Origin of the sequence: Leucobacter viscericola (assembly GCF_011299575.1) — a bacterium.
Taxonomy (GTDB): domain Bacteria; phylum Actinomycetota; class Actinomycetes; order Actinomycetales; family Microbacteriaceae; genus Leucobacter; species Leucobacter viscericola.
Genome location: NZ_CP049863.1, coordinates 2,472,835 through 2,934,207, shown reverse-complemented (window position 1 = coordinate 2,934,207; position 461,373 = coordinate 2,472,835). Strand labels below are relative to the sequence as shown.

The window sequence follows — 461,373 nt, the reverse complement described above, 5'->3', positions numbered from 1 at the left end:
TCGGCCGGTACCGGCGTACACGATTGCTTCGGTGTCGTTGTCGAGGCCAAAGGCGGTGTGCAACACACGCACGGCTTTGTCCATGAGGTCAGCCCTCGTGACAACTGAGATACGGATCTCGGAGGTCGAGATCATCTCGATGTTAATGTCGGCCTCAAACAGCGTGCGGAACAGCATCGCTGATACACCCGTGCTTGTGCGCATGCCGGCACCGACGACCGCAACCTTGGCGATCTGGTCGTCGTACTGCAGGCTCTCAAAACCAAGCGCCTCGCGCTCGGCCTCGAGCGCGTCGATGACACGCTTGCCGTCGCCGGTCGGGACCGTGAAGGAAATGTCGGTGCGGTTCGTGTCGGCGGCCGACACGTTCTGCACGATCATGTCGATGTTGGCGTGGGTAGTCGCGACGATCTCGAAGATCTGCGCGGCCTTGCCCGGAACGTCTGGGACGCCACCGACCGTAATCTTTGCTTCGTCTTTCTCCGCGGCGATGCCCGTGATGACCGGCTCTTCCACCTGTACTCCCTTCGGATGCCCCTTGGCGGGGTCGTAGACTATTGTGCCCGGCTCATCTGAAAATGAGGAGCGGACGTGCAGCACAACTCCGTGCCTGCGGGCGTATTCAACAGCGCGCAGGTGCAGCACCTTTGCGCCGGAGGCCGCAAGTTCAAGCATTTCTTCCGCGGTAATCGAGTCGATCTTGCGCGCGAGCGGCACAACACGCGGATCGGTTGTGTAGACCCCGTCGACGTCGGTGTAGATCTCGCACACGTCGGCACCGAGCGCAGCGGCGAGGGCGACGGCAGTGGTGTCGGATCCGCCACGACCCAGCGTGGTGATGTCGCGAGAGTCGCGACTGAATCCCTGGAATCCCGCAACGATTGCGACAGCACCCTGATCGAGCGCCTCGCGCACGCGACCCGGGGTCACGTCAACGATCTTCGCGGATCCGTGCTCGGACGTGGTGATCATGCCGGCCTGGCTGCCCGTGAACGACAGCGCCTCGATCCCCATACCCTTGATGGTCATGGCGAGCAGCGCCATCGAGATGCGCTCGCCCGCGGTGAGCAGCATGTCGAGCTCTCGAGGCGCAGGAATCGGTGTACACGCAGCTGCGAGATCGAGCAGTTCGTCAGTGGTGTCGCCCATCGCGCTCACCGCAACAACAACCTCGTTGCCCGCACGGCGCGCTTCGACGATTCGCTTCGCTACACGCTTGATGCTTTCTGCATCGGCCACCGAGGATCCGCCGAACTTCTGCACGATCAATGCCACGCGGGGTTCCTCCTTGGATTCTTGGCCAGGGGCCAGTCTACCGGACGAAGTATGCGTGTTGCGGCGGATCCCGGTGAGCAAGCTAAACGACGCCTATAGTCGAGGGTCGATGGGGTCCGATTCCAGGGCAAGGATCGCGAAAACTGCCTCGTGGATCCGCCATACCGGCTCACTGCGCGCAACACGATGTAGCGCTTCGATGCCGAGTGCGTACTCACGGCCAGCGAGCGAGCGCTTCTGCCCCGTGTTCCGCTCACGAAGCCGCTTCAGGTCGCGCTCTTCGGTGTAACTCGGCCCATAGATGATGCGCAGGTACTCGCGTCCACGCACCTTAATGCCGGGCTGCACGAGTCCTTTCGCCGTGCGAGTGAGGTTCGCAAAAGGCTTGACCACCATGCCCTCGCCGCCATGTTCGGCGCTCGTGAGGCTCAGCCACCACTGCACGGCACTCTCAGTCTGCGCGGGATCTTCGAGATCCACCCGCAACCGCCCAGTCGCCTGGAACAGCTCTGGAGCCTCGGCGACTAAACGGTCCGCAATCGCGAGGTGCCAACCGTGGTCACGCCGCTCAAACGTATTGTCACCCGCTGCAAGTATCTGGAACGGCGCAAATCGAACCTCGTCGGCTTGCCCAACGTAGCGACGGTACGAGTCACGGAAGCGCTCTAGATCGTCGTGCCGATCCTTGATTCGTTCGGAAAGCGCCGCAACATCGAGCCCGGAATCCGCCGCGGCGGCGAGCGCTCGGTTGGCGGCACCGGTTGCGGCAAGACCGGAGGCAGAGACTGACGCGTATAAATCTCGGATAAGGTCACCGGCTTTCAACGACCACGGCAACATTTCTCCGTCGAGCAATATCCAGTCAGCATCGAGCTCTTCCCACACCCCCGAGGCTTCGAGCGCACGATCCATCTTCTTCAGGTACTCAAGCTCTGCGGCAGCATCAAAGAATGGCCGCCCTGTTCGGGTGTAAATTGCACCTCTCCAATGAGCTGGTGCGCCGAAGCGAGCGGGATCCCGAGCCACAAGCACCGTGGCTCGTGAACCCATGTGTTTCTCTTCGCAGATAACCTCGGTAATGCCTTCTTTCAAGAAGTACTCGAATGCCTCTTGCGGGTGCTCGAGAAAACCGGGCACCGTGGAGGTCTTCGGAGGTGACATAGTGGGCGGCAAGTAGAGCAACCAGCGAGGATCAATCGCCCAGCGACTCATGGTTTCGAGCCCGCCAGCCGACTGTTTCTCGTCAATGCCGATACGGCCATGAGTGCTGGTCTCTACACGGATGCGCCCCTGCACGTCATCGAGTCGCAGAATTCCAGGCTCTCGCTCAGGAATGAGCGGTTGGATCGGACGCACGGGCTCAGCCCACTGCTGCTCCGCAGGCACCTGCACGACTTCACGCTCTGGGTAACGCAAGGCCGAGAGCGATCCGCCAAAGGCACAAGCGGTGTCAAGGCAAGCGGTGTTATTCGTCCACACGACCTCGGGTACGGGAGTGTGTCCGTAGAGCACCGCGGCCTTACCCCGATAGTCCTTCGCCCAGGGAAGGCGAACCGGCAGGCCATACTCGTCGGTTTCGCCCGTGGTTTCGCCGTAGAGCGCATACTCACGCACCCGACCTGATGCCCTGCCGTGGTACTGCTCCTTCAGACCTGCGTGGGCAACTACAAGATCACCACCATCGAGAACCAGGTGGGCTACGAGACCATCGCAGAACTCGACCACCTGATCGCGAAACTCGGCGGTCTCACCCGACAGCTGCGCAAGTGTCTCGGCGAGACCGTGGGACGTCGTCACCTTTGCGCCGCGCAACGCACGAACCAATTTCGCCTCGTGGTTACCGGGCACCGCCAGGGCGTGCTCGGCCCCCACCATCCCCATGACGAGACGCAGCACACCGGCCGAATCGGGTCCGCGGTCGACGAGGTCTCCCAGAAAAAGCGCGCGTCTACCCTCGGGGTGGAGCGCATCTGTTGGACGTCCCTGCTCGTCGCGAGTGATCTCGTAGCCCAGCTTCGTGAGCAGCGATTCAAGCTCGCTGCGGCAACCGTGCACGTCTCCGATCACGTCAAACGGGCCGCGATCCCAACTGCGGTCGTTGAGCAGCGGCTCGCGCTGAATCGTCGCAGCGTTGACCTGATCCTCGTCACGCAAGATGTGGACCCTACGGAAACCCTCACGCCCCAGGTTGCGAAGGCTCCGACGAAGCTGGTCGCTCTGCCGCTTCACTGCGCCCGCGGGTACGGTTCGCGAGCTACCCGCTTCAGTTCGCTCGGCATTGCGCGCGACGCACAGCGATTCCGGTAGGTCAAACACAATGGCCACTGGCAACACGTCGTGCTCGCGAGCAAGCGCAACGAGCTCTTTCCGGGCACTCGGCTGAACGCTGGTGGCATCGATAACAGTGAGGAGACCGGCATCGAGGCGCTTACCCGCCACAAACTGCAGGGCTTCAAAGGCGGCTGTGGTCGCCGCCTGATCATTTTCGTCGTTCGAAACCATGCCGCGGAACGTGTCGCTCGACAGCACTTCAAACTCGCCGAAATGTTTGCGAGCAAAGGTTGACTTGCCTGATCCCGAAGCACCAATGAGCACAACAAGCGACATATTCGGGATCGCGAGCGCACTGCCACGTTCGTTGTTCATTTCACGATTCATGCGCGTGCCTCCCTGCGAAAGAGTGCTAATTGAGTTGGAGATCCGTAGGAAGAGTCATCAGGCCCCACCGCCCGCAGCTCAACCACGTAGTTCTGGCGTTCTGCGACGGTCTCGGCCCAATCGCGGAATTCTGCTCGGGTCCATTCGAATCGGTGATCATCGTGACGGGCAGAACCGTGTGCGAGATCTGGGTACAGGTTGTTGTATTCGACATTTGGAGTGGTCACGATGACAGATGTCGGTCGTGCACACGCAAAGACAGCGTCTTCGAGCGCGTCGAGTCGTGAGGGATCAACGTGCTCGATCACCTCCATGAGCACCATCGCATCAAAACCGCGCAGTCGTTCGTCTCGGTACACAACGGAGCCGTGCACCAGCTCAATCCGCTCACGGTCGGCATCCGAGGCACGGTCTAGGTTCAGCGCTTTGGCTGCCTGCTCGAGGGAGCGCGCTGAAACGTCGCTTCCCAGGATCTTCGTGAAGGATCGGTCGGCAGCAAGCCTCGTCAGCAAAGCACCGGGACCGCACCCCATGTCAATCACGGTGTGCGCACGTGCCTCGCGCAAGGTTTCTAGGACCGCTTCGGCCCGCTGAATTCGAAGCGGTGGACCCTGTTTCGCAGCCTGCGAATCAGCGGCTGTGATGATGCTCGACTCGTTCGCCACTTCGGACTGTGCAACAAGGTCACGCTGATTGAGCAGGTAGCGGCGGGTGATGAGTTCACGATTCGGGTGTTCGGCAAGCCATCCTTCTCCGGCCCTCGTCAGTTTGTCGACTTCGGCGTCGCCCACCCAGTAGTGCTTTGAGTCGTCGAGCACGGGCAACAACACGTACAGCTGCCGCAGAGCGATAGAAAGCGGGATGAGGCCGCGTAGAGTAATCGAGCGGTAACGCGACGGACCCCACTCGGGGTAATTCGGATCGAGCGGCAGCACTTCTTCCGTGTACTCCCAGCCGCAGCCCTCAAAGAGTGTCCGAGCAAGGTCTGTTTGTGTGCCCACAGCAGAAACCGCGGGAATCTCGACCTGCAACGGAATCGCGGCAACCGCGAGCTCTGGAAACTCCTCGTTTTGTCCGTTCATGGCCGAGCGAAAGACTGTTCCAATCGCGACAGCGAGCATGCTTGAAGCTGCGTACGGCCTGTCGTTTACATAGTGGCCGAGAGACATGGCATCACCGCGAAAGCGCTTGTTGCGGGCGAGACCGACAGGATCCGCCTCGAGCAGCATCGCGACGGTGCACCGCTCAGGAGTGACCTCGGGGTAAAAGACGTGAATATCGCCAACGGGTGCGTTGAACTTTTGAACGCGCTCGGGATGCTTACGAAGGAGGTAGCTCAGTGCAGTCGCGTCGGTATTACTCGGGATCGAGACTGCTTGTTCGGCATTTACGCTTTTTGCGCCTGTGGCAGCAAGCTCCAGCTGCGGTTCGTAGGTCACGGTAACTAGCATCGGGGTCCTCCTTCGTGCCTACCGGAAAGATAGCAGTTGTTTGCTTGGCTAAACCTCTGCGTCCCCGCGCCCTCTGCTGTGAGAGCTACTCGACCTTCCGACGCCCCTCAAACGCCCGCCCGAGCGTGACCTCGTCAGCAAACTCGAGGTCGCCACCGACGGGGAGGCCTGAGGCAAGGCGAGAGACGGGCACCTCGATTGCGGTGAGCAGGCGCGAGAGGTAGGCGGCGGTCGCCTCACCCTCTAGGTTCGGATCGGTGGCGAGGATCACCTCTTTCACCTCGCCCGAGCCGAGGCGCTGCATGAGCTTCGGGATACTGAGATCGTCAGGGCCGATGCCGTCGATCGGACTGATGGCTCCGCCGAGCACGTGGTAGAGCCCGCGGAACTGGCGGGTGCGCTCGATCGCAACCACGTCCTTCGGCTCTTCGACCACGCAGATGATGGTTTCGTCGCGCCGTGGATCGCGGCAGATCGCGCACTGCTCCTGCTCCGTGATATTGCCGCACACCTCGCAGAATCGCACCTTTTCGCGCACATCGGTGAGCAGCTCGGCGAGCCTGGTCACGTCGAAGTTCTGCGTCTGCAGAATGTGGAACGCGATGCGCTGGGCCGACTTCGGTCCGATTCCGGGGAGCCTGCCGAACTCGTCGATCAGGTCTTGAATAATTCCGTCGTACACGGGCTATGCCTCCTGGCGAGGTGGGAGCGGTCGCTCCTCAATAAAACGGGCCCCCAGCACTTCACGCACGACGGCCTCACCGTAGCGAGTGAAAGTCGGTGCCGCGCGCACTGTCTCTTGCGGCGGGGCGGCAGCACTTGATTTGGGCTCAGCCGCCGGCGACGGATCTGCCGCTGCTTCGACCGCTTCGGTCGGCTCGGGATCGGCGGGTTCCGGGTTCGAGGTCGCGGCTTCGGGCGCTGCAGCCGCCTGCACCTGCACCTGCACCTGCACCTGCGACTGCGACTGCTCAGCAGCGTCTTGAGCGACTCCAGCAGAACTTTCTGCATAGGGGTCCCCCTCGGCGTAGGGGTCACCGTCTCCGTAGAGGTCATCACTGGGTTCAACGTATGCATCCGGCGCCTCAGCAGAGGGCTGCGCTGGCACAGCCTGCTCAGCGGCGGGTTCCTCCGAAGAGACGGCTGGAGCCTGTGCGGTCTCGTCTACCGCGGCGGATTCTGGCTCGGGCGTCGACGAGGTTTCAAGCACCTCGGCGATCGAGGGAACCGCGTCGGGCTGCGGATCCGCCCACGCCGGCGCGGCGAGCGCGGGCCCGAGCGCACTGAGTCGCGCGGCAGCGCGCTGTTCAGGGTCGTCGGAGTTCGTTTGTGCGCTCTGAGCAGTTTGGCTGACCGGGCTGGATTGCCCCGCTCGATGGGGCTCCTCTGCGTCAGCCGCTGAACCGGTCTGAGTCTCCCGCGGAGCATTCTGCGCTCCGGCAGCATGGCCCTCGGGCAGGCGCTTCGGAACATACTTCACGCTCACGCCGACCGCGGACAGGATTGCCTCGCGAAGCGGTCCAGCTCCCACGGACTTAAATGCCGCAAGGTCTGACTGCGAAGCGAGTCCAACCGCCAGCACGTCGCCCTCAAGCGAGAGCGGTACAACCGATCGGACAGCGTTCCAGGCCTCACGGTCGCGCTCAAGAATCTCTTCAAGCAGGTCGGGCCACACCTCAAGCAGGTCTTCAAGCTCCGACCCTTCGCCCCCATCAACAGGCTGCGGGGCGGGGCCGTCAGCATTTGCACCGGCGGGAGCCTCGGCTGCCGGGCCGGGCACTGCGGCTTGAGAGCCTTCCGCCTGGTCGGTTCCTGCGCCGCTCGCGGGCGCGGGGGCTGGGGCCGGTGTTGCTGGTGCCGCAACTGGTTCAGAACCAATGCTTTCGATCTGGCTCGTGCTGAGGATGTCAGAGATCGGTCGTCCAAAGGATGCCGCCGCCTCGTTCGGGTGAGGGGCAGAAGCCGGTTCGGCGGGCCGCGGGGCCTGAGCCGTCGGCTGCGGGGCTTCCTGCGGCGCGGGCTGCTGGGCAGCCGGCGGTGTTGCCACTGAGTCATCTTCACGCAAGAAGTCGCGAATCGAGGCCGCAGTCTGCGCCGCATTGGGTGCGCCATTGTTTGGCACAGCGTTGTTTTGTGCGCTGACAGGAGCGGCGGGTGTTGCTACGGCCGGTTCGGGCGTCGGTGGGGCCGCGGGGGCTGTCGCTGCGCCACGAGCGGCCGCGAGAGCTGCGACCGGATCGTGAGCCGGGCGGCTCGGGGCGGCGGGTTGAGCCGGGGCACCACTCCCCTGGTTTGGAGCGGCAGGAGTCACGCCGCGCGCTGGCTGAGCCGTGACCGGCTGAGCCTGCGGGGCACCACCGCGCTGCGCACTCTCGCCGTGCACCACGAGCGCACGAGCGATCATCAGTTCGAGCTGCAGGCGTGGAGCAGTCGCTCCCGCCATCTTGTCGAGTGTCGCGCTCACAGTGTCAGCGATGCGTGACAGTTCACCGGGCCCAAATGCCTGAGCCTGCTCGAACATACGCGTGAGCTGATCCTGCGGAACACCGCGGAACACCGCAGCAGCGCCCTCAACGGTTGTGGCCGTCACAACGATCAGGTCGCGCAACCGCTCGAGCAGATCTTCAACAAAGCGTCGCGGATCCTGCCCGGTCTGCACCACACGATCGGTAGCCTGGAATGCCGCCGCGGCATCGTGCGCCCCAAAGGCCACCACTACGTCGTCGAGCAGTTCGGTGTGCGTGAATCCGAGCAGACCTGCCGCGCGAATTGCGGTCACGAGGTTGTCTTCGGATCCCGCAATCAGCTGATCAAGAATCGAAAGTGTGTCACGCGCTGACCCGCCACCGGCGCGCACAACGAGGGGCAGCACACCGGGCTCAACCTGCACACCCTCGCTATCGCACAGACTCTGCACGTAGTCGATCAGAGTTGCGGGGGCGATCAGACGGAATGGATAGTGGTGCGTGCGCGAGCGGATCGTGCCGATGACCTTGTCGGGCTCGGTCGTCGCAAAGATGAACTTCACGTGCGGCGGCGGCTCTTCAACAATCTTCAGCAGAGCGTTGAAGCCACCCGGGGTCACCATGTGCGCCTCGTCAATAATGAAGATCTTGAAGCGGTCGCGAGCGGGCGCGAACACGGCACGTTCACGAAGGTCGCGTGCGTCGTCAACACCACCGTGGCTCGCGGCGTCAATCTCAACAACGTCGAGCGACCCACCACCGTCACGGCTCAGTTCAACACAGCTTGGGCACGTGCCACAGGGAACGTCGGTTGGGCCCTCAGCGCAGTTGAGGCAGCGCGCCAAGATTCTGGCCGAGGTCGTTTTGCCACAGCCTCGCGGCCCGCTAAACAGGTAGGCGTGACCGACTCTGCCTGTGCGCAGCGCGGTCATCAACGGCTCAGTCACTTGGGACTGACCGATCATCTCGGCGAAGGAGTCTGGCCGATAACGGCGATAGAGAGCTGCAACCACAAAAGCAATGCTACCGGGGACCTCTGACATTCACGGGGTCCGCGGCAGAGCGAACGCTACGCCGACACCAATTGCCAGGTTTGGCGCGCGATTTCGGCCTCTTCGTCGGTCGGTACGACAAGCACCTCGATGCGCGAATGATCCGCGCTGATGCGGCGAGGCCCCCCACCGACCGCGGTGTTTCGAGCGGGATCGATCCTCACCCCGAACCACTCCAACTCTGCGCAAACGGCAGCGCGCAACGCTGGCGAGTTCTCCCCCACACCAGCAGTGAACACAATCGTGTCAGCACCGCCAAGCTCAACGAGGTAAGCCCCGAGGTAGCGGCGAATCGCGTGCACGTAGACACCAAAGGCGAGCTGGGAAGCAGCGTCGCCCTCCTCAGCCGCGCGCTGCAGGTCTCGGAAGTCGTTGGACCCGGCGAGCCCCATCAGCCCGGAGCGTTTATTGAGCAGCTGATCCAGCTGGTCTGTGCTGTACCCGACACGCAGCAGGTGCAACATGAGCCCGGGATCAAGGTCGCCGCTGCGGGTGCCCATTACGAGACCTTCAAGCGGCGTCAGCCCCATTGACGTGTCGACGGAGATGCCACCGTCAATCGCGCACGCAGAGGCACCGTTTCCGAGGTGCAGCACGATCTGCTTCAGCGAGGAAACGGGTTTGCCGAGAAAGGCCGCGGCGCGGCGGGACACGACCAGGTGCGAGATCCCGTGAAATCCGTAGCGCCGAATGCCGTGCTCAGCAGCAACGGTCGTATCGATGGCGTAGGTGTATGCCTCAGCGGGTATTGACTGGTGAAAAGCCGTGTCGAACACCGCAACGTGCGGCACCTCGGGGAACGCCGCGCGCGCCGCAACAATTGCTTGGTAGTGCGCAGGATTGTGTAGGGGGGCCAGCTCGCCAAGCGCGAGGATCCGCTCGGCCACCTCATCGGTGATCAGTGTTGGCTCGACGAACTCGCTGCCACCCTGAACGACTCGGTGCCCCACGGCCGCAACCCCGAGCTCAGAAATGGGGGTACCCGCTTGTGCGAACGCATCAAGCATCGCTGCAAATCCGGCTGCGTGATCCGGCACCGCAAGCTCCCGCTCGCTCCGCGCCTCGCCGGCCTGGTGTTGAATGCGCCCCAGCGGTTCGCCGATCCGCTCGACCAGACCCGAGGCGAACCGGGCGCCACTCGCCGCGTCCACCAGCTGATACTTCACGGAAGATGATCCGCTGTTCACCACCAAAATTGTCGTCACGATACAGCCTCCGCCGCCTTCTGGGCTCCCGTCTGAACCGCGGTGATCGCCACGGTGTTCAAAATGTCTTCGACCGTCGCCCCGCGCGAGAGGTCGTTGACCGGCTTGTTGAGTCCCTGGAGCACCGGCCCAACTGCCACAGCGCCGGAGGACCTCTGCACAGCCTTGTACGTGTTGTTACCGGTGTTCAGATCAGGGAAGATGAACACCGTCGCGCGCCCAGCGACCTCGGACCCCGGCAGCTTTGAGGCGCCCGTTAAGGGGTCACTCGCCGCGTCATACTGCAGCGGTCCCTCGATGAGCAGATCGGGGCGGGCAGCCTGCGCGAGAGCGGTCGCCTCGCGCACCTTGTCAACGTCCGCGCCCGTTCCCGATTCCCCCGTCGAGTACGACAGCATTGCGATGCGGGGATCCACCCCGAACTGCGCGGCGGTCTCCGCTGAAGTGATCGCGATGTCTGCGAGCTGCGGCGCGGTCGGATCTGGGTTCACGGCGCAGTCGCCGTAGACCAGCACACGATCCGCAAGCGCCATAAAGAACACACTCGACACGACAGAGACACCGGGCTTCGTTTTGATGAACTCCAGGCTCGGCCGGATTGTGTGCGCGGTAGTGTTGGCGGCTCCCGAGACCATTCCGTCGGCGATGCCGAGCTGCACCATCATCGTGCCAAAGTAACTGCCGTCGAGCATCACCTCAAGGGCACGCTCAAGAGTCACACCCTTGTGAGCGCGCAACCGCGCGTACTCGGCAGCAAATCGGTCACGCAGCGGTGAGACAGCGGGATCCAGCACCTCAGCTGCATCAATCGAAAGCCCCAGTTCACCCGCGCGCTTGCGCACGGCGGATTCATCGCCAAGGATCGTGAGTCGCACGACTCCGCGCGCAAGCAGTGTGCTCGCGGCGCGCAAGATCCGATCGTCTCCGCCCTCGGGCAGCACGATGTGCGCGTTGGCTGCGGTGGCCCGCTCGAACAGTTCATAGGCGAACATGACGGGTGTGCGGATCCCGCCCCGATGCAGCCGAAGCCGCTCTCGCAGCAGCGCCGCATCGACGTGCTTCTCAAACAGCGCGAGCGCCGTGTCGAACTTCGCGGGTGACTCCTCGGTGAGCAAGCCGCGCGACTGCATGATGCGACGCCCCGTCTCAAAGGTGCCGAAGCTCGTGCGAATAATCGGCAGCGTCGAATCAATGCCGTCGAGCAGGCGCTCAACATCGGGCGGCAACGCAAAATCGCCGTTCAACACAACCGCCGCGATTGTCGGAAACGTCGGGGCCTCGTGCGCCATCGACACGGCGAGCAGCGTCTCAGCACGATCGGCCGCGATCACCACAACGGACCCCTCAAGCAGCCTCGGCAGCACGTGCTCCATCGCCATGCCCGCAACAACGATCTCGCGTACCTCGCGGGCAAGCAGCTCCGCGCTTCCCCGCACCAGCTTGCCCTCGACCGCAGCTACAACAGCAGACACCTGGGGCGCCACCAGCAGTACCTCTTCTGGCACCGCCCACACGGGAACGTCCTTGGGCATGCAGGCAGAAACCGCACCGGTAATGTCAGCGAGCTGCTCGGGATCAGCGCGGTTCACCAGGGCCGCGAGCACCGTCGCGTGCCCCTTGTTCAGTTCGTGCAGGCCAATCTCGGCGATCTGCGCAATCTCTTCGGGGGTGCGAGCCGGGATCTGCCCCAGCTGTTCGAGACTGTCGCTTGCGCGGCCACTGAGCACCAGCATCACGGGAACATCGAGGTTCGCGGCGACTCGCGCGTTGAATGAAAGCTCGGTGGGCACCGCCACGTCCGTGAAGTCTGAGCCAACCACCACCACTGCATCGCAGTGAGCCTTGAGCGCTTGGTATGCGGCGACGATCCTCACCATTGCGCCGTCAGGATCAGCATTCGCTTCCTCATAGGTAACGCCGATGCAGGCCTCGTACGGAACGTCTGCGGTCGCACGTCCACGCAGCAGTTCGAGCACACGATCACGCTGGGCGCCGGCACGGATCAGCGGCCTGAACACACCAACTCTCGGCGCATCTGGAAGCAGTGCGTCGAGCACTCCCAGTGCAACCGCACTCTTACCAGTTCTGCCCTCGGCCGATGTCAAGTAAATGCTTGCTGCCACGCGTTCAAGCTTAGTGAGCTTGCCTTAGCCCCAGCTCCCGATTCGAAGTTCCTGCGGTGAGCGGGTGCCCTGGATTACATCGACAGGTCGGGCGCGGGCAGTCCGTACTCGTGTTTGAGGGCTGAGAGTGCGGCGTACCAACCTGAAAGCCCGTGTACGCCGGGCCCTGGTGAGGTCGAGGACGAGCACAGGTACACGCCCTTCGCTGGGGTGCGCCATGGATCCTGAGCCACCACCGGGCGCTTGACCAATTGCAAGAGCGAAACGGCACCCGCACTAAAGTCGCCACCGATGTAGTTGCGGTTGTAGCCCGCAAAGTCTGCCGCCGTCGTGACATTGACAGCTTGGATGCGGTCGCGGAATCCCGGGGCAAAGCGCTCGATCTGTGCGATGACGGCGGGAGCCATATCGACCGTCGATCCCGCTGGAACGTGCGTGTAGCTCCAGACGGCGTTGACGCCCGCGGGGTTACGCTCGGGGTCAAATTCGGTCGGCTGGGCAAGCAATACATATGGGCGACCGGGGTGCCCGCCGCGCGCCACGACTCGCTCGGCAGCTGCCCCCTCGGTTCGGGATCCGCCCAGGTGCACCGTGGGCGCCGCGTTGACACGAGGGTCGCTCCAGGGAATTGGCCCGTCGAGCACAAAGTCCACCTTCGTGGCGGCGTTGCCATAGCGGAACTTGGAAAGCGCGCGCCGGTAGTTTTTCGGAAGTCGAGACCCTGCGATGCGTTCGAGGCCGCGCGCGGAGGTATCAAACAGCACAACCGCGTCACCAAATTCGTCAATGCTGTCGATAGCACGACCGGTCTCGATGCGTCCGCCGTGCACAAGCAGGTCTGCCGCAAGCGCTTCAGTGATCGCGCGAGAACCGCCAACGGGCACGGGCCACCCGCTCGCGTGCCCAAGCGCACCGAGCACGGTGCCGACGGCCGCGGTAGCGAGGTTGGGCATGCGACCGATGCTGTGGGCTGCAACACCCGAGATAAGGGCTGGTGCGAACTCTTCGCGAAACCGCAGATTCCACAGCGGGGTGCCCTGTTCGGCGGTGCGGAGTGCCGTCGCGATAGCGGCGGGCATGTTCGTGGGCCAGCGCAACATGCTGCCGCCAAGCGAGAAGTCAATGACACCCTCCAGGTGCCTAAGCAGCGGCCGGTAGAAGCGGGCGTAGGCCGCACCATCGTTTCCAAGCTCCTTGGCGGTCCGATCAAGATCGCGGTAGGCCATCGCCGCACGAGTTCCTTCAAGCGGGTTCGCGTAAGACGCATCAGGCACGATGAACTCGACCCTGCGAGACAACTCAAACTTCCGAAAAAACTCGGTGGCTAGCGCCATCGGGTGGATCGCCGAGCACACGTCGTGGAGCACCCCCGGCTGCACGAGCTCGACAGTGCGGGTGCCCCCGCCAATGGTTTCTGCAGCCTCGTAGACCGTTACGGGAACTCCCGCCCGAGCCAGCGTCACCGCCGCCGCAAGCCCGTTTGGACCGGCCCCAATAACAACGGCACCGCGCGAAGAACTCATACTTTGAGCTTACCGCGCGGAGTGGGTCACACTTCTGGGTACGCAAGACCCCCCATGCACCCGATAGAGCCCGACTACCCTTGCTCCGTTTCCGTCCTGGGGGAGTTCGCCGAGGTACCGCCACATGGGGGGCTTGACTAGTGTACCGGATCTACGAGACCGCTTGGTCACACCATGCTTGTAGACGCTGTTGCCCCTCCACACGGCCCAGCTCCCGACGCGCTTCGGGATGCGCGTGATACCAGCGCAACGCCGTGTACAGAGCGTCTGTCGGAACTTGATAGCCATCGGTGGCGAGCATTTGTGCGCGTTCAGTGATCATTCCCCCTGGCATCAATGCCAGTCGAATCATTGAGAAGTCCTCAGCGTTGCGGGTTGGCACGATTACCGGCTCCACACGCTTGATCTGCACCCAGGGAATTTCGATGTTCTTCCCTGGCACCCGCACCGCAACGGAAGTTTCTCCCAGTGCGACACCGCTGGGTCGGGTGCCGAAGCTTCCGTTCCGCAGGCGGCGTCCCACTAACAGGCTTGAGATCCAAACCCCCAGGCAACCCACCGCAGCGACAATAACGGATATGACGATCAAGAATGAGGAATTTGTTGAGGAGTTCGGCTTTGACACCACTCCGATGCCCTGCAGGAAGGCGTAGACGGCCATCGCAAGCAGCGAGAGCGACCCCAGAAAGAACCCGAGGATGAGCGTAATCCTCATAGCTCTTGTTGAAGCGAGATGCACCCACGAGTCAGCTGTTGGCTGTTCAGCGCGAGTCATGACGGTTGCGTTGATCAGGCGAAAGGATCCCTGAGGTGCACGCTGAGGAATCATCCCAAAAGCAAGCAGCGCAAGGACACTGCACGACACCAAGATAACAATGCCAACCAGATTCTCATCAGTTCCGAGCCGAGGCACGCCATTAGAAAGACCAACCAGCGTGATGACGGAACCCATTGCGATCGCAACGGGTTTCGTGAACGGCGATTTTGAAGAGCCCCGAGTCAAACCACCTGTTCCGTCGTTCAGCATCGATTCGCCAGCGGCCATGGCCGACCTCACGAGACTCGCCGTTGGCGAGTCTCGTGAGGCATCATCCTGTCGCGGAAACCGTTCTAGGTCGCTCGAGGATGTTCTGGTCACGAGTGGGGACTACTCAGCCGCGTTTGTTGGAATCGACCCGGTGGTCGCCGGAACCGATCCGGTAAGGATCTCTTCCGCCTGTTCCTCGTCGATTTCACCGGCGAACTGGGCCTGGTGGAGCTTGTAGTAAGCGCCACGGCGCTCCAGCAGCTCGACGTGAGTGCCTTGCTCCACGATGCGACCGTGCTCCATCATCAGGATCGAGTCGGCATCGCGAATCGTCGACAGGCGGTGCGCGATCACGAACGAGGTGCGGTCGGCGCGCAGCGCCTGCATCGCCGTCTGCACCAGCACCTCGGTGCGAGTATCAACGGAGGAGGTCGCCTCGTCGAGGATCAGCAGCGACGGGTTCGCGATGAACGCACGCGCAATCGTCAGCAGCTGGCGCTCACCCGCAGACAACGAAGAAGCGTTCTCTTCGATGACCGTGTCGTAGCCGTCGGGCAACTGGCGCACAAAGCGGTCCACCATGGTTGCCTGTGCTGCCTCAACAACCTCTTCATCAGTTGCATCGAGTCGACCGTAACGGATGTTCTCGCGGATCGTACCGTTGAACAGCCACGCATCCTGCAGCACCATACCAACCTGGCTGCGCAGATCAGCTCGGGAGAGCTGAGTGATGTCGACACCGTCGAGAAGGATCTTGCCGCCGTCGAGCTCGTAGAACCTCATCACCAGATTCACGAGCGTCGTCTTGCCAGCACCCGTCGGGCCAACAATCGCGACCGTGTGGCCGGGGCTTGCTTCAAGCGACAGGTTCGAGATGAGCGGCTGCTCGGAATCGTAGCTGAAGCTCACATTGTCGAACTCCACGTGGCCATCACTGCGCTCGGGCAGCTTCTCATTCGCCGTGTCAGGATCCTGCTCATCAGCATCCAGCAGCTCGAAGGTGCGCTCCGCAGAGGCAACACCCGACTGCAGCATGTTCGCCATACCCGCGATCTCGCCGATTGGCTGCGAGAATTCACGTGAGTACTGAATGAACGCCGTGACGTCGCCAAGGGTCATCTGACCGGAGGTGACCCGAAGCGCTCCCACAACTGCGATCAGCACGTAGCTGAGGTACTGCACGAACTGCATCGCAGGCATGATGGTGCCAGAGAGCGCCTGCGCCTTGAATGAAGACTCGAAGAGCCCCTCGTTACGCTTGTCGAACTCCTCGATCATCTCGGCGTCGCGGTTGAAGATGCGCACGAGCTCGTGTCCGGTGAAGGACTCTTCAATGTGACCGTTGAGCTCGCCCGTGTGCTTCCACTGAGCGACAAAGAGCTTCTGCGCACGCACACCCACCACCCCGGCAATAGCACCCGAGAGGGGCAGCGCGATCAGCGCGATCAGCGCGAGCTGCCAGGAGACAACAAACATCATCGCCGTGATACCGATGACCATCAACACAGACTGCACGAGCTGCGAGAAGGCTTGTTGCAGTGCCTGCTGGATGTTGTCAACGTCGTTCGTCACACGTGAGAGCACGTCACCGCGCTGGCGGCTATCAAAGTAGCTCAGCGGCAAACGGTTGATCTTCAACTCGATGTCTTGGCGCAGCTTGTACACGATGCGCATGACGAGCCCGTTGAGCAGATAGCCCTGCAGCCACATGAGGAAGGAGCTAATCAGGTAGAGCCCGAGCACGGTAAGGATCAGCTGAGCCAGCAGCCCAAAGTCGATTCCCTCGCCAGGAACGGGCTGTGAACCAGCGAGCATGTCTGCAAACTCGCCATTGCCGGTTGACCGAGCCTGCTCAATGATCGTTTCAAGCGGCACACCCGCGGGGAGGTTCTGCCCCAGGACACCCTTAAACAGAACGTCCATTGCCTGACCAAGAATCTTGGGGGCAATAACTGAGAGCACCACAGAGCCGATCACCAGCAGGGTAATCAGCGAGAACAGCCATTTCTCGGGGGCCAGCAAGCCGATAAGACGCTTGGCCGAGGGCCAGAAGTGCTTAGCCTTCTTTGCAGCACCGCCACCCATCCAGTCACTGTTATCAGGCTGGTAATCGTCGGGAAGCTCGAACTCGTCGGTCGCGGTCGAGACCTTTTCTTTCTTCTTAGCCATCAGACTGTCTCCGCTTCTTCGAGCTGCGATTTCACAATTTCTTGGTAGACCTCGCTCGTTTCGAGGAGCTCGTTGTGTGTGCCTCGGCTCACAATTTCGCCACCCTCAACTACGAGAATCTGGTCGGCCTCGGTAATAGTCGAGACTCGCTGCGCAACGATGATTGTCGTGGCCCCCTGGGTTGCCTCTGGCAGCGCCGCCCGCAACCGAGCATCGGTTGCAACATCTAGCGCTGAGAACGAGTCGTCAAAGAGATACACGAGCGGCTTTGCCACGAGCGCACGTGCGATCGAAAGGCGCTGACGCTGGCCGCCGGAAACACTTGTGCCTCCCTGCGAGACAGGCTCCTCAAGCTGTGCGTCACGTTCGCGCACGAATTCCTCGCCCTGAGCAACACGCAGAGCTTCCCAAAGCTCTTCTTCGGTGGCCTCGGCGCGACCAAAACGAAGGTTTGATGCAATGGTGCCGGAGAAGAGATACGGTCGCTGCGGTACGAGACTCATCGACTTCGCAAGCTGACCTCGCGTGAGCTTGGAAACCGGGGTGCCGTCAACGGTAATGCTGCCCGACTGCGGGTCGTAGAGCCGCAGCATCAGGTTGAGCAGAACCGTCTTGCCGGCACCGGTAGAACCAATAATCGCCGTAGTCTTGCCCGGCTCCGCTACAAAGCTCGCCTTTTTGATAACGGCGTCTTCGGCTCCGGGGAACCCAAACGTCACATCGGAGAATTCGATCCGACCAGAAGTTGGTGTCGCTACCGTCTCCGAATCGGGGAAGGTAAGCGTTGACTTCGTGTCGAACAGCTCACGAAGACGCTCCGCACACACCACGGCGCGCGGAATCATCATGGTCATGAAGACACCCATCATCACAGCGGTGAGGATCTGCATGAGGTATTGCAAGAAAGCGGTTAGCGATCCAATCTCAACCTGACCGTCGGCGACCCTGTGTCCACCGAACCAGAGCACGGCGCTCGTCGCAAAGTGCAGCACCATCATGATGACGGGGAACATCAGCACAAAGATGTTGCCAACCTTCACCGAAACATTGGTGATGTTCCTGTTAGCAACGCCGTAGCGATCCGCCTCAAAGTTTTCGCGAACGAAGGCACGAACAACACGAATACCCATGATCTGTTCACGCAGCACACCGTTGATCGAGTCCACGCGCTCTTGCATGACGCGGAAAAGTGGGAGGAGCAGCCAAACGAGGAAGCCAACGATGACAGCAAGGAGTGCAACCGAAGCCCAGACCAGCCAAGCCATGCCGGCGTCTTCGCGAAGCGCCATGATGATGCCACCGATCGCCATGATCGGAGCGGACACCATAAAGTTCAGCGTCATCAGCACCAGCATCTGGATCTGCTGCACGTCGTTCGTGCCGCGAGTGATGAGTGTGCCCGCACCGAAGCTCGTCGCTTCAAGCGTGGAGAGCGAGTCAACCTTGCGGTAGACCTCGCGGCGCAGGTCGCGCCCAATGCCCATCGAACTGCGCGCACCAAAATAGACGGCAAGCACGGCAGAGGCCACCTGGCCGAGTGAAATAATAAGCATCTGGCGACCGGTGTTCCAGATGAAATCGGTATCGCCCTGGGCAATACCCTTGTCGATAATCTGCGCGTTCAAGCTCGGCAGAGCAAGCGCAGCGATGGTCGACAGTAGTTGAAGCACAATGACAAGACTTATGAAGAGCCAATACTTCTTCGCGTGTCGCAGTGTGAGAGATATGAGGGCCACGAGGGTCCTTTCTTTGATCCTGTGCTGTCTATTCAGGTGCAAACAAAGCACCCAAACGGAACAGCAGCCGGATCACCGTAGCAGATGATCCAAATTTACGCCAGTTGTTCGGCTAACGAAACTGTACGAGGGACCCCTGACATTGACGGCCCCCTCCCCCGAGAACCGTCAACTCTGCCGCACAAAAAGGGCGGCCCTCCCGAAGGAGAGCCGCCCAGATTCGCTTAAGCGAAGAGAATTACGCGAGCTTAACGCCAGCGCCTGCCTCTTCGAGCTTAGCCTTTGCTTCTTCAGCAGCTTCCTTCTTCGCGCCCTCGAGCACGTTCTTGGGAGCTTCCTCAACGAGAGCCTTTGCCTCGCCCAGGCCCAGGCCGGTCAGCTCGCGCACAACCTTGATGACCTGGATCTTCTTGTCGCCAGCCGACTCGAGAACGACGTCAAACTCGTCCTTCTCTTCGACTGCCTCTGCAGCAGCAGCGGGACCAGCAGCAGCAACTGCAACCGGAGCAGCAGCGGAAACGTCGAAGGTCTCCTCGAATGCCTTCACGAACTCGGAGAGCTCGATGAGGGTGAGGCCCTTGAACTGCTCAAGCAGCTCTTCTGTTGAAAGCTTAGCCATTGTGTATCTCCTTGATGTTTGCTCTTACGCAGGTGCGCAAAGAGCGGATCTTATTGGTTCCGAACCGGCAAGAGCCGAATCTATGCGTCCTGCTTCTCCTGCAGCGCGCCGAAGCCGCGAGCGGCCTTTGCGGGCAGAGCGTTGAACAGCTGTGCAGCACCGATCAGCGAAGCCTTCATGGCGCCAGCGGCCTTAGCCAACAGCACCTCGCGGCTCTCGAGATCGGCAAGCTTGCCTACCTCAGCGGCGGTCAGAGGCTTGCCATCGAAGTAGCCCGCCTTCACCACCAAAAGAGGGTTTGCCTTGGCGAAGTCACGCAGTGCCTTTGCGACAGCAACGGTGTCACCGTGAACGAAAGCGAGAGCCGAAGGGCCGGCAAGCTCGTCATCGAAAACAGTGATTCCGGCTTTGTTTGCCGCAATCTTGGTCAGCGTGTTCTTCGCCACAGCGTACGTCGCGTGCTCGCGGATGGAGTTACGGAGATCCCGCAACTGTGCAACCGTGAGACCGCGGTACTCAGTCAGCAGAACGGCGGACGACTCTTCAAACTTCTTCTGAAGATCGGCAACCGTAGCATCCTTCGTAGCCATGGCGCTCCCTAGCTTGTTGTACCCGGGTAGCGGATGCTACTCGAGGGCCGTGCCACTCGGAGCTTCAGAAATAACAAAAGCTCCGGCGCGCACGCACGGAGCTTCAAAAAGTTCGGGATCTGATCCGTTACTCAAGGAAAATCGTACCTGCGCTGGTCTTCGTTTTCACGAACGTTCCGGGATCCTTGCGAATCCTACCGGCGGTCTTGGGCCAAGGAATACTTTAGCACAGCTCTACTTGCGCGTGAACCGCAGGTGCCACGCACGCAGAACCTCAACCAGCACCACTCCCACCGCGACGATTCCGAGCACCAACACGCCAAGCGAGTCTGACAACCACGTGACCTGGAAGAAGTCCTGGCTGAGCGGGATCAACCAGATCAGGCCCAGACCCGCGTACATGGCGAGCACAATGAGAATTCGGAATGGGCTGACCGGTCGAGCCATTACGGCAAGCACCCAGAGCGCAATCCCCGCGAGCGTGAGTGTCGAAGCGGACTGCATTTCTTCAACGCTGAAGGGACCGATCTGATCCCCCAACACCTTGAGTGCGATCAACCCCGCTGTCACGATGAGTCCCGCTGGGATCGAAAAAGCGAGCGACCGTTTCAAGAACCCGGAACGGTATCGCGTTGCATTGGGCATAAGCGCGAGGAAGAAGGCAGGGACTCCGATCGTCAGACCGTCGGTGATCGAAAGCTGGCGGGGCAAAAACGGAAAGCTCCAGGCGAGCACACCAAAGACAACAGCAACGGCAAAGGCGTAGGTCGTCTTAGTGAGAAAAAGCATCGAGACGCGCTCAATATTGGCAATGACCCGCCGCCCCTCGGCCACCACCCCAGGCATGCGATCAAACCGGCCGTCAAGCAACACGATACGCGCGACGGCTTTGGTTGCCTGAGCCGCCGTGTCCATCGCGATGCCGAGATCCGATTTCTTGATTGCGAGTGCGTCATTGACGCCGTCACCCGTCATCGCAACAACGTGGCCTCGACTCTGCAGCGCGTGCACCATCGCAAGCTTTTGAGCCGGGGTCACACGACCAAAAACGTGCTCTCGTTCGAGTACATCGGCAAGCTCACCCTGGTCTTCGGGAAGCCGTCGCGCATCAAACCCGGCCGAACTATCGAGCCCAACCTCGCGCGCGACAGCAGAAACGGTTCGGGGATCATCGCCGGAAATAACACGAACCTCAACACCCTGCTCGGCGAAGTAGCTCAGAGTTTGTGCGGCATCAGGGCGCACCTGCTCGCGGAAGGTGAGCATCGCAACCGGGATCAGCCCCTCCGGCAGCACGGGATCATCGTCTGAACCGAGGGAGATCCTGTGTGCACTGTGCGCGAGCACCAGAGTTCGCAACCCGGCTTCAGCGAGCTCACCCGCCATGGCCAATGGTTCGTCAACGGAGTCTGTTCCGCTTTCAGCCCGAAGAACGAAGTCGGGAGCCCCGAGTACCCAGGTGCCTGAGGCGGTTCCACCCGAGTCACCCGCAAGAAGTGCACTCCACTTTCGCACGGAATCAAATGGCACCGCACCGACCGGAGCGAAGTCGCTGTGCTCATCCCCGAAGGGCTCGGCGAGACAGCGTGCCGTGCCGTTCGCATCCGGGGACTCTCCCATATACCCCAGCACTCGCTGCCAGCCCGGCACCTCTTGAAGCATATGGGAGCGATCAAACACCATCTCGCCGGTTGTGAGCGTTCCTGTCTTATCAAGGCAAAGCACGTCGACACGGGCGAGCCCCTCAACTGCCGGCAGCTCTTGAATCAGCACCTGACGATTCGCGAGGGCCACACCACTCACTGCAAAAGCGATGCTGGTCACAAGCACAAGACCGAGTGGGACCATCGCGATCACCGCGGCCACGGCCCCCACAACTGCTTCACGCCACTGACCATTCTCGATGGCGACTTCCCAGCCGCCCTGGGCCTGCATCTGTCCATTGACGACGATCAGGATCATGGGCCCGAGGGCCCACGTGATCCAGCGCAGCAGACGGTCAATGCTGCTGCGAAGCTCTGAACGCACAAGAGAAAACTTGCGGGCTTCCGAGGTCAGCTTGGCCGCGTATGAGTCGGCTCCAACTCGGATGACTTCAGCGAGGCCGGATCCTGCCACCACACTCGAACCGGAGAGCACTTCGGCGTCGACCCGCTTACGAACGGCCACCGATTCACCCGTGAGCAACGACTCGTCGACCTCTAGCCCGCCCGGACCAAACTCGTCCGTCTGCACCACCCGCGAGTCAGCAGTAATCTGATCGCCGGTGCGCAAGACAAGCAGGTCACCCATGACAACACGGTCAAGTGCGATCTCAGACACGCGCCCCTCACGCATCACCCTCGCGGTGGGGGCGTTGAGAACTGCGAGTCGGTCGAGTGTGCGCTTTGCGCCGAACTCCTGCACTACCCCGATGATGGTGTTGAAAAGCGCCGGAAGCCCAAAGAGCGCGTCCTGCCATCGTCCGAGAGCGAGCAGGATCCCGAACCCCGTGAAGACGATTGCGTTGAACAGCGTAAACACGTTCGCAAGGAGAATCTCCCAGAGGGATCGGCTCGACCCGTTCGGCAGAACATTTCCCAACCCGGCGAGATGCCGGCGCTCTGCTTCGGCCTCAGGGAGCCCGGAAAGCGCTGAAGAGACACGCGCCTCACTTTGGTCGCGTGTCTCTTCAGTCCCCGATTGCATGAAACTGAGCCTACGGGGTTATTACAGTCAGTTTTGAGAAGCCTGGGTTAATTTGCAGGCTTCAGCATGTAGCCGGCGCCGCGCACTGTGTGCAGCATCGTAGGACGCCCCGTGTCGATCTTCTTGCGAAGGTAGGACACGTAGAGCTCGACCACCGTTGACTTACCTGAGAAGTCATAGGCCCAAACACGGTCAAGGATCTGCGCCTTCGAAAGAACACGGTTCGGGTTACGCATGAGGTAACGAAGCAGCTCAAACTCGGTGTTGGTAACGGTGAGGGGTTCACCGGCACGCTCAACCTCGTAGCTGTCCTCGTTCAGAGTGAGGTCACCCACACGCAGCACGGGGTCGGGCTGCAGCGCGGCTGTCATCTGCGAGCGGCGTACGAGACCGCGCAGACGGGCAATAAGTTCTTCCAAACTAAACGGTTTGGTGACGTAATCGTCGCCACCAACAGTCAAACCGTTGACACGATCCTCAACCGAGTCGAGTGCGGTAAGGAACAGAACGGGGAGCATCTCACCCGAGCTGCGCAGCTGAGAGAGAAGCTGCATACCGTCGAAATCGGGGAGCATGATGTCAAACACCGCAACGTCAGGCGACGTCGTGCGAATCTTCTCGAGCGCTTCTTGACCCGTCGAAGCTGTATCTACGTGCCAGCCCTCGTAGCGCAGCGCCATCGCGATAAGCTGCGTAATCGACTCTTCGTCGTCTACGACAAGCGCACGAATTTTGTCCCCGCCACCGTTTTTCGGTGTTTGTGTTGCCATTTTTTAACCTGATTCCCTATTACGAATTGCGTCTGTAAACCAGGGCTCCCCCGTACAGATTGACCCTAATCACAGATGGCACTTGAACTCTCCACGCTGTCCCCATCGTGGAACCCCTCTTTGAGAGTGTAGTCATTCGAACTGACAACTTCCGCAAAAAACCGCGGAGTTTCTTCAGTATTTTGAATACTTTCCCGTCGAATCTACTTATGTAGACAATAATGCAACAACTTCTTTGTCGTGTCCCACAGCACAGACCTCAACACCGTTCTTGATCCCTTTGAAACAGCTCGGGACCCGGCGAGTTGGTGTCCGCGTACGGATCACCATGACAAACTTACATGATGCACGACCTTTCACCCGCGTATCTCAAGAGAGTCGTCACTGACGGCACTGATCGAATGGCGTGGATGCGTGCGCGAGCTCGGGGCATCACCGCAACGGACGTTGCGAAGCTATCAACACCACACTCAATCAATGCGGCGGCGCACGAGAAGCTGCACGGCAGCCGTTTCGTGGGTAATGCCTATACGGAACACGGCAAAGCCCGTGAGCCCGAGATAGCGGCGTGGGTGCTTCAGGAGTACGGGATCCTCCCGAGCCAGGCATTATTTCACGCGGAAGCGGATCTCCGTCACCTTGCGACTCCCGACGGACTCGCGTTTCGCGAGCAAGGAACGATAGAGCTCGCCGAGATCAAAACAACCAATAAGACGTGGCGCACGATCCCGAGAAACTATCTCCGGCAGGTGTGGTGGCAGCAGTACGTGCTCGGCGCAGAGCGCACCCTCATGGTGTGGGAACGGCACGAGAACTTTGTGCCAGTTGGGGATCCCGAGTGTCGCTGGATCGATCGCGACGAGACTGAAATTGAGTGCCTGGTTAAGCTTGCAAGTCAGCTGATCGACGAGCTCATCGCTCGCACAAGCTGAGCAATCTCTCCCCTCAGCTCAGAGTCGGGTTCACCACGTTTGTGGAGTGCTCATAGTTGCGCTCGCTGAGTTCTTGGAGCGCGTCGATAACGCCTTCTGCTCCGGGGACGTCACTGAGCACCGTGCGCTCGATCCCGTGCAACAGCACCACATCACCAGACCCGCGCATGCGCTGAGCAAGGCTTCGGCTCGACTTCACCTCGCGCACCCTGGCAAGCATGACCTCTGAGCGGTGTCGAACAAAGAAACCACTCCGCACAATAACCCGCCTTGTTGTGACGGTCGTTCGTCGCGTCAGCCAGGTCAGAATTGGGACGATCCCGAACAGCAATCCAAGTAGTGCCGCGCCCGCACCCGCCGCGATGTTCATCCAGGCGCTCGGCAACGCGCCAACCCAGTACCCCGCGACTGCCGCAACAACAAGCAGCACAAGAACCGGCAGCACCAGTCGGCTACCGTGTCGACGAAACCGCACCACCACAACTTCGGGTCGCGAAAAGCTTGCGGGTACGGGGCCGAGCGCAGCGTCAAAATCTGCGCTCGGCACACGACTATCTCGAGAAGTCATCCCCCTATTGTGCCCGCTTCAGCGACCTCGAAAGCTGCAACTAGGCCCCTTGGCTGTCTGCAGGGTCCGTGGTCGGGGTTACGGGAGCTGCCTCAGACGCTGTTGTGGTGTTGCCAGTGGCCGTGGCACGCTGAGTTGCCGATTGTGACTTTGACGCAATGTCTGTTGCCGATCCTGCGATCTCCTCGGCGGAGTTTGCGAGCCCCTCTGCGGAGTTCGCAAGGCCCTCTGCCGAGTGAGCGAGCGACTCAGCGGTGTGGCCGAGTGCCTGCGCGCTCTCCGAGGTGTGCAGTGAGTTCTCACGGCCGTGAGAGGCCTGTGTAGTGGCAGCTGCGGGCCTGGTGTAACCGGTTCGCGGAGCGTTTGAAGCACGTCCGGCGGCGGCGCCAGTCGCACCCCCAACAACCACACCGTTCAGCATTCCGACCAGGTCGATACCGACGGTCTCCTTCGTCATCTCGAGCATGCCCTTGATGTTGCCCATCGCGTCGGCGGCAACCTTTGAAGAACCATCGGCCGAAACGACGGTCATGCTGTCAATCGCGCTAATGGCCTGCGCGTACTCGCCAGCAATTTGTGGCAGCAGCTGGATGAGCTCTTGCGCGAGCACCGCTTGCGACTGCGTTTCAAGCGCACGAGCGCGGGCGTCAATGGCGATAGCCTCAGCCGTTCCCTTGGCTTCGAGAGCGGCTGCCTCTGCCTTACCCTCGGCCTCAACAGCCTCGGAGGCGGCGATACGAGCCGCGCGGTTCGCGAGACCCTCGCGCTCAATGGCCTTCGCGCGACCCTCGGCCGCAGAAACGGAGGCCGTGGCCTCAGCCTTTGCAAGCGCCTCAACCCGGTAAGCCTCGGCCTCAGCCACGGCGCGCACGTCGGCGTTGAGCTGCTCGGTGCGGAGCGCAACCTCTTTCTGCGCAGTGATCTGCTGCTGCTGCACGATGGCCTGCTGCTGGATCGCCTGCTCAAGTGGCTCCGCAGCGGATGCCTGCGCGGTTGCCTTGTCGGTTTCGACCTGAATCTCGGCCTGACGCAGCTTCAGCTCACGGTTTCGGTCGAGCAGCACTCGCTCTGCGGCAATCTTCGCTTCCTGCGAAGCCTGGTACGCGTTGGTCTCTGCGATGTCGGCTTCCTGGCGCACCTTGGCGGCCTCTGGGCGGCCGATGTTTGAGATGTAGTCGGCGCCGTCGCGAATCTCCTGGATCTGCAGCGTATCGACGACCAGGCCCTGCTTTGTCAGCGCCTCCTCAGCAGCCTCAAGCACGCTCTGCGCGACAACCGCACGGTCCCGAATAATCTGCAGCACGGTGAGTCCACCGATGATCGAACGCAGCGAACCCGAGAGCACCTCTTGGGTGGACTCGTCGATCTCGTCGGAGTTTGAGAGGAATCGCTGTGCGGCGGCGCGAATCATTTCTTGCGAACCGCCCACCTTTACAACCGCGACCGCCTGCGCTTGGATCGTGATGCCGTCGGTGGTCTGTGCACCAGTCACGATGGAAAGCCTGCGTGACCGCAGCGAAATAGTAAACGATTTCTGCACGAACGGGAGCACAAAGACGCCACCGCCCGTTACAACCTTTTGGCCCGAGAGATCCCGCGATTTGTTACCGACGGGATCAACAATCTCTTTCCCCCTGCCACCGGTCACGATGATGGCCTCATCGGGCTTCGCAATGCGGTAGCGCTTGATAATGACAAGCGCAATAAGCACCAGCGCAACGACTGCGCCAAAGACACCAATTATGGCGGGGCTAGAAAATATCACAGGGTCTCCGATCGGGGGTTCGGTTGGTCGGTTGGGGGATCTGTCTCTGCCGGCCCGGAGTGTACGGGCTCGACACGAACTGATGTGGACGTGAGCGTTTGTATGACACGCACCGCGGTGCCGCGGGCGATGGGGGCGTCAGCCGAGGCGGAGAGCGAGACCCGCTCCCCGTGCATCGTAAGGGCGACCTCTCCGAGGCCGGACTTGGGGATCGCGAGCACCACGGCTCCCTCAACCCCGATGAGGTCACCGCCGCTCACGGCGGTGGTTGATTCGGCGCTGCGTATGAGTCGGCTGAGCCACCAGGCAGCCGCGCCACCCAGAAGCCCGACAATCGCGCCCACAACGGCGGCGGCCGGGGTGTCCATTCCCGCGCCGACACTCGCAAACGATGTGAAACCGAATATTGAGGTGAAGGCCGCAATCGTGGTGAGACTCAGTGGGCCGTCGCCAAAATCGAATGCGTCGAAGATTCCGTCAAGAACAAGCGAGAGAATAAGCAGCACACCACCGACGACACCGATGATGAGGAAAATGCCACCCGCAACAAGGGAACCGTCAAGGAGACTGTCGAGCCAGCTCATAATGCCGTCCAACGCGCACCTCCGTTGTGTTTAGGGATTCCCCTAGTCTACCGACACCCACCGACACCGACCGCTGACGGCATTCCCTGAGCGTTACGATGCTGGCAGCCTCGGCACTGCCTCGAGAAGCGCTCGGCTGTACTCGGTGCGCGGAGCAGAGAAGAAATCTTCACCACCGGTCTCCACAATTTCACCGTTGCGCATCACGACAACCTCGTCGCACAGCTCTCGGACAACTGCGAGATCGTGTGAGATGCACACCAGGGTGAGATTCAGTTCGCGACGAAGCTCGACTAATAAGGCAATGATCGCAGCCTGCACGGAGACATCTAGTGCACTCGTCATCTCATCTGCGATGAGAACACTTGGTCTGGCAGCGAGTGCTCGGGCAAGGGCCACGCGCTGGCGTTGACCGCCCGATAGCTCGTGCGGATACGCCCGCGCCACACTCGGCTCAAGATGCACAAGTGCCAAGAGGTCTTCAACCGTTGTGGGGTTGTTGTGGTGCCGCAGAAACTCGCCGAGAGTTTGCGCAACGCTCATCCGCGGGTTGAGCGAGGATCCGGGATCCTGCTGCACCAGCTGGATTCGAGGGTCTCGCCTACCATGCAGCGACTTACCGTCAAGCAGCACATCTCCGCCGGAGAGCGGCAACTGGCCCGCGATCGCACGCGCAATGCTGGTTTTGCCGGATCCGGACTCACCCACGATGCCCAGGGCTCCGCCGCGGGCGACGTCAAATGAGACCCCCTTCACGGCAAGACTGCCGCCGTAACGGATCTCGGCGGCTCTGACCTCCAGGGTGGGAGTTGAAGGGGAAATGCTGCGGTTCACGACACCCGCGCGGGCCGGTGCGGGTGGGATGGGTAACAACTGCGGAAGCTCGGGCACCGCGTTCAGAAGCGCTTGTGTGTAGGCCTGTTTCGGGGCCGCAACGATCTGCCGTGTTGATCCGGTCTCCACAACACTTCCCTGACGCATCACCACAATGCGCTCGCAGAGTGCGGCAACCACTGCGAGGTCATGGCTCACAAACAGCAGCGTGAGGCCGCGCTGACGCCGTAGATCGTCAAGCAGCGACAACACCTGGCTTTGCACGGTCACATCAAGCGCCGTGGTTGGCTCATCGCAGAGCAAAACGGCGGGATTTCCCGCGAGTGCCATCGCGATCACAACGCGCTGCCTTTGCCCACCTGACAGTTGGTGAGGATAAGACCGAGCGACACGTTCGGGATCCGGCAGCCTGACCATCTCGAGCAGCTCAAACACCCGCGCTCGCCGCAGGTTCCCGGTCGTCTTCGCGGCTTCACCGAGCTGGGAGCCGATTTTGGAGAGCGGATCGAGAGCGGTGAGTGGATCTTGGAACACCATGCCGACGGGCCCGCCAACCGCAACGCTGGAGTGAGCGACATCACCGCCCGCCACCCTGGTTCCCCTCGGCATCAGCCCGAGAATCGCCCGCAGCGTGAGACTCTTGCCGGAGCCGGACTCACCCACGATTCCGACAGCCTCACCCGGTCGAACATCGAGGTCTATCCCGTGAACAAGCTCCTCCGGCGCAGCGGAACCGACGGCCTCAATGCGGAGATCGTTCAGCCGCACCGTTCCAGGCGCCTCACCAGTGGAGTGACGGCGCAAACTGGCCCTTCGAGCGCGCAGTTTTCGCTTGCCCGAGGTGCCAGAGACCCGAAGCACATCACCAAGACCGTCACCCAGCAGTGAGAGCGCGACACCGGTCAGCACAACGGCTAGGCCCGGAAACGTGCTCAGCCACCAGTTGGTCGTGATGAACTGCTGCGAATCAGCGATCATGGTGCCCCAGTCGGGGGTTGGCGGCTGGATTCCGAGCCCCAGGTACCCAAGCGTCACAACCGCGACCATGATGAGCACAATTTCGCTCGCGAGCAGCACAAGGGCCTGGGGAAGCACGTTTGGCAGAATGTGCCGCAGGAGCACCCGCGTGTGCGAGAGCCCTCCCCCACGAGCGGCCTGCACCCAGCCAGAGTCTCGCAGGGCAGCCGTCATCGCGCGCAGGACCCGCGCGTAGCCGGTCCACCCGACCAGGGCAAACGCCACAACGATGCCAGCCTCACCCGCGCCGACCGCAAACACAATTGCAATCACGATGACGTAGAAGGGGAACGCGATGACCGTATCGGTCACCCGAGAGGCAACCCAGTCGGTTGCACCCCCAAAATAGCCGGAGATCAGACCGACGGCCACGCCGATCACAAACGGCGCCGCCGCCGCAACCAGCGCGATGCGGAGGTCTGTCTGCGCAGCAAAGAGCATCCGGGAGAGCACGTCTCGGCCGAGTTGATCCGTGCCAAACCAGTGCTCGGGAGACGGCGGAAGTAGCCCGCCGGAAAGGTTCTGTGCGCTCGGAGAATACGGAGCGAGCACCGGGGCGAGCACGGCAAGCAGCACAATCACGGCGAAGAGCAGCGACCCCGCGAGCAGTGTGGGCGAGTTCAGCGCTCGCCGCCAGGCCCTCACGATCGCCCACCCTTGGTCGTGCGTAGCCGCGGATCTAGCAGCGCCGCGAGCGCACCCGCGACCGTCGTAACGATCACCACGAGGATGGCGCAGTACAGGGCAACACCCTGCACCACGGGAAAATCGCGGCTGCCGATGGACTGAAACAGCAGGGTGCCAAGTCCATTAATGCCAAAAACCTTCTCCACAACGAGTGTGCCACCGATCAGGTAGGCGGTGCTCACACTCAGCAGTGTGAGCGTGGGGAGCACGGCGTTTCGCAGCACGTGCCTGCCCAGAATGCGACGCTCAGGCACGCGGGCGGCGCGAAAGGTGGTCACGAAATCGGCTTCAAACACCTCGATGAGCTGTGCACGCAACGACCGAATGAGCGGCGGCGCGAGACCCAAGGCAACGGCGAGCGCTGGCAAAAATAGGCTGCGCAGTGGTTCACCCGGCCCTGATCCAACTCCCCCAACGGGAAACCAGTGCAGTTGCACGGCGAACACGATAATGAGCAGAAGACCGATCCAGAACAGCGGCATGCCCATGCCAACAGTTGGCAGAATTCTCACCACGTGGTCGGCCCAGCCGTCCCTGTTACGAGCCGCCGCGACCGCGAGCGGAACCGCGATGAGGATCGCGAGCACCACCGCAAACACAACAATGCCGAGGCTCACGGGCGCGCGCTCTGCGATAAGTAGACGCGAGGATGTGCCGGTGACGAGCGAGTCGCCAGTGTCGAACTGGGTAACCAGCTGCGTGAGGAAGTCCCAGAATTGCTGCCACAGTGGCAGGTTGAGGCCCAGCTGCTCTTGCAGAGCGGCGATGGACTCGGGAGTGGCTCGCTCCCCCAAAATCATGCGGGCCGGGTCTCCGGGAACCAGCCGCAGTAGAAAGAAGACCGCAACAACCACACCCAGCATCACGGGCAGCACGCGCGCGAGCAGCCGCCCGGTTACCCGGGCGACCGTTGCTACTGCCTGCTTGACCACGAAATCACACTATCTTGCACCCACGACATTTGGTCCCGAACCGCACCACGGCTCGGGACCCTCCACGACCGGTTACTTCTTGGCGTCAAGCCACGCGTCTTGGAACCGCACGCTCCCGTTCGGCAGCACCACAAAGTCGTGCACCTTGTCGGTTGTCGCTTTGAGGTTTGATGGGAAGAACAGCGGAATGTAAGGCACCTGATCCGCGAGAATCTGCTGAATCTTGAGGTAGATCGCCTCTCGTTCGGGCCCGTCGGGAGTCGTGCGCCCCTCAAGCATCAGCTTGGTGACCTCGTCATTTGAGTAGTGCGTCCAGTAAGACTTGCTGAAGCCATCTGGGTCGGCCTGGAACGTAATAAACCCGTTGGGGTCCGGCGCGTCCGACTGACCACTGTTGAGCATGAAGTCGAAGTCGTAAGCGAAAAAACGCTCGCGGAACACCGCAATGTCGAGCTGCTCGATCTTGACGGTGATCCCGATCTTGGCGAGTGATTCTTGAACGATCTGAGCAATCTGGGCGCGCTGCGAATTGCCACTCGCGAGCAGCAGGGTGATCGTGAATCCGTTCGGGAACGCGGAGGCCGCCAGTTCCTTCTTCGCGGCCGAAATATCGTACGAGAGGGCGATCCCTTTCTCGTCGTTTGCCGAGTACAGGATGCTCGGGGGCAGCAGAACGTTGGCTACCTCGGCCGTGTCGAAGCTCGTTGCCGCGGTGATCCCCTTGCGGTCGAGTGCGTGCGCAATCGCACGGCGCACGTGCTCATCCGCAAACTCTTTACGCTGCGTGTTGAAGAACACCTGCTCCGTCGACCACGATTCGGTCTTCGAGAGCACCGTATTTGCGGCTGAATCTACGGCCGCAGCGTTTGCTGCCGGAACGGTGTCGATCGCGTCGATCTGCCCTGCCGCGAGCTGCTGCTGCAGCTGGGTGTCATCAGCGATGAACTTGTAGACCAGACCGTCGAGATACGGTTTGCCCTTCTGCCAGTAGTGGGTGTTCCTCACGAAGCTGATGTCGCCGTTCGGATCCCACTTGTCCACGACAAACGGACCAGTACCGATGGGGTTCTTGAAGAACTCCTTCTCGGATTTGCCACCAAAATCGGCCGGGAAGATGCCGTTCGAGAACCCGGCGAGCTCCGACAAAAACGGGGTGTACTTCTCGCTGAGGGTGATCGTGACCTCGTGTTCGCCGGTCTCCGCGATCGATTCGATGGGCGCGCTCAGCGGCAGCGGTCCCTCAACCTCAAGGTGGCGACTGAGCGAAAAGTCGACGTCCTTGGGGGTCACGGCCTTCCCGTTCGAAAATTTGAGGCCGTCTCGAAGCTTGAACACGTAGCTGAGGCCGTCATCAGAAACGGTGTAGTCGGCCAGCCAGGGAATGATCTTGCCGTTTTCGTCAAAGCTAACCAGGGGCTCAAAGATCTTGTCGATCGCGAAGGCGTTGTTAGCCGTGATCTGCTGATTCAGATCAAGGTTGTTGACGGCTGCCACGCGGCCGAAGGTGAGCGTGCCGCCGCTCACGGGCTTGGCAGCATCGCCACTCGGTGCGGGATCGGTCCCCGAAGCACACCCGCTGAGCAGTAGCGCGGCGGCAAGAACCGAAGCGGCGAGGGCAAAACGCCGACGGCGGGGAGCTGGCAGATGGGTCACGGATGATCCTCTCGGGTTGTGGTCAAGACTGGGGTGAAGAAGTGGCCGCCGCGCACCACGGCGAAAACCGCCTCGGGGGCGCTGAGCACACCGGGAATATTGGGGTCGTTGCGCAGGATCACGGCATCCGCGATGGAGCCCTCGGCGATCCTGCCGTCTGACACCACCGTCAGGTCGACGGCAACACGCGAAAGCAAGGCGGCGCCGGCGCGGGTCGCCGCGACCAGCGCCTCCCCCGGAGTGAGTCCGGCTTCAACAAGCGCGTCAAACTCCCGGCGGTTGCTGCCGTGCTGCTCCGCGGTTCCGTAATCTGTGCCGAGTGCCACTGGCAGCCCGGCATCACGGGCACGCAGCACGGCTCGCGGGTGGGTGACGACGGCCTCGTCAACGCGCGCGCGAAACGCGCTTGGCAGAGCACCCGAAGAGATCATGCGCTGCACAAGCCGATAAATACGCAGTGTTGGCACGAGTGTCATGCCGCGATTCGCCGCTCTTTTCGCCTGCGCGTCCGTCAGATAGATGCCGTGCTCGATGCTCATCGCGCCCGCCTCGATCGCGTCGTCGATCGCCTGGCCACCCCACGCGTGCACCATGACACCGGCGCCAGCCTGCTCGGCGAGGCGTACCGCGTCACTCTGCTCGGCGGCGGAGTACACCGGATCGAGCCCGGCCCCCGCGGGAGCCGCCACCCCCGCCGTTGCGACGAGTTTGATCCACCGCGCTCCCGCTTCAAGTGCCTGGCTCGTTGCCGCCGCAACTCCGCCCGCGGCGCTCGCCGCTTCTCTATCGATGAGCGTCACCGCGAGTTGCGCACGTGGCCTTGAGCGTTCCGGGATCCCCCGCAGCATCTCTTCAGTGAGCCCACCCGCATCACGCACGGTGGTGACTCCCGCTTCGAGTGTGCGGCGGAGTCCCTCGGCGATTGCCTGCTGGGTAGCTTCCGGATCGGCGTTCGCCCGATCGGCGGCATCGAACTGCTGCCACGCGGCGTGCAGGTGGGTGTCTACGAAACCGGGAATCATCCAGAGCCGGGAGCCATCGAGATCAGTCGCCTCGGGATCTCCGCCGAGCTCAAATCGGCCGTTCGCCCAGCTCACGCGCGTCGGCGCGGAGAAGCTGCCGTCATCACCCATGACTCGGATCGAGCGCGCTGCCAACATGGTTGTCGCACCCGCCTTTGCATGTCATGAGGCCCGCGGCCCGCTTCTGGTCTACTTGTTCAGGCTAGCAACCCCACCCTCAGTGGACCACTTGGGTGCGCACCCACTAAACCACCAGCCCCCTCCTGCCGAGAGGCCATGATCTCGTCGAGAGGCCACTCTGCGGGATGGCTTCTCGACCAGATCATGGCCTGTCAGCTTGATGGCAGCGGTTCAAGAGGAGCCTCCCCGGGCCGGTAGACTATACGGGTGACCAGCACTTCCAATTCCGCCCCCGCTCGTTCAGGTTCGACCCTGGTACTGCTGCGCAGCCTCTTCCACCTCATCGCCATTGCCGCGGTGACCGTGTGGGGCTTTGTCGAGTGGCCGCTTCCCTTCCCCGGGGTTTTGACCGGCATCGGGTTCTTGGTGCTGTCGGTGCTCGTTTGGGCGCTTTTCCTTTCGCCGCGCCCTGTGCTGCGCACCGATCGCTTCGGGCAAGCGCTCGTTGAGCTGTTGCTTCTGGCCGCAGCCGTCGCCGCGATGCTCAGCTTTGGCATCTTCTGGGTCTGGGCTGCGCTGTTCGGGATCATCGCCGCGGTCATCGGCTACCTCGCTTCGACTCGCACCCGCTAGCCCGCCACGAGCGCCAAGGAATACAGGGGACAGCTCTGCCGTTACAGTCGGCATGAGCAACTCCCCCATTCAAGCGGTCGCCGGCGCGAGCGCGTCCGAGCTGATCCTCGGCCTCGATACCTTCGGTGACATCACCCACGCTGCGAGCGGAGAGCCCGAGAGCCACGCGCAGGTACTCCGCAACGTTGTCGAGCAGGCGGTTCTTGCCGACCAGCTCGGCGTCGACGCGATCACTCTTGGCGAGCACCACCGCGACGACTTCGCCATCAGTTCGCCCGAGATCACTCTCGCGGCCATCGCGGGAAAGACCGAGCGGATCCTGCTCGGAACCGGCGTGACCATCCTGTCGAGTGACGACCCCGTTCGGGTCTACCAGCGCTTCGCAACACTCGACGCTGTCAGCAACGGACGCGCCGAGGTGATTCTCGGCCGTGGATCGTTCACCGAGTCATTTCCGCTGTTCGGTTACGATCTGGGCGACTACGAGACACTCTTCGCCGAGAAGCTCGACCTCTTCAACCTGCTTCGCTCCGAGGGGCCCGTGACCTGGTCAGGCAAACACCGCAGCCCGCTCGTCAACCAGGAGATCTATCCGAAGACGGAGCAGCCAAACGGCGTGCGATCCTGGATCGGCGTCGGCGGCAGCCCCCACTCGGTGCTGCGCAGCGTGCAGGCGGGAATTCCGATGATGCTCGCGATTATCGGTGGCGACCCGGCGCGCTTCCTTCCATTCGCGAACCTCTATCGGCAGACGCAAGACGAGCTCGGTCGTGACCAGATGCCCCTCGGCGTGCACTCGCCGGGGCACATCGCCGAGACCGACGCGGAGGCTCGGGATCAGCTCTGGCTGCACTTTGAAAAGAACCGCAATCGTATTGGATCGGAACGCGGCTGGCCAAACACCACCCGCGCAGAGTTCGAGCACGAAGCCGACGCGGGATCGCTGTACGTCGGCTCACCCGAGACCGTCGCGCAGCGCATCGCATCGACCGTGCGCACGCTTGGCGTGGACCGCTTCGATCTCAAGTATTCAAGCGGCACGATGCCTCACGAGCAGCTCATGTCTAGCGTCGGACTCTACGGCACGGCCGTGATCCCGCGCGTGCGCGAGCTCCTCTCCGAGAGCTAACCGGAATAGCGGGAGGCAACTCTACGTTGTCTCCCGCATGAGTTCACTCACACTCTTTGACACGACGGTCTCGTCGGCTCACGACGGCTCCGCAGCAGTACCGCAAACCCGCCACTCTGATTCGGCAATCGATCGCGTGCTTTCTGGTATTGACGCCAACCTGATTCGGCAGCACCGCGTTGTAGTTCACCCCGAAGAAGTGATCACGATCCCAAAGGGCAGCGTCACGCTCGTGTACGTGATCAGCGGCGCTCTGGGCGTCGATCGATTTGCGCAAGAGACGAGCTACACCAGCGGCGATGCGCTGCTCTTTACTGGGCGGCAATCTCACTCGCTGCGGTTTAGCAATCCCGCATTCATCTTTGTGTCTTCACTCGATTTCACCGAGTCCGCGGCGCACCTGCTCAATCTGCTTCCAGACACGATCACCGTGCGCAACCTGCTGGAAAGCGAACCGGCTATCGCGGCGCTCGCCTCCCAGCTCGGCCCAAATCTGAGCGACAACAAAGATCTCTGCGCGAACCAGCTCGGAGGGTCTGTGGTCTGCAAGATGATGGCGAACACGGTGCTTGTGACGGTCATTCGCGCGTGGGTGCTGCGAGGCTGTGCGCCAGACGGCTGGCCTTCTTCCACCAATGATCCATATTTGGATCGAGTGGTTGAAGCCGTCAACGCTGATCCCAGTAAGGAGTGGACGCTCGACACACTCGCGCGCGCCGGGGCGATGTCCCGCTCCTCGTTCGCCGAGCGTTTTAGGGCCGCAACCGGGGTCTCGCCCGCAAACTACGTTGCCGAGGTGCGCATCCGCTCGGCGCAGAAGCTCCTCGCCGAGGGCATCGGTGTCTCGGAGGCAGCCCGCCTCAGCGGCTACGGTTCAGACGATGGCTTCAGCCGCGCCTTCCGCCGCCACGTCGGCAAGACCCCGTCTGCCTGGCGCACTGCACTAGCGCACTGACGCGCTGCACTAGCGCAGGCTGTGCCGCTCCGAGATTCTGTCGGAGAGCCCAAACTGCAGTGCACCGAGCAGCAGCAGGATCGCCGCCGCAACAAACACGGGGCCGATTCCAAGCACGTCAACCAGTGCACCACCCGCGGCCGCTGCAATCATGATGCCCGACTGGAACCCAACAACGATCAGGCTCCCACCCGCCTCCAACTGATCTGGGATGCGGTGCCCAACCCAGGTGTTGGCGATGAGCAGCCACGATGCGAAGAAGAATCCCCAGGCAAACACGGCGGCGCCGGTCGCCCACAGAGAACCGGAGGCCACCGCAACGAGCAAGATGAACCCCGAGATAATCAGCGGTGTCAGAACGGCGAGCACGCGGTAGCGGCGATCCACAATCATTCCGATCACGGCGTTACCGATGAGACCGCCGAGCCCAAAGAGTGCCAAGAGGATCACAATCGTGTCGGCGCCGATCCGAGTTCCGCCCTCGCTCACGCGCTCGAGCGCAACACGAACGTAGGTGTACGCGAGAAAATGGCCAGCTACAACAAACACGTTGGCGACCACACCGAAGGCAATACCGGGGCGCCGCAGCGCAGCGATCAGCGTCGACAGGCGCGCGCTACCGGCCGCCGGAACTGACGGCAGCATCACCCGCAGCAGCACCGCGAGCAAGGCACTCAGCGCGGCCGCAATCCAAAACACACCGCGCCAGTCGATCAGTTCACTCAGCATGACTCCAAGCGGCACACCCGCCACGGTGGCAAGCGAAACACCAGCCGAGTTGAACATGACCGCGCGCCCGAGACGTTCCGGCCCCGCGATGCGAGCGGCTACCGTAATCGACATCGCCCAGAACCCAGAGATGGCAACACCCAGCAGAAAGCGCGCAAGAATCACGAGGATCAAGCTCGGTGCCACTGCAACTAGCGCGTTCGAGACCGTGGCCGCGATCGCCATCCAGATCAGCAGTGAGCGCCGGTCAAGCCGCGGCAGCAGGATGCCGACAGTCGGCGCGGCCAGCAGACCAGCGAGTGCCGTGATCGACACCATCTGGCCCGCCTGGCCAGTTGTGACGCCCAGGCCATCGGCAATTCGGGTGAGCATGCCACTCGGCAAGAACTCGGCCGTGACCAAAAAGAAGCTCATGAGCATCATCGTGATCAGCGCCCCGTACGGCAGGCGTTGTTGGCCCCCGGCGGAGTGCTCGGGCGGGGTGGTTTGTACTGGGATGGGGGCGGTCATCGTCATGGTTCCATACTCCCCAGGTTTCGAAGGTTCCACCCGACTCGATGTCCCGAGCATCCGACCGATCATCCAGCGCTCAAAAACTTACGCGCGCAACTCCCGCCACTCCGCGCCCGCGGCCTCGGTCGGCATTCCGTCGAGAATGCGGATCATTCGCGCATCGGGGTCGGTCTCGATGGTGGCGAGTGTCGCCCAGCGCTCCCCGTACTGCTTCGACATGTCGGCGACGCAGCTGAGGGGCGGATCACCGGCACCGCTCACCAGCAGCTCCACCATTGCGGGGAGGTCGCTCGGTGCACCCGAGCTCAGGCGTTCCCGAATCAGTTCCAGGCGCTCTGTCGAGTCGGGCTCGTAGACCTCGGTCTTTTGGTGCGCCAGCGGGGTGCTGTTCTGGAAGTGATTCGTGCGCTGCACCGCACCATCGACCTCGGCGATCTCGAAGACCCCGGCCGGGCTCATCTCGACAGACACGGCCTCGGTTCCGTCGAGCATTGTGAACGCTGACGACGAGGCAATCGGGGCGGATCGGATCAGCTCGACAGCTTCGCGCACGGTCGCACACTCCGACAGCACAACGGAGGAGAGTACGTGCATCGGCACTCCCCCTGGGCCGTCAGCCTGGTGCCCCAGAATGTTGAAGTGCAGGGCGAGACCGGCCTCATTGACGCCGATCTTGCTGACGATGCCCTGCTCGGTCAGGCCCGCGTAGCGGTATCCCGGGCCGGTGACCTCGTGTGTGTGCCAGAACGGATCGAGTTCAATGTGCCAGTCCCAGGTCTGCACCCCGTAGCGGTGGCCATCGATCTGCGCGGTGATGGTTGAGCACTCGCTTGAGCCACGCGGGCCCATGGCAATGATCTCCGTGCGCGCGTTGAGCGCCGCAATCTGGGCGAGTTCAAGACCCGAGCCCTCGGCGATCCCCGCAAGCTCTTCTGCCGCGGCCGGTCGCCAGCCCTGCAGCACCTCGATCACGCGATCAGCACCCTCGCGCTCCTGCGCCTCGCTCACCCCGAGCACCCGAAAGAGCTCGGCGTACTTCGTGTAGGCCGCGGCAAGACTGCCTCGCAGCTGTGTTCCTCTGCTGAGGCCAAGCTCGCGACTCGTCGCGCCGGCAACTCGCAGGTGCAGCCGTTCGGTGGTTTTCAGCATCCCCAGTTTTCCCGTCAATTCATTGTGATCGAACAATTGTTACTCAAGCCCATCCTGCCGCGAGGCTCAGACTACGCCCCCATGAGCGCAGCTCGCAGCCCCCGCTCCGGCTTCCAGCCGGGCCTCGGTGCCGAAGCGATGAGAAGTTTTGTGTATGCCTGCTGCGGATCATCGAGCACCGCGTCAACTGTGCCGCGCTCGATAATCTGCCCCGTGCGCATCACCACAACGTCGTCCGCGATATCGCGCACAACCGAGAGGTCGTGGGTAATAAAGAGGTACGACAGACCGTGTTCGGCGCGCAGCCGCTTCAGCAGGTCGAGCACCTGCGCCTGGACAGAAACGTCGAGCGCCGAAACCGCCTCGTCGAGCACCAGGATCTGCGGCTCTGCGGCGAGCGCCCGCGCGATCGCGACGCGCTGTTTCTGACCCCCGGAAAGCGCCGCGGGCTTTGCGTCCGCGTGGCGCTCGGTGAGACCCACCTCGGCGAACAGCTCGAGCACACGCGCGCGGCGCGCGGCCCGGTCGAGATCGGGGCGGTGTGCCTGCAGCATCTCGTCAATGGTGGCGGAGACCGGCAGGGAACGGTTGAGTGATCCCTGCGGATCTTGAAACACCATCTGCACGAGTTTCGCGCGTTCCCGCAGCTGGCGCCGCGCGGTGGTCGGTTTCACCTCGGTGCCCGCGATCCTCACCGTGCCGGAGTCGGCGGTTTCCAGGCCGACGATCACGCGGGCGAGAGTCGACTTGCCCGATCCTGATTCCCCCACCACCGCCAAGCACGTCCCCTGCCGCAGCTCACAGGAGACATCGTTGAGCGCGTGAACCGAGGCCTTCCGTGACAGGTGGAAGGTGCGGTTCAGCTGTTCGACCTCGATGATCGCGCTCATGCCTGGGCCTCCTTGTTCTCGGAAAGAAATGCCGCCGGGTGCCCCTTGGGGTACAGCATCGGCCGCGCAGCCATCAGATTGCGGGTGTATTCGGTCTCGGGGTGATCCCGAATCTCTTCCGGTGTGCCGATCTCGACGATCTCGCCGTCCTTCATCACGGCGAGGCGGTCGCACACGGCGGCTGCGAGGTCGAGGTCGTGGGTGACAAAGACCATTGAGAGCCCGTGCTCGCGCCGCTTTTCGTCAAGGATCGCAACCACCTCGGCCTGGGTTGTCACGTCGAGGGCGGTGGTCGGTTCGTCGGCGAGTAGTAGTTTGGGGTCACCCGAGATGGCGCCCGCGATCACCACGCGCTGCAGCAGTCCGCCCGATAGCTGGTGCGGGTACGAGCGCAGCACACGCTCAGTGTCATCGATGCCGACCTGGCGCAGCAGGTCTGCCGCGAGCACCCTGGCAGTCTTTTTGTCCTTCGAGCGAGCATCAGACATGCCCTCGATCAAGAATCGCTCGACCGGCAGCACCGGGTTGAGTGCCCCGTGCGGGTTCTGCGCGATGAGCGCGAGGTCGTTCGCACGAATCTTGCGCAGCGCCTCGCCACTCGCGGTCAGCATGTCGGTGCCGTCAAGCTCGATGGCACCCGTTACCCGCGCACCCGGCGGCTCGATCCCGAGCACACACTTCAGTGTCATCGACTTACCCGAGCCTGATTCACCGACAAGGCCTAGGGCCTCGCCCTGCGCCAACTCGAAGGAGTTGCCGTGCAAGATCTCAGTTTGCTGCCCCGTATCGGGATCGGTCACGGTGAGAACAAGATTGTTGATCCTCAACATCAGCGCACCCTCCCCGCGGCGCGACGGCCGCCTAGTTGCTCGCCGACGTACCCGAAGGCCGCGACGGTGATCACGATTGCAAGGCCCGCGAACACACTCTGCTCCCAGAAACCCTGTTGCAGGGAGGCCTGCCCGTTCGAGACCATGAGACCCCAGTCGGGCGTTGGCGGTTGCACCCCGAGCCCCAGGAACGAGAGCGCGGCAAGCTCGATCATGGCGTAGCCGAAGTTGATCGTCATGCCGGTAAGGATCTGCGTGCGCACGTTCGGCAAGATGTGTCGAACCGTGATGATGAAGCCCGAGATTCCCTGCAGTCGCGCGGAGGCCACGTAGGGCAGATTGCGCTCTCGGAGTGCGACCGAGCGGATCACGCGCGCCGAATACGGCGTGAACCCAATCGCCAGCGCGATCGACGCGGTCAGCAGTGAGGGTCCGAAGATGGCGACCGCGAGAATCGCGAGCAGCATGTTCGGGAAGGCGAAGAGAATGTCGAGCACTCGGCTGATGAGCGCGTCGACCTTGCCACCGAACCACACCGCGGTCAGCGCGAGGGTTGTCGCGAGCACCACTGTGATCACCACAACAATCGTGGGTCCGAGCAGGCTGGTGCGCGCACCCCAGATGATCCTCGAGAAGATGTCGCGACCCGACTGATCCGTGCCCATGAGGTGTTCGAGGCTCGAGGCCTGATGCCGCATGGTGAGGCTTCCCTCGAAGGGATCGTAGGGGGAAAGCAGCGGCGCAAAGATGGCGACCAGAATGACGAGAAGAATAATCGCGGCACTCACGATCCCAACCGGGCCGAGACGACGCATGAGCAGCCGCCATCCCCCGGTCGGCACATCGTTGCGGTGCTTGCGCAGCAGCTGCACCGCAACCGTGTCTTGCGAGGTTGTGTTGGTCGTCGGAGCCGGCTTGAAGTGTTGCTTGTTGTTCATCGCGCTGCCACCTTTGTGCTCAGTCGAACTCGCGGATCAATCACCGCGTACAGCAGGTCAACGATCAGGTTGATGAGGCCAAATGCCAGCACCATAATGAGCGCGATCGCCTGCACCACCGCGAAGTCCTTTTTCTGTACCGAGTTGACGAGCAGCGAGCCGATACCGTCGAGGGTGAACGCGTACTCGATCACAAACGCACTCGCCAGCAGTCCCGCGATGTTGGTGCCGAGCACCGTCGTCACCGGCAGCATGGAGTTGCGGATCGTGTGCCGCCACAGCACAAACTGCTTCGGCACACCTCGGGCAATCGCCATCACGACGTGGTCGGAGTCCTGCTCTTCACGCACCGCCGTTCGCGTGATGCGCGCGACCACGGCTATGCCGGGGAAGGCAAGTGCGATCGCGGGCAGGGTCAGGTGCCAGACCCGGTCGGTAAAGCCGGTCCCCGATCCCGACACCGGAAACCACCCGAGGTTCGAGCCGAAGAGAAACATCAGGATCAGCGCCGCGAAAAACGTCGGCACTGCAAAGCCGAGGTTCGAGCCGAACACCACGAGCTTCTCGAAAACACCCGAGCGGGTGGCGGCGAGAATGCCCAGCCCCACACCAAAGATGATGATGAGGAGCGCGGCAAACGCTGCCAAAAACAGGGTCGTTGGCAGGCGCGAGGCGATGAGCGACGACACATCTTGCTGGGTCAACAGCGAGCGACCGAGGTCGCCCTGCAGCACGTCGATCAGCCAGTGCCAGTAGCGCAGCAGAAAGGGATCGTCCAGACCGTACTGTGCACGAATCGCTTCGAGCACCTCCGGGCTCACGGTGCGCCCCTGAACAAGAAACTGCTCGGGGCTTCCCGGGGCAAGATACATGCCCGAGAACACGATGAAGCTGGACACGATGAGCACGGCGATGAGCGCGCCGATTCTTCTCAATACGTAGGCCATGAACGACCCCTTTCTGCAGAGCTCACTTGCTGCTAGCTACTTTGTGGAGCCGAGGTCAGCGGCCCACGGGTAGTAGAGGTACACAAACGAGGCGGGCGCCCCGGTGACGGCCTCGTTCATGTACATGCGCACCGCGAGGTCGTTGATCGGCACCCAGGGCTGCTGCTCCATGATCAGCGCTTCAGCGTCAACCGTCAGCTCTGAACGCTTCGTCTCGTCGGTCTCGGCGAGGGCTGCGTCGAGCGCGGCGTCGACCTTCGGGTCAGAGAAGCCCGAGTAGTTCTGGTCACTACCGGTCTTCGCGACGCTGATGAGGTGCAGCAGCGGCTCGGGAGCGCTCAGGTAGTTCGTCGTCACAAAACCGTCGTAGCCCTTGCGCGCCTCGGGATCCGAGAAGAACGCACCGAACTGCGCACTCGGCACACCGGTGGGCTCGAGCGTCAGACCGAGTTCCTTGGCGCCGTTCGCCATCTCGTTGAGGATGTCAGCGTAGAAGCTGCGCTCGCTGGGGTAGGCGATCTTGATGGGCTTTGAGGTGTCAACCTTCGCGGCCTTCAGCTCTTCCTTTGCGGCAGCGATATCGAAGCCGAGGTCGGGCAGCTTCTCGTCGCGCGACTTCGCGGCGTCGGGGTAGCGATCCCACGCCGATTGCGGCACGACCGAGCGCGACGGTGTGCCCGTGCCCTCGTAGACCGTGTCGGCAACGGCCTGGCGATCCGTGGCCCTGGTTAGTGCGCGGCGCACGGCAGGATCGCCGAATGCTCCGTTGCCGGTCGAGATGATGGCCATGATCTGCATGCCCTGACCACTGACGAGTGATCCCGAGGTGCTGGAGGAAAGCTCACCGAGCGCGGGCAGTGGCACGTCGTACGAGCCTTGAATTTCGCCGGTCTTGAGTCCGTTTGCGATGGCGGTCGGATCCACCACAAAACCGATCTCGACCTGCTTCGACTTCGCGGCCTTCTTGGAGTTCCAGTAGCCGTCGTAGCGCTCAAGCGTGATCGACTGGCCCTGCTTCCAGTTGCCCGGCGTGTACTTCATCGGGCCGGTGCACATCACACCCGTGTCGGGGTTGCCGTAGTTGTCGCCAGCGGCCTTGCGCTGCTTCTCCTGCACAACCGTGCCGATGATGGTGGAGAGTGACGAGGGAAGCAGGTTGTCCGGCTGCTTCAGCGAGATGGTGATCTCGTTGTCGCCGGTCTTTGTGATGTCCTTGATGTTGGCGACAACTCCGCCGCCCCAGTAGCTGCCCTCGGCAGGGTCGATGTTGCGGTTAAGCGAGTAGATCACGTCTTCGACGGTCATGGGGGTGCCGTCCCAGAAGGTGACATCGTCGCGGATGCCGATCTTCCAGACGGTGCCGTCTTCGGTCGTTGCCCCCGTTGCCAGGTTCTCCTTGATCGAGAAATCGGGCTGCATCTGGAACAGCGCCTCGCAGAGGTTCGCGACGACGGTGTTCTCGGGGTAGTTGAACGCCTTAATCGGGTCGAGGTTTGCGAGCTCACCGTAAGTTGAGTTCCAGATGACCTTGCCAGCGTCACCCTTGGCAGCGGGGGTGGTCTGCAGGAGCTCAGCGTTCGCGGTTTTGGTCTCTTCGCCGCCGCGGTTCGCGGAGCTGCACCCCACGAGCGCGAGGCTCGCCACAGCAAGAAGCGCAATCGAAGCTCTCGTCTTTGCGAGTTTCAAGATAATTCTCCATTCGAAATTCGTCATTGAATCCAACCGATCCGGCACAGCGCTGGACTGAAGATCCACGAGGAGACTAACACCCAAAACGGTTTGTGCAAAACGGTTTGGGTGTTACGGTTTCATAACGGGCGAAGAATCATCGTTTTGAGACAGCTCATTCAGCAACGCGGTACCGAAACCGGTACTCTAGCCAAATGCAGGAGAGCCGCAGAGCTACAATTCGCGATGTCGCAAAGGCCGCGGGGGTTTCCCCCACGACCGTGTCCCATGCGCTCAATGGCAAGGGCATTGTGCGGCAAGAGACGATTGATCGCATCGAACAAATTGCGGCAGAGGTTGGCTACCGACCCAGCCCGATCGCGCGCGGCCTGCAAAACTCGAAGCTCGGCCTACTTGCCCTGGTGATCAGGCCTTTCCACAGCCTCGACACCTTCCTACCCGAGGGCGTCGACTACTTCCTCCGAACCGCCGGCGCCGCCTCGCTCGCCGCGATGGAGCACGGCTACAGCATGATGCTCATAGACGACCCAACGAAGCCCGGGGTGCCCTTCAGCGCCCTCGCGGCCGACGCCTACATCGTCACTGAACCCTTCGAAAATGACCCCGTACTCACGATGCTCTCCGAGCAACGCATTCCATTCGTGTGCGTGGGTGAGGATCCTGCCCGGCGCGGCCAGTTCCTCGCGATTGAAGAGCACGCCGACGCCCAAACCGAGATGATGCTCGGCCACCTGACTGATGCCGGAGCCAAACGCATCGCGCTCGTCACGGGCACCGACCGTAACGACTGGAACCTCGCCTCGCAGAGCGCCGTCGTGCGGTGGAGCGAATCCCGAGGACTCCGCCCACTCGTCATGTCGGTGCCCGAGGCCATGGGTGAGCGCGTCGGTGAGGCCGTCATGGCCGAATTCTTCTCGGGAGATCCGTCGGAACGCCCGGATGCCATCTACTGCCTTACCGGTCGCCACGCGGCCGGCGTTACGGCAGCCGCCTTGAAACGGGGCCTGCGCATTCCCGAGGACCTCCTGGTCGCGGCAGGATCCGGATCCCTTCAGAACCAGACCTCGACCCCAACGGTCACCACTCTCGATCTCAAGCCGGAGGCGATCGCCCAGTTCGCGGTCGAGATCGCGGTGAAGCTCGCCGAGGGTCAGCGTGTTGAGGGCCCCTTGGTCACCCCGCGCGCAACCCTCAACCTGCGGCAGTCGACGGCTCGCTGAGGCCCCGGCCCCGGCTGACCCCACCCAACCCCACCTCAATTTGCGGGTCAGTTTCTGGTACTAAATCGCGTTTTAGTACCGGAAACTGACCCGCAAATCGAGCCGAGGATGCCAGGGATGCCACGGTCAGCGCTTCTTCCCACCGACACCCGGCACCGAGGCAACCTGCCTCATCCACTCGGCAAGCGGAGACGCGTCGAGATCCTCCACCGATGCGAGTTCCACGCCCCGGGTCGCCTTCCCCATGCCTACTGGAGTCACCGGCGGCACCGGGTTCAGTGCGACCCCGTTGATGAACATGAGTTTGACGTGGCCAACGAAACCACCGGAGCTGAAACACCACCCATCACCGACGCCGTAATAGGCCATCCCCCACTTCACAGAGCGTTGGAGAGACGGCAGTGTCGCAGCCGCCAGCGCATCGACCGCCTCGGCGATTCCGCGCTGCGGTTGGGGCAAGCTGGCAATATAGGCGAAAACCGGTTTGTCACCGACCGCAGCCTTTGCGGGGCTTGCCCTACCGGTCATGGCCTCAGGCAGAGTGATTCCACCATCGTCCTGCCCCGAGGTGCCCGCCGCCTTCGAAACACTACTGTTGCCAATATCCCCGCCGTTCATGGCGGCAGCATATTCCTGAGCTCACACCAAGACAAGGCCCATAACCCAAAAAACGGGGTCAGTTTCTGGTAACAAAACGCATGTTGCTACCAGAAACTGACCCCGATTTCGAGGGGGGCCGAAAACAAGGCCCCCGCAAAACCTAAGCCAAACGAGCCTGCAGGTTCTCGTCAATCGCGGCGAGGAACTCCTCGGTCGTCAGGTACGACTGCTCAGGGCCCACAAGAAGCGCGAGATCCTTGGTCATCTTGCCCGACTCAACGGTCTTGATAACAACATCCTCGAGAGCGAGCGCGAACTCGATGAGTGCCTGGTTGTCGTCGAGCTTGCCGCGGTGCTGCAGGCCACGGGTCCACGCGAAGATCGAGGCGATCGGGTTCGTGGAGGTGGGCTTACCCTGCTGGTGCTGGCGGTAGTGGCGGGTCACGGTGCCGTGAGCGGCTTCCGCTTCCACAACCTTGCCGTCCGGCGTCGCTAGCACAGAGGTCATCAGACCGAGGGAGCCGAAGCCCTGCGCAACGGTGTCAGACTGCACATCGCCGTCGTAGTTCTTGCAGGCCCAGACGTAGCCGCCCTCCCACTTCATGGCCGAAGCGACCATGTCGTCGATCAGGCGGTGCTCGTAGGTCAGACCGGCTGCCTCGAACCGCTCCTTGAACTCTGCGTCGTAGATCTCCTGGAAGATGTCCTTGAAGCGACCGTCGTAGGCCTTCAGGATGGTGTTCTTGGTGGAGAGGTAGACGGGGTAGTTGCGGCCGAGACCGTAGTTCAGCGACGCACGCGCGAAGTCACGGATCGAGTCGTCGAGGTTGTACTGTACCTGCGCAACACCGTCGCCGGGCGAGTGGTAGACCTCAAACTTCTGGGGTTCTGAACCGTCATCAGGGGTGAACTCGACGGTCAGCTTACCCTCGCCCGCGAAGCGGAAATCGGTGGCGCGGTACTGGTCACCGAAGGCGTGGCGGCCGATGATGATCGGCTTGTTCCAGCCGGGCACGAGGCGCGGGATGTTCGAGATAATGATCGGCTCGCGGAAGATCACACCACCGAGGATGTTGCGGATCGTGCCGTTCGGGCTGCGCCACATCTTCTTCAGGCCGAACTCTTCGACGCGTGCCTCATCGGGCGTAATGGTCGCGCACTTCACGCCGACGCCGTGCTTCTGGATCGCGTGTGCCGCGTCGATGGTGACCTGGTCGTTGGTCTCATCGCGGTACTGGATACCGAGGTCGTAGTACTCGAGGGTGAGGTCGAGATAGGGGTGGATCAGGCGATCCTTGATGAACTGCCAGATGATGCGTGTCATCTCGTCGCCGTCGAGCTCGACAACTGTTCCTTCAACCTTGATCTTCGCCAACGTTTCTCCCAATATCTTGATTCATCGCTACCTGGGCAGGCCTTTGTGAGGCCGGAGTCCATCCTACCCGAGATTTCAAGAGTATCTCGACGTCAAGATATTTTTGCCCCTGAAGCCCTTCTACAGAAATTGCTTCTGATTTTCATATGGCCACCCCTGAAATCTCAGGTTACAATTGTCACCAATCCCTTGGAACCGTTAGAAAGCTTGTGACCCCCAGCATGCGCAAGACCCTTCCTCACGCAAAAAACGCGCGCCTGCTCGGTGCGATCCTCTCAGCAGCATTCGCCTTGTCATTGGCCGCTCCCACGAGCGCAGCCTTTGCTGCTCCTCTGCGCTCAGAAGACACAGTCGTCTCACCCGAGCAGAACACGAGTGAAGTAGCGCAGGATCCGGCCCCGCAGAGCAGCGAAGTCACCGAGGCCCCTCAGACAGCCGAGGCTCCCGAACCCAGCATCTCCTCCACGAACGCCCCCGTCGTCTTTGGGCAGAAAGCCACCATTTCGCTGCAGGCAGCGAACACCCCGGTCGGCACCGTTCCCGCAGCGGTGGTGTCAATTGACGGCATGGTCATTTCAACGGTCGCGCTCAACGGCACGGGTGCCGCAAAGGTCACAGTAGCCGCCGCCACACTCAACGCGGGCGAGCACCGCGTCTCGGTTTCCCTCGTCGATACCGCCGCTGCCTCAGCCGTACTGGCAACCACGGAAAGCTCACTCACGGTGAAGCCCGCCACCACAAAGGTCGACGCATCGTGGGTGAGCGACAACGGCGAGAGAGTCTGGGGTCGGGTCACCGCACAGTTCGGCACCGTCCCCACTGGCACTGTCGACTTCAATTTCGGCGGCAAAACCGTGGGCTCTGCGCAGCTCGCTAAAGACGGCAGTTTCGATGGCTCCTTTGCGCTCCCCGCAGGCCTCACCTCTTCAACGGGCCTCATTGCGAGCTACGTTGGTGACAGTAATCACGGGGTTTCCACCGCGACCGCCGGAGTGGTGGTCGTCTGCTACGGCCCCTGCCACTGGCCGCAGTCTTTCCAGGCTTTCGCTGACGTGTCACTCCAGCACAAGTTCCACACGGAAATTGCCTGGATGTACTGCAACGGATACTCGCGAGGCTGGTCACAGGGCTCTGGCTTGCCGCTCTATAAGCCAAGTGAGAACCTGACGCGCTCAGCCATGGCAGCCTTCGTTTACCGCTTGGAGGCTCCAAAGAACTACCAGGCCCCGAGCGAGTCACCCTTCTCAGACGTGAACCCCGGTGACCCGTTCTACAAAGAAATCACCTGGATGTGGCAGCAGGGGCTGTCGAAGGGATACGCCGAACCATCGGGTAAGCCAAGCTTCCGACCAAACAACAGCCTCAGCCGCGAGGCAATGGCGGCGTTTATGTACCGTCTTGAGGCACCCAAAAACTTCAAGGCACCAAAGAAGTCGCCCTTCGCAGATCTCACGCCAAAGTCAAACTTCTACACGGAGATCACCTGGCTCTACGAGGCAAAACTGACCACCGGCAGCAAAACACCCGACGGTCGCAAGTTTCTCGCTAAGGATTCCCTGTCGCGCGAGGCGATGGCCGCGTTTGTCTACCGGCTGGTCGAAAACTACCGCGCCTAGTTCGACTCGGGTTCACGAACCCATTCGCCGCGCCGCATAACGCCAGATACAACACGCGAACGGTCAAACACAACCATGCTCGCGTGTTTGTCGACCGCGATGTCGCCCTCGTTACCCCAGGAGAGTGCTCGAGCCGGGTTCGTTGCGGTCTCTCGTACCGCCGCCAGCAACGCGTCGCTGCTCCACCCGCCGCTCTCCGCGCGCGCCCGAAACAGCAGGTCCATCGTCGCGGTGCTGCCAGCAATCGTGTCGTCTCCGCAAAGCCTCGCGACACCGTCACGAACCTCAACATCAAGTTCACCCAGCTTGTACTCGCCGTCACCGCACCCAGCAGCATCCATCGCATCAGACACGAGCAGCACTCGATCCACTCCGGCGGCGGCCTCGACCCAACCCAGCACCGAGGGATGCAGGTGCGTACCGTCCGCAATGAGCTCAAGGGCCACACGCGGATCCTCCATCAGCGCAAGAACCGGCCCCGGCTCGCGGTGATCCAACGGCCGCATCGCATTAAACAGGTGCGTTGCGACCCTCGCCCCTGCGGCAATCGCGTTCACAACGGTCTCGTAGTCCGCGTCGCTATGGCCAATGGCCACAACAACTCCAGCCGCGGTGAGCTGCTCTATCGCGTCGATCGCCCCCGGCAGCTCGGGGGCGATCGTCACCATCGCGATCGCACCGTCTCCCGCTGCGAGCAGCGCCGCGATTTCAGCGGGATCGGGATCCCGCAACTGTGAAACAGCGTGCGCACCGGCGCGCGCACGGCTCAGCCACGGCCCCTCAAGGTGGATGCCCCCAAGCACCCCCTCGCGCACGAGCTCGGTCAGACCGCGCACTCCGTGCAGCAGCGCTTCGGCGTCCATGGTGACGAGGCTGGCCATCGTCGCGGTCGTTCCGTGTTGCAGGTGAGCATCGCGTGCGATCAGCGCTGCTTGACGCAGTGAAACCTCGTTTCCAACACCCGTGTATCCCGCACCACCTCCCCCGTGCACGTGAGTATCAACGAACCCGGGCACGACCGTCACGTCACCGAGATCATGTACTTCCCCGTCGCGCACACTCGGCAGCCCAGCTCCCACCCCGGTGATCCGCTCACGATCAATCGAGATCCAGCCGGGCGAGTGCACCTCGGTCGCGGTCACCACACGAGCCGCGAGCAACGTCTCGGTCATTTGCCAACCAGCCCCTCGGGCAAATGGTGCTGCACCCACTCGTAGTAGTCCGTCAGCTGCAGTTCCGCGGCAGCCTCGCGATCAACAATGACGGTTGCTTCGGGGTGCAACTGCAGTACTGAAGCCGGACACATACTCGTGAGCGGGCCCTCAATCATTCTCGCGACCGCGTCGGCCTTCGCCGTTCCGTGCGCAACCAGCAGCAAGCGATCGGCTTCCAGGATGGTCCCCAGACCCTGTGTCACGCAGTGCACCGGCACCTGCTCGGGCGACTCGAAAAACCTGGCGTTGTCTGCCCTGGTCTGCGGCGCCAGCGTCTTCAGCCTGGTCCTCGAGGCGAACGAAGAGACGGGTTCGTTGAACCCCACGTGCCCATTGCTGCCGATCCCGAGCAGCTGCAGGTCGATCCCGCCAGCTCCTCGAATTGCCCGCTCGTAGGCTCGGCACTCTGCTTCAAGATCAGCTGCGGTGCCGTTGGGCACGTGCACCCGTGCGGGATCGAGGCGCAGCGGTTCAGTGACCGTGCGCCGAATCACCGAGTGGTAGCTTTCGGGGTGCCCCGCATCAAGACCGACATACTCATCGAGCGCAAACGCCGAGACCCCCGCGGTGTCAAGCCTGTCGCCACGCACCTGGGCCGCGAGCTCGTGGTAAATGCCGAGGGGTGAGGATCCGGTGGCAACACCGAGCACCGCCGCCCGGCCCGCCCCGCGACCTCTTCGGATCACATCAGCAACTTGCTCAGCCGCCGCGCGGGCAACCTCTGCTTCATTCTCAACTATCAGTACTCGCATGGAATGCCCTCTCGTGGAACCGGTTACCGGGCCAGCCGGTCACCGCTCTCCCCGTCGAACAGGTGAACGTGCTCGGGTTGGGCACGACCGCCACGGTCTCTCCAGCCGCCGGGTGATTACGCCCGTCCACGCGCACCACAATATCTACGCGCTCTCCAACCGTGTGCCCGTAGAGGTACCCGTCCGCGCCGAGCTCTTCCACGAGGTCAACGACGATGTCGAGACCGGGCTCCCCCGAACCAGCAACGACCAGGTCTTCTGGTCTCACCCCGATCGTCACCGACTCCCCTGAGGATCGCGCAAGAACACCCGGCTCGACCGGCACCGTGAGTGATCCAAAAGCCACTCCGCCGTCCGAGACCTTCGACGCAAAAAGATTCATGGCTGGCGAGCCAATAAACCCGGCCACAAACACATTTTTGGGGGTTTCATACAACTCACGCGGCGTGCCAACCTGCTGCAGCTTTCCCTCTTTCAGCACGGCGATACGGTCCCCCATCGTCAGTGCCTCGGTTTGATCGTGGGTAACGTACACCGTCGTCACACCGAGCCGGCGCTGCAACGAGGCAATCTGGGTGCGGGTTTGTACGCGCAGTTTCGCGTCCAGGTTCGAGAGGGGTTCGTCCATCAGAAACACCCGCGGTTGACGCACGATAGCTCGCCCCATTGCGACTCGCTGCCGCTGCCCACCCGAGAGGGCCTTCGGCTTGCGATCAAGAAAAGACTCAAGGTCGAGCATCTTGGCGACCTCACCGACGCGCGCCGCGCGTTCATCTTTGTCGACGCCCGCAATCTTCAGCGCGAAGCCCATGTTTTCGGCGACCGTCATGTGCGGGTACAGCGCGTAGTTCTGAAACACCATCGCGATGTCGCGATCCTTCGGGGGTGTGCTTGTGACGTCCCCATCACCGATCAGGATCCGGCCCGAATCAACGTCTTCGAGCCCCGCGAGCATACGCAGTGTGGTGGATTTGCCACACCCCGACGGGCCAACGAGAACCAAAAACTCGCCGTCACCGATCTCTAAGTTCAGGTCCTCGACTGACGGAGATTTTGCACCGGGATAGGTGCGCGAGATCCCCTCAAAAGTTACTGACGCCATGGTATTCCTCTCACCGACAGGTACGTGTCGGACGATCCATTGTGAAGAGTTGATGCCCTGCGGATCGCCGTGATCCACCGGTCGGGGTCAGCGTAACACGGCCTCGGCGCGAAACAACGGACTTGCAATTATTTAGTTCGTTAGCTTTACTAACTCTTATGAAGGTTGCATCGCAGCACCAGAACTCCGACAGGCGCACGCGCTCGGCCGGGGCAGCGTTTCGCGCTGGCTCGCCGCGCACGGCGCTCAAGGCAACTCCCGGTGACGCCAAACAGCACAATCGTGTACTCGTGCTGCAGACCCTCTATCTTTCGGATCCGCTCAGTCGAGCCGACCTCGCCCGCGCAACCGGCCTCACTAAGGTCACCATCTCGGGTCTGGTCGCCGAGCTTATCGACGAGGGCCTCCTGCGCGAGCTCGGTCATCAAGAATCACAGCGTCCCGGAAAACCAGCTACGCTCGTCGATCTTGCGCGCGACAGTCACGCGGTTCTCGCTCTCGATCTCAGCGATCACCGCCGGCTCCGCGGAGCCGTCATGACCATCGCGGGCGAGGTGCTCGCCCGGGCCGAGGCGACCAACGACGGCGCGGTCGGAGACGAGGCGTGCTCGCTCACCGTAAACCTTGCCCTGCAGTTGCAGCAGCAGGTTGATCCCGCAATCTCTCTGCTCGGCCTCGGAGTTGGCACTCCGGGTGTGGTCGACGATGAGGGTGTTGTGCGCACCGCACAAAACCTCGCGTGGGATGATCTGCCGCTCCAAGCCATTCTCGAGGAGCGGACCGGCCTGCCCACCGTGGTTGCGAATGACGCAAACGTGGCGGCCCTCGCCGAATACAGCTACGGCGACTCCAGCGACAACTTCATCCTTATCGCGATTGGTGACGGTGTCGGTTCAGGGCTCATCATCGGTGGGCGCCCCGTTACCGGCACCCACTTCGCCTCAGGTGAGATCGGCCAGGTGATGGTCGGCACGGATCTCGGTCTCGAAGCGCCCTACTCGCGCGAGCAGGTGCTGGAGCACTGGCTGTCGGTTCCCGCGCTCACACGAGCGCTCGAGGGAAACACTGGATCCGACGGCGCCAATGCACCCGAGCATCGCGAACGAGTTCTCCGCGAGGCGGGCCAGCGGCTCGGCATTGCACTCGCCCCCGTTGTCGGTGTACTCAACCTCGCGGAGGTTGTGCTCGCAGGCCCACCCGAGCTCGTCGAGGGCACACTCGCCGAGGCGACGCTCGAGATCCTGCAGCGGCGCACCATGTCTGATTCCCACAGCAACCTCGTGTTGCGCACAAGCTCCCAGGGCAAAGACCTGGTGCTGCGCGGAGCCACCGCGATCGTACTCACAGAACAGCTTGGGGTGAGCTGACGGCCGCCCGGCCAACAGTCAACCCCGCACACCGCGGCCCGGCACCCGTCGGAACGCAAAGAGAAAGGTACACACCATGAAACGAAAGCTCACGGGCATCACCGCCGCGGTCGTTGCCTCCGCAATGCTGCTGACGGGCTGCAGTCAGGGCGCGTCCGATGACAAGGTGAGCGGCGAGGGCAAGTCGATCACTCTCTGGCTCGCGGGGAGTGACACCCCCGACGAACTGCGCACGTATCTCAAAGATGAGTTCAAGGCGAAGACTGGGGCGACCCTCAAGATCGAAGAGCAGAACTGGAACGACCTGGTCACCAAACTGACCACGGCTCTGCCCGACGAAAACAACACTCCAGACGTCACGGAGATCGGCAACACGCAGTCGCCAACGTTCACAAACGTCGGTGCGTTCCTCGACGTCAGCGACATGTACGACGAGCTCGGCGGCAGCGATCTGCTGCAGTCCTTCGTCGAGGCGGGCAAGTTCGAAGACAAGAACTACACGCTTCCCTACTACTTCGGATCGCGCTACATGTTCTACCGCAAGGACGTGTGGAAGGCGGCTGGCGTAGACGTACCGACAACTCTCGACCAGTTCAATACCAACGTGGCGACCATCACCGAAAAGAACCCGAAGAAGATCGACAACTTCTCGGGCTTCTACCTCGGTGGTCAGGACTGGCGTGACGGCATCTCGTGGATCTTCGCAAACGGCGGCGACATCGCACAGCTGAAGGACGGCAAGTGGGTCGCAACGCTCGATTCACCCGAGTCGATCAAGGGCATGGAGCAGCTGCAGCAGCTCTACAAGACGGCCTCTAAGGCTCCGAACGATGCCAAGGACGCGAACCAGTACCAGTTCTTGAACGACTCGGATCAGGTGAAGGACGAGAACGGCAACGTGACCTCCGATGTCTCGCTGTCAGCCGCAACCATCATGGCCCCGGGCTGGGCGCACTGGTCAATCGGTGATCTGGCGAAGGACAAGGACGGCAACCCCGTTCGCGAGTGGAACGACGACACCTTTGGCACCTTCGTACTGCCGGGCAACGACGGCAAGCCCGCCCCGGTCTTCGCTGGCGGTTCGAACATCGGCATCTCGGCCAAGACCAAGGAGCCGGAGCTCTCCAAAGAGCTGCTGAAGATCATCTACTCCAAGGATTACCAGACCATGCTCGGCAAGAACGGTCTCGGCCCCGCGAACCAGAAGTACACCTCGTCACTCGGTGACGATCAGTTCGCGAAGGCCCTCATCGAGTCGGCATCGAACTCGAAGCTCACACCGGCTGCACCGGGCTGGGCAGCCATCGAGTCGAAGGGCATCATGGAGGAGTTCTTCGCCCAGATTCGCGATTCAAGTGATCTCAACAAGCTTGCGAAAGACACCAACGCGAAGCTTGACGAGTTGCTGAACGTCAAGTAGTCCATGTGTTGGGGCGGCGAGCGCCGCCCCAACACGTTTCCCACCGCAAGCATAAGGACCCCGATGAGTACAGGCGCCCCACCTCGCCCTCGGCGGCCGCTCCGTCGGCTGCTCACTCCGTACACCCTGCTGCTGCCGGCCGTACTGATCGTGCTTCTTGCCCTCGGTTATCCGATCGTCTGGCAGTTCATCACTTCGATGCAGCACTTTGGTCTTGCCCAGCAGTTCGGGCAGCCACCGGAGTGGGTCTGGTTCGACAACTACATCACGCTCTTCTCGAACCCCGAGACCTGGCTCGTCGTCGGCCGATCCGTCGCGTTCTGCCTGGTCACGGCAGCCGTCACGATGGCGTTTGGCATTGGGCTCGCGCTCCTCATGCAGGCGGTCTCCACTCCGATCCGCATCACCCTGCAGATCGCACTGCTGCTGGCCTGGGCAACCCCGGTGGTCGCAGCGATGACCATCTGGAACTGGATCTTCGACTGGCGTCGCGGCTTCGTGAACTGGCTGCTCACCAACCTCGGGATCCCCTCCCAGGGCCACAACTGGCTGCAGGATCCGCTCTCGTTTTTTGCCGTCGCCCTCATCATCGTGGTGTGGATGTCGGTGCCGTTCGCGGCCTTTGCGATCTACGCTGGCCTGACCCAGGTCTCTGACGAGGTGCTTGAGGCAGCTCAGCTCGATGGCGCATCTCCGTGGCAGCGGGTGCGCTTCATCATCATCCCGATTATCAAGCCGGTGATCGGTATCGTGATGCTGCTGCAGATCATCTGGGATCTCCGAGTGTTCGCCCAGATCAAGCTGCTGCAGGATCGCGGCTCAATCGCCAGCCAGACCGACGTGCTCGGCACCTTCATCTACAAGCTCGGCGTCGGCTCGAGCGACTTCGCCATGGCGAGTGCCATGTCAATTTTTGTGCTGCTTCTCACCATCGCGCTGAGCTGGGCCTACGTGCGCAATCTACTCAAGGAGGATGAGTCGTAATGAAACGCACTCTTCTGGGCATACTCGCGATTGTGATCGCGATCGTCTGGGTCTTCCCGGTCTACTGGATGCTCAACTCCTCGCTGCTCCCGAGTGTGGTGCTGGAGCAGACGACCCCCACGCTGCTTCCGATTGGCGGATCACTCAAGAACTTTGCTTCCGTCACCGAAGACGGCAGCTTCTTCCAGGCTCTCGGGATCAGCCTCGCGGTCGCCGGGCTCGCGGTTGCTTGCTGCCTCATCTTTGCGTTTTTGGCGGCCCTCGCCATCAGCCGTTTCCGTTTCAAGGGGCGCCGCAGCTTTGTGCTGGCCGTGCTCTTTATTCAGATGCTGCCCGCTGAGGGCATGTTTATCGCGCAATACAAGCTGATGGGATCGCTCGGCCTGCTCAACTCGGTTATCGGTGTGAGCATCATCTATATCGCGGCCGTCGTGCCGTTCACCATCTGGATGCTGCGCGGTTTTGTCGCGGGTGTGCCGGCCGATCTAGAAGAAGCAGCGATGGTCGACGGCCTCAGCCGCACGCAGGCCTTCCTGCGGATCACGTTCCCGCTTCTCGCACCGGGTCTCGTCGCAAGTGGCGTCTATGCGTTCTTGCAGGCCTGGAACGAGTTCACCGTCGCCCTCGTCATCCTGCAAGACACCGAAACCCAGACGCTTCCGCTGTGGCTGCGCGGGTTCATTCAGCAGTCGTCCTCGCGCGCGATCGACTGGGGTGAGGTTATGGCGGCCTCGACGCTTGTCGCAGTTCCAGTCATCATCTTCTTCCTGTTCGTGCAGGGTCGCATGACGAGCGGCCTTGTGAGCGGGGCGGTGAAGGGGTGACCGACGTGCACACGGAAGCACTGCGGCGCACGATCCGCGGAACGCTCATGCCTGGATTCGCCGGGTTCACTCCGCCAGCGTGGCTGACCGAGGCACTGAACGATGGCCTGCAATCAACCTGCGTGTACGGCGAAAATGTGGCCGACGCTGCACAACTGCGCGCCCTCGGCAATGCTCTTCGCGACGCAGCACCGGGGGCAATCCTCGCCATCGACGAGGAGGGCGGTGAGGTCACCCGACTGCACTACCTCACGGGCTCGCCCTACCCGGGCGCCGCCGTACTCGGCAGAATGAACGATCTTGACTACACAGCCGAGATTGGCGCCCGTGTTGGCCGCGACATATTGGGGGCCGGCTTCAACCTCGCGCTCGCCCCCGATGCCGACGTCAACAGCAACCCGGAAAACCCGGTCATTGGCACCCGGAGTTTTGGCGCGGATCCCGAACTCGCCTCACAGCACACCGCCGCGTGGGTGCGGGGGCTCCAGCAAACGGGGGCGCAGGCCTGCCCCAAGCATTTTCCCGGCCACGGTGACACGACACAGGACTCGCACCTTGCCCTTCCAGTGGTTGACGTTCCCCTCTCTGTGCTCGAAGAGCGTGACCTGCCGCCGTTCCGGGCGGCAGTCGCCGCCGGGGCCCCTGCGATCATGACCTCCCACATCTTGCTCCCCCAATTGGACTCGGTAAACCCGGCGACACTGAGCCGAAAGATTCTGCAGGGATTGCTGCGCGAACAGCTCGGGTTCACCGGGGTGATCGTTTCCGATGCCCTCGACATGCGCGGCGCGAGCGGCGAGATTGGGATTCCCGAGGCGGCGGTGCGAGCGCTGCGGGCGGGCTGCGATCTGCTGTGCCTCGGGGCGCACACGACACCGGATCAGCTGCGCGAAATTGAGGACCACGTTATTGAAGCGATCTCAAGCGGCCGGCTCGCCGCAAGTCGGGTGCAAGAAGCGCAGGAGCGCGTGCGAGAACTTGCAGCGGCGAGCGCGGTAACACCCTCTGCGGCGGCACTTGCCGAGGCTGCTCAGCAAGAAATTTCGGAGCTGGAACTGACGAGGGTCGCGGAGAGTTTTTCGGGGGTTGCCGTCGCACGTGCCTGGATCGCCGCGCATCCAGAAGCAGCAGTGATCCGAGTTGAGACCGAAGCAAACATGGCCGTTGGCCGCGTGCCCTGGGGCCCATTCGCGGCGGTTGAAGATCCGCTGGCCCCGACGGCGACCGCGGTGGAGCGCTTTTTGCGGCGCGACCAGTTCACGGTTGACGATCACAGCCCGCTGCCGTGGCCTGTGTCGGCAGCCGACAGTAAAGGTGTCATCGTCATCGGCCGCGATCTGCATCGCCACGCGTTCGCTCGCGAGGGCATCGACGCGCTGCGCGCCTCAAAAATTTCCGTACTGGCCGTAGAAACCGGGTGGCCTGCCAGCGCGCCGGGGTACGCTGATCTTGCCTGTTACGGAGCTACACGACTCGTCGGCTCTGCACTACTCAGCCTGATCGAGGACTCACCCGCATGACCGAATCACACCAAGCCCACATCGGCATGGACATTGGCGGTACATCTACCGTGGCCCTGGCGCTCGACCCTGCGGGGCAGGTTGAGGCCGAGATCCAGTTGCCAACACTCAAGGGCACTCAGGGCCTACTCGACACCGTCGAGCGCGCGGTTGCGGGCCTGACGGAGCGGAGCGGGCGTGATCGCGCCGAGTTCACGTCCCTTGGCATCGGGATCCCAGGCCAGATCGACCACGAGCTCGGTATGGTGCAGCACGCCTACAACATCGGTATCGACAGCCTTGCGCTTGGACCGCTCTTGCAAGAGCGACTCGGCATTCCCGTCTCGATTGACAACGATGTGACCGCCGCAGCGATTGGCGCTGCCCACCTCATGCACTTGGAGGGAACCACCGCCTACCTCAACCTCGGTACGGGTCTTGCCGCGGGGTGCGTCATCGACGGGCTGCCCGTCCGTGGAGCCCACGGCATCACCGGTGAGATCGGGCACCTCGCGATCGATCCGCTGCTGCGGCAGTGCCCGTGCGGGCAGAAGGGTTGCCTCGAAACGGTGGCGAGTGGTTCGGCACTGACATCGTTCTGGCGCCCGGACGCGAGCGGCCACCTACTCATGACCGCTGTTGCAGCTGGCGACCCGGAAGCGACGCACGCCCTTGAGCAGCTCATTGCGGGAGCCGCGACCGCTGTTCGGTTGCTGGTACTCACGCTCGATCCGCACTCGCTTGTAATCGGAGGTGGGCTTCGCCTGCTCGGCGAACCTCTGATCAGCGGGATCCGTGAAAACCTTGACCGGAGTGCCGCCGTTTCCCCGTTCCTAGCGAGCCTAGAAATCAACTCGCGGATCCGGATCCTGCCCGAAGATTCTTCGGCAGCTGCAGTGGGTGCTGCGCTCTCGTATCAGTCCTAGTCAGCAAATTTAAGCCTCTTCGCAGAAACCCGTGCTTGCGGTTCCGCCCGCACACGCTAGCCTGGAACCATGAGCCAACTTAGACTCGAAGAACTCTCGGCCGCGACGATCATTCACGTCAATACGCTGGGCCTGAAGCCGGGACAGGAACAGTTCATCACCCCTGTCTCCTACGCGGCAGCAGCGGCTGTTACCCCCGCCCACACCGCATGGCAGCGCGTGGTGCTCGACAACGACCACGTCGTCGGGTTCATTCACGGCAACTTCGATCCTGATGCGGCACAAGAGGAGTTCCGTGCGGCGCTGTGGCGCATTAACGTCGACGCAGAAGCGCAGGGGATGGGTGTCGGTACCTTCGCGGTGAACGCACTGATCGAAGAGGCTCGCAGCCGGGGCGTCGACCGCCTCACCGTGCTGTGGGAGCGTGGCGAAGATGGCCCCGAGGAGTTCTTTCTGTTCATGGGCTTCAAGCCGGTGGGTGAAACTCCCTATGGCGAGGTTATCGGCGCAATTGACCTGTAAGGCGTGACGCTCTCCCCCAGTCGAGGTTCTCGCGGAACGCTCGCTTCCGTCGGTTCTTCCGTCGCCTTCGCGGGCGTGTATTTTGTCACGCCGATGCTTGCGCCTGCCCCGGCGGAGGCGATCTGGGGTGTACGTAACCTGGTGACCATTCCGGTCATCGTGCTCGCCCTCGTTGCCGTGAGGCAGTGGCACCTCGTCACCGAGATCGCGCACCGCATTCGTCGCAAGCCGCTTCTGTTGCTCGGCAGTATCGTCTGCGGTCTCCTGATCGCGGTCCAGCTCTGGGTCTTCACCTGGGCGCCCATGCACGGTCGGGGGCTGCACGTCGCTCTCGGCTACTTCTTGCTGCCGCTGGTGCTTGTTGTAATCGGGCGGTTCCTCTACAAGGACAAACTCAGCTGGTGGCAGTGGTTGGCCGCGGCAGTTGCCGCCGCCGGAGTGGTGTTTGAGCTCATCCGGGTCGGCGGGATCTCGTGGGAGACCCTGCTGGTGTGTCTCGGGTACCCCGTCTACTTTGTGCTGCGGCGAGCACTGGGAACCAATCACCTCGGTGGCATGTTCTGGGAGTTCTTGGTTCTCGCGCCGGCGGCGCTTGTGCTGGTCGCCATTGAAATCACCCAGGGCACCGCGATGGAGGCTAACCCGTCGCTGTGGTGGTCCGCTCCCCTGTTTGGTGTGTGGACCGGGATCGCGCTCGTGCTGTACGTGGTGGCGTCCCGGCTGCTGACGCTGAGCCTGTTCGGCCTGCTCAGTTACCTCGAACCGGCGTTGCTCGTTGTAGCTTCGATCCTCATCGGTGAACGCATCACCGGTGGCGAGTGGTACATCTACATCATGATCTGGGCCGCGGTACTCATCCTCGTCATCGGAGGCGTCGCGACAGTGCTGCGATCCCGACGGCGGCCAAGCCCGAACTAGCGAACGACTACGCGTTTCACCGCCACCGCGTGTAGGGTTCTGGGCATGGCAGACACGATCGAAAACGAACACACCGGGCACGGCTATATCGAGCACAAAGACCAGGTGCTCAAGCGTTTGCGCCGCGCTGAGGGACAGGTTCGCGGAGTGCAGCGCATGGTCGAAGAAGACAAGTACTGCATCGACATTCTCACCCAGGTTTCTGCTGCGACGAAAGCCCTGGAACAGGTCGCTCTTGCTCTCCTCGACGACCACCTGAGCCACTGTGTCACCGCGGCCGCCGCCGAGGGCGGACAGGTGGCCACCGAAAAGCTTGAAGAGGTTTCGGCGGCCATCGCGCGACTCGTGCGCTAGTCCCCACTGAATGGTGAGTTGGAGAATTCTGCCAGACGATTCTGTGAGAACGCGCCACATTCCTTAGACTGAGAGGTGGCGTGTGCGTGATCGCGCCGGTCCTCACAACGAAGGAACACCCATGGAACACGAACCAACCACTGCTCAGAAGGCTGACAACTTCGACATGGCGACGCCCGGACAGGTCGACGTCACTCCTGAAATCGACGAGATTAGTGAGCTGCTCGGCGAAGACGCCAAAGAAGATAACGGCAAGGATGCGCCCTGGCGACAGGGCTACCCCTACGACACCAAAATCTCTCGTAAGGATTACGAGAAGCAGAAGCGCAAGCTGCAGATCGAGCTGCTGAAACTGCAGGCCTGGGTCAAGGAGTCGGGCGAGCGGATCGTGATTCTGTTTGAGGGCCGCGACGCAGCGGGCAAGGGTGGCGCGATCAAGCGCTTCACCGAGCACATGAACCCCCGTGGTGCACGCGTTGTTGCACTCGAGATTCCGACCGAGCGCGAGCAGACCCAGTGGTTCTTCCAGCGTTACTCGGCACACCTCCCCGCCGCTGGCGAGATCGTCATGTTTGACCGCTCCTGGTACAACCGCGCCGGTGTTGAGCGCGTCATGGGCTACTGCACGCCGCAGCAGTACCTCGAGTTCACCCGTTCAGCTCCCGAGTTTGAGCGCATGCTCACCAACTCTGGCATTCACCTCATGAAGTTCTGGTTCTCCGTGGGCAAGGCGGAGCAGCACGAGCGCTTCGTTTCGCGCTCACAGGATCGCGTGAAGCAGTGGAAGCTCTCTCCCACCGACCTCGCGAGCGTCAACATGTGGGACGATTACACGGCCGCCAAAGAGGCCATGTTCTTCTACACCGACACTCCGCACGCACCGTGGACCGTGGTCAAGTCGAACGACAAGAAGCGTGCGCGCCTCGAGGCAATGCGCTGGGTGCTCTCACGCTTCGATTACCCGGACAAGGATCACTCGGTCGTCGGCACACCCGACCCGAAGCTGATCGGCCCGCCCTCTGAAATCTACGATGACGGCGAGACCGCGACCGGCACATTCCCGGTCGTCAAGGGCTAGTTCTCCGCGTTCTCCGCACTAAACGACAAGAGCGCAGTTTCGTATCTTCCCCCTTAGGGATTGATGCGAAACTGCGCTCTTGTCGTATCTGCTCCGGGCTACAGACCCGAGTACGCGTGCAGTCCCTTAAAGAAGACGTTCACAATCGTGAAGTTAAAGATAACCGCGGTGTAGGCGATGATCGACAACCAGGCCGAGCGGGTACCGCGCCAGCCACGTGTTGCACGGGCATGAATGAATCCGGCGTAGAGCACCCAGATAACGAAGGTCCAGACCTCCTTGGTGTCCCAACCCCAGTAGCGGCTCCACGCTGACTCGGCCCAGATCGATCCCGCGATCAGCGTGAACGTCCAGAACACAAAGCCGATAATGGCCACGCGGTAAGACAGGTCTTCGAGGCGCACCGCCGTGGGCAGGCTCGTCAAGAAGCGGAGCCCCTTGACGGGCTCCTTGGCCGCGATTTGAGCCTCGCGACGGGTTTGCATGAGCTGCAGCACCGAGAGACCAAACGAGAGCGTCAAGAACCCGACCGCCAACACGGCAACAAGAATGTGAATGACCAGCCAGTAGGAGTCGAGGGCCGGCGGCAGCGGCACGATCTCGACGTAGAAATTCACCTTGCTGACACCCAGGAACAGCACGGTCATGCCGGTGACAAGCGCACCGAGGAACCTCAGGTCAACGAAGAACTGCACCAGCAAAAAGATGAAGACGATCGCGCAGGTGGCGGTGAGCGCAAACTCGTACATGTTGGCCCACGGCACGCGCTCGGCACCGATACCACGCAGAATCGTCGCACCCAGCTGCAGAATGAACCCGAGCACCGTGAGTGAGAAGCCGATCCTCAGACTGCGGGATCGCGGCTGTTTCGCGGGCGTGGCCGTCTGCACAATGTCTGCGTCACCACTGCGATTCGCGAGGTCAACGGCGTAAAACACAAAGGCGATCGCGTACACGACCATCGCCGAGTAAAGAAGGATCGTCGAGTATTGTTCCAGCTCAGTCAGCACAAGGCTCCACATTACATCGTTGGGATCGGAAAAAGCTCGGTGGGCGCAGAACTCGTTCCGTCTCCGAGAGACGGACTACCCGATCGCGACGCCGAACAACAGGCCAATGAGATACGTCGCCACCATCGTCGCAGATCCCATCAGCACGTTCCGCAGGATCGCGGGAAGCAGCGGCGCCCTTCCGAGACTGGCGCTGATCCACCCCGTCAAGAACAGACCGAGCACCACCGCCCCAGCCGCGACCAGGATTGTGTGGTCGCCAGACACCATCGCCAGAATCAGAGGTATGAGGGCACCAATGGTGAAGGCGACAAAGGAGGAGAGTGCTGCAAGCCACGGGCTCGTCAGCTCTTCAGGGTCAATGCCCAGTTCAACCTCGGCGTGGGCGGCGAGTGCATCGTGCGCGGTGAGTTCCTCCGCGACCTGACGCGCGAGCTTCGCGGAGAGCCCCCGCTTGCGGTACAGCCCTGTCAGCTCAGCCAACTCGGCAGCGGGCTGCTCGCTGAGCTCCTGGACTTCTTTCGCGATGAGCGCTTTCTCGGTATCGCGCTGTGTGCTCACCGAAACGTACTCACCGCCAGCCATCGAGAAGGCGCCCGCAACCAGAGCAGCAACACCCGCCGTCATGATCGCGACAACGTTACCCGGTGTCGCCGCGGCAACACCAACAACGACACCCGCAACCGACACGATGCCGTCGTTTGCACCAAGCACACCGGCACGAAGCCAGTTCAGGCGCTGCCCTACCTTTTCGTCGGTGTGGGCCTCGTGCAGGTGATGAATCGCGGCTTCAATGTCGCTACGTTCGCTAGTCATGCCTTCATCATCCTCGCCAGATCACGCCCTCGCAAGCAAGGTTAGGCTCGCATTAGCCGACCCCTTCCGGCGAAGACTTTCGACTGGATTTCATCCAGCTACAAACGAAGAATGATCGTATATGCCGGGGCCATTTGGTTCTTCCGAACCACACCCCGGCATATACGATCATTCGTTTCTGTCTCAGCTACTGGCTGCTTGTTAAGCCCGGTAGCTCGTCACGAGGCGGTGGATGAACGCCGCCATCGCTTGACGCGACAACTCATCTTTCGGAAGGTATTCCTTGCCTCGTTCGGTCGTGTTACCCGTCGTCAACTTCACGGAATACATCCACGAAATCTCCTTGTAGAACTTCATCCCTGGTTTCATGTCAGCCATTGGCGACACGGCCGGGGCCTTGTAGTTCTGAGGGGCTTCAAGACGGTAGATGAACGCCGCCATCGCTTCACGGGTCAGACCCGCATTCGGGCGATAGCTTGGCTTGCCTGCCGCTTCTTTGTATCCCGTCGAGAGCTTAGACTCATACATCCAAGCAATCTCTTTGTAGAAGGGATCACCGGGGTTTACGTCGACAAACGGCGATACCTTCGGAGCAACATAACCCTTCGGATCCTCCATACGGAAGATAAACGCAGCCATTGCAGCACGCTGCAGACCATCGCTCGGCTTGTACAGCGGCTTGCCCGCTGCCTGCTTCCAACCGGTCGAGTACTTCATGCACTCCCATCCAGTCGATCTCTTTGTAGAACTTATGCGCTACGGGGGCATCCGCGAAAACAGGCACCGTTCGTGTCACGGCACACTCCGGGAACACCTTGGCTTTCTTTACCTCGAGCGTAAACTTCGCGGTAGCCGTTCCAGCCTCGTTCTTCGCCGATACCTCGAATGTGTACGTACCCGCCTTTGTTGGCTTGCCCGAGAGCTTGCCCGTCTTGGCGTCGAACTTCAGCCCTTCGGGGAGCTTGCCACCAGAGATAGTCAAAACGGGGGCGGGCTTTCCTGTTGCCGTCACCTGCGCACTGTATGCGGAGTTGACCTCACCATTTGCCAACTTAGCGCCAGTCATTTTAGGGGCGGCCGGCGACTTCACTACGACGGTTGTCGCTGAAGAGTTGCCTGCAGGATCAGTAACCGTGATTGTAATCTCGTCGCCGTGCTCTGGTTTGGGCTTTGGCACGCAGCTGAAGGTTCCGTCTGTCACTACGTGAGAGCAGAGTTCCTTGCCGTCCTTGTCCGTCACGGTCACGGTGGTGCCGTTTTCAGCCTTACCGGAGACGGTATCACCGTTCGAGGGATCCGCCACTGGGGGCGCCGGAGGTCCGGGCTTGTTTACGGTGATGCCGTCGATCACGGTCTTGCCGGCAGTAACCTCATCAGTCACCTCACCAGTCGACTCCGCAGCATCAACCTTCACCTTGGCCGCATCACGCGCCGCATCAATCTTGCCCTTGGCAAGATCCTTCTCTTCCTGCGACACATTCAACAACTCTTCAACAGCCTGCTTCGCCGAATCAGCAGCCGCATCCAACGCGTCCTTACCCACGCTCTTCGCGCCAGCAAGCTCAGCATCAGCCACAACCTTGGTCACCGCGTCTTCAACCGAACCGCCCACATTTGCGGCATCTCCAGTCGAACCAGCACCATCAATCGAGGTCTTACCCTCCTCGACCAACGCATCAATCGCGTCCTTCGCGGCCTGCTTCTCGTCATCAGTCAGACCAGGCAACCCGTCAACCTTGTCCTTCGCCGCATTCCCAGCAGCAACAAGATCACCCTTCGCCTTATCCTTCGCCTGCTCAAGGTTCGTGTTTCCCGAACCGACCAGACCATCAAAGAGACCATCGATGATGCCCTTCCCGGCAGTAACCTCATCAGTCACCTCACCAGTCGACTCCGCAGCATCAACCTTCACCTTGGCCGCATCACGCGCCGCATCAATCTTGCCCTTGGCAAGATCCTTCTCTTCCTGCGACACGTTCAACAACTCTTCAACAGCCTGCTTCGCCGAATCAGCAGCCGCATCCAACGCGTCCTTACCCACGCTCTTCGCGCCAGCAAGCTCAGCATCAGCCACAACCTTGGTCACCGCGTCTTCAACCGAACCGCCCACATTTGCGGCATCTCCAGTCGAACCAGCACCATCAATCGAGGTCTTACCCTCTTCGACCAACGCATCAATCGCGTCCTTCGCGGCCTGCTTCTCGTCAGCAGTCAGACCAGGCAACCCGTCAACCTTGTCCTTCGCCGCATTCCCAGCAGCAACAAGATCACCCTTCGCCTTATCCTTCGCCTGCTCAAGGTTCGTGTTTCCCGAACCGACCAGACCATCAAAGAGACCATCGATGATGCCCTTCCCGGCAGTAACCTCATCAGTCACCTCACCAGTCGACTCCGCAGCATCAACCTTCACCTTGGCCGCATCACGCGCCGCATCAATCTTGCCCTTGGCAAGATCCTTCTCTTCCTGCGACACGTTCAACAACTCTTCAACAGCCTGCTTCGCCGAATCAGCAGCCGCATCCAACGCGTCCTTACCCACGCTCTTCGCGCCAGCAAGCTCAGCATCAGCCACAACCTTGGTCACCGCGTCTTCAACCGAACCGCCCACATTTGCGGCATCTCCAGTCGAACCAGCACCATCAATCGAGGTCTTACCCTCTTCGACCAACGCATCAATCGCGTCCTTCGCGGCCTGCTTCTCGTCATCAGTCAGACCAGGCAACCCGTCAACCTTGTCCTTCGCCGCATTCCCAGCAGCAACAAGATCACCCTTCGCTTGCTCGCGGGCATCCAAGACATCCTGGCCCGCGACAAACTCTGCAGTGTTGCTTCCGCCCGCTAGTTTCTGAACAGCAACCGACTTGATCTTCACCGAGATCGTCTTCACACCGACGACGGTCGAAGAAACAGTGGCGGTGTATTCGCCGGGCTTACCCGCGGTTTTGCGGAACGCCGAAAAAGTCACGCCAGCAGATGGGGTCGACGTCGGCTCAATGAGCTCGGGATCAATGTCGGCGCCATTTTCGAACTGGTCGGCAACCTTCACCTGCACCGTGTAAGAACCGCCCCCTGTTGCAACAGGTTCAGCGGATCCCAACACCGTAAAGCTACTGGCGCTCGAGTTGTTCTCGTCAAACACGTCCGCGATGAAAAGTGCGTCTGCGTTTCCGCCATCCTGCAGCTTGAGAGATTTACCGTCGAGAGTCACACCCACTGGCTTTGATCCAGCGAGCTTCGAGGTAATTGTCGCGGTGTATACGCCGTCGCCCTTGCTTGCAAAGCCAGTCGCTACGCCGCCACCCAGGTCGGCAACATCCAGAGCCAGGCCGGCTGCAGCGTTGAGAACTGCGTTCCCGTGCGCGTCCTTTAGGTTCACAGTTACCGTATGCGCGTCCTTACCCACAACCGCGGGGCCCGGAGACACTGTGTAGTTTGCGCTCGAGCTGTCTTCGAGTGATGGTGCGCCTGGAGCAAAGTCAGCAATTTGGGTGCCGCCGTCACTCACAAGCACTGCGACATCATCGATTTTCACAGTGATGGTCTTCGAACCCGCAACAGTCGACGAAACGGTGACGGTGTACTCGCCCGGCTTGTTTTCCTTTGCTTGGAACCCGGTGAATTCAACACCCTCGCTCGGGCTCGCGAATAGTTTGACCCGCGACAGGTCAATATCGGTGCCATTCTCGAACTGGTCGAAGGTCTTGAGCGTTATCGTGTGGGCATCGCCAACAACCACTGGATCCTCACTTGCGTCAACAGTGAAGTTACTTGCGTTTGCATCACCGATTTCAAACTGTCCCGGGGTAAAACGCACGTTCGTCGTGGACGGCGATTCGATCCCGTCTACTGTGAAGCCAATAGAGGGGGATCCGGCTTTCGTTGACGACCAGGTGGCGGTGTAGGTGCCGTCACCCTTGTCTTCGACATTGCTGACGTTTCCAAACTCGGGGCTCAGCACGATCGTTCCGCCGCCAGTCCGCATCGGGGTTTCGTTGCCCTCGCGAGTGATGACTTTCACGGTAGAGGTCGATGCGCCATCAGCGGTAACCACGCTGGGCGTTGCTTCGACGGTTGATTTGCTGGCCGCCCGAGTCTGTCCAACGGGAATCTCAAGTTCAGACCTGTTGTTTGAGAGGTCCGAATCGCTGACTGCGCCGTTCTCTTGCACCGTGCTCTGGGCGAGGTCAAGAGTGTTGTTCTCAAAGTCAGTTGGGATCACTCCCACTACCGGGTGGTTGCCCGAGTAGGTACCCTTCTTGACCTTGGCATCGACGTCAATTGTTACACTGCTATTTTTTGGCCCCGACCACGCAGCGATAACCTCTTGTTCGTCGCCGACTCGTTTTTCGCAGGTAGCACCGTCGTGCGCCTCACAGTTCCATGTGGGGTCGCTCAATACTGAATCGCCCAGGTTCTGGTAGAAACGGGCTACGCCGTCCGCAGCACCACCGATTGCCGTCGGACCGTGGTTCTTTAGGGTGTACCGCAACTTGACGGTATCGCCGGGCATGAACACCCCATCGGGGCCCGTACCTTCGCCCGCATTCAGCAATGCACCGTCAACGTCGAGGTCTGTCAATGCGGTTACTTGGATGTTCCGGATGTCTTGGAAAAGGGCTGGAACGTCTGAGTTCGATGAGGTGGCTGCGGAGAACCCGAGTTTGAGCGTGGCCGGAGCTTTTACCGGAACATGCGTGTTCATAACCTCCGTGAAGGCGCCAACAGGCGCACCCTTTTCCGCTGCGTCAGCGACTCGGATCACAACGTCTGTGCCGACATCAGCAGGCGTCACCGTCATGCGAACACGTTTGTATCCACCGTTAACCTCGGCGGGGTCCGTCTTCGTGTTGTCAGTTTTGAGTTCCGAACTGGGAACCGACGCGATGAGAGGGTAATCCGCAATACTGCAGCCGGCATTCCCGGGTCCACGCAAAATAAATCCGGGCACAACAACGTCGTTGCTTCCATCCCGCCCACAAATCTTGTTGGTACCAGTAACCGCCTTGATGGCCTTGTTAAACCAGCCCGAAGCGTCGAGGCCAACACCGAAGTATCCGCCCTCCACGCCGCTTTTCGCGTTTACCGAATCATTGGTCGCATACCCGAGTCCTGAGCCAGCTCCACCATTCGAAATGGAAGAGTTACCGTCGATGAGATGGAAGGTCATGCCGTCAGCGGCAGCAACCTTTGGCGCAATGGCGTCCACCCCGGTCATTCTGTAGTCGAACTCGGCCACGAACCCAGTTGTTGAGGGAAATGCACGTTCATTGAGAAGGTTCACCGATTGCCCGGTGCCACCTGCGGTGAGACGTGTCCAGCCGTCCTTTGTGTACTTCCCGCCACCAGCGAAAGAGCCTTTTGTGAGCCAATGAGGATTCTGCTCACCTTCGGAACCTTGATTGCCAGGATCGACAATGGGGAACACTTCGGAGACCTCGAACGCGTGGGCGCCCGGTGCATTTACACTCCCCACCGCGAGGTTTCCCCCGAGAAGGCTGGCAATAGCAAGCACCGAGAGCAACGCACGACGCGTCCGTCTCTTTTCAGGCGCAGCTGCAGGCTTAGGTTCGCCGGGGACAGCGGATCTACTGATACTGGGAAATGCCGCAGTAAAACTGAGCAATTATCTCTCCATTTCGATTTTGCACTAGTGCGCATATTGGTTATTGCGAGTTACCACTGGTGCCGGGACAACAGAACTGTGATGGATCAGACCCAAGAAAAGGGACGACCCCGAGAACGCGATTGGGACAGTGATTCACTGGTGACTTCAACCGCGTTTAGGTACTCAATGGTCTCATCGAGGTGCGCTAATTTTGCGTCTACTTAGGTAGTGCGAGGGTTGATTTGGGTAGTGATCCGGGCGAAGTTAAGTACCTAAAGCAGGGGCTTTCTTAACGAGTGAGGCACATGATTTCAGTAGTCAAGGTTGTCTCAACCGATCAACACGGTGCCCCGACAAATCGCTGCGGAGCACGAGAACGGCATAACGAAGAGATAGGGAGCTACCGCCAGCAATCGGTATGGGGCGCGACACCACGTCACATTCCTGGGCTCAGCATTCTGCTGCTTCAGCGACTGTTCAAGGATGATCACTTTCGGGTGTGGGGTCGTTGACTGCGGCAAGGCCCCGCAACAGGCCGGGGGAGACGGGCTGCGGGTTGACCCGCCGCAGTCAACGACGTGGCCTCAGCGTATTTCAGACCGGTGAGGCCCTGACGGCAATGCATTACCGCCAGGTCATTCGTGGCGCTACAAGAAGCGTCCACGCAGGTGATCAGTGCAAACTCATTCTCAACCATCAGCGCCGGCCGGATTCCCACTGAGTATCGAAATCTGAGTAGTTCAAAGGCGAGATTCACAACATTAAGTCGGAAGTCAGGGAAATAGTGAGTAGGTCTGGATGTGCAGACCTTCAAGCCCGGGCGTATCCCGGTTCGCAGAAGCCTTAGCCACCGATAATGCCTCGAGCAGTTCGTCCCCTGTTGCTCTCTTGCAACGCTGTGGCAGCTGCGGCGAGGCTCCGGCGGTCAGGCACGTTGAGCTTTTCTCTCGCATGCTGCAGATGGTTCTCGACAGTTCTTGGACTGAGCGAAAATCGGTTTGCAATCTCCTGGTTGCTGAGATTCGCGTGGGCAGCGAGTTCGAGTTCTCGAGGGGTAAGGCGGGGGCTGGGCCGAAGATCCAGGGTAGCGGCAACGAGCTTGAGTGGCTCGTGTGCTGCCGCGATACTCAGCGAATCTCTGAGTTCCGCAACTGTCTTCGCTTCCTTCAATTCGCCGGATCGCGCCAGAGAATCAATCGCAAGGCCGTATGCGATCGAGGCAAAGTAATCCTCACCCTCCGCAGCCAGAGCGGCGCCTGCGGATACAAGCTGCTCGGGGTCGCCCTTCAACAAGGCCTGAGTAAACTGCAGAAACAACGAGAGCTTGGGCGATACCCGACTTCCAAGGTCAAACGCTTCGAGCTGTGAGACTACTCTTTTGCCGCAGAGCTGGATACTCACCACAGTGAGAAAGAAAGCGGCAAGAACGGAGCCCTGCGCAACGGTTCGAGCTATGCCTGCCAGCAGGGTGGCAGTTGCCTTTCCGGGTTTTTGGTCGATGAGTTGCTGCAGAGCTGTCGCGATTTCAGGAGCAAGGCACGGCAACGCAGCGTCAGAGACGCCCATCGCGTGGTAATGCTCGAGAAAGCGCCTCACCACCGTCTCGCGCCCCTGACGGTACGCGATCAAGGCGCTCAGCAACAAAAGCCCCGCATAAAAATAACGTGAAAACAAGGCCGGATCCCCGTTCGCAAAAACCGCGTCAGCGAGTGAGGCGGCCTCTTCCAGCCTCCCCATGAGGTAAAGCCCCAGAGCAGCGTTGTAAGAATGCTGAATAACGAACCGATAGTCGGGCTCCTCCATCGCTGCCTCAATCAAATCCAACGACCAACCGGTCAGCTCGACTATCCGCCCATCGGCAAACATCCCCGCTGCAATCGAGAGATAGGTCGCCGTATCCCTCTGACGAGGAAACTGAGGGTCACGGGAGGCAGCCATTGTCTCTGGAAGAATCTCGTCGAGATGCTCAGACACAGACCCCTTGAGCGCTCTCACATAGATCAGCGACCTGAGATAGAAAAAGTTTGAAGTATCACGAGTGAGATCGTTCTCTTCATACGGCAGCGCGAGCATACCCCTCAAGAACAGTTCACTTCCAAAGAACACGTCGCTAAATCGGGGGAATCGCTTGTCGAGTCCTTCTTGCACCACTACCGCGTCGCCGTGCTCGGATTCCACGAGGTAGCGATAACTCAGCCTAAGTACCTCGATCTCGGCAGCCGCGTCTGACTCACCCTCGGTACTGCCCAGGTCACGGAACACTTCCGCTACAGCTCCCGGGTTTCCCTCCCAGACAAACAAAGCACGGAGATAAAGTAGAGCGGTCTCAGCTGAGGGGCGTTCTAGCCAATCTGCGCGGGTGCGCTCGTACGAGGTTCTCCATTTGGCGCGCAGCATTCCAGCAAGTGCTACGTCTGCGGCACGAGTACGCTCCAATGCGGGGTGGGATGTCGGCCAAGAAGCAACTTTGGGCGCGTCTTGAATGTTTGTCTCTCTGAAATTCAAGTATTCAGCTTTGGGGTGGTCGCAGCCTTGGAAGATTTCTTTTCGCCGCGCGAGGGTCATGGTCTCTTCGAAGTAGCGGTCCAATATCGGTGGGATCGTTTGGGTCGGCGTCTTCTTGTCGGGATCCGTGGAGGTAACGATGCCCTCCTCGACCAGCTGGCGGAGGAGCGTTTCAGAAAAAGTGCCCCCAATATCCTCTAGCTTTGCTCCCCCACACACGGCCAACACTTCAAGCATTTCAAGCATCTCTTTCGGCAGTCGATCGAGAAAGAACCACAAATATTGCTCGGTGAGCGAACTCCACATTTCTCCGTCGAGTACCCACTCCCCACCTCGCAAAACGATAAATCCCTCACTCAAGCCAGTCTGCACAACGGCCTTCACGAGATCGAAATGACCCCGGGTTTCCATGTATACCCTTCGGATCAGCTCTGGCTCGACGCCCTCCCCAACCTCCCTGGCGACATATGCGCTCACTTCGACAAAAGACAGCCCACCAATCGGTATCTCTTTCCAGGGCCAGGCAAAATCCGCCAATCCGTTCTTTTCCTGGATACGTGAGCTTGTCATGCGGTCACCGCATGTAACGAGTTGAACTCTTGTCCGCATTTCAATCGCTTCAATCACGGCCCAGGTGAGCGGATCGACATGTTCGACATTCTCAATAGCGATGATTGGCAAACGGTTCTTGAAAATGGCTGCGGCGAAGGTCGACACGATTCTCGAAACAGACGTCGTTTCGTCTAGACGGGATTCGCCCCAAAAGTCGGAGAGCCGCAGTGCAGCCAATGGTTCGCCCGAAAGCCCCTTACTGCAACGAATGCGATATACCCGACGACCTTCTCCCTCGAGTAGTGACACGACTCGAGCAAAGACAACTTGGCGTCCCTCACCCAGAGTAGATATGTGCACGGACAGCCGCTGGTTTATGGCAACCATTGCCTTTTCAATTTCACTTACGAAGAAAGTCTCTTGTCGCATGGTCGCCCCCTCAAGCTCATTACGTTTGTCGAACATAAGCACTCCATATCCAGCGAGCGTCAGTCCACGTTTGCTCAACAGACAGACCAAGTCGCGCATTCTTTAACGGGCTGGACCAGGAGGAAAAGTTCCCCCTCATCATTTCCCAGGGGATGAATCTGAACCACAATGTGGAACGAATTTAGGTATTGATCGAGGTAGTTACCCGCAAAATCCAGGTATATTTCTGGTCAATAAGTGCGTAGTTCATCTCGAAAATTGCGTAGTTTATTTGAGTGTGATCGCGGAGGCTAACTACTGCGAGTTTCTGAAAGCGTCAGCGGATCAACTCCACGAGTCAAACGTGGAGTCGATCCGCTGACGCTTACACGGGCTCGTCGCTACTTTGAGCGCTGCTTGCGACCACGGTTGTGGAATACAAGAAGTGCTCCGCCAACGAGCAGCAACAGAATCGAGATCCCGGCCACTGGCAACACTGAGGATCCGCCCGTTGCAGCAAGCTCCGGTGCTGGAGCAGGCGGAGCCTTCTCCTGCGGCAGGGCTGCGAAGTGCGCCGCGTCGTTGCCGTCAGCGACACCTTCCACGTCTTCGACACCATCGACCGTGATCGTGAGCGCCTTCGTACCCGCGATTGTCGAGGTAATCGTTGCCGTGTATGTGCCCGGAACATCAGTTTCCACGATGTCGGAGATCGATCCCTTGCCCAGATCGTCCTTCGCCGTGATCTTCAATTTTCCAGACTGACCGGGAACCGGGTTGCCGTATTTGTCAGCGAGCATAATCGTGACGGTGTGCTTGCCAGAACCCACCATCTCTTCGCCGGTCGTAATGACATACTTAATGCTGCTAACCGCACCTGCTCCGAACAGAGCGACGGCATTACCCTGCACAGTCACCGGGTTTCCGGTGAGCGAGACGGTCATTTGTTTGCCGCCCGAACGCGTGGACGCGACCGTGGCAGTGTAGGTACCCGGGGTACCCGTCTCAACAAATGCCGAGACGGCGCCCTCTCCGAGTTCGTCGGTCGTTGCGGCTTTCAACTCTGCAGCCATTCCGGAAACCACGTTTCCGTATTTGTCGGCAAGCTTCACCGTCACCGTGTGCGCGTCTTCACCAACGACGCGGGAACCGAGCGACACCGTGTATGCCGGGGAATCAATAGCGCCAGGAATGAACTTCGCGACCTTGTTTCCGGTCTCGGTGAGTCGGTCGCCACCGTGCAGGATCGCCACGTCCTTCGCCCCCGCGATAGTAGACGCGAGGGTTGCTGTGTAGGTGCCGAGGGTTGAAGTTTCTTCAAACTCACTCAGCCCGCCCGTTCCGAGAGCCTCCGGAATTGTCGCCGACAATCCTGCTGCCTGACCGGGCACGGGGTTGCCATACTTATCCACCAGGGTCACGGTGACGGTGTGGGTGCCGTCGCCGACTACACGGTCGCCCTCGGTCACCGAGTATCGGGTGCCTTCGTGAGGGATAGACACACCACCGGGGATAAAGCTCGCCGTGTCGCGGGCGCCAACCGTTGCTTGGGCGCCAGCAACCGAGACCTCAATCTTCTTGGAGCCGGAACTGGTCGAGGTGATTTTCGCCTCATAAGTACCTGGGATAGTGGACTCCGTGAACGCCGAGATCTCGCCGTCACCCAAATCATCCTGACTTTCCGCGAGAAGAGAACCGGTGAACCCAGGGATCGGGTTACCGTACTGATCAGCAAGCGCCAATGTTACTGAGTGCGATCCGCCCTCTACTGACACATCACCACCGGTAACGGAGTAGATCTTGCTGGCCAGCGGACCGGGCGAGAACCTTGCGCTCGCATTTCCGTCAGCCGTCGCCGGACTCCCATCAATGTTCACTGTGATGGCTTGTGGTTTCGCAACGGTGGAGGTGACTGTGGCCGTGTACTCCCCGGCGTTCCCGTCGCGTTGAACGCCGAAATCTCTCCATCACCGAGGCCGGGTGCGGCAGAAGCGGTGAGCTTTCCGGCCTTACCCAAGACGGGGTTGTTGTGGGCGTCGGCCAGCGTGATCGTGATTGTGTGCTGTCCGGTGCCAACCACCTGCACGTCATCGGTCACACTGTATTTTGCGGTGGCTACTGCCCCGGCATTAAATTGCACCAGCGCGGTTCTGGGGACCGTCTCGTCGTTCAACTCAACGCTGACGGTTGCGGGTCCAGACTTTGTCGATGTCAGAGTCGCGGTGTAAGTGCCGTCACCGTTGTCCTTCACGTTCGACAGTGTGCCAAGGTCGGTCGCTAGAACGACCTTCGCGCCGCCAAACCCGACCGGGTCACCGGCAGCGTCATACGCGGTCACGGTGATGGTGGACTGCGACGTACCGTCAGCGGTCAACTGCGCAGGCGCTGCCGTGATGGTGCTGTTCGCAGCCACTCCTGTAGCAAGGACTGTCACAGTGAGCGGTGATCCACAGCTATCGTCAGCTTGGCAGGGAGCAGTATCAATCCCGTCAGATGCGGTCGCAGTAGTTTTCGTGGTCCATTCACCGGGCTGCAGAGCTTTCGCGACGATCTCGATAGTGGCCTCGCCGTTGATCCCGATCGTACCAATCTCCCAAGTGCCTGCTGCAGCGTTATAGCTTCCCGTTCCACTCGCGCTCACGTACGAGAATCCGGCAGGAAGTGCAAATGCTACCTTGGTGCCCTCAGATGCTGAGGGGCCAGCGTTCTTGACCGACAGCTTGTACGTGACATTCTGGTTCGGACGAACTGAAGTCGAAGATACCGCAGACTCCGGCGTCAGATTCACAAACGCCAATTTGTCGGTATAGCTCAGGTAGCCAGTCTTCGTGACGGTCGATCCTGGTGCGATCTGATCCTTCCAGACCATCCCAAACCCGTTATCGAGATACGTATTGCAATTCATTTCCAGCGAGCTGGAGTTGAAGCACTTGTCAGCAGACGCCGTGCCGACAAAGTCACCGAGAACCTTTTTGCGGACACCAATATAGTGCCCGCCTGCAAATGCCGCTCCAGGGGTAACAGCGATCAGCGACATCGCTTTGGAGCCCTGCACGCACTGCACCATCTGGCCAGAGACTACGCGGCTGGTTCCGTTGTCGTCCCCGTTGAAGAAACAGTCAGCGTACTGACCAAACTGAATGTTCTGCGTTTCGGAGCTGTTGTTCGTGATAGTCATGTCATTGCGCATGTACTCGGTGCCAATCACGTAGCTTAGGCGCTGCGTAAATGTCGACCCCGCATATGCCGGGTCGCTAAAAACACCGGAGGTTTCCAACCAGAAGGGGTCGCCGACAGTGCCGGTGCCGCCCGAAGCTTGAGTTTCGCTCGGAAGCGGGATCGATTTGTTTCGCCCCGCATCAAAAAAGACAGGATACCCGCCGCTCCCGTAGAATGCTTTTCCGCCCAGCGTGCGGGAGTAATACTGCTGTCGGTACCCATTCGCCAGAGTGATTTCACTGACCGGGTTGGGCTGATCAATCTGAATGCGACCGTTCGTCACGTTCGTGACAGCGAGAGCCTGGTCTGCACCTGAGATTGTAAGGCCCGAAAACCCCAAAAGAGCGACCGCACCAAGTGCGAGTGGTCGCAGAATACGAATATGATTTCGGGATCGCGGCTCCACCTTTGGAGCTACTTGCGATCGGTACTTCAATTTATGAAACATGTGGAACAAAAACCTTCCAGAGCCCTCCGAGGACAGGTGAGGCTGGTCGGTGCAAAGACTTGCACACTCCGCACCGACCAGACAGATGTCCCCGCTCATATGAGCGGGGACTGCCGTTGTATCTGGGCACGCATGGCCACGCACTCAGATACAACAGCGAGTGATTGACTAATTGCGGTAGTCGGTGACCAGACGGTAAATAAACGCAGCCATCGCCTGACGCGTCAGCTTGTCCTTGGGCAGGTATTCCTTGCCCGCAGCCGTCTTATTACCAGTCGTGAGCTTCACGTCGTACATCCACGAGATCTCCTTGTAGAACGACATCCCCGGCTTCATGTCGGCCAGAGCCGACTTCTTCGGAGCCGTGTAGTTCTTCGGAGCCTCAAGACGGTAAATAAACGCGGCCATTGCTTCACGCGACAGGCTGTCCTTCGGCATAAACATCGGCTTACCGGTGGCCTGCTTCGTACCCGTGGACAGCTTCTTGTCGAACATCCACGCGATCTCCGTGTAGAACTTATCGCCAGGCTTCACATCAGCGAACGGAGACACCTTCGGAGCCACATAACCCTTCGGTGCTTCGAGACGGTAAATGAATGCCGCCATCGCCTCTCGAGTCAGTTCCTGCTGCGGCGCATAGTTCAGACCGTTGGGAGCCTTGATACCGGTGGTGTACTTCATGCAGTACATCCAGTCGATCTCTTTATAGAACTTGTGCGACACCGGAGTATCCAAGAACACAGGGCTCTTCGAAGGAACTACGCAGGCCGGGTCGACCTTGCCTTTCTTCACGGTCAGTTCGACGGTGAGTGCGTCAGAGCTCGCACCCTTTACTGTGATGGCGTGTTTGCCCTCGGTGGTCTTTACGGGAATCGTGACAGTTATCGACAGTTTGCCGTTCGCATCAGCCTTTGCAGTTGCGAGGTTGGATCCACCGAGCGTGACGGTGACTGATTCGTTCGGTGCGAAGTCCTTGCCCGTGATGGTGATCTTGCCGCCAGCATCGACAGACTTGGTCGAACCCGAGACGGAAGGCTTCGGAGCCGGCGGAACAACAACCGCGGTCACAACAACCTTCACCGATGCTTCAAGCGCATCAGCACCATCAATGGCAACCGAACCCTTCACGGTAAAGTCACCAGCAACCGCATAATCATCAGCATCAACCGCGTCCCACACAACAGGAAGCTCCACGGTCTTACCGTCACTCATGTTGACCGTCACCTTGGCAGGCAACTCAGGCTTCACACCAGCAGGCGTCGACACATCAGCAACCGGCGCAACCTCAACCGCAACCGCATCAGACACAACAACCTTTACGGATGCTTCAAGCGCATCAGCACCATCAATGGCAACCGAACCCTTCACGGTAAAGTCACCAGCAACCGCATAATCATCAGCATCAACCGCGTCCCACACAACAGGAAGCTCCACGGTCTTACCGTCACTCATGTTGACCGTCACCTTGGCAGGCAACTCAGGCTTCACACCAGCAGGCGTCGACACATCAGCAACAGGCGCAACATCAACCGCAACCGCATCAGACACAACAACCTTTACGGATGCTTCAAGCGCATCAGCACCATCAATGGCAACCGAACCCTTCACGGTAAAGTCACCAGCAACCGCATAATCATCAGCATCAACCGCGTCCCACACAACAGGAAGCTCCACGGTCTTACCGTCACTCATGTTGACCGTCACCTTGGCAGGCAACTCAGGCTTCACACCAGTAAGCGTCGACACATCAGTAACAGGCGCAACATCAACCGCAACCGCATCAGTCACAACTACCTTTACGGATGCTTCAAGCGCATCAGCACCATCAATGGCAACCGAACCCTTCACGGTAAAGCCACCAGCAACCGCATAATCATCAGCATCAACCGCGTCCCACACAACAGGAAGCTCCACGGTCTTACCGTCACTCATGTTGACCGTCACCTTGGCAGGCAACTCAGGCTTCACACCAGTAAGCGTCGACACATCAGTAACAGGCGCAACATCAACCGCAACCGCATCAGACACGATCACGTTTGCTTTCACATCAAGCGCATCAGCGCCCGCTATCGCAACTTTGCCGCCGACCTCAAAGGTTCCAGGCTCAGAAACATCAACCGCGTCCCACACCGCAGGAAGCTCAGTCGAAGGACCGTAGTTCCAGTTCACCCTCACAAACTTAGGCATGACCGGAGCGACGCCAGCGGCAGTCAAGGTGTCTGCAACCGGCTCGTATCCAGTCGCGGCGAGCTCGACAACAGTGACCTTCTTGGTCACATTAACTTCGTCACCGCCCGCAAGTTTGGCGACGCCATTCACAGTGAACTCGCCTGCTTCAGTGGGCTTGAACTCTTCCCATGAAACGTCTGCCTCTTCATTCCTGCCGTCAGTCCAGGTAACCGTGACGGCATCGGGCAGGTCAATGCCCACACCAACGGCTGTCTCTTCGTCGGGCAGAATAACATCTTCTGGAACCGCAGCTTCTACCGTGAGCTCAGTCCTGACTGGAATCGGCTCGGCTTCGGGGTTCTTGGTGTTCCTAACTATTCCATCTACATAGAGAAAGGCGCCTTCCACCAGGTCCGCAGGATCGATTGCATCCCAATCGACCTCGTCCTCGGAGTATGACCCATCGCTCCAGGTAATTTTCGCCTTCGGCATGGTGGGCATCCTGCCAGCGGGGGTAGAAAGCGACATCATGTTCAGATCATCGACGTAGACATCGGTGAACACGTACTTCGTGCCCCCAAACGTCACAGATGAGAGTACACCCTCGCCAGTTGACCCAGAACCGAGCGAGAATCCTGCACGATACACGTCTGTCGCCCAACCGCCGTCAAAGAAGGCCTTGAGCGGAACATTATCGATCCCAATTTCCGTTTTCCATGGCTTTGTGGAGTTCTTGGTGTACCACCAGTTCTCTGGCCCCGCCATAACAAACGAGGTGTAAGCATTGGCGTTCACATCGTTGTTGACGGTTTCAAGGTGCGGCACATAGTTCAGGGCTGGCTGAGCGCCCGTACCGCTGTATTTCATGTCTGGGATACACAGATCTGCCGGCTCGATATTCTGCGGCAAATTGAATGTCACAGCCGCACGTGGCCCTGTTTCTTCCGCCGATACATGCAGACCGTCTGACTCGATCGTCGCTTGCCCTTCGGGCCACCACGCTCCGAGGTTCGCGTTTTCAGCACCGGTGTTCCACTCCGGGCTATCAGGCATGACCAGAACAGTGTTGTCGGCCAAGCATTTTTTGTACTCGGTGGTCTCAGGATCAGCCGCATTGGCTACGAGCGATGATCCCAACAGTGAAAACGTTGTCAAACCCACCACCGCCACCGGTGCTAAGCGCCTCAACATTGGCTGTTTCATTTTTCTCCTTATTCACGTGGACACCCAAAATGAATGCCCGGATTACAGAACCTTTAGGACTGAAGATTGCGAACGCGGCGGATCGCCAGCATCACTCCGCTCAGAGGAGCTCGCGAATTGCTGCCTTTGCTCCTTCCCGGGTTTGCCGCTACTTACTGCTGAAGTCGATGGCGCCTGGTGCGAGGAAGTAGATACCGGCCATCAACTTGCTCTTACGCGACTGCGAAATCTGCAACACTGTGACCGCGTCCGAGCTGTCAGACTGCAGACGCACATAGATCACATTCATGTCGTCGATCGTGGTTTCTTTCACCTTCGTTGGCACCCAGTTACGGCTCGCCTGGCGCTCGTCAAGGATCTTCGCAAGCTCTGCTTCCTTGATGCCCTTCAACAGTTCGGGATCCATACGCGTCTTCAACTCGGCCCCATCAGTCGGGCTCGTGCCATTCATTTGCGTGATGACCCAGTCCGCGAGCTTCCCCGTGCTGGTATCTGGCAGAGCGATCGGGACCGGGGCCTGGGTTTGCTGCGCTTTTGACGCGGTGGGTGCGGGTGAACAGCCCGCGATGCCGGTGAGGATCAACGCGGAAGCGAGGATCGCAGCACCCGTACGAGCAGTGAAACGTTGTGTGGGGGTCATGCGGGTTGTCCTTGCATGAGAGAGGTGGTGGTCGCGGGAGTGGTCTTCCCGCGATAGGTACTAGTGATCCAGAGGCTCAACCGCTGCCACGAAACGTCGCGGATGAACACGGAATCGATGCCGATCATGCACAACGAGAACCACGGCAACCCCATCAGCAGCGCGATACCCAGGTGGAAGACGACGATCACGAGGAGCGCGAGACGGCGCGTCCACTTGTTCATCAGCATGGCCGGGAAGAACGCCTGAATCAGGAGCGTCATATAGGTCAGCCCGGCCACAACTGGGCCCCACGAGGTGAAGAACGCGGAGAGTTCTGGCCAGGTACCAAACTGTTGCGTCGTGATTGGGGCGTAGAGCGCGATGCCATCATCCCAGGGCTCTCCCGACGCTTTGTAGAACGCGCCAGAGACGTACACCATGGAGACCTGGCAGACGAGGATCATGATCGCAACGTTGTGGAACAAGTTCCGAAACCACGACGGTACAAGCGGGCCACCCCGGAGTGCACGACCCACAAAACTGTTGGTCGGGTTCAGGGCGTACTTTTTGCGCCGCTTCGCATCGAGTGACCAGCGGCTACTGGTGTCGGCAAACATGAGGACGAGCATCACGATGCGGAAGATGTTGTCGCCCTGATCCCCCAGCATGTCGTTCAGTTCGATGAAGCTGACCCAGCCGACGAAGAAGATGGGCATCACGATCTTCGTGCGATACCCAATCATCAGGATGAACGCGAGGACCCCGAGCAGGATGTACGCGATCGTGAACAGGGTGTCGTTCTCGATAATGCGGTAGAAGAAGGAGAACAACCAGATATTCGGGAAATCGCTGATGGGTTTATCGAGCTCACTCGACCACGCAGACCCCGTCCCGAACGCGTAAAAGCGGGTGTTGAAGTTCGTGAGCAGGATCCCGATCGCCGCGAACGAGAACAACATGCGGGTGACCGCGATCCCGTACCTGGCCTTCGGCGCGTCCATGAGCCAGTGCTCGAAAAAGTCGCGTAGCAGGGTGAGTTGCGCGACGAGGTTTTTCCAGCCGTCTCGGAAGACACCTACGAGAAGGCGTTTCAGGCCGGCTCCGACACCGGGTGTGGGGTCTGTTGTGGGCTGTTGAGCGCTCATTTGCTGGTCTCCTCGTAGGAGTTGTACATCGGGGTAAACACTTCAGCGAAACGGACATCGGACTGGCCGTGGAGCACGACCGGGACCCGCCACCCGGTCTGCACAATCTGTACCGGAGGACGTACCGCATCGGGATCGTGCCGCTGTTCGAACGGAATCACGTTCTGGCGTGAAGCCTGGAACTGGATCTCTTTCACGCCGTCGCCCCACACGGCACGAGCGACCTGGGTCGCGTACGCGGCGGTGCGGTGTTCAATCGTGTAATAGGTCGAGCCCACAAAGTTCGGGTCATCCTCGGTCAACAAGTAGCTGAGCCGCTCGCCCGCCGTGTCGTCTTGCACGAAGTCTTCAGCAACCAGGGCTTGCTGGTCTCCCGCGAGATCGTCCCACGCGTTCTTCAACGCGGACGCCTGCTGCAGGCCCGCGGTACTCGCACGCGGCGGGAACAGGTTATGGGTGTGCATGGCATGCACCTCGATCTGAGCGGCATCCACCCAGTCGGTCTCCACCAGCTCACCGTTCTGTTCGACCTGGGCGCGCACCTTCAACGAGAAATCACCATTAATAGGAGCGGGCGCGAACACGCTCCAGCTCTGCCCAAACATCGGAATCATGTACGACGACAACATGTTCCCCGGCACGAGCTCACGCAACGGCGTTACCGGCGCGATCCACAAGAACGACGCGAACAAATGCCAGGCCGTGAAGACCAGCACCAGAACAGCAACAACCCGCATCAGCGGAGAACGCTTCCGACTCGCAGGATCCGCAAAACTCGCCTGCGGGACAGACGGCTCTTTTGCGGCCTTAGGGCTCGCCTCCGGTGAGGGGTCTGGACGATCCACGTCGTCCACGCCCTCATCTGTCGGCGGGCGCGTGTGCGTGAGTGTCATGCTTTACTCCAAAATTGCTTCGTGACGCGATGTCTGCCCAAACTTTCAACAGATCACAACGTCGTGAGCAGATAGGACGCAGCCAGGGAATCTCGCCAGGTCCAACGCGTGAGATTTAGTTCTTACTCGGGGGGGGTCACTGACCGCGGCCAAATCACCGCAGTCAGCAGAGTTAGGGGGGATGCCAACTGTGATTCTTGGAGTGGCCGCGGTCAGTGACCAGGGGACTCTCTCGGAGAGCAATTCGAGAGAAACCCTGACGGCTAGGGGAATTCTGCCGCCAGGTCTAATGCTCTGTCGTTCTACGCAAGCCCACGACAGGCTGCCATTTCTTCACCTCCATTGCGAGCTTGGCCGTTCGAGCGCTACCCGCATCACCCGTTAAGGGCTCAGCTGCACTCGCTGAAGAATTGCCGCCTGCAAGTCCCGCCCCTGAAAGCTCCAGAGCAAGGGCCAGACCGCTAGGGATCGGCCTTCCCAGTCGTTTCAATTTCATTGGCCTTGCTGTCCTTAATGTTCTTTGGCTTTGCTGTTCAATACGCTGTTTGCTCAACACGAACCGAAACCTCGGTCAGAAACCTGGGTTCTCGCAGGTGGTGACGTTCGCGAAACGACTAACGAGATCCCACTCGTAGAGGCTTCGCAAAGCTTCGCCACACCAAGAACAGCATGGGAAGACGGCTCAACTACACGAGAGACCTTGAAACTGAGTAACGCTTGGCGACAACCGGAGGAAGTTGAGTACGACTTCAGGTCGCCTGAGTAGGTGTCCCGCCGCAAATAGGGACACATGCACCATCCCCAACCCGGAAGTAGCTGCCAATGACACATACTGCTCGCCCCGACCTTCCTACTCAGGCGGAAGGGCATCCAACTCAACCGATGAGCTTGATACTCAGAAGGCGGGGTTGTTGTCTGTTGCATGTTTTCCGTCCTCAGTTCGCTCACGCATCACCGATCAGGGCACGTAGCCGCCTCTTGACGACTACGTGTCCTTTCGGGCCCGATCCCCGCTCACGCAGCATTCGGGTGCCGGTATGTGGGCTTGGGGTTTTTCTGGGGGGGTGTCACTGATCGCGGCCGATTCGCCCAGCAAACGCACATCAGGGGGGATGCTCGCCAGGGGAACGGGAAAAGGAGGTGGCCGCGATCAGTGACAACAGAGGGATCTCTCAGAGTGCAGCTCGAGAGAAACCCTGACGGCACAGAAAAGGGGGGACTCTGCCGCCAGGCCTACACCCCCTGCCGTCCCGCACAACCCCCCACGAGTCGTGGAGTCTGCGCGGAATGGCAGGGGTAGTTATCTATTTGCGGTAGTCGAGTACGAGCCGGTAAATGAACGCTGCCATCGCTTGACGGCTGAGGTCGTCCTTGGGCCAGTATTCTTTCCCGGCAACTGTCTTGTTACCGGTAGAGAGCTTCACGTCGTACATCCACGAGATCTCCTTATAGAACGACATCCCCGGCCGCATGTCCGCCATCGGTGACACCTTCGGTGCCGTGTAGTTCTTCGGCGCTTCGAGGCGGTAGATGAACGCTGCCATCGCTTCACGGGTGAGTGATGTGTGTGGCCGGAACGTCGGCTTCCCACCAGGCTCTTTGTACCCGGTAGAGAGTTTCGCTTCGTACATCCACGCCATCTCCTTGTAGAACGAGTCTCCTGGCTTCACGTCCGCGAACGGTGACACCTTCGGCGCCTGGTAGTTCTTTGGACCTTCCATCCGGTAGATGAACGCCGCCATGGCTTGACGTTCCAGGTTGTCCTGGGGTTTGTAGAGCGGCTTGCCGGCGGGTTGGCGCCAACCGGTGGAGTACTTCATGCACTCCATCCAGTCGATCTCTGTATAGAACTTGTGCGACAAGGGGGTGTCAGCAAACACGGGTATTTTGCGTGGCGCGACACAGACCCCTGACTTAGTGGAGGGTTTCACCATGATTGAGAACACTTTCGGGTTCGTACCCGCCGAGCTCTTCGCGGTCACCGTGAACGTGAACGTTCCCCGCTCAGACGGTGTCCCTGAAATCACGCCCGACTTCGCGTTCAGGGTGAGTCCCTTAGGAAGTTTGCCTGATGACACCGAATACGAGGGTACCGGGTTGCCCGAGGACTTCACGGTCGCGGTGTACTTGACACCAATTGTTGCGTCAGGCAGGGTTCCGGTGCTGATCTTTGGTGGGACATCGTTCCCACGAGAAGCAGCGTTCGCGTTCGCCCCGTTCGCGTTCCCTGCCGCGTTCGACGACGCATTCGCAGACGACGCCGACGACGACGCAGCAGACGCGTCATGGTTCGCAGCAGCCGTTCCCTTCGTGTTCGCGGAACTATTCGCCGTCGAGGTGTGCGTCCCGACCGCAGCACCCTGCGCCGCACCTACCGCGGTCGTAGAACCGGTCGCGTTCGCGGACGCTTGCGTGTTCCCGGCGGATGCGGCAGCAGCGGTCGCGTCATGGTTCGCCGCAGCAGACTTCCCACTATCCGGGTTACCCGTCGAGTCTGCAGCACCCTGCGCAGCCCCCACCGCAGCAGCATTCTTATTGCTGTCCGCCTGGGCAGACGCGCTTGCTGATGCTGACGCGTTCATGCCACCGTTCGCAGCACCGTTAACCTGAGCGCCCGCGTTCGCACCACCCGCCGCGGTCCCTGACGCGTCAGCCGAAGCCGACGACGCACCCTTCGACGCCGCCGACGCATCCGCGTTCGCAGCAGCAGTTCCCTTCGTGTTCGCGGAACTATTCGCCGTCGAGTTCTGCGTACCCACCGCAGCACCCTGCGCCGCACCTACCGCGGACGTGTTACCGGTCGTGTTCGTTGACGCTTGCGTGTTCCCAGCGGACGCGGCAGCGGCGGTCGCGTCATGGTTTGCCGCAGCAGACTTTCCACTATCCGGGTTGCCTGTCGAGTCTGCAGCACCCTGCGCAGCCCCCACCGCAGCAGCATTCTTGTTACTGTCCGCTTGAGCTGACGCGGAAGCTGATGCGGATGCGTTCATGCCACCGTTCGCGGCGCCGTTGACCTGGGATCCTGCGTTCGCTCCTCCTGCCGCGGTTCCTGACGCGTCAGCCGAAGCCGACGACGCACCCTTCGACGCCGCCGACGCATCCGCGTTCGCAGCCGTTGTGCCCTTCGTGTTCGCGGAACTATTCGCCGTCGAGGAGTGCGTACCGACCGCGGCACCCTGCGCGGCCCCTACCGCGGACGTGTTACCGGTCGTGTTCGCGGACGCTTGCGTGTTCCCCGCAGACGCGGCAGCAGCGGTCGCATCATGGTTCGCCGCAGCAGACTTTCCACTATCCGGGTTGCCTGTCGAGTCAGCAGCACCCTGCGCAGCCCCCACCGCAGCAGCATTCTTGTTACTGTCTGCCTGAGCTGACGCGCTCGCGGATGCTGACGCGTTCATGCCTGCGTCAGGGCCACCATTCACGCCCGTAAGGTACTTCACACTCGCATCAGTGGCGCACCGAGTCTCCGCAAACGCCGGCGTACACGCGATACCCATTGGGTAGTCTTTCACCACTGCCGTGTTCTTAAACACATCCCCCTGAGCAGGTGCGGCAACGACCTTGGCCGTCACGATCACTCCCACCCGGAACGACGTGTTTCCCTGCGAGTTCTCAAACGGAATCCGATCCGCTGCAACCGTCACCGTGTTCCCGCTGATACTGAACCGGTTCGGTCCCTGACTGAACACCGGGTTCTGACTCCAACTCTGAAACTCGACCTTCGATAATTCCAGACCAGACGGAAGCTGGTCAGAGACCTTCACGTTCGTGAGCGTGTCCGTGTCACCACGACCCTGCCCGAACGTAATCTCGTACTTCACCGTGTCTCCCACCCGCACCTCACGCGGGCTGCCACTACTCACACTCTTCACGATGTACCCCACCTCGTCAGGCCGGTCCACCACCGTCCCACCACCATTCGTGGTCCCGCCAGGGTTCGCATCAAAATGCACCGTCACATCCTTCAACGTCACCGTCCCCCCAGGCGTCTTCTGCGTCACCGTGTACACCGTGTCCTGACCCGGCTTCCCCGCAATCTGGGGCGACACATACGAACCCGACGGACTACACTTCCCATTCGGGAACAACTGATCAGTCGTGTTGTTCTTCAGATTCACCCACAGGTCAGAATTTGGTTCACACGCACCCTTCACCACGAACGTCGTGTTCGACGTGTTCTTCTCCACCGTGACCGTGAGTTCCTTCTCAACCGGTGCCGCATCAAAATGCACCGTCACATCCTTCAACGTCACCGTCCCCCGCGGCGTCTTCTGCGTCACCGTATACACCGTGTCCTGACCCGGCTTCCCCACAATCTGGGGCGACACATACGAACCCGACGGACTACACTTCCCATTCGGGAACAACGCCACACCAGGACTCGATTTCTCGACCACCAACACGTCAGAATTCGGTTCACACGCACCACTCACCGTGAACGTATTATTCGCAGTATTCCTATCAACCGAAACCGAAAGCTCCTTCTCAACTGGAGCCTCCGATGAAGTGTAACCATCATAAAAGTAGCCCAGGTCAGCGCCGCCATTGAGTGTTTGGCGAAGATACCAACTTGGGGTATCGGTTGTAGCCGCTAAGTACAAGCCCGTCTGCACATCATAAAGTGCAAAAAAGTTATAGGTTTTCTTAGAATTTACGGCAGGCTCCGGTTGGCAAGTGTCAGTAATTGCGCACCGATGCTGGGGAACATTCTTGACCTGGACGACGGCAGGATCACTACAATCCTTCAAATCGATTCCGTAGGTGGCGGTACCCTCAATAAGAGCAATACGAGCCCCCCTAGCAAGACACTTGCCCGCCATCAAGCCGGTGCCTAGGGAATTGACCAGCTTCACGACCCCTGTATTGCCAGAAGTCGGGACCTCGATTTTCAGAGAAGGTTGCGTCGCGGCAACTTTCTCGAATAGCGCAGCGAACTCAGAATCAGGAGAGCGGGGCGGGTATGGCGACGTCACAAGAGCCTGGTTGCTTCCGGGCCTCAGAGTGTTGCCGTAATCGGTATACGGGGTTACGTAGCCTTTAAAGGTATGTCCCGCGACAATATAGTTCCCGACCTGCCTCCCGGGCCCAGCAGGCTGCCAGTTTTTCACCTCGGTTGTGGGCTCGGCCATCCGAACACTACCGACATCGGCCTGTACCGGCTCAACCGCACTCGCAGGGGAAACAGGGCCTAATAAGCCCCCCCCCCCCCCCCCGAAAGCAGCAGGGTCAGAGCTAAGGCCCCGGAGAGCCGTCTTCCCAATCGTTTCAAATTCATTGATCTTGCTGTCCTTAATACTCACTAGCGTTAATGGTTCGACACGGGGTTTCCTCTGACGCGAAACGAAACCTCGGTCAGAAAACCCGGGGTCCTCGCAAAGGATGGCGTCTGCGAAACGACAACGAGAGCCCACCCATAGAGGACTCCGCAAAGCTTCGCCACACCAAGAACAACACGAAGAAACACCTCGACTACACCAGTGACCTTGAAACTGAGTACCCCTCAACCGACCCAGAGGAAAGTTGAGTACGGCCTAAGGCCATCTGAGTAAACGCAACTTCTCCGAGCCACAAAGCAAAATCTGAACGCACAAAGAAAATCGGATACCGGCAACGTCCATCAAACGAATCGAACATTCTCACTCAGCCGAAAGAGCATTCCACTCAACTCATGAGTTTGGTACTCAGATTTGCAAAACCCTGCGCACGCCTTCAGCATCCCGGCCAAGCATCAATCTCACTTGATCCAGAAATCGTGTCCCAACAGGCTCACACCGCGGCAGCAGCGATCTGCACGTGCCACCCTGATGCGAAATTCTCCTGCCAGGTAAGAACTCGAAGGCTACTCAGCAGGCATATGATGCCGCCCGCTGCGTGAGTAAATGCTAGGCAGTGGCTCTTCGCCCGCGCGAAGGCCCTCCTCGCCACAAGACCGGCCTAGAAACCAAAAGGAACATATCTTGATGTTTGCCGCAGAACACGAACGGACGGACAGAAACTTCAACCGGGAGAGAGCGAAGGTGGGTTCTCAACGAAGCGTCAGAGCTGCCTCAGGCTTTGGCAAACGCGCTCTCGCATCGGCAGTTTTCATTGCGATTGCAAGCACCCTGTTCTCGACTCCTGCGATGGCTTCAGAAACCTTCCCGATCGTGGATCCCGGCGCTGGCCCAGAGGGCACCGTGAATAGTCTTTGGAGCCTTTCAGGATCAGACCCTGAAAGCGGAAAGTTCACGAGCGACGGATGGACGCGCCTCACTTCAAACGCCACCCAGATTTCAACAAACCTGCTCAAAGACTCAGCCTTCCCTTCGACCACTGGATTTGCTGCAGAGTTCGACTATCGCATGACGGGTGCGGCCGATGCGGGCGACGGCCTCACGTTCTACCTCGTAGACGGCAACCAAGAAGTCACATCCGGGGGCACCGGGATGGGCCTGGGGTACGCTTCGAACGACGCGTCGAAAAACTCAGGAGTTAAGGGTGGATACCTGGGCGTTGGCCTGGACGCCGCTGGATGGTTCAATCGTTCGGTCACGGGCAGCCAGACCCTCTGCCCGCTTTCCGGAAACGGTGAAGCAATTGTGCCAGGCGTCTTTATGCGCGGCCCGGGTAACCGTGAGTGCAACCTCTCTCAGTATCCCCTGCTCGCCTCATACCCGACAGAAGACCTCAGAACCTCTGACGACGAAGGTGATCCGGCACAATCTGACGGCCCCTACAAGCGAGTTCGCATGACGGTCACTCCCGTTCAAAACGGAGCGAGCGTGTCAGTGTCACTAGCCAGTTCACCAAGCAAGAACCAGTCCGTTGGCGAGTTCACCGAAGTGCTGAACACAAACGTAGCCGCGGTTACTCCCGCAACACTAAAACTCGGCTTTTCCGCCAGCACTTCGGCGGCCGCGCATCGTCCAGGTCTCTACCAAGACATTAGAAACATTCAGATCTCTGCTCTCACCGACCTGGCTCTCACCGGCGGTTTAGTCGGAAATACGGGCCAGGGCGAGCCCCCTGCGCTCAACCCGGGTGACGCAGTGCAGCTCAGCTACACGGCCACAAACCTCGGTCCCACCACGATCGGCAGTCCCCCTGATGGCGTCGCCCGGGTGTACCTCGATTTGCGTAACTCAATCTTGGAGCAGGTGTCTTGGTCGTGCACGGCAGATGGCGGCGCGACATGCGGCACGCCCGGAGAGTCGAGTCCCGTCGTACTAACTGACTGGTACGGCCCCAAGGGAAGTAGCGTAACCGTCACGGTTTCCGGGAAGGTCAAGACCGGTGTCTACTCCGGTGAGTATCCGGTGATCGCGGTCATCCCAACCAACTTCGCTGACAACACCCTCGACCCCGCTTCGGCCGCGGTTCAGAAGAATGGTGCGGTCATCGACTCGGACATCTCGAACAACCTAGTCACAACAACGCTCACGGTCGGTCAAATTCCGGTCGCAAGCACTTCAACAATTTCAGCGTCACCCGTGTCGGTAACCGCTGATGGTGTGTCGACTTCGACGATCACGGTCAAGACCCGTGAAGGCAACAACAACGCAATGCTGACTGGCGGCGCAAACGTAGTGCTCACTCCCGATTTTGGCAGTCTAAGCAACGTTGTTGACCGAGGCGATGGCACCTACTCCGCAATGTGGTCCTCAACTACATCAGGATCAGCAACAGTAAAGTTTTCGGTCAACGGTGTTACTTCCCCTTCCAAGGCTCAGATCATGTTCCTTCCAGGCGCAGTAGATCTCCAGAAGTCGGCCTCTACCCTCACCCTCGATCGAGAGATTGTTCACGCGAACGGCGCCGCCACAGCGACCGCTACCATGACGCTGAAGGACACATTCGGAAACACCGTGACCGATTCAGCTGCAGCTAGCCAGCTCCACATTCGTACCGACCTCGGTACGATGACCCCCGTCATTTCTCTCGGCAACGGCCGCTACGCCGCGAAGGTCTCGTCGACCATCGGAGGCACCGCAAATGTGTCCGTGGATCTCGGAGGATCAGCCTCGACCTCCACAAAGTCGGTCGAATTTATACAGGTACTCGCCCCAACGGTGAAATCTGCCAACAACACGATGGTGAGCGGCAAGAGCTCAAAGGGGTACACCGTGATTATTAGAAACTCAGCCGGCAAAGAAATTGCGCGTGGTTCAGTAGGCAACGATGGCACGTATTCGATAAAGCTGCCCGCTCGCCCCGCAGTCTCGAAAGGGGAACGCTTGAGCGTTTCAGCCGTGGATCAAAACGGTTTTGAATCGCCCCGTGTTTCTGTCGTGGCCGAAGGGAGCGATCTGCCCCAGAAATGTATGGAACCGCGCCGCGTTCCGGTCTTTGCTGACACACCCCTGTCGCACAAGTTCTATACAGAGATCGACTGGATGGAGTGCATGAATTATTCAACTGGCTGGCGACAGGCAATCGGAAAGTCGCTCTATCGTCCGAGTGACAACCTCCAGCGCGCTGCGATGGCGGCCTTCATCTATCGCCTCGAGGCTCCCAAAGACTACAAAGCGCCGAAAGAATCACCATTCGCTGATGTGCACCCCGGCGATTCCTTCTACAAAGAAATCACTTGGATGTACAAGGAGGGCCTATCAACTGGGTACCGTGAAGCACACGGGAAACCGACCTTCCGCCCGGGTGGAACACTCACTCGAGAGGCGATGGCCGCCTTCATTTACCGCCTTGAAAGCCCCGCCGGGTACCAAGCCCCCAAGGTGTCTCCGCTAACGGACATGAAACCAGGGATGAATTTCTATAAAGAGATCTCCTGGATGTACAGCGAGAAGCTCACAACCGGAAACAAGACCCCGTCAGGTCGCGAGTATCGCCCGAAAGAAGATCTGTCTCGAGAAGCGATGTCTGCGTTCTTGTATCGCCTGGTGACAAACTACCGGGCTTAAACACCCTTGTGGCCGAAGAAAGCCGCCTTGATCCTGACTTCCTCAGTTATCTCGAGACGGCTTTCCTCGGCCACACTTAGAGAACTAGGGTGTTCCGCTCTTGTGCGCCCGCAATGCAATCATTCTGTTTCTCAGCTCTCTACGGTCCGTGATGTTCAGTTTCTTCATGGCCCTGTGCAGATGGTTTTCAACCGTTCGAGGGCTCAATGAAAACTTGCGCGCTATCTCTTGAGTGCCGAGCGTTGCATGTAGTGCGAGTTCCTCCTCACGAGGGGTCAACACAAACTCAACACCCAGCGGCTGGTCGACCCAATCGACCGGACTGGATATTGGCCCCAGCGCCAAACGATTACGACGCGCTTCCGTGAGAGCCGCGTTCTCGAAGTCACTTCGCAGCAACCAGCGCTGAGTTGCGCTCTCTAGACACACGGCCGCAAAATACGGATCGTCCCACCCCAAAAACAGCTCAGCGAGTTTTTCGGTGGCGCGAGGCTCAGAGTCGTGAAAACTCAAACACATGTCTAGCAGCGCCATAAGGCGAGGAGTTAACTGCGCACGCAAACCTAACGAGTCGACGCGCTCGCGCAGCGGAGCTCCGATACCAAGCTGCGTCGCCACTACCGAAAGATAGAAGGCCGCGAGCACCCATCCGTTCGCAAGGCACCTGCCCAGTCCAACCCCCAACGCCTCTATCGCTGTTTCGGTATCGCGTCTTTGAAGCGCCTGGATCGCGACCCCAATCTCAGCTGTCGCGCCAGGAATGGCAGAATCACGAATCTGCAGCGATGTGAAATGATCGATAAAACGCAGGGCCACCAAACCCGATCCGCTTCGATAGGAAATGAGCGCGTTGAGCAGCAACAGCGCCGCGTAGTAGTACCGCTGAACAGAGATCGGCGGCTCGCTGGCAAAAACAGCATCGCTCACGAGGGCAGCATTTTCGAACTGCCCCATCAGATAAAGCCCGAGCGCGGCGAAGTAGGAGTGCTGCACAATGAGTCGATAATCTTCGGCCGCGAGTGCTTCTTCGAGCTGATCCAAAACTGAACCTGTCATTTCGACGATGCGACCCTGCGCCAGCATCCCCAGGTTCACCGTCAAATATCGAGTACGCAGCGACTGCCTGAGAAACGGAGCCAGCCGTTTTGTGGCTTTGATGGGCAACAAACTCTCGAGAGCGTCTGGATCTTCCATACCGGCGATTGCCTCACGGAATGCCTCGACAACCCCGCTTCCTCCGTCGGAAGCCGGCATCAGAGAATCACTAATCTGCGCAACTTCTTCAGCCGAGGAAAACATGGAGGCAAGGAAGATACTCTGCCCCTCAAACGCATACGCATACTGGGGGAATCGATCCGCCAGTTCTAGCGCCAACTCGTCCAATCGTTCAGGCCCATTTCGGGTTGATTGAATTTCAAGTTGCAAGCTCGCAGCTTCCGCCGCGGCAGCAGACGTACCCGTAACCCTCGAGAGTCGAGCAAGAAGTTCCTCAGTTTCACCCGGCGCATTTTCCCAAACGACAAGCTTACGCAGAAGAGGCAGACCGGTCTCAAGGGAGGGGTTTGCTGTCCATTCACGCTTTTCGCTCTCATAGTCAGAGCGCCACTTCATCCGCATCTTTTCCGCCAGCGCTACATCGAGTAACCGCGAACGTCTGAGCACCGCGTGTGATCTCGGCCACGCCGATCCTTCGAGTTCTATGCTCGATTCATCAATAGCGTGGTCGAGTGATTCACCGTCGGCGTCTTCCAAGGTATCCGCAAACCAAGAGAGTATTTCCCTTGCCCGCTCCGACGAAATGGTAGACCGTAAGTGATTTGCGACGACGGGTGGCGAGGCCTCAAGAAACTGAGAACCGTCGGACTCCTCGGAGATCACCAGTTTTTCTTGTTCAAGCTGCTGAACGATATCCGCTGAGTACCTTGTGCCAAACTCCGACAGTTTCACATGTTGAAATAGCGATAACACCTCAAGCGGCTCGCGCAGATGCGACGGTTTTGCGGAAAGGTACGTCTCAATGTATCCCGCCAGTTGAGGATTGAAAAGATCACCGTTGAGGCGCCATTCTTCACCGCGCTTCACAAACGCACCGGCTCGGCTACCCGCATCAAGCACCGCGCGCACCAGGTCAAAATGGCCCTGAGTCTCCGCGTACGCCTGCCGCACAACCTCGTGCGACGGCGGGCCCCGGAGTATCTCGGCGGCGAGGGTATCTACCCCCTGGAACGAGAGGGAGTCTAGCGCAACCTCTGCCCAGGGCCACGCAACGTCAGAGATGGCTCTCTTGCCACGCACTTGGGATCGGGTGATGCTAACGCCGGAAGTCAGGAGAGGCGTCCTGGTACGCGAATAGACCTCATCAACGACCGCCCAACTCGCGGCATCGATGTTGTCAAGATTTTCCACAACAAGCACGGCTCGCGGTTGGCTCAGAACAGCCTCGCATAGTCGCTGCACGACCTGAGACATAGAGGGCGAATCGGGCAGACGGAGATTCTGCCAGAGCTCAGAAAGCCGGAATGCGGCGAGCGGCGCGTTACTAATAGAGGCTGAACACCTAATCCCGAACACCGCGTAACCCAGTGGAGAAAGCTGAGCTACGATCTCTTGCTGAGCCTTTGCGCTTCCACCGGTCACTCCAGAAATATGGACTGAGACCGCATCTTGAATGAGCGCAACCGCGTTCCTCGACTCCTCTCGAAAAAGTAAACTATTACCTCTCTTGCGCGAAGTTAAAGACATGCTACCCCCCCAAGGTAAAGCAAGATGTCTGCGCCAACTTCCAGGCGTTAAGCGAAGACAAAAAGCCAGTTCACCGCCCTCAGGCGCCCCTACTGGCAAAGATTTTCCAAACAAAAATGAGCCCCTCGCAGCCATAGCGCACTCACTCGTTGCGAGGGACTGTGTCTCCTGCGGGCTGGGCGATCCCGAGCGAATTAAAACCAATGGTTTTGACTCGCTCGGGATCGTACAACCCACGGGAGGGGTGTCAGCTACTTGCGGTAGTCGAGCACCAGTCGGTAGATGAACGCTGCCATCGCCTGACGCGACAGGTCATCCTTCGGCCAGTACTCCTTCCCTGCAGCTGTCTTGTTGCCGGTGGAGAGCTTCACGTCGTACATCCACGAGATCTCCTTATAGAACGACATCCCCGGCTTCATATCTGCCATCGGCGACACCTTCGGTGCCGTGTAGTTCTTCGGAGCCTCGAGGCGGTAGATGAACGCTGCCATCGCCTCACGCGTCAGTGATGCGTGTGGTCGGAACGTCGGCTTTCCGCCGGCTTCCTTGTACCCGGTAGAGAGTTTCGCTTCGTACATCCACGCCATCTCTTTGTAGAAGGAGTCGCCTGGGTTGACATCCGCGAACGGTGACACCTTCGGTGCCTGGTAGTTCTTCGGAGCTTCCATTCGGAAGATGAACGCTGCCATCGCCTGACGCTCCAGGTTGTCGGCCGGCTTGTACAGCGGCTTGCCCGCAGCCTGCTTCCAACCGGTGGAGTACTTCATGCACTCCATCCAGTCGATCTCCTTATAGAACTTGTGGCTCAACGGAGTATCTGCAAACACGGGCGTCTTGCGAGGCACGTCACAAACAGTATGCGTAGAAGGCTTCACCGTCATGGACACAGACTGTGACACAATCCCTGCTGAGTTCTTCGCGGTCACCGTGAACTTAAACGTTCCCGACTCGGAGGCAGTCCCCGAGATCACACCAGTCTTCGCGTCCAGGGACAGGCCCTTGGGAAGCTTGCCTGACGAGACAGTGAACGACGGCGCAGGCGTGCCCGAAGACTTCACCTGGGCGCTGTACTTCACGCCCACCGTGGCCACCGGCAGTGACGCAGTGCTGATCTTCGGGGCAACCGGATCTCCACCCGTCTCACCAGCATTAGCATTTCCATTATTTGTACCGGACGCATTGCCCGCCGCATTCGACGACGCGTCCGTGTCGGCAGCCGACTTAGATGCGCCTGACGCATCCTTGTTGCCAGCTGTTGAACCGCCGGCGCCAGCAATGCTGTTGCCGTTCGAGTCCTGCGAACCTACCGCAGAACCCTTTGCAGCAGAACCAGCCGTGGCCGATGCGTCTTTCGACGCATCATTGTTGCCAGCAGAAGCGGCAGCAGCGCTTGCATCGTGGTTCGCGGCAGCTGAGGCTGCGCCCCTGCTATCAGAATCCGCAGCACCGATCGCAGCACCAACCGCACCAGCCTGCTGGTTACCATCAGCCTTCGCCGAAGCAGAAGCCGACGCCGACGCGTTCTTGCCACCCTGGGTCGTGCCATTCTTACCGCTGGCGTTTCCGGAGGCGTTCGAGGAAGCGGCCGACATTGATGCGCCTGTCGCGTCCTTGTTGCCGGTGGTTGAGCCGCCAGCACCAGCGATGCTGTTGCCATTCGAGTTCTGCGAACCTTCCGCAGCACCCTGCGCGGCAGAACCAGCGGTGGCCGAAGCATCCTTCGACGCATCCGTGTTACCAGCAGAAGCGGCAGCAGCAGAAGCATCGTGATTTGCCGCAGCAGACGCTGTGGTCGTGCCATCAGAATTGGCAGCACCAATCGCAGCACCAACCGCACCAGCCTGCTGGTTTCCGTCAGCCTTCGCTGAAGCGGAAGCAGACGCTGACGCGTTCTTGCCACCCTGGGTCGTGCCGTTCTTACCGGTTGCGTTGTTCGTACCAGACGCGTTCGTCGATGCGTTCGTGTCGGCAGCCGACTTCGACGCACCCGACGCATCACCTGTTGCCGTCGTTGAACCGGCAGCACCAGCGACACTGTCGCCTTCCGAGTCCTGCGAACCTACCGCAGAACCCTGAGCGGCAGAACCAGCCGTGGCCGACGCATCCTTCGACGCATCATTGTTGCCAGCAGAAGCGGCAGCAGCAGACGCGTCGTGGTTCGCGGCAGCGGAAGCTGCGCCCTTGTCGTCGGAATCGGCAGCACCAACCGCTGCTCCCTGAGCCGCGGCCTGGCTGTTGTTGTCAGCCTGTGCCGAAGCGGAAGCAGACGCTGACGCGTTCTTGCCACCCTGGGTCGTACCGTTCTTACCGCTGGCGTTACCAGACGCGTTCGAGGAAGCGGCTGACATGGACGCGCCAGTCGCATCCTTGTTACCCGTTGTCGAGCCCGCGGCGCCAGCAACACTGTCGCCTTCCGAGTCCTGCGAACCTACCGCAGAACCCTGAGCCGCAGAACCAGCCGTAGCCGACGCATCCTTCGACGCATCCGCGTTACCAGCAGAAGCGGCAGCAGCAGAAGCATCGTGGTTCGCCGCAGCGGACGCTGTGCTGTTGCCTTCAGAATCGGCAGCTCCGACCGCAGCACCGACCGCACCGGCCTGTTGATTTCCATCAGCCGTCGCGGAGGCAGAAGCGGAAGCGGAAGCGTTCTTGCCGCCCTGGGTCGTGCCATTCTTACCGGTTTCGTTGTTCGTACCAGACCCGTTCCCCGATGTATTCGACGACGCATTTGTACCAGATGCGCTCCCCGATGCGTTCGACGATGCATCGGTGTCAGCAGCCGACTTAGAAGCGCCTGACGCATCCTTGCTACCGGTCGTTGAACCCGCAGCACCAGCAATGCTGTCGCCGTTCGAATCCTGCGAACCTACCGCAGAACCCTGAGCCGCAGAACCGGCCGTGGCCGATGCGTCCTTCGAGGCATCCGCATTGCCAGCAGAAGCGGCAGCAGCAGAGGCATCGTGATTTGCCGCAGCGGACGCTGTGCTCTTGCCTTCAGAATCGGCAGCACCGACCGCAGCACCAACGGCACCAGCCTGCTGGTTACCATCAGCCTTCGCTGAAGCAGAAGCCGACGCCGACGCGTTCTTGCCACCCTGGGTCGTACCGTTCTTGCCGCTGGCGTTACCAGACGCATCCGTATCAGCAGCCGAAACAGACGCACCTGACGCATCCTTGCTACCCGTCGTTGAACCTGCAGCACCAGCAATGCTGTCGCCGTTCGAATCCTGCGAACCTACCGCAGAACCCTGAGCCGCAGAACCAGCCGTAGCTGATGCGTCCTTCGAGGCATCCGCGTTGCCAGCAGAAGCGGCAGCAGCAGAAGCATCGTGATTTGCCGCAGCGGACGCTGTGCTCTTGCCTTCAGAATCGGCAGCACCGACCGCAGCACCAACGGCACCAGCCTGCTGGTTACCATCAGCCTTCGCCGAAGCAGAAGCCGACGCCGAGGCGTTCTTGCCACCCTGGGTCGTACCGTTCTTGTTACCCTGCACACCCGTGTTCGCGCCAGACGCGTTCCCCGCCGCATTCGACGACGCATCCGTGTCAGCAGCCGACTTCGACGCACCAGACGCATCCGAATTCGCCGTCGTTGAACCCGCAGCACCAGCAATGCTGTCGCCGTTCGAATCCTGCGAACCTACCGCAGAACCCTGAGCCGCAGAACCAGCCGTAGCCGACGCATCCTTCGAGGCATCCGCATTGCCAGCAGAAGCGGCAGCAGCAGAAGCATCGTGATTTGCCGCAGCGGACGCTGTGCTCTTGCCTTCAGAATCGGCAGCACCGACCGCAGCACCAACCGCACCAGCCTGCTGGTTACCATCAGCCTTCGCCGAAGCAGAAGCCGACGCCGACGCGTTCTTGCCACCCTGGGTCGTACCGTTCTTGCCACTGGCGTTTCCGGACGCATCCGTATCAGCAGCCGAAACAGATGCACCGGAAGCATCTTGGTTGCCGGTCGTTGAGCCCGCGGCGCCAGCAACACTGTCGCCTTCCGAGTCCTGCGAACCTACCGCAGAACCCTGAGCCGCAGAACCAGCCGTAGCCGACGCATCCTTCGACGCATCCGCGTTACCAGCAGAAGCGGCAGCAGCAGAAGCATCGTGATTTGCCGCAGCGGACGCTGTGCTCTTGCCTTCAGATTCGGCAGCACCGACCGCAGCACCAACCGCACCAGCCTGCTGGTTACCATCAGCCGTCGCTGAAGCGGAAGCTGAAGCGGAAGCATTCTTGCCCGCCTGCACGCCACCATTCTTTGGCGGCACGGTCCCGTCAACCGCACACTTATTTGGAGCTTGCGTGTCGTCGAATATCGCCTTGTTTGGATTTCGGGCAAACAGCTCACACAGCTGTGGGGTACGGGGGTCGTTTTGTTCGACATACGCAATGTTGAGCGGAACGTCGGTGCCGGTCAGCGCAACAACTTTCACCGGAACCTTCACTTCGACCCAGTTGTGGTCTCCGCCTTTGTTATCCATCACAGGGAACCCAGGGATGTTAATCGTAACCAGGTAGTTGTTCAGCGAAGAGACCGTGGCCGTTTCAGGAATCCAGCCCTGGCTCCACCACATTTCCGGAGCAAAGTACGGCGGTGGCATGACTTTAAGACCGCTCGGGACGCTGTCGACGATAGTCATCGGACCAGCCGGGGTCATGTAGTTCACACCGATTCTGATGTAGTAGTTGAACGTATCACCCACTGCCAATGGCAGGTTTGGGTTGTGATCGTTTCTCATCGTGAACACGTCGGGAAGCCAACCCTTTTCGCCCATAACTCGGCTGCTCGCGCCGGAAGGCCCTGGAACAGGGGCTTGCGCTTCGTCAGCACCCGCTGGAGCACTCGTCGCGGAATCATTCGCTTCTTGGGTCGGGCTCTCGGTCGCATTTGCTGGAACTGCTGCCTGGGCTACTCCGCCTCCTGAGAGCACAACAGTGAGTGCCAGGGCGAACGTCAGCTTTCTTCGTAATGATTTAAATTCCAATATGGTTCCTCAAATTATGCAAAATCTAATAATTAGATTTCCGGTGGAATTGTGAAATCGGAATCATTGATGAGTGGGGTTCCCATCAATGCAGGGACGATCACACAGGTGTACCTTGCTATATGTCAGCACACCCGGGATGCCTACCAGCACACAACTGTCCAGAATTTGAGTAGTAACCGGGTTAAAGCGGATCAAAATGAGTGACCCGACAAGCACTCTGAGTACGGCGCGTGTTTCCGCTTCTCAGCAAGTCATACCTGAGGGGTCAAGAATTACGACAGGAAGAACGTTCGTCGTCAACGAGAAAATACTCACGTGCGGGGAGCGTTTCGACCTCACGCCGCACGAGGAGCCCGCTAGCGGGGCACAGATATTGCGTTACTCGACGCCAGCCCGGCGCTTCGCCCGCCACGACATAAACGCACGAATCGCCTCGATCAGAATCGGGATACCCGGGATCAGCACGAGCACAATGATGAATACCTCACTGTACTCACGCACAAACGGGATCTGGCCGAGGAAGAAGCCGATCAGGGTCACACCAACACCCCAGAGCAGCGCTCCGATTGCGTTGTACGTTACGAAGTGGCGATAGCGCATCTGACCGACACCCGCGGCGGCAGGCACAAAAGCGCGGAACACGGGGAGGAAGCGCGCGATGATAATCGCCTTCGGGCCGTGCTTTTCGAAGAACGCGTGCGTACGCGCAACATTCTCGGGGTTAAAGAGACGACTCTTCTCTTTCTTGAAGATCGCGGGGCCAAGTTTTCGGCCGATCATGAAGCCCATTTGGTCGCCAGCAAACGCGAAGGCAAATAGCAGGATGCAGGTGATCCAGATCGGCACATCGATGACGCCGGTGGCTGTGAACAGTCCGACGGTAAACAGCAGCGAATCACCGGGCAGGAACGCGAGCACCAGCACGCCGGTTTCCAAGAACACAAAGGCGCACGCGAGGATCAGTGCGATCCACCCACCGGTCTTGAGAAGCGTTTCAGGATCAAGCCAGTCGATCCCGAGAAGTGCTGGAACGGTCGCGAGCACGCTCGCTGCGGAAATCGGCAGTGTCACAGAGCGGCTCGACTTTCGTGTCGGTGGTTTTGAGCGCGAAGCAATGGCCCCCACTCATTATGCACGCCCCCGCTGGGACGAAACCGGAGGCGCTCCTGCCACCTGGCAAGGAGCAGCCCCCGGGGTAAGGTGACGGCAACCTACGCCGAAGCGCGCTCCGCCATCTCTACAACGTTCTTCAGCAGCAGGGCCCGGGTCATGGGACCAACCCCACCCGGGTTTGGCGAGATCCAACCCGCAACATTTGCGACCTCGGGCGAGACGTCGCCCACAACGCGGCTCTTGCCGGTCTCGGGATCAACCTTGCGCGACACACCCACGTCAAGCACGATCGCACCCGGCTTCACGTCTTCGGCCCGCACAATCCCTTCGACACCGGCCGCTGCCACGATCACATCGGCCCGGCGCAGCTCGGCGCCCAGATCCTTTGTGCCCGTGTGCGTCAGCGTCACGGTTGCGTTGTACTCGCGCCTGGTGAGCAGCGGGCCGATGGGGCGCCCGACCGTCACACCGCGGCCGACAACAACCACGTGTTTGCCTGCCCAGGAGAGGCCGTTGCGCTCAACCAGCTCGATGACACCGCGCGGTGTGCACGGCAGCGGCGAGTTGATCTCGGTGTTCGCGTTCAACACGAGCCGACCGAGGTTGGTCGGGTGCAGGCCGTCGGCGTCTTTCGCGGGGTCGATGCACTCGAGAATGCGATCGGTGTCGATGTGCTTCGGCAGCGGCAGCTGCACGATGTAGCCGGTGCAGCTCTCGTCGGCGTTCAACTCCGCGAGTACCGCTTCAAGCTCTTCCTGCGTCACCGACTCGGGCAGCTCACGCTTGATCGAGGTGATGCCCACCTCGGCGCAGTCGCGGTGCTTGCCCGCGACGTACCACTGCGAGCCAGGATCCTCACCGACGAGCACCGTTGCAAGGCCCGGGGTGACCCCGCGGGCCTTGAGCGCGGTGACTCGTTCAGTGAGTTCCTGCTTGATCGCGGCCGCCGCAGCGGTTCCGTTGAGGATCTGCGCTGACTGACGAGCGTTTTCGCTTGTCACGCGGCTTACCACTCCTCGAGACCGGGGTAGAGCGGGAACGCGTCGGCGAGCGCCTTTACGCGCGCCGACAGGGCGTCAACGTCGCCCGACTGCTGCAGCGTCTGCGCGACGATGTCGGCGACCTCGGTGAACTCGGCATCGCCAAAGCCACGGGTTGCGAGAGCGGGGGTACCGATCCGCAGGCCGCTGGTGACCATCGGCGGGCGGGGATCGAACGGTACAGCGTTGCGGTTCACGGTGATGCCCACAGCGTGCAGCGCGTCTTCCGCCTGCTGCCCGTCGAGGGGTGAGTTGCGCAGGTCGGCGAGCACGAGGTGCACGTCGGTGCCACCGGTGAGCACGTCAACACCCGCTGCGCGCGAGGCCTCGGTGGTTAGTGCGTCAGCGAGAAGCTTTGCGCCCGACACGGTGCGCAGCTGACGCTCCTTGAACTCGTCGGTCGCCGCAAGCTTGAACGCAGTCGCCTTCGCGGCGATCACGTGCATCAGCGGCCCACCCTGCTGACCGGGGAACACGTTCGAGTTGAGCTTCTTGTAAATCTCGAGATCGTTGGTGAGGATGAAGCCCGAGCGGGGGCCACCAATGGTCTTGTGTACGGTCGACGAGGTGACGTGTGCGTGCGGCACGGGGCTCGGGTGGATGCCCGCTGCAACGAGGCCTGCGAAGTGGGCCATATCAACCCAGAGGGTCGCACCAACCTCGTCAGCGATCGCGCGGAACGCAGCGAAGTCGAGCGTGCGGGGGTACGCCGACCAGCCCGCGATGATGACCTTGGGCTTCGTCTCGAGGGCCTTCTGGCGCACAACATCCATGTCGACAAGGAATGTTTCGGGGTCAACGCCGTACGAGACAACGTTGTAGAGCTTGCCCGAGAAGTTCAGCTTCATGCCGTGGGTGAGGTGGCCACCGTGCGAGAGTTCAAGACCGAGGATGGTATCGCCTGGTTCGGCGATCGCCGAAAGCACCGCGGCGTTAGCCGAGGCACCCGAGTGAGGCTGCACGTTGGCGTACTTCGCGCCGAAGAGGCTCTTGGCCCGATCCCGAGCGAGGTCTTCTGCAACGTCAACGAACTCGCAGCCGCCGTAGTAGCGACGCCCCGGGTAGCCCTCGGCGTACTTGTTGGTGAGCACGGAGCCTTGCGACTCGAGCACGGCGCGAGGCACGAAGTTCTCACTCGCGATCATCTCGAGCGTCGAACGCTGGCGATTGAGCTCGTCGCGCAGAACGGCAGCAATCTCAGGATCGACGACCTCAAGTGGCTCGTTAAAAAAAGCGGACTGGGTTGACATAGACATTCCTCCATGAACTTTGCGACCCAGGCGAGCGGCCTAAAACTGAGAGTGTCGTTCCCCGATGGTGTCCCATCTGCACGCCAGTCACGACGAGAATCATCTTAGCAAGGAGTTGCTGGGCGGCAAGATTCTGCGACTCGCAAGCTCGCGCAGAATGACCATGGGTGCGGGCGCTACCCTTGTATCTCGTGAACACCAGCGCTCAAACCAGCTCCGCCACTCAGTGGGTACTGACCCTCTCTTGCATCGACGGTCCCGGCATCGTGCACGCCATCAGCGGCGCGATCGTCGCGGCGGGCGGCAATATCGCCGAGAGCCAGCAGTTTGCCAGCGCCGATACCGGTCGATTCTTCATGCGCCTGCAGGTTGAGGCGGTTTCGCAGCCCGAGACATTTGAGTCTCGCTTCAACAGCACGCTTGCTCCGGTGACGGAGCGGTACAACATGGCCTGGCGCCTCGACAGGGTTGGGCGCCCAGTGCGCACGCTGATCCTCGCCTCCACCGCCACACACTGCGTCAACGATTTGCTTTACCGCCGCCGCGGCGGTCAGCTGCCCATCGAGGTGCCGCTTGTGCTCTCAAACCACGACACGGTGCGCGACATCGCCGAGTTCTACGGGGTGCCGTTCGAGCAGCGCGCGATCGCCGGCGCCGCCGACAAGGCAGCCTTCGAGGCGCGCGTCATTGAGGCGGTTGAAGAGCTCGACATCGAGCTCGTTGTGCTCGCCCGCTACATGCAGATCCTCTCCCCCGAGCTGTGTGAGGCACTCGAGGGCAAGGCGATCAACATTCACCATTCGTTCTTGCCGGGCTTTAAGGGCGCAAACCCCTACAAGCAGGCGCACCAGCGCGGCGTGAAGCTCATCGGCGCGACGGCCCACTTCGTCACAACGGACCTCGACGAGGGCCCAATCATCGAACAGGACGTCACCCGCGTTGATCACTCCTACTCCCCACGCGAACTCGTGCAGTTGGGGCAAGACGAAGAGGCCCGCGTGCTGCGTCGTGCCGTGAACTGGTTTGCGGAGAACAGGATTCTCGCCGACGGGGATCGCACGATCATCTTCCGCTAACCTCAGCGTCTCGCGTTTACTCTCAACCGCACGCCCTCCTTTTCAAGGACGGTCGTGCGGTTGAGTGCTTTTACAGCACCCGCGAAATATCGACCATGCCGTTTCACATGCAGTTCAGGCAACCTTAAAAACCCTCAGCAAATGCACACTGAAATAAGCGCGCGCTCCCATCAACAATGAACGTACTATTCACATTAACCCGCTGCTCGGGAGCCACACCAGGGGAATGCAAGCGTCACAGCTCCCGAGCACGGTGTAACGCTTCACCGACACACAGGAGCAATCATGAAGAACATGACGAAGACCACCCTCGCGGACACGCAGATCGACGGTTCGATCTAGTCCGCCCCACAGATCCCCCCAAGGGAAAAACAGGAGGTGATCAGGATGCAGCCCAACCCAACGCGCATCGCGCGGGACCATTACCGCTCGGGGAATCCCAATTTCTACCCCTCTCTACGCGCGGGCATCCTGGTCATCTCCGCTATCTCAGCAGCGATCGCAACTATTTGAGCGCACTCCCCCGAAGCGATTCGAGCTCGGCACGAAGGCCGTGCACGATCGCTCGAATGCCGAGCTGGAAGGCATCGTCGGCCGGTGACGTTCCCGCCGCTGCGAGGTGGGCGTTCCGCGCCGCGTACGCCGCCGCAAAGTCGGGGACATCGTCGCGCGCGCCGGGATCCAGCATCGTCGGATCTGCAGCGGCGTCGAGCGCGGAGCCGAGCACAAACGACTCAATGGCAACAATCACCGAGAGTGCTCGTTCTCGCGGCCACCCAGCGTCAACGAGCGCCCGGGAGACCAGGTCGTACATGAGGCTTGTTCGAGCGTCAGCGCTCAGGGGCTGCGTGGCGAGCAAGGCAATCGTGGGAGGATGCGCGGCAAACGCGGCCCGATAGGAATCGGCCCAGCTGATCATCGCGGCGTCCCACTCAAGACGATCGAACACTCCGACATCCATGCGGTCGCTGATCTGTTCGCGAATACCCGCGATCAGTTCTTCGCGCCCCGAAACGTGGTTGTACAGGGCGGAAGGTCGCACACCGAGTTCACGGGCAACCTCGCGCATGCTGGCACCAGACTCACCGCGTTCGTCTAGCAAGCGCAGAGCGGTCTCCAAGATGAGCTGCCGGTTCAACAGCGGCGTTTTTGGGCGCCCTGCCCGCCGCTGCTGCTTCTCCTCTGCCACAAGCAATGACCCTATCGCGTCGAGTTTCTCCATCGAGTAACACTTTTCTTCCTTTTCGTATTATCCTCGAACCCGAGCAGAAAAAGAACCCTGTTCATTTAAGTGGGAAACTGACCCGCGCGTCACACCAAGCAAGGAGGCTTTCGCATGAAGACCACGGTTTTCACGGGTGGCACGATCCTCATCGATCCAGCACAAGCAGGCAGCAGCGTGACAAGCAGCGCGCTCGCAATGCGTGACGGGGTTGTTGTGGCGATCGGGTCTGAGGCTGAGCCCCTGGCAGCGGAGGCCAACGCGGAGGTCATAGACCTCGAGGGCGGCACACTCACCCCCGCGGTCGGCGACGGTCACGCCCACCCCATGCTCGGTGGTCTGGAATCGCTCGGACCAGCCATCAGGCAGGCGTCCGACATCCCGGGAATCCTCGAGGCTGTTGCAACCTGGCGCGCAGAGCACCCCGAGGCAACGTGGATCGTGGGCGGCAGCTACGACGCAACGTTTGCGCCCGGCGGCTACTTCGACGCGCACTGGCTCGACGAGGTCACCGGAGACACCCCCACCATTCTTCGCTCCTGGGACTACCACACAGTCTGGGTGAACTCCGCAGCGCTCGCAGCCGCGGGGATCACCGCCGATACGCCGGATCCCGCGCTCGGACGCATCGTGCGGCGCGCGGACGGCTCCCCACTCGGCACGCTACAGGAAGCCGCGGCCAATGACTTTCTCGCCAACATCGTGCCCTCGTTCACGCTCGAGGAGCGGATCGATGCGCTCGAACGCGCCACTCGCACGTACGCTGCCCAGGGAACCACGTGGATTCAAGACGCCTGGGTCGAGGCGAGCGACCTTGAGGTCTACCTGGCCGCAGTGGCGCAGGATCGCCTGCACACTCGAGTGAACCTCGCGTTCAGGGCCGATCCCGCGCGGTGGCGGGCACAGCTCACCGAGTTCGTTACCGCGCGAGCGCAGGTTCGGGATCTAGCCGCCGATCGCCTGAGCGGCGAAACCGTCAAGTTCTTCCTCGACGGCGTGATCGAGAGCCACACCGCCGCGCTGATCGAACCCTACGCCGATCTGCCCGACGAGCGCGGCCTGCCGAACTGGACCAGGGACGAACTTTTCGCCGCAACCCAGGCGTTTGACGCCGAGGGATTCCAGCTACACCTGCACGCGATCGGCGATGCCGCGAATCGCAACGCACTCGACGCGCTTGAGGCGGCGACGCTCACGGATCCGGATCGCGAACGCCACCACGTGATCGCCCACGTCGCTTTGCTCGATCCCGCCGACGTGTCACGTTTTGCGGAGCTCAACGTGATCGCGAACTTCGAGCCCTACTGGGCGCAGTGCGACGCGGTGATGCGCGACCTCACGATCCCGCATCTCGGCGAGCCGCGCGACACCTGGCAGTACCTCATCGGTTCGGTCGAGCGGAGCGGAGCAACGATCTCCTTTGGCAGCGACTGGCCGGTCACCACCCTCGACTGGCGACCCGCGCTCTCCACGGCGATCACCCGGCACAGCCACGAGGACGCCTGCGCCGACGCCTGGCTACCCGAGGAGCGCGTTGACGCGGCCACCGCGCTCGCCGCCTACACCAAGGGCATCGCGCGGCAGGCGCTGGCTCAGGATCGCGGCACGCTTGCGGTTGGCATGGTTGCCGACGCCGTGTGGCTGTCTGCGGACCCCCTCAGCGTGACACCCGAGTCCATCGCAGACCTCACAGTGCACGGCACCTGGCTCGCGGGCGAACGCACCCACTAATACAGACTTCACCACTTCGCACCACTTCAAAGGAGATATTTTGAGCGATTCGAACCAACCACAGTTGAAGAGAGCACTTGGCCTCACCGGCCTCACTCTCTTCGGCGTCACCTACATGACGGTCATCACGGTGTTCACCACCTACGGAATCGTCAACCAGGTCACCGACGGGCACCTGCCCGCGGCCTACATCATCGCCGTTGTTGCGATGCTGTTCACCGCTGGCAGCTACGGTGCGATGGTGCGCCGGTACCCCGTGGCAGGATCGGCCTACACCTACACGCAACAGTCCTTTGGTGGCGCGGCGGGCTTCCTCACCGGTTGGGTCATGCTGCTCGACTACATGTTCATCCCGATGATTAACTTCATGCTCATTGGCATCTACCTGAACACGCAGTTCCCCGCGATCCCGGTCTGGGTGTTTACGCTCGCGGCTCTGCTGCTTGTGCTGCTGTTCAACATCCTGGGTATCACGCTGGTCAACAAGGTCAACATTGCGATCATTGCGCTGTCGGTGATCCTCGTTGTGGTCTTTGTGGTGCTCTCGTTCAAGGAAGCCTTCGGCGGCAACACCTCAGTGAACCTGATCGAGCCCTTCACCTTCGGAGAGGGCGGCATCGGCGCCATCGCTTCGGGCGCGGCCGTCTTGGCGCTTTCGTTCCTCGGCTTCGACGCGGTCTCCACGCTCTCGGAAGAGGCAAAGAACCCGCGCCGCGACATTCCTCGCGCAATTATTCTGGCGACCATGATCGGTGGACTCTGCTTCATCCTCGTCTCTTGGGCGGGCGGGCTCGCCTACCAACCCGACTGGGGTTCACTCTCCGATGGCCAGATCGAAGCCGCGGGTACAACCGTTATCGACAGCTTTAACATGCCCTGGATGACGTCGTTCTTTGTCGCCGTGTACGTGGTTGGCGGACTCGGCTCGGGCATGACCGGCCAGGTCTCGGTCTCGCGCATTCTTTACGCAATGGGCCGCGACGGCATGCTCCCCAAGCCGCTCTCACGCCTGCACAAGCGCTTCGGCACCCCGATCGTCGCCGCCATCACAGTGTCGGTGTTTGCGCTCTCGGCACTGTTCCTGTCACTCGACATCGTCGCGTTCATGATCAGCTTCGGCGCGCTCGCCGCGTTTGCGATGGTGAACCTCTCGGTGATCCGCACCTACATGTTCCCGAAGAATGGACAACGCGAGAAGGTCACGTTCTGGCGAGTGATTCGTTTCGTTGTGTTCCCACTCATCGGCTTCGCGCTGACCATCTGGTTGTGGACCTCGCTGCACGCGGCCACCTGGATCGTGGGTGGCATTTGGCTCCTCATCGGCGTTGGCATCATCGCGATCGTGACGGGCGGCTTCAAGCGCCCCGTTCCGAAGCTCGATTTCTCCGAGCAGGATCCCACCACGCAGCAGATCGATCAGCTCGGTGAGGACTACCCGCTCGAGGGCATGCGGAGCTAGCTGCTTGTTCGGTTGGGGATGCGGAGCTATCGAAGATGCTCCACATCCCCCGCCGACACGGTGAGTTCGCCGCCGGTCGGCAGATCCACCACTAGCGAGCCGTCGTCTGCCAGCGCGCGGGCGCGGCCATCAACTATTTCGTCACCGGGCAGGTGGACACGCACCTCGGTGCCCAGAGTGAGTGAGTGCCTGGCCACGCGATTCCGGGCCGCCTGCGGGTCGACATTTGCAAGTTCAACGAGGCGCAACAGGCCAGCACACACATCGTGCAGAACACGGTCGAGCAGATCCTGACCCGCGGCGTCCGTGAGAAGCTCGGCCCCGCGAACATCGGCTCCCGCTGCGAGCAGCGATGTCGCCCGGTCAGTGGGCAGCTCCCACTCTGGAATGAGCAGGTTGATCCCCATTCCCACGACCACTGAGCCGTCGGGCAGCATTTCGCACAGGATCCCGCACAACTTTTGACCGACTCGCCCCTCTTCGGCGTCGGCCTCCGTGCGCACATGAACATCGTTGGGCCACTTCACGCCGACGCGCATGCCCTCACCGAATAACGGCTGCAGCGCGCCAACAACAGCGGAGCCCGCGAGCAGGGGCAGCCAGCTTGCGGGCAAACCGCTTTTACCAAACCCTCGAATCAGCAACGACGCGGCAACCGCGGTGTCGGCAGGCATGACCCATTCGCGACCAAGACGCCCTTTTCCCGCGGTCTGATCTGCCGTAGCTACGAGCGTGCCATGGGGCGCTCGATCCTCACCCTGCAGCGCCAGTTCTCGCAGCGCAGCATTAGTAGAAGGTACAGCACGATGCCAGATAACCTGCGGTAAAATTGCACGAGTGCGAGTCAGCTCCATGAGGAGAGACTACCGCCAGCTCGAAAGAGCATCTTCCGACCGGTTACTTCTGCGTGAGTTTGGGGTTGCAGAATTTTAATCGGAAAAACTTTTGGTAGTCGCGTAACAAAACGGGGTCAGTTGCATCCAGGGGAGTGAAGAGGGCAATTTTGTTGTCCCCCAATTTGAGTTGCCCTCTTTTTAACTTCGATTCCCTTCGATGTACCGATACAGCTAAGGAAGAAATGTTCCAACGGAAACACCCGCGAACCGGTCGCGCCCGCACCTCGGGCACGCAGCGTGGACTGGCGGCAGCCCTTTCACTCTTTCTACTCTTTTCGCTTCTTCCTACAGGCACCGCCTGGGCAGAAGACGGCGCAAGTGCGGATGCAGGCCCCACGCCCATTGACATGAAGATCGTCACGCAGAGCGATGGCACTCCCGGCTGGGACGGGAACGATGATGCGGGCAATGACTCGGGCCCCAACAACGGCATTGTTCGTGTCAACGACGTCGTCACGTACGAGGTACAGTACGGCGTCAACGATTCCGAGGTAGACAATCTCACCTGGTCGATCAAGTTTCCAAAGGGCATGGAAATCACCGAGGTGCCGGGGTACTGCGTTGGTGGGGGCACAATCGAACCAGCCACAGCGGGAACACCTTCACTGCCCTACTCGTCGTCTTCTATTGATGAGCTCGCCGAGCAGACCTTGACCTGCAACATGGGCTCAATTGCGGTTGAGCGCCAAAAGGTATCAGTCAAGCTACGAGTATTGGGCTTTGTGCCAAACGCACAAGATCTGCCCATCGTCGAGGCAAGTATCAAAGCTGACGGTATCGATGAACCAATTCCTTCGCAGACGCTCCCCTCGGTAAAGGCCTCTTCGCGCCTGCAGTGGGATCTTTCTAAAAACGGCGTTGCCCTAACGGAGAATAGTGGCTACGTTACTGGCCCCGCTTCTGTGGCTTGTCCGTGGGATTCAACGCTAGTCTGCCTCTCAACGGAGTACTCGATCCTGCTCTCTGCACCAAACCAGGGTAAGGGCGCAATGCCCCTCGTCGGCGACTTCACGTTCACCGATGACCTCAGCCCCGAAGCTCTCTTTCCCGGACTGACGGCCCAGCAGTACGCTGCCCTAAACGCCGACCCGGACGCCTACGGCGCTCGCTTCGCCTGCACGGGCTCCTGGGGTCGCATGATTCCCGCGCGTAAAATCGGCGTAACTCAGGCGGGCGTGCTTGCCACGAAAGAAAACTCGGTACGAGACAGCGGATCTTGTACGGCGACCACCGCTGGACCTGGAAAGCCAGTCCAGTTGAAGGTCTCAGGCGCTGATACGAGTCTGCTCACGATCCCCACTAACACTGCGTACCCTGACCAGGCACTTCCTTCCAACCAGGCTTACGCAGTGGCTTTGCCCGTGACGGTTTACGTACCTATTGCCACAATTCGTGACTTCGGGGTCCCGGTGAATGACACCTGGACCTTACAAACCCGCAATACATTCAGCAACCTCTCAATTAACGGGTTCACCGCAGCCGACCACCAGTCAAGCGCGGAACAGCCGACTTGGAACGACTACCGTGCGTTGCCGATGTCTATCTCAATCCCTGGTGGATTCAACAAGTACTTCATGGGTGTTCCTGGCGCCCCTGGAAACACTCCCCCTACGCAGTTTGCATCTGACCCGTCCCTCGGTGAAGGCGTTCCTGGAGGCTCGACCCTGCGTTCCGGAAGCGCGACAGTCGCCGCGACGCAGAAGCTTACGTCTCAGCTTTACTTCACGGGATCCACAACGTCATTGCCGGTTGATCAGAGTGTTATCGGCTGCGACGTTTGGGACAACACAAAGCTGTACCTCTCCGAAGTGGATGGCAAGAGCACGGCGTCGCAGTTGCAGCGGGTACCTTCAAACGGCAAAGCCGTCTGGGTTTCCGGCTACAACAACGTGCTCAAGGCAGACGGCACCGGGGCTCGAGAGGCTCTGACCGCCGCAGATACCCCCGCACTCAAGGTGCAGTACTCCGCTCTCGCCGGCGGATCCGGCGCCGCATCTGAGTGTGGCGATTCAGCAGGGCCCTGGTACGACAATCCCAAAGACGTGCCCGGCAATGACCCCGCAAAACTCAGTGAGGGCGTGTACACCGGGGTTGCCCGCGTGCGAGTGCACCTCATCCTGTCGAAGCCGGTCTCAAACGTGGGTATCTCAAACGTACGTGCGGCCGTCTCGATCGGCATGCAGGTGGCGGACACCGGAATGCCAACCGGCACGATTCTGCCCAACTGGGCCTCCACTAAGCGAGTGAAGAGCGCCTCGCTGTCAATGGCGCAGGTGCTCGCAGCTCCCGGGGCCTGGAGCACATCGACCTATGATCCCGGCACAACGCAGACCACCGGCCACACCGGCAATCTCGGCGACCGCCTGATCCTTGCCGCGGCACAAGTTCGGGTCGACAAGCAGGTGCGCAAAGGCACCTCGGGAGATTTCACTTCAACACCTCCGCAGGTGACCGGCAATGACACGGTTCAGTACCAGATCAGTCCCACGCTCACCAGTGGCGCATCAACTCCGGGCATCTTTAACGAGGTTTGGGTTGAGGATTGCATCGCGTCGACCCAAACATACGCGGATGCGTCGGTCACCCCGACCGTCGTTTCGATCGGTTCGACACCCGCGGATGCCAAACGCCCAGCCTGTGCAGCGGGCGAAACCTACGTGCGTTGGGTGTTCAATGCCGAAGTGAACCAGCCGATCACTCCGATCATTCTTACAACTGAGGTCTCACCTACCGCACCCGATGGAGCTTCATCCAGTGATGTTGTTGCGTGGGCCTCAGAAGATGCGTCGATGCTTACGCAGCGGCGCGACGCCGCGCAAATTCAGATCTCGAACGTCGCGGGTATCAAACTCGAGAAGAAGGCACTTACCCCTGTCGTTCAGGTCAATACTCCAGGTGCAACCAATTTGGAGCGCAACCTCTGGTCAATCACGCTGACCAATACGCTTCCCGTCGTTACTGGATCCGGAGTCTCCGGCCCCGACATCATCGATGTGCTGCCCGCTCAGGGCAAGCTCGGTACTTCATTCCACGGCACATTCACCTTCGATGGTGCGACCGTGACCGAGGGCGGCAGTGACGTCGTGACGCTGTACACAAACTCGACAAGCATCAACGCAAACCCGACCCACTCCTCGAACGGAGCAGCTGGGTCAACTGCCTGGTGTGACGCTCCCAGCGGTGGCAACCTCGTGAGTGGCACGGGATCCTGCCCGACCGGAAATGCGGACGTAACTGGCTTGCGGTTCCAGCGCCCCGGCGCGTACAACCCCGGCGACAAGATCTCAGTTGAGGTCGCGATGGTTGGCAAGGGAAATGCCGCGGGTGACCGCTACGTGAACCGGGCAGCTGCTGCCGCGACCGGTCTTGACCAGTTTGTTGGCCCGCTCGACCGCGCCGAGACCGTAGTCTCGTCTTCCGTAGGCAGCCATGTGTGGTGGGACTTCAATCGCAGCGGGGTTCTCGGTGGCGACGGCGATCTGCCCGAGCCCGGCGCACCCAACGTGAGTGTGCACCTCGTCGGAACTGACGATCTTGGCAACGCCGTTGATCGCACAACCACCACCGACGAAAACGGTGATTACCACTTCGACGGTCTGCGTTCTTCCGACGCCAACGGCTACGTTGTCACCTTCAGCAAGCCCACTGGAGCCTCGGCATTCACTGAGCAGAACGCTGCAGGATCCGCGCCTGGAACCGCCTCGGTGCCTGATGTGACGTCGGGCGCCAGCGCACCGGTAGTCGTCGGTACCAACGAGTCCAACACCACCATTAATGCGGGTCTCATCGCTGATGGCAGCCTCAACATCCAGAAGACACTCAAGGGTGCCGGCGTGAAACCGTTCAGCGCGAAGGATCCGCTTGAGTTCGGTGTGGAGTGCACGCTGAACGACGAGAGTGTCTATTCAAACACCATCACGCTTCAGCCCGACGGCTCGGAGTCGGTCAGTTCGGCAGTGCTCGGGCCGATTCCGGCTTTCGCCAAGTGTGTTGTGACTGAAACGGCTTCGCCGCGCTCAGACAAGGATCTTGATCCTGAGCCCGTCACAGTGACCATTCCATGGGACAGCTCGGCCCAAGCCGCTGGCAATGTAACGGCCTCGCTGACAAACTACTACTCAGCGGGCAAGGTCCAGCTGACGAAGCAGCTCAAGGGCGACCCGAAGCGCCTCAAGCAAGTGGAAAAAACGAAATTCACCTTCCTCGTGACCTGCCAGATCGAGGAGAAAAACGCGAGTGGTGACTCGGTGCGATCAACCCTGTTCTCGGGCACTTGGAAGGTGCGTGGTGGTGAGACGGTGATTCTCGGCAACAGCAACAGTCAGGTCATCGCGTTACCTCTCGGCGCTCGCTGCTTTGGCGAAGAGACCAACAGCGGCGGGGCGACCGAAAGCTCGATTGATCATTCTTCGTATGACAACGGTGCAGCTGTAACGATTGGAACACCCGAAAAGGTGCAGACCCTTTCCTTAACCGCAGTCAATACGTTCACTTGCGCCGGAGGTGCTTGTGACGAGAAAACCACTACGTGCACAGGGCCAAAGTGCCCCACTCAGGGACCCGGAAACGGTGGTGGTACGAACCCGGGCGGAACGCCGGGCAATGGCACGCCCGCCACGGATGGAGCTCCGATGCTCGCGCTGACGGGTGGGTCACTGGCTCTGCTCGGGTACAGCGCACTTGGATTAATCGCTGTTGGCCTAGTGCTGTGGCGACGACGTCCTCGCGCACGGTCTGAAGCCAACTAGCGGATCGCTAAAGCTCAAAGCCCCGTGTCACCTTTCCAAGAAGGGTGACACGGGGCTTTGTCGTTCTCACTATTCAAACGAGTCGGGTGTCGGGCTCGATGAGCCTAGGTCGTCGGGGGGACTCACCACCGTTGGATAGTTTGGCGGCGTCCATGTGTCGTCGTCGTCGGTCTCAGTAGCAGGCGGGTTTGGATCTTTTGGCGGAGGATCACCACCATCATTTGAAGTAACCGGTGGCGTTGACGTGTCGACCTGCACATCGGTGGGTGCCGCCGCAGCGACCGGCTCTGGCATCGATTCGGGCTCTTTCGCGGGAGCAGCCTTCTCGGAAGTCTTTGTAACGGGGGTCTCGAGAAGGGCAGGTGTTGCGGTTTCAGCGCTCTCCGACTTTGCGATCGGCTTCGAGGTGTGCTCCGTTGCATTCATCAGCATCGCTACGGGAACAGCGGTGATTCCAGCTAGGATCGCGGCTCCCACGAGAACCTTGCCGAGAACACTCGAACTCGATCCCGCCGCCGCTCCGATGGCCCCTGAGGGAGCCGCCGCATTCGAAGACACGACCACTCCTAGACCCCCACCGAGCAGCAGGACCGCGCTGAGGCCACGACCCATGTGCGATGAGACGTACTTGAGCTCTTCAAGCGAACTCTGACAGGATCGGCACCAGGCAAGGTGCCGCGCGACTTCGTCAGCTTTCCCTGCACTCAGCTCATTCTGCCCAAACTTCTCAAGCCGTTTGACTACTGCCTGGCAATCAGACGGCATGCCTGCGGTGTCAATATGTTCAAACACCCACGCTTCGCGGAGTCCTCTTTTGGCACGAAACACCAGCTGAGAAATCACGCGGGGATTCTCTCCGAGGATCTTCGCAACCTCTCGGGGCGGCAGGCCCTCAACCTCCGTGTGCCAGAGCACACGCTGCCACCGTTCAGGAAGCTTCGCGAAGGCACGAGCGAGCACTACGTGCTCAAAATTCTGGGTCTCTCGATCAAGAGGAGTCTCGGTATCGGCAATCTCTTCCATGTCACCAAGCATTGGCGAGCGCTTGCGCAGTGCTTCAGCCACGACGGAACGAATGACACTGTAGAGATACGGCCGGAACGATTCGGTTGGTCCCTTGCCGCGATGAATCGCCTGGATAATCCGGGTAAAGGACTCGGCGACCAGATCATCAACTCCGAGATCCGGTGCGATGCGGAAAGCGGCCGCTCTCGCGGCATCAACGTGCCGTCGATACAGTTCACCATAGGCATGGGGGTCGTGCTCACGCACGGCACGCAATAGCTCAAGGTCTGAAGCCTTGTCGGTAAACCTGGAATTTTCTTGAACAGATGAGTTGGGTTCGTCAAACTCATCAGTCTCTACGACGGCACCTGTCAGAACGCTTCGGTTGTCAATCGTCAACCCGAATTCCCCTCTTTAATTCCCCCACTAAATTCTAACCGCGCTACCTGAGTTTCTCGCCATTTCTGGTGAAATCCAGGGGCCAGCGGGGCAAAAAAGCCTTCGTCGTGTTTCTCCTACAAAAACTCGAAGTCATTGGAGGGTCTCTCCTGCTGGAGCGGTGAGTGCCACGCTAGGCTAGAGCGCGTGACTGCAGACAACACCATCACTCCCGAGACCGCGGATCTTCAAACCACGGCGGGCCGCATCGCAGACCATCGCCGCAAGTACCAGGAGGCCGTGGGCGACCGCGACGCCGCTGCCGCCGCGAAGCAGCACCCGCGCGGCAAGATGACTGCGCGCGAGCGGATCACCGCACTGCTTGATCCGGGGTCGTTCGTTGAGTTCGACAAGTACGTCAAGCACCGCACCCAGGGCTTCGGTATGGAGAACAGCCGCCCCTTCGGCGACGCGGTTGTCACGGGCGCTGGCACCATCGACGGACGCCAGGTCGTCGTCTACTCACAAGACTTCACCACCTTCGGTGGTTCACTCGGTGAGGTTGCCGGTGAGAAGATCGTAAAGGCCATGGAGTTTGCGCTCAAGACCGGCGCTCCGATCCTCGGCATTCTCGACTCGGGTGGCGCTCGCATCCAGGAGGGTGTGGTTGCGCTCTCGAACTACGCCAAGATCTTCCGCCTCAACACCATGTCTTCTGGTGTCATCCCCCAGATCTCGATCGTGATGGGCCCGTCAGCTGGCGGCGCGGTCTACTCCCCCGCCCTCACCGACTTCGTGATTATGGTCGACAAAACGAGCCACATGTTTGTGACCGGCCCCGACGTCATCAAGACCGTCACCGGCGAAGAGGTTGGCTTCGAAGAGCTCGGCGGTGCGCTCACGCACAACAAAACGAGCGGTGTATCGCACTACCTCGCGAGCGACGAGCACGACGCACTCGACTACGCGCGGTCGCTCATCAGCTTCCTGCCCGACAACAACATGTCGGAGCTGCCGGTCTACGACAGCGACACCGCGCTCGAGATCACAGCGGCGGACCGCCGCTTGAACACGCTTATTCCTGACAGCGCGAACCAGCCGTACGACATGAAGGTCGCGATCGAGGCGATCCTCGACGCTGGCGACTTCCTCGAGGTTCAGCCGCTGTTCGCCCCGAACATGCTCATCGGTTTTGGCCGAGTTGAGGGCCGCACCGTCGGTATCGTGGCGAACCAGCCGAACCAGATGGCGGGCACACTCAACATCGACGCGAGCGAAAAGGCTGCCCGCTTTGTGCGGTTCTGCGACGCGTTCTCGATTCCGATTCTGACCCTCGTCGACGTTCCCGGCTACCTGCCCGGCACCGACCAGGAGTTCCAGGGAGTCATTCGCCGCGGCGCGAAGCTGCTCTACGCCTACGCCGAGGCCACCGTGCCACTCGTCACGATCATCACGCGCAAGGCTTATGGCGGCGCGTACATCGTGATGGGCTCAAAGGAGATGGGCGCCGACATTAACATCGCGTGGCCCACCGCCGAGATCGCCGTTATGGGCGGCGCCGGCGCCGTGAATATTCTCTACCGCAAGGAGCTCGCTGCGGCGGCAGCGGCCGGGGAAGATGTTGATGCCCTGCGCGCCGAGCTCACGGCGAAGTACACGGCAGACGTCACCTCGCCGTTCCTCGCGGCCGAGCGCGGTGAACTCGACAACGTGCTTGAGCCCGCTGGTACTCGCCTCGCGGTCATCAAGGCGCTGCGCGGTCTGCGCGGCAAGCGCACCGAGCTGCCCGCCAAGAAGCACGGAAATATCCCGCTGTAAGCGCGGGATCCTCCCCTCAGTTCAAGAGACAGATCGGCAACACAGTGAAACACGGCTTCCTACCGCCCGATGCAGCCGCGCGCGACGCAGCAAAGCGCGAAGAAGTGGGTGAGGTCGACACGGCCCTCACCGGTGACGACATTCACTTTGTCACCCGCGGTGTGAGTGCCGAGGAGCGAGCCGCGGCTATCGCCGTGCTGACTCAGGTGCGCACTGAAGAGACGCAGCGTGTGAAGCGAGTTGCAAGGCGCGACCGCGAACCCTGGGCCAGATCGCAGCGTGTGCCCGAGGGGATCGGCGAGCTGCTCGCAGACGGCTAGCTCTTCCCGCCAGCGGCGAACACCTCGCTCAATACCGCGCGTTGAGCGTTAGGCTAGCCGGTATGTCGTCGACGGTGGAGCAGGTGCAGCGGGATCTCCGCGAGCTCATGCAGCGGGACGTCGATTTCGACTACCGGCCGCAGGGGCACCTCACCGATCGCCCGACCCGGCGATCCTCGGTTCTGATTCTCTTTGGTGCGCTTGACCGCACACCCGCGACGGAGTCGGTCAGCTCTGTGCCACCCGAGCTCGACGTGCTACTGATTCGCCGCTCGAACGCACTCCGCCACCACCCCGGCGAGATCGCATTCCCCGGTGGCGGAGTTGAGCCACAGGATCGCGATCTCACGATGACCGCGCTTCGCGAGGCTGAGGAAGAGACCCACCTCGACCCCAGCGGGGTTGAGGTGCTCGGGATGCTGCCAGAAGTACACATTCCCGTCAGCAATAACCTCGTCACGCCAGTTGTTGGCTGGTGGACCCGACCCAGCCAGATAGCCGCCGATGCCAGCGAGTCGGTAGAAGTGTTCCGTGCGCCGGTTGCTGAACTACTGGATCCGGCTGCCCGCGGCACCTCGGTGCTTCGCAGCGGCTCCACGACCTTCAGGGGGCCAGCGTTTCAGCTCGGTCCCCGCTTCGGCGGGCATCTCGTGTGGGGCTTTACCGGGATCCTGCTCTCCTCGCTTTTCAGAGAGCTGCAGTGGGAGCTTCCCTGGGATAAGAAGCGCGAGTTTCAGTTGCGTCGCTAGGACGAAACCGCCCCGAGCTGGCTGTGTGCAGCGCGGGGCGGTTCATCCTTTTAGGCGGGGCTACGCGCGACGACGCTTTCGCGCACGAAGGTACACACTGCCACCAGCGATGAGGAGCACCATCGCCGCGAGCGCGAGACCGAGCTGGCCTTTCGCTCCGGTGTTCTCCAGGCCATCGAGGGACTCGGGATCAACGCCTCCGGGAGTCAGACCCGGTACCTTCGTGAGAACTACTTTGGCGGTGTCCTCCGCCGAGACCTCAACGCCCTTACGAGTTGCTCCCCGAGCACTCGCCGTGTTCGACACTCCACCGGCATCAACATGCGCCTGGGTGATGGTGAGCTTGGCGGTTGCGGTGACGCTTTCTCCGGGAGCCAGTCGCCCCGAAGCCTTCGCATCAGGCCACTCCCCGAACTTTACGGCTGACAACCCGGCGAGCTTGTCCGCCAGGGCCACCCCCTTGAGCTCGGCACTTCCAGTATTCGTCAGCACAAAGTCATATCTAATGCTGTCACCGACGCCCGATGCGCCAGAACTGAGGTGAGCCGATTTCTGCAGCTGAATCGCGGGGCTGGGCGTGAAATCCATCACGGCAGTCGCGGTGTCGGTTGCCTGCTGGGGTTCGGTTTCGGTGGGCAGCAGCGGTAGCTCACCACTCGCTGACGCAGTGTTACTCACGCTGCCCGCTTCAATGTGATCCTGGCTCAGCTTGAGGGTTGCCGTCGCAGTTACGGTCTCGCCCGGCTTCAGCACTCCGGGGGTAGCGGGGTTCGGCCAGGCACCAAACTCAACAGTTGAAAGCCCTTCAAGCTGGTCCTTGAGCTCCACGTTCGAGAGCGTCACGTTACCGTTGTTCGTCACTTTGAACGCGTAGTTCAGTGTGTCGCCAGCCTTGGCCGAAGATGGCTCAGCTCCACTTGCCAACGAAACCGTCTTTACGAGATCGAGTGTTGCCGCGCGCGGCAACACAACCGTCGCGGCCGCGGTATCGGCGACGTCAACCGCGTCAGACGAAACTGCTGCGACCCTCGCCTCATTCTCAACCATGGCACCGTCAAGCTGCGCCTGGGTGAGCGGAGAGGTAGCGGTCGCAGTGACACTCTGGCCTGGCTCAAGCAAGTCCTTCGTGGCGGTCGGCCAGGATCCAAACGCGATACTGCTCATGCCAGGAAACTGGTCGGCCACTTCGATGTTCGAAAGATCCATGTTGCCGGTGTTGGTGACGGTGAAGGTCCATGTGATGGGCTCACCCGCACGAAGTTCTGCTGGCACCACCCCCTGCTTCTCAAGCTTCACGGCGGGAACGTTGTTGCGGAACCCGAAGTTTTGGTCTGCCAGATCCTCGCCTTCGCCCACGGTTATCAATCCCGATTCGCTGTTCGATCCGCCAGCCGGGCTAGCAGTGTTGACCCAGTTTCCGGTTGTGGCGGGAAGCGTGGCTGTGTCAACCACAACGCGGTACTCTCCGGGGTCGAGATCTGCGAATCGATAGATGCCATTCGCATCGGTCGTTGCGGAGGCCACGGTGGTGCCACCGCGGGTCAGCTGCACAGTCGTGCCCTCAATGGCGGGCTCACCGGCCTCGCGCGTGCCATTTCCGTTGACGTCTTCCCAGAGCTCACCCGAGATGCTCGAGGCCACGATGTCGACAGCCACTGGTTTGGCCTCGTCGAGTTTGACCTGGTCGGGTTGCCCCACGGAAAGCAGACCGTTGGTGGTGTTCATGAGCACGTCACCACCGTGAGCATCGGGGGTCGTCAACGTCATATTAAGCGACCCCACGCTCGTCGCACCCGCGACGAAGTTTTGCAGATGAACGCGCAGGGCCTTGGCCTGAGCGATCTCTGCTGGAGTTGCGGCTGCGTAGTCAACCCAAGCGACACTCGAGGCTGGCGCTTCGGCGGCTCCGGGGAGCCGGATCGCACTGTCTGTGGTGAGCTGCAGTGTTGCGCCGACAGCCGCATCCGCGACGACCGAGGCCCCGACCAGGGAAGCCTCACCGTTCAACACGGTGCCGCGTGTATCTCCGTTGAAGGGAAGCACATCAACAAAGTAACTATTTGCCCGGTCAGAGGAGAGAAAGTTGAACCAGTTAATGCGGTAGTTCGTTTCTCCACCGCGCAAAACACGTGGTGTGTCAGTGAACTTCTCGTACGCGGTGACGCTCGGCTGCGACGCGTACATCCTCGCCGTGCCCGTTGCAGCCGCCCCTCCGGTTGTTCCGAAGATGCCGTCTGCTTGTAGCTCAGCCAGGTTGTCAAACACGTTGCCGTTCGGAGCGATCTTCGAGGTTCTTGCGTCGAAACTGATCGGCGCAAGATCGTCAGCGTAACGTGCCTCTGGCAGGTACTCGAACACAATCTGCGTTCTTGCCCCCGAGCCGCAGGCGTTAGGGGTGACGGTAATTCCCCATACCTTGTGATCTACCCTCGAAAAATCAAGACCGGAGGTCAGCACATTCGCTGGTAGGCAGTCCGTTACGCGAACGTTTGGAATCACCAGCGATGACGAATCTGAGGGGTTCACCTTGAGCCCTTTGAGCTGCGGGGTGATCGTGTATCGCACACCCTGCCCAGCGCTGATGAACTCGGTTGCTGGCAGTTGCACCTCGCCCGCCGCATTGAGCGCGACTCCGGTTTTTGTAACAGACGCGTCTCCGGCCCGAACAAAAAGCTCACCCAGTATGCCCTGGTTGTAATTCGTTGGGGGTGTGGTCTGCAAGTTTGCTAGGACCTGCCCGCGGTGCAGCACCCGACCGAGGTCAGCCGGGTCGTTCGGGTTCGGTAACCCTCTGACCACCTCGAACTGCGGGGAGATCTTGAGGTTGTGGGTGTCGCGCGCGGCGCTTGGAGCAGGCTCGTACACTCCTCCGTTGCCGATGTATTCCACGCGCAAACTCGCAACGTCAGCGAGATCACCCGTGTAATCCGACTTCAGGGTCCAGGGCATTGTCAGCGGATTCGTCGGACCACCAAACCCCGGGCCGGCAGAGGTGGAGTAGTACACCCGATAATCGACATTTTCAACGAGAAGATTGTTGCCCGAATACACGCTTCCTGAGTTCTTGAGTTCCGAAACGGCCGGATCCCAAAACTCGAACATGTTGACATTGGTTGAGGGGACCGCCGTCCAGATCGTGCCGTCTGAGGCGCGCGTGCCAGCGGGGCGAAACTGTCCGTCGGTGGTGTAGTTTGTGCCGGTGTACACGCCTGAACTGCTCAGCACAACACGACCGGGAACAGACCGCAGTTCTTGGCTGTAGAACGGGCTACCCGACACCGAGTTTTGAATGCCATAGTTACGGATCTGTGTGTTGTCGCCTGCATTCGCGTCGACAATCTCTGCCCCATCGGTCGTGCGCCACTGGGCACCCGCGGGTTTGGAGACAGTGTTCTCCATGACGATGGGGAGTTCTCCCGCCGAAAGATTGGGAACCTGGGCGCTCGGGATCCACACGGAAACGTTCGCGTACATTGGGTCATCGCCCGCGGGGATGTTGTCGAAGACAACCTCGAAGGTACCGTTTGCCGCGTTGACGTTTTCGAGAGTCGCAGTCAGGCCGCTCCCGGAAGTGCCGTCGATCGCAACCGCCTGATTGCTCGACATCGCAGGCGCACCGTTTTTGGTGAGGGTGAAGGTGTCGGCAACACGAATCGGCCCCTGCCACTCGAACATACGATCGCCGGGGAGCACACTCTTTTCGAGCACAACACCAAAGGTGTGGCGCACGGCGGGCACCTCACCGGCTCCAAAATCATGTGTCTCCGCGACACCGGGGTTGATGGTTCTGCCAACTTTTGACAGGTTGCCACGCACCTGGCCGACAATCTCAACCTGAGCTGGCGTTCCCGAGGCAGCAATCACGTTGGTTCCAAGCCCATCGGTCACGCTGAGCGTGGGGGCATACACGTCCCCGACAGACGCGGTCGCGCGATCAACTAGCGCAGTGATCCCGGTAAACTCAACGTATTGCGAACCGGGGGCACCAGGAGCTGTCGCAATCTTTACGGTGAGTGTGCGCCCCTCATCGCTGAGCACATAGGAGGAGACAAAACCGTTCTGCCCGGACTGGTTGTTGACCCCGGCGAGCGTAAGCGAAGCCTCGTCCCAGGTCAGTCCGACCGGAAGGGTTTGGGTGAGCACACCGTCTTCAACAGCGAGGAGTGTCACCTCCCACTGAAAGACGACTCGGTTTCCAAGTGCGAGCAAGCCGTCGTGATCTGAAGTGTCACCGGTCACCTCACTTGTACCGTCATTCACGATTCGAATCTGCGGGTTCTGAATGCTTCCGGAAACCGCGGACGCGCGAGTCACCGTAACGTTGCTTGCAAACCCGAAGACCAGCAGCACCATAAGCACCGCCATTACTCGTCGCAATGCAGAACCCTTGTGAGCGATACGCTCCCCCATGCCAAAACTCCCTATTTCACGTTTCAGTGGGCTTCAAACTCAGCCCACATAGAGCTAGGAGCGCGCACGAGCCAGAAATTCAACGCGGTTTCGAAAGTATTTTTGGGTACACAAAATTTGCCGGCGCACCGGCACAGCGCATTGGGCGCTTACGCGTGGTGAATCTCGGCGAAGGCCTCCGGCGGGAACGTCGTGCCAGTGTCGCCCAGTTGCAGCGCGAGCGCGGTCGCCTTGGCCGCGTCCTCAAGGTTGAGCGCCCGCCGGTAGGTCATCTCGACGGAGTCGCCCACCACCGAGCACCCGTGGTGCTGCATCACGACGCAGTTGTGGGACCGCAGTTGCTCGGCCGCGGTGTCTGCGAGTTCGTCTGATCCGTTGTGGTAGAACGGGGTCAGCCCGATCGATCCGACGTAGAACGCGTGGTCGAGTGTGAGCAGGCGGATCTCGCGCCCGATGCTCGCGAGCACAACCGCGTGCCGCGGGTGCAGGTGGATCACGCACTGGGCGTCTGGGCGCGCGAGGTAGGCGCGGTGGTGCAGTTTCCACTCGCTGGAGGGTTTGGATCCGATCGATCCTGCGCCCGCCTCGTCTGAGTCAAGCGTCAGCTCGACGAAGTCGTCACGCGTCAGCCGATCCAGCCACGTACCACTCGCCGTCACAACAAAGCTGTTCTCTGCCACCCGAGCCGACAGATTGCCACCACTCGCGAGCACAAGCCCTCGCTCGACAGCGTCGCGTCCAACCGCAATCAATTCGTCAATCAGGCGATCCCGATCCCGGTTCTCAGTCATCGCTGATCCCTCCGCTCAGTGCACGATACGTGGCCACGGCCTGCTGGTCACTGAACGATGATACATAGTCGAGGATCGCGCGGGCCCTCCCCTGCCGCACGAGTCCGGCATCGCTCGTGTCGCCGCTGAGGAGTTCGGGTCGGGATCGCCTCAGTTCGAACCCTGCTTCGGTTGCTTCGTCTACCCACTCAACGAGGCGACGCGGGGCTCTCGCCGCGTCAACCGGGTCGCTAAGCCAGTCTTCGAACCCGAGCGTGAGCCCCTCAACAATACGCGCCCGCCCCCGCTGATCCTGACCCAACTCAGGACGATCCAACACAAAGTGCGTGTGCACAAACTTCAGCACCTTCACCTCGTGCCACGCCTGCTGGTTGAGACGGACATGGCCGCTGCGAACGTGCGGCTGATCCTCGACGACAATCGCAGTGCGCAGGTGCTCGATCCACTTGCGGGTGAAGCCCGAGACCGCACGCTCACTCTCGATGCCGCCGTCATACGGAGCGGCAAGCAGCGACTCGGCGAGATCCCGGTTCACGCGCTCGACCGCGGCAGAGAAAGCGTCACGGTCGGCGATCCAATCGTCCTTCAGCAGCAGACGGCGCCACAGAGCCTCGAGTGAGTGCCCGGGCGCCCGCCACCGGGTGCCCAGCTCGCTGAGGTTGGCGGCCTCCATTTCGTCGGTGGCCGCTAACCAGGCGCGCAGCTCTCCGGCCACCGCAGCCTGCTGCAGCACACCGGCGCGGGTGAAGTCATCGAGGTCGTGCACCGCGTACGCGATGTCATCGGCAAGGTCCATGACGGCGCACTCAAGCGTCTGTTCACCCCGCCCAATGTTCGGGTACGCGGATCGCGCCTGCTCCATCTCGGCCACGTCGAGCGCGTACGCCGAGAACTTCTCGGCGCCGCCAGCCACATCGTAGCCAACCCCGCGAGGGCGCTCGGCCACGGGCAGGTCGCTCAGGCTGATGCCGATCCACTCGGTTCGTGTCCACGGGTACTTAAGGGTTGCCGCCCGCACCGCGGCCGTGAGATTCAGTCCAGGGAAGTCACGGCCCAGGGTGTCGAGTTGGGTCAGGATCCGGAAGCTCTGGGCGTTCCCCTCGAATCCCTCGGGGAGTCCGAGTCGACCGCGAGCAACCTGATCCAGCACGCGCTCGCCCAGGTGCCCGAAGGGCGGATGCCCGAGGTCGTGCGCGTGACCGGCCGCCTGCACCACAATCGTGTCGCAGCCGCCGAGTCTCGCGATGGTGGCGCCCGCAGCGTCGTCTTCGGTGCGCTCGCCCTTTACGAATGCGCGGTGCCGAGCCTCAAGTTCGGCGAGATTCGAGGCGATGACGCGGGCAACCGCGCTCACCTTCAGAGAGTGCGTGAGGCGGTTGTGCATGACCGGGCCGACCCCCGATCTCGGGATCACCTGCGTCACATCAGAAAGCCTGGCGAAGTAGGAGGAGAAACGGATGCGCTCGAGGTCGATGCGGAACTCCTGCGCATCACTCGAGTGGTGGCGGCCGCCGCCCGCTGCGCTGCCGGGTTGCTCGTTGCCGTTGTCTCCGCCGTTCTCGCCAACGCTGGCGGCCCGGTGCTGCGACAGCGCCTGGTCGGCGTAGCGCCTTGAGGCCCGACCCACACTCGCGGCTTCGCGATCCTGTTCACTCATGGGTCCATTCAAGCATGTCGGCTAATTAGTTAGACTGACGCAGAAGCAACGAGTTACCGAAGACGAGGATCCGATGAGCAAAGCCGCCGATTCCGCAGCAAACCAGACACGTGCGGAGAGCATCCCCGGCATCGAGCGCGCGACCGGACGCGACTGGGCCGATTGGGTCAAGATCTTCGAGGCCAAGGACGCCAAGTCGAAGCCGCACAACGAGATCGCGATTATTGCGAGGGCTGAGGTTCCTGAGACGCTGTACAACCCGGACTGGTGGGCGCAGGCCGTTGCAATCGCGTACGAGCAGCACGCAGGGCTTCGGGTGCCTGGCCAGTCGTCGAGCGGCACGTTTCGGGTGAGCGCCAGCCGCACGCTGCCCCTCGATCGTGACGCAGCGATTGAGGCGTGGGCCGCGGCCGCCGAAGGGATCACCGAGCACCTCGGGCATGCAGCGGGCGAGCCGCGGCGATCCCGCACTGAGAAGCGCACGTTCTGGCGGATAGACCTCGAGGGTGCCGGTCGGGTTGAGGCTTCAGCGACCCCCAAAGATGACACCCGCGTGATCCTCGCGATTAGCCAGGACGGCCTGCCCGACGGCGAGCGCATCGAGGAGTGGCGCGCGCACTGGAAGTCGCTGCTCGCGGGGCTCTAATCGCTATCGCGCCCCGCTTCGCCACCAATTGCCAGCTTCTTCCCTACCCATTCGGAGGCGTTTCATCGGGCTGACTGCCAAGGTTGAAACATCACTCAGCGTCAGGAGCAATTGTGAAGAAGTCTCGGAAGGTTCTTATCGGGGTGGCCATCGGTGTGCTCGTTCTGGGCGGAGCCGCCGCGGTTGCGGGACCGATCATTTACCGAGACTTTATCGCGGCACCCGCTGCGGAAGCACCGACGCTGAGCGGTGACGCGAACATGCTCGATAGCAGCACTGCTTCTGGCTCTCCGCTTGATCCGACCCAGCTGGCCGGCGAGTGGAGCGTCGCAACCGGCTCAGAAGCGGGGTATCGCGTCAACGAGGTGCTGAACGGCACCGACGTAACCGTGACGGGCCGCACGAACAAGGTCGAGGGAACCTTCAAGATCGACGACAGCGGTCTCACCCTGCAGGCAACGGACCTCACCGTCGATGTCGCGTCCATCGCCACCGACAGTGGCAGTCGAGACGCCTACTTCCGCGACCAGGCCCTGCGCACCTCAGAGAACCCGACGGCAACCTTTAAACTCACCGCTCCCGTCACGCTGAAATCTGCACCGAACTCGGGCGACGTTGTTAAGGCAGATGCTACGGGAGATCTCACCATCGCGGGGGTCACAAAACCGGTCACCGCTTCCGTCGAGGTGCGCAGTGACGGGACCACTGCAGAAATCGCGGGATCGATCCCGATCACCTTCCAAGACTTCGGTGTCACGGCGCCGAGCCTTGGCTTCGTTTCGGTGGAGCCAACCGGGTTTGTCGAGTTTCAGTTGAACGCGACTCACTAGGTACCGATTTTCCGATCCATGCGCGAATAGTCGTGGTTTCGGCCGCACCGCAAAATGAGAAAGATGACGGTGCATTACCGCGGGGATCGCGCGCCGCCGGATCCCGCGAGAGCATAGGGCTATGGCGAACAACACCGTGGCTAACTTCCCCGACGCAGACTGTACCGACGCTGTCGACACAGATCCCAGCGGCATCCCCTTTGCCGAGCTGGATCCTGCGCTTCTGCGCGCACAGCGCACCAGCCTGAAGTGGACCCGCTTTCCGGCCGACGTGCTGCCGCTGTTTGTCGCCGAGATGGACTTTACGGTTGCTCCCGAGGTCCAGCAGGCACTCATCGAGCGGGTGCAGGCGTCGGATCTGGGATACCTCGACGGCCCCGGTCCGCTTGCACCGGCGTTCGCCGATTTTGCTCGGGATCGGTGGGGGTGGCACGTTCCCCTAGATCAGATCTACCTCGCCACCGACGTCGCCACCGGAATCGTCGAGTCGATCCGGGTCGCGCGCCCCAACGGTGGCCGCATCGCACTCGCCACACCGGCCTACCCCAGCTTCTTCGAGATGTTTGAGGAGCTGCCCGTTGAGGCGGTTGAGATTCCGCTTCTCAGTGCCGCTCCCGGCGCTTCGCCCCGCCTCGATCTCGCGGCGATCGAGCAGGAGTTCGAGCGTGGCATCGACATCTTTTTGCTGTGCAACCCACACAACCCGCACGGCCTGCTGCACTCGGCAGAGGACCTCACCGAGCTCGCCCGCCTCGCGGCGCTCCACGACGTGTTTGTGGTGTCGGACGAGATTCACGCCCCACTCACCCACCGCGGGCAACAGTTCACGCCGTTCGCGCCCATCGCGGCCGCCGCGGGAGCGCTCTCGGTCACGACGACCTCGGCGAGTAAGGGCTGGAATCTTGCGGGGGTGAAGTGCTCGGTGATTGTCGCCGCCGACGATCGCGCGAACGACATCCTGCAGGCGTTGCCGCCCGAGGTCGCCTGCCGAGCCAGCATTCTCGGGTTGCACGCCAGCGTCGCCGCGTTCTCTGACGGTCGAGACTGGCTCGACCGCACGGTCGCCCAGATCGAGGCGAATGATGCCCTGCTCGCAGGGTTGGTTCAGGATCAGCTGCCCGGCGTTGTTTACACCCGCCCCCGGGCGGGGTACCTGGCGTGGCTCGACTTCGGCGAGACGCGGATCGCTGCTGATCCGTTCACCGCGATCCTCACCGAGGCTCGTGTTGCCTTGAACGATGGTGTCCACTTCGGCGAGGGCGGAGCGGGGCACGTGCGACTCAACCTCGCCTGTGCCCCCGCCACAATCCGCGAGGCTGTGCGACGCATCGCCGCGATCCTGCCCAGCAGTGTTTCCTTGCCCAGCCGTGATTCCCTGCCCAAACCTGGCTCCCTGCCCCTCGCCGAAACGAGCGCATCATGACTCTTGCAGAACCGACTGCCGTCGCCACCACTCCGCAGGCGCCCGCCGAGCCCGTCACCGACTGGGACGGTTTCGACTTTGAGACCCGCCAGGTTCACGCTGGCGAGTACCCCGATCTGAACACCGGACTGCGGGTGCCGCCAATCGCACTCTCTGCCGGCTACGTGTTCGACAGCTTCGATGACCAGGTAGGCCGCTTTGCTGGCCAGGCACAGACCGACGAAGGTCCCGAGCCGGGACCGATCTATTCGCGCCAGGGCAACCCCACAAACGGGGTTGCCGAGGCCAGGCTCGCCTCGCTCGAGGGAGGCACTGTCGCGGTTGCGGTGTCGAGCGGGCAGGCAGCGATCTCGTCGGCGCTCTTCACGCTCGCGCAGCACGGCGATCACATCGTGTCGACGGCCTCAATCTATGGCGGTACGCGGATCCTCTTCGGCCGCAGTTTCAAGCGGTTCGGCATCGAAACTGACTACGTCTGGGACGTGGAAGACGATGCCGAGTGGGATCGGGTGATTCGCCCGAACACCAAGGCGATCTACACGGAGACGATCCCGAACCCCCGCAACGACGTCACCGATCTGCGCAGGATCGCGGCCGTGGCCGCCCGCCACAATCTGCCGCTGGTGGTCGACAATACGGTCGGCACACCTGCGCTCATCCGCCCCATTGAGCACGGCGCAAATATCGTTGTGCACTCAACCACCAAGTTTTTGACCGGGCACGGTGCCGCCGTTGGCGGTGCCATTATTGACGGGGGCACCTTCGATTGGGAGGCCGCCGAGCAGGCCGGGCGATCCTTTCCCCTCGTGACGGCTTCGCCGCGGCCCGGACTTGGCTCGATGCTCGATCGCTTCGGGCGCGGCGCCTACGCACGCGCGGTGCGTGAGGCCGTTGTGAACGACATTGGGCCCTCGCTGTCGCCGTTCAACGGGTTTCTGTTGCACCAGGGCATGGAGACACTCTCGCTGCGCATGGATCGTCACGTTGATTCGTCGCTCGAAATTGCCGCGTGGCTTGAGGAGCAGCCCGAGGTTGAGTCCGTCGACTATGCGGGCCTGCCGTCGAACCCGCTGTTCGAGCTTGCGCAGCGGGACTACGGGGTCGATGCCTCGGGCCGCGGTCGCACGGGGTCCGTCTTCGGGGTGACCGTGCACGGTGGCATCGACGGCGCACGCGCTTTTGTGGATGGTCTGCGGGTGTTCTCACGCATGACCGGCATTGGAGACACTCGCTCGATGATCATCCACCCGCTGAGCTCGACGCACGCAACGTTCGGATCCGAGATCAATGACCGGCTCGGGATCACGCCCGGCCTGCTGCGCCTCTCGATCGGTCTCGAGTCTTCCGGCGATCTAATCCAGGATCTGCGCGCGGCGCTCGATCGGGTGTGAGGCGCAAACTCTGATCCAGTCGACGAGCGTCCAGCTTAGTGACGAGTGCCCAGGTTACTGCCGCGTAGGTATGCGGGCCGCTCGTCGCTAAGCTGGACGCTCGATCCTGCGACGGAGTTCAGGGACGCCCTCGCCGGAGAGAGCTTCGCAGTACACTCCGCGGCCGGCCATCGCCATCACCAGGTCGAGGAGTGCGCCGCGCACGACCGGGCCCTCGCCCGCCTCGAACGACGCATCGCTTGCTTTTAGCCGTAATCCCTTCACCAGGGTCTTGCTGTTTACGGCGAAGTCCTTGCTCGCGAAGAAACCCGCGACCTCCTGCAGGCCAGCGGGATCCGGCACGAGTTCAAGGCCGAGCGGTCGCGCGATGTCTTGCCCGTGCACAACCACCTCGCCGAGGAATGCGGCGTAGTCAGCCGTTGGAGCAACAGTGTTGGCAATGGCACCCCGAAACCGACCAAGCGTATCCTGGGGAGTGCGCCCCTTGAACTTCGCCAGCAAACGGGCGTTGTGTTTGTCGGTGTTGAACCCCGATCGAAGCATGTTGCTGATCCACGCCCACCTGCCAGTGCTCGCGGCGGCGGTGAGGTGTGCAACGACATCTTCAACCGTCCACGCAGAGCAGAGCGAGGTGGTGCGCCACTGGTCGTCGCTGAGACTCTCAAGCAAGCTCAGCAGTTTTGTGCGCTCGGAGTGGATCTGCTCCCAGAATTCAGACGCGATCACGGGACGCCTTACTCGTGACGCTCGAGCGCCGCGCGAGCCGCGTCGACCGCCTCGGGCGTCGCCGCGTACTGGTGCTCGGGTCCAGGGAAGGATCCCGCGCGCACCTCGGCAGCGTAATCCGAGATCGCGGCGACCGTCGCCTCGCCGATACTGCCGAACGACTTCACGAACTTCGCGATGCCGCCCTCGGTCACACCAAGCAGATCGTGCAGCACCAACACCTGGCCATCAGCGGGTCCGGCACCGATTCCAATAATCGGGATCGACAGGCGCTCACGAACAACCGCGACGATCTCCGAGGGAACCGCCTCGATCACCAGGCAGAAGGCGCCAGCCTCCTGCACCGCAAACGCCTCGTCCACGATTCGCGAGGCCGTCGCAGCCGTGCGCCCCTGGGCGCGCAGTCCGCCGAGAGCGGTTGCGGTCTGCGGGGTGAGGCCGAGGTGCGCGACCACGGGGATCCCGGCAGCAACAATGGCCCGGATCCTGCTCAGGCGAGCTTCGCTGCCACCCTCAAGCTTGATCGCGTCGGCCTGCGCTTCCTTCACAAAGCGCACAGCCGTCGCCACGGCCTGCTCGTCCGATTCTTCCGTCGTGCCAAACGCCACGTCGCACACCAGAAACGCCGTCTCGGTGCCGCGGCGCACGGCCTTCGACATCATCAGCATCTCGTCGGTGGTGACCGAAACGGTGGAGCTATGGCCGAGCACAACCTGCGCACCCGAGTCTCCCACCAGCACCATGTCGACGCCGGCCCGCTCGGCGGCGCGCGCTGCGGGGTAGTCGTACGCGGTCACCATGACAATCGGTTCACCGTTCGCTCGCTTTTCTGCGAGGCGCGGGATCGAAACCTTCGGCATCTCAGTTCTCCTTCGAGATTGGCAAACTCGGTGGGTTCAGCAGTTCGTTATCGATCAGTCGCACCTCGCCGACGCGAGCAGCGATTGCACACAGCACGGTACCACTCACGGTTGTGGCGGGGGCGAAGCTCTCGGGGTTCACAAAGGCAAGATATTCAGGATCGACGCTTCCCTCAGCAAGGATGCCCTCTGCGAGCGTGCGCAGCGCAACGACCTCGGTCTCGCCCGAAGCGGCCGCGGCCGACACCGCGGCGAGCGCGCGCGGGATCACCAGGGCGCGCTGCCGGTCCGTCTCGCTCAGGCGAACGTTGCGGCTTGAGCGGGCGAGCCCATCGGCGTCGCGCGATGTGGCACAGCTCACGATCTCGGTGGGGATGCCCAGGTCGGCCACCATGCGCTGCACAACTCGCAGCTGCTGGGCGTCCTTCTGCCCGAAGTAGGCGCGGTGCGGCAGGGCCGCGAGCAACAGCTTGGCGACGACCGTGGCGACCCCGTCGAAGTGGGAGCTGCCGCGGCCGGCGCCCTCAAGGGTTTCGGTGATCGCGCCGGAGACGCTCACGGTTGTGGCAAAACCCGCGGGGTACATCTCGGCTGCACTTGGCGCGAAGATCACGTCGACACCGGCGCTCTCGGCGAGTGCTGCATCTTGCGCTTCCTGCCGGGGATACGCGTCGAGATCGCTCGCCTCGCTGAACTGCGTGGGGTTTACGAAAATGGAGAGGATCACCAGGTCGTTCTCGGCGCGAGCCCGCTGCAAAAGGGAGAGGTGGCCCTCGTGCAGGGCGCCCATCGTGGGGACCATGCCGATCCTTGAAGCTGTGTCAGGGTTCTGACCGAGGTGATCCTGCGACTCGCAAGCTCGCGCAGGATGACCGGGGCGAAGTGCCTCGCGCAGCTCGGCGATGGTTCTTACGACCTTCATTGCTGGCCCCCTGCCAGTGTGCGCGTTGCATCGGTGAGCGCGTCGAATAGCGCGACGTGTTCGGGTAGCCGTTCGGCGACGGCGTCTCGCTGCGCACGCACGGTCGCCTCGTCACCGCGCACCACCGGACCAGTCAACGCCGACGCTGCACCGCGTTCTGCCCAGTTACGCAGCGAAGCCTCAGCAAGCGGCAGGAGCGCGGCGCGCGGCACCCCCGCGGTCTCGGCGAGCTGCTCGGCAAGGCCCTCGAGAGTGACGAGGTAGTTTGAGGCAATCGAGGCCGCTGCGTGATAGGCGGCACGGTCGGCGTCGGCCACCCGGAACGGCACCATGCCGAGGCGTTCGGCCAGATCCTGAGCCGCTTGCAGCGCCCGCTCGGAGGTGCCCGCGATCGCCGCGTGGGCTCCCGCGAAGGATGTGCCGGGGCCGGTTACCGTCATCAGCGGGTGCAGCGAAAACGCCTCGTGCGGCTGCAGCGCTGCAAGCGTTGTAATGCCCGAAAGGTGGCCGACGATCCGCCCGGGCGCAATGGCTGCGGCAGCGCTAGCGATCTCGGCGTCTGGCACGGCGAGCAGCACAATGTCTGCGGAGGCCCCGTCTGCGCCGCGGCCCGCCGGCGGCAGCAGCTCGAGGTTAGAGGTGCGCAGGGCCGCGTCGAGCGCGGCTCCCATGCGTCCACGCCCAACGATCTGGAGCACCGGGCGATCCGCCAGCCGCACCGACACCTACAGCTCCAGGCCGTAGAGATTGGGTTCGGGGGCGAGGATCACACCAAACTCTTGCTGCACCCGCTGCACGACAAAGCGCGCGAGCTCCGCGACGTCGGCGGCAGAGGCGAAACCGCGGTTGGTGATGGCGAGCGTGTGCTTCGACGAAATTGCCGCACCCGATCCGGGCAGGTGGAAGCCACGCTTGAAGCCGGCGTGCTCGATTAGCCAGGCGGCCGAGAGCTTCACTTTGCCCTCGGTGGCGGCGCGCGGAACCCGCATGGGAACACCCGCTGCGATGTCTTCAAGACTCGTCACCGTCGGAGAGGGCGCCGTGCCGCCCACCGGGAACCGCGGCGCATCGGCCGGCAGCTCGCGGGCAAACTGCTGCGAGACGATGGGGTTGGTGAAGAAGGATCCTGCGCTCCACGAGTCATTGTCACTCTCGTCGAGCAGCATGCCCTTAGACGCGCGCAAGCGGAGCACCTCGTTGCGCACGCTGAGGATCGGCACCCGATCACCGACCTCAACGCTCAGAGCAGACGCGAGCTGGGCGTATGAGACCACGGAGGTGGGATCACTCAGTTCAGTGAGCACCAGGTCGATCGAGAGCACAACACCCTCGCGCCCGCGTTTGATCGCGGAGTCGCGGTAGGCGAGCTCAAGCTCGGCGGCGGGGATGCGCAGCACCTCACCCTCAGCCCGGTCGTAGAACTCGATCGAGTGAAGCACCTGCGACAGTTCTTGGCCGTAGGCACCAATGTTCTGGATCGGCGCAGCTCCCACAAGACCGGGGATGCCCGAGAGCGCTTCGAGGCCCGCCCAGCCGCGATCAACGCAGGCTGCAACAAGCAGATCCCAGTTGTGGCCCGCCTGCACCCGCAGTCGCACCTGGTCAGAGGGGGCCTGCGGATCCTCGACCCGCGTAATGCCACCACTGCGCACGAGCAGCACCGTGCCGGGGAAGCCCTCGTCGGCGACGATCGTGTTCGAGCCGCCACCGAGCAGCATCCAGGGCTCGTCGGTGCTCCACAGTTCGGTCGCGTTGCGAATGAGATCCTCAGTGCTGCGCGCGACAATCACACGCTCGGCGGGGCCACCAACACGCATCGTGGTGAGGTCGGCAAGTCGCGCTCCGTCGCCGATGGGCTCGGGCACAATGTCGGGAAGAGTCACGCGAACGCCGCCACCAGCTGGGCTTTGCCGAGTACGGTCGATCCGTCGAAGACAACCTTGAGGTCGATGCGGGCGGTGCGGGCTTCAGGATCGAGCGCGCCAACCGTCGCGGTTACTGTGACGGGAGCGCCTTCCTTGGCATCGACCGGCACAGGCCTGGTGAAGCGCGACTGAAAGTCTTTGACCCAGCCTGCGTCGCCGAGCCAGTCGGTTGCGACGGAGCCCGCGGCCCCCATGGTGAGCATGCCGTGGGCGAGCACACCAGGCAGGCCGACCTCGATGGCGAAGTCATCGCGGTAGTGGATCGGGTTGAAGTCGCCCGAAGCACCCGCGTAGCGCACGAGGGTGTCGCGGGTGAGGGTGAGCTCGCGCTCGGCGACAACGTCGCCCGTTTCGAGTTGCGAGAAGTCTGGTGTTACTGAACTCATGCGTTTTCGTCCCCTCGCACCACAAGCGTGGAAATAGCGGTGACCACGTGGTCGCCCTTCGCGTCAACGATGTCGCTGGAGGCGGTCACCATCGAGTGTCCACCAAGCTGCTTGACCGCTGCGATGGTGAGCGTCGCGGTGAGCTCGTCACCAGCCACAATCGGGCGGGTGTAAGTGAAGCGCTGATCCCCGTGGACCACCCGCGTGAAATCAACGCCCGCCTCCTCGTCAGCAAGCAGCTGCGCGAGCGTTGCCTCCTGCACCGTGACAGCGAAGGTGGGCGGAGCGATCACGTCTGCGTACCCGGCGGCTTTTGCCGCCTCGGGGTCGAGGTGAAGCGGTGAAGTGCTCAGCACAGCGCGAGCGAACTCACGCACCTTTTCACGGCCGACAAGATACGGGGCGGTCGGCGGGTAGACCCGGCCTTGAATCTCTGGATTAACCACGAGAACAGTCTACAGAGGGTCGGTGCTTGGCGGAGGGGCTAGTCGTTGTCGCCCGGTTTAGGCCAGAGGATGAAGTCGTCGCAGATGACCCGCTTCGGGGTCGATCCGGCTTTTGTGAGTGCGTCACGAATCTGGTGCAGGTGCGCCACCGTCATTTCAAGGGGTGGTTCGTCGGGTTGGTAGGTCGTGCGAACGGGGTAGTCGACACCGGGCTCGCGCGTCATTTCGATGTGACAACCGAGTACGTGTGTAACCGGGTACTCTTCGGCGAATCGAATGAGTCGGTCGATCGTGTCGGTAAAGGCTGCCCAGTCTTCGATGTAGAGGCGGCCTCGGTAGACGGTGTCGCCGGTGAGGAGGATGCCGGTCTGGGAGTCGTAGTAGGTTACCGCCGCCGCATCGTGTCCCGGAGACGCGATGGCCAGCACCGTGCGATCCCCCAGGTCTATATTCTGAGGCTTTAGCGCGTTGCCGTTGAATCCCAGAAACGACCAGGCGGATGTGCGGTCAGCCCCCACAACAGTGGTGTTCGCCCGGCCCTGGAACTGCTGATCCCCCGCGATATGATCGCCGTGTTCGTGCGAGTGCAACACGAGAAGTTCGTAGCCTTCACTCGGGTGCTTTTCACACCAGGATTCGAGGAGCTGGTCGACGGTCTCGCGCAGCGGCAGGAAGGCGGGGTCTGCGGTCGCACCCGTGTCCACGAGCATGGCCTTTTCGCTGCCAAACAGCAGGTACAAGAATGGGGCTTCGTAATTGGTCGCCTTGTTCTGGCGCAGGATCACGGTACTTTCGTCGTACCAGTAGGTCTGTAGGTCGGGATCCGTGTTGTGCTTCGCGGACTCGGAGCCGTGGATCCAGTGGAGGTCTAGTGGCCGAGCCGTTGGTAGCTTGTGGCTTGGTTCTGCTGCTTTAGACATACCGCTCCCCGCACATACTGTCTCGACGCTGACGCAGCTGCATCAACTCTTACAGGTTAAGGGAAGGGGAAGGAGCGCGGTGTGGTCGAGGCACATGTCATTCCACTTGCGGGGCGACTCGCGATAGCTGCGAATCATCGATACAAGAACTCAGAAACATGTCAAGTACTTTCAGAGTTTTTCTAGAACCGCGTAAAATTAACCAGCTCGGCATCTCATAAGCTATGCGGCTTGTCGTGCCGCGAGCCTTGACATTTCGTTTTTGGCCACTCAAGAGAAAGTCCAGCAATGAATAATTCGCCTTCTGTATCTTCAACCGCACAACGATCACCAAGCACGAGCGCCAAGCTCGCCGCCGAAGTGGCTGGCACCTTTCTCCTCGTCTTTGGACTGATCGCGACCGCTACGTTCGCGGCCACCCTCGACGGTGGAGCAGCCGGGGTTGGCACGCTCGGAGCCTGCCTGTCTCTCGGCTTCGCCGTCATCATCGGCGCCTACGCCTTCGGGCCAATCTCCGGCGGCCATTTCAACCCAGCCGTCACTCTCGGCCTCGCAGCTGCAGGACGCTTCGCTTGGAAAGACACCGTCCCGTACATCATTGCTCAGCTCGTTGGAGGCATTGTCGCCACAAGCCTCATTTATCTCCTTGCACTTGGGGGGCCCGATGGATTTGCAAAAGCTGCCATAGACTCTGGTTTTGTTTCCAACGGCTTTGGCGACCAATCACCAGGCGGCTTTGGTCTCGGTTCTGCCGTCATCATCGAAATCGTCTTCACCGCCGTCTTCGTGTATGTGATCCTCGGAGTCACGCACTCAAGAGCTGCTGCCGGCTTTGCGCCGATTGCCATTGGCCTTACGCTTACCCTGATGCTCATGATTCTGATCCCAATCGACAACGGATCTGTGAACCCCGCGCGATCCATCGCCACCGCGATCTATGGCGGACCAGACTGGCTTGCACAGGTCTGGGTCTTCATTGTCTTTCCGATAATTGGTGGTCTCATCGCTGGCTTTAGCTCACGACTTATCTTTGACCGTGAGACGAGTCGTTAAGCTGCATTAGCCATTCCCCGCAGATACTGTCTCGACGCTGACGCAGCCACGTCAGCTCAGACAAGTTAAGGGATTTAGGTGATCCTGCGGCTCACTCGGCAGTGCACTTGTGAGCCGCAGGATAACGGGTGGCGACTACTTGGTGGCGCGGTAGTCCGTCACCAGTCGGTAGATGAACGCGGCCATCGCCTGACGGCTGAGGTCATCCTTCGGCCAGTACTCCTTGGTGTTGCCCACCTTGTTACCGGTCGACAGACCCTCGCTGTACATCCATGATATCTCCTTGTAGAACTTCATTCCCGGCTTCATGTCGGCCATCGGCGACTTCGCGGGAGCCTTGTAGTTCTTCGCGGCAGGATTCGTGGAGGCCTCAAGACGGTAGATGAACGCAGCCATCGCTTCACGAGACAGCGGCTCGTGCGGACGATACGTCGGCTTACCCGACGGCTCAGCCCATCCGGTGGCGTACCCCTTTTCGTACATCCACGCCATCTCGGTGTAGAACGAATCGCCAGGCTTTACATCCGCGAACGGAGACACCTTCGGCGCCTTGTACCCCTTCGGGGCTTCCATACGGAAGATGAACGCTGCCATGGCCTGACGCTCCAGGTTGTCCTGCGGCTTGTAGAGCGGCTTGCCTACGGGCTGGCGCCAGCCGGTGGAGTACTTCATGCACTCCATCCAGTCGATCTCTTTATAGAACTTGTGCGACAGCGGGGTATCCGCAAACACCGGAACCTTACGCGGAGCCACACACGCCGTCACGTCATCTTGCTTAACCGTGATGGAGAACACCTTTGATGCACTTCCAGCAGAGTCTTCCACGGTAACGGTGAACTTGAACGTACCCGCTTTGGTTGGGACGCCGGAAAGTTTGCCGCTCGCCCTGTCGAGCTTTAGGCCGTCGGGCAGGTTGCCGTTGGTCACGCTCCACGCGAACGGGGCCGTACCCGTCGCGGCCAATACCGCAGAATACGAGGCAGACACACGACCCGCAGGCAACGAACCCGTGGTAATCGACACCTTGACCGGGGCTACGTAGGTGTACGCGGACGGGTACACCAGGGGCGGAAGCACAACCCCGTACCGAGTCATTTCAATGCTCACATCTACCGCACCAGGAGCATGCGCCGGAGTTACCACGGTCAGAGTCCCGTCAGCATTGTGAACGAAGTCGGCACCGGCAACACCATCAAACAGCACACCAGTCACAACGTCGTTTGTCGGTACGACACCCGGCACCTTTCGGCTCGCTGTCGCAATGCCGTCACCCAGTCGCCCATAGGTATATTGCCCCCAGGCGTAGACGTTACCGTCGGCGCCCACCGCCGTTGTGAAGTCGGTCGCCGCTGTGATCCGCTTGAATGTCACTCCGGAAGGAAGCTGCGCGAGTGTCGGCACTTCCCGCTGTGTGCTTGTGCCGTCACCCAGCCTCCCGTAGAAGTTGTTTCCCCAACCGTAGGCGTTGCCGTCATCACCCAGCGCCGCAGATGAATAGCTTCCCGCTGAGATCTGTGTGAACGTCACACCGGACGGGCTCTGCACGGGTGTTGGCACGATCCGCTGCGCGGTTGTTCCATCACCCAGCTGCCCGTAGCCGTTGCTTCCCCAGGCGTAGGTGTTGCCGTCATCGCCCACCGCCAAAGCGGAGATGCCTCCCGCAGCGATCTGCGTGAACGCCACTCCTGAAGGTGTCTGTACCAGACCTGGCACGTTCCGGTCAGTCGTTGTGCCGTCGCCCAGTTGCCCGGAGGAGTTCTGCCCCCAGGCATAGGTATTGCCGTCGGTGCCCACCGCAAGAGTCTGGTTGTAGCCCGCCTCGACCTGTGTGAACTTCACTTGCGAGGAAGCCTGCACCAGTTCCGGTACGTTCCGATCCGTGTTGCTACCATCGCCCAGCTGACCGGATGCGTTCAGCCCCCAGGCATAGGTGTTGCCATCGTCGCCCTGCGCCACCGTGTGGTTGTAGCCCGTCGTGATCCGAGTGAATTTCACACCCGAAGGGGCCTGCACTAGTACCGGCAGATTCCGGTGTGTGGTTGTGCCGTCACCCAGCTGGCCGTACTGGTTGCTCCCCCAGGCGTAGGTGTTGCCGTCATCACCCAACCCCACGGTAAAGAACCCTCTTGCTGCGATCTGGGTGAACGTCACACCCGCAGGGACCTTTACGCGCGCTGGCACGTTTCGCACCTGGACAGTGCCGTCGCCCAACTGGCCGTAAGCGTTGTACCCCCAGGCATAGGTGTTGCCGTCATCACCCAAGGCCACGGTATGAGCTTCCCCCGATACGGCCTGCGTAAACGTCAACGCGGAAGGGGCTGGAAGCGTGACCGCCGTCCCGCCTTCCTGGGGCCCCTGACCCGGTGAAATGACAGCCGGTCCAGCCCCACTGTCTCGCTCGACCGCAGTAGCTGCGCCCGTACCGGCAAGCAGAACTCCGCTGCCCAAAAGCACAACAGCAAGCCCTCCACTCAAGAGTCTTCTGAACCTACCCAATTTCAACCCCTTCATTCGGTTAATAGACATTTCTGCTTCACAGACAGCACAAGAAGCCGTTTCAGATCACCCGGTTCCGTCACCGCGCGCCAACAATTCGCGTCTCCCAGAAATCGAAGCCTGAGTTTCTGGAGAACTAACAGGCGCGGACGTTTACCCCGGATAGAGAACACAGGGCAGAGGATCTACCCCTGGAAAACAAACACGTGTCGTGAAAGATGTAGTGAGGTTAACGATACCTACGGCACACCTTCTGAGTGCCGCAAGTGGTTCAAGTTACGTATCGCACGCACACAATATGCACGACCAGTGCGCGAAGATACGTATCGCACTAGCGGCGTTGTGTCCCCGCGCAGGTCGGTGTGATGATCGCAGCAACCCAAACTCGCAACCTGTTCTGTTCATATCTGAGTAGATTTGCTATATAAAAGGACAGGCGAGCCCTCGGGCGCACAACGTGGGGAGAGGAGCGTGGCGGGTGAGTGAAGATGTTGACGGCGTCAGCGATGTAGATCTCGTCGACGCATTGCGGGCTGGCGACACTGACGCAGGCGGAGTGCTCTACAACCGTCATTTTCAGATGGCTGTTCGACTGGCTCGTCGCACGGCGCCTCACCCCGATGAAGCCGAAGAGATCGCGAGCGAAGCATTCTCACGAGTCTTCACCGTGATTCGCAATGGTGGCGGGCCGACGGAAGCGTTTTCCCTCTACCTGCGCTCGGCAGTGCGGAATACGTCCATCAGCCAGCTGCGTTATCGCGCCCGAATCAAGACACTCGATGACATCGAGAAGGTAGTCGTCGACCATATCCCCGACCATGCTGACGACGGTCACGACATCGATTCGGATCTTTCAGCCGCGTTCGACAGTCTCCCGGAACGTTATCGGCGCGTGCTGCACGCGCGCGTGCTGGAGGGCAAAAGCAACCGCGAGTCTGCTCACGATCTCGACATTCTGCCCACAACCGAGGCCATGGTGTACATGCGGGCTCGTCGCGCGTTGAAGAAGAGCTACCTCGAGACGGACGGCGGTCGAATACGCGCTGCCCTCGCTGCGTTGAGAAAGCGTCGACCCACGCACTAAGCGCCCTCGCTGCGTTGCGATCTCGAGGCGAATATCCCGTTTCTGCAAGTTTCTTTACCCGGGTGTTATGAAAGTGCCCGATCCTCGTCTCTGTAGTGAATCACCAGGAAACTTGGACAGATCCACAAACAGAAATGAGGAGGAGACGCCGATGAAGGCCAAACAGGCTGAGCCGACAGGCATCCGAGCGCGAACCAAAGCCCTACTGCTGTCATCTTTAGCGGTGGTTGGTGCACTCGTGCTTGGACTCGGTGCAGCAGGTGGCACATTGGCGATGCTGTCGAGCAGCCAGACGGTGCCCGGTGCAACGATCACAGCGGGAAGCCTCGGGTTGACGGTCAACGACCAGGCAAGCGTGGCGCTTGCTCCGTACTCAGTGCTGCCTGGCTCACCGCAGGCCCAAGCATTTAAGGTGACAAATACCGGGACAGTGCCGGCGGAGCTCAACACCAAAATTGCAGTGACGTCATCGGCATTGATCAAAGACTCTATGCGCGCACGAGTGACCGCGGTTCCTGACGCGGCGAGCTGTGCGCCTGGCCTTGCGGGCACCCAAGACAAACTGCACGGACACACGGCCTCAGCAGTTGCGCTGGTTGACGGCGGCGGGTCAGCGGTGCTCTGCCTAGAGCTCGCTCTCGATGACACGGCTTCTCAGTCGTCACAGGTACAAACTGCACTGTTTACCCTCACCGTTAACGGAACTCAGAAGGACCTCTAATCATGGCAGACAACATGTTGATGCAACATGCGCGGCAGCTGAGCCGCCGCACGAAGGTCACTGCCGCAGTGGTCGGTATCGTGTCGTTCCTGCTTGCTTTGGGTGCACCCCCTGCGGTTGCGGCGTGGTCTGCGACTGCGACGTCCACCGGATCAGCTTCGGCCCCGACGATCGCCATTACGCAGAGCGGCTTCGACAGCTTGTCTACGACGTTTCAACGCCACACGACAGATCAGCGTGGCGGCTTCACACTGACCAACACGGGCGGCGGCACCGGAAACGCGTATTTCATTGCCAAGTCGACAAGCACGGGCGCATCGAAGGTGGGCGTGCGGGTGTGGCCGACCGCATCGATGGACGAGTGTCTCAACGGAGTGATGCCAGAAACCGCACAGTTTGGCACCTGGGCAGCGTTCCCGACGATCGCCGGCACTTCACTGGCCCCCGGGGCCTCAGTTATCTATTGTGTGAGGTCGTTGGCGACGGATGCCGATGGTTTAGCCACGGCGTCCGGCACACAGAGTCTGGTGGCGACGGCATATTCACAAATCAGGGCGGGAACATGGTTAGCGGGGACTGGCAACTCTCAGGCCACGATGACCACAAAAGCGTTCTACCCCCTGGGAATGCCCGCCCGGGCAGCGAACCAGAACAACTGGATGATGGTGAAGCCAGTCTCGGATCCTAACCAGTGTCTCGATATCTACTATTCGCGCTCGCAAGCAGGCACAGCACTCCAGACGTTTGGGTGTGGCGCCCAGTCGAATCAGCGTTTCGAGATTGTCACGACGCCCGGCGGACAGTCCACCCTCCGACCGAGGACCTCTCCAGAAATGTCCATCGGACAGACAGGCAACCGTGGCGTACTTGCAGCAGCCGGAGACTCCAGCGCTAACTGGCGCATTGAGACCGTCACCTCAACTACGTTCCAGCTAGTCCACGGCGACACGGGTCTGTGCCTCACGGCGAACACCAGCGCACAGACGACGTTGACCCCTTGTTCTGGGGCGAACACGCAAAAGTTCACGATGACGCGCGATCCGGTCTCGTGCTCGGTTTCGGCATCGAACATCTACCTCGCGTTCAAAGCTCCTCCCGGCGTGCGCACCTACACCGTGCAGATACAGGTCGGTGGGCAGTGGACTGACGTGTACACGAACCCGGACATGGCGCAGTCGACGTTCACGATGACCCGATCGATGTTCCCGGCAGGCGACGCGACAATCGGCATACGGGTCGTCGATTCGGTCGGCAACGTGCTGTACAGCGGTTTGAGCATCGGAACGTTCGGGGCGAACATGGCTTGCGGAACCAACTTCAACGGCTGATCGTTCTCCAACCTATCCGCAAAAGGGATTGGTAGGGCGTGCGGGACTTGAACCCGCGACCGACGGATTATGAGGCGGTCGGGAGTGTTGAGCCTGTACCAGCTGCAGTTATCCCCAGTCGATTTGTACGACCTACTTTAATTCCGACTCAGGATTACCGGAAGGCGCGTGGGTACGGTTCACTTCAACGACCGCCATCACACGGCCTTCCGTCTGCCCAAGCGTGCATCACCGGCACCGGTCCCACACAAAATGCGGGGAAAGGATCAACCACCCATCACTCAACTCCACACGCGAAGTTCCTCAGGCAAAGGCCCGCCGTCTCGCTTCGCCTGCGCACGAGCCTTCACCCACCACGGCAAACGCCGCACATCCCTCCACAACGACCACGCACACATCAAAAGAATAAGCATCCCGAAAATAAAATTCACAGCAATTGGCAGTGCATTCCAGTGGGGTTTCAGAAGAGGGATCGAAAGCATGAAAAACCCTGGGATGAGAAAAAATAACCCGACCAGGATACGGACCCACGGACTCCGATTCGAAATCACAAACGGCACCACCCACCCCGGCACATCCGGCACCCGCGCCGGATCCTCCATCCCAATCTTCCGATTAATCTCCATCAAATGCACCATCTCGTCCACCCGCGGAAGATCAAACCCACTCGCCCCAACCACCTTCAAGCGACCAGAACCCCGTGCAGGGTCATCATAGAAATACACACCAGAACGAGACGTTCGTGACGGCCGCAGCGGCAACATGAATTCGCGTAACGCTTCCGGCTCCGGTTGCGAGTTCTTCGGCACAATCGTCTGCACAAACTCCGCAGGAGCCGGCTCCCCCGCCGCATCATGAGTTTGAAAGATCCTTAACGAGGCACTCATCACTTCAACTCTCCCAAAATCACGGGCGTCAAGATCCCACCTGTCCCCGGATTCAGAATGTTCAGGAGCATCCACGGATCTTCCTGATAGCACTCAACCAACGCGTTCGGATTCTGCGAGAGCTTATACACGCTACATCCCACACAATCCCAGCCCCCGCAGCCAAAAAGGTTCGCCATTATCCAAATCTCAAGGATCCATCAATCGCGATCGGCACAGGCCCACAACCGCGACGCAATATGGGTTCAGGAATAGCCATCAGCCGCACGTCACTCAAACGCTCGCAAATACGACGGCATCTTGTCACCGCGCCGCTTCACCACCGCACGCGCACGGTGCCACCACCGGAAACGCCTTACCCCTAGCTGCCACAAGGCCACCCCTGCCCCGATGAGCAATAGCCCAAGGACAAAAAACCCGATCTTATTGAAGGCATCAGAGTAGGTGCCCCCAAGAACCTCTGCAATAGCCCGCCAACCCACATAAGCCGGGATTATGCCAAGACCAAATTGTATATAGGGATTCCTTGCGTTCAAGCGCGTTGAGTACATCCACACAGGCATATCAGCTATAGCGCCCGGCTCTTTTCTGCCCAGCACACGCTCAATCTCAAGCATCTGAACCTTCTCATCCATCTGCTCACGATAGATAACACCAGCAACTGAACCATCTATCGATACCCGAATCCACCCGCTTCCATGCTCAGGCGATTCAAACGAATACACACAGCTATTGACGGTACGAGACGGACGCATCGAACGAATCCGACGGACCACCGCGTCAGGCTCCGTACTCCACCACTTATCTTGTGCAACCTCAAAAACCGTCGTTTCCGACACAGGATCACCAGAAGGCACGTGAGTACGAATCACTTCAACGACCGCCACCCCACGGCCCTCCCTCTGCCCAAGCGTGCATCACCGGTACCGGTCCCACACAAAATGCGGAGTAAGGATCAACCACCCGTCACTCAACTCCACACGCGTAGTTCCTCAGGCAAAGGTCCGCCGTCTCGCTTCGCCTGCGCACGAGCCTTCACCCACCACGGCAAACGCCGCACATTCGTCCAAAACGACCACACGAGCCCCACCAACAGAGCAAAACCCAGTATCAGACTGCCAATTTTTGTGAATAGAGAAAATTCCGGAACAAGCAAAGGGACGCTCAGCATCAAGGACACTGGAAAGAGGAAGAATAGTCCGATTAGGATACGAATCCACGGACTCCGATTCGAAATCACAAACGGCACCACCCACCCCGGCACATCCGGCACCCGCGCCGGATCCTCCATCCCAATCTTCCGATTAATCTCCATCAAATGCACCATCTCGTCCACCCGCGGAAGATCAAACCCACTCGCCCCAACCACCTTCAAGCGACCAGAACCCCGTGCAGGGTCATCATAGAAATACACACCAGAACGAGACGTTCGTGACGGCCGCAGCGGCAACATGAATTCGCGTAACGCTTCCGGCTCCGGTTGCGAGTTCTTCGGCACAATCGTCTGCACAAACTCCGCAGGAGCCGGCTCCCCCGCCGCATCATGAGTTTGAAAGATCCTTAACGAGGCACTCATCACTTCAACTCTCCCAAAATCACGGGCGTCAAGATCCCACCTGTCCCCGGATTCAGAATGTTCAGGAGCATCCACGGATCTTCCTGATAGTACTCAACCAACGCGTTCGGATTCTGCGAGAGCTTATACACGCTATCGCCAATATTCCACGCTACATCCCACACAATCCCAGCCCCCGCAGCCACAACCCCCGGGATTAAACCAGCCTGCAACAGGAAGAACGTCGCGATATCAATCACTAATGCACCACCATGCCGCACATATCCCACTTCATCTTTGTTGGCGATTGCAACGGTCAGATCGGCTGCCGACAAAACGCCGCCAAGAACAGGGACGATCTTGCCGGTATTTGAAAGCCTCCGCCCAACAGACCCCCACGATCCGCGCCACTTTTCATAGGCCTTGATGCCGCCAGGAAAGCTCTTCACAACAAAGGCCCACACAAATTCAAGCACCGATTCGGCCTTCACAACACCGTCTAGGAAGCCAGGTACGCGTGCTTTGAACTCCGAATCTGGCTCCGGCGTCAGTCCTGCCGGGTCCAACATCCCCACCGGATCATTCCCCGCATACGCATAAGGATTCCCTGCCCACCCAGCACCAATTACCGCAGGTAACGGATCCGTCGTGAGGAAAGCGTGGGTGCCCGGCTGATACAACCGCGCCCCAAGATGTTCGAGGCCATTGAATGTTAGGGAACCGTGTGGGGTGATGCTGATCCCGGTGCTTTGGAGACGCTCCAACAGCGGATCTCCGCCGGCTACCGCGTTTCCGTCAACGGCGCCAATATTAGCCAGACCTGCTCCAGCAGTTCCCAATACTGCTACGTCCCACGGATCCGCCACCCCACTGCCGCGACCCATCCGCCACCCGCTACCAAACACGGTCTCACCGGCGCCGGTCACACTCCCCGGAAACCGAAAGACTGGCGCATCACCAACCTTCAGAGGGGTCGGGTCGCCGCTCGCGGCATCCCACACCACTTCTTCGCCGTCGAGTTCAGCAAGCTCACCCATCACATCCATCCACACCTTACGGCACGTGGTCTCGCCGTCAGGGGTTGTGGTTGTGACCTCTGAAAGTGAGCCAAACGCACTCCACTCATAACGAGTCTCCCCAGCAGGTCCATGCTCGGCGATGCGGCGCCCGGCCACATCGTATTCATACGTCGTCACCAAGGGCGCGGGAGCAGAGCTCGCAGCTTCTGTAGCGTCGCCACGACTCGTCACGACAGCCCTCACCAACTGCCCTGCCGCATCATACGCAAACCCCACCTCATCCGAGAGCGACACCCTTCGGGTTAAGCGGCCTGCCACGTCGTATTCCCACACCAAACTCGACACCGTCACGCCAGCATCATCCACGGTCACCGCGTGGGTGAGTTGCCCCGCCCCGTCATAGGTGTAGTCCGTCGATTCGGTGGAGGTTTTCACCTGGGCGATGCGACCATCTTCGTCGTACCCGATCCGCGTTGTGGAGGCACCTTCAGCATCTGTGCGGGTGTAGGTGGCTGGCTTTCCGTGCTCGTATTCCCACGACTGCAGTAGGTTACCCGCGAGGGACCTTGTGAGGTGCCCGTCAGCGTCGTACTCGTAGGTGATCGCTCCAAACACCGGATGCTCGACTCGTGTTACTTGGCCCGCTCCATCACGTACGTAGGCCACCTCACGGCCATCCGGAGTGCGGAGTCGGGTGCGAAGGCCGTCACCGTCATACCCCCAAGTCGTGCTCTGTTCGTCACGGGTGCGCTCCAGCATGAGACCTCTTGGGTCTCGTGCCACCCGATGCATCACACCCGCAGCACCAGTGGCAGTTAGCTTGGTGTGGTCCGTAATACACCCCGACCAAACCGACTCTGACGCTACCTCAGCCACTAGGCGCTCATCTTCTGACACCTGCGCCAACCGGCCGACACTGTCATACGACAACCCAACACTGGTACCCGCCGCATCACGCCACCCAGTAAGTTTGCCGGCCGCATCATATTCGGCCATCATTTTGCGCCCGAGTGGATCAGTCACCTCAGCCACCCGCCCCAACAGTGTGTAGGTCCGAGTCGTCACGCCACCAGCAGGATCGATGACCTTCACGAGCCTGCCGAGCAGATCGTACTCGTAGTGCGTGATACCGCCAACACCGTTGACCGCACGAATCAGCTGCCCTGACAGGTCATACACGAATTCCCGACGACCAAACTTCGGCCCCTGCGTCCACACCAACCGGCCCACCGCGTCATACCGGAACCGAGTCACCCCAACCCCAGGAATATCTTCACGGAGCACCCGACCAACTTGGTCGTATTCGAACACCGCGGTATCTCCTGAAGGCAACACCTGCTGCACCACTCGCGAATCCTCGTCATATCTGAGCTTCGTTACCCCACCTATCGGGTCAGTCACCTCAGACGGTCTCCCCGCGAGGTCAAACGTCACTCGTGTCCTGCGGCCTTCTGGCGTGTATACCTCAACAGGTTTCCCAGCGAGATCATAGGTCACACGCGTCACGCCACCCTCGGCATCGATTTGTTCGACCATCCGCCCCATCAGGTCATACCTTGCCTCACTGACCTGTTCTCCATCCACGGTGGTCGTCACGGGTCGGCCATATCGATCAAACGCCACACTCGACACCACCCCAGCAGCACGGGTCACAGCCTCGCCCTTCTGACGATTCCGGCTGATCTCTTGAGTCACGCCGACCGGGTCACGCCTCCCGGTCAATTCACCCGTCACCCCATACTCACGTGCCCATACGCTCCCGACCGGGTCAATTACTTCCCGAAGCCTTGACAAACCGTCATGCCTAAGCTGCCACACACTGCCATCAGCGTTGACGACCTGTTCCGGGTTTCCAAACGCATCAAAACCGCACTCTGTCGCCCTCCCCAACGCGTCAATTACACGCTCAAGTCGCCCATGCACGCCATACTGATACGAGGTTTTTGCGCCCATCGGATCAATAACCACTGTGAGCTGCCCTGCCGCACCGTACTCGTAAACCCACTTCGCCCCGTCAGCGGCCTCACGACCCGTCAACAACGCGCCTTCCCAGGTGAACCGCTCACGCGCTCCCGAAGGCGCCACCATCTCAAGCACATGCCCTGCCCGATCGCGCACATACCGAGTCTCATTCCCCACCCCGTCCGTCACACCGACAAGGTCCCCCTGCTCGTCATAACTGAGAAATGTGACGGTCCCTACCGGGTCCGTCACCCGCGTCAACAAACCCCGCTCCCACGCCAATTGCGTGATACCACCAGCAGCGTCAATCACACGCGACGGCCACCTGTCCCACTCGCCCGCATACTCCAAGCTCGTCACGGCCTCACCACGCACCCCCGAACGGCCTTCGCCAGCCCTCACCCGGGGATCATCACCCTCACAAATCTCAACCACCCGATCACGGTTGTCGTACGAGAACTTCAGGTCTACGCCTTCAGGCGACACGCGCCTGGTGAGGCGACCTCGCCTGTCATATACGCACACTGTCTCCGCCCCGTCACGCTCGGTCACGGTCAAGAGGTTGCTGTGCTGGTCATAGGTCATCGACTGCGCCTGATGATCCGTATCAACGACCCGAATCAAACGTCCATACCGATCAGCTATCCACGAATTCGAGTTACTCCCATCTGTGTCGGCGACCCCCGTCGCACGACCCACATACGAAAACTCAATCTCACGGCCAAACTCCGTCACCTGCGACACCACCCGACGCTGTTCGTCATAGGTATTCACACATTCCACCACCCCAGAAGCGGCAGTGACTTTGTCGATCAGACCATCCGCATTCCACCGATACGAACGCACCCCTAACACAGACTCCACCTCAATGAGCCTGCCCACCTCGTCATAGCGGTACTCCACCTGCTCACCACCGGTGGCTGTCACCCGCGAGACGAGATCACGCGCATACGCCACCCGGATCTCACGCCCAAACTCATGCACCAACCGAGTTACCCGCAGAACCTGATCCCGCACCACCGCCACTGACGTGCCTGCACCCTTGCCATACCCCAACCACACGCCTGCGGTATCAAACAACCACCATTCCCCTGGTTGCCGCGCAACACCAGTGCCTCATCCGCAGCACCCTCGCCAGCTACACACCACACATGCCCGAACTCCCCGGCCGCATCAACTCGCTCACGCGTCAACCAGAAGTTCGCTCGCAGCGCTCTACCCCAACCCGCATCCTCACGAGGAAACACCAATCGACGCCCATCAAACATCACGCCCTCAGCATCCTCGTCAGACAGCTCCAGCCGCGCATCTAGGCTCGATGACCACCCAGTGCCAAACACGCCAGCACCCTCATCCTGAGAGTTATACATCCGAGAGAACACGAGCGTGTCAGCTGAACCCTCAAACGACACATCTGTCTCAGGCTCGATAAAGTTGCCCGTGGCTGTATTCACCGGATCAACCGCGTACCCCGTCGCCGGCACATCGCCAAACGTTTCCGGCAGCTTAAGTGACAGCGCAGCACGTTCACCCGGCGCAAGGGAATCGTTCTGCATCAGAAGATCAAGAGCACGATCTGCCATCGACTTAATGGATCCTTGGCCGCCCGCCTGTTTTAGGTTCTTCGCAAACGCCTGCACCCAAGCACCTTCATCGCGATTCGCTTGACGCCAGCTCTGCACTGAGGCGATCACACCGCCCTCATCAACGGAGCCCCAGCCGCCAAGACCCGCCACGAAATCATTCCACGCACCTCGGAGCCCAGTACCCGAGCTGGGAACGTACGTACCAAACGATCCGCCGCTCTGCCCACCCGAGCCCATCACACCGTTCGCGAAGCTCAACAGTTTGTCGGGCCGTCCCGAAGTCGTACCCCCGCCACGCTTCCCTCCACCGGAAGCCGGTTCACGCGGCTGCAACTTCACCCCCGTAGGCGACACCGTCGGGGGTGTATTTGACGAATACGGCACCAATGTTCGCACTTGCGCCACCGTCGGAGGCTTCGAAATCACCGACCCAGGCAACGCCTGCGCAGTCTCATGGTCTCGCATCAACTCGTCATACTTCAGCTTCCGTGCCTCACGCGCCGCACTCCGTCGTGCGTTCTCTGTCTCAGCCGAAGAAATCAAAGTCGAAACCTGCGAACTCAATGACTGCAAGCAGGTAACAATGTTCATCCCATCCGTGTGAGCCCACCGCACGTGATCCCGAAACACGTCAGCATACGAGCCTTTGAAGTCCTGCTGCGCATCAGTGGCTAACTTCTGAAAGGACGCATTCTCTTCGCCCACCTCAGTCGCGGTCGAATTCAGTTTCGACACCAACGTATTTGCCGCACCAAAATCAAACGTCAAATCAGCAGGGCCAAAATCGAAAATCCAGGAAACCACGGTATGACAGTCCTTTGTTCACAAATCACTCTCAAGAGTGAATAGCCAAACATCAACGACACCACTCACGCCGCAAAAATTTAATTCTGCACAACTACTCAATCCTGTCACATTCGAAGTTGAAGGATACACAGCATGAAGTAGCCCACCAAAGGGGCAATAGAGGAAATCCCTCGACTCTCGCGCACAACAGCAGCGAGGTTTCGTATACAGGGATTGGTAGGGCGTGCGGGACTTGAACCCGCGACCGACGGATTATGAGTCTGTTGCTTACGCCCCGGAGGACAAGGAAAATGGCGGAAATATGCCATTTCTTCAAGCGCGATGCCCGGAGAAAACCGGTATTGACGGCTTCATAAGCTGCACCATAAGCTGCACTGACACCAACCTATAGGCAGCGAAAATCATGAATGTCGGTGGGGGCGTTTAGGTTTTCTTCATGAGCAGTAACCAGCAATCAGTCGAGTTCTTTGCAGCACTTTCGGGCAAGCACACGAGCATCAACCGACCTCCTGCAATTGGCAGAGAATCACTCACTGCCAAAAGGGTCAATATTCGGCTCGCGCTGGGTCGCGACTCGGCCAGCGCGCAGTATGGATCTGCACTCCTGGTCGGTGATGAACTTCATTTCTCGGCAAGCGCGTGGACCAAGGACACCCACAAGAGAATTGCGGTTCCTGATGGCGAGATCGAGGCCCAGATCGAAGAACTCCTTGGTGCTCAGGCTATCCGCCACCTACTCACGCATGGGGACATTGTGGCTGAAGGGTCCGGCAAAGTCTGGACCGCCCACCGTCAGTTGATCGCGGATCCGGCAGGGAACTTTTACACGCCCTCACCTTTGCAGATGTCGGCAATCCGCCGCGCATTCGGGAAAAGCGACACTGAGCCTCTCGGCCCAATGGGAATAGCTTCGGGGCTCATTTACTAGACCGCAAACCAACTGCGCGTGTTAACATGGCTACAAATTGAATAGCTCTCCCAGGACTCCCGGGGTGAGGCACGGAGACACTGCACATGCACACGTCAACCACCACCATCCACACCTCCCCTGACACGGATCGAGCTGTCGAACGACTCACCGAGGCGCACGCGGTCACGGTCAACGGCAACATCGCGATGTCAGGCCCACTACTCGAAGAGCTACGGCAGGCCCGCTATCCAAACCTAGGGCGCACCAAGAGCGGCGGCGGAGGCGGCGGTGACCTACTCGACATGAAAGCCTTCAACCTCTACGAGACCACGGACGCCGACGTTAGGGCATGGCTCAACCACTACCGGCAGCCGCAACCCGACGATCTACTCGAAGCCACCAGACTGCTTCACAACACGCTCAGGGCCGAGGCCGCAGGCAATCGCCTCGATGACCCTGACCGCATGTTCGGCATGTTCCACACCTGGGTGCAACGCATCGAGGATCTGTTCAACCCGCCCCGCGAGTACGAGCTCACCGAGGCTTGCCCCGTGTGCGAGACCGAGCATGTAGCCGACAAGGACGGGTGCCAGCTTTGGGCCGTCCGTGTCCCCGTGAAGGAAGGTCGCGCACTGGTCGCTGAATGCCATCACTGCGGCACGCTGTGGGCAGGACACGACCAACTCACCAACCTTGCGGAGTCCATGCAAATCAACGTCGACTGGGTAGCGTTGCGAGAGTTCTTGGGCCTCCCCCAAAACCAGCCACAAACGTGTTAACCTATTAGTGCGCGCTACAAGTGCGCCTACATGAAGCCCCACACCTCACGGTTGGGGCTTTTCGTGTTTCTACAGCCTCATACGTGCTCGTGGTCACCCGAGACTCATACGGTGACGGTATGAAACGTAGCTTTGCGACGCCTTAGCTTGTTGCGTGCGCTAGAGTCGGTGAAATGGAGAGCTTGGTCGCTACCAAGCAGCAGACCTTGATCCAGGTGGACCCCGCTACTGGACTGCTGCTTTACAAGGCATCACCCTATGAGTTGACCCTAGACGAGATGCACCAGGCGTTCGTCGTGAATGCCCCTTTTCCTGAAGACCGAAGCCTGCTGTTCGAGGCGTTTGTTGTCTACTTGAAGCAAACCCGGTCGATTGTTCCAGATCGCAGAGTATGGGTGGACGGCAGTTTTGTTTCACTGCGGCAAGACCGACCACCTAACGACCTAGACCTTGTTCTCATCATTAACCAGCCGACAAGACTTCAGCGACAGGAGCTAGCGGGGCGCGGACTGCTAACAATGTCTGAGGCTAGCTTCAAGATTGATGGCGTGGACATCCCAGTACGTCAGAAGCTTGCTCCGTATGGTGGCATGCTTGACGCTTACCAAGCTGATGCCTCCAAACAAAACGACGTTGCCCGTTGGGAAGTGCAGTGGTCCACCCCTAAAGACGATGACGGACACCTTGATTTTAGTCGCGAGAAGGGATTTGTGGAGGTGGATGAGCGTGGCTAACTCACGTGAGGTGCTTTTTGTAGAAAGCTTTAGGCGCACGCTTCGCGATACTCTTTCAAGCGGAGACAAGTTTGCGTTAGGCTCACTGCTTGCCTCTGCCGAAGGAATTAGGGTTCTCGCACCTGTGGTTCGAGATGAATTGGCTCCAGTATCAGGAGAACTCGAACTTCACTTAACGGGTAAGAGCGTGATTGGACATGCTGCAAACGCGGAAGCGTTTAGCGAGTTGGTCCGTCGAATCGCCGCTTCGACTAAACATTTTGTGAAAGATAGGGCGAATTCCGTTCGCCAGACGTCAGAGCTGCTTGTTGACACTGGCCCTGGCTCAGTGCGAGTGACCTTTAAAGCCCCAAGCAGAACAATCGATGGTGCTGTCCCACTTGACATGGAACTTGAAAACGAGATTCTCCACGTAGATGACACGTTCTCGGAAGCGCTACGCCGGATCGCAGTGGTTCTAGCGAATAGCGACCCCGAGTCTCCGGGCAATGAAGCCCTTGGCGCAGCAATCGAACAGTTACCTCCCAGTGCGCGGAATGAGCTTGCGCACGCCCTTGACCCCATCCGCAAGCAGGGATGGGACGTAACTGGGACTTTCGCGCAACGTGGATTGGGAACAAGCGAGCTCAGCTTTGGAAAGAGGCACGCTGAGTATCTCAAGAAGCAGCTAAAGGCCGTCTATACAGAGACGGAAACCTGGACGTCAACGGGTCGTCTTGACGGGCACCGATGGTCTAATGGATTGGCGTACTTCTCGCCTAGCGGACAACCGCGCACCATTCCTGCTTCATATGCAAGTGCAGAGCTTCAGAGCCGAGCGGCCGAAATCGCTGCGGACGAAAACAATAAGGTTGAGGCAAAGTTTAACGTCCACATAAAACGCTCAATGTCGAATTCGACGGCCAAACGAAGTTATGAATTGATTTCAGTTCGAACGATCTAGTTAAGACTAAAACCCCCGGCGCATCGTCGGGGGTTTTGTCGTTAACACCCTCATTCTTGCCCGCTTCGTGACGGGTTCTCCTGCATAGGGGTAAGCGGTACGACCGTGCTCACGACCTTGTGTGGCAGGCACACGATCACTATTCATGCGTACAGAGCAAACAGACGCGTGTCGACCTGCCACACACAGACCTACAACACCAGTATCGAAACAGCTATTGTGAAGAGCATGACCGAAACCCCCAGCGCAGTTCCCGGACCCGTCATCGAAGACCCCGTAGAACCACCCGTGGAACCTAAGAAGCGCCCCAACAAGAAGGCACTTGTCATCACGATTGCCGCAGTCGTTGTGGTCGCGATCATCGCAGCCATCATTACTTTCATTGCTCTCAGCGCAAACGCCCGCGCTAACCAAATCTCAGACGCCAGCAAGATGTGTGAAGCAGCTCCTTTCGGCTACGACATCATTGACGACGGCGACGCAGTGGAATTCATGGGCGCAGCAAAATCAGGCGGTGCAGATTCAGATGTTGTGTTCTGCATCTTGCACGAACTCGGAGCTCCGCAATCCATCGAAACCAAGGTCGGCCAAACCCGCTCACTCGACGGCACTAGAGAAGCCGAATGGGACGGATGGAAAGCCCAATGGACTTACCACCCCGACAGCGGACTCAACCTCCTGGTTGAGCGCGACAACTAAAACCAAACCACAAACCAAAGGCCTGCATCCCATCTCGGATGTGGGCCTTTCTCATACCCACAACAGTCAAGGAGGAACACACCTTGACCAACAACACTGTGAAACGTTCCGATCCTAAACGCGCTCGAATGCACGAACTCCACGCCGAGGAGCTTTCCCTCTCGGCTATCGCTCGTGAGCTCGGTGTCGCGAAGTCGACGATCTCTCGTTGGGCGAAAGAAGACAACCTCGCGTTTGATCGTTCGCAGACTGCTGACGCTGTTGCGGCGAAGAGCATTGATCTTGCTGCTGGCCGTCAGAGGCTCGCGGAGAAGATGCTTGCCGCGTCCGAAGACATGCTTGACCGTATCGATGAGCCCTATCTTGTGTACAACTTTGGTGGCAAGGACAACGACTACGAGGAGCACGAGCTTGAGTCGGCCCCCGTTGAGGTGCGCCGCAACGTCATCACGACGGCGGCGATCACGTTCGACAAGCTCTCACGCATCGTCGAACGCGACCCTGACGTGTCGGGTGCGGAGTCTGCTGTGCGTGCGCTGCAGCACGGTCTCGCGGCTGTTGCTGACGCACTCAGGCCGGAGGAGACCCCACAGGAGGAGTAGACGTGTCTGATGCGTTCGCGCCTGTACTGTCGTGCATGTCACGAGCACAGATCCTTTCTATCGCTGACTGTAGCTCCAAGAAGATTGCCATTTGGTCCGGTGCCGTGTCAGCAGGTAAGACCTACGTGAGCTTGTATGCGTTCTTGTTCGCGGTGTTGGATGCGTCGACGAGTGGACGAATCATCATCGTGGGTAAGACCCTCGAAACGATCCAGACGAACATCTTCACGCTACTCACCGATCCGGCAATCTTTGGTGAGCTCACGAAGTTCGTGACCTACACTCCGGGCGCGAAGACAGCACGCATCCTCGGACGCACGGTGCACCTGTACGGTGCGAACAACGCCGAGTCTGAGACCAAGATCCGTGGCATGACAGTCAGCCTCGCCTACGTCGACGAAGCGACCATCCTCCCTGAGGGGTTCTGGGACATGCTCATGACCCGCCTCCGCGTGAAGGGTGCACGTTGCCTTGCCACCACCAACCCGGACAGCAAGAACCACTGGCTGCGGAAGAAGTGGATCTTGCAGGCCACGAAGAAGAACGTGATCCACTTCTCGTTCACGATGGACGACAACCCGTCACTCGAACCCGACTACGTGCGCGACACGAAAGCCCAGTTCGAGGGCTTGTTCTATCAGCGCATGATCGAAGGCAAGTGGACCAACGCTGAGGGTGCGATCTACCAGATGTGGTCAGAGGACCGGCATCTGATTAAGCATGTTGATCTTCCCCCGATTGCGCGCACCCTCGCGGTGGGGATGGATTACGGCACCACGAACACGACCGCAGCCGTTCTGCTGGGCATCACTGCCGAACCGAAACCGCGACTCGTGCTGATCGACGAGTGGGGATACACGGCAGCGGAGCATCACGGTGAAACACTCCCCGACGTGGAGCTCGCACGCCGCTTCCGTGAGTGGCTACACACTGACCATGGCAACAGCCAAGTCTCTGTGCCCACTCATGAGTTCATCTTCCTCGACCCGTCAGCAGCGTCCATGCGTGCACAACTCTTCTCGGACGGCACGACCACCTGGGCTGCTGACAACACCGTGCTCGACGGCATCAAGAACGTTGCCTCACTCCTCGCACAGGACAAGCTCATCGTCACAGACAAATGCACGGGCTTCCTCGGCGAGGTTACCGAGTACGAGTGGGACAGCAAAGCGTCAGAAGACGGTGAAGACAAGCCTGTGAAGAAGGACGACCACTACTGCGACGCGGTACGGTACGCGATCCAATCGTGCGTCGGGTCATGGCAATACGAGATCTACGGCCTCGCGGCCTGACCGAAAGGAGTATCAGGCCATGCCGATGCCTCAACCGAATGCCCCTTGGCCCCCGAAAGAATGGGGGCCCGCCTACGACCAGTATGCCGAAAACGACGCCTGGCTGACCGGTGACGTGAAGACGCTACAAACGCTCTACTCGGGGCAGCAGGGCGCGACGCACACCCACAACGGTGCACCATACCGTGGCGGGATTGCTGGGGTCGCGTCGCGCCTGTTCTGGGGGCGACCTGTACCGCAGGGTGAACAGCGCACCAGGCTTCACGTGCCTGCGGCGGCTGACCTTGCCACGCTCGCGTCAGACCTGCAGTACTCCGACCCTCCGGTGACAGACTTCGCCGAGGTGACAGACGGCGCGAAGGTCAATGACAAGGCACGCACTCGTCTCGACCTCATCATGAACAGCGACGACGCACACGCGACCCTCAACTCGATGGGTGAAGTGAAAAGCGCACTCGGCGCGTCAATCATTCTCCCTCGGTGGGATGCCGACATCGAAGACCATGTGTGGCTTGATTACGCTGCCGCAGACGCAGCAATCCCCACGTTTAAACATCGCCGACTCGTCGAGGTCACTCTGTGGTCTGAGTTTGTCGACGGCAACGTGTACTGGCGGCACCTCGAACACCACGCGCCCGGATATATCGAGCACGCACTGTTCCAAGGCAACCAGACCAGCCTCGGAAAACGGGTGCCGTTGGAAGAACGACCTGAGACCGCAGGCTACGCGGCCATTGTTGATGGTGAGTCACGCTACGCGACCGAGATTGACCGGCTCACCGCGGGGTACCTCCCGAACGCTCCCGCGTTGTCGTGGCGTAAGTCGGGCCAGTTGGCAGACGCTGGCCGCAGCGACTTCAACCAGTGCATCCCCCTCTTTGACGCGCTCGACGAGGCATTCTCGTCATGGATGCGTGACCTAAAGCTCGGGTCAGCAAAGCTCATCGTCCCTGAACAGTACCTCCATGCCAATGGTCCCGGTGCTGGTGCGAGCTTTGATGCTTTCCGTGAGATGTTCCTCGGACTCAACATCCCTGGCGACCCGAACAAGCACCTGACAATCGACGCTCATCAGTTCGCGATCCGTGTTCAGGAGCACGAGCAGACTATGCGCGGCATCATGCGCGAAATCCTCCGCAAAGCAGGTTACTCACCCTCATCTTGGGGCGACCCGGACGAGAAGAGTTCACAGGTCACCGCGACGGAGATCCAGCAGCGCAGCGCTCAGACGGAGCGCACGCGGTCGAAGAAGAACCTTTACGACAGGCGCGTGCTGTCGCGTATGGGGTCTGTGGCGCTCGAACTTGACGGGCTCATTTTCAAGGGCAAGGGCGGCGGTAGGTACGACCTCAACGTTGTATTCCCTGAGCTTTCACGCACGGACCCGAAGACTGAAGCCGAGACTATCGGGCTCCTCAACGTGGCCGGTGCGATCAGTGCAGAGACCGCGGTGCGCCGCGCGAATCCCGACTGGGACGACACAGCGGTGACCGAAGAGGTGGCAAAGATTCAGGCACGCAAGACCGAGAACATGCCACCTGACCCGTTCAGCGCAGGCCGTGTCGACGAAGAACCAAACCACGAAGAGGAGTAACCCATGGCAGCCACACTTGCTGACGCGAAAGCTGTCCTCGGGGAAGCGCTTCGCGAGGAAACCGAAGAGATGTTACTTCAACTGCAGTCCCTCAAGCGCGGCGTTTTCGCGCAGTCGGCATCGGAGTACCTCGATGCGCGTGAACCACGCCGCAACCCATTCATCAAACACGAGTAACGGCAGGGGGTCGTCATGGAGCAGTGGCCTGGCGATTCCCCGCAAGCTTGGATCGACGACTTCGGGCATGCGATAGCCGAACGTTACCGGCGCATCGAGGAAGCGCTCGAAGGGACGCTGCGGCGGCTCGCTGAGCAGCATCTCGACGCACCCGATGACACGATTGCCCGCTACAACGCGATCCGTGAACTGCGTGAGCAGGCCGAACGTCTCGTGAAGCAGGTCAATCCTGACGAGCTCGCAAGGTGGGCGACAGAGGAAGCCGCGAGCGGGGCGAGTTCGGAGATCGCCCGCGTCCTGGTCGACTTCCCGGCATATGCTGCACGCGGTGTGAGCCAAGTAACGGCTCTCACCGCGGGTGGTGCGTATGCGGTAGCGGCGGTCGAACTCGATCTACGCGACAGCCTGCGAGCACTCAACGCCCGCATTCTTCGTGCCCCGGTCGACGCCTACCAGGCGATGACCTCAAAGCACGTCGGCTCACTCCTAACGGGCATGACGACCTCGCAGGCACTCCACCGTCGCATCCTCGACGAATACCTCGCAGACGGCATCACCGGTTTCGTCGACAAGGCTGACCGGCGTTGGACTATCGGGGCGTACTCGGAGATGGCTACCAGGACCGCGGCAGCACGTGCCTGGCGAGACCAATCAGTCGCGTCCATGACGGCGGCAGGGATCACGACTTTCACGCCTGTCATCGGTGTTTCTGCATGCTCGGCGTGTGGGGCGTGGGCGGGGAAGATCGTCACCGATGGCGGACCAACAGGCACAATCACGGTGCCGCACGCGATCACTGGGGAACCTACCGAGATCACGGTCGACGGCACACTCGACGAGATGCGCGCATCAGGATGGGGACACCCCAACTGCCGCTGCGTGCTCGTGCCCGGCCTACCGGGTGGGCCTGACCCGACGCAGTACACGACGCACGACCCGCAAGCACAGCAAGACCGTGAACATCTCCGCGAGCTCGAACGTGACGTGCGCTCAGCGAAACGCGACGGTGGCCCTGACGAGATAGGTGCAGCACAAGCCGCACTCAGGGCACACGTCCGAGATACGGGCCTGATTCGGCGCGAGTTCCGTGAACAGTTGCCATTCGCTGACGGTGGCACCAAGAACCCTCGCGGCAACACGAAGCCGACACCGCCGAAGTCTCGCGAGCGTATGACATGGGGTGAGCGGCAGCGGGCGCTCGGGTTCCCGACCGGTGCCGGATGGGATCTGGACCCGCACGAGATCGAGTTCTACGAACGCTTCACCGACAGCGGGCATTCGGTCAAGTTGATCGCGAAGAGCCTCGACGGCAAGCCCACGAACGATTTCATTTGGAGATCGAACGGTGCCATTCAGGTGGAAGTGAAGAAGACGAAGAACAAGAACTCGAGCATTGTCGACCGCATCTCGAAGGCGGTCACATCGGCGTGGGAGAACCACGGCTTTGTCAAGGATCGCTTCATCATCGACCTGCAAGATTTCCCCGCGTCGCCGGGGCTTCTCAACCAGCTTGGCAAGTACAACGACCACCGGACACCGGAGCGTCGCATCCGCGAACTGTGGGTGTTCAGTCGCGGGATCTTGCATCGAGTGGTCCTGAAGACAGAAAAGTAGGGGCTGGCCCGCCTTTTCACTTGCCCTGTTATTTCAAGGGTGGGGCGGGAACCCCTACAAGTCCAGGATACGTCACCTAGACGATTCCCACCACCCTCTCCGCATATCGGTGAGGGTTTCGGGGCGTACCGAGTGGATCGGAAGCCGACTGTAAATCGGCTGCGTCAGCACTGCAGGTTCGATTCCTGCACGCCCCACGGTCACATCAACGCCCGCTCTCGGGCACCAACCACGCCTGAGGAGGCACGACCCATGAACACACCAACGTTTCGTCAGGGCGAACCGGCCACGGTCGGCTGGTCTATCGGACGGGCACCACTTGCACTCCGCGGCATTCGCTTTGCTGATGGCGAGAACGGTGCGGCACCCGCAGCACCAGCGGGCGGCGAAGCGGCTAGCTCTGCAGCGTCCCCGGCTGATGTTGCCGCGATGCTCGCCACACTCGGCAAGGCCACGCCTCCCGCGGCAGCACCGGCACCGCAGGCACCCGCGGCCCCTCAGCAGATCCAGGGTTTCACTCCTGAGCAGGTGCAGAAGCTCATGACCGAGAACCAGACCGCGCTCAAGGCGGCTGAGGATGCGCAGGCGGCACGCGCAGCGGCAGAGAAAGCGCTTGGTGAGGCTACCGCTCAGGTTGCTTCGTTCCAGCGTGACAGCGCCGTACGCACCGCCGCAGGCGATATCGCGAACGCTGCCCTTCTGCTCGACTCGGCCAGCTTTCAGGCCGCGATCAAGGATGTCGACCTTGCCGATAGCGCCGCACTCAACGCAGCGGTCACAACGTTCGTCGACGCGAACCCCGCTTATGCGGCAGGCCCAACACTTCCCGGGACATCCGGGGAACCCCATCAGGGGGAACCAACAACACGCCTAAAACGCTCGACGGTGTCGTAGCCGCCGCAATGAGCGCCTAACCGAAAGGAGTAGCCCATGCCGATCACACTGGCAGAAGCCAACCGCAACACCCAGACCGACCTCGATGTCACCGTCATTGACGAATTCCGCAAAGAATCCGTGGTGCTCGACACGATGCTCTTCGACGATGTCGTGAACCCTGCAGGCGGTGGGGCGACGATGACCTACGGGTACCGTCGACTCAAGACTCAGCCCACCGCCGACTTCCGTGAACTCAACACCGAGTACACGCCCGTGAACGTCGAGACCGAACACCACGTGACCGGCCTCGCCGTGCTCGGTGGCACGTTCCAGATCGACCGCGTGATCGCGAAGCTCGGTCCCGCCGCATCTGGTGGTGTCGCTCTGAACATGCGTCAGAAGGTCAAGGCCACCTCGACGAAGTTCCAGGATGCCGTTATCAACGGTGACACCGCCGTCGAGGCTCATGGTTTCGACGGGCTGGACAAGGCGCTTGCTGGCTCCTCGACTGAGATGGTCACGGCAGCAAACTGGCAGGATCTCGACACGGACCCGTCTGCGCCGCACAAGGCACTGGACCTGTTTGATGAGTTCCTGTCGCTGCTTGATGGCACCCCGACCGTGATCCTCGGCAACGCCAAGGCGCTCGCGAAGGTGCGTGCTATCGTGCGCCGTTCGTCCATGTACAACCGCGAACCAGTTGAGGGCCTGATGGGTGCGAACGGTCGACCGATCACGCGCGAAAACTACGGCGGGATCTTCTTCGCCGATCCCGGCACCAAAGCGGGCACCAACAGCCCGATCATCCCGATTACTGGGGGCAAGACGAGCCTGTACGCGTACCGTGTCGCGCTCGACGGCTTCCATGCCATCTCGACCGCGGGAGGCCAGCTCATCGAGTCCTGGCTGCCTGACTTCTCGAACGTGAAGGCAGTGCAGGAGGGCGGCGTCGAGCTCGGCCCTGTGGGTGTCGCGCTCAAGTCAACCAAGTCGGCGGCGGTACTGCGCGACCTCACCGTCTAGCAGTCCGCAGTGTGGACCGCACCCTTCGCGTGCGGTCCACACTCACCCGATCTACCCATGAACGAGGAGTAACAACATGGCGAAGATTTACACCCCTGTGAAGGGATTTACCGGCAACGTTGCGGGCGTTGATTTCGTGAACGGTGAGGCCGAGACAGATGACCCGCGGGCGCTCGCCTACTTCGAACGTCACGGCTACAAGGTCGAGTCCGGGAAGAGGCCGCGCGCAAAGACTGAGGCGGTCGAGTAATGACCATCTACAAAGACTCGAACGCACCCCAGGGTCGCGTCGTGTTCGGCGGGACACCGTTTGTTGATGGGCTGACCGCCGACATCAACGTCGGTCCCGAGACGCAGCGGCTGTTTGCATCCGCGGGGATCGTCAAGGTGCCGACCGAGAAGCCGTCACCCGACCCAACCGAGCAGGCCGCTGAGCCTGCACCGAAACAGCGAAAGAAGTGAGACAGATGAGCCGCACCTACGCCGATGACAAAGACTTCGCCACATGGCTTCAGGTCGACAAAGCGCCTGAGGGTGCGGCTCGTCTTCTCCGCGACGCCTCGCTTGAGGTCGACGAGATGCTCCTCACCGCGATCTACCGAGTCGACCATGATGGCGCACCAACCGAACCTCGCGTGATCGAAGCACTGCGTGACGCTACCTGCGCGCAGGCTGAGTTCCGCGATGAGCACGGTGATGAGGTTGAAGCAATGGGGTCAGGCGAGTCAGTGCGTCTTGGCCCGCTCGGGTTCGGTGGAGCGTTCTCGTCAGGTCCGAAGCCTACACAGCCGATCCCGCAGTATTCACCGAAGGCGTACCGTATTTTGCGGCTCGCGGGTCTGATTCCGGGCACGGTGCAAGATGGTTAGGCGCATCCCCGGAAAGCTGCTGCCTCACCGCAACCTTGTGCAAGTGATCCCCTATCTCGGTGGCGGTGCCAACGGGCGCAGTTATGGGGAGCCGGTCGCTGTGAAGCGGGCGCAGATCAACGACGAGATGAAGATCAAGCCGGATCAATACGACGCTGAAACCACAGCACCCTCGACGGTGTTCTTTGAACGGTCAGAAGTGCCTACAATCCCGGCTCCTGAATCCCGCGTGATCTTGTGGGCGGGCACGGTCGACGAGCGCGAAACTCACGTCGAGTCCGTGAAACGGCATGAGCATCCGCGCATCGGCGATCTGTTGGAGGTGAAGCTTTCATGAGTAGTGTCACGACTGAATGGAACGGCGACGCCGCGATTGCGGCGCTGGAAGCCGAAGCACCCGAAGCGGTGAATCATGCCGCCGAGCTGCTGCGTGGCGACTCCGTACCTCTGGCCCCTATCGACCGCGGCCAACTGCGCGCCTCGGCACAGGTCACACCTGCAACCGCGGGAAGCTTAACTGCGTATGTGTCCTATGACACTTCCTATGCGGCTCGACAGCACGAGGAACTGGACTGGCAGCACGACGAGGGCCAATCCAAGTACCTCGAAGGCCCGCTCACGGAGAACGAAGCGAAGTACCAGCAGGCCATCGCGGATCGGCTCGGGAAGGCGCTCGGAACATGACCTGCTACGCACCCAAGCACTACACGGCGAAACTCATGGCGGGGATCGCTGAACGCATCCACGAGGCGGGCCTTGCCGTCTACGATCCGACAGGCGAGCCCTACCCCGAGGGTGTGCGAGGTATCTACCTGGACCATTCACCGACCGGGGCCGGAGCGACCCGGCAAGCAACGTGTGTGATCACGCCGTACATGCCGCAGGCAGGCATCCTGAACATCGAGCGTACCCGCGTCCAGATCCGCGCACGACACCCGGGCCTCGGCGCGCTGCAGGTGCGTGACTGGCTCGACGACATACGCGCATGCTTCCCCGACCTGACACCGATCACGCTCGGCGGTCTCGACTTCGACCGAGTACGCCAGATCGGGTCAACCACTTGGGGTGAACCCTCCGCGACCGAGTCGCTTGAGACAACCCAGAATTTTGAGTTTCGCGGCAACCGATACGCCGACGACTAACCACCGAATCCACCTGAACCCCTGGCAACTGCTGGGGGTTTTTCTGTACCCAGAAGGAGTTACATCATGGTTTATACACCTCCCGCCCCGACAAAGGGCGTCAACGGGCAGTCCTACGAGTTCAAGCTCGATGTCGCCGCAATCCCAGAGGGGAGCGCCGAATATGTTTGGCTCCCTGGCCCTGACATTACGGGGTTGCAGCCGAACGCTTCCCCCAAGACCGCGGACGGCACCACGTACGCGAATCGCGGACAGGACGACACCCCGACCGTGGGTGAGACGTTCACAATCGCTTTTGACGCGAAGGCCGTCAAGAACACGGAGGGGAAGCTCGCCCCGTACATGTCACTGCTGATCGCGGCAGCACAGGCGAACCTCAAGGGCGGTGACCCCACCAAGAAGGTCATCGCGGCTCGCGTCTACCACGAATGGGTGGAAGAACTTTCGTGGCAACTTACTGCAGAGGTCAGCTTCCAGCGGAAGAACACGGGCAACGCCGACATCGAGTTCTTCAGCTTCACGCTCACCTCGAAGGGTGACCGCGAGGTCGTTCCGAACCCGGCACTCACAACTACTCCGTAACCCGGATCTCAAGACCCCTCGGGGCGTGCATTGGTCGTGCCGCGCCCCGAGGCACCCCTTAGCGCGACCCACACACTTTAGGAGCACGACCATGACTACCACTGCACGCGAACTCAATGGCAACCTCATTATCGATTTCGGTGACGGAACCGACTACATGGTTTATCCGGTACCCGGCAAGATCGGCATCGAGATCCAGGCCATCCTCGTGGGAATCACGATGGGCACCACCGGCCACGAGCACGGTGCTGACCGGCTCGCCTCCGATACGGAGAAGATCGCGAAGCTTGCACTCGGTGTCCCGGTGAAGGGGCGCACCAACAAGCGTTGGGCGGAGTTCGACAAGCTGCGGTCTGCGCGCGCCACGGTGGTGTCTCAGGCAGCGATCTTGTGGAACACGGGCGGTGGCGGCATCGATGCCGTCATGGACCTGCTTGAAGAGGGTGGTGGCTACCCAAAAGCCCTCGGACGCGTGATGCAATCCTCCGGGCTGGGCGATCAGTGGAAAATTCTGAGGACATGGCTCGATGGGGTGGGGCTCACCTCGGCGACGGCTTCTACGCCGAACCTGACTGGTGGCCTGAATACCTCCGTCTAGAGCGTGAGGAAGCCGACGGCGATACCGCGGGCATTGACTCGCGAGAGCTGTGGCGGCACGTGATCGAGCATTGGCGCGGCTACGTGCTCCCTGATTTGGCCCGTTTCTATCCGGGCCTCCCCGTCGACGAGCAAGAACTCTTGGCGACCCCGTGGCGTTCTTTGCGCGAGTACGTGCTCGCACTCTTCGGTATCCGCGACAGCGTGACCGGCTCGACCTTTGCACGCCTTCATCAGAAAGACGGTGACACATGAGTTTCGAAGTCGGACGGCTAAGTGCTGCCCTCACGCTCGACGGGATGCCCGAGTTCCATCGTGGGCTCGATGATGCTGGGCGTAAGCTCAACGAGGCCGGGCAGAAGGGCAAGAGCTTCGGCGAAGCCGGTGCGGCAGCGGTACGTAAGGCTGCTGGCGCGACGACCGGGCTCGTTTCCGCTGCGGGCGCGTATCTCGCGATCCTCACCAAGACCGGCATCAGTTACAACAGCCTGCAACAAAACAGCCGTGCGGCGCTCAAGGTGCTGCTCGGTGGTACTGAGCAGGCCAACGAGCAGATGTCGAAGCTCGACGACTTTGCGAGGAACTCTCCCTTCTCGAAGTCCGTGTTTATCTCGGCGCAGCAGCAGCTCCTTGGCTTCGGTATGGAGGCCGCGAAGGTTATCCCGACACTGGATGCTGTGCAGCAGTCGGTGGCTGCGATGGGTGGCTCGAACGAGCAAATCAGCGAAGTCGTCAACATTCTCGCGAACGTCCAGTCGACGGGCAAACTGACTGCCGAAACCCTGAACCAACTCGGCTATCGCGGTATCGACGCCGCGCAGCTTATCGGCAAGGCGTGGGGCGTCACCGGCAACGACATTCGTGACTCGATCACCGACTCCACCCTCGACGGGCGCGCGGCGCTCGAAGCGCTTGTCGGCCAGATGGGGGCCACCTACGGTGGTGCCGCGGATGGCATCAAGGAACAGTGGTCTGGTGCGGTCGACCGTATCAAGGCCGCAAACCGTGACCTCGGCGCACATATCGCGGAGCCGTTCGTGTCTGCTCAGGGTGGCGGCATGGCCGTCACGTGGGGCAACCAAGTCGCCGACGTACTCAGGGCTATCGAGAAGCAGGCCATCCCGGTCATGTCGATCCTCACCCAGAGGGGGATGCCGTTCTTTGCGTCCCTCATTGAGGGGCTCGACAAAGCACGCATGTCGATTCAGCGTTGGGACGCATCGACGCTTGATCAGTCACTTGACAAGCTCGGCCATCACGCACCCGGAATAGCAGCCCTCGCGGGCGCAACGCTCGCGCTCGGTGCACAGGTTGGACCGCTCGGGAAGGTACTCACCACTCTCGGGATCTCGGCCAACCCTGTCGTGGCCGCGTTCGTGGGTATGGCAGCAGCATCCCCCGAGGTACGTGAATCGCTGAAGGGTGTGCTCGAAGCGGGCAAGCCTCTCGTACCTGTAGTGGCTGAGCTCGCAACAACCCTCTCGGGGACACTCAATGCGGCACTCCCTGTGGTGGCGTCCGGTGTCGACGTTTTTGCGTCTGCGCTCAAGGTCGTTGTCGGGATCGTCGAGAAGATCCCCGCACCAGTCCTGGTTGGAGCAGCGGCGTTTCTTGCGATGCACCGCGCGGCAGGACCACTTGGCGGTGTGCTTCAGAACGTCGGCGATGGCATCCAAAGCCTTGCGGCTCGTGGTGCAGGGCAAGCGGTCGGCGAGATTGCTGGCGGGGTAGGCGCACTTGGGTCCGTGGCGAACGTCGCAAAGGGCGGCGTGCTCACGCTCGGCACTGCGCTCAAAACTGCGTTCTTAAGCAACCCCATCGGCATTGCGATCACTGCGGTCTCAATGGCGCTCGGTGCGTGGGCGATGGCCAACGCAGCCGCCCAGCAGAAAGTTGAAGAGCACAACAGTAGGGTACTCGCGCTAAAAGACACTCTGAATGAGACCACAGGCGCAATGACGAAAGCGACTGAAGCCACTGTTCTATCGCAGCTCGGAGAGACACGCGCCAAGACACTCGCGGATGAAATGGGCATCTCCTATCGAGATATGCAGCATGCAATTCTAGGAAATGAAGACGCGCTTAAGCGAGTGAACGCTGCAATGGACAAGCACATCGCTACCACTACGACCGGCGATGAAAACCTCAATACTTGGTCCGCTGATGCCACCAACGCAAAGAACCGTGTCAAGGAATTCTCGGAGATTCTTGATGACCACAAGTCAGCTCTTGAAGATGCACAGCAAGCAACGCGCGAGAAGATTCAATCTGATCGAGAGGCGGCGGCAGCTCTCACGGACGCTGGGCGAAGCAATCAACGGTTCAATGAGGCGCTTGAGGCCGCACGAGACATTACCCAAGACGCCGAGACACGAGTTCGGGCTCTTACTCAAGCTCTAGATGAGCTGAATGGCGGCACCAAATCTGCTCGGCAATCACAGACCGACCTAAATGAGTCCAGTCTTCAAATTGCTGACGCCATGAAGCAGGTTGACGAGAACGGCAACCAGCTTTGGAAGTCATTTGTGGAGGGCTCAGGTCAAATCAACACCTCGACGCAGGCGGGCATTTCGTTCGAAAGGATGCTCGATGCGGCGAACGAAAAGATGAAGTCTGCGACCCAAGCAGCAGTCGAAGACAGGATGGCGCACGATGACCGCGCAGGTGCCATAGAGGCAGCGATCAGGGTGGGCAACGAAAACATCAAGCAGATGGAAGCGTCTCTTGTCGCGGGTGGGATGCAAGAAGAACAGGCGCGGAAGGTGGCGGCTGCATACTTTGATATCCCCTCACTTATCGCGACTGTGCTCACCGACAATGACACGATCAGCGAGACAGACCAAAAGGTCTTGCAATTTCTTTCGAAACTGTCTGAAGTGCCAAGCGGCAAGACGCTCACGATTGAGACGGAGGGCAACGAACAAGCCATTGCCAGCATGAAGGCACTCGGATTTGCTGTGAAAGAGACCGCTGACAAAAAGCATGTCGAAATTACCTCTTCTGGGGAAGAGGGTGTGGTCGACGCTCTGGGCGTTATCAATGGCACATATGTTCCCAAAAAAGTCCTTGAGATCGACGCGAATGCCGCGAACGCCTTCAGTGAAATCGATGGCGTAAACGTCAAAGTAGTGGATGGAAAAACCGCCTATGTGTACGGCAATACCGAGTCGGCCATGTCCGAAATTCAGAAAGTGATTGACCAAGGTATCCCGGGCAAGACTTCAGTTGTCGATGCTAACGATGCGGCTTTCTGGGTCAAGTGGAACACGATCCAGGCACAAGACGCGATCCAGAAGACCGTGCAGATCATCACTGAAACCTTCAGTGTTGACAAGGGGAAGCACTTCGCTGGCGCTGTGCTGACGAGTGGGTTTTCATCTGGGGGAACTGTTGAGCAATTCGCAAAAGGCGGTTTCCCCTCAGGCATGTATGCCGGACGTGTCGGTGGAATATGGAAGCCCGGCGTGGATGGCAAGCTGCACAATTTCGCGGAGAAAGAGTTGGGTGTCCCGTGGGAGGCCTACATCTCGGGCAACCCTGCCTTCCGTGAACGAAACATTGGCCTAGCGCTTGAGTCGCTTAAGCGTCTGGCGTTCCCGGTTGTTCCAGCTAGTCAGGTGTATGGGACGCGGGCGTTTGCGCGGGGTGACATGCTCGCAAACCGCACGAACTCGGCATCATCTGCAGCGGCTCCGGTGACGGTGTCGCGTGTTGAGCGTGGCCGTGACGCACCCCTTATTGGGTCGGTCTCTATCGGTGAGGGTGTGACCCGTGACCAGTTTGAAGAGTTCAAGACGAGGCTCGATTTTTACGAGAGAGGTGGCCGCTAGATGTATGGCGATTGGCAACTGATCTACGAGGGAACCGACCTACGTTTCGGAACGCGAGAACACGACGTCGAGTTCGTGAAGCTCACCGTCTCCGGCGACGTGTACCGTACTGACGATAGCCAGTTGCCCCGGCAGGACGGGACGGCTTTCGGGCAGGATTTCATCGAGTCGGGGCAACTCGCCATCGCAGTCAAGATCGACTTCACGACCTATCCGGCTGGCCCGGATGAGTGCGCGCGCCTTGCATGGGCGGCACGACAGGCGTTTGAGCGGGGGTGGCGTGCTGACCCGGTGCGCCGCACTCCTGGCGCGGTGTGTGAGTTGGTGATGGGTGGCGAGCAAGCCATCGAGGGCAGACCGCGGGGTGTGTCTTGGAATGACGATCATCAAGGGGTCGGGCTCATTACGGGCTCGGCCCTTTTTGTACCCGCGGGCACTGGCGTGTTTGACATGTCGGATGGTGGTGGCTGGCATACCCAGACGGTCGGGCTCGTACCCCCGCAAACGGGCGGACTGAAAGCACCCCTCAAAGCACCTCTGTCGACGAGTATCGAGTCCTCGCGCGCGCGACCATTCACGGTTGCGGGCGATGTTCCGGCGTGGCCCATCGTCACGGTGAAAGGCCCGCTCGGGGCCGGGGCGCAGGTGGAACTCACATCGCGTTGGCGCATGCCACTCAACCGGTCGCTCGGCGCATTCGATGTTGTCGAGATCGACACCAGGCCGGGTCATCGAGGCATGACACTCAACGGGCGCGCCGCAAACGTCCTCACTTCTGGGGCGGTGCAGCTCGCTGACGCTGCGATGGCCCCTGGCCCGCAAGAACTCGCCCTACGTGGCACATCACTCGAAGGTACTGCTACCGCGTCTGTGCGGTGGCGCACAACGAAAGAGAGCATCTAAATGGCCAGCATTCAAGAAGCTGGCATCGACCGCTGGTTCATCGGCGGCGGTGCCGAGCACACCCCCGAATCCGCGCGGCGGCTCGTACACACCGCGACCCGCGGAAACGAGGGTGTTGGTGGTGTCTCTGATCTGAAGGTGATGCCGCTCGCGATCCCAGGACAGGGGGTGCGCGTCATCACGGGCTCAGCCTTGATTCGCAGCCGCTTCATTGGCGGGGAGACTCAGACCTATCAGGCGAACATCTTCCGTGAGGTCGAAGTGCCGATCGCGCAAAACACTACGAATCAGGACCGTTACGACCTCGTAATTCTCCGGGTTGAGGACCCACACGCCGCAGGCTCGGCCTACCCGAAACCAGCACTTGAACTGCTTGCGGATGAGCAGTACATCTATGTGCGGGTCATCTCCGGAGTGAGTGCGACTACAACCCGTATTCAGCAGGTCGTCGGGCATGAGAACGATACCGCGATCACGCTCGGACGCATCAAGATACCGGCTATGAAGGGCACTATCGACAACATCACCGGCACGATCACGGACCTGCGAAAGGTCGCGCAGCCGATGAGCGAGCGCGTCGTTCGGGCGATCAACCTCACCGAGGCAGGCACCGGATATAAGCAGATCACGAACACTGGCGCATATCCGACAGGCGGACAGACGTGGCCTGCGGAGGCCGAATCCGCGGGAATCCTCGACATCGATATTCCTGAGTGGGCCACCTACATGGCCTACACCATCACCTGGTCACAACTTTTCGTAGGCCCGAAAGACGGTGCAGGGAACGTGTTTGGTGGAATGTGGTTGCAGGTCGGCGCGACGATTGATCCTGATGTGTGGCGAGGACAACTCAGCAATTGGGACATCGCCGAAAAAGCAGGTGGACACACAATGACCATGCGTGTGGCAGATACTGCCTACATCAAGCCAGAGCTGCGTGGCAAAACCAAACGCTTTTTCCCACGAGTCAATCTTCAAGGTGGGTCCGCGGTGAACGCGCCGTCAGTGAACTGGGCGTCGTCGTTCGATCTTGATGTCACGTTCAAGCAGACCGCAGCATAAGGAGGACAGCATGACCGACCTCGTATATGTCGCGCAACGTTTCGGCACCTGGCAAACGCTGCACCGCTCACTCCCTCTCACCATCACCTCGGGATGCGAGTGGGGGCTGAACATGTACGGGGTTCTCGAAGCTACACTGCCTCATGGCCTCGCCTCTGGTATCGCGGAGGACGGACACCCTCTGATTGAAGAGGGCGGCACGATCATCAACGCAGAGACCGGGAATGGGGTCGACCGGCGCAGATGGCAAGGCATCGTCCACGAAGTAACTCCGGACGGGCCGAACCTCAAGTTCACGGTGCGCGAACTTGCAGGCTACCCAGACGGACTGACTTTCACCGGCAACATTCACGGCGTGAAAGTCGACCCCGCCGCAGTCGTACGTGACCTTTGGGCGTACACACAAGCCGCCCCATCGGGCGACTTTGGGGTGTCGGTTGTGGGATCGACTCCGCTCCGCGAAGGAACTGACTCAGACATCAAATCGACTGCCGCGAAGATCGCAGTCGATAAAGCGAAGGCAGCGCTTGAGCTTCGATCGAAGCCTCGCAAAGCGAAAGAGGCGCAGATTCGGAAAATACGTGAACAATATGCACCGCTGTTGCGTCCCCTCACCCGTGCTCGTGACGACGCAACTCAAGCGTATGACGCGCTTGTGCAGGCGAAAGCCCCGAAAGCTCAGCTCGACACGGCGAAAGCTCAGGTTACAACAAAGCAGGAAGCGCTCAAGAAGAAACGTGACGAGCGCGACAAGAAGATCGAGCCGTTGCAGACTCAGCTTGAAGACCTGCGCGATGAAGAGACACCGTGGCAGGAACCTTACGACGATGCAGAGGAAGCGTATCGGGCAGCACAAGAACTAGCTCGTAAGGATGGTGGTGGGCTCAAGATTGAGGCCGCTGATTTCCCGGACACGTGGGACGAAATCACGAAGCTTGCGAAACAGTATGGTTTCGACTTCACAACTCGTGCTGTGTGGAGTGAAGGCAAACCGGACTACCGCATCCAGATTGCCTACCCTTCTGCAGGTCGCACACGTGATGACCTGACTTTTCAGCAGGGCATCAACATCATTTCGGAGCTCAAGCCGCGCTCGATTCCGTACGCCTCGGAGATCCTGGGTCGCGGTGCTGGTGAAGGCGATGGCGCAATCCGGGCAAATAGTGCTCGGGTGGATCGTCGAGCACGCCGCAACATCGTTCTCTCACGACCCGAAATATCCACGGTCTCAGCCATGCGCGCCGAAGTCGCTACCGAGCTGAAGTACGCGGGAGGCTTCTTGGAGATCCCCTCGATTACCGTGCGCGACAACCCTGCGGCACCGTTGTGGTCTTGGAATCCGGGCGACACGATCCTTGTACAGGGCATCGTCCCTAACGTTGGCAGGATCGCCTGGTGGCACCGGATTCTGTCATGGAAACTACGCAGCCCAATTGAGGCTGAACTTCGACTTGAAAGGGTGAATGCCATATGAGTGATGCACTCGATAAGATCGCCCGCCAACAGGCCGCGCTCTCAAAGGATGTAAAAGGATTGATGCGCACACGTCAGGTAGTGAGGTCAACGATCTCCACGCCGGATGGCGAGGTGCAACTCTCTGACGCGCTCGCTGACGCTACGGACGCGGCTGCGGCTTTGCCGGGTCAGCGTGAAGACCTTGCCGCTCTTGATGCGGCACAGTCCAGCGATTTCGACCTGATTGGCGAGGCAATCACTGAGCAGGAAGCCCTTGCAGATGGTTTGCATGAAACCCAAATGAGTGTCATCGGCACGAATCTTGTGGTGCAGGAAGCCCAAGAGCAGGCCGAGGAAGCAATCCGGGCTGCATCTGAGGTTTCCGAGTTTGCGGAGGGCGTGAAAGCGGTCGCGGATGCTGCCGCGAATGATGCTGAGGCGGCGAAGAACACTGCGAATTCTGCTCAGCGTGAGGCGCAGGACGCGGCGCAAGCGGCGATTGATCGTGCCGCTGACGCTGAACTGGCGGCCAAGGAGTTTGCTAAGGCTCAAGCTGAGCAGGCTCAGATTGATGCGAACGACGAAACTGCGCGGGCGGTCGCTGCAGCAAAGGTTGCGGCGGCAAAGGATGCTCAGGACAAGGCCGACGAAGCTGAACGGGCGGCGAAAGAAAAAGCTGCAGAGGCGAAGCTCGCTGCCGATAACGCCGCTCAAGCCGCCGCTACCGCTGACTCGAAAGCAGTGCAGGCGCGTGAGGATGCGTTGAGGGCGGCACGCTACCGGGTCGGGCCTGATGGCGTGTATTCCCCGGCGATGCCTGAAGGTGGGTTTCGGATCGGCGCTCAGTTGGTGCGTGTGAACGCTGACGGTCATCCATACCGGATTGACCGGTGGGCGGGCGCTGAGTGGGTGCGTGATCAGGTGCTCATGGATCAGTTGTTGATCCCGAGCGAGGATGGCACTATCGCGATTGGGAATGCCCAGATCTATGCGCCGACGATCATTGGTGGCGAGTTTTTCGGCAACCGGTTTGAAGGGTCTACCTTTACACTTCCGTCTGTCGAAGCGTCCGAAACGGTGCTTACGGATCAGTGTGAGTCGGTTGGTCAATGGGTGGGGCCATGGGACCCAATTCCGAAGCCGACGCTCTCAACTGCGCAGAAGCGCAGTGGCAACTATTCCCTACTGCTTTCCAAGAATCCCTCGACCACTGAACGAGGCGCAAAGCGGCCCATCCCAACGACGTCGTTTCCTCGGGGAGGCTATTTTTCCGTATGGGTTTGGAGGTCGGTGGCCGGTTCAATGCTGGTCACCGACGAGGCGCAAGTCTATGGCGGGTATGACATGCCTGCGAAAACATGGGTAGAGATTCGGTGTGCGATTCCCTCTGGCGTGTCAGTAAGCCAGATCAGGGTATCGGATGCTGGCGCTGGTGCCGCGTTGATCTACATTGACGATTTGACCGTGGTTAGATACACCTCGCTCTCTGGGAAGGCTGCGATTGATCGCGCGCCGTCTGGTGCTGCACGCGTCTACAGCGAAGCGGCTGATGGGTCGATGATCAAGTTTCAAGACTCTCAGCTTGAGGCAGACTATGGCGGGCTCTCGGGTTTTGTGCGTCCTCACCTTTTCGGTGCGAGCGCAATTTCAGTCGAGATGGGCGTGTCCAGCACCCAAGCAGACACTCGATCAGAGCTCCGGCTCGATGCTGGCGGATCACTTCTAAGTATCGTTGCCGTGCGCGATGACACGCTGATTGGCCGATTCAGGTTTGATGGCGATGGCGTTATTACGGTCCAGGACACGATCCGGTCGCGTATTGACACTGACTGGCAAAATGTCGCGATCCCTGGCGGTACGGGTACGTGCCGTTGGATGCGCAAGCTAGGAATCATTTATCTCGAATTTGATGTGAAGTACACGGCGAGTGTCGCGGCGAATGGTGTGCTTGCGCCTGCGTTCACGTTGCCTGCTGCCGCGTATCCGCCGCTCAACAAACCGATCTCGGTTGTTGGTGGTGGCAGTGTGCCCGGTCTGGGTTGGGTGGATTCTGCTACTGGGCGGTGCACGATCCGTAATTTGCATACCGCGGCCTCTACCTCGTTCTTGGGGCATGGGTCGTGGCCTGCCTCATCGTAAGGAGTAAGTGATGTCGTATTTGACTCAGGCGAAGCTTGCCGGGGATCAGTTGATTATCCAGCGGGTGACGGCGTGTGCCGCTTCCGAGGGGGTTCCTGATGCGCCGTTTTGGGCATCGCAGCAAGGGTGGAGGTTGTCGGCTCAGCCAGGGTGGGATGCCGCGTATGAGTCTGCGCTTGCCCGCAAGGTGTCGGAGCCGGGTGGTGATAGCTCGGTGATTAGTGACGGCATGATTCTTGCCGCGGTGCAGGCGATCCGTGAGGCTGAGTCACCGCCGGATCCGCCACGAACTGAAACCGATTAGACCCCGCTACGGCGGGGTTTTTGCATGTAAGGAGGGGAAATTCATGGCTGAGTTATTTTGGCCGTTCGATCCCGCGCTCGTGAGTGAGTGGCCTGGTACTCGCCCGCAGGGGTGGGCTGATCACGTCGGCACTGACTTTGCGGTTGCGCAAGGGACACCGTTGCGCGCCACCATGTCCGGCATTGTCGACATCATTTGGAACGACGGCCTGGGTGCGTGGGTGATCGACATCATCGCACCGGACGGCACTGTCGCCCGTCACGGTCATCTGTCACGGATGGACCCGAAAGATGGCCAGTGGGTGAACGCCGGAGATGTGATCGGACTCACTGGCGGGGCGCTCGGCACTATCGGGGCCGGTCTCTCGACTGGTTCTCACTTGCACTGGGAGATCCGTGACAACCGCGGGTGGGGTCCGGTGGGTTGGTATGACCCGCGCAGTCTCCCCATCAAAGCATTTCCGAAGCATGCCGCACCTGCGGCACCGAAAAGACAGGAGCACAACATGTTGATGGCATACTACGAGCACGCTGCAGGACCGAATCAGGGACGCTGGGCCGTTTTTGGCCCGAAGTTCTGGATGGAACTGTCCACGCAGCGGGCCGCTAACGCGTTCGCGCAGCAGCTCGGACTCGTCGCGTTCCACACTGATGCTGGTGGGTGGGCGAAGTTCAAGCGAGTCTCGAAATGACCGCAGCTGCGCCCGGCAATATCGGGCTTGCTGAACTTTGGCACCAAGGCCAAGGCACTCAAGAACGGATCGCAAGGCTTGAGGTGATCGTGGAACAACTCGCGAAAGTTGACGAGCGCCTCGATTCGCATTCTGGGCGGCTACGAGATCTTGAGGCCGCAACGGTCAGGCAAGAGGGTGATGCCGCGGACATTAAGGCCGTGATGGAGCGCCAGGTCTCGATTGAGAAGAAGCATGATGCTGTGGCTCATCAGGTCTCACGGATCATCTGGCTACCACCACTCGCAGCCGGGCTTATTGCAACTGGCGGCGCTTACATTGTTGGACGAATCTTTAACGGAGGATAAATGTTCGAGAAGCAGTTTTGGAAAGATGCTGGCGAGCGTGCAGTGAAGACATTTGCTCAGGCCGCGGTAGCTTTGCTCACCGCGGGCGCGACTGGGTTACTCGGGATTGACTGGCTTCAGCTTTTCTCGGTAGCCGGTCTAGCGGCGCTCGTGTCGATCCTCACTTCGGTGGGGTCCGATTCGTTCGGCGACCGCGGGACTGCCTCGCTTGTCACTCGCGACGCTGAAGACAGTGTGTAGAAACAGCGAAACCCCCTCACTCAATCCCAACGGGATCAGGTGAGGGGGTCTTTTTGTGTTTATTGGTAGCCGCCTGGCCCGACACCGCGGTTGCTTTGGGTGTTCGGGCGGGTGCTCGGCCACGGCACTGTTTTCTCGGCCTCGGTCAGGTCGTTGTAGATCCCCGTCATGCGGCGCTGTGCTGGGTCGGGCTCCCATCTCATCACCATGTAGCGGTCCGCACCGGTTGTGTCAGTAATTTTGTGGATGACGGCTTTGGGTTGCTGTCTAAATTCGCGCAGCACGACCCAGACGTTGGTTTCTATCTGGATCAGATTGATTTGCGGCACGGCACCCTCCTGAGACTAGGGCTCGAGAGTATCTGGTGGCTCTGACATTCACACCGCGGCGGTGAGTGTTCGTGAGATTTCGTCGGAGCCGTGCTGTACTTCTGACACGAGACTTTCGTCGCCGGGGCGTTCGGGGTCGAGCCATTCGCTGTAGAGGGATTGTGGGAGCACGAGTGGCATGCGTGGCCAATAGTCGGCAGCCTCACCTACAGCGTCGCGAGTCACCATTGAATAGGTGACGAGCTCGGTGCCGTCTTCTCGAGTAATCGTATTCGTGAGTGCCGCGATCCCGAATGGTTCGTGCTCGGGGAGGTGGAAGCGGCCTTTCTTTTCGACGTACCAGGATGCGGGGAGGATTGCGCGGTGCTGAAAGGGGCGCTTCCATGAGCGTAGGAGTTTGTCATCGCGGCTGTTGAAGGCGCTGAATTTGACCGGCCCTGATCCGTCGAGCCAGATCCACCACCACGCCATCAGCAACTCTTGCTCACCGGCAGAGTTCGCGCGAATGATCGGGTTCAGATTGACCGCGTTCTTGCCGGTGATCTTCGCGCTCCCGCTGCGCTGCTCCATCCAATCTGACAAGAGTTGCTGCGAGTCTCGGTCATCCATCGGCTCAAGCCCGCGGGGTAGCTCGATCCGCTCGCCGTTACCGCTGAGTCCATATGATGCACACATGCAGGCAGAATACGCCTGACCAGTGCTGTTCAGCTAGGGGTTAGTGTGAATTGCGAGGCCGGTGTGGGAGCATATCTGGTGCCGCTTTGTGTCGGCGTCTGATGTGTCGGACGGCTCCGAGAGAGCGACCAATTTTGAGAGCGGCTGCGGTAGCGGTGTTCCGGTAGTCCAAAGCGATGGTGAGTTCTTCAGGGGTCCAGGGCTCACGCCATCGTGTTGCTGCGCGTGCTGTCTCGCGTTGAGCGTGTCGTGCGCGAGCGGTTAGCGAAGCAGACTTCTCGGCAGGCATGGGCTGATGAGATGGGCCGGTCCTTTCGTAGCCGTCTCGCTTCATTGCGCGGTATGCGGCATCGCACTTTCTGCACTCGCAACCCCTCCGGTGACGGGCTGGGGTGCCGTGTGCAGGCAGCGGCGCGGTCCAAGCGGGGAGGTCGTGTTGTTGACGCAATTTCGCAACCTGTTTGCGATGCAATCCCGTTCTGCGCTCGATCTCACGGTCAGAGAATCCGGCACATGCGAGCGCTATTGCTTCTGCTGACACGGCCTAACTACTTTCTTGCTTTTTGAGTATCAACCGGCGTGCGTAGATTGACGGCAACGTGCGCCCAATCCGCTCTGCAACAACTGGCCCGCTGAGTTTTTCGTCCATTACCAAAGCGTCTTCCTCAGGCGTCCATGCTTTCCAAGTTTTCTGTGTCCCTTGGGCTTGCCGACGCTCGAGGTCTTCCCTGTAGTGCTGGCTGCAGAGTCCCATCTTTCGCGTAGGGTTTTCACACCCGGGTATCTCACATCTTTCGTTAGTTGACTGAGGAAGAGTTCTCGTGGAGAACTCTTCGGCATCCCACCCGGGAATTATGGCGTCCAAAATATGTCGCTCAGTTTCGCTGAGTGGAGCGACTGATTTCCAGCCGAGATGTCGCCCGCGTTGCATCTTCAGGTGCCGTCCAAGTGAGAACTCATCCGGACTGGGGTTGTGTCCCATATCCCGAGGCCATCTGCGTTCTGTAGCCACAAAGTCGGCAATGCGGGTAGCCCAATCCTGATACCGCTTCAGCCTCGCGGCTATTGCCGCTTCTGACTTCTTGTACCTGACGGGCTTCGACAAGTCCATCTTGGTCCGGCCTCGTTTGCGTGGGGCGTTCCAATCGGGATAAGCGGAATCGAGCGCTTGAATGTGTTGCGCAGAAAGTTCCCCCTGTTTGTGCCTGTGTCTCGCGTTGTAAACAAAGTTTGCGAGGACTACCTCGTCGGGGTCGTCTGAAATACGGACCGGGGGACCGCCGTTAGCTTTGATAAAGGTTGACAGTCTCTCCGTTTTGGTAAAGAACGCCCCTCGTTGAGGTCGTGACGGGTTAGCGGGCTGGGTCATTTTTTGCCCTTCCCGAGTTGCTTGCGTAGTGTGAGGCGGGAAATACGTGCGTCTTGTGCGGCTTGCACTTCGGATTCACCGGCAAGGTGTGCGACGACCGCCCCTTGGTATGCGTCAATTCTTGCTTGGATGAGCGATTGGCCTCGGGCACCCAGATTGAATGTGCCGATTGCGATTTCAAGGGCCGCAGTCAAAGCGGCGTCGTTGTCATCTTCGTAGTCTGCTTCGTAATAGGTAGCAGTGCCGTAGTCCGGGCGGCGTAATCTCACTTTCACGTCGTACAGGTTTACTAGCTCGGTGAAACGCTCGATTTGAGATTCGGTCATCTCATCCGCTGCGGGGCCAAGCCAGGCTTTGGCTCCGGGAAGTTTGGTGGTGGTCATGATGGTTCCTTGGTCGGCTAGCTGTCGAGGCGTGCGTTGATGCCGTCGAAGAATCCTGCGTCTTCTGCGGATTCGATGGAGACGACGCGGGTTGCGTTGATGAGGATTTCGCCGTACTCGGCGTCGAGGGGCTGATCGTCTGCGATGTCGCCTTCGAGGGTGATGATTACGGGGTCGTCACCAATTTCGATGGGGCATTGTACGTAGTAGTCCATGAGGGCTTCGAGGTTGGTGCAGACGGAGACACCATAGCGGGTGTCGGTTTCTTCGTTGCGCATAGGGAGGCTTGCGCGGCCTTCGCGCAGGAGATCCTCAATGCCGTGCTTGCGGTCTTGGATTCGTACGTAGGTGGCCATTTTCTTCTCCCTTGCTGTTGTGTATAAATATACAGCAAAGTGGAGCTATTGTCTACTTTTATACAATCCGGTTTTCTGGGCCTCAATTTCAGCAAACAGCCGCTTCCGCTTGACCTTTCGAACTAGCTCGGTCGCGCGTGACTTGCTGATGCCGTGGTGTTCGAGAATCTGCGTGGAGGTCCACCCCGCGTCGTGCTGCTCAGCAATCAGCGCAAGCCTGGCGTCGTAGTCGATCATTCTTGGATCCAGGAGATGATGAGCGCGTTTTCCGGGATCTCGCACGCGTCTTTTGCTGCCTCCCATGTCGCGCCCTCACCCGTGACCTCCACCATTTCGTAGTCGGAGAGGTCACGGGCGTGACGATCCTCAGGAGGCACACTGTTGGCGTCGAGAGCGATATGGGCGCGAGCAATCATGACCCCAGACTAGCTCGCATCGACTGCCCGGACGGTCGAGCACGGCGCAAGCTCACCGCACGACACGCATTCCTCGTCTCGATGGCTAAAGCGCCGGTCGCGTGACGGCTCAACTGGTACATGATGTAACGCGCGTACTCTCTCGATGGCGGCGCGCGCCTCCCGTAGCTCAGCAAGCCAGTCGGACCGGCTAACCTTCACCTCATGCCAATGAACGGCCATGCTGGATCCATAGGGTATCCCGGGCCATTTATCAAGCGCCATGAAATCGGCAATGTAGTTGCCGAAACGATCCCCGAGAGTGCGGCGCACGTGTTCCGCCCGCACCCAGCGATCCGCGAGCGCCCCTGGCCGAATGCTCGTGTATCGCTTGCCGAGCAGGTTCAGCATGTCGCGCTCAGTTGCCATCACTCGCCCTCTCCAGTGCTGGCGAGAGCATTTCGCTCTCGTGCTCACGGAACATGTCCATTGCCTCCGTTTTCGTGTTGGCGGCAAACGCTTTCGGGCACCATTCGCACTGCACGACGTACAGACGGCCCGGGAGATTGTGGGAGCATCCCGTGTCCCCGATTGCGCTCTGATGCCACCTGGCTTGCGAGAAGCCCTCCGGGGCTGCCGTGACCGAGCCGTTTCGCACTTTTGGCGCGTAGAAAAGTGTTCGTCCCGGTTCTGTCGCTTCGGGTACAGCAGCACGAGAAAGCTGGTGATCGATCATCGCCAGGGCACCGCACTTGTAACCTGCGTGCCAAAACTCAAGCTCCCAATCGCTCGGCTTTTCTTCGATGCCGGTTACGGCCTTGTACTCAGCAATTGAATCTTTGAGGTGCTGCACGCTCGCGACCTCAGCTATACGCTTCAGCGCTTCTCGATCGTTCTCGTCTGGTGTGTCAGGTGTCGCTTCCAAAGCGCCAACCAATCGCGCAATCACGTCGAACCCGAGGTACTCGCGAGTTGGGCCACCTGGATAGTCCTGATATCCACCACCGAAGTCCTTCAGCAACTTTCGCGCTTCGTCAATCCGTTCGCGTTTCTGTTCTGGTGTCATCGTCATCACCATTCCTCACAACTTTCATACCCGATAAGCTTTGCCAGCTTGTCTTTCAGTTCCGCAAGCTCCTTTACGGCTGCGTCACGTTGTTCGTTGGCTGCGTCTACTTCACGGGCCCAGTGTTGTTTGTGTCTTTCCAGCGCCTCGTCGGGGAGCCGAAACCAAGGGCCGCGTTGAGCGAGCTTTCCTTCCTCACGCCAGTTGTGTTCGCTCGCGTGACCGACGTGCAAAACTTCGCCGTCCGGGTTTACCCAGTACGTGTTACGTGCCCCTTGAAGTACACCGTCATAGACGGCAGTCGTTTGTGGCAGGATTTGCCAAGCCACCCCAACAACTCGTTTCGAGAGCTTGGCGTTGAGGCCTGATTCGAACGACTGATTCTCAAGTTGCTCCTTGAACTCAGCGTCTAGCCAGTCAGTTCGGCGAGTTTTGCGTTTTGGTATCGTCATTTCGTTTGTCCTATCTGCGCGAGAACCCGAGCCGCGTCAGCCTCGGCTTCACGTAGCCGCTCCCCCAAAATCGCGCACTCGTCTTCCGTGAGTTGCGATTGGTCACAGTTGGCCAGGTCGCTCGCGGTCGCCGTGTTGCCCATCGTTGGACGGCGACCTAAAGACCTTTCGATCTTGAGTGCGGCATCTCGAATGTTGGTGCCCACCACCAGGTAGGCACCTCCGCGTGCAAACCTGCTCGCGAACGCGTAAATCTTCATCAACTTCTCCTAAAACGACTGCGGGGGCCACACGATGCGGCCCCCGGGAAACACGAAGCCCCGCTCTCTTGGCGGGGCTAGATACTGCAAATGACGGGCGTTAGTCGCCCTTCACGTTGACGATCTGTCGAAGCTCGTACACAACTTCCACGAGCGGATCCGCGTCTTGCATCACCACATCAATCGGTTTGTAAGCTGCGGGGATCTCGTCAATGAACTCGGGCGTATCGCGGTACTCGATGTCACCCATTGCCGCGCGTAGTTCGTCTTGTGTGAACCGTTTGCGTGCTGCCGAGCGTGAGTATTGACGGCCCGCCCCGTGAGGTGCCGAGCAGAGCGCGACCTTGTTGCCTTTGCCCTTCACGACGTAGGAGCGGTCCCCCATCGATCCCGGGATGAGTCCCCACACGCCTTCGGCTGCGTCGATAGCGCCCTTGCGGGAGAGCCACACATTCGACCCGAAATGGTTTTCTTGTTCGGTGTAGTTGTGGTGGCAGTTCACGACAAGCTCAGTCTCGATCAGTGCACCAGCCCACTTTTCGAAGCAGTAGCGAACGCGGTCCATCATTTCGGCACGGTTCTGGAAAGCGAACTCTTGAGCCCACCGCAGTTCGGCAATGTACCGGTCGAACTCCGCTTCGCCCTCTACGAGATAAGCGAGGTCGGTGTGCGGGAGCTCGATGAACCGGCTGGCGCATTGTTCCTGCGCAACCTTGATGTGGTGCTGCGCGATCCGGTTCCCAATACCGCGGGAACCAGAGTGCAGGAATAGCCACACGCGGTCATCCTGATCAAGTGACACCTCAATGAAATGGTTCCCCGACCCGAGCGTACCGAGATGGAGTTTCCAGTTCCCGACATACGAAGCCGGATCGAAGCCAGCCAGTCTCGCGTCCGCGTCAAGTGTGTTGGTTCGCGCAGCCGCTGATGGGGAGAGGTCCATGTTGTACTTCCCAGCAGACAGCGGAATTGCCTTCTCGATTGCGGTACGAAGCGTACTGCGGTCGAGTCCCGCAATATCGTCGGCAGTGAACTGGGTTCGAACGGCAATCATGCCGCACCCAATGTCCACACCCACTGCTGCTGGGATGATCGCGCCCCGTGTCGGGATCACTGACCCGACCGTTGCACCCTTGCCGAGGTGCGCGTCGGGCATGATCGCGATGTGCGGGTAGATGAATGGCATGGTGCCGGTCATGATTGCTTGCTCGCGCGTGTTCTCGTCAAGGATTGAGGCCCACGAGATTACTTGCTTGCTGAGGTGTTCCATGTTCTGATTCTCCTTAGAATGGTTGTTCATCGTCAAAGCTGTTTTGAGCGCCTGCTGGTTGCCCCCAAGCACTCTGCCCCTCGGGTGCCCCTGAACTCGTGCCAGGACCGTCCTGGCGAGGCGGGCGAGGCACAAGCGTCAGGCGCGCGAACCGCAGTTCGAGGCTCGGTCGAGGTTTCCCGCTGTTGTCGATGTATGCCGACAGTCGCGGCTCCCCTTCGATCCTGACTTCTGTCCCCTTCGAAACAACCGACGCTAGATGCGTTGCCATCTCGTCAAAGAAGGTCGCTTGCGCCCACGTCGTGATCTTCTCGCCGTCACGATCTAGTTCGTCTTCCCACTCGTTTGTCTGCTTGTTGAATCGTCGCGGCGTGTGGGCCACCGAAATATCAAGCAGCCTTTTCCCCTGCTGAGAGACCCGGGTTTTCGGTTCTGCCGCGAATCCCTCGAAAACTGTGGTTGCTTTGCTCATACTGCCCTCAATCTGCTGTTGCCGGCAGGCATCCGTGATGCTGCCGTATCCAAAAGGCCACGGAGTTCCGTCACCTTGTTTTTCTGTTCCATGTACGCCTCGGCATACCTGGTTGCTTCACGGCTCGCACGGGCCGCGATTGCTTGCTGCTCGATCAGGACACCCGCGGTGAGTACCGCGAGTGCTTGAGGCCCACAAACACCGAAGCGGTGCGCAACCTCGCTGCACACCGCCTCAACATCGTCCGCGTCACCATTCCTGACCGCCGCAACAAACCGGGCCACCAACGGACGCGCCGCCAATATCTGAACCTCATCCATCGACCTGTCTCCCGACATCAAGCGCAAGCGGTGACGCGTTCGTGGTGCCGAGCATGTAGCTTGATTCGACCTGTTCGCGTTCCAACTTCTGCGCCTCTCGATACTCAGCGAGCTTCGCGAGAGCTTCCCGCGGGAGTGCCCGTTTCTCGTGCCAGTCGCGCGACACAAACCCAAGCGAGCGCGCCACACGCACATCACGAGCAATCTCGACCGCCCGCTGTGCTTTCCCCGACCGTTGCTCCCACAGACTGATCAACTCATCGACTTGCAGCGACTTCCCGACCCTCGCGTAATAGTGCGCGATAGTGTCTCGAGCCTCAGCCAGTGTCATCTCTGGCGCTTCTGACTGGATCGCGTACACCCACAAGGCGACACGCTCCCCCGTCATGCGCTCGGAGCTCATGTACTGATCGCCAGCCGCAGCGAGCGCGACCACCTCACCAATTTCTTGCGGGGTCATCCTTCACCTCCAATTTCTGCCGCAAATGCTCTCGCCTTATCGACGGCGGTCATCTTCTGGCCCGGTGCTTGAGTGGTGCCGCGGGGCAGCTCCTTGAATTTCTTGCGCATCCAGTTACGCCAGGTCGCCGACCAATCGAGCTTCACACCCCTCGCTCCCGCGACGCCGATCCAGTAGTCGATGAACACGAGGTGCTCCGCCTGCGTATCGAGGCCGGGGCACTGTTCACTGATCGCGGCAACGTCGTCTTTCGAGGGGAGCCAGTCGGCTGTGATTCTTGCCCCGCGTGTAGAAGTAGCTTTAGCTACTTCTTTAATAGGGGCCGGGTCGGGTCGGGTCGGGTCGGGGTGCCCGGAAACCTGTTGGTGTCCCGCGTCACTGTCCTTTTGTGTCCCGCCGGGACTTTGCCCTTTGTTCTCGGCCATTTTCTGGCGGTATGCCTCTTTGCGAAGGCGTTCCTTCTCTCGGGCAGCAAGGATGTCGGCACGCGATGGCTGGTAGTCAGACCAGTCATTGAACGCGATCCCATCACCCGTTTCGATCCACAACCCGACCGTCACAAGTCTGTCCCGGTGGGACACATCCGCCCCCAGCTCATCGAGCATGTAATCCGGCACACGACCATCCGTCAAATGCTGCGCCGACCACACCCCCGCCTGCAACCACAACCCCAAACACGAATGCCGCTCAGCACGCGGAATCCTCATCACCTTCGGATCACTCCCAAACTGATCATCAACCCTGAACCATGCCATTGACATCAACCTCCTTTCGTTTACTAGTAGCCAACTCAGGCCATGTGGAATGGAATGTGGAATTTCCGTTTTTCCACGTGGAATTAATGCTGGGAATTCGCCGTGAAACCGGTTCAGGGTCCAACGTCGTCTTCCCATCCGAAGAGTGACTGCATCAGCAACTCGATCCACCCTTCGCGGCGCGCGTGAACCGCGAGCGCGTCAAGATAGAGCAGGTCATCCTCGCCTTTGTTGTGGGCGGCGTCGGCCTTCTCACAGAGCTCCCGCGGGCTGTGTGCTCGCGCGCACGCAATCACGATCTTGTCTGGCGTGTACACACCCATCTAGGTCACCTCCGATTGCTGGATTGCTTCGAGCTGATCCATGCCGCTAATTGCGTGTTCTTTGGCTCGCTCGTACCCGACGTTCGCGACAGCAATTACCGCGGCGTAGAACGATTCCGAGAGACCGCCAGTAGGTGCCTTGCAATGGTCCAGAAAAGTATTCGCGAGCGTTTTCCGGTCCTCCCAGTCGAGTTCTTCGAATCCTGCGTAACTCAGCCATGCCTCCATCACTTCACCTCCGTCTTTCCACCGTGGTCATCCAAACGCCACACTCGACCGTCTGGATACCAGACCGGAGTTTCGCGCGCCTTCTGCGCCTCGTGCTCGTGGGTGCGCCCGGACTCGATAATCACGCCGCGCGCAATCAGTAGGTCGCGTAGCTCACCCTTGGTGTCTTCCTTCGCCCCGTTACAGAGCCCGCACGCAGCAATCAGGTTTGACTTGCCATCAAGCGACCTCGCGCCGCCACTCCCCCGATTGCGACGATGATCCGCTACATTCGCGTCTCGCAAGCACCCGTCCAGCTGGATAACGCAAAGGCCGCCATCCCGTTTCAGGACAGCGGCCACAACCTTCTTCGACAACGGTTTACCCATCGATCTCTACCGGTTTTTCGATAAAGAACTCGGTCACCGTGATGCCGTCCTGCGTGATCGACATGAACGCCTTCGTGAGCTCCGCAATATCGCGGGCTCCCCACTGCCCCATCTCGCGCTTCAGCATCGCTTCCATCTGGGCTTGGGTTACGCCTAGGTCTTTGAACTTGTCCACAGCGTCCGTGCGGCGCTGTTCGATGGGCTTACCGTCACCGTGTTCAAGGGTACGACGCAGCCGGTCCTCGGCGTCGGTCTTGAACCATCCCGGGAGCATCGCGAAGATGCACTCACGTACCGCTTTAGCTCCCTGGTTCTGGTTATTCAGGTAGATGTCGCCAAGATCGGTGAGCGGTAGCGCGCCGGCACGGGTGGACCGCATGTGCGGGACGATGAACGAGCGCGTAGTGCGCACGTTCTCCTGCTGATCCCACGCCCACGCTTGCATCTCCGATATACCGGCCTCGTCATCACGGCGAAGCTCACGCACCCCGTAATCGACGTTCTGCCAGATCCTCGCCAGTTCGCGCGCGATGTGGATCGACATACCAGAGCCACGTCTCGGGACAGAGTAGAACGCCCGCGATGCGACCGCGAGCCGGCCACACAGTTCTTGCATCTGCTCGCCGGCACGGTTCGTATCCCGCGGGAACGTCTTCGCTACCTGCACCGCTGCGGCGACCTCCGCCACCGCGCGCGACTGCTCCACGACTGTTCCTTGCGACATCGCCGCCAACGGTCGGGGCAACATCTGTTCAATCTCGGTCATGCGTTCTCACCGAACCTTTCTTGATATTCAACGATTGCGAAATGAGGTGCTCGCGCGAGCGACACCGTTTCGGGATAGCCCGGCCACTCCCCCGTTTCGAGGCAGTGCCGGTAAATGTCGCGGGCAGCGAGCGCTTTCGCCTCGCCCATCTCCGCGAACTCACGATCCAGCTGGATGACATTCACCAAATGTGGTGGTTCAGTTTCCACGACGATGAACAGCATTTCTGCAGTCCTGCCGGCAACCCGTTCCAGCAGGTCAAGGTAGTGACCGCGCGCGATGTCATACCCATATCGTGCGGCCGCTTTCGCGAACTCTGCCGGCGTCGCATCACCAGACATCGTTTTCAGGTCAGCGACGATATGCCCCTCGTCAGGGAGCCGATCAAACCGACACCTCAGCGGCACCCCGATCTGTTCACCAAACAGTGACACCTCAGAGCGTCCAGGCTTCTCCATAATCTTTCGTGCCGGCATGTGTCCGAGCACGGCTTCCGCCATCGCGTCAACCTCGCTCATGTCTTTGCGGAGCATCGGCACGAGGCCGGCGTCACGCGCATCATCCCTCGCCACCTTTGCCTCGTTCGACCGAAACGAATCAAAATCGAGCACCACAACTTCACCCGAGATCCCGAGCACCTTCGCATGCACAGCTGACCCGAGATCAAACGAAGCCTTGTACTCTTTGTTGCCGTCGAGCACCGCGTACTTGTACTTTGCCGGCGACTTCAAAAGGGTTTTCGCTCCCGTAGCCGACAAGCTCTTGTGCGCGTGATACGCCGCGTTCGGAAGGTCATACACGACCCCAGAGAGTTCAGTCAAAGGCTCGTTCCTCTCTCATTAGGTCGATCCGGGCGTCAACGTCATCCCATGGATCGAGGTCGTCTTCGGGATCGTCACGACAGAACTCGCACATCAGCACGCACCTTCTTTCTGGGGCAGTCCTCACGCCCATACGTGAAGGGGTTCGCACACCGCCCGCACCTGTGCTTCCGTTCTGGCTGCATGACCGCGGAAACAGTAAACCCCGCACCAGGCATCGGGTACGGGGCAATGTTGTAACGCTTCGGCGCAGTCATACGCTCAAGCTCGTCATCGGTCACTGTTCCCTCCGATCCTCAAACACCGACACATCAACACCCGCCGAGTTGAGATCGTCAGCAAACGACTCGTACATCGACACTGCAGTCACTCGTGAATCGTCACGAATCACACTTGCCTTCGTGAGAGCGTCCATGACGGCCCGCAGCAGCTTGTCGATGTCCGGTTTCGTCGCCGGTAGATAGAACTTTGGCTTCTTCGGGCGCGGCATGAAGAATGTCACGTGCAGTTCCACGGGACAGTCAAACCCGACACCACCCGCCTCGAGCAGCGCCGCCTCAGCGACACTCTGAACGAGCGCGCGCCACGGCTTCAACTTCGCACCATTCGCGTCACGCAGCCACGCCTTGCCGCCACCCTGCGCCACAGTCTTAGAACCTTGCGGCACCGGCACACCATCAACTCTGAACTCAATCACTCTCGATTCCTCCAAACCTCAAACTCGTATACAGCCCAGATCACGAGGAACGCGACCAGAGCAAACAAAATCGTCAGACCGTTAAACATGCGGCCTCCTTTCGTGCCCGTGCCCCGCTGAAGGGGATGACCAAACGGCTCCACGGGCCAACAACTACAGACGCGGGCCGAACAGACCACCAAGCTCTAGGTGCCCCCGCTCACAAGAGGCCGACGCCTCCGCTTTCTTCAGTAGCTTCCGCAACCTCTTTGACTCACCCACAGTCAAAGTGCGGGACACCACAACCTCGATACGAGACCCGTGGGACTTCGCATCCGCAACCGTGACTGTTTTCTCTTCCGTAATCGCCATAACAGCGCTCCCTCTTTCTCTTGTGGCTATCTGCCGTGACGGTTGAGGACTCGAACCCCACGCATGCCCGGGTATCCCAGTCAGCACACGGCACCACACACCGCCCACCCCGAAGGGCGTAAATCTTCGCCGCCAGGATCTACTGGCCGGACTCTCCACCACCCGCACCCCTACAGCTCCACCACAGGCTGATAATCAGGATCTAGACGGTTATGTTGCGCTCGAACCTTTGGGACCGGGCCTTGGTAGGCATCGGAATTCAGTCAAGCTATGTAATTTGTGGCCCTTGCGGGTCGTGCCCGTGACCGATCTGCGAGCGCATCACGGGCTGAAAAAGGGCGCAAAAAGCACCGGTAGGGTCGAAACCCTCGAAAAATCGGGAGACTAGGCTGAAACTGTGACTGGAATCATTTACAACTTCATCGCAGTGGCAGCCCTTGTCTTCGCTGTACTTGGTTGGGCAGACAACCGCCGCAGACTCGAAATGAAATCACTCAAGATGAAACTCATTCACGAGTTCTCCGGAATGGATTCCGTCGTCTACCAGCTAAAGAACGTTGGTCAAGTAGACGTTCAAGTGCACGATTTGATAGCCGCGGGAAGGGCTGTCCAGTTTCCCGTGTCGATGGCAAAAGGTGAGCCGGTACTTCGTCGAAATCTCCACTATCAAGTGACATTCTTCGTTGACGCGCATACAAGAGCGCTTCCTCCGCATGTAGAAGTGATTTACCGGTCCTGGACCGGAAAGCAGCGATCTCTCGCCGTTCTCGTTCCACCAGAGCCGCCCTACGATCCGCACGCCACGAATCAACCAACGTAGCCGCGAAGAACCCGATAGCGAGCAGCGCACACACCTGCCCAAACCAAGCACCCATCACGCCACCTCATCCCTACGCGCCCGCATGACCTTCAACTGGTGACGTGTCTCACACAGACACCAACCCGTGACCAGCATGATGATTGCTGTTAGAACGCCGATCATCGGGACACCGCTTTCACTGCCCGGTACACGCGAGCCTGACGCCCGTACTTGGTCTCACGAGTCTTCCCCGTGGTCTCCACAAGCCCCATCGCCTGAAGCTCGGACACCGCAGACCTGATGCGCGACGGCGACCACGACGAGAACCGCATCGCACGTTCAAGCTCAGACTGAGTCCACTCAGGCTTAATTTCGAACCACGAGAAAACCGCATCCTGCGAACCTGTCAGATCAGCCGACCGGCCCGCCTCAACCGACGTAACCGGATCAGAAGCACGCGACCTTGGCGCGGCACCATCCAACACCATGCTGCTCATCACGCCACCGGCTCAGACGTTGACTTCCACCATGACCCGAGACTGCTCACACCACGCAGGCCCTTGTTGTAGAGCTCGGTGATCGCCGCAGCGTGCGACGTAGCGTGAGTTCCGCCATATTGTTCCTTCAGCACATACGCCCGCTGCTTCAAACTCTTCGCACCGTTGTGAAGTGAGGCGATCTGCTTCACGAGACGATCCTCCTTATACCGGCCTTCATAGCGGCTAATGAAGAGAGACACACCTGCCAGAGCGTTCGCATCAAAGTCGGAAGAATCCCAAGCGTCACGAACTGTCTGTAGCGTCTTGCGAAGAAGAACTGCCCCGCCCGCGTTGTAGATCTTTTCCAATGTGCCTACCGCAGAAACAGAACCGATGCGCCGGTCCTTGGCAACACGCAGATCAAGAGCAAGCACGACCCGGTTAATGTCAGACGGAACGGGCAATTCGGCGGTCACACCAACCTTGAACTTGTCATAGTTGTTGATTGCCTTGCGGTTGTTGAACGACAGGAAGAGTTCGGCTTCCTTGCGTTCGTCAAGTCCTTCGTGTACCCAGACTTGAATCGTCCAGTCGCCCCACTCTTCACCAAACTCTGCTTTCGCAAACGAGGTCAGCGCGTAGTGGCGGTGTTGCCCGTCGATGATCCAGTAAATGCCATCTCGATAGGAACAGACGAACGTCCCAACCTTGTCAATGTCGAATGTCTCGGCAAGTTCGCTACCCCAGTTGTGGTTGAACTCGCGCTGTGCTGCTGGCGACACTCGAAGCTCTGAGAGCCCTACTGTCTTGATGCGGGCGTTAGTGTGTACTTTCTTACTGCTCATTAGTGATTCCTTTCAGAGAGCGGATATAGAGGTTGAGCTGACGCGGTACTGCTTCAATGCGCTGCAACGCTTCGAGCGCCTGCTCGGGAGTGATAGTTGAAAAGTCAATGTGAGAGAGAACGTCAACGGCGACTTCGAGATTCATGGAAGAACGTTCGAGCCAATCAGCAGACTGCGCCGCGTGCTTCGCGTAACTCTTCTCGTTGAAGCGATACTTCGCTCCGTGATACGAGGCAGCGCGAGCAAACGATTCAGCGTTTTCGTGGCGCTCGTGCCCTTCGGCTTCAAACGCGATACGGGGCAATGGGTATCTGGCGGCGAGTTCAGCGTGCCATGCGTCCGCTTCATCGCGTTTCGTTGCTGGTTCCACGGTGACAGTTGATTCTTTCTGCCGCAGTTCCTTCACGCGGTCATACTCGCCTCTGATTGGTCCGCCAGCGTCGATGTTCTCGATACCTTCGCGTGCCGCTTCACGCAGCGGTTCTGGATTCGTGTCGTCTGCGGCTGTGGTGATGAGGTTCTTGATTCGCCGGTAGGACGCGGGGCCTAGCCCGACAGCTTCAGCAGCAACATCACGCGCACGAACTTCCTTTTCTCTGTCCGGGTCCCGGGACCCGGACAGAGAATTCCATCGAGCATCGCGCGCCTTGATAAGCGATGCAGCTTGACGTTCTTTCGCGGCAGGTTTCTCCATCTCTTCGATAGCCATGCCTAATGAAGCCTTTTCAGACGGCAGCATTTCTTTACGAGCAGTGTTCTCATCACGCTCAGCAACCAAAGCATCCCGAGCATCCGCGATATCGCGAGCAACACGAGCCGGAATCTCAGCAAGCCCCAACGCTTTGAAGGCAGTAAGGCGACGCTCGCCAGCTACAAGACGATAGCCACCGTGCCACTCACGAACCGTAATCGGGTTCAAAAGCCCAACCTCAACAATGGAAGCTTTCAGGTCAGCAATGTCCCCAAGATCCCTGCGATACCGATCCGCAACAAGCACATCTTCAACTCCCACGTGAATCGCGGTAGAATCGACGCGTTGATTCCTTTCAACCACGACCCCGGCGCGCTGCAACGCGAGCGGGGTCATTTCAATTACTTCAGCACTCATCGCGCCGACTCCCTACCTCTCGCCCGGTGTTCCAGCACCGGGCACTTCAATTTCGACGGTGCGCGTCTTGATGTACTCCTTGAGAACCGACTCCGGGATCCTGTAGGCGGCACGTGAAGCGCCAAGATCCAGCAGCCTGGGGAACTCCCCCGCTTTGATTCGGTCGAGCACCCAGTCATCGCTACGGTCAAAGATCTCCGCAACGGACCGCACCGAGTAGTGACGCTCAATACCAGTGCTAGGTTGGACCTCCATGGCAGTCATACTGCTACTCGTTCCATCGGCGAGCTCAAAACATCTTCGATTCCTACGCCGAAATGCCGAGCGATAGCGAAAAGCTCGTTAATCGTGAAAGGGCTGATATTCAGCATCCGACGCTTTAGAGTAGAGAGTGAGATTCCTGTAGCTTCTGCAAGCTGCTCTTGCGACTCCCTTCGATCATGAAGAAGAGCACGAACAGCGCGTGAGGCTCGAATGCTTGGTGTGCTGTAGTTCATATGAACTAGAATATTCCAAATGAACTAAAGTGCAAGCCCCCTGGACATTTGGTGTCAGATTTGGCACGATGGACCACATGCCGAACTATGACGAGCTAGATCTCGCACTTCATGTTGCCAGCCAAATCCGAGCACTAATGGCGAAATTCAACATCAGTCAGAAAGACCTAGCTGAATCTGTCAGCATTTCTCAGTCTCAGCTTTCGAAAATGGTGCGCGGCACCCGCCCCATTACGATCGATCAGCTTGACGCGATCTGCTGGGCGTTGGGCACTTCACCCTCTACCCTGTTAGCCGAAGCAGAAGAGTACATGTCGCAATTTGATAGCTTCCCTGCCAAAGCCAGATTCGTTTCTGATGGCCTAAAGCTAAAAGAGCCGTTCGTGTCTGCCGATATGCCGAGCCTCGCCACGGTGACGCGGATCGGCAGAAATGTCGGTGGCAAGTCCGATGATGTTCCCGTGATCCCGGAGAACGTCGAAGAAGCTTGGCTAGGACAGTACGCTGCCGACCCCAAGGGAGATGACCCAATCGACCACGGAGCGCCGTAAACCCCACTTGCCGGAAAGGAACGAGGATGATTCTTCCCCAATATGATCCGAGTTATGACCCTGTCGAGCATCTTGAAGCAATGAAAGTGAGACTCGTTCGTCACACGCTGCACGGACACAATGCGCTCTGGGTGCCTGAACGGAAACTGGTCATTGTTGATCGCGGTTTACGCTCAGATCTCACCAGACCGACGCTTTCTCATGAGTGCTCGCATGTTGAAAACTGCGACATTGGCGGGCATCACCCAAAGCTTGAACTGCGCGCGAATCTCCATTCAGCTTTGCGACTTATCAACCCAATAGCCTGGAATGAACTCACGCCGCATACTTCCTGCTACGACACACTGTGCCTCGAACTGGGCATTACCAGGCGGCAGTTTCTCGCCTACGTTGACTACCGCAAAGGACTGCAAAAAAGCGGCGCTGTGCGCATCGGAGATACCGTCTACGGGGATTCCAAAATGGGTGCCAGTCAGTGGTCTATGAAAGTGAGTGCGTAGATGGTTCGCGCGGCTAAGGGCGAAGGGTCTATCTACAAGACCGACAAAGGGTGGCGCGGTGCCGTCACGGTTGACGGTAAGCGGAAGTACTTCTCGGCACCGACGAAGGCTGATGCCGCACGCAAGCGGCGCGCGTTACTTCTGCAGCGCGACACTGGCCAACTCGTAGCGGGGCAAGTGCCGACCCTTGCTGCGTGGCTCAAGCAGTGGATGAAAGTAACTGAGAGCGACCGGGCTCAGTCAACCAATGCGGGCTATCAGGGGTACATCGATAACTACATCGTCCCGCAGCTCGGCACGAAGAAGATCGACAAGCTCACGATTGACGACCTCGACAACTTCTACGCTGAACTCGAATCACGTGGAATGTCTGGTTCAACGCGGCACCAGTGTCATTCGATCATCCGTGTAGCTCTCAAGCACGCTGTCTGGCGAGGGCACCTCGGACGCAATGTCGCGGCCATGGTGAAACCACCAACGCCTTCTAAGAGTCAGGCCACGAGCCTGTCTGAAGCGGACATGCTTGCCGTGTATCGCGCTATCGAGAATGACCGTTTTCGGGCACGCTGGCACCTCTCCCTTGACTTTGGCTTGCGCCCGGGTGAGGCGATCGCGCTCGAATGGCCGCACATCGACTTCGAGAGAGCGACGATGAGGGTTGAGCAACAGATACTCCAGATCCGCGGTAAGGGCGCACAGCTGATCTCATCAACAAAGACAGGATCCGGCACTCGCGAAATCGCTCTCCCCGAATACATGCTCGACATGCTCAGAGAGCTCCGCCAGCAGCAGCTTATTGACATGGCCAGCCGTAGCGAGTGGAAAACTTGGGAGCCGGACGGGAAACCGCACGCCTGGTGCTTCACTCGCCCAGACGGGTCAGTGTTGCGTCCTGGGTATGACACGAGCCTTTGGAAGAAGGTTGTTGAGAGCGCTGGACTGCCGCACACCCGCAGATATACAGCCCGCCACACTGCCGCGTCCATGGCCATCTCCGACGGTGCCGACATTCCTGCAGTCTCGGAGATGATGGGGCACTCTAACCCTGCCGTCACTCTTTCGATCTACACTCACGCAATCGAGGAACGAAAGGTCGCTCTCGCGGATCAAGCAGCAGCACGATTCGCTGCACGCACAGAAGATAAGCTGCACAATAAGCTGCACCAAGAAAAATAAGGGAACCGCCAATGTGGCGACTCCCCTTTGTCTGATTGGTAGGGCGTGCGGGACTTGAACCCGCGACCGACGGATTATGAGGCCGTCGTGAAAACCATACGCCCACATAGCGCCTAGCGCGAAGCCTTGCAGCGTTTACTATTCGCTGCCACTCCTTGCCAGCGAGTGAACACCGATTCTCTTCAGGCACCGACCACCTGCCGACCGGCTCTCGGAATAGAAAAAGGGGCCGCCGCCCGACCAAGAACGGCGACCCCTCCACCGGGAGAAATCATGAACAATCTCGACCCGGGCGTGGCCAGCGCTCTCAGTTTATATCTGAGGCCCGACAAAGACCACGCCAATGTAACGAGCGGTGCAGTCGCCGCGCGTGCGGAGCGGAAGCGCGGCGACTGCACCGCAGCGAGCGAAGCGAGCGTGGCCGCGCCAGCGGCCCTTGATAGTACTCTGAGTTACTGTTGGGGGCAGATCCCGAACGACGAGAACGAAACAGATTTTCCTGATAGTTCCGGGGAACGTCGAGCGATCCGCTGGGCGGCTCGTGCACTCCTCTGGAAAGCCTCGACGTTGCGCCCGGTTCGGATGTGTGGACGCGTTCTGAGGGATGATCCTGGTGCGCCCTCGACTGGTGCTGGGGTCAAGCGGCGTGAATTGCCGAATGGCGCTGTGGCCGGCTATTCCGGAGTTACCTTGTGTGGCTCGGTCTGGTCTTGCCCACGTTGTTCAGCTGTGATCGCGCAACGTCGTGCGGAGGAGATATCGCGTGCCGTCGCAGCATGCCATCAACGCGGCGGAAAGGTCTATCTGATGACCAAGACGGTTCGTCACACTCGGAAAGACTCGCTTGAAGAGCTTTTTAACGTGATTTCGAAGGGGTGGCGGAGCGGTCTTGGAGGGGTTGCCTGGTCTGGTCGAAAAGAGCGTGTTCGAGTTCGAGATGGACGTGAGTGGCTTGAACCTGCGATCCTCGGAGACGCAGAGCGCTTTGGTATCGCGGGGCGTGTCCGTGCAACTGAGGCGACGGTTTCTTTGCCGGGTTCTGGTGGCCATGGCTGGCACGTTCACTTTCATGCGCTCATCTTCGCGACAGGCACGCTGGGCGAAGGTCTTCGCATTGATTTGGATTCGCACCTTAACCGGCTTTTCGGAACGAGCATCTCGTGGGATCGAGATGGCCTCGGCCTCCTTGCGTTTGGTTCGCAAGTATTCGGGCGTTATAGAAAGGCCATTGAGAAGGTGGGTTTCCGGGCAGACTCGGAAGGGTTTGATCTGCGCGAGGTGCATGATGGTGGTGCAGACTTTGTTGGCTCGTATCTCGCGAAAGCAACGTACGACGTTGCAGCCAGAATCGGGTTCGAGGTAGCAAGCGGAGCACACACAAAGAACTCCAGGGTGGAACGAAATGTCACGCCGTTCGAAGTGCTGTCGCGCTGCGCTGAAGACCTTCAAGCGCGTCGGTTTGGCATCCGCACCCCACGGCGGTGGGAAATCATTAACTTGGACGATGGAACAATTGGTCTGGTTAATCTCGATACCGGTTCTGTTGATTCGATTACCTCACCAGGATTGTGGGCACTGTGGCATGAATGGGAGCGCGCTTCGAGGGGACGTCACCAGATTCACTGGTCATTGAAACTCAAAAACGACTCTGAGCGCGCCCAACTTTGGGAAGCCATCGTATCCGCACGCGGTGAAACTAAAGATGATGAGACAGTGGCCCAGGTGGAGCTTCAAGGGGAACGTTTAGGTGAAATACCACGAGAGGATTGGTATGGGCATCTTGTTTGGCGCCCCGCATGGTTAGTAGGAGCGTTAGACGCGGCAGAGCAGAGGGGCTTCGACGGCCTCCGCACATATCTTGAGTCACGAAAGGTGCGATTAACCTTTGATCAAGAGTTTCCCTCTTAGCGAATTCACCGCAGTCCGCAGACGAAGGAGTCGACGTTTCTGGTCGCGGAATTGGTTAGGCTACTTTTTCTATGATTGCTGGTGTTATGTAGAGCAGCGCCAGTGGCGGTGCTCTACGACGAGCACCTGCGTGCTAGCGGCAGCAGGATTACGTAGAAAACGGGAACTCTATTGGCTTTCTCCTCCTACGAAGCCTGATGCTCGCGCTGGATCATTTTGGTCCAAGAGTGGGCGGGGTGGGTTCGAGTTGGGGGCGGGATCCGCTAATGCTTTGGGAGAAGGCGGGAGTATGCGATTGCGGAGAATGACCTGGTTGCCTATTGAAAATCGATCAATACTCCGAGTAACCCGAAATCGTGAGGTGTTTTCCAAAACGCCGGGAGCCAAGTTCAGGGAAAGCAGAAAGTTTCCGCTTACCCGATGAAAAATCGAGATAGTTCCGTGTAGGCAGAAGTCAGCCCCGAGGACTTCACGAATGTTCTGCTCAGCCATCTTTAGTGCGTCAACAAGCTCAATAATCGATGACTTAACCAGAACAGAGTTATCTTCTGCAAGGAAACACTGCAACTGAACCGTCATTGTCCACGCCGTGTTATCAGATAGCTGAACTTCCTGGCTTCGGCGGTATGACCTCCATACGGCAGTTCCAAATCTCACCATTAGAGGTATGGATTTCGCGGCCATCGCACCGGTTCCGCCCATACCTGGGTTTATCACTCGTGGCACAATTCCACGGTCATGAAAACTTTTGAGCAGCAATTCTATTAATCTTTTTCGAAGATCTGTGGCCTCGTAGATCCCGCTCGGGCTCCGAAAGCAGGCAAGTTCTAAATGAAACAGATCATTTACATTAGTCACCATCTCTGGCCTCCGAATCATTACTGTTTACCTAGCGGCAGAGTATTTGGGCCGTCACGGGCGGTGCCCGCTTCGAGTCATGCCCGCTGAATCTAACGTTAGCTCGTGGTTCTAGACGCATCGAATATTTCCTCAAACTCTATTCACTGCAAAGAACTCCAGGTGTGAACCAAATCTCGGTTAGAGTGGGCGCTATGAACCCCCTGCAACGGAATAGATTGAAGCCCCGAGTTCTATCGGCTCTCATGATCGCGATCCTTGCAAGCTTGTCTCTCTCAGCATGCGGTCCTGAAAAGCCAGAGAGTTGCAAGGAAATGGAAGAATACTTACGCAAGTCAAAGAAGGCTGACCGCGAAGGTAACTACCAACTATCGGCGCGCCTTGGGAACCTCTATTCCAAAGCGGAAGAGCAGTGCGACAAGGATTTAGAAGCCTCCTAGTACCGTTACCTTATGCCTCACTCTTGTCGCGGCCAACGCAGAGTGGTCGGCCCACGCCCGAGGTTCAGCCATCGACCCTCGTAAGCTTCTTGCTGGTCAGGTGCAGCGGCCTCGACCTCAAATTCAGCGCGACCTGTCGGGCCGATTTCGGGGTGCAAAATGCCGCTAGTGATATTCCAGACCCCGACAACTAGCGGCCCTACGAGCGCAACGAGCGCATTACCTTCTGCGGCTTCTGGATCAGCGATTTTCCAGTACATGCGCGCAGCGTCTACGTTGTCACTCCTTCCCACTTCCCATCCAAGCGGATGACCGTCGCCTTCCCTATCTGGAGCGCCTAATCGAATGATCCATGCGGGTGGGGCCTCTTTAGCGACCGGCCGATTTTCCTTAATTGATTCAAGCGCCTCAACCTCATCTGGACTGTAAATCAGTGCCGTCCCTAGCGGTCTAGGGTGCAAAATGCCCGCTGAGGTGAGAGTGGCAAGCGTTCGCTTCGACACACCTAAACGCTTTTCCACCTGGTGCCCTATGAGTAGTTCTTCCAACGCAGTCCCCTTATGAAACGCACCAACAAAATCAAAAGTCATCTAACCAATTAGAACTAGAGCTTGACAGCCCCTTGTGGCAACCAGTACATTAAGTCATGTTCCAAGCAATGCCTTCAGGATACCAAACCCCGCAAGCCACTTCTAGAACACGCCACCAAAAGACATATTCCAATCACGCCTACAGATTTCTTGAAAGCGGTGCAATTAGTTTGATTTTGATTTTTCGTTGCTTAACCTCCCAGACAACTTTTCACGTAGCTCAACTTCCAGGGCGACACATGCGTGCAGGTGCCCCAATATCGGTCAAAGCGCGAGACTTTACGAACATCGAAGAAGCAATGACAACCGTCGGACGTGCAGACTCGTTATTCTTCAACACCCCTGAAGAAAACTGCCAGCACTGGGATGAGATGACTGCTCATTGCAACGCTCACGAGCAGGCTAGAAAGCGGCAAGTGCTGACGCTGAAGAACAAAATCACTGAGATTCAAGCACGTCGAGATTCACTTATCGCACTCCATATCCGGGAGAAAGCTCGCATTGCGCACGCATCTCGACTAAGCGCGCCCCTCTCTGCCACGATCCTGACTGCAGTTGAGCGCCTACCAGGCAGAGAAGAACGTATGCGAAAGCTATCCACACAAGCATCCTCGATAAAGCATCTTCTAAACCGACTAGAAAACGAATAATTTCAACCAACTCAAGACCGGAGAAAACCTATGACTGTGCTCACCCCACTCAACCTCACAACCGCTGAAGAAATCAAGACGGCCCTAGAATTCGTCGGAATAGATTGGGAGCCATCTGCCCAACCGCCCACCGTGCCAGGTCTTTTGTATGTATGGGGCATCCATGCCGTTTCCGGGAATTCGTTAGAAGACTTTGCGGTCCTTTACATCGGAAAAGATGTGACGGCGGGCAAGCGTCTCGAAGATGAGCACTCCTGGAGCGGGGATGAATACGTTCACGGCCACGCCTTGGCCGTCCAACGAACACAGATGAGCCCATTGGCAGGCAATCCGAGCCTGAAGCTTGCTCAACCAGCCGAAGACTTGAGAGCGCAGATTTCACATCTAGTGTCCATTGGCATGAACGGAACGGCAAACACTCGGGAAGAAGTTGATCGCTGCTTGTTGGCGCTAGACCTGCTTCATTCTCTCAATCTGGCCATTATCGAAACCTTTGCAATTCGATTGTCAGTTCACTTCGGTGATGTGGGCGCACCAATCAACTGCTCTGGTAAAAACGCGTGGGCTGTCAAATCGAAAAACGGGAATCCTCTCGATGCTCTCGCGTATTGGGTTTCCCTCCATCTAAAAGAATCGGCTCTCGCTAGGCCAGAGGAGGCGCCTCACCAAAATACTTCGTGGATCTAGATCTCACACCCCCCCCACAACAAAGAAGGAAATAAACATGGCATCAACCAATTCACTCGCAATTCGCCCCGAAGCGGGAACCATCGCCCTCGTTGGCGGCGGACGACTTACTGAAGTCGCAGATTACAAGGACGGACAACGAGTCGGCGTACAGACCCGCAACGGCATTCCAGTTCGCCGCGCAGCAGGAGTAACCGCCCTAATGGGCGGGGTGCCGCTTGATGGTTTCACCGTTACCACGACGAGCCAAGTCGATGAGATCCCTGACGGAAGTCTGCTTGCCGCTTCTGGAGTGGTCGAAGTAAACATTCGGGGCGAGGCCAAGCCTGGTTTTGGCGACGGTGGCCCTCGCGCCTCACTCACCGGTTCAGTTTTTGTCGAGCAGATTGAAGCGGTTGGCTCGATGGCCTCGCTGTTGGCTCAGGCCACGTCTCGTCGAGGCAAAAGCGACTAATTCAATGAGGGAGAGCGGCTGGACCCCGCCCTCCCTCTGCCCTCTCCCAAGCTTCACCTAAGAAAGGAGCATTTCTATCATGCTCGAAATTCTGCTCGCGGCCTATCTCGCTAGCCTCATATCCGGTTTTCAATCCCCTGTTGTGGCGGCCTGGGAAATTCCATCTCCGCCGGTTCTCACCACCATCGAAGCTCTTGATTCAACTCTTTGCGAATCGCGGGCCGTTGGAATTGCAGATGGTCTATCGACAGCATCGCGTGGCGAATGGAGGCCTCTGGCACACGCTGGGGTGAAATTCAACCCCAAGTCCCTCCCTGCTCCGGGCTGTCAGATCGCTGTCACCGATGATGTTCGCAGCGTCGGCCCCATCGATGGAATCGAGAAGATTACCGGCGTTGGTCCAACACGCTTTGCGGTTGTTTGGAAGGTCAATCGATGAACACTACTCGCAAGAACGCGGTGCCTGCGGTAATCGGTCTCCTTCCTTGGATCCCCCTCGCGGGTCTGTTCCTAGTCGCTCCCACGCTATTGATCTTTGGCCTTCGGGGACTCTCAGGCACTGCCACATTCGTCTGCATCGTCTGGCTCGTAATCTGGGCAATCAGGACCGGCGGTCGCTGGGTCCGCATGATGAAGCTCGCCGCGGCAGGTACCCCTCCTGACATGCTTCCAGCCGGTGCCGCAATGCTCGATGCCTGGCCTGTCCTCATTGACGTTTGCGGCTGGGTGCCTCGTACTGCACTTGGTCAAAAACCACCGCTTGCCATGAAACTTTGGGGCCTAATCTCCGGGAACTCCTCAGACCTTGGTCCTCAAATCCGACGTATTGAGAATGCCCCTGCTGGCCCTGTTGCCATCGTTGCTCTGACCCCACGCGTTACTGCTGAGCACATCGCTGCTCACGCCGAACGAATCGCCAATATGTGGGGCGCGGAGTCAGTCGAGGTGTCGCGTACTCGCCCGGGTGAGGTAGCCATTCTCGCGCGCATTAGAGACCCGCTCGAAGGCAATCGATCAGGTTTCACTAACCAGCAGCCAACGCCTCCATCCGTTTCTGCTCAAGACTTCCTTTCTGGGACCGACAACGAGAAGAGGCTCTGATGCCTGAAAAGCAGTCAGGATTCTTCGTCACCAGAGCAAGTCCTCGACAGATTGAGCGCATCTATAACTGGATGGGCGAAGACATAGCGAATTTGCGTCGCGAGGGATACGAGAGGATGAGTGACGGATCGCTCTCTGTACCCGCTCGGTTCGCGGGCGGCGCGGTGCAAGTTCTTCCGGCGTCACTGCCGGACGGAGAGAACTCAGCAATGGTTGAGCTTGACCTACCTGGAACCGGGCCTGTTCCCTTCTTCCCGACTGAGGCACGCGCCCTAGGGCAAGCCCTAATCGACGTTGCCGAAGAGCTTAGGCGTGATGCTCCCGGATCGATCAAAATGACTGATCTGCCAGGTGCGATTCAAGCCGCTTTGCGAGCAGAGGAATTGCAAGATGATTGAGTTTGGAACCGATGAGAACGGGTACCGAGTCAGATTTCATCCCGCGAAACTCCACACTGTGCTGGCTGGCCGCACAAGGTCAGGAAAATCTGTAACCGCGTATCGAATTCTTGCTGAGTGCGCCGAAGTTCCCTGGGTTCGGCTCGTTGGTTGTGATCCAACTGGGATCTTGCTCGGCCCTGCTTCTGCGGGGAAACCAGACGACTTCGCACTTGGTACTTCTCCGAAAGCGCTAGAACATGCAATTGCAGTACTGAAGAACATCGAACAGCTGATGGATCAACGAATCTCAAAGCTCATGGAGCTCGGCATCGATCAGATCCCGGAGCACGTCTATACAGATCCGCGTGTAGGTGCTGTTGTAGTGGTTCTCGAGGAATACGCAGGTCTACTTGCAGCGGCAGACAAAAAAGCAGGGGAGGAAATACGCAGAATCGTCGGTCGAATCCTCCGTGAAGGCAGCAAGGCGGCAACCCATGTCATGTCCATCCTTCAGAGACCGGAAGCGGCAGTTCTGCATGACCGCGCTCAGTATGCACGTGCGATCGTTATGGCTGTCGAGAACGCCGACAGTGTGAAGATGCTACTTCCGATGACCTCGCCCGAGGAAGTCGAGCGCTTAGTGTCCTCGAAACCGGGTCGAGGCTATTTGATGGAGGCCGGGGAACCACTCAGGTACTTTCGCGCAGACTACGTGACGTACGAAGCCTACGCGGCAATCGTTCGGGAGGCTTCGGCACGCAAGCAGCCCGTCTTTCCAAGGCAAGGGGCCGACTCGTCGGACCCGCGGCAGCACTTAGAGGAGGTGACCAACTGATGACAACAGCAACAAAACGTCCCGTGCCCGCACCAGTGTTACTCAACGAAGCCGAGGCCGCACGTTATCTCACGATTAGCGTCGGCTCTCTTCGAGCGTGGCGTGGTCAAGGCAGCGGCCCCGATTCCTAAAAGTCGGCGCCCAGGTTCGCTATCGCCCGGCTGACCTTGACGATTACCTCGACGGTTCCGTAATCGAACCAACTGAATAGACGAAGTGCCCTGCCGACTGTGGTGGGGCACTTCTGTTAGGAAAACATGATCGATAAGAGACCAAATGGAACCTATCGGGTTCGCCTCTACTATCGTCGGCGTTACGTTGGCAGCAAGACCTTCACTCGCAAGCGCGATGCGGAGGCATGGGAGCGCGATTCTAAGGCCGCACTTGCAGCTGGTCGATGGGTGGATCCGTCTTCAAGCGAAGCCGTTACGGTGTCTGAGTGGGCTGAACTCTGGCTCGCAACGCTGCAAGGTGGCAAACCATCCTCAATCGCCGACCGTCGAGCCAAGTTTCGACTCTACGTCGAGCCTGCCTTTGGACGTCGTCCGATTGGAATGCTGAAACACTCAGAAATCGCTGCGTGGGCGCGCGAAATCGCTATCCGACTTTCCCCTTCAACTGCCCGCCGTGCTCTCGCCGTACTCAGACGAACCATCGAACTCGCAATACGGGATGGAGCAATTGGTTCAAACCCGACCCTGGGAATTCGTTTGCCTGCCCAACAAGCAGGTGAACCTAAACCCCTCACACACGCAGAGGTTCTGCGTCTTGCTGAACAGATGCCTACGCGGAAAGATCGGCTACTCATACTCGTCGCCTGCTACGGCGGGCCTCGTTGGGGTGAACTCACTGCATTACGTACGAGCGACATCACGGCCAGTGGCGCGTTGCGTCTCGTTCGTGCTTGGTCTGAGACTGGCGGAGTAATGCATCTGGGTGATCTAAAGACACATCAGGCGCGAACTGTTCCGTTACCCGCGTCTGTCGTCTCAGATCTACTAGACTGGGCAACAGATTTACCGCGAGATTCTTTTTTATTTCACGCTTCACAGCCACACATACCACTGCGAAACAATAATTATCGGCTTCGCGTGCTTAACTCAGCGCTCGAACGAGCTGGGTTGATTGGAATTACACCGCACAATTTTCGAGATACTTGCGCTTCCCTCGCAATTCAAGCCGGTGCCACAGTGCCAGCCGTTGCCGCATTACTCGGTCATCGAGATCCAAGCGTTACTCTCAAACACTACGCAAGCCTGTTCCCATCTGACCTAGATGCAGTAGCGAATCGCCTAGATCAAGCACTCAATGAGGCCAAGCGCTTCGAAGAATTGCGAACCAATTCGAACCAGAACACCGACCACACACCGACCAAGCCGAAGCCGACAACGCAGCACGACGCCTGAGAATCAAAGCGATACAAGGAGTAGGGCGTGCGGGACTTGAACCCGCGACCGACGGATTATGAGTCCGCTGCTCTAACCGGCTGAGCTAACGCCCCCTAAGGGTCTGAAACATCCTATCGAACATTGACAGCACCAATAACGGTCCAGGTCGCCGAACCTGCCAGTGCCTACCGAAAGAACCGAATCGAAAACCTCGGGCGAAAAATTCTGTCCCCAGAACGCACGGTCCCGATGATGGTCACCACAAAGTGGATACCTACCAAAGGGTAGACCAGAATCAGGCCCACGACTCCGACACTAAACAAATCCTCCACTAAGAAAATGAAGGAGGCTGCGGCGAGCAAATATGACGTGATGGCGATCCCACCGATTACAAGTGCAGCAGTGAGATGCCAGTTCGCAGCAGTTTTGGCGTTTTCGCGCACGAGAGGATTTGGGTCGTTTCTGGATTTCTCAGCCAGGATGATAGGCAGGATCAGGATCGCCAATCCGCCAATAAAAGGGACGCAAGTCGCGAATCCTGCGGCCCAGTAGAGCCTTCCGTCACCTTGGACGACTACCTGCTGAGACATATTCACACTCCATACGACGTTCCCCAAAGAACGCTCGCCGCGACGACCCCTTTACTAAGACTTGCTCCCCAAATAACCACTTCAACACTAGCCGAGCAAAACGAAGGTGGGTGCACCGGGAACGAGTCCCGGTGCACCCACCGTTCATGCTGCGTCAGGTTCCCTAGACTTCAGGATCCTGCGCGACCTCTTCTTGATCGGCGCGATCTTTGCGGCGGCGACGCATTGCGAACAGCGCCAGGCCGAGCCCGACTACGAGCAGCAGCGCACCACCGACCCAGAGCATGCTGTTCTGCGCACCGGTCTGCGACAGTCCACCGACGGCACCCTTGGGATCCTTTTCCACATCGGTGATCGTGGCGGGAGCGAACTTGTTCGTCACGGTCGTCGCAGCCGCGGGGATGGAAGCCGCGGGCACCTCGACCGCAACGCTCGACGATCCCTTCACGGACTGACCACCCGCGAAGCTCTGCGAGAGCGCTCCGTGGGCCTGCGTTTCCGTCACGACACAACTCGCGCCGGCCCACACCGAGAGAGTTGTCGACGATCCAGCCTTCAACTTGAAGGTCGAGTTCTCGAGCGGAACACTCACCTGGTTGCCGCCTGCATCCACGCGGGTGCACGCAAGCGCAAACCCGTAGTCAGCATTCTTCGGGGCATCCCCTGTGACCTTTTTAGTCACATTGAGATCGCCCGCTTCAAAGGTATTCGTCACGAGCACCGCGGTCTCCTGAGCCGCGCCCGAGCCGCTTGGCCCGCGCAGATCGACGAGTGATGACTCATCGACCGTGCTGTGGTCAACAACCCCGGCGGTCTGCGAGGAGGCCCTTGTTGCCTGCGCACCCTTGTTATCGGGCTCCGTCACCGCACAGCGTGAGCCCTGCGGCAGATCCCGAATCTCAACCTTCTTACCGACGGTGACAGGAACACTGCCGCTGAAGTCGGTGACCGTCACGGGGTTTCCACCAATCGTCAGCTCGCGCGTGCAAACCGCGGTGACGTCGTAGTTCTTCGGAACCCACGACTTCGCAGCGGCAGAACCGTCGACAGCCACGTTGAGCTCGAGCAGCGCAGGCGAGAACACGTTGGTCATCTCAACGGTCACCTGGGTGCCGTCGAGAATCGTCACGGTCTTGTCGGGAGCCGGAATATTGGCGCCACCGGCGTTCGTTTCGGTGACGGTACACGCAGATCCAACGGGCAGATCCGCGATGCTGCCAGAGGTCGATGTTGCACCGGGAGCGAACGAAAGCGTCATCTCGCTGTTTGCGCCCAGGTCGAGCGCAGCACCGCCCATCACGCAGCTGACACCGAAGGTCACATCACCCACGGCGGTTCCCGCCTTTGGCGTCTCGACGGTCTTGAGGATCGTCAGATCCCCACCGGCCGCGAACGTGTTGACGAACTCAACGGTGTGGGCGCCGGGCTCGATCGTCAGCATGCGGAGACCTCGAGTCGAGTCGAGAGTTGCCGCGTCGCCGTCAACCGCGGCTGCCACGGAACTCGCACCCAGGTGATCGGTTTCCTTGAAGGAACAGTTCGCACCGACCGGCAATCCTTCAACGGGTGTTTCGCCGCCGTTCTCGATCATGAACGGACCGTAGGTCTCGGTGAAACCACCGAACTCGCACGTCGCGTCAACCTGGAACTTCGATCCTGCCGGAAGGTACGAAACCGCGTCTCCCTGCGCAACCGCACTGACCATAACGGACGAGGCCGTGTAGGCATTGGTGGTTGTGATCACGTTGAGCGCAGCGTCCGAACCGAGCACGATCGGATCCGCCGGGTCAGTCGTGTAGCTGTACCCGGTGGTTCCGGCGGCTACCGATCCGTACTGCGGCGAGGCCGCCCGCTGCCCGGTTGTTCCGAGCGGCTGATAGGTCTCGTCGGTCACCTGGCACTCCGCTCCGCGGGGCAGGTTCTGGATCGTCGCCGTCTCGACGCCGTCGATCTTTGAGATGCCCTTCATCGTGACCTGGCCGGTGAGCGGCACGGTCTCCCCCGGAGCGAGGCAGCTGTAGTAGACCACGTACTGCTGCGCCTTCAGGTGCCACTTGGCGGCGTCTGAATCGGCGAGAGCGAGGTTTAGCGTGAGCGTTGTGTCTTGCGCCCGGCCGCCAGATCGTGCCGATTCGGATGCGGGCAGCCAGTCGCTGACGGGAGTCGCGCGCCCAGTAATGGCCGCGCTGTTCCAAGCAACCGTCGCACTGGTGTCGGTGGTGGGAACACTCATCTTGAACTCGACGATCACGTACTCACCGCCGTGCAACAGGCTTCCAGCACCAAACGCAACGTCACCCCCGAGGGCTTCGCTCGAAGTGCTCGCCGCGCTCGTCCAGGTGCCGGCAGCACACGCGAGCGTCTTCTGGCCCGCATACGCGTCGGGGTCAAGAACGCAGGGATCCGCGGTGCTGCTGTAGCGGAACGCACCGGATACGGTTCCGTCCCCTCGTGCCCCAAGCGATTCAGCTTCTGCTCCCGCAATCAAACGCACTGATCCGGGAACGAGCTTCGGTGTCCACTCAGATCCACGCGCGCCGGGGAGCACCGCTCCGCGGTCACCGATCTTGGGCAGCTCGTCAACAAAACGAAGCGACTGCACGTCGTTGTTCCCCGAGTTGATGAGCTTGAGTCGGTAGGTCATCGTGCCACCCGTGCTCGTTTCCACGACGCAGGGGTTACGCAGCCAGGTGCCGTCTTGCCAATCAGCAACGGTTGACGGCGAGCACTCGTCTCCCTCTAGAGTCTTCGAGGTGATGGCGCCAGCCTGAGCGTACGACTCGACTCGCACCGAGTCGTTGCGCAACGAAGTCACTGCCGCGGTCGAGACACAGTTTGCCGAGGCGGAATCCTCCGACTGACACACCGACTGCACTGTAGCGCCCGGGATCCCGGAGGCAACGAGGCGAGCCGAGTTCACCGCCGAGCTGCCGGTTGCGACACCGTCACGCATCTGCAGCGGCACCTTCAGCACAATTCGCTCGTTTGGCTTGAGCGACTGACCCTCGGGCCATACCCAGCGCAGCTGCGTATCCGCACCCGTCGTCTCGGTGAAGACGGGAGTTGTTGAGACGCCAGCCGGAGCCGAAGCCACCGACCACGTGGCCGAAGCGTTCGCCGCGTTGTAAATAAGGTTCTTCGGCAGCGTGTCAACCACCTGCAGGTCGTTCAGGTTGCTGGTCGCGCCGCTCAGGTTCGAGACAACAATGTAGAAGTTCGTCCACGCACCAGGGTTGGTGTTTGCCGTGGTCGTTCCTGTGTTCGTTGCGATGTTGTACGTGCCCGCGTATTTGTTCACCTTTGGTGAGGGCGAACCCGGGGTAATGTAGGCGATCGCAGTATCGGCAATCATCTCAGCGAGCGGTGCCGCAAAGGTGCCCAGGTACGAAGCACCCGCTCCGGTTCCTGGCACCTGCCACTGCGTCTGATTCTCTGGCAGCTTTGTTGCGGGCGAAATAACGCCAGAATCGCTGCGCAGTGTTGCGCGCAGTTTGGTTTCCATGAGCAGGGAGCCCTCCCCCTGCATCGCAATGCGCATGCCGAGAATCTCGTCACCGGTGAACTGGACACGGAAACCCGTGACGTCGCTCCAGGCTTTCGGCCCGTCTCCCTGCAGCGGGAGGGTGATGTAGCTACCGTTGCCCGCGGCAATCGGGGAGCTCCAGGCACCATCGGCACCTCGCGCCCACACCGTTGCAGTTCTTGCACCGCTCGGGTACACCACTCGTGCTCGTGTGACATCAAACGCGTCGAACAACGAGCCCGGCTCAACGGAATACCCGGCAGGATCGGAATCCGGCCAGCTCTTGCCGTCAAGCAGCCCGGAAGACGTCGAGGATCGCAATGCCGAAACCGGAATGTTGCCGGTGTTCTTCACGGCGAGAGTCCATGTGGCAGCCGGCAGCAGGTCCCGGTAGAGCGTTCCGCCGGTGGTGTTACGCAGCGAAACTGCAACCGAGCTGTCTGCAACGTCGATGACCACTTTGTCGGTCCCGAGGCTGTTCGTCAGCTTCATGTCGCCAAACGCTGCGCTGTACTCGGGGCGAACCTCGGCAAGCTGCGAGACCTTACCGCTTTCGGTCTGGAAGGCACCGTCAATGCTCTGCCCCGAGGTGAGGTCAGTCGGCTCACCGCTCAAGAACTTGTAGCTGTAGCCCTGGCGAACCTTGTCGAGCAGCGTCAGCTGGAACACGAGTCGTCCCTGCACTGTCGCGGCCGTGCGCTTCAGGCCGACGTATTTTCCGTCCTGCTGCCAGGTGACCGAAACATCAACGATCTTGTCCCAGTCGGCCTCGGGCGGATTCATCTGGGCCGCAGTCGCACCAACGGGCGCGGCAACATCGAGTGTGCTGCCATCCGCGTAGGTGTACGTGATCTTGCCCGCGACCCGCTTCTGCGCTTCGGTGCCGGTTTTCGGCACGTCGTTCATCTCGGGCCAGGTCATCGACTCGATGCCGCTGAAGGAGTTGATGGCGAACGGGTTTGCACCGAGGTTAGGATCGCCGCCGACCGACACACCAATGCGGTCAAGGCCGACCGCAATGCTGCCCGTCGCAGACCACTGGTTCTCGGGGAGCACACCGGCGACACCGATGGCGGTTTTGTTGGACGCGTCGAGGGTGATCTTCGACTTCGTCGCGTGCTGGGCAACCAGCACGGTGGTTCCGGTCAGGTTGCGCCAGTTCACCGCGGAATCGCCAAACAACTGATCGGGTGCGAACACCGCATACTTTGCAGAGACCTGCGAAGAGTTCAGCCAGCTGCCACCCTCCTGCAGCGAGGAGGCGGCAGCGAAGTTGTAATAGAACACACCGCCAATTGATCCCGCCACAGGTTTCGCCGGATCACTCTTCAGAGCCGAACGCAGTGTCATGTCGGTGACCACCGAGAACGCGCCGAAGCGCTGCAGCGGCTTCGACGTGTCGGTGCGGGTTACATCGACCTGTACCGAGTACACGTCGTTCGCCTGTTCAGCCGTAATCTCAGAGGTCCAGTCGATCTTGCGCTTCTCCCCCTGCACAGCAAGGTAGTTGTCGCTCTGCGAGTTTTCGATGTCGTCGGGAGAAAGCTCCGTGCCCTTGAGCTCGGTCGGACCGGTGACAGTGCCCGTCGGGCCGACCGGGTTTCCGGCGCGGTCGAAGAAGCTGATGGTCATTTTCTGGTCGGGACCGACCTTTGCATCGCGGGCTCCAACAAACGCAAACACGTCAAGCGAGCTTCCGGTTGCACTTCCGCCACCGTCGACGATTCGTGCCTTCAGCGTGTTCTCGGTTGCGGGAACGCCCGCCAGCAAAAACGCCGTCGCAGAGTTCTGGCCCTGGATGCCAAAGGTTTTGGCGTCGGTGTCGTAGTGCTTAATTGCGCCAGCTCGCTCAAGCTCAAGCAGGTAGAGCGAGTCGCTGCCCGTGGCCGTTGCGGTGTTTGCACCGGTCGTCAGCAGGGCCGTATTACCGACCGCGAGCAGACCGGGCGTTGAGACCGATCCAATGGTCGCTGGCGACACGGCAACCCCTGAGCTCACCAGGTTGTCGCGGAACTTAATCGTGGTTCCCGTGGGTGTGCTGCAGCTGAGGTCGATCGGGAATCGTCCCGCGGCAGACTTCGGCTGCACCGAGTACTCCACGCCGACCACGAGGTCGAGGTCGATCGACGCGTCAAACGGAACCTTTGTGACGGTCGTCGGATCCGCGATCCTGTCGACCACCCACACCATCATGCTGGTGGTGGAGGCAACCGGGTTCTTTTTGCTGTCGATGCAGGCTACGTCTGCGGTCGGCAGCGCCGAGAACTTGGTCGCGTTGAAGGGGTTGTTTCCGAGATTCGCTTTTGTGGGGACGGTTTGTGGATCCGCCATCACGATCTCGTCAGCACCGAGCAGTTCGGTGGCGTTTTCGGCCTGCTCAGTTGAGGCCGTCAGCCGGAACCCGTGATCGGAGAACGACTGCGTTGGTTTTGTCGAGTCGTAGTAGTCGCCCGCCTTCGCGACACCGGTGAGCGGGTAGACCGTCCGATCGCTGTCGTCGCCGAGTTTCTTCTCCAGCTTTGCGGTGAACTGCGGCTTGACGATCAGCAGTGTTGCCGCGTTGGTCTTCTGGTTCACGATCGTTCCGGTCGCTGCGACAGCAGACACCTCAGCCGAGTGCGAAACGCTCGTGCTGCCAGGGTTGCTTGACGGCGCGCTAATCGCGGCACCGTTCGTGAGCCGTGTCAGCCGCAGTTTTGATTCGATCGTCACGACCGCCGCGCAGGAGTCGTCGGCGAGCACGCACTCACCCGCGATTTCGCCGTTCTTCGGAGCCGAGAACGTGACAATAAAGCCCGCGACATCAGCAAGATCTCTTCCGTCAATGGAGGAGTCGGGTACCGGCGACCCAGCAGCAAACGTCTGCACCTCGCCGTTCTTCGGCGCCGAGACATAGAGATACTGAATGGTCGCCGTTGTGGCGCCCTTCGGGAAGGTCACGCTCGGAACGGCAGTGAGGGCCTGATAGTCCAAGAACGAGCTGACATCGGTTGAGGTCTTCACGCTGATCGAGGAGAGAACCGGAACACCGGCGTTCGATGCCCTGATTGTGGTGGTCGAAGCCTCGCCTGAGCGGTAGACCGACGTGAGATCCCCCGACTCGGTGACCCAGTCGAGCGAGCGCGAGATTGTCGGCACCAGGGCCACAACGGAGATGTCTTCGCGAGTGGAGGTCTCGACCCGGCCGGAGTCGCCCGGAGCGGGATCAACAACCGTGTTGGCAACAAGTGCGGTTCCGCGCACCGAGCGGGCGGTGACGGTTGGATCGATCAGGCTTGTTCCGTCGCTTCGTTTGGCGTCGCGAAGTGTGTAGTTGGCCTGCACTGAGACCGTGCGTGCCGCGGCAGCAGCATCAGTCAGGGCTGGCAGGCCGGCTACCGTGACCGTGTAGCCCACGGAGTCGGCCGGGGCATCAACGGTCAGCTCACCGGCCGCGAGGGTTCGATCCGCAGTGCTCCCGTTCGCAAGCACAAAGCTGACAGTCGCGCCAGCGGGGTTCTGGGTGAGCGCGAGGCTCTTCAAATCGAAGGCCTCGGCGACGGGGATCGACGCCGCCGGAATCGTCTCGGCGCTCGGCTCGGTGAAGACCAGTGAGCTCACCGAGTTCGCTGAGGCGGTGCCGGTTGTGGTCGAAGACACAGCCGCCCGGCTGCCGTCGCCGACGCTGGTGGTGCTCCACTTTTTCGTGACGCCACCGAGTGACGCCTTCTGGAAGACCCGGAGGGTAATGTCGGCGCGACCGCTAATTTCAGTGGTGTTGGCGCCCTCACCCGCAGTGAGCGTGGCGGTTGCGGACTGCACCGTGCCGTTCAGGCTCGCTGCGACCGTTGCGCTCAGGCGAGACGGCAGAAAGACGACCGAGGTAGCGGCCAGGTTGTCCCAGCTGAGTGTCACGAGTTTGCCGGTGGCCGGGCCCGTGGCGGGGCTCACGTCAACGGTGACTCCGTTGGGCGGCGTAAAGGCGCTCGCCAGAAACTCAACGTCGGCAGGAAACTGCATCGAGAGTGTCGCTGGCCCGCATCCCGAAGGATCAGGGCAGCCCACACTCGCGGTGTAGTTGAACTCACTCCCCGAGTTCAGCGTGGTCAGCGGTTCTCCGCTACCGAGTTGAACTGCCGCGAGTGAAAACGTCACTGGCGGCCCAACGGCTCCTGCTGGGAGTGCGGTCAGCACACCCCCGGTTAGAACCAGCATCCCCACTAAAGCTTGCGCCAGGAAAATTCCGGCTCGCTTAAATCGGCTTTGCATCATTTTCTTTCTCCCCCTAAGAAATGACAGCGCGAACGATCCCCGAATTGACGACACCCCAAGAGAACCTTCGCGCTTCGTAGGGATCGATGCGCAGACAAGCAATAGGCACACTAACACATAAACAGGCGTTGTGTAATTTTGGCCCCACTCGCGCAACCGCTCCGGGCGCTGGCGATACTGAACCGCGTTTCTGCGAAATGTTTGTGCGATATATCCAAGGGTTACTCCACTCGCTCCAATAGGCTGGACCCCATGTCGCGTATTCGTAAAGTTTTGATCGCCAACCGCGGCGAGATCGCCGTCCGTATTATTCGAGCAGCTGCAGACAGCGGCATCGCCTCCGTCGCGGTATATGCAGACCAGGATCGCGACGCTTTGCACGCTCGGCTCGCCGACGAAGCGTACGCACTCGGGGGCACCACAAGCGCCGAGACCTACCTCGTTATCGACAAGATTCTTGGTGTGGCTCGGCGATCCGGAGCGGATGCTGTCCACCCGGGTTACGGCTTCCTGGCTGAAAACGCCGACTTCGCACGTTCGGTCAACGCCGCCGGTCTCATTTGGATCGGCCCCAGCCCAGAGGCGATTGAGCGCCTGGGCGATAAGGTCTCGGCCCGCCACGTCGCTGAAAAGGTGAACGCCCCGCTTGCCCCCGGCACCAGCGACCCCGCAAAAGACGCCTCCGAGGTCGTCGCGTTTGCGGATCAGTACGGTCTTCCCGTCGCTATCAAGGCCGCCTTCGGCGGCGGCGGCCGCGGTCTCAAGGTCGCCTACCAGCGCGATGAGGTCGAGGAGCTGTTCGAGTCTGCAACCCGCGAGGCAATCTCAGCCTTCGGTCGCGGCGAGTGCTTCGTTGAGAAGTTCTTGGAGAAGCCGCGCCACGTCGAAACGCAGTGCCTCGCTGACGCACACGGCAACGTGGTTGTGGTGTCGACTCGCGACTGCTCGCTGCAGCGCCGCCACCAGAAGCTGGTTGAAGAGGCGCCCGCGCCCTTCCTCACCGACGAGCAGAACGCCGAGCTCTACCGCGCCTCGAAGGAGATTCTGCGCGAGGTCGGTTACGTCGGCGCTGGCACCTGCGAGTTCCTGGTCGCTCGCGACGGCACCGTCTCGTTCCTCGAGGTCAACACGCGACTGCAGGTTGAGCACCCGGTCTCCGAAGAAGTCACCGGCATCGACCTCGTTCGCGAGCAGTTCCGCATCGCCGAGGGTGGCGTACTCGACTACCCGGACCCCGTTGCACACGGCCACTCGTTTGAGTTCCGTCTCAACGGCGAAGACGCAGGCAACGGCTTTTTGCCCTCACCCGGCCCGGTAACGGTGTTCCAGGCGGCTTCGGGCCCCGGCGTTCGTGTTGACACGGGTGTGGTTGCTGGCGACGTTGTCTCGGGCGCCTTCGACTCGATGCTCGGCAAGCTGATCGTCACGGGCGCCACCCGCGAGGAAGCGCTCGAGCGGGCCCGTCGCGCACTCGACGAGTTTGAGGTGCAGGGTCTGCCGACCGTGCTGCCGTTCCACCGCGAGATTGTTCGGGATCCGGCATTCACCGCCGCCGACGGCCACTTTGGTGTGTACACAACGTGGATCGAATCCGAGTTCGCAAACAACATCGAGCCGTGGGAGGGCGAGGTCGCCTCGCTCCTGGCTGATCCAAAGCGCCAGACCGTCGTGACCGAGGTTGCGGGTCGCCGCATCGAGGTCACTATGCCGGCAACCCTGTTGCCACTCGTCGACCAGGAAGTCACGCGTGGCCCCGCTCCGAAGCGCGCGAAGGGCTCGGGAGTCTCCGCGGCCACTGGCGACTCGGTCGCTGCGCCCATGCAGGCAACGGTCGTGAAGGTTGCGGTTACCGAGGGCCAGGAGGTCGCAGAGGGCGACCTGGTTGTAGTTCTTGAGGCCATGAAGATGGAGCAGTCGATTTACGCACACCGCGACGGTGTCGTGCAGAGCATCGATGCCCCGGTTGGGCAGACCGTGCCAAACGGCCACCTGCTGCTCTCGATCATCGACGCGGAGTAGTTCAACATTTCAAGGCCTCCGCTGGTTCGCCAGCGGGGGCCTTAGTGTATGCCCCGGCTGCGAGCCACCCCTAGTAGTACCTCGAAAGGTCCGGGGTCGTCGGGCTATAGGCGTACGTGCCGAGCAAGGTCATTCGGCCCGGGTGGTTCTGGAACGCGGACGCGTCGATGTTGTAGAGAAGCAGGAGCGCGTTCGCGCTTGGGTAACGGCGAATGTCTGCGAGGGCGGCAGCGTCGATGGTTGAACCGTAGGAGTGCTGCGGTAGCTGCTCGACGAGGTTGGTGCTGAGGTCGGCTTCAGCGAAGTCATCGTCGTAGTCGATGTCGAAGTCGGCCCGGAAATCGCTTCTTGTGTCACCGTCGTCGGTATAGACGGGTTCTAGGTAGGCACGTAGCGCGCTTTCGTCTGCGAATATGCCGATCCAGATAGACACGATGTCAGGCGCGAAGAGGGCGCTGCCCTCGTTCATACGCTCGGCCATTTCATCAGCCTACTCCTGCGAAGTTGAAGATAACTTCCCCTGCGAAATCAGCACAAGTTGTGCCGCTAGCATTCATGGTATGTCCGAGAAGCGGGAGCGTAAGGCGTTCGACAGGCGATACGAGTCAGCGCACATCAACATCGTTGTTCTCACTGGCTCAATAGGAAGTGGAGCGACTCATTTTCGCGGAGAATCTCTCTGGTCACCTTCTATAGATGTCATTGCGCATGTTGACGAGACCGGCGCGATTGTCTCGGAAGAGGGTGTGCTCTATTGGCTTGCTACCGGCGAGCAGCGCGGTACCTGGATCCACGATCTCAAACCTTTGACTCAGTACGTGGTGCGGGTTCGCCGAGCTATCTCTGACCCTGTTGCACGCAAAAAGCTTGGCCTACCCGTTCCGAATACCGCCCATCATTTCGCCCTTGAACAGGTGATTGAGCGTGATGTGCATGTCCCCGCCCTCGACGAGCGAATGGAGCGTTGGCTGCAACCCAACACCATCTCCAGAGATTTTGGCAGCTTCACGCTTGATCGCGCTTTCGAGTGCTTCATTGGAGACCTCCACCGGGACGATAGTGCAATTGGCGTGTCACTCGATGTTGATGAAGGTTCCGTCGAAGGTGCTGAAACTTGCACTGTGGCGCTTTCTTATCTGACCGAGCTTGTCGCGGCGCTGCCGCGCGTCGAGGCCAGCTGGCGTGCCTTTGCCGCGACGAAGCTTACCGGCTTGGCCAATGACTGGCAGCAGGAGGACGATAGCGAACCAGCACCGGAACCGATAACCGCCGACACGTTTGCGCGGCGCATCCGGCTCAGTGAACTTGCCATCAATGACGAGGGCTTAATAACGACCTATTTCGACGACGGCGAAATGTTTGGGGGTCATTCCATTACGTTCTACGTCGAACCGGATGGAACCATGACGGACGCACACCTCGCCGGCTGACCGGACTTCCGGTGTTATCGCTGAACTACATGTTTGGAGGCGTTACAGTGGTTTGCCGTCGTTCAGAAGGTCTTGAGGCATGAAAGGGAACTGATGTGAAGCGAATCATCTACATCGGTTTCTATTGCATTCCTTATCGTTTGGACGAACAATCCGGCCCGGGTGATCACCGTTTTGGTCAAATACCAGCGGAATGAATTGACCTTCCCAGGCGCACGCAACTCCGGGGGTTAGAAGAACCCACCCGGCCAAAAATCCCACGAAACTATTGAGCAGACTGGGCAACTTATGTAAGATAAGACCCTGTTCGTTTGTTCGATAGTTAGACAAGGATGTCACATGGTGAACTCTCCCCATTCGCCCACCCCAACTTCAGCGAGAGAACGCCGTAAAGTCGTTGCCGCATCGATCGTCGGAACGACCATCGAGTGGTACGACTTCTTCATCTACGCGTTCGCCGCCAACCTGGTCCTGGCAAAGCTCTTCTTTGAACCAGCGGGGCCGCAGATGATGCAGATCCTCTCCCTCATCACAATCGGCCTCTCGTTCCTGTTCCGCCCGCTCGGTGCGTTCCTCGCCGGCCACTTCGGCGACAAACTCGGCCGCCGCCCGATGCTCGTCATCACCCTGCTGCTCATGGGCATTGCAACGGTGGGCATCGGCCTGCTGCCGACCTACGACACGATCGGCTACGCGGCACCCGCGCTCCTCATTTTCCTCCGCATCCTGCAGGGCATCTCCGCTGGTGGCGAATGGGGCGGTGCCGTACTCATGACGGTGGAGCACGCCCCCAAGGGCAAGCGCGGTTTCTACGGCATCTTCCCGCAGCTGGGTGTGCCACTCGGCATGCTGCTCGCCTCGGGCGTGCTCGCCTTTATGCGAGTCATTGCGCCGGGCGAGGCGTTTGAGCAGTGGGGCTGGCGTGTGCCGTTCCTCATCTCGGTTGTGCTGATTGTTGCGGGCTTCATCATCCGCCGCACGGTCGACGAGTCCCCCGTGTTCAGCGAGATCAAGGAGAGCAAACAGCAGGGATCCGCCCCGATCGTGCAGGTCTTCAAGCGCCACACTCCCCTCGTCATTCTGTGCGCCCTGCTGTTCGCGGGCAACAACGGCGTCGGCTACATGCTGACCGGTGGTTACGTGCAGGGCCTCGCCTCGCGTCCGACGACAGAGGGCGGTCTCGGCTACGACCCCGTGCAGGTGCAGCTTGCGGTGCTCACAGCCGCACTCGTGTGGGGCATCTTCACGTTCTTCTCGGGCCCGCTCTCCGACCGCTTCGGGCGCAAGAAGCTCATGACCTTCGCCTGGCTCATCCAGGCGATCGGCGTGATCCCACTCTTCCAGTTCGTCATGGGCGGCGACGCCTTCCACGTGCTTCTTGGCACCTGCCTGCTCGCGGTTGGCCTCGGCCTGACGTATGGGCCTGCTGCTGTGTGGTTCGCCGAGAGCTTCCCCGCCTCGCTGCGCTACTCGGGAATCTCGATCAGCTACGCCCTTGGCGGTGTGATCGGCGGCGCGTTCGCTCCCACCATCGCGCAGGTGCTGCTGCAAACCTACGAGACCACTTGGGCGATCACGGTCTACCTGATGTTCATTACGTTCATCGGCCTGTTTGCGACGACAATCCTGCGCGATCGCTCCAACATTCCCCTCGATATTGAGTTCGAGAACAGCGGCCAGTGGGAGAACTGGACCTCGGAGAAGGACTTCGCGCGGGTCTAAACCCCGCGGCCAACCCTCTAGGGAATAGCGCGGGATCGAGCGGGGTTGCACTCCTCATGACTGCAACCCCGCTCTCGATCCTGGATCTCGCAACCGTCGAAGCGGACGGCAGCATTGCCGACGCTTTCACCCACTCGGTGGAGGTTGCTCAAACGGCCGAGCGCAGCGGTTACCGTCGCATCTGGTACGCCGAGCACCACAACATGGCCTCGATTGCGTCGAGCGCGACTGCCGTGCTCATCGCGCACATTGCCGCTCACACCAACACGATCGGCTTGGGTGCGGGCGGCGTTATGCTGCCGAACCACTCACCGCTCGTGATCGCCGAGCAGTTTGGCATGCTCGCAGAACTGCACCCGGGCAGGATCGACCTCGGCCTCGGGCGGGCACCCGGCACCGATGGTGCCACCTTCCGAGCCCTGCGCCGTACCCTGCAGGCTGCCGATAACTTTCCGCAGGACGTCATGGAGCTGCAGCGCTACCTCTCCGACGAACTCCCCCGCACCGCGGTTAACGCGTATCCGGGGCGCGGCACCAACGTGCCCCTCACGATTCTCGGCTCGAGCCTGTTCGGTGCGAGCCTCGCGGCACAGCTCGGGCTGCCGTACTCGTTTGCCTCCCACTTCGCACCGCAGGCCCTGACCGCCGCCGTGCAGCACTACCGCGCACACTACGTGCCGAGCGAGGCGCACCCCACGCCCTACGTGAGCGCGGGGGTCAACGTTGTTGCAGCCGAGACCGATGAGGCGGCGGAAGCGTTGTATGCCCGTACCGAGCTCGACCGCGTGCGCCGCTTTCTGTCACGCGGCCGCGAGCGCGAGTTGACCACCGACGAGGCCTCGCAGCTGTTCGACACCCCTGCCGCCGTGGAGATTCGTGGCATGCTGAAGTACACCGCGATTGGGGCGCGGGATCGTGTGCTCAACGAGCTTGAGGCCTTTGCGAAGTTCGCCGACGTCGATGAACTCATCACGGTGCACGCGGCCCCGACCCGGGCCGAGCAGCTGGCATCGGTCAGGATCGCGGCACCCGTTCCTTCGGCGTAATCCGCAGGAAGGCGCGGGGCGTCAGTTACCCCCGGCGATCCTGATGTCTGTGCCCGTTGTGTAACTGGCTTCGGGGCCCAGCAGGTAGGCGACGGCACCCGCGATCTCTTCGGGGTTGCCCGCGCGGCCCATCGGAATGCCCGCAGCGCGCTCCTCCGGGGCATTGGGGCGGCCCGCGTCGGCGTGAATCTCAGTGCGGGTGGTGCCCGGCGAAACCGTGTTCACGCGCACCCCGGCGGCGGCGAACTCGCGGGCGGTACCGAGGGTCAGCATGTTGATCGCTGCCTTGCTCATCGAGTAGGGCACGTAAGTGTGGGCGGCACCGCTGGTGGCCGCCCCGGAGGAGATGTTGACAATGGCGCCGCCGGATCCTCCCAGCTCCGTTGACATGTGCCGAATCGCAGAACGGGTCAGCACAATCGGTGCGAGTACGTTGAGGCGGAACATGTGCTCGGTCTCTTCGATCGGAGCGTCGAGGAAGCTGCCAATGCGACCCGTAATACCGGCGTTGTTGACCAGACCGGTGACGCGACCGAAGCGAGCAACAGCCTCGCCAACGACCGCCTCGGCGGCGTCCAAGTCGGCGAGATCGGCCTGCAACAACTCAACCCGAGCGCCCGCGGCTTGGCACTCTGCCGCCACCAGTTCGGCCTCATCGGCGCGATTGCGGTAGACCAAAAACAGGTCGTGCCCCGCAAGGGCAAGTCGGCGAGCAATAGCGGCGCCGATCCCTCGTGTGCCCCCGGTGATGATGGTGGTGGGTCGCTGCGTCAGGTCAGTCATGTTCCCATTCTTGCAGCTTCGACACCGCGGCTATGCTTATCTCACTTGCCTCCCCTGCAGGCAGCCTCCACCCCGCACACACTAAGGATCTCACCGGTGAGCCCCCTCGATACCGCTTCGTCACGCAGCAACACAGCAGCCCACTCCTCGCTTGAAGATGTGTTGCTGCTGCACCCCGTCATTGCCAGTGTCAAAAGTGAGGCCGATGCCAAGGCAGTCCTGCAGACGCAGTGCCCGGTGGTGTTTGTGCTCTTTGGATCGATCCTCACGATCCCCTCCATTGTCGAGACACTCAAAGATGCCGGCAAGACGGTTTTCGTTGATGTCGACCTGATCGAGGGGTTCTCGAGCAAAACGGTCACGATCGACTTTCTGCAGGCAAACACCGCCCTTGATGGCATCTTGAGCACAAAGGCGATGATGGTGAAGTACGCCAAATCGAAGAAGCTCGCCAGCATCCACCGCATGTTTCTCGTTGACTCGTTCAGCTATCACAACCTGCCCAAGCAACTCGGCATCTCGGGGGCTGACGCTGTCGAAATTCTCCCCGGGTGTATGCCGCGGGTGATCTCCTGGATCAAGGAAGACGTTGATCTGCCCTTAATCGCCGGCGGACTCGTCTGCGACAAACAGGACGTGCTCAACGCACTCGACGCCGGTGCCATCGCAATCGCGTCCTCAAACCGGGACGTTTGGAAGATGTAGCGGGTGTGCTAGCATCCAGGGAAGAACTCACAACTGAATACACGTTTCGATCTCGGTCGGAACGGTTGCTAGAGATTAGAGAACAGCAGCCTCCTTTTTACCTAAGGGAGATTGCTGTTCTTTTTTTGTGCCTCCGCACGGTCTCTTTGCCTGTTTTCCGCCCCAGCTGCCCCGCGAAAGGAATCTTGCCCCGTGCTAGACACCATCACCACAACACTCACCCGCGAACAGATTGTTGTCGCCTACACCGAGATGTTGTCACCCGACCGGGTGCTGACCGACGAGCAAACCCTCAAAGAAAACAGCGTCGATCGCTACTACAAGGTCGAGAACGTGTTCGGAACCTACTCACTGCCGCTGCCCGCCGCGGTCGTGAAGCCGGTCTCCAAGGAGGAAGTCGCCAAGATTCTGGTGTTTGCGAACGAACACCGCATCAACGTCGTGCCCAAGACCGGCGGCAGTGCAACCGAGGGCGGGCTTGAGACCGTCGTTGAGAACTCCATCGTGGTTGACGGTTCGCTCATGAACCAGATCCTTGAGATCAATACCACCGACATGCTCGCCACGGTGCAGTGCGGTGTTGGCCTTGAGCAGCTCGAAGACGAACTGCGCAAGATCGGTTTTACCACCGGCCACTCCCCGCAGTCGAAGCCACTCGCCCAGTTCGGTGGGCTCGTCGCAACCCGTTCGATCGGCCAGTTCTCAACCCTCTACGGCGGCATCGAAGACATGCTCGTTGGCGTCGAGACCGTCTTCCCGAACGGTGAGATCTGCCGCATCAAAAATGTGCCGCGCCGCGCCGCTGGGCCCGACATTCGCCACCTGGTGCTCGGCAACGAGGGCGCCCTCAATTACATCACCGAGGTCAGCGTCAAGATCTTCCGCCACTACCCTCAGAACAACAAGTTCTACGGCTACCTGCTCGACGACATCAACACGGGCATTGAGATTCTGCGCCAGGTGGTCACGGCGGGCTACCGCCCCTCGGTTGCGCGCCTCTACGATCAAGAGGACGGCCTGTACCACTTCAAGCACTTCTCTGACGGCCGTTGTGTGCTCATTTTTGTGGCGGAGGGCCCGAAGGGCATTGCCGATGCAACCGGTAACGCCATCGAAGAGATCGTCGCGACCTTCCCGAGGCCGACCGCGTCGACGGTGCTCTGATCGAGGAGTGGTTCAACAACCTCAACTGGGACGTCTCGAAGATCGAAGAGGAGCGCGTCGAGATTCGCGAGACCCTCAACAACGGCTTTACCACCGAGATCTCGGGCAACTGGAGCGTCATCGGCGACATCTACAAAAACGCCATCGCCCGTATTCGTGCCGAGGTTCCCGCGCAATTCACGCTGCTCGGCGGGCACTCAAGCCACAGCTACATCAACGGCACCAACATGTACTTCGTGTATTACTACAAGATCGACTGCGATCCCACCGAGGAGCGCACGCGCTACCACGATCCGATCCAGAACATCATTGTCGAGGAGACCCTGAAGCTCGGCGGATCGATGTGCCACCACCACGGCGTCGGTAAGCACCGCACCCACTTCCTTGCCGAAGAATACGGCTCCTCGCTGTACATGCTCGAGACCCTCAAGGCGGCGTTCGATCCCAACGGCATCATGAACAAGGGCACCATCTTCCCGCTCGAAAAGTAACACCCGCGTTGATTGTGGCGCGGCGGCACGAGCAGGTGATCCCGCGCCGCAATCAACCACCCCCTCTTTCAAAACCCCATCACAGCAGATAGGTACCCCATGAACGAACTGAACATCGCTGACTTCGGTGCAGACTTTTTCTCACTTCGCGGGAAAAACGCAATTGTGACCGGTGGCAACTCAGGTCTCGGGCAGGCATTCTCGACCGCCCTCGCCAGCATGGGGGCCAACGTGTTGGCCGCGAGTGTGATGCCCGATGACGGCGAAACACAGAAACTCGTCGAGGCTTCAGGATCGCGCTACGCCTACATGCACGCCGACATAACGGCGAGCGGGGTGCCGCAGCAGGTCGCCGAGCGCTGCGTCAGCGAGTTCGGCAGCGTCGACATTCTCGTGAACAGCGCAGGGCGCTGCATCAACGAACCTGACGTGCTCAAGTTCACGCGCGAGCAGTGGGACCCGATGGTCGCGCTGAACCTCACCGCGGCGTTCGAGATGAGCCACGAGGTTGCGAAGTTTATGATTCCGCAGGGCAGCGGCAAGATCATCAACATCTGCTCGGTCTTTACCTTTCTGGGCGGCCAGTGGTCGCCAGCGTACGCAGCAACCAAACACGGCATCGCTGGCCTCACGAAGGCGTACTGCGACGAGCTCGCGCCGTTTGGCATTCAGGTGAACGGGATCGCGCCCGGCTACTACGCGACTCCACTCACGGCAGAAACCCGGGCGAACCCCGCCGCGAATCAGCACGTCATGAATCACGTTCCCGCGGGCCGCTGGGGGCAGACACAAGACCTCATGGGCGCAACCGCGTTCCTCGCCAGCCGCGCCTCCGACTACGTCAACGGTCACATTCTGAGCGTCGACGGCGGATACCTGGTTCGCTAGCGATCCTGAAACAGCAGCACTATGACAACGAAATATCTGATCGGCATCGACGGCGGCTCGCAGAGCACCAAGGTGGTCATTTTTGACACCGAGGGGCACATCGTGTGCGAGACCGCCGAAGCGCTCGCCCCCATGCACACCCCCGCGCCCGGCGTCGTGGAGCACCCCGACGATGACCTCTACACGACCCTCGAAGCGGCTGCTGCTCGTGCCATGCGCCAGTTTCCTGGTGACCCCGCCGACATCGTCGGGGTCGGCCTGTGCACGATCCGCTGCTGCCGTGCGCTCGTGCGCGCGGACGGCACACTCGCGGCTCCCGTGCAGAGCTGGATGGATCTGCGACTCTCACGCCCCTACGAACACGAGTCCGATGATGTTGCCTACGTCACCACGACCTCCGGCTACATCATGGGCCGCATCACGGGCAGCCTTACCGACACCGCAGCGAACTACATCGGCCCCTGGCCGATGGACGTGGGCACCTGGGACTGGTTCAGTGATCCCGACACCTTTGACTCGTTTGGAATCTCTCGCGAGATGCTGTTTGAGCTCAAGATGCCGGGTGAGATTGGCGGGTATGTAAACAGCGCGTTCGCTGCGGCGACGGGCATTCCAGAGGGTCTGCCCGTTGTGCACACCGCAAACGACAAGGCAGCAGAAGCGCTCGGCGCCGGCCTGCGCGACGAGCGGGTCGGCCTCGTTTCGCTCGGCACCTACATTGCGGCGATGGTCGTTGGGCCGACATTCGCCAAGGATCCCCAGTACTACTTCACGAACTTCGCCTCAGAGCCACACCGCTACGTCTACGAGAGCGCGGGCATTCGCCGCGGCATGTGGACCGTCTCGTGGCTGCGCAATCTTGTCGGCGCCGAGATCACCCAGGCCGCCGCCGAGCGCGGCATCGGGCGCGAGGAGTACCTCAACGAGCTCGCGGCAGATATTCCGGCGGGATCGGACGGGCTCATGTGTGTGCTCGACTGGCTTGCCTCACCGAGCCAGCCTCACAAGAAGGGCATGTTCATCGGCTTCGATGAGCGCCACGGCTACGCCCACATGTATCGATCGATTCTCGAGGGCATCGCGTTTCGCATGAAACAGCACGTCAGCGATATGGAGGCCGAGCTCGGCTCACAGATCGAAAAACTCGTGCTGTCTGGCGGTGGCGCAAACAGCGACGTCGGCATGCAGATTTTCGCCGACGTGTTTAACGTGCCAGCCGTGCGAAACGAAATGCGGAACGCGGCGGGTCTTGGCGCAGCCATCTGCGCCGCGGTGGCCTGCGGCGTCTACCCCGACTTCGACGCTGCGAGCGCGCGCATGGTGCGCGAGGCAGACGTGTTTCTGCCGGATCCTGACCGCGCACTTCTCTACCGCGAGCTCGGCGAGGTCTACGCAGATATCTCTGCCCAAACCGACGCGCTTCTCGAACGTACCTCCCACATCCTGTCCAACCGTTAGGAGCACCACCCATGACAAAGCTCGCTCAATCAAAGAAGATTTTCGAGCTCGCCCTGCTCATTCTTGCTGCAGGTTCCATCTATCCGCTGGTCTACCTCAGACAGAACTTCGAGGCCACGATCCTCACCCTGTTTGACATCAGCCAGGCAGACCTCGCTGGCCTCTACACAATGCTCGGTTTCATGTTTGTGATCGGCTACATTCCGAGTGGCTGGTTGGCGGATCGCTTCTCGGTCAAACTGCTGATTATCTTTTCGCTGCTGGTCACCGCGGGCGTCGGTGTTGTGTACGCCCAGGTTCCGCCGAAAGAATTCCTGCTGCCGATCTTTTTGGTCTGGGGTTTTGCGACGGTGTTTACGTTCTGGAGCGCACTGCTTAAATCGGTGCACCTCTTGGCCGACACCAGCGAAGAGGGCCGCTACTTCGGTGCGCTCGACGGCGGGCGTGGGCTCGTTGAGGCCGTGCTCGCAAGCCTCGCCGTTGGTGTCTTTGCGCTTGTCACCGGTGGCGGCGCGAACCTCGCGTTCAATGAGACGAAGGCCGGGTTCCAGGCGGTCGTCTACATGTACTGCGGCGCGATTGTGTTGATCGCGGTTGGACTGTTCTTCTTGATGCCGAACCGCGGCGAGAAAAAGGAGGGCGCGGCAGAAAAGACCTCGGCCAAAGACACGTTCCGAGCAATCGGCAAGATCCTCACCATTCGTGAGGTGTGGGTGATGATCGTCATCATCTTCTGCGGCTACACCCTGTTCTGGGCGCACTACTACTTCTCCGGGTTCTTGAACGTGAACCACGGCGCCACGCAGCTTGGTGCGGGGGTGATCACCGTTATTGTGCTGTGGATGCGGCCGGTTGGCGGCTTCAGCGGCGGTTTTCTCGCGGATAAGTTTGGCCGGTCGCGGGTGCTGTCAATCGCGATGGCAATCACAGCGGTGCTGCTCATCTCGCTCGCGGTTATTCCTGGCAACGGAGCGATGTGGCTCATCTATGCGCTGATCGTCGCCGCGGGGCTGCTGATGTATGTGGTGCGCGGTGTCTACTGGGCAATTCTTGATGAGTGCCGGATCCCGCCAGCCGTTGTGGGTGTTGCAATCGGAATGATCTCGTTCTTTGGGTACCTCCCCGACATCGTGATCCCCTGGATTAGCGGCGCGATCTACACGGGCTTCGGAGACAACGTCGCGGGTGCGAACAGCATGTTCTTTGTGGTGAGCGCGGCCATCGGTCTCGTCGGCGCACTGGCCGCCTGGTACTTCACCGTGCTGATGAAGCGTCGCGAGGTCGCGGAGAAGGTGTCACCTAAGACCCTGATCGGCGACGCGATCTAGCGGCGCCAGCCCCTCCCCCCCCCCAAAAAAAAAAAGAGTGTTGCCATATTGCGGGTTGAATGCGCTTCAACCCGCAATATGGCAACACTGTTTTTAACGACGGATCGGAAAATTACTGCACCGACCAGCCGCCATCGGAGGGCAGCACGGCGCCGTTGATGTTCACGCCGTCATCGCTGAGCAGGAAGGTGATCGAGGCCGCGAGCTGCTCTGCGGTCGCGAGCGACGGGATCGCCGCCTGGAAGGGCTGCAGACGCGCGCTGCCCGTCTCAGAAACGTGCGGAGGGAACGGGATCCCGGTCGCGACGCCGCCCGGTGCGACCGCGTTCACGCGGATCCCCTGCTGCGCGTACATGAAGGCCGCGCTGCGAGTGAGGCCGACCACACCGTGCTTCGAGACGGTGTAGGCGTTGCCCGAGGCATTGCCGCGCAGACCCGCTTCCGACGAGATGTTGACGATCGATCCTTTGCCCGCCTGCAGCATGGATGGCACAACCGCGCGCGTCAGCCGGAACACCCCGGTCAGGTTGATGCCGATGACACGATCCCAGGTCTCGTCGCTGGTCTCGTGGATCGGAGAGAAGTCGTCGTTGATGCCGGCAACGTTCGCGAGGCCATCAATGCGGTCACCGGCCGCTGCGATGACACGATCAATATCGGCCTGCTTGGTGACGTCAGCAGCAACGGCAACAACACGACCCTCCGGGAAACCTGCGGCAACGGCCTCAAGCTTCTCCGCCGAAATATCCACGGCAACGACCCGGCCGCCCTCGCGCACGATGCGCGAGGCAGTCGCGCGGCCGATGCCACTCGCGGCACCGGTCACGATAATGGTCTTGCCGTCGAAGCGACCCTGCGTGATGCGCTCCTGCCAACCGGCGGGTGCTGTGTCTTCAGGGATCACGCCCCCGTTGACGGCGCGCACGAGATCGTCGATCACCGACTGCGGCATTTGGCCCTGGCTCAGCTCAACCATCTGCTGAAGTGGCAGTGCGCGCACGGGCGCCAGCGATCCGGCATCGGACCCCGACTGCGCGAGCAGCGCACCGAGCGCCGCTGCACCCTCCGGGTTATCCAGCCACTCACCAATGGTGCTCTGCGCGGTAAGAACAGACATGTTGCCTCCTAGTTTGAGCGGGAGATCTGCACCACCCGCGGCATCGATTCCCGAACAGCATACTCCGACAGATGTTGGAGAAGCTAGAAACTGTACGAGAACTGTTGATTTCCAGCTCACTCACTACGGATTGACAGCTTTGGTCAGACGCCTGGGAGAATTGGAACCATGGATCCTCGAGCCGCGCGCACCATCGCTACCCTGCACGCGACGATCCTGGAACTCGCCGCGGTGCGGCCCATCGGCGAGATTCCGGTGACCGAGATCGTCGCCCACGCGGGCGTAAACCGCAGCAGCCTCTACCAGCACTTCACCGACCGCGAAGAGCTCCTCGCGAGTGCCCTGGAGACCATCGAGAGCGCCGGCACTCGAATCAATCGACCCGTGCTTGTGACAGACCCCGCTCAGCCCCCCACGGAAATTCACCGGTTTATCGAACACTTCGCGGAGTACGCCCCCGTGTATCGACTCGCGCTGGGCCCTCAGGGGTCGGCGAGAGTTGCCGCTCGAGTGCGTGCCCGCACGATTGACCTCGTGAAGGAGGGACTGGAACTTTCATCCACCGACTCCACCGGCGGTGTTCCCCTTGAAATTGAGGCGGCAGGTATCGCGGGCGGCCTGCTGGGCATCATCGAGGCGTGGATCCAGCAGGATCCCATGCCCGATACGGATACGGCCAGTCTGTGGCTGTGGGCGTTTCTTGCGTCCCGGTGATCCCGGTAGTCCCGGTGGTCCCGACCACACCTAGCCGACCAATGGGGCAATAACAAGGGTCTGTTGCGTCGACCACATTCGAGCGAGGGTTGCTAGATCGACGAACGGATACCTCTTGCTTCTTGCGCCTCGCCTTACTCGCTCCACAAACACACTTTCTTCTCGCGGCCCGCTGAGCGAAGCGGTGCTGCACAGACTCACCGGTTCAGCAGCCGGCAGCAACTTCTGCCCTGTCAGGCTCGCCCAGCAGGCTATTGAGCGAGCCGAAAGCATCACTCGCGACGACGACATTCAACTTGCGCTCTTTTACCTATACGCATCTTCCTACGGCTCACTTGAGCAGTTCACTGCAGAGCTCGAGTGGGATACCGACCTCATCGAGTCGCGCCAGGTGCTAGAGGCGGCGTTTGAGCATGAGCTTCGGGAACGCGTTTCGGTTGCCGCGCTCCCCGCACCAGACGCGGATCAGGTCGCGCGTTCCCTCTTCGCCCTAACCGGAGAGGAAGCTGGCCCAAGCATGTCGCGCTACTTCTCGAAGAAGGCAACACTCGACCAGGCCCGAGAGTTTCTCGTGCAGCGGTCGATCTACACACTTCGCGAGGCGGATCCGCACTCCTGGGCCATCCCTCGCCTCAGGGGTCGCCCCAAAGCTGCACTGGTCGAGATCCAGTCAGATGAATACGGTGGCGGCAGACCCGACCGTGTCCACGCCGAAATATTCGCGGTTTCAATGCGGGCCGCCGGGCTCGACAGCAACTACGCCGCCTATCTCGATAGGGTTCCAGCGATCACGCTGGCCTCACAAAATATGATGTCGATGTTTGGGCTCAACAGGCGGCTACTCGGAGCGATTGTGGGACACCTAGCCGCGTTTGAGATGACCTCGTCGATCCCGAACCGCATGTACGGCGACGGCTTTCGGCGTCTCGGCTTCGGCACAGACGTGACCGACTACTTCGACGAGCACGTCGAGGCAGATGCGGTTCACGAGCAGATCGCGGGCCGGGATATGGCGGGCACGCTGGCTGAGGATCGACCCGAGCTGCTGGCAGACATCATGTTTGGAGCCGCGTGCTGCCTCGCTATCGACGGCGAGGCAGCTACTCACATGCTCAATGCTTGGTCAAACGGCGAATCGTCGCTGCGGTGATCGAGCGCGCTATGAACGACGAGACGCCGATCATCACTCCCTACCCCGACGGGCCGATCGTCGTACGCGGGGAGGTTGAGCTTCGCGCAGCAGACGGCACCCCGATTCCCCGCAAACGACGCACTGTTGCGCTATGCCGCTGCGGGCTTTCCAGCATCAAGCCCTTCTGCGACGGGACTCACAAGGCCGCGGGTTTTCGCACGGACGACTAAGGGCGCCCATGCCGTGGAGACAATGTTCCCACGGCATGAACGCCCGTTCGCTTTTTCGAAGAAGTGCTTCTACAGCTTGATCACGTTGTAGATGACCAAGAACTTCTTGCCCTCTTTCGCGAGCACCACAGTCGCGTTAATCTTTTCTTTCTCGTTGGTCAACGAGTACGTCTTCCTGCCGTCGGCCTCGGCCTCACCCAGCACGGTAAAGCCGTTGTCTTTCAGCTTTGTGATGGCCTCTTTCTGAGCCTTCTCGTCGGCAACCTCTACGGTGTACGACCAGTTGTTCTTGTCAGGTGAAGCCTCATTCGAAACTTCACCCTGGACCGTTACAACGGCCGCGGGGAGCCCCTTTGGTGTGTTGCTGTTCGCGGTTGCCTGGCAGCCGCTCAGTCCAACTCCGAGGAGTAGTGCGATCCCCGCTGCTGCCGCAAGTCGATTGGCGCGAAATGTCTTTGTCATTGTTGTGATCCTTATTCAGTGTGCTGTTCACGGCCCGTTGCCTAGGTAGGGTACGGGGCGCTGTGTAACGAAGCAATACCCAGTGGGCCGAAACCGTGGTCTCGGCCCACTGGGGCTTGCAGAGGGGGCTACTTGCTGGGCCTGTAGTCAAGCACCAGTCGGTAGATGAACGCCGCCATCGCTTGACGCGAGAGCTTGTTCTTAGGCCAGTACTCCTTGGTCGATCCGACCTTGTTACCGGTTGTCAGCTTCTCGTCCCACATCCAAGAGACCTCGGTGTAGAACTTCATGCTCGGTTTCATGTCGGCCATCGGAGAGACTGCAGGAGCCTTGTAACCCTTTGGCGCTTCAAGGCGGTAGATGAACGCCGCCATCGCTTCACGCGACAGGGATTCCTTCGGACGGAAGGTCGGCTTGCCCGAGGGCTCTGCCCAACCCGTCGCCAGTTCGCTCTCCCACATCCAAGCAATCGCCGTGTAGAACTTGTGGTCCGTCGGCACATCTGCGAACGGAGACACGAGCGGAGGACGGTAGCCCTTCGGTGCTTCCATACGGTAGATGAACGCGGCCATCGCTTCACGAGAGAGCTCGTTGTTCGGCTTGTAGAGCGGCTTGCCGTAGGGCTGACGCCATCCGGTGGAGTACTTCATGCAGTGCATCCAGTCGATCTCTTTGTAGAACTTGTGGTTCAACGGAGTATCGCGGAACACCGGAACCGGCCGTGGCGTGGAGCAGGGAGGGACAACCACAGGATCCGCGAACAACGCTACGTTGTTTGCCGGCTTACCCTGGTTGATCGTTACCTTTACGTCAGTACCGTCGTACTTCACCGTGACCGGCTTCTTACCCGCGAGGGTCGAAGTGACGGTTGCGGTGTAGGTGCCAGTCGATACCTCACCGAAGTTGCCGACGGTTCCCTTACCAATGCCACCGCTTACAGCGGCCTTGAGCTTGCCAACCTGACCGGGCACCAGCTTGCCGTTCTTATCGAGCAGCTTCACCGTGACGGTGTGCTTGCCCGACGTGACGAGCTGTGATCCAGTCGACACCTGGAAGCCAGACTTCGTAAGGTCAACACCCAGCACTCCGTCGATGAACGAGGCTGTTCCGTTACCGACCAGGTTGATGCTGTCGGCGCCGAACACCACCGTAATCGGCTTCAGACCGAAGACTGTTGTCTTGATCGGAGCGGTGTAGGTACCGGGAACGTCCGTCTCAGTGAATGCAGTCGGTGTCTCGTCTCCTAGGCTGGCAGTGGTCGCCCACACAAGGCCTGCAGCTTGACCCGTGACCGGGTTACCAGCAGCGTCGGCCAGCGATACCGTCACCGTGTGCTCAGCGGCCTCGGCCACCTTGTCACCCGTTGACACCGTGTACTTGGTACCCGGGTGCGTGATATCGGTACCACCGGTGACGAACACCGCGTTGCGGTTGCCCACAGGAGTGATCAGGCCGGTTGCACCACCGTTTGTGTAGCTCGCGATGATGAACTTGCTGCCCGGCCGGCTCGACACAACCGCGGCTGTGTACGTACCTGGGGTGGTGGTCGACTCCGTGAAGCCCGAGATCATTCCCAGCCCCAAGGGGTCAGTGCTCTGAGCCGAGATTCTGTTCGCCAGACCTGCGATCGGGTTGCCGAACACGTCAGCAAGCGTCACCGTGACCGAGTGCGAGCCGTTTCCAATCGCAACCTCACCAGAAGATACGACGTAACCGGTTCGAGCCAACCCGAGGTCAACATCACCCGCCGCGAACAACGCCGTGCCGTTCCCCGTGAGGGTGATCGGCGAACCGTTGTGGTTCACGGTAATGACCTTCTCACCAGCGGACGACGACAGGATCGTCGCCACGTAGGTGCCGGGAGTTGCCGTCTCGACGAATGCCGTGACCGAGAACACACCGAGGCTCGTAGCCGACGACCAGCTCAACTGAGCTGCCTCGCCTGAGACGGGGTTGCTGTTCGCATCCGCCAGCTTCACGGTCACCTTGTGCGAGCCGGAGGCCACAACCTGGCTTCCCGTCGACACGGTGTAGTTCGTACCGGCGTTTCCGAGGTCAACGCCGCCGGCGAGGAAGTTCGCCTTGGTGTTGTTCGTACCGGCATTCACAGCGTTGCCGGAGAACTTCACCGTGACGGTCTTAATTCCGGCAGTGCTCGACGTCACCGACGCCTTGTACTCGCCTGGAACCGCAGCCGTCTCCGTGAAGGTTGCCACCACGCCACCGTCGGTTGCAACAGCAACAAGCCCAGCAGCCTGACCCGTGACCGGGTTACCGTTTGCATCCGACAACGTTGCCGTTACCGTGTGCGCTCCTGTTCCAGCGAGCTCGGTGCCACCCGACACTGAGTAGCTTGTGCCGCCATTGTTCGTGTCGACGTCACCAGCCACAAACACTGCCGTGTCGTTTCCGTTCGGCTTCACATCGCTTCCGCTCAGCTTCACCGTCACCTTCTTGTTTCCGGTTGTGGTCGCGGTCACCGTTGCCGTGTAGGTGCCCGGCGTAGCCGACTCACTAAAGCTGGAGACCTGGGCGCCGCCCGTGGCTGTCGCCACGAGGTTGTTCCGTTGACCGGAAACCGGGTTCTCCAGACCGTCAACCAGCGTTACCGTCACGGTGTGTGAGCCACCAACGACCTGCTTCTCACCCGACGACACCGAGTATCCGGTGCCCGCGCCGTTCAGATCGACAGACCCGGCGACAAACTTCGCCGTGTCGTTGCCGCTCGCAACGAGTCCGAGCGGAGTCGAGCCGAAGAGCGTCGTGATGACCTTGTCACCAGCAACCGAGGAGAGGATCGCGGCGGTGTAGGTGCCGGGGATCGCAGACTCTGCGAAGCCCGTAACCGAGTTCACGCCGAGGCTACTCGCCGAGGACCAGCTCAGCGGAGCGGCCTGACCCGAAACCGGGTTGCCGAACGCGTCACTCAGGGTCACCGTCACCGTGTGAGCACCTGATCCTGCAACCTGCGTACCCGTCGACACCTTGAACTTGGTGCCAGCGCTGTTCGGATCAACATCTCCCGCAATAAATCGAGCGATGCTGTTCAGACCCGGCTTTACGAGAGTGCCCGCAACTCGCACGGTCACAATCTTGTCACCGGAGGTGTTCGAGGTCACCGTGGCCGTGTACGTACCGGGGGTGGTCAGCGACTCAGTGAAGTTCGTCACCGCACCGCTACCCGAGGCCGCACCAACAAGGTCGTTTGCCTTGCCAGAGACCGCGTTACCACTCACGTCAGCCAGCGTCACCGTCACGGTGTGCGAACCGGAGCCCGCTACCGCATCGCCTGTGGACACGTTGTAACGAGTCGCAGCGTTATCGGTGTCAACCTCACCAGCGATGAAGCTCGCCTTGGCGTTTCCGCCAACCTTCAGGGTGAGAGGATTCGCGCCGTAGTTCACCGCGATGGTCTTCACTCCGGCAAGCGTCGAGGTGATTGTCGCGGTGTAGGTACCGGCCGTAGCGGTCTCGGTGAAGGTCGAGACCCCACCGCCACCCAGGCCGCCAGCGGCGGTCGCAGACAAGCCGCTTCCCTGACCGGAAACCACGTTTCCGGCCTTGTCAGCGAGCATCACCGTCACGGTGTGCGCGCCACTGCCAGCCACACGAGTTCCTGTCGAAACCGTGTAGTTGGTGCCAGCGACACCGGTGTCAACACCACCGGCCACGAATCGCGCGGTGGTGTTGCCCGAAGCGTTTACCGCGTCAGCCCCGTAGCGAACAGTTACCGACTTGCTACCGGCGGTTGCCGAGGTTACCTGCGCAGTGTAGGTGCCAGGCGCGGTAGCCGACTCAGTGAAGCTGGAAACCACAGCACCGCCCGAGACGGCCGCAACCAGCAGACCGCTCTGTGCAGAAACCGGGTTGTCCAGTGCATCAACCAGCGTCACGGTCACCTGGTGTGAGCCGCCCTCAACTGAGGCGTCACCACCCGACACCGAGTACGCCGTGCCCGTTTTGCTCGTGTCAACAGCACCGGCCACAAACGTGGCGGTGTCGTTAGCTCCGAGGGTGACGGGCAGTGCACCGTAGTGCACCTTGATCGTCTTGGCACCGGCTACCGGCGACGCGAGCGTCGCAGTGTAAGTACCCGGGGTTGCCGTCTCAACAAAGGCGCTCGGCACAACACTGCCAGGCACGGAAGACCAGCTCAGCGGAGCGGCCTCACCCGAAACCGGGTTGCCGTACGCGTCAGCCAGCGTTGCCGTGACCGTGTGCACTCCCGAGCCAGCGACACGTGTACCGGTCGAAACCGTGTAGCGCGTGGCGTCAGCACCGGTGTCAACGCTGCCCGCGACAAACTTCGCGGTGTCGTTGCCATTCGCAGTCACCGAACCGCTTTCAAACTTGACCGTGACGGTCTTGTTTCCAGCGGCGTTGGAGGTGACGGTCGCCGTGTAGGTGCCAGCAGTAACTGCCGACTCCTTGAACGCCGAGACCTGGGCGGATCCGGTCGCAGCTCCCGAAAGATCTGCTTCCTTACCCGCTACGGAGTTTCCATTCGCATCGGCCAGTTTCACCGTGACAGTGTGCGAACCTGCACCCGCGATCTGGTTTCCACCAGTCACCGTGTAGTTCGTGTTCGCGTGACCCAGATCGACGAGCCCTGCAACGAAGACAGCAACACCGTTTCCGTTGAGGTTGACCTGGTTTGCACCGTAGTTCACCGTGACGGTCTTGTCGCCCGTGGTGTTCGAGCTCACAGTTGCCGTGTAGGTACCAGCGGTGCCGGTCTCCGTGAAGTTGGACACCTTTGCGCCGCCAGAAGCCGAGCCGGTGAGTCCACCAGCCTGCCCTGAGACCACGTTGCCGTTTGTGTCAGTGAGGTTCACTGTCACGGTGTGCGAGGTCGCACCGGCGACTCGGCTACCCGTGGACACCGAGTAGTTGGTGCCCGGGGCATTCGTGTCAACACCGCCGGCGATGAACCGTGCCGTAGTGTTCCCGGAAGCGTTCACCGAGTTGGTGTCGTGCTTCACAGTGACCGACTTATTGCCCGCGGTTGCCGATGTGACAGCCGCCGTGTACATGCCAGGCGTGTCCGTCGACTCGGTGAAGTCACCGACCACGGCACCACCCGAAGCAACAGCCTTCAGGCTCGCCGCTTGGCCCGACACGGGGTTATCCACGCCGTCAACGAGATTCACCGTTACCTGGTGCGATCCGCCCAGCACGGAGGCGTCGCCCCCGGATACTGAGTACTTCGTGCCAGGACGGTTGGTGTCAACACCACCGGCAACAAATGCCGCCGTAGCGTTCCCCAGAACACTGATCGGGTTGGCCCCGTACAGCGTCGAGATCACCTTGTTACCCGCAAGCGAGGAGCTAATCACGGCGGAGTAGGTGCCGGGGGTAGCTGTCTCGACAAACGGAGTGACGTTGTTGACACCCAGGCTGGTCGCTGACGACCAGCTCAGCGGAGCAGCTTCGCCCGAGACCACGTTGCCGTGCGTATCACGCAGGGTGACCGTGACGGTGTGCGATCCTGAACCGGCAATGCGAGTGCCCTGCGACACGGTGTACTTCGTACCCGCGTTGTTGGTGTCAACACCACCGGCGACAAAGGTCGCGGTGTCGTTGCCACTTCGAGCGAGCACGCTGCTTCCGTAGCTTGCGGTGATGACCTTTCCACCGGCAAGCGTCGAATTGATCACGGCCGTGTAGGTACCGGGCGTTGCCGTCTCGGTGAAGGGCGTAACCGCGCCAGCACCCAGAGAAGCGTTCGCCGTCCAGCTCAGCGGGCCTGCCTGACCGGAAACCGCGTTGCCGTTCTCATCAGCCAGTGTCGCCGTCACCGTGTGTGTGCCGGAGCCCGCCACACGAGTACCGGTTGACACCGAGAACTTCGTCCCTGCGTTACCGACGCTCACTCCACCAGGGATGAAGGTTGCAGTGCGGTTCGTTTCGAAGGTAATCGGGTCTGCGCCGTGCAGCACAGAGATAACCTTGTTACCCGCGCTCGAGGAGAGAATCGGGGCCGTGTAGGTACCGGGCGTAGCCGTCTCAACAAAGCCCGTCACAACGTTCACGCCGAGGCTGTTCGCCGAAGACCAGCTCAACTGAGCGGCCTGGCCAGGTACGGCGTTGCCGTAGCTGTCCTTCAGCTTCGCAGTCACGGTGTGCGAACCAAGGCCAGCGGTCTGCTCGCCCTGCGTCACTGTGAATCGTGTGCCGCTGTGGTTCGGATCGACACTGCCAGCTGTGAACTCGGCGGTGTTCGGTCCTGAGGCGTTGATCGTGGTGCTGGAGTGCTTGACCGTTACGGTCTTCACACCCACGCTCGACGATGTCACCTCTGCGGTGTAGGTGCCCGCGGTTGCGGTTTCCGTGAACGCGCCAACTGCAGCGCCACCCGTGACCGCACCGGTCAGGCTTGCGGCCTGGCCCGCGATCACGTTGCCGAACGAATCAGCCAGCGTCACGGTCACCGTGTGTGAGGTCGATCCTGCAATCCGAGTGCCAGTGGTCACGGAGTAGCCGGTCCCACCAACATTCGGATCAACCGCACCAACGACGAACACTGCTTTATCGTTGCCGGCGGCCTTCAGGCCAACAGCGTTTGCGCCGTACGTGACCGTAATGGTCCGCGTGCCGGGGGTCAGTGACGTCACCTGAGCGACGTACTCACCCGCGGTTGTGGTCGGCGTAAACGCGCTCACCACACCACCGGTTGAGGAAGCGCCGGTAAGCCCTGCAGCCTGACCCGAGACCGGGTTGCCGATCGTGTCCGTGAGGTTCACGGTCACCGTGTGCGCGCCGGAGCCCGCAAGCAGGTCACCGGTCGTCACTGTGTAGTTTGTCGACGCAACGTTCGTGTCGACACCACCGGTTACGAACTTGGCAACCTTGTTGCCGCTCGCCTTCAACACACCAGCAGCGGAGTGTGTGACCGCTACCGTCTTGTCGCCCGGAGTTGTCGCGGTCACCTGGGCTGTGTACGTGCCGGGAGTCACAACGGACTCCTGGAAGGCACCCACCACAGCACCACCGTCAGCTGCACCAGCGAGGTTTGCTGCCTGACCCGAGATTGGGTTCTTCAGGCTGTCAACCAGCGACACAGTCACCGTGTGAGCACCACCAACAACAGGCGCTTCACCACCGGTCACCGTGTAGTTCGTGCCAGCCTGGGTCGGATCCACCGGACCCACCACAAACACAGCCGCACCATTCTGGTCAACGTTTACGAGATCGGCACCAAACTTCACCGTCACGTTCTTCGTACCAGGGGTGTCCGAGGTAATCTGCGCCGTGTACGTGCCAGGTGTGCCACCGGACTCGGTGAACGCACCGATCACAGCACCGCCGGTTGCCGTGGCAGTGATTCCTGCGCTCTGGTTCGACACCGCGAGACCGTTGGCGTCGGCAAGCTTCACCGTCAGCGTGTGTGCACCGGAACCCACAACCCGGGTTCCCTCGGTCACGTTGTACTTCGTATCGGCATTACCCGTGTCGACGCCACCCGTGACGAACTTCGCCGTGGCATTGCCGGAGACAGTCACCGCTCCGGCCGTCTTGTGCGCAACCGTCACGTTCTTGCTGCCGGCAGTCGCCGAGGTGATCTGAGCGGTGTACTCGCCCGGCTTCACAGCCGACTCCGTAAACGCTCCCACAACAGCACCACCCGAAGCAGCGCCAGTGAGTTCACCAGCCTGGTTCGTCACAGGGTTATCGAACGCGTCAACCATCGTTACGGTCACCTGGTGTGAACCGGTCACAGCCGTCGCGTCACCCGTCGTCACTGAGTACTTCGTACCCGCCTGACCCGGGTCAACTGCACCCGCTGTAAACAGCGCGGTTGCGTTGTTCGTCACACCGCCGACCAGAATCGTTGCACTGTCGAACTTGACCGAGATGACCTTCGCACCCGACACGGTCGACTTGATCGTCGCCGTATAGGTTCCCGGAGTTGCCGTCTCAACAAAGCCCGTTGCCTGGGTGACACCCTGGCTCGGGTTCGCCGACCACGTCAAGGGAGCTGCAACACCAGAGACCGCGGTCCCGTTTGCGTCGCGCAGCGTCACCGTCACCGTGTGTGAGCCTGAGCCCACGGTCTGAGCCCCAGTCGATACCCAGAAGCGAGTACCGGGATCACCCGGGAACACCTCACCCGCAGCGAATTCCGCGGTGTTCGGTCCCGATGGATTGATCGTTGTACCGGAGTGCTTGACCGTTACGGTCTTCACACCCACGGTCGGCGACGTCACAGCGGCCGAGTAAGTACCCGCGGTTGCTGTCTCCGTGAACGCGCCAACTGCAGCGCCACCCGAAACCGCACCGGTCAGGTTTGCCGCCTGGCCTGCGATCACGTTGCCGAACGAATCAGCCAGTGTCACAGTTACGGTGTGCTCACCGGAGCCCGCAACCCGAGTGCCCGTGGTCACGGAGTAGCCGGTTCCACCAACATTCGGATCAACCGGGCCTACAACGAACACAGCTTTGTCGTTACCGGCGGTCTTCAGGCCAACAGCGTTGGCACCGTAGGTGACCGTGATGGTCCGCGTGCCTGGAGTCAGTGACGTCACCTGAGCGACATATTCACCCGCGGTTGTTGTCGGCGTGAACGCACCAACCACACCACCAACGGTGGAAGCACCGGTCAGGCCAGCTGCCTGACCCGAGACCGGGTTACCGATCGAATCGGTCAGGTTTACTGTCACCGTGTGGGCGCCGGAGCCCGCAAGCAGGTTTCCGGTCGTCACCGTGTAGTTTGTCGACGCAACGTTCGTGTCAACTCCACCGGTTACGAACTTGGCAACCTTGTTGCCCTTCGCGTTCAACGCGCCAGCAGCAGAGTGTGTCACTGCAACTGTCTTGTCGCCCGGAATTGTCGCGGTTACCTGGGCGGTGTAGGTACCGGGAGCCACAATCGACTCCTGGAACGTACCGACCACGGCACCGCCATCAGCTGCGCCAGCGAGGTTTGCTGCCTGACCCGGGATCGGGTTCTTCAAGCCATCAACCAGCGACACAGTCACGGTGTGAGTACCACCAACAACAGGGGCCTCACCACCGGTCACCGTGTAGTTGGTACCGGCCTGGGTCGGATCCACCGGACCGACCACAAACACGGCCGCTCCGTTCTGGTCAACATTTACCGGATCGGCACCAAACTTCACCGTCACGTTTTTGCTGCCAGGCGTCTCCGATGTCACCGAAGCCGTGTATGTGCCAGGCGTTCCACCAGACTCAGTAAACGCACCGATCACAGCGCCACCGGTCACCGCGGCCGTAATGCCGGCGCTCTGACCCGAAACCGCAAGACCGTTCGCGTCGGCAAGCTTCACCGTCAGCGTGTGCGCACCGGAACCCACAACTCGGGTTCCCTCCGTCACGCTGTACTTCGTACCCGCATTACCCGTGTCAACACCACCGGTAACAAACTTCGCCGTGGTGTTGCCCGAGGCAGTCACCGCTCCGGCCGTCTTATGCGTGACCGAAACAGTCTTGCTTCCCGCCGTTGCCGACGTCACCTGAGCCGTGTACTCACCCGGCTTCACAACCGACTCGGTAAACGACCCGACAAGAGCACCGCCCGATGCAGCGCCGGTGAGTTCACCAGCCTGGTTGGTTACGGGGTTGTTCAGGCTATCAACCAGCGTCACCGTCACCTGGTGTGAACCGGTCACAGCCGTTGCATCACCTGTTGTCACCGAGAACTTTGTGTTCCCCTGCGACGGATCCACACTGCCCGCAACGAACAGGGCAGCAGCGTTGTTATTCCCGCCAAGCAGAATCGGCGTCGTGTCGTAGTTCACGGAAATTGTCTTCGCACCCGACACGGTCGACTTGATCGTCGCCGTGTAGGTACCGGGCGTCGCGGTCTCCACAAATCCGGAGCCCAGCGTGACACCCGCGCTCGGGTTTGCTGACCAGCTCAACGGAGCAGCCGCACCAGGCACAGGGATTCCGTTCGAATCCCGCAGCGTTACCGTCACGGTGTGCGCACCGGTTCCCACAGTCTGCGCACCAGTCGATACCGAGAACCGCGTGCCCGGGTCACCGGGGAACACAGCCCCCGCAGCGAACTCAGCTGTGTTCGGACCAGAAGGATTGATCGTTGTGCCCGAGTGCTTGACCGTTACGGTCTTCACACCCACGGTTGCAGACGTCACCTCAGCGGTGTACGTGCCCGCAGTAGCAGTCTCCGAGAAGGATCCAACAACACCACCGGCGGTCGCGGCACCGGTCAGGCTTGCAGCCTGGCCCGCGATCACGTTGCCGAACGAATCAGCCAGTGTCACCGTCACCGTGTGCGCAGTTGAACCCGCGACGCGAGTGCCCGTGGTCACGGAGTAGCCGGTCCCACCAACATTCGGATCAACCGGACCCACCACAAACACAGCCTTGTCGTTACCGGCGGTCTTCAGGCCAATAGCGTTCGCGCCGTACGTGACCGTAATGGTGCGCGTACCGGGGGTCAGCGAGGTGACCTGCGCAACGTACTCACCCGCGGTCGTGGTCGGCGTAAACGCACCAACAACACCACCGGTTGAGGAAGCACCGGTCAGGCCAGCAGCCTGACCCGAAACCGGGTTACCGATCGTGTCCGTGAGGTTCACGGTCACGGTGTGCGCGCCCGAACCCGCAAGCAGGTTACCCGTCGTCACCGTGTAGTTCGTCGACGCAACATTCGTGTCAACACCACCGGTCACAAACTTCGCGACCTTGTTCGCGGTCGTAGACAGGGGGCCCGCAGCGGTGTGTGTTACCGCCACCGTCTTGTCGCCCGGTGTGGATGATGTGACCTGAGCCGTGTAGGTACCAGGAGTCACAACCGACTCCGAGAACCCGCCAACCGCTGCTCCTCCGTCGGCGGCACCAACCAGGTTGGCCGACTGGCCAGGAATGGGGTTGTTCAGCGAATCAACCAGCGTGACGGTCACCGTGTGGGCGCCACCAACAACGGGAGCTTCACCACCGGTTACCGAGTAGCTCGTGCCCGTTTTGCTCGGATCTACCGGGCCCACCACAAACACAGCAGCGCCGTTTTTGTCGAGGTTGACCGGATCAGCACCAAACTTCACGGTGACGTTCTTCGAGCCGGGTGTCGTTGACGTGATTGCAGCGGTGTAGGTACCGGGAGTAGCACCCGATTCCGTGAACCCACCGATCACAGCACCACCGGTCACCGCAGGGGTGATTCCAGCGCTCTGCCCCGAAACCGCAAGGCCGTTCGCGTCAGCAAGCTTCACCGTAAGGGTGTGCGAGCCCGACCCGACGACCCGGGTTCCCGTCGTTACGTCGTACGTGGTTCCAGCATTGTTGGTGTCAACGCCACCCGTGACGAACTTCGCCGTGGCATTGCCAGACGCAGTTACTGCCCCGGACGTCTTATGCGACACGGTTACGTTCTTGCTGCCGGCAGTCGCCGAGGTGATCTGAGCGGTGTACTCGCCCGGCTTTCCAACGGTCTCTGTGAACGCTCCCACAACAGCGCCGCCCGAAGCAACACCTGAGAGTTCAGCAGCCTGGTTGGTCACCGGGTTATTGAAACTATCAACCAGCGTCGCTGTCACCTGGTGTGAACCAGTCACAGCCGTCGCGTCACCCGTCGTCACCGAGTACTTTGTACCCGCCTGAGTCGGATCAACGGCGCCAGCCGTAAACAGCGCGGTCGCATTGTTGGTCACTCCACCGACCAGAATCGAAGCACCGTCGAACTTGACCGAGATGACCTTTGCGCCCGACACGGTCGACTTAATCGTCGCCGTGTACGTACCGGGGGTTGCCGTCTCAACAAAGCCCGATGCCTGGGTCACACCCTGGCTCGGGGTCGCCGACCACGTCAGCGGAGCAGCAACACCAGACACGGCGTTCCCGTTCGCATCACGCAGCGTCACCGTCACCGTGTGTGAGCCTGAGCCCACGGTCTGAGCGCCAGTCGACACCCAGAAACGAGTATCAGCGTGCCCGGGCAGCACAGTTCCTGCTCCGAAGACTGCCTTGTCGTTTGCACCGACGGTGACCGCGGACGCGCCAATGTTGACGGTCACGGTCTTTGTGCCGGTTGTGAGCGAGGTGACGGTCGCGGTGTAGGTACCCTCGGTCACCGGTGACTCAACGAAACCGGTCACGAGGGCGCCACCGGTTACCGCACCGTTCAGGTCAGCAGCCTTGCCCGAAACCGGGTTGTTGCCCGCATCAGCAAGTGTCACGGTAACGGTGTGGTTTCCGGATCCCGCAACCTGTGTGCCGGTCGACACCGTAAACCTGGTGCCGGTAGCGCTCGGGTCAACCTCACCGGAGACAAAGACTGCCTTGTCGTTTGCGCCAGCCGTGAGGGCGTCGGCACCGAACTTCACGGTGACCGTCTTGCTGCCCTTGGTGGCCGAGGTAACGTTCGCGGTGTAGGTTCCGGGGGTTGTAGCGGACTCGACAAAGCCGGTCACAACGCCGCCGCCTGATGCAGCACCGTTCAGCCCTGCGGCTTTACCCGAGACGGGGTTGCCCTGTGCGTCAGCAAGTTTCGCCGTCACAGTGTGTGATCCGGAACCCGCCGTTTGGTTACCCTCTGTGACGGTGAAGCTCGACCCTGGGTTTGCAGGATCAACAGCACCGGCAGCAAAGTTTGCGTCGACGGTTCCAATCTTCAGTGTCGCATCGTACGAGACCGTGACGCTCTTTGAGCCGGCCTTCGTTGACGTCACCGTCGCGGTGTACACACCAGCAGCGGTTTCAGTAAACGCCGAGACAACAACGGGGTTACCGGCGTTGTCTGCAACCGAAGAGGTGAGGGAAGCCGCAGCACCCACGACGGGGTTGTTGTTGGCGTCCTTGAGCACCGCGGTGATGGTGTGCCTGTCGGCACCGTCCGCCACACGATCCTTGTTGTCGTCAATGCTGAGCTCGGACTTTCCAGCTCCAACGACGGGACCGCCCGCGGTGAACACAGCGTTACGCACGGGTCCAACCTGCTGGTCGGTGCCGTTGACGTCGACAAAGGCCTTTACAGCAAAGGTGCCAGAAGCGGCGCTCTTGAGCTTTGCGGTGTACGTGCCGTCGCCGTTATCCGTCACCGATGAAATGGTGAACGGATCGCTGCTGTTCTGCTTCTTGATAGACACGAGCTGACCAGCCGCAGGCAGGCCGCTCGATGCGCCGATCACCGTGACAGTTGCCGTGATCTCGGCGGTGTCATCTGCAACCACAGAAGCAGGTGCCAGCTCAAAGGTTGACGCAGCCGGGTTGGGCAGCTCGAGGTAGTTGAGCACAACACGAACGTCGTTTCCGGCAGCAAGTAGTGCACCGGGGATCGTCACGTTGTTTCCCGACACTGTTGCGTTGCCGAGGGCGGCACCGGTCACGGAGTCGACGACCTTCGCAGACTTCAGCGATGCCCCAGCTGGAACAGCGGTGTTGGTGAGCACCATGTCGCTGCTGACAGTCGTCACCCCGTACGCGGTGCTCTTGGCATCCGCAGCCAGGGAGAGTGTTGCCGGGCTGTTCGTCGTGTTACTCACGTTGAAGTTGTAGTTACCGGGAACCTTGCTGTTCACCTGGAAACGGGAGACCGCGGGTACAACACGCACCTCGTGGTCTTCGACCTCACCCGCGGTCACCCACGGCTTGTCGGTCTGCGTCGCAAGCGCAGCGTATTCACCATCGACGTTGCTTGGCTTCTCAACGTCAACCAGCGAGCTATTCACACGCAGTGTCGAGTAGCTGTTCGCCGCGGCCGGGGCGGAGGCCGGTGCCGTCAGGTCAAATTCAGCCTGCGCTCCACTCGCCGCCATCTTTGCACCAAACGCCGCTCGTGGGCTCGCGTTCTGCGTACCCGGTGCCGTCAGCCAAGCGCTGACCTTGGCGTTAGCTGCCTGGCCACCCTGGTTATCAACGAGCACGCGGTACTTTTTGCCCTGCGCGAGAAGCTGACCACCAACGGCCCGGTTCTCACCCTCAAGCTTCAAGAACACACCGTCGTCGGATGCGTGCGAGTTGTTGGTCGCACCAATCGTAAACAGGCCGTTGACCGCGCCGATCCGCAGATCGTTTGCGGCATCCCCGTCAACGTTTACGTGCTGCGGACCAACACCAGTGTTTGCGTCGCTGCTCAGCAGGCTGTTGCGCGACAGGTCGGCGGTGGATCCGGCTACAGCAACCTGGAAGTTGGCGACATAGTAGGCGGACGCGTTGTTGCCGTTGATCTTCACGAGGTCGGTGACCTCGTTGACGTTGATCTTCGTCTGCAAGGGTGTGCCGAGAGCAGGGTTAGCGCCGTAGTTGGTCTCGTTGATGGCCTCGACGCTGTTTGTACCGTCGTTGGCCTTCAGCGACGCATCAATTGCGACAACCTCGCCATTTTTGGTCTCGGTGCCCGTGGTCAGCTTCGGCTGCACCACACGAATGTAGCCAACACCTGCAGACCAGTTGAGCATCGACTCGTACACGCCGTTTGCGTCGGTCGTGCGAGAGCCCTGCAGCGTCGCAGTGCCGTCACCGTTGTCGCGGTAGATCGCAACCGTCTGGTTCGCGAGCGGGGTGCCGTCAGTGGTCTTCACGACACCGGACAGGCCAACAGCACCCTCAACACCGGCACCGTCGTACCAGGTGTTGTTTGTGTTCGGGGTCGTACCTGCCACGTTCCAACCGGTCGCACCGATCGGGTAGCCCTTCACAAACGAGGGGCGCTGCAGCAGCGGATCAATCGCGGTAAAGTTTGCGCCGCGGTTATCGTTGTAGCCGCTCGGAATGACGATCTTGCCGTCCAAGAAGCCGAGTGATACGAACTCCGACTGGTTCACGCGCCAGTCCTGCACCGGAAGCCCGTTGCCCGAGTTGTTCAGGGTGTAGCCGGTTCCGCTCGCAAAGTCGGCGACGACGCTAACCTTGCCGGTCTGCGCGTCGGTCTTCATGATGCGGCCAGTGTTGGTGGGGAGTCCGCTCGTAGCGATGTTGTACACGTTACCGAGGGCGTCAAGCGTCATGTCGCTCACGTTGCCCGGGTTGTTGTTGGGCGCAGCAGAGGTCACGGTGGTGATCGTGCGGAACGAGTTGTCGGCGAGCGTCAGCGGATCACCGTCGGGGCCGGGGCTGAACACCATGTAGCGTGTGCCGTTTGCCGGGGTGCAGTCGTTCATCACAACAAGCTCGTTGGTGCCCGGGTTGGTCTCCATGCCACAGGTCTCGTTGTCGAACGCAGACGGCCACGGGATTCGCACCTCGTAGGTCTTGCCCTTCTGACCCACACCGTTGTTGTTGGCAGGAGACCACTCAATAATGCCGTACCGGGTGGTGCCGTACGTGGCGTTAAACGCGTCACGCTCGGCCGTGGATGACCACGCCGTCGACTGCTGAACGCCCAAGCCGGGTGTCGTCCAGATGCCGTCAACGCCCTTATTCGCAACGTTTGCTGATACCGCCAGGTTCACCGCATCGCGGTACCCGGTGTTCGCCGTGTTACGCAAGATAATGGCGCGAGTGGGCGTCGACTTCGAGCTCACGATACCCGAGAGGTTGCCCGCTCCGGTTGGCCCGAAGGAGGGGTTCTGGTTGTTCCACACAGCAATCGCGAACACACCGCCCTTGCGCAGATCCGCGTCGCCAGGCCAATCCACAGACCCGATCACATCACCGGTCAGCGCGTTGGCCGGGGCAGTGCTCTGGGTCAGGCCCAGAGTCGTAAACCCGCTCAGCACCAGCAAGAAGGTCACGGTGACGGCTATGACGCGCCGCGCCCTCTCACGAGCTCCACTGAACACAGTGGAGCCCAAGTCAAACGGGCTGTGAGCCCGACTACTGTTTCTCATCTATCGTTTCCCCGAACATGTTTTAACTACAAAAACTGAAAACCCTAAAGCCTTAAACGACGTCATCGGTTGCCCGAAACCCCACTTTCAACCTTTCCAACCGGCAATCACGCAAATTCCCGCGTCTCATAGAAAATGGGCGCGAAGCACCCAAGCTCTCTCGACACGGCTCAGGGCTTAGATTCGCAACTGCCCTCTTTATGACGCGAAAAGAGAAAGAATTTTTGAAAAGTTTTAAGTCGTGCGTTTTGCAGAGGATCGCCGACGCCCGCGAACTGCCGCGGCCGCCCCGAGCAGCAGCACCACCAACGAAAGTCCGGCCAACACCCCGGCGGCTTCACCACCCGTAGTCGCGAGGAACGCCATGCGCTGTTCCGCCACGGTGAACGGTTCAGAGCGCAGTGTTGTCTCTTCCCCGGTGAGCAGAATCGTGTGGGTTCCGAGCGCGACCCGCGCGCCAAGCGGAATCTCGAGTGATACGTTGCCACTCGCATCAACCACAGCGCTCACCGGTTCTACCGCCGAGTCGTCGATGGTTGCGGTGACACGCTCTCCCGGCAGGTACCCAAAGCCGTGCACCGTTTGGGTGTCGGTGTTTGCGAGCACGGGGCGAGCGACCAGGATCGAGGCCGCGCTCAATCTCAGGTGCACCGCGGCAGACTCATTACCCAGCTCATCGGTCACCAACAGCGTGATGACCTCGTTGCGGGTGGGCGCGAGTGAGAGCTTGATTTCAAAGTAGCCGTCAAGACCGGCGGTCGCAGATCCGAGAAGAGCTCCATTTTCATCGGTCACGGTGACGGTCGAGCCGGGCTGCGCGTACCCCGCGACGACCTGACTCGTGAACTCAGACACCACTGCGGCTACGGGTGGCGTGCTGTCGATCGGCACGGGCACCTCGATGCTGTTGCCGACCTGGTCCGTGACACGAATGACAACGTCATCGCCGGTCACGAGTCGGGGCGTCGGCGTAAACGTAAACTGGCCGCGCTCATCGATCGCGATCGTGCCACGCAGTCGGTTTCCGTGACCGTCCAGAAATTGAATGCTGTCGGTCTGTTCGATCGTGCCCCCGGCGACGATGAGACCGTTCGTCGGTTCGGGTTCGGGGGCGGCGGGCAGAGTGGTCTTAATGAAGGGGGCAAAGGCCTCGCTCCAATTCCCCGCCGGGTCCACCGCAAACACCCGCACTCCGTCTTGCTCGGTGAGCCGCGCACGCGGGGTGAACTCAACGCACCCCTTGTTCGATTTGCCCAGCTCTCCGCTGATCGTATTGCCATGCTTGTCCTGCACCACAATGGTGTTGCCCGCGTCGGAGCAGATCTTGAGCTTCCACCCGTTTGAGGGGTCCACCCGAGGAGCGTCGGGAGCAAGCAGGTCAATCGTGAGCACGGCGACGGCAGACACAAAACCGTTCTCGTCACGCGCATGTACGTCGAGGCGCTGGTCGTGCACAACAGGGGCGAGAAGGGGAGTCGTGAACCTCCCGAGCATGTCGCTTGTGGTCGTCGCGAGCAGGGTGCCGTTTTCCGTTCGCACAGTCACAGTCATAAGCGGATCAGATCCACCGCTGACCCGCGTGCCGTTGGAAGGATCAACCGTGGGTTTCGACGGAGTCGGCACAAACCGCACCTGATCCGTTCCCGCAGCGGTCACACCGCTCACGCTCACACTCGCCGTTGCAGTCGCGACCCTGGTGGCCGTCAGGGTTGCGGCGTACACCCCGTCGCCAACGTACTCGGTGCTCGTGACCTCGCCGCTCGAACTCGCAATCACCACGTCTGAAAGCTCCTCGTCGATTAGGTTGCCAAACGTGTCTTTCAGGCGCGCTTCAATGGTCACCTCGTGGCGGCCGTTCGCCTCCGCAACCCCGGCCGAAGCTTGCACGCCCGAGTTTGCGGCCGCGTAATTTCCCGCCCTGAAGCTCACCGAAGCGGGAGACTCCGCAACCGCTTCAGCACCGAGTGCAGCCGAGACGGTCGCTGTTCCAGCCCGCTCCGTCTTAACTGTCACCCTGGCGAAGCCGTCGCTCCCAGAGGTCGCAACCCCGTTGCCGCTCATGGAGGTGGCCGGATCAGTCGTGAAGGTTACTGCCTGGCCGGTTACGACGTTTCCAAAGGCATCAGCGACTCGAACCTTCGCCTCGTGGGGCTCGCCGTCGACCGCCAGCCGCCCTGGGGTCACGCTGAGCACGGAGTGGGCAGCGGAGGCAGCACCCGGTGTAAACACAACGGCAACGGGTGACCCCGCGACTGTGTCTTGGCGGTCGGCGGCATCCACCGTCGCCGCGACGTCAAAGGGCGTGCGCGCGACGGTCGATCCAACCGACAGGGTGGCCTTTCCCTGCGCGTCGGTGATCCTGGTCACACCTGTTGGGCCCGCGACCGGTTCGCCGCTCTCACCCGCGCCGAGCGCACTGAGGCCGACGGGCAGACCAAACCGAACGACCGCGTTCTGCACGGGAAGCCCGGCTGCGTTTCGGGCAGTGACCGTCACCTCGTTTGCCGCGGTGCCGTTGGCAACGGCATTGTTACTGGTCACAGCCATCGCAGAGTCGGCGGCTACGGGTTCGTCGTCGTCTTCCAGGATCACCGCGAGGCTGTCGAGCACGATCCCGTCGTATTCGGGGTCGTCCGATGCCAGCTCAGGCGTGAGTGTGAGCGCACGCGTGCCGTCAACGACCGTGTTGTTGATCGCGGCGACGGCAACCTTCGTTTCACCGGAAGCCGGATCGATCACGGCGTCGCTCTCGCTCATTGCGGTGTTGTTTGGCAGCAGCTTGGCCTGCGCGGCCGGGTCGCCCTGCGGGTCCGGCATGCTCGCGTCGGGCACCAAGTCCGTCCACCTCGGCTGCACAACGACGGTCGAGACCGGGGGGTGTGTTGTGCGGCCGAGCGAGTCCCTGGCGTCCGTAACAATAGTGAACGATTCCGTTTCGGTAGCTCCCTCGGCTGCCGTGAGCGTGCCACCCGGCTGAGCGGAGAGGCTGACCGGAATCCGGTATTCGACGGAGGCATCGAGCATGGCGCCCGGAGTGCCCACGATTCCGGCAGGGTCGGAGGAACGAACGACGTTGTTTGGAGCCTCAGTGGCATTTGCAGGCTGGTCGTTCCAATGCCCCTCACGATCCTGTACGCTGTGAGCGGCCGCGCCGAGCACAACGGTGCCGGTCGCGTCAGCTCGCACTGTCACGTTCCAGCGTGTGTTCACCGCGGCGTTCTCGCTCGCGGGTCGCACGCTCTGCACAGAGGCGGCGGCCGAAGACGCGGCCGTGTTGAGAGCTGCTGCGAGCGCGCCATCAGCCAGTGGCACCGACGACACCACTTCAAACTCGAGCGCGCGACTCCACGTCGGATCCTGCTGGGTTTCCGCCTGACGAATCCACAGCTGAGGTCCGCACGCATCGACTCCGGCCCCTGCAATCTCGACCGTCCGTGAAAGCGGTGAGGTGTTGCCAAGCGCGTCAACGGTCTGCAAACGCAGTTTGCCCCCGCCAAGCGCAAACGGGTACTTGAGTTCCGCACCATCGACGCCCCAGTCCGCGGCGCTCGCCACCTGCACACGGCCGAGGTAGACATCGGCACCGTTTGCACCACCGGCAAACGCGTCAACCCTCACGGGATAACTCGGTTGGTTGCCTCCCGCCTGGGGTGCCTGCACGGTCACCGCTACCTGGCATGCACCGGGAACAACGGTCGCTGCACTCGGGAAGGCGGTGCGAACGTTGCCGTTCGCGTTGCTGATGTGCACCGGGTTCGCGAGGTCACCTGGCAGCTCAGCCGAGTTCGTTGGGGTCGCGGTGAACCCGCCAACGTTGCTGAAGGTGTTGCGGTCGAGCGCAACACTCGGGCCTCCCGAGGACGTGACTGAGATGACCTGACCGACCGTGTTGCGATTCCAGCCTACGAACGTGTTATCGGTGACTGCAACGGTGCCTGAACCGGCCACGCCTCCCGACACCAAAACCGAGGGCCCCGCCGGTGTCCAGGCTCCAGCGTTGTTAAAGATGTTGCGATCGACGGTCACCGTTGCCCCCGCCACCGGTGCGCGGGTCAGCCTGATGTCATTGTTCGCAGTGCCGTGGATCAGCGCGGTATCGAGAGTGCTCACAAACCTGTTGCCGCTGATGCGCGAGACACCACCCAGCTGAAGCAGATCACCACTGATCGGCACGCTGTTGTCGTAGTGCACTCCCCTGCGAAAGTCTTTGAACGTGGTCCCCATCACAACAAGGTCGTCAACTCTCACAACGCCCCCGTCCCACTTTCCGATGCCGTACACGGCGTTGCCGGTGTAGCGGTTTTCCCACGAAATCGTTGAGTCGATAAAGCTCAGACCGTGAACGGGCTCTGCAGCGTTGCCGTACTGCTGCACAATGTTGATCCCGGCGGCCCAGATTGAGTCGAGCGTTACGTCGCGAATGAGCGTTGCCTCCGCGCCACCAACAACGTTAATCGCGCGCTCGATGGCGTAGGTGAGCCCTCCGCTTCCGGCCGGACCATTTGCGATTCGCCCGTTTTCGATGAGCAGGTTCTTTGCGGTTTTGCCGACGTAAATGACACCCTCGGCCCCGGCAAGGTTCGAGAAGTTGCGCAGCACCTGATCCTGTCCGGTAAACGACATCACCACACCGGTCATGCCGCCGTCACCCGGCGGAAGCAGTTCGAGACGGTTCTGCAGGTCGACCACCACGTTGCCCGAGAACCACAGGATGCTTCCCGCATGGTCGTTGTCGACGGTGCCGCCGACGATGCTGTTCATGTCGGCCGATCCCCTGATCATGCCGGCAAACCCCGTCGGGGTGTTGGTCGCCGAGTTCTCGAGCAGCACGGTGCCACTGTTTGCAAACGACCCGTTCAGCTGGCGAAGCGAACCCTGCGGTGTCGGAGCGGCAAGCGTAATCAGTACCTTTGTTGACGGGTCTGCAGCGCTGAGCGCGTTCGCCTCTTGCGCTGCGGCAAGTAGCGTGCAGGTCGCGCCGTAGTTCGCCGCGGTCGCGCACTTGCCATCGCCGGGATTTGCATCGGGGATCAGCCGCACGTCGTTCACACGCAGCGTGTAGTCGTAGCCGTTGCGCAGGTCGGTTGTGGTCGGGGTGGGTTCAGCAGCGGCCGGGGCAGCAAACGACCCCGTGGCCTGCCCCGCAACCGGCGCTACGAGAGCAACCAGGAGTAGAGCAGCGGTCACGCGCCGTTGCTGGCGTCGTTGAGCATGCATCCGCAATTCGTTTCCCTTTCACAACATTCACAACACATCGATGGTCTGGCAGTGGCTTCTCTAGAACTCCAGTTGTTTCACCGCCGGGGCTCCCGCTCGCCTGCCGCCGTCTCCGGTGTACACGACGCTCACGGCTCTGGTTGATGCGCTGCTCCCCGATGCCCCGTTGTCAACGATGCGAATGCGGTTCACGGCCCGGGCATCGGTCAGTCGGTGGGTAAACCCGTTGCCATCGGTCACGGTGACCGAGCTGCCGGGAATTGCGGTCACAACGAGTGCCGGCTCGGCACCACTCACGTCAACCGCAATATCTGGCGCGACCAGTTCAAACGACGTCGGCGCGCTCGCAGCGCTCACTCCCTGGCCTGAGCGCTCGCGCTGTCGCACAGTCAGCTCGTTACTTCCGACGACTCCGCCTCTCACCGTCGTCACAGACCACGTACCGTCAGACGCGATTGCGCTCTCGTTGGCTACGCCGTTGATCAGCACGCTCACGATCGCTCCGGGAACCCCGGTGCCCGTGACGACGGGTAGTAGGCGGTTATTGGCAGCGTCGATTCCAGTGACAACGGGCGTCGGCAGTTGATAACCGCTGTCTACAGAAAAGGATCGAGCTGCGGCATCAGAGCGAGACCCGTCCTGCAGCTGCTGGTAAGCGCGCACTGTGTACGCACCGTCAGCGATACTTTCGGTGTTCACTGACCACGATCCGGCGGGGTGGCTTGAGCGGTGAGCCGTTCATAACCGTCTCCGCCAGATCCGCCCTCCGCAGAAATAAACAGCGCAACCGTCGCGCCGGGTGCCGCGTAACCGGTCAGCAGCGGGATCGGGGTCGCGAACACCGAGTCCTCAGAAAACGAGAACTGCGGCGCATCGACGGCCGAGACCACGGGAACCGAATAGAGAGAGGCCGTTTCCGCCTCACCCGGCCTGGTTGACCAGTCATCGCGTCCAACCGCCTCGGCTGCTGCTGCGGGCTGCTCCCCCTCCGCTTCACTCTTCTTCACGTCTTCAAGGGCGGTTGTGCCCGGGGAGTCTGGCGAGGAGGAAGTCGACTGCTGGGCTCCGCCGCTCCACACGGCCACGGTGATGATCGCTCCGATCGTGAGCACACTGGCTCCCGCAATCAGCGCGAGTTTTGATCCGCCTAGAACAGTGGTCTTTGCTGTTCCCGCGGTGCCGAGCGAGGTGGCCGAGGCCGATGACGGGGCACCGGCCAAGGCTCCCAGGGTCGCAGCCCCGATCCCGCCAGTGAGCACAAGCGGCAGCACAACCGTGTGCAGGCGAGAGGCGGCAACGTCCGCCTCGTCGCGGATGCGCGTGCAGCGCTCACACGTGCTGAGGTGATCGGTGATTTTCTGGCTTCGCTTAGAGGTCTGGCTGCCGAGAATGTAGGCGGGCAGCCTGTCGATGGTGTCGGCGCACTCTTTGGGCAGGTTCGCTTCGCCAAGGTGCGCGCGGATCCACGCCTTGCGCAGCCCGTCTCGAGCCCGGAAGGAGAGCACCGAAACGTTGTTCGCCGTCATCTTCAGCTTGGACGCAACACTCTGCGGTTTGAGCTCGAGCACCTCGGTGTACCAGAGCACTTCCTGCCAGGTCGTCGGAAGTGACGCGAAGGCCTGCCGCATCATGGAGCGATCGGCGCGTGAGTCGACGTCGTCTTCGACAACGTCGACCAGTCTGTTTTGCTCGGCAAGCTCGAGATCAATAAGCGAGCGGTGTTCGTTGCGCCACTTATTCGCGATGTTGCGAATGGTCACCTGCAAGTACGTGCGAAAGGCCGTTCGCGGGCCGCCGCCTCGCGTAATCGCGATGTAGATTCTGGAGTAGGCCTCCGCGACAAGGTCATGCGCATCAAGTTCGTTACTGAAGTAGCGCGCGCTCTTCAACCCCGAGGCCGAGTGTCTGGTCCAGATAACGGTGTAAGCGGCTCGGTTGCCCCGTCGCGAGAGGTCAAGTAGTTCTTCGTCAGACAGATCGTTGAGGGCCGCACCCGCAGAGGTAAGCGCCGCGTTGACGACCGTGTTCTGCGCAGCAAAATTGGGCGCGTCAAAGTCACTCGACGGGTCGTCCAGCCTCTTGCTGGCGAGCGTCGACTGCGTTTTTCCGCTCTGAATATTCAATTGCGTGTCACCCCCCGGAACGCTTTGATCTCCGAAAGCAGCATTTCTTACGCGAAATCTCAAAAAGATTTCAGACGCGTCAATATCCCCAGACAGCCGACTATTGCCAGCAAGAATGCTTCGTACCCCAGAATCACAAAGCACCTGTAATTTAACACGCGATTCCGCGAAGACGCTGTGTAGAAAATGCGTTCGAATCCGTCAGACCGCCTCATTTATCCCTTCTCTATAGGTAGGGCAGAACATCCTGCTTGCACTGACGGATAACTCCTGCGTGCCCACCTACATGAGGAATCACTTTGAAATTCGCGAAAGCCACCGTTCTGACGCCGAAGGCGCTCATCAAGGGGGTGACCCTTTGCATAGCTGGTCTGCTCGCAGCGACCGGCCTTGCGCTTGGCAGCTCCGCCGCGTTCGCCGTCGATGAGCCCACCACCGGGAGTGAGGTCGCGCCGGCCGTCGACGCCACTCCAACCACGATGAGTGTTGACACAATGACCTCGTGCATCGGGAGTGTTCTTGAGGCTGACAAGTTCTGGAGAGGTTATGGCTCGGATGATCGAGACACAGTGTCTGACCGCGCTGCCACCGCAGACGACTGCACTGCCTTTACGTTTCCGACGCCCGGCCACACCGGAACGATCACCTATTCTGGCCCCTCCGGTGAAACCTACTGCTTAGACGCAGAGAACCAGCCTTCTCCGTTCTTCATGCTCTACTGGAGCAACGATCCCGCTGCAAACTGCCAGAACGTCACCACGGTGGCGGATCCGGACGGCACAAAACAGGTCAGCTTCATGGCAGCCGATGGCGAGTGGCAAGGCCGCTACCTCGGCGATGCAAGCGGAGCAGGAATCGTTGACTGGGACCAGCAGAACTTCTCTGGAGTTACGATCCCCGATCTTCCCGATCCCGAACCACAGGCGGTTACTCCCGCCGCTCCCACGCTCACCCCAGCGACCGCATGCGGCGTCGAGCCAACGGTAACCGTGCCCGAGATTGACGGTGTCGAGTACACACAACAGCGCACCGACAACACAGTCAAAATTACTGCTCAGGCCACGGGAGATTACGTGATCGCTCAGGGCAGCGAAACCGAGTGGAGTTTCGACGTGACGGCAGAGGCGTGCACAGAAGAACCCGCACAGCCAAAGCCGACTGAGCCAACTGAGCCGCCCGCTGATCCCAAGCCCGTATCGCCGCCGTCCACTACTGCCCCCGCGACAACCCCTACCGCGAGCCCCTCGTCCGACCCGGCACCTGCCGACTCGGCCAGTGCAGCTCAGCTCGCAACCACGGGCACCGCGGACGCAGGTGTCTGGATCGGACTCGCTGCTGCGCTCCTCGTAGCCGCGGCCTCTGCTGTACTACTTGGTCAGCGGGCGCGACGAAACGCCTGAGCGCACCACCTCTGAAACTACTCGACGGGTGAGGATCTGATCCCGCACCCGTTGGTGGCTCCTGCAAGGCCAACTGCGGCCGCGCAGGAGCCGCCATCAAGGTTCAGGAACATCGATCACGCTGTTCTTGAGAGAATCAATGTCTAGCGGTGTGTACGTGGGATACGTAGGTTTCGGATCAGGCTTTTTGGTTTCCTGCCCAGGGCAGCCGGGGTGGCCCGCCGCCTGATCGCGACACTCCGAATCGCTAGGTGCCGCAGGCAAACGGTAACTGCCGACCGCATCATACTTATTTGGCAGCACGGGTAGGCTCGCTAGATTCAAGGAAAGCATGGCCACCACCACAGCTGCTGCGATCCCGCTCCAGATCAGCCCGGATACACGAGGGGCACGGTGCTCGTCACGCACGGCACTGTTCGCTGGAAGTGCTGCAAACCGTCGACGCTCAGCAAGGCTCGCCGCTATCATTCCCACCAGCGGCCAGAGCAACATGGCCGCAAACGCGAGGCCCAACACTGCGGTCGCGTCTTCACGCTGTTTGCTTGTCAGGAACACCACGGCCACGGTAGCCCCCAACAACACGCGCAGCACAACGTGTATCAACATTTGCAAGCGAAATCTGGCGGAATGCGCAAGGCTGTCCGCGTTCCCAGTTGCACCACCAAAGCGTTGCGATGCGGCCGGGTAACCGATCTGCCAGATCAAGAGAGCGGCAAGCTGGGCGAGCACTCCGACGCCGAGAGCCACAATCATCCAGCGCATGAGCACCGCGTCACGCACGAACGGCAGCATGGCGCCCGTGACGGCCATCACGCCCCAAGCGATAACGCTCAAAACGATTCGCAGTGCAGCGAAGGGTGTGCCGCGCACCACGGCACGAGTAAAACCGCGGTCTATTTGTGATGCGACTCGTCTGTACCTCACAATCCGGAGAACCGTCCAAACGATAGCCGCCAACAGCCCCGGAAAGAACAACATCATCTGATCGCCGTTGAGAATAATGACGATGTTTAAGAGGATGAGGGACATCCCGACGAGTGGGGTCTCAAGCAGCGATCTGCGGTGGTACGAGAACAAATGGAAGAGGCGCAGCCTGGCACTCGTGTTCCCCGGGTTCAGCCGCAGTATCCGGTTGGATTCGCGCACCGCAACCACCTGCGATTCGCGCCGAGCGCTCCGCTTCGTTGAAGCTGCGCTGAGAGCCTCAAGAATGACCGAGCGAATCTGTATGAGCCCCAAATGCTCAGGAGCCAGAGCAAGCCCCCGATCCGCGTAGTCCAGCGCCCAAGCGCGATACTCACTAAAGATAAAAACGACTCTTGCCGCGACCTCATAACCGTCAGGGTCTTCGGGCGCTAACTCAAGTGCTTTCTCGAAGTGGGCAAAAGCAAGCTTCCGATGTTGCAGTCGCTTTTGTTTGTCACTTCGTTTTGCCTTGGCGGGGCTGTCGTACTGTCTCGCGATCGCCAAGGCGTAGAGCCCGTGAAACTGCGGATCCTCTGGCCACATTTGGAGCATGTCCAGGAGTGTTTGCTCGGCCTGATCATACTCGCGCTTGCGAAGTTGGACGTTCGAGGTCTGCAGGAGAGCCTGTTTGTTATAGGGGTCGATGCTGAGCGCCTCGTTGGCAGCCTCCAGCGCTGCATCGATTCGGTCCAGACGATTCAGCAACCAAGATCGCTGCGCGAGCAAATCGGAGTCCCGAGGGTACGCCGCAAGCACACCATCGAGCAGCTCGAGAGCCTCCCCTGACCGATCCTGATATGCGAGTAATTCGGTGCGCTGGAGCGCGCTCTCAACGGCCCGCTGCTCCTGCATATCACCCGTCAAAGAACTACCGCTCACTTCCTCAGCTTCTTCGGCTTGTTCTTTTGCTCGGCCTCAAGATAGCGCTGCAGATCGTCGTATCGACCGTCGCCATTCGAGAACTCCACGACGTTTCGCGCGCTCTGCAACCAGGGCCCCGTGCTCGCCTGGACCTCAGTGAGCGCGGCACGGAAATCGTTCATGCCGATATGACGCAACTCTCCCTGAGCGATCGAGTCACTCATCGCCCGCTCAGCGGCCGAAGCAACCAGGTGCGTGAGGTCAGCGCCCGAGAACCCCGGTGTCGCAGCGACGACCTGGTTTAGATCAATACCCGAGATCGGGCGGTCTTTCAGGGCGTGCTTCAGGATTGTCGCGCGGGCCTCCGCATCCGGCGCCGTCACAAGCACCACACGGTCGAAGCGGCCTGGGCGCAGCAGAGCGTTGTCGACGTCCCAGGGGTGGTTCGTCGCAGCCAGCACAAACACACCGTCGTTGCCGGCACTTACGCCGTCCATTTCCTGCAGTATCTGATTCACAACGTTTCGCATCCAGCCCAGGTTCGAGTAGCCAGAACGTTTGCCGCCGAGCGAATCGAGCTCGTCGATAAAGAGCACACAGGGAGCCAGTTCCCGCGCTCGGTCGAAGACTCGACGCACGTTCTTCTCGCTCTCACCCATGACGCCGTCAAGGATGTCGGCAATAGTGACGTTCAAGAACCGAGCATCGAGTTCGCCCGCGACGGCCCGGGCAAGATAGGTCTTGCCGGTTCCGGGCGGGCCGTACAGCAACAGACCGCCACGCAGCGTCTTACCAAAAGCCTTCGCGATTTCAGGGTTACGCATCGGCTCCAAAAACGCGAGCCGCAGGCGTTCCTTCACCTCGCTGAGACCACCAACGTCGGCGAGAGTGATGCGCTCAGAACTCGGCTCCTCGAAGAACTTGGCTTCTTCACCTCCGCGGATCGTAATGAGTTCCTCATTCGAGTGGTCCCGCTTGTTCCCGAGATCCAACGAGGCGACGTCGCTTCCACGATCGTTTTCGACCTCGTCGAACTCGGAACCATCAGTCACAAACGGAGGCGCAATATCGACTCCGACTTCCTTTTCAAGCTTCGCCCAATCGACGGTTCCGAAGGGCTGCTCCTCTGCAATTTCCGTCTTCGCCGATTCGGTCGGCGCAGGTTCGCTCGCGGGAGCCCCGAGCGCACGCTGCAACAGTTGCTGGGCACTCGCGTTTCCCGGATCCTTACTGAGAACTGTGCCGAGTTCTGCAATCGCAAGTTGCTGCTGGCCGTCCTCTAGAAGCAGCGAGGCCAGATGCAATCTGAGCGGTGTCGCCTCCGGGTTTGCCCGTAGCGCTTCGGTTAATGAGTCTATGAGTTCAGACACGTCAGACTCCTCTAATTTCATTGCGCTATCTGTTATTTCAACCGCACTAGCGTACTTCGGCAACCCCTGGAAACGCTGAGCGTTACCGGGCAGTTGGCCGCAAGATCGATCTTGAACCCGTGGCCCAACCCCGTAAGATTTCCGACCTCTTCTCGTTATCTAAGTAGGGCAGAAAATTTTGCTCGCACAGTCAGGTCATTCCTGCGTGCCTGAGTACATTAGGGAGCACTTTGAAATTCGTGACAACCGACGTTCCAACGCCGAGGGCGATAACCAAGGGAGTGACCCTGTGTGTTGCGGGTCTGCTCGCAGCGACCGGTTTTACTCTTGGCGGCACCGCAGCATTTGCCGTCAATGGCCCCGACACCTCCGAGAGTGGGGCACCGAGCACACGAAGCGCTAACACATGGACCTCGTGCATCGGGAGCGTTAAACAGCCCGGAAAGTTCTGGAAAGGCTACAGCTTTAGCGACCTTGAGCTCGTGGGTGACCGCGACGTCGATGCTGCTGACTGCACCCCCTTCACATTCCCAGCCCCGGGCACACGGGCACGATCACCTATCCTGGTGCCTCCGGTGAGACCTACTGCTTGGACACCGAACATCAGATCACCCCGTTGATCTCGCTCTACTGGAGCAAACTCCCCGGTGCAATCTGCCAGAACATCACAACGGTGACGGATCCGAACGGAACACAACAGGTCAGCTTTATGGCCGCAGACGGCGAGTGGCAAGGCCGCTACCTTGGCGATGACAGTAACGGAGGCATCGTCGACTGGGCCCAGCAGAGCTTCGCCGGGGTGACCATCCCCGATCCGCCGGCACCGGCGCCCCTCGAGGTCACTCCGGCAACACCGACTCTCAAGCCAGCGAACGCGTGCGGCGTGGAGCCAACCGTCACTGTACCCGAGACCGACGGGGTCGAATACGCACAGCAGCGCAGCAGCAACACCATCACAATTACCGCTCAGGCCGCCGAAGATCACGTGATCGCTCAGGGCAGTGAGACCGAGTGGAGCTTCGATGTCACAGCGGAAGCCTGCGAGGAAGAAACTGCTCCTCCTGGACCCACTGAGCGGCCAACGGATCCCACTGCGCAGCCAACTGAACGGCCAACAGAACCAGAGTCGGCGTCGCCATCACCCGCGGTCAATCCTGCCTCCACCGCCTCGGCGAGCCCGGCACAACTCACGACCACGGGCTCCGCAGGCGTCGAGAGCTGGATCGGCCTCGCGGCCGCCCTTCTCGTGGCTGCGGCCGCTGCGGGGGTGCTTGGTCGGCGCGCACGCTCCTGACTGCTTCAGAACGGGTGCGCACTCAACGCTGGGCGCCGGCAGTGTCGGATCCCGCGTCGAGCCGCACCTCGATGGCGGTGCGGGTGCCCCACTGTGACACCCGGCGGCAGGTGACGATCGCGTAGAACTGCATCGGCCGCAGCACAAAGAACCTCCAGACCGCGGCGACGGGCGCCAACGCAAACACCAGAAGGCGAAACCGAAGCGACTCGTCGCTGCGATCCACCGAGAAGTATCGGAGCGCAATCAGGTAGTTCAGGATCAGCGTCACCACGACGGCCGAGACGATAATTGAGCCGGATTCGGGGCGGGTGATGAGGGTCCAGACGATGATTCCGCCGAACACCAGTGCAAGAAACAGCTGGGTGATTTCGAAGAGCGCCATCCAAAACGGTGGGCGGGTGAGCGGCATGTAGCGAAGCCACCACAGCGTGCGAATGAACGTGCCGCGCATCCAGCGCATCGCTTGTTTGCGATAGTGGGCCCAGGTTTCAGGAACGAGCGTGAACGCAAACGAGCTCGGCTGGTGCACCGTGCGCCCCTCCCACAGGGCATAGAGCGTCATCATGCTGTCGTCGTTCATCTGCATCTGGCGTCCGGCAAATTGCTCGTGGGGATAGGAGTCCGCGTGCTTGCGAATGACGTCGGCGCTATAAAAGGCCAGCGTGCCCGAGTTGACCATCACTGAGTGCAGCACGGATTGCGCGGCACGAAATCCGCGCGTGAAGGGCACGTAGAGGATCGAGATCATCGCGGTGAGCGCATTCCGTCGACTGTTGAGCACAAGAATTGATCCCGCGACCGATTTCACCCTCGGATCGGCAAACGGTTTGAGCCCCTCCTCTATCGCACGAGCGTCGAGAATGGAGTCGGAGTCGAGCGTGACGAAGATGTCACCGTCGTCATCGGCAAGCACGTGCATTTGGGCGTGGCGCTTGCCCTGGTTCTCGGTGCGATCCCACGTGGCTTCGAAGCCCGCTTCTGCGCACGCCTCGATGAACCAGTCGCGGGTTGCCCGATACGGCGTTTCGCGTCCTGTACACAGTGAGCCGTCATCAACGACGGCAACTCGGTTGGGCAGACGGGTCTGCCGAAGGAGCGAATCGAGGCAGGCTCGAAGCGCGTGTTCGTCTTCGTTGTACACGGGAACCTGCACGGTCACTCGTAGCGCGTTGAGTTCTTGGGCAGATTCGGGTGGGGTTGTGATTGGCCGCTCGAACCACGAGAGTGGAATCCACCACAGCATCAGCAGCGCGGCGAACCAGAGCACAACAATGCCGGTTGTGGATCGAGCACCGGCAAATGAAACGTAGATCCCGTAGATGTGCAGCAGCGCCCATGCAAGCAACACGATCAGCGTCAGCGATGTTGCGATCACTGTCCACCGGTTTCCGACCCAGCGGGCGGTCGGCACTTCTTGTGGGGAGGGATCCTGCCGTGCGTGACTCAAATCTCGTCGATGCTCTTGCCCGGCCTAAACCAGACGCGCACCGCGATTACGGCAAGCACAACGATAAATACAACAGCGATCGGCAGCCAGAGCCCGGTCAAGACGGACACACCGGCGCCCGTCATTGCCAGCACGCCAGTTGTGGAAAGGGATCCGTAGTCCAATTAAGGCCTCCTTGAAGAATGGCCCCCTTCTTCACCTCAATTTTAGCGGCAATTGCTGCGGTGCCTTACGCGCGTGACGGATCTGCGCCTCAGCTTCCGTAAAGAAGTGGCGAATATTCACTCTTTATCTTTCGGAGGGACGTTCGCTTTGAGGTTCCTCCCTCCGTTTACCCGCTATTTGGACGCCGCTACTTCGCAGTTCCGAACAAACGAACGAGGAATACATGAGAAAAATGAACGGGCTTAAGCTTGCTGTCACGGCTGCCGCCGTAAGTGCACTTCTCTTTGGTGGCGCCACGGTCGCGAATGCCGCTGACTACCAGTCCGGAACTACTGGATATCTTGGGGTATCGAACCCGAGTAGGGCTGCGTTCGCTCAGTACTTTGGCACCAACACTTACGCTCCGGCAGGAGTTGCTCTGATCAAGGCTTCTGATACCAAGAGCGACGGGAACAGTGCGCTCACCGTTCTCCAGAAGAAGCAGAGCGGGAAGTGGGTCGAAGTGTCCCGAGTCATCGCGAGCAAGGGCATCAACTCCACAATGCAACGGGGAGTTTCGAGGCCAAAGAAGGGCACGCAGCTGCGCGTGACCAGTTGCGTCATCAACATGAGCGCACCCGCAGCCAAGCGAGTTGGGTTCAACTGCCAGTCCAACACGTTCTACGCGCCCTAAAGAGTACGTGAGCCTGTCGAGTTCTCGTTTCCAGGGCCAAAAACGCCTGGCCGGATCTCGGTTTTCCGCAGCTTTCCAGGTTTCAATGTCCGCATGAACCGGGCATCGAAGTAACGGCAAGGATCCTCACCGGCGGCAAGGATCCTTTACTCGCAGGATCCTTGCCGCCGGTCAGCAACCGTGCCTCTCGTTAGGCGAGAGTGGCGCACCCGCCGCGCAAACGCACGGGCCTCAGAGCCACCTCACTCGACGCCGCCGAATCAGCGAGGCTCCGAGTGCGATCCCCAAGCCGGCGAACAGGATCGCTTCAAGGTTGAGGCTAGCGCCGGTCTGTGGCAGCTTGCCTCCGGTGCCGCCACCTGGCGGTAGCGTACCGTCGGGCACGATCTCCGTGGTCGCGCACGATGGCTCAATTTCGGCCCATCCAACAGGCGGTACGGCATCGGCACAGTTCTCGATCTGCCCCTCCGCCCCATCGGCCAGGCTCGCTGTCACACTCAGCTCAGCGTTGTTGCCGACGGCCAGATCCGGCAGCGTCCATCTAACCGTGCCGTCGGTCTCCACCCCTCCCCCGGTTGCCGACTCAAACTTGAGTCCTTTCGGGAGGGCATCCTCGACGACGATCCCGCTGGCATCAAAGTCTCCCGTGTTAGACACGCGAATACTCCAGGTGATCGTGTTTCCTGCCGTCACCGTCGCAGGTCCGGTCTTCTTGATCTCTACGCTCGATTCGGGAGCGTCCGTGCACGCATCGGCCGAATCGTTCACGCCCACACCAGACACCGCCGCGGTGTTTGCAAGCCCGCCCCCCGCATCACACTGCGACTGCCCGGGCGTCAGCCCACCGGGCACCAGGATCGGCACCTCAACGCGATAGCGGTGCACTTCACCCGCGGCTATAGCGATGTCAGAGGCAACATCAACGTTCGTGATGCCGTCCCATTCCGGGTTCACAACTAGGTCTCCAGGGACAACGTTCTCTACCGACGGTGAATCAACGGTGATGCCGTCCCCAAACTTGAGCGCGTCCTCCAGTGAATACTGCTCCTCAAACACCCCCGAGTTTGTGACCACGAGCTCGTAGGTTACGTCGCCGACTCCGTCCGGCCCTACCGAGGAGCCAATCACGTTCTTTTCCACCGTCACAATCGTCGGAGCCGCAACAAGCTCTGCCGTGTCGGTGTCTTCGTCAGTCTGACCAAAGCGGTCTTCAATCTCTGCGTCGACACTGTTGCTCTGGGTGCCAACCGCGGGAATCACAACGCGGAACGTCATCGTAGCTGAGTCACCAGCCGCCAAAAGTCCCACACGCCACTCCGGCACAAAACCCGACACATCTCCGACGGATGCGTCCGCAGACCCAGGAACGAAGGTGAGCCCCGCGGGAAGCACGTCAGAGACCGTCACCGCCCCGCCAATGGCTGAGGTGTTCGTTACGACGATACGGAACACGCCCTCGTCTCCGGGACGAACCGTGTTCGTCTCCGCCCAAACCGAATCATCAGAGGCTGCGCACAGATCAGGATCAGCCGCCGTGCACGTCTGTTTGACGACTTCAACCTGGGGAGCCTGCACCTGGATCGGAACATCTGGCGACGAGACCGGCAACACAAGCACCTCAGGATTTACGCGTCCCCGGAATCGGTTCGTGTAGGTGTCTCCAACGGCATCACCGGTGGGAACAAGACTGAGCTGCCAGGTGAGAGTCTCGAGTGGGTCCAAGACCGGGGCCGGCGGGTTGGGCAGACTCGAGAACCGCGCGGCCGTCACGTCCTCTGCGCTGGGACACCCTGTCGTTCCGACCTGGGCAACCGTGCACGACCACACCCCGGTTCCAGGCGCCACGTACCACGAGTCTCCCGGCGATCCTGGGTCGGCGAATCCATCAACGACGCCATCTTGCGCGTCGAGCACCGCGGGATCCAGGGTCGTAACCCAACTGGACATCTCACTGGGCAGGCCGCTCACAGCGATGGCGCTGAACCCTCCCGAGAAAGAAGACTCCGGCGCTCGACCGTCACCATTCGAGGGCAACACGTCGATCGCGTCAAGCCGAGTCATCGGGTTCGGTGTGGCATTTCGCACGGTGAGATCCCAGACCAGTGGGCCCGCCAAGGGCCGATAGGGGGTGGCCGTAGACTTCGTCGCGTAGACGGTGGCTCCCGCAACGACCTGAATTGTCACGGAGTCCGACCTTTGTTCCTCGGTCGATGGATCGTCTGGAGAACTCGCGACAGCGGTGTTTCTGTACTGCAAACCGTTCGGAGCATCCACCGGTATCCGGGCTGAGTAATGCAGCGACGGAAGCGCGGTGCCCGGGACGACGTCGCCGAGCAACCAGCGGACGCCGTAGTTCGTTCCCTCTGGAGTGGAAGACCAGTCGCTACCGTCACACAGGGCGCAGAACTCAACCTGCGTGCCCGGGGGCACGTTGACGCTCAGCGGATTCACCGTGAGGCGCGGCGTCGTGGTCGGCATCAGATCAGTGACCACGACGTCACGAACCGGATCCCCGACGGCGCCATTGGTCGATACCGAGGGCTGTAGCGTATACAGCGCGTCTGTTCCCGGGGCCACCTGAATACCCGACCCCGGCACCTGCTCCGCAACGGTTTTATCGACTCGCACCTCACCGGGCACGAGCCGAGCCCTGTCCCCCGTGGTTGTCCCAGCAAAGGTCACGGGGTCAAAAGTGTTCGCAAGCCACACGGGTGAGGTGCCCGCGCGAAACCTTCCGAAGTTCGTGAGAAGCGTGCCGTCGGCGTTATTGGCGGGGTCGAGAGTCGAGGTTCCCGTAAATCGAAGCCCTGTGGAAATCATTGCACCGGAGCCGATCGGAATCGGGACGAGAAGCCGCAAACGCACGCGGTCCACGCTGTTGCGGTAGCCGTCGCTTGTTAATGCCCCACCCAGAGCAGCATCACTCGGGTCTGTCGACCAGGTCGCATCGCCGTCTTCACAGGTTGTAGCCCGCATCTGCGCAAAGGTCTGCGGGTACGACGCAGGCGCGCCATACTCAATCACGTAGTTCTCGGCAGGGACACTCGCGACTGTCGCGCGGGTGGGCGATGACGACCCCGAAAGCGTCGTCAGCTGTTGTGAGGATCGGTCGAACACATCGCACACAATCGTGTTCTCGGCCTCCGCGAGCGTGCGTGTAAATTCCAGCCGCGAGATCACCTGACTTCCGGGAGAGACCCTCAGATCCCCGCTTCGAATACCGGTTGCCCCCGTGGGATTGCTCCCCGTAACAAAATCTCGGTAAGACTTCGTCGCGGTGTACATGCCCGCGTTGACCGAGAGCGACGTCCTGTTGTTTTCCAGGGGCTCCATTCCGTCACCGTAGTTTGACCGGCCCGTCACATCATCGGGATCGAAGTCCCTGTACTCGTTGTTTACGGTCAGCTGCCCGCCCGCGTCGAGCACGTCTTGAATCGGAATCCACACGACAACCGCACCAGTTGCCACCCAGTACTCCCCCGGGGGCAGCGGATTATTGGTGGCGGTCGCTGTCGGATACGACAGTCCACGTGTGTCAGTGCCCGTAAAGGTGAGGCTGAAGGTACCCCCGGGGGCCTCGTCGCTCACACAAGACAGAACTCCCGAATCGACAACCGCATTACTCGTTGTGGCACCCGGCTTTGCCAAACTCGAGTGAGGCATGGGAGTGACCGAGCCGTACACACCGCCCTGGCTACAGCCTGCGCCACCAGTTCCCCAGTTCATAAGCCGCGCATTCGGAGAGTAGGCCGCCAAATCATCGGTGAACGTAATGGGAGAGGCAAGCTGCGTAATTCCCTTGAGGCCTTCCGCCCCCGTGCGGGTGGGGTGCTTTACCGTGATGCCGATCCCGTATGCCCGCCAGTGCCCCTGCTCAGTTCCCCCGGGGCCAGGTCCCGTGGCAGTGCCGCTCAAAGTCAGCGGCATCTTCCTGAGGTCGTAAAACGCCCCCGCAGAAACTGTCGTGGACACGGAATTTGATTGGACCGGAACGGGAGTCTCCTCGTCACCGGCGCTGAAGGAGACGACCTTGGATTGCCCATTGAGTGACTCAGTAGTGACTCGCGCAATCGGGCTGATCTCTTTCGAAGATGAACTGCCCGAAGACTGTGTCTGGCAGACCAGCACTCGGCGATCCCCGCCCGGATTACCCGTCACCGAGTCGTACACTCCGGTGACGTTTGGGACGGTACCGGTGCCGTCGCACTGCGGTGGGGCAGCCTGCCACTCCATACCCGCTGGGAGAGTCGAGGTCAGAAAGGGATTAGTTGAAGCTGTGCTCGTGTTGACGTTAAATCGGTACTGCACTGTGTCGTTGGTCCGCACGATGCCGTTTTGCGGACCACTATCGTTGCCCGGGTCGTCATCGGCGTCAAAGACCGCGGTGCCATCCGCCAAGACCGCAGCCACTGCGTCAGACACGGAGAGGACCCCCACACCAGGATCTTCGTCGGCATCAGCAGCAGCCTTCGCGTCTGGCTGTTCCTCTGCGCCCTCAGCGGGGGTGTCCTCAGTCGGCGCCGCCTCGGATCCCGGAGGTGCAGCGGGTGAAAGCAACTCGGGGACTTCCGACTGCGGGGCTATCGTTTTGACCGCTGGCGCGGACGGAGCGGAGGATTCGACCGTCGGCTCTACGGGATCGACCGGAGCCGGAGCTGTAGCCGCCGCGGGAGCCGCGACCAAACACACCACAACCAGGCTGACGACCGCCGCCATCAGCGGTCGTCCGGAAGTCACGCTCTTACGACCCAACGGTTTAAGCAACATCTACGCGTATCCGATCTTTAGCTCCCCCACGACAAAAGAACGTGTGGTCGCCTGCCGCTTGTGCTTCAGGAATCGGATCCTTGAGGTCGCGTATTGGCCCCAATTTCCCGCCCCCGTTGGCCGTCAACATACGTGACCACGCAGCAATATTAACCAGCGACGTGTTATGCAGGTCAAGACATTGACAACTGGAACGGCTTATGAGTATGGCCTAGAGCAAATTGGTGTTCATGTTAGGTTGAGGTGCCCCGTCGCTCGCTGGTCAGATCGACGATCCGTTTGGCGAGCGAGGAAGTCCTCGCCCATGTGACAAGGACCTCTGAGGCATCAATACAGCAAGAAGGGCTGCAGAGCCCTGAAGAGGAGTTCATTGTGAAACGACCATTCACTGTCGCCATCGCTAGCGGTGCCGCCGCACTGGCTCTGGCCGCTTCGGTTGCCACGCCAGCGTTTGCCTCAACGGTTGATTCGTCTGTTCGATCGGGAGTGGAGTCCAGCACCCCGACGCCGGTCACGATTACGGCGGGTCCCACGGACATGACGCGGACTCTGGTTGACGGCCCCACCGGAACGAAAACGGGCATCTCCTTCTTCGTGTCCGGGTATGCACAGCCGGGCGCCCAGATTAAGGTTCAGAACGAAACGATCGCGGTTGCCGCTTCGGACGGGTACTGGTTCGGGAATGTCCAGACCGACGTCACGGCGGGCTATGAGTACGGGCTTCCTGTCGCGGCAAAGAACCCCGGAGGCTCGTGGAGCTATAGCTCGAAGAATCTCACGCTCAGGGTAACCTCTGGCTGGTTCGCGTGGTGCGGGACCCATGCCGGTGAAACCGATGTGAGTGATGTGACCTGGTCGCCTGACGGAAAACCGGTTGCCAACCCCCGGGCGTGCTTCGTCACAAACAGCTAACCAACTAACGCGAACACCACGGCGCGACCCGCTTAACCAGATGCCCGAGCGAACGAACATCTTTGTGATGGCCCGGAACTCGGGCATCGGTTTCCGGCCAATGAAGCCCCTCAAGCTGATGAAGGGGGCACGAGAAGTGGTTCGGTGCGGGGTAGCGAGAGATCAAGGCTTTGGTGCACGCACGACCTCAGCCACAGATAAAAACTAGCACCAACGCAAAAACCCCCGGATAACCGGGGGTTTCAGGTGACTCTCTGTAGCTGAGGCGGGGCTCGATCCCGCGACCTCACGATTATGAGTCGTGCGCTCTAACCAGCTGAGCTACTCAGCCAAACTGACCCGCACGAGGCGGGCCAGAGAGTCAGAGCCCCGACCGGGACTTGAACCCGGGACCCCTTCCTTACCATGGAAGTGCTCTACCGCTGAGCTATCAGGGCGTAGCCACCTTGCGATGACAACCGTTCGAGAATAGCACCTTTCGCATCTGGATGCGAAATCTGCTTGGCTAGTGGTGCGCGCCGCGTTTTGCGGGCCCGCGAGAAACCCAGCACGAACGAAGGAGCAACCGGTGAGCAGCCGTATTGTGGCAATCGGCGGAGTGGTATTGGCGCTGTGGATGAGCGCCGGCCACTGGCTATTTGGCATCGGTGGCTGGCTGAGCTGGTGGTTCGTTCCGACCATCGGACTCGCATACGCCGCACTGCAACTCTGGCTGGCCCATCGCTTGCGTGTGACTCGGGATCGGGGCCGCCGCACGGGCCGCGCGACGATCGTCACCCTGATCCTCTCTTGGACCTGCGCCATCGGTTTCGGTCTCACCGTGCCGAACAACGTTGACCACGAGCTGGTGTCGATCCTGAGCAAGGCTGCGGGATCCGCCTTCTCGAGCGAGATGTCGATTGCGCTCTGCAATCCACTCGGAATCATCACGTTCGCCCTGGCCATCGCGTCACTCGCCTTTGCGTACGCGGACGCCCGCGACCCCAAGCCCGAAGAAGACGAGGGGCTCGACGAGATCCCTATGGCACCGCATCCGCTGGGCTAGGGCCCAGCCCCCAGCCACTGCCCCCAGCCCCAGCTCCCAGCCACTGCCCCCAGCCCCAGCTCCCAGCCGGTGCTCACACGCCAGCCGGTCAGATCGGGCTTTTTTGACCGGCCGAGGTGCCAGTACCGGCCGACACGCTGGCGCCCCCGAACCGACCCCAAAACCCTGCAAGAATGATGTGGTGACTTCTGAAACACGCACCACCGCAGCCCCCACCGCTCCGTCCATAGAACACCAGATCGCCACCGAACTTGGTGTGCGACATGAGCAGGTGCAGGCAACAATCGCACTTCTCGATGGCGGATCAACCGTGCCGTTTATCGCGCGCTATCGCAAGGAAGCGACGGGTGGTCTCGACGACATCCAACTGCGCACCCTCGAAGAGCGACTGCGGTACCTGCGGGAGCTGGCCGAGCGACGGATCACCATTCTCGAAGCGATTCGGGAACAGGGCAAGCTCACTCCCGAGCTCACCGCCCAGATCAACCTCGCAGAGTCGAAGGCGCGCCTCGAAGACATCTACCTTCCCTACAAAACCAAGCGCCGCACGCGGGCCCAGATCGCGCGCGAGGCGGGCCTTGAGCCGCTCGCCGACGCCTTGCTGAGTGATCCGACGCTGGAGCCCGCAGTCGCGGCGCAGCAGTACGTGGACGCCGAGAAGGAGGTGCCCGACACCACCAGCGCGCTCGACGGCGCCCGCAACATTCTTACCGAGCGCTTTGGCGAAGACGCCGACCTGATTGGGCGCCTGCGCGACAAGCTGTGGGCTGAGGGGCGCATGGTGTCGGCAGTGAAGAAGGGTGCCGCGGAGAAGGGCGCGAAGTTCGCCGACTACTTCGAGTTCTCCGAGGCAATTTCTAAGATGCCCTCCCACCGCATCCTGGCGCTCTTCCGCGGAGCGAGCGAAGAGGTACTGACACTCTCGGTTGACCCCGAGCCGTCGGATGCTGCCGAGTCCAGCGCGAGCGGCCGCGTCATCTCCCCCTACGAGATGGCGATTGCTACCACCTTCGGCATCAGTGACCAGGGTCGTGCCGCTGACGCATGGCTGCTGGAAGCGGTGCGAGTCAGCTGGCGCGGACGCATTCTCGTGCGCCTCGAGCTTGATGTTCGCTCGAAGCTGCGCGAACAGGCAGAAGAGGCCGCGATCACGGTGTTCGCTTCGAACCTACGGGACCTGCTGCTCGCGGCCCCCGCGGGTGAGCGCACCACGCTGGGCCTTGATCCCGGTCTGCGCACGGGCACCAAGGTCGCGGTCGTCGATGCCACCGGCAAGGTACTCGCGCACGACACGATCTACCCGCACGCTCCGCACAACAAGTGGCAGGAGTCGCTCGTCAAGCTCGACGCACTGGTGACAGCGCACAACGTTGAGCTGGTCGCGATCGGCAACGGCACGGCGTCGCGCGAGACCGATGCACTTGCGGCAGAACTCGTCGCGCTCGTGGCGCGGGATCCTGCCCGCAAGCTCACAAAGGTCATGGTCTCTGAGGCTGGCGCCTCCGTCTACTCGGCCTCGGCGTTCGCATCGCAAGAGCTGCCCGGGCTCGACGTCTCGATTCGCGGAGCGGTGTCGATCGCGCGCAGGCTGCAGGATCCTCTCGCCGAACTCGTGAAGATTGATCCCAAGTCGATCGGTGTGGGCCAGTATCAGCACGACCTTCCCGACATCGCGCTCTCGCGAGCACTGGATGCCGTGGTTGAGGACTGTGTGAACGGTGTGGGTGTCGACCTGAACACGGCGTCGGCTCCCCTGCTCACGCGGGTGTCTGGTATCGGATCAGGACTCGCCGAAAGCATCGTGCTGCACCGCGACCTCAACGGCCCCTTTGATTCTCGCGCCGCCCTCAAAAAGGTGCCCCGCTTGGGCCCGAAGGCCTTCGAGCTCTGCGCCGGGTTCTTGCGCATCCGCGGCGGCAAGAACCCACTCGATGCCTCGGGTGTGCACCCCGAAAGTTACGCGCTCGTCGACCAGCTCGCGAAGTCGACCGCCTCAGACGTGCCCGGTCTCATCGGCAACACCCAGGTGCTTTCGCGAGTGCGTCCGGCCGAGTTTGTGAGCGAGTCCTTTGGTCTGCCCACGATCACCGATGTGCTCGCGGAGCTTGAGAAGCCGGGGCGGGATCCCCGCCCCTCATTCGCGACCGCAACCTTCGCCGCAGGCGTCAACACCGTGTCTGACCTGCGCCCCGGCATGATTCTTGAGGGAGTTGTCACCAACGTCGCCGCGTTTGGTGCCTTTGTTGACGTGGGAGTGCACCAAGATGGACTCATCCACATCTCGGCGCTCAGCGACCGATTCATCTCGAACCCGCGCGATGTCGTGAAGCCCGGCGACGTGGTGCGCGCGAAGGTGCTGGAAGTCGATGTGCCGCGCAAGCGCATCTCGCTCACCCTCAGGCTTACTGACGAGGTGCCCTCAGGCGGCGCCCGGAACGGCGGTGGTGCCGCAGGCGGTCGCCCCCAGGGATCTCAGCGTTCCCAAGGAGCAAAGGGCCGGCAGCAGGGCCAGAAGTCGGATCAGCGCCCCGCAGCCCGCAAGCCCGCCCCCACCAACACCGCGATGGCAGACGCTCTGCGGGCCGCGGGCCTGGGGTAGCCCGGGTGGGCGGGCTTCCGCGCCCGCGCCTAACCCACGCTAACCCCGCGCCTAACCCAAGCGCTCCTGACCCATGCGCTGCGCATCGCGCTCAGCCACTCCGCGCACTGTGCACCGCACCCAGCCAATCCGGTGTAGCCATATTGCTAGTTCACCTCGCGTCAACTAGCAATATGGCTACACTCGATCGCGCACGCACACGCGCACGCGAACGCACACCCTGTCGGCCGGTGGTCGCACCTCAGCCGGATCAAAATCGCACATTCTGACCGGCTGGCTTGCCAATACCGGCTGACATGCGGAGGCGGAGGTTCTCAGACACAAGACCCCCGGTCTCAGTTACAAACGGATATTGTCACTTACGATGGTCGTTCTTGGGAAGCCTGAGATCTAGCCAGCTGAATAGCGCCTCCCGCGATGCGAGGTATTGAACGACACGTTCTTCGCGCAGAGCAGTTTCCAATGCGGAGTGAACTGCAGAAGCATATTTATTGATAAGCGGTGACAGCAATAATCAACGCAGTAGACCCCTAATCAAGGGTGAAACCTCGGGAAACATTTCTGCATGGCTGGCACAGCAAGCAAGCGCATCTGGCAACTTCTCATTTCTCGTTCCTCTCGAAGAACAGTTTGAAGAACCGGGTAGGCTCAGACTATGTCTGATCCCAATGAGGCAACCTTTAGAGACTTGGAGTCCATTCGTGACGCTTTGAGGGTTTTCAATAGCGAGCGCGAGTGGGGACAGTTCCATTCACATCGAAACCTGGTCCTCGCTCTCGCGGGTGAGGTGGGTGAGCTTGCAGCGACCGTGCAGTGGATTCCAGATTCCGAAATTGAAGTAGCACTCACGAGCCCGAAGCTTCGGCGTAACTTCGAAGATGAACTCGCAGATTGTCTCGCCTACGTAGTCCAGATCGCCGATCGAGCCGATGTCGATCTTTCCGCAGCCTTCGAGCGCAAGCTGCGACTGAATGGGGACAAATATCCAATCGAGCGTTCGCGAGGCAACGCAGTCAAATACTCGGATTTTGAGGATTGATCACCCATGACATTAGTAGCGCTTCAACCAGCAGCGAATAGTGCCTCACGCAAGCATTTTGCAGACACAATCGAGTCTTCAGTTCAGATTGAAATGGCGAACCGCTTCCTTCCATCTGAGACAGTCGAGGAACTACAAACCACGCATCCAAGTGGTGAGCTGAGGCTCTGGGGCGCTAAACCGGGAGAGTCTTCCCAGCAAGTAGCCAAGTGGAGCCGGCTGAGAGCCGGGGACTACATGGCATTCGCTGCTGGCGGGAAGTTGTTCGCGGGGGCGGTAATAACGAACGTATTTCGAAGCGCGGAATTCGCCCGTCAGATCTGGGGAGATACGACCACCGCGAACGGGCACACCCAAACCTGGGAGTTAATGTTCGCGGTCGCTCAGATTGAAGCATTGGATGTGCCGTACTCGACGCTCAACCCACTTATCGAACGCTCACCTCGCGCAAACGTTCAAGAATTCGCAGTCCTCAGTGAGAAACAAAGTGCATCGTTGCTCCGCTATCTCAATCGAGAAGAGAGTTCCTATGAAGAAGCGTCTATCGCTGACTCGCTACAAAGCCTGACGTTAGATCTTGACGAAACCGATCGGGCTGTCATTGCTAAACGTCGTCTCGAGCAGAGTACGCTAAAGGCCACACTGCTGGGTCGCGCATCCTTAGCGGGATGCGATCTCTGCGGCGAAATCATCCCGGTTGAATTCCTTACTGCCGCTCACATCAAACGTAGATCGTTGTGTTCCGAGATCGAGAGGCGACAACTAACAGCCGTTGCAATGCTGAACTGCAGATTTGGATGCGACGAGCTTTACGGCAAAGGCTACGTCGGTGTAGATGCAAGCGGCAAAGTTCGAGTCAGTGACCTCTTGCCCGCAGGTGCAGCTCGCAACTACGCCATCGAGCGGCTAGCGGGAAACGATTGCACAGCTTGGAACACTCGAGAAGAGACACGGACCTTTTACAATTTCCATTGGGAGCGTGACTTTCGCAGGCAGGTAGTCGTTTAGTGGCCAGCTTCTTCAGCAACTCCCCATTTCAGAATGAGAAATCGTTTTAACTTCACGTTTTCAACGTGCACCTTTGCAAGTCACAAAACACGACATTGCAAGCTCCGGATCACCATGTCCGCTCCCAACGAGAGCGCAGCCGATAGTGCGGCTACGAATGCAGAATAGCTTCACGGGATAGCCTTCAACCCAAACACGTCAGCATCAGGACGGCTGCACTAGATGTGTAGAAAATCGCTTAGCTGATAACCCACGTACTCGATATAAATTGAGATTTCCGCCCCCTCCTAGCTCGTCCCGCTCCGCCCCCTAGGAGACTGCGTTGCGAATCCGCTAATTTCTCGACAGCTCGGTCTCTCCAGGAAGGTCATAATTTGGGTGACAGGTCAGCAACTTTGAAGTTCTAGCAGCACTTCAGTCGGCTACTAGAACAAAACGGGCTCCGACTCCCCAAACCAAGTATCACGTGGGCCACATTCCGAAGAATTCTAACCCTAAATCAAGAAACCCCCGGTCTCAGATCCAATATCTGACCGGGGGTTTCTTCACGCGGAGGGTAGGAGATTCGAACTCCTGAGACGTTTCCGCCCACTTGTTTTCAAGACAAGCTCCTTCGGCCGCTCGGACAACCCTCCGCCGAAAAGCTTAGCAAAGCTTTGAGCCTCTCTTGCACTCAGCTACAGCAGGATCGGAAAACGATCGCGCAGAGCGGTCAGCAGGCCGCCCTCGTCGATGGTCCCCGTCACGCGCCCGGCGGCAGCCTGCACCTCAGGATCAGCCTGGCCCATCGCCACAGAGTCACCGAAGCGGGCGGCCCACTGCAGCATGTCGATGTCGTTGCGGCCGTCGCCCGCCGCGAACACACGTGAGTGGTCGATTCCAAGCTTCGACGCAACCGTCTCGAGCGCGCTCGCTTTGGTCACCCCGTCGGGGGCAATATCAAGCCAAGAGGTGCTTCCAACCGCGTACGACACGTGAGTCAGACCGAGCGACTCAACGGCACCGACGAACTCTTCGAAGCGGTGGTCTGGTGAGACCACAACCACTCGCGACGCCTGCACCCCGAGCAGCTCCTCGAACGGAACCTGCTTCTGCTCGGCCGGGAGTGTGCCCGTTGGAATCACCTCAGTGTAGAGAATCCCGCCGTCGGCGAGTTCTACCGCGTATCGAGCCGTCGCGAGCTGCGTGCGAATCTTGAGCAGCGCATCGGTGGGGTCAAACGCCTCGACGTATTCGCGCCGGTAAGCGCGGTGAGCGAGCGGATCACGCTTTAGGGTCACGGCACCGTTGCAGGCGATAACCCACTGCGGCCGAATCCTCAGTTTCTCCACGATCGGCAGTGTCGCATCGACAGAGCGACCGGTCGCGATGACAACCTCGTGCCCGGTTTCGTGCAGCGTCCGAATCGCATCGCTCAGACCGGGATCGATGGCGCCCGAGAGCGGATCGTCGCCGGCGCCCGGCCCCGAGTGGTTCAGCACGGTGCCGTCGAGGTCGAGTGCGATGAGGTGGCGCTCAGGATCCGAAACTTTAGCCAGCATGCCTACCCTTTCTTGCGCGCAGCAGTGTCGAGTGGGGTCAGTACTTCAAGTCCACCGAGGTACGGGCGCAGCGCCTCGGGAACAACGACGCTGCCGTCCGCTTGCTGGTGCGTCTCGAGGATCGCCACAAGCCACCGGGTCGTGGCAAGTGTGCCGTTGAGCGTGGCAACCGGAGCGGTCTTGCCGCTCTCAGTGCGGAAGCGGGTCGACAGGCGCCGGGCCTGGTAACTCGTGCAGTTACTCGTCGAGGTGAGCTCGCGGTAGGTGCCCTGGGTCGGAACCCATGCCTCGATGTCGAACTTGCGAGCCGCACTGGATCCGAGATCCCCCGCAGCCACGTCGATCACACGGTAGTGCAGGCCGAGCTCCTGCAGCATCTCCTCCTGGTACGAGACGAGACGTTCGTGCTCAGCCTCGGCGTCGGCGGGGTCGGTGTACACAAACATCTCGAGTTTGTTGAACTGGTGCACGCGCAAGATGCCGCGCGTATCCTTACCGTGCGAACCAGCCTCGCTGCGGTAACAGGTCGACCATCCGGCGTAGCGAATGGCACCGTCTTCGAGGTCGAGGATCTCGCTCGCGTGATACCCGGCAAGCGCGACCTCGCTTGTACCGGTGAGGTAGAGGTCTTGCTCGGGCAGGTGGTACACCTCGGAGGCGTGTTCGCCCAAGAAACCCGTGCCGTTCATAATCTCGGGCTTCACGAGTGTCGGCGTGATGAGCGGGGTGAAGCCGTGCTGCATCGCCCGATCCAGAGCCATGTTCATGAGCGCAATTTCGAGCCGTGCGCCGACGCCACGCAAGAAGTAAAAGCGAGCACCCGACACCTTCGCGCCGCGCTCCATGTCGATGGCACCCAGCAGCTCACCCAGTTCCAGGTGGTCTCGCGGTTCAAAATCGAAGCTTGAACGTTCGCCAACCTCGCGCAGCGTCACAAAGTTCTCTTCGCCGCCGCTCGGCACACCGTCGATCACGATGTTCTCGATACGGGCAGCAATGGCGTCAAACGCGGCGTCCGCTTCTTTCGCGCGGGCCTCGGCAGCCTTCACACCGGCGGCGAGCTGCTGCGCCTGCGCGATCAGGGCCTGCTTCTCTTCCTTCGGCGCTGACTTCACCTGCTTGCCGAACTCATTCTGCTCGGCGCGCAGCGACTCAAACTCGGTCAGCGCGGCACGGCGCGAAGCGTCTGCGGCGAGCGCTTCATCCACCACCGCCTCGCTGTTGCCTCGGGCGCGCTGCGAACGCTTGACGGACTCGGGATCGTTGCGGAGGAGTACTGGATCGATCACATGAGCAAGCTTACCCCGCACCCTCTGACATTCATGGGGAGCGGCCGCATCCTCACCAACCGACAGCGCCGACGAGCCACGGTCTCGTCGAAAGGCCACCGTATAGACGCAGCAACGATGGCCTCTCGCCGAGAACATATGTTCTGGCCAAAGAGACCGCACCCAAAACCCCAAATGCCCCACCGGCACGAGTACCCTTGGGGCATGCCCGAAGCCACCTCGCAACCGCAGCCAGTCGTCGCCGTTGTGTATCAACCGTTCAAAACAGATCTCGACCAGTTGCGCGCAGCTGTCGCCCAGGGCGAGCAAGAGTCGGGGTGGGCCGCAGCTCGCTGGTACGAAACAGCTGAAGACGATGCCGGGGTGGGCGCCACAAAACAGGCCGTGGAGGATGGCGCGAGCGTTGTGATCGCAAGCGGCGGCGACGGCACGATCCGCGCGGTAGCGGAGGCGTTGCGGGGCACAGGGGTTCCGCTCACCATCGTTCCGCAGGGCACCGGCAATCTTCTCGCTCGTAATCTCGGCGTTCCCCTCACCAAGGTCAGTGAAGCAGTGCAGGCCGCCTTCAGTGGCGTCAACCGCAAGATTGATCTCGGGATCCTCACCATCGTGCGCGAAGACGATTCAGAAAGCGACCACGTATTTCTCGTGCTCGCGGGAATGGGCCTCGACGCACGCGCGATCTCTGCAACCAGGTCGACGCTCAAGAGGCGTGTCGGCTGGCTCGCCTACGTCGATGCTGGGGTGCGCACGATCCTGACCGATAAGCCCCTGCAGATTCACTTCTCGGTCGACGGCTCCGAGGTGAAGCCGCTTTCGGTGTACACGGTCATGATCGGCAACTGCGGGCTGATGCCGGGTGGCGTGCTGCTGATCCCGGACGCGAAGCTCGATGACGGTCGACTCGACGTTGTGGCACTCAAACCGCTCGGCGCGTTTTCGTGGCTGCGCATCTGGAACAAGATTGGCTGGGAAAACGGAGTTCTGCGCAAGACGAAGACCGGTCGCAAGATTATCGACCTCGTGCACGACACCCGCAATGTCAGCTATGTGCAGGCGACCAATTACGCGCTCTCGGTCACCAAACCAGAACCGATCCAGTTAGACGGAGACGACTTTGGGCTCGCCCTCGCGGTAAACGGACGGGTGGATCCCGGATCGCTTGTCGTGCGAGTGCTGCCCGACTGGAAGGCCTAGCCCTCTCAGTCGCTGCCGTCGGGCGTTCCCTCGATCACACCGCGAAGCCAGTCACGGGCGTCGCGGAAGGTGTCATTGTCGTAGACCGCGTGCGTCGTGGCGGCGATGCGATCCGCGCGGGGGTACGACCCAAGGAACACCACGTGCGGGCTAAACCGCTTCACACCGAGCAGCGCGTCGGCGACACGTTCGTCTTTGATGTGCCCCTCGGCATCGATAACAAAGCGGTAGCGCCCCATGCGGTCTCCGATGGGGCGTGAGGCGAGCAGCGTCAGGTTCACACCGCGTGTGGCGAACTGCTCGAGAAGTTCGAGTAGGGATCCGGCACGGTCTTCTGGCAGCTCCACGATTAGCGAAGTTTTGTCGGCACCGGTGGGGTCACCAACGGGCACCGTGCGGCTCACCAGCACGAAGCGGGTCATTGCGTCAGGGTTCTCAGCGATCCCCTCGGCGAGCACCTCAACGTCGTAGTGTTCTTCGATGCCGGGCGGCGCGATGGCCGCGTCGATGCCCTTCTCGCTGTCGAAGAGGTCGGCTGCCGCCTGCACGTTTGAGGTGGCTGGCAGATGGCGGTGGCGCGGAATCTGATCATCGAGCCACGCGCGGCACTGCCCGTAAGCGACGGGGTGACCGGAGACCACGTTGATGTTCTCCATGCGGGTTCCGGGACGGGCAACCAGCACAAAGCGCACGGGGACCAGGTACTCCCCCACAATACGAAGGCCCGGGATCGTCGCGAGCGCGTCCTGCGCCACGGTCACACCGCCGTCGATCGAGTTCTCGATGGCGATGACCGCGGCGTCGCTGCTGCCCGAAACAACATCGCTGAGGGCCTCGCCCAGGTTCGCGACGGGGCACCACTCTTGGCCAACCGCCTCAGGCACCTGCTTGAGCGCCGCCTCGGTAAACGTGCCCGCCGGCCCCAGGTAGGAGTAGCGGCGGGTTGGAGTCTGAGAGCCGGGCATAGACCTAGGTTATCGTCGCGAGGGATCGGCTGCGATCCTCTGCCCTACCTGTCAGCCGGTGCTGGCTCACCAGCCGGTTCAGGATCGCCCTACTTATCCGGCTGACATGTCAGCACCGGCTGACATGTCAATACCAGCACCGGCTGACGTGTCAACACCGGCCGACGTGCCAGCACCGGCTGACGTGTCAGCACCGGCTGACGTGCGGGTCAGGGTCGGCATGCGCGCACCAGCTGGCAGGTGGGCCTAAGCTGCGGCACCAAGCGCCCTCTGCACCAACTGCTGGGCCGCGGCCTGCACCTCGGCCAGGTGCTCGGGTCCGCGGAACGACTCAGCGTAGATCTTCATCACGTCTTCCGTACCCGAGGGGCGAGCCGCAAACCAGGCGTGTTCGGTCTCGACCTTGAGCCCGCCGATGGCGGCTCCGTTGCCAGGAGCCGAAGTGAGGATCGCGGTGATGGGATCACCCGCGAGCTCCTTCTGCGTCACGTCGTCGGGTGAGAGCGCGAGCAAACGGGCCTTCTGCTCGGGCGTCGCTGCGGTGTCGATGCGGGCGTAGCTCGGCTCGCCAAACTCAGCGACCAGCTCACGATAGCGCTCCGCGGGAGACTGGCCGGTCACGGCCTGAATCTCGGCGGCAAGCAGGGCCAGCAGGATGCCGTCTTTGTCGGTGCTCCAGGCGGTGCCGTCCAGTCGCTGGAACGACGCTCCTGCGCTCTCTTCTCCGCCAAACACGAGGCTGCCATCGGAGAGCCCCGGCACGAACCATTTGAACCCGACGGGCACCTCGAGCAGCGCGCGCCCGCGCGCCGCCACAACCCGGTCAATGATCGCCGAGGAAACGAGCGTCTTGCCGATTCCCGCCGACACGGGCCAGTCAGGCCGGTGCGAGAGCAGGTAGTCGATCGCCACCGCAAGGTAGTGATTGGGGTTCATGAGGCCGTCTGCAGTGACTATGCCGTGGCGATCGGCATCCGCGTCGTTGCCGGTGATGAGGTTGTAATCTTCGCGGAAAGAGTCGAGTGTGCTCATCACCTGCACAGACGATGGATCCATGCGGATCTTGCCGTCCCAGTCGAGGTGCATGAAGCCCCACTGCGGGTCAACGCCCGGGCCAAGCACCGTCAGGTCGAGGTCGTAGCGATCTCGGATCGCGGCCCAGTACGCAACACTCGCACCCCCGAGCGGGTGCGCGGCAAACCGCACACCGGCCTCGCGAATCGCGGCAACGTTGATGACGTGTTCGAGTCCTTCGACGTACTCCCCGAGGAAGTCGTACCCACCCTCGTGACCGTACGCCACGCCCTCGGGGGCCGCGTATAGGTCGGCACCGCTCTCCAGTAGTTCATTCGCGCGAGCGGCGATCCAGTTTGTCGCGTCGGTGTCGGCTGGGCCGCCGTGCGGCGGGTTGTACTTAAAGCCGCCATCGGCGGGCGGGTTGTGGCTCGGAGTAACAATTATGCCGTCGGCACGGTGCGGATCGTCGGCAGCACGATCGCGGTTGTGGGTAAGGATCGCGTGGCTCAGCGCCGGGGTTGGCACGAATGTTTCGTCGCCGGTACCCGCGGCCGAAACCACGTGCACACCTCGGGCAAGCAGCACCTCTCGTGCGGTGCGCTCAGCGGGTGCGGAGAGCGCGTGAGTGTCGGCTCCGATAAAGAGGGGCCCCTCGATGCTCTGGGCCGCGCGATACTCCGCAATAGCGATGCTGATCGCTGCGATGTGGGCCCGGTTGAAGGACACGTTCAGCGACGATCCGCGGTGCCCCGAAGTGCCAAAGACCACCCGCTGGGACGGCACGGCAGGATCCGGAACCAAGTCATCGTACGCTGCAAGCAGCGCCTCAATGTCGACAAGATCTGACTCAAGGGCGGGCTGACCGGCTCGTTCGTGCATGAGACCAGTCTGCCAGGAGCCACCGACAAACGTGCATGTCTCGCAACCTCCCGTTCACACGCCGGGACTAGCCTAGAGTCATGGATCCCAATCAAGCACAGGCCCGCCGCGGAGAAATCGAGTGCTGGCTCACCGACATGGACGGCGTTTTGGTCCACGAGAACCAGGCGATTCCCGGCGCCTCCGAGTTGCTGCAGCACTGGCGCGACTCCGAGATCCCGTACCTGGTGCTGACGAACAACTCCATTTTCACCGCGAGGGATCTCAGCGCGCGCCTGGGTGCATCTGGCATTGACGTGCCAGAGGACCGCATCTGGACGAGCGCTCTCGCAACCGCCGCGTTTCTCAAGCAGCAGAAGCCCGGCGGCAGCGCGTTTGTGCTCGGCGAGGCCGGACTGCTCACCGCGCTCCACGACGCGGGGTACATCATGACCGAGTCGAACCCCGACTTTGTGGTGGTCGGCGAGACACGGCACTACTCATTCGACGCGATCACCAAGGCGATCCGCCTCATCATCGGCGGGGCCCGCTTCATTTCGACAAACCCCGACGCGACCGGCCCGAGCCCAGAGGGCCCGCTGCCCGCAACGGGATCCATCAACGCACTCATTACCAACGCAACGGGAAAAACTCCCTACGTCGTCGGCAAGCCGAACCCCATGATGTTCCGCTCAGCCCTCAACAAGATCGGCGCACACTCTCACAACACGGGCATGATCGGCGACCGCATGGACACCGATATCGTCGCGGGTATGGAGGCGGGCCTCCATACGATCCTCGTAATGACGGGCATCGCGGATCAGGCCGAGATCGAGCGCTTCCCGTTCAGGCCTGACGAGACCTTGGGGTCGGTTGCGGATCTGCTGTAGCCCCGCCCAGACGGGCTTCTGCGGTGAACGCATCTCAACGTAATGCGAGACCAAAATGTTGAGACGCGTTCACCGCACGCCACCCGGCAAGGTTTAGGGCACTACGCCCGACGCTTCTTGACCTCCCGCACCAGCATCTGCCCGAGAATAAACACCAGGTAGAGCGAGAACAAAATATTGCCGATGAGCGGATCGATCCACGCGGCAAAGAGCGAGCTAAACGGCACACACACGCTCGCGGCGATACCAACGATTGCAGCCGAGCGCAGGTCGACATTATTGCGACGAGAGTTTCCGATCGTGCCTGACAGCGAACCCGGAATCATCATGACGAGCGAGCTACCCTTCGCGGCGAGGTCGTTCGCGCCAAAGAAGAACATCAGCACCGGCACCACAACCACACCGCCGCCGACCCCGAGCAGGCCAGAAAGAATGCCAGTGATCACACCCGTGAGCACCAGCATGATGCCCGCAAAAATGCTCAGATCGATCTGATCGTCACGCGCCGGAACCACAAACCAGAGGCTGACGATCACAACAACTAAGAAGCCCATGAACAGCCACCGCAAGAAGGCGGTCGGCAGTTTCGCCAGCAGGTAACTGCCGAGCTGCGCTCCCGCCACGATGCCCACCGCGAGGCAGGCCGCCGCGATCCAGTCAACGTGCCCCTGCACGGCATAGGTGATCGCACCGACCACCGCGGTCGGCAGAATCGCCGCGACCGAGGTGCCCGCAGCCAACCGCTGTTCCATGCCGACCCACAGCATCAGAGCCGGCACGATGATCGTGCCGCCGCCGATCCCGAACAGCCCCGAGAGAATGCCGGCCGCGACACCAATCACGAGCAGGGGGAAGAAGTTGGGGCGTTCAGTCTTGGTCATAGGTGAAAACGATTCTTTGTTGGAGTTTTGAAATCGTGCAGGCCCGATTTAAGCGGACACCACAATGGCCGATCCATCGGAGCGCGGGTCACTCGCCGCCGCATAGCCCGCGTTGTGGGCGCGGATCAGGTTCGAGTGTCCGAGCTTTTCTGTACGTGAAGGCACAGTGTGAAGTGTAAACCCTGCGGCCTCGATCGCATCGCGGGTCGCCTCCGGCACGTCGGCTTCCGCGGTCACGGTGACGCGTCCGTCAGCCGCGGGCTCGTTCACGATCCACCGTGGCGCGTGGGTCGCCTCGCTCGGGGTCGCACCTGCGAGCGACCGCAAAAGCAGTTGCGCGTGAATCTGGGGCTGCGCGGATCCTCCCATCGTCGCGGGTACCCATGCCACCTCGTCACCGTCTAGCACCAGTACCGGCATCAGCGTGTGACGCGGGCGCTTGCCCGGCGCAAACGCGTTCGGCGACGCGGGATCGAGTGAAAATGAGGTGCCGCGATTCTGAAAGATGATGCCGGTCTGCGGTTCAAGAATGTGGGCTCCGAAGTCCCAATAGACCGAGTTGATCAGCGATACGGCCCAACCGTCGGCGCTGATCGCACTGAGGCCAACGGTGTCGCCGCTTGCTTTCGGATCCCCCGCGATAACGGCGTCGGGAGCGGCCATGCGCACGAGATCCTCACCTGAGACAGCGCCGAATGCGGGATCAGCGAGCTCCGCTGCACGCACTGAGTTTGCCTCGCGGAAGGCCCGCGCTAGTTCCCCGGCTCCCTCACCCAGCGGATCCTCGATGCCAGCAGCGACAGCGTTCAGCGCCCGCAACAGCATAAATCCCGAGGTGTTGGGCGGGCCAGTGAGCACACGCAGCCCGGCAAAAGAACCCTCGAGAGGATCCGCCCACTCGGGTCTGAACCCTGCGGCGTCGGCGGGGGTGATTCGGGATCCAAGCTCGGCCAGCCCCGCAATCCACTGGCTGGCGAGCTCACCCTCGTAAAACTCATCGGCGCCGCCAGCGGCGAGCTTTCGCAGAGACTCCGCGAGCGCGGGCTGCCGGAGGGTCTGCCCCTCGGCGATCGGTTCGCCGCCCGGGTAGAAGACCGCGCTGGCTCCGGGATCTTGCGCGAGCGAGTCTCGGGCCCCGACGAGCGCGGCTGCGACGGAGCGCGAGTTCGGGAAGCCGTCCGCCGCGAGCCGAGTCGCCGTCGCGAGGTGGTCAGCCCAGCTCAGGGCAGCTCCGTGTTGATGCAGCGCGTCCCAGCCACGCACGCCTCCGGGAACAGTGATGGCGTCGAGGCCGCGCAGCGGAAGCGCGTCGCCGTGCTTCTGCCGAAGCGCCTCGAGTGTCTGGCCGGCGGGCGCGGTGCCCGTGGCGTTGAGAAAGCGCACGCGCCCGTCGGGGCTGCGCACAAGGGCAACGAGGTCACCGCCAAGGGCAACGTTGTTCGGATACACCACGCAGAGTGTGGCCGCGGCAGCGAGCGCCGCGTCGATGGCGTTGCCGCCCGCTTCGAGCGCGGCGGCGCCGGCCTCGGTTGCGAGGTGGTGGGAGGTGGAGATGGCTCCGCGGGATCCCGTGGCGGTTGTCATGACTTCGTTGTCCTCACTTCCGGTTGAGCTACTGAGGTTCGAGCTACTGCGGTTCGAGCCCGAGATCGTCGAGGCCAATGGCGAAGCGGTACTCGTAGCCCTCGCCCTCGATGCGAGCCTTGGCGGGGGCCTGGCGATCCACAACCACCGCAACACCCGCGATGATCGCGCCGACCTTCTTGAGTGCCTCGATCGCCTGCAGCGGCGAACCGCCGGTCGTCGAGGTGTCTTCAACGACGATCACGCGCTTGCCGTTCAGATCGGGGCCCTCAACCTGGCGGCCGCGGCCGTGGTCCTTGGGCTCCTTGCGCACAACAAAGGCGTCGTAGGTCTTGCCGCGAGCAATGCCCTGGTGCAGGATCGCGGACGCGATCGGGTCCGCACCCATCGTGAGCCCGCCGACCGCGACAACTCCGTCGATATCGTCGATGAGGTCGAGCATGACCTGACCGATCAGCGGCGCTGCACGGTGATCAAGGCTGAGCTTGCGCATGTCGACGTAGTAGCTCGCCTTTTTGCCACTCGTGAGGGTGAAGTCGCCGTGGAAAACGGCGTCCGACTTGATGAGTTCGATGAGCTGTTCGCGCGCGCTGGTCATGGGTTTGATTCTACTGGGGTCGCGACCGTCGGCAAGGATCGGCGCTACCAGAGACGATTCGACGCTCGCCGGAGGCAAGGAAGCTGACCGGCGGCAAGGAAACCTACCGGTGAGTTTCCTTGCCGCCGGTCAGTTTCCTTGCCGCTCGCAAGAAAGGTCGACGGGATTCGCCCGCGCGTTAGGCCCCGACCTCGACCGACTCGACATCATCAACCGCGAGCTCCGGCGGCTGCTTGCGGAATCCGCGGGTTGTCACCGCGAGGATCACAATGCCAACACCGAGCCAGATCAGACCGAGTGTGATCGCGTGAATGTCGAGCTGCGTGAGCAGGATCACAATCACGATCACACCGACAATCGGGGCCACGAGGTACAGGAACACGTTTAGGCGGTTGCCCGCGCGACGCTGCCGAGCCCAGTACACGATCACCGACACGTTGACCATAATGAAGGCGATAAACGCACCGAAGTTGATGAACGACGTTGAGGTCGCAACATCCATCACCATCGCGATGAGGCCGACGACGGCAATCGCGAGCAGGCTGAACACGGGCGTCTGAAAACGCGCATTGAGCGCCCCGAAGATGCGCTTCGGCAACACGCCATCGCGGCCCATCGCGTAGAGCAGGCGGCTGCCGGCGGCCTGCGCCGCGATGCCCGAGGTGAACTGCGCGATGACCAGCGCTGCAAGGAAGACAGCCCCGAAGAACGCCCCGCCGATCCTGTGCGCGATTTCGAACGCCGCGGTGTCAGCGTTGTCGAACGTGCCTCCCGGGTGCACCAGCTGGCCCGCATACGCGACAACCACAAAGATGCCGCCACCAATGAGTGCAACGAGCATGATCGCCTTCGGCACCGTGCGCTTCGGGTCGATGGTCTCCTCAGTGAGGGTGGTCACCGCGTCAAACCCAAGGAACGAATACGCAGCAATCGCAGCGCCGCCCGCGATCCCGGCCAGCCCCGCGTCGGTTCCCACAAACGGAGCCGAGCTGATCAGCCCGCCAGCTCCGTCGGTGCTCGCAACATTCGCCAGCGCCAGCGCAACAAAGAAGACAATAACGAGAATCTGGAAGCTCATAAGCACGAGGTTCGTGCGGTCGGCGACCTTGATCCCGATCACGTTCAAGATGGTCGTGATCACGATGAAGCCCAGGATCCACACCGGCATCGGCACTCCCGGGAACTGCGCCTGCAGGTACGATCCACCAATCAGCCAGATCACCATCGGCAAGAACAGATAGTCGAGCATCGTTGCCCAGCCGACGAGAAAGCCAATGCGGCCGTCGATCGTGCGGCGCACGTACGTGTAGGCCGATCCTGCGACCGGGTACGCCCGAGCCATGCGACCGTAGCTGTTCGCCGTGAACAGCATCGCGACCAGGGCGATCAGGTAGGCACTCGCACTCGCGCCGCCGGTCTCAGAGGCGATGACCCCAAAGATGCCGAGCACAATGAGCGGGGTGAGGTAGGCGAGTCCAAAAATAACCAGCGACGGCAGTCGCAGGGTTCGCTTGAGAGATACATCGGTCATGAGGGTGGGTTACTCCATCTCGGTTGAATCGAACGACTGCGTTCCTCTAGGTGCCCAGTTCGCGGGGGAAATCTTGCCGTTGTACATGGGAAGTGGGATCTCGGCGTCGCCAGGCTTCAGCTGATCCCACATGCGGTTGGTGAACATGGTGCCGCGCTCGCGCACGTTTGCGGTGTGGTCAGGATCGACGGTCACCACTAGGGTTTCTTCTCCGATGCCGGCCTCCGCCAGCACAAACCCTTCTGGGCCAACGACGATGCTGCGGCCACGTCCGACCGGACCCGCGCAGTTCACACTGACCACAGTGCACTGGTTGACGATCGCGTTGGCGCGCGCGAGCACCAGTTCCTGCTCGCGGTCAGGGCTGGTGGTCTTCACGATGTTGAGCACCACGTCTGCGCCGAGCCACACGATCTGGCGGGAGTGCTCGGGGAACCACGCGTCGTAGCAGATCGACATGCCTGCAACACCGGCGCCGTCGAGATCGGCGACCACAAACTCGGTGCCGGGGGTGTGCGGTTCGAACGGCCGCCACGGGAACATCTTGCGGTAGCTCGCGCGCAGTTTTCCGGCAGGATCGAACAGCAACTGTGTATTGAAGAAATCGCCCTCGGGGTGTTGTTCGCTTGGCGCAACTCGCTCGCCGAGGCTGCCGGGGCAGAGCCAGATGCCGTGCTCGGCAGCGATCTCGCCGAGGGCGCGCACGAAGTCGGAGTCGAGTGCGACGGCGGCCTGTTCGAGCGCCGCAGGGCGCTCAGCCTCGGGCAGATGCTCGGTGCCGTTGAGGTGCATCTCCGGGAACACCAGCATCTGAATGTCCGGGTGCTTACGCAGCGTCTCGGCCACATCTTCACGGAGGGCGCGCAGGGCGTCCGTCTGGTCGTCGCATGGCAGTGGTGCCCGCTGGGCCACACCAATCCGCAGGTCGCTCATGAGCGTAGCCAACTCCTCGGCACTAAAGAGATCATTTTGATCAATATAAAACATGTCGGGCTAGAATCGCAACATGGCCCCGCTTCGTGATCCCGCGCTCGAGGAGATTTCCGAGGCCCTGCACGCAGCCCCCGGCGCCGAAACCATCACCCGACTCTCCGCGATCGACGCCGTGCGCGCGCGTATTTTGCTCGCAATCGAGCACCGCCTGTATGCCCCGGGCGAGCAGCTCCCGCCGCTCGAAGCACTCGCCGAGGGGCTCGATGTTGCGCCGATCACGGCGCGCAGAGCACTCGAGACGCTGGTCGAAGACGGTGCGCTCGTGCGTCGCCGCGGCCGCGGCGGCGGCACCTTTGTCGCGGCGTCTCCCCCGCAGATTCAGGACTCCGCGGTAAACGTGTTCCGCGCCGACGAGGACGCGATCCGACTACTCATCGACCAGCGCTGCCTCATGGAGAGCGCCCTCGTTGCGGCGGCCGCCGAGCGCATCACCGTGGAAGAGTGCGACGATCTCGAAGCCCTAGTCGATGCCGCCGAGCAGGCCACCACCTGGGCGGCATTTCACAGCGCGGATCGCCGCTTTCACCGCCGCTGCGCAGAGCTGAGCGGGCTCGTAGAGGCCACGAGCTATCAGACCACCTACGAGATGCTGGCGCGCTACTTTCTGCCATATCCTCTTGATCGTCTCGGCGGATCCCACCGCGAGCACCGTGCAATAGTCGAGGCGCTGCGAGCGGGCGACGGATCACGAGCCGCCACCACCACCCGCGAGCACGTCGGGTCCCTGCGCCGCGACATGTTCATGGCGCTGCCGCGGTAGGTACAAATACTCGGCAGCTTTATCGACCTTTCAATGCCGAACCTGCACTCCATCGCCGAACCTGCAGTTCTTGGATGCAGGCTCGGCACCGAGATGCAGGCTCGGCGCTGAAATGCAGGGTCAGCACCGAGTTGCAAGCTCGGCGAGGCTGGCGGATGGCACAGTTCTGAAGCGATACGAGGGGACTTCTCATGTAGCTTTGAATCGTGACCACACAAACCTCCCGCCCCGCTGCATGGTTCTCCTGGGCAAGCTTGATGCTGTCAGCCGCAACCCTCGGTGTCATCCTCTGGGCCTGCCTCACCGCTTGGGGCGCCGTGGTTCACGGCCACCCCGCCTACGCGATCGTCCTGACGATCTCGGCCCTCGGCGCACTTCTGCTCGGCTGGCTGTCGCTGCGCAAGATTCGGCGGAGAAGCAAGGACGAGCGGGCTGAGACCATACGGATCGGCGTCTGGGGAGTCGTGTGGCGCGTTCTGCTGATCGCGCTGGGAGTGGTTTGGATCGCGATCCTTGCCTGGCTGCGCCCGTATGTCGCAGTCGAACCCGCTCTAGCGGCGATGCACTCAGACAAGACCGTGACCGTCACGGAAACGACCACGGACATTGAACTTCGTCCGACCGACGCGAAGACACCTGAGAGCAGCACCGGAGTCTTCTTTCAGCCCGGCGCGCTGGTCGACGCGCGTGCCTACGCCGCGGTACTACGGCCTCTCGCCGAAGATGGCCACACGGTCGTCATCACCAAACAGCCGTTGGGGATCGCGTTCCTCGCACTGTCTGCTTTTGACAGCGCAAAAGCCTCAAACCCAGAAGTCGCCCAGTGGGTGGTCGCGGGGCATTCGCTCGGCGGAACAGTCGCGGCGATAGAGGCCACTGAGAAGAACGCCCCGGTCGCGGGGCTTCTCTTCTACGCCTCCTATCCTGCAAACGACATCAGCGAAACGCTGACGGTTCCGGTGGAATCGATTTCGGGAAGCCTCGACGGACTCGCGACCCCCGCGAAGATCAAGGCCTCACGCTCGAATCTTCCGGCGGACGCCACCTTCACAGTTATCAAGGGAGGCACCCACGCCCAGTTCGGCAGCTACGGCCCGCAGAGCGGCGACAACACACCCACCATCAGCAACGAGGCGGCCCGCAAGCAGATCTCGGAGGCGTCCGTCAGCTTCGTCGATTCAGTGAGCAAGTGAGCGTAGAAACCCCTACTTCACACTCTCCAGGAAGTTCTGCGTACGCTGCCGCTGCGGGTTATCGAGCACTTCCTCGGGTGGCCCTGCCTCAACAACTACCCCGCCATCCATGAAGACAACCTGATCCGCGACCCCGCGGGCAAAGCCGATCTCGTGCGTCACCACGATCATCGTCATGCCGTCGCGGGCGAGCTCTCGCATCACATCGAGCACGTCACCAACAAGCTCAGGATCGAGCGCCGACGTCGGCTCGTCGAACAGCATCAGCTTCGGCTCCATCGCGAGCGCCCGCGCAATCGCCACACGCTGCTGTTGCCCACCAGAGAGCTGCGCCGGATAGTGACCCGCAAAGTCGGCGAGCCCCACGCGGTCAAGCAATGCCAAAGCCTGCTGCTTCGCGGCAGAACGGCTCCGCCGCACCACACCAACTGGAGCCTCACACACGTTCTCGAGAGCGGTCATGTGCGGGAAGAGGTTGAAGCGCTGGAACACCATGCCAATCCCCTGCCGCTGCTTCGCGATCTGGCGAGGGGTCATCTCGTGGATCTTCGCACCGGCCTGGCGATACCCGATCAGTTCGCCGTCGACGATGATCCGGCCACCGTCAATGCTCTCCAGGTGGTTGATGCACCGCAGCAGTGTTGACTTCCCTGATCCTGATGGACCAAGCAGCACCGTCACAGTGCCAGCCGGCACCGCAAGCGACACATCGCGCAGCACCTGGTGCGCTCCGAAGCTCTTGCGCACTCGCCGAACCTCAACGAGCGACTGGCCTACAGGCCCGGCTGGGGCGGCAACGCCGACACCAGCAACAACATCTACAGTGCTCATGGCACACTCACAATCTGTGTCTCGGGAGCGGGCTCGGGTCCGGGCCGCCGACTGGCAAGCGCCGCGCGCACACGTTGCAGCGGGGTGGGCGGCAGGTTGCGGCTGCTGCCGCGACCGAAGCGACGCTCCAGGTAATACTGCGGAACCGACAGCACACTCGTCATAAAGAGGTACCAAATGCTGACCACAATCAGCAGCTCAACCTGCTTGAGGTTCGATGACGAGATGACGGAGGCCTGCGTGTACAGCTCCATCACGGCGATCACCGAGAGCAGCGAGGTGTTCTTCAGCATGGAGATCAGCTCGTTGCCCATCGGCGGAATGATCACGCGCATCGCCTGCGGCAACAGCACCCGACGGAAGGTGTAGAGCGGCGACATGCCGAGCGAGTAGGCGGCCTCGCGCTGCCCCTCATCGACCGACATCATGCCGGCGCGCACAATCTCAGACGAGTACGCGGCCTGGTTCAGCGTCAGCGCGAGCAGACCCGCAATAAACGGGGTCACGAGCGAGTTCGTGTCCATCTGCCAGAACACCACGTCGGTCAGCGGAATGCCGAGCGACACCTTGTCAAAGAGCAGCCCCAGGTACCCCCAAAGCACAATCTGCACCAGCACCGGAGTTCCCCGAAACGCCCACACATAAAACCACGCGACCGTCGTCAGCACGGGGTTCGAGGCGAGCCGCATCGCCGCGATCACAATCGCGAGAACGGTCGACACCACCATCGAGATCACGGTGATCAGGATCGTGAGCCACACACCCTCAAGAATGCGCGAGTCAAAGAGAAACTCACCCACGGTGTCAAAGTCGAGATTCGGGTTCGTCGCGACCACAATCACAAAACTCACAACGAGCGCAAGCACCACGATGGCACTCACCCAGCGCCAGGGCCGGCGCAGCGGGATGGCTTCGACGTCGTCGTCGGTCGTCAAGTTCGGGATCGGCGCAGCGGCAACAGCGAGGGCCGATCCTGCCTGTCCGCTCATGACGCCTTGCCCTGGTTGACCTTCGCCGAATCAACCGCGTAGGCCGCAATATTGTTGCGTTCGAGCACCTTTTGGTAGGTGCCCTCGTCGATCAGTTCTTGCATTGCCTGGCGAACAGCCTCGATCAGTTTGGTCTCGCCCTTCAGAATGCCGATTCCGCTGTACACGGGGTTGAAGCCCGCGGGGTTCTGAGGATCACGCACGATCTCAAAGGCATTACCCTTGTCGGTCGTGGCAACCACGTACTCGGTCACGACCGCGTCGGCGGCGTAGGCCTGGCTCTTGCCCGCGCGCAGGGCGGTCTGCGCGTCGAGGTCAGCTGGCAGTTCCATCACGTTGATGCCGCAGTCCATCGCGCGCAGCAGGTCGCCCTGCACCGTCGCCTTCTGCACCGAAACGGTCTTGCCGCACAGATCCTTCTGCGTGGTGATCTTCTCGGGGTTGCCCTTCTTCACCGCAATCGCGAACCCACCGTGTGTGTAATCGACGAACGAGAGTGTGGCCTGCCGCTCGGGCGTATCGTTCATGCCACTCATGATGATGTCGTTTTTCTTTGCCTGCAGCGACGGGATCACCGAGTCGAAGGCCTGCTTATTGAGCGAGACGTCGATCCCGAGCTTCTGACCGATCAGGCGCCCGAGTTCGGGGTCGAAGCCGATCTCGCGGTTGTCTTTGTCGTACATCGCCATGGGCGGGAAGGGGATGTCAACGGCGATGTTGATTTTGCCCTGCTTCACAATGTTGTCGGGCAGCATTTTGGTGAGGGCGGGATCGGCCTTGGTGCTGATTTCATCACCGGTCGGCACGTTGGGGCCGTCTGCCTTGGCGTTATCACCGCCACCCGATCCCGAACAACCGCTCAGCAAGAGCGCCAGTGCGGCCCCGGTTGCAATCAGCGCGAACGATGTCTTCTTTGACAGTTTCATTGTGTGTCCTTCAGTTTGGGGTTGTGGATCGGCCGAAACGAATGAGTGAGCTCGGCCGCAAACGCGGGTTCGTGCAGGGTGAGGAGATCGTCGTAGCTCTCGCGGCGGGCGACGAGTCGTGCTTCACCGTCGGCCACAAAAACGATCGCGGGCCGCAGGGCTCCGTTGTAGTTGTTGGCCATTGTGTAGGCGTAGGCGCCCGTTACCGGCATCGCCACGAGGTCGCCGGGTTTGGCCGCGGGCAACGGAGCGCCGTCAACCAGTAGGTCGCCCGATTCGCACTGGCGCCCGACCAGCTGCACGGTTTCGGTCCACGGCTCGGTCAGGCGATTGGCCAGCACGGCCTCGTAGCGCTGCTGGGTGAGCGCGATGTCCAGCTGATCGGCCATGCCGCCGTCGACGGCCACAAACACCCGACCCGTGTGCTTCACCGTGACAACTCGGTAGAGCGTCACACCGGAGCGAGCCACGAGGGATCGGCCGGGCTCGATCATCAGCTTGGCGTCGGCGGGCAGGTGCTTCTTCGCCGCCTCAACGATCGCGTCGAGGTATTCGTCGACGGAGGGCGCCTGCTCGCTGTAGGTGTACTTCACGCCGAGCCCGCCGCCCACGTCATAGGTGTTGAAGTGTCCGGCGGTCGACAGCTTCTCGACTGCCTCCGCGAACTGCTCGGTGCCGAGAATCTGCGAGCCGATGTGCAGGTGTACACCCTCAAAATCCATCAGCGGGTGCGCCCTCATGCGCTCGATAGCGCGCAGGGCCTGGTCCATCGGCAGTCCGAACTTCGAGTCGTCGCCACCGGTCGCCTGGGAGGCGTGGGTCACGGCGTCGACCCCTGGGATGACGCGCAGCAGGAGACGCTGGGGGCGGGTGAGGAGCCGCTCGAGGCGATCAAGCTCGTGCTCGTTGTCGACAATGATCACGCCGATGCCAGCGTCGAGCGCGTCCTGCAGTTCGGCGTCGGTCTTGGCGTTGCCGTGAAAGTGGAGGCGCTCAGGGTCAACCCCCGCGGCGAGCGCGAGCTTCAGTTCACCACCGCCCGCGACGTCGATCGAGAGGCCTTCCTCTTGCGCGAGCCGGTACATGCCGACGATCGGGAGCGACTTTGACGCAAACAACACGTCCGAGTTCGGCCAGCGCTCGCGAAGACCGTCGACGAAGCGCCGGGCCTGGCGGCGCAGTCCCGCCTCATCAATGATGTGCAGCGGGGTGCCATACTGTTCGGCGAGCTCGTTCACCGAGACTCCGCCGACCGTGAGGCTGCCGTCTACGTCGCAGCCCGATTCCTCGGGAAAGATGCTCCACAGCTCTCCGAGGCGTGTGCCCTCGGGAGACGGCTGCTCGATTGTTGGCTCTGCCGTTGGGGAAATGATCGACATGGGTTCTCCGTTCGCGGGGTGGGCGGCGCGAGCGTCATCTGCACCGCATAAGCGGCATTTGCACCGTCGCGTGATAACCATACGAGCCTTTGAAGCGAAGTTTTTTGTGTTTTAAAGATAGATTTACTCCATGAATGCAGCTATTTCTCTAGTTGAGCCTGTCGAGAACGTGACGCTCGGTGAGTTGCTGCTGGCGCTCGGACCCAATACGGTCACCCTGCTCGGCCGCGGAGACACCAAGCTCACGGTGCGCGGCACCGACTTCTACGATGCGCTCGAAGAACTGCGCGAGGATCCTGACACCCTTCTACTTGCTCCCTCTGCCGCAGAGATGCCCGCGGCCCACATCGCCGCCCTCGCGGAGCGCGCCGCGCAGCTGCGGTATTCGGCCATTGCCGTGAAGTGCCACGAGGGTGACATCGCCACCTACACCGCCATTGCCGAGTCGAGCGGTGTGCCCATCATCCGCGTGAGCGAGCGCCTCAGCTGGCGGCTCTTTGATGCGTACATTGCGCAGTTGTTGGGCGAGCAACACCACAGCGAAGACACCCACCGGGATCGCGGGGCAGAGCCCCTCTTCGCGCTCACAAACGAGCTCGCCGAGTTTTTCGGAGGATCCGTCACCATCGAGGATTTGGGGCGCAGGATCATCGCCTACTCTTCAGTGCCCGGCCAACTCATCGACACGCACCGCACCCAGGGCATCCTGACCCGGCGCGTACCCGATTCCCCACTCAACGACGATCAGTACCGCACGGTGCTGCGCTCCGATGACCCGATCAAGTACCCGCACATTGACGACGAGGAGCCCCGAGTTACCATCGCCATTCGCGCGGGTGCTCTGCCACTCGGCACGGTGTGGGCGATTGATGCCTCCGGCGACGCTCCCCTCACCACCGAGCAAGCCAGGCGCATTAGGGCCGCCGCGGTTGTCGCGGCGTCACACATGCTCGACGACATTCGGGTGCGAAAGGCGACGCAGATCCCGCGCGAGGATCGTCTTCGCACCCTGCTCGACGGAACTGATGTGATGGGGTCAGAGCTTGCCGAGCTCGGCATGACGGAGGAGCGAGGCGCAACTCTGTTGGCCTTTGCCCACCCGAAAGCGGAACTGCCCACCGTTCCTGCGCAGCTGCGGTCAACGGTGCAGCGCCACCTTGAGCTGTATCGCCCCGAGGCCGTAACGGTCGTGCGCGGCGGGAGGGTTTACGCTCTCGTTGCGAATGATCCCACGACTGTTGCGAGTTCGCTCGCAGAACCGCTGATCCCGATCCTCGACCGCCTCATCGGCCCCGGCGTTCTTGTGACCGCACCCGGGGTCGCGCACAGATCCGCCGAGATTGCCCCGCTGCGCGACCTCGCCGATCGACTATTCGATACCGCATCGCGGCGGCCGCAGGCACCGTTAGGTGTGAAGGATCGTGTGCTCACCGTCGAATCGCTGCGGCCCATGCTCGTGTTTGAACGGGCCGCGACGATGTTCGCGAGCAGCCCCGAACTGCGTTCGACGGAGCTTGAGCGCATGGTTTTCGAGGAACCTCAGCTCGCTGAGACCCTTCGCGTGTGGTGCGGCAGCTTTGGCAACGTCGCACAGACCGCGCGTGTGCTCGGAATCCACGAGAACACCGCCCGCTATCGCCTGCGTCGAGCCGAGGAGAAGTACGGGATTGACCTTGTGGAGCCGGATGCGTTGCTGGTGACGTGGTTGCAACTGCGAGCAATTCACTCCTGACTCTCGCCCCCGGTGCCGAGTTGGTTCACAAAAGCTCGCTGGCAACATAGAGCACACCACCGCCAACAAGAATCACCACCGCAATCACGCTACATACGATCGCCATACCTTTTCGCCTTACAAAACCGTCGGCCAGCAGCGAGGTTAAGAGCCCCAAGAGCAGCAATGGCCAGAGTGTGCCCGCACCAACAAAGAGTCCACCAAAGAACGCACCCTGCATTTCCCCGTCACGGTTGAGACCGGTGACCCCAGAAATGGCAGCAAATACAAACACTGCGCTGCAAAAGTTCGCCGCCATAAAGAGTGGCGCACGGGGAACTATTTGTTTTATCCGGGAAAACAGGGGCCACAGCAGCAGAGCGAGCACGGTTGTCCAGATAGACATCAAGAGCGCCCATGGAATAAAGAACTCGGTGATCGAACTTAACTGCGATGCTCGCGGCACAAACAAGAATAGGAGCACCCCGATCGGAAGCGAGGCGGAGAGCGAAATCGCAAGGCACGACCAGCCGAGAATGAGCCACTTTGGTGCGGCTTTTGGTCGAGAGGATTCCTTGTTGATTATCACTCCGGCCCACCTTCCCTATCCCGTTGCGAGAAGGGCCTACATCAGTTACCTTTCACACCTCTTATAATAAACGATTCCGAGCTTACAAAAGACAACGGTTTTCTAGTACTCGTTGGAGATTGAGTAAACCGATGCACTTCGGAGCGCACCCCGGCTCCCCTTAAGACACAGCCCGCTAGGCTTGGTTGCTGCATCCGTAGATGCCTCATTAGAGATTAGGGGGACCGAACCATGGGCCACAACATCGACGAACTCGTCACCCTTTTCGAGGCGAGTCCGGTCGCAGTGCTCACGGGTGCTGGGATCAGCACCGACTCCGGCATCCCTGACTACCGCGGCGAGGGATCCCCTCCCCGCACCCCCATGAGCATCTCGCAGTTCACCGATGACCCGCAGTACCGCCGCCGATTCTGGGCAGGAGCCCGCGTCGGCTCATCTCGGTTCTCAGCCATACAACCCAACGCTGGCCATATCGCTCTTGCTCACCTCGAAGCCGCCGGGCGCATCAACGGTGTCATCACGCAGAATGTCGATGGGCTGCATCGCCGCGCTGGATCCCGAACGGTCGTTGAACTACACGGCAGCGGGAGCACGATTCGCTGCGTCAACTGCGACTTCCGCACAACACGCAACGAGGTGCTGGGCTGGTTCGATGCTCTCAACCCTGGCTACGCGGAGCGCCACGCGGGCGCGGAAATCGCGCCCGATGGTGATGCCGCAGTCGCCGAGACTGATGCCGTTGAGGTGCCCACCTGCCCAATGTGCGGAGGCATGCTCCGGCCCGATGTTGTGTACTTCGGCGAAACCGTCCCGCCGAAGGTCTTCGCGGCCGCCGAGGTGCTCCTCAATGAGGCCGGAGCGCTGATCCTCGCCGGCACCTCACTAGCCGTCAACACTGGAGTGCGGCTTGTGCACCGTGCGGAGCGGCGCGGGATCCCCGTCGCCGTGATCAATCGCGGCCCCACTGCGGTGGATGCCCGCGCCGACGTGCGCCTCGAGGGTGGCACGACCGAGATCCTGACGGAACTGGCAGCGCGGCTGAGATAGCCCCGAGACCCACGACCCGAGACCCCGAGACCCCGCGACCCCGCGACCCCGCGATTCTGGGGTCAGTTTCTGGTAGAAAACCGCGGTTTTTTACCAGAAACTGACCCGCAAATCGAGGAGCGACAGAATGGAGGAGCTGAGGGGCCGAGAACCGAGGAGCTGAGAGACCGAGAAGCGAGAGACCGAGAAGCGAGGAACCGAACTACCCAGCCAGCGTGCTCTGCCACTCGGCGTGCAGTTTCGCGAAGCGACCCCCAGCAGAGACCAGCTCCTCGGGCGAACCATCCTCAATCACCCGGCCGTGCTCCATCACCAGCACTCGATCGGCAATCGCCACTGTCGACAGGCGGTGCGCGATGATGATCGCCGTTCGATCCGCGAGCAGTCTTTGCAGCGCCTCCTGCACCAGGCGCTCGCTCGGCAGGTCAAGCGAGGCAGTCGCCTCGTCGAGGATCAGCACGGCCGGATCCGCGAGGAACGCCCGGGCAAACGAGATCAGCTGACGCTGCCCCGCCGACACCCTGCCGCCTCGCTTGTTCACATCGGTATCAAACCCGTCAGGTAGCGCATCAATGAACGACTCAGCCCCGACGGTTCGGGCCGCCGCACGAATCTCAGCAGCCGTCGCCGAGGGTTTGCCCAGCGCAATGTTCTCCGCGACCGTGCCACTAAAGAGGTACGCCTCCTGCGTCACCATCACGATAGCGCGCCGCAGATCCTCAGCGGCAAGCGAGCGCAAATCGACCCCGTCGAGAAGCACGGCACCAGACGTCGGATCGTAGAACCGCGCCACCAGCTTCGCGAGTGTCGACTTGCCCGCACCGGTCGTACCAACAAGCGCCACCGTCTGCCCAGCGGGCAATTCGAGCGAGCACTCTGACAACACCTTGCGGCCGTTTCCGTACCCAAACTCCACGCGGTCAAAGGCAAGCGAGCCGCGAGCGCGCGGCAGCGCAATAGGCTGTGCAGGATCCGGAACCGTCGGCTCCTCCTCCAGCACACCCGACACCTTCTCAAGTGCCGCGGCCGCCGACTGGTATGAGTTCAAGAACATGGCGACCTCTTCAATCGGGCCGAAGAAGTTGCGCACGTACAGCACCGCCGCGAGCAGAACACCGAGCGCCAAGGTCCCCTCACTCACGCGCAGCGCACCCCACAGCAGCACGGCCGCAATCGTCACGTTCGCGAGCAAAATCAGGCCAGGATCAAGCACGCCATACAGGCGAATCACGCGCAGGTTCGTGCGCCGGTACTCGTCCGAGACCTCCGCAAACGCCTTTGCATTGCGACGTTCGGTGCGGAAGGCCTGCACGGCGCGGATCCCCGTCATCATCTCGACGAACTGCACGATCAGGCGCGCGCTCGCGACACGAGTACCGCGGAACCCCTTCTGCGACTCGATCACAAACCAGCGCATCAAAATGGCGAGCGGAATGCCCATGCAGATCAGCAACACCCCGCTTTGCCAATCGAGCAGGCAGAGCGCGATGACGGTAAATGTGCCGATCAGCACCGCGTCGATCAGCTCGTTCAGGCTGCCGTCGAGCAGCTCCTGGATCGACTCCAGGTCACTCGTTTGCCGCGAGATGATGCGCCCCGACGTGTAGCCCTCGTGAAACTCCAGGCTGAGGCGCTGCGTGTGCCTGAAAATGCGCATGCGCATCTCGAGCATCACCGCCTGGGTGAGGCGCGCGATCAGCACGACGTACCAACCGACGAGCCCCGCCGCGATCGCTCCCGAGAGCAGGAACGCGATGGTGATCAAGACCGCGGGCACCCAATCACCCTGGTCGATAGCGCGGGGAAGCGCATCGTCGATGCCCGCCGCGATCAGCATCGGGCCGATCACCCGCATCCCCGTCGAGACGACCACCACAACCGCCGTCAGCAGCATGAGCTTGCGCAACGGCTTCAGGATCGAGCCGAGCAGGTGCAGTGAGCGGCGCCGGATCGCCCGGCTCTCCGCCTTTGTGTAGTGTTCGCGGTCTTCACCGCTCGTGCCGCGCACGCTTTCCGCGCTCATCGCGTTGCCTCCGGGGTAATACTGACGATCAGGTGGCGGTAGTGCGCGCTCGTGCGCAGCAACTCCGCGTGGGTGCCGACTGCCTCGATGCGGCCGTCGCGCATGACCGCGACGCGGTCAGCGAGGGCGACGGTTGAGGGTCGGTGGGCGACGATCAGCGCCGTCGTGTTTGCGAGTACCCGCCTCAGGGCCGCCTCAACAAGCGCTTCGGTGTCGACATCGAGGGCCGACAGCGGATCATCGAGCACGAGGATCGCTGGCTTCGCCGCCACCACTCGTGCGAGAGCGAGGCGCTGCCGTTGGCCGCCGGAAAGGCTCAGCCCTTCCTCACCAACCGCGGTGTCGAGGCCATCGGGCAGATCGAACACGAAGCTCGCCTGGGCGACGTCAAGTGCCTCTCGAAGCACCGCGTCGGCCTCGGCGCTGTGCAGGTCAAGGTCGTGGCGACCAAGCAGCACGTTCTCGCGAACCGTCGACGAGAACAGAACCGGCTCCTCGAACGCAACACCAATGAGGCTGCGCAGTTCTTCGAGGCGCAGCTCGCGCACGTCGATTCCGTCGATCTCGACGGCACCGGCCGTCACATCGTAGAGTCGCGTCGGCAGGGTCGTGAGTGTGGTCTTGCCGCTGCCCGTGACCCCAACAAGGGCCATCGTTTCGCCCGGCCGCAACACAAGGTCGAAGCCGTCAATGATGTCGGTCTCGCTGTCACGCGCGTCGGGGTAGTGGAAGTGCACGTCTCGAAACGCGAGCTCCCCCTTCGGGTCTGCGATCGTTTTGGGGTCAGCGGGATCCCGAATCACCACCTGTGAATCGAACACCTCGAACACACGATCCGTCGCGGTGCGGGTGTCGATCAGGAAGGAGAATAGGAAGCCGAGCGATCCCATCGGCCAGCGCAGCGCCGTTGCCATCGCGAAGAATGCGAACAGCTCACCCACCGTTAGTTCGCCACGACTCACCAGCCAGATGCCCGTGATCAGGCTCAGCCCGAGCGCGAGCACCGGAACCAGGTCGTACCAGAACCACAGCAGCCCAACCTCGTAGCCCTTTTTGAGCTCGGTGTCGCGCAGGGTCTCGGCCTGTTTCACGAACTTGTTGAGCGCGTGGCTGCCACGACCGAAGGCCTTGAGCACCCGGATGCCGTGCACGCTCTCTTCAACGGAGGTCGCGAGGTCACCCGCCTGATCCTGGCTGTTGCGCGACAGCGTGCCGTAGCGCTGCTCAAAGCGGAAACCCACCACCCAGATCGGAATCGAGCACACCACAAACACCACACCGAGCGACCAGTGCCAGCGGAACAGCAGCGCCGTTCCGACGACGATTGTGATCAGGTTGATGAGCAGCAGGATCGAGCCGAACGCGAGCCAGCGCCGGATCATGCTGATGTCTTGCATCATACGGCTCAGCAGCTGGCCCGACTGCCAGCGGTCGTGGAACGCAACCGGCAGACGCAGCAGGCGCTCGGTGAAGCTCTGTCGCACCGCGTACTCGACCTCGGTCGAGGGTGCGAGCACGAGCACACGCCGGAAGTACACGAGTGCGGCCTCGATGATTCCGAGCCCGAGCACCCCGAGTGTGGCCCAGACGATCTGTGAACGATCGCCGTTGCTTTGCATGGCGGCGCTCAGCGGGCCATCGATGACCCACTGCAGTACGAGTGGGATGGCGAGGGCGGCGAGGGCCGCTCCGAGGCCCACAAAGAGGCCGCCGATGAGGCGGGGAAGTGCGGGTTTGGCAAACGGCAGCAGGCGAGCGAGCGCCTTAAGAGTTGGCTGTCGTTTCGTCTCGGTCTGTGACGAAGGTGAATTGTGTGCCGAAGAGGGCAGTTGTGAAGAAGTCATGATCCCTGATGAAGCGTGCGCGCGAGGGCGCGGGTTGCAAGTGCTGGCGGCGCTGAAGGCGCGAGAGTGTGCGGGCGGAAGGTCGGCGGCAGACCGCCGCTACGAAGCTAATTCCGGCCGGACAGGGCACTGCCCGGAAGAGTGAACGCGATCGTTGGGGGCAAATTGATTGATGCCATGATCCGCTCCTTTCCGGGTTTGTGGGATACCTGGAACAGCCTATCCATAGGCTTTGCCACAGCGCAAGCATCATTTTGGCTCGGCGGCGAGATAGCACCCACCTTATGACCCCACTCCGCGATAACCTTGCCGCATGAGGGTGCAGTTGCGGCAGGTGCCGTGGGTCTGGGTTGCGGTGTCGGCTATCGCCATCACCCTGTTTGCGGTGAGCTCCACGCTCGGGGCCACCGTGTACGACTCCCCCGTCGCCTACAGCCTCGGACTCTCGGCGCTGCAGGTTGCCGGGGTTGTGCTCGTCAACCGTTTTCCCCGCTGGGGAATCCTGACGACCACGGTGGCCACAGCCGTCATAGTGGCGCTCAGCCGCACGATCCCACCCGAGGCACCCTGGCCGATCCCGGTCACGTCCATCATTGCGATGGTGGTCACACTCGTGATCGGAGCCACCCGCGGCCGCTGGCTCTCGGCCACAGTGGCGGGTGCGCTTGTTGCGGCCGTATCGACCAGTGTGGCTACGGTGGTCGGCGCTGCGATGCCGCCCGGCCCGATCGTCGCGAATATCACGGTGTTTCTCACGCTAGCCGCTGCTGCCGTGCTCGGCGGCGTGGTGCTGCGCACCGCGATCCTGACCCGCGGTGAACTTCGCGAAGCCCGTGAAGTGTCGGAGATCGCGCTCGCGCGTCGCGAGATCGTGGAAGAGCGCACGCGGATCGCCCGCGAGATGCACGACGTTGTCGCTCATGGCATGTCGGTGATCCAAGTGCAGGCGGCGAGCGCCCGCTACCGCTACCCCGATATCAGCTCCCAGGTCGCCGACGAGTTTGACGAGCTCGCCGCAACCGCGCGCACCGCCCTCGGTGAGATGCGCGCGCTGCTCGGGGTGCTTCGGGCAGACGAGGATGCCGAGCAGGCGCCACAACCGGGGCTTGCCGAGTTGCCAGACCTCGTTGCGGGAGCACGCTCAACACTGCTCGACGCCACGCTCAACGATCTTGTGCCCGAACAGGTGCGACAGCGCATGACGCCGGTCATGGAGCTCACGATCTATCGAGTGGTTCAAGAATCCCTCAGCAATGTTGTGCGTCACGCCCCGGGGTCACGGGCGGAGGTGGAGCTGAGCCACGAGGCGAAACCAGGATCGGGCAGCCAGCTTCGAATCAGCATCACAAATACGGCTCCCTCGGACGCCGCCTCACACGGTGTCGACACGAGCGGGCACGGGATCCGCGGCATGCAAGAACGAGTCGCAGCTCTCAGCGGTTCGCTCCGCACAGCCCCCACGGCAGAGGGCGGCTTCGCTGTTCTCGCGATCATCCCGCTTACTCTGGAGGCCAGCACAGCATGACCGTATCTATTCTCATCGCCGACGACCAGGCGATGGTGCGGGCGGGGTTCGCCGCAATCCTCGACGCCCAACCCGACTTTGAAGTGGTCGGGCAGGCGGAGAACGGTGCGGACGCCGTGGAGCTCTCGCGCAAACTGCGCCCCGACATCGTACTGATGGACGTGCGCATGCCCGAAATGAACGGGCTTGAGGCGACAAAGCAGCTGATGGATCCGCCGCCGCGCTACGAGCACCGGCCGCACGTGATCATCTTGACCACCTTCGACATCGACGAATACGTGCACGACGCTCTCGCCGCTGGTGCGAGCGGCTTCCTGCTGAAAGACGCACCACCCGCGGACCTGGTGCACGCCGTGCGTGTGGTCGCCGCGGGCGACGCGCTGCTCGCCCCGAGCGTGACTCGGCGACTGCTGGATCGCTTTGCCGCACACCGTCCACCGAGTGACAAGCACCGCCTGCGCCTTGCCGACCTCACCGAGCGCGAGCGCGAGATTCTCGTGGGCATCGGGCGTGGCCTGTCCAACGCCGAGATCGCCGCGGAGCTGTTCATCGCCGAGCAGACGGTGAAGACGCACATCACTCGCATCTTCTCGAAGCTGCAGTTGCGGGACCGTGTGCAGGCCGTCATCCTCGCGTACGACGCGGGTCTGGTGCAGCCGGATCAGTAGCACCTCAGTAGGGGGTCAATTTGGCTCCCCGGAGTGAAGCGGTCGGGTAGACCTGCGCGAGATGGTTCTTTCATGCTCGATGGAAGGACCTCCCCCATGTCACTCGCCACACCCGTTTCTGCTCCGGTCTCACTGAGCAGCGAGGCTCGCGAGACCCTCGAAACCAGCGGAAAGCCAGCGCAGACCAAGAGGGACCGCACCGTCGACCTCGTGCGCGCTGCCTGCCTGCTCGCGGTGGTGGGGGTGCACGCGCTCATGGTTGGGGTGAGCGTTCAGGGTGGCACTCCGGTACTGGAGAACGCGCTTGAGCCGTGGTCGGGGTTCACCGTGTTCTCGTGGTTCGCCCAGATGATGCCACTCTTTTTCATTCTCGGCGGCTTCGCCTCGGCCACCCACTATCGTCGCCTACGGTCTCGTGGGACATCCCCGTCCGACTACGTTGCAACGCGCCTCCGCAGGCTGTTGCCCGTGCCGCTCGCCGCAGCGGGCGCGACGGTGGTCGCCCTGTGCGGACTCGCACTCTCTGGAGCATCCCCTGACATCGTCGCGACAGCGGGGTGGCGGATCAGCCAACCGCTCTGGTTTCTCGGCGTCTACATTCTCTGCTCGGCGCTTGTGCCGCTCATGATCAAGCTGCACGAGCGGGCACCGCGCCTCACGCTCCTGAGCCTGGGACTCGGCATCGCGACCGTCGATGCGCTGCGCTTCGTAACGGGCATCGACGCCATCGGTTTCGCGAACCTGCTGTTCGTGTGGCTCGCCGTTCAGCAGCTCGGGTTCTGGCTGGCAGACGGCCGGATCCCGAGCGCTCGCACCGCCTGGTTTGCGGTCGCCGGCATCGTCACGCTGATGGCTATCGGCGCCTCACCGATGAACCTCTTTGAGGCCCTGAATCCGCCGACCGCGGCACTCGCGCTGCTCGGGGTCGTGCAGTTCAAGCTCTTTACGGTGCTGCGCCCGAAACTCGCGGCACTGGCCGGGAACCCCAAGGTAAGCCGGGTCTCAGACGCGCTCAACAGCCACTCGATGACCGTCTACTCGTGGCACATGCCGGTTGTGGTGTTGCTCGCCGGGCTGCTGCTGATCGCCGGGCCGTCATTGCCGATCCCGCTCACACCCGAGTGGTGGCTGAGCAGGCCCGTGTGGCTTGTTGCGGCCGGGATCGCGGTCGTCGCGGTCGTTGCGGTGGCGGGCAGGATCGAACGCGGGCCAAAAAAGCCCTCGGGTGTTCAGGCGACACAACCAGTCACGACCCGAACCGCATCGACCACGATCTCTGCGAAACGCGCAGCGTTCAGTGTGCTGAGCGGAGCCAGCGGGGTGCTGCTGATCCTCGCCACCACCGGCTCACTCTGGGCGTGGGCCGCTGGCGCCGCCTTGATGGCCTGCGGGTTACTCGCCGCGCGAGATCCGCGTCATGTCGTCGCGCGGAACCACCTTGATGCGCGTGCGCCCCTCGGCCTCACCAAGGCCAAGCTCGTGCTCGTCCAGGCGGTGCCAGCCCTCAATCGTCGTATACGGAACATCGCGCGAGTGCAGCAGCGCGGGCACAGCATCCGTGTCGGTGGCCTCGGGCTCCCAAAGCTTCGCGCGATCCTCAAGCAGGCACTCGAGGGTCTCCATCGCATCCGACTTCGTGTGACCGATCAGGCCGACAGGGCCACGCTTAATCCAACCGGTCGCGTACACACCAGGAATCTGCTGGCCCTCAAGATCGAGCACGCGGCCCTGGCTGTTCGGGATCACACCCGCCGTCTCATCAAATGGGATCTCGTCGAGCGGTGATCCAAAGTACCCGATCGCACGATAGAGCGCCTGCATCGGGATAACCTCGAACTCACCGGTATCGATCACACCGCCGTCACCATCGGGGGCGGTGCGCTCGATCTTGAGCCCAGCAACACGACCGTCTTCAACCACAACCTCGATCGGCTTCGACCAGAAGTGCATGTGCAGGCGGCGCGAGGCGTGCTCGCCGCTCTCCTCGCGCGCTCGCTGATCCTGCAGCCACTTGTCCATGACGCGAGTCATGACCAGCACCTGCTTGTTCTTGGCGAGGGTCTCGTCGGCGTAAGCGTCGTCGTGGGCGAAATCGCGCTCGTCGAGCACCATGTCGACGTCGCGCACCTCGCCGAGCTCGCGCAGCTCAAGCGGTGTGAACTTCACGTACTTCGGGCCGCGGCGGCCAAAGAGGTGCAGATCCTGGATCGGGTTTTCTTTCAAGCCCTGGTAGACGTTGTCGGGGATCTCCGTGGGCAGCAGATCGTCGGCGTGCTTAATGAGCATGCGCGAGATGTCGAGGGCGACGTTACCGTTGCCGATCACGCCGACCTCGGCGGCCTCGAGGGGCCAGGTGCGCGGCACGTCGGGGTGGCCGTCGAACCAGCTCACGAAATCAGCGGCACCGTAGGATCCACCGGCTTCGATACCCGGGATCGTGAGCGCAGCATCGCGGATCGCGCCGGTCGAGAAGATGACCGCGTGGTAGTGGGTCTTCAGGTCTTCGAGGGTGATGTCTTGGCCGTAGCGCACGTTGCCGAAGTAGCGGATCTGACCGCTATCAAGCACCTCGCGTAGGGCCGTGATGATGCCCTTGATGCGCGGGTGATCGGGTGAGACGCCGTAGCGCACGAGTCCGTAGGGGGCCGGAAGCTGCTCGAACAGATCGATCTCAACCTCGAAGTCACGCTCAGCTTTCAGCAGCAGATCAGCCGCGTAGATTCCAGCCGGGCCCGCGCCTACAATTGCCAGTCGCATCTTGCTCATTGCTGTTCCTTCCGTTCCCGCAAGCGGTATTCTCCGTGGGGAAGTGTTGCCAATAACTGTTGAGTGAGTTGCAGATTCCGAGGAAGATCCTGCGACCCTTGCGCGAGAAAAAGTGCTCGCGCGGGATCGTGGAGGTCTAGCCCTCGCGGGTCACGATGGACTCGGCCATCCGCTCAAGCGCGCGCTTCACGGAAGACTTTGGCAGCACGTCGAGCGCACCAACCGCGTCCTCGGCCCAGCGACGAGCAGTCGCCTCGGTTTCACGTGTAACGTCGTGCTCTCGCAGTGCGGTCACCTCGGGGTCCAACAGTGCCGGGTCCGCGCCTGCGGCGATCGCGTCGACTCCAGCGTCGATGCTGGCCAGCAGCTCGGCGTCTGCACCGTTGCCGTTTGCGGCGCTCTCCCGCAGCAACAACAGCGGCAACGTGGCGACACCGGCGCGCAGATCGGTTCCGGCACGCTTGCCGGTCTGCTCCTTCTTCGGCGAGAGGTCGATCACATCGTCGATGAGCTGGAAGGCGACGCCGATCCGCTCACCGTATTCCATAACGGGATCGGCATACTCGAGCGGCGCCTCACCGAACATGACACCCATGCGCGCCGCACACGCGATGAGCGCACCCGTCTTATCGGCGAGTACCTGCAGGTAGTGCGGGATCGGCTCGTCCTCGGGCTGTGGGCCCACCGTTTCGTGCAGCTGCCCCAGGCAGAGACGCTCGAAGGTGCGCGCCTGCAGCAGGATCGCCTCTTCGCCCATGCCCGAGACGAGGGTTGAGGCGCGGGCAAACAGTAGGTCGCCGGCCAGGATCGCGATCGAGTTTGACCACACGGTTTGAGCGGCCGGAACCCCTCGGCGCAGTTTCGCGTCGTCCATAACATCGTCGTGGTAGAGCGAAGCGAGGTGGGTGATCTCGACGGCCTGCGCGGCGCGGCGCACCAGTTCGTTCGGGCCACTGCCGAGCTCACTGGCGAGCAGCGTGAGCATCGGTCGGATGCGCTTACCGCCTGCGTTCAACAGGTAGCGCGCGGGTACGTCAGCGACCGGCGAGGCAAAAGTCAGGTTTTCGAGCAGCCCACCCTCAACGATTTCAAGTTCAGCCTGCAGCGCTTTCGCGTGACGGCGATCTTGTACTCCCCTGAAGAGGTTCATGGGGAGCGCCTGGGTGGCGGTGTCCTCGGCGATGTGACGGTTCACTTCTTCTCTCCATCGCTCGGCTTCGCGGGGGCCTGCTTGGGCTTGGGTTTAGGCTTCGTATTGGCTGGTTTGGCAGCAGCGGGCTTCGGCTTTGCTGCCGCGGCCTTGGGCTTAGCGGAGGCTGTTTTGGGTTTGGCCGAGGTCGTTGGCTTCGCGGCTGGTTTCGCGGCAGCTTTGGGCTTAGCAGCAGGCTTAGGCTTGGCAGCCGGCTTAGTGGCGACCGGCTTCTGGGGCTTACGCGGCACAAACCCACGGTGCAGCGCGACCACGCCGAATGTCAGGTTGCGGTACGCAACGCGCTCGAACCCGGCTTCACGCAGCCAGGACGCAAGCTCGTCTTGGGCTGGCCAAGCCTCGATCGACTCGTTGAGGTAGCGGTACGCCTCTGCGGCACACTTATTGATAACACCCGCGATCCTGGGGAGCACGTGGCGCGAGTAGGCACCGTATGGTGCCCGGATCAGCGACGATGGCGGTGTTGAAAACTCTGCGATGACGACGCGACCGCCCGGCTTCACAACACGGAACATCTCGGCGAGCGCCTTTTTCGGATCGTTCACGTTGCGCAGGCCATAAGAAATGGTGACGGCGTCAAAGCTGTCATCTTCGAAGGGGAGGTCCGTTGCATCGGCCCAAATGAACTCGATGAGTGGGTTGGCAGCGTGCCGCTTACGCCCCTCCGCGAGCATGCCCTCGGAGAAGTCAGCGGCTACAACCTCGGCGCCGTGTGCGGCGAGCGCAGCTGACGAGGTTCCGGTGCCCGCTGCGAGATCGAGGATCCGCATGCCCTTGCGTGGCCCAACGGCCTTCGTTGTGGCGATCCGCCAGAGTCGGTCACTGCCGACCGTGAGCACATCGTTGATGAGGTCATAGCGCGGGGAAACCTCGTCGAACATCGCCGAAACTTCGGCTGCACGTTTGGTTTCAGTGTCGGGACGAGTCACCCCTATATGCTAGCCCGTCCAGCCTCCGAGGCAGCTTGAATCGGCGCGATCTCTGCGGCATGGCGAACAGCATCAAGGCTGATCCCCTTTTTGAGGGCCACAGTTCGACCGCGACCGAAACGAATGGGGCCGAAGATAGTGGCATGTGCGCATCCTCGTTCCTCTCCCTCGCTCAAGCCGATTCCAAAGGACCGCAGCAGGCACCAGGCGACCAAGTTCAGAGCTCGACCCCAAACACCACCCACCGCGTGATCGAGCCTTCCGTGCTCTATTTCGGAAACCCGGTAGGAGTTGTCTCTTCCCTGAACGAAGCAGGAACCTCGAACCTGGCTCCAATTTCCTCCTTTTGGGCCCTCGACAACCTTTTGGTCATCGGTCTCGGCTCAGACGGGCACACGGTGGCTAACCTCAGGCGAAACCCCGAGCTGGTTCTGAACCTTGCCAACGGGGAAACCTGGCAGACGGTGGAGAAGCTCGGCGGCATGACAGGCGCTGACCCTGTTCCAACAAGTAAACGCAAGGGTTCACGCTTCATTGCGAACAAGTTCGAAGCAGTCGGGTGGCACCCTCTCCCCTCCGACACAGTCGCTCCTCAACGAGCCGCAGAACTCCCCGTGCATCTAGAGGCCAAGGTCACTTCCATCCATGACGAGCCTGACGGCCTCTCGATTGTGTATGCACGGTGCAGCAGGGTCTACGCGGCCGATGAGCTGACTGTTCCGCACACTTCCCACGTCAACCCCGAGCGCTGGAGCCCGCTGGTCTATAACTTCAGGCACTACTTTGGGCTCGGTGAACGGCTCGGTATCGCGGGCCACGCGGAGGTTTCTTAGCCGCGCTGAATCTGCAGCCCGCGCACGCCCGGAGTCACGGGTGCCCCATCGCAGTCGAGTCCTTCACTAATCAACTGCTCATAGTGGTCGATCTTCGCGTCGAGCGCGGCAGCAGCCTCGTCGAGTCGAGCGCGCCGCTGATCCAGCAGTTCCCTCGTTTCTTGCATCAGCGTGATGCGGCGTCCGTGGCTGGCCGCCCCCTCCTCAAAAAGCGCGACGAACTCCTTCATCATCGCTGTCGGCATCCCGGTTTCACGAAGTGAGGTGAGCAGCATCACCACCCCCTGCTCACGCGCACTGTAGTGCCGTCGACCAGCGGACGTCCGCCCAACCCGAGGCAAAATGCCTTCGCGTTCGTACCAGCGCAGCGTGTCGCTGCTGAGCCCGGTGAGCTCCGAGAGCTCGGTGATCCCCACGCCAGTTTTGTTCTGCATGCAGACGAGCATAATTCGGCGACTTCAAAGCATTCCCAGCCAAAGCCTCCGCCGTGAGCTTGTGCTGGAGTGCACTCCAACTTCTAGTGTTCTGGTTCACGTAGTTCGCAGCACTAAGGAGAATCATGCTTGCTCACACAGTTATTCAGGGGGCAGGATCCAACACCCTCCGCCCCGTTGAGGTTTCGACGCCGAACCCCGGCCCCGGACAGGTCACCATTGACGTCGCGTTTGCGGGGATTGGCCTTATCGACGCCTTCTGGACCTCGGGTTTTATGCCTTCCGGCCCAGATTTCGTGCCCGGGCTTGAGGTCTCTGGAACAATCCGCGAGCTTGGCGAGGGGGTCACCGGATTTTCAGTCGGGGATCCCGTGGCCGCGATCCTGCTCGGCGCTGGTGGGTTCGCTGAGGTTGCCTGTGTTCCCGCCACCCATGTTGCCGCTGTTCCGCAGGGGCTCAGCCTCGAGATGGCCGCGGTCACGGCCGTAAACACCGTCACGGCCCACCTTGCGCTCACGAGGTCAGCGCGGTTCGAGCCGCAAGACAGCATGCTCGTACACGCGGGTGTCGGCGGTCTGGGCTCGCAATTCGCGCAGGTGGCGCAGGCACTCGGTGCCACACACGTTGACGCGGTTGCTGGCACCGAAGAAAAGCGAGGCCTTGCGCAACACCTCGGTTACCGCAGCGCCTACCTGCGCAGCGAAATCGGGCGCATCCCCGAGGGTGCCTACGACGTTGTCATTGACCCGGTCGGAGGTGAGGCGACGGAGATTGGGTTCCGTGCTCTACGCAACGGCGGACGACTCGTGCGGGTTGGCAACGCATCACAGTCACCCGATGTTCAGCTCAGCTCGCTCGCGCACTGGCTCGAGAACAAAACCACCACGGGCTTCAACGTTGGTGCCTGGCTATCGAGCTACCCGGAACACGCCGCAGAATCACTGCGGTGGTCGCTCGACGCCGTTGCCAGCGGTGCAATCAAGGTGGATCTCACTCGGGTCGGCATGCCCGACGAGCTCCCGGAGATGCTCGCCGAGCTCGAGCGAGGCGAAACCACCGGCAAGCTCGCCGTGCAGATGAGGCGCGCCTAGCGCTTACAGCCGCTCGCGGTGGCGATCACGCAGGTCGGTTACGGCCCGTTCAAGCGCCGGATCGTCACCGCGGGCGAGGGCGGCGTACTGCAACAGCACTCCGTCTTCGTCGGGCAACGCCTTGACCCACATGCGCCGACGCGGCACAAACAGCGACCACATCAGCCCGCCCAGCGAGAGCAGCGCGAACACAAGCACCCACTCCTGCGCGGGGTTGCGCATCACGTCGAAGGAAGCGTAGCGAGGCACAGCGTCGAGCGTCACGGTGCCGAGCCCATTCGGCAGATCCACCGTTTTACCCGGTGTCAGTTGCAGCGACTTGGTGTCGAGGTTACGACCCGCGATCTGCTCCATCTTCGTGGTGTCGAGCGCGTACACCGACTGCGGCACACCATCATCAAGGCCGAGGTCACCCATAAACACGTCGAGTGTCAGCACGGGGTTTTCGAGATCGGGGTAGTTCGAGGTGAAAGCACCCGATTCAAGGTCGACCTTTGTCGGATAGAAGAACCCGCGCAGACCCAGCTGGGTCTCTTTGCCCTTACTGTCTGTCAGGCCATAAGGCACCTTGATCACCCCGAGGGAGGTCAGATTCATGTCCTGCGGAATAAAGGGTACGGACTCGTGATAGAGCACCTTACCCTTCGCGTCCTTCACCGTGATGGTCGGCGCGTAGCCGTTTGCGATCAGGTAGATCGGTGAGCCGTGCACGCGCAGCGGGTGGTTCACGCGGATGGTCTGCTTCGACTCGGTCCCGTCCGTTTCAATGAGCTTCACGTTCGCGGTGTAGTCGCGCACCTGACCGATGGCGTTCACGTTGCCGTCGTCGGGTGTGACGTAGGTCACATCGAGAGAATCCAGTCGAAGGCCGAACGGCTCCAGGCTCGAGGTGTCGAAGGCACGCCCCGAGTTGACGGTGTCGTAGTCGATGAGCTGATTGAGCATGGTCTCACCCTCAACAACCACCTTCTGGCCGTTAAAGGTGAAGAGTCCGCCGATACCAACGCTGATCAATACGCCCACAAGAGCCGAGTGGAAGATCAGGTTACCCGTCTCGCGCAGATACCCGCGCTCGGCAGACACCGATACTTCAGCAACTCCGCGGCGGCTCGTCTGCTCGACCCTTACGCGGTAGCGTTGCTTCTTCAGGATCGCGGCCGCCTCAGCGATCGCTTGCTCGGCAAAGGCCTCGCGTTCTTCGTCGCTCGCGTCGGGGTTCGACACCCGAACTTCGGAGTACCCGGCCATACGCTGCAGTCGGGCAGGAGTCTTTGGTGGCTGCCCGCGCCACGCGCGCCAGTGGTGAGTGATACGCGGGATCACGCAGCCGATCAGCGAGATAAACAGCAGCAGGTAGATGGCCGAGAACCACACCGAGCCGTAGACATCGAACGCCTGAATCGGGAAGGCATCCAAGATTGGGAAGAGCTTGGGGTGTTCCTGCTGGTACTGCAGTACGCCGTTCGGATCCGCGCTACGCTGCGGCACGAGCGATCCGGGGATCGCGGCGACCGCGAGCAACAGCAGCAGGATCAGAGCGACCCGCATACTCGTGAGCTGACGCCAGAACCAACGCAGCCAGCCGCGGAACCCGATATCGGGTGACTCTACGCGCGCAGCAGCTCCGCTGCCATCATCGTAATCAGAGGGCCGGGACATATCCTTCAATCACCGCCTGCATTTCGAACATGATTTGGCTCCAGACTCCGGCCACCATTAGCAGACCGATAAGGATCAGAAGGCCGCCGCCGATCAGGTTGACGGTGCGTATATGCCGTTTAAAGAATGTCATGGTCTGCGTCATCCAGCCGAAACCAAACGTCGCGAGTACAAAGGGTATCCCCAGCCCCAGACAATAGAAAATTGCAAGAACGACCGCGCGCCCAACAGACCCGGTCTGAGCGCTAAGCGTCACGACCATGCCGAGCGTCGGGCCCATGCAAGGTGCCCATCCCAGTGCAAACACGATTCCCAGCAGGGGCGCTCCGAGCAGCCCAACACGAGGCTTGAATTTGAGGCGGCTGGTCCCCTGCAGCTTCGAAAATGCACCGATGAAGACGAGACCCATCAGGATCACCACTGCACCCATGACCCGAATGAGAGTGTCTTGCCATTCCCAGAGCCAGAACCCAATCGAACCGGCGAGAATGTTTACAAGCACGAAAATTACGGTGAATCCCAGGATGAAAAGGATCGAACCGAGAAACATGCGACGACGTTCAGCACTCCCCGCGCGCTTCGCATCCGCTGCACTCACACTTGCCGTGCCGGCAACTCCGGAAACATACGCAAGGTACCCCGGCACAAGTGGCAGCACACACGGCGATAGAAACGACACCAGTCCGGCAGCGAGTGCAATCAGCGAAGCGACGAGCAGCTGCCCGTCCGCGACAATTCCTTGCAAGTCCACCGTCGGTTACGAGTCGCTCTTGCTTGACTCGGCGAGCGTCTCGTCGATCAGCGTACGCAGCTGCGACTCCCCCGCGAGCTGGCCGATGACACGGTGCGCGACCCGCCCCTCGGTGTCGAGGATGAGGGTGGTAGGCACGGCATTCAGTCGTATCTCTCCGGCAAAGGCGCGCTGCACAGCGCGGCCGCCAGCATTGTCCATGATCGAGGGGTACTTAATGTTGAACTGCTCGGCAAACTGCTGAGCCTGGGCAACCTGATCCCTCGTGTTCACGCCCAAGAACTTGACGCCCTTATCGGAGAACTCAGCGTAGGCCGCCTCAAGGTCGGGGGCTTCTGCACGACACGGGGCGCAACCCGCGTACCAAAAATTGACCACGGTCACGGAACCGAGAGTGTCGGCTGATCCGTACGTATTGTTCTTGTCGGTCTCGCCCGAGAACTTAACGGGGTCTGTGCGTTTGTCTTTCGGAATGCTCTCAGAGGAACCGTCACCAGAGACGTATCCCTTGTCGCTGGACTCCTGCCACTGCTTCGAGAGATCACTCCCCCCGCTGCTGCAGCCAGTGAGGGCAAGCGCGGCGAGAAGCGGAACGGCGACTAGGGCTGCGGCGCGACGGCGGATCATACGGCCCCCACATCTACAGCGTCCTCAAGCAGCCCCTGAGCGGGCGTGCGATAGTCAACTTCGAACCAGCGCTCTCCGCGGCGCTCAAACGTGGTGATGCTTGAAAGGTCGCAGCGGCGACTCGCAGGGTTGTGAAAAAGCGGCTTGCCTGCAACATCAAGGTGCGCCATCCAAATCGGGTTTTGGTGCGACACCATCACGATGTCGCCGCCCCGCACGGAGTCCCAGGCGTCATCCATGGCGTGACGCATACGATCAGCGATCTGACGGTAGGGCTCACCCCAGCTCGGCCGGAACGGGTTCCAGTAGCGGTGCCAGTAACGCGGCTTTTTGAAGGCCGCGTCTGATCCCGAATTCACCATGCCCTCAAACGAGTTGGTGGGTTCGATGATGCGATCCTCAAGCACGATATCGAGTCCAAGCGCACTCGCAATCGGCTGCGCAGACTGACGTGTGCGTTCAAGCGGTGAGGCATACAGCTTCACCACCTGGCGATCGCTCCCGGCGAGTTCGAGAGCAGCAGCTTCAGCCATGCTTTGACCCCTCTCCGAAAGATAAAACCCAGGCAGGCGTCCGTACAGCACACGGTCGGGGTTATCTACCTCGCCGTGGCGCACCAAATGCAGCAGTTTGTCGCTCACGCAGCTATTCTACGGGCGGAACCAAGCGGGACTCTGGGAGTTCACGCGGCAGGTTCCCCGGCCGAAACCCGAGGCGATCGCTGGTCTTTGCGATCTGGACACGGGTGTGGCCCGGGAGGAGTAATACTCTCTCGGGCCGCACGCAGCACTAACTCAATTTGTTCGTGCGAACTTCGTGTACCGGTTATGCCCTGTAATCGGTCACAAGCCGGTAGATGAACGCGGCCATCGCCTCACGCGACAGGTCTTCCTTCGGACGGTACGAGCCGTCTGCATAACCGGTCGAGAGCTTTGACTCCTTCATCCACGCGATCTCCCTGTAGAACTTCTGGCTTGTGGCCACATCAGCGAATTCTGCCTTTGTGGGTGCCTTGTAGCTCTTTGTGTCCTGCGCCTCGAGTCGGTAGATGAACGCGGCCATCGCCTCACGTGACAGGTTCTCCTGCGGACGGTACGTACCGTCTGCATAACCGGTCGAGAGCTTTGACTCCTTCATCCACGCGATCTCTTTGTAGAACTTGTGGTTCGTAGGCACATCAGAAAATGGAGAGGTTGCGGGGGCCTTGTAGCCCTTGGGTGCTTCAAGGCGATACATGAACGCGGCCATCGCTTCACGCGACAGTTCGGTCTTCGGACGGTACGTCTTATCGGCGTAACCGGTCGAGAGCTTCATGCAGTGCATCCAGTCGATCTCTTTGTAGAACTTCTGATTTACGGCCACGTCGGTGAACACAGACACCTTACGAGGAACCGTGCACGGAGGCGTTGTGCCCTTTTCGGCGACCTTGATCGTGTAGTCAGCAGTTACCGAACCGGCAGCGTTGGTTGCCTCAACCGTGAACGAGAACGAGGCACTTTTGGTTGGCTTGCCCGTGATCTTCCCCGTCGCACCATCAAGGGTGAGTCCGTCAGGAAGCTTGCCAGCAGATACTCGGTATGTTGCGGCAGGCGAACCAGTGCTGGTGATCTGGTGCGTATACGCGGCACCAACCTCACCGTTTGCGGGCGCCTTCGAGGTGATTGTGGGCTTGACGTCGGGGATCACCGGTGTGGTGCCGTCGGTCGTGGTGAGCACAAACGATGCAAACGTCATGTTGAGGCTTACCGTCTGTGTTTTTGAGAGGTCACCATCGCCAGCTCCGCGGAGAATGTCCAGGGTGTGTGAGTTCGTGTCTGAAACGATCGGTAACGGTGCTGTGTAGGTTGCCCTGGCTACGCCATCCATGCCAGATGCGGTGGCAAAGACAGGAATGTTTGCGCCCGCGGGTCCAGACACACCATTCGAAGCGGAAGTTGACATCGCGTAAACAGGCTGGGTCATCGCGCCGAATCCAGCGGGTAGCTTCGGAGAGCTTTGTCGTTTGACTTCAATGGTCGATGTGGGCTGGTATTTTCCGGACAGCACGTCCGCCCAGTGTGTCGTCCAGGAGGCTTGCGCTGCGGGCGTATTGCTGGTGGTACCAGCACCGGCAACGGCGCTAAACGACAGGTACGATGCCGTTGCACCGACAATTCCACCGGTATTGCCAGCACTTGTGCTGGTCCTCACGACCGGCCAACCCGACACAGGAGCGGTGGCGACAGATGTGGTGCCAGCGGCCGGAGTCTGAGGTGCCACGGTGTAGTTGATCGTCATGGGTTGTGGTTCACCCGCACCCCCGTACAGGGATAGATCGGGCACCGGGTGCGTTGCGTCATATGACGGGCTGTAAGTCACCGCCACCGTTCCGGCATCAAACTGTGAAGTGTCCACGTTTGTTGCGACATAAACAACATCAATGATCGGTTGTGGTTCCTCGGCAAACACGGCGGTTGCTCCACCAAATGCGAGCGTTGCTCCGAAAGCGGCAGCGGTGGCTGAAACTGTTACAAGGCGAGAACGTCGAGAAAGAACGCCAGTCAAAAAATATTCTCCAATTGTGTAGGGTGCAATTTGTTGGTATTGCGCTACTAATGTTAGAATTCGCCCCTGGTGAACGCCCGGGATTTAACCGAGGATCTGCCGAGACTGTGACTGCGCCTAACGCAACTGGGGTGGCCACCAACTCACGGTGACCACCCCAGCTATCTGCTCAACTTACCGAAGAGCTACACGTTACTCTTGCGGCGGCGTGCGACCGCCAGCACGATTCCCGCACCCAGCAGCAACAGTCCAGCCGCGCCCGCTGCTAGCAGGCCGTAGCCGGCACCGCCGGTCACCGCGAGTGATCCACCAAACGGTGATAGTTCGACCGGAGGATCGATCACGGTCACGTCGTCCCCGTGGCATTCACCTTCCTGCGCACACCCGACCGGGGTCTTCACCGACGCAACGTTCACGACCTCGCGAGTCGCGTCCGCATTCACCGTGACCGTCACCTTCACCGTCTTCACGGCCTTGCCAGCAAGGGTGCCCAGCGACCACGTCACCGTGTGCGTTGCCTGGTCATACGAGCCACCATCACTCGACGACACATACGAGACGTTCTTCGGAAGACGATCAGTCACCACCGCGTTCTCCGCATCAACACTGGTCTCGTTCGTGACCGTCACGTCATATGTGAGCTTCTCACTCGGCTTCACGCTCTCCTGGTGGTCCGTCTTCACAATCGACAGCTTTGGCAACACGTCACGATCCGTCGACGTGCACGCATCTTCCTGAACACAACCACCCGGAATATCAACGACTGCCGTGTTGAGCACCTCATCACCCGGCTTCGCATCAGCTGCGACCTTCACGGTCACCTTCACCACCGTCTTCGCACCCGGCGCGAGCTCACCCAGCTGCCACGTCACCGTCTTGCCATCAGTCGACACCACACCACCATCAGTCGCGGACACAAACACCGCATTCTTCGGCAGCGAGTCCGTCACAACGGCATCCGTGATCGTCTTGGTGGTCGAGTTGTTGCCAACGGTGAGATCGTAGGTGAGTTCTTCCCCGGCCTTCACCTCGGTCATGTGGTCGTCCTTCAGAATCCACACATCTGACGGGGTGACATCGATATCGGTCGCTTCACACTCGTCCACACCGGTCGCGGGATCATCAACACAGACCCCGTCCGTGGTGATCGTTGCCGTGTTCGCGATCTCGGTATCCGGGGCAAGCTTCTCGTGCACCTTCACCGTGACCACAATCTCACGCACCTCACCCGGCTTCAGTGTGCCCAGGCTCCACTCGAACGAGAAGGCATCATTGACAGACTGTGTGCCAGGGATCGAAGACTTCACGAAGTCCACATTCTTTGGCATCACATCAGTCACGATCACATTGGGGGCATCTACCGCACCAATGTTCTTGGCCGTCAGCACGTAGTCAAGGGTCTCGCCCGACCGCACAACCTTCTTGCCGTCGTCCTTCGTGATTGAGACTGCGGGCACCTGGTCGTTGTCCGTGGACTCGCACTCGTTCTGATCGGTTGTGGGATCATCCACGCACACGTTTTCGGTGAGCGCGCGAGCCGTGTTACTCACGATCTCGTTTCCGAGCACCGAGTCAGCCACCGTAGTCGCAACCTGGATCGTCTGCGTGCTATTCGCGTCCATGTCACCGAGGCTCCACGACACCGCACGCGTCGCAGCGTCATACGTGCCACCGTTCGTGGCAGACACAAACACCAGATTCTGCGGCAGCACATCAGACACCGTCACGTCCTTCGCAGCGTACTGCGACTTGTTCGTCACCACGAGGTCATACGTGAGCTGCTCCCCCGGCCGCACGATCGACTCGTGATCGTCTTTCGCAATCGAGATCGCCGGAGTGTGGTCAACGTCGGTTGATCCGCACTCATCCTGATCGGTGTCAGGATCGTCGATGCAGCCCTGGGGCACGTCTACCGTCGCGACGTTCGCGATATCAACGCCGGCACCAACCGTGGCCGCAACGTTTGCGGTCACCTCAACCGTGGTCGACGCACCAGCATCAAGTGACGGGATCGTCCACGACACGTTGCCGGTTGCCGGATCGTACGTGCCACCTTGACCGGCCGACACGAACTCCAGCTCGGCGGGCAACTGGTCGGTCACCGTCACGTTTTCCGCAGCAACCGTGCCCGCATTCGTGACCGTCAAGGTGTAGGTGAGCGCCTCACCCGGCGCAACAGTTTCTTTACTGTCAGTCTTCACGATCGAGATCGCGGGCGTCTCGTCAACGTCAACCGACTCACACTCGTTCTGATCGGTCGAAGGATCATCGACGCAGCCCTGATCGGTATCAACGATCGCGACGTTCCGAATCTGCTGACCAGGCTTCACGTCAGCGTCCACTGTGGCTGTCACATGTACAGTCTGCGCGGCGCCAGCGGCAAGTGTCCCGACATTCCAGGTCACGCGGCGCAACGCAGGATCGTAGGCACCGCCGTCAGTTGCCGACACAAACGTGAGTCCGGCAGGGAGCACGTCGGTCGCGGTGACTCCGGTCACCTGATCCGTGCCTGTGTTCGTCACTGTCACGTCGTACGTGGTTTCTTCACCAGCACCAACAACGGTCTTGTTATCGGTCTTGACGATCGAAACCGAAGGCACCCGGTCAGTGTCAGTCGACTCGCACTCGTTCTGATCAGTCGTGGGGTCGTTGACACACCCGTGCTCGGTAGACACACGAGCCGTATTACTCACGACCTCGTCACCCAGAACCGTGTCAGCAACCTTGGCCACAACCTGGATCGTCTGGGTGGTCTCACCGTCCATGTCACCCAAAGCCCACGACACTGTGCGCGTCGCAGCATCATAGGTGCCACCGTTCGTAGCGGACACAAACACCAGGTTCTCCGGCAGCACATCAGACACCGTCACACTCTGTGCAGCGTACTTCGACGCGTTCTTCACCACCAGATCGTAGGTGAGTTCCTGACCAGGACGAACGTTCGTCTCGTGATCGTCTTTCACAATCGAGATCGCTGGCGTGTGGTCAATGTCTGTCGACCGGCACTCATCCTGATCACTTACGGGGTCATTGATGCAGCCCTGGGGCACATCCACGGTCGCCACGTTCGCGATGTCGGCACCCGCACCAACCGTTGCCGAGACGTTCGCGTTCACCTCAACCGTGATCAAAGCGCCAGCATCAAGCGACGGGATTGTCCATGAAATCTTGCCCGTTGCCGGATCATAGGTGCCGCCCTGACCGGCCGACACAAACTCAAGCTCGGCGGGCAGTTGGTCAGTCACCGTCACGTTTTCCGCGGCAACCGTACCCCAATTCGAAACCATCAACCAGTAAGTAATAGCCTCGCCCGGCGCAACGGTCTCTTTGTTGTCGGTCTTTTCAATCTTGACCGCGGGCGTTTCGTCAGTATCAACTGACTCACACTCGTTCTGATCGGTCGTGGGATCATCCACACACCCCTGATCGGAATCAACAACTGCGACGTTCCGGATCTGCTGAGCCGGCCTCGCGTCCGCATCAACGGCGACCGTCACGTGCACGGTCTGCACAGCGCCAGCCTCAAGGGTTCCGACATTCCAGACCACACTTCGCAGCGCAGGATCGTAGACTCCGCCGTCAGTCGCCGACACAAATGTGACCCCTTCAGGGAGCATGTCGGTTGCGGTAACTCCCGTTGCCGGGACACTTCCGGTGTTCGTCACGGTCACGTCATACGTGGTTTCTTCGCCAGCACCAACGACAGTCTTGTTGTCAGTCTTAAAGATAGAGATCGATGGCACGCGGTCCACATCCGTGGACTCGCACTCGTTCTGATCAGTCGAAGGATCATCGACGCAACCCTGCTCGGTAGACACACGAGCTGTGTTGCTCACGACGTCGTCACGCTGCGTCGTGTCGGCAACTATAGCCACAACCTGAACAGTCTGCGTGTTGTTGGCGTCCATGTCACCGAGGCTCCACGACACCGTACGGGTCGCAGCGTCGTAGGTGCCACCGTTGGTGGCAGACACAAACACCAGGTTTTCTGGCAGTACGTCAGACACCGTCACACCCTTCGCGGGATACTTCGACGCGTTTTTCACCACCAGGTCGTAGGTGAGCCACTGTCCGGGCTTCACGTTCGTCTCGTGGTCGTCCTTCACAATCGAGATCGCTGGCGTGTGATCAACGTCGTTTGATCCGCACTCATCCTGATCGGTGTCCGGATCATCGATGCAGCCCTGGGGCACATCTACCGTCGCGACATTCGCAATATCAACGCCAGCGCCAACCATTGCCGCAACGTTTGCGGTCACCTCAACCGTGGTCGACGCACCAGCATCAAGTGACGGGATCGACCACGACACGTTGCCGGTTGCCGGATCGTACGTGCCCCCCTGACCAGCCGACACAAACTCCAGCTCGGCGGGCAACTGGTCGGTCACCGACACGTCCGTGGCCGCGACCGTTCCCGTGTTCGTGACCGTCAACGTGTAGGTGAGAGCCTCACCCGGCGCCACGGTTTCCTTGTTATCGGTCTTCACGATTGAGATCGCGGGCGTCTCGTCAACGTCAACCGACTCACAATCGTTCTGATCGGTTGTGGGATCATCAATGCAACCCTGATCGGTATCAACGATCGCGACGTTTCGGATCTGCTGACCCGGCTTCACGTCAGCGTCCACCTTGACCGTCACGTGCACGGTCTGCGCGGCGCCAGCGGCAAGCGTCCCAACACTCCAGACCACGCGACGCAGCGCGGGATCGTAGGAGCCTTCGTCAGAGGCCGATACAAATGTGACTCCGCTTGGGAGCGCGTCAGTCGCGGTAACTCCCGTTGCCGGCACAGTGCCTGCGTTTGTCACCGTCACGTCGTACGTGGTTTCTTCACCAGCACCAACAACGGTCTTGTTATCGGTCTTGAAAATCGAGATTGCGGGCGTGTGATCAATGTCTGTCGAATCGCACTCGTCCTGATCAGTTGAGGGGTCATCGATGCAGCCCTGAGGCCCATCCACACTCGCCACATTCCGAATCTCAGCACCAGCACCGATCGTGGCCGCGACGTTCGCGGTCACCTCAACCGTGGTCGACTCACCAGCCGCGAGCGACGGGATCGTCCAAGACACCTGACCGGTCGTGGCGTCATACGTGCCGCCCTGCCCAGCCGACACAAACTCCAGCTCGGCTGGCAAGCGGTCCGTGACCGTTAGGTTCTCCGCGGAGACCGTGCCAGCGTTGGTGACCGTCAGAGTGTAGGTCAGAGCCTCACCCGGAGCCACGGTTTCCTTGTTGTCGGTCTTCTTGATCGAGATCGCGGGCGTCTCATCGATGTCAACCGACTCACACTCGTTCGCGGGCGTTCCAGGATCATCGGTGCAACCCTGATCGGTGTTCAAGACCGCTACGTTCCGAATCTGCTGGCCCGGTGCCACATCCGCATCCACAGTGACCGTCACATGAACCGTCTGCACGGCTCCAGCAGGGAGCGTCCCGATATTCCAAACCACGCGTCGCAGTGCGGGATCGTAAGCGCCTCCGTCAGTAGCCGACACAAACGTCACCACAGCAGGGAGCACATCGGTCGCGACAACTCCCGTTGCCTGATCCACGCCGGTGTTTGTCACCGTTACGTCGTAGGTGGTTTCTTCACCAGCACCAACAACGGTCTTGTTATCGGTCTTGATGATAGAGACCGAAGGTGTGTGATCGGTATCCGTTGACTCACACTCGTTCTGATCGGTGTCAGGATCATCGATGCAACCCTGGGGCACGTCTACGGTCGCTACGTTCGCAATGTCGACGCCAGCGCCAACCGTGGCCGCAACGTTCGCGGTCACCTCAACCGTGGTCGACGCGCCTGCGCCGAGCGATGGGATCGACCACGACACCTTCCCGGTTGCCGAATCAAATGTGCCGCCCTGACCGGCCGACACAAACTCCAGCTCAGCAGGCAACTGGTCCGTGACCGACACATCCGAGGCCGCGACGGTTCCCGTGTTCGTGACTGTCAACGTGTAGGTGAGAGCCTCACCTGGCGCGACAGTTTCTTTATTGTCAGTCTTTACGATCGAAATCGCGGGCGTCTCGTCAACGTCATCCGACTCACAATCGTTCTGATCGGTCGTGGGATCATCAATGCAACCCTTATCGGTATCAACGATCGCGATATTGCGGATCTGCTGACCCGGCTTCACGTCAGCATCGACCTTGACCGTCACATGGACGGTCTGCGCAGCTGTTGCTTCCAGCGTCCCGACATTCCAGACCACGCGCCGCAGTACAGGATCGTACAAACCACCGTCAGACGCCGACACAAACGTGACTCCGGCAGGGAGCACATCGGTCGCAGTGACTCCCGTCACCTGATCCGTGCCAGTGTTCGTGACCGTCACGTCATAGGTGGTTTCTTCGCCAGCACCAACGACAGTCTTGTTATCGGTCTTGAAAATCGAGATCGATGGCACGCGGTCCACATCCGTGGACTCGCATTCATTCTGATCAGTCGAAGGATCATCGACACAGCCCTGCTCAGTAGACACACGAGCTGTGTTGCTCACGATCTCGTCGCCGAGCGCCGTGTCTGCAACCGTGGCCACAACCTGAACTGTCTGTGTGCTGTTCCCGTCCAGGTCACCAAGGGCCCACGACACTGTGCGTGTCGCAGCATCATACGTGCCACCGTTGGTGGCAGACACAAACACCAGGTTCTCTGGCAGCCCGTCAGACACTGTCACACCCTGCGCAGCGTACTTCGACGCGTTCTTTACCACCAGATCGTAGGTGAGTTCCTGACCGGGACGCACATTCGTCTCGTGGTCATCTTTCACAATCGAGATTGCTGGCGTGTGGTCAATGTCTGTCGAGTCACACTCATTCTGCTCGGTGTCAGGATCGTCGATGCAGCCCTGCGGCATATCCACAGTCGCGACGTTCGCAATGTCAACACCCGCGCCAACCGTGGCCGCAACGTTCGCGGTCACGTCAACCGTGGTCGACTCACCAGCCGCGAGCGACGGAATCGTCCACAACACCTTGCCGGTTGCGGCATCGAACGTGCCACCCTGACCAGCCGACACAAACTCCAGCTCGGCAGGCAACTTATCCGCGACCGACACGTTCTCCGCGGGAACCGTGCCCGAGTTCGTGACCGTCAAGGAGTAGGTGAGAGCCTCACCCGGTGCGACGGTTACCTTATTATCGGTCTTTTTGATCGAGATCGCGGGTGTCTCATCAGTGTCAACCGACTTACACTCGTTCGGCTCGGTCGTGGGATCATCCACACAGCCCTGGTCAGTATCAACGACCGCGATATTGCGGATCTGCTGACCCGGCTTCACATCAGCGTCCACCTTGACCGTCACATGCACGGTCTTCGATGCTCCTGCAGCAAGCACCCCGACACTCCAGACCACTTGCCGCACCGCGGGGTCGTATGAACCCGCATCAGTCGCCGACACAAACGTCACCCCAGCTGGGAGCTCATCGGTCGCGGTAACTCCGGTCACCTGATCCGCGCCAGTATTCGTCACCGTCACGTCATACGTGGTTTCTTCACCAGCGCCAACGACCGTCTTACCATCGGTCTTCTCGATCTTCACCGACGTGTCTGCGAGGGGATGGGTCGTTGTGCAGTCGGGTTCGGTTCCGTCTACACAGTTCGACGGCACTTCTTCTCCGTCGGGGTCGTCGCCGACAGCGACGACATGGTTCAACAGCACCGCATCCCTTGGAGCAGTGTCATGCACGGCCACCTGGTAGGTGAGCGTCACCTTTGCCCCCACCGCAAGGTCACCGGTCCAAGCGAGCTTGTTGCCCGACACCGTCGGGGCATCACCGGAGGATGATGCCAGCGATCCTGGCACCAGATCGGCATCATCAAACACACCGGTCAAATCATCAGTTACGTCCACGTTCTTGAGCGGAGTCTCACCCGTGTTCTCTGCAACGACCGAATACGTGATCTTGTCGCCGCGCGCCACGGTCGTGCCAGAAGCAGGATCCGCGCTCTTCACCACACGGAGTCCCGGCGTCAGCGCACGAATCGGGTGGGTGGTCGTGCAATCGGCCTCGTCGCCTGTCGTACAGTTCGACTTGGCCATATTGTTGGCGCTAGGCACCTCGCTCGTGGCCGTCACATGATTCACCAGCGTCGCCGCCGCAGTCGAATTCGACTTCACCCGAACTTTGTACGTCAGCGTCATGTTCTCGTAGGTGGGTACACCACCCTGCGCATTCCAAACGAGTGTGTTCCCTGACACCGTCACGTCCTCAGCACTCACAGGCGAAAAATCCCCATACGCCTCCATGAATGAACCTTCAATAAGGTCGGCATCATCCAACACGTCAGATAGGTCGTCCGTCACCACAGTGTTGGTAAGCGGGGTTCCGCCCGTGTTCTGAAGCTCCAACGTATAGGTGATCGTGTCTCCACGCTCCACCGGCGTACCCGATGCTGGCTCCGCAGTTTTCGAGACAGTCACGAACGGTTGCGGGTAGTCATACACAGTCGCTCTAAACGACGTCGACCCCATCGGCAGCAGACTCAAGTTGTCGATTGCAAGATCTTTGCCGTTGTCAGCTGTTCCGTAGTTCTGCACACCAAGGGTCAACGACGTGGAATCTCCGGTATTCACAACGGATGTCGAGTGCACCCAGTGAGTCTTGTCATTGAGGCAGGACGACTGCTTGGGCGAAGGCTGGCTCGATCCAATGATCTGGTCACCCGCAAAAAATGCGGCCTGCGCTGGGGCGCTGTCAGCGTCTGGATTCACATTCAGATTTGCGATGTCGCCTGAGAAGACGTAGTCGGTGTTGGGCTCTAGCCCCGTGACAGTGGTGGTAATGAGGTTGCTGTTGCTCGCCGCCTCGTCGGCGTTCACCACCAAGATCTTTCCTGAACTGGCGGCGTCTTTTTCCGAGACCTGATACGACGGGCTTTTTGCCGTCCAGTCCTCGCACACGTCTTCGGTGGGGGCAGCAAGGGGGTTCTTGATGCTTCTCAGGTCGGCCCAGTAGTTGTTGGTGTGTTCAAGCGGTCCGTTGATGCTGGCAGTCGGCCACACCGTATAGGAACCGTTGTCTGGGCCATACGTGTTGTTATCTGAAGTGGTGTTAATGACCGTGGGATCATTCCACTTGTAGGTAGTGTTCGAAGCGGGCAGTTGAGGCTTCGCTGTGCCTGTGTAGTCGAAGCTGCCACCGTCAAAGTCAGTGATGAGATTTTCAGTCTTCGATACTCGCGACAGCGTGAGTTCGGTGTCCCTGCCTGAGTAGCCAAGCGGGGGGAGCACTGAGATCTTGCCAGAGAGAGTCGCGTCTTTAGGGAGGGAGTAAATAAGTGGATCAGGAGAAACTGGCTGCAGCAGCCTCGCCCCGTTCTTCACGGTCCAGCCAGCGGGCAAGCCGCTCAAGAGATAGCTGTCGAAGTTCGTATCTGACGCGTGAGTATCCTCCACGTCGAGAACCAACCCGATGTCAGAGTCCGATTGGCGAGCGGAGGTAATGCTTTTAGCCCACGCCGAAAGGCCATCAACGTCTGATGCCTCAGCAGGGGTTACGCTCAACGTCCCTGCAACCAACCCCGCGAGCATAACGATCGCAAGGCTCTGCTGCGCTAGCCGAAAGAAGGCGCTTCGCCTACTCGACCGCAACGTATTCCTATTTCCAACCACCATTTACTTTTCCTTACAATTCCCACAGCTCTGGCTGCTTTCGGTCGATGCCTCTTGTGAACGCATCGACCTGAACATGAGTGGCGCAGAGCATCACGAGAAACGAGCTGACCAACACAGCCGCATCCACGAAACCCCTTACGCTCTGTAAAGAGGGCCGGTCTCGAAAGATATGACGAAGTTTCCGCACGCGGGCAAGATTTGGGGGAAAAGCTTAATGGGCACCCTCACAGAGCGCAGCGACGGCACCAAACCGCCACCCCGACAATATGTTCCCCAAAGCTCCCCCGATGAATAAAAGACGTCGCTAAAACACGGCAGGCCAAAGCCAGGGCCGTTCACGGCTGATGTCGCGCGGCTTCAATTCCCCAAATGAAACCGGATCGACAGGGAGCAATACTACGCGAGCGTCACCGCCCGCTGGCCGATAATTCGCTGGGCATCTCGTCTGAGGTGCCCAGAATCAAGCGACTACTGTTTTCGCACAGTTACGACTGGCAGACCTGCGTCTTCGCTCAAGTCGGTGAAAAACTGGAAGTTGAACAATCTCAGATTGAGCATCTCTGCAGTGGGGGCACACACCACCGTGCTCGCGTCAATCGTGCACCCAGCGGATGCACGGGTCACTTTAACGCCGTCAGGAACCTGCACCTCGACCAGGTAGTTGGAGGGCTCAGTGTCGGGATCAAATTCAACCGCGAGAAGAAGTTTCGCGTCTCGCCCACCAGCTACATAATTTGCTGGTGGCTTGAGCCAACTTGCCGAACGCACACCTGGCGGCAGGTTGTTGCCGCCTCCGCCATTGTCGTTTCCGTCACTGTCGCTGTTGTCGCCATTGCTGCCGTCGTCTTTGCCGCTGGCGCTGCCACTAGCGCTTTCCTTGAACGGATCTGCAGATTGTCCGGGGCCGTCTGGGCCACCGTTGTTTGGATCACCGTTACCACGGGGGTCGTCCGTTCCAGTGGTAACTGTTCCTGAGTTCGTGGTCTCACCCGCGGTGTGCTGCACACCAGAAAAGATCATGGTCCAAGCCGCCACGCCGGCCAACACAAGCACCAACGCTCCGCCGCCCACCTGCCAAATATTACGCCGTAGCGACTCCCGCCGTATCGCGGTGTTCTCTAGCGCAAGTTCACCATCGCTCACGGCAGAAGCTCGAGTTGCCCCGCTCCCCGTTCCGAGCACACCAGCCGTCGACGCAAGAAGCACAACAACCATGGTCGGCACCCGATACGACAGCATCTTCTTCAACCGTGCCGGGCAACGGTCGCACTCTTTGAGATGGGCTTCAATCTTGCGCCGTCGCACGCTTGGAGCCTTACCTCGGGCAAACGCCGCGAGAAAATCAACCCTCATCTTGGGGCAGGCCGGGTCCGTAGCGACAGCCTCTACGAGGTAGTTTGTGCGAAGCGCATCTCGCGCCCGATAGGTTGCGGCGGCAACTGCCTGCGCGGTCATGCCGTGCACATTGGCCACCTCTGCCAGCGGCTTGCTGTCGACCTCGGTGAGCTTCAGAAGGCTCTGATCCCGCTCGGGCAGATCACTAAACGCGCGTCTCGCAACATCGCTGTCCCAAACATCAACGTCGTCTAGCCGCTCACCCGACTCGTCGGCGATCTGCCGCCCCTCAAGCTGCGCTTCAATGTCTGCGTTGGTCTCTTCAACGCTCATCCGCCGCGACAACTGGGCAACCTCGTGCCGAATGCACACCCGTAAATATGAGATAAAAGTCTCCTGTGTCGGACCCGAATCCCCCGGTTTGCGAAGTGTTTTTAATACTGAGACGAATGCCTCGGCGACCGCGTCTTCAGCGAGCATACGGTCAGAGCAGAGCCGCTGAGCGAATTTCACCAAATGGGGTTGCGAGACGGCGTAAAGCTCCCAGAACTTTTCCTCGCTTATACGTTGACGCTCCAACGAATCCCCACATCACCTTGAGTCTGCAAAAAGAGCCAAAACGACGGTCTCCCCACCATCGACTTTCAGCGCCGTCACTTTACCAAACGGAATCTGGTGACAGTCACAGAATAGAAAAAGCAGAACGCGCATCCACCGGAGTAGATGCGCGTTCTGCTGTGATTGTGAAGCGTCTTTTTCTAGCGCTGCAGGTTCTTGCGGCGGGTGGAGACGAGGGCCAGGGCCCCGGCGATCAGCGCACCGATGGCGGCCAACAGGGAGGCGGAAGATTCGTTGGCACCGGTCGTGGCCAACTCATCATTCGTCGTTGTTGAGGTGGGCTTGGGCGCTCCAGGCTTCTCTGTGGGCGACTTAGGCTTCTCCGTAGGCGGCTCAGGTTTTTCCGTGGGCGGCTCCGGCTTCTCCGTGGGCGTGGGATCCTCGCCCGGGTCCTCTCCGGGGTCCTCTCCCGGATCCTCGTCCGGGTCTTCTCCAGGATCCACCGGATCCAAAGGCACCGAAACCTGCACGGCAAGCGCGACATCGGTGTACACCCAGTTGTCGATGTCGCGGTTGTTACCCCACCCACCCCCGAAGACGGTGTTGGTGGGATTGCTGTTGATCGAATTATTCACGTCTGGCTGCTCACCCATGCCGAAGCAGGAGCCGTAATCCCAGCCGTGCACACCGCCCGTGCTCACGACTCCCTCGGGCGGAGATTTTTTCAGCGGAGTGGTCGAGCACTTGATGCCTGCCTGGAGATCATAGGCAGGGTCGTCGAGCGGTGTGTCGTCCCAGTGCAGTGCAGCTGGTTGACCGGCCTGCGGACCGTTCGCCCGAACAACTTCAAACCCGCCAAGCGCTTCAACGTCGCCCATTACAAAATGCGCCTCGCCAATTTCTTTGAGCTGCACCTGAACCTTCATCTTGTCTTTTGGTCCGAGCAGCCCACCTGCGGCATTGAGGCCGTCAAAGGAGAGCGACACGGGCTGCCCCTTGAGCACGGTGACCTGTTCGGTGCGGTCAAGCGGCCCGTTGTAGATTCCGTCGTTATCGGTGTCGAAGTTCACATACGCGGTCCCCTCGAACTCGGGGATGGTGAAGTTAAGCGTTCCTGCGAGCGAGGCAGTTTCGTCAGTAATGACGTAATTGAGACCCTCAATCGTCGGCTGGATGATCGGGTTCTTCAGCCAGGTCGTTGCGCCCTGCGGCAGACGAGTATCCGGGGTGCCAATCGGCGTCGGAAGAGTGACCGACTGCGGGAGATCGGCCGCGGGCGGCTCAAAGAAGATCTTGTACGGCGAGTAGTCACACTTCGTCTGTTGCATGACATTTTGAATCTCAGGGTGGCTATTCACAGTGGCGCTCGCACCGCTGTGCCGGACCGACTTGCAAGTGTTGGTGTCGATGACGCCGAACGCGTTCGAAGAGAATTGGGAGTCGATCCCGTGCAGGTGATTGATTGTCATCCGGTAAGAGAAGCCGTCCTGCGTTTGCACCCACATGGGAATCGTTTTGACGTGCAAGGACTCGTCGTAGTGGTTACGCACCCCGTACATCTCGGTCCAGGTGCGGCCTGACGCGACGGTGGTTCCGGCTCTGCCGGGAGCACCGTTGGTGACGGCGATATTCCAATCGACGAGCGGAACAGTTCGCGAGAAAGCAGCATTGCTGTGGTAATTCAGCGCGTAGACTCCGGTGACCGGCGCAACCTCACCAAAGGCGCAAGCTGTAATCCAGTAGGTCGAGGGGTACTTTATTTTCGTGCAGACAGAAGTGGTTCCGTCGGGTCGGATCATCGTGATGATCGCGGTGTCACCCTCACCCGAGCTCACCTCACCGCGATAACGGAACAGTGCGTTGAAGTTTTGGCCGGCTTCAACATAGGTATAGAACGTTTGCTCATCGTGAAGAAGCGCCCACGTCGCATTTTCGACGGCCTCAGCGGGAGCGGGAGTCGCTGTCAGTCCAGCGATCCCTCCCGAGAACGCGATAACCAGAGCGCCGAGTGCGGCAGTCATTCGCTTTCGCGAAAACCGCGCACGGCCAATTCTGCGTTTCTGCATGGGGTTATGCTCCTTCTACTCTGGTCCCGCGATCAATTACGGGCCTACCAATGAGAAAGAGACTAAGAATCGAATCGATTCGTTACGCTCGTGAGCAAATGAGTTTGGATCGCGAAGATTCCGCGGATTCCATAACGTCGTGTGCGTTGAGAGAGAATGAGGGGAGTGCCGGGTTCTGGAACAGCACTCCCCTCGCCTCGCTAGAGGACCCGGCGGCTCTAAGGCGGCCGGAGAAGACATCAGGACCCTAATAGGGGGGTGGGTCCTAACTGCCTTCACATAATAAGACGGCTTATCGCCCGAAAAATGACGCAATTATGAAAAGAAATTTTGGAACTTCTTCAGCCGCCTTCTTCGCCGCAAAGAAACTCCTGATCGCGGGTTGTTTTTGCGATCCAGCAAAACCCTAGGGCACCCACCGAAATTACGCGTCTGTGACCAAACAAAACGAGTGGTGCGCACAGTAGATCACAAGGATGGCTCCGGTGGGGGATCGCTCCCCCATTTGGCCAGCACCTGAAAGCGGTGCGGCTAGACTGTCGGGGTGACTGAACGCGTGTTAATCAAAGACCTCGCCGCCCACGAAGACGGCATCGTACGAGTCTCCGGATGGGTGGAGAAAGTGCGCGACCAGCGGTACGTGCAGTTTGTTGTGCTGCGCGACGAGAGCGGCGCGGTTCAGCTGGTGAACGGCGGTGTGCTGCGCGAGCCGGATCCCGAGAACCCTCGATCCGACATTCTGGTGCCCCGCACCACCACGATCTCCGAGCTGACGCAGGGCACCTTCATTACTGTGACGGGTGAGCTGCAGCACAACGAGCGCGTGAAGCTCGGCGGTGTTGAGGTTCAGATCGAGACGATCGACGTCGTGGCGGCCTCGCTGCCTGAGAACCCGGTCGCCGACGACTCAAACATCGACGTGCGCCTCGACTGGCGCTTCCTCGACCTGCGTCGCCCCGAGCAGAACCTCGTCTTCCGCGTGCAGACCACGTTCCTCAACGCACTTCGCCAGGTGTGGATCGAGCGTGACTTCATCGAGATTCAGACCCCGAAGCTGATGGCGAGCGCCTCCGAGTCGCGCGCCGAGCTGTTTGAGGTCGAGTACTTCGAGGGCAAGGCATTCCTCGCGCAGAGCCCCCAGTTCTTCAAGCAGATGGCGCAGGCCGCAGGCTTCGGCGGCATCTTCGAGGTTGGCCCAGCATTCCGCGCCGACCACTCCTTCACTTCGCGTCACGCGACCGAGTTCACCTCGATCGATACCGAGATGAGCTGGATCGACTCGCACGAAGACGTTATGGAGCTGCACGAGGAGCTCATGGTCGCTGGCCTCTCCGCGGTCAAGGAGAAGCACGGCGAAGCGATCCAGAAGCTCTTCGGTGTTGAGATTCAGGTGCCCGAGCGCCCGTTCCCGCGCATCCCCCTCGCCGAGGCGAAGGAGATCGTCAAGGAGCGCGGCTACGAGGTGCCCCGCGCCGACGCCGACATGGACCCCGAGGGCGAGCGCCAGATCTCAGCGTACGTCAAGGAGAAGTACGGACACGACTTCGTCTTCCTCACCGACTACGCCGCGTCGATCCGCCCGTTCTACCACATGCTGAACGAAGAGAACCCGGAGCTCACCAAGAGCTACGACCTCATCTACAACGGCACCGAGATCTCGACGGGTGCGCAGCGCGAGCACCGCATCGACGTGCTCGAGGCGCAGGCACGTGCGAAGGGCATGGATCCCGAAGAGCTCGGCTTCTATCTCGACTTCTTCCGCTACGGTGTGCCCTCACACGGCGGATTCGGCATGGGCCTCAACCGCGTGCTGATGCTGATGCTGGGGCAGTCCTCCATCCGCGAGGTCACCTACCTGTTCCGCGGGCCGACTCGCCTGCTGCCGTAGGGCCTGGCGGCTGCGTCCGCAGCCCCGGCACATCAGCCGGTACTCACGACTCAGCCGGTTGGATCCTTTGCGATCCAACCGGCTGACGTGTCTGTACCGGCTGGCGTGTGGGGGACCGCTACTGGCCTGCGTCTGATCTCGGGCGACGTCGACGCACCAGAAGCACTGTGCCTGCTGCGACGATCAGGATGCCAATTCCGAGAAGCACGATCGGAGCCGCGCCACCGGTGATGGCGAGTTCGTTCTGTGCGAGCTTAGACACCGAAGGCTCCAGGATTGCCGTCCGTTCGTGAACGGTGGTGGGATCCTTGCAGAGTTCCGAGCCGCAGAACTCGGGGTGATCCGGCGTCAGAACGTTGCGCAGCGCGCCATTCCCGTTCCGCGAGTCAGTCTTGCCGACCGTGACCCGATAGGTCACGAGCGCCGTGGCTCCCGGCTCGAGCGCGCCAACGACCCGGAGCGTCTTGCCGCTGAGAGTCGCGGTGATCCCCTCAGTATCAACTACCGGCTCACCGATGATCTGCCCGTCGTCGAGAACATCCGCGAGGTCATCGGTGGAGTCGATGGGGCCCGCTGCCTGCCCATCGTTGGTGAACGACAGGGTGTAGCTGATGACCTGGCCGGGCTTCACGCTCGATCCGGAGGCGGGGTCAGAGGTTTTGCCGTAGAGCATGTGAGGAAGCAGGTTTATGGTCGTGTCCGAGCATGCTGGGTCGTCGAACTCGCAGAGTTCTGCGGGAATCTTCGCAGTGTTCGCGAGCCGATGGTCGCCCTTGTTCGTGACGGTCACCGAGTAGGTGAGGGTCTCGGAGGAACCGGCGGGCAGAGCTCCCGTCCAGGTCAGGTTCGGCTTGGAGAACGCGACGGTTCCCGTTTTGGCGATTGCGTTGTTGTCGAAGGTAGCGTCGTCAAGAACGTCCGACATGTCATCAGTCACCATCGCCGGCGCCTCAGCGGTGTAGTCCGAGTCACCGGTGTTGGTCACCTTGACCGAGTACTGCACAGTGTCGCCTGTGGCGACTGCACCGGTAGCGCTTGACGTCTTTTCGACGGAGAGGCAACGGCCGGGGATGGTGATCTCTCCGGTGCCCTTGTTCAATGGAACGTAGGTCCAGTTGTCAATGAGACGGTCGTTGCCCCAGCTATTGTTCGCGAAGTTCCAGCCGTGTACGCCGCCTGTTGAGTCGACACCCGCCGTTCCGTCGAGGTTCGGTGTGACGTTGTCGCGGCCAGAGGGGTCCAGCTGGGTGTCGTCCCAGTAGATAGTTGGATCGGTTCCATTGGCATCGTGCCGTACGATCTCGATGCCACCGACTCGGCCCTCAACGTCTTGGTTTCGCACATGAATCTCGCCGACTCGATCGAAATAGATACGGGCCTTCATCTCGTCACAGTTTGTGATCGGGTTTCCTTCTCCGTCGAGACCATCAAAGCTGGTCGAGTACTTCCCATCACCGTTAGCGACCATCTCGATCCGGCGATCCACGGAGTCGCTGTAATCCCCGTCACCGTTGGTGTCGATCTCCAGGGTGTAGCTACCAGTGAAAGCGGGGGTGATGGAGTAGTGGAATGTTCCGGTACGCGGGCTCAACGCCGTCGGGGTGAACGCGAGGTCGTTGACGTCTAAAGCGGCGCTGTCTAGAACCGGCGGAAGCACCTTCAGTTCACCATCAGCTGAGGGCGCAGAGGCAGGCAGGTCAGGGGCTGGCTTACTATAGAAGAGTCTAAACTTGGCGCAATCAGCCGACTGCTTGTTTTCCGGAAGATCCACAGACCGATAACTTGGAATACAGCTATTCGGTTCGGCAGGTGTGCCCACGGCATCTACTGAAAGCACGGAACCAACTCCGTTGTATCCGAATAGTTTCACGGAATATTGGTAACCGTCGTCGTTGACAACCCAGAGGTCTACATTCGCCATGTTCGCGGCGCCGCCGGACTGGAACATGCCGATCGAGTTTGCCCAGATTCGACCTGGAACTTCAGCTCCATCGCGCATCACTCGCTTCTGCCAGGTGGTGCGAGTCTCGTTGGCGCCACTGTTGGCGATCGTTTCAATCTTCCAGGCGCCGGGCTCTCCGGTCAGCCCGGTTGCAGCACATACTGTTCCTACCGGATCTGCTGCCGCAATCGTGCACTCCCACAGCCGATTTCCGCTCGGGTCCGTCACCGCGTACTTGTTTTCGAAGCCGGTACCGGACCTCGAGGAGCTCGTAAAGGTGAGATCGAGGGTCTCTCCCGCCGCAACGTAGGCGTATTCAACCTCGTTGTAGTTCGATTGCACCCCCGACCAGTTGCTCTCGGCGTTCGCAACCGTTGGCACTGAGATCATGCCACCAAGAATGGCAAGCGCTGCACCACCCGCGAGGGCTTTGCCCAATCGACTTCGCAGGGATTGGCGTTCACCAGACCCTTCAGCGGTTGACCGAACTCGAAACATGACTCTCCTCTTAACGATTCTTCGTACTGAGGCGAGCTTGACGGCCGCCTCAACTACCCGCGCTGACAGAGCGGGTCCGAGAGAGACAGATTGATATTTAGTTCATTTCGTTACGCAAGACGAAAAATTCTCAGATCGGCTGGCGCATCACAACGGTGCTACCCCAATCGTCGCACCACCACCACAGAGTCCTCGAACTCAGCGACCTGCCCATCAGGGGCCACACCCTGACGCGTGCGCACCTCTGCTACCTCAACAGTGTGTCGTTTGGGATCCAGCCCCAGCATCTCCACCTCACTCTCGGGCGAGGGGAACTCTGTGTCGGAGTGGTGATCCGGCGCGAACGACGGCGCGGAGGCGTGCGCCACAATCACCAGTCGCCCACCCGGGGCCAGCCGTGACGCGGCAGCGCGCAGAATCTCAGTCCGCGGCAGCTCAACTGGGGACTGCAAGAAGCTCGCGGTGATGAGGTCGTACTGCTCGGCAGATTCAGTATCTTCGCCCACCCAGTCAGCAAGGTCAACCGCATCAAAAGTGGCGCGATCCTGAACCAAACCACGCTCCTCAGCGTGGGTGCGAGCCCTCGCAATCGCGGTCTTCGACAGGTCGATTCCCCGAGCCTGCCAGCCCCGCTCCGCGAGCCAGAGCACGTCGCCACCCTCACCGCAGCCGAGATCGAGCGAGCGGCCCGGTTGCCAATCGCCGACTATCTCTGCGATCGCGTGGTTCACCCGCCCCGACCAGCGGGGTCCGTCGCCGCTGTACAGTCCCTCCCAAAATTCAGCGGGAGAACCTGCGTCCGTCGCGTCGTGCGAACCGTGCGAGTGGTGACGGGCCACAGACTCAAACTCTTCTTCAACGAGTGCACCGTTGACGGCGGCTCCGGCGAGCATGCCGGCACCCATGACGAGCGGCACCGTCGCGGTGGGCGTGACCACATTGCCCGCGGCCCAGATGCGCGGGTGGCTGGTTCTGCCGGTCGGGTCCACCGTCACAAAACTGCCCAGCGGCCCGTCTGTTCTGTCGAGCCCAAGCTCCGCCAAGAACCCGTCGTGCGGCACGAGGGTTCCGGCGGTAAAGATGGCGTCGACCGGGATCTCACGGCCACTCGCTGTGCGCACGGCGCGCACGCGGCCATCCTCGCCCAGGATCTCCGTCGCGTGTTCTGACTCGAGTGTGATCCCGCGATGCTGCAGTGCGCGAGCGGTCGCCTCGTCAAAGCCGCTGAGCCCCTCCGTAAAGAGCACAACGTTCTCGCTCAACTGCCGAACGAGTTTCGCCTGGTGCACCCCGTACTCCGGGTTCGCGACCACGGCGAGGCGCTGCCCTCGCACCTCCCAGCCGTGGCAGTAGGGGCAGTGGAGCACCGTCGAGCCCCAATTCTCGGCAAGCCCGGGGAGTTCAGGCAGTTGATCGGTCACGCCGGTCGCTACGATCAGGGCACGAGTTTTCTCTGCTCCATCGGCCAGTTCCAGCCGGAGACCGTCGGCAATCTCGCTGACCCGCTGCACAAAGCCGTCGCGAAACTTAACGCTGTACCTCTCGGCCTCGATCCGACCCCGCTGCGCAAGCTCACCCGGCGGCATCCCGTCAAACCCGAGCACGTTGTGCATGTGTGAGGTGAAGCGGTTGCGCGGGCTACCCGCGTCGATCACCAGCACACTCCGCAGCGACCGCCCGAGCGCCTGCGCAGCACTCAGCCCCGCGGCCCCTCCACCGACAATGATCGCGTCCCAAATCTTTTCCGTCATGACCCTAGAATGACCAAGACGTGCCATACTTGCAAGCAGATTTGCAGATTTGGCAAGGAGTATCACATGGACGCCCTGCAACAACTCGGGCCACGACTGCGCGCGGCACGACAGGATCGCGGCTGGACGCTCGAAGACCTCGCGAGTCGGGCCGACATGTCCGTCAGCACACTCTCCCGCCTCGAATCGGGCAAGCGTCAGGCCAGCCTTGAGCTCCTCCTGCCGCTCACCAGGCAACTGGGCATTCGCATCGACGACCTACTCGAGAGCGAGGACCGCGATCCGCGCGTTCGCCGCCCCGCGGTGCAAAAACCGGGGATGACGGTCGCGCCACTCACTCGCGAAGAGTCCGAGGTGCGCGCCTTCAAGATCAGCTATCAGCCCGGGGTTCCGGCCGCGTGCGAGCCGAAAACCCACGACGGACACGAGTGGCTCTACGTACTTTCGGGCCACCTGCGCCTCCGTCTCGGAGACACAACCCACGTACTCACCCGCGGCGAAGCCGCCGAGTTCGACACGAGAATTCCCCACGCCATCAGCGCAGAGGGCACACGCCCGGCAGAGGTCATCAGCATCTTCAACTCCGTCGGCGAGCGCCTTCACCTGCACTCGCTAGACGGCGAGGTCACAGAGGCCCCCTAGCGGCTACTGGTTTTACTGAGACTGCTGCGCGGCCCAGTCACGGACTCGCTGAGCGCTCTGCTCCTCCGACAGATCCTCAACCCGTGTCATCACCGACCAGCGCACGCCAAACGGATCACGGATGCTCGCAAAGCGGTCGCCCGACACGAAGTCCGCGACCGGCTCCCGAATGGTCGCGCCCGCGGCCTCCGCGCGCTTGACGAGATCGTCAACATCGGGGCAAAACAGTCCCATCGAATAGCAGTCGTCGTCTCCCGCGGGTGCGGCGACGAGGTGATAGTCGGGCATGGGCTCACCCAGTTGCAAGTGGCCGTTTCCGAAGTCGAGTTCGGCGTGCACAACAACACCGCCAAACTCGGTGACATCAACGACTCTTGCCCCAAAGACATCTCGATAAAACTCGATCGCCCCCTGCGCATTCGGGATCGCCAAGAACGGCGTCAGACTCGTGGAGCCGTGCGGCATACCGTTGGTTGTGTGGGCGCCGTTTGCGGCGCGAGACTCGTGTGCATTCATGGCTCCAGCGTAAGATCTGAAGCGGCGGTTACGCTTGCAGAATTACGCCAGCCCGTTCACGGATTGGCCAACTCGGTGGAGGCAGTATGGAGCAGGACCAGCGCGGGATTTTGTATCCCGATCGCTTGCCCGAGTTTCACCGGCTACCCGCGCCGACCGAGCTCGAGCACGCGGTGCGTTGGTTCTGGATCGCCCGATGGAATCTGCCTCCGGGCCTGGAATCGCGGCAGGAACTCCTGCCGTTCCCGGCGTGCAACATCGTTGTGGAACCGCAGGGGGTCACCGCGGTTGGTCCGCCGACCCGCATCTCCGAACGGAAGCTGAGTGGCACCGGCTGGGTCGTGGGCGCGCTTCTGTTACCCGCGGCAGTGCCGTCGCTCGTGCCCGGACCAGCGGAGCTGCGTGACGGTAGTCGACCCGTGAGCGCGGGCTCCCTGCACTCAAACATCTCTCAGCTCATGGCCACCCCTGAACAGCACCCGAGAGAAGTGCGTCTTCGGGCGGTTGCCGCGTTTTCGAAGTGGATCAGCGAACGGGTGCCGCTGCCGCTACCCGGATCAGACCATCTGCTCGCAAACGAGCTTGCCAGGGTTCTCGCCGACCCGGGCATCACTCGCGCAGACCAGATCCCCGACAGGCTGCCCGCGTCAACGCGCAGCCTCCAGCGGCTGGCCAACCGGTTCTTTGGGCTCTCGCTGCACACCATGATTCGCAGGCGCCGGCTACAAGAAGCGGCAGCGCTCCTGCGCGACGATCCGTCTTGCTCTCTCGCTGATCTCGCGAGCGAACTCGGCTACAGCGACCACGCTCATTTTTCTACCGATTTCAAAGCGGTCACGGGTATGACCCCGAGCTCGTATCGCACGCACTCCTCCGAGTATCGAAAATGATTCGTTTTACACAGATGGTTAACGGGAAACGCGGTTTACCCTTGTAACGACGGGATTGTGCCACAGGCTCAATCCTTCTGCATATGGGGAGCAGCTGGCTGATTCGGGGAATCTGGCCGTTGATAGTCACGTGCGTTACCTGGGGGTTTTCTGCATGTCTTTGTTTCGCGTAACGAAATAACGCGAACGACCATCTGTCTCTATCGGATCCGTACTATCGGTACGGACCGTTGAGGCAGCCATTAAGCCTGCCGCAATAGGTCAAATCGTGAAGGCGCAAATCGGTGCGCCGAAGGGGATTAATTGATGTTTTCTGGTGGAACAGTACCAGCGCCCAATATCCGAGGAATGCTCGGGAAACGTGGCGAAAAAAGTGGTCTCGTCATGGGACTCGCACTCTCGTGTGCGCTCATGCTGCTGTTGGGCGTCTTTATGTCGCCCGCAACGGCAGCGCAGGCCGCGGAAGCGACAACAGGAAGTATCACGAGGGTCTACACGGGCACTGACCCGTTCGACGGTGAGGATTCCCGCGGGCAGGACACCGGCCCCGATAACGACAGGGTCCGCGTCCAAGACAGCATTGGCTACAGCGTCGAGGCTGGGATCAACAACCCCGGGAGCCAGGGCGGCCAGACCAAGTACCAGCACCTGACGGTCACGTTTGACCCGCTCCCCCTGGGATTCCGCTGGCAGGGCCTCCCTGGCGGCTGCCTCACGAGCGAAGACTTCCGCTCTGCGCTCACGGGAGACGGCCGCACTGAACCATCTGTGCTGACCTGTGATCTGGGACACCGGGAAAGCGGCAGCACCTACGGCTTCACGCCGGTCTTAAGCGTGCTCGGAACCGTGGCCGAGGGTACCTCGGTCGCCCCCACTGCCCGGGTCACGGCGGAAGGCGTTGCCGAAACGACCAAGCTTGAGGCACCGGCGACGCTGGTGACCGCTGCGCCCGCACTGCTCGACGTTGCCATTCACGCGCCTTCTGGAGCCTGGGACGCCCGCAGCGAGGTCATCGTGGGCAACGACGGTGTGGCTCGCGAGGGTTACTCCGTTTCCTTTCCGGTTGACGTGAAGTACGTGGGCCGGGGATCCGCCTCTGTAGAGGGACCGATTACGTTCGACATTCGCATTCCGCAGCTCGCCTCGCCCGACACGACCATCATTAGCGTCTGCGACGGCACTCGCGGCATGGCAAGCGTGCCCGGACGGAGTGGTGGCAGCGAGACCAAGGCCAACGCGGTCCAGGAGTCCGGCACCTGCAGCTACACCCGCGACGTGAACGATCCGAGCATCGTGCACATGACGCTCACCGGAACAGAGACCAGCCCTGATTTCTTCCCAACTCACACAGCTGGCGGCACAGCACTCAAAACAGTGGACGCCGATTCGTCCAAGAAGAACGCGGCCCTGCAGTACATTGCATCGGCGGGTATCCGGATCCACGTGCCCTACACCCTCTTTACAAACAGTAAGGCAACCGTCACGGCCGAGGTGAGCAACCTCTCGGCTTCGGCACTCGAGCGCAGTTCAGAGTGGGATCCGGGCCAGGGAAAAACCGCGGCTCAGATGAAGACAACAACATGTGAGACGCTCGCGGGACCGGTGTTCTGCGCCAACACCCAGAACGTCGTTTCGGTCGATCTCGTGCGGCCCGCAGCGAGCACATTCTCGGTGCCGGCCAAGAGCGACCGCGTGCTCAACTCCCGCAAGAATCCCGAAACTACGGGCGACTTGACCGCAAAGGCCTTTTATTCCGACAAGCAGTTCACTGCGGAGAACCCCGAGGCGCTCCCCGGCTCGAAGTATGTGGGCAGGGGCGCCGTCGCCAACTACATTCCGCTCGGCAAGATCGACAACCGGCTCGTGCTCTGCCAGGCGATCGATAACCGCTACACAACACCGGTCCCCTTCTCAACAACGGACCCGGACCGTGCGGCTGCGGTGAGCGTGCAGACCAGCAGCGAGAACAAACCCGATCAGGTGCTGCAGCAGCTTTCAAGCTACGTGAAGATTCAATACGGCGTTGGAGGCAACGGAGGGGTCAACGCGGGTGACGGCACGGGCTGGAGCGACGATAACCCCCAGGCCGACTTTACCTGCGGCGACAACGACTCAACCAAGTGGTACGACAGCATCAACGCGCCAGAAGCCGGCCCCGGTGCGATCACCAAGATCAGGGCAGTAGTCGAGGGACCCACTCCCGAGTTTCTCGCGACCGGTTGGTTGAGCCTCGGGCTCGACGTCGCGCTGCAGATACGCCCAGATGCCCCCATCAGCAAGCTGGACGGCCCCGTCGCAGACCAGGTGCGCGTTGAAACGACCAACCGCCAGGGTGTGTGGGAGGACGACGTGCTTCGCCCAAAGAGCCGCTCGGCGGCCACCCTGCTGATCACCGAGATTCCGCTCCGGGTCACCAAGACCCTGGCGAACACCGCTAAGACGCAGTACGAGGCCCAGGAAAGAATCACCTGGAGGATTAAGGCGCTCACGGTCAGCACCGGACTGAGTGTGCCCGTTCGAAACGTGCAGATGACCGACACGTTGCCCGATGAACTGGCCTACTACCCCGGCTCCTCGAAGGTTGGCGGCGTTGCCGTCGGTGATCCCACTATCGGAGTGGACGCCGCCGGAAAGACCACGCTGCACTGGAATCTGGGCGAGATGAAGCTGGGTGATTCGCGGACGCTCGAGTACGAAACCACGACCAGCCCCGACGTGTTCCAGGGCACACAGGTCGAGAACAACGTGCTCGCCACCGCAGACGGTGCCCTGCCCGCAACAAGCAAGGCATCCGCGACAATCACCAACTCGGCTCTTTTCGCTGTCGCGAAGCGATCAGCGCCCCCCGTTGTGCAGCCCGGCGAAGAAGTTCGGTTCGACGTTCGCATCACAAACCTGTCGACAAAAGAGGTTCCTTCCTCCGACTTCATCGACTGGTTGCCCTTCGACGGTGACGGACGCGCTCCCAAGTCGTCCTTCCACGGCGACCTCAACCTCGTGAGTGTGTCGCAGAAGCTCGGCAGCCAGCATACTCAGACGCTCTACACCTCGTACGAGCAGTCACGCATTGACCTGAAGAAGGACCTCGATCCCCAGGCAATGTCTGCGAGCATCGTCTGGTGTGAGGCGACCGACTTTGCGAAAAAGCCGGGATGCCCGTCAAACATGGCGGAGGTCACTGGACTGAGGTTCCTCGGGGACAACATGGCTCCGGGTACCTCGACGACCATGCGCATCGTTGCTTCGCTGCCTCAGGGCAAGGCTGGCGACGTGCTCGCTAACACCGCGGGAGGCCGTGCAGGGGGCTTCACAACAAATCTGCTCTCGAACGTTACTGTGACCAACGTCGTTGAGTCCTCGGTGAGCGGCACAGCGTGGCAAGACAGTGATCGCGACGGCCTGTTGGCCGAGGGTGAGAGCCGCCTTGGCGGCGTCGTTGCCGTGCTGCAAAACGCCGATGGCAACGAAGTGGCGCGCACGACAACCAATACCAAGGGCGAGTACACCTTCAAAGGCATCCTCGCGGGTGAGTACACCGTTCGCTTCGAGGCGGGATCGCACGAGCTGCCGACGCTACAGCAGGCTGGCACGGATTCGAGCGTGTGGTCCCTGATCGATGCAACATTCACTGCTCGAGCTTCCGTTCCCCTCGGCACGGATGTTCGCAACATTAACGCTGGTTTTATCGAGCAGGTTGACCTGCAGGTCAAGGGAACACAGGCGAGCTCTGGAACGATCGGCCAGCAGGCGAGCGCGACCTTTGAGGTATCGAACGAACTCAGCAGTGACATCCACGAGCCCGTGGTCATCTTTACGATTCCCGAGGGCCTGAGCGATGCCAAGGTGAGTGCACCAAAGGGCTGGACGATCGTCGACAACGGCGACGGAACCTGGACCGCAACAGGACCGAAGACCTTTGCCGGTGGCGAGAAGGTCGAGTTCGACATCACCGGAACCGTGAAGTCCGTCGAGCAGCTCACGTTTACCGCTGCGGGATCGGCCAGCAACGACTATGAGCCGAATCTTGACAACAACGCGGCCACACTCAGCACCACGCCAAAAGAACCAGCGACAATTTCTGGATCGGTGTTTGACGATCACAACGCGGACGGCATCTGGCAAGACACCGAACGGGTGGTCGAGGGTCTGACGGTAACGCTGCGCGACAGCGACGGCCACGTCGTCGCTTCGACCGTCGTCGACTCCACAGGTGGCTTCCGCTTCCCGAATCTGCCCGCTGGTGACTACACCGCCGAGCTGGAACAGCCGAAGGGATCAACGATCTCGACGCCCGGCGGCGCCACTTGGAGCGTGACCGTGGCCGCAGGAGAGACCGCCACACACGACTTCGGTCTTGTGAAAGAGGTCGATCTTCAGGTCGAGGGCGTCTCGGTTACGGTCGGCACCATCGGACAAGAAGTCAGCGCGGTGTTCAGCATCTCGAATGCAGGGAAAGAAAACGACATTTCCACTCCGCACGTTGTCTTCACGATTCCCGAGTCGGTCACGAACCCTGTCGTGTCAGCTCCAAAGGGCTGGACGGTAACAAAAAACGACGATGGCACCTGGACTGCCGTGGGCCCCGAAACGTTCGCACCGGGTACTGCCGTTGAAATCACGATTACTGGCACCGTGACTACAGCTGAGGCCTTGGTATTCACCGCTGAGGGATCCACCCCGAAAGATACGGAGCTCAACCTGGCGAATAACAGCGCTGAGCTCACTGCGGTACTGGTGATCCCCGCCGCAATCACGGGTCTCATCTTTAACGACATCAACGAAAACGGCATTCGGGATGCGGGCGAGAAGCCCTTCAGCGCCGTTGAAGTTAAGTTGCACGGGCCCGATGGCAAGATCCTTGATTCAGTCTTGACGGATGCTGACGGGGCGTTCGCGTTCCGGCAGTTGCCCGCCAGTGATTACGAGGTTTCGTTCGAGACTCCGGAGCCCTACCACCTCACAACGGGAAGCAGTATCTGGGACGTGCATCTCGCACCGGGTGACGCAGCCAACAACGAGTTTGGTCTTGTGAAGGGTGAGAAGCCCGCTCAACCAGGAGCTCATCCGGGTGAGAAACCGACCACGGACACGTCAGAAAAGGCTCCGTCTACCCCCTCGCCGAGTGCGGAGGGAGCCACCTTGGCAACAACGGGTGCCGACTTTGGCCCCGCCGCAACTCTGACAATCCTGGCCCTGCTGACTGGAGCAGGCGCCATGATGGCCGCACGGTTGAGGACTCGCGCACGGAGAGATAGCTAGGAGAACAGACGGTCATGGGGGATGACTTGCAAGTAAAAACACAATCATCGACTACTCAGGTGGGTGCCGCACGTTCGGCACCCACCCTGGTGGGGGATGCCGATTTGCTGCGCGATTACCGCGCTGGCGACAAAACAGCCCTCGCTACGCTGCATCAACGTTACTTCCGAGCCATGGTCGCTCGCGCCTACCGAATGGTGCATAATCAAGCGGATGCCGAAGACATCGCATCGGAGGCGTTTTTGCAGGTGATCCGCACCATTGATGCTGGCAAGGGTCCAACCGTCTCGATGTGGCGTTACCTGCTTGTCACGGTCCGATCAGTCGCGATCAACCAGTCCTCGAACACCGAGGCGATCACGATTGAGCCAGAAAAACTTCTGGAGCAGATAGACCTCCAATCAACCATCCAGTACGAGGGAACACTTGACGAGACGGTCACGACCGCTTTCAAGCGCCTTCCTGAACGCTGGCAACTGGTCATCTGGTGCCGTGAGGTCGAAGGATACTCACAGCGCGAGACGGGCGGCGTTCTCGGGATTGCCGAGAACGCCGTCAGTGCGCTCACGCACCGGGCTAAGCGCGGGTTTCGTGCCGAGTTTCTCAGGGCGGTCATACAGTCGGACGCCTCCCCCTCGTGCAGGCACTTCCGCCAGCAACTCACAAAGCACTACACGTCAAAAACATCGAAACGCGCGATGATCCAGCCCGCCCTTGCAGAGCATCTGGATACTTGCCGCGCCTGCTCGAGTGTCTACGCAGAAGCCCGCGAAGTGAACTCGCGATTTGGTCGAACCATGTCGCTTGTGCTGATTGGTGGCGCACTCGGCGGCACCGCTGCGGGTGGCCTCATGCTGGATCAAGCCGAGACTGCGAGCGCAGAACCGCTCAGCGGCGAGCTTGCGCGCAGCACGCCGCTACTGACAAAAAAGCTGCTCCTGACCGTAGGAGCTGTCGTTGCCGCGTCGACCATTGCCCTGATGTGTGTGCAGGAGGCCACCTCTCAGCCCGGACCCGTAACCACGGCAGCCGCCTCCTCGGTCTCCGGAGGGAACAGCCAGAAGCTACTGGAACTCGATTTTCCCGTCGAAGAGACTCTCCACAATAGCGTCACTCCCTCAGATCCGATTCATGTGCTCGTTGAGAAGACAAGTGAAGGTTCGTGCGGCGTGACGTTTGTTCCCGTGGGCACGGGCCAAGAGAATGCATACTTCGAACAGTCCTCGGAGGGTCAGGGAAAGTGCCGCATTCGTACATCCCGAAACGGCGCTGAGATCGCGAACTTTCAGATGAACGACGGTGTGCGGCGCATCTACGTCAAGCGAGCAGACACCTATAGCTTTGCCTTCGAAACGGATCTCGCGGCCCCCAGCGCCCTCACGTTTCGAGTACTCCCCGAGCTACTCGGGGAGTAGGCACTGCCTCGGGGCAGGAGACCCCCGACAAGTCTTCTACGACATGGCTCTCGAAAACCGTGGTCTCCTCTCTTTCAAGCATGTATCACCCGTGATACACTCATCCCATGAGCGCAGTAACCGTCAGAGACCTCCGCAACAACAGCGCGAGCATGCTCTCTCGAGTCGCACAGGGAGAAAGCTTGACCATTACCAAAGACGGCGAGCCCGTTGCCAGCGTCGTTCCACTGCCGCGCGCGCCACTGAATGCAGAACAGCTGGTTCAACGCTTCAAAAACCTACCCCGAGTTGATGGCAAGCGCCTTCGCGCCGACATTGACGCCATCGTGGATCAGTCCCTTTGACAGCATCTAAGCGGCTGGCTCAGGCCCGCAAAAAAGTGGATCATGACGGGATTCTCGACACGTCCGTCGTGATTGATCTCGAGCAACTGGACCCGTCTACCCTCCCGGTTTTCCCGACCATCACTTCAGTCACGCTTGCCGAGCTTTCAGCCGGGCCTCTCGCTACAAACGACCCGGCAGAACAGGCCGCTCGGCAGGCCAGGCTTCAGCTGGTCGAAACGGTGTTTGACCCCGTGCCGTTCGACGCGGCCGCAGCGCGGGCCTTCGGCGGCGTCGCTTCGTCGCTGCGAGCTCGTGGCAAAAAACCGGCCGCGCGCGCCTTCGACGCGCTCATTGCGGCGACTGCGATCTCCCGTGGCGTTCCTCTCTACACGCTCAACCCCACCGACGTCTCTGACGTACACGGGCTCGAAGTGCGCGTACCCAGGCCGATGCGGTCCCCCGAAGACCTTGTAGAGATACCCGACGAAGAACCTGAGGGTTAGGCGCAGGAAGGGCCGCTGCGCCGGGCGTAGGATCAAGCTAGGTGCTTCATCTCCCAACACAGCGAAGGATCCGCATGACCAAGCAGTACGACCACATCGTTATTGGCGGGGGCGTCATGGGCCTCGCAACCACCTGGCAGCTCGCAAGCCGCGGCGAGAGTGTGCTGTTGCTTGAACGCTTCGGGGCGCACCACACAAACGGGGCCTCCCACGGCTCGACTCGCAATCTCAACAACGCGTACAGCGAGGATCACTACCTCGACCTCTTCACCGAAGCTTCTGCGCTGTGGCGAGAACTTGAATCAGGATCGGGCACCCAGCTTCTCGGGCTCCACGGGCTCGTAACACACGGCGATCCCGAGCGAATCACGGCCGCGCACGATGCGCTGCAAGCCCGCGGCGCCGATATCTCCGTGATGTGCGCTGACGAAGCGGCCGCGCACTGGACCGGCATGAAGTTTGAGGGCAACGTGCTGATCGGACGCGAGGCCGGAATCATCTTCGCCTCGCGCGCGCTCGATGCGTTTAGCGCAGCCGCCGTGGCAGCGGGAGCCGATATTCAGCGCGGCGTGAAGGTACTGGAAATTGATCCGCTCGCTGACGGAGCCTACGTCACGGTTCAGCACCCCTCGGGCGTCGAGGGCGTCGACGGACCCGTGCAAGATCTCTTCGCAGCCCACGTCACGGTCACCGCGGGCGCCTGGTCAGAGCCGCTGCTGCGCGGCATCATCGACCTCCCCACACTCACAGTGACCGAGGAGCACCCCGCACACTTTGCGCCACGCTCAAACGATCTGGTGTGGCCCTCCTTTAACCACCTGCTCGGCGCAGAATTGCTCGATGAGTTCGGCGCGGATGTGTACGGCATGCCGAGCCCCGGCGAGGGAACCAAAGTGGGGTTCCACTGCGTGGGTGACGAGGTAGACCCCGATGCGCGCACGTTCCACTCGACGGAGCGCCTACGCTCCCAGCTACGCACCTATGTCTCGGAGTGGTTCCCCGGGCTCGACCCCGATACCGCTGCCGAGATCAGCTGCACCTACACGTCAACGGCATCGGGCGACTTCGTGCTCGACACGGTCGGGCCGATCACCGTGGGCGCTGGGTTCTCGGGTCACGGCTTCAAGTTCGCCCCCGCAATTGGGCGCGTGCTTGCCGACGCCGCCATGGGACGCGGGCAAGCACCGTCGCCGTTTTTGTTGGAGACGCACCGCGCCTGGTAGCGCTCGGGCATATCGGCGAGCAGCGAGCGGCGAGTGGCAACTCACGCCACGGTCGGCTCGCCCAGCGAGAGCATCAGGCGGTTGGCCCAGTTGAAGAAGGCTCCCGCCTGAATAACGTCGAGCAGTTCGAGCTCGTCGAGTCCCGCAGCGCGCAGTGATGCGACGTGCTCCCCACCAAAGCGAGGCGGCGTTGCGGTCAGCGCGACTGTCGCAGCAATAATCGCGTTCCAGCGCGGACCAAATTCGGCCGTCACCCCATCATCGAGCAGACGCTGCACCTCCGCACGATCGGCCCCCTTCTCCGTCGCGAACCGCGAGTGCACCGAGGCGCAGAACACGCAGCCATTGAAGCGGGACGCGGCAGCCGCAGCGATCTCCCGCTCAGCACGTGGCAGCCCGGCGTCGGTGTTCGTGAAGATGTCGAGGTCGGTGAGGGTGCGCTCAAGAAGAGCCTCAGGATCACGCGCCAGCACCCGGAAGTACGGCATGTGCACCCGCTCGCGCTCTACCAGCGCCTCGTAGTGACGCTCCGTAAACTCGGCAACGGGCAGCGGTTCGAGCCAGGGCTTCCAGCCCAGAACATCTTGCGTGAACCGCGCGGGCTCCGTGACCTTTGGTGCGGGAGGCAGCTGCTCACGTGGCTCGGTGTCGCCGCCGGGCTCAGAATTCTGGCCGGCCAGATGAGTCGCGCTCGATCCCCAGGCCGCGTCGCGCAAGCGCTCCTCCGCCAGCTGAGCCACGCGAGCAGCGAGCTCCGTGAATTCGCCCGCTTCGACGGCTGCTCCCCCATCGGCCAACCGCAACTCGCTCAATCCGTGCACGACTCGTAGCTGGAAGGTGAGAAAAGCCACGAGCTGCGACAGCGTGACGATCCCCGTCGTGCTCCAGCCCGCGTCGAGCAACTGCTGCAGTGCGGCTCGGTCGGCGTCACGCGGGTGCAGCACGAGCAGGTGCGCGTGCTCGAGGGCGGCGGCGAGACGATCCCCCAGCGCGTAAGCGGCCTCGACCGAGTCGACGGAGAACTCAGGGCCGCTCACGCTCTCGGCAACGTTCTCAGCGCGAAATGCCCCGTAGGGACCCTCCCCCGCTGCCCGCCGCGCCTCGCCGACGATCAGCGCTTCAAGCCGCTCGCCCCCGGTGCTCCGCAACAGCGCGCCGTAGAACTCGACGGCCGCAGCCTGTCGATGCAGCTTGGCAACGAAGAGCGCAACGGCGGCGCGCTCGGCAAGACTCACCTGCGAGGCGTCACTCGGCAGGAAGAGCGCTTCGAAGCTGCCCTGCGTGTGCTCGCGCGACTCGGGACGCCGGTCGCGCGCTTGGTCAAGAGCGTCACCGGGAGCGATCCCGGTGAGGGCCGCGAGAACGTCGGTATCGAGGTGGATTTCGGTTTCAGTGGTGGTGGTCATGTGAAGCTCCATTCAGTAGGTAGTAGACATTGATTCTCAAGATCCTTCGGCCCCCTCCGGCCCTCCTGCCCCCTCCTGCCCCCCCCTGCGGTGAACGCAAGCCAACATTATGAGCGTCCATAATGTTGACTTGCGTTCACCGCAGAGGGGCGGGCGAGGCCGGGTGGGTCAAGCTGGTGGGCTAGGCCGGGTGAGCGAGACAGAGGTGGACTAGGCCGGGTGAGCGAGACTGGGCAGCACTCAAATCACCCAGCCCGGTCCGCGGCCCGGGATTGCTTCCAGCAGCTTGCGCGTGTAGGGGTGCTCCGGCGAGCTAAAGACTTGCTCCGTTGGACCCTGTTCAACCTGGCGGCCGCGCTGCAGCACCGAGACGGTATCGGCGATCTGGCGCACAACCGACAGGTCGTGCGAGATGAACACGTAGCTCAACCCGAGTTCTCGCTGCAACCGTGTGAGTAGACGCAAGATCTGAGCCTGCACCGTCACGTCGAGCGCCGACACGGCCTCGTCGAGCACAACCAGCTCGGGCTCAACGATCAGGGCACGCGCGATCGCGACCCGCTGCCGTTGGCCACCCGAGAGCTCCCGAGGTTTGCGATGGGCGAACTCCGGCGGCAGAGCAACGAGCTCAAGCGCACGCGACACCCGCGCACCTCGGTCAGCCGCCGAGCCAATGCCAAAGTTGCGCAGCGGTTCAGCGAGCACCTGGCCGATACTCTGCCGCGGATCCAGCGAGCCATACGGATTCTGGTACACAAGCTGCACGCTACGACGGAACTCGCGCAGGCCACGCCCCCGCAGCTCGGTCACCTCAACCTCGCCAACCCGAACGCTCCCGGAGGTCGGCCGAGCGAAGCCCGCGATCGCGCGCCCCGTGGTGGTTTTTCCCGATCCCGATTCACCCACCAGCGCGTGTGTCGTTCCACGTGGAACCGAAAATGACACGTCATCGACGGCAACAAACGGGGAAGCTCCGCGGGCTCCCCGAAACTCCTGCCGCAGCTCCCGCACCTCAAGCACCGGCGAAGCTGGCGCAGACACAGAGATCAGGGGTTCGGGATCGGATCCCACCCCCTCAGCAACGTCCACCACAACAACCCGCTCGCGCTCCCCCGGGTTGCCGAACGCCGGAGCGTCTGCCATCAGCTGGCGTGTGTACTCGGACTCGGGTCGTGTGAGCACACGCTCACTCGGCCCCGACTCCTGTACAGCGCCGCCGCGCATCACCACAACACTGTCCGCGCGCTCCGCGGCAACCGCCAGATCGTGCGTGATGAACAGCAGCCCGGTGCCGGTCTCCTGCCGCAGGCGATCGAGCAGATCCAGCACCGTGCGCTGCACCGTGACGTCGAGAGCACTTGTCGGTTCGTCGGCGATCAGCAGCTCGGGATCATTGGCGATCGCCGTCGCGATGAGCACCCGCTGCCGCATGCCACCCGAAAACTCGTGCGGGTACTGCTTCGCGCGGCGCGCGGGATCGTCGATGCCGACCTGGTCCAGCAGTTCGAGCACGCGACTGCGAATCGCGCGTCGATCACGCTGCCCGTGAATGCGCAGCGACTCGGCAACGCTCGCCCCAATCGTGGCGACGGGGTTGAGAGAGTTGCCGGGATCCTGCGGGATCAGCCCGATGCAGCGCCCGCGCAGACCGCGCCACCGCCGTTCCGAGAGGCCCACGAGTTCGGTGGGTCCGTCACGGCGTTCGTTCAGCACAACGCTGCCACCCGCGATCTGGCCGTTGGCGGCGAGCAGGCCGATGACCGACTGGGCAACAGTGGTCTTGCCCGATCCCGACTCGCCAACCACGGCAGTGACCTTGCCGAGTGCGACGTCGAAGCTGACGCCGCGCACCGCATCAACGAGACCGCGATCGGTGCGGTACTGGACGGCGAGATCCCGAATACTGAGCAGCGGGGTCGGGATCGCGGTCTCAGTTGGTCGCTCTACCCCCGCACGCGGGTCAGTTGTGGCCAGTGTTTCACCGCTTTTACTGTGCGCAAGTGACCCGCGAAGGCGGGTGTCCTGAGGCCCGGGGACCTTGGGCCCCGCGGTCTGAGGTTCAGTGGCGCCCACCGTTTCCGTCTGACTCATGATTCGCTCCCCCGGTTGATGGCCTGGCTCAGCCGATTACTCGCGATAACAACAAACACAACAACCAGGCCCGGCAGCACCGTCAGCCACCACGCGGTCGACACGTAGTTGCGACCCTCGGCAATCAGCAGGCCCCACTCGGGAGTCGGCGGCGGTGCGCCGTATCCCAGGAATCCGAGCGTGGAAATCTGCAGGATCGCGGACCCGAGTTGCAGAGCCGCGAGCGCGATCACGGGTGTGAGCGAGTTCGGCAGTACGTGCCGCCAGAGCACTCCGAAGAATCCGCCACCCGATCCGTACGCTGCCTCCACGTACTCGCTCGCCCGCACACTCACGACCTGCGCACGCGCCAGCCGGGCGAACACCGCGACCGAGGTCACTCCCACCGCGATCGCCGCGTTGGCGGTGCCGAAGCCGAGCAGAATCACGATGCTGAGTGAGAGCAGCAGGGTCGGGATCGCGAGCAGCACGTCGACCAGGCGCATCAGGGCCTCGTCGAAGCCGCCACCCAGGGCACCTGCGGTCACACCGATGAGCGATCCGAACACCAGTCCGACCGCGACCGCAATGAGCGCGGCGGTGATCGACTGCGTTGCGCCGAAGATGACCCGGCTCAACAGGTCGCGGCCCGTCGCATCGGTGCCAAACCAGTGCTCGGCGCTCGGGGCCTGCAGCGCGGGGCCCACGGTTTCGGTTGGGCTCACCGAGGTGAAGAGCCCCGGAGCCACCGCCCAGGCGATAGCGACCAGCAGGATGAGCAGCGGCAGCAGAGTGCCCGGGCGTAGGATCGCGCGCCAGGCTTTGGGTGCCTGGCGGGTTGGGCCTGCCTCCTGCACCGGCTTGATACCGGCAGATGTTTCGGCGATGACTTCCGTCGCGGTCATGAGATACCTCCTGAAGATACGGGGATCTCGGTCTCAGATGACTCAAGCTGCGTCGAAGCTGTGGCAGACCCAGAGCGCGCGGATCCTGCCCGCCGCTTCGCAGACCCACCAACTCGGCGCCCGCTCTGCCGCAGCCTTGCATCGAGCACGGGATAGAGCAGGTCGACGGCGAGATTGATCGTCACGAAGATGGCCGCCGCAATCACAACAACCGCGAGCAGCACGGGCGTATCGCGGTTGGCGACTGCCTGCGCCGTGAGACTGCCGATGCCGACCCTGCCAAACACGGTTTCCGTGACGATCGCACCACCGACCAGCTCGCCGAAGAGCAGCCCGGCCATGGTGAGCGCGGGCAGCAACGCGTTGGGGGCGACGTTTCGCCACAGCAGCCACGAAGTACCCGCGCCGCGAGCTCGCACGACCGACACAAACGGCTGCTCGCGCACCTCGTCGATGCTGCGCAGGAACACCTGCGCGAGCGGGGCTGCGATCGGGATCATGAGGGTCAAGGCCGGCAACACGAGCGCTTGGGTGTCGCTTGCGCCAATCACAGGGATCAGCCCAAGCTGGAACGAAAAGATCTGAATGAGCACAATGCCGATCCAGAACACCGGCAGCGACACAAAGAGCGGCGGCAGGTTACGGAAGACGCGGCGCAGCCAGCGGCCCTTGCCGTAGCTCGCGGTGAACGCGATCACCACGGCAAGGAACACAGCCCCGACGAGCGCAATCGACGCGAGTGTCAAAGTCCCCGGCAGCGCCTCGGCGAGCAGCGTCGACACCGCGGCTCCGCTCTGCACGGAGTAGCCGAGATCGCCGGTGAGAAACGCGCCGATCGAATCGAAGTAGCGCAGAATCAGCGGCTGATCGATGCCGTACGACGCCCGAATCTCGGCCAGCTGGTCTGGTGAGAGGCCGAGATCCGGGTTGCCGTAGCGCGCCATGACGGCGTCACCCGGCAGGGCCGCGAGCAGCACGAAGGCCGCGGTGTAGGCGAGCGCGAGGACCAGGATGGCCTGGCCCACGCGCCGCAGAACAGCTGTGCTGGTCACTGTTGTCTACTTACTTGCCGAGCGTGACATCGTAGAAGGACGGCCGACCGATCGACTCGGTGTGGAAGCCCTTGACCGATGAACGCAGTCCGAACACCTGCGGTTCCTCGAAGAGCGGCAGCACGTAGGCCTGCTCGGCGAGGCGCTGCTGCGCGGCGGCCGAGGCCTTCTGGCGTTCTTCGGTCGTTGGCACCGAGGCGACCTGCTCGAGCAGCCCATCGAGCTCTTTGTCGCGCACGGTTTCGGTGGCGGTGTCGAGGTTCAGGAGCGCGTTACGGTTCTTCGAGTAGAACTGCGACTTGAGCACGTCGTAGTCCGCGCGACCGACCATTGAGTGGTAGACCTGAATCTTGTCTTCGTCGAGGCGGGCTTCGTCTTGCGCGGCCTGATCCCCCGCGAACAGTTCGACACCGATCCCGATCTTTGCCAGCTGCTCCTGAATCAGCGTGACGACCTCTTTGGAGCGCGGCTGCGGCAGCGCCTCGTTAAAGGTGATGACGAGCTTCTGCCCGTCCTTCTCGCGGATGCCGTCGGATCCGGCAACCCAGCCGGCCTCGTCGAGCAGCTTCGCGGCCTTCGCGGGGTCGTACTCGTAGAACTTCGAGGTGTCGGTGTAGCCGAGTGCGGTCTTCGCGAGAATGCCCGTAGCGAGCGGGTAGTTCTTCGTGAAGAGTGTGTCGACAATCGCTTCGCGATCGACGCCCGCGATGATCGCCTGCCGCACCTTAATGTCATTGAGCAGCGGGTGGTTGAAGCGCAGGCTCAGACTGTTGTTGACGCCGTTGGTAGACGCCGCGACGAGCGTGAGCCCGTCCGCCAAGAACTGCGCCTCGTCGGGAGCGGGGATCTGGCGCGCGATATCTGCCTGGCCCGAGACGACCGTGCCGACTCGCACGCTCGACTCCGCGGCCACCAAAATGTCGACCCCGTCGATCTTTGCGGCGCCCTGATGGTCGCGAGCTTTGGGAGCCCAGTCGTAATCCTTGCGTGTTGTGAGCTTCAACTCCGAGCCGACCTTCTCATCGGCGATCACAAACGGACCGCTGCCGATAATCTTGTCGGCGTTGCCCGGCCCGAACTCCTCGCTCGTGCGGTCGAGGGTCTTGTTCGACAGCAGACCCGAGTTGATCGTCGAGACCGCCTGGGCGAAGCCCGGCGACGGGGCCGTGAAGAAGAACTTGACGGTGTGTGCGTCAACCGCTTCGCCGTGGTCGTAGTTGTTGATCGCTTCAGAGACCGAGAGCGCCCGCTTCGTGTCGCCCTTGCCAAACAGGTCGAGGTTCTTCACGACGTTCTCGGCGTCGAGGGGCGTGCCGTCTGAGTAGGTGACACCGTCGCGCAACTTGAAGGTGTACTCGGTGGCGTCGGCGTTGACCTCTGGCAGTTCGGCCGCGATCCACGGCTCGAGTTCAAGCGTCTCGGGATCCTGGTAAAGCAGCCGGTCCGTAACCTGGTTGAGCACACCACCGTTCGGGTAGAAACCGCCGGCCGGTGGGTAAAGCGTGTTCCAGGTCTGCGGCTCGAGATAGGTCAGCGTCTTGCCGCCCGCCGAGTCAGTCCCACTCGCGCTCGAGGAGCAGCCGGTCATCGCGAGGGCGACTACGGTTAGCGCTCCGATCAAAGCGATGCGAGGCTTCTTCATGAGGTCTCCTTCAAGTTCTGGCGGGCCGTTGTTGGCAGTTCCGCCGGTTGGTGGGCAGTGGCACCGTTCGATGCAACAAAAGCTATTGTTATACGTGACATTACTTTTTGAATATCTCCGACGTAACAGAACTTCATGTTGGGGCCCTGCCGTCACATACGGTCACACGCTTGCGCCCGCCCCCGGTACGCCGCGTATAACGGTCACATGACCTCGAAACCTTCCCGCGCCTCAATCGCCATCATTGGGGCGGGGCCGCGCGGCACGTCGCTCATCGAGCGGATCGGCGCCTCGCTCACAGGCCCAACCACACTCGACCTGCACGTGATTGACGAGGCCCAGTCGGGGGCCGGCCGCATCTGGCGCACCGATCAAACACGCGAGTTGTGCATGAACACGCTCGCCGGTGCGGTCACCCTCTTCACCGAGGAGTCAAGCTCGGTCGCGGGGCCCGTGCTCCCCGGACCGACGCAGTACGAGTGGTGCGTGCTGGTGCGCGATACGGCTGCGGTTCAGGATCCGGGCCACGCTCGCAACACCCTAGCCTCGACGCCGTCGCCAGCGATCCCGCAGGCACACACGGAGGCGTTCCACTCGCACCCGGTGCGCGACGGCCTTGCCGCCGAGTACCGCGAAGAGCTCGCGGGGATCCTGCCCGAGTCCCACCCCAGTCGTGCGCTCTACGGCGAATACCTGAGCTGGTGCTACCACCGCGCTGTGGCGCAGCTTCCGGAGGGGGTGCGAGTGATCCGGCATCGCAGTCGTGCGGTCGGGATCGAGCAGGCCAGTTACTCAGGCGCGAACGAAACCGTTCTGCTCGCCGACGGCACCTCGATCACGGCGAACTCCATCATCATCGCCGCCGGGTGGCTCCCCCGGGCCGAAACACTCGCCGAGCGAGAACTCGCGGCCTCAATCGCGCGAGCCGAGGCCTTTCCAGCCACCGCCGTGACGACAGCTACCGGCCACCCTGCCCTCACCTGGGTGCGCCCCGACAGCCCTGTCGACCAAGATCTCAGCGGGATCACCCCCGGATCGCACGCGATCGTGCGCGGCCTCGGCATGGGGTTCTTTGACACCATGGCATTGCTCACCGCCGGTCGCGGCGGGGAATTTTCGGAGGATCAAACCGCCCCCGGCGGCCTGCTCTACACCCCGTCGGGGCAAGAGCCGATCCTGCACGTGACCTCGCGGCGCGGGGTGCCATTCCGCGCGAAATCGCTCTACAACTCACTGCCACCCAAACCTGCCCAACGGTTTCTGCGCGAGGTCGACTGGGAGGCCACCCCGCGGCCCATCAATTTCGATCAGCAGGTGTGGCCGCGGATCGTTGCCGATGCCTTTTTCGACTACTACGCCACACTGCACAGGGTGCGACCCGAGGCGCTCATTGCGAGTCCAAGCCAGATCCACGACACGATCCGAATCGTTCTCGAATCGCTACTCCTCTCGGCAGCCGACCTCACCGATGCGCCCGCCGCATTCAACCTCGCGTTGGCGCCATTCGTTCCGAACGCGTCAGATCGTTTCGACCTCTCAACCGAGATCGAACCGGTCGACGGTGCATTCGCACGGCCGGAAGACTTCGATGCGTGGATCCGCGAGCGTGTCGAACACGATCTGCACGAGGCCGAACTGGGCGTCGATAGCCCGCTCAAAGCTGGTTTGTGGTCCGTCAGCACGGCGAGAGCCGTGGCGAACAGGATCGGCACACTCGGCGGTTTCGACGCAGAGTCGCGGCGCTCGGGCTTCGCTCTGCTGCACGCCATCGGTGGCATGGTCGGATCGGGGCCGCCGGCCTTCCGTAACCGACAGTTGCTCGCGCTGGCCGAGCAGGGAATCGTGAGGTTTATTGGCCCGGGCGCCCCCGTAACCGTAAGCGAGCACGGTTTCACAACGGCCTCGCCGGTCGTGGCCGACTCCGAGATCACCGCACCAGCTCTGATCGACGCGTGGATGCACTTTCACGACCTCGCCGAGACTCGGGATCCGCTCGCACAGAGCCTCGTTCAGGCCGAACGCGCCCGCGCGTTCGGAGTCACACGGCGAGACGGTGGGCTTGCCCCCACCAGAGCTTTCGACGTCGACGGCGAGACCGGACGACTCGTGCGCGCAGACGGCACACTCGACGCCGCCATTCACGTGGCTGGCATCCCCGTCGACGACACCCTGCACGACACAATCATCAGCCCGATGCCCGGCACAGATCCCCCGATGCTGCGCGAGACCGACCGGGTTGCCCGCAGCGCACTCGGCGTGGCGGGCGTACCACTCACACGATCACGACGATCCTCACATTCCGACGTAACCGCAACGCCAGCAGCAGTTCCAAGCACGTAAACTCCACGGATGACTACCGCATGCCCAGGGAGTGAAGCACCTGATCACTTTTGACACATTACCTATCAATTTCCTGTTATGCTTGCGAATTGGTAAATGAAGAGCTAATACCAACACTGTTCACACAAATGCAACAGCCATTCTTGTTCAGGGAACCACGGAAACTCGTGGCACAGGAACGGTTTTGTATACAAACAGGAAAGATAACAAGACAACGTTCCAGTGCAGTGGAACTCAAAATTACGCCTGAGTAGTGCGAGTGGGGGGAACCACTCAAGTTTCATCTAGGAGAGTTCGTTTTGAGACAACGCCGACCCTTGCGGTCCCTGATTACTGCTGCTGCACTCGGAGCAATGCTGCTTTCAAGCATTGGCTTGACAGCAGCCCCCGCTTCCGCCGAGCAGTCGCCCACCGACTACGGAATCTACAACGTCACCCTTGAGGGCCCTCCGGGCGGGTTCGCCCTCGGTGACACGGGCAAAGTGACGTTCGCCACCTACCCCACCGATGAGTCAGCCCTCCCTCTGCGCATCTACGATGGCGAGACCATTGTTCGAACGCTGACAATGCCAAACGGCCTCAGCCTCGAAGGACGGTTTAGCGGAGTTGACACCTGCCCAGGCACCGGGAGAAACGAGAACATTGCCTACGGCATGGACGGGCAGCCAAATGGATCCGTCTTCTACACAAACGTCGTGTGCGAAGAAATCGACAATGGGAACGGCACACACTCCTACCAGTCGTCTATCACGTACGAGGTAGACAGGTTCTTCAACATCACCACGGCGCTCTACGGATCGATCAACGTAAAACGCACCGGTCCACTCGCCGCAGACGCAGAGGTGTCAATCTCGCAGAACCTCACCCCCGGCTACGAACCTTCCCCTGGATCCCAGCAAACGAGCAAAACGCAAGCGAATCCCGCACCGGACCTCAGGGCCTCCACGATCGGAGCAAGTCCTGACGTCGTGAATCTAAACACCGGCAGCACATCGACGATCACCGTGCAGGCGCGGGACGAGTTCGGCACGCCCCTCAATGTCGGTGGCGCAACCCTCACAGGCACTTCGAAGGACGCAGCCAATCAGGACTTCGGGTCTCTCACCCCATTCCAGTACGCGGGCGGTGGCAAGTACACCGCTCAGCTCACCTCCACCCGGTCCGGGGTCGCTACAGTCGCCTATCAAATAGGCGGAGTCGCAGGTACCAACACCGCAACTGTCAGCTTCTCCGCTGGAACCGTTGATACCGGGCGCAGTAAGACCTCGTATTCGGTGACGACCGATCCGCAGCCGGTGAAAACCGGCGAGCACATTGTCACGGTGAAGCTTGTCGACAAGTACGACAACCCCGTTTCTGGTCAGGGAAGCAGCCTGGCCGGAACGCTGACCCAGCTTTCTGGGGCTACCCTTACCCCGTTTACAGAAGACCCCACCACACCAGGCACGTACCTCGCAAAGATCACATCCACGCAGGTGGGAACCGCCCTCGTTTCCGTCACCTGGGCAACAAAACCCCTCACCCTGAGCGGCAATAACCGCGCTGAATTCGTAGCTGGCCCCGTTGACACCGGCCACACGAAGACCTCGTACTCGGTGAGCACCGGGCCACAGCAGGTCGAAACAGGCAAGCACATCGTGACTGTCGAGTTGGTCGATGCCGACGGAAATCTGGTCTCGGGTCAGGCCGGCGCACTCTCAGGAACCCTGTCCGGTCTCGCTGGTGCAACAATCACTGGGTTCTCTGCGACGACCCCCGGCGTCTACACGGCCGAGGTGAAGTCACCGACAACGTCTGGAACCGCGAAGGTCGCGGTGAACTGGGGCCTGAATCCAGTCACACTGCGGGGCAACGGGGAGGCTTTGTTTGAGGCCGGTGCAGTCGATCTGAACAACACAGCGGGCAAGACCAACTTTACGGTTTCCACCACGCCCCAGCCGGTCATCAGCGGTTCGCACACCGTGACGGTGCAACTGGCCGACAAGTTTGGCAACCCGGTCACCGGCAAAGCGGGATCGCTTGTTCCCTCAACGCAAAACGAACTGGGCACTGGATCCGTCTCTCCCTTCAGCGAGACAGCTCCGGGGCAGTACCGGGCAACGGTGACGTCGTCAACATCGGGCGGCAAAGTCATCAAAGTGGCGTACAACACCGCGACGGTCGGGCTCCTGCAGAACGGAAACGACACTGCCGTGTTCATCGCGGGCGGCGTTGACCTTGGCCACGCGAACACGCAGTATTCTGTTTCGGATTCGGATCAGGTGGTTGGCACCGGCGAGCACTGGGTCACGGTAAAGCTCGCCGACTCCCAGGGCAACCCCGTTTCAGGTCAGGCAACGGGGATCAACGCGACCACAACCGACGACCTCGGCGATGGCACAATCGAGGACTTTGCTGAGACCTCGGTAAAGGGCACGTACACGGCCAGGGTCACCTCCACGATCTCAGGCGCGAAGAAGATCACCGCAAAGTTTGGCTCAAACGCCATCCGACTAAGCGGAAACGACAAGGCGCGATTCGTCGCTACTGGCGTTGATCTAGATAACAACAACAACCAATCCAACTTCACGGTGTCCCCCGGCACCGCCTCCATCAACGGAGGATCACACACGGTGACCGTGCTGTTGGCCGATAAATATGACAACCCCGTTACCGGTCTTGCCGGGAAGCTTGAACCGTCCAGCGCACAGAGCCTTGGCACGGGCAGCATCTCGACGTTCAAAGAGATCGGTCCTGGCAAGTATGAAGCGCGGGTAACCTCCTCACTCGTCGGCGACAAGGTCATTACGGTGATCTTTGAGGGGCAGGTCGTCAAGCTTCAAACAAACGGCAACAACACGGCAAGGTTTATCGCTGGCGGCGTTGATGTTGGAAACAGCAAGACGCGGTACTTCGTGTCGGGCCAAGAGCAGCCCGTTGGCACGGGCGAACACTGGGTCACCGTGACGCTCGCTGACGCTTCGGGCAACGCAGTTTCGGGCCAGGCCACTGGCATTACCGCGTCCACCGATAACGAGCTTGGCGACGGCAACATCGGCCTGTTCACGGAGACCGCAACGCCGGGCACCTACAAGGCAAAGGTCACCTCGACCGTTGCTGGCGCAAAGGTCATCACCGCTAAGTTTGGCGGCAGCCTGATCTCCCTGGATGGCAACGACACCGCCCGCTTTGTCTCGGGTGATGTTGACCTGGAGAACAAAGACGGCAAATCGGCCTATTTCGTCTCGGGTGGCGATCAGAAGGTCGACTCCGGCGCCCACACCATTACGGTGGCGCTGGCCGATCAGTATGGCAATCCGGTGTCCGACCAGCAGGCGAAGCTGACCGGGTCGACGCGCGACAGCCTGGGCGCGGGTTCGATCACCGGTTTCGTTGAGTCGCAGGTCAAGGGCACCTACACGGCGACCGTCACCTCAACCGACGTGGGCAACAAGGTCATTATGGTTGTCCTCGGCACCGAGAGCGTGAAGCTGCAGGGCAACAACACGGCCAGGTTTGTGGCTGGTGACGTTGATATCGATAACAAGCTGGGTCACACCAATTACACCGTGTCGACCGGCCCGGCCTCTATCGAAACCGGTTCGCACTCGGTAACCGTCTTGCTGACTGATAAATATGACAACCCGGTGACCAAACAGGCCGGACTGTTGAAAGCAGCAACACAAGACGACCTCGGCTCAGGAACGATCTCAACCTTCCAAGAGACCGTTGCCGGTACCTACGTCGCAAAGGTGACCTCTTCGCTCACCGGAGTCAAAGTCATCACCGTGACGCTCGGGGGTCAGACTGTCCACCTTTTGCAGGGAGGCAATTCCAAGGCGACCTTCATCAGCGGTGGTGTTGACACCGGCAATGCTGAAACGAAGTATTCGGTTTCAACGGGCAACAGGTTCGTCGGCACCGATAAGCACACCGTGACAGTCTCTCTGGCTGACGCGCAGGGCGATCCAGTTTCGGGCCAGCAGGCCGGCATTCGCGCCGCCACAATCGACGACCTGGGCGATGGGGACATCAGTGACTTCACTGAGACCACAGTCAAGGGCACGTACACAGCGACAGTGACATCAACCGTGATTGGCCAAAAAGCCATCACGGCCACCTATGGCGCAAACAGTGTCACGCTCACCGGAAATGGCGCAGCGAACTTCATTGCGGGCGACGTTGACGTAGACAACAAGGAGGGCAAAACCAGCTACACCGTTTCGAGAGGTTCCGTGGCAACGGGAAGCGGAGAGCACACCATCACGATCAAGCTTGCCGACAAGTACGGTAACGGGGTCTCGATGCAGAGCTCACAGCTCGAAGCGCGCACAATCGATCCTCTTGGCACGGGCTCAATTTCGAAGTTCTCGGAAACGGCAACACCCGGAACCTACACGGCCAAGATCACTTCCAGCGTTGGCGGCACAAAGATCGTCACCGTCACCTTTAGCGGTGCGAACGTCTCGCTCGAAAACAATGGAAATGATCGTGCGGTGTTTGCCGCCGGTGGGGTTGACGTGGATCACTCGTCCACCCGCTTCTACGTGTCTGGTTTTGAGCGACCCGTTGATACCGGTGAACACACGGTGACCGTTTTGCTGGCAGACTCCGGCGGCAAGCCGGTCTCCGGTCAGGCCAATGGAATCAATGCGGCCACGTCCGACAACCTGGGTAACGGGGGCTTCAGCTCATTCTCCGAGACTGCTGCTGGCGTGTACACCGCAACCGTTCGGTCGACCGTTCCAGGGGCCAAGGTCGTCACTACGTCCTTTGGCGGGAGTGCCGTCACGCTCGGCGGCAATGACACCGCCCTGTTTGTGAGTGGCACGGTTGACCGCGGCAACACCAGCGCGACCAACTATCGAGTGTCCACTGGCGCTCAAGAGGTCGGCACCGGCACGCACACGATAACGGTCACACTCGCCGACAAGTACGGCAACGCCGTCGTAGGGCAGGCATCAGCGCTCGGTGCATCCACGAATGGTCAGCTCGGCGCAGGTTTCATTTCCGCCTTCAACGAGGGATCCACCGCCGGAACCTACACCGCGAGAATCACCTCGACCCTGTCGGGCGGCAAGACCATCAAGGTGATGCACGATGGTGCTGCCGTGAGTCCCGGCGGCACTGCAGCAAACCCGGCCAACACCGTGGCACTGTTCGCCTCGACCTCGGTCGACCTGGAAAACAGCTCATCTGCCTACGAGGTTTCCACTGGCGAACAGCCTGTGGTCTCGGGCAAACACGAGGTCAAGGTGACGCTGGCCGATGTCTATGGCAACCCAGCAACGGGTCAGGCCGCAAAACTGAAGGCTGCAACCTCCGACCCGCTGGGAACCGGCAAGGTAACCGCGTTCACCGAGACTAAGACGGCCGGCACCTACGTCGCGTCCGTCAGCTCGAGCGTGGTTGGCAGCAAGGTCATGTCGGCCACCTACAACGCGCAGGGCATCACGGGTAAGAAAAACCTGACTGCCAAGTTCAAGGCGAACCCCGACGATTCGAAACTGCCGGTTCCCGTGTGCACACCACCGCGCAAAACTGCTGTGTTCAGGGACACACCGCTGACGCACAAGTTCTACAAAGAGATCGACTGGATGAGCTGCATGGGGTACTCCACCGGCTGGCGTCAGCCAGTGGGCAAACCGCTCTACAAGCCGCAGGACAACCTGTCGCGCGAGGCAATGGCGGCGTTCATCTTCCGCATGGAAGCCCCGAAGTCGTACAGGGCTCCAAAGGTGTCTCCGTTTGCCGATATGAAGCCGGGAGACCCTTTCTATCGGGAGATCTCGTGGATGTTCGAGTCGGGTTTGTCGACGGGTTGGTACGATCCCGCGGGCAAACCGACGTTCCGACCGAAGCAGAACCCGACTCGTGAAGCGATGGCAGCGTTCATCTACCGCCTCGAATCTCCTCAGAACTACAAGGCACCGACGGTGTCGCCGATGGCCGACATGGCCCCGGGCATGAAGTTCTATCAAGAGATCTCGTGGATGTACGACGTGAAGCTGTCAACGGGCAACCGAACGGCAAACGGGAAGGAATACTGGCCAAAGGAAAACCTGTCACGACAGGCGATGGCAGCGTTTATCTACCGACTTGTGTTGGACTATCGCAAGTAGTCGCTTGAGATGATCGGGCGGGATCAGGCAGTTGCTTGATCCCGCCCTTTTGTTTGCCCGTTTAGCGTGCAGACCGCTAGACCCCGGACGTCGCAAGCGCAGCTTCGCCCTCGATCACCGGCTTCCGCGCGGCCCGCATCCACACGAGGTACACCGCACCGGTCACCACAAACCCGACCAACCACGCGATATCGATGTTCTGCAGCGGCTCGGCCAGCGGGCCCGTGTACATCGGCGTGATCATAAACGGCACCTGCGAGACCAGCCCGATCAGGTAGCTAATCAGCCCGATGCGATTCCAGCGCCCGTAGCGACCACCGTCGCGCATGAACATGTCCGCAATGACGTACTCACCCTTCTGCACGATGAAGAAGTCGGCGAGATTGATCGCAGACCACGGGATCAGCACGTAGAGCAGTAGCGTCAGGAACGCCTCGAAGGTCGTCATGAAGTCACCCTGGCCCAGCAGCGCAACGAGGGTGGCGATCACGCCGCAGCCAAGGGTCATCGTCACGCGTGTACTTGTGGTCACGGTCACCGATTTGAAGCTCGACTGCAGCGCGGTGAGCCCGTTCATCACTGCCGAATAGAGTTCAACCCCGTTGATCAGCGCCGAGCTCACCGCAAAGATAATCAGCACCGACGCACCAACAACACCGAGCGTGTCAGAGAGCGCGGCGAGCGGGTTCTCCGGGTTCACGGCCCCGAGCAACACACCGAGCGTCATTACAAACACGGAGCTCACCACGAGCCCCAGGTAGGTTCCCCAGAACGCCGACTTCGGGCCGGTTGCCTTCGGTAGGTAGCGCGTGTAGTCAGAAACGTAGGGTGCGTAGGCGAGCTGCCACACCACCCCGATCGCGAGCACGGCGAAGAACCCCTCAAAGGTGAACACCGCATCTGCGTGTTGAGCCGTTGCTTCGGGCTTCGTCCAGAGCATCACCATCGACACCGCAACGGTCACCCCGATAAGGATCGACAGCCAGGTCATCGTCTTCTTGAGCAGGTCATACCCAAACACGCAGAGCACGATCCCGATCGCCGCGAACACCAGGATGACCAGCGAGCCGTTCATTTCCGGGAACACCACGAGCAGCGAGTCCTTCGCCACGATCAGGATGCTCGCGAAGAACCCCAAGAACATGATCAACGCGATGACCGCGAACAGGCTGCCACCGAGGTAACCGAACTGAGCTCTAGCCTGCAGCATCTGCGGGATGCCGAGGTGCGGTCCCTGTGAGGCATGTAGCGCGGATCCGAACGCTCCAATCACGTTGCCGATCAGGATCGCGGCGATGCTCCAACCGATTGGCAGCCCGTAGGCCCCGCTCGCGACCGCGCCCGTGACGACCGCGAGTGGCATCATGTTGAGGCCCACCCAGATCGCGAAGATCGACCACGAGGTGCCTGTTCGCTCCGTCTCGGGAATCGGCATGATGTGCTGCTGCTCGAAGCGTATAAACGACTTGGTGACAACGGGTGGTTCTTGGTTCACGAGTTTCCCCTTACATAAGCGGGATCAGCACCGTTGCCGATCCCGAACGATCACGCGGAGTTTGGCCGCGCGTACACCTGGGTGCCGCCGAGCAGCGTGCGCGCAACCCTCACACCGTCGAGGTCTGCCGCTGACGCGAGCGGCCCGGTCAGGATCACGAGATCCGCGAGTTTGCCAACCGCGATCGAGCCGAGATCGCCCGCAACACCCGCGACCTCTGCAGGCCCGAGCGTGTAAGCGCGAATCGCGGTCGCGAGGTCGAGGCGCTGCTCGGGCTGCGCGGGCACCCTTGATTCCGGGTTGAGCGCGTGCACATCGGCCGCCGGAGCAGTGCGCGTGCAGGCGGTGTGCAATCCCCAGAGCGGATCCGGGCTGGTCACCGGCCAGTCGCTTCCCATCACGAGGTGCGCACCCGCCCGCTGCAGCGACCCGAACGGGAAGTGATACTCCGCGCGACGCTGCCCGATGAGCGGAAACTTACGCTCAAGAATCTCCTGGTCGTTGCGCGCCCACAGCGGCTGCAGGTTTGCGGTCACGTCGAGCTCAGCGAAGCGCTCGAAATCTGCCGGGTCGACCACGTCGAGGTGCGCGATCTGGTGCCACTGCCCCGGTCCGTTCACGGCCCGCGCGTGGGCGACGGCGTCCAGGCACTCGCGCACCGCGCGGTCGCCAACCCCGTGAAAGTGCACCCTCAGGCCGGCGGCGTCGAGCGCGGCGACGATTGTCTTGAGGTCGTCGGGCGCGATCACCGAGTCGCCCCGAGTTTCGGGAGCCACCTCACAATACGGCTCAACCAGCGCCGCGGTGCAGTTCTCGCAGATGCCGTCCTGCATAATCTTGACGCTGCGCACGTCGAGCCCGTCGGCCTGCGCCTCGTGCACCTTCGCGATCATCTCACCGACGTAGTCGGTGCCCTCGGTGGGCGGCCACCACATCGACCCGGTAACCCGTGCTTTCAGCGAGCCATCGGCCAGCGTCGACAGGTACGAGGGCACGCAGTCGGGCAGGGTCAGATACTCACCCAGGATCGCGTCGTGCCAGGCCGTAATGCCGAGCGAAAACAGCCGCTCCTGCGCGGCGAGCAGCGCCTCGCGCAGGTGTTGTGGGTTGTGGGGCGGGATCGCGTGCGTCACGAGTTCCCCGGCCGCGTCGAACAGCACACCCGTCGCCTCGTCCGCTTCGTCTCGCACGATCCGCCCCGCTGGTGGATCCGGTGTCTCACGCGTGATCCCGGCGAGTTCAAGCGCAGCAGAGTTCACCCACACCCCGTGAGCATCGTGGCTCGTCAGCACCGCTGGTCGATCCGGAACCAACTCATCAAGCAACTCACGAGTGGGCAACCCGCCCTCGAACGCATCGCCAAACCAGCCCGAACCAACAACCCACCAGTTACCGGGCTTCGCGGCGGCTTCGCGGATCAGGCGCGAGTAACCCTCCACCGAGTGCTCGGCATCGAGGTCACACCCCAGCAGGCCGAGGCCCCCGGCCTGCGCGTGAATGTGGGCATCGTGAAACCCGGGCAGGATCGCGGCGCCCGCGGCATCGATCCGTGTCGTGCGTGCGCCGGCCAGTGCAGCGATATCGTCGTCTACACCTATGGCGGTGATCCTTTCACCCGTCACGGCCAGTGCCGTTGCGGGTGAGAGCTCGGGATCCCACAGCTGCGCATTGGTGATGATGAGTCGCGGTTCGATCATGGTGCACCCGTCCCTGCGCCTGCCTCGACCATCACCGCTGGTTTACTGATCGCCGCCCGCTTCCACAGCCCGTAGACGAGCGCGGGAACCGCGAAGCCAACGATCCAGGCGACATCGACAAAGCCGAGGGGCTCCGCGAGGGGGCCCGTGTACATCGTGGTGACCATAAACGGCAGCTGCACGATGATGCCGACGAGGTAGCTGACCAGACCGATCGTGTCCCACTTGCCGTACTGCCCGCCGTCGCGGCGGAACATATCGTCGACGTTGTAGTGGCCCTTGCGCAGCACGAAGTAGTCGATCAGGTTGATGGCCGACCACGGGATCAGCACGTACAGCAGGATAGTCACGAAGTCGCCGAAGATCACGAGGAAGTTGTCTTTGCCGAGCAGCGCAGCCAGCATCGCGACGCTCGCGTAGGCGATCGTCATGATGACGCGCTTGCTCGTGTTGATACGAATCTTGGCCGAGATCGTCTCGAAGACGGTCAGGGAGCACATCACACCCGAGTAGATGTTCGAGGAGTTCATGACGGCGGAGGCGATGCCAAACGCAAACAGCACAACCGGACCAAAGCCGCCGAGCAGCCTGCCGAGCGCGGCCATCGTGTCGCCGTCGGTTGTGGTCAGGCCAACGAGTGCACCGAGAATCATGACCAGCACCGTGCCGATCACGAGGCCCGAGTAGGTGGCCCAAAACGCCTGCCTCGCGCCGCCCTCTTTTGGCATGTAGCGGGAGTAGTCGGAGACGTAGGGTGCGTAAGCGAGTTGCCAGGTGACGCCGATCGCGAGCATGCCAAAGAAGCCCGCGACGTTGAAGCCGAGCTCGGTGTGTGGGGCGAATGTCTCGGGGTTTGCAACCGCGATGAGGATTGAGATGACAACAAGCGCGCCGATCACCACGGAGAACACCGCCATGAGCTTGCGCACCAGGTCGTAGCCGAAAATCGCGACCGCGAGGGCGATAGCCGCGCAGACAATGATGCCGACGTTAATCGCGTCGTTGTGAAACACCGCCGCGAAACTCTGCGCAGCCACCACCAGGTTCGAGGCGAAGAACCCGAGAAACATGATCAGCGCGATGAGCGCGAGCAGGCTGCCTCCGAAGTAGCCGAACTGCCCCCGGGCCTGCAGCATCTGCGGGATGCCGAGCTGCGGGCCCTGCGAGGCGTGCAGGGCGGCGCCGAATCCGCCGATCACATTGCCGATGATAACCGCGGTGATGGTCCAGCCGAGCGAGAGCCCGAACAGGGTCGGTCCGAGGGCGCCGGTCACCACCGTGAGCGGCAGCATGTTGATGCCGAGCCACACGAAGAAGAGGCCCCGTGTGGTGCCGTGCCGCTCGTCTTCGGGAATCGGCCTGATGTGGCGGCGTTCGAAGGTGACTATTTTTGTGGTCGCTGTTGTCAGCTTGGGGTACTCGCTCATGGGGTCCTCATCGTCGTTGATGGTGGGGGTCCGGTCATTCTGCGTTGTTTCTCTGCTCTCGCTTCTGCCCTTTCCTCTCCCCTTCACTCTCCCGCCCTCCCGCTCCCGCTCCCTCTCCCTCCCACTCCCAGTTTTGGGGTCAGTTTCTGGTACTAAACAGCGTTTTAGTACCAGAAACTGACCCCAAAACTGGGGCTGGGGGGGGACGGGGAGACGGTCAGGTCAGGTCAGGTCAGGACAGGACAGGTTGGGTCAGGTCGAGTTGGCCGGGTCAGATTGGGAGGGCCAGGTCAGATTGGGCGGGCCAGGCCAGGCTTGTTACAGTCCCGCGCTCGCCACAGCCAGACTGAAGGCGCGGTCAAGCAGGTCTGTCAGCTCGTCAATGTCCTCGCGGGTCATAACGAGCGGCGGCGAGACCTGCACGAGCGGATTGCCCTCGGCGTCAATCGCAACGCGGCAGAGCAGGCCAACCTCGGTGAGCGCCGGGTTCAGGTGGCCCTCTACAAAGTCACCAGCACTGAGAGGCTCGGCTTCCCAGCGCTTCGTGTCGTGGTTCGTAACCAGCTCAAAGCTGCGGTGGAAGCCGTCGCCGCGCAGATCGCCCACGATGTTCTTGTGCTTCGATGCCACCGCAGCGAGCTTCTCGCCGAGATACGGGCTGAGCGCGGCCACGTTCTCGACAACTCCCTCGCGCTCCATGATCTCGAGGTTTTTGAGCGCCGCGGCACAGGCAACCGGGTGTCCGCCATAGGTGAGCGCGTGATTGAACATGCCGAGTGGACCGTCGAGCACCGTCTCGATCACCCGGTCACTCGCGATCACACCGCCGAGCGGCATGTACGCCGAGGCGATGCCCTTGGCAAAGGTGATCATGTCGGGCTGGAAGCCGTAGTGCGTCGATCCGAACCACGAGCCGAGGCGGCCGTACCCGGTGATGACCTCGTCGGCGATCATCAGAATCCCGTATTTGTCGCAGAGGGCCCGCACTCCAGTGAAGTACTCGGGAGTGGGAGGGGTCAGGCTGCCGCCAGCGTTCTGCAGCGGCTCCATGATGATCGCGGCGATAGTGTCGGATCCCTCTTGCACGATCAGCGACTCAAGTTCACCGAGCAGAAACTCGGTGGTCTGCGCGGCCGTCTCACCCTCGGGGCGACGGTAGCGCTTAGTGTTGTGCGTGTGGCGCACACCGTTCATGAGCGGTTCGAACATCTTGCGCACGTCGGTCATGCCGTTGAGGGACATGGCCCCGAAGCTAGTGCCGTGGTAGGCGACCCGGCGGGCGATGAACTTGTAGCGGGCGTGGTCGCCGCGGGTGATGTGGTACTGCCGCGCGAGCTTGATGGCGGCCTCGTTCGACTCACCACCGCCCGAGGCAAAGAAGACGCGATTCAGATCGCCGGGCGCGAGCTGAGCGATCTTCTGCGCGAGGAGCGCTGCAGGAGGATGGGCCACACTCCAGGTGGTCTGGTAGGGCAACGTGGCGAGCTGATCCCGAACCGCCTCGCCCACCTCTGCACCGTGCGTGTATCCGAGCTGCACGCAGAAGAGCCCCGCCAGGCCGTCAAAGAAGCGGCGACCGCTCTCGTCGAACACCGAGCAGTGCTCACCCCGCACAAAGATCGGGAGATCGTCTTCGCGGTACTTGCTTGCGGGGGTGAAGTTCATGACGAGGTGCCGCTTGGCAATCTCGGCGAGACCGCTCGGTGCGTCTGTCTCGACGAATTCAACCTCAAGTTCCTGCTGCAGTGTCATAGTTCTGTTTCCTCTCAGTCGACTCTGACCAGAGCGGGTGCGCCCGCCGATTGAACCCATCGTGACAGCGCCCAACCAATCAGTAAAATAGTTAAATTGGCTGGGCTGCATCATCTAGAGCGATGCAGCCGCGTTTGAGCATCCACAACCTGTTCGGTCTCGACCGAGCCCCAGCGAGATGATCTCAGCACCTCTCGGCTACCCACTACTGAGACCGCAAGCGGACCGTTGGTTCATGCGTCGGCTGGTCTTTCGACAGTTTTTTGCCTCTGCTTGTGTTCCAGTTCCGAATCATCCAACGCATAAAGCCCTGTGCCCCCAGGACCACTGACCACATGATGGAGATAACGATGACGTAGAAGTAGGAGTTAACTGGGATGAAGAAGTATTCGAGGCTCGACAAAACCGCACAAAGTATCCAAAAAGCCAGCATGAACGGCAATAACGTAAGGATGAACATTATCAGCCGCCACAGTTTTCCGCCATCGATGAATTCCTCCGGATACCAGCGAATAACGGCACGATTAGTGGAGGTCGGAAAGTAGCCGATGAGAAGACTGTCACCCGGACGATAATCTGCCTTTACGTGTTTTCTGACAAACTCTTGGATAAACCACGTACGCGCAATATCGAGAACGTCAGACGGATGAGCTCTGGGTCTTTCCAATCGCGTTTGCCCGATTATCGAGTCATTTCCGAGCGTCGAGCGGGGCTTCTTCTTCGACTTACTTCCGCTGGCCGGTACGACCTGTGTGACGCGCCAGTTGCGCACCATCCAACGCAGCCAGGAGATCGCTCTGAGGGCAAACCAGAGGAATAAACACCCGAGCAGCAGAATCGCGATGGTCACAATCCCGACACCAACATCTATGTCGTCACCCTTGAACACGGCCCCTAACGCAACCGCCGCCCAGAGACCGAAGCTGAATGCGGAGTAACCGTGCAAAAGGACAGCAAGGAATCGGTTAGTAATGTATTTGCCTCGCTTCGCCCGGTCTAGTTTCAGGTAGAATTTCGCGCTCGGATCGCCTGAATCATTTGCAATACCGCCGAGGAACGTGTCGTCAAGGTGATAGTCAGCTCGAATGATCTTTCGCGCAAAATTCGCTCGAAAGTCTCGCGCCATCGAAATAACTCCTTAAGTGACCACTTTCCGCAGGATTCGGGCACCGAATCAATAAAGATATTCTCACAGAATTTCTGTCCAATAGATTGAGTCTCTCCGCCTAGCCAATCGAGTGTTGCCATATTGCGGGTTGAGCCGAGCTGAACTAGCAATATGGCAGCACTCGATTGGGCAGTTCGGGGTGGTCCGGGGCAGTTCGGGGCGGATCGGGGTCACCCCCACTGCATCCAGGTCGTTTTGTAGTCCGTGTAGTTTTCGAGCGCGTGCACCGAGAGGTCGCGGCCAAAGCCCGACTGTTTGAAGCCGCCGAACGGGGTTGTGAAGCCGAGCGCGTCGACCGTGTTCACTGAGACCGTCCCCGCCACGAGCCGCGCGGACACCCGGTGGGCTCGCGCGAGGGACCCCGTCCAGAGAGAAGCCGCCAGCCCGTACGGGGTCTCGTTCGCGCGCGCGATCGCCTCCTCCTCGGTGTCGAACGGGGTCACCACGGCGACCGGACCGAAGATCTCGCGGGTGTGCACCTCGTGGTCGGCGGGCACGTCCGCCACGATCGTCGGCTCGATGAAGGCTCGGGATCCACCAATCTCCGGGCGCGTTCCGCCCGTCACGATGCGACCGTCTCGCCGGGCATTCTCGATGGTTGCCCACACGGTATCGGCGTGCGCCTCAGACACGAGTGAGCCGATCCCCGTTTCAGGATCAAGCGGATCCCCCGGAGCGTACGCCCGTGCCGCAGCCGCGTACAGCTCCAAGAACTCCTCGTACACGGGTCGCTCAACAAAGATGCGCGAGTTCGCCGAGCACACCTCACCCTGGTTGTAGAAGCTGCCGAACGCCGCCTTCTCGGCTGCGAGCTGCAGATCCTCGCAGTCCGCAAAGATCAGGTTTGAACTCTTGCCACCCGCCTCAAGCGCGAGGCGCTTCATGTTCGATTGGCCCGCATACTGCTGCAGCTGTTTCGCGACCTCGGTCGACCCGGTGAACGCCAGCATGTCGACGTCGTCGTGCAGGGCAAGCGCCTTGCCCACGACCGATCCTCGACCCGTCACCACGTTCAGCACACCGGCCGGGATGCCCGCCTCGATCGCCAGCTCGGCGAGCAGCAGCGTCGAGTGCGAGGCCTCCACCGGCGGCTTCACCACGACCGCGTTGCCCGCGGCGAGCGCTGGCGCGAGTTTCCACGTCACGATCTCGAGCGGGTAGTTCCAGGCGACAATCACGCCGATCACACCGAGCGGTTCGCGGGTCACGAGGGCGGTTGAGCCGGGCGGGGTGACCGGGATCAGGTCCTCCTGTTTATCTATCGCCTCTCCGTAGAAGCGATAGAGGGCAGCGGATCCGGGGGCGTCGACCGTGGAAGACTCTCGCACGGGTTTGCCCATGTCGAGGGTGTCGTAGAGCGCAAACTCGTCGGAGCGTGCCTCGATCAACCGGGCCAGCTCCAGCAATCGCTCGCGGCGGAACGCTGCGCCAGCCCGCGACCACTCGCCCGACTCGTAGGCGGCGCGCGCCGCGGCGACCGCCACGTCAACGTCGGCCGCATCGCAGTCGTGCACGTGGGAAATGACGGCACCGGTTGCCGGGTTCACCTTCTCGATGGTGTTGCCGGAGCGCGCAGCAGCCCGCGCTCCCCCGATGAACGGACGACCGTCGAACTGCAGTGCTGCCGCGGCGGACTGCCAGTCGGCGAGGGTTTTGGACATGGTGGCTCCTATTTCCTAACTTTCGGTCACTCTGCGTGCGCGCTAGTGAGTCGCAGAGTCTCGTGGGAGATCCTGCGACTCGCTGACGCTCGCGCAGGATGACGAGGGGTCTGCGCCAGGGCTTTCAAGCAGCGCGGCGGGAATCTGCACCGTGGCGGTCTCAAGATCCTGCTCCTTGATGAGCGAGATGCCACGCGTTTCAGGGATGCTGATCACCGTAATCACCCCGACAACCCCAACCACGGCGAGGAAGAAACCCGGCACCAGGTGGTTGCCGGTGGCTTCAATGAGCCAGGTGAGCATGTACGGCGCGGTGCCAGCAAAGAGCGCCGCGGTAACGGCGTAGGCGATCGAGAGGCCGGTCTGCCGTGTGCGCGTCGGGAACAGCTCGACCACGGTCACCGCGTGGGTACCGAGCACAATCGCGAGGATCAGCGCGAGGCCGAGCGTCGACACAAACGCGGCCCACTCTTCTCCCGACGACATCAGCGCAAACATCGGGATCGAAAGCAAGACCTGCGCAATGGCCGCCGTCATCAGCACGGGCTTGCGACCGAAGCGATCCGAGGCGATGCCCGCGAGCGGCACCACGATCAACCCAAAAGCCGAGGCCATCGTCGAAAGCAGCGCCGCCCGACCGGCGTCGATGCCTATGTAGACCTCTTGATACGTGAACAGGTACACGAGCACCACGTAGAACGTGACGTTCATGAAGATCTCCATGCCACAGGTCTGAATGAACTGTTTCAGGTTGCGCTGAAACACCTCCTTGACCGGGGCGTGAGAGACGGTCTCAAGCTCTTGCAGTTGCTTGAACTCGGGGGTGTCCTCAATCTTGCGACGAATGTAGAGGCCCACGAACCCGAGCGGCACGGTAATCAGGAACGGGATCCGCCAGGCCCACGCGGTAATCTCGTCGGTGGTAAACGCCTGGTTCAGCAGGAAGACCACAAACGAGGCGAGCAGAAAGCCGAGCAGGCTGCCGAACTCCAACCAGCTCACGCCAAAACCGCGGCGCTTCGCGGGCGAGAACTCCCCCAGAAACGCGGCGGCGCTGCCGAACTCGCCGCCGGCGGCGAGGCCCTGCACAATGCGCGTGGCAATGAGCAGGATCGGCGCCCAGATGCCGATCGAATCGTAGCTGGGCAGTAATCCGAGAACGAGCGTCGCGAGCGCCATCGCGAGGATCACGATTGACAGGGTCTGCTTGCGCCCCAGCCGATCCCCGAGCCGACCAAAGATGATCGCGCCGATGGGCCTCACCAAAAACGAAACCGCGAACACGGCGAAGGCCGCCAGCAGACCGGCGGTGTGATTCTCCTCGGGAAAGAAGACGGTGGCAAGGGTGCCCGCGAGGTAGGCGTACACGGCCCAATCGAACCAGTGCACCAGCACTCCGATTGATCCGGCAACGACGTTCTTGCGCAGGCTCTTCTGATCGACGAGATCGCTGATCTCGCGTTGCGGCATTGCTGTCGACATTGACATGCTCCTTACATTGGGGGATGGATCAGGTTGTGCGATCCCGAGCCACATCGATTGCAGTCCAGGCGAGCGCCGTCGCGCCGTCAAGCAAGGTGCGCTCGGCGGCCGCGCCAACGCAGGCCGCGGCAAACCCTGGCTGGTGATTGCTCGCTTCACCACCAACGCCAATGTAGGGGTGGATCGCGTTCACTATCTGCGACACATTACCCATATCGGTCGAGGCGCGATTCATGGTGGCGGCGATCGGATCGACATCGAAATTGCGCCCGAGCACCACCGCATTACCTCGGTAGTGGCCCAGCGCTGCCTCGTCGGTGCGCATCTCGGCGTAGCGCTCACTCTCGGGCGTGACCGTGAGTGTCGCCCCGGTCGCGAGCGCGCCCGCCTCGAAGCACTTCAGCACGCGCTGCTCGAGTTCCAGCAGTTGCTCGGTTGTTTCGGCGCGCACGTACCAGCGGCCTTCGGTTCGCTCGGGGATCGCGTTTGGCGCCTCGCCCCCACGCGTCTGCACACCGTGCACTCGCACTCCCGCGGGCAACTGCTGCCGCAGAAGTGCGATCGCGAGCTGCGCCACGAGAAACGCGTCGTTCGCGTTGACTCCGCGCTCTGGGTAGGCCGCGGCGTGGGCCGCCTGCCCGTCATACCGCACGTGCCAGTGGGTCACCGCAAAGGGTCGCGCCTCGGCAACATCGACGGGTGCCGGGTGGGCCATCAGTGCGAGGTCCAGGTTCTGAAACGCCCCGCGCTCCAGCAGCACGATCTTGCCGCCACCGCCCTCTTCAGCCGGGGTGCCGATCACCTCGACGGCGATCCCCAACTCGTCTGCCACGGCCGCGACGGCGAGCGCCGCCCCCACCGACATCGCCGAGATGAGGTTGTGGCCGCAGGCGTGACCGAGCCCGGGCAGTGCGTCGTACTCGGCGAGAAATCCGACGGTGAACGCGGTGGCGGCTGCGGGCAGCCGCACGGCCCGAAAGGCTGTCTCAACGCCGAGGTACGGCTGCTCAATCGCGAAGCCGTGCGCAGCGAGAACCGCGGCAACGGCGGCCGACGACCTGTGCTCTTGCCAACCCAGTTCGGGATCGGCGTGCAGCTGATTCGACAGCGCTATCAACTCGCCAGAAACCTCTGCGACGCGAGCGCCCGCGCGATACTTCACGTCGCTACTCATCGCTAATCATCTCCGGGCACCCCGTACGAGGGCGCGGCAGCGGGGTTCAAGCCGCGGTCGACGTAGGCGTCGCGCTGGGGCAACCACACCTCGAGCAGCTCGGCGAGGGCAGCAACCGGATCCGTTTCGACCCAGTCCACCCGCAAGTCGGTAACTCGCCAGCCAGCTTCAGCAACCACGGCAAGCCCCACGGAGTGCACCGGACCAGCCTCACCGCCCGCGTCAACAGCCGCCCGCAATCCCGCGAGCAGTCGCTCTTCGATGCGCCCACTCGCTGCGAGCGCCGCGTCGGCCAGCGCGTCGAGCACGTCGAGGTTCGCCAGCAAGTTGCCTCCAGCGACGGCGTTCTCGCGTGTCACCGCCCCGAAGATACCGAGCGCGTTGTCACCCGCGTGCGCAGCTGCACGGCCCGCGCCATCGAGCACCAGCAGTTGGCGGTAGCCAATGGTCGTAGGATCGGCGGCGTCCACCACGGCGGCGATCGCCTGCTGCGCCGTTGCTCCACCGCGCAGCTGATCCAAGAGCTGCGGACCGAGCCGAGGATCCGTCACGTTCTGGGAGTTCGCCCCTCCGACGCCGTCGGCCAGGTTCAGGCAGCGCGCGGCAACCGCGGGCGACGACGAGGCGATGACCGAGCCGAACTCTCCGGTCTCGGGATCGCGCAAGATGAGCGAGAGGGTCACTGTGCCACCGCACCCTGACCCGGCGAGCTCAGCACTGCCGTCGCGTCGATCTCAACCAGCCACTCGGGGCGGGCCAGAGCCTGCACCACGATGCCGGTTGAGACCGGAAAGACTCCGCGCAGGTACTTGCCCATCGTGCGGTACACATCTTCGCGGTAGCGCGGATCAATGATGTAGATCGTCACCTTCACGATGTCCTCGAGCCCGCTCCCGGCCTCCTCGAGCAGCATCTGAATGTTCTGCATTGCCCTCTCGGTCTGGGCAACCACGTCACCTACGCCGACCGACTCGCGGGTGTCGAGATCCTGCCCGATCTGCCCGCGCAGATAGACCACCCCATTTGCAACGACCGCCTGGCAGAGATCGTTGTCGAGGTTCTGCTCGGGGTACGTGTCTTTGGTGTTGAACTTTCGCAGGCGCGTGTGGGTCGGTTCAGCCACGGGTTCCTCCTCATTGAGCACTGTCAGTTGAGCGCTGTCGGCGCGAGCCGCGTATTACGTCCATTGTTGGGACCGCGAAGCGATCTGTAAAATAGGCAAAAGTTACTCAGCTCATCTTGAAAACAGATTCTTGCTAGGCTCTGGGGCACCGCACGCATCCTTGCCCAACGACACCGCCGTCTGCCCTGGAGGCCCTCAATGGTTCAGCGATTCCCCATCACACTCACGCAGCTCACCTACTTTGTCGAGTGCGCAAAAACGCTCAACATGACCGCGGCGAGCCAAGAGCTACACGTCGCCCAGTCAGCGGTGTCGACTGCAATCACGCAGCTCGAAAAGTCCTTGGGGGCTGCACTCTTCATTCGCCAGCACTCGAAGGGGTTGATTCTCACGCCCGCCGGATCAACCCTGCTGCACGATTCTCAGCGCCTCTTTGGGGTGCTCAATGAGACGATCGACTCGATCCGAACCGACCAGAGCGAGGTGCACGGTCAGATCACCATCGCCTGCTTCAATACGCTCGCGCCGTTTTTACTCCCTCGACTGCTCGGCGGGCTGCGCACCCAACACCCAGACCTTGAGGTGCTGGTGGTCGAGGGGGATCACGAGGAGTGTCTCGCTGCTCTGCGTGGCGGGCGGGCGGATCTTGCGATCACCTACGACCTCACCTCGGAGGCGGGGATCGACAACACCGTCGTCGGGGAGTTTCGCCCCCACGTCATCGTGCACGCCGGGCACCCGCTCGCAGGGCGCAAGCAGGTTCCACTTGCCAAGCTCGCGGCCGATCCGTTTGTGCTGCTCGACCTCCCGAGCAGCAGCGACTACTTTCTCGGCATGCTGCGGGCGGCGGGCATCGAGCCAAACCTGCGCTACCGCAGTTCGAGCTACGAGACCGTGCGATCCATGGTTGCGACGGGGCTGGGGTACTCAATCCTGAACCAGCGACCGCAGATCAGTGAGACCTATGCCGGATCGCGAACCGTCGCCGTCGAGATTAGTGATCCGGTGCCGAGCCTGCGCGTTGAGGTGTCCTCGCTCACGCAGGTGCGCCGATCCGCACGGGCGAGAGCGGTGGAGCAGGCAATTCGTGAGGTCATCGTCGCCTAACACGAACTCTAAAACAGATCGACCATCACTCTTACATCTGCTGAATTGATGCAGTGCGCCGCGAACGCATATTGGCCAAGCGCGGCTGCGCTGTTGTTTGCTGGGAATTATTCACCAACCCAGTATTCATCGATTCAAGGGAGAAGAGATATGTCGAGCCAAGAGGCAGAGGTCACTGAGGTCCTCGTTGTCGGCGGTGGCCAGGCCGGTGTCGCCATGAGTGAGCACCTCGGTGCGCGCGGCATTCCGCACATTGTGCTGGAGCGAGATCGGATCGCCGAGCGCTGGCGCACGGAGCGCTGGGACTCGCTCGTCGCGAACGGACCCGCCTGGCACGACCGCTTCCCCGGCCTTGAGTTCGAGGGATCCCCCGATGCCTTTGCTCCCAAGGAGCAGGTTGCCGAGTATTTCGAGCGCTACGCAGCCCAGATCGGGGCACCGATTCGCTGCGGAGTTGAGGTCACCGAGGTGCGCAAACGCGAAGGTGAGCCCGGGTACCGGGCCGAGACCACCGCGGGGCCGATCCACGCCCGCTACGTCGTCGCAGCCACGGGCGCGTTCCAGCTACCTGCGATCCCCCCCATCGTTCCCGCCGATGCTGGCTTCACGCAGTTGCACTCGAGCGGGTACCGCAACCCGCAGCAACTGCCCGAGGGTGGTGTACTGGTGGTTGGAGCAGGTTCCTCGGGCGTGCAGATTGCCGCAGAGCTGCGGCAGGCCGGGCGCGAGGTCACGCTCGCCGTTGGTCCGCACGATCGCCCGCCGCAGCGCTACCGCGGCCGCAACTTCGTGTGGTGGCTTGGGGTTCTCGGCAAGTGGGACGCGGCCGCCCCACCCGAGGGTGCCGAGCACGTGACCATCGCGGTCAGCGGTGCAAACGGTGGTCACACGGTTGATTTCCGCGATCTTGCGGAGAGCGGGATCACCCTCGTTGGTCGCGCGAACGGTTTTGCCGACGGGGTCATGGCGTTTGGCAGCGACCTCGCCGAGAACATTCGCCTGGGTGACGAGAACTACCTGTCGCTGCTCGCAGAGGCAGACGCCTACATTGCGCGCGAGGGCCTTGACCTGCCGGAGGAACCGGAGGCGCACGTGCTCGGGGCTTACCCGTCGTGCGCGACCGATCCCTTGTTGGCTTTGGATCTTGCCGCCGCCGGCATCACCTCGATCGTGTGGGCGACGGGATTCAACGTCGACTACAGCTGGCTGCAGGTCAATGCCTTTGACGATCGCGGGCGGCCGTTGCAGCAGCGTGGAGTCTCTCCCGCCGCCGGAGTCTATTTCTTGGGGCTGCCGTGGCAGTCGCGCCGCGGATCCACGTTTATCTGGGGTGTCTGGCACGACGCGAAGTACCTCGCCGATCAGATCGAGATTCAGCGGGGGTACCTGGCGTATCAGCCAGCTGCCGCGTTGAGCGGAGCCGGAGTGTAGTTGCCCCACTGACGAGTGCCCACCATAGCGACAAAAGCCCACGTTCCCGACACGTCGGTATGGTGGGCGCCCGTCACTCAGGTGGGCACTCGCGGAGATGGCTGGCCGATCTCTTCGATTCCGAGCACTCTCAAGTTCTCCTCATAGACTGGAGCAAGTTTTAGTGACTTGTCATAAAAGGAGAACCGATTGTTTAATCTGACCCAGCGCCGCCCCACAGCGCAGCTCGCAGCGATCATCGCGCTTCTCGCAGCTCTCGTGCTCTTGCTCACGGCTTGCAGCGGCGGATCCTCCGAAACAAAGGTCACCTATACAAAGTCGGAGGGTGGAATCAACTCAACGATGACCATCACCGCCGAGGGCGATGACGTCACTGAGCAGTCGATCAAGAGCGTTATCAATTACAAAGAGGCCGGAATCAAAGACAAGGCCGAGGCAAAAAGCACCTTTGCTCCAGTGATGGATGACTACGCGGGCGTCAAGGGTCTCACCCACAAGGTCGACTACACCGACACCGACGCGACCGAAACGTTGACCGTCGACTACAAAAACGCCGATCTCAAGAAGATCGCCGAGCTGACCGGCGCTGAGTTCGACGAGGCCAACAAAGACTCAAAGGTCAGCTTCAAAGAGACGGTCGCAACGGTCGAAGCGAGCGGCTTCAAAAAGAAGGGCTAGCGCTACTCCACGAGGTCAACGCAGGCGCGGCCAACCGTGCGCTGCTTGACCACGTCAACAGCGGCGAGGTGTTCGGGGTGCGTTGCGTAGTGCGCGAGCGCCTCGGCATCGTCGTGCACACTCTCGAGCGTGAGATCCCAGTTGGCCTCGTGGTTAAGGGTGTTGCGGTAGAGCTTCAGAGACTGCAGGCCCTCGATACGGCCGTTGAGCGGCTCGAGCACAGCAATGATTTCGGCCGCCTGGGCGTCGCGATCCGCGATTGACTCACCGCTGAGTTTCCAGGTCACAATGTGCCGTACGGTCATTCTGGGTCTCCTACCAATACCTACTGGGCCACGCGCAGGATCGCGCGCTCAAACTTATCTGCGTCCACGCGCCAGATGGCGTGCTGCTTGCCGCCCACGCGCACGACCGGAATCTCCTCAGAGTAGAGCCGCGCGAGCTGCTCGTCTTCAAGAATATTGAGTTCTTCAAGTTCGGTGGCGATCCCGCGCTCACTCAACTGCGAACACACCCCTTCAACGACCTCGCGCGCATCGTCACAGAGGTGACAACCCGGCTTGCCGATGAGGGTGATGTTGACTGCGGCCATGATCCTCAAGCCTAACCGGTTTTCAGCGGGGCCTAACTTCGGAGATTTGCTCTACTGAGGATCGAAAACGTGGATTGGCTTCGCATTTGGGCAAGCTTCCGGAGACAGGCACGGAGAAACACCACAAAACGAAGAAAGGCACCGGACCCAATCGTCCGATGCCTCAATCAATCACGCCTAGGGCGTGTCGACTACTTCTTGTTGCGACGCTGGTGACGCGTCTTACGAAGCAATTTACGGTGCTTCTTCTTCGACATACGCTTACGGCGCTTCTTGATTACTGAACCCACGGATACCTCACAACGTCTCTAGGGCCCGAACGTGGCCCACAAGACACCCATATTACTCGTCAGTAAGGCTCAGCGCGAACTCAAACACAGAAAAGATCATCAATCGCGCAGGCGGAAGCGCGCGACGAGCTCCTTCACGCGGTGCTCAGCCTTTGCTGCGGCACGGCCGATCCGCTCGGCTGCGGCCGCGGCTTCCTCTGACAAAACTTCTCCGGTGTCTTCGAAAGAATCCTCAGATTCGGGCCCAGAAACCCGCTCGCCGTCTTCAGACAGGTACTCAACCGTCACTTCGGTGTCGAAGCCGGCGGAGAGAAACGGAATCACGAAATCTTCGACCATCTCGAGCGGCTCGGGGTCGAGTGAATAGAACCGGTGCTGCCCGTCTTCACGCACGGTCACGAGTTCTGCCTCGCGAAGCACCTTCAGGTGCTTCGAAACCGTGGGCTGGCTTATCTCAAGCTGCCCCACTATTTCAGACACACTCATCTCTTCGTCTTGCAAGTGCCGTTCCAGCAGCGCCTGCAAGATGTCGCGGCGCGTAGCGTCGGCGATGACCCCGAAAATATCTGGCATAGCCTAAGGGTAGCGGGCATTGGTGTGTAGCATGACAAGGTCGGCACAGTTCGGGATCAACCCGCAGCAGGAAAGAGGGAGTCGTGAGGGCGCTCGTAGCGAGTCGCGGTAACACTGCTCCGCTCGCAAAAAAGTCGTGGGTCTCGAAGATGATCCAGTCATCACCTCCGCGGTTTGCACTGCTCGTCTTTACCGGGTTGATCTTTCTCTGGACAGCTTTGCTCTCCCTCCCGATCTCCAGCAGCAACGGCAAAATCACGCCGCTCGCCGACTCGCTCTTTACCGCTGTCTCGGCGATCTGCGTGACCGGGCTCTCGACCCTCGACATGGCGACGCACTGGTCGTTCTTTGGCGAAGTGGTGATCCTCGCTGGCATTCAGATCGGCGGCATCGGCGTGCTCACCCTCGCGAGCATCCTGGGCCTCACCGTCACGCGGCGACTCGGCCTGCGCCAGAAGCTCATGGCCGCGAGCGACACGAACCCCATGCGCATGGGCAAGGGTGTTTCCGAGAGTCAGGCCGTTGGCCTCGGCGAGATCGGCGGACTACTCTCGGCCGTAGCGCTGAGCCTCATAGTGATTGAGCTGATCCTGACCATGCTCATTACCCCCGTGCTTCTCGCCGCGGGCTACGACTTCTGGCCCGCTCTCTGGAACGGCTTTTACCTTGCGGCCTCCGCCTTCACCAACACCGGCTTCGTGCCGCTCGTTGGTGGGCTCGCCCCCTTTCTCACCAACTACTACCTGCTGACCGTCATCGCGATCGGCGTCTTCCTGGGCGCCATCGGCTTCCCCGTAATCTTTGCGCTCTACCGCTACGTGATCGGACGCGGCTGGCGCACACACAAACGCCTTGGCCTGCACACAAAGCTGACGCTGACGACAACCGTGATCCTCGTGTTCGCCGGCTGGGTCGCGATCACCGCGCTTGAGTGGAACAACTCGCGCACCATGGAGTCGCACGGCGTCGGGCAAACGCTCTTCAACTCTGCCTACATGTCTGTCATGACGCGCTCGGGCGGCCTCGGCATTGTCGACCCAGACCAGATGAACGGCTCAACGCTGCTGGTCATGGACATGCTCATGTTTGTGGGTGGTGGATCGGCGTCAACCGCTGGTGGCATCAAGGTCACGACGCTGGCCGTGCTGTTTATCGCGGCCTACGCCGAGGCCCGCGGCTACCAAGACATGCAGGCCTTTGATCGCCGCATTCCCAACGAGGTGTTGCGCGTCGCGGTGTCGGTGTTTATCTGGGGCGTCACGATCGTGCTCATCTCGACGATCTCGCTCATGCACATCACCGGCGCCTCGCTCGACCACGCCCTGTTCGAGGTGATCTCGGCGTTCGGCACCTGCGGACTCTCCACCGGACTCTCTGCGTCAGTGGACGATCCCGGCAAATACATTCTCGCGGCCACCATGTGGGCTGGTCGCGTTGGCACGGTAACCCTAGCTGCGGCGGTGGCTGCATCGAGCCGTTCTCGCATGTTCCGCCTCCCTGAAGAAAGGCCGATCGTTGGTTGATATTCGAAGTGATGCCCCGGTCATTGTGATCGGACTCGGCCGGTTTGGCGCGTCGACAGCGGGCCAGCTAGACCGTCAGGATCGCGAGGTGCTCGTCGTCGACACCGATCCTGGCCTGGTGCAGAAATGGTCGGACCGCGTGACCCACGCGGTGCAGGCCGACGCGCGCTCCATGGAGGCGCTGCGCCAGATCGGGGCCGACGAGTTTCAGATCGCGGTGGTCGCGACCGGCGCCTCGATCGAGGCGAGTGTGCTGATCGCGGCGAACCTGGTCGATCTCGGAATCCCACAGATTTGGGCGAAGGCGATCTCTGCCTCGCACGGCAAGATTCTCGAGAGGATCGGCGTCAACCACGTCATCTACCCCGAGCGTGAGGCCGGGGAGCGCGTCGCGCACCTGCTCAGCGGCAGCATGCTCGACTTCATTCAGTTCGATGACAACTACGTCATTGTCAAGATGTACCCGCCGCGCTCGATCCGGGGCCGTGCCCTCTCCGAGAGTGGTGTGCGCACCCGCTACCGCGTGACCGTGGTGGGCGTGAAGGCGCCGGGACAGCCGTTCTCACACGCGACCCAAGACACGGTCATCTCGCCTCACGACCTCATCATCGTCTCGGGCACCGCGGCCGACGTGGAGCGCTTCGCCACGATCGGGTGATCCTGCGACTCGCAAGCTCGCGCAGGATGACGGAGAACCAGACTCGCGCAGGATGACAGAGGATTACTCCGCAGCGAGCTCTTCCGAGCGGCGCACGTTTGCGGCGAGCGCGCGGTCGAACAGCTCGCCCCAGTTCGCGTCCTGCAACACAAAGATGGCCTGTTCGGTGGTGCCCTTGGGGCTCGTCACGTTGCGGCGAAGCTGTGCTGGATCCTCGCCGCTGCGCGCCAGGAGTTCAGCCGCACCGGTCACGGTTCCCTCGGCAAGCAAGCGCGCCTGATCCTCATCGAACCCGAGTCGCTTCGCAGCGGCGATCATCTCTTCGACGTACAAGAAGAGGTAGGCGGGGCCCGATCCTGAAACCGCGGCCACATCATTGATCTGCGACTCGCGCACCACGATGGCGGAGCCCACCGTTTCAAAGAGGGCCTTCACGGTGTCGATGTCTGCTTCGCTCGCGGCGGATCCCCCGGCAATCCCGGTCACACCACGCCCGATCAGTGAGGGTGTGTTCGGCATGGCACGCACAACCGCAACCCCCGCTGGCAGCGCGGCCTCGATGCTTGCGCACGTCACACCCGCGGCAACACTCACCACGATCACACCGGGCTCAAGCGCGTCGGCGATCTCGCGAGCGACGTCGAGAATCATCCAGGGCTTCACCGCGAGAATCACGAGCCCCGCACCCTTGACGGCGGTTCGGTTCGCCTCGGGATCCGTCTCGCTCGCGAGCGCCACCACGTCTGCGGCGCCGTCGAACTCCGCTGCGCTGCGCGCCGATTTGGTGGTCACACTGATCGGCTTAGGAATCTGCACCCCGGGTGCCCGCAATCCAGAGAGGATCGCGCCCCCCATAGAACCGACACCCAGCATTGCGGTGCGGGGAAGGACGGAAGTCTGCGCTGAAGTTTCACTCACCCGCCCAGTCTATGAGCGTCTAGAACATTGATCACCCGTAGACTGTCGAACTATAGGAGTTATTGCGACTCAGGGAGGCAGTCGATCATGAGTGCGTCAGGCGGCAACAAGGCGATCATCGCGGCTTTTCTTGCCAACATGGGCATCGCTGTGACCAAGTTCATTGCGTGGGGGTTCTCGGGATCCTCCTCGATGCTCGCGGAGGGTGTGCACTCGGTCGCCGACTCCGGCAATCAGCTGCTTTTGCTCGTGGGGGCAAACGCGCGCAGAAGGTCGCCGACAAGGATCACCCCTTCGGTCACGGTCGCGTGCGCTACGTGTACGCCTTCATCGTCGCTGTTGTGCTGTTCTCGGTTGGCGGCGTGTTCTCGGTCTACGAGGGTGTGTCGAAGATCCAGCACCCTCACGCGCTCGATGTGTGGTGGCTGCCGATGCTCGTGCTGACGATCGCGATTGTGCTTGAGAGCTTTTCCCTGCGCACCGCGGTGCGCGAGAGCAGGCCACACAAGGGCTCACTGAGCTGGTTCCAGTTCATTCGACGCTCAAAGGCCCCTGAGCTACCCGTCGTACTGATGGAAGACGTAGCGGCCCTGCTTGGCCTGGTCATCGCTTTCATTGGTGTTGGCCTCACCGTCATTACCGGCAACGGACTCTTCGACGGCATCTCGACGGTGGCAATTGGTGTGCTGCTGATCGTGGTCGCGTTTGTGGTCGGCACGGAAGTGAAGAGCCTGCTCGTTGGCGAGGGCGCCAGCGAAGAAGACACCGCAAAGATCGAGGCGGCGATCCTCAGCGCTAAAGACATCGACCGCATCATCCACATGAAGACCCTCTACCTCGGGCCCGATGAGTTTATGGTTGGCGCGAAGGTCAGCCTGCAGCCGACCTGCACGATGCTTGAGGTTTCGGCGATCATCAACGTGGCCGAGCGGCGCATCCGCGAGGCCGTGCCTGCCGCCAAGGTCATCTACCTTGAGCCAGACGTGTACATGGATCCCAACGCGACCCAGCCCACCACAAGCTCAATCGTGATGCTGTCGAGCGACTAGCGACGCCCCGCAAAAAACTCTTCCAGCAGCGCCGCACACTCATCCGCGCGCACTCCGGCGACCACCTCGGGAACCGCGTGTGGCAGGCGACCGTCGCGCAGCAGATCGTAGACACTGCCGACCGCCCCTGCCTTTTCGTCCCACGCCCCAAACACCACGCGCGGCACGCGGGCTGCGAGGATCACCCCCGCACACATCACGCAGGGTTCGAGGGTCACCACAAGTGTGCAGCCCGAAAGTATCCGGTCGCCCGTGGCCAGCGCGGCCTGCCTCAGAGCGAGTACCTCAGCATGCGCCGTGGGATCCGGAACCGCCTCGCGCGCATTGCGGCCGGTGCCCAGCACTCCACCATCGGGGCCGAGCAGGATCGCGCCCACCGGAATCTCCCCCGCCTCGGCGGCCGCTTTCGCCTCAACAAGCGCAAGATTCATCGCACTTAGCTCTGCGGGAAGCGGCGGAATGGTGGTCACGAGAATAGACTAGACGCATGCGTGTTTTCGTGGCAGACCATCCCCTCATCACCCACAAGCTGACCGTGCTGCGTAACGCAAAAACGCCGCAGCCAACGTTCCGGCTTCTTATCGAAGAGCTGATGACCTTGCTCGCCTATGAGGCGACCCGCGAAGTGCGGGTCGAACCACACGAAATCGAGACGCCGGTTGCGCCGACGACCGGTGTGCGCCTCAGCCATCCGCTGCCGCTGATCGTGCCGATTCTGCGCGCCGGGCTCGGCATGCTCGAGGGCATGGTGAAGCTGGTGCCGACCGCCGAGGTTGGCTTCCTGGGCATGGTACGCGACGAAGAGACCCTCGAGCCAACAACCTACGCCGAGCGCCTTCCCGACGATCTCTCCGGTCGGCAGTGCTTCGTGCTCGACCCGATGCTGGCCACGGGTGGATCACTCGCCGCGGCCATCAAGTTCTTGTTCGATCGCGGGGCTGACGATGTCACGGCGATCTGCGTGCTCGGCACCCCCGAGGGTGTTGAGGTGCTGGAGAAGGCTGCCGAGGGTCGCAAGGTGACCCTCGTGCTGGGGGCGCTCGATGAGGGTCTCAACGAGCAGGCGTACATCGTGCCCGGGCTCGGCGATGCGGGTGACCGCCTGTACGGGACGATCGATCACTAAGCGATTTCAAAATCGTGCTTGACAACACGATCGCTTGACTGCTTGACTGTCCCCTATGTATGACACCATTCGTCCCCAGTCCGCCCTCGAGGTGAACATTGGGAACACCGGCATGATGATGGCCGGTCAGAGTGTCATGCGCTGTCGAATGTGCATGTAAAAGGGAATGACTAGCCCGCGCAGCTTCCCCATCGGGAACATGCGCCACGTGTGAGCAACGCTCCACGTTTTCTCCCGGCCACATCTCTGGCCAGCACTGCTTTCGAACGGCTCAGCCGTATCTCCGCGCACTCCGCGGGGTCAGCCCTAAAGGACTTTCATCATCATGACTACCACTCTCGCTTCCGCTACCCGCACCGTTTCCGCCAGCCCAGCACTCCGCGCTGCACGCCCCGATCTAGTCGCTGAGATCCCCGCCGTCGCGGCACCCGAACGCCGGGTCCCCGAGGGCACCGAGGTTCGTGGCTTCGCCCTCTACGTGGGCCTCGCCGACGACAAGATCGCTGACGGAGACCCCAAGTTGGGCGCCATCGTCACACAGATTAAGCAGCTCGTCGCGCAGCTCGCTCCGGCCGCGGACACCTATGCTGCTGTGGCACTTGCCCCCGAGGGCACTGGGGGCCGCGACGTCGAGGTTGTGCGTCTAGCGCTCGGTGATCCGGCAGCCCACGCACGCCAGAAGCAGCACATCGACGAGACCGAAGATCGGGCCCCGAGCGGCGTGATCCTCGACCTCTCACGCAAGCGCGTATTGCTTGACAACGTGGCCGCCGCCCTCACGTTCCGCGAGTTCGAGCTGCTGCAGTACCTCGTTCTTCGTGAGGGACGCACCATCAGCCGCGAAGAGCTGATCACGGCTCTCTGGACCGACGCGGACGGCGAAGAGGTACCCAACGAGCGCACCATCGACGTGCACGTGCGACGCCTGCGGGTAAAGCTCGCGCACTACCAAGACATCGTGCGCACAGTTCGCGGTACCGGATACCGCTTTGATCGCCATGCAGACGTCTCGATTTTGCACACCTCAGCCCCCAGCCCCGACGTTTTCTAAGAATTACGAGCGCAACACCGCACTAGCCCCTGTTTCAATTGGCAAACCTGCGGTAACGTCAAGAGACAAGACGTATTTCCAGAAGGAGACGATCATGACTACGCTGCCACCAGAAGGTGCTGACGGCCAGGCAACTGGAGGCCAGCCCGCTAGCAATGTTCCGCCGGTTCCGCCCGTACCTCCGGCAGCTCCGGTGCCGCCAGTGCCACCGGCCCCGCCTGCTCAGCCGGCCGCACAGCCTGCCGCTCCGCAGCAGCCGCAGTACCAGGTTCCGCCGCAGCAGCCGCAACAGCCGCAGCAACCCCAGTACCAGGCACCGCCGCAGGGTGGCCAGGGTGGCTACGCAGCTCCGCCCGCACCGGGTGGCTATGCTGCTGCGCCGGTTGCAGATCCCGTGAGCAACATCACGCTGAACTACTGGCTGTCCGTGTTCTTCAGCTGGATCCCGGCGCTCATCTTCTTCCTCATCGAGAAGGACAAGGGCAACGCCCAGGTACGTGCTTACCACGCAGACAACCTGAACTTCTCGCTGGTACGTATCATGGCGGGCATCGCGACGGGCATCCTCTTGGTGCCGTTTGCATTGATTCCTTACGTTGGCGGGGTTCTCGCGTTTGTGCTTTGGGCTGCAAACATCGTTCTGTTTGTATTCCAGATCATCGCAGCGGCGAAGGCTCCCGAAGCTTTCCGCCGTGGCGAGAAGCCACCATTCATCTTCAACATCCAGATGATTAAGTAACAAAGAGTTTCTTTGCGTTAGGCCCGGGCTTCGGCTCGGGCCTTTCGTATTTCTAGGCCTGGGCTTTCCGTGCGCGACGTGCCGCACGCCACGTATTCCAGCGCTCCCAGAAACGTGCAAGCACACGACGCAGCCAGCCGAGCAAACGACGGGCCCAGTGGAACTCGGTGCCCAAAATCGTGAGCCCGAGGAAGACGATCAGCCATCCAGGCCCCGGAAGCGGCACGAGGATCAACCCAATCACCACCACGAGCACACCAAACACGGTGATAATGACCTTGTAGGCCGTGTTCAGCCACGGCCTGCGGCGGATCGCTTCACGCCAACGGCCCATGAAGCGGGCAACGGGCTTCCCCAGTCTCTTCGCACGCGCTGCGTCGTCAAGGTAAGGATCGGCCATAACTACGCAGACTAGAGCGTGGAACTGGCAAAGCTCCGGCAACGAGGTGGGTTTCAACTGCAAATACAACTGTGCCTGGCACCCCCTCAGTTTTCAGGGGTTCCAGGCACAGTTGGTGAACGTTAGCTACTTTCCGGGTCGGTAGTCGAGTACCAGTCGGTAGATGAACGCGGCCATCGCCTGACGCGACAGGTCATCCTTCGGCCAGTATTCCTTGGTCGCTCCCACCCGGTTACCGGTCGAAAGCTTCTCGCTATACATCCACGAGATCTCCTTATAGAACGACATCCCCGGCTTCATATCAGCCATCGGCGACACCTTCGGTGCCGTGTAATTCTTCGGAGCCTCAAGACGGTATATGAACGCCGCCATCGCCTCACGCGTCAACGACGCATGCGGACGGAACGTCGGCTTACCAGCAGCTTCCCGGTACCCGGTCGACAGCTTCGACTCGTACATCCAAGCGATCTCCTTATAGAAGGAATCGCCCGGCTTCACATCCGCGAACGGAGACACCTTGGGAGCCTTGTAATTCTTGGGAGCCTCCATGCGGTAGATGAACGCTGCCATCGCCTGACGCTCCAGGTTGTTCTGAGGCTTGTACAGCGGCTTGCCCGAGGGCTGACGCCAACCGGTGGAGTACTTCATGCACTCCATCCAATCGATCTCCTTGTAGAACTTGTGGCTCAATGGAGTATCAGCGAACACCGGGATCTGACGAGGCTTGATGCAAGGGGGGATCACGGTGTCTTTAGAGACAACGATCGTGTATGCCTTGGTCGCCACCACACCCGCAGCATCCGCCTTTACAGTGAACGTAAACGAGCCGACCTTCGTCGGAGTGCCCGAAAGCTTCCCGGTCTTCGCGTCGAACTTCACTCCCGAGGGCAGCGTCCCACCGCTGATCGACAGGACCGGCGTGCCACTACCCGTCGCGGTGATTGTCGCCGCATACGCCCGGCCCACGATACCTTCGGGCAGTGTGCCCGGTTTGATAACGGGAGGCACAACTTCGGGCACCTCGACGGTCCACTTCGCCGTCAGCGTGATGTTCGCGGTCACCGGTGCAGAGAAGTCATACGCTGCATCGTCAAGCGTCCAACCCGTGAAGGTGTACCCGGCACGCGTGGGCGCCGTCGGTTCTGCAACCGAGTCGCCATACTCGACGCCGTCAATATCTTGAACCGCCGAACCACCGCTCGAGTCAAACTTCACCGTGAAGGTGTCAGCCTTTTCAGCCACGAGCAACGTGAACGCCCGCGTGATCGTGTTGCCGTAGGCGTCGGTCCGTGCCACGGTGATCGGGAACGAACCCAGTTCTGTCGGGGTACCGGTGATCACACCGGCATCACTCAGGGTCAGGCCAGGAACCTCTCCGCTCACGAGCTGAAACGGGCCGTCAACGAACCCATCGGTCACCGCGAGCTGGAAATTGTACGGCTTGTTCACGGCCGCCGTCCTCGGCGCATTTGTAAAGTCAGCGTGGGTCAGGGGGTAGGTGAGCGTTGCTGAGTAAGTAGCGCCCGATCCTGGCCCCGGATCCCCCGCCACCTTGGTAGTCAGCTCAGTTGCGTCGGGCGCGAGCGGCGACCACACCGTAATGCCCTCTGGCGTGGTGGTGGCCCCAACGGACGTGGTGAGCACAACACCGCTGCGCATCTTGAAGGGAGCGGTGGTCGCCACTGGCCTGCGGTAGGTGGTTTCGGTCTGCGAGGCGACCGCAGCCGCACCCGCAACGCGCTGGTTCAAGAAGCCGACGTTGCTCAGCTTGGGCCACGATCCCAGCATCGACAGGTCGGAGACCCTCGCGCCATTCACGTTGACGGTCTGAAGATTTGGGAACCCCGCGAGCGGGGTGAGATCCGCAACCTCCGTGTTTGGGGCCGACAGCGTGATGAGTTTTGTGCGCTCGGCCAGCGGGCTGAGGTCACTGACCGGGGTCTCCTGGAAGTAGAGCTCGATCAGGGCCGGAATGTCGCGCAGCGGATCAAGGCTCGCAACCTTAGTTCCCGCCATCTCAACACGCCACAGCAGATCCTTGCCACGCAACGGCTCGATATCAGCCACGGTCGTCCAGTTGAACTGGAGGTAATTGATCTGCGGCATGGTTGATACCGCGTCGATATCCGAGATCTTCGAGCTGCTCACATTGAGCTGCGCAATATTGGCGAGTCCTCGCAGCGGCTCGATCGTGGGGAACGAGTTCCCCCTCAGATCCACGATCCGCAGCGATGACGCGTACTCAAGACCGGTGAGATCTGTGATCCCGGCATTCTGCGCGGTCAACGAGGTGAACAGGCGCATCTTGCCGCGCGTCAGAGTTGATCCGCCGCCGACCTGCTTCAGCACCGCAGCGCGCAACGCCACATCGGGCATCTCTACAACTACGTCATCATCCGGCAATGCAGCGCGGCTCGAAGCAGGAGGGAGCTCCTCTGCAAGAGCAGACACGCTTGCGCCGCCAAGTGCGAGATCGTTTTGTTCAAGTGGAATGTTATTAACGTTCGTGACTGGTGCAGCTTCAGCCACCGAACTCGCGGACGCTGCTGAATCGGAGTCAATGGCATTTGCCGGGATAGCGCCGCCAAGCAGCAACGCCGTGACCGCGCATGCGGCGATCCCGTTTCTGAATCGTTTTTTCAAGAGATGTTCCTTCTTATATGAGGTCAGTTGTCGTTCGAAGCGGAGCAGCGCAAATAATTTGCGGCGCTCAAGCACCTAGGGATAGCTGAACGCGGCCAGCGCCTAACGCTCTGAGTTGTCTACAGAGGTGAACGCCGGCTTCCGTGCCGCCCGTCGATTTGGCGCGCAAAATAGGTGTGCTTTGTAAGCCCACAGTCATCCCCCAATAACTCATGATGGCGAAACCGCCGAGAACTTGGCTTAGCAGGCGATGCAGAAAGGCGCCACGCGAAGCGATCAGCGGATACCGCGCCTTTGAAATACGGCTTCAGGCTAACATTTGCGTGACATACGTAAGCACGTAACTTTTTCAATCAAACACGTAGTTAAATAGCAAGCATCACGGCTTTCTTGCAGGGGTGGCAGCACACCTCGCACGAGCATGTAAGATAGACGACGGAAGTATGTCCGAGTGGCCTAAGGAGCACGCTTGGAAAGCGTGTAGGGTGCAAGCCCTCGCAGGTTCGAATCCTGTTACTTCCGCCACAACGAAACCCCCGGGACCACCCGGGGGTTTCGTGCATTTCCAACAAACTTGGGTGGCAATCCTGAGAAATTCCATCCCAGACTTGAAAAATAACGGAACGGTAACGCATACTAGTTAAGGCGCGTGGGCCAAGGCCCCGCGTTTTTTGTTGGACAACCCCCTGGAGATTAACGCGTGCGAGTTCCTGCTAAGGCCTTTGTGATCGGTCTGATTACATCGGTAACCTTCGCATTTGGCGCAGCCCCTTCTTTCGCTGCAGAGCCTGTCGAAGACTTCGCCCCCGCCCCCGCAGCCATTCAACCGGCAACGCTCATCTCCCAGACCCTCGACACCACCAATAGCGCGCTTGCGGGCGAGCCAATCGACTCGGTGCTCGACATGGAAACCCTGTCCACCGTTCCCCACAACTTTGATGTCAAGGCAACCATCGCGCAGGCCGAGAGCGAGGTCGGCACGAGCCGTCCGACCGGCTGGAACCAGCCCGGTGAGTGCATCATGTCGGCCCAGCGCTGGATCAAGGCCGGTGGCGGCGCTTGGACCGGCAGCGGCAACCCCGTCGCCAACTACGACGGAGCAACCCGCATGACGCTGGCAACCGCGGAGCCCGGCGACATCGTTCAGTACGAATACACCGATTCCCCCACTTCTTGGGTGTCAGGCATTCACACGGTTCTCATCACCGAGGTGCACGACGACGGCACCTTCACAATCATTGAGTCCAACAACCCCGGCGGATCCGGTCTCGTCAACAAGGACGAGAAGTGGACCCCCAAGCCCCCAGCCGGCTTCGATGCCGTAGTCTGGCGCTTCTAAGCCCCGCTACACACCCAAACTAGCCTGTTCATACAAGGCCACCATCTTCGCCGTCTGCATCGACTGCAGAAACCGCTGAGACTCCCGCGCAGACACTCTGAGTTGCCCCGGAGCCGCCGCTAGCTCACTCACCGCCGCGCCAAGCGTCTCGGCGAGAGCCGTAACGCTGGCGTCAGCAACCTGCCAAGCAGTTTCAACCGCAACGTCTTGCGCAATCTGCGCATCGCAGAAAATCGTTGGGGTGCCCAGGGCAGCCGCTTCAAAGGGGGTGAGCCCCTGCGTCTCGAACCCAATCGAAGCCTGCACCAGCGCGTCCGCGTCGTGTATCGCGATGAGCGCTTCCCGGTAGGGCACGGGACCGGGTATCGTTACGCGATCCTCAAGGCCAAGCTCCCTGACCCGTCTGATCACACGCGGCAGCAGCATTCCAGCGCCGTAGAGGGTGACGTCGGCGTCGATCCCCGATTCTGCGATTGCCTCAATGAACTCGAGCACTCGTTTTTCTTTACTCATGCGCCCGAGCCAGATGAGCTTCGGGCGCTCACGCGGGCTGCGCTCACGCGAGCGCAGCGATTCAATGGTGTCGTCGTCAACGCCGTTCGGGATCACGACAACGCTCTGAACGACCCTGTGCCGCTGTAACTCACGCGCGAAGTGCTGCGAGGGGGCCGCGACCACGGCGGCCTCTGTGGCGAGCTCAGCGAGGTATCGCCAGGCCCCGTAGGTCGCGCGGTCAATCTTGCCGCGGCAACGACCAAGCGCGAGGCCGCGCCAGGCTCGAAACACGGTAAACACGAGGGGCGCGAGCCGGGTAACCGCGCGTGTGCCCTCGTCGACGTTGTTGTGCATGGTGAGCACAACGGGAACGCCCAATCCGCGCGCGGCTCTGATGCCGATCAGTGCACCCCAAAAATCACCCTGCACGTGCACCACATCAACAGGTGGTCGCGTTGCAAGCGCCTTTGCGAGCGCATGATCGGTGCGGTGTCCGGGCCAGCTGATACCGTACTCGCGGTCCTTCGTGATCGGCCTGGAGGGCAGATCAATGTAGGCCCCGCGATCCTTATCGGCTACAACGTACCCGGGCCGGTGCATCGCGGGCGCGGCAATGGTGACCCGGTGGCCGGCTCGCTCAAGAAACCGACGCTGCAGCCGGATCGCAACCTGCACCCCACCGAGCGAATCAACGTGCTGATCGGTGACGATGAGGATGTGCAAGGTTAGCGCTCGATCGGTTGATCGCGGTAGAGCGCCTCGAAAGTGTCGAGCGTGCGGTCAATGTCGTGAACCTTGACCGCCTCGAGTGAGGCCTGCTGCATGCGCTTGCGCTCCTCGGGGGTCTGGTCGAGCACCTTCTCAATCGCCACGGCCAGCTCGCGGTCGTTGGCGGGCTGGAAGAGGTACCCGTTCTCACCCTCGTGCACGAGGTGGGGCAGAGCCATGGCGTCGGCGGCGAGGATCGGCAGGCCGGAGGCCATCGCCTCCATCGTCGCGATCGACTGCAGTTCGGCAACCGACGCGATTACAAACATGCTTGCCTCGGTCAGCGAAGCGCGCAGCTCTTCGTCAGTCACGCGGCCCGTGAAGGTCACCTGCTGCGTCACACCCAGCTCGGCCGCGAGCTTCTCGAGGTTCTTGCGCTGATCCCCGTCGCCCACGATTTTGAATGTGAGGTTGTACGACGGATCAATGCGCGTCAGTGCGCGCAGGATCGTGTCGATCCCCTTTTCAAGGGTGACGCGGCCCACAAACACGATGCTGTTGTGGCTGCGTGGCGTGAGATCCGCCGTGTAATCGGAGGCCCGCAGACCGCAGCTCACCGGGCGCACGTTGCGGCGGTGGGTGCTGCGCTCAAGGAAGTCTGCTGCGCGCTGCGTCGGCGTGGTCACAGCGGCCGCGAGGCGCAGCACGCGGTCGGCAGCACCCCAGCCCCAGCGAACAAACACGCGCTTTGCCTTCTCTGGCAGCAACGTGAAGTCGAGTACGTTTTCGGGCATCACGTGGTTGGTCGCGATGATGCGGATTCCACGCTTGTGTCCCTCGATCGCGAGGGCCCTGCCAATCACAATGTGCGACTGAATGTGGATCACGTCGGGGCGCACACGGTCGAGCAGCTTACGCGCGTAGCCGCGGGCCCGCCACGGCAGCACAAAACGCAGCCAGTCGTGGGGGTACCAGCGCCAGCTCGCCCAGCGATGCACCGTCATTTGTTCGCCCTCGATGGTCTCGATGAACGCCCCCGTCTGGCTGTGGCGCTTCGACGGTGCAACGATATGCACGTCTTCGCCGCGCTTCACGAGGCCTGCAGCGAGGCGTTCGGCGAAGCGAGCGGCCCCGTTTACATCCGGGTAAAAGGTGTCGCAGCCAATCATGATTCGAATCGGCGCAGAGCGATCGGTGGTGCTCACGGTGTGCGGGAGTCCTTCGGTCGAGAAAGCGTTCGGAGGGTTACGAACCCTTCCAGTGTATGCAGCGTGCCTGGAGATTGCTCCAAGCCTTGCCGAGACCGGCTACTCCCACTGCTGAGCCGCAAGCACCGTGAACGTGCGATCTCGGGCGAGCTGTTGCGTGGGGCCGATGGTACGTTCCACGAGCGGGCGATAACCGAGGCTCGAGTTGAAGACGATCCGCAGTTCGCCACCCGGTGCGAGCGCGCGGGCGCAGGATCGAATCAGCCTGTGGGCGACCCCCGTGTGCACGGTTGAGCCCGAGTGGAATGGTGGGTTGAGCAGGATCAGGTCCGCCCAACCGTCTGGGATTGCCTCGGTTCCGTCGGCGCGGTGGACGGCGATGCGATCCTCTACGCCCGCCCTCGTCGCGGTGAGTGACGTTGCGGCCACCGCTGCTGAAGACTGGTCGGTTGCCATCACCTCTGCCCCGGGGTTTGCGAGCGCCGTAGCAACCGCGAGCACTCCGTTGCCGCAGCCGAGATCGACGATGCGGCGTGCCTGCGGTCGGTCTTTGGCGAGCGTCGCGAGAAGCAGGCGGCTGCCGTGGTCGAGTGTCGGGCCGCCGAAGGTTGCCCCGAAGGCGGCAAGTTCAAAATTGAGGTCGGGATCGCTTGCCCACCTCGGAAAGGGCGCTGTTTCGAGTGCACGAGCACCGTTGGCAGTGAGCACGCGAGCTTTCCGCCAGCCAAGGCCAGCCTGCACCTCGGTAAAGGATCGCCCGAGCACCTCGTTCATGGCGCGGGTCATGTGTTTCACACGACCACCGGCGAACACTCGCACACCGGGTGCCGCGTATCGTGCGATCGCGTCAGCGATCTCGTCGAGTGCGTCGAGACCGCGAGGGAGCTGCATGAGCACAACACGTGCCCCCTCAAGCAGGCGCTCGTCAAGCAGGTGATTTGTGTAACTATCGGCCAGACCGAGGTGCTCCGCGTTGCGGGCCAGTGCCCGCTCACCGAGCAGCGGATCTTGGTGGGTGCGGATCCCGCTCACCCCAAAAAGTGAAGCCGCCCCGAGTGTGAGCGCACCGTGTCGGTCGCCAATCACAACGAGTTCACCGTCGCCGAGCTCGTTCAGCTCTGCGGCGGCAGTACGAAGTAGCAGGGTGTCGGCTGAATCGTGGGCCTGCAGTTCTGGCGCATCGAGATCGGGCTCTCGCGAAAGCTGTGCGAACAGTGCCTCGATCGCTTCGATGGTGCCTTCGTTGGCGGCTCCGGCTACGGCTTCCAAACAACAACCTCAGCGTTTCGCCGCACTCGTGTGCCGCGACGCAGCGTCACGACCTCGCCCGCGGATCCCGCGGCGAACACACGACGCTCCGGGCGCATAAGGCGTTCCTCCGCGAGCGCACGCTCGAGCTGGTGCACACGCTCTTCGAGGGCCTGCACTTTGTCTTCGAGCTGCAGCACTCGCCGAATGCCCTCGAGGCTGAGCCCCTCAGCCGAGAGTCTTGCGACCTCGCGCAGCTGGGTGACATCGTGCAGTGAGTATCTGCGGGTGTTGCCCCGCGTACGCTGCGGCGATACGAGCCCGATTCGGTCGTACTGCCGCAGCGTCTGCGGATGCATTCCGGCGAGTTCAGCCGCCGCCGCGATCGCAAAGACGGGCGTGAACCGATCCATTCGCGGCATCGACATGGTGTGAACTCCCTTGCTTAACTCTTCGCCCGGGCGAGCAGATCCTCGCGCGGGTTCTCCTGTGGTTCGACCTCGCGGAACGCCTCAAGCGCCGCACGGGCCTCGTCTGAGAGGTGCGAAGGAACAACAATCTGAACCTCGGCGAGCAGGTCGCCGAGTCCCTTTGCGCTCTTCACTCCGCGGCCCTTCACACGCAGCACGCGGCCGCTCGGGGTGCCGGGCTGCACCTTCAAACGCACGGGATCGCCACCGAGTGTCGGCACCTCAACCGTTGCGCCCAGGGCCGCCTCGGAAAAGGTGACCGGCAGCTTCAGCCGCAGATTTTGGCCGTCGCGCTCGAACACCGGGTGCTTACGCACGCTCACGGTCAAGATGATGTCGCCAGCCGGGCCACCGTTCGGGCTCATCTCGCCCTTGCCGCGCACCTTGATCTTCTGACCATCGGATACGCCCGCTGGAATCTTTACCTTGACCGTGCCTGCCTCAGACTGCAGCGTGACAGTCTTGCCGTTCACCGCGGTCTCGAAGTCGAGTGTCGTGGAGGCCTGAACGTCGCGACCCTTCTGAGGTCCGCGCGGAGCACCCGCGCCACCACCAAACATGCCGAACAGATCTTCAAAGCTCTGCCCGCCAGCCTGCTGGTAGCTGTACTGCTGACCACGGCCACCGCCGCCGCCACCAAACATGCCACCAAAGACATCTTCGAAGCCCTGGTTGCCGCCACCACCACCCGAGGTGAAGCGGGCGCCGCCCGAGCGCATCGCACGAATCTGGTCGTACTCCGCACGCTGGTCCTTGTCGGAGAGCACCGAGTAGGCCTCGCTGATCTCCTTGAACTTCGCCTCGGCCGCGGGGTTGCCCTCGTTGGAGTCGGGGTGGTGCTGTCGCGCCAGCTTCCGGTAGGTCTTCTTCAGCTCGGCCTCGCTAGCATCTTTCGACACCCCAAGGATCTGGTAGAAGTCCTTTTCAAGCCAATCTTGACTAGCCATCTGCCCCACCGCCACCGCTACTTTGGCGGGGCGCAACTCGACATCACCGAGCCGGTACCCCCGCTCAATTACATCTAATACAGTGTGCTGCTCAGTGCCGGGAACCGGCACCTGGGCAATCGCTTCGTGCAGTTGTGGGTCAAATAGTTCGCCCACCTCGCCAAAGCTCTCAAGACCAAAACGCTCGAGTGCGCCCCGAACCTTCTGCGCGATCGTAGCGAACGCCGATCCCTCTTCAAGATCGCCGTGTGCCTCGGCCCGATCAAAATCATCGAGCACTGTGAGCAGTGGGCTTACCACTGCCGCGGTGAGGCGCTGCTTCTCAATGGCGGCGTTCGCTTCTGTGCGCTTACGGTAGTTGGCGTACTCCGCGGTGATGCGGCGCAGGTCTTCAAGGTAGAAGTCTTCGGGTGCACCGGACGGGGCTGCTGCCGCGCCCTCCGAGTCTGCCGCGAGTGCATCCTCGTTCTGTTCCGCGCCCAAAATGTCGTCTACCGTGAGGCCCTCTTCCGGCGCGGGGCCGGCAGCATTCGCCGCCGACCCCGCCGCAGGAACCTCGTCACCGATCGGGTCTTCCCCTGGCGTTCGCTGTTCCTCGTTCGACATGGTTACTTCTGCTCCCCTGAGTTGTCTGACTCGTCGTCTTCAACAACCTCTGCGTCGACGACATCGTCGTCTTCGCTCTGGTTTTCACCCGCTGCATCGGCGTTGGGTGCTTCAGCCTGAGCTGCCGCGTAGATTGCCTCACCGAGCTTGCTCTGGCTCTCGCCGAGCTTGTCAGCGGCGGTCTTCACCGCGTCAGCGTCGTCTCCGGCAAGTGCCTGCTTCAGCGCGTCGAGGTCACCCTGGACCTCGGTCTTGACCTCTTCAGGCAGCTTGTCTTCGTTCTCGCTGATGAGCTTCTCAACCGAGTAGGCGAGCTGCTCGGCGTTGTTGCGGGTTTCAGCGGCCTCGCGGCGCTTCTTGTCTTCGGCAGCGTGCTCTTCAGCCTCGCGCACCATGCGCTCGATGTCGTCCTTCGAGAGCGTCGATCCACCCGAGATGGTGATCGTCTGCTCCTTGCCGGTGCCCTTGTCTTTCGCAGACACCTGCACGATGCCGTTGGCATCGATGTCGAAGGTGACCTCAACCTGCGGGATACCGCGAGGCGCCGGAGCAATACCGGTCAGCTCGAAGGTGCCGAGGTTCTTGTTGTCGCGGGTGAACTCGCGCTCGCCCTGGAACACCTGGATCGCCACCGACGGCTGGTTGTCTTCAGCCGTGGTGAAGGTCTCGGAGCGCTTGGTCGGGATCGCGGTGTTGCGCTCGATCAGCTTCGTCATGATGCCACCCTTGGTTTCGATACCGAGGGAGAGCGGGGTGACGTCGATGAGCAGAACGTCTTTACGCTCGCCCTTCAGCACACCAGCCTGCAGCGCGGCACCAACAGCGACAACCTCATCGGGGTTCACGCTCTTGTTGGGCTCCTTGCCACCGGTGAGCTTCTTCACGAGCTCGGTGACGGCGGGCATACGGGTGGATCCACCAACAAGTACAACGTGCGCGATCTCGGAGACGTTAACGCCTGCCTCCTTGATGACATCTTCGAAGGGCTTGCGGGTGCGCTCAAGCAGATCCTTGGTGAGCTCCTCGAACTTTGCACGGGTCAGCGTCTCGTCGAGGTTCGCGGGACCGTTCTCGGTGAGCGAGAGGTAGGGCAGCTGGATCTGAGTGCTCATCGAGTTCGAGAGCTCCTTCTTCGCCTGCTCAGCCGCTTCCTTCAGACGCTGCAGAGCGATCTTGTCGTTCGCAACGTCAACGCCGGTCGAGTTCTTGAACTGCGTGATCAGCCAGTCAACGACACGCTGATCCCAGTCGTCGCCACCGAGGCGGTTGTCGCCCGCGGTCGAACGGACCTGGATCGTCGAGAAGTCGTCGTCCTTACCAACCTCAAGGAGGGACACGTCGAAGGTGCCGCCGCCGAGGTCGAAGACCAGGATGAGTTCGTCTTCTTTGCCCTTGTCGAGGCCGTAGGCCAGCGCAGCCGCGGTGGGCTCGTTGATGATGCGGAGCACGTTGAGGCCCGCGATCTCACCGGCCTCCTTGGTCGCCTGACGCTCGGCGTCGTTGAAGTAGGCGGGAACGGTGATAACCGCATCGGTGACCTTGTCACCCAGGTAGGTCTCGGCGTCGCGCTTCAGCTTCATGAGGGTACGCGCGCTGATCTCCTGAGCGGTGTAGCGCTTGCCGTCGATCTCGTCGGTCTTCCAGTCTGTGCCCATGTGGCGCTTCACGGAAGCGAGCGTGCGGTCAACGTTGGTGACAGCCTGGCGCTTTGCGGTCTCGCCAACAAGCACCTCGCCATCTTTCGTGAACGCGACGATCGAGGGGGTGGTGCGGAAGCCCTCTGCGTTTGCGATAACTGCGGGCTCGCCGCCTTCAAGTACTGCGACCACCGAGTTGGTGGTTCCGAGGTCAATGCCTACTGCACGGGACATACATTCTCCTTTTGTTGCGTATGGCGGCACCACTTGGTGCCGAGTCCTTCGCTCAACCGCACCGGGGATCTCCGACCTAGGTTGAGCCTTATGCACTCAAGTTTAATAATCTGCCGATCCAAGTCAAGTTGAAGTTGCCAAACTTGAGTCACTTCGACTCAACTCTCAGGATTTACTCAGCGGCGTGGCCGTGAAACGCAAAATCCGGTGTAGCCATATTGCTAGTTGGCGTGGGTTCAACTAGCAATATGGCTACACCGGATTGGGGCGGCGGGGGCGGGAGCGGCCGGGCGGGGCGGGAGCGGGCGGGGACGCCGCGGCCCGGAGCGGCAGGGGCGGGGCGGGGCGGGTGCCCGCCTACGAACCGTCGTCGGCGAGCATCACCGCGTCTTCGGTGCGCCAGGCGACAACAACCGCGTCGCCAATCTTCGCGTCGAGGGCCCGTTCTTCTGAGACACGCACCACCGCTTCGCCCAGCGCGGTCGTCACGTTGTACTTCACCGCCGACCCCAAGAACACGATGTCTTCGATCGTGCCCGGCACCCGGTTCGTTGCCTCGGGGCTGAGCGCAGGATCCGCGGCGTCAGCGACCTCAAGCTTTTCGGGGCGAACGACAACTGCGCCGCGGTCGATCCCGACCGAACCAACCCCGGCCACCTTCAGGTCTCCCGCCGACACCTTGCCGTCGACGATGGCCCCCTTAAACACGCTGGACTCACCAATGAATTTCGCCACAAACAGCGTCTTGGGGGCCGCGTAGAGTTCGTGCGCAGTGCCGATCTGCTCGATTCGGCCCTCGTTGAAGACCGCAATGCGATCCGACAGCACGCGCGCCTCTTCTTGGTCGTGGGTGACGTAAATGAACGTCGAGCCGAGCTCGCGGTGAATGCGGCGCAGCTCAAGTTGCAACCACTCGCGCAGTTTCTTGTCGAGGGCGCCCAGAGGTTCATCCATGAGCAGGATCGGCGGGCGGTAGACAACCGCGCGCGCAAGGGCAACTCGCTGCTGCTGACCGCCAGATAGCTGTTTCGGAAACCGGTCGGCGTACTGCGACAAGCGCACCATCTCGAGCGCCTCGGCCACGAGACGCTCGCGCTCGGCCTTCGCAATCTTGCGCTGCTTGAGCGGGTACGCGACGTTGTCTGCGACGGTCATGTGCGGAAACAGTGCGTAGTGCTGAAACACCACACCCAGGTTGCGCTCGTGCGCGCGCAGCTTCTCGAGCGGTGTGCCGTTTAACAGCATGCTGCCGGAGGAGGGCTCAAGGAATCCCGCGATCAGGTTGAGCGTGGTGGTTTTGCCCGATCCTGACGGACCAAGAAAGGTGAGAAACTCCCCTCTTTCACCTCAAGATCGATCTCGTTGAGCGCGATTGCCTCACCGTAGATCTTCGACAGACCATTCAGGTCGAGGATCGTTTCTGCGGTCATGTTCAAGGTTCCTGTCTAACGAAGTGTGGTCGTCTGATGCTGCGGGCTAGGCAGCCGTGCGGTTGCGCGAGCGGCGCGCCAGCGGGGTGACGACAAACTGGAAGAGCACAAAGGCGAGGATGATGGCGCCGAGGATCAGCGAAGCCGCTGCCGCGATCGTGGGATCGGTGGTGCGCGTGACGCTGGAGTACATCATGATCGGCAGCGTCTGCAACGATGGCGACACCATGAACTGCGACACGATCACCTCGTCAAAACTCGTGACGAAGGCAAACACGGCACCCGCCGCGACGCCCGGCGCGATGAGCGGCACGGTGACCGTGAAGAAGGTCTTCAGGCGCCCTGCCCCGAGGCTCGCTGCCGCCAACTCAAGACTGCGATCGTACCCAGACAGACTCGCGTTCACCGCGATCACCACGAGTGGAAACGCCAGCGCAACGTGCACCATGACGAACCCGAAGATGGTGCCAACGAGTCCTGTCTTCAAGAAGAAGGTGTAGATGCCAGCACCCGCAATGATGGGCGGAACGATCATCGGGGTCAGCATCGCGGTCGAGGCCCACCCCGCGAAGCGGCTCTCCGAACGGTTGATCGCAATCGCGGCGATGGTGCCGAGCGAGGTGCCGACAACCGCCACAATCAAGCCGATCAGCACTGAGTTGCCGAGCGCCTGCGTCCAAGCGGGCTTCGTGAAGAAGGACTCGTACCAGACCGTCGACCACTCACGCGGCGGGAACTGGAAGCTCGCGTCAGCCGAGAACGAGATCGGGAACACGATGAACATGGGCGCCACAAGCCAGATCGCAACGATCGTGGCGACAACACCGAGCAGAAACTTTGTTAGGGGCCTGATCTCGTTCATGCTTTACTCCCGCCCACCATGTCTTGCACTGATCCGCCGGTCTTTTTGCCGATCCAGGCGGCGAGGCCGAGGATCACCAGCGTGACGAACAACAGCACGAATCCGATGACCGCGCCGTAGCCCCACTGCGCGAGGCCCTGCACCTGACCCTGGATCAGCGTCGACAGGAACGCGTCGCGCGAACTGCCGAGCATCGCCGGGGTGATGTAGAACCCGAGCGCCATCACAAAACTAAGGAGCGCACCAGAGGCAACACCGGGCAGCGCGAGCGGCAGATACACGGACACAAACGCCTTCGCCGGTCGCGCACCGAGACTGCGCGCAGCGGTCAGCAGGCGCGTGTCGATCTTCGACATCGTCGCGTACATCGGCAGCACCACAAACGGCAGGAGCACCTGCGCCATGCCAATCAGCACGGCGGTTGGGGTGCGCATGATCCCGAGCTGCTCAACCCCGAACAGCTTCATGAACTGCCCAATCGGCCCGGAATCCTGCAGCAGCACAACCCAAGCGAAGGTGCGCACGACCATACTGGTCCAGAACGGGATCAGCACAATTAGCATGAGCATGTTTCTGGTTGCAGGCTTCACGATCGTCATAAAAAAGGCGAAGGGGAACGCCATCACGAGGCAGACCAGCATGACCCAGAAGCTCGTGGTGATGGTGCGGGTGAGCACCGCGACGTTCACGGGCTGCCCAAAGAACCACTCAAAGTTCTGCAGACCCGCCTCTGGGTAGGTGAACGCGGCGACGAGCACGGTGAGCATCGGGTAGAAGTAGAAGATACCCAGCACGATGAGGGCGGGGAGCAGCGCGAGAAGAAGCGGTCCGCCCTTGCCGAGCTTCATCCGTTTCTTCTGGGATCCGGTCTCATTTACCCTGATCGCCTGCGTCGACAGCGTTGAAAACTGCCGAGTTTCTGGCGCACTTGCCATGTTGATGACCTCAACACTCTCTCAATACGGAAGGACGCATGGGGCCCCAGAACCGGGCCCCACGCACAAGCGGATTAGGCGCCAGCGACCAGGGCGGCCCAGCGATCCTGCAGCGGAGTCACCGTGTCGTTGTCTGACCAGAAAGCGAGCGCAAGCTCAACACCGGTCTTCTGTCGTTCCGGAGTCGTGAGGATGTAGCTCTGGGTGAGTTCGTCCACCTTCGGCTTTGCGTTTACGTTGGTCGGCGAGTATCCGCTGGCCTCAACCCAGGCGGCCTGCTGATCCGCACCCAGCGCGTAGTTAATGGCGTAGTACGCTTCCTCTGAATTCTTGGTGCCCTTCACGATGGCGAAGTAGTCGATGAGCGACACCCACTGATCCCAGGCGACCTCAACGGGGGCGCCGTTCTTGGCGGCAGCCAGGGCACGACCGCTCCACACGCTTCCCATGGCGGCCTCGCCCGATTCGAGCATCTGCTGCGCCTGCGCGCCAGTGCTGTAGAACACAACGCTGTCTTTAATCGAGTCAATCTTGTCGAGGCCCTTCTCGGCCCAGTCGTTTGACCAGTCTTCGAAGGCGGGGTTCCAGCCCGCGGCGAGCGCGGCGGCCTGCACGGTGGATCCGTCGATCTTGCCGTCGCCGCTGTAGATCGCACGGGTTCCGGGGAACTTCTTCACGTCAAAGAAATCGGCCCAGTTCTTCGGGGCGCCCGCCTTGAACTTGTCGGCATCGTAAGCGAGCACCGTGCCGTAGACGATGGAGGGCACGCCACATTCAGTACCGCCCATGAGCGACTCGGGAACGTTGGAGGTGTCGAGCTTCGAGAGATCAAGCTTCTCGAAGAGTGTGCCGCACTCGCGAGCAATTGCGTCGCCGAAGGACGAGATGAAGTCCCACTGAATGTTGCCGGATTCAACCTGCGATTGGATCTTCGCGAGTGTCTGCGGCGAATCCTGGTTGAACTTCACACCCGAGGTCTCGGCAAAGGGGGTGAAGAGCGCCGACATCTGCGCGTCCTGCGTCGTGCCACCATCACCGGCGTATGTGACCGAGTATCCCTTGAGAACACCGTCGGCCACCTCACCCGCAACGGGCTTAGAGATTGGCGTGACCGGCTCACTCGGCTTCGTATCGCCGGAGCACCCGACGAGCAGTAGCGAACTGGCTGCGACCACAGCGGCGGTCTTAATGAATGCAATCTTCATGAATGTCTCCTTCGACGTTCCAGCGTGTGCGGTAGCGAATGCGGGGTGAGGATCCCGGCACCTTGGCTTGCCTCAGCGTAACCAGCGAGCGCTCAGCCTGAGCACGGCCTTGAGTATGAATTTTGGCGAGGATTGGTACTCGGGCTCATTGCCTGCTGGGTGCCATCACGAAATTCGGGTGTCACTAATGTGCACTAAAACCGTGTTTAGTGCACATTTGTGACACCCGAATTTGAGGTGCGACTGGGGGTATTAGCGCCCGCTAATCAGGTTTGCGAGTTTTGCCGAGACGTGAGTCTTCGACGTGCCCGTGCGGTATTCCTCGCGGTCGGCAAAGCGGTAGACCGCGTAGAGCGCCGTCGCTGCCGTCCAGCGCAGGGGTTCAACCTCCCAGTTGCGCGAGGTGTGGCCGACCCAGGGCAGGCGCGTAAGGTCCGTCTTTTCGCCGAGGATCAGATCCCGAATCGTGCGGCCAGCCACATTGGTGCCCGTCACGCCGTGGCCGACGTAGCCTCCGGCGTCTGCGATCCCGGTTGCCGGATCAAAATTGACCCCCGCACACCAGTCGCGCGGCACACCAAGCACCCCAGACCAGCTGTGCTCGAGCTTCACACCGTCGAGCGCGGGAAACAGCTCAATGAGCCGGTTGCCGAGCTGTTCAATCGCGGCCTCGGCCGTGCGCCCGCTGCGGTCGAAGCTGGAGGCAAAGTTGTAGGGAACTCCGCGGCCGCCGAGCGCGATGCGGTTGTCTGCCGTGTGCTGGATGTAGGCAAAGTTGTGGGCGACATCACCCATCAGCTCGGCGCCGTGCCAACCGATCTCGTCCATCTGCGCGTCTGTCAGCTGCTCGGTCACCACCATGCTGCTGTTCATTGGTAGAAAGCGGCGGGACTGGCCTTTGAGCGAGAGTGTGTAGCCCTCAATCGCCTGCACCACATACTTTGCGCTCACGACACCGCGGTTCGTCTCGACACGGCGCGGGACAATCGCGGTGGCGGTGGTGCCCTCATAAATCGTCACACCGCGGCGCTCAACGGCGGCGGCGAGCCCGAAGGTGAACTCGGCGGGGTTGATGCGCGCGCAGTGAGGGCTCCAGTAGGCGCCACGAACATCGGCGACTCGCACGCGCTCATCAAGCATGGCGGGCGAGAGCACCTCGTAGTCTTCGGGCCCCCAGCCGTGGTCTTTCAGCGACGCAATAGTGCCCTGCAGCCGATCCCACTGTGCATTATTGGTGGCGACGTGGATCAGGCCGTCCTGCACAACGTGCTCGCCGAAACCCTCGGCTTTCGCGACGGCAACTCCCTCGCGCACCGCGGCAAACATCTCGTGCTCCATCGCAATCGCGGCATCGCGGCCGCCCGACTTCGCGTAACGACGAAACTGACCGGGTGACTTGGCGCTCATCCAACCGCCGTTGCGACCTGAGGCTCCAAACCCCGCGAACTCGCGCTCGATCACCACAACGTTGAGATCGGGCCGAGCTTCTTTCAGGTAGTAGGCGGTCCAGAGACCGGTCAGGCCAGCTCCGACGATCGCAACATCTGCCTCAATATTCCCCGGCAACCCTGGGCGCTGCTTCGGGCGCCCCTCCGCGTGCACCCAGAACGACACCTCTCCGTTGATGAAATTGTCGCTCACTCGGGGTCCAGCAACCACTGTTCGTCTCCTCAGATTTAGATTCCGAGCCGCGCGGGCACCGTTACTCGCGCAGTCGAATCGAGACTACGCCTCCACACCGAGCCCCACGACTGTACGGAGGTATGAAATTGGTTCGGGATCTAGCCAGAAGGATGAGCATTTGAGACTCAAAGCGTCAACCCGTCGTACCGAGGGCGCTCAAAGCTTGCAACGAATTCCTCCTGGTGCCCATAAAAAGTCGCTCCGGCCGGCATCCTTCTCAACTCCGGGGAGGAGCGTTGAGAGTTTGGGACACCGACCAGAGCGACCGAGGGATTCTCACGTCGTTCTGACGCGAGAAGTTCTCAGAAGACGATTATTCGCCTCTGGCTGTTTTTAGTTTTCTACTTGCGATATTCAGTGACGAGTCGGTAGATGAACGCGGCCATCGCCTGACGGCTGAGGTCATCCTTCGGCCAGTACTCCTTGGTATCGCCGACCTTGTTACCGGTCGAGAGCTTCGTATCGTACATCCACGAGATCTCCTTGTAGAACTTCATCCCCGGCTTCATGTCGGCCATCGGCGACTTCGCAGGAGCCTTGTAGTTCTTCGCGGCAGCATCCTTCGATGCTTCCAAACGATAAATAAACGCGGCCATCGCTTCACGAGACAGCGGCTCGTGCGGACGATATGTCGGCTTACCCGACGGCTCAGCCCACCCCGTCGAGTACTTCATCTCGTACATCCACGCCATCTCCTTATAGAAAGAGTCGGTCGGCTTCACATCAGCAAACGGAGACACTGCGGGGGCCACATAGCCCTTAGGGGCTTCCATCCTGTAAATGAACGCGGCCATCGCCTGACGCTCCAGATTGTCCTGCGGCTTGTACAGCGGCTTGCCTGCGGGCTGGCGCCAACCGGTGGAGTACTTCATGCACTCCATCCAGTCGATCTCTTTATAGAACTTGTGCGACAGCGGGGTATCCGCAAACACCGGAACCTTACGCGGCTCCATACACGGCAGGTCAGTAAGTGTCTCGATTGTCACCGCAATTGCGTAATTCTTCGTCGCGATTGCGCCGGAATTATTCGATGTGACAGTGAACCTGAAGATTCCGGCTTTCGTGGGCGTACCCGAAATCTTGCCGGTCTTGGCATCAAACTTCAGACCTGTAGGCAGAGCACCAGCAGTTATTTCGAGTGTTGGTTTGCCGTCACCCGAGGCCGTGATCGTTGCCGAGTAGGCTTTCCCAACCATGCCAGCTGGCAGCGAATCGGGCTTGATCGTCGGTGGCACCGGTTTTGGCGGAGCCACGACGTCCCAACTCGCAACCAAGGTCATGCTTGAGCTTACGGGCATTGAAAAATCGTAGGGCACACCGTTGAGGGTCCACTCTCCGAACTCGTATCCGTCGCGCACAGGCTTCCCCGGCGCAGAAACAACGTCGCCGTACTCAACCTCAACCGGGGCAATATCCGTTCCACCCGCGGAATCAAAGCTCACTGTCACCAGATCGGCTTTATCCCCCACAACGAGGTTGAATGATCGCGTGATCACATTTCCGTAAGCGTCGGTGCGCGTGATCACCATGGGAAAGATGCCCTGTTGCGTGGGCGTCCCTCTGAGCTCTCCAGTGTTGCTGAGAGTCAGACCGGGAACCCCGCCGCTCACCATTTCGAACGGTCCCTCAATAAAACCGTCCGTAACGCTGAACTGGAAACTATAGGGCTTATTCACCGCAGCTTTTCGAGGCGTGTTTGTAATGTCGGCTCGACTCAACGTATATGTGATGTTCGCCGAATACGTTGCACCCGAACCCGGCCCCGGATCTCCCACAACTTTCGCTTTGAGTTCGTTGTTTGCGGGGAGAGGCGACCACATCGTGATTCCATCAGAAGCCGTGGTTGCGTCGGCGGTTGTTGTGAGCACCACTCCGGGGAGCATCTTGAAGGGATCGGTCGTTGATACTGGCCGACGGTATGTCGACTCGGTCACAGAGGCCACGGCTGGCACCCCCATGACGCGCTGCTCTTCGAAACCAACCGTCCGCAATCTTGGCCAGGTATCAAGCATCGAGAGATCCGACACCTTCGCACTATTCACGTTGAGCAGCGTGAGTTCCGGAAGCCCAGCGATAGGACTCAGATCACTGATATCGGTGTCGGGCGCAGATAGAACTCTGAGTTGTCTGAGGCTTGCGAGCGGGTGAATATCACTGACCAACGTTTCTTGGAAGTAAACCTCTTGAAGGCCGGCATCATCCCTGAGCGGTTCTAGGCTCGACACCTTCGTAGCTGCAAGTTCAATACGCCACAGTTCTGCCTTACCGCTCACAGGCGTGAGGTCTGAAACGTCGGTCCAGTTGACCTGCAAATAGTTGATCTTTGGCATCGTTGAGACTGCGTCAATATTGCTGATCTTTGTTCGACTCACGTCAAGCTGGGCCATACGGGCAAGTCCACGCAAAGGCTCGATTGATGTGATCGGGTTCCGGCTCAGATCCACAATTGCCAGATTCGACGCGTACTCAAGTCCGGTGAGGTCAGTGATTCCTGAGTTTGATACTGACAGCGATTGGAGTTGACGCATTGTCCCGCGCGTAATCGTAGTGCCGAGCTGGATTCCGATCTTTGCACGCAGTACGGGATCAGGGATTTGCACTACCTCGTTGTCTTCAGGCAATGCGGCTCGGTCAGAGGCTGCCAGGCGGCCTTCTTGTGGGGCAGAGATGCCTGCGCTGGGAAAAGCGAGGTCATTGTGACCAAGCGGAAGATTCTCAAGTTGCTGTTGCGTTTCCGCCTGAGCGGGCAGAGCTGTTCCCAGCAACAGGGCCGTGGCCGCAAATGCGGCCACGATCCCCTGTCGTAGATGTTTGTTCATTTTTGCATTACTTCTTCGCGCGGTAGTCAGTGACGAGTCGGTAGATGAACGCGGCCATCGCCTGACGGCTGAGGTCGTCCTTCGGCCAGTACTCTTTCGTGTTGCCCACCTTGTTACCGGTCGAGAGCTTCGTGTCGTACATCCACGAGATCTCCTTGTAGAACTTCATCCCCGGCTTCATATCAGCCAGCTTTGACACCTTCGGCGCCTTGTAGTTCTTCGCGGCAGCATCCTTCGATGCTTCCAAACGATAAATAAACGCGGCCATCGCTTCACGAGACAGCGGCTCGTGCGGACGATACGTCGGCTTCCCCGACGGCTCAGCCCAACCGGTTGAGTAACCCTTCTCGTACATCCACGCCATCTCGGTGTAGAACGAATCCCCAGGCTTCACATCAGCAAACGGAGACACCTTCGGCGCCTTGTACCCCTTCGGGGCTTCCATACGGAAGATGAACGCTGCCATAGCCTGACGCTCCAGATTGTCCTGCGGCTTGTAGAGCGGCTTACCAACGGGCTGGCGCCAACCGGTGGAGTACTTCATGCACTCCATCCAGTCGATCTCTTTATAGAACTTGTGCGACAGCGGGGTATCCGCAAACACCGGAACCTTACGCGGCAAGGTGCACTGCTTCGGCGGAACAGGCGGGTCAATATCCTGAACAGCCACCGCAAGCGTGAAACTCTTCACCGCATCCGGCTTAACCTCATTTGTCGCGGTCACCGTAAAGGTGAAGGTGCCCTTCTGCTGAGGCGTGCCGGTAATATTGCCCGCCGCATCCATGGTCAAGCCCTTCGGCAAAGCACCATCTGTGATGGACAAGGTGGGAACGGGTGTGCCAGTTGCCACGATTTGTGCGTTGTAAGCATTCCCAAGCTGAGCTGAAGTGATGCTTTCGGTCGTGATAGACGGCGCGATCTGCACCACCTTCGGGATGTACGTGTACGCACCGGGCAGTGTTGTTGTGAAGCCGTCAGACCATGTAACCGTCACGTCAACCGCACCGGCAGCGTGTGCGGGCGCAGTCACTGATGCGGCACGTGTTGCGGCCGCCGTAATCGTTGCAGCTGCACCGTCGAAATCAACACCGGTAATGAGAGGCGCGTCGTAGTCAGCCAGCAACTTCGGTGTCGAGGGAAACACAAAGCTACCATCCACCTGCTGGGTACCCCAGCCCCAAAGCTCGTTCCCCTCAGAAATCGCAAGGGGGGACGCACCAAGTGACGTCGAGATCTTCTTTATGGGAGGCAGTCCCTCAACCAGGATCGGAGTCATTTCTTTGCCACTTGTGGTTCCGTTGCCAAGACGTCCATTACTTCCCAGGCCCCAGGTATAGACACGGCCCGTTGCATCGAGCGCCACTCCCGGCTTGACATCAACAATGTCTACGCCCTCAGGAAACTCAATCGCATATCCGAGAGGCTGGCACATGGTCGTGGCGCAACTGGAGCCGAGATACCCACCATTGAGGTTGCCCTCGTTATTGCCGCGCGAGTACCACTTACCGTCGCTTGCCTTGGTATAGCTAAAGTTGTTTCCGGCCACAATGTCGCCGGTCCAGGTAGCACCATCGGGAGCGCCAGCTGCCATGGGAACCAAAGTTGGAGTGTAAACGGTTGGAACCGTTGGCGCGCCAAGAATCTGTCCGTAGATGCTTGCACCCCAGCCGTAAACGTTTCCGTCGGCGGTGCTTGCGAGGGCGTGCGTCGAACTCGCGCTTACCTTGGTGACTGGAGAGCTCGTCGGAAACGGAATGAGTGTTGGAACCGCTTCGTTTTTGTCACTGGCCCAAGCTCCCTTTGTGACGCCCCAACCGTATAGCTTGCCATCATCGGTGATCGCGTAGGCTGTCTGCCCCTCGGCCACGATCGAGACAAAAGTTGGGTCGCCCGCCACAGTAAGCTTCCGAGGTAGCGTCTGGTCAGGAACTCCCGTGCCGAGTCCAAGCTCACCAGCACTGCTTCGACCCCAGGTCCACAGCTGTCCGTCCGAGTCAAGCGCGACGCTGCTAAAACCTGTATTACCCAGCTGGGCAATCTTCACACCTTCCGGGAAGACCGCGTAGGAGTTCTGGTCCGTCGGCAGCGGATTCTTGTTACCGACACCAGCCTGCCCACTGCTGTTGTCGCCCCAGCTTAGAACCTTTCCGTTTGCGAGCAGCGCCTCAAAACCGTAGCTGCCACTTGCGGCAACGATCTCCTCGGTAGCCCGATCTACGTTCAGCTCAACGGCAGTTCCACCCTCAACCGGCCCAGAGTTTGGTGTGAGCGGCTCAGCCGGCTGCGGAGTAGCGTGAGCGGCAGTGGCGCCGCTCAATAAGAATGCCGAAATAAGAAATGTCGCGAGTGTTTTTTTACACTTCACCAATTGATATTCGCCCCCAAAGTTCTTCAGGCACCTGTGTGCCTGATTGTCGTTTTACTTAACGAAACGATAAGTGGTCTTTAGTGGGGCTATGGTGGAAACGGGTACCATTACGACTGTGATTCAGTAGTTTGTTGCGTGCTTTACGGTGTTAACGCGAGGCTTGCCGTACCCGCTTGAACTTCCAGTCAGTAGTACTTGGCAATTGAGTGCGTGTCCAGATGGACAGGCTTGGTGACGCACCGGCCGGGATAAGCCTGGAATCTCTTGATCGTGGTCCGAGCTGAAAGAGTTCGCTGTCGCAGCGGGTTAGCGCTCTGACTAGCTTTTCCGCCCTGCGCATTTCGCGCCGGCTGCATTACTCGAGCGCAGGATCCGGGCCGAACCGTTCCCAGGCCTGCATCGCGATCCACAGCGCCGAGATGTCTTCGCTTCGCGAGGCGCTTCGACCCGTCAGTGCCTCGGCTTGCCGCAGCCGATACGCGAGGGTCTGCCGGTGCACGCCCATCTCGTCGGCGCTGCGAGCCCAGCTGCGGTCATTGCGCAGGTAGCTGAAAAGTGTCTCCCGGAGCGTTGCCGCCCGGTCGCTGACCTCGGAGAGCGGACCAAGCACCTCGCGAATAATCTCCCTGGATTCCCGCTCGCTCCGAGCCAAAAGCCCCACCCGAGCCGCAGCAAACTCGACCCACGCCCCAGCTACATTGTGCGTGTCGGCGAGGGCGCTCACGGCCTCCACGACGGCCCCTCGGGAGTCACCCCAGCTCCCAATAGAGTGAGAGATCCCAGCTGCAGTGCCGAGGTCTCGCAGCAGCCCGCGCATTTGATCGAGCCCCTCGCTCGGCACGAGCGCGATCCCACGCTCATTTCCATGGCCGACGAGCACGCGGATGCTTCGAATCGACGCGAGACGCGCCACCCCCTCGACCATTCCCTCAGAGAACGCCACCAATCGGCAACCCGATTGAATCGAGCCCTCACCCAGCACGGTCTCGGCATCACGGCTGTCGCCGTCGGTGAGCAGGTGCTTCAGAGCCAGATCCTGAGCTTTAGCCTCTGCCTCTGCGTCGAGCAGCATCCGATCAACCTCGACCTCGATCACCCGCTTTAGATGCACCAGCACCATAGAGTTCAGGCCCTCTTGCGTGCGCTCACCGATCTCGAGCGTCGCCCGATGGCGCTGGGAAAACTGATGGCTGCGGATCCTTGTCTCTTCGGAATCGCTCACAACAAGGCTCGCTGATTCAAGCAGACTCAACCCGGTTTCACGGTCGATGACCGCGATCTGAACTCCCAACAATCGCGCCAGCTCGTCAACAAAGCCTTGAGGGCTGTTCGCCGCGGCGGCGACCTCGTACAGCCGCGCCAGTGTCAGCACGTGCGAGGTTTGAGTGCTGCTCGCCGCGGCGGCAACGTGCTGAGAGATCGCGGACCACGGCACCGCGGGTTCTGTGCGCAGCAATGGAAACTCGAGGCGATCGGCCTCAGCGTGCATCTCGGGGCTCAGCACCAGGTCTTCGTCACGACCGCCAATCGTGGCGCCCGCGATCCCCGCCGCAACAAGCTCGCGTACAAAATGGACTTGCCCGGCGGTGTCCTTCGGCACACAAAAACCCACGGTCATCAGCAGTTCATCGCGGCCGACCCACAGCCAGGGTTCCTCGAGCTCACAGCTGTGCGCCCACGACACTCGCCGATCGATGCCGCTTGCGCCTGACAGAACGCGCGTGCGCAGCGTCTCGATCGCGACAAGGTCACCGATGGTCATTGAGGCTTCATCCACGCTGTATGCACTCCCAAATTCGACTCAGGCACTCACCGATAGTCATCTCCACAGTACCGGGATACTGTTGACGGCATTAAGCGATGGCGCTGCCCAAGCTGCTTCAGAGGCGTGCCATTCGATACCCTCGATATTGCGCTCGCACTGTTCATCGAAGTGGGAAACATAGCGACACCACGCCAGATTATGGAGAATCCAGTTTGACAATCAAAAAGACGATGCCTGCTTCCCTCACAGCGCTCGCCATAGTCGGCGCAGCCCTCACCGGCTGCGCTCCTTCAGGTGTTCCGCAGGAACCCGCAGCCGTCTCCGATGTGAAGCTCGAGCCGATTGGTGACTCCGGCCGCTGGTTCAGTGAGGCCTACGCCGAAGGGGTCGACGCCGTTTACTCCACGACGAATAAGGTGTGCGGCATCACTAAGGATCACTTAATTGTTGAGGCGGTCAGGGGTCCCGGTTTCAGAAGCCGCGTGCAAGCTCATTCGCTCGCGCCCTCGACCGGAGCCGGAATCATTTGGGAACTCACAGACATGGATTGCGGTGAGGATGCGGTCTATGGCGACTCCGTACTCGTGAAGACATCTACGACAAAAGACGAAAGTACATGGCAGCTCGCCGACGCGAGCACAGGCGAGCTAAAGAGCAAGTTGCCACTTACAGATGATCACCTCTTCCGACTAAAACAGCTCACAGAGGTAGACGGTATTCCAGTTTTTCTCGCGGACGATGAACGCGTCATCGGAGTTGGCACGGACCGTATCCTCTGGACAAGATACTTGAGCCGAGGGCGTGCGACTTCGGTAGTTGTTCTCAAAGACGGACACCTCGGCATGAGCAACTCAGATAGCAAGGGCAACTTCACCGTTATTGACGGAGCAACGGGTGACGACACTGTCTCAATGAAATACAGCAACGGTGAACCTTCCTGGACAAACGACGGCTTCTCTCTGCTCGAGCGTCAAGTGAAAAGTGGGGGCTACGACATCGTCTTCTACGACCTGGAAGGCACTGAAACGCATCGGTTCAAAGATGCGAATTACCACACGGGCTTCATTGGCATGACTCCCTCCCCAGACGCTGGGGTGACGTTTTCCACCGCCGATCGCATCAAGGGTGAGGGAGTGTTTGCCGTGGACGCTTCAGGCACTCCTGCAATGTTTTTCAGTACGGGCAATTCGCCAGAGATATTCACAAGAAAAGGCAAACTCGACAAGAACTCGAAACTCTATGACGGCTCACAGCGCGAGGGGACTCCTCCCGCGTCTTACAACCAGGCCTCAGATGCCCACGCCGACATGAAAGCGGTAAGCAAAGAGGGCACCATGTTTCTCTACCCTGGAAAATACGAGGTTCCTAAAGTGTTTATCTACGATCTCAACGGAAATCTCGTATTCGAATGGTCCACGTCGGGCAACTACTTTGGAGTGGCCGTTGAAGGCGGCTACATCACAATAAATGAGCAGGACTCAACGCAGGTGCTGTTGCCGCCCTGGAATCCTGACGAGTAGGCACCTCGTGTGTAGTAGCCTCAAGGCATTCGAGTAAGGCGCTACCGCGCGATCCAAGGAATCCCACGTGACACGAACCTCTGACGCTCTCGATATGCCGCGGCGGCGGGATCTGCTGCGGGCAATGGATCTTGCGGTCGACATCGGCTTTGGTGTGCTGTTGCTGGTCTGCGGGGTGCGGTACTTTGCGTATCACCCGTTTAGTGGGAATGGTCCGCTGATCCTCGCGCTCGCCATCTGTGCCGGGCTCAGCTACGCGGTGGGGGTGATCGGGCGCAGGCGTCGCGTGACCGCCGCGAACCGTCATCTCAGCGCCGTGAGGTCTCGGCAGGGCATCGGCCTGCTGCTCGCGACCGCGTTCTGGCTGCCTCTCACGATTCTCGCACCCTCCTTTGCCTGGTGCGCATTCGCGCTGTTCTTCGCCGTGCACCGCGTGCTCAGCGGCCGGGTCGCCATCATTCTCTCGGGCGCAATCGTTGTTGCGGTGAGCCTTGGGCTGCTGATCATGTCGCAGGGGCAGGATCTGGGCCTCGTGCTCGGCCCCTTCTTTGGGGCATGGTTCTCGCCTATGCCTACTCAAGCCTCGACCGGGCGCTCGCTGACCAGCAGCAACTCATCTCGGAGCTTGTCGAGACACGGTCTCAGCTCGCCCGATCTGAGCGGGAAGCCGGTGCGATCGCGGAGCGGGGCCGCGTCGCGAGCGAACTACACGACACGGTGGTGCAGCGAACAGCGGGTGCGCTGATCCTGCTCGAATCAGATGAACTCAACGATGGTGCGCCGTCGAGTGCCGTGGTTGCGGCGCGCGAGGCACTGCGCGATTCACTGGTTGAGACACGTCAGCTGCTGCAGGGGCTCGCACTTCCACGTGACGCGACAAACTCACTCACGGAAACGCTGCGGGAGCAGGCCGAGGCGGCGGGGGCGACATTCGCGATTTCGGGATCGGCGCAGCCGGTGCCAGACCCGATCAGTCACGCGCTCCAGCGTATTACGCGGGAGGCACTGATCAACGCGGCAAAACACGCGGACGCCACCGTCGTTCGGGTGACCCTCAACTTCTTTCCCGATGCCGTAGGGGTCGACATTGCTGACGACGGAGTGGGGTTTGATCCTGAGTCGCCTATTACCGCTGAGGGTTCAGGCGGGTTCGGGATCCGCGCCATGCGCTGGCGAACAACCAACCTCGGGGGCGAGCTGTCAGTCGAATCACAACCGGGGCATGGCACAGTGGTGGCCGCGATCGTGCCGCTCGCGGGAACAGTGGAGGGGTAAGTAGATGGTGAGGATCCTGCTCGTTGACGATCACCCGGTGCTTCGACACGGGGTGCGAACTCTGCTCGATACACAGTCAGACTTTGAGGTGGTTGCCGAGGCGGGGTCGCTCGAGGAGGCCGCGACTCGCTTGAATGCCCAACCCATTGATGTGGCGCTCGTGGACCTCGACCTCGGGCCCGACAAGCCCGGCGGAATCGAGGTGACCGCCGCGATCCGGCGCGCTCACGAAGCCGTGAAGGTCATCATTTTCACGGCCTACGATTCCGACGCCGATATTGTGCGGGCGGTGGAGGCTGGTGCGGCCGGCTACCTGGTGAAAGACAGCCGTCCCGCCGAGCTTTTTCAGGCGATTCGTTCGGCCGCGCGCGGCAGCGACGTGATGCCGGAGAACATTGCGGAGCGACTGCGGCGGCGCGGGGATCGACCCCAAGAAACGCTGACGAGCCGCGAGCTTGAAGTGCTGACGCTCGCCGCGAAGGGTCTCTCGAACCGAGAACTCGCTCGTGAGCTCGTGGTGAGTGAGGCCACCGTCAAGACCCACCTGCATCACGCCTCGACCAAACTCGGCACCGAGAATCGGCAGGCCGCCGTGGCTGCGGCGGTGAAGCAGGGTCTAATTCGGATCTAAGGCGCTTGCGGGCAGGTTCGTGCAGGTTCAACCGAATGGTTGATGTGGGGTATTTCGCGCGTCCGTAGCGTGGTTGTTATCGCCTCGGAACGTGAAGTTCTAAGGCGAGTTTCACACCCCCGACTAGACAGGAACTCGCACCCATGCCCGTTCGCAAATCACACAAGCTCGGATCGTTGATGGTCATTTCGGCGATCGCTGCCGCAGCACTCTGCGCTCTGCCTGCTGCCGGCGCACTCGCCGTCGACGCACCCACCACGTTCTCAAGCTCGCCCGAGGTTTTGGCAGCCACTCCGTCAGGCACACTCGCTGCGACCCCGTGGGAGACCACCAGCGCTGTCAACCAGAACGGCGACCCCGTCGCACTGACCGACCCCGCAGTTGCCAACTTCGTCGGCTGGGCCTACTACAAGACCGACGGCACGTTCACGATGTACAACCTCGACGACTCCCCCAAGATGCAGGGCGACTGGACCGTCTCCGCTGACGGCACCAGCCGCACCCTCGTCGCGAAGAACGCCGCGGGCGAGGTGCTCTTTACTCGCGTCGTGCCGATCACCGTGCTCACCGATGCCGAGTTCACCTACCGCGTCATCCCTGACGCAGCGAACCCCGGCGTCTACTACGACATCGTTCACACGCCGACCACGCACACCGAGCCCGGCACCGTGTCACCCTCGGCGATCCTCGCCGCAACTCCGTGGGAGACCACCGGAGCCGTCAACCAGAACGGCGACCCCGTCGCGCTGACCGACCCCGCAGTTGCCAACTTCGTTGGCTGGGCGTACTACAAGACCGACGGCACGTTTACGATGTACAACCTCGATGACACCCCAAAGATGCAGGGCGACTGGACGGTCTCTGCCGACGGCAAGTCACGCACCCTCGTCGCGAAGAACGCCGCGGGCGAGGTGCTCTTTACCCGCGTCGTGCCGATCACTGTTCTTACCGATCAGGAGTTCACCTACCGCGTGATCCCTGACGCAGCGACCCCCGGTGTCTACTACGACATCATCCACACGCCGACCACGCACGCGGAGCCCACGACTCCTCCCGTTGTGATCCCACCGAAGAAGGACTACGTGGCTCGCACGGTTCCCGTCTTCGCTGACACCCCCGTCTCGCACAAGTTCTACAAAGAGATCGACTGGATGCACTTCATGGAGTACTCCACGGGGTGGCGCCAGGCAGCGGGCAAGCCGGTCTACAAGCCGAAGGACAAGCTCGAGCGTGCCGCGATGGCAGCGTTCATCTACCGGATGGAAGCTCCCAAGAATTACGAGGCTCCGAAGGTCTCGCCGTTTGCTGACGTGAAGCCCGGCGATCCCTTCTACAAGGAGATCGCGTGGATGTTCGAAAAGGGCTACGCAACCGGTTGGGCAGAGCCGAGCGGCAAGCCAACCTACCGCCCGAAGAACAAGCTCTCGCGCGAGGCAATGGCGGCCTTCATCTACCGCCTCGAGGCGCCGCGGAACTACCAGGCTCCAACCTCATCACCACTGGCCGATATGAAGCCGGGGATGAAGTTCTACAAGGAGATCTCGTGGATGTACTCCGAGAAGCTCACCACGGGCAACAAGGTCGGCTCGGCCAAGGAGTACTGGCCCAAGGATGAGCTGTCGCGCGAAGCGATGGCAGCCTTCATCTTCCGTCTGGTGAACGACTACCGCAAGTAGGGTCTCGCGCCTTCCCAGTTCGGGGGTCACTTTCCTGCGCTAAACAGTGTTTTAGTACAGGAAAGTGACCCCCGAACTGTTTGAGTGGCGGATCCCGGGGCCACCCACGGCAGAGTACGCTGGACGGGTGGCACGCCCCGACCTCAGCCCCGAACAGCTCGCCGTTTACGAACGCATCGAGCACACGCGCGAGCACATTTTCGTGACGGGTCGCGCGGGCACGGGCAAGTCAACGATCCTGAACCATCTCGCGTGGAATACCAGCAAGATCATCGCCGTGTGTGCACCCACCGGCGTTGCAGCACTGAACGTTGGCGGTCAGACCATTCACTCGCTCCTCCGATTGCCAACCGGGGTTATCGCAGATCAGGAGCTTGAACAGCCGGCCGAACTGAAGAAGATGCTGGCCTCGATAGACACTCTCGTCATCGACGAAATCTCGATGGTGTCGGCCGATCTCATGGACGCGATCGACCGTTCGCTGAGGATCGCCCGCGGTAAAAAACACGATCCCTTTGGTGGCGCGCAGATCATCATGTTTGGTGATCCGTACCAACTACCTCCGGTACCGCCCCGCGATCCACACGAGCGCGCGTACTTTCACGACACCTACCGCTCGCTGTGGTTCTTCGACGCGAAAGTCTGGGCGAGCGCCCCGATCGCGGCCATCGAACTCAAAGAGGTCCACCGGCAGCGCGATGACCGTTTCAAGCAGATCCTTGGCGCCGTGCGCCACGGGGTCGTTGAGGCGGATCAGGCGGAGGAACTCAACTCGGCAGGATCCCGCGCCGCACCCCGCGACGTGATCACCCTCGCCACGACCAACGCCGTCGTGAACAGGATCAACGCCGAGCGTCTTGCCGAAATCAAGGGCACCCCGCTCAAGGCCGTGGCCGAGATCAACGGGGAGTTTCGCGAGAACACGTATCCCGCCGACGAGGTGCTTGAGCTCAAACCGAACGCCCAGGTGATGTTTCTGCGCAACGATCCCGATGGCCGCTGGGTCAACGGCACAATCGGCACAGTGTCACGCGTCGACGGGACGGTGTGGGTGGAAATCGCGGGATCAGACGAGGAATTTGAGGTCGAGCCGACCACCTGGGAGCGCTACCGCTACCGCTACGACGCCGAGACCAAGAAGCTCGAAAAAGAGGTCGTGGCCGAGTTTGAGCAGTTCCCGCTGCGGCTCGCCTGGGCGGTCACCGTGCACAAGTCACAGGGCCACACCTACGACGCCGCCGTCATCGACCTCGGTCCGCGCGCGTTCAGCGCTGGCCAAACGTATGTGGCGCTCAGCCGCGTGCGGTCGCTCGACGGCCTCTACCTGCGACGCCCGCTGCAGCCGCGCGACGTAATCGTCGACCCGAACGTGGTTCGGTTCATGACCGAAAACGGAGTTGGCTAAGCCGTAGCCTTCTGGCGGCTCAGGTCAACGAACACCGCGGTGTTGAAACCGTAGGCGATCCGCACCTCTTCGAGGAAACGCTTGCGCTCGGCGTCGTCCATGCTTACACCGAGGCGATCAAGCCCGGCGCGGTAGGTGTTCTTGAACGCGGGGATCGAGCCCAGCTCAGTGAAGTTGTAGAACTCAATGCCGGCATCCGCGAGGTCGTGCTGCTTGGCAACAAGCTTCGCGATCATCTGGCCACCGGAGAGATCGCCGAGGTAGCGCGTGTAGTGGTGCGCAACGATGCCGGGGAGCCAGTTCTCGGCTGCGATCTCGCGAATGCGCGTTGCGTAGGCCTCGGTCGCGGGCACGGCAGAAATACGCTCGCGCCAGTCGTCACCAATCAGGTACGCCAGGTCGGATTCCAGAGCTGACTTGCGCACGAGTGCGGCGGGGTGGAAATCTGCAAAGGCAGGATCCGCGGTGAGCTGCTCGGCCGCGACCTCAAGCGCCTCGTACATAAAGAAGTGCTGGGCTACAAGATCGATGTAGTCCTGGCGAGATGCGCGTCCGTGCATGATGTCGTCCATGAAGCCCGCACCCTCACTGTCGGAGTGATCCGACCAGGAAGTCTCGCGAATAACCTTCGAGAAGGCCTTATCTTCAGCTTCAGAATCGGCTGCGCCGTCCTGCGGAAGCGGCGTTCCGTGCGAGTGCTCGGCGGCGGGCTTGTGCTCTTCACGAGGGGTGACACCCAGGCGTTCGCAAGCGGTCTTGTAGAGCACAACAACTTCACGACGGATCTCGGGGCGCTCTGAAATCGGGCCGCTCGGCCACGCGACAGCAAGATCCTGCTCGCCATCTGCATCGGTGACGCGCCAGATGCCCGCTTCTTCGTTCAGGCCAACCATCGTGCTGGCTGTAGCGCCTGGCCGCCCGAAAGCGCGCGCAATCAAGAGGTTGTCTTCTGGGTGGTCTCCGTTCATGTGTCCCGTTACTGCGGCAACCACGGTCTCCGAAAATCTACTCACCCGGCCAGTCTAGTAAGGTTCCCCTCACTTCGCCCCTCCCGGTCTTTTCTCACAGCCGAACACAGTAGACTCTCGCCAGTTCTGTGTCCCCGCAGAGATTGGCGGTTGAGTTGTTTTCGAAGTCCACGCGACGCGCACGCTTCGCAACTATCGGCGTGCTCGCTGTAGCGGCACTCGGTCTATCTGCATGCTCCGGCGGCGGGTCTGGTACCCCCACCGTGGATGCTGACACGATCGACAGTTCGCTCGCCTCAAGCATCGACGATGCCGTCGCATCCGCGATGAAGCAGAGCGGATCAACCGAAGCAATCGTTGGCGTGTGGGGCAAGGACGGCGCTGAGTACGTTCGTGGCTACGGCAGCGACAAGATCAGTGGCAATAGCCCGATCCGCGCAGCCCAGGCCGCGCAGCCGGTGATGTGTGCGCTGCTCATGGACATGGCTGGCTCAGGAAAACCGACTCTCGATCGCGAGATCTCGAAGGATCTGACGAGGCAGGTCGGGATCGACGGCGTCACCTACGGGGAACTCTGCACAATGACGTCGGGAATCGCCGACTTCAAGGCAAACTTCACCGACATTTTTACAAACAACCCCACTCGCGTGTGGCCCGAACAGGAGCTCATCGCGCAGGGGCTCGTCGACTCTCCAAAGGCCGACCCAGACGTTCAGCCCGGCTTCCGCCAGTCTGACACAAATGCGGCACTGCTCTCGCGCGTGCTTCGCGTGAAGACCGGCGAAGAGACGCAGCAGCTGCTGAGCGACCACGTGTTCGGCAAGGCCGGTATGGGCTCGAGCTACTTCCCTGACCCCGACGACGACACGCTCTCGGGATCCGCGATGACCGGCCTCACCTACCCCTCCAGCGGCGGCAAGCCCGTGTGCGATGCCGGGGTTGTGAAGGTACCGAAGGTGTCGCCGTCGATGCTTGCGGGAGCTGGCGGTACGGTCACGACGGTCTCCGACCTCAAGAACTTCTACACGCACTACTTCGATGGCACGTTTGGTGGCAAGAAGATGGCCTCGGTTACGACGGAGACCATTCCGACCAAAAAGGTTGAGGAAGGCAAAGACGGCCAGGCTGCGACCCCCGACCCCAACGAACGCATGTGGGCTTTCGGCATGGAGAAGCAGGGGCCGCTCTACGGCCGCGCTGGCGCCATGACCGGCACCCTCACGACCGCTTTCCACGATCCTGACTCGGGATACACCGTGATTGTGGCGCTGAACAACTCGTCGGCGGGAGCCGCGTTTGTGAAGTCTCTCGGCTTCGAGATTGCGGCGCTTTCGGCGAATGCTGGGATTGCACCAGACATGACCTGGTCGGTTGAGGATCAGGCCGCCGCGCTGAAAAAGGGTGCGATCTGCCAGTAGGGGTTTCGCCTTTCCGCCCATTTACTGCGGCATCTCAACGAAAACCCCCACTGGCAATGCGAACTACCTTGTTGAGTAGATCTTGACGTATTCACCGAACGGGCGTTCCCATCGCGCCGAAAGATGGTTACGCCACCTCACCTCAATATCGTCACCCATGTCAGTGACATATAGAGATCCTGCGTACCTGGTCCACTGATGCGGACCGTAGTCAATGTTGGGAAATAGCCCTGCCGAGCTCGGTGCATTCACCCCGTGAATACGACGGCCTCCAACCAGAATTGATCGAATTGAGCGTTTGTCCGCTGCATCAATATGCCAGTGACCCGAAAACCATCCTGCCAGGTTTTGATGCCCGGATACTAGGTTTTCAATCTGAGCCCAGTCCCGGATATTACCGGAATTCATTGGCTTGTCGCTGAACTGAGTTGCAGGTAGCGCATGCGAAGCAAACCACACTCGCTTTGAAGAGTGTTCCGTGAGCTTACTGTCTAACCAGGTGAGAATGTCTGGTGAGAGCGGGTCAGGTTCGTCATAGTTCCCCTCTTGCTTCCCGTCAATTGAAAGCTTATCTATGTACCGCCAATAATGAGGGCTGATCCCCAACACAACCACGTCACCAAGCACCATCTCTTGGTTCGCAATACTTCGCCCAGGCACTTCCGCCGCCCACTCATTTGCTGATCGAATGCGTCTCGGAGCGTCTGGATTGTAGGTAGTGAGGTCATGGTTACCTGGCGTATCTAGGTACGGTCGACCGCTCAACAACATCTCCCTGCGGAAAGCCCTATATTTTTCGTCTTCAGGTAGCTTTTCCGACCATTCGATGCAGTCTCCCGTGTGCAGATGACCGTCTGCAAAATGACGCAGCTTAACAATGTCACGCGCGGCTCTGGTGCACCAATTATCGGTGAACTGCCACCGAAAACCCTGCTGGGTATCGCTCACATGGTTGATCACCGTGCCACGTCGTCGATCTGGAAACAGGGAGAGCATTAAACCCTCGCAAACTTCATCGTAACCGCAACTGGATACTTCACTGTGAATGCCCCTGCAACCGAAGTTCCGAACGCTACGACGTCGCCAGCTTGAAGGACCCTAGCTTCTTCATTCCACGCAGCACCATCAAGCGACCAAAGTGTTCGAGCCACCGGAGCATTTCCAAGCATTGGACGCTCAACAATTTGACTACCTGATGTACCGCGAAATCTCCTAAGGGCAACATTCGCAGTACTTTGAACCGTTGGAGTGTTCATCGCGAAGTTAAATGTGCACTGTGCGGAGGTGATTTTCATTGCATACGGCGCAACGAAGATAGGGGAATAGTTGGACCAATTGGCCTCACCCACTATCTTCCCCTCTAGCCAAACCCCACTGATAGCAGAACTGATAACGAGATCGTCTGTAGTTGCCATGACAGACGCAATCGCGTCCAACTGAGCTGACAGCCGCGATACGACTCCGTCCACGTAGTCTTTCGTTACGGGCTCACCGCCCTCAATCAGATTCTCGAGAGTATCTTGTGATGCTGCACTAGCGAGAGATGACCCTCGAGTCTGCATACCTCTAGTTTCTATAGACATAATTCGCCTTTCCTTTTGGTCATTACTTGGACTTTCGACGCTGCTTAGGTTTGCGGAAGCATTGGAATTGGATGACAGCCAACGACTATCCAGTCAGTTCAGAGTCCAGTAAGTGCACGGTCGGCAGCGCGCAACCAGAAACCCACAAACTGGAACAGAATGTATGAAGGTGAGAGTGCAGGAGGCTCACAGAGATTCTGCTAGGGTGGACGAGTTGAGATCGTTGATTTCACGCCGTGGGGATGTAGTTCAATGGTAGAACTTCAGCTTCCCAAGCTGATAGCGCGGGTTCGATTCCCGTCATCCCCTCCAAACATTTGATTGAATGTACTAACACAGGCTCTATGAGAAAAACGGAGCGGAGATTCAGGGGCCTCCTACCCCCTCTCCTACTCAAATCACGCTTGCGGATATGACTGCATCTCAGCTTTCCTAGTTGGTATCAAGCGCAGAGGTGGCACGGGTCCCGTTGCCGCTATCCAAAATAGGCCCACCGTCCCAATAACGATTTCCGAAGCGGAATGTGCGGGTGGACTTCGTACCGATCTTGATAGAGGCGACGACTCCGGCTTTTGAGGAGGCGATCCTATTCCCCGAAACAGTAACGTCGAACGTTGTAGCAGGGTCGCTGTTAGCTCCAAGATCGATCCCGGCACCGCTGTAGTCCCGGAGGTAGTTGTTTGCCAGAATTCCGTTGCCAACTCCAATCGCCCGGATCGATGTGTAGCCGCCTTGAATCCGATTCCCCTCCACAAGGTGGTGTTGTCCTCCATAAAGGTGGATTCCGAATGAACTTGCAGCTCGAATTGAATTACCCTGGATTACCGCCGACGCAGACCTGACATCGATTGTGTGATTAGTACCTGAACCCTCAACCGTATTGGCACTAATTACTAGGTTTTGGTCGTTGTCGACGCGACAGAATCCGCATTTCACGCTTTCGCTTACATTCCCCGTAATCGAAATACGGTCGTTGCCAGGCGCATTCATATAGATGAGTGAGCTTGAACCATCCGAGTAATTCGCGTTGAATCCGGTAAAGATATTGTCACTGATTTTCCAGTTCATTGCTGCACGTGGCTTTGTGAGTATCTCTTTGACCGGTGAAGCGGCAGCTGCTTGGCCTAAAGGAATAACCTCAGTAAGTGGCCGCGAGGCAATGACTGATCCTCGACCAACTGCTTGTGTCGGCCCTGCGTACGCAAAAGTGTTGCCACGAATCACAACATTGCGAAAACCCGCCATATGCAACCAGCCTTGCCATGGGTTCCCAGCCACATCCTTTGTCCACCCCCGAACAAGGTTGTTCTCAAACCAAATATCTTGGTACCACCCATCGTCTCCCACAAGAGCACCGCTGTGCATGCCCAAGGGGTTCGGCAAAGGATACTCAATCCCACCAACTTCGAGAGTGGTGAAAGTACATCCAGTCACCCTTACATTTCTTGTCGGGAGCCCGTCGAAGAAATCCAAGCCGAAATAACCATGCCCAGCACCCGAGTAAGTTGCGCTGTCCGTCTGAATAGCCTCAATAATCTCGCGACCAGGGAGCGGATTCATGCCCCTGAACGTAGAGTTAGTGATCCGCACGTCATCACACCCAAGAAGATCAAGGTAATGACCGTTCACCATTCCTTGTTCAAATACGCAGTTCTCAATTCGTAGCCCACGGACGTGCATGAAGCTCATCACCTGATCACGGCCCGCACCGGTTACGGCATAATCTCCGACCGTCCGCAAATTTCTGATCGTGATATCGCGGCCACCCCCGCCATACCCCTTTGAATACATTTCATTGGCGAAGGTAACGGCCCCCGTCGCAGAGGCTGTCTTGGTGACGGTCGCACCGTTACCTTCAATAGCCACACCACTCTTGAGGATCACAGCCGCTGCAATGTTGTAAGTTGCGCTCCCCCGAAAATTAACCGTTCCACCTGGTGATACGGCGTCCACCGCCCCCTGGATCGCAGCAGTGTCGTCTGTGACTCCATCTCCAAGCGCGCCATAATCCTCAGGCGTTGCACTGTGCAAAGTATTTTCCATGAATAGCTCCCTTTCAATGAGGAGTCCCGCACTTTGCGGAACTGGATAGCTCGCGTTGGCCACCGTGCCGGATGAGGGCTCGAACCTCACATATGTCCGGGCAACCCAGTCGACACATGGCACCTTGCTCCGCCCGACGCATTAACCCAGCGCCGCAGTTCCCGCCGCTTGGACGGGCCAGATCTTGCCACCAGAATCACTGGTCGGGCTTTTCGCCGCCACGCCCCTGCACACCCACCACCAGTGTGTTGAACGGAACCAAGCAGCTATTTAACGCGTTACCCTGATTGCACCGGCCCTTTGGTGGGGATCGGAATTTCAGGTAAAACTATGTAGTTATGCCCGATGGCAGCGCCCTTGATCGATCTGCGAGCGCATCACGAGCTATTTTTGGCAATCAGTGACTGGCCAAGGCCGACACTTTTCGCAATGTGAGTCCCGACGGGGTGGGGCAACATCCACCGCCGAGCAACCGAGTACTGCATTGACCGAAACATCGAAGTGGTCCGCAATTTCAAAGAGTTCGTCGATGGTGAAAGAACTCGCGTTCGACATACGCCGCTTCAACGTAGACAACGAAATCCCCGTGGATTCGGCAAGATAATCCTGTGATTGTTTTCTGTCATTCAGCAATACCCTCACCGCCTGGGCCATTCTCGCACTAGATCTCAAATAGTTCATATGAACTACAATAGTTCATATATCCAAAGAATCAAGAGTTCTGTACTTTTCAGTTCAGAAGTGACACTATTAGAACGTGAACGACTACGAAACCCAAGATCTCACCAGGCATGTAGCCGGAACGATTCGCGGACTCATGGCCCAATACGGCGTGAACCAAGCTGAAATGGCAGAGGCCATTGGAGTCTCACAGTCCCAATTGTCAAAAATGACACGAGGCACAAGGCCCATATCCCTCGATCACTTCCACGCAATGTGCTGGGCACTTGGCGCAAGCGCAACTGACGTTCTAAGTCTTTCGGAACAGTTCGTAAGTGAACACAATTCACCCGCCCCATCGCTCCGAATCTACGTGGAAGATGGCAGGCGTCTCCCGGAGACCCGGGTGATCACTTCCAGTAACGAATCACCTCTTCTCCCAGTGTTGGGCGGTCGCAAGCGCACCGATCCCGACGGAAATGTCACCCCATCGGAGGAGACTAGGGGCAGCAATGATCTGGCCGGAGTCACCTCTCTGCACCAGCGAGACTATGCACGCGTCGCTGAAGAGACGGAAGAAGACGGCGAGGACCGGGAGTAAGGAGATCTTATGGAGCGGCTCTACGATTACGCGACGGAGTTAGGCGTGCAAATTGAGTTTGCAGATTTGCAGTACCTAAAACGATCCGGCGATTATTGCCACGAGTTGCGACTCATAAGGATCCAAGACGGCATGATGCCCCGCAAGACACGGCACACTCTTGGGCATGAACTCGGGCACGCTACTCACGGAGATGAGCCATCAGTTCTCCCGCATATTCAAAAACGACTCGAAGATCGCGCCGACGAATGGGCCGCCCATTTCCTTATCGAACACGACGCGTTTCGAGAGGCGGAAGAACGCCACAGTGGTCATATTCCGGCTATGGCAGTAGACCTCTACGTGCTTGAAAAGACCGTACGCGCCTATGTTCGCACTCTCGATCGCATTGGAAATGCCGTGTACATCAGTTCAAAACTCGGAGCAGGCCAGTGGACCGAAAAGGTTAAGGCCAACTAGACGGCAGGCTTCGACTTACAAATTCTGCCCCACAGCCCCCCTGATGTCGCAGCAGGGCCTCTTTGATCTCGGTACCAAACAGGATCCCACCGAGCCCACCGTCAATGGCGCGATCCTGTGGCACGGCACCACCAGCGCGACCAGGTTGTTGGCACAGCCCGATGCCGCCCGAACCGCAGAGGGGGCCGCCCCGCGAGCGCCGTAATATCACCAGCGGGCTCTCGTCGGATGTCGGATTGTCGTGATCTGTTGTTCACGGGCTACCTGCCAATAGACCCGACAACCACATGCCCATCCCTGGGTATTTTCGACATGCGCGCGCCCCGCGTAACGAAACCGGGGAAAATTCAGTCTGTCTCTTTCGGGCCTGCACTGACTGTGTGGGCAGTTGGGGCAGATGCTAGAGCTGCCTCAAAGCGAAGAGCTGTTTCGAGGAGCACTATGTATCGAGTCCGATCAACGAACACAAGGCGGGGTATACAACGATCGCTGCCCACCCAAGTGAGTGGAACTCTGGCCGGTGTGCTTGTTGCCGTGGCCCTGTTGAGCGCTGGGAGCGGACCAGTCGTGGCGGCGGAACAGCCGAACGCGATCGGAGCGGGCTCAATTCAGACACCGTCGGGATTCACCGCGTCGATTCAGAACCCTCACTACGTACTCCCCCAGCTCCAGTCGCAGGAGAACACGATTCAGGCACTCCCACAGATCGTGACTAACCCCAATGGGAACGGCAGCTGGGGATTCGATGCGGGGCAAGCCTCACTTCGAGTGTCGACCGCACCGCAACTGCCCGGCACTGTCGTGCCTGCGCCGTTCGGCGACACGGGGTGGCACGATTGGGCCACCTACGATCTTGTGTTCTCCCAGCCGATAGCGAATCCCGTCATTCGAGTCGCTCAGCGTACGGGCGGCACGGCTCGGTCTGATTTCCTATACACAAACCATGCAACTGCTTCAGTCGGAGTGAGTGGCGCCATGAATGTCGCGGGCACGCAGGTACCGGTGCAGTTGTCTACGTTGAGCGGCAGTTATGCAAATGGCTACCAAGTTAGCGACAACACAATCCTTCCGAGAGATCCTGTCAACGAGACTGTCTGGGCAGCTGATGGATGCTCTTCCACCGAGTATGAATACTCCAACGTTGGCCCAGGAACGACGGAGGCATTGTGGCTGAAAGGGTTTCGAAACACCACTAAGAATCCTGAGCTGCGGCTGATCACAAACGGGTGCGGTGACATCCTGGTAGATACCGGTGGTGTGCCGGTGAAGTCACTCTCGATCCGTCATCTCCTGCAATTCTTCAATAACTGGCCTCTTGAGGGAAATGGGGACGGGGTTACTATAACGCTGTCTCAGGCCCAGCTGCGGTTCTCCGTGGTCGTACCAAACGTGGTCTCCGGATCACCTGCCGTGATCCCGGCATCGTACGGCGCCGCAACTCACGTCGTTTCGACCGGGCGCCTGGGCAACACACTCGTGCCGGCGTACGAAAACGAACTCCTCACCACTGCCACATCGGGCGTTGCCGAAGACAACTCCGATGCCGGATACGACGCGTTCACCACCGCGCAATTGAACAAACTGTTCGCGACAGCGGGACCCGGTAACCAGGTCACGATCCCGGTTCCACTCTCCCTCGTGCAAAACGACGCAACCCTGGCCGGCTGGGTAGATTTCGACCGCAGTGGAGACTTCTCTGACGAGGAACGCGCCGTGGTCGCCGTTCCCGCCGGCAGCACCAAAGCCTTCCTCACCTGGACGGTCCCCGATACTTACCAGCCAGGCGCCGGCTACCTCCGTCTCCGACTGAGCAATACGGCCAGCGCGGTCGACACCGCAACCGGGATGGCTGACTCCGGGGACGTTGAGGATCACCAGCTTCTCCTCCCCGCCCCGCACAACGCTTTTGCGGTCACAAAAACCGCAAGCAGCAACACCGCGCATCCGGGGGACACGGTCAAGTACACCCTCAAGGTTGTCAACACCGGCAACCTCGATTACACCGCCGACAAACCGGCATCGCTGACCGATGACCTGTCTCAGGTGCTTGACGACGCCCGTTTCAACAACGACGCGACGGAGGGAGCAACTCTCACCGGATCGACGCTCTCCTGGTCTGGCCCACTCGCGGTCGGAGAAACCGTCACGATCACGTACACGGTGACCGTGAACGATCCCGCGACCGGAGACAAGACACTCACGAACGTCGTGATTCCCGACCAGCAAACCGGCGGGGGTTGCGAGGCCGAGGCGGAATGCAAGACGACCACCACGGTCACTCCGCCCGTAATCACCCCACCCCCTGTCACTCCGCCCGCAGTTACCCCACCGATGAAGCCCGGAGGCCCAAAGACCACGGATCAGCCGCAGCCACCCGAGAAGTCGCAAGGACCGACCTCGACCCTGGCCCACACCGGGTTGGACGCGGCAGGGATCGGCGGGATCACCGGGATCGCGCTCGCCACGATACTGCTCGGCGGAATACTCCTGCTCCGTCGACACAAAACGCGCTAACCCCCGCCGGGTTGCTCCAACACGGAGGGCTGTTCACCGCTTCAGCAGCGGTGAACAGCCCTCTGTGCGTAACAGGCGGCAGACGCTCTCCTAGAGCAGCACCCCTTCATGCCGCAGCAGGGCCTCCTTGATCTCGGTGCCAAACAGGAACCCGCCGAGCCCACCGTCGGTGCGCACGATCCTGTGGCACGGCACCACCAACGCGACCAGGTTGTTGGCACAGCCCGATGCCGCGGCCCGCACCGCAGAGGGGCGCCCCGCGAGCGCCGCGAGTTCGGTGTAGGTCACGGCGGCCCCGCCCGGCACTTCCCGCAGCGCGCGCCACACGTCTCCGCGGAACGGGGTCTCTGGCTGCGCGACCGGCAACACGTCGATCGCTGTGATGTCACCAGCGGCATACGCGCGCAGCGCATCGGGAACAGCGCCCTCAGCAGTCGCTGAAGCGGCGAGACCGCGCGAGGCAAGCTCGGGATCAAGCGCCTCCAAACGCGTCATCAGACTTGTCGCGCCCGGATCCCCCTCGGTCGCAAACCCGCCCGCGCGGATCGCGCCGTCTTCCGGGGTCCAGATGGCGTGGAACGGGTGCCCGACAACGTCGACGACGGCCCAAGACAGCGGTGCAGCATTCATGATTGTTCCTTTCGTGCGGTCGCTTCCAAGAAGTCAGACCAGAGGTATTGGGTGGCGTAGCCGCGGTACGGCCGCCAGGGTTGGGCCAGCGCGATGGCCTCACGGTCGCTCGTCACGCCGAGGGCGCGGCGCAGAATCAGATCGCCGGCAGGATAGGCGTCAGGATCACCGAGCGCTCGCATTGCCACGAGTTCAACGGTCCAGGGGCCGATCCCCCGGAGCGCAAGCAGTTCGGCGCGAGCGCGATCCCGATCCGCTCCTGGCCCCAGGTCGAGGCCCCCTGCCAGGGCAGAGGCAAGTGTGCTCAGCGTCGCCGCGCGGGCGCGGGTGAGCCCCAATTGTTCGCGCAGATCCTCGACCGGGATCGCGGCCACAAGCACGGGATCCGGGGCCGCTCTGAACCCCGAAGCCGCACCCCCCGATCCCGCCACAGCAGACTCAAAGCCCTCAGCCAGCCGGCCCTGCAGCGTTCTGGCTGCAGCGAGCGAAACCTGCTGACCCAGCACCGTGCCGAGCGCAAACTCTTGTGGGTGCCGGGCTCCGGGAAGTCGCAGCCCGGGTCGGCGCAGCAGAATGTCGCCGAGCACCGGGTCTCCCATGAATGCCGCCTCGATTTGCCCGGGATCGGCGTCAAGATCAAGCAGTCGCCGCACCGCCTGGATCGCGGGCATCGTATCTGCGAGGCCCGGCAGTGTGATGGTGACGGGGATCCCGACCGTGCTCGCGCCGCCCTCAAGCTGCCGCGAAACCTCCGGTACCTCGGGCCACTCGATCCGCACCACGGCGGTACCCCCTGGCACGTCTATGGCGTGTGAGGTTGTGCCGTCTGTCGCGATTTCGTCGCGGCCGGGAATCGCGTGGGCGGCGAGAAACGCACGCACCCCGGCGGCGGCGAATGGCGCCCGGGTGCGCAGACGCAGTGCGAGCTTTGGGCGCTCGTCAGATGTCGGGCCGTCGGGATCTTGCTCGCCGCCTCGGATTGATCCTGAACTGCGTCGCGATAGCGCAGACGGCGCCACCCCAAATTCCTCCCGCATCGTGTCACCGAACTGGCGCACGCTGCCGAATCCCGCAGCAAACGCCACGTCGGTGAGTGGCAGTTGTGTCTCTTCGATCAGTGCGCGGGCGGCGTGGGCACGGCGAGTGCGGGCGAGCTGCAGAGGACTTGCCCCGACCTCTTCGATAAGCATGCGGCGCAGGTGCCGCTCGCTCACGGCAAGTTCAGTCGCGAGGCCCGCCACTCCGACGGTGTCAACGGCACCGTCACGAATGCGGCGCACCGCGCGGGCGACAAGGTCACCTCGCGCGTCCCAGTCGCGGGTACCGGGAACGGCATCGGGGCGACAGCGCTTGCACGCCCTGAAACCAGCGGCCACACACGCCGCAGCCGTCGAGTAGAAGCGGCAGTTTTCAGGGCGAGGCTTTCGTGCCGGACACGATGGGCGGCAGTAGATGCCCGTGCTTGTGACCCCGAGATAGACCCGGCCATCCCAGCGCGCGTCACGCCCTGAGGCGGCGCGATAACACGCGTCGAAGTCGAGCGTGGCGGGGGCGGTAGTGGGGTTCACGTGACTATTCTCGCGCCTCCACGAACGGCACGCACGCGGAAATCGGACATCGTGGTGAATCCTCGCGCTCAGGCTGAACCAAAGGTCGCTACGCTCTAGGCATGGGAGATGCATCGGGACGTACCGCGCTTCTGCGCGCCACGATTGTTGTCGTCGCGAACGGGGGTCTCCGAGCGCTGACCTATCGCGCCGTTGCCGCCGAGGCGGGTGTGTCGCACGGGCTCGTGCGGCACCACTTCGGAACACGGGATCAGCTCATTGCAGAGGCGATGGAGTTCGCGATCGACGAGAGTCTGCGCGGATCCAACATGCTCGAGAGCGGGCTCACCGTTTCGGAGTTTGCCGCCGGCATCGAGACCCTGGCCGAGCGCGAGAGCGGCATCCAGTCGTTCCAGTACGAATTGCTGCTTGAGACGCGGCGCCGCCCTGAACTGCGGTCTTTCGCCGACCGGCACTACCAGGCGTATCGGGATGCAATCAATAGCCAGCTCGCTCGGCTGGGGGTGTCAGACGCGGGTCTCACCGACCTGATCTGGTTCACGCTCGACGGCATCGTGTTCAAACAGCTAGTCGCCCCGGGTGACGTTGGCCCGGCTGTGCAGCGCATGAGACAGCTCATTGAGGCGAGCGTCACGACGAGCTAGCAACGCCGCGAACTTCGCATTTCACCTTGACTATCCAGATGGATAGTTTTAGGCTGTGTCCCATTCCACAACGAAGGGACACACCGCAGTGTCAGTTGAAACGCAGTCCGACACCAAGATCGACTTCCTCTACCTCAGCGAGCCCGACATGATTCGCGCTGGCGTCACCAACATGGCCGAGTGTGTTGACACCATGTCAGAGATGCTCGGCCTCTTCGCGGCGGGCGACTACCGCATGGCCGGCACTGAGAACAACTCCCACGGCGCCCAGATCTTCTTCCCGGAGGAAGAACTCTTCCCCGGCATGCCCGTCGACGGCCCCGACCGCCGCTTCATGGCGATGCCCGCCTACCTCGGCGGCGACTATCAGGTGACCGGCTGCAAGTGGTACGGCTCGAACGTTGAAAACAAAAAGCACGGACTACCGCGGTCGATCCTCATGTTTACCCTCAGCGACAAAGACACCGGCGCTCCCCTCGCGATCATGTCGGCCAACCTGCTGAGCGCGTACCGCACGGGCGCGATTCCGGGCGTCGGCGCACGCTACCTCGCTCGCGAAGACGCGAAGGTGGTCGGGATCGTAGGCCCGGGACCGATGAACCGCACCTCGCTCGAGTCATTCATGGCTGTGCGCCCGGGCATCACGACGGTGAAAGTTGTCGGGCGGGGCCAGTCGGGCGTCGACGCCTTCATCGCCTGGGCGAAGGAGAAGTTCCCGCAGATCGAGACCATCGAGCAGGTCGCCGACATGGAGGCCGCGGTGCGCGGATCCGACATTGTCAGCATTGCCGTGCCGAGCCCCATGGGATCGGAACACTACCCCCACGTGCAGGACGAGTGGGTGAAGCCCGGCGCCTTCATCTGCTGCTCCGCGCACCTGAAACTCGACGAGAGCCTGACGCTGCGCTCGCGTCACGTCGCCGACGCCCGCAAGATTTATCAGGCCTGGGCCGAAGAGCTGCCAGAACCCGCCCACGAGACCGTCGGCATCTGGGGCATCCACCTGGTCGACCGGGTGCGCGACGGTCGCATGACCCCAGAGCAGTTCGAAGACATCGGCGAGATCATTCGCGGTGTCACTCCCGGGCGGCAGAACGACGACGAGATCTTTATCTACTCGGTCGGTGGCATGCCGGTCGAGGACGTGGCGTGGGCAACCAAGGTGTACCGCAACGCGGTGCGCGACGGGATCGGCACACCACTCAATCTGTGGGACACCCCAGCGCTGGCGTGATGGCCGCTCCTCCTGCGCGGACGTAAGCAGCGTGGGATACGACAACTTACTCACCTCGATCCTGCGACTCGCAAGCTCGCGCAGGATGACCGGAAAGAAAAGAGACACACATGGATCTGCAGAAGACGGACGTTCTGGTCATAGGCGCCGGAGCCGTTGGGGCAATGGCGCTGTGGCAGCTGAGCAAACGAGAGGGCATCAGCGTCGTCGGCATCGAACAGTACGGCCGGGTGCACTCGCACGGTTCGTACGCGGGTGAGTCGCGAGTGTTTCGCACCGCGGTGCACGAGGGTGGCACGTACGTGCGCATGATCCAGCGCTCGCGTGACCTGTGGCGCGAGCTCGAGGCAGAGTCGGGCCGCGACATCTACTACGAGGTTGGCGCGCTCAGCATCGCCCCCGAGGGCTTCCCCGATCTCGTCACGGCGCTCGGCACCGTGCGCGAGTTCGACCTGCCCCACCGCGTGCTCAACGACAGTGAACTGCGCAAGGAGTATCCGCAGCACCGCATCCAAGACGGCGACATCGGCTTGCTCGACGCTCACGGCGGCGGACTGCGCCCCGAGGTCGCCGTGATGAGCGCTCTCGACATTGCGGAGGCGAACGGCGCGAAACTGTTCTTCAACACCCCCGTGATCGGCATCGAGGAGCGCGCAGACGGAGTGGTCGTGCGTACGACACAGGGATCATGGCTTGCGCAGAAGGTTGTCGTGGCGTCCGGATCCTGGTCGACCCGCCTCTCCCCCGAACTGAACGACCTGCTGCGCCTGCAGGTGCTGGGCCTCACGTGGTTCATGCCGCGGGATCCGGCAGCGTTTGCGCCCGACCGCTTCCCGGCGTTTTTGCGCGATGCAGGGCCGGTGCACTTCTTTGGCGCCCCCAGCTTCGACGGCTACGCATTTAAGGCGTGCACAAACCCGGAGTGGCCCGTGTTCCGCGACGTTACCGAGGTGCCAACCTCGCACACGCGCGAAGAACTGATCAAGATCGGGCAGCGGGCCTCGGAGCTCTTCGAGGGGATCAACCCCGAGCCGGTGCGACAGAGCGTGCACCACTGCGCATACACACCGGATCGCCTGCCCGTGGTAGACCGCAGCGCGAGCGGCCGCGTCATCACGCTGACGGGACTCTCGGGCCACGGTTTCAAGTTCATCCCGCAGCTCGGCGAGTGGGCCGCGCAGTTGGTCGCGGGCGACGAAACAACGGTGGATTCTCGCTTCGCGCTGCCCGAACACATGAAGCGTCTTGCGGAACCCGGACCCTACACGGGAGGCGGTCACTAGCGTGCCTCCCCCGGTCTCAGCGGTGACTCTGCCAGACTAGAAAGCACAGGGGCGATGCAAGGGAGCGAGCATGGGCAGAGTCGAGGTAACCGGGCTATCAAAGCGATTTGGCAGCGTGCAGGCGGTGCAGTCCCTCAGCTTCACGGCTGAGCCCGGGCGCGTCACAGGATTCCTCGGGCCCAACGGCTCGGGCAAAACCACCACTCTCTCGATGGTGCTCGGTCTGGTACGGCCCGACAGTGGCACGGCAACAATAGGCGGCACCCCGTACACCGAGCTGCCACGCCCTGCACTCACCGTTGGCGTATCGCTCTCCGCAGACTTTCACTCGGCCCACACCGGTCGCGCCCACCTCGACATTGTGCGGCGCGCGATCGGAGTGCCCGCCTCCGCGGTCGCAGAAAAGCTCGAGCTCGTGGGGCTCGTCGACGCGGCCGACCGCAAAACCGGCAGCTACTCGCTCGGCATGCGGCAGAGGCTCGCGCTCGCCGCAGCGCTGATGGGCGACCCCGACGTGCTGCTGCTCGATGAGCCGATCAACGGCCTCGACCCCGAGGGCATCCACTGGATCAGGTCATTTCTCAAGCACCTCGCAAGCGACGGAAAAACCGTTCTGCTGTCATCCCACCTGCTCAGCGAGGTACAGCAAACGGTCGACGACGTTGTGGTGATTCGCCGCGGTGAACTCGCCTTTGCGGGCACCCTAGCCGAGTTGCAGCAGGGAGACAGCGAGCGCACGATCCTGGTCTCCGCAAACGACCAAGCCGCGCTCGCCCGCGCGCTTGAGCTCGCGGGGGCGAAGGTGCACGGCGTGCGCGGCGACGTCATGCGGGTTGTCGGGCTTGAGCCCGAGAAGATCGGCGAGCTCTCCCTCGCAACCGCGATCCCACTGTCGCACCTGAGTGTTGAAGAGACCGAGCTCGAGCAGAGCTTCTTGGAGCTTATTGAGGGTGGTGGATCCTCGGGCCCGTCGAGTCACGGCGCGGGGAGCAGCGATCCCGAATCCTCACCCGCTATTGAAGGGGGTGCCTCATGAGTCGGCTGACGCGGAGCATGTCTTCCGAGATTCGTAAGGTTCGCTCGACCAAACTGTGGTGGATACTCGCCATCGTGCTCGCGGGATATTCCGCGTTTCTCGGGGCGCTTTTTGCGTTCCTCTTCAGCTCGATGGGCGAGGCGCTCGGTGGCACAGGCCTGGACCTGCCCGCGCAGCAGGCGGCAAACCTGGTCTATTCAACCGTTTCGACCTCGGGCTACGTGATCCCGCTGCTCTTCGGGGCGCTCATGGCCACCGGAGAGATTCGCCACCGCACCATCGGGCTCACGTTCACACTCGAACCCAAACGCGGCATCGTGCTCACGAGCAAGGCACTGGTGTTGTTCGGGATCGGCCTGGTGATTGGTATCGCAGGCCTCATTGGGGCCGTCGGCGCCGGGGCCGTGGTGCTTGAGTCAACCGGCGGCGACGCAATGCTCGGCACCGCCGAGACCTGGTTGGTTATCGTCAGGGTGCTCGCCGCGATGGCCATTTGGGCAATCATCGGGTTCGGGGTTGGCATCCTGGTTCGCAATCAGGCGTTTGCGATCGTCATCACGCTCGTGTTTACGCAGTTTCTGGAGCCGATTCTGCGAACCGTCGCCCAGTTTTTGGACTGGAGTGCGCACGTGGCGAAGTATCTGCCAGGAGCGGCGACCGATGCGTTTGTTGGCGCGGGGGCGCTGAGCGACCTGTCAACGATTGATCCGTCAATGCCCGCCGGGGTTGCACCGCTTGGCATTTGGACCGGTCTCGCCGTGCTGCTTGGCTACGCTCTTGTCGCGGTGCTTGCCGGTTGGCTGTTCCGGTGGCGCAAGGACGTGGCGTAGTTCGGCGATAACGACCGGTTATCGCGGGCGCAGGGGCGAGTGCTGCTGCACCCAGCTGTACATCGCAACCGCGGCGGCGGCCGAGGCGTTGATGGAGCGGGTTGACCCGTACTGCGTGATCTCGACGACGGCCTCGGCTGACGCGACGGCCTCGTCCGTCAGCCCCGGGCCCTCCTGGCCAAACAGCATGACGCAGCGTTCCGGCCAGTCGAAAGTCTCCATTGGCACGCAGCCGGGCACGTTGTCGATCGCGATAATCGGGATGCCTTCTTCACGGGCCCAGGCTGCGAGTGCGGCAACATCTTCGCTGTGCTCGACGTGCTGGTAGCGGTCGGTAACCATGGCACCGCGCTTGTTCCAGCGGCGGCGACCGACGATGTGCACGGTGTCGGCGGCGAAGGCGTTAGCGCTACGCACAATCGAGCCGATGTTCATATCGTGCTGCCAGTTTTCGATCGCGACGTGAAACTGGTGGCGGTGCTCGTCGAGGTCGGCGACGATCGCTTCCATTTTCCAGTAGCGATAGCGATTGATCACGTTGCGGGAGTCGCCGTGCTCAAGCAGCTCGGGATCGAAGTGATCCTCTTCTGGCCATTCCTCGCGCCCGCCGGGCCAGGGTCCAACCCCAAACGTGGTTCGCTCGGCGCTCGGTTCGGGGGTTGGCTCGGGATCGCGGGTCTCAGTCACCCGTAGATTCTCTCATCGATTGGGGTTGCGCCAGCGCGCGGGCCCAACGCGCGGGCCCAACTCGCGGCCCCAACGCGCGGCCCCAACGCGTCAGCCGGTACTGGCAAGCCAGCCGGACAAACACTCGGGTTTCTGTCCGGCAGGCGTGTGAGCACCGGCTGACATGTTGAGAGCAACCGAAGTTAGGCAGGTCTTTGAGCACCGGCCGACATTTTGTGAGCAACCGAGGTTAGGCAGGTCTTTGAGCACCGGCTGACGTGTTGAGAACGACCGAGGTTAGGCCGACGCGCGAGCCAGCAGCTCGAGTTCTTCCGCGGTCAGATCAACACGCAGCGATCCCAGCAGCGCCGGAAGCTGCTCGAGCGAGCGGGCGCTCGCAATCGGCGCAGCGATCGTTGACTGAAGGCGGAGCCAAGCAAGGGCAACCGACGCAACGGGAACGTCGTGATTCGCAGCGATCTGATCCAGTGCGCCGAGCACACCCAGGCCACGTTCCGTCAGATACTCCGCGGCCTGGCCCGCACGAGGGCTCGCGCCGGCAGCGCTCACATCGTTCGACGCGCGGTACTTGCCGGCCAAGAACCCCTTCGCGAGCGAGAAGTACGGGAACACGGCAAGCCCCTCGCGCTCCGCGACCGCGCGCAGCCCGTTGGTCTCGAAGTCGCGCTCGACGAGATTGTAATGCGGCTGCAGCGCAACAGGAAGGTGGAAGCCACCGGCGCGCGCGATCCTAAACCACTCTTCGATGCGCTCGGCCGTGTAGTTTGAAACACCGATCGCACGCACCTTGCCCTCGTCAACGAGCTTCGAAAACGCTTCGACCGTCTGCTCGAGCGGGGTTTCTTCGTCGTCGAAGTGGGCGTAGTAGAGGTCGATGTAATCGGTCTGCAGGCGCTGCAGCGATGCCTCGGCAGCGGCGTGCACATTGTCAGCCGCAAGGCCCGCAAACGAGGGGTGCGTTGAGACCTTTGTCGCGAGGAACAGGTCATCGCGGTTGCCACGCGCCGCGAACCACTCACCGAGGATCGTCTCGGACTCGCCACCCGTATGACCCGGCACCCAGTGCGAGTAGCCGTCGGCGGTGTCGATCGAGTCGCCGCCACCCGCCACAAACGCGTCAAGCACATCGAACGAGGCCGCGCGATCCGCGGTCCACCCGAAAACATTGCCGCCCAGCGTGAGCGGGGCAATCTCAACTCCGGTGCTGCCGACTTGGGTGCGTGTTGCGGTCTCGGTCATGGTGCGCTCCTCTGGGTTTGTGTGTACAAGCACGCTAACACCAAACCAAAAAGAGGGGTTGTGCGGTGTAACAAAACCGCACAACCCCTCTGATTCTGCGACTCGCAAGCTTGCGCAGAATGACGTGATACCTAGTCGTCGAGCAACTCGGCCTCGATCACTTCGTCTGGATCACCCGGGAATCCCGGCTGCGGCGTGCGCAGCGCCTCCAGAGTCAGCGCCGAGCCGTCGCTTGCCACATCGACGCGCACGGTGTCGCCATCGTGCGCCTCGCCCGACAGGATCGCGCGAGCGAGCCGGTCGTCGATCTCGCGCTGCATTAGGCGACGCAGCGGCCGTGCCCCGTAGATCGGGTCGTAGCCGCGCGAGGCCAGCCAACTGCGCGCCGCGGGAGTGACCCCAACGGTGAGCCGACGATCCGAGAGCCGCGCCTGCAGCCGGTCGATCGACAGCTCCACAATCTGCGCCAGATCTTCCTCCGAGAGCGGCCGGAAAATGACCATCTCGTCGAGCCGGTTAATGAACTCGGGCTTGAAGGCCCGCCGTACGGTCTCGTTGACGGCATCCTCTTTGTCGGACCAGTTCATGTCGGGATCGACAAGGTACTGACTACCGAGGTTCGAGGTGAGGATCAGGATCACGTTGCGGAAGTCGACCGTGCGACCCTGGCCGTCTGTCAGCCGGCCATCATCAAGCACCTGCAACAGCACGTCGAAGACCTCGGGGTGCGCTTTTTCGACCTCGTCGAGCAGCACCACAGAGTACGGACGCCGCCGTACAGCCTCGGTCAGCTGACCGCCCTGCTCGTAACCGACGTAGCCCGGGGGCGCACCCACGAGGCGCGACACCGAGTGCTTCTCGCCGTACTCCGACATGTCGATGCGCACCATGGCGTGTTCGTCGTCAAAGAGGAACGTGGCGAGCGCCTTCGCGAGCTCGGTCTTGCCAACACCGGTCGGGCCGAGAAACAGGAAGGATCCTGTCGGCCGATTCGGATCCGCAATCCCCGCACGCGTGCGCCGCACGGCGTCCGAGACCGCACGAACGGCCTCGGTCTGACCAACCAGGCGCTTGCCCAGCTCACCCTCAAGGGCGAGCAGTTTTTCGGTCTCGCCCTGCAGAAGACGGCCGACCGGGATACCGGTCCAGGCCGCGACCACACTCGCGATCTCTTCGTCCGTCACCTGGTCGTTGACCATGCGCGGCTCGCCGTCGATCTCTTCCGACATCTCGGCTCGCTCGGCCTCTGCAAGTTGCTTCTCGATCACGGGAATCTCACCGTAGAGCAGCTTCGAGGCGCGCTCAAGGTTGCCCTCGCGCTGCGCCCGCTCAGCATCTATGCGCATCTGGTCGAGCTTCTCACGAAGCGACCCGACGCGGTTCAGCGAGGCGCGCTCGCGCTCCCAGCGATCCTCGAGCACGTCGAGTTCGACCTGACGCACGGACAGATCCTCACGCAGCTTGGCGAGGCGCTCCTTCGAGGCGTCGTCCTTTTCTTTCTTGAGCGCGAGCTCTTCGAGCTTCAGCCGATCCACCGAGCGCCGCAACTCGTCGATTTCCATCGGGGCCGAGTCGATCTCCATGCGCAGTCGCGAGGCTGCCTCGTCGATCAGGTCGATCGCCTTGTCGGGGAGTTGACGCGCGGTGATGTAGCGATCAGACAGTGCGGCGGCCGCTACAAGCGCGGAGTCTGCGATGGTCACCTTGTGGTGAGCTTCGTAGCGTTCCTTGAGTCCACGCAGGATCGCCACCGTGTCTTCGACCGTGGGCTCACCGACGTACACCTGCTGGAAGCGGCGCTCAAGCGCGGCATCCTTTTCGATGTACTCGCGGTACTCGTCGAGGGTCGTCGCGCCGATCAGCCGCAGCTCACCACGCGCGAGCATCGGCTTCAGCATCTGCGAGGCAGCAACCGACGATTCTCCGCCGCCAGCACCCATCAGCGTGTGCAGCTCATCGATGAAGGTGATGAACTTGCCGTCGGAGTCTTTAATCTCCTGCAGCACGGCCTTCATGCGCTCTTCGAACTCGCCGCGGTACTTAGCTCCTGCAATCAGCGCGGAGATGTCGAGCGAGATCAGCTCTTTGTCTTTCAGCGACTCGGCGACGTCACCCGCGACAATACGCTGCGCGAGCCCCTCAACGACGGCGGTTTTGCCGACGCCGGGTTCCCCGATCAGCACGGGGTTGTTTTTGGTGCGGCGAGTGAGCACCTGGCTCACACGGCGAATTTCTGAGTCACGGCCGATAACCGGATCAAGCTTGCCGGATCGCGCAACCTCGGTGAGGTTCACGCCGAACTGCTCGAGCGCGCTCTGTTCGCCCCCTTCTGGGGCGGGCTGCCAATTTGCCTGCATGTGCGTCCTCTCTTGTGTCGCAAATCCTCGCGATTTGAGGATGTAACTCACTCGAGGCAATCCCCAAATCGCAAACTTGAGTGAATATGACTCAAGTTTAGCGAAAAGAGCATTTTTGCGCTAGATGTAGTTTTACTCCGGGGACGAAACTCGTGCCCTGTCGGCCACCCGATCACTCCAACGCCCACTCACACGACCGGCAACAATCAGCAGCAACCAGCTCAGTTGCCCCCAACGCGCGCCAAACAGATACGCCACGGGGATCGAAGCCAAAAACACTGCCGCTTTGATGAGTACGTCGATCCTGCCCGCCCACCAGGCGGCCCGTGGAATATCGTCCACTAGCAAGCCACGAGCGCGCCCAATCTCAAGGGTGAGCATCTGCGACAGGATCGCGAGCGTCACATTCACCGCGTAGACCGCCGTGGGCAGCGGGTTGCCATAGATCTCGGGGTCACTGAGTGCCTGCGTCGAGAACGGGATCAGCACGACGAACCCAGCGGTCAAGATGTTCGCAGAGAGCGCCACCGAGTCCATGCCACGAAACCGGCGCATCAGCTGGGTGTTGTGGCGCCAGAACACCGCAATGACAACAAAACTGATTGCGAAACAGGTCAGCTGATTACCAAGCCCACCGTCCATCAGGGTTGCCAGATTCTGCCAGTCCTTCGCGGGTGGTGGTTCGATGTTCACGACCAGCACGGTGATGGCAAAGGCAAAAATGGCGTCGAAGAAGCTCAGCCCCCGCCCAAACTCGACGCCCTCACGCTCGAACACTTGCGACATTGTTCACTCCCCTCGCGCCCCACAAAAGCGATGCAGTGAGCAGCATTTTAGACCCGCGCAAGCGATCCAGATCGGAGCGACCTCGTACTCAATGTCACGGACTACGTACTGCACTCTCAGAATTACTACTTAAATGCCAAAAAGACACTTACGTCTGCGGCGAACCCACCCAACGGCTCCCACCGTGGCTCAATAATTAACTCACCACGTTGGACTCCTAACAAACTCCCGACGCGGTACTCAAAACAATTAAACAAGTGCCAGCCCTTCCCCCCTTGGGTTGGCATGTTTCGAAAGCGCAGCCTCGGTCTGCACTTTCGAAACATGCGGTTCCGGCTTCTCCCCTGAAATACCGGAACCTGGCCCCCAAGCTTCTCCCCCAGGAAGCGTGGGGGCCGTTTAATCTTCACACCAGCAACACCACCACCCAGAGGCCTTATCGTGATCATCTCGCCGCACATCGCTTTCGCGGGCGACTGTCAGAGCGCAATCAACCTCTATGTCGCAGCGTTTGACGCCGACATAGAGAGCCTGACCACGTATTCGCAGGCCTCGCAGACCGTGCCTCCCGGTATGGAAAGCCGCATCGCTCAGGCCGTGCTGACTCTGAATGACAGCTCGCTCATCGTCTCCGACACACTCGGTCACGACTCACCCCGCGCGGCAGGGTGCACCGGGCTCATTGTGCGCGCCAACCCCGCGCAGATTCATCAGGCTCGTGAAATTCTCATGGAAGAAGGGGAGTACCTTCCCACCGCAGGCAAGGGTATCGGCCCAGTCCCACTCATCACCGTCGTGGATGTTTTTGGCGTGACCTGGCAATTGGCGGAAACCACTTTATAGCTTCAGCTCATCAACCGGAAACCTCCTTTCGAAGGTGAGTATCCGAACGTAAAATTCCGGGTGACGCCCGGGGGTAAGGCTTCGACGCAGAACATTGGGGAGAATGATGCACAGTCGAGACCAGTTTTTGGCGCAGTCGATAGACATCGTGACAAGCGGTGGCAGCATCGACATCGTTGGCGACCGCGGAAGCGGACGAACGACCTTTTGGGATCGACTCCGCAACCACTTCCTCAACGAAACCTGGTACGTACTCACCATTCAGGGTGTGCCGGCATTCAAGAATTACCCGCTCGTTGCGCTCGCGGTGGCCGGCGTTACCGCCGCCCGCGAGGGGCGCACGTCTGCCATCGCGACCGCGGTCGAAGAAATCAGCGAGCATCTCCGTCAGGGCAACGGCGCCATTTTCATCGACGACTGGGATGATCTCGACGACGCCACCTGGGGAGTCGTCTGCGCCGTGCAGAGACGTGACGGGATCCCGGTCATCATCACCCGCGCAAACGGTGGGGCGGCAAGGATCACACCCGGCGGCCTTCTCTCCTCCGCGATGGCCGTGACCTACACGATCGATCTCCCCACGTTCAGGTACGACGAGCTCGATGACGCGCTCAGCGACCGTCTCGGTGGCCCCGTAGACCCCGCAACCCTCAGCCGCATCTACGCGAAGACCGGAGGCAACGTAGGGCTCGCGTTTGCACTTGTCGACACAGCGGTGCGAGAACGCAGGCTTGAACGGCAAGAGGGATCGTGGATCGCCACCCGCGACATGTGGTCGAACGCACTGGTGACAATGATCGAGTCGCTCCTTGAGCACCTCACGCCCGAACAGCGCGACACCCTGGAAACGCTCTCTCTGCTCGGCATTGTTGATGTGGCAACGCTCGAGCAGCTTGTGCCCTCTCACACCTTTGAAGAGCTCGAGCAGCAGTCGCTCCTTGAGCTGTATGCAGCGGGCGGCCGCTTTCTCCTAAACGTAAAGCCGCCACTCGTGGTGGAGTACTTCCGGCACATCTCGCATCCGGCCAGGCGGCTGCGGCTCACGCGCGCCCTGCAAGACGGTTTGGTACTTGACCCCGGAGTAGAGGTTGACGCCGTGCACGATGATGCGGGGCACATGGCAGGATTCGTGCGTTTTGTGCACGAGCAGCGCCGGGCACGATTGCTGGTCACTCGCGCCGAGTGGAACAGGCTCCGCACCCGTCGCGCCGCGGTGGATTATGTCGAGGCGCTCATCGCGTCCCCCGGTCGTATCGAAGAGATTGATTCGGTCTTTGCGGCGAGCGAGCACCTCGCTGGTGACGACACCCTTGTGGCAAAGTGGCACCTCTTACATGCAAACCACATCGCGTTTGAGCATCACGAACCTCAACGCGCGATCGAGCTTCTGAGAGCCACGGCGCCCGAGCTCGATGGAAGCGGGCTGATCCTGCGCGCCCGTGCCGTCGAGATCGAAGACTTTCTGATTGGCAATGGGGATCTTTCGACGCTTCCCACACCCGAGTCTGGCCGCTCGGTTGAAGAGCGCATTGCGCTGCACCGCGCCTTTGCGAGTGTGCTCAACACCCAGGGCAACATTGCCGAATCAAAATCGCACATTGACGCGATTCGGCGGGAACAGGGCGACAATCTTGATCCGCTCACGGCTCTCATTGAGGGACTCAACCTCGCCGCCGACTGCGAACTCTCGGCGGCCGCGGCCTTTGCGGCCCGCGGTATGGACGAGGCTCGCGAGCGTTTTGACCCCGTATCGATGCGTGTCTACGGATATTTGGCGGCGAGTGTCGGCATCGTCGACGGTCGCTACACCTACGTCGAGGAGACGCTCGACACACTCTTCTCCATCGGCGAGCCACTTCACGAACCTCCGTTTATGCAGCTCGGCCTCGACATCATGTCTGCCGTTGTTGCGACGCGTCGTGGGCACAAACGCCTTGCCCAGCAGCGGGTCATTGACTTCGAGCGCAATCCGCTGCCCGACGGCCCCTGGCCACTCGTGTTTCGCGGTTATGCCTACGCGCAGCTCGCGGCAAGCGCGGGTGACTTTGAGCGCGCCGGTGACATCTTCGAGGAGGCGGGTGACCGGCTCTGGGCACGAGGGGCACGCCTCTCTGCGGCACAGTCCTACCTCGCGAGCATCGAACTCTCACCAACCAAACAGCGCCTGGCCAAGGCCGCGGATCTTGTGCCACGCGTTGACGCAAAGATCGTCAGCTCTCACTACGTCTTCGCTAAAGCAATGGCGAGTGGCAAGCCGCAGGCGATGATGGCAGCCGGAGAAGAACTAGCCGAACTGAAGCGGCCCGGCATGGCGATGATCGCATTTCGAACGGCCTCTGAGTTGCTTGCCGGCGAAGACGATGCCGCGGCAGAGCACGCGCGCTCGCGCTTCGAGGCCCTGCGCGAGTTGATCCCGGCCGCAGACTTTGACGCCTCGCGCTTCAAAGCCGTGACCGTGGATCTCACGGACCGTGAGCGAGAGGTCGCCCGCATGGCCGCCTCCGGCATGACCAACCAGCAGATTGCGATCGCCCTGAGCCTCTCGGTGCGAACGGTTGAGACCCACCTGCACCGCCTCATGCGGAAGACGGGAACCGAGCGGCGCAGCCAACTCAAGGAGTACCTCGAGTTCGAGGCCTCGCGGTCAGGGTACTCAACGAACGCGCAGTGAGGCGCCTCACACCCTGCGCTACGCCACGACCTTGATGCCCAGGGTCTCGGTGGGCACGTCCTTGGTCTCGCGCGCGGTGAGAGCGGCGAGCGCGGCAATGAGGCAGATCACGCCGGTAAAGATCGAGATGACAACCCAGCCGCCCTCTTGCACGCCGCCGAGCGCGGCGACGATTGACGGCGCAAACCCCGCCATCAGGAAGCCGATCTGGGTTCCGATCGCCAGCCCTGAGAACCGCACACGAGCGCTAAACATCTCGCCGTAGAACGACGGCCAGACGGCGTTCGCAGCCGCGTACCCGCAGGAGAAGGTGAGGATCGCAAGGCCAAACGTCAGCAGGGTGTTGCCGGACGACATCGACAGCATATAGAAGGGCATGAAGACCGCCGACGAGATCGCACCGTAGATGAATACGGGCTTGCGGCCGATCCTGTCGGCGAGCATCGCAAAGAGGGGCTGCGTGCCAAGCGCAACGATGTTCGCAACGACGACCAACCACAGGGTCATGCTCTGCGCGAGCCCAACCTCGACCCCGTACGCGATCGCGAGGTTGCCAAAGACGGTCGAAACGGCGGCAATGAACGCGCACAGAATCACACGAAGCACATCTCGCCAGTGGTCGCGCATCAGCGGAATGAGTGGAATCTTCGCGATGTCGCCCTGGGCTTTGGCCTCCTGGAACGCGGGTGGTTCGTGCAGTGACTTACGAATGTAGAACGTGACGAGCACCACCACGGCACTCAGCCAGAACGGGATGCGCCAGGCCCACTCGTATTTGAACGGGTTGTCGTCGGCCAGCAGCGTTACCGGCAAGAAGACCATGGCCGCGAGAATCTGGCCGCCCTGCGTGCCAGACAGTGTCCACGAAGTGAAGAACGATCGCCGATTGTCTGGGGCGTGCTCGAGGGTCATCGAAGAGGCCCCGGCCTGCTCACCGGCGGCGGAAAGCCCCTGCATCAACCGACAGAGCACCAGGAGTGCCGGGGCGAACCAGCCGATCTGGCCAAACGTCGGCAGGCAACCAATCACAAAGGTGGCCAGACCCATGAGCACCAGCGTGAACATCAGCACGCGCTGCCGCCCGATCCTGTCACCGTAGTGGCCAAGGATCACCGCACCAACCGGGCGCGCGATGTAGGCGAAACCAAAGGTTGCGAGCGACATGACGAGTGAGGCCTGATCGCCGTCGGGGAAGAAGATGTGGGGGAAGATCAACGCTGACGCGGTTCCGAAGATGAAGAAGTCGTAGTACTCGACCGCGCTACCCATGAAGCTCGCGAGCGCCGCCTTCGCCGGGGTTTTTTTCACCTCGGTGGCTGCTGTAGTGGCTGACATTACTGGTACCTTTCTGGGTTTACCTCATCGTCGTCGACGAGGCTTTGGAAGTGTGCTTGCATGCGTTCAAGATCGGGATCGCGCCCGGTGACCAACTGAAATGTATCGGCTGCTTGGGCGACCGCCATGAGCCCGCCGTGCATAGTGCGGCAGCCCTTGGCGCGGGCCGCGCGCAGCAACTCCGTCTCAAGGGGGCGGTAGACGATGTCGGCAACCCAGTGTTCGGGGCGCAAAAGTGCAACATCGAACGGGGTGCCCGGGTGGTTGTGCATGCCGATCGGCGTGCACTGCACGATCCCGTCGCTGTTCGCGAGGGCCTTCTCGAGGTCGTCAAAGCCCCCGCTCTGCACCGCTGCCGAGTGCCGGCCAGTAAGGTTCGTCGCGACCTCGTCTGCTCGCTCACGATCGAGGTCGATGATCGTCAGGTGGGCAACACCGAGGCGAAGCAGTGCGTCTCCCACTGCCGATCCCGCGCCGCCCGCTCCCAGCATCACCACGCGGTCAGTTGCTGCGCCCGACAGCCCCGTGCGGAACGCGCGCTCAAACCCGGTGGTGTCGGTGTTGTAGCCGATCCGCCCTTCCGCCGTGAGCAGCACGGTGTTGACCGCGCCAAGGGCTTTGGCAACCGGATCGACGTCGTCGAGAAACTGGATGACATCACGTTTGCAGGGGTGGGTGATGTTGAGCGCGTCGAAGCCGAGCATCTCTGCCCAGTTGAGCACCAGCCGAAGATCCTGGAGATCGAGTTCGAGGGCCGTCAGGTCGATCGGGCGGTAGACATACTGCAGGCCCTGGGCGCGTCCCTCGGCCATGTGCAGGGGCGGCGTAAGAGACGGCGTGACGCCGGTTCCCACCAATCCCGATAGATAAGCATGCTCTCGCGCCACAGTACCCCTTTGTCCGAATCACCCGAAAGCTAATGTACTAACCGGTGAGTTAATTCTGCATATTGTCGCCCGAGCTGTCAAGCGCAGCCCAAAGTCACCCGTGACAGTTTATTAACCATTTGGTACATTAACGACATGCGCACCTCAATCGCCACCGTTTGCCTCTCCGGCGGACTCGTAGAAAAATTGCACGCCTGCGCCGCGGCGGGCTTCGACGGCGTCGAAATCATGGACTCCGATCTCATTGCAGCCTACGAATCACCGGAAGAGATCAGAGCGCTCTGCGCACGCCTCGGGTTGAGGATCGATCTCTTCCAACCGTTTCGAGACTTCGAGGGAGTCGACGAGCCCACCCTCACCGAGAACCTGCGGCGGGCCAGGGCGAAATTCGAGGTGATGAAGCGACTCGGCGCCAACATGATGCTGTTGTGCAGCAATGTTGCCACGGCCACCATTGCTGACCCCGAGGTCGCGGCAGAACAGCTTGGTACGCTCGCGGATCTCGCCGCCGAATACGGCATCAGCATCGCCTACGAGGCCCTGGCGTGGGGCAAATACGTGAGCGATTACCGCGATTCTTGGAAAATCGTCGAGCTCGCCGATCGCGCCAACCTCGGCGTCTGCCTCGATAGCTTCCACGTGCTCTCACGCGGTCACGACCCCGCGGGCATCGAGGCCATCGACCCCGACAAGCTCTTTTTCCTGCAGCTCGCAGACGCACCTGCCTTCGATATGGATGTGCTGTCGTGGAGCCGCCACCACCGACTATTTCCGGGTGAGGGCAGCTTCGACCTCACCGGATTTCTCTCTCACGTGCTTCTCGCGGGCTACCGGGGACCACTCTCTCTTGAGGTCTTCAACGACACGTTCAGGCAGACCGACGTGCGGCGAACCGCGGCGCACGCGCTGCGATCGCTGCGCTGGCTCAGCGATCGCACCGCGGCGCTCAACGGCTGGGAGGAACTGCAGATCGCCCTGCCTCAGCCCCCGCGAGCCTTTGACTTCGTTGAGGTCGCGGGAGAGGATCTTGCACCCGTCGAGGACCTGCTGAACAAACTCGGCTTCAGTTTCGGCGGGGGCCACCGCAGCAAACCCGTGCGACTGTGGCGGGCCGGAGACGCGCACGTGATCCTCAACGAGCAACACCGCACCCCCGGCACTCGCCTAGCCGGCCTCGGATTTGTGGTCGGGGATGCCGAAGCCGCTGCGGATCGTGCACTCGCGATTGGCGCACCACCGGCGTATCGGCGCACCTACGAGGGCGAATACCCCCTGCCAACAGTCTCTGCACCCGATGGCACGGGGGTGTACTGGAACTCACAATCGGCGGCGGACTCTTGGCTCAGCGAGTTTGAGGGTGGGGAATCCCCCGAAACCCCGGGCAATCTGCAGGGGGTCATCGACCACATCAACCTCGCGTACCCGTGGCAGGAGTTCGACGAGGCGGTGCTCTTCAACACGAGTGCCCTCGCGCTCGACGCGGCCCCCTCGGCGGATCTGCCGGGGCCCAGGGGGCTCGTGCGCAGCCAGGTGATGCGCACGGCAGATGGTGCCGTGCGCATCGCAATGAACCTCGCTCCCCCAACCGCGCCGCTACAGCCGCGGCACATCGCCGTGCGCGTCAGCGATGCAATTGCCGCCGCGCGCGCTGCGAAGGATCGTGGGCTCTCGTTCCTGCCGATCCCCGACAACTACTACGACGACCTCAACGCGCGCTTCGGGCTCGATCCCGAGCTGCTCGCAGATCTGCGCGCACTCGATCTCTTGTACGACCGCGATGAGGCCGGCGCGTTCATCCACTTCTACACCCCGATGATCGGCGATGTCTTCTTCGAGATCGTCGAGCGCGTTGGCGGCTACGACGGTTACGGCGCTGCCAACGCACCGGTTCGGCTTGCGGTGCAGCGATCCGACGGGCAATGATAGCCATGTGGACGAACCCAGGTTGAAACAGCGCGACGCGGAGCGAACCAAAGCCGAGCTTCTTGCCGAGGCAACCTCGGTTTTTGCCGAATCGGGGTACTCCGGCACCCGGGTTGACGAGATCGCACGGCGCAGCAGCAGTACCAAACGGATGATCTACTACTACTTCGGGAGCAAAGAGCAGCTGTATCTTGCGGTGCTTGAGCAGTCCTATCGCGGCATTCGTGAGGCCGAACAGGCACTCGACGTGGGGGATCTTGCGCCCGTTGAGGCGCTCCGGCGGCTCGCAGAACTCACCTACGATCACCACCTGTCTCAGAGCGATTTCATTCGACTCATTGCAATCGAGAATATTCATCGCGGACGGTTCATCAAGCAGATCGACGAGTTGCGCGAGCTGAGCATACCGGCGCTCGGAATTCTCGACGACATTCTGACCCGCGGCCGCGCGAGTGGGGACTTTCGCTCGGACGTTGACGCCCTCGACGTCCACATGCTCATCTCTTCGTACTGCGTCTTCCAGGTTGCGAACCAGTACACCTTCGGTCACCTCTTCGACGTCGATCTCCAGGCCCCGAGCGCCGCGACCACCTGCGACGCATGATCGGCGATGTTGTTGTGGCGTGGCTTGCTGCGCCGGGCAACTAGCCACGGCGCAAGCCCTCCAGGCGAGAAGCATCCCTCATGGCCAACTCAGCAAGCGGAGACTCGGTCATCGACCGCGTCGTGCGAATACTTGACACCTTCTCGGCAGACCGCATCACCCAAACGGCGAGCGAGATAGGTCGTCGCTCGGGGCTGCCCTCTTCAACGGCGCACCGGATCGTCGACGACCTTGTGGCCTCCGGGGTGCTCGAACGAGATGACGAGCACCGGGTTCGGCTCGGCATGCGACTCTGGGAGCTTGCGCTTCGCGGGTCGACCGCCCTGCGGCTGCGCCAGGTTGCGCTGCCCCACATGGAGACCGTACAGGCCACCGTTCGTGAGCACACTCAGCTCGCGGTGCTTGAGCAAGAGGAAGCGCTGTTTCTTGAGCGGCTCTCGCACCCGAAAGCGGGGGCCAACATTACCCGTGTTGCCGGTCGGCTCCCGCTGCACGCGTCCTCGTCGGGGCTTGTGCTGCTCGCGCACGCCGGGTCAGAGCTCCGCGAGCGTGTTCTTGCGGCGCCACTGGGTGCGGTTGGCCCGGGCACGGTCACCGATCCACAACGCCTCAGGGGTCTGCTGAGCAGCGTTCGGCGCACGGGCGTGGCCGTTTCGCCCGGCGCAATCGAAGCGGTGTCTACGGGCGTGGCCGTGCCGATCCGCGAGTCAGGATCGGTTGTGGCCGCGCTCTCCGTCGTTCTGCCACGAGCCACCCCGACAGAACCCTCGGTGGCTGCGCTGCAGGCCGCCGCGCGGCTGATCGAAGCGGATCTCAAGGCCTATCGAGTTTAGGCAAGCTTTCCCGTTGAATGGGAAACGAGCCGTTTCTGGCCGCGTTTCCCGACACAATGATTTCAGCATCCATCCCCTCAAAGATGAAGGAATCTCACATGACCACCGAACGCACCCCGGTCGCCATCGTTGGAGCGGGCCCCGCCGGGCTCCTCCTCTCTCACCTGCTTGCAGCAGCGGGTATCGAATCCATCGTGGTCGACAGTCGCAGCCGAAGCGAGATCGAGCAGACAATTCGCGCGGGCATTCTGGAACAGGGCACCGTCGAGGTGCTCGATGCGATCCCGGGCAGCCGCGCCCGCACCGTCGGGCAGCGGCACGACGGGATCGAGCTTCACTTTGCGGGTGAGAGCCACCGCGTCGACTTTGCGGAACTTCTCGGGCGCAGCGTCTGGCTGTATCCCCAGCACGAGGTGCTCAAGGATCTCATTGCTGCGCGGTTAGACGCGGGTCAGGATCTCCGCTTTGGTGTCACCATCGATCGTCTCGAAGACACCGATTCCAACACACCGCGCCTCGTCGGCACGGACGCGGAGGGTGCGACGGTCAACATCGTCGCCGACTTCGTGGTGGGGGCCGATGGGTCGCGCAGCGTCGTGCGCCCAACAATCACGGGCCCCTCGAGCAACAACTACTTCCGGGAGTACCCATTCGCCTGGTTCGGGATCCTGTGCGAGGCTCCACCGAGCTCAGACGAACTCATCTACAGCAACTCGCCGAACGGGTTCGCGCTCATCAGCCAGCGCTCCGACGCGGTGCAGCGCATGTACTTCCAGTGTGATCCACAAACAGACGTCAATGCGATGAGCGAGGCGCAACTGTGGGACACACTCCAGGCCCGGGTGCCCGGCACCACACTCAAAGAGGGTCCCATCTTTCAGCGCGACGTTCTTCGGTTCCGCAGCTTCGTGGCACACGAGCTGCGCCGCGGTCGCACCGCGCTCGTTGGTGATGCCGCGCACACCGTGCCCCCGACCGGAGCCAAGGGCATGAACCTTGCTGTCGCCGACGTGCTGCTGCTCAACCAGGCACTGCAGGCACTTCTGCTGCGCGGGGATGAGCGCCCACTCGACGCCTACGCGGAGACCGCACTCAAGCGCATCTGGAAGGCGCAGCACTTTTCGTGGTGGATGACCAACATGCTGCACCTCTCACCAGAGGCGAGCGACTTCGACCGGCTGCGGCAGCTCGGCGAGCTCCGCTCCGTTGTGGATTCCGAGGCGGGCCAGCGATACCTGGCTGAGGCCTACACAGGCTGGCCCCTCGCCACATCTCTGTAGCAAGGGGCCGCACCGGCGGCGTCCGCTAGACGGCGGACTCCGCCGGTTCGTGCGCTTCTGGCTGCGTCTTCACGGGTGCCTCCGACTGCGCCTTGATAGTCGGAGCGTTTTTCGGCAGGAACGCGATGGCAATCACCGCGATCACCGCGGCGGCCGAAAAGGCGTAGAACCCCCACGGGTAGGCGATCCCGGCCGTCACCAGCGTGCCAAGAATAAACGGCCCGCTGATCGCGCCTGCGCGCCCGACACCGGCCGCCATGCCGAGGGCCGTACCCTTCGCCTGCACCGGATACAGCTGGCTCACGTAGGCGTACACAAGCACCTGCGCCGAGAAGACAAAAATGCCGGTGATGAAGACCGCAATGTAGACCAGCAGCATGCCGTCAAGCCGGATGCTGAGCGCTGCGAGAAACAGGGCGGCGAGGCCGAACCAAACCAGGGTGATCTTTTTGGTGCCGTTGCGATCGGCGAGACTGCCCGCAAGAACGAGCCCAACGACGGCACCAACATTCAACAGCAGCAAGAGTGTGAGTCCCTGGCCAAGGTCGTAGCCGGCCTTACGCATGATCTCGGGCAACCAGGTGTTGAGTCCGTAGACCAGCAGCAGTCCCATAAACGACGCGACGCAGATGCCGATGCTGATCAGCGCGTAGGGGCTGCGCAGCAGCGTCTTCGTTGCGGTGGAGGCCGCTGGCGGATCCTCGTGTCCTGCGGCAGTGCGCTCGCGAGCGAGCAAAAACGACTCCGACTCGGGTAGCTTAAGCGCGATAATCGGGAGCACAATGAGGCCGGCGATCCCGCCGATCACAAACATCATGCGCCAGTCGGGAATGACCACGAGGGCGAGCAGCGCCGTGAGTACCGCCCCGACGTGGTAGCCGGTCATCGTCAGGGTGGTGCCCCTGCCGCTGCGCTCGGCGGGGGTGAACTCGCTCATGTAGGCGAGCACCGTCGGCAGGCACGCACCAAGCCCTAACCCGGCGAGAAAACGGAAGACGCCAAACGCCGCGACATTTGGTGACCACGCAATGGCCAGGGTCGCGACAGAAAAGAGCGCCACACACACGAGCAGCGGCATACGACGCCCCCTGCTGTCTGCGATAGGACCGATGAGGATCGCCCCGAGCCCAACGCCCACCAGCCCGATGGTTGCGACAAACGTGGAAGCGGCCGGGTTGAAGCCGAGCTCGCCCGTACCGTTCAGTGTCGGAATGACCGTTCCGAGAACGACCAGGTCAAACCCGTCAAGCATGATCGTGATCCAGCACAGCACCACCGGCCAGCTGAGTCCACGCGCCGTCTTTGTACCTTGATTCATGTAAGCCTCTTTGCTTGATTGACCTGGGTGGGGGATGTCGCGCTGTCACCGCAACTCAATACTTCGCTGAGCGGAATAACTTTCGCATTGCGAACACTGGTCTAATAGTTATATCACAGCTGCGTTTTTTGGCGCTCTTAAACCGGACCACCTCTCGGGCAGTCCGGTACGCACGAAGCGTTAGATCAGGCGCAGATCGGCCTCAATGGCCGCGGCCGTCTCGAGCAGCAGCGGAAGGTGGTGCTCTCGAAGATACTCAACCGAATCGCGACTCGCGCTCATCGAAATATTGACTGCGGCAGCGACCCGACCGTCGCGCCCGCGCACGGGCACCGCAGCCGAGCGCAAGCCGACCTCAAGTTCACCATCAACGATCGCCCAACCCTGAGCGCGCACGCGCGCCAGCTCCTCGGTAATCGCGGGCACCTCGTTGAGGGTGCGCTTCGTGAGCTGGTGCAGTTCGTGGCCGTTGAGGATCGCGGCGACCTCGGCGGTCGGCAGCTCTGCGAGCAGCACACGACCCATGCTCGTGGCGTACGCAGGAAACCTCGTGCCGATCGTGATGCCAACCGACATAATGCGCCGCGTAGGAACGCGCGCGACATACACAATCTCGGCGCTCGCAAGCACCGCCGCCGAAACGGACTCGTCAACAGCGCGAGACAGCTTTTCGAGGTGCGGCTGCATGATCTCCGGCAGCGACAGCGCCGAAAGATAACTAAAACCCAGCTCAAGCACGCGCGGCGTCAGCGCAAACCGCTTCCCGTCGCTGCGCACGTACCCGAGCGTTTCGAGGGTGCGCAAAAAGCGGCGAGCAGCGGCGGGCGAAATCTCCGCGCGTCTGGCAACCTCGCTGAGGCTCAGCTCGGGGTTCTCGGCGTCGAACGAGCGAATGACCGTGAGACCGCGGGCGAGCGACTGCACAAAATCTCCAGCGCTCTCTTCACCCACTGCCTCAGCCATGGGTTTACTCTATCGTTCGAGCACCACCGCGAGGCCCTGCCCGACGCCGATGCAGAATGGACACTCCGCGGAAGACAAAGTTTCTGCAAGCATCGGGCTAGATGCGCTGCAAACATCGGGCTAGACATGCTGCAAATATCGGCATAGACTATGCATAGGATTATGGATACGAAACTAACACTAGGTCGCACCTACCAACCGCGAATCATCGATTCAGCTTTGCAACACGCTCTCAATTCCGCTGGAGCGGTGATCATCGAGGGTGCTCGCGCAAGCGGCAAGACTATGACTGCGATGCACGCGGCCGCATCCTACGCATTCATCGACGATGCAGAGGTGCAACTTGCACTTGATGTGGCACCCGCTGCCGTGCTTGAGGGACGCGCTCCTCGTCTACTCGATGAATGGCAGCTCGCCCCTGAACTATGGAACTTGACCCGCCGAGCCGTCGACAGAGCCGACTCCACTGGCCGCTTCATACTCACCGGCTCCGCAATACCAGCAGACGACATCACGCGGCATACTGGGGCCGGTAGATTCATCAGACTGCGACAGCGCACAATGACGTGGTCAGAAAAACTCGATGACGCCACAAACCGACTCAGCGTCGCCGCACTATTTGAGGGTTCTCGCCCCACTGGCGATATGTCCGAGAGAATTCCCCTCGAAGCACTCATCGAAAATGTATTGCTGCCAGGCTTCCCTGCAATGAAGTCATTTAGGCCTCAACAATCTGCGGCCCAGCTACGAGCCTACCTCGATGAGGTTGCTCGCACCGATGTGTCGCGTTTGGTAGAAGTCCGACACGAACCCGCAATTTTCCGACAGCTCATCGCGGGCCTCGCACGTTCAACCGCTTCCGAAGTAAACTACCGCACCTTGGCTTCAGACGTTCGGACACTCGCGCCCACAATCAATGCTGAAACGATTAGCGGATACGCATCCATCCTTGAACGACTATTTATAGTTGAGCAGCAACGAGCTTGGTCCCCAAAACTACGCTCGAGAGCCAGGCTACGAACCTCCTCGAAACTCCATCTAGCGGATCCAGCCTTTGCCGCTGCCGCACTCGGCGCTGGGCCAGACCAACTCGCACGTGATCTGGAAACGCTCGGCTTGCTGTTCGAAAGCGCCGTCGTGCACGACCTCATGGTCTTTGCGTCGGCACTGGGTGGAAGCGTGACTCACTACCGCGACTCAAACGGCAACGAGATCGACGCAATCATCACTTTGCCAGATGGTCGCTGGGGTGCCGTGGAGGTCAAACTTGGCGGCGGGCAGATGAACGCGGGAATCGCATCGCTCAAGAAAGCAATAAGCCAGATTGATACCCAGGTTGTCGGAGAGCCCTCGTTCACACTCGTGGTCACAGGCACGGGCGGGATCCTCACAGCCACTGATGGAACTGTTGTCTGCCCTCTACACGCTCTCGCGCCCTAACATCTCTATCGTTCGAGCACCACCGCGAGTCCCTGCCCGACGCCGATGCAGATCGCAACGACCGCGACACCCGATCCTCGCCGCGCGAGTTCGTGCGCCGCGTGGCCGATGATGCGCCCGCCAGACGCCCCCAGCGGGTGCCCCATCGCGAGCGCACCGCCGTGAATGTTGAGCTTTGCGGGGTCGAGCTCGGGCCAGCCCGCGAGGCACGCGAGCGACTGCGAGGCAAAGGCCTCGTTGAGCTCGACAAAGTCAACGTCGGCCCAGGTTTTGCCCGCTCGCGCCAGGGCCTTATTTGCGGCCTCGATGGGGGCGGTAGGAAAGAGGTCAGGATCCACGCCGTGCACGGCCCGCCCCGTAATGCGTGCGAGTGGTTCGCCCGGAACGGCACCCTCGGCTCCGAGCAGCACGGCCGATGCACCATCGTTAATCGACGAGGCGTTACCCGCCGTCACGGTGCCGTCCGCCGCGAAGAGGGGCTTCAGACTCGCGAGCTTTTCCACCGTGCTCTCACGGATGCCCTCATCTCGATCGAGCGACGCTCCCGCAACCTGCACAATCTCGGCGTCGTAGACCCCGGCAGCCCACGCCTCCGCGGCGAGGCGATGCGAGAGCACGGCAAACTGATCCTGAGCCTCGCGCGATATGCCCCACTCGCGCGCGGTCTTCTCGGCGGCCTCGCCGTTCGAAATGGTCCAGTGGGTGGGCAGCGCGCGGTTCATCATGCGCCACCCGATCGCGGTGTTCCACATCGTCTGATTGCCGACGGCAGGCCACGGTTTCGCGGACTTCTCGACCACAAACGGCGCGCGGCTCATCGACTCAACGCCGCCGGCCAGCACCACCTCGGCGTCACCCGATTCGATCGCGCGCGACCCCTGAATCACCGCCTCGAGCGAAGAAGCGCACAGGCGGTTGACCGTCACGCCGGTGACGGTCGTGGGAAAGCCAGCGAGCAGCGCGCCGAAGCGGGCCACGTTGCGGTTGTCTTCTCCGGCCTGGTTCGCGTCACCAAAGATGACGTCGGCGATCCTCGCGGGATCAACCCCGGTTCGCTCGACCGTCGCCCGCATCACGGTCGCGGCGAGGTCGTCGGGGCGCACGCCAGAGAGCGCCCCGCCCGCGCGACCGAAGGGGGTGCGCACTGCGTCGTAAATAAAAGTGCCGCTCATCGTGCCACCGCCGTCGCTGTCGCATCGTGCAGAGCCAGACCGGTGAGCTCTCGCAGCTCTTCAAGGGTGTTGTCACCAAACAGCTCGCGCACGGCAAAGCCCTCGGGTGTGACATCAAACACGGCGTGATCGGTGTAGACCCGCGACACACAGCCGACACCCGTGAGCGGATAGCTGCACTCCGTCACAAGCTTCGACCCGCCCTGTTTCGTGAGCAGGTCGGTCATCACGTAGACGTCTTTTGCCCCGATCGCGAGATCCATCGCGCCGCCGACCGCGGGAATCGCGCCCTCGGCACCCGTTGACCAGTTCGCCAAGTCGCCGTTTTCCGCGACCTGAAAGGCCCCGAGCACACACACGTCGAGGTGTCCGCCGCGCATCATGCCAAAGGAATCGGCGTGATGGAAGTATGCGGCACCCGGCAGGGCGGTGACTGCCTGCTTTCCAGCGTTGATCAGATCGGGATCAACGCGGCCCGGCTCGGGCGCGGGACCCATGCCAAGCATGCCGTTTTCGGTGTGCAGAATGATCTCGCGCTCGCTCGGAAGCGCGTCGGCCACGAGTGTCGGCGCGCCGATCCCGAGGTTCACGATCGAACCCTCGGGAATGTCGGCGGCGATGCGAGCCGCGAGCTCTTGCCTGCTGATTCTGGTGGTCATCGTGCCGTCTCCGCTTCTCCGGTCAGGGGCTGGCCTTCAAGGTCGACCCCTCCAACAAACTCGTCACCGCTCAGCCAGCGACGCTCACCAACCGCGACCACCCGATCGACAAAGATGCCGGGGGTCACCACGGATTCAGGATCGAGCGCACCCAGGTCGACAAGGTGGTCTACCTGAGCGATCGTCGTGGCGGCCGCCGTGGCCATGATCGGCCCGAAGTTGCGAGCCGTCTCGCGGTACACAAGGTTGCCCCAGCGGTCGGCCGCACGCGCGCTGATCAGCGCGAAGTCGGCCTTGATCGGATACTCGAGCGCATACAGGCGCCCGTCGATCTCGCGGGTTTCCTTACCCTCCGCAAGCTGGGTCCCGACGCCGGTCGGCGTGAAGAACCCGCCAATACCAGCGCCCGCAGCGCGGATCCGCTCGGCCAGGTTGCCCTGCGGCACTAACTCAAGCTCAATCGCACCCTCGCGGTAGAGGCCGTCAAACACCCACGAGTCAGACTGGCGCGGGAAGGAGCAGATGATCTTCTTCACGCGCCGCTTCGCGAGCAGCGCGGCGAGACCGGTGTCACCGTTACCCGCGTTGTTGTTCACAATCGTGAGATCACTCGCACCGCTGGCGATAAGGGCGTCAATGAGTTCAACCGGCTGGCCGGCACGACCGAAACCGCCGATCATCACCGTTGCCCCGTCCGGGATCCCTGCAACCGCAGCTTCGACGGACGATACGGTTTTATCGATCACGAATGGCCTCCTTTGGTGCGTGAGTTGATCCCGATCGCGGAATCTAGTTTTCGCTTAGCGAACTATTCTTCGCTATACGAAAGCAGTCTACACCCTCACCGCACATCACCAAGGTCGCGCAGCACTCGCTCCGCGAGCTTGAACGCCGTGTTGGCCGCGGGAACACCGCAGTAGAGGCCCGCCTGCAGAATGACCTCTTTGATCTCGGCAACCGTGAGCCCGTTCCGCCTCGCGGCGCGCACGTGCATCTCAAACTCGTCATGGTGGCCGAGCGCGATCATCGCGGTGAGCACGGCGACGGAGCGCGAGCGGCGATCCAGCTCGGGCCGCGACCAGATGTCACCCCAGGCCGTGCGGGTGATGAAGTCTTGAAAGTCGCCGGTGAACTCGGTGATCGACTCGTTTGCACGATCCACGTGGGCGTCGGAGAGCACCTCGCGCCGCACGACCATGCCGCGTTCGTAGCGCTCGGCATCGCTCAATCCATTGCCCTGGCCACCGCTCACGCCGCCACCTCCCCAAAGAACTCGAGCAGCGCGGCACTCACGGCGTCGGCCTGCTCGGCGGGCGGCTGGTGCGCCGCACCCTCAATGATCACCTTGCGGGCGTTTGGCACGCCCGCCACCATCTCGTCCTGACGATCCTCCGGGGCAACCCCGTCAAACTCGCCTCCCATCGCGAGAATCGGGATGCGGATCTCGCCAAGCCGATCCCGCAGATCGTACCCGCCAAGCGCTTCGGCGCAGCGCGCGTACCCCTCGTCGGAGACGCCCTGCAACACTCGCAGAATACGGCCGGTCATCTCCGGCTCGTTTGCGATCGAGTCGGGGGCGAACCAGGCCTGCGCCGACGAGATAACAAGTGAAGAGGTCGACTGCTCGCGCACCTTCGCGGCACGCGCGCCCCAGTGCTCCGCGCTGCCGAGCGAGGCGGCTGAGGCGATAATCGCGGCCCCCGCAAACACGTCTGAGTGATGCAGCGCGAGGGTCAGTCCGAGGGCACCGCCAATCGACACCCCCGCGTACAGCGCGGGCCCGCTCGCGAGATCCCGCGTACCGTTCGCAACCGCAGTCGCGAGCTCTTCCATCGTGAATGGCTCGCTGGGAACAGCGGCGGCATCGTGGCCGGGCAGCGCCAGCAGGCTCACCCGGTAGCGCTCTGCCAGCACGGGAACAACGCGCTCCCAGATCAGCGGGCCGGTGCCGAGCGAGTGACCGAGAACAACAAGCGGTCGCCCCTCGGGGCCAACTGGAACAGTGAAGGTAACTTCAGGAACGGTCATCAGGGGTCTCCAGGTCAGGGTAAACGGGGTTCTCAAGGGTTAGCGAGCGAGACTATCGACATACTGCCCGGCAAGCCCGGTGTACTTTGATGGGTCAAGCAGCTCGGCGATATCTATGCCAGCCTCCGCGATTGCGGGTTCGGCCAGCAGCAGCTCGCTCAGGTCGGCACCTGCGCCAGCAGCAGCCACAATCTGGCGCACACGATCCGCCCCGAGCACCGGCCCAAGCACCAGCGACAACCGCTCGGCGACAATCAACCCGCGGCTGAGCCCGAGGTTGTGCTGCATCGCGGCATCGTTGACCCGCAGGCCACCGACGAGCTGTTTGGCGTTCGCACTCGCACCGAGGGCGAGCCGCAGCAACTCTCGCAACGTTGGCCATTCTGCGTGCCAGGCACCGTCGGGGCGTTCATCGACGGCGAGCGCGGCGGCCGCGTGCAGCGTTGCGGCGAGCTGAGGGGCACGCAGGGCAGCCGAGCGGATCAGGATCGCGCGCGCGGGGTTTTGCTTCTGAGGCATTGCGGAGGATCCGCCGCCCTCCCCCTCGGCCAGCTCCGCAATCTCGGTTCGACTCAGGGTAGCCACGTCTGCGGCGATCACGCCGAGCGCGTCCGTCGCCTGCGCCAGCGCATCACCGAGTTCGGTGACCGGCCAGCGCTGCGTGTGCCACGGGGCGGCTGGAGCGGCAAGGCCGAGCTCCGCTGCGAAGGCCGCGGGCAACTCCCGGGCGGCCGCTTCTCCGCCGATCTGCACGAACGAGGCAAGGGTGCCGCCCGCTCCCGCGAGTTGCGCTGGCAGTTCGTGCGCCGTGGCCTCAAGGCGCTGGACCGCGCGCGCGACTCCGCGCGCCCAGCCCGCCGCACGCAGTCCAAGGGTCGTTGGCACGGCGTGCTGTGTCAGCGTGCGGGCTGCGGCAACCTCGTCGCGGTGATCCGCGGCAAACTGCACAAGTTCTTCTTCGGTAGCGCGCAGATCGGCGAGCGCACTGGCAACCGCGCGGTGGGCAATCAGCATGAGGGCGGAATCGAGCATGTCTTGGCTCGTCGCACCCCGATGAACCCAGGCACGAACGTCTTCGGGCACCCTCGCACGCAGCTCGCCCACGAGCGGGATGACGGGGTTACCCCCGGCCACGGCCGCCGCCGCGAGACGGTGCAAGGCTACGCCGTGCTGCACGCACGGTCGTCCCGACCCGTTCCACCCCAGGGCTTCAGAAACCACGTCTGCCACGCTCTGCGGGGCAACACCGACGGCAGCCCAGGCGCGGGTAAGCGCAACCTCCGCAGCGATCAGCGCTCCCAGCACCTCATCGTCACCGACTTCGGAGTCGTGCCCGAGCGTGACGGGCGACAGGAGTCCGACGTCGGCGAACGATGCGGTGTCTGCAGCGGCGGGGTCAGTAGGCAAGGAACACTGTCTCCTTCTCACCCTGCAGGTAGATGTCGTGGCTGAGGTACCCCTCGGGCGTTCGTGTTGCAACGAGCGTAGCGCGCTCCTCGGCCGTGAGCGAGGAAAGCAGCGGATCCGCGTTCAGCAGTTCACTGTTTTCGGGAAGGTAGACGCGGGTGTGTAGCTTGTCGGGCAAGCCGCGCGCGTAGACAATCACGGCAAAGAAGGGCGCCTCGCCGTCGACCGACCCGGGATTGCGCGTCCAGAACTCGTAGTGCCCCTCGTCGCTGGTAAATGCGCGACCGAAGCCGGTGAAGGTGTGGTCGTCGCGCTTGAACGTGCCACGGGCCCGTGACACGCTGCCGTCGGCATCGGCCGCGAAGATCTCAATCATCGAGTCGGGAATCGGGTTGCCTGCGCCGTCGTACACCGTGCCACCCAGCACGATGGCGCCGGGCGAGTGCGGAAAGGCGACCTCGTGTTTCTTCGGAAACGTTGTGCCGTAGGCAAAAAACGGCCCAACCGTTTGGCCGGGGGTGGCTTCGTGGGTCTTCGCGGGCACGTCAGCAAGTGTGCGCTTTGTCATTAGTGATCCCCTTCTTCGGGCTCAAACCAGGTGGCTTCGGGGCCGTCGAGCACAATGTCGAAGCGGTAGCCCATCGAGAATTCGGGAACCGTCAGGTCGTGGTCGTACACACCGACGAGCCGGTCGCGGTCACGCTGATCCCGAATCGTGTTGTAGATCGGGTCGAGCGGAAACAGCGGGTCGCCCGGAAAGTACATCTGGGTCACGATGCGCTGCGTGAACGACGGACCAAACACGGAGAAGTGAATGTGAGCGGGGCGCCACGCGTTGACGTGGTTCTTCCAGGGGTAGGGACCCGGCTTGATCGAGGTGAAGGTGTATTCACCGTTGTCGTTGGTGATCGCGCGGCCTGCACCCGTAAAGTTTGGGTCGAGGGGAGCCGGGTGCTGATCCCGCTGGTGAATGTAGCGCCCGGCAGAGTTGGCCTGCCAGATCTCGATGAGCTGGTTGCGCTGCGGGCGACCCCACGAGTCGAGCAGGCGGCCCGTCACCGTAATGCGCTCACCGAGTGGCTCGCCGCTGTGCTGCAGCGTGAGGTCGGACTCGATCGCTGCAACGTCGCGCTGCCCGTAAGCGGGCGACCACAGCTCGATGGTTTCGGGATCCACAAGCTTCAGGTTTTTGGTGGGGTGCCGCAGCAGGCTTGAGCGGTACGGCGGAAAGTTGTGCATGGTGCGCGGCAGATTTTCGCCATCAGCAACACGCTGCGCATACTCGCTGTGCAGCGCGGCTGTCTCAGCATTGATCTGCGACTGCGACACCTGGTCGGGCGAAGCAAGCAGCGATTCAGGTGCCGCCGCCTGGCGTGGTTGAGGGGTCATCGAGGCTCTCCTTCGAGATCGGGCAGACCTACAGGTTGGCAGCGATGCCTCCGCAATCCCTCATGAATTCCCACTCAGTGGGAATAGACGATGCCTACGCCTCACGCACGGCAACAAACATGTCCCGCGCCGTCTGCTGCACCATCCTCGCGAGCAGGCGCTCGTCGGCGCGGCCGATGTGCACCACCACCCCAATAGCAACGGGTGGCAGTCCCTGAATGGGCGCGAGCGCTGCGGCCACCGAGATGTTGCCCAGCGTCATCTCTTCTCGCGTCAGCGCGTAACCGCGGGCATTTGTGCGCTGCAGGTCTTCACGAAGCTCCGCCTCCCCCACGATGGTGTTGACGGTTTCTCGCTCACGACCCGTCGAAAAGTAACGACGAAGCCACTCCTCGTCTCTCGTGGCAAGGAGCGCCTTGCCCACACCGGTCGCGTGCAGCGGCTCTCGACCACCCGCCCGGCTCACGGTGGGAATCGAACGGTGTCCCGTCACTCTGCCTACGTGCAGCACCGTGGCTCGTTCAGGATCACCGTCGAGCACACCGAGGTGCACGTTCTCTCCGGTCGCCTCGTAGAGCCGCATCAGGTGCGGGATCGCGCGCTCGCGCAGACGCAGCGAGAGTGGCGAGAGCTCCCCGAGCTCCCACAGCCGGGACCCCACGGCGTAGAAGTGCCCGCGCGTTCGAACGAGCAAGCCCTTCTCAAGCAGGTTGCCGATGAGGCGGTGCAGTGTGGAAGAGGCGTACCCCGTGCGCGAGGCCAGATCGGCCGCGGTCAGCTCGGGCTCGTCGGCCGAAAAACAGCCGAGCAGGGCAAGCGCTCGCTCCAGTACGCCGTCACCGCTCATTGAAGTCACCCTACTGCAAGGCCTTCACTCAGGAAGGGCATCTATTCTCGTTGAGGGGAAATTTCAGCGATCGCGTCGCACTCGGGGAAGCAGTGACAGACGGCGCTGGCCATCTATCTAGGGGAGATTCATTCTGCAACGCTCGGCGACCACTGGCCGCAAACTCACTTTGACCCGCCTTTTTGGCGTTATCGTCGCTACCTCAGTGGCACTCGTCTCGGCGCTCATTCCGGCAGCCATCGCGAACGCCGCACCGCCGAGCTACACCTCGTCGTCGATCACCGCCCCTGGCAACCTGGGCGGCGGAGTCGCGGTTGATAGCTCACGAGGCCTCGTCTACTTCGCGGCTCGGTTCAGCAACGCGATTTACGCGTACGACACAACGACGCTCGCACTCGTGGCGACGATCCCGGTACCCAACCAGCCGATCGACATCAAGGTGCACCCAACAACGGGCCACCTGTTCGTGAGCCAGTACACCGAGAACTCAACCCAGGGAAGCCTGTCGGTCATCGATCCAGACACGCGGTCGATCATTTCAACGCTGCCAACCGGCCTGTCGCCCGTTGGTGTCACACTCAGCAAAGACAACACGCGCTTGTGGGTGGGCAACTACTCCTCACCGTTCCTGTCGGTCTTCGACACAACCGACCCCACCGCTGTCACGGCCCTTCCGAACCTGCCCGTTGCAAACTCAGCAGAACGAGTCACTGAGGCACCCGACGGCACCCACCTGTACCTCATGCCGAGTAGCGCCAACAAGATTCTCACCGTCGATCGGACGAGCGGCGCGACCACCGCAACCTGGACGGGAACCTACGGCTCTCCACACCAGGTCGAGATCCTTCCAGACGGACTCGGCGTCGCAACCGTGCAGCTCGGCAGCCAGACGCCGGTAGTTGACCCCGCAGCCGGCACAACCGTGAGCAACCTCGCAATCGCAAACAGTTACTACGCTTCGCAGGATCAGAGCCAGGACGCCCTGTTCATTACCGCTCCGTGGATCAGCGGGGGAAGTGTTGTGGTGGTCGATTCTGCAAGCAAACAAATCATCCAAACGGTGCCCGCCTCACTCGCCTTTACGATCGCAACCGATCCGGTCACGCACCGCACCTTCACCGCGGGTATCAATAACCGCGCCATCACGGTGCTGCAGCCGCGCGCGGTTGCTCCGACGGTCGCGCAGGATCCGCTCGACCAGACCGTCTCAGACGGAGACACTGCGACGTTCACGGCAGCGGCGAACAGCCTCGATCCCGTGACCACGCAGTGGCAACGCAGCTCCGACAACGGCACAAGCTGGGATGACGTGAGCGGTGAAACCGGCGACTCACTCACCGTTGCCGACACCACCCTCGACATGAGCGGGTACCTCTATCGGGCGGTCTTTACGAACTCGGTCGGGTCTGTCACAACCGCACAAGCTGCGCTCACAGTTGTTCCAGTGCCCCTGACGGTCACCTCACCGATTGACGTCACCGTGGCAGAGGGAGAAACCGCCGAGTTCACCTCGACAGAGACCGGCTCAGGGCCAGCTACGGTTCAGTGGCAATCCAGCTCTGACGGTGGCGACACCTGGAGTGACCTCGCGGGCAGCACCGAAACGACAATCACGATCGAGCACGCCGATTACTCCGCCACCGGGTCGCGCTACCGCGCCGTGTTCACGAACCCCGCGGGTCAGGCCACAAGCGACCCCGCAACACTGACGGTCACTCGGACCACTCCGACGCCCGACCCGACACCCGGCCCGACGCAGGATCCAAAACCGACTCCCGATCCAAGCACAACACCGGACCCCGAGCCCAAGGTGGACCCGGGCGCGACACCAAACACGGTCAATGAGCAGGCCCAGGCACCGACCGACTCGGCCACAAAGCTCGCAACCACGGGCGCCCCTGCGCTTTCGGCGGGCCTCGCGCTTGGCGCGCTGTTTCTGCTGGGCGGAGCGGTCGTGTTGTCTCGTTCGGTGAGGGCCCGCAGGAGCTGATTCACCCCGGCCGGGGACTAATCTGAGCATCTTAGTCCTTAGCTGGTGCCGCCGTCAACCCGTTGCGCGGTGCAATTTGGCTGAGGATGATGAGGAATATGAGCATCCCCGACACGCCCATCACATTTCCCTCCACCCCCAAGCACACCGACGACAACACGCCCCCCGTGTACACGTTGTTCGCCGTTTTCCGAGTCAGTTCGTCGCACCCGAGTGTGTTCGACGGCCACGATGTTGCCGGAGTCGTCCGCGAGTTCGAAGACGTCCTTGAACTCACGGGCGCCGAAAACGTCACCCTGCGCGGCCTCTACGACGTCAGCGGTTTGCGCGCCGACGCAGACCTGATGCTGTGGCTACACGGCCCCGCCGCCGAAGATCTGCAGTGGGCGCTTCGTCTGCTGCGACGAACCTCACTGCTGAAGCCGCTGATCCGAGTGTGGAGCACCGTTGGTGTTCAGCGCGAAACCGAGTTCGTGAAGGATCAGGTTCCCGGTTTTGTGAGCGGAGTTGAGCCTAAGCAGTGGCTCGCGCTCCACCCGATCGCGCGATCCACAAGCTGGCACCTGATTGACCCCGCCGACCACAGCCGACTCATCATGGAACAGCTGGACGCGCGCGGCGAGTTTACGGGTGTGACCTCGAACATCGTCGCTGGCTACGCTCTCGGCAACTACGAGTGGATCTTCCCGATGGAGGCCGACAACCTCGTCGACCTCGTCGACATGAATCGCGCTCTGCGGGCGGTCAACGTCAAGCAGCACGTGCGCGAAGACACGGAGTTCTTCACCGGCCGCCTCATTGAACTCGCCGAGGTGGTTGAGGTTCTGCAGTAGCTATACGTTGGGCTGGCTCGTCTTCACTGACGGTCCAGCCCAACTCCAACCTAGAGTGCGCGCAGCACCACAGCGCTGCCCTGGCCACCACCGCCGCAGATACCGACGGCGCCGAGCGATCCCGAACCGAGCTCTGCGAGCTGACGGGCCAGGGTGCCTACGATTCGTGCACCCGAGGCACCGATCGGGTGGCCGAGCGCGATCGCGCCGCCGTGCACGTTGACGATTTCAGGATCGACGCCGAGCTCTCGCGTGGACTGCGCACCGACGGCGGCAAACGCCTCGTTGATCTCGATCGCGGCCAGTTCTGAGGCCTCCGCGCCGGTTTTTGCGAGCGCCGCCGCGATGGCGCGCGCGGGCTGCGAGTGCAGGTGCACGTCGGGCCCCGCAACGAGCGCGGTCGCCTCGACTCGAGCGATGGGCTTCAGCCCCAGCTTGGTTGCGGCACCCTCGCTCACGATGACGAGCGCGGCAGCGCCATCCGTAATCTGCGAGGCGTTGCCCGCCGTAATCGTGCCGTCTTTGGTGAACGCGGGGCGCAGCTTGGCAAGCGACTCGGCGGTGGTGTCGGCGCGGATGCCGTCATCGGCCGCTACAACAGTGTCGCCGCGGCGCGA

At 61.1% G+C, this 461,373-nt stretch carries 356 protein-coding genes, 7 tRNA genes, 1 other RNA gene, 4 pseudogenes and 1 riboswitch (2 of these 369 cut by a window edge); of the genes and pseudogenes, 155 read left to right on the top strand and 213 right to left on the bottom strand.

Going from position 1 to position 461,373, the window contains the following annotated elements:
• From G7068_RS12630 to G7068_RS12555, 16 genes are all read right to left on the bottom strand, one after another.
• Positions 1 to 1,275, bottom strand: the 5' portion of a protein-coding gene (locus tag G7068_RS12630; protein WP_166292289.1) for an aspartate kinase. Its footprint begins 3 nt before the window's first position; only the first 1,275 of its 1,278 coding nucleotides appear in the window; it begins with the start codon at positions 1,273 to 1,275; its stop codon lies off the left edge, out of view.
• A 93-nt stretch (positions 1,276 to 1,368) separates the two neighbouring features.
• The gene (locus G7068_RS12625; RefSeq protein WP_244304495.1) at positions 1,369 to 3,933 is read right to left on the bottom strand and encodes a polynucleotide kinase-phosphatase; all 2,565 of its coding nucleotides are present in this window, start codon (positions 3,931 to 3,933) and stop codon (positions 1,369 to 1,371) included.
• Positions 3,930 to 5,384 carry a 3' terminal RNA ribose 2'-O-methyltransferase Hen1 gene (locus G7068_RS12620; protein WP_166292288.1) on the bottom strand — a complete coding sequence of 485 codons (1,455 nt, stop codon included), beginning with the start codon at positions 5,382 to 5,384 and terminating at the stop codon, positions 3,930 to 3,932. The genes G7068_RS12625 and G7068_RS12620 overlap by 4 nt, the downstream gene beginning before the upstream one ends.
• A gap of 85 nt (positions 5,385 to 5,469) precedes the next feature.
• Positions 5,470 to 6,066 carry a recombination mediator RecR gene (gene recR, locus G7068_RS12615; RefSeq protein ID WP_166292287.1) on the bottom strand — a complete coding sequence of 199 codons (597 nt, stop codon included), beginning with the start codon at positions 6,064 to 6,066 and terminating at the stop codon, positions 5,470 to 5,472.
• A gap of 3 nt (positions 6,067 to 6,069) precedes the next feature.
• Positions 6,070 to 8,862, bottom strand: a complete 2,793-nt coding sequence (locus G7068_RS12610; protein ID WP_244304494.1) for a DNA polymerase III subunit gamma and tau — start codon at positions 8,860 to 8,862, stop codon at positions 6,070 to 6,072.
• A gap of 56 nt (positions 8,863 to 8,918) precedes the next feature.
• Positions 8,919 to 10,106 (bottom strand): acetate/propionate family kinase, encoded by a 1,188-nt coding sequence (locus G7068_RS12605; RefSeq protein ID WP_166292285.1) that lies wholly within the window; start codon positions 10,104 to 10,106, stop codon positions 8,919 to 8,921.
• Positions 10,103 to 12,229, bottom strand: a complete 2,127-nt coding sequence (pta, locus tag G7068_RS12600) for a phosphate acetyltransferase (protein ID WP_166292284.1) — start codon at positions 12,227 to 12,229, stop codon at positions 10,103 to 10,105. Before pta ends, G7068_RS12605 begins: the two co-directional genes overlap by 4 nt.
• Before the next feature lie 74 nt (positions 12,230 to 12,303).
• Entirely contained in the window at positions 12,304 to 13,752 is a 1,449-nt protein-coding gene (locus G7068_RS12595; RefSeq protein WP_166292283.1) for a phytoene desaturase family protein, read from the bottom strand.
• Between the two features lie 38 nt (positions 13,753 to 13,790).
• An RNA gene (gene ffs / locus G7068_RS12590) (signal recognition particle sRNA small type) lies at positions 13,791 to 13,890 on the bottom strand.
• A 13-nt stretch (positions 13,891 to 13,903) separates the two neighbouring features.
• Positions 13,904 to 14,890, bottom strand: coding sequence for a tetraspanin family protein (locus tag G7068_RS12585; RefSeq protein WP_166292282.1), 987 nt, complete (start codon positions 14,888 to 14,890; stop codon positions 13,904 to 13,906).
• Positions 14,891 to 14,899: 9 nt separating this feature from the next.
• Positions 14,900 to 16,948 (bottom strand): ABC transporter ATP-binding protein, encoded by a 2,049-nt coding sequence (locus G7068_RS12580; RefSeq protein WP_166292281.1) that lies wholly within the window; start codon positions 16,946 to 16,948, stop codon positions 14,900 to 14,902.
• Entirely contained in the window at positions 16,948 to 18,684 is a 1,737-nt protein-coding gene (locus G7068_RS12575; RefSeq protein WP_166292280.1) for an ABC transporter ATP-binding protein, read from the bottom strand. Before G7068_RS12575 ends, G7068_RS12580 begins: the two co-directional genes overlap by 1 nt.
• 238 nt (positions 18,685 to 18,922) lie before the next feature.
• A complete protein-coding gene (gene rplL, locus G7068_RS12570) occupies positions 18,923 to 19,303 on the bottom strand; it encodes a 50S ribosomal protein L7/L12 (RefSeq protein ID WP_166292279.1) in 381 nt (126 codons plus the stop codon).
• Positions 19,304 to 19,383: 80 nt separating this feature from the next.
• Entirely contained in the window at positions 19,384 to 19,893 is a 510-nt protein-coding gene (rplJ, locus tag G7068_RS12565) for a 50S ribosomal protein L10 (protein ID WP_166292278.1), read from the bottom strand.
• A 234-nt stretch (positions 19,894 to 20,127) separates the two neighbouring features.
• Positions 20,128 to 22,581, bottom strand: a complete 2,454-nt coding sequence (locus G7068_RS12560) for an HAD-IC family P-type ATPase (protein WP_166292277.1) — start codon at positions 22,579 to 22,581, stop codon at positions 20,128 to 20,130.
• Positions 22,582 to 22,628: 47 nt separating this feature from the next.
• Entirely contained in the window at positions 22,629 to 23,351 is a 723-nt protein-coding gene (locus tag G7068_RS12555; RefSeq protein ID WP_166292276.1) for a response regulator transcription factor, read from the bottom strand.
• Positions 23,352 to 23,695: 344 nt separating this feature from the next.
• Here G7068_RS12555 and G7068_RS12550 point away from each other — a divergent pair, with 344 nt between their 5' ends.
• A complete protein-coding gene (locus G7068_RS12550; protein WP_166292275.1) occupies positions 23,696 to 24,283 on the top strand; it encodes a YqaJ viral recombinase family protein in 588 nt (195 codons plus the stop codon).
• Between the two features lie 13 nt (positions 24,284 to 24,296).
• Here G7068_RS12550 and G7068_RS12545 read toward each other — a convergent pair whose 3' ends face one another.
• From G7068_RS12545 to G7068_RS12515, 7 genes are all read right to left on the bottom strand, one after another.
• Entirely contained in the window at positions 24,297 to 24,851 is a 555-nt protein-coding gene (locus tag G7068_RS12545) for a PH domain-containing protein (RefSeq protein WP_166292274.1), read from the bottom strand.
• 40 nt (positions 24,852 to 24,891) lie between these two features.
• Positions 24,892 to 26,616 carry a flotillin family protein gene (locus tag G7068_RS12540; RefSeq protein ID WP_166292273.1) on the bottom strand — a complete coding sequence of 575 codons (1,725 nt, stop codon included), beginning with the start codon at positions 26,614 to 26,616 and terminating at the stop codon, positions 24,892 to 24,894.
• Positions 26,613 to 27,200 carry a hypothetical protein gene (locus G7068_RS12535; RefSeq protein WP_244304493.1) on the bottom strand — a complete coding sequence of 196 codons (588 nt, stop codon included), beginning with the start codon at positions 27,198 to 27,200 and terminating at the stop codon, positions 26,613 to 26,615. The genes G7068_RS12540 and G7068_RS12535 overlap by 4 nt, the downstream gene beginning before the upstream one ends.
• A gap of 93 nt (positions 27,201 to 27,293) precedes the next feature.
• Entirely contained in the window at positions 27,294 to 29,696 is a 2,403-nt protein-coding gene (locus tag G7068_RS12530) for an ABC transporter ATP-binding protein/permease (RefSeq protein ID WP_166292271.1), read from the bottom strand.
• Positions 29,693 to 30,670, bottom strand: a complete 978-nt coding sequence (locus tag G7068_RS12525; protein WP_244304492.1) for an ABC transporter permease — start codon at positions 30,668 to 30,670, stop codon at positions 29,693 to 29,695. Before G7068_RS12525 ends, G7068_RS12530 begins: the two co-directional genes overlap by 4 nt.
• A gap of 72 nt (positions 30,671 to 30,742) precedes the next feature.
• A complete protein-coding gene (locus G7068_RS12520) occupies positions 30,743 to 32,323 on the bottom strand; it encodes an ABC transporter substrate-binding protein (RefSeq protein ID WP_166292270.1) in 1,581 nt (526 codons plus the stop codon).
• Positions 32,320 to 33,483 (bottom strand): amidohydrolase family protein, encoded by a 1,164-nt coding sequence (locus tag G7068_RS12515; RefSeq protein WP_166292269.1) that lies wholly within the window; start codon positions 33,481 to 33,483, stop codon positions 32,320 to 32,322. Before G7068_RS12515 ends, G7068_RS12520 begins: the two co-directional genes overlap by 4 nt.
• 249 nt (positions 33,484 to 33,732) lie before the next feature.
• Between G7068_RS12515 and G7068_RS12510 the strand changes: the two genes are divergently transcribed.
• The 3 genes from G7068_RS12510 to G7068_RS12500 are packed head-to-tail and all read left to right on the top strand — an operon-like array spanning position 33,733 to position 36,182.
• Entirely contained in the window at positions 33,733 to 34,098 is a 366-nt protein-coding gene (locus tag G7068_RS12510; RefSeq protein ID WP_166292268.1) for a DUF2568 domain-containing protein, read from the top strand.
• Between the two features lie 52 nt (positions 34,099 to 34,150).
• Positions 34,151 to 35,227, top strand: a complete 1,077-nt coding sequence (locus tag G7068_RS12505; RefSeq protein WP_166292267.1) for an LLM class flavin-dependent oxidoreductase — start codon at positions 34,151 to 34,153, stop codon at positions 35,225 to 35,227.
• A gap of 37 nt (positions 35,228 to 35,264) precedes the next feature.
• Entirely contained in the window at positions 35,265 to 36,182 is a 918-nt protein-coding gene (locus G7068_RS12500; protein WP_166292266.1) for a helix-turn-helix domain-containing protein, read from the top strand.
• Positions 36,183 to 36,191: 9 nt separating this feature from the next.
• On the opposite strand, the gene G7068_RS12495 is transcribed toward G7068_RS12500, so the two are convergent.
• The 7 genes from G7068_RS12495 to G7068_RS12465 form a co-directional block, all read right to left on the bottom strand.
• Positions 36,192 to 37,421, bottom strand: a complete 1,230-nt coding sequence (locus tag G7068_RS12495) for an MFS transporter (RefSeq protein WP_341873746.1) — start codon at positions 37,419 to 37,421, stop codon at positions 36,192 to 36,194.
• Positions 37,422 to 37,508: 87 nt separating this feature from the next.
• Positions 37,509 to 38,573, bottom strand: coding sequence for a C45 family autoproteolytic acyltransferase/hydrolase (locus tag G7068_RS12490; protein ID WP_166292264.1), 1,065 nt, complete (start codon positions 38,571 to 38,573; stop codon positions 37,509 to 37,511).
• 71 nt (positions 38,574 to 38,644) lie between these two features.
• Positions 38,645 to 39,463, bottom strand: coding sequence for an ABC transporter ATP-binding protein (locus G7068_RS12485; RefSeq protein WP_166292263.1), 819 nt, complete (start codon positions 39,461 to 39,463; stop codon positions 38,645 to 38,647).
• Positions 39,460 to 40,293, bottom strand: a complete 834-nt coding sequence (locus G7068_RS12480; protein WP_166292262.1) for an ABC transporter ATP-binding protein — start codon at positions 40,291 to 40,293, stop codon at positions 39,460 to 39,462. Before G7068_RS12480 ends, G7068_RS12485 begins: the two co-directional genes overlap by 4 nt.
• Positions 40,293 to 41,231, bottom strand: a complete 939-nt coding sequence (locus G7068_RS12475) for an ABC transporter permease (RefSeq protein WP_166292261.1) — start codon at positions 41,229 to 41,231, stop codon at positions 40,293 to 40,295. The genes G7068_RS12480 and G7068_RS12475 overlap by 1 nt, the downstream gene beginning before the upstream one ends.
• Positions 41,228 to 42,178 (bottom strand): ABC transporter permease, encoded by a 951-nt coding sequence (locus G7068_RS12470; RefSeq protein WP_166292260.1) that lies wholly within the window; start codon positions 42,176 to 42,178, stop codon positions 41,228 to 41,230. Before G7068_RS12470 ends, G7068_RS12475 begins: the two co-directional genes overlap by 4 nt.
• 36 nt (positions 42,179 to 42,214) lie before the next feature.
• A complete protein-coding gene (locus tag G7068_RS12465) occupies positions 42,215 to 43,864 on the bottom strand; it encodes an ABC transporter substrate-binding protein (protein ID WP_244304490.1) in 1,650 nt (549 codons plus the stop codon).
• 197 nt (positions 43,865 to 44,061) lie between these two features.
• On the opposite strand from G7068_RS12465, the gene G7068_RS12460 reads away from it, so the two are divergent.
• On the top strand, positions 44,062 to 45,087 hold the full coding sequence (locus tag G7068_RS12460; protein WP_166292258.1) for a LacI family DNA-binding transcriptional regulator: 1,026 nt from the start codon (positions 44,062 to 44,064) through the stop codon (positions 45,085 to 45,087).
• A 126-nt stretch (positions 45,088 to 45,213) separates the two neighbouring features.
• On the opposite strand, the gene G7068_RS12455 is transcribed toward G7068_RS12460, so the two are convergent.
• On the bottom strand, positions 45,214 to 45,705 hold the full coding sequence (locus G7068_RS12455; protein WP_244304488.1) for a DUF1801 domain-containing protein: 492 nt from the start codon (positions 45,703 to 45,705) through the stop codon (positions 45,214 to 45,216).
• Between the two features lie 142 nt (positions 45,706 to 45,847).
• Complete coding sequence (locus tag G7068_RS12450) at positions 45,848 to 47,062, bottom strand: NADP-dependent isocitrate dehydrogenase (RefSeq protein WP_166292257.1); 1,215 nt, start codon at positions 47,060 to 47,062, stop codon at positions 45,848 to 45,850.
• 209 nt (positions 47,063 to 47,271) lie between these two features.
• On the opposite strand from G7068_RS12450, the gene G7068_RS12445 reads away from it, so the two are divergent.
• The gene (locus G7068_RS12445; protein ID WP_166292256.1) at positions 47,272 to 48,678 is read left to right on the top strand and encodes an S-layer homology domain-containing protein; all 1,407 of its coding nucleotides are present in this window, start codon (positions 47,272 to 47,274) and stop codon (positions 48,676 to 48,678) included.
• Here the strand turns inward: G7068_RS12445 and nagA are convergent.
• The 3 genes and pseudogenes from nagA to G7068_RS12430 form a co-directional block, all read right to left on the bottom strand.
• Positions 48,675 to 49,850 carry an N-acetylglucosamine-6-phosphate deacetylase gene (nagA, locus tag G7068_RS12440; RefSeq protein ID WP_166292255.1) on the bottom strand — a complete coding sequence of 392 codons (1,176 nt, stop codon included), beginning with the start codon at positions 49,848 to 49,850 and terminating at the stop codon, positions 48,675 to 48,677. The two genes, G7068_RS12445 and nagA, sit on opposite strands and share 4 nt — an antisense overlap.
• Positions 49,847 to 50,644: a glucosamine-6-phosphate deaminase gene (gene nagB, locus G7068_RS12435; protein ID WP_166292254.1), complete on the bottom strand. Its 798-nt coding sequence runs from the start codon at positions 50,642 to 50,644 to the stop codon at positions 49,847 to 49,849. Before nagB ends, nagA begins: the two co-directional genes overlap by 4 nt.
• A 23-nt stretch (positions 50,645 to 50,667) precedes the next feature.
• A pseudogene (locus G7068_RS12430) lies at positions 50,668 to 51,746 on the bottom strand (ABC transporter ATP-binding protein).
• A 158-nt stretch (positions 51,747 to 51,904) separates the two neighbouring features.
• Between G7068_RS12430 and G7068_RS12425 the strand changes: the two are divergent.
• The 10 genes from G7068_RS12425 to ppk2 all read left to right on the top strand — a co-directional run bounded on the left by G7068_RS12425 (position 51,905) and on the right by ppk2 (position 61,638).
• Complete coding sequence (locus G7068_RS12425) at positions 51,905 to 53,113, top strand: ROK family transcriptional regulator (RefSeq protein WP_166292252.1); 1,209 nt, start codon at positions 51,905 to 51,907, stop codon at positions 53,111 to 53,113.
• Positions 53,114 to 53,189: 76 nt separating this feature from the next.
• Positions 53,190 to 54,533, top strand: coding sequence for an extracellular solute-binding protein (locus tag G7068_RS12420; protein ID WP_166292251.1), 1,344 nt, complete (start codon positions 53,190 to 53,192; stop codon positions 54,531 to 54,533).
• 63 nt (positions 54,534 to 54,596) lie between these two features.
• Positions 54,597 to 55,517, top strand: coding sequence for a carbohydrate ABC transporter permease (locus G7068_RS12415; RefSeq protein ID WP_166292250.1), 921 nt, complete (start codon positions 54,597 to 54,599; stop codon positions 55,515 to 55,517).
• Positions 55,517 to 56,341, top strand: coding sequence for a carbohydrate ABC transporter permease (locus G7068_RS12410; protein ID WP_166292249.1), 825 nt, complete (start codon positions 55,517 to 55,519; stop codon positions 56,339 to 56,341). The genes G7068_RS12415 and G7068_RS12410 overlap by 1 nt, the downstream gene beginning before the upstream one ends.
• Entirely contained in the window at positions 56,338 to 57,861 is a 1,524-nt protein-coding gene (locus G7068_RS12405; protein WP_244304486.1) for a glycoside hydrolase family 3 N-terminal domain-containing protein, read from the top strand. The genes G7068_RS12410 and G7068_RS12405 overlap by 4 nt, the downstream gene beginning before the upstream one ends.
• Positions 57,858 to 58,766: an ROK family protein gene (locus G7068_RS12400; RefSeq protein WP_244304484.1), complete on the top strand. Its 909-nt coding sequence runs from the start codon at positions 57,858 to 57,860 to the stop codon at positions 58,764 to 58,766. The genes G7068_RS12405 and G7068_RS12400 overlap by 4 nt, the downstream gene beginning before the upstream one ends.
• 69 nt (positions 58,767 to 58,835) lie before the next feature.
• Positions 58,836 to 59,288 (top strand): GNAT family N-acetyltransferase, encoded by a 453-nt coding sequence (locus G7068_RS12395; RefSeq protein ID WP_166292248.1) that lies wholly within the window; start codon positions 58,836 to 58,838, stop codon positions 59,286 to 59,288.
• Positions 59,289 to 59,291: 3 nt separating this feature from the next.
• The gene (gene rarD / locus G7068_RS12390; protein ID WP_166292247.1) at positions 59,292 to 60,206 is read left to right on the top strand and encodes an EamA family transporter RarD; all 915 of its coding nucleotides are present in this window, start codon (positions 59,292 to 59,294) and stop codon (positions 60,204 to 60,206) included.
• Between the two features lie 45 nt (positions 60,207 to 60,251).
• Positions 60,252 to 60,560: a metal-sensitive transcriptional regulator gene (locus G7068_RS12385; protein ID WP_166292246.1), complete on the top strand. Its 309-nt coding sequence runs from the start codon at positions 60,252 to 60,254 to the stop codon at positions 60,558 to 60,560.
• A gap of 166 nt (positions 60,561 to 60,726) precedes the next feature.
• Positions 60,727 to 61,638, top strand: coding sequence for a polyphosphate kinase 2 (ppk2, locus tag G7068_RS12380; protein WP_244304823.1), 912 nt, complete (start codon positions 60,727 to 60,729; stop codon positions 61,636 to 61,638).
• Positions 61,639 to 61,736: 98 nt separating this feature from the next.
• Here ppk2 and ccsB read toward each other — a convergent pair whose 3' ends face one another.
• From ccsB to G7068_RS12320, 12 genes are all read right to left on the bottom strand, one after another.
• The gene (gene ccsB, locus G7068_RS12375) at positions 61,737 to 62,660 is read right to left on the bottom strand and encodes a c-type cytochrome biogenesis protein CcsB (protein ID WP_166292244.1); all 924 of its coding nucleotides are present in this window, start codon (positions 62,658 to 62,660) and stop codon (positions 61,737 to 61,739) included.
• A 63-nt stretch (positions 62,661 to 62,723) separates the two neighbouring features.
• Entirely contained in the window at positions 62,724 to 63,464 is a 741-nt protein-coding gene (locus tag G7068_RS12370; RefSeq protein ID WP_166292243.1) for a VIT1/CCC1 transporter family protein, read from the bottom strand.
• Positions 63,465 to 63,665: 201 nt separating this feature from the next.
• Positions 63,666 to 64,103 (bottom strand): S-layer homology domain-containing protein, encoded by a 438-nt coding sequence (locus G7068_RS12365; RefSeq protein ID WP_166292242.1) that lies wholly within the window; start codon positions 64,101 to 64,103, stop codon positions 63,666 to 63,668.
• The gene (locus tag G7068_RS12360) at positions 64,018 to 68,700 is read right to left on the bottom strand and encodes a DUF1542 domain-containing protein (RefSeq protein WP_166292241.1); all 4,683 of its coding nucleotides are present in this window, start codon (positions 68,698 to 68,700) and stop codon (positions 64,018 to 64,020) included. Before G7068_RS12360 ends, G7068_RS12365 begins: the two co-directional genes overlap by 86 nt.
• 1,212 nt (positions 68,701 to 69,912) lie before the next feature.
• On the bottom strand, positions 69,913 to 72,591 hold the full coding sequence (locus tag G7068_RS12355) for a helix-turn-helix transcriptional regulator (protein ID WP_166292240.1): 2,679 nt from the start codon (positions 72,589 to 72,591) through the stop codon (positions 69,913 to 69,915).
• Positions 72,592 to 72,935: 344 nt separating this feature from the next.
• Entirely contained in the window at positions 72,936 to 74,411 is a 1,476-nt protein-coding gene (locus tag G7068_RS12350; RefSeq protein ID WP_166292239.1) for an invasin domain 3-containing protein, read from the bottom strand.
• Positions 74,408 to 76,201, bottom strand: a complete 1,794-nt coding sequence (locus G7068_RS12345) for an invasin domain 3-containing protein (RefSeq protein ID WP_166292238.1) — start codon at positions 76,199 to 76,201, stop codon at positions 74,408 to 74,410. Before G7068_RS12345 ends, G7068_RS12350 begins: the two co-directional genes overlap by 4 nt.
• Positions 76,202 to 76,369: 168 nt before the next feature.
• Positions 76,370 to 79,447 (bottom strand): Ig-like domain-containing protein, encoded by a 3,078-nt coding sequence (locus G7068_RS12340; protein WP_166292237.1) that lies wholly within the window; start codon positions 79,445 to 79,447, stop codon positions 76,370 to 76,372.
• 274 nt (positions 79,448 to 79,721) lie between these two features.
• Positions 79,722 to 80,213, bottom strand: coding sequence for a Cpe/LpqF family protein (locus G7068_RS12335; protein ID WP_166292236.1), 492 nt, complete (start codon positions 80,211 to 80,213; stop codon positions 79,722 to 79,724).
• On the bottom strand, positions 80,210 to 81,340 hold the full coding sequence (locus G7068_RS12330) for an HTTM domain-containing protein (RefSeq protein WP_166292235.1): 1,131 nt from the start codon (positions 81,338 to 81,340) through the stop codon (positions 80,210 to 80,212). Before G7068_RS12330 ends, G7068_RS12335 begins: the two co-directional genes overlap by 4 nt.
• Positions 81,337 to 82,233 carry a DUF5819 family protein gene (locus tag G7068_RS12325; protein ID WP_244304482.1) on the bottom strand — a complete coding sequence of 299 codons (897 nt, stop codon included), beginning with the start codon at positions 82,231 to 82,233 and terminating at the stop codon, positions 81,337 to 81,339. Before G7068_RS12325 ends, G7068_RS12330 begins: the two co-directional genes overlap by 4 nt.
• 1,304 nt (positions 82,234 to 83,537) lie before the next feature.
• Positions 83,538 to 86,561 (bottom strand): putative Ig domain-containing protein, encoded by a 3,024-nt coding sequence (locus G7068_RS12320; protein ID WP_166292234.1) that lies wholly within the window; start codon positions 86,559 to 86,561, stop codon positions 83,538 to 83,540.
• 1,794 nt (positions 86,562 to 88,355) lie between these two features.
• Between G7068_RS12320 and G7068_RS12315 the strand changes: the two genes are divergently transcribed.
• On the top strand, positions 88,356 to 91,130 hold the full coding sequence (locus tag G7068_RS12315; RefSeq protein ID WP_166292233.1) for an invasin domain 3-containing protein: 2,775 nt from the start codon (positions 88,356 to 88,358) through the stop codon (positions 91,128 to 91,130).
• 84 nt (positions 91,131 to 91,214) lie between these two features.
• Here the strand turns inward: G7068_RS12315 and G7068_RS12310 are convergent, their stop codons facing one another.
• The 5 genes from G7068_RS12310 to glyA form a co-directional block, all read right to left on the bottom strand.
• Positions 91,215 to 93,212 (bottom strand): helix-turn-helix transcriptional regulator, encoded by a 1,998-nt coding sequence (locus G7068_RS12310; RefSeq protein WP_166292232.1) that lies wholly within the window; start codon positions 93,210 to 93,212, stop codon positions 91,215 to 91,217.
• Positions 93,213 to 94,123: 911 nt separating this feature from the next.
• A complete protein-coding gene (locus G7068_RS12305; RefSeq protein WP_166292231.1) occupies positions 94,124 to 98,854 on the bottom strand; it encodes an S-layer homology domain-containing protein in 4,731 nt (1,576 codons plus the stop codon).
• A gap of 381 nt (positions 98,855 to 99,235) precedes the next feature.
• Positions 99,236 to 99,928 carry a VTT domain-containing protein gene (locus tag G7068_RS12300; protein WP_166292230.1) on the bottom strand — a complete coding sequence of 231 codons (693 nt, stop codon included), beginning with the start codon at positions 99,926 to 99,928 and terminating at the stop codon, positions 99,236 to 99,238.
• Positions 99,929 to 100,068: 140 nt separating this feature from the next.
• Entirely contained in the window at positions 100,069 to 100,971 is a 903-nt protein-coding gene (locus G7068_RS12295; RefSeq protein ID WP_166292229.1) for a bifunctional methylenetetrahydrofolate dehydrogenase/methenyltetrahydrofolate cyclohydrolase, read from the bottom strand.
• Between the two features lie 5 nt (positions 100,972 to 100,976).
• The gene (gene glyA, locus G7068_RS12290; protein ID WP_166292228.1) at positions 100,977 to 102,260 is read right to left on the bottom strand and encodes a serine hydroxymethyltransferase; all 1,284 of its coding nucleotides are present in this window, start codon (positions 102,258 to 102,260) and stop codon (positions 100,977 to 100,979) included.
• 17 nt (positions 102,261 to 102,277) lie between these two features.
• A riboswitch (ZMP/ZTP riboswitch) is annotated at positions 102,278 to 102,361 on the bottom strand.
• A gap of 90 nt (positions 102,362 to 102,451) precedes the next feature.
• Here glyA and purU point away from each other — a divergent pair.
• Positions 102,452 to 103,336, top strand: a complete 885-nt coding sequence (gene purU / locus G7068_RS12285) for a formyltetrahydrofolate deformylase (RefSeq protein ID WP_166292227.1) — start codon at positions 102,452 to 102,454, stop codon at positions 103,334 to 103,336.
• A 505-nt stretch (positions 103,337 to 103,841) separates the two neighbouring features.
• Here the strand turns inward: purU and G7068_RS12280 are convergent.
• On the bottom strand, positions 103,842 to 104,558 hold the full coding sequence (locus G7068_RS12280; protein ID WP_166292226.1) for a TetR/AcrR family transcriptional regulator: 717 nt from the start codon (positions 104,556 to 104,558) through the stop codon (positions 103,842 to 103,844).
• A gap of 114 nt (positions 104,559 to 104,672) precedes the next feature.
• Between G7068_RS12280 and G7068_RS12275 the strand changes: the two genes are divergently transcribed.
• Positions 104,673 to 106,289 (top strand): amidohydrolase, encoded by a 1,617-nt coding sequence (locus G7068_RS12275; protein ID WP_166292225.1) that lies wholly within the window; start codon positions 104,673 to 104,675, stop codon positions 106,287 to 106,289.
• Between the two features lie 40 nt (positions 106,290 to 106,329).
• Entirely contained in the window at positions 106,330 to 107,748 is a 1,419-nt protein-coding gene (locus G7068_RS12270; protein WP_166292224.1) for an APC family permease, read from the top strand.
• Between the two features lie 26 nt (positions 107,749 to 107,774).
• On the opposite strand, the gene G7068_RS12265 is transcribed toward G7068_RS12270, so the two are convergent.
• On the bottom strand, positions 107,775 to 108,602 hold the full coding sequence (locus tag G7068_RS12265) for a biotin--[acetyl-CoA-carboxylase] ligase (protein WP_166292223.1): 828 nt from the start codon (positions 108,600 to 108,602) through the stop codon (positions 107,775 to 107,777).
• Positions 108,603 to 108,826: 224 nt separating this feature from the next.
• Between G7068_RS12265 and G7068_RS12260 the strand changes: the two genes are divergently transcribed.
• The gene (locus G7068_RS12260; protein WP_166292222.1) at positions 108,827 to 113,392 is read left to right on the top strand and encodes a DUF5979 domain-containing protein; all 4,566 of its coding nucleotides are present in this window, start codon (positions 108,827 to 108,829) and stop codon (positions 113,390 to 113,392) included.
• A 69-nt stretch (positions 113,393 to 113,461) separates the two neighbouring features.
• Here the strand turns inward: G7068_RS12260 and G7068_RS12255 are convergent, their stop codons facing one another.
• A complete protein-coding gene (locus tag G7068_RS12255; protein ID WP_166292221.1) occupies positions 113,462 to 114,796 on the bottom strand; it encodes a sigma-70 family RNA polymerase sigma factor in 1,335 nt (444 codons plus the stop codon).
• 186 nt (positions 114,797 to 114,982) lie between these two features.
• Here G7068_RS12255 and G7068_RS12250 point away from each other — a divergent pair, with 186 nt between their 5' ends.
• From G7068_RS12250 to G7068_RS12240, 3 genes are all read left to right on the top strand, one after another.
• Positions 114,983 to 116,593, top strand: a complete 1,611-nt coding sequence (locus G7068_RS12250) for an acyl-CoA carboxylase subunit beta (protein WP_166292220.1) — start codon at positions 114,983 to 114,985, stop codon at positions 116,591 to 116,593.
• Positions 116,594 to 116,637: 44 nt separating this feature from the next.
• Complete coding sequence (locus G7068_RS12245) at positions 116,638 to 116,913, top strand: hypothetical protein (RefSeq protein ID WP_166292219.1); 276 nt, start codon at positions 116,638 to 116,640, stop codon at positions 116,911 to 116,913.
• A gap of 62 nt (positions 116,914 to 116,975) precedes the next feature.
• The gene (locus G7068_RS12240) at positions 116,976 to 117,662 is read left to right on the top strand and encodes an NUDIX hydrolase (protein ID WP_166292218.1); all 687 of its coding nucleotides are present in this window, start codon (positions 116,976 to 116,978) and stop codon (positions 117,660 to 117,662) included.
• 60 nt (positions 117,663 to 117,722) lie between these two features.
• Here the strand turns inward: G7068_RS12240 and G7068_RS12235 are convergent, their stop codons facing one another.
• From G7068_RS12235 to G7068_RS12225, 3 genes are all read right to left on the bottom strand, one after another.
• A complete protein-coding gene (locus G7068_RS12235) occupies positions 117,723 to 122,072 on the bottom strand; it encodes a DUF7507 domain-containing protein (protein WP_166292217.1) in 4,350 nt (1,449 codons plus the stop codon).
• Positions 122,073 to 122,221: 149 nt separating this feature from the next.
• Entirely contained in the window at positions 122,222 to 122,863 is a 642-nt protein-coding gene (locus G7068_RS12230) for a class II aldolase/adducin family protein (protein ID WP_166292216.1), read from the bottom strand.
• Positions 122,856 to 124,520: a deoxyguanosinetriphosphate triphosphohydrolase family protein gene (locus tag G7068_RS12225; RefSeq protein ID WP_166292215.1), complete on the bottom strand. Its 1,665-nt coding sequence runs from the start codon at positions 124,518 to 124,520 to the stop codon at positions 122,856 to 122,858. The genes G7068_RS12230 and G7068_RS12225 overlap by 8 nt, the downstream gene beginning before the upstream one ends.
• Before the next feature lie 73 nt (positions 124,521 to 124,593).
• Between G7068_RS12225 and G7068_RS12220 the strand changes: the two genes are divergently transcribed.
• The 4 genes from G7068_RS12220 (at position 124,594) to G7068_RS12205 (ending at position 128,810) form a co-directional block, all read left to right on the top strand.
• Complete coding sequence (locus G7068_RS12220) at positions 124,594 to 125,166, top strand: hypothetical protein (RefSeq protein WP_166292214.1); 573 nt, start codon at positions 124,594 to 124,596, stop codon at positions 125,164 to 125,166.
• Between the two features lie 113 nt (positions 125,167 to 125,279).
• A complete protein-coding gene (locus G7068_RS12215) occupies positions 125,280 to 125,996 on the top strand; it encodes a YceI family protein (RefSeq protein ID WP_166292213.1) in 717 nt (238 codons plus the stop codon).
• A 121-nt stretch (positions 125,997 to 126,117) separates the two neighbouring features.
• Entirely contained in the window at positions 126,118 to 127,419 is a 1,302-nt protein-coding gene (locus tag G7068_RS12210) for a MalY/PatB family protein (protein WP_166292212.1), read from the top strand.
• Positions 127,416 to 128,810, top strand: coding sequence for an O-acetylhomoserine aminocarboxypropyltransferase/cysteine synthase family protein (locus G7068_RS12205; protein WP_166292211.1), 1,395 nt, complete (start codon positions 127,416 to 127,418; stop codon positions 128,808 to 128,810). The genes G7068_RS12210 and G7068_RS12205 overlap by 4 nt, the downstream gene beginning before the upstream one ends.
• 87 nt (positions 128,811 to 128,897) lie before the next feature.
• Here the strand turns inward: G7068_RS12205 and G7068_RS12200 are convergent, their stop codons facing one another.
• From G7068_RS12200 to G7068_RS12165, 8 genes are read right to left on the bottom strand one after another with little or no spacing between them, the layout of a single operon-like run.
• Entirely contained in the window at positions 128,898 to 129,536 is a 639-nt protein-coding gene (locus tag G7068_RS12200) for a maleylpyruvate isomerase family mycothiol-dependent enzyme (protein ID WP_166292210.1), read from the bottom strand.
• Between the two features lie 8 nt (positions 129,537 to 129,544).
• On the bottom strand, positions 129,545 to 130,396 hold the full coding sequence (gene panB / locus G7068_RS12195; RefSeq protein WP_166292209.1) for a 3-methyl-2-oxobutanoate hydroxymethyltransferase: 852 nt from the start codon (positions 130,394 to 130,396) through the stop codon (positions 129,545 to 129,547).
• 1 nt (position 130,397) lies between these two features.
• Positions 130,398 to 131,318, bottom strand: coding sequence for a pantoate--beta-alanine ligase (panC, locus tag G7068_RS12190; RefSeq protein WP_166292208.1), 921 nt, complete (start codon positions 131,316 to 131,318; stop codon positions 130,398 to 130,400).
• Entirely contained in the window at positions 131,315 to 132,043 is a 729-nt protein-coding gene (locus G7068_RS12185) for a DUF2520 domain-containing protein (RefSeq protein ID WP_341873745.1), read from the bottom strand. Before G7068_RS12185 ends, panC begins: the two co-directional genes overlap by 4 nt.
• The gene (locus G7068_RS12180; RefSeq protein ID WP_280116199.1) at positions 132,044 to 133,201 is read right to left on the bottom strand and encodes a UDP-N-acetylmuramate dehydrogenase; all 1,158 of its coding nucleotides are present in this window, start codon (positions 133,199 to 133,201) and stop codon (positions 132,044 to 132,046) included. It lies immediately after the preceding gene.
• A complete protein-coding gene (locus tag G7068_RS12175; protein WP_166292207.1) occupies positions 133,198 to 133,629 on the bottom strand; it encodes a MaoC family dehydratase in 432 nt (143 codons plus the stop codon). Before G7068_RS12175 ends, G7068_RS12180 begins: the two co-directional genes overlap by 4 nt.
• Entirely contained in the window at positions 133,626 to 134,075 is a 450-nt protein-coding gene (locus tag G7068_RS12170; protein ID WP_166292206.1) for an FAS1-like dehydratase domain-containing protein, read from the bottom strand. The genes G7068_RS12175 and G7068_RS12170 overlap by 4 nt, the downstream gene beginning before the upstream one ends.
• A 38-nt stretch (positions 134,076 to 134,113) precedes the next feature.
• Positions 134,114 to 134,995 carry an MBL fold metallo-hydrolase gene (locus tag G7068_RS12165; protein WP_166292205.1) on the bottom strand — a complete coding sequence of 294 codons (882 nt, stop codon included), beginning with the start codon at positions 134,993 to 134,995 and terminating at the stop codon, positions 134,114 to 134,116.
• 288 nt (positions 134,996 to 135,283) lie between these two features.
• Between G7068_RS12165 and G7068_RS12160 the strand changes: the two genes are divergently transcribed.
• Complete coding sequence (locus G7068_RS12160) at positions 135,284 to 136,048, top strand: aquaporin (RefSeq protein WP_166292204.1); 765 nt, start codon at positions 135,284 to 135,286, stop codon at positions 136,046 to 136,048.
• Between the two features lie 135 nt (positions 136,049 to 136,183).
• On the opposite strand, the gene G7068_RS12155 is transcribed toward G7068_RS12160, so the two are convergent.
• Positions 136,184 to 138,523 (bottom strand): RCC1 domain-containing protein, encoded by a 2,340-nt coding sequence (locus tag G7068_RS12155; protein ID WP_166292203.1) that lies wholly within the window; start codon positions 138,521 to 138,523, stop codon positions 136,184 to 136,186.
• A 499-nt stretch (positions 138,524 to 139,022) separates the two neighbouring features.
• Between G7068_RS12155 and G7068_RS12150 the strand changes: the two genes are divergently transcribed.
• The 3 genes from G7068_RS12150 to G7068_RS12140 all read left to right on the top strand — a co-directional run bounded on the left by G7068_RS12150 (position 139,023) and on the right by G7068_RS12140 (position 141,677).
• Positions 139,023 to 139,628, top strand: a complete 606-nt coding sequence (locus G7068_RS12150; protein WP_166292202.1) for an RNA polymerase sigma factor — start codon at positions 139,023 to 139,025, stop codon at positions 139,626 to 139,628.
• A gap of 151 nt (positions 139,629 to 139,779) precedes the next feature.
• On the top strand, positions 139,780 to 140,349 hold the full coding sequence (locus tag G7068_RS12145) for a hypothetical protein (RefSeq protein ID WP_166292201.1): 570 nt from the start codon (positions 139,780 to 139,782) through the stop codon (positions 140,347 to 140,349).
• 2 nt (positions 140,350 to 140,351) lie between these two features.
• Complete coding sequence (locus tag G7068_RS12140; protein ID WP_166292200.1) at positions 140,352 to 141,677, top strand: RICIN domain-containing protein; 1,326 nt, start codon at positions 140,352 to 140,354, stop codon at positions 141,675 to 141,677.
• A gap of 281 nt (positions 141,678 to 141,958) precedes the next feature.
• On the opposite strand, the gene G7068_RS12135 is transcribed toward G7068_RS12140, so the two are convergent.
• From G7068_RS12135 to G7068_RS12115, 5 genes are all read right to left on the bottom strand, one after another.
• A complete protein-coding gene (locus G7068_RS12135; RefSeq protein WP_166292199.1) occupies positions 141,959 to 142,639 on the bottom strand; it encodes a hypothetical protein in 681 nt (226 codons plus the stop codon).
• A gap of 194 nt (positions 142,640 to 142,833) precedes the next feature.
• Positions 142,834 to 143,451, bottom strand: a complete 618-nt coding sequence (locus G7068_RS12130; RefSeq protein WP_166292198.1) for a hypothetical protein — start codon at positions 143,449 to 143,451, stop codon at positions 142,834 to 142,836.
• Positions 143,452 to 143,534: 83 nt separating this feature from the next.
• Positions 143,535 to 144,140 carry a hypothetical protein gene (locus tag G7068_RS12125; protein WP_166292197.1) on the bottom strand — a complete coding sequence of 202 codons (606 nt, stop codon included), beginning with the start codon at positions 144,138 to 144,140 and terminating at the stop codon, positions 143,535 to 143,537.
• Positions 144,140 to 148,180 carry an RHS repeat-associated core domain-containing protein gene (locus G7068_RS12120; RefSeq protein ID WP_166292196.1) on the bottom strand — a complete coding sequence of 1,347 codons (4,041 nt, stop codon included), beginning with the start codon at positions 148,178 to 148,180 and terminating at the stop codon, positions 144,140 to 144,142. Before G7068_RS12120 ends, G7068_RS12125 begins: the two co-directional genes overlap by 1 nt.
• Entirely contained in the window at positions 148,093 to 149,025 is a 933-nt protein-coding gene (locus G7068_RS12115) for a DUF6531 domain-containing protein (RefSeq protein ID WP_166292195.1), read from the bottom strand. The genes G7068_RS12120 and G7068_RS12115 overlap by 88 nt, the downstream gene beginning before the upstream one ends.
• Before the next feature lie 904 nt (positions 149,026 to 149,929).
• On the opposite strand from G7068_RS12115, the gene G7068_RS12110 reads away from it, so the two are divergent.
• The 31 genes from G7068_RS12110 (at position 149,930) to G7068_RS11960 (ending at position 174,897) form a co-directional block, all read left to right on the top strand.
• Complete coding sequence (locus G7068_RS12110) at positions 149,930 to 150,421, top strand: hypothetical protein (RefSeq protein ID WP_166292194.1); 492 nt, start codon at positions 149,930 to 149,932, stop codon at positions 150,419 to 150,421.
• Between the two features lie 86 nt (positions 150,422 to 150,507).
• Positions 150,508 to 151,182: a hypothetical protein gene (locus tag G7068_RS12105; protein ID WP_166292193.1), complete on the top strand. Its 675-nt coding sequence runs from the start codon at positions 150,508 to 150,510 to the stop codon at positions 151,180 to 151,182.
• Positions 151,183 to 151,355: 173 nt separating this feature from the next.
• The gene (locus G7068_RS12100; protein ID WP_166288881.1) at positions 151,356 to 151,916 is read left to right on the top strand and encodes a DUF6932 family protein; all 561 of its coding nucleotides are present in this window, start codon (positions 151,356 to 151,358) and stop codon (positions 151,914 to 151,916) included.
• A complete protein-coding gene (locus G7068_RS12095) occupies positions 151,909 to 152,859 on the top strand; it encodes a hypothetical protein (RefSeq protein ID WP_166288878.1) in 951 nt (316 codons plus the stop codon). The genes G7068_RS12100 and G7068_RS12095 overlap by 8 nt, the downstream gene beginning before the upstream one ends.
• Positions 152,860 to 153,087: 228 nt before the next feature.
• On the top strand, positions 153,088 to 153,558 hold the full coding sequence (locus G7068_RS12090) for a hypothetical protein (protein ID WP_166292192.1): 471 nt from the start codon (positions 153,088 to 153,090) through the stop codon (positions 153,556 to 153,558).
• Between the two features lie 38 nt (positions 153,559 to 153,596).
• Positions 153,597 to 154,160 carry a helix-turn-helix domain-containing protein gene (locus G7068_RS12085; protein ID WP_280116198.1) on the top strand — a complete coding sequence of 188 codons (564 nt, stop codon included), beginning with the start codon at positions 153,597 to 153,599 and terminating at the stop codon, positions 154,158 to 154,160.
• 35 nt (positions 154,161 to 154,195) lie between these two features.
• A complete protein-coding gene (locus G7068_RS12080; protein WP_166292190.1) occupies positions 154,196 to 155,452 on the top strand; it encodes a PBSX family phage terminase large subunit in 1,257 nt (418 codons plus the stop codon).
• Between the two features lie 19 nt (positions 155,453 to 155,471).
• Complete coding sequence (locus G7068_RS12075) at positions 155,472 to 157,046, top strand: phage portal protein (RefSeq protein WP_166292189.1); 1,575 nt, start codon at positions 155,472 to 155,474, stop codon at positions 157,044 to 157,046.
• Positions 157,047 to 157,049: 3 nt separating this feature from the next.
• Positions 157,050 to 157,223, top strand: coding sequence for a hypothetical protein (locus G7068_RS12070; RefSeq protein ID WP_166292188.1), 174 nt, complete (start codon positions 157,050 to 157,052; stop codon positions 157,221 to 157,223).
• 15 nt (positions 157,224 to 157,238) lie between these two features.
• Positions 157,239 to 158,837, top strand: a complete 1,599-nt coding sequence (locus tag G7068_RS12065) for a phage minor capsid protein (protein WP_166292187.1) — start codon at positions 157,239 to 157,241, stop codon at positions 158,835 to 158,837.
• Between the two features lie 120 nt (positions 158,838 to 158,957).
• Positions 158,958 to 159,034, top strand: a tRNA-Tyr gene (locus G7068_RS12060).
• Between the two features lie 55 nt (positions 159,035 to 159,089).
• Positions 159,090 to 159,731, top strand: a complete 642-nt coding sequence (locus tag G7068_RS12055) for a hypothetical protein (RefSeq protein ID WP_166292186.1) — start codon at positions 159,090 to 159,092, stop codon at positions 159,729 to 159,731.
• A 36-nt stretch (positions 159,732 to 159,767) separates the two neighbouring features.
• On the top strand, positions 159,768 to 160,736 hold the full coding sequence (locus tag G7068_RS12050) for a major capsid protein (RefSeq protein ID WP_166292185.1): 969 nt from the start codon (positions 159,768 to 159,770) through the stop codon (positions 160,734 to 160,736).
• A 76-nt stretch (positions 160,737 to 160,812) separates the two neighbouring features.
• Positions 160,813 to 160,986 carry a hypothetical protein gene (locus G7068_RS12045; protein ID WP_166292184.1) on the top strand — a complete coding sequence of 58 codons (174 nt, stop codon included), beginning with the start codon at positions 160,813 to 160,815 and terminating at the stop codon, positions 160,984 to 160,986.
• Complete coding sequence (locus tag G7068_RS12040) at positions 160,986 to 161,198, top strand: hypothetical protein (RefSeq protein ID WP_166292183.1); 213 nt, start codon at positions 160,986 to 160,988, stop codon at positions 161,196 to 161,198. The genes G7068_RS12045 and G7068_RS12040 overlap by 1 nt, the downstream gene beginning before the upstream one ends.
• A 5-nt stretch (positions 161,199 to 161,203) precedes the next feature.
• Positions 161,204 to 161,605 carry a head-tail connector protein gene (locus tag G7068_RS12035; protein WP_166292182.1) on the top strand — a complete coding sequence of 134 codons (402 nt, stop codon included), beginning with the start codon at positions 161,204 to 161,206 and terminating at the stop codon, positions 161,603 to 161,605.
• On the top strand, positions 161,598 to 161,942 hold the full coding sequence (locus G7068_RS12030; RefSeq protein ID WP_166292181.1) for a hypothetical protein: 345 nt from the start codon (positions 161,598 to 161,600) through the stop codon (positions 161,940 to 161,942). Before G7068_RS12035 ends, G7068_RS12030 begins: the two co-directional genes overlap by 8 nt.
• Complete coding sequence (locus tag G7068_RS12025; RefSeq protein ID WP_166292180.1) at positions 161,939 to 162,289, top strand: hypothetical protein; 351 nt, start codon at positions 161,939 to 161,941, stop codon at positions 162,287 to 162,289. Before G7068_RS12030 ends, G7068_RS12025 begins: the two co-directional genes overlap by 4 nt.
• A complete protein-coding gene (locus tag G7068_RS12020) occupies positions 162,286 to 162,747 on the top strand; it encodes a hypothetical protein (RefSeq protein WP_166292179.1) in 462 nt (153 codons plus the stop codon). Before G7068_RS12025 ends, G7068_RS12020 begins: the two co-directional genes overlap by 4 nt.
• A gap of 66 nt (positions 162,748 to 162,813) precedes the next feature.
• Positions 162,814 to 163,329 carry a phage tail tube protein gene (locus G7068_RS12015; protein ID WP_166292178.1) on the top strand — a complete coding sequence of 172 codons (516 nt, stop codon included), beginning with the start codon at positions 162,814 to 162,816 and terminating at the stop codon, positions 163,327 to 163,329.
• A gap of 91 nt (positions 163,330 to 163,420) precedes the next feature.
• Complete coding sequence (locus tag G7068_RS12010; RefSeq protein WP_166292177.1) at positions 163,421 to 163,927, top strand: hypothetical protein; 507 nt, start codon at positions 163,421 to 163,423, stop codon at positions 163,925 to 163,927.
• Positions 163,849 to 164,181: a hypothetical protein gene (locus G7068_RS12005; protein WP_166292176.1), complete on the top strand. Its 333-nt coding sequence runs from the start codon at positions 163,849 to 163,851 to the stop codon at positions 164,179 to 164,181. Before G7068_RS12010 ends, G7068_RS12005 begins: the two co-directional genes overlap by 79 nt.
• Positions 164,178 to 167,756, top strand: coding sequence for a tape measure protein (locus G7068_RS12000; protein WP_166292175.1), 3,579 nt, complete (start codon positions 164,178 to 164,180; stop codon positions 167,754 to 167,756). The genes G7068_RS12005 and G7068_RS12000 overlap by 4 nt, the downstream gene beginning before the upstream one ends.
• On the top strand, positions 167,757 to 168,659 hold the full coding sequence (locus tag G7068_RS11995) for a hypothetical protein (protein ID WP_166292174.1): 903 nt from the start codon (positions 167,757 to 167,759) through the stop codon (positions 168,657 to 168,659).
• Positions 168,660 to 169,721, top strand: coding sequence for a hypothetical protein (locus G7068_RS11990; protein WP_166292173.1), 1,062 nt, complete (start codon positions 168,660 to 168,662; stop codon positions 169,719 to 169,721).
• A gap of 10 nt (positions 169,722 to 169,731) precedes the next feature.
• The gene (locus tag G7068_RS11985) at positions 169,732 to 171,195 is read left to right on the top strand and encodes a hypothetical protein (RefSeq protein WP_166292172.1); all 1,464 of its coding nucleotides are present in this window, start codon (positions 169,732 to 169,734) and stop codon (positions 171,193 to 171,195) included.
• Positions 171,192 to 173,315, top strand: a complete 2,124-nt coding sequence (locus G7068_RS11980) for a hypothetical protein (RefSeq protein WP_166292171.1) — start codon at positions 171,192 to 171,194, stop codon at positions 173,313 to 173,315. The genes G7068_RS11985 and G7068_RS11980 overlap by 4 nt, the downstream gene beginning before the upstream one ends.
• A gap of 10 nt (positions 173,316 to 173,325) precedes the next feature.
• Entirely contained in the window at positions 173,326 to 173,619 is a 294-nt protein-coding gene (locus G7068_RS11975) for a hypothetical protein (protein WP_166292170.1), read from the top strand.
• A gap of 43 nt (positions 173,620 to 173,662) precedes the next feature.
• Complete coding sequence (locus tag G7068_RS11970) at positions 173,663 to 174,310, top strand: M23 family metallopeptidase (RefSeq protein ID WP_166292169.1); 648 nt, start codon at positions 173,663 to 173,665, stop codon at positions 174,308 to 174,310.
• Positions 174,307 to 174,657, top strand: coding sequence for a hypothetical protein (locus G7068_RS11965; protein WP_166292168.1), 351 nt, complete (start codon positions 174,307 to 174,309; stop codon positions 174,655 to 174,657). The genes G7068_RS11970 and G7068_RS11965 overlap by 4 nt, the downstream gene beginning before the upstream one ends.
• Positions 174,658 to 174,897, top strand: coding sequence for a holin (locus tag G7068_RS11960; RefSeq protein WP_166292167.1), 240 nt, complete (start codon positions 174,658 to 174,660; stop codon positions 174,895 to 174,897).
• A gap of 59 nt (positions 174,898 to 174,956) precedes the next feature.
• Here the strand turns inward: G7068_RS11960 and G7068_RS11955 are convergent, their stop codons facing one another.
• The 21 genes from G7068_RS11955 to G7068_RS11855 all read right to left on the bottom strand — a co-directional run bounded on the left by G7068_RS11955 (position 174,957) and on the right by G7068_RS11855 (position 186,662).
• Complete coding sequence (locus tag G7068_RS11955; protein ID WP_166292166.1) at positions 174,957 to 175,226, bottom strand: hypothetical protein; 270 nt, start codon at positions 175,224 to 175,226, stop codon at positions 174,957 to 174,959.
• Positions 175,227 to 175,274: 48 nt separating this feature from the next.
• Positions 175,275 to 175,901, bottom strand: a complete 627-nt coding sequence (locus G7068_RS11950; protein ID WP_166292165.1) for an SOS response-associated peptidase family protein — start codon at positions 175,899 to 175,901, stop codon at positions 175,275 to 175,277.
• A gap of 1,365 nt (positions 175,902 to 177,266) precedes the next feature.
• Positions 177,267 to 177,653: a hypothetical protein gene (locus G7068_RS11945; RefSeq protein ID WP_166292164.1), complete on the bottom strand. Its 387-nt coding sequence runs from the start codon at positions 177,651 to 177,653 to the stop codon at positions 177,267 to 177,269.
• Between the two features lie 17 nt (positions 177,654 to 177,670).
• Positions 177,671 to 178,009: a hypothetical protein gene (locus G7068_RS11940; protein ID WP_166292163.1), complete on the bottom strand. Its 339-nt coding sequence runs from the start codon at positions 178,007 to 178,009 to the stop codon at positions 177,671 to 177,673.
• 45 nt (positions 178,010 to 178,054) lie between these two features.
• A complete protein-coding gene (locus G7068_RS11935) occupies positions 178,055 to 178,246 on the bottom strand; it encodes a hypothetical protein (RefSeq protein WP_166292162.1) in 192 nt (63 codons plus the stop codon).
• Positions 178,243 to 178,425 carry a hypothetical protein gene (locus G7068_RS11930; RefSeq protein WP_166292161.1) on the bottom strand — a complete coding sequence of 61 codons (183 nt, stop codon included), beginning with the start codon at positions 178,423 to 178,425 and terminating at the stop codon, positions 178,243 to 178,245. Before G7068_RS11930 ends, G7068_RS11935 begins: the two co-directional genes overlap by 4 nt.
• Positions 178,426 to 178,434: 9 nt before the next feature.
• Positions 178,435 to 178,833: a hypothetical protein gene (locus tag G7068_RS11925; RefSeq protein ID WP_166292160.1), complete on the bottom strand. Its 399-nt coding sequence runs from the start codon at positions 178,831 to 178,833 to the stop codon at positions 178,435 to 178,437.
• Positions 178,823 to 179,476: a hypothetical protein gene (locus tag G7068_RS11920; RefSeq protein ID WP_166292159.1), complete on the bottom strand. Its 654-nt coding sequence runs from the start codon at positions 179,474 to 179,476 to the stop codon at positions 178,823 to 178,825. Before G7068_RS11920 ends, G7068_RS11925 begins: the two co-directional genes overlap by 11 nt.
• Positions 179,476 to 179,922 carry a hypothetical protein gene (locus G7068_RS11915; protein ID WP_166292158.1) on the bottom strand — a complete coding sequence of 149 codons (447 nt, stop codon included), beginning with the start codon at positions 179,920 to 179,922 and terminating at the stop codon, positions 179,476 to 179,478. Before G7068_RS11915 ends, G7068_RS11920 begins: the two co-directional genes overlap by 1 nt.
• Positions 179,919 to 180,182 (bottom strand): hypothetical protein, encoded by a 264-nt coding sequence (locus G7068_RS11910; protein ID WP_166292157.1) that lies wholly within the window; start codon positions 180,180 to 180,182, stop codon positions 179,919 to 179,921. Before G7068_RS11910 ends, G7068_RS11915 begins: the two co-directional genes overlap by 4 nt.
• Before the next feature lie 100 nt (positions 180,183 to 180,282).
• A complete protein-coding gene (locus G7068_RS11905) occupies positions 180,283 to 181,452 on the bottom strand; it encodes an RtcB family protein (protein ID WP_166292156.1) in 1,170 nt (389 codons plus the stop codon).
• A 13-nt stretch (positions 181,453 to 181,465) separates the two neighbouring features.
• Complete coding sequence (locus G7068_RS11900; protein WP_166292155.1) at positions 181,466 to 181,924, bottom strand: single-stranded DNA-binding protein; 459 nt, start codon at positions 181,922 to 181,924, stop codon at positions 181,466 to 181,468.
• Entirely contained in the window at positions 181,921 to 182,244 is a 324-nt protein-coding gene (locus G7068_RS11895) for a hypothetical protein (protein WP_166292154.1), read from the bottom strand. Before G7068_RS11895 ends, G7068_RS11900 begins: the two co-directional genes overlap by 4 nt.
• On the bottom strand, positions 182,237 to 182,704 hold the full coding sequence (locus tag G7068_RS11890; protein WP_166292153.1) for a hypothetical protein: 468 nt from the start codon (positions 182,702 to 182,704) through the stop codon (positions 182,237 to 182,239). Before G7068_RS11890 ends, G7068_RS11895 begins: the two co-directional genes overlap by 8 nt.
• Positions 182,701 to 183,465, bottom strand: a complete 765-nt coding sequence (locus G7068_RS11885) for a hypothetical protein (RefSeq protein ID WP_166292152.1) — start codon at positions 183,463 to 183,465, stop codon at positions 182,701 to 182,703. Before G7068_RS11885 ends, G7068_RS11890 begins: the two co-directional genes overlap by 4 nt.
• A 107-nt stretch (positions 183,466 to 183,572) precedes the next feature.
• Positions 183,573 to 183,782 (bottom strand): hypothetical protein, encoded by a 210-nt coding sequence (locus G7068_RS11880; RefSeq protein WP_166292151.1) that lies wholly within the window; start codon positions 183,780 to 183,782, stop codon positions 183,573 to 183,575.
• Positions 183,783 to 184,013 (bottom strand): hypothetical protein, encoded by a 231-nt coding sequence (locus G7068_RS11875; RefSeq protein ID WP_166292150.1) that lies wholly within the window; start codon positions 184,011 to 184,013, stop codon positions 183,783 to 183,785. It abuts the gene before it with no gap.
• The gene (locus G7068_RS11870) at positions 184,010 to 184,378 is read right to left on the bottom strand and encodes an HNH endonuclease (RefSeq protein ID WP_166292149.1); all 369 of its coding nucleotides are present in this window, start codon (positions 184,376 to 184,378) and stop codon (positions 184,010 to 184,012) included. Before G7068_RS11870 ends, G7068_RS11875 begins: the two co-directional genes overlap by 4 nt.
• The gene (locus G7068_RS11865; RefSeq protein WP_166292148.1) at positions 184,371 to 185,144 is read right to left on the bottom strand and encodes a hypothetical protein; all 774 of its coding nucleotides are present in this window, start codon (positions 185,142 to 185,144) and stop codon (positions 184,371 to 184,373) included. Before G7068_RS11865 ends, G7068_RS11870 begins: the two co-directional genes overlap by 8 nt.
• Positions 185,141 to 185,965, bottom strand: a complete 825-nt coding sequence (locus G7068_RS11860; protein WP_166292147.1) for a PD-(D/E)XK nuclease-like domain-containing protein — start codon at positions 185,963 to 185,965, stop codon at positions 185,141 to 185,143. The genes G7068_RS11865 and G7068_RS11860 overlap by 4 nt, the downstream gene beginning before the upstream one ends.
• Before the next feature lie 277 nt (positions 185,966 to 186,242).
• Entirely contained in the window at positions 186,243 to 186,662 is a 420-nt protein-coding gene (locus tag G7068_RS11855; protein ID WP_166292146.1) for a RusA family crossover junction endodeoxyribonuclease, read from the bottom strand.
• A 748-nt stretch (positions 186,663 to 187,410) separates the two neighbouring features.
• On the opposite strand from G7068_RS11855, the gene G7068_RS11850 reads away from it, so the two are divergent.
• The gene (locus G7068_RS11850; protein ID WP_166292145.1) at positions 187,411 to 187,833 is read left to right on the top strand and encodes a hypothetical protein; all 423 of its coding nucleotides are present in this window, start codon (positions 187,411 to 187,413) and stop codon (positions 187,831 to 187,833) included.
• Between the two features lie 158 nt (positions 187,834 to 187,991).
• Here the strand turns inward: G7068_RS11850 and G7068_RS11845 are convergent, their stop codons facing one another.
• From G7068_RS11845 to G7068_RS16675, 5 genes are read right to left on the bottom strand one after another with little or no spacing between them, the layout of a single operon-like run.
• Entirely contained in the window at positions 187,992 to 188,309 is a 318-nt protein-coding gene (locus G7068_RS11845; protein WP_166292144.1) for a hypothetical protein, read from the bottom strand.
• Positions 188,309 to 189,136, bottom strand: coding sequence for a DUF6551 family protein (locus G7068_RS11840; protein WP_166292143.1), 828 nt, complete (start codon positions 189,134 to 189,136; stop codon positions 188,309 to 188,311). Before G7068_RS11840 ends, G7068_RS11845 begins: the two co-directional genes overlap by 1 nt.
• Positions 189,126 to 190,223, bottom strand: coding sequence for a ParB/RepB/Spo0J family partition protein (locus G7068_RS11835; protein ID WP_244304822.1), 1,098 nt, complete (start codon positions 190,221 to 190,223; stop codon positions 189,126 to 189,128). The genes G7068_RS11840 and G7068_RS11835 overlap by 11 nt, the downstream gene beginning before the upstream one ends.
• Positions 190,224 to 190,256: 33 nt before the next feature.
• Complete coding sequence (locus G7068_RS11830) at positions 190,257 to 190,499, bottom strand: hypothetical protein (protein ID WP_166292141.1); 243 nt, start codon at positions 190,497 to 190,499, stop codon at positions 190,257 to 190,259.
• Between the two features lie 5 nt (positions 190,500 to 190,504).
• Positions 190,505 to 190,741, bottom strand: a complete 237-nt coding sequence (locus tag G7068_RS16675; RefSeq protein ID WP_166292140.1) for a helix-turn-helix domain-containing protein — start codon at positions 190,739 to 190,741, stop codon at positions 190,505 to 190,507.
• Between the two features lie 77 nt (positions 190,742 to 190,818).
• Between G7068_RS16675 and G7068_RS11820 the strand changes: the two genes are divergently transcribed.
• The 5 genes from G7068_RS11820 (at position 190,819) to G7068_RS11800 (ending at position 196,174) form a co-directional block, all read left to right on the top strand.
• Positions 190,819 to 191,292 (top strand): helix-turn-helix domain-containing protein, encoded by a 474-nt coding sequence (locus G7068_RS11820; RefSeq protein WP_166292139.1) that lies wholly within the window; start codon positions 190,819 to 190,821, stop codon positions 191,290 to 191,292.
• A 26-nt stretch (positions 191,293 to 191,318) separates the two neighbouring features.
• Positions 191,319 to 191,792 carry a hypothetical protein gene (locus G7068_RS11815; protein WP_166292138.1) on the top strand — a complete coding sequence of 158 codons (474 nt, stop codon included), beginning with the start codon at positions 191,319 to 191,321 and terminating at the stop codon, positions 191,790 to 191,792.
• A complete protein-coding gene (locus G7068_RS11810; RefSeq protein ID WP_166292137.1) occupies positions 191,793 to 192,968 on the top strand; it encodes a tyrosine-type recombinase/integrase in 1,176 nt (391 codons plus the stop codon).
• A gap of 273 nt (positions 192,969 to 193,241) precedes the next feature.
• Complete coding sequence (locus tag G7068_RS11805; RefSeq protein ID WP_166292136.1) at positions 193,242 to 194,876, top strand: hypothetical protein; 1,635 nt, start codon at positions 193,242 to 193,244, stop codon at positions 194,874 to 194,876.
• A gap of 1,052 nt (positions 194,877 to 195,928) precedes the next feature.
• The gene (locus G7068_RS11800) at positions 195,929 to 196,174 is read left to right on the top strand and encodes a hypothetical protein (protein ID WP_166292135.1); all 246 of its coding nucleotides are present in this window, start codon (positions 195,929 to 195,931) and stop codon (positions 196,172 to 196,174) included.
• Positions 196,175 to 196,191: 17 nt separating this feature from the next.
• Here the strand turns inward: G7068_RS11800 and G7068_RS11795 are convergent, their stop codons facing one another.
• A complete protein-coding gene (locus tag G7068_RS11795; protein WP_166292134.1) occupies positions 196,192 to 196,434 on the bottom strand; it encodes a hypothetical protein in 243 nt (80 codons plus the stop codon).
• A 1,010-nt stretch (positions 196,435 to 197,444) separates the two neighbouring features.
• On the opposite strand from G7068_RS11795, the gene G7068_RS11790 reads away from it, so the two are divergent.
• The 7 genes from G7068_RS11790 to G7068_RS16670 all read left to right on the top strand — a co-directional run bounded on the left by G7068_RS11790 (position 197,445) and on the right by G7068_RS16670 (position 202,277).
• A complete protein-coding gene (locus tag G7068_RS11790; protein ID WP_166292133.1) occupies positions 197,445 to 198,101 on the top strand; it encodes a hypothetical protein in 657 nt (218 codons plus the stop codon).
• A gap of 37 nt (positions 198,102 to 198,138) precedes the next feature.
• Positions 198,139 to 198,555, top strand: coding sequence for a hypothetical protein (locus G7068_RS11785; RefSeq protein ID WP_166292132.1), 417 nt, complete (start codon positions 198,139 to 198,141; stop codon positions 198,553 to 198,555).
• Between the two features lie 79 nt (positions 198,556 to 198,634).
• Entirely contained in the window at positions 198,635 to 198,994 is a 360-nt protein-coding gene (locus G7068_RS11780) for a hypothetical protein (RefSeq protein ID WP_166292131.1), read from the top strand.
• Positions 198,991 to 199,656 carry a hypothetical protein gene (locus tag G7068_RS11775; RefSeq protein ID WP_166292130.1) on the top strand — a complete coding sequence of 222 codons (666 nt, stop codon included), beginning with the start codon at positions 198,991 to 198,993 and terminating at the stop codon, positions 199,654 to 199,656. The genes G7068_RS11780 and G7068_RS11775 overlap by 4 nt, the downstream gene beginning before the upstream one ends.
• Complete coding sequence (locus G7068_RS11770; protein WP_166292129.1) at positions 199,656 to 200,054, top strand: hypothetical protein; 399 nt, start codon at positions 199,656 to 199,658, stop codon at positions 200,052 to 200,054. Before G7068_RS11775 ends, G7068_RS11770 begins: the two co-directional genes overlap by 1 nt.
• The gene (locus G7068_RS11765) at positions 200,047 to 200,871 is read left to right on the top strand and encodes a P-loop NTPase family protein (protein WP_166292128.1); all 825 of its coding nucleotides are present in this window, start codon (positions 200,047 to 200,049) and stop codon (positions 200,869 to 200,871) included. Before G7068_RS11770 ends, G7068_RS11765 begins: the two co-directional genes overlap by 8 nt.
• A 257-nt stretch (positions 200,872 to 201,128) precedes the next feature.
• Entirely contained in the window at positions 201,129 to 202,277 is a 1,149-nt protein-coding gene (locus G7068_RS16670; protein WP_166292127.1) for a tyrosine-type recombinase/integrase, read from the top strand.
• A 21-nt stretch (positions 202,278 to 202,298) separates the two neighbouring features.
• Here the strand turns inward: G7068_RS16670 and G7068_RS11755 are convergent.
• From G7068_RS11755 to G7068_RS11745, 3 genes are all read right to left on the bottom strand, one after another.
• Positions 202,299 to 202,372, bottom strand: a tRNA-Ile gene (locus tag G7068_RS11755).
• 72 nt (positions 202,373 to 202,444) lie between these two features.
• Positions 202,445 to 202,849 carry a magnetosome magnetite crystal formation protein family gene (locus tag G7068_RS11750; RefSeq protein ID WP_166292126.1) on the bottom strand — a complete coding sequence of 135 codons (405 nt, stop codon included), beginning with the start codon at positions 202,847 to 202,849 and terminating at the stop codon, positions 202,445 to 202,447.
• A gap of 163 nt (positions 202,850 to 203,012) precedes the next feature.
• Positions 203,013 to 210,566 (bottom strand): DUF5979 domain-containing protein, encoded by a 7,554-nt coding sequence (locus G7068_RS11745; protein ID WP_166292125.1) that lies wholly within the window; start codon positions 210,564 to 210,566, stop codon positions 203,013 to 203,015.
• Between the two features lie 309 nt (positions 210,567 to 210,875).
• Here G7068_RS11745 and G7068_RS11740 point away from each other — a divergent pair, with 309 nt between their 5' ends.
• Positions 210,876 to 212,642 (top strand): acetyl/propionyl/methylcrotonyl-CoA carboxylase subunit alpha, encoded by a 1,767-nt coding sequence (locus G7068_RS11740; protein ID WP_166292124.1) that lies wholly within the window; start codon positions 210,876 to 210,878, stop codon positions 212,640 to 212,642.
• Between the two features lie 70 nt (positions 212,643 to 212,712).
• Here G7068_RS11740 and G7068_RS11735 read toward each other — a convergent pair whose 3' ends face one another.
• Entirely contained in the window at positions 212,713 to 213,123 is a 411-nt protein-coding gene (locus tag G7068_RS11735; protein WP_166292123.1) for an immunity 22 family protein, read from the bottom strand.
• Positions 213,124 to 213,202: 79 nt separating this feature from the next.
• On the opposite strand from G7068_RS11735, the gene G7068_RS11730 reads away from it, so the two are divergent.
• The 3 genes from G7068_RS11730 to G7068_RS11720 all read left to right on the top strand — a co-directional run bounded on the left by G7068_RS11730 (position 213,203) and on the right by G7068_RS11720 (position 216,840).
• On the top strand, positions 213,203 to 214,072 hold the full coding sequence (locus tag G7068_RS11730; protein ID WP_166292122.1) for a DUF2262 domain-containing protein: 870 nt from the start codon (positions 213,203 to 213,205) through the stop codon (positions 214,070 to 214,072).
• A 339-nt stretch (positions 214,073 to 214,411) separates the two neighbouring features.
• Positions 214,412 to 215,794: an MFS transporter gene (locus G7068_RS11725; protein WP_166292121.1), complete on the top strand. Its 1,383-nt coding sequence runs from the start codon at positions 214,412 to 214,414 to the stop codon at positions 215,792 to 215,794.
• A 56-nt stretch (positions 215,795 to 215,850) separates the two neighbouring features.
• The gene (locus G7068_RS11720; protein ID WP_166292120.1) at positions 215,851 to 216,840 is read left to right on the top strand and encodes an LLM class flavin-dependent oxidoreductase; all 990 of its coding nucleotides are present in this window, start codon (positions 215,851 to 215,853) and stop codon (positions 216,838 to 216,840) included.
• Between the two features lie 21 nt (positions 216,841 to 216,861).
• Here the strand turns inward: G7068_RS11720 and G7068_RS11715 are convergent, their stop codons facing one another.
• Positions 216,862 to 217,623, bottom strand: coding sequence for an SDR family NAD(P)-dependent oxidoreductase (locus G7068_RS11715; protein ID WP_166292119.1), 762 nt, complete (start codon positions 217,621 to 217,623; stop codon positions 216,862 to 216,864).
• A gap of 96 nt (positions 217,624 to 217,719) precedes the next feature.
• Between G7068_RS11715 and G7068_RS11710 the strand changes: the two genes are divergently transcribed.
• The 6 genes from G7068_RS11710 to G7068_RS11690 all read left to right on the top strand — a co-directional run bounded on the left by G7068_RS11710 (position 217,720) and on the right by G7068_RS11690 (position 223,657).
• Positions 217,720 to 218,328 (top strand): glycerol-3-phosphate responsive antiterminator, encoded by a 609-nt coding sequence (locus tag G7068_RS11710; RefSeq protein ID WP_166292118.1) that lies wholly within the window; start codon positions 217,720 to 217,722, stop codon positions 218,326 to 218,328.
• 192 nt (positions 218,329 to 218,520) lie between these two features.
• Positions 218,521 to 219,492: an FAD-binding oxidoreductase gene (locus G7068_RS11705; RefSeq protein WP_244304480.1), complete on the top strand. Its 972-nt coding sequence runs from the start codon at positions 218,521 to 218,523 to the stop codon at positions 219,490 to 219,492.
• Positions 219,489 to 219,983 carry an FAD-binding oxidoreductase gene (locus G7068_RS16530; RefSeq protein WP_341873773.1) on the top strand — a complete coding sequence of 165 codons (495 nt, stop codon included), beginning with the start codon at positions 219,489 to 219,491 and terminating at the stop codon, positions 219,981 to 219,983. Before G7068_RS11705 ends, G7068_RS16530 begins: the two co-directional genes overlap by 4 nt.
• A 99-nt stretch (positions 219,984 to 220,082) precedes the next feature.
• Positions 220,083 to 220,871, top strand: coding sequence for an SDR family oxidoreductase (locus tag G7068_RS11700; RefSeq protein ID WP_166292117.1), 789 nt, complete (start codon positions 220,083 to 220,085; stop codon positions 220,869 to 220,871).
• Between the two features lie 21 nt (positions 220,872 to 220,892).
• Entirely contained in the window at positions 220,893 to 222,329 is a 1,437-nt protein-coding gene (locus G7068_RS11695) for an FGGY-family carbohydrate kinase (RefSeq protein WP_166292116.1), read from the top strand.
• 11 nt (positions 222,330 to 222,340) lie between these two features.
• Complete coding sequence (locus tag G7068_RS11690) at positions 222,341 to 223,657, top strand: MFS transporter (protein WP_166292115.1); 1,317 nt, start codon at positions 222,341 to 222,343, stop codon at positions 223,655 to 223,657.
• 112 nt (positions 223,658 to 223,769) lie between these two features.
• On the opposite strand, the gene G7068_RS11685 is transcribed toward G7068_RS11690, so the two are convergent.
• Positions 223,770 to 224,774, bottom strand: coding sequence for an SDR family NAD(P)-dependent oxidoreductase (locus G7068_RS11685; RefSeq protein ID WP_166292114.1), 1,005 nt, complete (start codon positions 224,772 to 224,774; stop codon positions 223,770 to 223,772).
• Between the two features lie 168 nt (positions 224,775 to 224,942).
• Here G7068_RS11685 and G7068_RS11680 point away from each other — a divergent pair, with 168 nt between their 5' ends.
• The 3 genes from G7068_RS11680 (at position 224,943) to G7068_RS11670 (ending at position 226,850) form a co-directional block, all read left to right on the top strand.
• The gene (locus tag G7068_RS11680; protein WP_166292113.1) at positions 224,943 to 225,488 is read left to right on the top strand and encodes a TetR/AcrR family transcriptional regulator; all 546 of its coding nucleotides are present in this window, start codon (positions 224,943 to 224,945) and stop codon (positions 225,486 to 225,488) included.
• Between the two features lie 115 nt (positions 225,489 to 225,603).
• The gene (locus tag G7068_RS11675) at positions 225,604 to 226,638 is read left to right on the top strand and encodes an iron-containing redox enzyme family protein (protein ID WP_205881294.1); all 1,035 of its coding nucleotides are present in this window, start codon (positions 225,604 to 225,606) and stop codon (positions 226,636 to 226,638) included.
• Positions 226,608 to 226,850, top strand: coding sequence for a CDGSH iron-sulfur domain-containing protein (locus tag G7068_RS11670; RefSeq protein WP_341873744.1), 243 nt, complete (start codon positions 226,608 to 226,610; stop codon positions 226,848 to 226,850). The genes G7068_RS11675 and G7068_RS11670 overlap by 31 nt, the downstream gene beginning before the upstream one ends.
• Positions 226,851 to 226,919: 69 nt before the next feature.
• Here the strand turns inward: G7068_RS11670 and G7068_RS11665 are convergent, their stop codons facing one another.
• From G7068_RS11665 to G7068_RS11645, 5 genes are all read right to left on the bottom strand, one after another.
• A complete protein-coding gene (locus G7068_RS11665) occupies positions 226,920 to 227,312 on the bottom strand; it encodes a hypothetical protein (protein WP_166292112.1) in 393 nt (130 codons plus the stop codon).
• Positions 227,313 to 227,440: 128 nt separating this feature from the next.
• Positions 227,441 to 242,965, bottom strand: a complete 15,525-nt coding sequence (locus G7068_RS11660; RefSeq protein WP_166292111.1) for an invasin domain 3-containing protein — start codon at positions 242,963 to 242,965, stop codon at positions 227,441 to 227,443.
• A 330-nt stretch (positions 242,966 to 243,295) separates the two neighbouring features.
• On the bottom strand, positions 243,296 to 248,248 hold the full coding sequence (locus tag G7068_RS11655; RefSeq protein WP_166292110.1) for an Ig-like domain-containing protein: 4,953 nt from the start codon (positions 248,246 to 248,248) through the stop codon (positions 243,296 to 243,298).
• A 90-nt stretch (positions 248,249 to 248,338) separates the two neighbouring features.
• Positions 248,339 to 248,977: a hypothetical protein gene (locus G7068_RS11650; protein WP_166292109.1), complete on the bottom strand. Its 639-nt coding sequence runs from the start codon at positions 248,975 to 248,977 to the stop codon at positions 248,339 to 248,341.
• Positions 248,974 to 250,401: a sigma-70 family RNA polymerase sigma factor gene (locus G7068_RS11645; protein ID WP_166292108.1), complete on the bottom strand. Its 1,428-nt coding sequence runs from the start codon at positions 250,399 to 250,401 to the stop codon at positions 248,974 to 248,976. Before G7068_RS11645 ends, G7068_RS11650 begins: the two co-directional genes overlap by 4 nt.
• Before the next feature lie 299 nt (positions 250,402 to 250,700).
• On the opposite strand from G7068_RS11645, the gene G7068_RS16345 reads away from it, so the two are divergent.
• The gene (locus G7068_RS16345) at positions 250,701 to 251,801 is read left to right on the top strand and encodes a hypothetical protein (protein WP_205881293.1); all 1,101 of its coding nucleotides are present in this window, start codon (positions 250,701 to 250,703) and stop codon (positions 251,799 to 251,801) included.
• 96 nt (positions 251,802 to 251,897) lie between these two features.
• Here the strand turns inward: G7068_RS16345 and G7068_RS11635 are convergent, their stop codons facing one another.
• The gene (locus G7068_RS11635) at positions 251,898 to 253,646 is read right to left on the bottom strand and encodes a tetratricopeptide repeat protein (RefSeq protein ID WP_166292107.1); all 1,749 of its coding nucleotides are present in this window, start codon (positions 253,644 to 253,646) and stop codon (positions 251,898 to 251,900) included.
• The gene (locus G7068_RS11630; RefSeq protein WP_205881292.1) at positions 253,643 to 254,998 is read right to left on the bottom strand and encodes an ATP-binding protein; all 1,356 of its coding nucleotides are present in this window, start codon (positions 254,996 to 254,998) and stop codon (positions 253,643 to 253,645) included. Before G7068_RS11630 ends, G7068_RS11635 begins: the two co-directional genes overlap by 4 nt.
• A 589-nt stretch (positions 254,999 to 255,587) precedes the next feature.
• Between G7068_RS11630 and G7068_RS11625 the strand changes: the two genes are divergently transcribed.
• Positions 255,588 to 256,292, top strand: a complete 705-nt coding sequence (locus tag G7068_RS11625; protein WP_166292105.1) for a dihydrolipoyllysine-residue succinyltransferase component of 2-oxoglutarate dehydrogenase complex — start codon at positions 255,588 to 255,590, stop codon at positions 256,290 to 256,292.
• Between the two features lie 22 nt (positions 256,293 to 256,314).
• On the opposite strand, the gene G7068_RS11620 is transcribed toward G7068_RS11625, so the two are convergent.
• Both G7068_RS11620 and G7068_RS11615 read right to left on the bottom strand, forming a co-directional pair.
• Positions 256,315 to 257,670, bottom strand: coding sequence for a glycosyltransferase (locus tag G7068_RS11620; protein WP_205881291.1), 1,356 nt, complete (start codon positions 257,668 to 257,670; stop codon positions 256,315 to 256,317).
• 68 nt (positions 257,671 to 257,738) lie between these two features.
• A complete protein-coding gene (locus G7068_RS11615) occupies positions 257,739 to 257,906 on the bottom strand; it encodes a hypothetical protein (protein WP_166292104.1) in 168 nt (55 codons plus the stop codon).
• 224 nt (positions 257,907 to 258,130) lie between these two features.
• Here G7068_RS11615 and G7068_RS11610 point away from each other — a divergent pair, with 224 nt between their 5' ends.
• Positions 258,131 to 258,580: a hypothetical protein gene (locus tag G7068_RS11610; protein ID WP_166292103.1), complete on the top strand. Its 450-nt coding sequence runs from the start codon at positions 258,131 to 258,133 to the stop codon at positions 258,578 to 258,580.
• A gap of 231 nt (positions 258,581 to 258,811) precedes the next feature.
• Here the strand turns inward: G7068_RS11610 and G7068_RS11605 are convergent, their stop codons facing one another.
• Complete coding sequence (locus G7068_RS11605; RefSeq protein WP_166292102.1) at positions 258,812 to 263,317, bottom strand: DUF11 domain-containing protein; 4,506 nt, start codon at positions 263,315 to 263,317, stop codon at positions 258,812 to 258,814.
• Positions 263,318 to 263,719: 402 nt separating this feature from the next.
• Between G7068_RS11605 and G7068_RS11600 the strand changes: the two genes are divergently transcribed.
• Positions 263,720 to 264,259, top strand: coding sequence for a hypothetical protein (locus tag G7068_RS11600; RefSeq protein ID WP_166292101.1), 540 nt, complete (start codon positions 263,720 to 263,722; stop codon positions 264,257 to 264,259).
• Positions 264,260 to 264,516: 257 nt separating this feature from the next.
• Here the strand turns inward: G7068_RS11600 and G7068_RS11595 are convergent.
• Both G7068_RS11595 and G7068_RS11590 read right to left on the bottom strand, forming a co-directional pair.
• Positions 264,517 to 264,590: transfer RNA gene (locus tag G7068_RS11595), tRNA-Met, on the bottom strand.
• Between the two features lie 34 nt (positions 264,591 to 264,624).
• Positions 264,625 to 264,696, bottom strand: a tRNA-Thr gene (locus tag G7068_RS11590).
• 131 nt (positions 264,697 to 264,827) lie between these two features.
• Between G7068_RS11590 and G7068_RS11585 the strand changes: the two genes are divergently transcribed.
• The 4 genes from G7068_RS11585 to G7068_RS11570 all read left to right on the top strand — a co-directional run bounded on the left by G7068_RS11585 (position 264,828) and on the right by G7068_RS11570 (position 269,950).
• On the top strand, positions 264,828 to 265,304 hold the full coding sequence (locus G7068_RS11585) for a hypothetical protein (RefSeq protein WP_244304478.1): 477 nt from the start codon (positions 264,828 to 264,830) through the stop codon (positions 265,302 to 265,304).
• 178 nt (positions 265,305 to 265,482) lie between these two features.
• Entirely contained in the window at positions 265,483 to 267,903 is a 2,421-nt protein-coding gene (locus G7068_RS11580) for a Tex family protein (RefSeq protein WP_205881290.1), read from the top strand.
• A 655-nt stretch (positions 267,904 to 268,558) separates the two neighbouring features.
• Positions 268,559 to 268,942, top strand: coding sequence for a nucleotide pyrophosphohydrolase (locus G7068_RS11575; RefSeq protein WP_166292099.1), 384 nt, complete (start codon positions 268,559 to 268,561; stop codon positions 268,940 to 268,942).
• Between the two features lie 6 nt (positions 268,943 to 268,948).
• Positions 268,949 to 269,950: a hypothetical protein gene (locus G7068_RS11570; RefSeq protein ID WP_166292098.1), complete on the top strand. Its 1,002-nt coding sequence runs from the start codon at positions 268,949 to 268,951 to the stop codon at positions 269,948 to 269,950.
• 550 nt (positions 269,951 to 270,500) lie between these two features.
• Here G7068_RS11570 and G7068_RS11565 read toward each other — a convergent pair.
• The 3 genes from G7068_RS11565 to serS all read right to left on the bottom strand — a co-directional run bounded on the left by G7068_RS11565 (position 270,501) and on the right by serS (position 272,780).
• Positions 270,501 to 270,585: transfer RNA gene (locus tag G7068_RS11565), tRNA-Ser, on the bottom strand.
• Positions 270,586 to 270,627: 42 nt separating this feature from the next.
• Positions 270,628 to 271,491, bottom strand: coding sequence for an HAD family hydrolase (locus tag G7068_RS11560; protein ID WP_166292097.1), 864 nt, complete (start codon positions 271,489 to 271,491; stop codon positions 270,628 to 270,630).
• Positions 271,492 to 271,493: 2 nt separating this feature from the next.
• Positions 271,494 to 272,780: a serine--tRNA ligase gene (gene serS / locus G7068_RS11555; protein WP_166292096.1), complete on the bottom strand. Its 1,287-nt coding sequence runs from the start codon at positions 272,778 to 272,780 to the stop codon at positions 271,494 to 271,496.
• A 204-nt stretch (positions 272,781 to 272,984) separates the two neighbouring features.
• On the opposite strand from serS, the gene G7068_RS11550 reads away from it, so the two are divergent.
• Positions 272,985 to 273,977, top strand: coding sequence for a diacylglycerol/lipid kinase family protein (locus G7068_RS11550; protein ID WP_166292095.1), 993 nt, complete (start codon positions 272,985 to 272,987; stop codon positions 273,975 to 273,977).
• A 5-nt stretch (positions 273,978 to 273,982) separates the two neighbouring features.
• Here G7068_RS11550 and pheA read toward each other — a convergent pair whose 3' ends face one another.
• From pheA to pgm, 3 genes are all read right to left on the bottom strand, one after another.
• A complete protein-coding gene (gene pheA / locus G7068_RS11545) occupies positions 273,983 to 274,942 on the bottom strand; it encodes a prephenate dehydratase (RefSeq protein WP_166292094.1) in 960 nt (319 codons plus the stop codon).
• Positions 274,943 to 275,035: 93 nt separating this feature from the next.
• On the bottom strand, positions 275,036 to 275,164 hold the full coding sequence (locus tag G7068_RS16610; protein WP_280116197.1) for a hypothetical protein: 129 nt from the start codon (positions 275,162 to 275,164) through the stop codon (positions 275,036 to 275,038).
• Between the two features lie 24 nt (positions 275,165 to 275,188).
• On the bottom strand, positions 275,189 to 276,838 hold the full coding sequence (gene pgm, locus G7068_RS11540) for a phosphoglucomutase (alpha-D-glucose-1,6-bisphosphate-dependent) (RefSeq protein ID WP_166292093.1): 1,650 nt from the start codon (positions 276,836 to 276,838) through the stop codon (positions 275,189 to 275,191).
• Positions 276,839 to 276,918: 80 nt separating this feature from the next.
• On the opposite strand from pgm, the gene G7068_RS11535 reads away from it, so the two are divergent.
• A complete protein-coding gene (locus tag G7068_RS11535) occupies positions 276,919 to 277,707 on the top strand; it encodes an HAD-IIA family hydrolase (protein ID WP_166292092.1) in 789 nt (262 codons plus the stop codon).
• A 101-nt stretch (positions 277,708 to 277,808) separates the two neighbouring features.
• On the opposite strand, the gene G7068_RS11530 is transcribed toward G7068_RS11535, so the two are convergent.
• The 5 genes from G7068_RS11530 to G7068_RS11510 form a co-directional block, all read right to left on the bottom strand.
• A complete protein-coding gene (locus G7068_RS11530) occupies positions 277,809 to 278,588 on the bottom strand; it encodes a sulfite exporter TauE/SafE family protein (protein ID WP_166292091.1) in 780 nt (259 codons plus the stop codon).
• A gap of 48 nt (positions 278,589 to 278,636) precedes the next feature.
• Complete coding sequence (locus tag G7068_RS11525) at positions 278,637 to 280,172, bottom strand: gamma-glutamyltransferase family protein (RefSeq protein WP_166292090.1); 1,536 nt, start codon at positions 280,170 to 280,172, stop codon at positions 278,637 to 278,639.
• 43 nt (positions 280,173 to 280,215) lie between these two features.
• Positions 280,216 to 280,770: an orotate phosphoribosyltransferase gene (pyrE, locus tag G7068_RS11520; RefSeq protein ID WP_166292089.1), complete on the bottom strand. Its 555-nt coding sequence runs from the start codon at positions 280,768 to 280,770 to the stop codon at positions 280,216 to 280,218.
• A 178-nt stretch (positions 280,771 to 280,948) separates the two neighbouring features.
• Positions 280,949 to 282,301 (bottom strand): APC family permease, encoded by a 1,353-nt coding sequence (locus G7068_RS11515; protein ID WP_166292088.1) that lies wholly within the window; start codon positions 282,299 to 282,301, stop codon positions 280,949 to 280,951.
• 9 nt (positions 282,302 to 282,310) lie between these two features.
• Complete coding sequence (locus tag G7068_RS11510) at positions 282,311 to 283,234, bottom strand: carbon-nitrogen hydrolase family protein (protein WP_166292087.1); 924 nt, start codon at positions 283,232 to 283,234, stop codon at positions 282,311 to 282,313.
• A 73-nt stretch (positions 283,235 to 283,307) separates the two neighbouring features.
• Here G7068_RS11510 and G7068_RS11505 point away from each other — a divergent pair, with 73 nt between their 5' ends.
• Together G7068_RS11505 and G7068_RS11500 are read left to right on the top strand one after the other, a co-directional pair.
• Positions 283,308 to 284,054, top strand: coding sequence for a FadR/GntR family transcriptional regulator (locus G7068_RS11505; RefSeq protein ID WP_166292086.1), 747 nt, complete (start codon positions 283,308 to 283,310; stop codon positions 284,052 to 284,054).
• A gap of 206 nt (positions 284,055 to 284,260) precedes the next feature.
• Positions 284,261 to 285,247 carry an alpha/beta hydrolase gene (locus G7068_RS11500; RefSeq protein ID WP_166292085.1) on the top strand — a complete coding sequence of 329 codons (987 nt, stop codon included), beginning with the start codon at positions 284,261 to 284,263 and terminating at the stop codon, positions 285,245 to 285,247.
• A 12-nt stretch (positions 285,248 to 285,259) separates the two neighbouring features.
• On the opposite strand, the gene G7068_RS11495 is transcribed toward G7068_RS11500, so the two are convergent.
• The 4 genes from G7068_RS11495 to lysA are packed head-to-tail and all read right to left on the bottom strand — an operon-like array spanning position 285,260 to position 289,372.
• A complete protein-coding gene (locus tag G7068_RS11495) occupies positions 285,260 to 286,078 on the bottom strand; it encodes an amino acid ABC transporter ATP-binding protein (protein ID WP_244304476.1) in 819 nt (272 codons plus the stop codon).
• Positions 286,075 to 287,067 (bottom strand): amino acid ABC transporter permease, encoded by a 993-nt coding sequence (locus tag G7068_RS11490; RefSeq protein ID WP_205881289.1) that lies wholly within the window; start codon positions 287,065 to 287,067, stop codon positions 286,075 to 286,077. The genes G7068_RS11495 and G7068_RS11490 overlap by 4 nt, the downstream gene beginning before the upstream one ends.
• Positions 287,064 to 287,993, bottom strand: a complete 930-nt coding sequence (locus tag G7068_RS11485; protein ID WP_166292084.1) for an ABC transporter substrate-binding protein — start codon at positions 287,991 to 287,993, stop codon at positions 287,064 to 287,066. The genes G7068_RS11490 and G7068_RS11485 overlap by 4 nt, the downstream gene beginning before the upstream one ends.
• Positions 287,990 to 289,372 (bottom strand): diaminopimelate decarboxylase, encoded by a 1,383-nt coding sequence (lysA, locus tag G7068_RS11480; RefSeq protein ID WP_166292083.1) that lies wholly within the window; start codon positions 289,370 to 289,372, stop codon positions 287,990 to 287,992. The genes G7068_RS11485 and lysA overlap by 4 nt, the downstream gene beginning before the upstream one ends.
• 130 nt (positions 289,373 to 289,502) lie before the next feature.
• On the opposite strand from lysA, the gene G7068_RS11475 reads away from it, so the two are divergent.
• Positions 289,503 to 291,104: a helix-turn-helix domain-containing protein gene (locus G7068_RS11475; RefSeq protein WP_166292082.1), complete on the top strand. Its 1,602-nt coding sequence runs from the start codon at positions 289,503 to 289,505 to the stop codon at positions 291,102 to 291,104.
• Between the two features lie 25 nt (positions 291,105 to 291,129).
• Here G7068_RS11475 and G7068_RS11470 read toward each other — a convergent pair whose 3' ends face one another.
• Complete coding sequence (locus G7068_RS11470) at positions 291,130 to 291,549, bottom strand: hypothetical protein (RefSeq protein WP_166292081.1); 420 nt, start codon at positions 291,547 to 291,549, stop codon at positions 291,130 to 291,132.
• A gap of 354 nt (positions 291,550 to 291,903) precedes the next feature.
• Here G7068_RS11470 and G7068_RS11465 point away from each other — a divergent pair, with 354 nt between their 5' ends.
• The gene (locus G7068_RS11465; protein WP_166292080.1) at positions 291,904 to 292,719 is read left to right on the top strand and encodes a Sir2 family NAD-dependent protein deacetylase; all 816 of its coding nucleotides are present in this window, start codon (positions 291,904 to 291,906) and stop codon (positions 292,717 to 292,719) included.
• 202 nt (positions 292,720 to 292,921) lie between these two features.
• Here G7068_RS11465 and G7068_RS11460 read toward each other — a convergent pair whose 3' ends face one another.
• Both G7068_RS11460 and G7068_RS11455 read right to left on the bottom strand, forming a co-directional pair.
• Positions 292,922 to 294,742 (bottom strand): ABC transporter ATP-binding protein, encoded by a 1,821-nt coding sequence (locus G7068_RS11460; protein WP_166292079.1) that lies wholly within the window; start codon positions 294,740 to 294,742, stop codon positions 292,922 to 292,924.
• Complete coding sequence (locus G7068_RS11455) at positions 294,739 to 296,586, bottom strand: ABC transporter ATP-binding protein (RefSeq protein WP_166292078.1); 1,848 nt, start codon at positions 296,584 to 296,586, stop codon at positions 294,739 to 294,741. The genes G7068_RS11460 and G7068_RS11455 overlap by 4 nt, the downstream gene beginning before the upstream one ends.
• Before the next feature lie 313 nt (positions 296,587 to 296,899).
• Between G7068_RS11455 and G7068_RS11450 the strand changes: the two genes are divergently transcribed.
• From G7068_RS11450 to G7068_RS16525, 3 genes and pseudogenes are all read left to right on the top strand, one after another.
• Complete coding sequence (locus G7068_RS11450; protein ID WP_166292077.1) at positions 296,900 to 298,111, top strand: sensor histidine kinase; 1,212 nt, start codon at positions 296,900 to 296,902, stop codon at positions 298,109 to 298,111.
• Positions 298,108 to 298,779, top strand: a complete 672-nt coding sequence (locus G7068_RS11445) for a response regulator (protein WP_166292076.1) — start codon at positions 298,108 to 298,110, stop codon at positions 298,777 to 298,779. Before G7068_RS11450 ends, G7068_RS11445 begins: the two co-directional genes overlap by 4 nt.
• Positions 298,780 to 298,851: 72 nt before the next feature.
• Positions 298,852 to 299,955 (top strand): annotated as a pseudogene (locus tag G7068_RS16525) (acyltransferase family protein); the annotation flags it as partial.
• 216 nt (positions 299,956 to 300,171) lie between these two features.
• Here G7068_RS16525 and G7068_RS11440 read toward each other — a convergent pair.
• The 3 genes from G7068_RS11440 to ubiE all read right to left on the bottom strand — a co-directional run bounded on the left by G7068_RS11440 (position 300,172) and on the right by ubiE (position 303,684).
• The gene (locus G7068_RS11440) at positions 300,172 to 301,545 is read right to left on the bottom strand and encodes an FAD-dependent oxidoreductase (RefSeq protein ID WP_166292075.1); all 1,374 of its coding nucleotides are present in this window, start codon (positions 301,543 to 301,545) and stop codon (positions 300,172 to 300,174) included.
• Between the two features lie 136 nt (positions 301,546 to 301,681).
• Positions 301,682 to 302,695, bottom strand: coding sequence for a polyprenyl synthetase family protein (locus tag G7068_RS11435; protein ID WP_166293151.1), 1,014 nt, complete (start codon positions 302,693 to 302,695; stop codon positions 301,682 to 301,684).
• Positions 302,696 to 302,736: 41 nt separating this feature from the next.
• The gene (gene ubiE, locus G7068_RS11430; protein WP_166292074.1) at positions 302,737 to 303,684 is read right to left on the bottom strand and encodes a bifunctional demethylmenaquinone methyltransferase/2-methoxy-6-polyprenyl-1,4-benzoquinol methylase UbiE; all 948 of its coding nucleotides are present in this window, start codon (positions 303,682 to 303,684) and stop codon (positions 302,737 to 302,739) included.
• Between the two features lie 59 nt (positions 303,685 to 303,743).
• Here ubiE and G7068_RS11425 point away from each other — a divergent pair, with 59 nt between their 5' ends.
• Positions 303,744 to 304,517, top strand: a complete 774-nt coding sequence (locus G7068_RS11425; RefSeq protein ID WP_205881288.1) for a flavin reductase family protein — start codon at positions 303,744 to 303,746, stop codon at positions 304,515 to 304,517.
• Here the strand turns inward: G7068_RS11425 and G7068_RS11420 are convergent.
• Complete coding sequence (locus G7068_RS11420) at positions 304,514 to 304,951, bottom strand: MerR family transcriptional regulator (RefSeq protein ID WP_205881287.1); 438 nt, start codon at positions 304,949 to 304,951, stop codon at positions 304,514 to 304,516. The genes G7068_RS11425 and G7068_RS11420 overlap by 4 nt on opposite strands.
• Before the next feature lie 125 nt (positions 304,952 to 305,076).
• On the opposite strand from G7068_RS11420, the gene G7068_RS11415 reads away from it, so the two are divergent.
• Positions 305,077 to 306,042: a quinone oxidoreductase family protein gene (locus tag G7068_RS11415; protein ID WP_166292072.1), complete on the top strand. Its 966-nt coding sequence runs from the start codon at positions 305,077 to 305,079 to the stop codon at positions 306,040 to 306,042.
• A gap of 3 nt (positions 306,043 to 306,045) precedes the next feature.
• Here the strand turns inward: G7068_RS11415 and resB are convergent, their stop codons facing one another.
• The 8 genes from resB to G7068_RS11375 all read right to left on the bottom strand — a co-directional run bounded on the left by resB (position 306,046) and on the right by G7068_RS11375 (position 325,202).
• The gene (resB, locus tag G7068_RS11410) at positions 306,046 to 307,701 is read right to left on the bottom strand and encodes a cytochrome c biogenesis protein ResB (protein ID WP_166292071.1); all 1,656 of its coding nucleotides are present in this window, start codon (positions 307,699 to 307,701) and stop codon (positions 306,046 to 306,048) included.
• Positions 307,685 to 308,452, bottom strand: a complete 768-nt coding sequence (locus G7068_RS11405) for a cytochrome c biogenesis CcdA family protein (protein WP_166292070.1) — start codon at positions 308,450 to 308,452, stop codon at positions 307,685 to 307,687. The genes resB and G7068_RS11405 overlap by 17 nt, the downstream gene beginning before the upstream one ends.
• 6 nt (positions 308,453 to 308,458) lie before the next feature.
• Entirely contained in the window at positions 308,459 to 309,079 is a 621-nt protein-coding gene (locus tag G7068_RS11400; protein ID WP_166292069.1) for a TlpA family protein disulfide reductase, read from the bottom strand.
• Complete coding sequence (locus G7068_RS11395) at positions 309,076 to 309,720, bottom strand: histidine phosphatase family protein (protein ID WP_166292068.1); 645 nt, start codon at positions 309,718 to 309,720, stop codon at positions 309,076 to 309,078. The genes G7068_RS11400 and G7068_RS11395 overlap by 4 nt, the downstream gene beginning before the upstream one ends.
• Positions 309,721 to 309,904: 184 nt before the next feature.
• Entirely contained in the window at positions 309,905 to 311,623 is a 1,719-nt protein-coding gene (locus G7068_RS11390) for an S-layer homology domain-containing protein (RefSeq protein ID WP_166292067.1), read from the bottom strand.
• 185 nt (positions 311,624 to 311,808) lie between these two features.
• Positions 311,809 to 321,132 carry a DUF7507 domain-containing protein gene (locus G7068_RS11385; protein ID WP_166292066.1) on the bottom strand — a complete coding sequence of 3,108 codons (9,324 nt, stop codon included), beginning with the start codon at positions 321,130 to 321,132 and terminating at the stop codon, positions 311,809 to 311,811.
• Positions 321,133 to 321,711: 579 nt separating this feature from the next.
• Positions 321,712 to 323,157 (bottom strand): sigma-70 family RNA polymerase sigma factor, encoded by a 1,446-nt coding sequence (locus G7068_RS11380; protein WP_280116196.1) that lies wholly within the window; start codon positions 323,155 to 323,157, stop codon positions 321,712 to 321,714.
• A 179-nt stretch (positions 323,158 to 323,336) separates the two neighbouring features.
• Positions 323,337 to 325,202, bottom strand: a complete 1,866-nt coding sequence (locus tag G7068_RS11375) for an LPXTG cell wall anchor domain-containing protein (protein ID WP_166292064.1) — start codon at positions 325,200 to 325,202, stop codon at positions 323,337 to 323,339.
• 544 nt (positions 325,203 to 325,746) lie between these two features.
• Here G7068_RS11375 and aspS point away from each other — a divergent pair.
• Entirely contained in the window at positions 325,747 to 327,090 is a 1,344-nt protein-coding gene (gene aspS, locus G7068_RS11370; protein WP_166292063.1) for an aspartate--tRNA(Asn) ligase, read from the top strand.
• Positions 327,091 to 327,208: 118 nt separating this feature from the next.
• Here the strand turns inward: aspS and G7068_RS11365 are convergent, their stop codons facing one another.
• Together G7068_RS11365 and G7068_RS11360 are read right to left on the bottom strand one after the other, a co-directional pair.
• Positions 327,209 to 329,530, bottom strand: coding sequence for a DUF7927 domain-containing protein (locus G7068_RS11365; RefSeq protein ID WP_166292062.1), 2,322 nt, complete (start codon positions 329,528 to 329,530; stop codon positions 327,209 to 327,211).
• Positions 329,531 to 329,688: 158 nt separating this feature from the next.
• The gene (locus G7068_RS11360) at positions 329,689 to 331,281 is read right to left on the bottom strand and encodes a bifunctional NAD(P)/FAD-dependent oxidoreductase/class I SAM-dependent methyltransferase (protein WP_166292061.1); all 1,593 of its coding nucleotides are present in this window, start codon (positions 331,279 to 331,281) and stop codon (positions 329,689 to 329,691) included.
• Between the two features lie 66 nt (positions 331,282 to 331,347).
• Here G7068_RS11360 and G7068_RS11355 point away from each other — a divergent pair, with 66 nt between their 5' ends.
• Positions 331,348 to 331,923: a helix-turn-helix domain-containing protein gene (locus tag G7068_RS11355; RefSeq protein WP_166292060.1), complete on the top strand. Its 576-nt coding sequence runs from the start codon at positions 331,348 to 331,350 to the stop codon at positions 331,921 to 331,923.
• A 12-nt stretch (positions 331,924 to 331,935) separates the two neighbouring features.
• Here the strand turns inward: G7068_RS11355 and G7068_RS11350 are convergent, their stop codons facing one another.
• Positions 331,936 to 332,439 carry a VOC family protein gene (locus G7068_RS11350; RefSeq protein WP_166292059.1) on the bottom strand — a complete coding sequence of 168 codons (504 nt, stop codon included), beginning with the start codon at positions 332,437 to 332,439 and terminating at the stop codon, positions 331,936 to 331,938.
• Between the two features lie 86 nt (positions 332,440 to 332,525).
• Here G7068_RS11350 and G7068_RS11345 point away from each other — a divergent pair, with 86 nt between their 5' ends.
• From G7068_RS11345 to G7068_RS11320, 6 genes are all read left to right on the top strand, one after another.
• Positions 332,526 to 333,329: an AraC family transcriptional regulator gene (locus G7068_RS11345; protein ID WP_166292058.1), complete on the top strand. Its 804-nt coding sequence runs from the start codon at positions 332,526 to 332,528 to the stop codon at positions 333,327 to 333,329.
• 384 nt (positions 333,330 to 333,713) lie between these two features.
• On the top strand, positions 333,714 to 338,588 hold the full coding sequence (locus tag G7068_RS11340) for an SdrD B-like domain-containing protein (protein ID WP_166292057.1): 4,875 nt from the start codon (positions 333,714 to 333,716) through the stop codon (positions 338,586 to 338,588).
• A gap of 59 nt (positions 338,589 to 338,647) precedes the next feature.
• The gene (locus G7068_RS11335; protein WP_166292056.1) at positions 338,648 to 340,003 is read left to right on the top strand and encodes an RNA polymerase sigma factor; all 1,356 of its coding nucleotides are present in this window, start codon (positions 338,648 to 338,650) and stop codon (positions 340,001 to 340,003) included.
• 107 nt (positions 340,004 to 340,110) lie between these two features.
• Entirely contained in the window at positions 340,111 to 340,347 is a 237-nt protein-coding gene (locus tag G7068_RS11330) for a type II toxin-antitoxin system Phd/YefM family antitoxin (protein ID WP_166292055.1), read from the top strand.
• Positions 340,344 to 340,832 carry a type II toxin-antitoxin system VapC family toxin gene (locus G7068_RS11325; protein ID WP_244304474.1) on the top strand — a complete coding sequence of 163 codons (489 nt, stop codon included), beginning with the start codon at positions 340,344 to 340,346 and terminating at the stop codon, positions 340,830 to 340,832. The genes G7068_RS11330 and G7068_RS11325 overlap by 4 nt, the downstream gene beginning before the upstream one ends.
• Before the next feature lie 74 nt (positions 340,833 to 340,906).
• On the top strand, positions 340,907 to 342,055 hold the full coding sequence (locus tag G7068_RS11320) for an FAD-dependent oxidoreductase (protein ID WP_166292054.1): 1,149 nt from the start codon (positions 340,907 to 340,909) through the stop codon (positions 342,053 to 342,055).
• 41 nt (positions 342,056 to 342,096) lie between these two features.
• Here G7068_RS11320 and G7068_RS11315 read toward each other — a convergent pair whose 3' ends face one another.
• The 5 genes from G7068_RS11315 to G7068_RS11295 form a co-directional block, all read right to left on the bottom strand.
• Positions 342,097 to 343,461, bottom strand: a complete 1,365-nt coding sequence (locus G7068_RS11315; protein WP_166292053.1) for an alkylhydroperoxidase domain protein — start codon at positions 343,459 to 343,461, stop codon at positions 342,097 to 342,099.
• Positions 343,462 to 343,701: 240 nt separating this feature from the next.
• On the bottom strand, positions 343,702 to 345,552 hold the full coding sequence (locus tag G7068_RS11310; RefSeq protein ID WP_166292052.1) for a dipeptide ABC transporter ATP-binding protein: 1,851 nt from the start codon (positions 345,550 to 345,552) through the stop codon (positions 343,702 to 343,704).
• Positions 345,549 to 346,436, bottom strand: coding sequence for an ABC transporter permease (locus tag G7068_RS11305; RefSeq protein ID WP_166292051.1), 888 nt, complete (start codon positions 346,434 to 346,436; stop codon positions 345,549 to 345,551). The genes G7068_RS11310 and G7068_RS11305 overlap by 4 nt, the downstream gene beginning before the upstream one ends.
• Positions 346,433 to 347,488 carry an ABC transporter permease gene (locus G7068_RS11300; protein WP_166292050.1) on the bottom strand — a complete coding sequence of 352 codons (1,056 nt, stop codon included), beginning with the start codon at positions 347,486 to 347,488 and terminating at the stop codon, positions 346,433 to 346,435. The genes G7068_RS11305 and G7068_RS11300 overlap by 4 nt, the downstream gene beginning before the upstream one ends.
• A 10-nt stretch (positions 347,489 to 347,498) precedes the next feature.
• Positions 347,499 to 349,130 (bottom strand): TIGR04028 family ABC transporter substrate-binding protein, encoded by a 1,632-nt coding sequence (locus G7068_RS11295; protein WP_166292049.1) that lies wholly within the window; start codon positions 349,128 to 349,130, stop codon positions 347,499 to 347,501.
• Positions 349,131 to 349,337: 207 nt separating this feature from the next.
• Between G7068_RS11295 and G7068_RS11290 the strand changes: the two genes are divergently transcribed.
• Positions 349,338 to 351,470, top strand: coding sequence for an FAD/NAD(P)-binding protein (locus G7068_RS11290; protein WP_166292048.1), 2,133 nt, complete (start codon positions 349,338 to 349,340; stop codon positions 351,468 to 351,470).
• A gap of 353 nt (positions 351,471 to 351,823) precedes the next feature.
• Positions 351,824 to 357,571 carry an invasin domain 3-containing protein gene (locus G7068_RS11285; RefSeq protein WP_166292047.1) on the top strand — a complete coding sequence of 1,916 codons (5,748 nt, stop codon included), beginning with the start codon at positions 351,824 to 351,826 and terminating at the stop codon, positions 357,569 to 357,571.
• 76 nt (positions 357,572 to 357,647) lie between these two features.
• Here G7068_RS11285 and G7068_RS11280 read toward each other — a convergent pair whose 3' ends face one another.
• The 10 genes from G7068_RS11280 to G7068_RS11235 form a co-directional block, all read right to left on the bottom strand.
• Entirely contained in the window at positions 357,648 to 359,066 is a 1,419-nt protein-coding gene (locus G7068_RS11280; protein WP_166292046.1) for a purine-cytosine permease family protein, read from the bottom strand.
• A gap of 50 nt (positions 359,067 to 359,116) precedes the next feature.
• Positions 359,117 to 360,763: an amidohydrolase gene (locus G7068_RS11275; RefSeq protein WP_166292045.1), complete on the bottom strand. Its 1,647-nt coding sequence runs from the start codon at positions 360,761 to 360,763 to the stop codon at positions 359,117 to 359,119.
• Positions 360,760 to 362,190, bottom strand: a complete 1,431-nt coding sequence (locus tag G7068_RS11270) for a purine-cytosine permease family protein (protein ID WP_166292044.1) — start codon at positions 362,188 to 362,190, stop codon at positions 360,760 to 360,762. The genes G7068_RS11275 and G7068_RS11270 overlap by 4 nt, the downstream gene beginning before the upstream one ends.
• A gap of 318 nt (positions 362,191 to 362,508) precedes the next feature.
• Positions 362,509 to 363,942 (bottom strand): aspartate aminotransferase family protein, encoded by a 1,434-nt coding sequence (locus G7068_RS11265; protein WP_166292043.1) that lies wholly within the window; start codon positions 363,940 to 363,942, stop codon positions 362,509 to 362,511.
• 205 nt (positions 363,943 to 364,147) lie between these two features.
• The gene (locus G7068_RS11260) at positions 364,148 to 365,068 is read right to left on the bottom strand and encodes a hypothetical protein (RefSeq protein WP_166292042.1); all 921 of its coding nucleotides are present in this window, start codon (positions 365,066 to 365,068) and stop codon (positions 364,148 to 364,150) included.
• Positions 365,069 to 365,280: 212 nt separating this feature from the next.
• On the bottom strand, positions 365,281 to 366,771 hold the full coding sequence (locus tag G7068_RS11255) for an aldehyde dehydrogenase family protein (RefSeq protein ID WP_166292041.1): 1,491 nt from the start codon (positions 366,769 to 366,771) through the stop codon (positions 365,281 to 365,283).
• Between the two features lie 42 nt (positions 366,772 to 366,813).
• Positions 366,814 to 368,253 carry an MFS transporter gene (locus tag G7068_RS11250; RefSeq protein WP_205881286.1) on the bottom strand — a complete coding sequence of 480 codons (1,440 nt, stop codon included), beginning with the start codon at positions 368,251 to 368,253 and terminating at the stop codon, positions 366,814 to 366,816.
• A gap of 28 nt (positions 368,254 to 368,281) precedes the next feature.
• On the bottom strand, positions 368,282 to 369,427 hold the full coding sequence (locus tag G7068_RS11245) for an amidohydrolase (RefSeq protein WP_166292040.1): 1,146 nt from the start codon (positions 369,425 to 369,427) through the stop codon (positions 368,282 to 368,284).
• A gap of 2 nt (positions 369,428 to 369,429) precedes the next feature.
• Positions 369,430 to 370,110 (bottom strand): DUF1028 domain-containing protein, encoded by a 681-nt coding sequence (locus tag G7068_RS11240; protein ID WP_166292039.1) that lies wholly within the window; start codon positions 370,108 to 370,110, stop codon positions 369,430 to 369,432.
• Positions 370,107 to 370,550 (bottom strand): RidA family protein, encoded by a 444-nt coding sequence (locus G7068_RS11235; protein ID WP_166292038.1) that lies wholly within the window; start codon positions 370,548 to 370,550, stop codon positions 370,107 to 370,109. Before G7068_RS11235 ends, G7068_RS11240 begins: the two co-directional genes overlap by 4 nt.
• Before the next feature lie 198 nt (positions 370,551 to 370,748).
• Here G7068_RS11235 and G7068_RS11230 point away from each other — a divergent pair, with 198 nt between their 5' ends.
• The 3 genes from G7068_RS11230 (at position 370,749) to G7068_RS11220 (ending at position 373,766) form a co-directional block, all read left to right on the top strand.
• On the top strand, positions 370,749 to 371,657 hold the full coding sequence (locus tag G7068_RS11230) for a LysR family transcriptional regulator (protein ID WP_166292037.1): 909 nt from the start codon (positions 370,749 to 370,751) through the stop codon (positions 371,655 to 371,657).
• A gap of 150 nt (positions 371,658 to 371,807) precedes the next feature.
• On the top strand, positions 371,808 to 373,088 hold the full coding sequence (locus G7068_RS11225) for a flavin-containing monooxygenase (protein WP_166292036.1): 1,281 nt from the start codon (positions 371,808 to 371,810) through the stop codon (positions 373,086 to 373,088).
• A 189-nt stretch (positions 373,089 to 373,277) separates the two neighbouring features.
• Positions 373,278 to 373,766, top strand: a complete 489-nt coding sequence (locus tag G7068_RS11220; RefSeq protein ID WP_166292035.1) for a DUF1307 domain-containing protein — start codon at positions 373,278 to 373,280, stop codon at positions 373,764 to 373,766.
• A gap of 2 nt (positions 373,767 to 373,768) precedes the next feature.
• Here G7068_RS11220 and G7068_RS11215 read toward each other — a convergent pair whose 3' ends face one another.
• The 4 genes from G7068_RS11215 to G7068_RS11200 all read right to left on the bottom strand — a co-directional run bounded on the left by G7068_RS11215 (position 373,769) and on the right by G7068_RS11200 (position 375,221).
• Positions 373,769 to 374,071, bottom strand: a complete 303-nt coding sequence (locus tag G7068_RS11215) for a Dabb family protein (protein ID WP_166292034.1) — start codon at positions 374,069 to 374,071, stop codon at positions 373,769 to 373,771.
• A 20-nt stretch (positions 374,072 to 374,091) separates the two neighbouring features.
• Positions 374,092 to 374,358: a glutaredoxin family protein gene (locus G7068_RS11210; RefSeq protein ID WP_166292033.1), complete on the bottom strand. Its 267-nt coding sequence runs from the start codon at positions 374,356 to 374,358 to the stop codon at positions 374,092 to 374,094.
• 191 nt (positions 374,359 to 374,549) lie between these two features.
• The gene (locus tag G7068_RS11205; RefSeq protein WP_005504750.1) at positions 374,550 to 374,648 is read right to left on the bottom strand and encodes a 30S ribosomal protein bS22; all 99 of its coding nucleotides are present in this window, start codon (positions 374,646 to 374,648) and stop codon (positions 374,550 to 374,552) included.
• 99 nt (positions 374,649 to 374,747) lie between these two features.
• Positions 374,748 to 375,221, bottom strand: coding sequence for an ArsR/SmtB family transcription factor (locus G7068_RS11200; protein WP_166292032.1), 474 nt, complete (start codon positions 375,219 to 375,221; stop codon positions 374,748 to 374,750).
• Between the two features lie 149 nt (positions 375,222 to 375,370).
• On the opposite strand from G7068_RS11200, the gene G7068_RS11195 reads away from it, so the two are divergent.
• Positions 375,371 to 376,744: a TrkH family potassium uptake protein gene (locus G7068_RS11195; protein ID WP_166293147.1), complete on the top strand. Its 1,374-nt coding sequence runs from the start codon at positions 375,371 to 375,373 to the stop codon at positions 376,742 to 376,744.
• The gene (locus tag G7068_RS11190) at positions 376,737 to 377,402 is read left to right on the top strand and encodes a potassium channel family protein (RefSeq protein WP_166292031.1); all 666 of its coding nucleotides are present in this window, start codon (positions 376,737 to 376,739) and stop codon (positions 377,400 to 377,402) included. The genes G7068_RS11195 and G7068_RS11190 overlap by 8 nt, the downstream gene beginning before the upstream one ends.
• A gap of 63 nt (positions 377,403 to 377,465) precedes the next feature.
• Here G7068_RS11190 and proC read toward each other — a convergent pair whose 3' ends face one another.
• Entirely contained in the window at positions 377,466 to 378,275 is an 810-nt protein-coding gene (gene proC / locus G7068_RS11185; RefSeq protein WP_166293146.1) for a pyrroline-5-carboxylate reductase, read from the bottom strand.
• 195 nt (positions 378,276 to 378,470) lie between these two features.
• On the opposite strand from proC, the pseudogene G7068_RS11180 reads away from it, so the two are divergent.
• Positions 378,471 to 379,369, top strand: a pseudogene (locus G7068_RS11180) (cation diffusion facilitator family transporter).
• On the opposite strand, the gene G7068_RS11175 reads toward G7068_RS11180, so the two are convergent.
• Complete coding sequence (locus G7068_RS11175; RefSeq protein WP_166293145.1) at positions 379,366 to 379,800, bottom strand: nucleoside deaminase; 435 nt, start codon at positions 379,798 to 379,800, stop codon at positions 379,366 to 379,368. The pseudogene G7068_RS11180 and the gene G7068_RS11175 sit on opposite strands and share 4 nt — an antisense overlap.
• 56 nt (positions 379,801 to 379,856) lie before the next feature.
• On the opposite strand from G7068_RS11175, the gene upp reads away from it, so the two are divergent.
• The 3 genes from upp (at position 379,857) to G7068_RS11160 (ending at position 382,285) form a co-directional block, all read left to right on the top strand.
• The gene (gene upp / locus G7068_RS11170; RefSeq protein ID WP_166292030.1) at positions 379,857 to 380,495 is read left to right on the top strand and encodes a uracil phosphoribosyltransferase; all 639 of its coding nucleotides are present in this window, start codon (positions 379,857 to 379,859) and stop codon (positions 380,493 to 380,495) included.
• 325 nt (positions 380,496 to 380,820) lie between these two features.
• Positions 380,821 to 381,546 (top strand): winged helix-turn-helix domain-containing protein, encoded by a 726-nt coding sequence (locus G7068_RS11165; protein WP_166292029.1) that lies wholly within the window; start codon positions 380,821 to 380,823, stop codon positions 381,544 to 381,546.
• 94 nt (positions 381,547 to 381,640) lie between these two features.
• A complete protein-coding gene (locus G7068_RS11160; protein WP_166292028.1) occupies positions 381,641 to 382,285 on the top strand; it encodes a DUF4870 domain-containing protein in 645 nt (214 codons plus the stop codon).
• A 52-nt stretch (positions 382,286 to 382,337) separates the two neighbouring features.
• On the opposite strand, the gene G7068_RS11155 is transcribed toward G7068_RS11160, so the two are convergent.
• Positions 382,338 to 382,685 (bottom strand): TIGR02611 family protein, encoded by a 348-nt coding sequence (locus tag G7068_RS11155; protein WP_244304472.1) that lies wholly within the window; start codon positions 382,683 to 382,685, stop codon positions 382,338 to 382,340.
• Positions 382,686 to 382,811: 126 nt separating this feature from the next.
• Complete coding sequence (locus G7068_RS11150) at positions 382,812 to 385,328, bottom strand: putative Ig domain-containing protein (protein WP_166292027.1); 2,517 nt, start codon at positions 385,326 to 385,328, stop codon at positions 382,812 to 382,814.
• A gap of 437 nt (positions 385,329 to 385,765) precedes the next feature.
• Between G7068_RS11150 and G7068_RS11145 the strand changes: the two genes are divergently transcribed.
• Together G7068_RS11145 and G7068_RS11140 are read left to right on the top strand one after the other, a co-directional pair.
• Positions 385,766 to 385,853 (top strand) — tRNA-Ser (locus tag G7068_RS11145).
• Between the two features lie 175 nt (positions 385,854 to 386,028).
• On the top strand, positions 386,029 to 386,667 hold the full coding sequence (locus G7068_RS11140; RefSeq protein WP_166292026.1) for a CHAP domain-containing protein: 639 nt from the start codon (positions 386,029 to 386,031) through the stop codon (positions 386,665 to 386,667).
• Between the two features lie 6 nt (positions 386,668 to 386,673).
• On the opposite strand, the gene G7068_RS11135 is transcribed toward G7068_RS11140, so the two are convergent.
• The 16 genes and pseudogenes from G7068_RS11135 to G7068_RS11065 all read right to left on the bottom strand — a co-directional run bounded on the left by G7068_RS11135 (position 386,674) and on the right by G7068_RS11065 (position 407,284).
• Positions 386,674 to 387,885: a glycosyltransferase gene (locus G7068_RS11135; RefSeq protein WP_166292025.1), complete on the bottom strand. Its 1,212-nt coding sequence runs from the start codon at positions 387,883 to 387,885 to the stop codon at positions 386,674 to 386,676.
• A gap of 2 nt (positions 387,886 to 387,887) precedes the next feature.
• The gene (locus G7068_RS11130; RefSeq protein WP_166293143.1) at positions 387,888 to 389,039 is read right to left on the bottom strand and encodes a glycosyltransferase; all 1,152 of its coding nucleotides are present in this window, start codon (positions 389,037 to 389,039) and stop codon (positions 387,888 to 387,890) included.
• 138 nt (positions 389,040 to 389,177) lie between these two features.
• On the bottom strand, positions 389,178 to 390,347 hold the full coding sequence (locus G7068_RS11125) for a class I SAM-dependent methyltransferase (RefSeq protein ID WP_244304470.1): 1,170 nt from the start codon (positions 390,345 to 390,347) through the stop codon (positions 389,178 to 389,180).
• On the bottom strand, positions 390,335 to 390,739 hold the full coding sequence (locus G7068_RS11120) for a heat shock protein transcriptional repressor HspR (protein WP_166293142.1): 405 nt from the start codon (positions 390,737 to 390,739) through the stop codon (positions 390,335 to 390,337). The genes G7068_RS11125 and G7068_RS11120 overlap by 13 nt, the downstream gene beginning before the upstream one ends.
• Positions 390,740 to 390,771: 32 nt before the next feature.
• Complete coding sequence (locus tag G7068_RS16520) at positions 390,772 to 391,743, bottom strand: DnaJ C-terminal domain-containing protein (protein ID WP_166293140.1); 972 nt, start codon at positions 391,741 to 391,743, stop codon at positions 390,772 to 390,774.
• A 21-nt stretch (positions 391,744 to 391,764) separates the two neighbouring features.
• Positions 391,765 to 392,349: pseudogene (locus G7068_RS16515) on the bottom strand (nucleotide exchange factor GrpE); the annotation flags it as partial.
• Between the two features lie 2 nt (positions 392,350 to 392,351).
• A complete protein-coding gene (gene dnaK, locus G7068_RS11105; protein WP_166292024.1) occupies positions 392,352 to 394,220 on the bottom strand; it encodes a molecular chaperone DnaK in 1,869 nt (622 codons plus the stop codon).
• Between the two features lie 357 nt (positions 394,221 to 394,577).
• Positions 394,578 to 395,501, bottom strand: coding sequence for an ABC transporter ATP-binding protein (locus G7068_RS11100; RefSeq protein ID WP_244304820.1), 924 nt, complete (start codon positions 395,499 to 395,501; stop codon positions 394,578 to 394,580).
• Positions 395,498 to 395,650 carry a hypothetical protein gene (locus G7068_RS16335; protein ID WP_205881284.1) on the bottom strand — a complete coding sequence of 51 codons (153 nt, stop codon included), beginning with the start codon at positions 395,648 to 395,650 and terminating at the stop codon, positions 395,498 to 395,500. The genes G7068_RS11100 and G7068_RS16335 overlap by 4 nt, the downstream gene beginning before the upstream one ends.
• Before the next feature lie 46 nt (positions 395,651 to 395,696).
• Positions 395,697 to 396,512, bottom strand: a complete 816-nt coding sequence (locus tag G7068_RS11095) for an ABC transporter permease (protein WP_166292023.1) — start codon at positions 396,510 to 396,512, stop codon at positions 395,697 to 395,699.
• Positions 396,509 to 397,447 (bottom strand): ABC transporter permease, encoded by a 939-nt coding sequence (locus G7068_RS11090; protein WP_244304466.1) that lies wholly within the window; start codon positions 397,445 to 397,447, stop codon positions 396,509 to 396,511. The genes G7068_RS11095 and G7068_RS11090 overlap by 4 nt, the downstream gene beginning before the upstream one ends.
• A gap of 74 nt (positions 397,448 to 397,521) precedes the next feature.
• Positions 397,522 to 398,652, bottom strand: coding sequence for an ABC transporter substrate-binding protein (locus tag G7068_RS11085; RefSeq protein WP_166292022.1), 1,131 nt, complete (start codon positions 398,650 to 398,652; stop codon positions 397,522 to 397,524).
• A 252-nt stretch (positions 398,653 to 398,904) separates the two neighbouring features.
• A complete protein-coding gene (locus tag G7068_RS11080; protein WP_244304464.1) occupies positions 398,905 to 400,311 on the bottom strand; it encodes an NAD(P)/FAD-dependent oxidoreductase in 1,407 nt (468 codons plus the stop codon).
• Between the two features lie 365 nt (positions 400,312 to 400,676).
• Complete coding sequence (locus G7068_RS11075; RefSeq protein WP_166292021.1) at positions 400,677 to 403,154, bottom strand: putative Ig domain-containing protein; 2,478 nt, start codon at positions 403,152 to 403,154, stop codon at positions 400,677 to 400,679.
• Between the two features lie 7 nt (positions 403,155 to 403,161).
• Complete coding sequence (locus G7068_RS11070) at positions 403,162 to 405,471, bottom strand: RCC1 domain-containing protein (RefSeq protein WP_166292020.1); 2,310 nt, start codon at positions 405,469 to 405,471, stop codon at positions 403,162 to 403,164.
• 406 nt (positions 405,472 to 405,877) lie between these two features.
• The gene (locus G7068_RS11065) at positions 405,878 to 407,284 is read right to left on the bottom strand and encodes a PucR family transcriptional regulator (protein ID WP_166292019.1); all 1,407 of its coding nucleotides are present in this window, start codon (positions 407,282 to 407,284) and stop codon (positions 405,878 to 405,880) included.
• A gap of 215 nt (positions 407,285 to 407,499) precedes the next feature.
• On the opposite strand from G7068_RS11065, the gene G7068_RS11060 reads away from it, so the two are divergent.
• From G7068_RS11060 to G7068_RS11035, 6 genes are all read left to right on the top strand, one after another.
• On the top strand, positions 407,500 to 408,807 hold the full coding sequence (locus tag G7068_RS11060) for an NHL repeat-containing protein (protein WP_166292018.1): 1,308 nt from the start codon (positions 407,500 to 407,502) through the stop codon (positions 408,805 to 408,807).
• 67 nt (positions 408,808 to 408,874) lie between these two features.
• Complete coding sequence (locus tag G7068_RS11055; protein ID WP_166292017.1) at positions 408,875 to 409,552, top strand: hypothetical protein; 678 nt, start codon at positions 408,875 to 408,877, stop codon at positions 409,550 to 409,552.
• Complete coding sequence (locus G7068_RS11050; RefSeq protein ID WP_166292016.1) at positions 409,525 to 410,082, top strand: sensor histidine kinase; 558 nt, start codon at positions 409,525 to 409,527, stop codon at positions 410,080 to 410,082. Before G7068_RS11055 ends, G7068_RS11050 begins: the two co-directional genes overlap by 28 nt.
• 4 nt (positions 410,083 to 410,086) lie before the next feature.
• Positions 410,087 to 410,713, top strand: a complete 627-nt coding sequence (locus G7068_RS11045) for a response regulator (protein WP_166292015.1) — start codon at positions 410,087 to 410,089, stop codon at positions 410,711 to 410,713.
• Positions 410,714 to 410,856: 143 nt separating this feature from the next.
• Entirely contained in the window at positions 410,857 to 412,389 is a 1,533-nt protein-coding gene (locus G7068_RS11040) for a DUF4822 domain-containing protein (protein ID WP_166292014.1), read from the top strand.
• Positions 412,390 to 412,516: 127 nt separating this feature from the next.
• Positions 412,517 to 413,794 carry an ATP-dependent DNA helicase gene (locus tag G7068_RS11035; protein ID WP_166292013.1) on the top strand — a complete coding sequence of 426 codons (1,278 nt, stop codon included), beginning with the start codon at positions 412,517 to 412,519 and terminating at the stop codon, positions 413,792 to 413,794.
• On the opposite strand, the gene G7068_RS11030 is transcribed toward G7068_RS11035, so the two are convergent.
• Positions 413,791 to 414,807 (bottom strand): biliverdin-producing heme oxygenase, encoded by a 1,017-nt coding sequence (locus G7068_RS11030; protein ID WP_244304462.1) that lies wholly within the window; start codon positions 414,805 to 414,807, stop codon positions 413,791 to 413,793. The genes G7068_RS11035 and G7068_RS11030 overlap by 4 nt on opposite strands.
• An 83-nt stretch (positions 414,808 to 414,890) precedes the next feature.
• Between G7068_RS11030 and G7068_RS11025 the strand changes: the two genes are divergently transcribed.
• Positions 414,891 to 416,180, top strand: coding sequence for a serine hydrolase domain-containing protein (locus tag G7068_RS11025; RefSeq protein ID WP_244304460.1), 1,290 nt, complete (start codon positions 414,891 to 414,893; stop codon positions 416,178 to 416,180).
• Between the two features lie 63 nt (positions 416,181 to 416,243).
• On the opposite strand, the gene G7068_RS11020 is transcribed toward G7068_RS11025, so the two are convergent.
• On the bottom strand, positions 416,244 to 417,128 hold the full coding sequence (locus G7068_RS11020) for a metallophosphoesterase family protein (RefSeq protein ID WP_166292012.1): 885 nt from the start codon (positions 417,126 to 417,128) through the stop codon (positions 416,244 to 416,246).
• Between the two features lie 873 nt (positions 417,129 to 418,001).
• Here G7068_RS11020 and G7068_RS11015 point away from each other — a divergent pair.
• Positions 418,002 to 418,075: transfer RNA gene (locus G7068_RS11015), tRNA-Gly, on the top strand.
• Positions 418,076 to 418,195: 120 nt separating this feature from the next.
• On the opposite strand, the gene G7068_RS11010 is transcribed toward G7068_RS11015, so the two are convergent.
• The gene (locus G7068_RS11010; RefSeq protein WP_166292011.1) at positions 418,196 to 419,806 is read right to left on the bottom strand and encodes a right-handed parallel beta-helix repeat-containing protein; all 1,611 of its coding nucleotides are present in this window, start codon (positions 419,804 to 419,806) and stop codon (positions 418,196 to 418,198) included.
• 384 nt (positions 419,807 to 420,190) lie between these two features.
• Complete coding sequence (locus tag G7068_RS16665; RefSeq protein ID WP_166292010.1) at positions 420,191 to 420,460, bottom strand: helix-turn-helix transcriptional regulator; 270 nt, start codon at positions 420,458 to 420,460, stop codon at positions 420,191 to 420,193.
• 103 nt (positions 420,461 to 420,563) lie between these two features.
• Here G7068_RS16665 and G7068_RS16660 point away from each other — a divergent pair, with 103 nt between their 5' ends.
• The 4 genes from G7068_RS16660 to G7068_RS16510 all read left to right on the top strand — a co-directional run bounded on the left by G7068_RS16660 (position 420,564) and on the right by G7068_RS16510 (position 424,040).
• Positions 420,564 to 421,067 carry a helix-turn-helix domain-containing protein gene (locus tag G7068_RS16660; RefSeq protein ID WP_166292009.1) on the top strand — a complete coding sequence of 168 codons (504 nt, stop codon included), beginning with the start codon at positions 420,564 to 420,566 and terminating at the stop codon, positions 421,065 to 421,067.
• A gap of 9 nt (positions 421,068 to 421,076) precedes the next feature.
• A complete protein-coding gene (locus G7068_RS10995; RefSeq protein ID WP_166292008.1) occupies positions 421,077 to 421,526 on the top strand; it encodes an ImmA/IrrE family metallo-endopeptidase in 450 nt (149 codons plus the stop codon).
• 43 nt (positions 421,527 to 421,569) lie between these two features.
• Positions 421,570 to 421,731, top strand: a complete 162-nt coding sequence (locus G7068_RS10990) for a hypothetical protein (RefSeq protein ID WP_166292007.1) — start codon at positions 421,570 to 421,572, stop codon at positions 421,729 to 421,731.
• A 296-nt stretch (positions 421,732 to 422,027) separates the two neighbouring features.
• The gene (locus tag G7068_RS16510) at positions 422,028 to 424,040 is read left to right on the top strand and encodes a DUF7927 domain-containing protein (protein ID WP_244304458.1); all 2,013 of its coding nucleotides are present in this window, start codon (positions 422,028 to 422,030) and stop codon (positions 424,038 to 424,040) included.
• Positions 424,041 to 424,130: 90 nt separating this feature from the next.
• Here the strand turns inward: G7068_RS16510 and G7068_RS10975 are convergent, their stop codons facing one another.
• On the bottom strand, positions 424,131 to 424,670 hold the full coding sequence (locus tag G7068_RS10975; RefSeq protein ID WP_166292006.1) for a methylated-DNA--[protein]-cysteine S-methyltransferase: 540 nt from the start codon (positions 424,668 to 424,670) through the stop codon (positions 424,131 to 424,133).
• Positions 424,667 to 426,238 carry a DNA-3-methyladenine glycosylase 2 family protein gene (locus G7068_RS10970; RefSeq protein ID WP_205881283.1) on the bottom strand — a complete coding sequence of 524 codons (1,572 nt, stop codon included), beginning with the start codon at positions 426,236 to 426,238 and terminating at the stop codon, positions 424,667 to 424,669. The genes G7068_RS10975 and G7068_RS10970 overlap by 4 nt, the downstream gene beginning before the upstream one ends.
• A 101-nt stretch (positions 426,239 to 426,339) precedes the next feature.
• Between G7068_RS10970 and G7068_RS10965 the strand changes: the two genes are divergently transcribed.
• The 5 genes from G7068_RS10965 (at position 426,340) to G7068_RS10945 (ending at position 431,265) form a co-directional block, all read left to right on the top strand.
• A complete protein-coding gene (locus G7068_RS10965) occupies positions 426,340 to 426,882 on the top strand; it encodes a TetR/AcrR family transcriptional regulator (RefSeq protein ID WP_166292004.1) in 543 nt (180 codons plus the stop codon).
• Positions 426,883 to 426,970: 88 nt separating this feature from the next.
• A complete protein-coding gene (locus tag G7068_RS10960; RefSeq protein WP_244304456.1) occupies positions 426,971 to 428,116 on the top strand; it encodes an ornithine cyclodeaminase family protein in 1,146 nt (381 codons plus the stop codon).
• A 110-nt stretch (positions 428,117 to 428,226) separates the two neighbouring features.
• Positions 428,227 to 429,399 carry an N-methyl-L-tryptophan oxidase gene (gene solA, locus G7068_RS10955; protein WP_166292003.1) on the top strand — a complete coding sequence of 391 codons (1,173 nt, stop codon included), beginning with the start codon at positions 428,227 to 428,229 and terminating at the stop codon, positions 429,397 to 429,399.
• A gap of 70 nt (positions 429,400 to 429,469) precedes the next feature.
• Entirely contained in the window at positions 429,470 to 430,435 is a 966-nt protein-coding gene (locus G7068_RS10950; protein ID WP_166292002.1) for an ABC transporter ATP-binding protein, read from the top strand.
• Complete coding sequence (locus G7068_RS10945; RefSeq protein WP_166292001.1) at positions 430,432 to 431,265, top strand: ABC transporter permease; 834 nt, start codon at positions 430,432 to 430,434, stop codon at positions 431,263 to 431,265. Before G7068_RS10950 ends, G7068_RS10945 begins: the two co-directional genes overlap by 4 nt.
• Before the next feature lie 18 nt (positions 431,266 to 431,283).
• Here the strand turns inward: G7068_RS10945 and G7068_RS10940 are convergent, their stop codons facing one another.
• From G7068_RS10940 to G7068_RS10925, 4 genes are all read right to left on the bottom strand, one after another.
• On the bottom strand, positions 431,284 to 431,952 hold the full coding sequence (locus G7068_RS10940; RefSeq protein WP_166292000.1) for an RNA methyltransferase: 669 nt from the start codon (positions 431,950 to 431,952) through the stop codon (positions 431,284 to 431,286).
• Positions 431,953 to 432,228: 276 nt separating this feature from the next.
• Entirely contained in the window at positions 432,229 to 433,191 is a 963-nt protein-coding gene (locus G7068_RS10935) for an aldo/keto reductase (RefSeq protein ID WP_166291999.1), read from the bottom strand.
• A 131-nt stretch (positions 433,192 to 433,322) separates the two neighbouring features.
• Positions 433,323 to 435,548, bottom strand: coding sequence for an ATP-dependent Clp protease ATP-binding subunit (locus G7068_RS10930; protein ID WP_166291998.1), 2,226 nt, complete (start codon positions 435,546 to 435,548; stop codon positions 433,323 to 433,325).
• A gap of 132 nt (positions 435,549 to 435,680) precedes the next feature.
• Positions 435,681 to 436,334 carry a TMEM175 family protein gene (locus tag G7068_RS10925; protein WP_166291997.1) on the bottom strand — a complete coding sequence of 218 codons (654 nt, stop codon included), beginning with the start codon at positions 436,332 to 436,334 and terminating at the stop codon, positions 435,681 to 435,683.
• Positions 436,335 to 436,775: 441 nt separating this feature from the next.
• Here G7068_RS10925 and G7068_RS10920 point away from each other — a divergent pair, with 441 nt between their 5' ends.
• Together G7068_RS10920 and G7068_RS10915 are read left to right on the top strand one after the other, a co-directional pair.
• Positions 436,776 to 437,177 (top strand): VOC family protein, encoded by a 402-nt coding sequence (locus tag G7068_RS10920; RefSeq protein ID WP_166291996.1) that lies wholly within the window; start codon positions 436,776 to 436,778, stop codon positions 437,175 to 437,177.
• A 103-nt stretch (positions 437,178 to 437,280) separates the two neighbouring features.
• The gene (locus G7068_RS10915) at positions 437,281 to 439,848 is read left to right on the top strand and encodes a helix-turn-helix transcriptional regulator (RefSeq protein WP_166291995.1); all 2,568 of its coding nucleotides are present in this window, start codon (positions 437,281 to 437,283) and stop codon (positions 439,846 to 439,848) included.
• Between the two features lie 18 nt (positions 439,849 to 439,866).
• On the opposite strand, the gene G7068_RS10910 is transcribed toward G7068_RS10915, so the two are convergent.
• Together G7068_RS10910 and G7068_RS10905 are read right to left on the bottom strand one after the other, a co-directional pair.
• The gene (locus G7068_RS10910) at positions 439,867 to 441,183 is read right to left on the bottom strand and encodes an MFS transporter (protein WP_166291994.1); all 1,317 of its coding nucleotides are present in this window, start codon (positions 441,181 to 441,183) and stop codon (positions 439,867 to 439,869) included.
• Complete coding sequence (locus tag G7068_RS10905; RefSeq protein WP_166291993.1) at positions 441,183 to 442,070, bottom strand: shikimate dehydrogenase; 888 nt, start codon at positions 442,068 to 442,070, stop codon at positions 441,183 to 441,185. The genes G7068_RS10910 and G7068_RS10905 overlap by 1 nt, the downstream gene beginning before the upstream one ends.
• 135 nt (positions 442,071 to 442,205) lie before the next feature.
• Here G7068_RS10905 and G7068_RS10900 point away from each other — a divergent pair, with 135 nt between their 5' ends.
• The 4 genes from G7068_RS10900 to G7068_RS10885 all read left to right on the top strand — a co-directional run bounded on the left by G7068_RS10900 (position 442,206) and on the right by G7068_RS10885 (position 446,710).
• Positions 442,206 to 443,993 carry a sugar phosphate isomerase/epimerase and 4-hydroxyphenylpyruvate domain-containing protein gene (locus G7068_RS10900; RefSeq protein WP_166291992.1) on the top strand — a complete coding sequence of 596 codons (1,788 nt, stop codon included), beginning with the start codon at positions 442,206 to 442,208 and terminating at the stop codon, positions 443,991 to 443,993.
• Positions 443,994 to 444,000: 7 nt separating this feature from the next.
• Positions 444,001 to 444,597 carry a TetR/AcrR family transcriptional regulator gene (locus G7068_RS10895; RefSeq protein WP_244304454.1) on the top strand — a complete coding sequence of 199 codons (597 nt, stop codon included), beginning with the start codon at positions 444,001 to 444,003 and terminating at the stop codon, positions 444,595 to 444,597.
• 80 nt (positions 444,598 to 444,677) lie between these two features.
• The gene (locus G7068_RS10890) at positions 444,678 to 445,430 is read left to right on the top strand and encodes an IclR family transcriptional regulator (protein ID WP_166291991.1); all 753 of its coding nucleotides are present in this window, start codon (positions 444,678 to 444,680) and stop codon (positions 445,428 to 445,430) included.
• Between the two features lie 98 nt (positions 445,431 to 445,528).
• Positions 445,529 to 446,710: a 4-hydroxybenzoate 3-monooxygenase gene (locus G7068_RS10885; protein WP_166291990.1), complete on the top strand. Its 1,182-nt coding sequence runs from the start codon at positions 445,529 to 445,531 to the stop codon at positions 446,708 to 446,710.
• Positions 446,711 to 446,735: 25 nt separating this feature from the next.
• On the opposite strand, the gene G7068_RS10880 is transcribed toward G7068_RS10885, so the two are convergent.
• Complete coding sequence (locus G7068_RS10880; protein WP_166291989.1) at positions 446,736 to 448,028, bottom strand: MFS transporter; 1,293 nt, start codon at positions 448,026 to 448,028, stop codon at positions 446,736 to 446,738.
• 180 nt (positions 448,029 to 448,208) lie between these two features.
• A complete protein-coding gene (locus tag G7068_RS10875) occupies positions 448,209 to 448,991 on the bottom strand; it encodes an IclR family transcriptional regulator domain-containing protein (RefSeq protein ID WP_166291988.1) in 783 nt (260 codons plus the stop codon).
• Between the two features lie 150 nt (positions 448,992 to 449,141).
• Between G7068_RS10875 and G7068_RS10870 the strand changes: the two genes are divergently transcribed.
• Entirely contained in the window at positions 449,142 to 450,431 is a 1,290-nt protein-coding gene (locus tag G7068_RS10870; RefSeq protein ID WP_341873743.1) for an ATP-binding protein, read from the top strand.
• Positions 450,432 to 450,436: 5 nt separating this feature from the next.
• On the opposite strand, the gene G7068_RS10865 is transcribed toward G7068_RS10870, so the two are convergent.
• From G7068_RS10865 to G7068_RS10825, 9 genes are all read right to left on the bottom strand, one after another.
• Entirely contained in the window at positions 450,437 to 451,603 is a 1,167-nt protein-coding gene (locus tag G7068_RS10865) for a thiolase family protein (RefSeq protein ID WP_166291986.1), read from the bottom strand.
• The gene (locus G7068_RS10860; RefSeq protein ID WP_166291985.1) at positions 451,600 to 452,262 is read right to left on the bottom strand and encodes a 3-oxoacid CoA-transferase subunit B; all 663 of its coding nucleotides are present in this window, start codon (positions 452,260 to 452,262) and stop codon (positions 451,600 to 451,602) included. Before G7068_RS10860 ends, G7068_RS10865 begins: the two co-directional genes overlap by 4 nt.
• The gene (locus G7068_RS10855) at positions 452,259 to 453,008 is read right to left on the bottom strand and encodes a 3-oxoacid CoA-transferase subunit A (protein WP_166291984.1); all 750 of its coding nucleotides are present in this window, start codon (positions 453,006 to 453,008) and stop codon (positions 452,259 to 452,261) included. Before G7068_RS10855 ends, G7068_RS10860 begins: the two co-directional genes overlap by 4 nt.
• A 95-nt stretch (positions 453,009 to 453,103) precedes the next feature.
• Entirely contained in the window at positions 453,104 to 453,514 is a 411-nt protein-coding gene (gene pcaC / locus G7068_RS10850) for a 4-carboxymuconolactone decarboxylase (protein ID WP_205881281.1), read from the bottom strand.
• Positions 453,511 to 454,290, bottom strand: coding sequence for an alpha/beta fold hydrolase (locus tag G7068_RS10845; protein WP_166291983.1), 780 nt, complete (start codon positions 454,288 to 454,290; stop codon positions 453,511 to 453,513). Before G7068_RS10845 ends, pcaC begins: the two co-directional genes overlap by 4 nt.
• Before the next feature lie 39 nt (positions 454,291 to 454,329).
• Complete coding sequence (locus tag G7068_RS10840) at positions 454,330 to 455,697, bottom strand: lyase family protein (protein ID WP_166291981.1); 1,368 nt, start codon at positions 455,695 to 455,697, stop codon at positions 454,330 to 454,332.
• Positions 455,687 to 456,265: a protocatechuate 3,4-dioxygenase subunit alpha gene (gene pcaG / locus G7068_RS10835; RefSeq protein WP_166291979.1), complete on the bottom strand. Its 579-nt coding sequence runs from the start codon at positions 456,263 to 456,265 to the stop codon at positions 455,687 to 455,689. Before pcaG ends, G7068_RS10840 begins: the two co-directional genes overlap by 11 nt.
• Positions 456,265 to 457,086, bottom strand: coding sequence for a protocatechuate 3,4-dioxygenase subunit beta (pcaH, locus tag G7068_RS10830; RefSeq protein WP_166291977.1), 822 nt, complete (start codon positions 457,084 to 457,086; stop codon positions 456,265 to 456,267). The genes pcaG and pcaH overlap by 1 nt, the downstream gene beginning before the upstream one ends.
• A 94-nt stretch (positions 457,087 to 457,180) precedes the next feature.
• Entirely contained in the window at positions 457,181 to 457,933 is a 753-nt protein-coding gene (locus tag G7068_RS10825) for an IclR family transcriptional regulator (RefSeq protein WP_166291975.1), read from the bottom strand.
• 169 nt (positions 457,934 to 458,102) lie between these two features.
• On the opposite strand from G7068_RS10825, the gene G7068_RS10820 reads away from it, so the two are divergent.
• Entirely contained in the window at positions 458,103 to 459,923 is a 1,821-nt protein-coding gene (locus G7068_RS10820) for a hypothetical protein (RefSeq protein ID WP_166291973.1), read from the top strand.
• Between the two features lie 98 nt (positions 459,924 to 460,021).
• Positions 460,022 to 460,756, top strand: a complete 735-nt coding sequence (locus G7068_RS10815; protein ID WP_166291971.1) for a chlorite dismutase family protein — start codon at positions 460,022 to 460,024, stop codon at positions 460,754 to 460,756.
• A gap of 50 nt (positions 460,757 to 460,806) precedes the next feature.
• Here G7068_RS10815 and G7068_RS10810 read toward each other — a convergent pair whose 3' ends face one another.
• Positions 460,807 to 461,373: the final stretch of an acetyl-CoA C-acyltransferase gene (locus tag G7068_RS10810; RefSeq protein WP_166291969.1), read on the bottom strand. Its footprint extends 603 nt past the window's final position; only the last 567 of its 1,170 coding nucleotides appear in the window; its start codon lies beyond the right edge, outside the window; the stop codon is at positions 460,807 to 460,809.

Excerpts from the sequence above, each read along its gene's own strand:
- G7068_RS12625 (WP_244304495.1), bottom strand. The coding sequence starts at position 3,933 with ATGAATCGTGAAATGAACAACGAACGTGGCAGTGCGCTCGCGATCCCG.
- G7068_RS12620 (WP_166292288.1), bottom strand. The coding sequence starts at position 5,384 with ATGCTAGTTACCGTGACCTACGAACCGCAGCTGGAGCTTGCTGCCACA.
- G7068_RS12595 (WP_166292283.1), bottom strand. The coding sequence starts at position 13,752 with ATGAGTTCTTCGCGCGGTGCCGTTGTTATTGGGGCCGGTCCAAACGGG.
- G7068_RS12580 (WP_166292281.1), bottom strand. The coding sequence starts at position 16,948 with ATGGCTAAGAAGAAAGAAAAGGTCTCGACCGCGACCGACGAGTTCGAG.
- rplL (WP_166292279.1), bottom strand. The coding sequence starts at position 19,303 with ATGGCTAAGCTTTCAACAGAAGAGCTGCTTGAGCAGTTCAAGGGCCTC.
- rplJ (WP_166292278.1), bottom strand. The coding sequence starts at position 19,893 with ATGGCTACGAAGGATGCTACGGTTGCCGATCTTCAGAAGAAGTTTGAA.
- G7068_RS12560 (WP_166292277.1), bottom strand. The coding sequence starts at position 22,581 with ATGCAATCGGGGACTGAAGAGACACGCGACCAAAGTGAGGCGCGTGTC.
- G7068_RS12555 (WP_166292276.1), bottom strand. The coding sequence starts at position 23,351 with ATGGCAACACAAACACCGAAAAACGGTGGCGGGGACAAAATTCGTGCG.
- G7068_RS12550 (WP_166292275.1), top strand. The coding sequence starts at position 23,696 with ATGCACGACCTTTCACCCGCGTATCTCAAGAGAGTCGTCACTGACGGC.
- G7068_RS12545 (WP_166292274.1), bottom strand. The coding sequence starts at position 24,851 with ATGACTTCTCGAGATAGTCGTGTGCCGAGCGCAGATTTTGACGCTGCG.
- G7068_RS12535 (WP_244304493.1), bottom strand. The coding sequence starts at position 27,200 with ATGAGCTGGCTCGACAGTCTCCTTGACGGTTCCCTTGTTGCGGGTGGC.
- G7068_RS12515 (WP_166292269.1), bottom strand. The coding sequence starts at position 33,483 with ATGTTGGCAGCGCGCTCGATCCGAGTCATGGGTGATGACGGCAGCTTC.
- G7068_RS12505 (WP_166292267.1), top strand. The coding sequence starts at position 34,151 with ATGAGCAACTCCCCCATTCAAGCGGTCGCCGGCGCGAGCGCGTCCGAG.
- G7068_RS12500 (WP_166292266.1), top strand. The coding sequence starts at position 35,265 with ATGAGTTCACTCACACTCTTTGACACGACGGTCTCGTCGGCTCACGAC.
- G7068_RS12495 (WP_341873746.1), bottom strand. The coding sequence starts at position 37,421 with ATGACCGCCCCCATCCCAGTACAAACCACCCCGCCCGAGCACTCCGCC.
- G7068_RS12490 (WP_166292264.1), bottom strand. The coding sequence starts at position 38,573 with ATGCTGAAAACCACCGAACGGCTGCACCTGCGAGTTGCCGGCGCGACG.
- G7068_RS12485 (WP_166292263.1), bottom strand. The coding sequence starts at position 39,463 with ATGAGCGCGATCATCGAGGTCGAACAGCTGAACCGCACCTTCCACCTG.
- G7068_RS12480 (WP_166292262.1), bottom strand. The coding sequence starts at position 40,293 with ATGTTGAGGATCAACAATCTTGTTCTCACCGTGACCGATCCCGATACG.
- G7068_RS12475 (WP_166292261.1), bottom strand. The coding sequence starts at position 41,231 with ATGAACAACAAGCAACACTTCAAGCCGGCTCCGACGACCAACACAACC.
- G7068_RS12470 (WP_166292260.1), bottom strand. The coding sequence starts at position 42,178 with ATGGCCTACGTATTGAGAAGAATCGGCGCGCTCATCGCCGTGCTCATC.
- G7068_RS12460 (WP_166292258.1), top strand. The coding sequence starts at position 44,062 with ATGCAGGAGAGCCGCAGAGCTACAATTCGCGATGTCGCAAAGGCCGCG.
- G7068_RS12455 (WP_244304488.1), bottom strand. The coding sequence starts at position 45,705 with ATGAACGGCGGGGATATTGGCAACAGTAGTGTTTCGAAGGCGGCGGGC.
- nagA (WP_166292255.1), bottom strand. The coding sequence starts at position 49,850 with ATGACCGAGACGTTGCTCGCGGCTCGTGTGGTGACCGCGACCGAGGTG.
- nagB (WP_166292254.1), bottom strand. The coding sequence starts at position 50,644 with ATGCGAGTACTGATAGTTGAGAATGAAGCAGAGGTTGCCCGCGCGGCG.
- G7068_RS12425 (WP_166292252.1), top strand. The coding sequence starts at position 51,905 with ATGAAGGTTGCATCGCAGCACCAGAACTCCGACAGGCGCACGCGCTCG.
- G7068_RS12420 (WP_166292251.1), top strand. The coding sequence starts at position 53,190 with ATGAAACGAAAGCTCACGGGCATCACCGCCGCGGTCGTTGCCTCCGCA.
- G7068_RS12415 (WP_166292250.1), top strand. The coding sequence starts at position 54,597 with ATGAGTACAGGCGCCCCACCTCGCCCTCGGCGGCCGCTCCGTCGGCTG.
- G7068_RS12410 (WP_166292249.1), top strand. The coding sequence starts at position 55,517 with ATGAAACGCACTCTTCTGGGCATACTCGCGATTGTGATCGCGATCGTC.
- G7068_RS12400 (WP_244304484.1), top strand. The coding sequence starts at position 57,858 with ATGACCGAATCACACCAAGCCCACATCGGCATGGACATTGGCGGTACA.
- G7068_RS12395 (WP_166292248.1), top strand. The coding sequence starts at position 58,836 with ATGAGCCAACTTAGACTCGAAGAACTCTCGGCCGCGACGATCATTCAC.
- G7068_RS12385 (WP_166292246.1), top strand. The coding sequence starts at position 60,252 with ATGGCAGACACGATCGAAAACGAACACACCGGGCACGGCTATATCGAG.
- ppk2 (WP_244304823.1), top strand. The coding sequence starts at position 60,727 with ATGGCGACGCCCGGACAGGTCGACGTCACTCCTGAAATCGACGAGATT.
- ccsB (WP_166292244.1), bottom strand. The coding sequence starts at position 62,660 with ATGTGGAGCCTTGTGCTGACTGAGCTGGAACAATACTCGACGATCCTT.
- G7068_RS12370 (WP_166292243.1), bottom strand. The coding sequence starts at position 63,464 with ATGACTAGCGAACGTAGCGACATTGAAGCCGCGATTCATCACCTGCAC.
- G7068_RS12365 (WP_166292242.1), bottom strand. The coding sequence starts at position 64,103 with ATGGCTGCGTTTATCTTCCGTATGGAGGATCCGAAGGGTTATGTTGCT.
- G7068_RS12355 (WP_166292240.1), bottom strand. The coding sequence starts at position 72,591 with ATGTTCGACAAACGTAATGAGCTTGAGGGGGCGACCATGCGACAAGAG.
- G7068_RS12345 (WP_166292238.1), bottom strand. The coding sequence starts at position 76,201 with ATGTTTCATAAATTGAAGTACCGATCGCAAGTAGCTCCAAAGGTGGAG.
- G7068_RS12335 (WP_166292236.1), bottom strand. The coding sequence starts at position 80,213 with ATGACCCCCACACAACGTTTCACTGCTCGTACGGGTGCTGCGATCCTC.
- G7068_RS12330 (WP_166292235.1), bottom strand. The coding sequence starts at position 81,340 with ATGAGCGCTCAACAGCCCACAACAGACCCCACACCCGGTGTCGGAGCC.
- G7068_RS12325 (WP_244304482.1), bottom strand. The coding sequence starts at position 82,233 with ATGACACTCACGCACACGCGCCCGCCGACAGATGAGGGCGTGGACGAC.
- G7068_RS12315 (WP_166292233.1), top strand. The coding sequence starts at position 88,356 with ATGGCTTCAGAAACCTTCCCGATCGTGGATCCCGGCGCTGGCCCAGAG.
- glyA (WP_166292228.1), bottom strand. The coding sequence starts at position 102,260 with ATGTCAACCCAGTCCGCTTTTTTTAACGAGCCACTTGAGGTCGTCGAT.
- G7068_RS12280 (WP_166292226.1), bottom strand. The coding sequence starts at position 104,558 with ATGGAGAAACTCGACGCGATAGGGTCATTGCTTGTGGCAGAGGAGAAG.
- G7068_RS12275 (WP_166292225.1), top strand. The coding sequence starts at position 104,673 with ATGAAGACCACGGTTTTCACGGGTGGCACGATCCTCATCGATCCAGCA.
- G7068_RS12265 (WP_166292223.1), bottom strand. The coding sequence starts at position 108,602 with ATGGAGCTGACTCGCACTCGTGCAATTTTACCGCAGGTTATCTGGCAT.
- G7068_RS12260 (WP_166292222.1), top strand. The coding sequence starts at position 108,827 with ATGTTCCAACGGAAACACCCGCGAACCGGTCGCGCCCGCACCTCGGGC.
- G7068_RS12240 (WP_166292218.1), top strand. The coding sequence starts at position 116,976 with ATGTCGTCGACGGTGGAGCAGGTGCAGCGGGATCTCCGCGAGCTCATG.
- G7068_RS12235 (WP_166292217.1), bottom strand. The coding sequence starts at position 122,072 with ATGGGGGAGCGTATCGCTCACAAGGGTTCTGCATTGCGACGAGTAATG.
- G7068_RS12230 (WP_166292216.1), bottom strand. The coding sequence starts at position 122,863 with ATGACTGAGAACCGGGATCGGGATCGCCTGATTGACGAATTGATTGCG.
- G7068_RS12225 (WP_166292215.1), bottom strand. The coding sequence starts at position 124,520 with ATGAGTGAACAGGATCGCGAAGCCGCGAGTGTGGGTCGGGCCTCAAGG.
- G7068_RS12220 (WP_166292214.1), top strand. The coding sequence starts at position 124,594 with ATGAGCAAAGCCGCCGATTCCGCAGCAAACCAGACACGTGCGGAGAGC.
- G7068_RS12210 (WP_166292212.1), top strand. The coding sequence starts at position 126,118 with ATGGCGAACAACACCGTGGCTAACTTCCCCGACGCAGACTGTACCGAC.
- G7068_RS12205 (WP_166292211.1), top strand. The coding sequence starts at position 127,416 with ATGACTCTTGCAGAACCGACTGCCGTCGCCACCACTCCGCAGGCGCCC.
- panB (WP_166292209.1), bottom strand. The coding sequence starts at position 130,396 with ATGCCGAAGGTTTCGATCCCGCGCCTCGCAGAAAAGCGAGCGAACGGT.
- panC (WP_166292208.1), bottom strand. The coding sequence starts at position 131,318 with ATGAAGGTCGTAAGAACCATCGCCGAGCTGCGCGAGGCACTTCGCCCC.
- G7068_RS12175 (WP_166292207.1), bottom strand. The coding sequence starts at position 133,629 with ATGAGTTCAGTAACACCAGACTTCTCGCAACTCGAAACGGGCGACGTT.
- G7068_RS12165 (WP_166292205.1), bottom strand. The coding sequence starts at position 134,995 with ATGTCTAAAGCAGCAGAACCAAGCCACAAGCTACCAACGGCTCGGCCA.
- G7068_RS12160 (WP_166292204.1), top strand. The coding sequence starts at position 135,284 with ATGAATAATTCGCCTTCTGTATCTTCAACCGCACAACGATCACCAAGC.
- G7068_RS12145 (WP_166292201.1), top strand. The coding sequence starts at position 139,780 with ATGAAGGCCAAACAGGCTGAGCCGACAGGCATCCGAGCGCGAACCAAA.
- G7068_RS12140 (WP_166292200.1), top strand. The coding sequence starts at position 140,352 with ATGGCAGACAACATGTTGATGCAACATGCGCGGCAGCTGAGCCGCCGC.
- G7068_RS12125 (WP_166292197.1), bottom strand. The coding sequence starts at position 144,140 with ATGAGTGCCTCGTTAAGGATCTTTCAAACTCATGATGCGGCGGGGGAG.
- G7068_RS12110 (WP_166292194.1), top strand. The coding sequence starts at position 149,930 with ATGAGCAGTAACCAGCAATCAGTCGAGTTCTTTGCAGCACTTTCGGGC.
- G7068_RS12105 (WP_166292193.1), top strand. The coding sequence starts at position 150,508 with ATGCACACGTCAACCACCACCATCCACACCTCCCCTGACACGGATCGA.
- G7068_RS12100 (WP_166288881.1), top strand. The coding sequence starts at position 151,356 with ATGGAGAGCTTGGTCGCTACCAAGCAGCAGACCTTGATCCAGGTGGAC.
- G7068_RS12090 (WP_166292192.1), top strand. The coding sequence starts at position 153,088 with ATGACCGAAACCCCCAGCGCAGTTCCCGGACCCGTCATCGAAGACCCC.
- G7068_RS12085 (WP_280116198.1), top strand. The coding sequence starts at position 153,597 with ATGTGGGCCTTTCTCATACCCACAACAGTCAAGGAGGAACACACCTTG.
- G7068_RS12080 (WP_166292190.1), top strand. The coding sequence starts at position 154,196 with ATGTCACGAGCACAGATCCTTTCTATCGCTGACTGTAGCTCCAAGAAG.
- G7068_RS12075 (WP_166292189.1), top strand. The coding sequence starts at position 155,472 with ATGCCGATGCCTCAACCGAATGCCCCTTGGCCCCCGAAAGAATGGGGG.
- G7068_RS12070 (WP_166292188.1), top strand. The coding sequence starts at position 157,050 with ATGGCAGCCACACTTGCTGACGCGAAAGCTGTCCTCGGGGAAGCGCTT.
- G7068_RS12065 (WP_166292187.1), top strand. The coding sequence starts at position 157,239 with ATGGAGCAGTGGCCTGGCGATTCCCCGCAAGCTTGGATCGACGACTTC.
- G7068_RS12055 (WP_166292186.1), top strand. The coding sequence starts at position 159,090 with ATGAACACACCAACGTTTCGTCAGGGCGAACCGGCCACGGTCGGCTGG.
- G7068_RS12050 (WP_166292185.1), top strand. The coding sequence starts at position 159,768 with ATGCCGATCACACTGGCAGAAGCCAACCGCAACACCCAGACCGACCTC.
- G7068_RS12045 (WP_166292184.1), top strand. The coding sequence starts at position 160,813 with ATGGCGAAGATTTACACCCCTGTGAAGGGATTTACCGGCAACGTTGCG.
- G7068_RS12040 (WP_166292183.1), top strand. The coding sequence starts at position 160,986 with ATGACCATCTACAAAGACTCGAACGCACCCCAGGGTCGCGTCGTGTTC.
- G7068_RS12035 (WP_166292182.1), top strand. The coding sequence starts at position 161,204 with ATGAGCCGCACCTACGCCGATGACAAAGACTTCGCCACATGGCTTCAG.
- G7068_RS12030 (WP_166292181.1), top strand. The coding sequence starts at position 161,598 with ATGGTTAGGCGCATCCCCGGAAAGCTGCTGCCTCACCGCAACCTTGTG.
- G7068_RS12025 (WP_166292180.1), top strand. The coding sequence starts at position 161,939 with ATGAGTAGTGTCACGACTGAATGGAACGGCGACGCCGCGATTGCGGCG.
- G7068_RS12020 (WP_166292179.1), top strand. The coding sequence starts at position 162,286 with ATGACCTGCTACGCACCCAAGCACTACACGGCGAAACTCATGGCGGGG.
- G7068_RS12015 (WP_166292178.1), top strand. The coding sequence starts at position 162,814 with ATGGTTTATACACCTCCCGCCCCGACAAAGGGCGTCAACGGGCAGTCC.
- G7068_RS12010 (WP_166292177.1), top strand. The coding sequence starts at position 163,421 with ATGACTACCACTGCACGCGAACTCAATGGCAACCTCATTATCGATTTC.
- G7068_RS12005 (WP_166292176.1), top strand. The coding sequence starts at position 163,849 with ATGGCTCGATGGGGTGGGGCTCACCTCGGCGACGGCTTCTACGCCGAA.
- G7068_RS12000 (WP_166292175.1), top strand. The coding sequence starts at position 164,178 with ATGAGTTTCGAAGTCGGACGGCTAAGTGCTGCCCTCACGCTCGACGGG.
- G7068_RS11995 (WP_166292174.1), top strand. The coding sequence starts at position 167,757 with ATGTATGGCGATTGGCAACTGATCTACGAGGGAACCGACCTACGTTTC.
- G7068_RS11990 (WP_166292173.1), top strand. The coding sequence starts at position 168,660 with ATGGCCAGCATTCAAGAAGCTGGCATCGACCGCTGGTTCATCGGCGGC.
- G7068_RS11985 (WP_166292172.1), top strand. The coding sequence starts at position 169,732 with ATGACCGACCTCGTATATGTCGCGCAACGTTTCGGCACCTGGCAAACG.
- G7068_RS11980 (WP_166292171.1), top strand. The coding sequence starts at position 171,192 with ATGAGTGATGCACTCGATAAGATCGCCCGCCAACAGGCCGCGCTCTCA.
- G7068_RS11975 (WP_166292170.1), top strand. The coding sequence starts at position 173,326 with ATGTCGTATTTGACTCAGGCGAAGCTTGCCGGGGATCAGTTGATTATC.
- G7068_RS11970 (WP_166292169.1), top strand. The coding sequence starts at position 173,663 with ATGGCTGAGTTATTTTGGCCGTTCGATCCCGCGCTCGTGAGTGAGTGG.
- G7068_RS11965 (WP_166292168.1), top strand. The coding sequence starts at position 174,307 with ATGACCGCAGCTGCGCCCGGCAATATCGGGCTTGCTGAACTTTGGCAC.
- G7068_RS11960 (WP_166292167.1), top strand. The coding sequence starts at position 174,658 with ATGTTCGAGAAGCAGTTTTGGAAAGATGCTGGCGAGCGTGCAGTGAAG.
- G7068_RS11950 (WP_166292165.1), bottom strand. The coding sequence starts at position 175,901 with ATGTGTGCATCATATGGACTCAGCGGTAACGGCGAGCGGATCGAGCTA.
- G7068_RS11945 (WP_166292164.1), bottom strand. The coding sequence starts at position 177,653 with ATGACCACCACCAAACTTCCCGGAGCCAAAGCCTGGCTTGGCCCCGCA.
- G7068_RS11940 (WP_166292163.1), bottom strand. The coding sequence starts at position 178,009 with ATGGCCACCTACGTACGAATCCAAGACCGCAAGCACGGCATTGAGGAT.
- G7068_RS11935 (WP_166292162.1), bottom strand. The coding sequence starts at position 178,246 with ATGATCGACTACGACGCCAGGCTTGCGCTGATTGCTGAGCAGCACGAC.
- G7068_RS11930 (WP_166292161.1), bottom strand. The coding sequence starts at position 178,425 with ATGATTGCTCGCGCCCATATCGCTCTCGACGCCAACAGTGTGCCTCCT.
- G7068_RS11925 (WP_166292160.1), bottom strand. The coding sequence starts at position 178,833 with ATGGCAACTGAGCGCGACATGCTGAACCTGCTCGGCAAGCGATACACG.
- G7068_RS11920 (WP_166292159.1), bottom strand. The coding sequence starts at position 179,476 with ATGACGATGACACCAGAACAGAAACGCGAACGGATTGACGAAGCGCGA.
- G7068_RS11915 (WP_166292158.1), bottom strand. The coding sequence starts at position 179,922 with ATGACGATACCAAAACGCAAAACTCGCCGAACTGACTGGCTAGACGCT.
- G7068_RS11910 (WP_166292157.1), bottom strand. The coding sequence starts at position 180,182 with ATGAAGATTTACGCGTTCGCGAGCAGGTTTGCACGCGGAGGTGCCTAC.
- G7068_RS11905 (WP_166292156.1), bottom strand. The coding sequence starts at position 181,452 with ATGGAACACCTCAGCAAGCAAGTAATCTCGTGGGCCTCAATCCTTGAC.
- G7068_RS11900 (WP_166292155.1), bottom strand. The coding sequence starts at position 181,924 with ATGAGCAAAGCAACCACAGTTTTCGAGGGATTCGCGGCAGAACCGAAA.
- G7068_RS11895 (WP_166292154.1), bottom strand. The coding sequence starts at position 182,244 with ATGGATGAGGTTCAGATATTGGCGGCGCGTCCGTTGGTGGCCCGGTTT.
- G7068_RS11890 (WP_166292153.1), bottom strand. The coding sequence starts at position 182,704 with ATGACCCCGCAAGAAATTGGTGAGGTGGTCGCGCTCGCTGCGGCTGGC.
- G7068_RS11885 (WP_166292152.1), bottom strand. The coding sequence starts at position 183,465 with ATGTCAATGGCATGGTTCAGGGTTGATGATCAGTTTGGGAGTGATCCG.
- G7068_RS11880 (WP_166292151.1), bottom strand. The coding sequence starts at position 183,782 with ATGGGTGTGTACACGCCAGACAAGATCGTGATTGCGTGCGCGCGAGCA.
- G7068_RS11870 (WP_166292149.1), bottom strand. The coding sequence starts at position 184,378 with ATGGGTAAACCGTTGTCGAAGAAGGTTGTGGCCGCTGTCCTGAAACGG.
- G7068_RS11865 (WP_166292148.1), bottom strand. The coding sequence starts at position 185,144 with ATGACCGAGATTGAACAGATGTTGCCCCGACCGTTGGCGGCGATGTCG.
- G7068_RS11845 (WP_166292144.1), bottom strand. The coding sequence starts at position 188,309 with ATGAGCAGCATGGTGTTGGATGGTGCCGCGCCAAGGTCGCGTGCTTCT.
- G7068_RS11840 (WP_166292143.1), bottom strand. The coding sequence starts at position 189,136 with ATGAGCAGTAAGAAAGTACACACTAACGCCCGCATCAAGACAGTAGGG.
- G7068_RS11835 (WP_244304822.1), bottom strand. The coding sequence starts at position 190,223 with ATGACCCCGCTCGCGTTGCAGCGCGCCGGGGTCGTGGTTGAAAGGAAT.
- G7068_RS11830 (WP_166292141.1), bottom strand. The coding sequence starts at position 190,499 with ATGGAGGTCCAACCTAGCACTGGTATTGAGCGTCACTACTCGGTGCGG.
- G7068_RS16675 (WP_166292140.1), bottom strand. The coding sequence starts at position 190,741 with ATGAACTACAGCACACCAAGCATTCGAGCCTCACGCGCTGTTCGTGCT.
- G7068_RS11820 (WP_166292139.1), top strand. The coding sequence starts at position 190,819 with ATGCCGAACTATGACGAGCTAGATCTCGCACTTCATGTTGCCAGCCAA.
- G7068_RS11815 (WP_166292138.1), top strand. The coding sequence starts at position 191,319 with ATGATTCTTCCCCAATATGATCCGAGTTATGACCCTGTCGAGCATCTT.
- G7068_RS11810 (WP_166292137.1), top strand. The coding sequence starts at position 191,793 with ATGGTTCGCGCGGCTAAGGGCGAAGGGTCTATCTACAAGACCGACAAA.
- G7068_RS11805 (WP_166292136.1), top strand. The coding sequence starts at position 193,242 with ATGAACAATCTCGACCCGGGCGTGGCCAGCGCTCTCAGTTTATATCTG.
- G7068_RS11800 (WP_166292135.1), top strand. The coding sequence starts at position 195,929 with ATGAACCCCCTGCAACGGAATAGATTGAAGCCCCGAGTTCTATCGGCT.
- G7068_RS11795 (WP_166292134.1), bottom strand. The coding sequence starts at position 196,434 with ATGTACTGGAAAATCGCTGATCCAGAAGCCGCAGAAGGTAATGCGCTC.
- G7068_RS11790 (WP_166292133.1), top strand. The coding sequence starts at position 197,445 with ATGACTGTGCTCACCCCACTCAACCTCACAACCGCTGAAGAAATCAAG.
- G7068_RS11785 (WP_166292132.1), top strand. The coding sequence starts at position 198,139 with ATGGCATCAACCAATTCACTCGCAATTCGCCCCGAAGCGGGAACCATC.
- G7068_RS11780 (WP_166292131.1), top strand. The coding sequence starts at position 198,635 with ATGCTCGAAATTCTGCTCGCGGCCTATCTCGCTAGCCTCATATCCGGT.
- G7068_RS11775 (WP_166292130.1), top strand. The coding sequence starts at position 198,991 with ATGAACACTACTCGCAAGAACGCGGTGCCTGCGGTAATCGGTCTCCTT.
- G7068_RS11770 (WP_166292129.1), top strand. The coding sequence starts at position 199,656 with ATGCCTGAAAAGCAGTCAGGATTCTTCGTCACCAGAGCAAGTCCTCGA.
- G7068_RS11765 (WP_166292128.1), top strand. The coding sequence starts at position 200,047 with ATGATTGAGTTTGGAACCGATGAGAACGGGTACCGAGTCAGATTTCAT.
- G7068_RS16670 (WP_166292127.1), top strand. The coding sequence starts at position 201,129 with ATGATCGATAAGAGACCAAATGGAACCTATCGGGTTCGCCTCTACTAT.
- G7068_RS11750 (WP_166292126.1), bottom strand. The coding sequence starts at position 202,849 with ATGTCTCAGCAGGTAGTCGTCCAAGGTGACGGAAGGCTCTACTGGGCC.
- G7068_RS11745 (WP_166292125.1), bottom strand. The coding sequence starts at position 210,566 with ATGCTGGTTCTAACCGGGGGTGTGCTGACCGCACTCCCAGCAGGAGCC.
- G7068_RS11740 (WP_166292124.1), top strand. The coding sequence starts at position 210,876 with ATGTCGCGTATTCGTAAAGTTTTGATCGCCAACCGCGGCGAGATCGCC.
- G7068_RS11735 (WP_166292123.1), bottom strand. The coding sequence starts at position 213,123 with ATGGCCGAGCGTATGAACGAGGGCAGCGCCCTCTTCGCGCCTGACATC.
- G7068_RS11730 (WP_166292122.1), top strand. The coding sequence starts at position 213,203 with ATGTCCGAGAAGCGGGAGCGTAAGGCGTTCGACAGGCGATACGAGTCA.
- G7068_RS11725 (WP_166292121.1), top strand. The coding sequence starts at position 214,412 with ATGGTGAACTCTCCCCATTCGCCCACCCCAACTTCAGCGAGAGAACGC.
- G7068_RS11720 (WP_166292120.1), top strand. The coding sequence starts at position 215,851 with ATGACTGCAACCCCGCTCTCGATCCTGGATCTCGCAACCGTCGAAGCG.
- G7068_RS11715 (WP_166292119.1), bottom strand. The coding sequence starts at position 217,623 with ATGACTGACCTGACGCAGCGACCCACCACCATCATCACCGGGGGCACA.
- G7068_RS11700 (WP_166292117.1), top strand. The coding sequence starts at position 220,083 with ATGAACGAACTGAACATCGCTGACTTCGGTGCAGACTTTTTCTCACTT.
- G7068_RS11695 (WP_166292116.1), top strand. The coding sequence starts at position 220,893 with ATGACAACGAAATATCTGATCGGCATCGACGGCGGCTCGCAGAGCACC.
- G7068_RS11690 (WP_166292115.1), top strand. The coding sequence starts at position 222,341 with ATGACAAAGCTCGCTCAATCAAAGAAGATTTTCGAGCTCGCCCTGCTC.
- G7068_RS11685 (WP_166292114.1), bottom strand. The coding sequence starts at position 224,774 with ATGTCTGTTCTTACCGCGCAGAGCACCATTGGTGAGTGGCTGGATAAC.
- G7068_RS11680 (WP_166292113.1), top strand. The coding sequence starts at position 224,943 with ATGGATCCTCGAGCCGCGCGCACCATCGCTACCCTGCACGCGACGATC.
- G7068_RS11665 (WP_166292112.1), bottom strand. The coding sequence starts at position 227,312 with ATGACAAAGACATTTCGCGCCAATCGACTTGCGGCAGCAGCGGGGATC.
- G7068_RS11610 (WP_166292103.1), top strand. The coding sequence starts at position 258,131 with ATGAGAAAAATGAACGGGCTTAAGCTTGCTGTCACGGCTGCCGCCGTA.
- G7068_RS11575 (WP_166292099.1), top strand. The coding sequence starts at position 268,559 with ATGTCTGATCCCAATGAGGCAACCTTTAGAGACTTGGAGTCCATTCGT.
- G7068_RS11570 (WP_166292098.1), top strand. The coding sequence starts at position 268,949 with ATGACATTAGTAGCGCTTCAACCAGCAGCGAATAGTGCCTCACGCAAG.
- G7068_RS11560 (WP_166292097.1), bottom strand. The coding sequence starts at position 271,491 with ATGCTGGCTAAAGTTTCGGATCCTGAGCGCCACCTCATCGCACTCGAC.
- G7068_RS11550 (WP_166292095.1), top strand. The coding sequence starts at position 272,985 with ATGCCCGAAGCCACCTCGCAACCGCAGCCAGTCGTCGCCGTTGTGTAT.
- pheA (WP_166292094.1), bottom strand. The coding sequence starts at position 274,942 with ATGCCCGGCTCTCAGACTCCAACCCGCCGCTACTCCTACCTGGGGCCG.
- G7068_RS16610 (WP_280116197.1), bottom strand. The coding sequence starts at position 275,164 with ATGCCGACCCTGACCCGCACGTCAGCCGGTGCTGACACGTCAGCCGGT.
- pgm (WP_166292093.1), bottom strand. The coding sequence starts at position 276,838 with ATGCACGAACGAGCCGGTCAGCCCGCCCTTGAGTCAGATCTTGTCGAC.
- G7068_RS11535 (WP_166292092.1), top strand. The coding sequence starts at position 276,919 with ATGGATCCCAATCAAGCACAGGCCCGCCGCGGAGAAATCGAGTGCTGG.
- G7068_RS11530 (WP_166292091.1), bottom strand. The coding sequence starts at position 278,588 with ATGACCAAGACTGAACGCCCCAACTTCTTCCCCCTGCTCGTGATTGGT.
- G7068_RS11525 (WP_166292090.1), bottom strand. The coding sequence starts at position 280,172 with ATGACAACCGCCACGGGATCCCGCGGAGCCATCTCCACCTCCCACCAC.
- pyrE (WP_166292089.1), bottom strand. The coding sequence starts at position 280,770 with ATGACCAGCGCGCGCGAACAGCTCATCGAACTCATCAAGTCGGACGCC.
- G7068_RS11515 (WP_166292088.1), bottom strand. The coding sequence starts at position 282,301 with ATGACCGATGTATCTCTCAAGCGAACCCTGCGACTGCCGTCGCTGGTT.
- G7068_RS11510 (WP_166292087.1), bottom strand. The coding sequence starts at position 283,234 with ATGAGCGACCTGCGGATTGGTGTGGCCCAGCGGGCACCACTGCCATGC.
- G7068_RS11505 (WP_166292086.1), top strand. The coding sequence starts at position 283,308 with ATGGCCCCGCTTCGTGATCCCGCGCTCGAGGAGATTTCCGAGGCCCTG.
- G7068_RS11495 (WP_244304476.1), bottom strand. The coding sequence starts at position 286,078 with ATGAGCACTGTAGATGTTGTTGCTGGTGTCGGCGTTGCCGCCCCAGCC.
- G7068_RS11490 (WP_205881289.1), bottom strand. The coding sequence starts at position 287,067 with ATGAGCGGACAGGCAGGATCGGCCCTCGCTGTTGCCGCTGCGCCGATC.
- G7068_RS11485 (WP_166292084.1), bottom strand. The coding sequence starts at position 287,993 with ATGAAACTGTCAAAGAAGACATCGTTCGCGCTGATTGCAACCGGGGCC.
- lysA (WP_166292083.1), bottom strand. The coding sequence starts at position 289,372 with ATGTCGATCATTTCCCCAACGGCAGAGCCAACAATCGAGCAGCCGTCT.
- G7068_RS11475 (WP_166292082.1), top strand. The coding sequence starts at position 289,503 with ATGAATGCAGCTATTTCTCTAGTTGAGCCTGTCGAGAACGTGACGCTC.
- G7068_RS11465 (WP_166292080.1), top strand. The coding sequence starts at position 291,904 with ATGGGCCACAACATCGACGAACTCGTCACCCTTTTCGAGGCGAGTCCG.
- G7068_RS11460 (WP_166292079.1), bottom strand. The coding sequence starts at position 294,742 with ATGAGCGCGGAAAGCGTGCGCGGCACGAGCGGTGAAGACCGCGAACAC.
- G7068_RS11455 (WP_166292078.1), bottom strand. The coding sequence starts at position 296,586 with ATGACTTCTTCACAACTGCCCTCTTCGGCACACAATTCACCTTCGTCA.
- G7068_RS11450 (WP_166292077.1), top strand. The coding sequence starts at position 296,900 with ATGAGGGTGCAGTTGCGGCAGGTGCCGTGGGTCTGGGTTGCGGTGTCG.
- G7068_RS11445 (WP_166292076.1), top strand. The coding sequence starts at position 298,108 with ATGACCGTATCTATTCTCATCGCCGACGACCAGGCGATGGTGCGGGCG.
- G7068_RS11440 (WP_166292075.1), bottom strand. The coding sequence starts at position 301,545 with ATGAGCAAGATGCGACTGGCAATTGTAGGCGCGGGCCCGGCTGGAATC.
- G7068_RS11435 (WP_166293151.1), bottom strand. The coding sequence starts at position 302,695 with ATGAACCTCTTCAGGGGAGTACAAGATCGCCGTCACGCGAAAGCGCTG.
- G7068_RS11425 (WP_205881288.1), top strand. The coding sequence starts at position 303,744 with ATGGCGAACAGCATCAAGGCTGATCCCCTTTTTGAGGGCCACAGTTCG.
- G7068_RS11420 (WP_205881287.1), bottom strand. The coding sequence starts at position 304,951 with ATGCAGAACAAAACTGGCGTGGGGATCACCGAGCTCTCGGAGCTCACC.
- G7068_RS11415 (WP_166292072.1), top strand. The coding sequence starts at position 305,077 with ATGCTTGCTCACACAGTTATTCAGGGGGCAGGATCCAACACCCTCCGC.
- resB (WP_166292071.1), bottom strand. The coding sequence starts at position 307,701 with ATGTCCCGGCCCTCTGATTACGATGATGGCAGCGGAGCTGCTGCGCGC.
- G7068_RS11400 (WP_166292069.1), bottom strand. The coding sequence starts at position 309,079 with ATGATCCGCCGTCGCGCCGCAGCCCTAGTCGCCGTTCCGCTTCTCGCC.
- G7068_RS11375 (WP_166292064.1), bottom strand. The coding sequence starts at position 325,202 with ATGCAGAAACGCAGAATTGGCCGTGCGCGGTTTTCGCGAAAGCGAATG.
- G7068_RS11365 (WP_166292062.1), bottom strand. The coding sequence starts at position 329,530 with ATGTTTCGAGTTCGGTCAACCGCTGAAGGGTCTGGTGAACGCCAATCC.
- G7068_RS11360 (WP_166292061.1), bottom strand. The coding sequence starts at position 331,281 with ATGACGGAAAAGATTTGGGACGCGATCATTGTCGGTGGAGGGGCCGCG.
- G7068_RS11355 (WP_166292060.1), top strand. The coding sequence starts at position 331,348 with ATGGACGCCCTGCAACAACTCGGGCCACGACTGCGCGCGGCACGACAG.
- G7068_RS11350 (WP_166292059.1), bottom strand. The coding sequence starts at position 332,439 with ATGAATGCACACGAGTCTCGCGCCGCAAACGGCGCCCACACAACCAAC.
- G7068_RS11345 (WP_166292058.1), top strand. The coding sequence starts at position 332,526 with ATGGAGCAGGACCAGCGCGGGATTTTGTATCCCGATCGCTTGCCCGAG.
- G7068_RS11340 (WP_166292057.1), top strand. The coding sequence starts at position 333,714 with ATGGGACTCGCACTCTCGTGTGCGCTCATGCTGCTGTTGGGCGTCTTT.
- G7068_RS11330 (WP_166292055.1), top strand. The coding sequence starts at position 340,111 with ATGAGCGCAGTAACCGTCAGAGACCTCCGCAACAACAGCGCGAGCATG.
- G7068_RS11320 (WP_166292054.1), top strand. The coding sequence starts at position 340,907 with ATGACCAAGCAGTACGACCACATCGTTATTGGCGGGGGCGTCATGGGC.
- G7068_RS11315 (WP_166292053.1), bottom strand. The coding sequence starts at position 343,461 with ATGACCACCACCACTGAAACCGAAATCCACCTCGATACCGACGTTCTC.
- G7068_RS11310 (WP_166292052.1), bottom strand. The coding sequence starts at position 345,552 with ATGAGTCAGACGGAAACGGTGGGCGCCACTGAACCTCAGACCGCGGGG.
- G7068_RS11305 (WP_166292051.1), bottom strand. The coding sequence starts at position 346,436 with ATGACCGCGACGGAAGTCATCGCCGAAACATCTGCCGGTATCAAGCCG.
- G7068_RS11295 (WP_166292049.1), bottom strand. The coding sequence starts at position 349,130 with ATGAAGAAGCCTCGCATCGCTTTGATCGGAGCGCTAACCGTAGTCGCC.
- G7068_RS11290 (WP_166292048.1), top strand. The coding sequence starts at position 349,338 with ATGACCTCGAAACCTTCCCGCGCCTCAATCGCCATCATTGGGGCGGGG.
- G7068_RS11285 (WP_166292047.1), top strand. The coding sequence starts at position 351,824 with ATGCTGCTTTCAAGCATTGGCTTGACAGCAGCCCCCGCTTCCGCCGAG.
- G7068_RS11275 (WP_166292045.1), bottom strand. The coding sequence starts at position 360,763 with ATGATCGAACCGCGACTCATCATCACCAATGCGCAGCTGTGGGATCCC.
- G7068_RS11270 (WP_166292044.1), bottom strand. The coding sequence starts at position 362,190 with ATGAGCGAGTACCCCAAGCTGACAACAGCGACCACAAAAATAGTCACC.
- G7068_RS11265 (WP_166292043.1), bottom strand. The coding sequence starts at position 363,942 with ATGACACTGCAGCAGGAACTTGAGGTTGAATTCGTCGAGACAGACGCA.
- G7068_RS11260 (WP_166292042.1), bottom strand. The coding sequence starts at position 365,068 with ATGGCGCGAGACTTTCGAGCGAATTTTGCGCGAAAGATCATTCGAGCT.
- G7068_RS11255 (WP_166292041.1), bottom strand. The coding sequence starts at position 366,771 with ATGTCCAAAACCCTCGCCGACTGGCAGTCCGCCGCGGCAGCACTGCAG.
- G7068_RS11250 (WP_205881286.1), bottom strand. The coding sequence starts at position 368,253 with ATGTCGACAGCAATGCCGCAACGCGAGATCAGCGATCTCGTCGATCAG.
- G7068_RS11245 (WP_166292040.1), bottom strand. The coding sequence starts at position 369,427 with ATGAGTAGCGACGTGAAGTATCGCGCGGGCGCTCGCGTCGCAGAGGTT.
- G7068_RS11230 (WP_166292037.1), top strand. The coding sequence starts at position 370,749 with ATGGTTCAGCGATTCCCCATCACACTCACGCAGCTCACCTACTTTGTC.
- G7068_RS11225 (WP_166292036.1), top strand. The coding sequence starts at position 371,808 with ATGTCGAGCCAAGAGGCAGAGGTCACTGAGGTCCTCGTTGTCGGCGGT.
- G7068_RS11215 (WP_166292034.1), bottom strand. The coding sequence starts at position 374,071 with ATGACCGTACGGCACATTGTGACCTGGAAACTCAGCGGTGAGTCAATC.
- G7068_RS11210 (WP_166292033.1), bottom strand. The coding sequence starts at position 374,358 with ATGGCCGCAGTCAACATCACCCTCATCGGCAAGCCGGGTTGTCACCTC.
- G7068_RS11200 (WP_166292032.1), bottom strand. The coding sequence starts at position 375,221 with ATGCCAGATATTTTCGGGGTCATCGCCGACGCTACGCGCCGCGACATC.
- G7068_RS11195 (WP_166293147.1), top strand. The coding sequence starts at position 375,371 with ATGATCCAGTCATCACCTCCGCGGTTTGCACTGCTCGTCTTTACCGGG.
- proC (WP_166293146.1), bottom strand. The coding sequence starts at position 378,275 with ATGCTGGGTGTCGGTTCTATGGGGGGCGCGATCCTCTCTGGATTGCGG.
- G7068_RS11175 (WP_166293145.1), bottom strand. The coding sequence starts at position 379,800 with ATGAATCTTGCGCTTGTTGAGGCGAAAGCGGCCGCCGAGGCGGGGGAG.
- upp (WP_166292030.1), top strand. The coding sequence starts at position 379,857 with ATGCGTGTTTTCGTGGCAGACCATCCCCTCATCACCCACAAGCTGACC.
- G7068_RS11165 (WP_166292029.1), top strand. The coding sequence starts at position 380,821 with ATGACTACCACTCTCGCTTCCGCTACCCGCACCGTTTCCGCCAGCCCA.
- G7068_RS11160 (WP_166292028.1), top strand. The coding sequence starts at position 381,641 with ATGACTACGCTGCCACCAGAAGGTGCTGACGGCCAGGCAACTGGAGGC.
- G7068_RS11155 (WP_244304472.1), bottom strand. The coding sequence starts at position 382,685 with ATGGCCGATCCTTACCTTGACGACGCAGCGCGTGCGAAGAGACTGGGG.
- G7068_RS11130 (WP_166293143.1), bottom strand. The coding sequence starts at position 389,039 with ATGATTGGCTGCGACACCTTTTACCCGGATGTAAACGGGGCCGCTCGC.
- G7068_RS11120 (WP_166293142.1), bottom strand. The coding sequence starts at position 390,739 with ATGGATCGGTTCACGCCCGTCTTTGCGATCGCGGCGGCGGCTGAACTC.
- G7068_RS16520 (WP_166293140.1), bottom strand. The coding sequence starts at position 391,743 with ATGGCTAGTCAAGATTGGCTTGAAAAGGACTTCTACCAGATCCTTGGG.
- dnaK (WP_166292024.1), bottom strand. The coding sequence starts at position 394,220 with ATGTCCCGTGCAGTAGGCATTGACCTCGGAACCACCAACTCGGTGGTC.
- G7068_RS16335 (WP_205881284.1), bottom strand. The coding sequence starts at position 395,650 with ATGACCGCAGAAACGATCCTCGACCTGAATGGTCTGTCGAAGATCTAC.
- G7068_RS11095 (WP_166292023.1), bottom strand. The coding sequence starts at position 396,512 with ATGAACGAGATCAGGCCCCTAACAAAGTTTCTGCTCGGTGTTGTCGCC.
- G7068_RS11090 (WP_244304466.1), bottom strand. The coding sequence starts at position 397,447 with ATGGCAAGTGCGCCAGAAACTCGGCAGTTTTCAACGCTGTCGACGCAG.
- G7068_RS11085 (WP_166292022.1), bottom strand. The coding sequence starts at position 398,652 with ATGAAGATTGCATTCATTAAGACCGCCGCTGTGGTCGCAGCCAGTTCG.
- G7068_RS11075 (WP_166292021.1), bottom strand. The coding sequence starts at position 403,154 with ATGAACAAACATCTACGACAGGGGATCGTGGCCGCATTTGCGGCCACG.
- G7068_RS11065 (WP_166292019.1), bottom strand. The coding sequence starts at position 407,284 with ATGACCATCGGTGACCTTGTCGCGATCGAGACGCTGCGCACGCGCGTT.
- G7068_RS11045 (WP_166292015.1), top strand. The coding sequence starts at position 410,087 with ATGGTGAGGATCCTGCTCGTTGACGATCACCCGGTGCTTCGACACGGG.
- G7068_RS11040 (WP_166292014.1), top strand. The coding sequence starts at position 410,857 with ATGCCCGTTCGCAAATCACACAAGCTCGGATCGTTGATGGTCATTTCG.
- G7068_RS11010 (WP_166292011.1), bottom strand. The coding sequence starts at position 419,806 with ATGGAAAATACTTTGCACAGTGCAACGCCTGAGGATTATGGCGCGCTT.
- G7068_RS16665 (WP_166292010.1), bottom strand. The coding sequence starts at position 420,460 with ATGGCCCAGGCGGTGAGGGTATTGCTGAATGACAGAAAACAATCACAG.
- G7068_RS10995 (WP_166292008.1), top strand. The coding sequence starts at position 421,077 with ATGGAGCGGCTCTACGATTACGCGACGGAGTTAGGCGTGCAAATTGAG.
- G7068_RS10990 (WP_166292007.1), top strand. The coding sequence starts at position 421,570 with ATGTCGCAGCAGGGCCTCTTTGATCTCGGTACCAAACAGGATCCCACC.
- G7068_RS10975 (WP_166292006.1), bottom strand. The coding sequence starts at position 424,670 with ATGAATGCTGCACCGCTGTCTTGGGCCGTCGTCGACGTTGTCGGGCAC.
- G7068_RS10965 (WP_166292004.1), top strand. The coding sequence starts at position 426,340 with ATGGGAGATGCATCGGGACGTACCGCGCTTCTGCGCGCCACGATTGTT.
- solA (WP_166292003.1), top strand. The coding sequence starts at position 428,227 with ATGGATCTGCAGAAGACGGACGTTCTGGTCATAGGCGCCGGAGCCGTT.
- G7068_RS10950 (WP_166292002.1), top strand. The coding sequence starts at position 429,470 with ATGGGCAGAGTCGAGGTAACCGGGCTATCAAAGCGATTTGGCAGCGTG.
- G7068_RS10945 (WP_166292001.1), top strand. The coding sequence starts at position 430,432 with ATGAGTCGGCTGACGCGGAGCATGTCTTCCGAGATTCGTAAGGTTCGC.
- G7068_RS10935 (WP_166291999.1), bottom strand. The coding sequence starts at position 433,191 with ATGACCGAGACCGCAACACGCACCCAAGTCGGCAGCACCGGAGTTGAG.
- G7068_RS10930 (WP_166291998.1), bottom strand. The coding sequence starts at position 435,548 with ATGCAGGCAAATTGGCAGCCCGCCCCAGAAGGGGGCGAACAGAGCGCG.
- G7068_RS10925 (WP_166291997.1), bottom strand. The coding sequence starts at position 436,334 with ATGTCGCAAGTGTTCGAGCGTGAGGGCGTCGAGTTTGGGCGGGGGCTG.
- G7068_RS10915 (WP_166291995.1), top strand. The coding sequence starts at position 437,281 with ATGATGCACAGTCGAGACCAGTTTTTGGCGCAGTCGATAGACATCGTG.
- G7068_RS10910 (WP_166291994.1), bottom strand. The coding sequence starts at position 441,183 with ATGTCAGCCACTACAGCAGCCACCGAGGTGAAAAAAACCCCGGCGAAG.
- G7068_RS10900 (WP_166291992.1), top strand. The coding sequence starts at position 442,206 with ATGCGCACCTCAATCGCCACCGTTTGCCTCTCCGGCGGACTCGTAGAA.
- G7068_RS10890 (WP_166291991.1), top strand. The coding sequence starts at position 444,678 with ATGGCCAACTCAGCAAGCGGAGACTCGGTCATCGACCGCGTCGTGCGA.
- G7068_RS10885 (WP_166291990.1), top strand. The coding sequence starts at position 445,529 with ATGACCACCGAACGCACCCCGGTCGCCATCGTTGGAGCGGGCCCCGCC.
- G7068_RS10880 (WP_166291989.1), bottom strand. The coding sequence starts at position 448,028 with ATGAATCAAGGTACAAAGACGGCGCGTGGACTCAGCTGGCCGGTGGTG.
- G7068_RS10875 (WP_166291988.1), bottom strand. The coding sequence starts at position 448,991 with ATGGCTGAGGCAGTGGGTGAAGAGAGCGCTGGAGATTTTGTGCAGTCG.
- G7068_RS10870 (WP_341873743.1), top strand. The coding sequence starts at position 449,142 with ATGCATAGGATTATGGATACGAAACTAACACTAGGTCGCACCTACCAA.
- G7068_RS10865 (WP_166291986.1), bottom strand. The coding sequence starts at position 451,603 with ATGAGCGGCACTTTTATTTACGACGCAGTGCGCACCCCCTTCGGTCGC.
- G7068_RS10860 (WP_166291985.1), bottom strand. The coding sequence starts at position 452,262 with ATGACCACCAGAATCAGCAGGCAAGAGCTCGCGGCTCGCATCGCCGCC.
- G7068_RS10845 (WP_166291983.1), bottom strand. The coding sequence starts at position 454,290 with ATGACCGTTCCTGAAGTTACCTTCACTGTTCCAGTTGGCCCCGAGGGG.
- pcaG (WP_166291979.1), bottom strand. The coding sequence starts at position 456,265 with ATGACAAAGCGCACACTTGCTGACGTGCCCGCGAAGACCCACGAAGCC.
- pcaH (WP_166291977.1), bottom strand. The coding sequence starts at position 457,086 with ATGACCCCTCAACCACGCCAGGCGGCGGCACCTGAATCGCTGCTTGCT.
- G7068_RS10825 (WP_166291975.1), bottom strand. The coding sequence starts at position 457,933 with ATGAGCGGTGACGGCGTACTGGAGCGAGCGCTTGCCCTGCTCGGCTGT.
- G7068_RS10815 (WP_166291971.1), top strand. The coding sequence starts at position 460,022 with ATGAGCATCCCCGACACGCCCATCACATTTCCCTCCACCCCCAAGCAC.